Source organism: Actinorectispora metalli (assembly GCF_056323685.1).
On the sequence record NZ_JBREYE010000001.1, the window covers coordinates 1 to 402,493 of the forward strand.

General features: G+C 69.2%; 364 protein-coding genes, 1 tRNA gene, 1 rRNA gene and 2 pseudogenes. 164 read left to right on the forward strand and 204 right to left on the reverse strand.

Features of this window, described 5'->3' with window-relative positions:
- Together ACU6XJ_RS00005 and tyrS are read right to left on the reverse strand one after the other, a co-directional pair.
- Positions 1–82 (reverse strand): 16S ribosomal RNA (locus tag ACU6XJ_RS00005); the annotation flags it as partial.
- 451 nt (positions 83–533) lie between these two features.
- Positions 534–1,808 carry a tyrosine--tRNA ligase gene (gene tyrS / locus ACU6XJ_RS00010; RefSeq protein ID WP_476305399.1) on the reverse strand — a complete coding sequence of 425 codons (1,275 nt, stop codon included), beginning with the start codon at positions 1,806–1,808 and terminating at the stop codon, positions 534–536.
- Between the two features lie 86 nt (positions 1,809–1,894).
- Here tyrS and ACU6XJ_RS00015 point away from each other — a divergent pair, with 86 nt between their 5' ends.
- Complete coding sequence (locus ACU6XJ_RS00015) at positions 1,895–3,379, forward strand: tannase/feruloyl esterase family alpha/beta hydrolase (RefSeq protein ID WP_476305401.1); 1,485 nt, start codon at positions 1,895–1,897, stop codon at positions 3,377–3,379.
- 104 nt (positions 3,380–3,483) lie between these two features.
- Here the strand turns inward: ACU6XJ_RS00015 and ACU6XJ_RS00020 are convergent, their stop codons facing one another.
- Positions 3,484–3,876 carry a winged helix-turn-helix transcriptional regulator gene (locus ACU6XJ_RS00020; protein WP_476305403.1) on the reverse strand — a complete coding sequence of 131 codons (393 nt, stop codon included), beginning with the start codon at positions 3,874–3,876 and terminating at the stop codon, positions 3,484–3,486.
- Between the two features lie 83 nt (positions 3,877–3,959).
- On the opposite strand from ACU6XJ_RS00020, the gene ACU6XJ_RS00025 reads away from it, so the two are divergent.
- Both ACU6XJ_RS00025 and ACU6XJ_RS00030 read left to right on the forward strand, forming a co-directional pair.
- Positions 3,960–4,844 carry an NAD(P)-dependent oxidoreductase gene (locus ACU6XJ_RS00025; RefSeq protein ID WP_476305405.1) on the forward strand — a complete coding sequence of 295 codons (885 nt, stop codon included), beginning with the start codon at positions 3,960–3,962 and terminating at the stop codon, positions 4,842–4,844.
- A complete protein-coding gene (locus tag ACU6XJ_RS00030) occupies positions 4,841–5,593 on the forward strand; it encodes an SDR family oxidoreductase (RefSeq protein ID WP_476305407.1) in 753 nt (250 codons plus the stop codon). The genes ACU6XJ_RS00025 and ACU6XJ_RS00030 overlap by 4 nt, the downstream gene beginning before the upstream one ends.
- Before the next feature lie 43 nt (positions 5,594–5,636).
- On the opposite strand, the gene hpaE is transcribed toward ACU6XJ_RS00030, so the two are convergent.
- From hpaE to hpaD, 3 genes are read right to left on the reverse strand one after another with little or no spacing between them, the layout of a single operon-like run.
- A complete protein-coding gene (gene hpaE / locus ACU6XJ_RS00035) occupies positions 5,637–7,094 on the reverse strand; it encodes a 5-carboxymethyl-2-hydroxymuconate semialdehyde dehydrogenase (RefSeq protein ID WP_476305409.1) in 1,458 nt (485 codons plus the stop codon).
- Positions 7,091–8,005, reverse strand: coding sequence for a 4-hydroxy-tetrahydrodipicolinate synthase (dapA, locus tag ACU6XJ_RS00040; RefSeq protein WP_476305411.1), 915 nt, complete (start codon positions 8,003–8,005; stop codon positions 7,091–7,093). Before dapA ends, hpaE begins: the two co-directional genes overlap by 4 nt.
- Entirely contained in the window at positions 8,002–8,862 is an 861-nt protein-coding gene (gene hpaD / locus ACU6XJ_RS00045; protein WP_476305412.1) for a 3,4-dihydroxyphenylacetate 2,3-dioxygenase, read from the reverse strand. Before hpaD ends, dapA begins: the two co-directional genes overlap by 4 nt.
- A gap of 104 nt (positions 8,863–8,966) precedes the next feature.
- Here hpaD and ACU6XJ_RS00050 point away from each other — a divergent pair, with 104 nt between their 5' ends.
- Both ACU6XJ_RS00050 and ACU6XJ_RS00055 read left to right on the forward strand, forming a co-directional pair.
- Positions 8,967–9,923 carry an AraC-like ligand-binding domain-containing protein gene (locus ACU6XJ_RS00050; protein ID WP_476305414.1) on the forward strand — a complete coding sequence of 319 codons (957 nt, stop codon included), beginning with the start codon at positions 8,967–8,969 and terminating at the stop codon, positions 9,921–9,923.
- Between the two features lie 41 nt (positions 9,924–9,964).
- Positions 9,965–11,389 carry an aldehyde dehydrogenase family protein gene (locus tag ACU6XJ_RS00055; protein ID WP_476305416.1) on the forward strand — a complete coding sequence of 475 codons (1,425 nt, stop codon included), beginning with the start codon at positions 9,965–9,967 and terminating at the stop codon, positions 11,387–11,389.
- A 281-nt stretch (positions 11,390–11,670) separates the two neighbouring features.
- Here ACU6XJ_RS00055 and ACU6XJ_RS00060 read toward each other — a convergent pair whose 3' ends face one another.
- The 3 genes from ACU6XJ_RS00060 to ACU6XJ_RS00070 are packed head-to-tail and all read right to left on the reverse strand — an operon-like array spanning position 11,671 to position 14,464.
- The gene (locus ACU6XJ_RS00060; protein WP_476305418.1) at positions 11,671–12,873 is read right to left on the reverse strand and encodes an aminotransferase class V-fold PLP-dependent enzyme; all 1,203 of its coding nucleotides are present in this window, start codon (positions 12,871–12,873) and stop codon (positions 11,671–11,673) included.
- Positions 12,870–13,661 carry a tryptophan 2,3-dioxygenase gene (locus ACU6XJ_RS00065; protein ID WP_476305421.1) on the reverse strand — a complete coding sequence of 264 codons (792 nt, stop codon included), beginning with the start codon at positions 13,659–13,661 and terminating at the stop codon, positions 12,870–12,872. The genes ACU6XJ_RS00060 and ACU6XJ_RS00065 overlap by 4 nt, the downstream gene beginning before the upstream one ends.
- On the reverse strand, positions 13,658–14,464 hold the full coding sequence (locus ACU6XJ_RS00070; protein WP_476305424.1) for a PaaX family transcriptional regulator: 807 nt from the start codon (positions 14,462–14,464) through the stop codon (positions 13,658–13,660). Before ACU6XJ_RS00070 ends, ACU6XJ_RS00065 begins: the two co-directional genes overlap by 4 nt.
- A 72-nt stretch (positions 14,465–14,536) precedes the next feature.
- Here ACU6XJ_RS00070 and ACU6XJ_RS00075 point away from each other — a divergent pair, with 72 nt between their 5' ends.
- From ACU6XJ_RS00075 to ACU6XJ_RS00120, 10 genes are all read left to right on the forward strand, one after another.
- Entirely contained in the window at positions 14,537–15,376 is an 840-nt protein-coding gene (locus tag ACU6XJ_RS00075; protein WP_476305427.1) for an LLM class flavin-dependent oxidoreductase, read from the forward strand.
- Positions 15,373–17,667: an FAD-dependent monooxygenase gene (locus ACU6XJ_RS00080; protein WP_476305430.1), complete on the forward strand. Its 2,295-nt coding sequence runs from the start codon at positions 15,373–15,375 to the stop codon at positions 17,665–17,667. The genes ACU6XJ_RS00075 and ACU6XJ_RS00080 overlap by 4 nt, the downstream gene beginning before the upstream one ends.
- On the forward strand, positions 17,664–18,413 hold the full coding sequence (locus ACU6XJ_RS00085) for a creatininase family protein (RefSeq protein ID WP_476305432.1): 750 nt from the start codon (positions 17,664–17,666) through the stop codon (positions 18,411–18,413). Before ACU6XJ_RS00080 ends, ACU6XJ_RS00085 begins: the two co-directional genes overlap by 4 nt.
- Positions 18,400–19,929, forward strand: a complete 1,530-nt coding sequence (locus ACU6XJ_RS00090; RefSeq protein WP_476305434.1) for a benzoate-CoA ligase family protein — start codon at positions 18,400–18,402, stop codon at positions 19,927–19,929. The genes ACU6XJ_RS00085 and ACU6XJ_RS00090 overlap by 14 nt, the downstream gene beginning before the upstream one ends.
- The gene (locus ACU6XJ_RS00095) at positions 19,926–21,083 is read left to right on the forward strand and encodes an acyl-CoA dehydrogenase family protein (RefSeq protein WP_476305435.1); all 1,158 of its coding nucleotides are present in this window, start codon (positions 19,926–19,928) and stop codon (positions 21,081–21,083) included. Before ACU6XJ_RS00090 ends, ACU6XJ_RS00095 begins: the two co-directional genes overlap by 4 nt.
- On the forward strand, positions 21,080–21,817 hold the full coding sequence (locus ACU6XJ_RS00100; protein ID WP_476305437.1) for an SDR family NAD(P)-dependent oxidoreductase: 738 nt from the start codon (positions 21,080–21,082) through the stop codon (positions 21,815–21,817). Before ACU6XJ_RS00095 ends, ACU6XJ_RS00100 begins: the two co-directional genes overlap by 4 nt.
- Entirely contained in the window at positions 21,814–22,641 is an 828-nt protein-coding gene (locus ACU6XJ_RS00105; RefSeq protein ID WP_476305439.1) for an enoyl-CoA hydratase family protein, read from the forward strand. Before ACU6XJ_RS00100 ends, ACU6XJ_RS00105 begins: the two co-directional genes overlap by 4 nt.
- The gene (locus tag ACU6XJ_RS00110) at positions 22,638–23,051 is read left to right on the forward strand and encodes a RidA family protein (protein ID WP_476305441.1); all 414 of its coding nucleotides are present in this window, start codon (positions 22,638–22,640) and stop codon (positions 23,049–23,051) included. The genes ACU6XJ_RS00105 and ACU6XJ_RS00110 overlap by 4 nt, the downstream gene beginning before the upstream one ends.
- Positions 23,048–24,181, forward strand: coding sequence for an acyl-CoA dehydrogenase family protein (locus ACU6XJ_RS00115; RefSeq protein ID WP_476305443.1), 1,134 nt, complete (start codon positions 23,048–23,050; stop codon positions 24,179–24,181). Before ACU6XJ_RS00110 ends, ACU6XJ_RS00115 begins: the two co-directional genes overlap by 4 nt.
- A gap of 71 nt (positions 24,182–24,252) precedes the next feature.
- A complete protein-coding gene (locus tag ACU6XJ_RS00120) occupies positions 24,253–25,128 on the forward strand; it encodes a TIGR03621 family F420-dependent LLM class oxidoreductase (RefSeq protein ID WP_476305446.1) in 876 nt (291 codons plus the stop codon).
- Positions 25,129–25,192: 64 nt separating this feature from the next.
- Here ACU6XJ_RS00120 and ACU6XJ_RS00125 read toward each other — a convergent pair whose 3' ends face one another.
- Positions 25,193–25,888 carry a hypothetical protein gene (locus tag ACU6XJ_RS00125; RefSeq protein ID WP_476305449.1) on the reverse strand — a complete coding sequence of 232 codons (696 nt, stop codon included), beginning with the start codon at positions 25,886–25,888 and terminating at the stop codon, positions 25,193–25,195.
- Between the two features lie 197 nt (positions 25,889–26,085).
- Here ACU6XJ_RS00125 and ACU6XJ_RS00130 point away from each other — a divergent pair, with 197 nt between their 5' ends.
- Positions 26,086–27,519 carry an SDR family NAD(P)-dependent oxidoreductase gene (locus ACU6XJ_RS00130; RefSeq protein ID WP_476305452.1) on the forward strand — a complete coding sequence of 478 codons (1,434 nt, stop codon included), beginning with the start codon at positions 26,086–26,088 and terminating at the stop codon, positions 27,517–27,519.
- Here the strand turns inward: ACU6XJ_RS00130 and ACU6XJ_RS00135 are convergent, their stop codons facing one another.
- Positions 27,520–28,137, reverse strand: coding sequence for a DNA-3-methyladenine glycosylase (locus ACU6XJ_RS00135; protein ID WP_476305454.1), 618 nt, complete (start codon positions 28,135–28,137; stop codon positions 27,520–27,522).
- A gap of 84 nt (positions 28,138–28,221) precedes the next feature.
- Between ACU6XJ_RS00135 and ACU6XJ_RS00140 the strand changes: the two genes are divergently transcribed.
- A complete protein-coding gene (locus ACU6XJ_RS00140) occupies positions 28,222–28,839 on the forward strand; it encodes a TetR/AcrR family transcriptional regulator (RefSeq protein WP_476305457.1) in 618 nt (205 codons plus the stop codon).
- A 3-nt stretch (positions 28,840–28,842) separates the two neighbouring features.
- On the opposite strand, the gene ACU6XJ_RS00145 is transcribed toward ACU6XJ_RS00140, so the two are convergent.
- From ACU6XJ_RS00145 to argC, 16 genes are all read right to left on the reverse strand, one after another.
- Positions 28,843–29,316, reverse strand: coding sequence for an SSI family serine proteinase inhibitor (locus ACU6XJ_RS00145; protein WP_476305459.1), 474 nt, complete (start codon positions 29,314–29,316; stop codon positions 28,843–28,845).
- 97 nt (positions 29,317–29,413) lie between these two features.
- Complete coding sequence (locus tag ACU6XJ_RS00150) at positions 29,414–30,241, reverse strand: hypothetical protein (protein ID WP_476305461.1); 828 nt, start codon at positions 30,239–30,241, stop codon at positions 29,414–29,416.
- Between the two features lies 1 nt (position 30,242).
- Positions 30,243–31,883 (reverse strand): choice-of-anchor B family protein, encoded by a 1,641-nt coding sequence (locus tag ACU6XJ_RS00155; protein WP_476305463.1) that lies wholly within the window; start codon positions 31,881–31,883, stop codon positions 30,243–30,245.
- Positions 31,884–32,042: 159 nt separating this feature from the next.
- The gene (locus ACU6XJ_RS00160) at positions 32,043–33,284 is read right to left on the reverse strand and encodes an ATP-binding protein (RefSeq protein ID WP_476305466.1); all 1,242 of its coding nucleotides are present in this window, start codon (positions 33,282–33,284) and stop codon (positions 32,043–32,045) included.
- Positions 33,281–34,150, reverse strand: coding sequence for a tetratricopeptide repeat protein (locus tag ACU6XJ_RS00165; RefSeq protein ID WP_476305468.1), 870 nt, complete (start codon positions 34,148–34,150; stop codon positions 33,281–33,283). Before ACU6XJ_RS00165 ends, ACU6XJ_RS00160 begins: the two co-directional genes overlap by 4 nt.
- Positions 34,147–34,617: a hypothetical protein gene (locus ACU6XJ_RS00170; RefSeq protein WP_476305471.1), complete on the reverse strand. Its 471-nt coding sequence runs from the start codon at positions 34,615–34,617 to the stop codon at positions 34,147–34,149. Before ACU6XJ_RS00170 ends, ACU6XJ_RS00165 begins: the two co-directional genes overlap by 4 nt.
- A gap of 139 nt (positions 34,618–34,756) precedes the next feature.
- Complete coding sequence (locus tag ACU6XJ_RS00175) at positions 34,757–35,761, reverse strand: sunset domain-containing protein (RefSeq protein ID WP_476305474.1); 1,005 nt, start codon at positions 35,759–35,761, stop codon at positions 34,757–34,759.
- Between the two features lie 11 nt (positions 35,762–35,772).
- On the reverse strand, positions 35,773–36,861 hold the full coding sequence (locus ACU6XJ_RS00180; RefSeq protein ID WP_476305476.1) for an OmpA family protein: 1,089 nt from the start codon (positions 36,859–36,861) through the stop codon (positions 35,773–35,775).
- Positions 36,862–36,990: 129 nt separating this feature from the next.
- Positions 36,991–38,412, reverse strand: a complete 1,422-nt coding sequence (gene argH / locus ACU6XJ_RS00185) for an argininosuccinate lyase (RefSeq protein ID WP_476305479.1) — start codon at positions 38,410–38,412, stop codon at positions 36,991–36,993.
- Positions 38,413–38,422: 10 nt separating this feature from the next.
- Positions 38,423–39,625, reverse strand: a complete 1,203-nt coding sequence (locus tag ACU6XJ_RS00190) for an argininosuccinate synthase (RefSeq protein ID WP_476305481.1) — start codon at positions 39,623–39,625, stop codon at positions 38,423–38,425.
- 25 nt (positions 39,626–39,650) lie between these two features.
- Positions 39,651–40,163, reverse strand: coding sequence for an arginine repressor (locus tag ACU6XJ_RS00195; protein WP_476305483.1), 513 nt, complete (start codon positions 40,161–40,163; stop codon positions 39,651–39,653).
- Complete coding sequence (gene argF, locus ACU6XJ_RS00200; protein WP_476305485.1) at positions 40,160–41,092, reverse strand: ornithine carbamoyltransferase; 933 nt, start codon at positions 41,090–41,092, stop codon at positions 40,160–40,162. Before argF ends, ACU6XJ_RS00195 begins: the two co-directional genes overlap by 4 nt.
- Entirely contained in the window at positions 41,092–42,288 is a 1,197-nt protein-coding gene (locus tag ACU6XJ_RS00205; RefSeq protein ID WP_476305487.1) for an acetylornithine transaminase, read from the reverse strand. The genes argF and ACU6XJ_RS00205 overlap by 1 nt, the downstream gene beginning before the upstream one ends.
- Positions 42,285–43,196: an acetylglutamate kinase gene (argB, locus tag ACU6XJ_RS00210; RefSeq protein ID WP_476305489.1), complete on the reverse strand. Its 912-nt coding sequence runs from the start codon at positions 43,194–43,196 to the stop codon at positions 42,285–42,287. Before argB ends, ACU6XJ_RS00205 begins: the two co-directional genes overlap by 4 nt.
- On the reverse strand, positions 43,193–44,386 hold the full coding sequence (gene argJ / locus ACU6XJ_RS00215; RefSeq protein WP_476305492.1) for a bifunctional glutamate N-acetyltransferase/amino-acid acetyltransferase ArgJ: 1,194 nt from the start codon (positions 44,384–44,386) through the stop codon (positions 43,193–43,195). Before argJ ends, argB begins: the two co-directional genes overlap by 4 nt.
- Positions 44,383–45,411, reverse strand: a complete 1,029-nt coding sequence (gene argC, locus ACU6XJ_RS00220) for an N-acetyl-gamma-glutamyl-phosphate reductase (RefSeq protein WP_476305495.1) — start codon at positions 45,409–45,411, stop codon at positions 44,383–44,385. Before argC ends, argJ begins: the two co-directional genes overlap by 4 nt.
- A gap of 181 nt (positions 45,412–45,592) precedes the next feature.
- On the opposite strand from argC, the gene ACU6XJ_RS00225 reads away from it, so the two are divergent.
- Positions 45,593–46,204, forward strand: a complete 612-nt coding sequence (locus tag ACU6XJ_RS00225; protein ID WP_476305496.1) for a DUF2505 domain-containing protein — start codon at positions 45,593–45,595, stop codon at positions 46,202–46,204.
- A gap of 18 nt (positions 46,205–46,222) precedes the next feature.
- A complete protein-coding gene (locus ACU6XJ_RS00230; RefSeq protein ID WP_476305498.1) occupies positions 46,223–46,882 on the forward strand; it encodes a DUF2505 family protein in 660 nt (219 codons plus the stop codon).
- Here the strand turns inward: ACU6XJ_RS00230 and ACU6XJ_RS00235 are convergent.
- Positions 46,796–47,443, reverse strand: a complete 648-nt coding sequence (locus ACU6XJ_RS00235) for an O-methyltransferase (RefSeq protein WP_476305500.1) — start codon at positions 47,441–47,443, stop codon at positions 46,796–46,798. The genes ACU6XJ_RS00230 and ACU6XJ_RS00235 overlap by 87 nt on opposite strands.
- A gap of 44 nt (positions 47,444–47,487) precedes the next feature.
- On the opposite strand from ACU6XJ_RS00235, the gene ACU6XJ_RS00240 reads away from it, so the two are divergent.
- From ACU6XJ_RS00240 to ACU6XJ_RS00255, 4 genes are all read left to right on the forward strand, one after another.
- Positions 47,488–47,811 (forward strand): hypothetical protein, encoded by a 324-nt coding sequence (locus tag ACU6XJ_RS00240; RefSeq protein ID WP_476305502.1) that lies wholly within the window; start codon positions 47,488–47,490, stop codon positions 47,809–47,811.
- Between the two features lie 107 nt (positions 47,812–47,918).
- Positions 47,919–49,013 carry a hypothetical protein gene (locus ACU6XJ_RS00245; protein ID WP_476305503.1) on the forward strand — a complete coding sequence of 365 codons (1,095 nt, stop codon included), beginning with the start codon at positions 47,919–47,921 and terminating at the stop codon, positions 49,011–49,013.
- A gap of 246 nt (positions 49,014–49,259) precedes the next feature.
- The gene (locus ACU6XJ_RS00250) at positions 49,260–50,039 is read left to right on the forward strand and encodes a DUF5753 domain-containing protein (protein ID WP_476305505.1); all 780 of its coding nucleotides are present in this window, start codon (positions 49,260–49,262) and stop codon (positions 50,037–50,039) included.
- Positions 50,002–50,199, forward strand: coding sequence for a DUF397 domain-containing protein (locus ACU6XJ_RS00255; protein WP_476305507.1), 198 nt, complete (start codon positions 50,002–50,004; stop codon positions 50,197–50,199). Before ACU6XJ_RS00250 ends, ACU6XJ_RS00255 begins: the two co-directional genes overlap by 38 nt.
- Here the strand turns inward: ACU6XJ_RS00255 and ACU6XJ_RS00260 are convergent.
- The 4 genes from ACU6XJ_RS00260 to ACU6XJ_RS00275 all read right to left on the reverse strand — a co-directional run bounded on the left by ACU6XJ_RS00260 (position 50,183) and on the right by ACU6XJ_RS00275 (position 55,084).
- On the reverse strand, positions 50,183–50,305 hold the full coding sequence (locus ACU6XJ_RS00260; protein ID WP_476305510.1) for a hypothetical protein: 123 nt from the start codon (positions 50,303–50,305) through the stop codon (positions 50,183–50,185). The two genes, ACU6XJ_RS00255 and ACU6XJ_RS00260, sit on opposite strands and share 17 nt — an antisense overlap.
- A gap of 153 nt (positions 50,306–50,458) precedes the next feature.
- A complete protein-coding gene (gene pheT / locus ACU6XJ_RS00265) occupies positions 50,459–52,936 on the reverse strand; it encodes a phenylalanine--tRNA ligase subunit beta (protein ID WP_476305512.1) in 2,478 nt (825 codons plus the stop codon).
- A 19-nt stretch (positions 52,937–52,955) separates the two neighbouring features.
- Positions 52,956–54,023, reverse strand: coding sequence for a phenylalanine--tRNA ligase subunit alpha (pheS, locus tag ACU6XJ_RS00270; RefSeq protein ID WP_476305515.1), 1,068 nt, complete (start codon positions 54,021–54,023; stop codon positions 52,956–52,958).
- 137 nt (positions 54,024–54,160) lie between these two features.
- Entirely contained in the window at positions 54,161–55,084 is a 924-nt protein-coding gene (locus ACU6XJ_RS00275) for a ferric reductase-like transmembrane domain-containing protein (RefSeq protein ID WP_476305518.1), read from the reverse strand.
- Positions 55,085–55,471: 387 nt separating this feature from the next.
- Between ACU6XJ_RS00275 and ACU6XJ_RS00280 the strand changes: the two genes are divergently transcribed.
- Complete coding sequence (locus ACU6XJ_RS00280; protein WP_476305521.1) at positions 55,472–56,515, forward strand: trypsin-like serine peptidase; 1,044 nt, start codon at positions 55,472–55,474, stop codon at positions 56,513–56,515.
- The gene (locus ACU6XJ_RS00285; protein ID WP_476305524.1) at positions 56,512–56,844 is read left to right on the forward strand and encodes a hypothetical protein; all 333 of its coding nucleotides are present in this window, start codon (positions 56,512–56,514) and stop codon (positions 56,842–56,844) included. Before ACU6XJ_RS00280 ends, ACU6XJ_RS00285 begins: the two co-directional genes overlap by 4 nt.
- 48 nt (positions 56,845–56,892) lie before the next feature.
- Here ACU6XJ_RS00285 and ACU6XJ_RS00290 read toward each other — a convergent pair whose 3' ends face one another.
- Positions 56,893–57,735: an SAM-dependent methyltransferase gene (locus ACU6XJ_RS00290; RefSeq protein WP_476305527.1), complete on the reverse strand. Its 843-nt coding sequence runs from the start codon at positions 57,733–57,735 to the stop codon at positions 56,893–56,895.
- Between the two features lie 183 nt (positions 57,736–57,918).
- Here ACU6XJ_RS00290 and ACU6XJ_RS00295 point away from each other — a divergent pair, with 183 nt between their 5' ends.
- From ACU6XJ_RS00295 to ACU6XJ_RS00305, 3 genes are all read left to right on the forward strand, one after another.
- A complete protein-coding gene (locus ACU6XJ_RS00295; RefSeq protein ID WP_476305529.1) occupies positions 57,919–58,788 on the forward strand; it encodes a helix-turn-helix domain-containing protein in 870 nt (289 codons plus the stop codon).
- A 152-nt stretch (positions 58,789–58,940) separates the two neighbouring features.
- A complete protein-coding gene (locus ACU6XJ_RS00300; protein WP_476305533.1) occupies positions 58,941–59,156 on the forward strand; it encodes a DUF397 domain-containing protein in 216 nt (71 codons plus the stop codon).
- Entirely contained in the window at positions 59,143–59,529 is a 387-nt protein-coding gene (locus ACU6XJ_RS00305) for a hypothetical protein (protein ID WP_476305535.1), read from the forward strand. Before ACU6XJ_RS00300 ends, ACU6XJ_RS00305 begins: the two co-directional genes overlap by 14 nt.
- Before the next feature lie 196 nt (positions 59,530–59,725).
- On the opposite strand, the gene ACU6XJ_RS00310 is transcribed toward ACU6XJ_RS00305, so the two are convergent.
- Positions 59,726–60,397 carry an HAD-IA family hydrolase gene (locus ACU6XJ_RS00310; RefSeq protein ID WP_476305539.1) on the reverse strand — a complete coding sequence of 224 codons (672 nt, stop codon included), beginning with the start codon at positions 60,395–60,397 and terminating at the stop codon, positions 59,726–59,728.
- A 405-nt stretch (positions 60,398–60,802) separates the two neighbouring features.
- On the opposite strand from ACU6XJ_RS00310, the gene ACU6XJ_RS00315 reads away from it, so the two are divergent.
- Positions 60,803–62,512 carry a neutral zinc metallopeptidase gene (locus ACU6XJ_RS00315; protein WP_476305542.1) on the forward strand — a complete coding sequence of 570 codons (1,710 nt, stop codon included), beginning with the start codon at positions 60,803–60,805 and terminating at the stop codon, positions 62,510–62,512.
- Here ACU6XJ_RS00315 and ACU6XJ_RS00320 read toward each other — a convergent pair.
- The 4 genes from ACU6XJ_RS00320 to infC all read right to left on the reverse strand — a co-directional run bounded on the left by ACU6XJ_RS00320 (position 62,509) and on the right by infC (position 64,641).
- Positions 62,509–63,318, reverse strand: a complete 810-nt coding sequence (locus ACU6XJ_RS00320; protein ID WP_476305544.1) for a TrmH family RNA methyltransferase — start codon at positions 63,316–63,318, stop codon at positions 62,509–62,511. The two genes, ACU6XJ_RS00315 and ACU6XJ_RS00320, sit on opposite strands and share 4 nt — an antisense overlap.
- 17 nt (positions 63,319–63,335) lie before the next feature.
- Entirely contained in the window at positions 63,336–63,704 is a 369-nt protein-coding gene (gene rplT, locus ACU6XJ_RS00325; RefSeq protein WP_476305548.1) for a 50S ribosomal protein L20, read from the reverse strand.
- A 58-nt stretch (positions 63,705–63,762) separates the two neighbouring features.
- The gene (gene rpmI / locus ACU6XJ_RS00330; protein ID WP_476305551.1) at positions 63,763–63,957 is read right to left on the reverse strand and encodes a 50S ribosomal protein L35; all 195 of its coding nucleotides are present in this window, start codon (positions 63,955–63,957) and stop codon (positions 63,763–63,765) included.
- 87 nt (positions 63,958–64,044) lie between these two features.
- Positions 64,045–64,641, reverse strand: a complete 597-nt coding sequence (infC, locus tag ACU6XJ_RS00335; RefSeq protein ID WP_476305553.1) for a translation initiation factor IF-3 — start codon at positions 64,639–64,641, stop codon at positions 64,045–64,047.
- 283 nt (positions 64,642–64,924) lie between these two features.
- On the opposite strand from infC, the gene ACU6XJ_RS00340 reads away from it, so the two are divergent.
- Both ACU6XJ_RS00340 and ACU6XJ_RS00345 read left to right on the forward strand, forming a co-directional pair.
- Positions 64,925–65,278, forward strand: coding sequence for a DUF1844 domain-containing protein (locus ACU6XJ_RS00340; RefSeq protein ID WP_476305556.1), 354 nt, complete (start codon positions 64,925–64,927; stop codon positions 65,276–65,278).
- A 305-nt stretch (positions 65,279–65,583) separates the two neighbouring features.
- Positions 65,584–69,069 (forward strand): nSTAND1 domain-containing NTPase, encoded by a 3,486-nt coding sequence (locus ACU6XJ_RS00345; RefSeq protein WP_476305559.1) that lies wholly within the window; start codon positions 65,584–65,586, stop codon positions 69,067–69,069.
- Here ACU6XJ_RS00345 and ACU6XJ_RS00350 read toward each other — a convergent pair.
- A complete protein-coding gene (locus ACU6XJ_RS00350) occupies positions 69,066–69,695 on the reverse strand; it encodes a hypothetical protein (RefSeq protein ID WP_476305562.1) in 630 nt (209 codons plus the stop codon). The two genes, ACU6XJ_RS00345 and ACU6XJ_RS00350, sit on opposite strands and share 4 nt — an antisense overlap.
- Before the next feature lie 144 nt (positions 69,696–69,839).
- On the opposite strand from ACU6XJ_RS00350, the gene ACU6XJ_RS00355 reads away from it, so the two are divergent.
- Positions 69,840–70,412, forward strand: coding sequence for a suppressor of fused domain protein (locus tag ACU6XJ_RS00355; RefSeq protein WP_476305565.1), 573 nt, complete (start codon positions 69,840–69,842; stop codon positions 70,410–70,412).
- Here ACU6XJ_RS00355 and ACU6XJ_RS00360 read toward each other — a convergent pair.
- From ACU6XJ_RS00360 to ACU6XJ_RS00375, 4 genes are all read right to left on the reverse strand, one after another.
- Positions 70,409–71,131, reverse strand: coding sequence for a lysostaphin resistance A-like protein (locus ACU6XJ_RS00360; protein ID WP_476305567.1), 723 nt, complete (start codon positions 71,129–71,131; stop codon positions 70,409–70,411). The genes ACU6XJ_RS00355 and ACU6XJ_RS00360 overlap by 4 nt on opposite strands.
- Before the next feature lie 100 nt (positions 71,132–71,231).
- Positions 71,232–71,681, reverse strand: a complete 450-nt coding sequence (locus ACU6XJ_RS00365) for an SRPBCC family protein (RefSeq protein ID WP_476305570.1) — start codon at positions 71,679–71,681, stop codon at positions 71,232–71,234.
- 22 nt (positions 71,682–71,703) lie between these two features.
- Positions 71,704–74,577: an excinuclease ABC subunit UvrA gene (gene uvrA, locus ACU6XJ_RS00370; protein WP_476305572.1), complete on the reverse strand. Its 2,874-nt coding sequence runs from the start codon at positions 74,575–74,577 to the stop codon at positions 71,704–71,706.
- Between the two features lie 188 nt (positions 74,578–74,765).
- Positions 74,766–76,097: an MFS transporter gene (locus ACU6XJ_RS00375; RefSeq protein ID WP_476305575.1), complete on the reverse strand. Its 1,332-nt coding sequence runs from the start codon at positions 76,095–76,097 to the stop codon at positions 74,766–74,768.
- 169 nt (positions 76,098–76,266) lie between these two features.
- Between ACU6XJ_RS00375 and ACU6XJ_RS00380 the strand changes: the two genes are divergently transcribed.
- On the forward strand, positions 76,267–76,959 hold the full coding sequence (locus ACU6XJ_RS00380) for a maleylpyruvate isomerase family mycothiol-dependent enzyme (protein ID WP_476305577.1): 693 nt from the start codon (positions 76,267–76,269) through the stop codon (positions 76,957–76,959).
- 113 nt (positions 76,960–77,072) lie between these two features.
- Here ACU6XJ_RS00380 and ACU6XJ_RS00385 read toward each other — a convergent pair.
- Positions 77,073–78,032 (reverse strand): annotated as a pseudogene (locus tag ACU6XJ_RS00385) (acyltransferase family protein); the annotation flags it as partial.
- Between the two features lie 88 nt (positions 78,033–78,120).
- Between ACU6XJ_RS00385 and ACU6XJ_RS00390 the strand changes: the two are divergent.
- The 3 genes from ACU6XJ_RS00390 (at position 78,121) to ACU6XJ_RS00400 (ending at position 81,574) form a co-directional block, all read left to right on the forward strand.
- Entirely contained in the window at positions 78,121–78,801 is a 681-nt protein-coding gene (locus ACU6XJ_RS00390) for an MBL fold metallo-hydrolase (RefSeq protein ID WP_476305579.1), read from the forward strand.
- A 249-nt stretch (positions 78,802–79,050) separates the two neighbouring features.
- Positions 79,051–80,910 carry a UvrD-helicase domain-containing protein gene (locus ACU6XJ_RS00395; protein WP_476305582.1) on the forward strand — a complete coding sequence of 620 codons (1,860 nt, stop codon included), beginning with the start codon at positions 79,051–79,053 and terminating at the stop codon, positions 80,908–80,910.
- Between the two features lie 13 nt (positions 80,911–80,923).
- Complete coding sequence (locus ACU6XJ_RS00400) at positions 80,924–81,574, forward strand: hypothetical protein (RefSeq protein WP_476305585.1); 651 nt, start codon at positions 80,924–80,926, stop codon at positions 81,572–81,574.
- On the opposite strand, the gene ACU6XJ_RS00405 is transcribed toward ACU6XJ_RS00400, so the two are convergent.
- Positions 81,516–82,127 carry a DUF4389 domain-containing protein gene (locus ACU6XJ_RS00405; RefSeq protein WP_476305588.1) on the reverse strand — a complete coding sequence of 204 codons (612 nt, stop codon included), beginning with the start codon at positions 82,125–82,127 and terminating at the stop codon, positions 81,516–81,518. The two genes, ACU6XJ_RS00400 and ACU6XJ_RS00405, sit on opposite strands and share 59 nt — an antisense overlap.
- An 87-nt stretch (positions 82,128–82,214) precedes the next feature.
- Between ACU6XJ_RS00405 and ACU6XJ_RS00410 the strand changes: the two genes are divergently transcribed.
- A complete protein-coding gene (locus ACU6XJ_RS00410) occupies positions 82,215–82,871 on the forward strand; it encodes a TetR/AcrR family transcriptional regulator (RefSeq protein ID WP_476305591.1) in 657 nt (218 codons plus the stop codon).
- On the opposite strand, the gene ACU6XJ_RS00415 is transcribed toward ACU6XJ_RS00410, so the two are convergent.
- Positions 82,860–83,666, reverse strand: coding sequence for a bestrophin-like domain (locus tag ACU6XJ_RS00415; RefSeq protein WP_476305594.1), 807 nt, complete (start codon positions 83,664–83,666; stop codon positions 82,860–82,862). The two genes, ACU6XJ_RS00410 and ACU6XJ_RS00415, sit on opposite strands and share 12 nt — an antisense overlap.
- A gap of 116 nt (positions 83,667–83,782) precedes the next feature.
- Positions 83,783–84,454, reverse strand: coding sequence for a TetR/AcrR family transcriptional regulator (locus tag ACU6XJ_RS00420; RefSeq protein ID WP_476305596.1), 672 nt, complete (start codon positions 84,452–84,454; stop codon positions 83,783–83,785).
- Between the two features lie 91 nt (positions 84,455–84,545).
- Between ACU6XJ_RS00420 and ACU6XJ_RS00425 the strand changes: the two genes are divergently transcribed.
- Together ACU6XJ_RS00425 and ACU6XJ_RS00430 are read left to right on the forward strand one after the other, a co-directional pair.
- Entirely contained in the window at positions 84,546–85,565 is a 1,020-nt protein-coding gene (locus tag ACU6XJ_RS00425) for an alcohol dehydrogenase (RefSeq protein WP_476305598.1), read from the forward strand.
- Positions 85,566–85,672: 107 nt separating this feature from the next.
- Positions 85,673–86,080 carry a hypothetical protein gene (locus ACU6XJ_RS00430; protein WP_476305601.1) on the forward strand — a complete coding sequence of 136 codons (408 nt, stop codon included), beginning with the start codon at positions 85,673–85,675 and terminating at the stop codon, positions 86,078–86,080.
- 243 nt (positions 86,081–86,323) lie between these two features.
- Here the strand turns inward: ACU6XJ_RS00430 and ACU6XJ_RS00435 are convergent, their stop codons facing one another.
- Together ACU6XJ_RS00435 and ACU6XJ_RS00440 are read right to left on the reverse strand one after the other, a co-directional pair.
- A complete protein-coding gene (locus tag ACU6XJ_RS00435) occupies positions 86,324–86,833 on the reverse strand; it encodes a DUF402 domain-containing protein (RefSeq protein WP_476305604.1) in 510 nt (169 codons plus the stop codon).
- 391 nt (positions 86,834–87,224) lie between these two features.
- Positions 87,225–87,371 carry a hypothetical protein gene (locus ACU6XJ_RS00440; RefSeq protein ID WP_476305607.1) on the reverse strand — a complete coding sequence of 49 codons (147 nt, stop codon included), beginning with the start codon at positions 87,369–87,371 and terminating at the stop codon, positions 87,225–87,227.
- Between the two features lie 61 nt (positions 87,372–87,432).
- Between ACU6XJ_RS00440 and ACU6XJ_RS00445 the strand changes: the two genes are divergently transcribed.
- Together ACU6XJ_RS00445 and ACU6XJ_RS00450 are read left to right on the forward strand one after the other, a co-directional pair.
- Positions 87,433–87,714 carry a hypothetical protein gene (locus ACU6XJ_RS00445; protein ID WP_476305610.1) on the forward strand — a complete coding sequence of 94 codons (282 nt, stop codon included), beginning with the start codon at positions 87,433–87,435 and terminating at the stop codon, positions 87,712–87,714.
- A complete protein-coding gene (locus tag ACU6XJ_RS00450; RefSeq protein WP_476305613.1) occupies positions 87,711–88,160 on the forward strand; it encodes a DUF309 domain-containing protein in 450 nt (149 codons plus the stop codon). The genes ACU6XJ_RS00445 and ACU6XJ_RS00450 overlap by 4 nt, the downstream gene beginning before the upstream one ends.
- Here ACU6XJ_RS00450 and ACU6XJ_RS00455 read toward each other — a convergent pair whose 3' ends face one another.
- Positions 88,161–88,679, reverse strand: a complete 519-nt coding sequence (locus tag ACU6XJ_RS00455) for a DUF2505 domain-containing protein (RefSeq protein ID WP_476305615.1) — start codon at positions 88,677–88,679, stop codon at positions 88,161–88,163. It lies immediately after the preceding gene.
- 509 nt (positions 88,680–89,188) lie between these two features.
- Between ACU6XJ_RS00455 and ACU6XJ_RS00460 the strand changes: the two genes are divergently transcribed.
- Both ACU6XJ_RS00460 and ACU6XJ_RS00465 read left to right on the forward strand, forming a co-directional pair.
- The gene (locus tag ACU6XJ_RS00460) at positions 89,189–89,563 is read left to right on the forward strand and encodes an FKBP-type peptidyl-prolyl cis-trans isomerase (protein ID WP_476305618.1); all 375 of its coding nucleotides are present in this window, start codon (positions 89,189–89,191) and stop codon (positions 89,561–89,563) included.
- A gap of 206 nt (positions 89,564–89,769) precedes the next feature.
- Positions 89,770–90,297, forward strand: a complete 528-nt coding sequence (locus tag ACU6XJ_RS00465) for a 2'-5' RNA ligase family protein (RefSeq protein WP_476305620.1) — start codon at positions 89,770–89,772, stop codon at positions 90,295–90,297.
- 163 nt (positions 90,298–90,460) lie between these two features.
- On the opposite strand, the gene ACU6XJ_RS00470 is transcribed toward ACU6XJ_RS00465, so the two are convergent.
- Entirely contained in the window at positions 90,461–91,291 is an 831-nt protein-coding gene (locus ACU6XJ_RS00470; protein ID WP_476305623.1) for an aldo/keto reductase, read from the reverse strand.
- A gap of 192 nt (positions 91,292–91,483) precedes the next feature.
- On the opposite strand from ACU6XJ_RS00470, the gene ACU6XJ_RS00475 reads away from it, so the two are divergent.
- Positions 91,484–92,254: a VOC family protein gene (locus ACU6XJ_RS00475; RefSeq protein WP_476305625.1), complete on the forward strand. Its 771-nt coding sequence runs from the start codon at positions 91,484–91,486 to the stop codon at positions 92,252–92,254.
- A gap of 58 nt (positions 92,255–92,312) precedes the next feature.
- Positions 92,313–93,374 carry an LLM class flavin-dependent oxidoreductase gene (locus tag ACU6XJ_RS00480; protein ID WP_476305627.1) on the forward strand — a complete coding sequence of 354 codons (1,062 nt, stop codon included), beginning with the start codon at positions 92,313–92,315 and terminating at the stop codon, positions 93,372–93,374.
- A 521-nt stretch (positions 93,375–93,895) separates the two neighbouring features.
- Here the strand turns inward: ACU6XJ_RS00480 and ACU6XJ_RS00485 are convergent.
- Complete coding sequence (locus ACU6XJ_RS00485) at positions 93,896–94,462, reverse strand: DUF5655 domain-containing protein (RefSeq protein ID WP_476305630.1); 567 nt, start codon at positions 94,460–94,462, stop codon at positions 93,896–93,898.
- 3 nt (positions 94,463–94,465) lie between these two features.
- Complete coding sequence (locus ACU6XJ_RS00490) at positions 94,466–95,674, reverse strand: glycosyltransferase 87 family protein (protein WP_476305632.1); 1,209 nt, start codon at positions 95,672–95,674, stop codon at positions 94,466–94,468.
- Between the two features lie 53 nt (positions 95,675–95,727).
- Between ACU6XJ_RS00490 and ACU6XJ_RS00495 the strand changes: the two genes are divergently transcribed.
- The 3 genes from ACU6XJ_RS00495 to ACU6XJ_RS00505 all read left to right on the forward strand — a co-directional run bounded on the left by ACU6XJ_RS00495 (position 95,728) and on the right by ACU6XJ_RS00505 (position 97,840).
- Positions 95,728–96,312 (forward strand): excisionase family DNA-binding protein, encoded by a 585-nt coding sequence (locus ACU6XJ_RS00495; RefSeq protein ID WP_476305634.1) that lies wholly within the window; start codon positions 95,728–95,730, stop codon positions 96,310–96,312.
- A gap of 8 nt (positions 96,313–96,320) precedes the next feature.
- Positions 96,321–96,977: an RES family NAD+ phosphorylase gene (locus ACU6XJ_RS00500; protein WP_476305637.1), complete on the forward strand. Its 657-nt coding sequence runs from the start codon at positions 96,321–96,323 to the stop codon at positions 96,975–96,977.
- A gap of 74 nt (positions 96,978–97,051) precedes the next feature.
- Positions 97,052–97,840, forward strand: coding sequence for an ArsR/SmtB family transcription factor (locus ACU6XJ_RS00505; protein WP_476305639.1), 789 nt, complete (start codon positions 97,052–97,054; stop codon positions 97,838–97,840).
- Between the two features lie 45 nt (positions 97,841–97,885).
- Here the strand turns inward: ACU6XJ_RS00505 and ACU6XJ_RS00510 are convergent, their stop codons facing one another.
- Entirely contained in the window at positions 97,886–98,878 is a 993-nt protein-coding gene (locus ACU6XJ_RS00510) for a TerC family protein (protein ID WP_476305641.1), read from the reverse strand.
- A 343-nt stretch (positions 98,879–99,221) separates the two neighbouring features.
- Here ACU6XJ_RS00510 and ACU6XJ_RS00515 point away from each other — a divergent pair, with 343 nt between their 5' ends.
- Both ACU6XJ_RS00515 and ACU6XJ_RS00520 read left to right on the forward strand, forming a co-directional pair.
- A complete protein-coding gene (locus ACU6XJ_RS00515) occupies positions 99,222–102,227 on the forward strand; it encodes an alpha/beta fold hydrolase (RefSeq protein ID WP_476305643.1) in 3,006 nt (1,001 codons plus the stop codon).
- Positions 102,227–103,078 carry an ABC transporter permease gene (locus tag ACU6XJ_RS00520; RefSeq protein ID WP_476305646.1) on the forward strand — a complete coding sequence of 284 codons (852 nt, stop codon included), beginning with the start codon at positions 102,227–102,229 and terminating at the stop codon, positions 103,076–103,078. Before ACU6XJ_RS00515 ends, ACU6XJ_RS00520 begins: the two co-directional genes overlap by 1 nt.
- A gap of 411 nt (positions 103,079–103,489) precedes the next feature.
- Here ACU6XJ_RS00520 and mug read toward each other — a convergent pair whose 3' ends face one another.
- Both mug and ACU6XJ_RS00530 read right to left on the reverse strand, forming a co-directional pair.
- Positions 103,490–104,050, reverse strand: coding sequence for a G/U mismatch-specific DNA glycosylase (mug, locus tag ACU6XJ_RS00525; protein WP_476305647.1), 561 nt, complete (start codon positions 104,048–104,050; stop codon positions 103,490–103,492).
- Positions 104,040–104,471, reverse strand: a complete 432-nt coding sequence (locus tag ACU6XJ_RS00530) for a VOC family protein (protein WP_476305650.1) — start codon at positions 104,469–104,471, stop codon at positions 104,040–104,042. The genes mug and ACU6XJ_RS00530 overlap by 11 nt, the downstream gene beginning before the upstream one ends.
- 80 nt (positions 104,472–104,551) lie before the next feature.
- Between ACU6XJ_RS00530 and ACU6XJ_RS00535 the strand changes: the two genes are divergently transcribed.
- A complete protein-coding gene (locus ACU6XJ_RS00535) occupies positions 104,552–104,932 on the forward strand; it encodes a VOC family protein (RefSeq protein ID WP_476305653.1) in 381 nt (126 codons plus the stop codon).
- On the opposite strand, the gene ACU6XJ_RS00540 is transcribed toward ACU6XJ_RS00535, so the two are convergent.
- The 5 genes from ACU6XJ_RS00540 to uvrB form a co-directional block, all read right to left on the reverse strand.
- A complete protein-coding gene (locus ACU6XJ_RS00540) occupies positions 104,929–105,288 on the reverse strand; it encodes an MmcQ/YjbR family DNA-binding protein (RefSeq protein ID WP_476305654.1) in 360 nt (119 codons plus the stop codon). The two genes, ACU6XJ_RS00535 and ACU6XJ_RS00540, sit on opposite strands and share 4 nt — an antisense overlap.
- Positions 105,285–106,226: a GNAT family N-acetyltransferase gene (locus ACU6XJ_RS00545; RefSeq protein WP_476305657.1), complete on the reverse strand. Its 942-nt coding sequence runs from the start codon at positions 106,224–106,226 to the stop codon at positions 105,285–105,287. The genes ACU6XJ_RS00540 and ACU6XJ_RS00545 overlap by 4 nt, the downstream gene beginning before the upstream one ends.
- A 678-nt stretch (positions 106,227–106,904) precedes the next feature.
- Positions 106,905–107,324 (reverse strand): VOC family protein, encoded by a 420-nt coding sequence (locus ACU6XJ_RS00550; protein WP_476305660.1) that lies wholly within the window; start codon positions 107,322–107,324, stop codon positions 106,905–106,907.
- Positions 107,325–107,334: 10 nt separating this feature from the next.
- Complete coding sequence (locus tag ACU6XJ_RS00555) at positions 107,335–107,754, reverse strand: helix-turn-helix transcriptional regulator (protein ID WP_476305663.1); 420 nt, start codon at positions 107,752–107,754, stop codon at positions 107,335–107,337.
- Positions 107,751–109,898 carry an excinuclease ABC subunit UvrB gene (gene uvrB / locus ACU6XJ_RS00560; protein ID WP_476305665.1) on the reverse strand — a complete coding sequence of 716 codons (2,148 nt, stop codon included), beginning with the start codon at positions 109,896–109,898 and terminating at the stop codon, positions 107,751–107,753. Before uvrB ends, ACU6XJ_RS00555 begins: the two co-directional genes overlap by 4 nt.
- A 61-nt stretch (positions 109,899–109,959) precedes the next feature.
- On the opposite strand from uvrB, the gene ACU6XJ_RS00565 reads away from it, so the two are divergent.
- From ACU6XJ_RS00565 to ACU6XJ_RS00575, 3 genes are all read left to right on the forward strand, one after another.
- On the forward strand, positions 109,960–110,508 hold the full coding sequence (locus tag ACU6XJ_RS00565; RefSeq protein WP_476305667.1) for a DUF402 domain-containing protein: 549 nt from the start codon (positions 109,960–109,962) through the stop codon (positions 110,506–110,508).
- Positions 110,509–110,898: 390 nt separating this feature from the next.
- Positions 110,899–111,171, forward strand: coding sequence for a DUF402 domain-containing protein (locus ACU6XJ_RS00570; protein ID WP_476305668.1), 273 nt, complete (start codon positions 110,899–110,901; stop codon positions 111,169–111,171).
- Between the two features lie 299 nt (positions 111,172–111,470).
- A complete protein-coding gene (locus ACU6XJ_RS00575; RefSeq protein WP_476305671.1) occupies positions 111,471–111,950 on the forward strand; it encodes a TetR/AcrR family transcriptional regulator in 480 nt (159 codons plus the stop codon).
- A 3-nt stretch (positions 111,951–111,953) separates the two neighbouring features.
- Here the strand turns inward: ACU6XJ_RS00575 and coaE are convergent, their stop codons facing one another.
- Positions 111,954–113,114 carry a dephospho-CoA kinase gene (gene coaE, locus ACU6XJ_RS00580; RefSeq protein ID WP_476305674.1) on the reverse strand — a complete coding sequence of 387 codons (1,161 nt, stop codon included), beginning with the start codon at positions 113,112–113,114 and terminating at the stop codon, positions 111,954–111,956.
- Between the two features lie 154 nt (positions 113,115–113,268).
- Between coaE and ACU6XJ_RS00585 the strand changes: the two genes are divergently transcribed.
- A complete protein-coding gene (locus ACU6XJ_RS00585; RefSeq protein ID WP_476305677.1) occupies positions 113,269–113,490 on the forward strand; it encodes a hypothetical protein in 222 nt (73 codons plus the stop codon).
- Between the two features lie 522 nt (positions 113,491–114,012).
- Here the strand turns inward: ACU6XJ_RS00585 and ACU6XJ_RS00590 are convergent.
- Both ACU6XJ_RS00590 and rpsA read right to left on the reverse strand, forming a co-directional pair.
- Complete coding sequence (locus ACU6XJ_RS00590) at positions 114,013–114,630, reverse strand: hypothetical protein (protein ID WP_476305678.1); 618 nt, start codon at positions 114,628–114,630, stop codon at positions 114,013–114,015.
- Positions 114,631–114,716: 86 nt separating this feature from the next.
- A complete protein-coding gene (gene rpsA, locus ACU6XJ_RS00595) occupies positions 114,717–116,246 on the reverse strand; it encodes a 30S ribosomal protein S1 (RefSeq protein ID WP_476305681.1) in 1,530 nt (509 codons plus the stop codon).
- A gap of 251 nt (positions 116,247–116,497) precedes the next feature.
- On the opposite strand from rpsA, the gene ACU6XJ_RS00600 reads away from it, so the two are divergent.
- The 5 genes from ACU6XJ_RS00600 (at position 116,498) to ACU6XJ_RS00620 (ending at position 122,571) form a co-directional block, all read left to right on the forward strand.
- Positions 116,498–117,367, forward strand: coding sequence for a class I SAM-dependent methyltransferase (locus tag ACU6XJ_RS00600; protein ID WP_476305683.1), 870 nt, complete (start codon positions 116,498–116,500; stop codon positions 117,365–117,367).
- On the forward strand, positions 117,364–118,287 hold the full coding sequence (locus ACU6XJ_RS00605) for a GNAT family N-acetyltransferase (RefSeq protein ID WP_476305685.1): 924 nt from the start codon (positions 117,364–117,366) through the stop codon (positions 118,285–118,287). Before ACU6XJ_RS00600 ends, ACU6XJ_RS00605 begins: the two co-directional genes overlap by 4 nt.
- A gap of 911 nt (positions 118,288–119,198) precedes the next feature.
- A complete protein-coding gene (locus ACU6XJ_RS00610) occupies positions 119,199–120,167 on the forward strand; it encodes a hypothetical protein (RefSeq protein WP_476305687.1) in 969 nt (322 codons plus the stop codon).
- Entirely contained in the window at positions 120,164–121,999 is a 1,836-nt protein-coding gene (locus ACU6XJ_RS00615) for a YhgE/Pip family protein (protein ID WP_476305689.1), read from the forward strand. Before ACU6XJ_RS00610 ends, ACU6XJ_RS00615 begins: the two co-directional genes overlap by 4 nt.
- Positions 121,996–122,571, forward strand: coding sequence for a TetR/AcrR family transcriptional regulator (locus ACU6XJ_RS00620; RefSeq protein ID WP_476305692.1), 576 nt, complete (start codon positions 121,996–121,998; stop codon positions 122,569–122,571). Before ACU6XJ_RS00615 ends, ACU6XJ_RS00620 begins: the two co-directional genes overlap by 4 nt.
- A gap of 291 nt (positions 122,572–122,862) precedes the next feature.
- On the opposite strand, the gene add is transcribed toward ACU6XJ_RS00620, so the two are convergent.
- The 3 genes from add to ACU6XJ_RS00635 all read right to left on the reverse strand — a co-directional run bounded on the left by add (position 122,863) and on the right by ACU6XJ_RS00635 (position 126,973).
- A complete protein-coding gene (gene add, locus ACU6XJ_RS00625) occupies positions 122,863–123,837 on the reverse strand; it encodes an adenosine deaminase (RefSeq protein ID WP_476305695.1) in 975 nt (324 codons plus the stop codon).
- A 26-nt stretch (positions 123,838–123,863) separates the two neighbouring features.
- The gene (locus tag ACU6XJ_RS00630) at positions 123,864–126,140 is read right to left on the reverse strand and encodes an ATP-binding protein (RefSeq protein ID WP_476305697.1); all 2,277 of its coding nucleotides are present in this window, start codon (positions 126,138–126,140) and stop codon (positions 123,864–123,866) included.
- A 230-nt stretch (positions 126,141–126,370) separates the two neighbouring features.
- On the reverse strand, positions 126,371–126,973 hold the full coding sequence (locus ACU6XJ_RS00635) for a P-loop NTPase family protein (protein WP_476305698.1): 603 nt from the start codon (positions 126,971–126,973) through the stop codon (positions 126,371–126,373).
- Between the two features lie 135 nt (positions 126,974–127,108).
- On the opposite strand from ACU6XJ_RS00635, the gene ACU6XJ_RS00640 reads away from it, so the two are divergent.
- Positions 127,109–127,963 (forward strand): PIG-L family deacetylase, encoded by an 855-nt coding sequence (locus ACU6XJ_RS00640; RefSeq protein WP_476305701.1) that lies wholly within the window; start codon positions 127,109–127,111, stop codon positions 127,961–127,963.
- Here the strand turns inward: ACU6XJ_RS00640 and ACU6XJ_RS00645 are convergent.
- Both ACU6XJ_RS00645 and polA read right to left on the reverse strand, forming a co-directional pair.
- The gene (locus ACU6XJ_RS00645) at positions 127,960–128,349 is read right to left on the reverse strand and encodes a VOC family protein (protein WP_476305703.1); all 390 of its coding nucleotides are present in this window, start codon (positions 128,347–128,349) and stop codon (positions 127,960–127,962) included. The two genes, ACU6XJ_RS00640 and ACU6XJ_RS00645, sit on opposite strands and share 4 nt — an antisense overlap.
- Positions 128,350–128,403: 54 nt before the next feature.
- Positions 128,404–131,049 (reverse strand): DNA polymerase I, encoded by a 2,646-nt coding sequence (gene polA / locus ACU6XJ_RS00650; protein WP_476313741.1) that lies wholly within the window; start codon positions 131,047–131,049, stop codon positions 128,404–128,406.
- A 119-nt stretch (positions 131,050–131,168) separates the two neighbouring features.
- Here polA and ACU6XJ_RS00655 point away from each other — a divergent pair, with 119 nt between their 5' ends.
- The 3 genes from ACU6XJ_RS00655 to ACU6XJ_RS00665 are packed head-to-tail and all read left to right on the forward strand — an operon-like array spanning position 131,169 to position 132,931.
- Positions 131,169–131,579, forward strand: a complete 411-nt coding sequence (locus tag ACU6XJ_RS00655; RefSeq protein ID WP_476305705.1) for a hotdog fold thioesterase — start codon at positions 131,169–131,171, stop codon at positions 131,577–131,579.
- A 33-nt stretch (positions 131,580–131,612) separates the two neighbouring features.
- Positions 131,613–132,335, forward strand: a complete 723-nt coding sequence (gene lepB, locus ACU6XJ_RS00660) for a signal peptidase I (protein ID WP_476305706.1) — start codon at positions 131,613–131,615, stop codon at positions 132,333–132,335.
- Positions 132,332–132,931 (forward strand): LysE family translocator, encoded by a 600-nt coding sequence (locus ACU6XJ_RS00665; RefSeq protein WP_476305707.1) that lies wholly within the window; start codon positions 132,332–132,334, stop codon positions 132,929–132,931. Before lepB ends, ACU6XJ_RS00665 begins: the two co-directional genes overlap by 4 nt.
- Positions 132,932–133,118: 187 nt before the next feature.
- Here ACU6XJ_RS00665 and ACU6XJ_RS00670 read toward each other — a convergent pair whose 3' ends face one another.
- The 10 genes from ACU6XJ_RS00670 to ACU6XJ_RS00715 all read right to left on the reverse strand — a co-directional run bounded on the left by ACU6XJ_RS00670 (position 133,119) and on the right by ACU6XJ_RS00715 (position 142,534).
- The gene (locus ACU6XJ_RS00670; protein ID WP_476305710.1) at positions 133,119–133,460 is read right to left on the reverse strand and encodes a DUF2511 domain-containing protein; all 342 of its coding nucleotides are present in this window, start codon (positions 133,458–133,460) and stop codon (positions 133,119–133,121) included.
- A gap of 84 nt (positions 133,461–133,544) precedes the next feature.
- Positions 133,545–134,264, reverse strand: coding sequence for an ABC transporter ATP-binding protein (locus tag ACU6XJ_RS00675; RefSeq protein ID WP_476305711.1), 720 nt, complete (start codon positions 134,262–134,264; stop codon positions 133,545–133,547).
- Positions 134,261–135,106: an ABC transporter ATP-binding protein gene (locus ACU6XJ_RS00680; RefSeq protein ID WP_476305712.1), complete on the reverse strand. Its 846-nt coding sequence runs from the start codon at positions 135,104–135,106 to the stop codon at positions 134,261–134,263. Before ACU6XJ_RS00680 ends, ACU6XJ_RS00675 begins: the two co-directional genes overlap by 4 nt.
- Complete coding sequence (locus ACU6XJ_RS00685; RefSeq protein WP_476305714.1) at positions 135,103–136,806, reverse strand: branched-chain amino acid ABC transporter permease; 1,704 nt, start codon at positions 136,804–136,806, stop codon at positions 135,103–135,105. Before ACU6XJ_RS00685 ends, ACU6XJ_RS00680 begins: the two co-directional genes overlap by 4 nt.
- The gene (locus tag ACU6XJ_RS00690; protein WP_476305717.1) at positions 136,803–137,732 is read right to left on the reverse strand and encodes a branched-chain amino acid ABC transporter permease; all 930 of its coding nucleotides are present in this window, start codon (positions 137,730–137,732) and stop codon (positions 136,803–136,805) included. Before ACU6XJ_RS00690 ends, ACU6XJ_RS00685 begins: the two co-directional genes overlap by 4 nt.
- A 92-nt stretch (positions 137,733–137,824) precedes the next feature.
- A complete protein-coding gene (locus ACU6XJ_RS00695; protein WP_476305719.1) occupies positions 137,825–139,063 on the reverse strand; it encodes a branched-chain amino acid ABC transporter substrate-binding protein in 1,239 nt (412 codons plus the stop codon).
- Positions 139,064–139,393: 330 nt separating this feature from the next.
- Positions 139,394–140,014, reverse strand: coding sequence for an ANTAR domain-containing response regulator (locus ACU6XJ_RS00700; protein WP_476305721.1), 621 nt, complete (start codon positions 140,012–140,014; stop codon positions 139,394–139,396).
- A gap of 173 nt (positions 140,015–140,187) precedes the next feature.
- Entirely contained in the window at positions 140,188–140,403 is a 216-nt protein-coding gene (locus tag ACU6XJ_RS00705; RefSeq protein ID WP_476305724.1) for a hypothetical protein, read from the reverse strand.
- Positions 140,404–140,489: 86 nt separating this feature from the next.
- The gene (locus ACU6XJ_RS00710) at positions 140,490–141,638 is read right to left on the reverse strand and encodes a carboxylate-amine ligase (RefSeq protein ID WP_476305726.1); all 1,149 of its coding nucleotides are present in this window, start codon (positions 141,636–141,638) and stop codon (positions 140,490–140,492) included.
- A gap of 116 nt (positions 141,639–141,754) precedes the next feature.
- Complete coding sequence (locus ACU6XJ_RS00715) at positions 141,755–142,534, reverse strand: PE-PPE domain-containing protein (protein ID WP_476305727.1); 780 nt, start codon at positions 142,532–142,534, stop codon at positions 141,755–141,757.
- 123 nt (positions 142,535–142,657) lie between these two features.
- Here ACU6XJ_RS00715 and ACU6XJ_RS00720 point away from each other — a divergent pair, with 123 nt between their 5' ends.
- Entirely contained in the window at positions 142,658–146,023 is a 3,366-nt protein-coding gene (locus ACU6XJ_RS00720; RefSeq protein WP_476305730.1) for an AfsR/SARP family transcriptional regulator, read from the forward strand.
- A gap of 182 nt (positions 146,024–146,205) precedes the next feature.
- The gene (locus ACU6XJ_RS00725) at positions 146,206–146,715 is read left to right on the forward strand and encodes a hypothetical protein (RefSeq protein WP_476305731.1); all 510 of its coding nucleotides are present in this window, start codon (positions 146,206–146,208) and stop codon (positions 146,713–146,715) included.
- A 52-nt stretch (positions 146,716–146,767) separates the two neighbouring features.
- Here the strand turns inward: ACU6XJ_RS00725 and arsB are convergent, their stop codons facing one another.
- Positions 146,768–147,868, reverse strand: a complete 1,101-nt coding sequence (gene arsB / locus ACU6XJ_RS00730) for an ACR3 family arsenite efflux transporter (protein ID WP_476305733.1) — start codon at positions 147,866–147,868, stop codon at positions 146,768–146,770.
- A gap of 727 nt (positions 147,869–148,595) precedes the next feature.
- On the opposite strand from arsB, the gene ACU6XJ_RS00735 reads away from it, so the two are divergent.
- Positions 148,596–148,814, forward strand: coding sequence for a hypothetical protein (locus ACU6XJ_RS00735; protein WP_476305734.1), 219 nt, complete (start codon positions 148,596–148,598; stop codon positions 148,812–148,814).
- A gap of 1,183 nt (positions 148,815–149,997) precedes the next feature.
- Here ACU6XJ_RS00735 and ACU6XJ_RS00740 read toward each other — a convergent pair.
- Complete coding sequence (locus ACU6XJ_RS00740) at positions 149,998–152,514, reverse strand: discoidin domain-containing protein (RefSeq protein ID WP_476305735.1); 2,517 nt, start codon at positions 152,512–152,514, stop codon at positions 149,998–150,000.
- Positions 152,515–153,252: 738 nt separating this feature from the next.
- Between ACU6XJ_RS00740 and ACU6XJ_RS00745 the strand changes: the two genes are divergently transcribed.
- Together ACU6XJ_RS00745 and ACU6XJ_RS00750 are read left to right on the forward strand one after the other, a co-directional pair.
- Positions 153,253–153,552, forward strand: coding sequence for a hypothetical protein (locus tag ACU6XJ_RS00745; protein ID WP_476305737.1), 300 nt, complete (start codon positions 153,253–153,255; stop codon positions 153,550–153,552).
- 263 nt (positions 153,553–153,815) lie between these two features.
- On the forward strand, positions 153,816–153,950 hold the full coding sequence (locus tag ACU6XJ_RS00750; RefSeq protein ID WP_476305738.1) for a hypothetical protein: 135 nt from the start codon (positions 153,816–153,818) through the stop codon (positions 153,948–153,950).
- 66 nt (positions 153,951–154,016) lie between these two features.
- On the opposite strand, the gene ACU6XJ_RS00755 is transcribed toward ACU6XJ_RS00750, so the two are convergent.
- The 3 genes from ACU6XJ_RS00755 to ACU6XJ_RS00765 are packed head-to-tail and all read right to left on the reverse strand — an operon-like array spanning position 154,017 to position 156,449.
- A complete protein-coding gene (locus ACU6XJ_RS00755; protein ID WP_476305741.1) occupies positions 154,017–154,445 on the reverse strand; it encodes a lasso peptide biosynthesis B2 protein in 429 nt (142 codons plus the stop codon).
- Complete coding sequence (locus tag ACU6XJ_RS00760; RefSeq protein WP_476305742.1) at positions 154,442–154,750, reverse strand: lasso peptide biosynthesis PqqD family chaperone; 309 nt, start codon at positions 154,748–154,750, stop codon at positions 154,442–154,444. The genes ACU6XJ_RS00755 and ACU6XJ_RS00760 overlap by 4 nt, the downstream gene beginning before the upstream one ends.
- Before the next feature lie 4 nt (positions 154,751–154,754).
- The gene (locus ACU6XJ_RS00765) at positions 154,755–156,449 is read right to left on the reverse strand and encodes an asparagine synthase-related protein (RefSeq protein WP_476305744.1); all 1,695 of its coding nucleotides are present in this window, start codon (positions 156,447–156,449) and stop codon (positions 154,755–154,757) included.
- 692 nt (positions 156,450–157,141) lie between these two features.
- On the opposite strand from ACU6XJ_RS00765, the gene ACU6XJ_RS00770 reads away from it, so the two are divergent.
- The 5 genes from ACU6XJ_RS00770 (at position 157,142) to ACU6XJ_RS00790 (ending at position 161,736) form a co-directional block, all read left to right on the forward strand.
- A complete protein-coding gene (locus tag ACU6XJ_RS00770) occupies positions 157,142–157,930 on the forward strand; it encodes an SAM-dependent methyltransferase (protein ID WP_476305746.1) in 789 nt (262 codons plus the stop codon).
- A gap of 103 nt (positions 157,931–158,033) precedes the next feature.
- Entirely contained in the window at positions 158,034–158,783 is a 750-nt protein-coding gene (locus tag ACU6XJ_RS00775; RefSeq protein ID WP_476305747.1) for a class I SAM-dependent methyltransferase, read from the forward strand.
- Positions 158,784–159,143: 360 nt separating this feature from the next.
- Positions 159,144–159,461, forward strand: a complete 318-nt coding sequence (locus tag ACU6XJ_RS00780; protein ID WP_476305748.1) for a class I SAM-dependent methyltransferase — start codon at positions 159,144–159,146, stop codon at positions 159,459–159,461.
- Positions 159,344–159,901, forward strand: coding sequence for a class I SAM-dependent methyltransferase (locus ACU6XJ_RS00785; RefSeq protein ID WP_476313742.1), 558 nt, complete (start codon positions 159,344–159,346; stop codon positions 159,899–159,901). The genes ACU6XJ_RS00780 and ACU6XJ_RS00785 overlap by 118 nt, the downstream gene beginning before the upstream one ends.
- Entirely contained in the window at positions 159,898–161,736 is a 1,839-nt protein-coding gene (locus tag ACU6XJ_RS00790; protein ID WP_476305750.1) for an ABC transporter ATP-binding protein, read from the forward strand. Before ACU6XJ_RS00785 ends, ACU6XJ_RS00790 begins: the two co-directional genes overlap by 4 nt.
- Positions 161,737–161,938: 202 nt before the next feature.
- On the opposite strand, the gene ACU6XJ_RS00795 is transcribed toward ACU6XJ_RS00790, so the two are convergent.
- Together ACU6XJ_RS00795 and ACU6XJ_RS00800 are read right to left on the reverse strand one after the other, a co-directional pair.
- Positions 161,939–162,012 (reverse strand) — tRNA-Leu (locus tag ACU6XJ_RS00795).
- Positions 162,013–162,234: 222 nt separating this feature from the next.
- Positions 162,235–162,867, reverse strand: a complete 633-nt coding sequence (locus ACU6XJ_RS00800) for a DUF6801 domain-containing protein (protein WP_476305751.1) — start codon at positions 162,865–162,867, stop codon at positions 162,235–162,237.
- Between the two features lie 611 nt (positions 162,868–163,478).
- On the opposite strand from ACU6XJ_RS00800, the gene ACU6XJ_RS00805 reads away from it, so the two are divergent.
- Positions 163,479–163,901: a hypothetical protein gene (locus ACU6XJ_RS00805; RefSeq protein ID WP_476305752.1), complete on the forward strand. Its 423-nt coding sequence runs from the start codon at positions 163,479–163,481 to the stop codon at positions 163,899–163,901.
- On the opposite strand, the gene ACU6XJ_RS00810 is transcribed toward ACU6XJ_RS00805, so the two are convergent.
- From ACU6XJ_RS00810 to ACU6XJ_RS00835, 6 genes are all read right to left on the reverse strand, one after another.
- Positions 163,882–164,337 (reverse strand): DUF6098 family protein, encoded by a 456-nt coding sequence (locus ACU6XJ_RS00810; protein WP_476313743.1) that lies wholly within the window; start codon positions 164,335–164,337, stop codon positions 163,882–163,884. The two genes, ACU6XJ_RS00805 and ACU6XJ_RS00810, sit on opposite strands and share 20 nt — an antisense overlap.
- 80 nt (positions 164,338–164,417) lie before the next feature.
- Positions 164,418–167,504: a UvrD-helicase domain-containing protein gene (locus ACU6XJ_RS00815; RefSeq protein ID WP_476305754.1), complete on the reverse strand. Its 3,087-nt coding sequence runs from the start codon at positions 167,502–167,504 to the stop codon at positions 164,418–164,420.
- 39 nt (positions 167,505–167,543) lie between these two features.
- A complete protein-coding gene (locus tag ACU6XJ_RS00820; protein WP_476305755.1) occupies positions 167,544–168,455 on the reverse strand; it encodes a hypothetical protein in 912 nt (303 codons plus the stop codon).
- 3 nt (positions 168,456–168,458) lie between these two features.
- Complete coding sequence (locus ACU6XJ_RS00825) at positions 168,459–169,253, reverse strand: SAM-dependent methyltransferase (protein WP_476305756.1); 795 nt, start codon at positions 169,251–169,253, stop codon at positions 168,459–168,461.
- A gap of 43 nt (positions 169,254–169,296) precedes the next feature.
- Entirely contained in the window at positions 169,297–170,337 is a 1,041-nt protein-coding gene (locus ACU6XJ_RS00830; RefSeq protein ID WP_476305759.1) for a fatty acid desaturase family protein, read from the reverse strand.
- 102 nt (positions 170,338–170,439) lie between these two features.
- Complete coding sequence (locus ACU6XJ_RS00835; protein ID WP_476305760.1) at positions 170,440–171,105, reverse strand: TetR/AcrR family transcriptional regulator; 666 nt, start codon at positions 171,103–171,105, stop codon at positions 170,440–170,442.
- Between the two features lie 167 nt (positions 171,106–171,272).
- Between ACU6XJ_RS00835 and ACU6XJ_RS00840 the strand changes: the two genes are divergently transcribed.
- Together ACU6XJ_RS00840 and ACU6XJ_RS00845 are read left to right on the forward strand one after the other, a co-directional pair.
- Complete coding sequence (locus tag ACU6XJ_RS00840) at positions 171,273–172,478, forward strand: cytochrome P450 (RefSeq protein ID WP_476305762.1); 1,206 nt, start codon at positions 171,273–171,275, stop codon at positions 172,476–172,478.
- An 8-nt stretch (positions 172,479–172,486) separates the two neighbouring features.
- Positions 172,487–172,681, forward strand: a complete 195-nt coding sequence (locus ACU6XJ_RS00845) for a ferredoxin (RefSeq protein WP_476305764.1) — start codon at positions 172,487–172,489, stop codon at positions 172,679–172,681.
- Between the two features lie 228 nt (positions 172,682–172,909).
- Here the strand turns inward: ACU6XJ_RS00845 and ACU6XJ_RS00850 are convergent, their stop codons facing one another.
- Together ACU6XJ_RS00850 and ACU6XJ_RS00855 are read right to left on the reverse strand one after the other, a co-directional pair.
- Positions 172,910–173,917 carry a FecCD family ABC transporter permease gene (locus ACU6XJ_RS00850; protein WP_476305765.1) on the reverse strand — a complete coding sequence of 336 codons (1,008 nt, stop codon included), beginning with the start codon at positions 173,915–173,917 and terminating at the stop codon, positions 172,910–172,912.
- 2 nt (positions 173,918–173,919) lie between these two features.
- A complete protein-coding gene (locus ACU6XJ_RS00855) occupies positions 173,920–174,915 on the reverse strand; it encodes a FecCD family ABC transporter permease (protein ID WP_476313745.1) in 996 nt (331 codons plus the stop codon).
- Positions 174,916–175,087: 172 nt separating this feature from the next.
- Here ACU6XJ_RS00855 and ACU6XJ_RS00860 point away from each other — a divergent pair, with 172 nt between their 5' ends.
- Both ACU6XJ_RS00860 and ACU6XJ_RS00865 read left to right on the forward strand, forming a co-directional pair.
- Entirely contained in the window at positions 175,088–176,764 is a 1,677-nt protein-coding gene (locus ACU6XJ_RS00860; protein ID WP_476305767.1) for an ABC transporter ATP-binding protein, read from the forward strand.
- The gene (locus ACU6XJ_RS00865) at positions 176,761–178,518 is read left to right on the forward strand and encodes an ABC transporter ATP-binding protein (RefSeq protein ID WP_476305769.1); all 1,758 of its coding nucleotides are present in this window, start codon (positions 176,761–176,763) and stop codon (positions 178,516–178,518) included. Before ACU6XJ_RS00860 ends, ACU6XJ_RS00865 begins: the two co-directional genes overlap by 4 nt.
- A gap of 134 nt (positions 178,519–178,652) precedes the next feature.
- On the opposite strand, the gene ACU6XJ_RS00870 is transcribed toward ACU6XJ_RS00865, so the two are convergent.
- Genes ACU6XJ_RS00870 through ACU6XJ_RS00880 form a run of 3 tightly spaced genes read right to left on the reverse strand, consistent with a single transcriptional unit; the run spans position 178,653 to position 194,665 of the window.
- Entirely contained in the window at positions 178,653–178,862 is a 210-nt protein-coding gene (locus tag ACU6XJ_RS00870) for an MbtH family protein (RefSeq protein WP_476305770.1), read from the reverse strand.
- Entirely contained in the window at positions 178,859–193,648 is a 14,790-nt protein-coding gene (locus ACU6XJ_RS00875; protein WP_476305771.1) for an amino acid adenylation domain-containing protein, read from the reverse strand. The genes ACU6XJ_RS00870 and ACU6XJ_RS00875 overlap by 4 nt, the downstream gene beginning before the upstream one ends.
- Positions 193,649–193,663: 15 nt before the next feature.
- Complete coding sequence (locus ACU6XJ_RS00880; protein ID WP_476305772.1) at positions 193,664–194,665, reverse strand: iron-siderophore ABC transporter substrate-binding protein; 1,002 nt, start codon at positions 194,663–194,665, stop codon at positions 193,664–193,666.
- A gap of 195 nt (positions 194,666–194,860) precedes the next feature.
- On the opposite strand from ACU6XJ_RS00880, the gene recQ reads away from it, so the two are divergent.
- Positions 194,861–196,699, forward strand: coding sequence for a DNA helicase RecQ (gene recQ / locus ACU6XJ_RS00885; protein WP_476305773.1), 1,839 nt, complete (start codon positions 194,861–194,863; stop codon positions 196,697–196,699).
- A gap of 81 nt (positions 196,700–196,780) precedes the next feature.
- The gene (locus ACU6XJ_RS00890; RefSeq protein ID WP_476305775.1) at positions 196,781–197,608 is read left to right on the forward strand and encodes an NAD(P)H-binding protein; all 828 of its coding nucleotides are present in this window, start codon (positions 196,781–196,783) and stop codon (positions 197,606–197,608) included.
- 21 nt (positions 197,609–197,629) lie between these two features.
- Here the strand turns inward: ACU6XJ_RS00890 and ACU6XJ_RS00895 are convergent, their stop codons facing one another.
- From ACU6XJ_RS00895 to ACU6XJ_RS00905, 3 genes are read right to left on the reverse strand one after another with little or no spacing between them, the layout of a single operon-like run.
- On the reverse strand, positions 197,630–198,142 hold the full coding sequence (locus tag ACU6XJ_RS00895; protein WP_476305777.1) for a helix-turn-helix domain-containing protein: 513 nt from the start codon (positions 198,140–198,142) through the stop codon (positions 197,630–197,632).
- 15 nt (positions 198,143–198,157) lie between these two features.
- Positions 198,158–198,955 (reverse strand): inositol monophosphatase family protein, encoded by a 798-nt coding sequence (locus ACU6XJ_RS00900; RefSeq protein WP_476305779.1) that lies wholly within the window; start codon positions 198,953–198,955, stop codon positions 198,158–198,160.
- Complete coding sequence (locus ACU6XJ_RS00905) at positions 198,952–199,788, reverse strand: DUF5919 domain-containing protein (RefSeq protein ID WP_476305782.1); 837 nt, start codon at positions 199,786–199,788, stop codon at positions 198,952–198,954. The genes ACU6XJ_RS00900 and ACU6XJ_RS00905 overlap by 4 nt, the downstream gene beginning before the upstream one ends.
- Before the next feature lie 165 nt (positions 199,789–199,953).
- On the opposite strand from ACU6XJ_RS00905, the gene ACU6XJ_RS00910 reads away from it, so the two are divergent.
- Both ACU6XJ_RS00910 and ACU6XJ_RS00915 read left to right on the forward strand, forming a co-directional pair.
- On the forward strand, positions 199,954–200,253 hold the full coding sequence (locus tag ACU6XJ_RS00910; protein ID WP_476305785.1) for a hypothetical protein: 300 nt from the start codon (positions 199,954–199,956) through the stop codon (positions 200,251–200,253).
- Positions 200,247–200,561, forward strand: a complete 315-nt coding sequence (locus ACU6XJ_RS00915) for a hypothetical protein (protein ID WP_476305787.1) — start codon at positions 200,247–200,249, stop codon at positions 200,559–200,561. The genes ACU6XJ_RS00910 and ACU6XJ_RS00915 overlap by 7 nt, the downstream gene beginning before the upstream one ends.
- On the opposite strand, the gene ACU6XJ_RS00920 is transcribed toward ACU6XJ_RS00915, so the two are convergent.
- The 3 genes from ACU6XJ_RS00920 to ACU6XJ_RS00930 are packed head-to-tail and all read right to left on the reverse strand — an operon-like array spanning position 200,539 to position 203,579.
- A complete protein-coding gene (locus tag ACU6XJ_RS00920; RefSeq protein ID WP_476305790.1) occupies positions 200,539–201,366 on the reverse strand; it encodes a carbohydrate ABC transporter permease in 828 nt (275 codons plus the stop codon). The two genes, ACU6XJ_RS00915 and ACU6XJ_RS00920, sit on opposite strands and share 23 nt — an antisense overlap.
- A complete protein-coding gene (locus ACU6XJ_RS00925) occupies positions 201,363–202,253 on the reverse strand; it encodes a carbohydrate ABC transporter permease (protein WP_476305792.1) in 891 nt (296 codons plus the stop codon). The genes ACU6XJ_RS00920 and ACU6XJ_RS00925 overlap by 4 nt, the downstream gene beginning before the upstream one ends.
- A gap of 3 nt (positions 202,254–202,256) precedes the next feature.
- Positions 202,257–203,579 carry an extracellular solute-binding protein gene (locus tag ACU6XJ_RS00930; RefSeq protein ID WP_476305794.1) on the reverse strand — a complete coding sequence of 441 codons (1,323 nt, stop codon included), beginning with the start codon at positions 203,577–203,579 and terminating at the stop codon, positions 202,257–202,259.
- 104 nt (positions 203,580–203,683) lie between these two features.
- Between ACU6XJ_RS00930 and ACU6XJ_RS00935 the strand changes: the two genes are divergently transcribed.
- Positions 203,684–203,992, forward strand: coding sequence for an ArsR/SmtB family transcription factor (locus tag ACU6XJ_RS00935; protein ID WP_476305796.1), 309 nt, complete (start codon positions 203,684–203,686; stop codon positions 203,990–203,992).
- Positions 203,989–204,477 carry an SRPBCC family protein gene (locus tag ACU6XJ_RS00940; RefSeq protein ID WP_476305798.1) on the forward strand — a complete coding sequence of 163 codons (489 nt, stop codon included), beginning with the start codon at positions 203,989–203,991 and terminating at the stop codon, positions 204,475–204,477. Before ACU6XJ_RS00935 ends, ACU6XJ_RS00940 begins: the two co-directional genes overlap by 4 nt.
- A 49-nt stretch (positions 204,478–204,526) precedes the next feature.
- On the opposite strand, the gene ACU6XJ_RS00945 is transcribed toward ACU6XJ_RS00940, so the two are convergent.
- Positions 204,527–204,736: a hypothetical protein gene (locus ACU6XJ_RS00945; RefSeq protein ID WP_476305801.1), complete on the reverse strand. Its 210-nt coding sequence runs from the start codon at positions 204,734–204,736 to the stop codon at positions 204,527–204,529.
- An 843-nt stretch (positions 204,737–205,579) separates the two neighbouring features.
- Here ACU6XJ_RS00945 and ACU6XJ_RS00950 point away from each other — a divergent pair.
- Complete coding sequence (locus ACU6XJ_RS00950; RefSeq protein ID WP_476305803.1) at positions 205,580–207,106, forward strand: tachylectin-related carbohydrate-binding protein; 1,527 nt, start codon at positions 205,580–205,582, stop codon at positions 207,104–207,106.
- Between the two features lie 51 nt (positions 207,107–207,157).
- Here ACU6XJ_RS00950 and ACU6XJ_RS00955 read toward each other — a convergent pair whose 3' ends face one another.
- The 10 genes from ACU6XJ_RS00955 to ACU6XJ_RS01000 all read right to left on the reverse strand — a co-directional run bounded on the left by ACU6XJ_RS00955 (position 207,158) and on the right by ACU6XJ_RS01000 (position 217,166).
- Positions 207,158–208,204 carry a hypothetical protein gene (locus ACU6XJ_RS00955; protein ID WP_476305805.1) on the reverse strand — a complete coding sequence of 349 codons (1,047 nt, stop codon included), beginning with the start codon at positions 208,202–208,204 and terminating at the stop codon, positions 207,158–207,160.
- Positions 208,205–208,281: 77 nt separating this feature from the next.
- Positions 208,282–208,848 (reverse strand): nucleotidyltransferase family protein, encoded by a 567-nt coding sequence (locus tag ACU6XJ_RS00960; RefSeq protein ID WP_476305807.1) that lies wholly within the window; start codon positions 208,846–208,848, stop codon positions 208,282–208,284.
- Positions 208,849–208,942: 94 nt separating this feature from the next.
- Complete coding sequence (locus ACU6XJ_RS00965; protein ID WP_476305809.1) at positions 208,943–210,052, reverse strand: glycerate kinase; 1,110 nt, start codon at positions 210,050–210,052, stop codon at positions 208,943–208,945.
- 180 nt (positions 210,053–210,232) lie between these two features.
- Entirely contained in the window at positions 210,233–210,460 is a 228-nt protein-coding gene (locus ACU6XJ_RS00970) for a hypothetical protein (protein ID WP_476305811.1), read from the reverse strand.
- Between the two features lie 185 nt (positions 210,461–210,645).
- Positions 210,646–211,767, reverse strand: a complete 1,122-nt coding sequence (locus ACU6XJ_RS00975; protein WP_476305813.1) for an XdhC family protein — start codon at positions 211,765–211,767, stop codon at positions 210,646–210,648.
- Between the two features lie 3 nt (positions 211,768–211,770).
- Positions 211,771–214,053, reverse strand: a complete 2,283-nt coding sequence (gene pucD / locus ACU6XJ_RS00980; RefSeq protein WP_476305815.1) for a xanthine dehydrogenase subunit D — start codon at positions 214,051–214,053, stop codon at positions 211,771–211,773.
- Positions 214,050–215,399 carry an 8-oxoguanine deaminase gene (locus tag ACU6XJ_RS00985; RefSeq protein ID WP_476305817.1) on the reverse strand — a complete coding sequence of 450 codons (1,350 nt, stop codon included), beginning with the start codon at positions 215,397–215,399 and terminating at the stop codon, positions 214,050–214,052. The genes pucD and ACU6XJ_RS00985 overlap by 4 nt, the downstream gene beginning before the upstream one ends.
- Positions 215,396–215,872, reverse strand: coding sequence for a (2Fe-2S)-binding protein (locus tag ACU6XJ_RS00990; RefSeq protein WP_476305819.1), 477 nt, complete (start codon positions 215,870–215,872; stop codon positions 215,396–215,398). The genes ACU6XJ_RS00985 and ACU6XJ_RS00990 overlap by 4 nt, the downstream gene beginning before the upstream one ends.
- Complete coding sequence (locus tag ACU6XJ_RS00995) at positions 215,863–216,726, reverse strand: FAD binding domain-containing protein (protein WP_476305821.1); 864 nt, start codon at positions 216,724–216,726, stop codon at positions 215,863–215,865. The genes ACU6XJ_RS00990 and ACU6XJ_RS00995 overlap by 10 nt, the downstream gene beginning before the upstream one ends.
- A complete protein-coding gene (locus ACU6XJ_RS01000; RefSeq protein ID WP_476305824.1) occupies positions 216,726–217,166 on the reverse strand; it encodes a 2-oxo-4-hydroxy-4-carboxy-5-ureidoimidazoline decarboxylase in 441 nt (146 codons plus the stop codon). The genes ACU6XJ_RS00995 and ACU6XJ_RS01000 overlap by 1 nt, the downstream gene beginning before the upstream one ends.
- Positions 217,167–217,350: 184 nt before the next feature.
- On the opposite strand from ACU6XJ_RS01000, the gene ACU6XJ_RS01005 reads away from it, so the two are divergent.
- Genes ACU6XJ_RS01005 through ACU6XJ_RS01030 form a run of 6 tightly spaced genes read left to right on the forward strand, consistent with a single transcriptional unit; the run spans position 217,351 to position 225,649 of the window.
- Complete coding sequence (locus tag ACU6XJ_RS01005; RefSeq protein ID WP_476305827.1) at positions 217,351–218,874, forward strand: PucR family transcriptional regulator; 1,524 nt, start codon at positions 217,351–217,353, stop codon at positions 218,872–218,874.
- A gap of 13 nt (positions 218,875–218,887) precedes the next feature.
- Positions 218,888–220,012 carry a PP2C family protein-serine/threonine phosphatase gene (locus ACU6XJ_RS01010; RefSeq protein WP_476305830.1) on the forward strand — a complete coding sequence of 375 codons (1,125 nt, stop codon included), beginning with the start codon at positions 218,888–218,890 and terminating at the stop codon, positions 220,010–220,012.
- 18 nt (positions 220,013–220,030) lie between these two features.
- Positions 220,031–222,361 carry a Tex family protein gene (locus ACU6XJ_RS01015; RefSeq protein ID WP_476305833.1) on the forward strand — a complete coding sequence of 777 codons (2,331 nt, stop codon included), beginning with the start codon at positions 220,031–220,033 and terminating at the stop codon, positions 222,359–222,361.
- Between the two features lie 60 nt (positions 222,362–222,421).
- On the forward strand, positions 222,422–223,621 hold the full coding sequence (locus ACU6XJ_RS01020) for a PP2C family protein-serine/threonine phosphatase (protein ID WP_476305836.1): 1,200 nt from the start codon (positions 222,422–222,424) through the stop codon (positions 223,619–223,621).
- On the forward strand, positions 223,614–225,209 hold the full coding sequence (locus ACU6XJ_RS01025; RefSeq protein WP_476305839.1) for a sensor histidine kinase: 1,596 nt from the start codon (positions 223,614–223,616) through the stop codon (positions 225,207–225,209). The genes ACU6XJ_RS01020 and ACU6XJ_RS01025 overlap by 8 nt, the downstream gene beginning before the upstream one ends.
- Positions 225,206–225,649 carry a response regulator gene (locus ACU6XJ_RS01030; protein WP_476305841.1) on the forward strand — a complete coding sequence of 148 codons (444 nt, stop codon included), beginning with the start codon at positions 225,206–225,208 and terminating at the stop codon, positions 225,647–225,649. The genes ACU6XJ_RS01025 and ACU6XJ_RS01030 overlap by 4 nt, the downstream gene beginning before the upstream one ends.
- Here the strand turns inward: ACU6XJ_RS01030 and ACU6XJ_RS01035 are convergent.
- Together ACU6XJ_RS01035 and ACU6XJ_RS01040 are read right to left on the reverse strand one after the other, a co-directional pair.
- Positions 225,646–226,029 carry a VOC family protein gene (locus tag ACU6XJ_RS01035; protein ID WP_476305844.1) on the reverse strand — a complete coding sequence of 128 codons (384 nt, stop codon included), beginning with the start codon at positions 226,027–226,029 and terminating at the stop codon, positions 225,646–225,648. The genes ACU6XJ_RS01030 and ACU6XJ_RS01035 overlap by 4 nt on opposite strands.
- Before the next feature lie 41 nt (positions 226,030–226,070).
- Positions 226,071–226,796 (reverse strand): class I SAM-dependent methyltransferase, encoded by a 726-nt coding sequence (locus tag ACU6XJ_RS01040; RefSeq protein ID WP_476305846.1) that lies wholly within the window; start codon positions 226,794–226,796, stop codon positions 226,071–226,073.
- Between the two features lie 140 nt (positions 226,797–226,936).
- Between ACU6XJ_RS01040 and ACU6XJ_RS01045 the strand changes: the two genes are divergently transcribed.
- From ACU6XJ_RS01045 to ACU6XJ_RS01060, 4 genes are all read left to right on the forward strand, one after another.
- Entirely contained in the window at positions 226,937–227,809 is an 873-nt protein-coding gene (locus ACU6XJ_RS01045; RefSeq protein ID WP_476305849.1) for a nicotianamine synthase family protein, read from the forward strand.
- A gap of 65 nt (positions 227,810–227,874) precedes the next feature.
- Positions 227,875–228,432 (forward strand): PadR family transcriptional regulator, encoded by a 558-nt coding sequence (locus tag ACU6XJ_RS01050; RefSeq protein ID WP_476305852.1) that lies wholly within the window; start codon positions 227,875–227,877, stop codon positions 228,430–228,432.
- Complete coding sequence (locus ACU6XJ_RS01055; protein WP_476305854.1) at positions 228,429–230,450, forward strand: oxidoreductase; 2,022 nt, start codon at positions 228,429–228,431, stop codon at positions 230,448–230,450. The genes ACU6XJ_RS01050 and ACU6XJ_RS01055 overlap by 4 nt, the downstream gene beginning before the upstream one ends.
- A 42-nt stretch (positions 230,451–230,492) precedes the next feature.
- On the forward strand, positions 230,493–231,539 hold the full coding sequence (locus ACU6XJ_RS01060; RefSeq protein ID WP_476305856.1) for a metallophosphoesterase: 1,047 nt from the start codon (positions 230,493–230,495) through the stop codon (positions 231,537–231,539).
- A gap of 114 nt (positions 231,540–231,653) precedes the next feature.
- Here the strand turns inward: ACU6XJ_RS01060 and ACU6XJ_RS01065 are convergent, their stop codons facing one another.
- Both ACU6XJ_RS01065 and ACU6XJ_RS01070 read right to left on the reverse strand, forming a co-directional pair.
- Positions 231,654–231,854 carry a cold-shock protein gene (locus ACU6XJ_RS01065; RefSeq protein ID WP_476305858.1) on the reverse strand — a complete coding sequence of 67 codons (201 nt, stop codon included), beginning with the start codon at positions 231,852–231,854 and terminating at the stop codon, positions 231,654–231,656.
- Positions 231,855–232,032: 178 nt separating this feature from the next.
- On the reverse strand, positions 232,033–232,770 hold the full coding sequence (locus ACU6XJ_RS01070; RefSeq protein ID WP_476305860.1) for a FadR/GntR family transcriptional regulator: 738 nt from the start codon (positions 232,768–232,770) through the stop codon (positions 232,033–232,035).
- Between the two features lie 59 nt (positions 232,771–232,829).
- Between ACU6XJ_RS01070 and ACU6XJ_RS01075 the strand changes: the two genes are divergently transcribed.
- Complete coding sequence (locus ACU6XJ_RS01075; RefSeq protein ID WP_476305862.1) at positions 232,830–234,047, forward strand: CynX/NimT family MFS transporter; 1,218 nt, start codon at positions 232,830–232,832, stop codon at positions 234,045–234,047.
- Here the strand turns inward: ACU6XJ_RS01075 and ACU6XJ_RS01080 are convergent.
- Positions 234,033–234,932 (reverse strand): LysR family transcriptional regulator, encoded by a 900-nt coding sequence (locus tag ACU6XJ_RS01080; RefSeq protein WP_476305864.1) that lies wholly within the window; start codon positions 234,930–234,932, stop codon positions 234,033–234,035. The two genes, ACU6XJ_RS01075 and ACU6XJ_RS01080, sit on opposite strands and share 15 nt — an antisense overlap.
- A 74-nt stretch (positions 234,933–235,006) precedes the next feature.
- Here ACU6XJ_RS01080 and ACU6XJ_RS01085 point away from each other — a divergent pair, with 74 nt between their 5' ends.
- Entirely contained in the window at positions 235,007–235,903 is an 897-nt protein-coding gene (locus tag ACU6XJ_RS01085; RefSeq protein WP_476305866.1) for an EamA family transporter, read from the forward strand.
- On the opposite strand, the gene ACU6XJ_RS01090 is transcribed toward ACU6XJ_RS01085, so the two are convergent.
- Positions 235,896–236,585, reverse strand: a complete 690-nt coding sequence (locus ACU6XJ_RS01090; protein WP_476305868.1) for a choice-of-anchor P family protein — start codon at positions 236,583–236,585, stop codon at positions 235,896–235,898. The two genes, ACU6XJ_RS01085 and ACU6XJ_RS01090, sit on opposite strands and share 8 nt — an antisense overlap.
- Before the next feature lie 144 nt (positions 236,586–236,729).
- Between ACU6XJ_RS01090 and ACU6XJ_RS01095 the strand changes: the two genes are divergently transcribed.
- A complete protein-coding gene (locus ACU6XJ_RS01095) occupies positions 236,730–237,899 on the forward strand; it encodes a cytochrome P450 family protein (protein ID WP_476305870.1) in 1,170 nt (389 codons plus the stop codon).
- On the opposite strand, the gene ACU6XJ_RS01100 is transcribed toward ACU6XJ_RS01095, so the two are convergent.
- From ACU6XJ_RS01100 to ACU6XJ_RS01155, 12 genes are all read right to left on the reverse strand, one after another.
- Complete coding sequence (locus tag ACU6XJ_RS01100) at positions 237,889–238,545, reverse strand: SanA/YdcF family protein (RefSeq protein WP_476305871.1); 657 nt, start codon at positions 238,543–238,545, stop codon at positions 237,889–237,891. The two genes, ACU6XJ_RS01095 and ACU6XJ_RS01100, sit on opposite strands and share 11 nt — an antisense overlap.
- A 50-nt stretch (positions 238,546–238,595) precedes the next feature.
- Complete coding sequence (locus tag ACU6XJ_RS01105; RefSeq protein WP_476305873.1) at positions 238,596–239,453, reverse strand: endo alpha-1,4 polygalactosaminidase; 858 nt, start codon at positions 239,451–239,453, stop codon at positions 238,596–238,598.
- Positions 239,369–240,055, reverse strand: a complete 687-nt coding sequence (locus ACU6XJ_RS01110; RefSeq protein ID WP_476305874.1) for a spherulation-specific family 4 protein — start codon at positions 240,053–240,055, stop codon at positions 239,369–239,371. The genes ACU6XJ_RS01105 and ACU6XJ_RS01110 overlap by 85 nt, the downstream gene beginning before the upstream one ends.
- Positions 240,052–240,960, reverse strand: coding sequence for an NAD-dependent epimerase/dehydratase family protein (locus ACU6XJ_RS01115; protein ID WP_476305877.1), 909 nt, complete (start codon positions 240,958–240,960; stop codon positions 240,052–240,054). The genes ACU6XJ_RS01110 and ACU6XJ_RS01115 overlap by 4 nt, the downstream gene beginning before the upstream one ends.
- Before the next feature lie 47 nt (positions 240,961–241,007).
- Positions 241,008–241,727, reverse strand: coding sequence for a sugar phosphate nucleotidyltransferase (locus ACU6XJ_RS01120; protein WP_476305879.1), 720 nt, complete (start codon positions 241,725–241,727; stop codon positions 241,008–241,010).
- Between the two features lie 11 nt (positions 241,728–241,738).
- A complete protein-coding gene (locus tag ACU6XJ_RS01125; protein WP_476305882.1) occupies positions 241,739–242,716 on the reverse strand; it encodes a GDP-mannose 4,6-dehydratase in 978 nt (325 codons plus the stop codon).
- A gap of 46 nt (positions 242,717–242,762) precedes the next feature.
- The gene (locus tag ACU6XJ_RS01130; protein WP_476305884.1) at positions 242,763–244,202 is read right to left on the reverse strand and encodes a hypothetical protein; all 1,440 of its coding nucleotides are present in this window, start codon (positions 244,200–244,202) and stop codon (positions 242,763–242,765) included.
- 23 nt (positions 244,203–244,225) lie between these two features.
- The gene (gene pelF, locus ACU6XJ_RS01135; protein ID WP_476305886.1) at positions 244,226–245,647 is read right to left on the reverse strand and encodes a GT4 family glycosyltransferase PelF; all 1,422 of its coding nucleotides are present in this window, start codon (positions 245,645–245,647) and stop codon (positions 244,226–244,228) included.
- Between the two features lie 11 nt (positions 245,648–245,658).
- A complete protein-coding gene (locus ACU6XJ_RS01140) occupies positions 245,659–247,743 on the reverse strand; it encodes a hypothetical protein (RefSeq protein WP_476305888.1) in 2,085 nt (694 codons plus the stop codon).
- Between the two features lie 649 nt (positions 247,744–248,392).
- Entirely contained in the window at positions 248,393–249,838 is a 1,446-nt protein-coding gene (locus tag ACU6XJ_RS01145) for a pyridoxal phosphate-dependent decarboxylase family protein (protein ID WP_476305890.1), read from the reverse strand.
- A complete protein-coding gene (locus ACU6XJ_RS01150) occupies positions 249,835–250,770 on the reverse strand; it encodes a DMT family transporter (RefSeq protein ID WP_476305891.1) in 936 nt (311 codons plus the stop codon). Before ACU6XJ_RS01150 ends, ACU6XJ_RS01145 begins: the two co-directional genes overlap by 4 nt.
- On the reverse strand, positions 250,767–252,044 hold the full coding sequence (locus ACU6XJ_RS01155; protein ID WP_476305893.1) for a diaminobutyrate--2-oxoglutarate transaminase: 1,278 nt from the start codon (positions 252,042–252,044) through the stop codon (positions 250,767–250,769). The genes ACU6XJ_RS01150 and ACU6XJ_RS01155 overlap by 4 nt, the downstream gene beginning before the upstream one ends.
- A 159-nt stretch (positions 252,045–252,203) precedes the next feature.
- Between ACU6XJ_RS01155 and ACU6XJ_RS01160 the strand changes: the two genes are divergently transcribed.
- The 4 genes from ACU6XJ_RS01160 to ACU6XJ_RS01175 all read left to right on the forward strand — a co-directional run bounded on the left by ACU6XJ_RS01160 (position 252,204) and on the right by ACU6XJ_RS01175 (position 256,276).
- The gene (locus ACU6XJ_RS01160) at positions 252,204–253,595 is read left to right on the forward strand and encodes a helix-turn-helix domain-containing protein (RefSeq protein ID WP_476305895.1); all 1,392 of its coding nucleotides are present in this window, start codon (positions 252,204–252,206) and stop codon (positions 253,593–253,595) included.
- The gene (locus ACU6XJ_RS01165) at positions 253,592–254,269 is read left to right on the forward strand and encodes an alpha/beta hydrolase (RefSeq protein ID WP_476305898.1); all 678 of its coding nucleotides are present in this window, start codon (positions 253,592–253,594) and stop codon (positions 254,267–254,269) included. Before ACU6XJ_RS01160 ends, ACU6XJ_RS01165 begins: the two co-directional genes overlap by 4 nt.
- Positions 254,270–254,335: 66 nt before the next feature.
- Positions 254,336–255,580 (forward strand): class I SAM-dependent methyltransferase, encoded by a 1,245-nt coding sequence (locus tag ACU6XJ_RS01170; protein ID WP_476305900.1) that lies wholly within the window; start codon positions 254,336–254,338, stop codon positions 255,578–255,580.
- Between the two features lie 198 nt (positions 255,581–255,778).
- Entirely contained in the window at positions 255,779–256,276 is a 498-nt protein-coding gene (locus ACU6XJ_RS01175; RefSeq protein ID WP_476305902.1) for a hypothetical protein, read from the forward strand.
- A 12-nt stretch (positions 256,277–256,288) separates the two neighbouring features.
- On the opposite strand, the gene ACU6XJ_RS01180 is transcribed toward ACU6XJ_RS01175, so the two are convergent.
- The 3 genes from ACU6XJ_RS01180 to ACU6XJ_RS01190 form a co-directional block, all read right to left on the reverse strand.
- Complete coding sequence (locus tag ACU6XJ_RS01180; RefSeq protein WP_476305904.1) at positions 256,289–256,900, reverse strand: hypothetical protein; 612 nt, start codon at positions 256,898–256,900, stop codon at positions 256,289–256,291.
- A gap of 95 nt (positions 256,901–256,995) precedes the next feature.
- Positions 256,996–258,270, reverse strand: coding sequence for a hypothetical protein (locus ACU6XJ_RS01185; protein WP_476305906.1), 1,275 nt, complete (start codon positions 258,268–258,270; stop codon positions 256,996–256,998).
- Positions 258,271–258,446: 176 nt separating this feature from the next.
- Positions 258,447–260,825 (reverse strand): chitinase C-terminal domain-containing protein, encoded by a 2,379-nt coding sequence (locus tag ACU6XJ_RS01190; RefSeq protein ID WP_476305908.1) that lies wholly within the window; start codon positions 260,823–260,825, stop codon positions 258,447–258,449.
- A gap of 735 nt (positions 260,826–261,560) precedes the next feature.
- Between ACU6XJ_RS01190 and ACU6XJ_RS01195 the strand changes: the two genes are divergently transcribed.
- The 5 genes from ACU6XJ_RS01195 to ACU6XJ_RS01215 all read left to right on the forward strand — a co-directional run bounded on the left by ACU6XJ_RS01195 (position 261,561) and on the right by ACU6XJ_RS01215 (position 267,521).
- Positions 261,561–263,882: a SulP family inorganic anion transporter gene (locus tag ACU6XJ_RS01195; protein ID WP_476305910.1), complete on the forward strand. Its 2,322-nt coding sequence runs from the start codon at positions 261,561–261,563 to the stop codon at positions 263,880–263,882.
- 212 nt (positions 263,883–264,094) lie between these two features.
- Positions 264,095–264,922, forward strand: a complete 828-nt coding sequence (locus ACU6XJ_RS01200) for a methyltransferase domain-containing protein (protein WP_476305913.1) — start codon at positions 264,095–264,097, stop codon at positions 264,920–264,922.
- Positions 264,923–264,979: 57 nt separating this feature from the next.
- Positions 264,980–266,407, forward strand: a complete 1,428-nt coding sequence (locus ACU6XJ_RS01205; RefSeq protein ID WP_476313747.1) for an aminotransferase class V-fold PLP-dependent enzyme — start codon at positions 264,980–264,982, stop codon at positions 266,405–266,407.
- A gap of 204 nt (positions 266,408–266,611) precedes the next feature.
- A complete protein-coding gene (locus tag ACU6XJ_RS01210; RefSeq protein WP_476305915.1) occupies positions 266,612–267,118 on the forward strand; it encodes a hypothetical protein in 507 nt (168 codons plus the stop codon).
- Positions 267,119–267,167: 49 nt separating this feature from the next.
- Positions 267,168–267,521 (forward strand): DUF6234 family protein, encoded by a 354-nt coding sequence (locus ACU6XJ_RS01215; RefSeq protein ID WP_476305918.1) that lies wholly within the window; start codon positions 267,168–267,170, stop codon positions 267,519–267,521.
- Between the two features lie 119 nt (positions 267,522–267,640).
- On the opposite strand, the gene tesB is transcribed toward ACU6XJ_RS01215, so the two are convergent.
- Together tesB and pyk are read right to left on the reverse strand one after the other, a co-directional pair.
- Positions 267,641–268,585, reverse strand: coding sequence for an acyl-CoA thioesterase II (gene tesB / locus ACU6XJ_RS01220; RefSeq protein ID WP_476305920.1), 945 nt, complete (start codon positions 268,583–268,585; stop codon positions 267,641–267,643).
- Between the two features lie 165 nt (positions 268,586–268,750).
- A complete protein-coding gene (gene pyk, locus ACU6XJ_RS01225; protein ID WP_476305922.1) occupies positions 268,751–270,181 on the reverse strand; it encodes a pyruvate kinase in 1,431 nt (476 codons plus the stop codon).
- 108 nt (positions 270,182–270,289) lie between these two features.
- Between pyk and ACU6XJ_RS01230 the strand changes: the two genes are divergently transcribed.
- The 3 genes from ACU6XJ_RS01230 (at position 270,290) to ACU6XJ_RS01240 (ending at position 272,596) form a co-directional block, all read left to right on the forward strand.
- The gene (locus ACU6XJ_RS01230; RefSeq protein WP_476305924.1) at positions 270,290–270,613 is read left to right on the forward strand and encodes a VanZ family protein; all 324 of its coding nucleotides are present in this window, start codon (positions 270,290–270,292) and stop codon (positions 270,611–270,613) included.
- Between the two features lie 89 nt (positions 270,614–270,702).
- Positions 270,703–271,080 carry a hypothetical protein gene (locus tag ACU6XJ_RS01235; protein ID WP_476305926.1) on the forward strand — a complete coding sequence of 126 codons (378 nt, stop codon included), beginning with the start codon at positions 270,703–270,705 and terminating at the stop codon, positions 271,078–271,080.
- A 10-nt stretch (positions 271,081–271,090) separates the two neighbouring features.
- Positions 271,091–272,596 (forward strand): alkaline phosphatase D family protein, encoded by a 1,506-nt coding sequence (locus ACU6XJ_RS01240; protein WP_476305929.1) that lies wholly within the window; start codon positions 271,091–271,093, stop codon positions 272,594–272,596.
- A gap of 475 nt (positions 272,597–273,071) precedes the next feature.
- Here ACU6XJ_RS01240 and ACU6XJ_RS01245 read toward each other — a convergent pair whose 3' ends face one another.
- The 5 genes from ACU6XJ_RS01245 to ACU6XJ_RS01265 form a co-directional block, all read right to left on the reverse strand.
- Positions 273,072–274,535: a DUF4153 domain-containing protein gene (locus tag ACU6XJ_RS01245; protein WP_476305931.1), complete on the reverse strand. Its 1,464-nt coding sequence runs from the start codon at positions 274,533–274,535 to the stop codon at positions 273,072–273,074.
- 67 nt (positions 274,536–274,602) lie between these two features.
- On the reverse strand, positions 274,603–275,625 hold the full coding sequence (locus ACU6XJ_RS01250; RefSeq protein WP_476305933.1) for a sensor histidine kinase: 1,023 nt from the start codon (positions 275,623–275,625) through the stop codon (positions 274,603–274,605).
- The gene (locus tag ACU6XJ_RS01255; RefSeq protein ID WP_476305935.1) at positions 275,622–276,305 is read right to left on the reverse strand and encodes a response regulator transcription factor; all 684 of its coding nucleotides are present in this window, start codon (positions 276,303–276,305) and stop codon (positions 275,622–275,624) included. The genes ACU6XJ_RS01250 and ACU6XJ_RS01255 overlap by 4 nt, the downstream gene beginning before the upstream one ends.
- Before the next feature lie 73 nt (positions 276,306–276,378).
- Positions 276,379–276,711 carry a hypothetical protein gene (locus ACU6XJ_RS01260; protein WP_476305937.1) on the reverse strand — a complete coding sequence of 111 codons (333 nt, stop codon included), beginning with the start codon at positions 276,709–276,711 and terminating at the stop codon, positions 276,379–276,381.
- 83 nt (positions 276,712–276,794) lie between these two features.
- Entirely contained in the window at positions 276,795–277,445 is a 651-nt protein-coding gene (locus ACU6XJ_RS01265; protein ID WP_476305938.1) for a DUF2461 domain-containing protein, read from the reverse strand.
- Positions 277,446–277,680: 235 nt separating this feature from the next.
- Here ACU6XJ_RS01265 and ACU6XJ_RS01270 point away from each other — a divergent pair, with 235 nt between their 5' ends.
- The 5 genes and pseudogenes from ACU6XJ_RS01270 to ACU6XJ_RS01290 form a co-directional block, all read left to right on the forward strand.
- Positions 277,681–278,088 (forward strand): trypsin-like serine protease, encoded by a 408-nt coding sequence (locus ACU6XJ_RS01270; RefSeq protein WP_476305941.1) that lies wholly within the window; start codon positions 277,681–277,683, stop codon positions 278,086–278,088.
- 191 nt (positions 278,089–278,279) lie between these two features.
- Positions 278,280–278,513, forward strand: a complete 234-nt coding sequence (locus ACU6XJ_RS01275; protein WP_476313749.1) for an RGCVC family protein — start codon at positions 278,280–278,282, stop codon at positions 278,511–278,513.
- On the forward strand, positions 278,479–278,637 hold the full coding sequence (locus ACU6XJ_RS01280; protein WP_476305943.1) for a DUF6307 family protein: 159 nt from the start codon (positions 278,479–278,481) through the stop codon (positions 278,635–278,637). The genes ACU6XJ_RS01275 and ACU6XJ_RS01280 overlap by 35 nt, the downstream gene beginning before the upstream one ends.
- Before the next feature lie 17 nt (positions 278,638–278,654).
- Positions 278,655–279,926: a N(5)-(carboxyethyl)ornithine synthase gene (locus ACU6XJ_RS01285; RefSeq protein WP_476305945.1), complete on the forward strand. Its 1,272-nt coding sequence runs from the start codon at positions 278,655–278,657 to the stop codon at positions 279,924–279,926.
- Between the two features lie 334 nt (positions 279,927–280,260).
- Positions 280,261–280,710, forward strand: a pseudogene (locus ACU6XJ_RS01290) (S1 family peptidase); the annotation flags it as partial.
- A 198-nt stretch (positions 280,711–280,908) separates the two neighbouring features.
- Here the strand turns inward: ACU6XJ_RS01290 and ACU6XJ_RS01295 are convergent.
- Positions 280,909–281,571 carry a peptidylprolyl isomerase gene (locus tag ACU6XJ_RS01295; protein ID WP_476305947.1) on the reverse strand — a complete coding sequence of 221 codons (663 nt, stop codon included), beginning with the start codon at positions 281,569–281,571 and terminating at the stop codon, positions 280,909–280,911.
- A gap of 274 nt (positions 281,572–281,845) precedes the next feature.
- Here ACU6XJ_RS01295 and ACU6XJ_RS01300 point away from each other — a divergent pair, with 274 nt between their 5' ends.
- A complete protein-coding gene (locus tag ACU6XJ_RS01300) occupies positions 281,846–282,544 on the forward strand; it encodes a S1 family peptidase (protein WP_476305949.1) in 699 nt (232 codons plus the stop codon).
- A gap of 120 nt (positions 282,545–282,664) precedes the next feature.
- Here ACU6XJ_RS01300 and ACU6XJ_RS01305 read toward each other — a convergent pair whose 3' ends face one another.
- Positions 282,665–283,330 (reverse strand): peptidylprolyl isomerase, encoded by a 666-nt coding sequence (locus tag ACU6XJ_RS01305; protein ID WP_476305951.1) that lies wholly within the window; start codon positions 283,328–283,330, stop codon positions 282,665–282,667.
- 43 nt (positions 283,331–283,373) lie between these two features.
- Positions 283,374–284,615, reverse strand: a complete 1,242-nt coding sequence (locus ACU6XJ_RS01310; protein WP_476305954.1) for a DUF6986 family protein — start codon at positions 284,613–284,615, stop codon at positions 283,374–283,376.
- Positions 284,616–285,292: 677 nt separating this feature from the next.
- Here ACU6XJ_RS01310 and ACU6XJ_RS01315 point away from each other — a divergent pair.
- Both ACU6XJ_RS01315 and ACU6XJ_RS01320 read left to right on the forward strand, forming a co-directional pair.
- A complete protein-coding gene (locus tag ACU6XJ_RS01315; RefSeq protein ID WP_476305956.1) occupies positions 285,293–285,646 on the forward strand; it encodes a metalloregulator ArsR/SmtB family transcription factor in 354 nt (117 codons plus the stop codon).
- Positions 285,643–286,134 carry an SRPBCC family protein gene (locus ACU6XJ_RS01320; protein ID WP_476305958.1) on the forward strand — a complete coding sequence of 164 codons (492 nt, stop codon included), beginning with the start codon at positions 285,643–285,645 and terminating at the stop codon, positions 286,132–286,134. Before ACU6XJ_RS01315 ends, ACU6XJ_RS01320 begins: the two co-directional genes overlap by 4 nt.
- Here ACU6XJ_RS01320 and ACU6XJ_RS01325 read toward each other — a convergent pair.
- From ACU6XJ_RS01325 to gltB, 3 genes are all read right to left on the reverse strand, one after another.
- On the reverse strand, positions 286,118–287,041 hold the full coding sequence (locus tag ACU6XJ_RS01325; RefSeq protein WP_476305960.1) for a CPBP family intramembrane glutamic endopeptidase: 924 nt from the start codon (positions 287,039–287,041) through the stop codon (positions 286,118–286,120). The two genes, ACU6XJ_RS01320 and ACU6XJ_RS01325, sit on opposite strands and share 17 nt — an antisense overlap.
- 115 nt (positions 287,042–287,156) lie before the next feature.
- Positions 287,157–288,674 carry a glutamate synthase subunit beta gene (locus tag ACU6XJ_RS01330; protein WP_476305962.1) on the reverse strand — a complete coding sequence of 506 codons (1,518 nt, stop codon included), beginning with the start codon at positions 288,672–288,674 and terminating at the stop codon, positions 287,157–287,159.
- Positions 288,667–293,217 carry a glutamate synthase large subunit gene (gene gltB, locus ACU6XJ_RS01335; RefSeq protein WP_476305964.1) on the reverse strand — a complete coding sequence of 1,517 codons (4,551 nt, stop codon included), beginning with the start codon at positions 293,215–293,217 and terminating at the stop codon, positions 288,667–288,669. The genes ACU6XJ_RS01330 and gltB overlap by 8 nt, the downstream gene beginning before the upstream one ends.
- A gap of 447 nt (positions 293,218–293,664) precedes the next feature.
- On the opposite strand from gltB, the gene ACU6XJ_RS01340 reads away from it, so the two are divergent.
- Positions 293,665–296,007 (forward strand): patatin, encoded by a 2,343-nt coding sequence (locus tag ACU6XJ_RS01340; protein ID WP_476305967.1) that lies wholly within the window; start codon positions 293,665–293,667, stop codon positions 296,005–296,007.
- 407 nt (positions 296,008–296,414) lie between these two features.
- Here the strand turns inward: ACU6XJ_RS01340 and lgt are convergent, their stop codons facing one another.
- Positions 296,415–297,623 (reverse strand): prolipoprotein diacylglyceryl transferase, encoded by a 1,209-nt coding sequence (gene lgt, locus ACU6XJ_RS01345; RefSeq protein WP_476305970.1) that lies wholly within the window; start codon positions 297,621–297,623, stop codon positions 296,415–296,417.
- Between the two features lie 326 nt (positions 297,624–297,949).
- Between lgt and ACU6XJ_RS01350 the strand changes: the two genes are divergently transcribed.
- Complete coding sequence (locus tag ACU6XJ_RS01350; protein ID WP_476305972.1) at positions 297,950–298,369, forward strand: winged helix-turn-helix domain-containing protein; 420 nt, start codon at positions 297,950–297,952, stop codon at positions 298,367–298,369.
- A gap of 209 nt (positions 298,370–298,578) precedes the next feature.
- On the opposite strand, the gene trpA is transcribed toward ACU6XJ_RS01350, so the two are convergent.
- The 5 genes from trpA to ACU6XJ_RS01375 form a co-directional block, all read right to left on the reverse strand.
- Positions 298,579–299,376, reverse strand: coding sequence for a tryptophan synthase subunit alpha (gene trpA / locus ACU6XJ_RS01355; protein WP_476305975.1), 798 nt, complete (start codon positions 299,374–299,376; stop codon positions 298,579–298,581).
- Positions 299,373–300,680 (reverse strand): tryptophan synthase subunit beta, encoded by a 1,308-nt coding sequence (trpB, locus tag ACU6XJ_RS01360; RefSeq protein WP_476305978.1) that lies wholly within the window; start codon positions 300,678–300,680, stop codon positions 299,373–299,375. The genes trpA and trpB overlap by 4 nt, the downstream gene beginning before the upstream one ends.
- 16 nt (positions 300,681–300,696) lie before the next feature.
- Positions 300,697–301,506 (reverse strand): indole-3-glycerol phosphate synthase TrpC, encoded by an 810-nt coding sequence (gene trpC, locus ACU6XJ_RS01365; protein ID WP_476313751.1) that lies wholly within the window; start codon positions 301,504–301,506, stop codon positions 300,697–300,699.
- A gap of 142 nt (positions 301,507–301,648) precedes the next feature.
- The gene (locus ACU6XJ_RS01370; protein WP_476305980.1) at positions 301,649–302,236 is read right to left on the reverse strand and encodes a Trp biosynthesis-associated membrane protein; all 588 of its coding nucleotides are present in this window, start codon (positions 302,234–302,236) and stop codon (positions 301,649–301,651) included.
- Positions 302,233–303,768, reverse strand: coding sequence for an anthranilate synthase component I (locus ACU6XJ_RS01375; protein WP_476305982.1), 1,536 nt, complete (start codon positions 303,766–303,768; stop codon positions 302,233–302,235). The genes ACU6XJ_RS01370 and ACU6XJ_RS01375 overlap by 4 nt, the downstream gene beginning before the upstream one ends.
- Before the next feature lie 82 nt (positions 303,769–303,850).
- On the opposite strand from ACU6XJ_RS01375, the gene ACU6XJ_RS01380 reads away from it, so the two are divergent.
- The 6 genes from ACU6XJ_RS01380 (at position 303,851) to ACU6XJ_RS01405 (ending at position 307,747) form a co-directional block, all read left to right on the forward strand.
- A complete protein-coding gene (locus ACU6XJ_RS01380; protein WP_476305985.1) occupies positions 303,851–304,558 on the forward strand; it encodes an ABC transporter ATP-binding protein in 708 nt (235 codons plus the stop codon).
- Positions 304,555–304,743: a hypothetical protein gene (locus ACU6XJ_RS01385; protein WP_476305987.1), complete on the forward strand. Its 189-nt coding sequence runs from the start codon at positions 304,555–304,557 to the stop codon at positions 304,741–304,743. Before ACU6XJ_RS01380 ends, ACU6XJ_RS01385 begins: the two co-directional genes overlap by 4 nt.
- Before the next feature lie 2 nt (positions 304,744–304,745).
- Positions 304,746–305,291: an ABC transporter permease gene (locus ACU6XJ_RS01390; RefSeq protein ID WP_476313753.1), complete on the forward strand. Its 546-nt coding sequence runs from the start codon at positions 304,746–304,748 to the stop codon at positions 305,289–305,291.
- The gene (locus ACU6XJ_RS01395; RefSeq protein ID WP_476305989.1) at positions 305,288–305,884 is read left to right on the forward strand and encodes a TetR/AcrR family transcriptional regulator; all 597 of its coding nucleotides are present in this window, start codon (positions 305,288–305,290) and stop codon (positions 305,882–305,884) included. Before ACU6XJ_RS01390 ends, ACU6XJ_RS01395 begins: the two co-directional genes overlap by 4 nt.
- Before the next feature lie 238 nt (positions 305,885–306,122).
- Complete coding sequence (locus ACU6XJ_RS01400) at positions 306,123–306,743, forward strand: hypothetical protein (RefSeq protein ID WP_476305992.1); 621 nt, start codon at positions 306,123–306,125, stop codon at positions 306,741–306,743.
- 23 nt (positions 306,744–306,766) lie between these two features.
- The gene (locus tag ACU6XJ_RS01405) at positions 306,767–307,747 is read left to right on the forward strand and encodes a class F sortase (protein ID WP_476305994.1); all 981 of its coding nucleotides are present in this window, start codon (positions 306,767–306,769) and stop codon (positions 307,745–307,747) included.
- 519 nt (positions 307,748–308,266) lie between these two features.
- Here the strand turns inward: ACU6XJ_RS01405 and hisI are convergent.
- Positions 308,267–308,617, reverse strand: a complete 351-nt coding sequence (hisI, locus tag ACU6XJ_RS01410; RefSeq protein WP_476305997.1) for a phosphoribosyl-AMP cyclohydrolase — start codon at positions 308,615–308,617, stop codon at positions 308,267–308,269.
- Positions 308,614–309,387 (reverse strand): imidazole glycerol phosphate synthase subunit HisF, encoded by a 774-nt coding sequence (gene hisF / locus ACU6XJ_RS01415; RefSeq protein ID WP_476306000.1) that lies wholly within the window; start codon positions 309,385–309,387, stop codon positions 308,614–308,616. Before hisF ends, hisI begins: the two co-directional genes overlap by 4 nt.
- A 24-nt stretch (positions 309,388–309,411) precedes the next feature.
- Between hisF and ACU6XJ_RS01420 the strand changes: the two genes are divergently transcribed.
- Complete coding sequence (locus ACU6XJ_RS01420) at positions 309,412–309,786, forward strand: PPOX class F420-dependent oxidoreductase (protein WP_476306003.1); 375 nt, start codon at positions 309,412–309,414, stop codon at positions 309,784–309,786.
- A 3-nt stretch (positions 309,787–309,789) separates the two neighbouring features.
- Here the strand turns inward: ACU6XJ_RS01420 and ACU6XJ_RS01425 are convergent, their stop codons facing one another.
- The 7 genes from ACU6XJ_RS01425 to ACU6XJ_RS01455 form a co-directional block, all read right to left on the reverse strand.
- Positions 309,790–310,071: a hypothetical protein gene (locus ACU6XJ_RS01425; RefSeq protein WP_476306007.1), complete on the reverse strand. Its 282-nt coding sequence runs from the start codon at positions 310,069–310,071 to the stop codon at positions 309,790–309,792.
- 105 nt (positions 310,072–310,176) lie between these two features.
- The gene (priA, locus tag ACU6XJ_RS01430) at positions 310,177–310,905 is read right to left on the reverse strand and encodes a bifunctional 1-(5-phosphoribosyl)-5-((5-phosphoribosylamino)methylideneamino)imidazole-4-carboxamide isomerase/phosphoribosylanthranilate isomerase PriA (RefSeq protein ID WP_476306009.1); all 729 of its coding nucleotides are present in this window, start codon (positions 310,903–310,905) and stop codon (positions 310,177–310,179) included.
- A gap of 71 nt (positions 310,906–310,976) precedes the next feature.
- Entirely contained in the window at positions 310,977–311,864 is an 888-nt protein-coding gene (locus tag ACU6XJ_RS01435; RefSeq protein WP_476306012.1) for a PLL family lectin, read from the reverse strand.
- A 140-nt stretch (positions 311,865–312,004) separates the two neighbouring features.
- On the reverse strand, positions 312,005–312,250 hold the full coding sequence (locus tag ACU6XJ_RS01440; RefSeq protein WP_476306014.1) for a hypothetical protein: 246 nt from the start codon (positions 312,248–312,250) through the stop codon (positions 312,005–312,007).
- Complete coding sequence (gene hisH, locus ACU6XJ_RS01445) at positions 312,247–312,882, reverse strand: imidazole glycerol phosphate synthase subunit HisH (protein ID WP_476306016.1); 636 nt, start codon at positions 312,880–312,882, stop codon at positions 312,247–312,249. Before hisH ends, ACU6XJ_RS01440 begins: the two co-directional genes overlap by 4 nt.
- Positions 312,883–312,925: 43 nt before the next feature.
- A complete protein-coding gene (locus ACU6XJ_RS01450) occupies positions 312,926–313,834 on the reverse strand; it encodes a transketolase family protein (RefSeq protein ID WP_476306018.1) in 909 nt (302 codons plus the stop codon).
- A gap of 1 nt (position 313,835) precedes the next feature.
- Positions 313,836–314,531 (reverse strand): transketolase, encoded by a 696-nt coding sequence (locus ACU6XJ_RS01455; RefSeq protein ID WP_476306020.1) that lies wholly within the window; start codon positions 314,529–314,531, stop codon positions 313,836–313,838.
- Positions 314,532–314,585: 54 nt separating this feature from the next.
- On the opposite strand from ACU6XJ_RS01455, the gene soxR reads away from it, so the two are divergent.
- Positions 314,586–315,050 carry a redox-sensitive transcriptional activator SoxR gene (gene soxR / locus ACU6XJ_RS01460; protein ID WP_476306022.1) on the forward strand — a complete coding sequence of 155 codons (465 nt, stop codon included), beginning with the start codon at positions 314,586–314,588 and terminating at the stop codon, positions 315,048–315,050.
- A 39-nt stretch (positions 315,051–315,089) separates the two neighbouring features.
- A complete protein-coding gene (locus ACU6XJ_RS01465) occupies positions 315,090–315,635 on the forward strand; it encodes an RNA 2'-phosphotransferase (protein WP_476306025.1) in 546 nt (181 codons plus the stop codon).
- Here the strand turns inward: ACU6XJ_RS01465 and ACU6XJ_RS01470 are convergent.
- From ACU6XJ_RS01470 to hisD, 4 genes are read right to left on the reverse strand one after another with little or no spacing between them, the layout of a single operon-like run.
- Complete coding sequence (locus tag ACU6XJ_RS01470; RefSeq protein WP_476306026.1) at positions 315,632–315,799, reverse strand: hypothetical protein; 168 nt, start codon at positions 315,797–315,799, stop codon at positions 315,632–315,634. The two genes, ACU6XJ_RS01465 and ACU6XJ_RS01470, sit on opposite strands and share 4 nt — an antisense overlap.
- Positions 315,800–315,808: 9 nt before the next feature.
- Entirely contained in the window at positions 315,809–316,408 is a 600-nt protein-coding gene (gene hisB / locus ACU6XJ_RS01475; protein WP_476306028.1) for an imidazoleglycerol-phosphate dehydratase HisB, read from the reverse strand.
- Entirely contained in the window at positions 316,405–317,502 is a 1,098-nt protein-coding gene (locus ACU6XJ_RS01480; protein ID WP_476306030.1) for a histidinol-phosphate transaminase, read from the reverse strand. The genes hisB and ACU6XJ_RS01480 overlap by 4 nt, the downstream gene beginning before the upstream one ends.
- A complete protein-coding gene (gene hisD / locus ACU6XJ_RS01485) occupies positions 317,499–318,821 on the reverse strand; it encodes a histidinol dehydrogenase (RefSeq protein ID WP_476306032.1) in 1,323 nt (440 codons plus the stop codon). The genes ACU6XJ_RS01480 and hisD overlap by 4 nt, the downstream gene beginning before the upstream one ends.
- 176 nt (positions 318,822–318,997) lie before the next feature.
- On the opposite strand from hisD, the gene ACU6XJ_RS01490 reads away from it, so the two are divergent.
- On the forward strand, positions 318,998–320,218 hold the full coding sequence (locus tag ACU6XJ_RS01490) for a M14 family metallopeptidase (RefSeq protein WP_476306034.1): 1,221 nt from the start codon (positions 318,998–319,000) through the stop codon (positions 320,216–320,218).
- Between the two features lie 88 nt (positions 320,219–320,306).
- On the opposite strand, the gene ACU6XJ_RS01495 is transcribed toward ACU6XJ_RS01490, so the two are convergent.
- Positions 320,307–320,774 (reverse strand): hypothetical protein, encoded by a 468-nt coding sequence (locus ACU6XJ_RS01495; protein ID WP_476306035.1) that lies wholly within the window; start codon positions 320,772–320,774, stop codon positions 320,307–320,309.
- Positions 320,775–320,857: 83 nt separating this feature from the next.
- Between ACU6XJ_RS01495 and ACU6XJ_RS01500 the strand changes: the two genes are divergently transcribed.
- The 5 genes from ACU6XJ_RS01500 to ACU6XJ_RS01520 all read left to right on the forward strand — a co-directional run bounded on the left by ACU6XJ_RS01500 (position 320,858) and on the right by ACU6XJ_RS01520 (position 326,627).
- Positions 320,858–322,036 carry an RtcB family protein gene (locus ACU6XJ_RS01500; RefSeq protein WP_476306037.1) on the forward strand — a complete coding sequence of 393 codons (1,179 nt, stop codon included), beginning with the start codon at positions 320,858–320,860 and terminating at the stop codon, positions 322,034–322,036.
- Between the two features lie 423 nt (positions 322,037–322,459).
- A complete protein-coding gene (locus ACU6XJ_RS01505; RefSeq protein WP_476306039.1) occupies positions 322,460–323,110 on the forward strand; it encodes a hypothetical protein in 651 nt (216 codons plus the stop codon).
- The gene (locus ACU6XJ_RS01510) at positions 323,055–323,417 is read left to right on the forward strand and encodes a hypothetical protein (RefSeq protein ID WP_476306041.1); all 363 of its coding nucleotides are present in this window, start codon (positions 323,055–323,057) and stop codon (positions 323,415–323,417) included. Before ACU6XJ_RS01505 ends, ACU6XJ_RS01510 begins: the two co-directional genes overlap by 56 nt.
- 201 nt (positions 323,418–323,618) lie before the next feature.
- Positions 323,619–325,490 (forward strand): protein-arginine deiminase family protein, encoded by a 1,872-nt coding sequence (locus ACU6XJ_RS01515; protein WP_476306042.1) that lies wholly within the window; start codon positions 323,619–323,621, stop codon positions 325,488–325,490.
- 102 nt (positions 325,491–325,592) lie between these two features.
- Positions 325,593–326,627, forward strand: coding sequence for a methyltransferase (locus ACU6XJ_RS01520; protein WP_476306044.1), 1,035 nt, complete (start codon positions 325,593–325,595; stop codon positions 326,625–326,627).
- Here the strand turns inward: ACU6XJ_RS01520 and ACU6XJ_RS01525 are convergent.
- The 4 genes from ACU6XJ_RS01525 to ACU6XJ_RS01540 all read right to left on the reverse strand — a co-directional run bounded on the left by ACU6XJ_RS01525 (position 326,590) and on the right by ACU6XJ_RS01540 (position 331,947).
- A complete protein-coding gene (locus ACU6XJ_RS01525) occupies positions 326,590–327,120 on the reverse strand; it encodes a GNAT family N-acetyltransferase (protein ID WP_476306046.1) in 531 nt (176 codons plus the stop codon). The two genes, ACU6XJ_RS01520 and ACU6XJ_RS01525, sit on opposite strands and share 38 nt — an antisense overlap.
- A 42-nt stretch (positions 327,121–327,162) precedes the next feature.
- Positions 327,163–327,936 (reverse strand): GntR family transcriptional regulator, encoded by a 774-nt coding sequence (locus tag ACU6XJ_RS01530; protein WP_476306048.1) that lies wholly within the window; start codon positions 327,934–327,936, stop codon positions 327,163–327,165.
- A 158-nt stretch (positions 327,937–328,094) separates the two neighbouring features.
- On the reverse strand, positions 328,095–330,764 hold the full coding sequence (locus ACU6XJ_RS01535) for a bifunctional acetate--CoA ligase family protein/GNAT family N-acetyltransferase (RefSeq protein WP_476306050.1): 2,670 nt from the start codon (positions 330,762–330,764) through the stop codon (positions 328,095–328,097).
- Positions 330,757–331,947: an acetoin utilization protein AcuC gene (locus tag ACU6XJ_RS01540; RefSeq protein WP_476306051.1), complete on the reverse strand. Its 1,191-nt coding sequence runs from the start codon at positions 331,945–331,947 to the stop codon at positions 330,757–330,759. The genes ACU6XJ_RS01535 and ACU6XJ_RS01540 overlap by 8 nt, the downstream gene beginning before the upstream one ends.
- A gap of 155 nt (positions 331,948–332,102) precedes the next feature.
- Between ACU6XJ_RS01540 and ACU6XJ_RS01545 the strand changes: the two genes are divergently transcribed.
- Positions 332,103–332,678: a DUF3558 family protein gene (locus ACU6XJ_RS01545; protein WP_476306053.1), complete on the forward strand. Its 576-nt coding sequence runs from the start codon at positions 332,103–332,105 to the stop codon at positions 332,676–332,678.
- 130 nt (positions 332,679–332,808) lie between these two features.
- Here ACU6XJ_RS01545 and ACU6XJ_RS01550 read toward each other — a convergent pair whose 3' ends face one another.
- Entirely contained in the window at positions 332,809–333,468 is a 660-nt protein-coding gene (locus ACU6XJ_RS01550) for a thiaminase II/PqqC family protein (RefSeq protein WP_476306055.1), read from the reverse strand.
- An 86-nt stretch (positions 333,469–333,554) separates the two neighbouring features.
- Positions 333,555–334,403, reverse strand: coding sequence for a sulfurtransferase (locus tag ACU6XJ_RS01555; RefSeq protein WP_476306057.1), 849 nt, complete (start codon positions 334,401–334,403; stop codon positions 333,555–333,557).
- 135 nt (positions 334,404–334,538) lie between these two features.
- Between ACU6XJ_RS01555 and ACU6XJ_RS01560 the strand changes: the two genes are divergently transcribed.
- Genes ACU6XJ_RS01560 through galE form a run of 3 tightly spaced genes read left to right on the forward strand, consistent with a single transcriptional unit; the run spans position 334,539 to position 337,454 of the window.
- The gene (locus ACU6XJ_RS01560; protein WP_476306060.1) at positions 334,539–335,252 is read left to right on the forward strand and encodes an iron-dependent transcriptional repressor DtxR; all 714 of its coding nucleotides are present in this window, start codon (positions 334,539–334,541) and stop codon (positions 335,250–335,252) included.
- Positions 335,252–336,442 (forward strand): galactokinase, encoded by a 1,191-nt coding sequence (galK, locus tag ACU6XJ_RS01565; protein ID WP_476306062.1) that lies wholly within the window; start codon positions 335,252–335,254, stop codon positions 336,440–336,442. Before ACU6XJ_RS01560 ends, galK begins: the two co-directional genes overlap by 1 nt.
- 46 nt (positions 336,443–336,488) lie before the next feature.
- Positions 336,489–337,454 carry a UDP-glucose 4-epimerase GalE gene (gene galE / locus ACU6XJ_RS01570; protein WP_476306065.1) on the forward strand — a complete coding sequence of 322 codons (966 nt, stop codon included), beginning with the start codon at positions 336,489–336,491 and terminating at the stop codon, positions 337,452–337,454.
- On the opposite strand, the gene ACU6XJ_RS01575 is transcribed toward galE, so the two are convergent.
- The 3 genes from ACU6XJ_RS01575 to ACU6XJ_RS01585 all read right to left on the reverse strand — a co-directional run bounded on the left by ACU6XJ_RS01575 (position 337,436) and on the right by ACU6XJ_RS01585 (position 341,899).
- On the reverse strand, positions 337,436–338,785 hold the full coding sequence (locus ACU6XJ_RS01575) for a DUF4192 domain-containing protein (RefSeq protein ID WP_476306068.1): 1,350 nt from the start codon (positions 338,783–338,785) through the stop codon (positions 337,436–337,438). The two genes, galE and ACU6XJ_RS01575, sit on opposite strands and share 19 nt — an antisense overlap.
- 442 nt (positions 338,786–339,227) lie before the next feature.
- Positions 339,228–341,054 (reverse strand): Xaa-Pro dipeptidyl-peptidase, encoded by a 1,827-nt coding sequence (locus ACU6XJ_RS01580; RefSeq protein ID WP_476306071.1) that lies wholly within the window; start codon positions 341,052–341,054, stop codon positions 339,228–339,230.
- Between the two features lie 77 nt (positions 341,055–341,131).
- On the reverse strand, positions 341,132–341,899 hold the full coding sequence (locus tag ACU6XJ_RS01585; protein WP_476306074.1) for a helix-turn-helix transcriptional regulator: 768 nt from the start codon (positions 341,897–341,899) through the stop codon (positions 341,132–341,134).
- Positions 341,900–341,954: 55 nt separating this feature from the next.
- Here ACU6XJ_RS01585 and ACU6XJ_RS01590 point away from each other — a divergent pair, with 55 nt between their 5' ends.
- Both ACU6XJ_RS01590 and ACU6XJ_RS01595 read left to right on the forward strand, forming a co-directional pair.
- Positions 341,955–342,527 carry a class I SAM-dependent methyltransferase gene (locus ACU6XJ_RS01590; RefSeq protein WP_476306076.1) on the forward strand — a complete coding sequence of 191 codons (573 nt, stop codon included), beginning with the start codon at positions 341,955–341,957 and terminating at the stop codon, positions 342,525–342,527.
- 32 nt (positions 342,528–342,559) lie between these two features.
- Positions 342,560–343,051 carry a cupin domain-containing protein gene (locus ACU6XJ_RS01595; protein ID WP_476306079.1) on the forward strand — a complete coding sequence of 164 codons (492 nt, stop codon included), beginning with the start codon at positions 342,560–342,562 and terminating at the stop codon, positions 343,049–343,051.
- Between the two features lie 82 nt (positions 343,052–343,133).
- Here the strand turns inward: ACU6XJ_RS01595 and ACU6XJ_RS01600 are convergent, their stop codons facing one another.
- Positions 343,134–343,472, reverse strand: coding sequence for a histone-like nucleoid-structuring protein Lsr2 (locus tag ACU6XJ_RS01600; RefSeq protein WP_476306081.1), 339 nt, complete (start codon positions 343,470–343,472; stop codon positions 343,134–343,136).
- A gap of 329 nt (positions 343,473–343,801) precedes the next feature.
- A complete protein-coding gene (locus ACU6XJ_RS01605; protein WP_476306084.1) occupies positions 343,802–344,233 on the reverse strand; it encodes a CBS domain-containing protein in 432 nt (143 codons plus the stop codon).
- Positions 344,234–344,351: 118 nt separating this feature from the next.
- Between ACU6XJ_RS01605 and ACU6XJ_RS01610 the strand changes: the two genes are divergently transcribed.
- The gene (locus ACU6XJ_RS01610; RefSeq protein ID WP_476306087.1) at positions 344,352–344,954 is read left to right on the forward strand and encodes a TetR/AcrR family transcriptional regulator; all 603 of its coding nucleotides are present in this window, start codon (positions 344,352–344,354) and stop codon (positions 344,952–344,954) included.
- Positions 344,951–346,462 (forward strand): FAD-dependent monooxygenase, encoded by a 1,512-nt coding sequence (locus ACU6XJ_RS01615; protein ID WP_476306090.1) that lies wholly within the window; start codon positions 344,951–344,953, stop codon positions 346,460–346,462. The genes ACU6XJ_RS01610 and ACU6XJ_RS01615 overlap by 4 nt, the downstream gene beginning before the upstream one ends.
- 126 nt (positions 346,463–346,588) lie before the next feature.
- Here the strand turns inward: ACU6XJ_RS01615 and ACU6XJ_RS01620 are convergent, their stop codons facing one another.
- From ACU6XJ_RS01620 to abc-f, 4 genes are read right to left on the reverse strand one after another with little or no spacing between them, the layout of a single operon-like run.
- Complete coding sequence (locus ACU6XJ_RS01620; RefSeq protein ID WP_476306092.1) at positions 346,589–347,500, reverse strand: alpha/beta hydrolase; 912 nt, start codon at positions 347,498–347,500, stop codon at positions 346,589–346,591.
- A gap of 55 nt (positions 347,501–347,555) precedes the next feature.
- On the reverse strand, positions 347,556–349,100 hold the full coding sequence (locus tag ACU6XJ_RS01625) for an amidohydrolase family protein (RefSeq protein WP_476306094.1): 1,545 nt from the start codon (positions 349,098–349,100) through the stop codon (positions 347,556–347,558).
- Complete coding sequence (locus ACU6XJ_RS01630) at positions 349,067–349,897, reverse strand: cobalt-precorrin-6A reductase (RefSeq protein WP_476306096.1); 831 nt, start codon at positions 349,895–349,897, stop codon at positions 349,067–349,069. The genes ACU6XJ_RS01625 and ACU6XJ_RS01630 overlap by 34 nt, the downstream gene beginning before the upstream one ends.
- A gap of 18 nt (positions 349,898–349,915) precedes the next feature.
- Positions 349,916–351,520: a ribosomal protection-like ABC-F family protein gene (gene abc-f, locus ACU6XJ_RS01635; protein WP_476306098.1), complete on the reverse strand. Its 1,605-nt coding sequence runs from the start codon at positions 351,518–351,520 to the stop codon at positions 349,916–349,918.
- Between the two features lie 146 nt (positions 351,521–351,666).
- On the opposite strand from abc-f, the gene ACU6XJ_RS01640 reads away from it, so the two are divergent.
- Positions 351,667–352,260 (forward strand): TetR/AcrR family transcriptional regulator, encoded by a 594-nt coding sequence (locus ACU6XJ_RS01640; protein WP_476306100.1) that lies wholly within the window; start codon positions 351,667–351,669, stop codon positions 352,258–352,260.
- Here ACU6XJ_RS01640 and ACU6XJ_RS01645 read toward each other — a convergent pair.
- The gene (locus tag ACU6XJ_RS01645) at positions 352,200–353,189 is read right to left on the reverse strand and encodes a GlxA family transcriptional regulator (protein WP_476306102.1); all 990 of its coding nucleotides are present in this window, start codon (positions 353,187–353,189) and stop codon (positions 352,200–352,202) included. The two genes, ACU6XJ_RS01640 and ACU6XJ_RS01645, sit on opposite strands and share 61 nt — an antisense overlap.
- 89 nt (positions 353,190–353,278) lie before the next feature.
- Here ACU6XJ_RS01645 and ACU6XJ_RS01650 point away from each other — a divergent pair, with 89 nt between their 5' ends.
- Both ACU6XJ_RS01650 and ACU6XJ_RS01655 read left to right on the forward strand, forming a co-directional pair.
- Positions 353,279–353,983, forward strand: a complete 705-nt coding sequence (locus ACU6XJ_RS01650) for a DJ-1/PfpI family protein (RefSeq protein ID WP_476306105.1) — start codon at positions 353,279–353,281, stop codon at positions 353,981–353,983.
- A 33-nt stretch (positions 353,984–354,016) separates the two neighbouring features.
- Positions 354,017–354,946 carry an NADP-dependent oxidoreductase gene (locus tag ACU6XJ_RS01655; RefSeq protein WP_476306108.1) on the forward strand — a complete coding sequence of 310 codons (930 nt, stop codon included), beginning with the start codon at positions 354,017–354,019 and terminating at the stop codon, positions 354,944–354,946.
- Between the two features lie 92 nt (positions 354,947–355,038).
- On the opposite strand, the gene ACU6XJ_RS01660 is transcribed toward ACU6XJ_RS01655, so the two are convergent.
- The gene (locus ACU6XJ_RS01660; protein WP_476306111.1) at positions 355,039–356,166 is read right to left on the reverse strand and encodes a macrolide family glycosyltransferase; all 1,128 of its coding nucleotides are present in this window, start codon (positions 356,164–356,166) and stop codon (positions 355,039–355,041) included.
- 98 nt (positions 356,167–356,264) lie between these two features.
- On the opposite strand from ACU6XJ_RS01660, the gene ACU6XJ_RS01665 reads away from it, so the two are divergent.
- Complete coding sequence (locus tag ACU6XJ_RS01665) at positions 356,265–357,734, forward strand: AlkA N-terminal domain-containing protein (protein WP_476306114.1); 1,470 nt, start codon at positions 356,265–356,267, stop codon at positions 357,732–357,734.
- A gap of 40 nt (positions 357,735–357,774) precedes the next feature.
- On the forward strand, positions 357,775–358,254 hold the full coding sequence (locus ACU6XJ_RS01670) for a methylated-DNA--[protein]-cysteine S-methyltransferase (RefSeq protein WP_476306117.1): 480 nt from the start codon (positions 357,775–357,777) through the stop codon (positions 358,252–358,254).
- On the opposite strand, the gene ACU6XJ_RS01675 is transcribed toward ACU6XJ_RS01670, so the two are convergent.
- On the reverse strand, positions 358,247–359,125 hold the full coding sequence (locus ACU6XJ_RS01675; RefSeq protein WP_476306119.1) for an alpha/beta fold hydrolase: 879 nt from the start codon (positions 359,123–359,125) through the stop codon (positions 358,247–358,249). The genes ACU6XJ_RS01670 and ACU6XJ_RS01675 overlap by 8 nt on opposite strands.
- Positions 359,126–359,190: 65 nt before the next feature.
- Here ACU6XJ_RS01675 and ACU6XJ_RS01680 point away from each other — a divergent pair, with 65 nt between their 5' ends.
- Positions 359,191–360,006 carry a helix-turn-helix domain-containing protein gene (locus ACU6XJ_RS01680; protein ID WP_476306121.1) on the forward strand — a complete coding sequence of 272 codons (816 nt, stop codon included), beginning with the start codon at positions 359,191–359,193 and terminating at the stop codon, positions 360,004–360,006.
- A 56-nt stretch (positions 360,007–360,062) separates the two neighbouring features.
- On the opposite strand, the gene ACU6XJ_RS01685 is transcribed toward ACU6XJ_RS01680, so the two are convergent.
- From ACU6XJ_RS01685 to ACU6XJ_RS01695, 3 genes are all read right to left on the reverse strand, one after another.
- The gene (locus tag ACU6XJ_RS01685) at positions 360,063–362,873 is read right to left on the reverse strand and encodes a vitamin B12-dependent ribonucleotide reductase (protein WP_476306122.1); all 2,811 of its coding nucleotides are present in this window, start codon (positions 362,871–362,873) and stop codon (positions 360,063–360,065) included.
- 131 nt (positions 362,874–363,004) lie between these two features.
- Complete coding sequence (nrdR, locus tag ACU6XJ_RS01690) at positions 363,005–363,484, reverse strand: transcriptional regulator NrdR (RefSeq protein WP_476306124.1); 480 nt, start codon at positions 363,482–363,484, stop codon at positions 363,005–363,007.
- A 299-nt stretch (positions 363,485–363,783) separates the two neighbouring features.
- Entirely contained in the window at positions 363,784–364,068 is a 285-nt protein-coding gene (locus ACU6XJ_RS01695) for a hypothetical protein (protein ID WP_476306127.1), read from the reverse strand.
- Positions 364,069–364,322: 254 nt separating this feature from the next.
- Here ACU6XJ_RS01695 and lexA point away from each other — a divergent pair, with 254 nt between their 5' ends.
- On the forward strand, positions 364,323–365,027 hold the full coding sequence (gene lexA / locus ACU6XJ_RS01700; protein WP_476306129.1) for a transcriptional repressor LexA: 705 nt from the start codon (positions 364,323–364,325) through the stop codon (positions 365,025–365,027).
- A gap of 1,208 nt (positions 365,028–366,235) precedes the next feature.
- Here the strand turns inward: lexA and ACU6XJ_RS01705 are convergent.
- Together ACU6XJ_RS01705 and hflX are read right to left on the reverse strand one after the other, a co-directional pair.
- A complete protein-coding gene (locus tag ACU6XJ_RS01705; RefSeq protein WP_476306132.1) occupies positions 366,236–367,249 on the reverse strand; it encodes a hypothetical protein in 1,014 nt (337 codons plus the stop codon).
- Between the two features lie 59 nt (positions 367,250–367,308).
- The gene (gene hflX / locus ACU6XJ_RS01710; protein WP_476306134.1) at positions 367,309–368,754 is read right to left on the reverse strand and encodes a GTPase HflX; all 1,446 of its coding nucleotides are present in this window, start codon (positions 368,752–368,754) and stop codon (positions 367,309–367,311) included.
- Positions 368,755–369,011: 257 nt separating this feature from the next.
- On the opposite strand from hflX, the gene ACU6XJ_RS01715 reads away from it, so the two are divergent.
- Complete coding sequence (locus tag ACU6XJ_RS01715) at positions 369,012–369,638, forward strand: LysE family transporter (RefSeq protein WP_476306136.1); 627 nt, start codon at positions 369,012–369,014, stop codon at positions 369,636–369,638.
- A gap of 53 nt (positions 369,639–369,691) precedes the next feature.
- Here ACU6XJ_RS01715 and ACU6XJ_RS01720 read toward each other — a convergent pair whose 3' ends face one another.
- From ACU6XJ_RS01720 to miaA, 3 genes are all read right to left on the reverse strand, one after another.
- On the reverse strand, positions 369,692–371,635 hold the full coding sequence (locus tag ACU6XJ_RS01720; protein WP_476306137.1) for a multicopper oxidase family protein: 1,944 nt from the start codon (positions 371,633–371,635) through the stop codon (positions 369,692–369,694).
- Between the two features lie 183 nt (positions 371,636–371,818).
- Positions 371,819–372,664, reverse strand: a complete 846-nt coding sequence (dapF, locus tag ACU6XJ_RS01725) for a diaminopimelate epimerase (protein ID WP_476306139.1) — start codon at positions 372,662–372,664, stop codon at positions 371,819–371,821.
- Positions 372,661–373,581: a tRNA (adenosine(37)-N6)-dimethylallyltransferase MiaA gene (gene miaA, locus ACU6XJ_RS01730; protein WP_476306141.1), complete on the reverse strand. Its 921-nt coding sequence runs from the start codon at positions 373,579–373,581 to the stop codon at positions 372,661–372,663. Before miaA ends, dapF begins: the two co-directional genes overlap by 4 nt.
- Positions 373,582–373,727: 146 nt before the next feature.
- Between miaA and ACU6XJ_RS01735 the strand changes: the two genes are divergently transcribed.
- The 4 genes from ACU6XJ_RS01735 to ACU6XJ_RS01750 all read left to right on the forward strand — a co-directional run bounded on the left by ACU6XJ_RS01735 (position 373,728) and on the right by ACU6XJ_RS01750 (position 378,355).
- On the forward strand, positions 373,728–374,399 hold the full coding sequence (locus ACU6XJ_RS01735) for an esterase/lipase family protein (protein ID WP_476306144.1): 672 nt from the start codon (positions 373,728–373,730) through the stop codon (positions 374,397–374,399).
- Between the two features lie 465 nt (positions 374,400–374,864).
- Positions 374,865–376,199, forward strand: a complete 1,335-nt coding sequence (locus ACU6XJ_RS01740; RefSeq protein WP_476306146.1) for a DUF349 domain-containing protein — start codon at positions 374,865–374,867, stop codon at positions 376,197–376,199.
- A 111-nt stretch (positions 376,200–376,310) separates the two neighbouring features.
- Positions 376,311–376,829 (forward strand): Pycsar system effector family protein, encoded by a 519-nt coding sequence (locus ACU6XJ_RS01745; RefSeq protein WP_476306148.1) that lies wholly within the window; start codon positions 376,311–376,313, stop codon positions 376,827–376,829.
- Between the two features lie 194 nt (positions 376,830–377,023).
- Complete coding sequence (locus ACU6XJ_RS01750; protein WP_476306149.1) at positions 377,024–378,355, forward strand: alpha-lytic protease prodomain-containing protein; 1,332 nt, start codon at positions 377,024–377,026, stop codon at positions 378,353–378,355.
- Positions 378,356–378,406: 51 nt separating this feature from the next.
- Here the strand turns inward: ACU6XJ_RS01750 and ACU6XJ_RS01755 are convergent, their stop codons facing one another.
- The 4 genes from ACU6XJ_RS01755 to ACU6XJ_RS01770 are packed head-to-tail and all read right to left on the reverse strand — an operon-like array spanning position 378,407 to position 383,684.
- A complete protein-coding gene (locus ACU6XJ_RS01755) occupies positions 378,407–379,771 on the reverse strand; it encodes an APC family permease (protein WP_476306150.1) in 1,365 nt (454 codons plus the stop codon).
- Between the two features lie 12 nt (positions 379,772–379,783).
- On the reverse strand, positions 379,784–380,857 hold the full coding sequence (locus tag ACU6XJ_RS01760) for a DmpA family aminopeptidase (protein WP_476306151.1): 1,074 nt from the start codon (positions 380,855–380,857) through the stop codon (positions 379,784–379,786).
- Entirely contained in the window at positions 380,854–382,191 is a 1,338-nt protein-coding gene (locus ACU6XJ_RS01765) for an aminotransferase class III-fold pyridoxal phosphate-dependent enzyme (RefSeq protein ID WP_476306153.1), read from the reverse strand. The genes ACU6XJ_RS01760 and ACU6XJ_RS01765 overlap by 4 nt, the downstream gene beginning before the upstream one ends.
- A 5-nt stretch (positions 382,192–382,196) precedes the next feature.
- Positions 382,197–383,684, reverse strand: a complete 1,488-nt coding sequence (locus ACU6XJ_RS01770) for a CoA-acylating methylmalonate-semialdehyde dehydrogenase (protein ID WP_476306156.1) — start codon at positions 383,682–383,684, stop codon at positions 382,197–382,199.
- 59 nt (positions 383,685–383,743) lie between these two features.
- Between ACU6XJ_RS01770 and ACU6XJ_RS01775 the strand changes: the two genes are divergently transcribed.
- Positions 383,744–385,090 (forward strand): aminotransferase class I/II-fold pyridoxal phosphate-dependent enzyme, encoded by a 1,347-nt coding sequence (locus ACU6XJ_RS01775; RefSeq protein WP_476306159.1) that lies wholly within the window; start codon positions 383,744–383,746, stop codon positions 385,088–385,090.
- Between the two features lie 63 nt (positions 385,091–385,153).
- Here ACU6XJ_RS01775 and ACU6XJ_RS01780 read toward each other — a convergent pair whose 3' ends face one another.
- Positions 385,154–386,119, reverse strand: coding sequence for a hypothetical protein (locus ACU6XJ_RS01780; RefSeq protein ID WP_476306160.1), 966 nt, complete (start codon positions 386,117–386,119; stop codon positions 385,154–385,156).
- A gap of 335 nt (positions 386,120–386,454) precedes the next feature.
- On the opposite strand from ACU6XJ_RS01780, the gene ACU6XJ_RS01785 reads away from it, so the two are divergent.
- A complete protein-coding gene (locus tag ACU6XJ_RS01785; RefSeq protein WP_476306162.1) occupies positions 386,455–387,840 on the forward strand; it encodes a trypsin-like serine protease in 1,386 nt (461 codons plus the stop codon).
- Positions 387,841–387,914: 74 nt separating this feature from the next.
- On the opposite strand, the gene ACU6XJ_RS01790 is transcribed toward ACU6XJ_RS01785, so the two are convergent.
- A complete protein-coding gene (locus ACU6XJ_RS01790; RefSeq protein ID WP_476306164.1) occupies positions 387,915–391,010 on the reverse strand; it encodes an NPCBM/NEW2 domain-containing protein in 3,096 nt (1,031 codons plus the stop codon).
- A 361-nt stretch (positions 391,011–391,371) separates the two neighbouring features.
- Between ACU6XJ_RS01790 and ACU6XJ_RS01795 the strand changes: the two genes are divergently transcribed.
- Entirely contained in the window at positions 391,372–392,862 is a 1,491-nt protein-coding gene (locus tag ACU6XJ_RS01795) for a S1 family peptidase (RefSeq protein ID WP_476306166.1), read from the forward strand.
- 49 nt (positions 392,863–392,911) lie between these two features.
- Here ACU6XJ_RS01795 and ACU6XJ_RS01800 read toward each other — a convergent pair whose 3' ends face one another.
- From ACU6XJ_RS01800 to ACU6XJ_RS01810, 3 genes are all read right to left on the reverse strand, one after another.
- The gene (locus tag ACU6XJ_RS01800; protein WP_476306167.1) at positions 392,912–393,394 is read right to left on the reverse strand and encodes an Rv2732c family membrane protein; all 483 of its coding nucleotides are present in this window, start codon (positions 393,392–393,394) and stop codon (positions 392,912–392,914) included.
- Positions 393,391–394,863, reverse strand: a complete 1,473-nt coding sequence (miaB, locus tag ACU6XJ_RS01805) for a tRNA (N6-isopentenyl adenosine(37)-C2)-methylthiotransferase MiaB (protein ID WP_476306169.1) — start codon at positions 394,861–394,863, stop codon at positions 393,391–393,393. Before miaB ends, ACU6XJ_RS01800 begins: the two co-directional genes overlap by 4 nt.
- A gap of 68 nt (positions 394,864–394,931) precedes the next feature.
- Positions 394,932–395,576 (reverse strand): LysE family translocator, encoded by a 645-nt coding sequence (locus tag ACU6XJ_RS01810; RefSeq protein WP_476306171.1) that lies wholly within the window; start codon positions 395,574–395,576, stop codon positions 394,932–394,934.
- 193 nt (positions 395,577–395,769) lie between these two features.
- Here ACU6XJ_RS01810 and ACU6XJ_RS01815 point away from each other — a divergent pair, with 193 nt between their 5' ends.
- The 4 genes from ACU6XJ_RS01815 to ACU6XJ_RS01830 all read left to right on the forward strand — a co-directional run bounded on the left by ACU6XJ_RS01815 (position 395,770) and on the right by ACU6XJ_RS01830 (position 399,041).
- Complete coding sequence (locus ACU6XJ_RS01815) at positions 395,770–396,498, forward strand: amino acid ABC transporter ATP-binding protein (protein ID WP_476313755.1); 729 nt, start codon at positions 395,770–395,772, stop codon at positions 396,496–396,498.
- Positions 396,499–396,554: 56 nt separating this feature from the next.
- Complete coding sequence (locus tag ACU6XJ_RS01820; protein WP_476306173.1) at positions 396,555–397,394, forward strand: glutamate ABC transporter substrate-binding protein; 840 nt, start codon at positions 396,555–396,557, stop codon at positions 397,392–397,394.
- Between the two features lie 64 nt (positions 397,395–397,458).
- Entirely contained in the window at positions 397,459–398,139 is a 681-nt protein-coding gene (locus tag ACU6XJ_RS01825; RefSeq protein ID WP_476306175.1) for an amino acid ABC transporter permease, read from the forward strand.
- A complete protein-coding gene (locus ACU6XJ_RS01830) occupies positions 398,136–399,041 on the forward strand; it encodes an amino acid ABC transporter permease (RefSeq protein WP_476306177.1) in 906 nt (301 codons plus the stop codon). The genes ACU6XJ_RS01825 and ACU6XJ_RS01830 overlap by 4 nt, the downstream gene beginning before the upstream one ends.
- 220 nt (positions 399,042–399,261) lie before the next feature.
- Here ACU6XJ_RS01830 and ACU6XJ_RS01835 read toward each other — a convergent pair whose 3' ends face one another.
- The gene (locus ACU6XJ_RS01835; RefSeq protein ID WP_476306178.1) at positions 399,262–399,876 is read right to left on the reverse strand and encodes a type 2 periplasmic-binding domain-containing protein; all 615 of its coding nucleotides are present in this window, start codon (positions 399,874–399,876) and stop codon (positions 399,262–399,264) included.
- A 229-nt stretch (positions 399,877–400,105) separates the two neighbouring features.
- Between ACU6XJ_RS01835 and ACU6XJ_RS01840 the strand changes: the two genes are divergently transcribed.
- Positions 400,106–402,448: a hypothetical protein gene (locus tag ACU6XJ_RS01840; protein WP_476306180.1), complete on the forward strand. Its 2,343-nt coding sequence runs from the start codon at positions 400,106–400,108 to the stop codon at positions 402,446–402,448.
- Positions 402,449–402,493: the final 45 nt, after the last annotated feature.

Here is a 402,493-nt window from a genome sequence, read left to right on the forward strand (position 1 = left end):
CCGAAGGGCCTTACCGCTCGACTTGCATGTGTTAAGCACGCCGCCAGCGTTCGTCCTGAGCCAGGATCAAACTCTCCAACAATGAATGTAAGGAGAGAAATCATCTAGCAATAATTTCTCAAAGGAACCCACATGGGGTTCAAAAATACAAGCTCTACTGGCTATGTATCGACACGCTGTTGAGTTCTCAAAGAACACACGCACACCATCTCTTGATCGCTTTCGCGAGCCAGATCCGGGGCTTCGTTATGCTCAGACCTAAAGTTTTTGGTCTTCGGTGCGAGTTGAAACTCTACCAGAGGCAGATTCTCGGCTCTTCACCGGGGGCACCCACTCTACCAACCTGCTGGTCAGGAGCTTGGTTCGTGTCCCCGTCTGCGCTTGGCGTCCTCCGGAGGCTTTCGCTTCCGTGTCCGTGCCGCGCTGACAGGTAGAAAGTTACGCCGCTGCGAACCCAAAGTCAAATCGCGCCCACAGCTACCCGACGCAGTGGAAACCGCAGGTCAGCGGCCCACGTCGGACTGCCACCCACGTTAGTGGGTCAACTCTACCCCCGCAGTGTGACGCTTGCCACGCCGAAGCACAAGCCACCTGTTGTGCAGCAGGTCTTCGACAGAGGGCTGCCACGATTCATCCACGATCTTGCTGTTGTTCACGTAGGCGCCGCCCTCCGTGACGGTCCGCCTGGCTGCTCCCTTGCTGGCCGCCAAACCGGCCGCGACCAGCAGATCCACGATGGTCGGCCCGTCGGGCAGTGCCAGCTTCCCGGTGGGTGCCTCGGCGAGGGCGGCATCGAGGGTCCGCTCGTCAAGCGATTTGAGCTCACCGCGGCCGAACAGCGCCTGGCTGGCCGTCTCCACCTTGGTGGTCTCCTCGGCGCCGTGCACCAACGTGGTCAGTTCCTGGGCCAGCCTGCGCTGCGCGGCGCGCAGCTGCGGTTTCTCCGCGGTCTCCGCCTCCAGCGCGGTGAGCTCCTCGCGGTCCAGGAACGTGAACATCCGCAGGTACTTCAGCGCGTCGACGTCGCCCACGTTGATGAAGTACTGGTACCAGGCGTACGGGGAGGTCAACTCCGGGTCGAGCCAGACGTTGCCGCCGCCGGTGGACTTGCCGAACTTGCGGCCTTCGGAGTCGGTGACCAGCGGGACCGTCATGGCGTGCACGCTCGCGCTCTCGACGCGTCGCACCAGCTCGACGCCGCCGATGATGTTGCCCCACTGGTCGGAGCCACCGATCTGGAGCTTGCAGCCGTATTGGCGGAAGAGCTGGAGGTAGTCGTTGGATTGGAGGAGGAGGTAGCTGAACTCGGTGTAGGACATGCCCTCACCGTCCAGCCGCCGCTTCACCGTCTCACGGGCGAGCATGACGTTGATGGAGAAGTGCTTGCCGACGTCGCGCAGGAAGTCGATGGCGGACAGCTCACGCGTCCAGTTCAGGTTGTTCTCCACCAGCGCGCCGGTGGGCGAGCCGTCGAACTCGACGAACCGCTCAAGTTGGCCCCGAATGCGCTCCGCCCAGTCGGCGACGGTGTCGGCGGAGTGCAGGCTGCGCTCCCCCACCTCGCGTGGGTCGCCGATCATGCCGGTGGCGCCGCCCGCGAGCACGATGGGCCGGTGCCCGGCCTGCTGGAACCGGCGCAGGCCGAGCAGCGGGATGAGGTGCCCGGCGTGCAGGCTGGGCGCGGTGGGGTCGAATCCGGCGTAGAGGGTGAGCGGACCGGCGTCCAGGTCGCGACGCAGGGCGTCGAGATCGGTGGACTGCGCGATCAGGCCGCGCCAGGACAGTTCGTCAAGGATGTGCTCGCTCACGGTCGCCAATCTTTCCGCACAGGTCAACCAATATGGTCGGTGGCTCGTCTTAAGGTTGTCGTTCACTTTCCGACTGGGGGTTGCCGGTGCACCGGTGGGCGCTGCATGCGGGGCTGACGCTGTTGTTGCTGCTCGCGGTGGTGCAGGCGATCCCGGACAACACCACGGTGGACGCCGCGCCGACCGGGCCGTTCGCGCCGGTCCGGGATTGCGGCTCCCTGCGCGGCCAGGAGTTCGGCGCCGCCGCCGTCTCCTCGGCGGACCTGCGCCCCGCGGCCGTCGGGTCACCGGAGCACTGCGAGGTGTCGGGGCTGATCGAGGGCTCCGTCGGCTTCACCGTGGGCCTTCCTATTAGGGAGTGGCGCGGGAGGTACCTGCAGTACGGCTGCGGCGGGTTCTGCGGTCGGACCGCGCCGACCACGTTCCCGGTATGCGAGGGCGTCCCGCCGGGCGATTTCGTGGTCGCGGCGACCGACACCGGTCACCGCACCGAGCGGACCTTCGAGGGCGGTTGGGCCGCGGCCGACCAGCGGGCCCGCGACAACTTCAACTTCCGATCGCCCCAACTGCTGGCGGCGGCCGCCAAGTCGATCACCGCCGCGTTCTACGGTCGCGCGCCGTTCACCTCCTACTTCGCGGGGTGCTCCGGCGGCGGCCGGGAGGCGCTGCTGGTGGCGCAGCGGTATCCGGAGGAGTTCGACGGCGTGCTGGCCGGTGCGCCCGCCCACCTGTGGGCGCCGCTGCTCGGCGAGTACCAGACCTGGCTGGCGCGGGCCAACACCTCGGCCGCGGGTGCGCAGATCCTGACCCCGTCTGTGCTGCCGGTGCTGCACAGCGCGGTGCTGGCGGTGTGCGGCTCATTGGAGGATCCGCGGCGGTGTTCCTTCGATCCCGGCTCGCTGCTGTGTGGTTCGGGCACTTCGGAATGTCTGTCGGCGGAGCAGGTGGCCGCGGCGCGGCGGCTGTACGGCGGGCCGGTGGACGAGCACGGGCGGCGGCTCTACCCCGGTGGTCAGCCGCTGGGTTCGGAGTTGCAGTGGGCGGATTGGGTGGTCGGCCGCGGTGTGGCAGGCGAGGCCGCCGACAGTTATTTGCGGAATCTGGCGTTTCCGTCGGGGCAGTCCGCGGCGGTCGGGTCGTGGGCCTTCGACGCGGCCGGTTTCGAGCGGCTGGTGGCCAACCGCGATGGCAACGCGATGAGCGTGGACCTGGCGAGGTTTCGGGCCCGCGGCGGCAAGCTGATTCTGTGGCATGGCTGGGCCGACCCGGCGATTCCGCCCGCGGGCACCGTCGACTACTTCCAGCGGCTGGTGGAGGCGGGCGGCGCGGACTCGACGCGGCTGTTCATGATCCCGGGCCTTGGCCACTGCGAGAGCGCCGCGCCGGGCCAGCCGCGGTTCGACCTGTTCAGCGGGTTGGTGAACTGGGTGGAGCGGGGTGCGGCGCCGGAGCGGCTGGAGACGCGGCGCTACGACGAGGGCGGCAGGCTGGTCGCAACGGACACCGTGTCGCCGTCGCGGACCACGGCGGCGGACAAGATCTCGTGGCTGGGCGAGGGCCTGTACCGGTAGTACAGGTGGTCGTTGATCGACGGCCATTCGCATCGGCCGGGCCCGGCGGAGGCCGGCTGGCCGCGAAGGCGCCCCGACGGGTCCACCTCGGCTGACGAGACCCGTTACACCTGGGCCCTGACAATTTCCGCGACCTCGGGAGGGCAGACGCGGGAGCTGCGGCGAGCGTGGATGGCTTCGAGCCTGGTCATGTGCATCTCTCCCCATTCGCCGAGTGGTTCGAGCGCTTCGATGAGGGAGTCGCCGAGGTCGGTCAGGGAGTACTCGACCTTGGGCGGGACCTCGCGGTAGATCTCGCGGTGCACGATCTCGTCGGCCTCCAACTCGCGAAGCTGTTGCACCAGCATCTTTTCGCTGACGCCCGGCAGCATCCGCTTGAGCTCGCCGAAGCGGCGGCTTTCGCCGTGCAGAGCCCAGAGGATGAGCACCTTCCACTTGCCGCCGATCACGTCCACCGCGGCATCGAGGCCGCAGGAGTAGGGCGTCGCCTGTCCCATCATCCCTCACTTACTTTTGGGTAAGTACCGCACTTTATAGTGGGTACTTGTCGATCGTAAAGCGGGCCGCGAGCATTTCGGGTGTGGAAAGTTCAAACACCCAAACCCCGGTCACCGTGCTGGGACTCGGCCTCATGGGCACCGCGCTGGCCGACGCGTTCCTCAAAGCCGGTTACCCGACCACCGTCTGGAACCGGTCTCCCAACAAGGCCGAGGCGCTGGCCGCGCGCGGCGCGACCAGGGCCGCGACTCCCGCCGAGGCGATCGCGGCAAGCGCCGTGACTGTCGTCTGCGTACTCGACTACGCCGCCGTCGAGTCCACTGTGGAGGCGGTGGACCTGGCGGGCCGGACCATCGTCAACCTCACCACGGGCACTCCCGAGCAGGCCCGTGAACTCCAGGACCGCATCACCGCCCGTGGCGCGCGGTACCTCGACGGCAAGATCATGGTCACGCCGGGCGACATCGGTAAACAGGACACGCTGCTGCTCTACAGCGGGTCGCGGCAGATCTTCGACGCCAATCGGGAAGTGCTGGAAACGCTGGGCGGCGCGACGACGTTCCTCGGCCCGGACGCCGGGCTGGCCTCGCTGTACGACACGGCGATGCTGGGCACCATGTACTCGACGGCGGTCGGGATCTTCCAGGCGTTCGCGCTGCTGCGGGCGGAGGGCATCTCCGCGACGGAGTTCCTTCCGTTCGCGACCGGCATGCTGACGACGCTGGGAGGGTTCCTGGGGGACTACGCCCGGCAGATCGACGAGGACGATCACGCCGCGAAGGACGCGGCGATCGACATGCAGGCCTCGGGGGTCGCCCACCTGATCCATACCTTCCGCAGCCGCGGCGTGGACACCGCTCCGCTGGATTACCTGAAGGGGCTGCTGGACCGGGCGATCGCCGCGGGCCATGGGCAGGACGATATCGGCAGGCTGGTGGAGTTCATGCGGATCGAGGCCACGGCATGAGCTACGCGGGCAAGCGAGCCGTGGTCATCGGCGGCACCCACGGTATGGGGCTGGCGATGGTGCGGGCTCTGCTCAAGGGCGGCGCCGCGGTGCTGCTGACCGGCCGCAACGAGCAGAACCTGGCGGCGGCGCGGAACGAACTCGGCGCCGAGGTTCACGTGGTCCGCTCCGATGTGGCCGACCTTGGTGACATCGCGGACCTGGCGGGACAGGTCGAGCGGCGGCTGGGTGGCGTGGACGCATTGTTCGTCAACCACGGCTACGCCAAGTTGGAGCCCTACGCCGAGGTGTCCGAGGCGTCCTACGACCGGCATTTCGCCGTCAACACCAAGGGTGCGTTCTTCACGGTGCAGCGGTTGGCGCCGCTGATCGTGGACGGCGGGTCGATCGTGTTCACCAGTTCCGGCGCGGACGACGGCGGCACCCCAGGCATGGTCGTCTACTCGGCGACGAAGGCCGCCCTGTGGTCGATGACGCAGGGTTTCGCCGCGGAGTTGCTGCCGCGTCGGATCAGGGTGAACGCGGTGTCACCGGGCTTCATCAAGACACCCAGCATGGGCATCGACGCGACCGAGGAGTTGAAGGCCGAGTTCTCCAAACTGGGCGACGAGATCACCCCGCTGGGCCGCCACGGCACGGCGGAGGAGGTCGCCGCCGCGGCGTTGTTCCTGGCCTTCGACGCCACCTTCACCACGGCGACCAAGCTCGCGGTGGACGGCGGCCTCGGGCAGAAGATCACCGCACCGTAGGGAACATGACCGTGAGTGGCGAGTTCTCGCCACTCACGGTCTTTCACGTGCCGAAACGCGGGGCCCGCAGGTCGCCGACGGCGAGGTGCACGATGCGCCGGTCGGTGTAGAAGTCGATGCTGTGCTCCCCGCCCTCGCGGCCGACGCCGCTGGCTTTGATGCCGCCGAAGGGTGTGCGCAGGTCGCGGACGTTGTGGGAGTTGATCCACAGCATTCCCGACTGCACGGCCCGCGCGACGCGGTGTGCGCGGGACACGTCGCGCGTCCACACGTATCCGGCCAGGCCGTAGCGGGTCGCGTTGGCCAATGCGACGGCCTCGTCCTCGGTGTCGAAGGGGGTGACCGTGACGACGGGGCCGAAGATCTCCTCCTGGAAGATTCGGTGCCGCGGTTCGACGTCGGCGAACACGGTGGGCGACAGGAAGTTGCCCGCGGGCAGGTGGTCGGGTCGGTCGCCGCCCGCGACCAGGCGGGCTTCGCGCTTGCCGATGGCGACGTAGTCCATGACTCGGGCGTGGTGGTCGGGGTGGATGAGGGCACCGACCTCGGTGGCGGGGTCGTCGGGTGGTCCGACTCTGGTGGCCCGCGCCCTGGCCGCGAGCGCCGTCACGAAGTCGGCGTAGGCGGCGCGTTCGACCAGGACGCGGGAGCTTGCGGTGCAGCGTTCGCCGTTGAGGGAGAACACGCCGAACACCGCGGCGTCCAGCGCGCGGTCCAGGTCGGCGTCGGCGAACACCAGGCACGGCGATTTGCCGCCCAGTTCCATGGACAGCTCTTTGAGGTGGGTCGCGGCCGCGCGCATGATGACCTGGCCGGTGCCGCTTTCGCCGGTGAAGGAGATGCGAGGGACGTCGGGGTGGGCGACCAGCGCGGCGCCCGCGGTCTCGCCGATGCCGTGCACGATGTTGACCACGCCGTCGGGCACGCCCGCCTCGGCCATGATCTCCGGCAGCAGGCTCGCCGACAGCGGCGACCACTCGGCGGGTTTGAGCACCACGGTGCAGCCGGCGGCGAGGCTGGGTGCGAGCTTCCAGGTTTCCAGCATGAACGGTGTGTTCCACGGCGTGATGAGGCCCGCGACCCCGGCGGGTTGGCGGATCACGTAGTTCAGCTGGACGTCGCCGACGTGGTAGGTCTGCTCGTGCATGGCCACGATGACGTCGGCGAAGAACCGGAAGTTCTCCGCGGCCCGGTGGGCTTGGCCGCGGGCCTGGGTGACGGGCAGGCCGGTGTCGAGGCATTCCAGTTCGGCCAGCCGGTCGGCGCGGGCCTCGATGCCGTCGGCGATGCGGTTGAGCACGCCCGCGCGCTGCCGGGCACGCAAACCTGGCCACGGGCCTTCGGTGAAAGCCCGCCGGGCCGCCGCGACGGCGCGGTCGATGTCGACGGCGGTTCCGGCGGACGCCTGGGTGTAGACCGTGTTGCCCGCGGGTTCCAGCACGTCGAAGCAGGCACCGTCCGCGCTGGGTACTTCGCGGCCGTCGATGTAGTGCTTGATCACGTGAGCAGATCCTCGATCTCGGCGCGGAGTTCGGTGACGCGGCGCGTGCCGTGCGCGGTGAGCGGGGTCAGCGGTGGCCGGACGTGGGCGGAGGCCAGCAGCCCGCGGTCGGCGAGGACGTGTTTGGCGGGTGTCGGGTTGGTTTCCACGAACAGCAGTTCCACCAGCGGGTGCAGCCGGTAGTGCAGGTCGATGGCTTCCTCTCGTCTGCCCGCGATGTGGTGCTCGTAAAGCTGGGCGACGGCGCGCGGGGCAAGGTTGGCTGCGGCGCTGACGAAGCCCGCGCCGCCGATGGCCAGCAGCGGCAGGCACAGCAGTTCGATGCCCGACCACATCAGGAAGTCGCGCCCGCAGGCGTGCAGCACGTGGGAGAAGTGCTCGAAGTCCTTGGTGGTCTCCTTGATGCCGACCAGGTTGTCGTGGTTGCGCCGCAGCTTGGCGACCGTGGCCGGGTCGATGTCGACGGCGGTGCGGGAGGGCACGTTGTAGATCGCGATCGGCAGGTCGGGAAACTCGGCGGCCACCGTCGAGTACCACTGGAACAGGCCGTCCTGGGTGGGGCGGGCGTAATAGGGTGTGATGACCAGCGCCAGGTCGGCGCCGAGGTCGCGGGCGGCGGCGGTGAGTTCCAGCGTCTCGTCCAGTTTCGCCGAGCCGGTGCCCGGTGCGAACGGCACCTGGTCGCCGATCTCGGCTGCCACCACCGACATCGCCTCGATGCGTTCGGCCACGGTCTGTGCACTGGGCTCGCCGGTGGACCCGCCGATGGAGATGCCGTGCGAGCCCTCGTGCAGCTGTCGGCACACGAGCCTGCACAGGCTTTCAGTGTCGAGTGCGCCGTCGGCGGTGAACGGGGTGACCAGCGGCGCGAGCGAGCCGCGGATGCGGGCCGGGTCGCTGCGGAACCTCATGCGGGCGCCTTTCCGGTGATCGGGAAGTCCACGATGACCTGGCCGGTGCCGCTGCTCGGGAAGTACCGGCACAGCTGTTCGCCGCGGCCGGTGTAGGAGTCCCAGCCGAGCATCCCGAACAGCATCGCGGTGTCGGCCATCGCGCCTTCGCCGTGGCAGCGTTCTTTGTAGGCGGGCAGCATCGCCAGGAACTCGGCGATGCGTCCGGTGGCCCACAGGTCCAACACGTGCCGGTCCACCTGTTCGTTGAAGGGGTCGCTGATCGTGTTGAGGTGGTTCTCGGCGACCTCGTTGGCCGGAAACTGGTGCGACAGCGAGCCGCTCGCCAGAAACGCCACCCGGCGGTCGCTGCGGGCGACGGCGCGGGCGATGGCCTCACCGACGCGGCGGTTCTCCTCGATGGTGGAGTTCTCGTTGCAGCCGATGGGCACCACGGCCAGCGGGTTCTCGCGGTTCATCAGGTGCATCGGGATGAGAGTGGCGTACTCGAGGCCGAGGTCGCGGACGTCGTGGACCAGCGACTTCTGGCCGCCTCCGCTGATCTCCTCGCCGATCAGCCTGGCGAGTTCCGGGCAGCCGGGGTAGTCGTAGGGGAGGTCGGCGATGAAGTGCGGCAGTTCGTGGGAGGCGTAGGTGCCGGTGTGCCTGGCCTTGGCGTTGAGGTGGAAGCCCATGCTGTTGAGCCAGTGCGCGTCGGCGACGAGGAAGGTGTCGGCGCCGCGGTCGCGGGCCCGACGGCCGACCTCGACCAAGCCCTCCTCGGCGAAGCGGCGGATGCCGTGGTGCTTGCCGGGTTGGAGGGACAGCCAGATGGACGGGACGTGCGTGACCTTGGCGGCGAGGACCAGCTCACCCATGCTTCTCCCTCCTGCGAGCTGGTCGAATCATGTACCGGATCACATATGATTCCTTGTACGTGGCCGCACGGTGCTTGTCGCCGAGTGCATGACGGGAGCCGGGGATGACGCAGCTGGTCAGCACGACCGGGGTGCCCGCGGCGCAGCAGTTCGACCTGTGGCACTGCGCGGTGTCCCAGACCTTTGTGCCGCTGGAGGCCAGTGCGGAGCGCCGTTCGGCGTTCCGCGGCAGGCTGCGCGGCGAGCGGTTGGGCAACCTGCGGGTGTTCGAGGCGACCGCGGACGCGCACACGGTGCGCCGCACCCGCCGGATGATCTCGCGCTCGGCGGGCGAGTTCTACAAGTTGGGCCTGCAACTGCGGGGTTCGGCCGTGCTCGCCCAGGACAGCCGCCAGGCGCGGTTGGCGCCGGGCGACTTCGCGATCTACGACACGACCCGCCCGTACACGCTGGCTTTCGACGGGGTGTCCGCGACGCTGGTGTTGATGTTTCCCCGCGAATTGCTGCCGGTGCCCGGCGGGCAGGTGGCGCGGTTGACCGCGACCAGGTTCGGTGCGGACGCGGGCGTGAGTGGGCTGGTCAGCTCGTTTTTGATGACGTTGGCCGCGCGGCTGGACGATCCGTCGGTGGTGGGCAGCATGCGGGTCGCCCGCAATGTGCTCGACCTGCTCGGCACGGTGTTCGCGGATTCGCTGGATGTGCCCGCGGAGAACGCCCACAACACGTTGCTGCTGCGGATCAAGTCGTTTGTGGAGTCGCGTTTGGACGATCCGGCGCTGTGCCCGGCGGATATCGCGGCGGCGCACCACATTTCGACGCGGTACTTGTACAAGCTTTTCAGCGAGACGGGTGACACGGTCGGCGGGTATGTGCGTCAGCGGCGGTTGGAGCAGTGCGGGCGCGACCTGTCCGATCCTGGGCAGCGTGACCTGCCGATCGGCGCGATCGCGGCGCGCTGGGGTTTGCTGGACGCGGCGTATTTCAGTCGCGCGTTCAAGGCGGAGTTCGGGCTGACGCCCAGCGAGTACCGCGTGCAGCACACAACAACGCCCATGCGCTGAGGTCCAAGCCTGTTCGTCGGGGCGCGGTGGATGCTGGTGCCATGCGCGACGAGGCGATTTTTGTCGGCGGCGAGTGGCTGCCGGGTACGGAGCTTTTCGAGGTCGTCGACCCGGCCGACGGGTCGGTCATCGCCCGCTGCGTCGAATCCGGTGCGCGGGCGGTCGATGACGCGGTCGCGGCGGCCAGGGCCGCGCTGCCCGGCTGGTCCGCGGTGCTGCCCGCTGAGCGGGCCCGCATCCTGTGGCGTATCGCCGACCTGATCGAACGGGACGCGGCCGGGCTTGCCGAGCTGGAGACCCGCGACCAGGGGCAGCCGCTCGCGGTGGCCCGCAACGTGAGCGTGGCCGCGGCGGCAGAGCATTTCCGCTACTTCGCGGGCTGGTGCACCAAGCTCGAAGGGGCGGTCTCGCCGATCTCCCGTCCGGGCACCCTGCACTACACGCGGCGGGAGCCGGTCGGGGTGTGCGCGTTGATCGCGCCGTGGAACTTCCCGCTGATGATCATGTCGTGGAAGCTCGCGCCCGCGTTGGCCTGCGGTAACACCGCGGTGCTGAAGCCCGCTGAGCAGACTCCGCTGACCGCGTTGCGGCTCGCCGCGCTGTGTGCGGAGGCGGGGGTGCCCGCGGGGGTGGTCAACGTGTTGACGGGTGGGCCTGCGGTGGGTCGGGCGCTGGTGCGGCATTCCGATGTGGACAAGGTGTCGTTCACCGGTTCCACCGAGGTCGGGCGCGAGATCGTCGCCGCGTCGGCGCCGAGTTTGAAGCGCGTGACGTTGGAGTTGGGCGGCAAGACACCGACGATCGTCACCGCTTCCGCCGACGTCGACGCCGCTGTGGAGGGCGGGGTCGGTGGGGCGCTGCTGAACAGCGGGCAGGTGTGTGCGGCGTACTCGCGGTTCTATGTGGATCGCCGTCGCGCGGAGGAGTTCACGTCAAAGCTGGCGTCGGCGGCGGCGGGACTGCGGCTGGGTTCGGGTCTTGACCCGGAGACGCAGCTGGGGCCGGTGGTCAGCGGGGAGCAGTTGGAGCGGATCGATTCGTATGTGCGCCAGGGGGTTTCCGCGGGGGCGACGCTGTTGACCGGTGGGGCGGCCGTGGACTCGCCTGGTTTCTTTTATCAGCCGACGGTGTTCTCGGAGGTCACCGATGAGATGGCGATCGCCCGCGAGGAGATCTTCGGTCCGGTGCTGTCGGTGCTGACCTATGACGATCTCGAGGAGATTCCGGCTCGCGCCAACGACTCCCAGTACGGTCTTGCGGCCTCGATCTGGACGTCGGACCTGGGCACCGCGCACCGGCTTGCCGCCGATATCCGGGCGGGCGCGGTGTTCGTCAACATGCTGCCCGTCCCCGACCCGGCCGCTCCGTGGGGCGGCTTCAAGGCCAGCGGCTGGGGCCGCGAGATGGGCCCGTATGCCCTGGACGCCTACACGGAGGTCAAGGGCATCTGGGTCCACCACGGCTGAGCACCGCCCCCCAGACCCGTCCGTCTTGGGCCGCCCCATCACAGCAGGGTCAGAGGCCGAAACTGGGACAAGCTCGTGTCACGGGCATCCGCCATCGGCGCTACCCAACAATCCCCCGCCCGCCCGGGGGGACGGCCCTCGGTCAGCCTATTGCCCAAGATCGGCGGGCGAAAGCGGGATTGGACGATCTGTGGATAGCGCTGGGTGCTGTGGACAACACGCCGAGGTGGGTGTCGTTTCTCAACGGGGTTTGGGTGGGGTCGTGTATAGGGCGCACGTCGCTACGTCGGAAGGGTTTTGAGGACTTCGCCCAGGTGGTGGATGGAGTCCGTCAGTTGGTCGTCGCTGAGGTAGGGAGCGGGGCCTAGGCGGAGGTGGTCGCCGCGGCTGTCGGTGCGGACGCCGCGGTCGGCCAGGGCGCGTTGGATGGTGGCGGCTTGCGGTGAGCGGAGTGCGAGGAAACCGCCGAAGTCGCTCAGTGGGGCGGTTCGGTCGCGGTCGATGAGCTGTGGTGGGGCGTCGAAGGCGTCGAATTCGCGGGCCAGCAGGGCGATCTGGTGTTGGGAGAGTTCGCGGAGGAACTCCGGGGTGAGGTCGTGCTCGGTGAAGAAGTCGAAGACGCGGGCGGCTCGGTAGTGGCTGGTCGGGTCGTAGGTGGCGCCCGCGAAACGGGCGGCGCCGCGGGCGTAGGCGACGCGGCCGGGGTCGTGGTCCTCGGACAACGCGTCGAACTCGCCGAACCAGCCGGTGATCACGGGGCGCAGGGTGTCGGCGTGTGCCGGCAGGCGGAGGAAGCAGTTGCCCTCGCCGAGTTGGAGGTATTTGTAGCCGCCGCCGGTGATCCACGCGCTTGCCAGGCCCTGGGTGGCGATGTCGAAGGGGACGGTGCCCAGGGCGTGGTAGGCGTCGACGAGCAGTTCGACGTCGAACCGGCGGCAGATCTCGGCGACCGCGCCGAGGCCGGTCACGATGCGGCTGGTCTCGAACAGGACCGAGGACACCAGCACGGCGCTGGTCAGGTCGTTGACGTTGGCCGCGATCCGCGCGGCCAGGGTGTCGACCGGGTCGGCGGGGACGCGGACGATCTCGATGTCCTCCTCCGACAGCCGGGCCAGTTGCCTGCGGAGGGTGTGGAACTCGCCGTCGGTGGTGACCAGCCGCGGCCTGCGGCGGAGGTCCACCGCGGACAGGAAGCGGAGCACGAGGTCGTGCGTGCTGGCGCCGAGTGCGATTTGCGCGGCGGGTTCACCGAGCAGGCGGCGGAAGCCCGCGCGGACCTGTTCGGCCTTGGCCTCGGCGCGGTCCCACTTGCGGTCCAGGTGCTCCAGTGCGTCGGTGATCGCGGCGAGTTGGCCTTCGACGGCGACGTCCGGCCACGCCTGGTGTGAGTGGCCGGTGAGCAGGAGCTTGTCCGCGACCGCGGCGCGGGAGTAGTGGGGGGCGAGGGCATTGGGTGAACGGCGCAGAGCGTCCACAGTGGTCACAGCTGGCTCCTTACGGCCCACAGGTCGGGGAACATCGGCTGGAACAGGGTCTGGCGAAGATAGGCCGCGCCTGCGGAACCGCCGGTGCCTGCCTTGGTGCCGATGGTCCGCTCGACCATCTTGATGTGCCGGTACCGCCATTCCTGAATGCCTTCATCGATGTCTACCAAACGTTCCGCCACCTGCGCGTCGACGTGGTTGTCGCGGTACACCTGCAGGAGCACCGCCTGCACGGCTTCGCTGGGCTCATACGGTTGGCGCACATCGCGATCGAGTGCTTCGGCGGGCACGCGGTAGCCGCTCGCCGAGAGCAGGCTGAGGAACGAGTCGAACAGCGCGGGACGGGCCATGGCGTCCTCGATGCGCTTGCGGGCGGGGCTGTCCTCGGCGTAGTGGGAGAAGCCGCCGGGGTCGCGGCGGCCGAGCACCGACTCCAGTTCCCGGAACTGGGCGGACTGGAAACCGCTGGCGGCGTCGAGGCGGGCGCGGAAGCTGGTGAACTCGCGCGGGGTCATGGTCTCCAGCACATCGATCTGGGCGACGGCGACCTTCAGGATGCTCAGGACGCGGTGCAGGGTGTGCAGGGCGTGGGTGGCATCGCCGCGTTCCAACAAGGTCTGCAGCCAGCGCAGTTCGTGCAGAAGCTGCTTGAACCACAGTTCGTAGACCTGGTGGATGATGATGAACAGCAGCTCGTCGTGTTCCTCCGACCGAGGCCGTTGGGCGGAAAGCACCTCGTCCAGCGCCAGGTAGGACGTGTAGGTGAGGGCGGCATCCTGCGATTTCACGGGCGGGTCACCTCGTCGAAGTAGCGCTGCGCTTCGGGGGCGAGCGTGCGGTAGAGCTCGTGGAACAACGCGACCGCCTGGTCGCGGTGGGGCGGGGGCGGTACGAGATCGGCGGGCAGTTCGGGGTCGGTGAACGGAAACTGCCGGAAGTCGTGGGTGAGCCGGGTCCGCAGCCGCAGCGCCTGCCGCGGCTCGGTCGCCGATCGGTCCGAGTACTCCTCGACGAAATCCCGGTACCTGCGGTCCAGCTGCTCCAGGTCCCAAACCCTGTCCACAAAGGAATGGAAGTCGAGCGCGGTCGCCGGGCCGCCCAGGAAGAGTCCGGCGTGCTTGTCGATGTCCAGCTCGGACAGCAGGGCGGCGACCTCATGTTCCCGGTCGTGGGGTGCGATCCAGGTGCCGTCCTGCACGGGGCCGAAGCCGAGGAAGCGCAGCCTGCGCACCAGCCGCTCCCTCGCTTGGCGGCGGGTTTCGGGGATGGAGTGCCACAGGACGGTCCACCGCGTGCGGCTCGGAGTGGTGCGGCCGAGGTTGAAGATCCGCTCGTCGCCCTCGGCGAGCAGGGCCAGCGAACGGTCGGTGAGTGTGTAGTGCACGAGCCTGCCGTCGCGTTCGCGGGCGAGCAGGTCGCGGTTGACCAGCCGGGTCAACGCGACGCGGGCCGCCGCCTCCGAGAAACCGAATTCACCCAGCAGGGTGACGAGCCCGCCGGACCACACCTGATTGTTCTCGCGTGGCCGAAGGAAGGCGCCGAGCAGCGTCAGCACCAGGTCCTGCGGGGCTGGTTCGAAGGTGTCGGCCACTCGGGCCATGTTAGTTGACACTTCAGCTCAGTCAAGTGTAGACCTTGTGAAACAGCAGGTGAGGAGGTTCGCATGCGGGTCGGTATCGGGTTGCCCAATACGACTCCCGCCACGAGCGGCGCGCTGCTGGTGGAGTGGGCACGACGGGCCGACGCCGGGCCGTTCTCGACGGTGGCGGTGTTGGACCGGCTCGCCTACGGCGGCATCGAGCCGTTCGCGGCGCTGGCCGCGGCCGCGGCGGTCACCGAGCGGACCAGGCTGGCGACGATGATCGCGATCGGACCGCTGCGCGGCACCGCGATGCTGGCCAAGCAGGCCGAGTCGGTGAACGAGCTTTCCGGCGGGCGGCTCACCCTGGGCCTGGCGGTCGGCGCCCGCCTCGATGACTACGTCGCGGCCGGGGTGGACCACCGCAACCGCGGTACCCGGCTGGACGAGCAATTGGCCTACCTGCGCGGCGCCGCCGAGAAGTCGGTGATCTCCCCCGAGCAGCCAGGGATGGAACTGCTGGTCGGCGGTCTGAGCGGGCAGGCGTTCACACGGATGGCGCGCTACACCGACGGCTATGCGCACGGCGGCGGGCCGCCGAGGGCGTTCGCGTCCGCGGCGACCAAGGCCCGCGCGGCCTGGAGCGACCTGGGCAGGTCGGGCAGCCCGGTGCTGTGGGGTCAGGGCTACTTCGCGTTGGGCGGCGAGGAGGCCGCGGCGGCGGGCACCGACTACCTGCGCGACTACTACGCGTTCACCGGCCCGTTCGCCGAGAAGATCGCGGCGGGCAACCTCACCAGCCCGCGCGCGGTGAGGGACTTCATCCGCGGCTACGCCGAGGAGGGTTGCGACGAGCTGATCCTGCTGCCCACGGTGTCCGCGGTGGATCAGCTGGACCGCTTGGCGGAAGTGATCGCGTCATGAAGGTCTCGATCGTCGGCGGCGGACCGGCGGGCCTGTTCCTGGCGATCCTGCTGCGCAAGGCCGACCCGGCGGCGGCTGTCACGGTGTTCGAGCGCAACGCTCCGGACGCGACGTTCGGCTGGGGTGTGGTGTTCTCCGAGGGCACGCTGGGTGAACTGCGGGATGCCGATCCGCCGACGTATGAGGAGATCACCGACACGTTCGCCCGCTGGGACGCGGTGCACATCCGCTATCGCGACCGACTGGTGCGCTGTCGTGGCAACGCGTTCTCGGCGATTTCCCGCAAGTTGCTGCTCGCGATCCTGCAGCGCCGCTGCGTCGAGTTGGGGGTGGATCTGCGTTTCCACACCGAGATCGCCGATCCGGTGGCGTTGGCGGCCGAGTGCGATCTGCTGGTGGCGGCCGACGGGGTGAACAGCCAGGTGCGGTCGGCGGGCGGGTTCGAGACGTCGGTGCGGCCGCAGGGCTGCAAGTACATCTGGTACGGCACCGAGAAGGTGTTCGACGCGTTCACGTTCATCTTCCGCGCGACCGAGTTCGGGTTGTTCCAGGTGCACTCGTATCCGTTCGACGAGCGGCTGAGCACGTTCATCGTGGAATGTCCCGAGGAGACCTGGCGGGGCGCCGGGCTGGACACCATGGACGAGCAGGCGGGAACGGCGTTCTGCGAGAAGCTGTTCGCCGATGAGTTGGGTGGTCACCGGCTGCTGTCGAACCGTTCGCTGTGGACGACGTTCCCACAGGTGCGCAACGCAAGCTGGCATGCTGGCAACATCGTGCTGGTCGGCGACGCCGCGCACACGGCGCACTTCTCGATCGGCTCCGGCACGAAACTCGCCATGGAGGACTCGGTCGCGTTGGCGAGGGCGATCCAGAAGCACGGCCCGGTGACGGCGGCGCTGGTCGAGTACGAGTTGGAACGCCAGCCCATGGTGGAGCGCTTCCAGCAGGCCGCCGCCGACAGCGCGGGCTACTTCGAACGCGTCCGCCACCACGTGGACCTGGAGCCTCTTCAGTTCGCGGCGAACCTGCTCACCCGCAGCGGCCGCGTAACCCACGCGAACCTGTCCGCCCGCGACCCGGACTTCGGCCGCGAACTCGACGCCTGGTTCGCGGGCAGCGACGCCCCCTTCGCTCCCCCACCGGCCTTCACCCCCACCACCATCGCCACCCTGCCCCTCCGCAACCGCATCGCCCGCTCCCCCAGCCCCAACGCGATCCGGATCGGCGATTCCCCACTGGACACAGCCCCCGCCCTCCCAGGGGGGCGACCCCTCGTCAGCCTATCGAGCATCAAAACTGCGCAAAGTCGGAAAGCGGAAGTTGTGGATAACCGGGGCGGTTGTGGACAACACGCCGGTGAAGTGGACTATGGGGCGCTGGCTCGGGATGCGGGTCTGGTAGTGACCGAGTTCGTCGCCGTGTCCGAGCAGGGGCGGATTCATCCCGGCTGTCTCGTCGCGAGAGACGACGCCGCGGGCTCCAAAAAGGGCGCCGATCCTGACGGCGAAGCCGACGCGCCGACCCGTGATGTCGTTGCCACACTGCGAAATTGGGTGAACGACGCGCATGCCAGGCAAGCCGCGATCGTGCTGCGCCTCGGCCACGCGGGACGGCGCGGCGCGACCCGACCGCCGTGGGAAGGCATCGACCTGCCGCTGCGCGCCGACGATGCGTGGCCGCTGATCGCGGCGTCCCCCATCAAGTACGGCCCCCTCAGCCAAAAACCCGCCGAAGCGACCGCCGAACAGCTGGCAGGCGTGGCAGGGGACTTCGCGCGGTCCGCCAGAACGGCACTCGACGCCGGATTCGACGGTCTGGAGCTGGATTTCGCCCACGGATACCTGGTTGCAGGCTTCCTCTCCCCCCTGAGCAACCGCCGCCGCGACAACTACGCCGACCCGCTGCGGTTCCCGCTGGAGGTGCTCGCCGCCGTGCGGGAGGTGTGGCCCGCGGACCGGGTGCTCTCCGTCCGGCTCACCGTCGCGGACTGGAACCCCCGCGGGCTGCGGGTCGACGACGGCGTCGCCGCGGCACGAGCGCTGGCCGAGCACGGTGTCGACCTGATCCACATCCAAGCGGGCCACAGCACCGCGAACGAAGGACCTCGCTACCGCGCGGGATACCTGACCGAACTGTCCGACCGTGTCCGCAGCGAAACCGGAGTGTCCACAATGGTGGGTGGCTACCTGACCACAGTGGACCAGGCCAACACGGTGCTCGCCGCGGGGCGAGCCGACCTGTGCCTGATAGAACAGCCCCCCGCCGCCAGCCGGGTGGTGGGCGGATGAGCCTCTACTTCGCCGAACTGACCTCGCTCCAGGTCGCCGACCTGATCACCCAGGACCAGCGGACCGTGTTGCTGCTGCCGGTCGGCGCGATCGAGCCGCACGGCCCGCACGCCCCGCTGGACACCGACCCGATCATCTCCCGCGGCGTCTGTCTCCGAGCCGCCCGGCAACTCGCCGACGATCCGACCGTCAGGGCGCTGATACTCCCGGAGATCCCCTACGGCGTCACCTGCTTCGCCGAAGGATTCGCAGGCGGCATCTCCGTCACCGCCGACACCCTGCGCGCCCTGGTGACCGACGTGTGCGGCGCCCTGAAGCAGCAGGGCCTGGGCAGAGTGGTGATCGTCAACAACCACTTCGAACCCGCGCACGTCGCGGTGCTGCGCCAGGTCGCGACGGAGCCAGGCGTCGGATACCTCGATGTGTTGCGGTGCAAAGCAGCCGAGCGCCTGACCGAGGAATTCCGGTCCGGCGCCTGCCACGGCGGCCAGTACGAGACCTCGATGGTGCTCGCGGACCGACCCGAACTCGTCGACGCGCCCCGCATGCGCGAACTGCCCGCCGTCCCGGTGGACCTCGTCGCCGCGATCCGCGGCGGCCACACCCGATTCACCGACATGGGCATGACGCAGGGCTACTGCGGAACACCCGCCCAGGCCACCGCCGAGGAGGGGCACGCGACGTTCACGGTGCTGACCGAGTTGCTCGTCGAGGTGATCCGCGAGGTGGCCAATGCTGACCTATGAGGACATACCGCGCTTCTTCAACGTCACCGACCACTTCGTCGACCGCAACCTCATCCACGGCGAGCGCACGGCGCTGATCCTCGGCGACCGCAACGTCACCTATGCGGAACTGGCACAGCAGGTCAACCGCGTCGCCAACGTGTTGCTGGAGCTGGGGGTCCGCCGGGGCCAACGGGTGCTGATCGCGTTGCCCGACGGCCTCGAATTCGTCGCCACCTGGTACGCGGCGCAGAAGATCGGCGCGATCACCGCCGAGGTCTACACCTACCTCCAAGCCGCCGACTTCGCCTACTACCTCGGCTACACCGGTGCCGCGTTGACCGTCGTGGACGGCGTGACGCTGGAGCGGATGCGGACCGCCGCGCCGTCCGGGCCGCGGCTGGTGGTGGGCGAGGAAGACCTCCAGCCCAACGAGCGCAGCTTCGACTCCCTGGTGGCACAGGCACCGGACACGGCGGAAACCGCGAAGACCACCAAGGACGATCCGGCGATCTGGAAGTTCACCACGGGCAGCACCGGGAAGCCGAAGGCCTGCGTGCACACGACGCGCAGTCCCCTGCTCAGCTTCCACTGGTACGCCCGCGGCGTGCTGGACCTCCAGCCGGACGACGTGATCCTGCCGGTGCCGAAGCTGTTCTTCGGCTACTCGCGGGACCTCGCCGCGTTGTTCCCGTTCGGGGTCGGCGCCGCGGGAATCGTGTTCCCCGAGCGGACCACCGCCGAGGCGTTGTTCGAGCTGATCGGCAACCATCGGCCGACAGTCCTGGTGAACGTGCCGACGATGATGCGCAAGATGATCGAGGCCCGCCCCGAGGCTGACCTGAGCTGCCTGCGACTGTGCACCTCAGCAGGCGAAGCACTGCCCGCTCCACTGCATCAACGTTGGCTGGACACCTTCGGCGTGGAGGTCCTCGACGGGATCGGGTCCTCGGAGGCCTACCACATCTACGTCTCCAACCGCCCCGGATCGGCACGCGTGGGCAGCCTGGGACAGGTCGTGCCGGGTTACCGGGCCGAGGTGACCGACGCCGACCGCAGGCCGGTGCCGGTAGGTGAGACCGGTGTCCTGGAAGTCACCGGTAAAACCGCGGCACTGGGCTACTTCGACGCACCGGAGAAGACCGCGGAGACCTTCCACGGGGACACCGTGCGCAGCGGCGACCTGTTCACGGTGGACGCCGACGGCTTCTTCTCCTACCGCGGCCGCGCCGACGAGATGCTCAAGGTCGGCGGGCAGTGGATCGCGCCCGCCGAGATCGAGAACTGCCTGCTCTCCCATCCCGACGTGCTGGACTGCGCGGTCGTCGGCTACACCGAGGACGGACTGACGAGACCCCGCGCGTTCGTCGTGGTGCGTGACGGCGCCGAGAAATCCGCCGAGGCGCTCCAGGAGTTCGTGCGGAGCAGGCTGTCGCCGCACAAGTACCCGCGTGACGTGCGTTTCCTCGATGAGCTGCCGAAGACCGCTTCGGGCAAGCTCGACCGGAAGGCGTTGCGCACCCAGGAGGAATCATGAACCCTGCCGACCTGCTCGGCATCGAGGACCTGCTCGGCGACGAGGAACGGCTGATCGCCTCGACCGTGCGCCAGTTCGTCGGCGACCGGATCCTGCCGGGCATCGAGGGCTGGTACGAGGCGGGCACCTTCCCCCGCGAGCTGGCGACCGAACTCGGCAAGCTCGGCGTGCTCGGCATGCACCTGGACGGCTACGGCTGCGCGGGCACCAGCGCCGTCGCCTACGGGGTGGCGTGCCGGGAGTTGGAGGCGGGCGACAGCGGGCTGCGCAGCTTCGTCTCCGTGCAGGGCTCGCTGGCCATGTTCCCCATCTGGAAGTACGGCTCCGAGGAGCAGAAGCAGCGGTGGCTGCCTGGCATGGCGGCGGGCGAGCTGATCGGCTGCTTCGGGCTGACCGAACCGGACTCCGGCAGCGACCCGGGCAGCATGCGCACCAACGCCAGGAACGACGGCCCCGACTGGGTGCTCAACGGCGCCAAGATGTGGATCACCAACGGCGGGATCGCCGACGTCGCGGTGGTGTGGGCGCGGACCGAGGACGGCGTGCGCGGATTCCTCGTGCCGAAGGGCACCCCCGGGTTCTCCACGCGGGACATCAAGAACAAACTGTCGATGCGCGCCTCGGTCACCTCGGAGCTGGTGTTCGAGGACGTGCGGCTGCCCGCCGACGCGGTGCTGCCGGGCGTCACCGGCCTGCGCGGCCCGCTGTCTTGCCTGAGCGAGGCGAGGTTCGGGATCATCTGGGGCGCGGTGGGCGCCGCGCGGTCCTGCCTGGAGACCGCGGTGGCCTACGCCCAATCACGCGAGCAGTTCGGCAAGCCCATCGGCTCCTTCCAGCTCACCCAGCAGAAGCTGGTGAACATGGCGCTGGAACTCAACAAGGCGGCGCTGGTCGCCCTCCGACTCGGCAGGCTCAAGGACGCGGGAACACTGCTGCCCGAACAGGTCAGCTTCGGCAAGCTCAACAACGTGCGGGAGGCCATCGCCATCGCACGGGAAGCCCGCACCATCCTGGGCGCCAACGGGATCAGCGGCGAATACCCCGTGCTGCGGCACGCCAACAACCTGGAGTCGGTGCTGACCTACGAGGGCACCAGCGAGGTGCACACGCTGGTCCTCGGGCACGTCATCACCGGGCTGAAGGCGTTCACATGAGCAGGCTCGTGGTGGTCACCGGCGGCAGCCGCGGCGTCGGACGGTCCATTGTGGAGCGCTTCGCCAAGGACGACCGGGTGGTCGCGGTGGGCCGGGACACCGAGGCGCTGCGGGACGTCGCCGACGCGACGGGCTGCGCCACCGAGGTCTGCGATGTCACCGACGAGGACGCGGTGAACGCCCTGTTCCAGCGGCTGGGACCGGTGGAGGTGCTGGTCAACAACGCGGGCGTGTCGACGAGCGCGGCGGTCGAGAAGACCGACCTTGACGTGTGGCGGCGGATGTTCGAGGTCAACGCGACCGGTGCGTTCCTGTGCACGCGCGCAGTACTGCCGGGCATGCGGGAACGCGACTCCGGGCGCATCGTGACGGTGGCCTCCACCGCCGCCCGGATCGGTGTCCCCCGCACCTCCGCCTACTCCGCGGCCAAACACGCGGCGGTCGGCCTCATGCGGACCGTCGCCGCCGAGGTCGGCGGCAGCGGGATCACCGCGAACGCGGTGTGCCCCACGTTCATCCGCACCGAGATGACCGAGCACAACGTGACCCGCATCAGCGGCCTGTCCGGCCGCACCCAGGAGGACATCGTGAAATCCCTGGTCGCGACCGTCCCGCTGGGGCGGCTGCTGGAACCCGAGGAGGTGGCCTTCGCGGTGGCGTTCCTCGCCGCGCCGGAAGCCGCCGCGATCAACGGGCAGACCCTGGTTCTGGACGGAGGAGGTATCCAGTCATGAGCCCGTTCCGGGCCTCCGCCGCGTTCACCTCGCAGTGGAAGCATTTCGACCTGGCCATCGCCGACGGCGTCGCGCGCGTGACGTTGACCCGGCCGGACAAGCTGAACGCGCTGACCTTCGACGCCTACGCCGACCTGCGGGACCTGCTGGCCGAACTACCGCACCGCGGCGACGCGAAGGTGCTGGTGATCGCCGGTCAGGGCCGCGGCTTCTGCTCCGGCGGCGACGTCAACGAGATCATCGGCGAACTGCAGAAGTTCAGCTTCACCCAGCTTCTGGAGTTCACCCGCATGACCGGCGGCGTCGTGAAGGCGCTCCGCGAGTGCCCGCTGCCGGTGATCGCCGCGATCAACGGGGTCGCGGCGGGCGCCGGTTCGGTGCTCGCGCTGGCCTCCGACTTTCGGGTACTCGCCCGCTCGGCCTCGTTCGCGTTCCTTTTCACCAGGGTCGGACTCGCGGGCGCGGATATGGGCTCGGCGTACCTGCTGCCCCGCATCGTCGGGCTCGGCCGCGCCACCGAACTGCTCATGCTGGGCGACAAGGTGACCGCCAACCGGGCCGACGCGATCGGGTTGGCCACCACCGTCGTCGACGACGAGGAACTGGCGGGCACCGTGGACGCGCTGGCGCGCAGGCTCGCCGACGGCCCGGCCGCGGCGTACTCGGCGACCAAGGTTCTGCTCACCCGCGAACTGGACATGGACCTGGGCAGCGCGGTGGAGCTGGAGGCGATGACGCAGGCGCTGCTGATGACCAGCGAGGACCACGCCGAGTTCTACCGGGCCTGGACCGAGGGGCGGAGTCCACAGTGGAGGGGTCGATGAGCGTGCACCGGATCGTGACCGCACCCGAGCTGGCCGAACCGGTCGGCTTCGCCCACGCTGTGGTTGCCGCCCCCGGCACCACCGTGCACCTTGGCGGGCAGACCGCGCAGGGACCGGACGGCAAGATCGTCGGCGAGACGGTGGCGGAGCAGTTCGACGTCGCCGCGGGCAATGTGGTCACCGCATTGCGGGCGGCGGGCGCGGAACCCTCGCACCTGGTGTCGCTGATCATCTACGTGACCGATGTGCCCGCCTACAAGGCGGCATTGAAGGAACTCGGACCGGCCTGGCGCCGCCACTTCGGCAGGCACTACCCGGCGGTCGCGCTGCTGGGTGTGCGGGAGTTGTTCGATGAGGAGGCGGTGATCGAGTTGGTCGGCGTCGCGGTGCTGCCAGGGGAGACGACATGACCGACCCCACCCGGTACGCCCACCTGCCCGTGGAGAAGGCCGAGTTCCTCGCGGAGGTCCTGCGGCTGGGCCGCGAGCTCACCGAGATCGCCGCCCAGGGCACCCCGGGCCGGGTCAACCGGGAGCTGGTTCGGGCGCTGGCCGACAACGGCCTGCTGGGCAAGGTGTTCGGCACCGACGGGGTGTCCGCCGTGGACCTCTGTCTGCTCAGGGAAGGCCTCGCGCGGTTCTGCACCGAAGCCGAAACCGCGCTGGCGTTGCAGGGGCTGGGTGGCTACCCGATCTTCCGCGGCGCCCGCCAGGAGATCGTCCGCGAATGGATACCGCGCATCTCCTCCGGTGAGGCCATCGTCGGGTTCGCGTTGACCGAGCCGGATGCGGGCTCGGACGCGGGCGCGTTGACGCTGCGGGCCGACCGGGACGGCGACGGTTACCGGCTCAGCGGCGAAAAGGTCTACATCTCCAACGCCCCCGAGGCGCAGGTGTACTCGGTGTTCGCCCGCACCACCCAGGGCGCCCGCTCGCGCGGCATCACCGGCTTCCTCGTGCCCGGCGACAGCGCCGGGGTGAGCGGGGAGTCCCTGCGCATGCTGTCGCCGCACCCGATCGGCAGGCTGCGCTTCGACCAGGTGCACGTGCCCACGGAACACGTGCTCGGCGAGGTCGACCAGGGCTGGGAACTCGCCATGAACACCCTGAACCTGTTCCGGCCCAGCGTCGGCGCGTTCGCGATCGGCATGGCCCAGGCAGCCCTGGACGCCGCCATCGAGCACGCCGCGAACCGACGCGCGTTCGGCAAGACACTCAGCGAATTCCAGGGCGTGTCACACCAACTCGCCGACGTCGCGACCCGCGTGCAGGCCGCGCGGCTGCTGGTGCACAGCGCGGCGACCGCCTACGACGAAGGCGGCACGGACATCGCGCACCTGTCGGCGATGGCGAAGCTGCTGGCCACCGAAACCGCGCAGCAGGCTGTGGACGTCGCGATCCAGGTGCACGGTGGACGCGCCTTGGAGGAAGGTCACCTGCTGGAGCACCTGTACCGGGAGGTCAGGGCGCCACGCATCTACGAGGGAGCGTCGGAGATCCAACGCGAGATCATCGCCCGCAGGCTGTTCACCGGAAAATGATCTGACCCATTCATCACGCGCTGGTAACGTCGAAACCGCGACTGAGTTCGTTTACTGAACCTGGGGGTTCGATGGGACAGCCGTTCCGTTTCGGCGTCAACCTGGTCCAACCCGGCTCGCGGGAGGACTGGACCAAGAAGTTCCAGCTCGCCGAGTCCTTGGGCTACGACGTGATCAACGTAGCCGACCACATCGGCATGCCCGCGCCGTTCACCTCGCTTCAATTGGCCGCCGATGTCACCGAGCGGCCGAGGCTGGGCACGTATGTGCTCAACGTCGGCTTCTTCAAGCCCGCCCTGCTGGCCAGGGAGGTGTTCACCCTCGACCAGCTCACCGACGGCAGGCTGGACCTCGGCCTGGGCACCGGTTACATGGAGTGGGAGTTCGACCTCGCCGGGATCCCCTTCGAGTCGCCCGGCAAGCGCGTCGACCACCTGCGGCACACCATCACCGAGCTGAAGCGCTTCGCCGAGGACGAGCAGTTCCAGCCCCGCCCAGCCCAGTCCCCGCACATCCCGCTGCTGGTCGGCGGCAACGGCGACCGCGTGCTGCGCTTGGCCGCCAGGCACGCCGACATCGTCGGCTTCGTCGGCGGCAAGGCCGCCCCTCCCGGCTCGTCCCACCCGATGGCCCTGGCCACCGCCGAGGACATCGACGGCCGAGTCCGCTTCGCCCGCGAAGCGGCGAAGGACCGCGAGTACGTTTCCGACATCCTCGTGTTCTCGGTCAGCCGCAACCCCACGGACAGCCTCGGCCCCTTGGACGAGTTCATCGCCTCCGGCCTCACCCCGAAGCAAATGGCGGACGTGCCCTCGATGCTCTCCGGCACCCCGGCCGAGATCGCCCGCAAGATCCAGGAGCACCGGGACCGCTTCGGCATCACCTCCTTCACCGTCCTCGAACCGGCCATGCAGGACTTCGGGGCTGTGATCGAACTGCTCCGCTGACGGATGTCCCTGAGAAAGCAGCTGATCACCCGGATCGCCGCCGAGATCACCGCGAAGGGGTCAGCTACTGCTTCGGGTAGAGCACCCAACTGATCGAGTAGTCGCCATCGCGACCCGGCTCCACCTTGTTGATTACCGCCCAGTTGTTGTCACTGGTGTGCACGCACATGGCTTCGCCGGGTTGGAGGTTTTCGATTCTGACAGAATTCTCGCGGATCTTGGTGCTGGCCGCGCAGGTAGCAGGGTTGGCTTCCTTCACGGGCACCAACCGCACCTCCACTCCCTTGGCCGTGATGTATCCCTCGCCAAATCGCAGGGTGCCGAAACTCAGTTCCAGGTCGGCGCTTCCCGTGACCTCTGGCATGGCCGTCTTCGTGTCGAGATCCAGGAAGGTGCCATTGGCAAACGTCGTCGCAAGGGCCTTTTGCAGCTCGGGCGGGCCGAAAGCCGGTGTCGTGGTGGTCGCCGGAACCGTTGCGCCCGTTGTGGTCGAGGGCGTCGAAGAAACGGTCGTCGGCCGTGGGCTGGTCGATGTCTCGGAACCGGCCGCTGTTTGGACCTGGTCGGGGGCGGCGGCGCGGTAGGCCAGGGCCGCGCTGAGGCCCGCGGCGCCGAGAACGAGGGTCAGCACCGCGGCCAGGACGCGGAGGCCGAGGACGCGGCCCCAGTTGGAGACCAGGAGCACCAGGCCGGTGATCAGCGTGGCGGCGGACAGCACGAGTGCGATCAGGTGTTGCTGGGTCAGCAGCAGCGCGGTCACGGCAGCCACGTCGGCGACCAGGCTGATCGGCCACTGGATGGCGCTTCTCGGTCCAGAGTCGGTCGAGCCGTCAGGCGGAGATGACTGCACGGTGTCTGCCCCCTCACACCCCGTCACTGCTCAATCCGGGTGATGGTATCCAACGGCGGTGCGTAGAGTGCCGGAGGTTCACACGGGGATACGAGACAGCGGCGGAAATGATCGAGAACAGCAACGGAGAGGGCGGGATCGACCCCGCTGACCTTGAGGTCTGCCTGCGGGTGTTGGAGCGGGTCGAGTCGTTGCCGCCCGAGCATCCCGACTACATCGCGGTGCGGCGGGCCACCGGGAAGATGTACAAAGCGGTCAAAAGGCTGCGCAAGACCGAGGCCAGGGCCGCGGTGACGGCGGCGGACCGGGCTGTCACCGAGGCCACCGCGACGGGTTCACCGCAGCGGATCGATGACGAGACGCAGGGGCTGCCGCTGGTGTCGACCACGGTCGGCGCGACGGCGGGCAGGCTGCTGCGGGCGCGGTCCTGCTACACCTGCAAGCAGCGGTACCACGATGTCGACGCGTTCTACCACCAGCTGTGCCCGATGTGTGCGCGGCTGAACCGGGAGCGGCGGGACGCGCGGACCGATCTGCGGGGCAGGCGGGCGCTGTTGACCGGTGGGCGGGCGAAGATCGGCATGTACATCGCGCTGCGGCTGCTGCGCGACGGCGCACACCTGACGGTCACCACGCGGTTCCCCAACGACGCCATCCGGCGGTTCGCGGCGATGGAGGACAGCGCCGACTGGATGCACCGGCTGCGGATCGCCGGCATCGACCTCCGCGACCCCGGCCAGGTCATCGCGCTGGCCGACGAGGTCACCGCGGCGGGACCGCTGGACATCCTGATCAACAACGCGGCGCAGACCGTGCGGCGCTCACCCGGTGCCTATGCGCCGCTGGTTGAGGCGGAGGCCGCGCCGCTGCCCGCGGGGCCGCTGCCGGAGCTGATCACCTTCGGTTCCACCTCGGACGCGCATCCGGCGGCGTTGGCCAGTTCGGTTCGGGACGTGCACCCGCTGACGGCGCTGGCGCTGACGGCGGGGTCGGCCTCGCCCGCGCGGGTGGCGGCCGGGACCGCGGTGGACGCCGGTGGGCTGGTGCCGGACCTGCACGAGATCAACAGCTGGACGCAGCGGGTGCACGAGGTGGACCCGATCGAGCTGCTCGAGGTGCAGCTGTGCAATTCGACGGCGCCGTTCATCCTGGTCAGCCGCCTCCGGCCCGCCATGGCGGCGGCGAAGGCGCGGCGCAAGTACGTCGTGAACGTCTCCGCGATGGAGGGGCAGTTCAGCCGCGCCTACAAGGGGCCGGGGCACCCGCACACCAACATGGCGAAGGCCGCCTTGAACATGCTGACGCGGACCAGCGCCGAGGAGATGCTGTCCGAGGGCATCCTGATGACCGCGGTGGACACCGGGTGGATCACCGACGAGCGGCCGCACCCCACCAAGCTGCGGCTGGCGGATGAGGGCTTCCACGCGCCGCTGGACCTGGTCGACGGCGCGGCGCGGGTGTACGACCCGATCGTGCGCGGGGAGCGCGGCGAGGACCTGTACGGGTGTTTCCTGAAGGACTACGAGCCCGCCGCCTGGTGACTAGACGGGGCGGCGGACCCTGGTGCCGCGGCGGTAGGTGCTGACCGCGGGTGAGCCGTCGATCCAGAAGCGCCACGGCACCTCGTGGGCCATCGCGACGCCGACCCTCGGGCCGCTGCGGATGTCGGATTCGGCGACCGGGTCGCCCGACAGCAGGCGGACGGTGGACTCCAGGCGCGTGAGGTCGGTGCCGTCGTGGTCGCGGGTCAGGCCCAGAACGTTGCACAGCCTGCCGGGGCCGCGGGCGAGTTCCCGGTCGCCGCGGGCGTTGGGGCGTTTGGCGCGGGCCGCCTCCAGCCCGCTGACGACCTCCCCCGCCCGCAGCAGCACCGCGCCGGGCTGCCCGTCTGTGAGGCAGACGATGTTGGCGCAGTAGTGCATGCCGTAGACGAAGTACACGTACAGGTGCCCGGCGGGGCCGAACATCACCGCGTTGCGCGCGGTCTGCCCCCGGTAGCAGTGCGACGCCGGGTCGTCCGAACCCCGGTAGGCCTCCACCTCGACCAGCCGCACCCCGATGACGCCCTCCGGGGTGGTCGCCTCCAACACGGTGCCCAACAGCATGGGCGCGGCGACAAGCGGGTCGATGGCCAGGGCGTCACGTGCGATGGGGTTCACCAGAACGACCGTACCCGCCGGTTGTTCGGACTCGCCGACAGGCCGACCAGGCCGGGAAATCCGTGCATTCTCTACGCTGAGTGGGTGGTCGACACCAGGCTGAAGCTGATCCACGGGGCGATCGAGGCGATCCGCGCACACGGCATCGCCGGTGCGTCCGCGCGGGTGATCGCCACGGCGGCGGGGGTGAACCAGGCGCTGGTCTTCTACCACTTCGGCAGCGTCGACACACTGCTCGGCGAGGCCTGTCGGGTCACCACGCAGGCCAGGGTGGACGCCTACGCCGAGCAGTTCGACGCGGTCGGCAGCCTCGGCGAGCTGTTGGCGCTGGGCCGACGCATCCACGACGAGGAACAGGCCGCGGGCAACGTCGCCGTGCTGGCCCAGGCGTTGGCCGCAGCGCAGACCGATCCGGGGCTGGCCGAGGCGACCAGGGACGCGCTGGCGCTGTGGACCGACGCCGTGGAGCGCACGGTGGAACGGCTCCTGGCCGCGTCACCGCTGGCGGGAGTCGCCGAGCCTGCTGGGCTGGCGCGGCTGGCCTGCGCGAGTTTTGTCGGCGTCGAGCTTTACGGTGCCGCTGACGATGCGGGCGCCCGAGCGGCCCTCGGTGCTCTCGAACAACTCGCCAAATTGGTGGACGTGGTCGAGGGCCTCGGCCCGCTGGGACGCATCGCGCTGCGTCAGTCCCTCAAGTCGTGAACCTCAGAAGTCGAAGAGGGTGCGGGTCTTGGTGAGCATGACACAGGGGTTGCTGAACTCCTGGTTGAACAGCTCCTTGCCGTCCGCCACCACGGTCGCCCGCACCGGGCGGTACTCCCGGGAGCAGGCCTTGTCCTGCTGCTCGGCGATGCGCGCCGGGTCGTTGCCCGCCTCGCCGAGTTCCTGGCAGGCCTGGGCGGCCTTGGGGTGGGTGCCGCCGACGGTGGGCTTGCACTGGAGGGTGACGCGGGTGGTCTTGTTGTCGAACTCGCTGAAGGTGCTCAGCGAGTAGGCGGCGGTGGGCGGCAGCGGGACGCCGCTGGTGGAGGTGCCCGGAGGTGTCGACCCGGGGCTGGTGCTCGTGGACGGCGGTGACGTCGGGCTCGTCGTCGACGACCCCGGTGCCGGGGCTCCGCCGGGCTCGCACCCCACCGTCAGGGCCAGTACCAGTACGCCTAGCGCGACTCGTCCGAGCATCAGCCTGCACACCTCCGGTATCGGTTCTCACCCGGCAGACGTGATCAACGCCGTGACCGGTTGCATGGGGAATCCCCGCATCGCCCGAAAACCACACTCAGGTGATGAACAGGGTGAGCACCGCGGTGCGGACCTTGCCGTCCACGTTGAACTCCAGGAACAGCCGCTGCTCGCCGCGCAGCGGGAACTGGGCGTGGAAGCTCAGCACCGGCCCCTTCGCCGACTCGTTCGCGTGCGCCATGGGGTGCAGGTGCGACAGCGACATGCTCAGCACGTTGAACGAGGACAGGTGGCCTGGCGAGTCCAGGTAGGGCTCCAGCCGGGTGACCGGCTTACCCTCGGCGTCGGCGATGCGGAAGCGCAGCATCGTCGGCTTGTCCACCGGCACGAACTGGTCGCCCTCGAAGCGGCTCACCGTGAACCCGTCCACGGTGGCCACCGGTGCCTGCGGCGGCACCGGCACCAGACCGGTGTCACCGGGGATCACGAAGGACAGCCCGAGCATCGTGGCGTGGGTGCGGTCCGGCCGTCCTTTGGGGACGAACTCGACGTACATCCGGTACAGGCCGCCGTCCGGAATGGACAGTGTGGTGCGCCAGGTGTCGCCGTCCAGGGTGGGGTGCAGGTGCTGGAACTGCGTCATGTCCTCGCGCAGCACGATGAAATGCAGCTGCTTGGCCTGGTAGATCTCGTACTCGGCCTGCGGCTTGCCGTCCGGCGCGATGATCTGGAACGCCACCGGCACCGCGGGCCCGCGCTCGGCGGGCAGCGTCACCGGGACCATGCGGAAGTCGTCGTGGGTGTCGGAAAGGCCGTCACCGTGCCGCAAGGGCACGGTGACGGCTGCCTGGTCCCCCTCCGGAAGGCCACACGACGCGGTGAGGCCTGCCAGCGTGGTGAGCAGGACGATCAGCAGTTTCCGCATGTCAGAACTGGAGGCCCCACTGGTTGAGGGTCCCGGTGTCCTGTGGGTAGTTGTCGCGCACGCGCAACTTCCACGTGCCGTTGGCCGCCTCGCCGGAGGCGTCCACCGTGTACGTGGTCTTCACGTCGTCCGCCGAGGAGTTGGAGTAGTCCTTCAGCAGGAACACCGTGCCGTCCGGCGCGACCAGTTCGATGCGCAGGTCGCCCTGGTAGGAGTGGGTGATGTCCACCGGCACCTTCAGCGCGCTGGAGGCGTTGCCGGTGCGGCCTGCGACGGTGATCGGCGACTCGACGGTGGTGTTGTCCTTGATCGCGACGTCGTCACCGTTGGTGAACTCGCCCGGCGTCGGCTCGGGCTCCGGGTCGGTGTTGCGCACGTTCAGCTTCACCAGCACGAGACCCTGCTCGATGCCGCTGATCGCGATCGTGCCCGACTTGAAGAACGGGTAGGTGTTCCACGCCCCGTTGAAGCCGTCGTTGTTGTTGGCCGGGTAGATGTCGAAGAAGCCGATCTCGCTGAGCTGGTTCGACGCGATCTGGCTGGAGTCCAGCACCCGCAGGCCGGCGCGGTAGTTGGCCTGGTAGACGCGGTTGCCGACGATGTACTCGTTGTGGTCGACCGCCGAGCCGAAGGTGGGCTTGTAGGTGCCGGTGTGCACCGGCCGCTCCAGGTCCTTGACGTCCCAGATCAGCGTGCGCGGGTCACCGTCCAACTCGTCGTTCATCACCAGACGCGACTGGTCAGGGGTCAGCCAGCCCTGGTGGGTGAACTTCGCGTTGGTGTAGGTGGTGCGGGAGATCTGCTTGAAGTTCGGCTTGTCGGTCACGTCGACGATCGTCAGCGTGTCGACGTTGTAGTTGAAGCAGATCTCGCGTCCCTTGTGGGCGGTGTCGGGTCCGTTGTAGACCACGCACTGGTTCTCGTGGACGTAACCGTCGTTGTCAACGCAGCCCGCGTTCTTGGGTGACTTCGGGGTGCGCACGTCGACCATGTGCACGCCGCCGTTGCAGGTGTTGGAGCCCACCGCGTAGATGTAGCCGGTGTCCTCGTTCACGGCCAGCGTGTGCGAGGGGCCGAAGCCGGTGTAGCGGGCGTCGGCGGTGAAGGTCTGCGGCGAGGTGACGCTGCGCAGCCTGGTCAGGTCGAAGACCTGCATGCCGTGGCCGTTGATCTGGTCGGCGCCGATGTAGGCGTGGTCCTTGTAGACCTTGACGTCGCGCCACGAGCTGCTGGTGCCGTTGTGGGAGGGCAGGTTGCCCAGATACTTCGGGCTGGTCGGCGTGGTGACGTCGACGAAGGCGGCACCGTTGGTGCGCGCGAAGATGATGTATTCCTTGCCGCTGGAGGCGTCGGTCCAGCCCCACATGCTGTTGCCGTTGCCGCCGCCGATGGTGCTCAGCGGCATCACGGCCTGCAGGTCGATGTTCTTGCAGGGATAGATGTCGGCCTTGCCGTTCACACAGGGCACCGCGGCCCCCGTGACGGCGGCCCGGCGGACGGCGGGCTCGTGGTTGGCGTTGAACGCCCTTGCCTCTTCTTTGCCTTCCGCCGAGTTCGGATCGTGAGCCGATGCGGGCATCGTGAACGATGCCAGCAGGGCGGCCGCGAGGATGGCGAGGCCACCCATTCGCACAGCGCGCATGGTCAACTCCTTGTGGGCAGCAGGGAACGCCCAGGGCAGGCGTCTGCCTGCAAAGACCATAAGCGGCGCAACGGGAAAAACCATCAGGGAAAGCCCTATCCTGGCGGTTTTCGGCCCTTCAGTTTTCCACTCAGTTCGCCGTTTTATTCACAGAATGCGCTACTGCGAAAGGCGGCGGCGCACCTCGCGGCCCGACAGGTACTCCTGCACATCGGAGTAGCGCTCGGCGTGGTTGGCGAACTCCACGTACGCCCGGACCTGGTTCAGCCAGTCGAGCGTGGACGGCCTGACCGCGGCGGCCGCGGCCACCAGATGCGCGGCCTCCACCGGCGGTTCCAGCCCGCTGCTCAGGGCGAGGTCGATGACCTGGTCGATGGCGCGCTCCACCGTGGCGGCGAGGTCGGCGCCGCTGAACAACGCGGTCCGCCTGGCCAGGTCGGCAGCATCGACACCGCTGGTGGGGACCTCGCGCAACAGCACCGACAGGATCTCGGCGCGGGCCTGCTCATCCGGCGGCGGCACGAACAGCAGCCGGTCAAGGCGGCCGGGGCGCAGCATGGCCTCGTCCACGTCCCACGGCGCGTTGGTCGCGGCGAGCACCAGCACCCCGTCGTTGTCGGAGCCGATGGCATCCAGTTCCTGGAGCAGCACATCGACCAGGCGGCGGGCGTCCGAGCCGTGGTGCTTGTGCCGGGCGAAGGCCAGCGCGTCCACCTCGTCCAGGAACAACACGCACGGCGACTGGGCCCGCGCGGTCTCGAACGCCAGGTGTAGGTTGCGCTCCGAGACACCCATGAACGGGTCCATGACGTCCTCGATGCGCACGTTCACGAACGGCAGCCCGCACTCCCCCGCCGTCGCTCTGGCCAGCAGCGTCTTCCCGCAGCCCGGCGGACCGTAGAGCAGCACGCCGCCACCGGTCTTGCGGCCGTAGCGGGCGTACAGCTCGGGCCGGGACAGCGGCAGGATGATCATGCGGTGGATCAGCCGCTTGGCCTCCGCCATGCCGCCGACCTGGTCGAAGGTGATCTTCTCGACCGGTTCGGCCGCGAACTCGGCCGCTTCTCCCCCGCCGACGGGCACCCGGACCGCGCCGCGCGCCGCCAGCAGTTGGTCGACCAGTTGCTGGAGCCTGCCGACGCCCTCCACGACACCGGCCTGCCTGGCCCGTTCGACGCAGGCCCGCAGCAGCGGCAGGCGCTGCTGGTCGGCGGCGAGGACGCCAACCTCCACAATGGACCCCGCGGGCAGCGTGCCCGTGGTCAGCAGGGTTTCGTACTCGTCCAGCGCCCCGGCCGGGTCCACGGCCACCAGCTGCTCGGCCAGCAGCAGCCGCAGCGTGGCGTCCTCGGGGCTGGCCTGCACGGCGCGGCGCAGCGATTCGATGCGGTCGGCGTTCACCGTCGGCGCTCCATCCAGCGGCGGACCAGGGGCGGGGTGATCCAGGAGTACACACAGAACACGAACCAGCAGACACCCAGCACGAGCGCGGCAACGCCGAGGCCCGCGGCGCGCAGGCCAAGGATCAGGATGAGCACGCCGAGCCAGACCTTCATCGGCCCGAGCCGGGCGATCGGCACCAGCGGCCGCAGCAGCGGGTGCACCAGCACCGCGGTGCTGCGGGCGTTGCTGACGTAATCGCGGTTGTCCGGTTCGGCCGCCGCCGCCCGCCGGTAGAAGGTGTTGGCGGTGGCGAAGTCGCCGCGCTGCGCGGCGGCGACCCCGTGCAGGTTGCTGGCGAACGCGCTCGCGGGGTCCTGCTCCAGCGCCCGCGTGCTCCACATCTTCGCCTCGGCGGAGTCGCCGCGGGTCAACGCGAGCATGGCGCGAAGCTGCGGCACCACCGGATGTTGCGGCTCCGCCTGCGCGATCCGGTCGACGAGCCGGTCGGCCTTCTCAAGCTGCCCCGCCTCGGCGCACAGTTCGGCGTAGGCGCAGAGCAGCCCGATGTGCCTCGGGTCCAGCGCCAGGCCCTCCAGCAGGGCACGCTCGGATTCGACGGGCTTGACCAGTGCGCGCAGAGCCAGGCCGAGTTCGAAGAACAGGTCCGGGTCGGGTCCGAAGCGCCCGAGGGCGTCCTTCGCGGCATCGGATGCTTCATAGTGGCGGCTCAGCAACCGCAACGCCTGAATCCGCAGCATGCAGGCCTCGGCACCGACAGCATCGGAGCCGTCGAGATCGGCCAACGTGGTCAGGGCGCGGTCGGCGTGGCCGATACCGACGTAGTGGCGGGCCAACGCGAGGCGCTGCTCGCTGGGCGCGGTCACAGGTAGCCGCCGACGATGATCACCAGCGCCCGCTCGGGCAGGCCGCAGAGCAGCACCGCCGCGAGTCCCGGCAGCCACAGCGAGGCAGGTTCGACGCCGCGAAGCTCGGAGACCCGCTCACCGGTGCGCTGGAACCAGGTCAACGCGGCGTACACCGCGATCGCCGAGACGATCGTGACCAGGCGGAACACGCTCTTGGATGTGTCGCTGGGGATGTTCGCCACGATCACGAACTCCGCGATCAGCCCGAGCACGCCGACCCCGGCCATGAGCAGGCGCTGCCTGCCCGGCAGGCCGAGCCGTCCACCGTTGAGCACCGCGATCACGGTCACCGCGCTGACCCCGCCGAAGAAAGCGACGAAGGCCTGGCTGCTGATCCGCCACGGCCGGGTCTGTCTCGCGGGCTGACCGATCGTCGGCCGCAGCAGGTCGTCCATCAACACCATCCCCAGTTCCGGACGCATCATAGAGAAGACCGCTGACTGTCCGGCGAGGTTGCCCGCGCACCGCCTTCGGCTTCCGACCGCCGCAGCCCGTGAAAATGCCGCGAGTGGCAACCGGCTCTGGCGCCGGTTGCCACTCGCGGGGTTCGAACTGCGGTTTCGGTCAGCCTCGCCAGGGGCGGAAGCCGGACTCCTCGGCGTCGGCGGAGGTCTTGAACCAGACCTCGGCGGTGGTGACGCTGAAGAACGGGGAGTCCTCGGTGTGGTAGAGCATCGAGTCCCGGTTGCCCTTGACCCGGTAGTCGCGGGACGGGGCGCTGCCGTCGACCATCGGCATGGCCGAGTTCGGGTACGGGCCGGGCTCTACCGACGGGGTGGCCAGGGCGGCCTCGCCGCGGGCCTTGCTCCACGGGGTGAAGCCCGCCCGCTCGGCGTCGGCGGCGGTCTTGAACCACGCCTCGGCCGTGGTGCGGGAGTAGTACGGCGAGTCGGGGCCGTGGAACAGCATCGACTCGCGGTTGCCCTTGATCCGATACTCGGTCGACGGCGCGCTGCCATCGGCCATCGGCTCGGCCGAACCCGGGCCGTAGGGCTCCCTCACCCTGGTGGCCGCCGTCTTGACCTCGGGCGCCACCGCCGTTCCGGTGCCGCCGCCGGTGGGCGCCGAGCCCTTCGGGGTGTAGTCCGAAGAGGGCGTGGACGCGGGTGCCTGCGACTGCGCGGTCTGGCTGGGCACGGAGACACCGCGGTCGGTGCCCCGCCCGGCAGCAGCCCCACCCGCCGCGCCGCCCGTCGTCGCCGAGGCATCCGAGGACTGCCTCGCGGCCGGGGCGCCTGCCGTGGTGGAGGCGTCCGCGTCCGACCGCGCGGTCGGGGCGCCTGCTGCCGCTCCGGTCGTCGCGGAGGTGTCGGCGACCGGCCTCGCGGTCGCGCCGGAGTCCGTGTCGGAGCCGGTGCGGGAGACCGGCACCTGCTCCTCATCCGCCCACTTACCGCTCAACTCGGTGGCACCAAAGTCGGAACGGTCCTCGGTCCGCGCGACGGTCTCGGCCCGCTCATCGCTTTCGGTCCGAGAGCCGCGACGGCCCCAGACCAGCCAGCCGATCAACAACCCCAGCAGCAGCGAGACCAGGCACCACAGCCAGATCTGTCCAAAAAGCCAACCCATGGTCCTGCCTCCTACGCGACGACGATTTCGACCCGGCGGTTGGCCGGGGCGGTGGGGTTGTTGGGCTGCACCGGCTTGGTGGCACCGAAGCCCCGTGCGGTGATCCGCTCCGCGGCGATGCCCGCCCTGATGAGCTGCTGCTTGACCGTCTCGGCGCGCTGGTCGCTGAGTAGCTGCGCACCCTCCGGCCTGCCACCGATGGGCGCGACGTGCCCGTTGACCTCGACCTTGGCGTCCGAGGCGCGCAGCACTTCGGCGATCTTGCGCACGGTGTCCGCGCCGCCAGGGGTGAGGTTCGGCGAGTTGGGCTGGAAGGTGATCGGCGCGGCCGCGACAAGCTGGTTCAGCTGCTGCTGCAACGCCTCACGGTCGGCGCCGGGCACCGCGATGAGGCGGTTGTCCACGGCGGCGCCGGGGATGATCTCCTTGACCTTCTGCTCCATGGCGGCCTTGGCGGACTCGCTGGGCGCGTCGCCCGCGAGTGTGACGCCCGTACCGCTCCAGGACACGCTGCGGTCGCCGGGTGCGCTGCCCAGTACCGCCGTCAGCGCGCCGACAGCCTTGCCTGCGCCTGCCGCGTCCACAGGGGACGGTGCGCCGGACACGACGGTGAGGTGGTCCTCCACCTTGCGGCCACCGGCCTGCGCGTTCGCCGCCTGCACCACGGCGGCCCTGGTCGCCTCGTCGGGCACCGACCCGTTCAGCGTGACGGTGTCACCGGAGACGTTGATCCCCAACGGCTTCGCCGGAATCGGGGCGGCCGGGGTCTCGGTGGGCTGCTGTCCGTGGTCGCCGCCGTGGTCGCCGGTCGCGCCGGGCACATCCGCCCGCCAGACGCCGGGCAGGTCCTCGACGGTGCTCTCCGCCTTGTCGGCGGCCTCACCGGTCACGCCGTCGATGGTGCCGACGACTCCGCTGAATCTGACCTTGGCGTTGGACTGGCCCGCGTCGGCCAGTGCCTGCCGGGACTCGGCGGTGAGCGTGTCCTCGATTCCCCGGTGGCCTGCCAAGGTCGCGATGCCCGCGACCGCGAGCGGGACGAGCAGGATCGCGACCGCCAACGGCAGCCAGGGGGTTTTACGTGTGGTGTTGTCCGGCATCTCGCTCCGCAGGGACGCAAACGTCGCCTCCAGATCAGGAGGCGAGGCGCAGCGTACCCCCGGCCTACTCCATTCGGCCCAGCGAAACCGAGGCGTTCACCCAGCCTTTCAGCCTATTTCCCCTCAAGATCACCCGGTCGGCTTGCCGGTCCAGCCGCGGTGGTCGGTGATCCGGGCGGCGAGCCGGTCCAGTTGCTCCGCGACGCGCTCGGGCGCGGTGCCGCCGTAGGCGTTGCGGGAACCGATGGAGCCTTCGACGGTAAGGACCTCCCGCACGGCGGGCGTCAGCGCGACGTGCACTTTGGCCAGTTCGTCGTCGGTGAGGTCGTCCAGCCCGACGCCGCGGCCCTCGGCGATGCGCACGCACTCCCCCGCGGCCTCATGCGCCACTCGGAACGGAACGCCTTGGCGGACAAGCCATTCGGCGATGTCGGTGGCCAGGGTGAATCCGGCGGGCGCCAGTTCGGCGAGCCGTCCGGTGTGGAAGGTGAGGGTCGCGATCATGCCGGTGACCGCGGGCAGCAGCAGTTCCAACTGCTCGACGGAGTCGAACAGCGGCTCCTTGTCCTCCTGGAGGTCCCGGTTGTACGCCAGCGGCTGCGCCTTCAGCGTCGCGAGCAGCCCGGTGAGGTTGCCGATGAGGCGCCCCGACTTGCCGCGGGCGAGTTCGGCGATGTCGGGGTTCTTCTTCTGCGGCATGATCGAACTGCCGGTGGCCCAGGAGTCGTGCAGGGTCGCGTAGCCGAACTCGGCGGTGGTCCAGATGATCACTTCCTCGGCGATCCTGGACAGGTTGACGCCCACCATGGCGAGGCAGAACGCGATTTCGGCGGCGAAGTCGCGGGAGGCGGTGCCGTCGATGGAGTTCTCCGCGGGCGCGGCGAAGCCCAGTTCCGCCGCCACCGCCGCCGGGTCCAGGCCGAGCGATGACCCGGCCAGCGCGCCCGAGCCGTAGGGGGACACAGCGGCCCGCTTGTCCCAGTCCCGCAGGCGTTCCACGTCCCGCAGCAGCGCTTGTGCGTGTGCCGCCAGGTGATGCGCGAGCAGTACGGGCTGCGCGTGCTGGAGGTGCGTGCGTCCCGGCATGGCCGCGTCCGGGTGGGCCTTGGCCTGGCCGAGCAACGCGTCGGCCACCTCCAGCACGCCGTTCGCGACGCGTTTGGCCCCGTCCCGCAGCCACATCCGGAACAGCGTCGCCACCTGGTCGTTGCGGGAGCGCCCGGCGCGCAGCTTGCCGCCAAGGTCGGCGCCCACGATTTGCGTCAGCCCGCGTTCCAACGCGGTGTGCACGTCCTCGTCGGCGACGACCGGCACGAACGCCCCGGACGCGACGTCGGCGGCAAGCTGCTTCAAGCCTGCCAGCATGCGGTCGAGTTCATCGGAGGTGAGCAGGCCCGCCCGGTGCAGCACGCGGGCATGCGCGTGTGAACCGGCGATGTCGTAGGGCGCCAGGCGCCAGTCGAACTGCGTCGACAGGCTCAGCGCCGCCATCGCCTCGGATGGACCCGACTCGAACCGCCCGCCCCACAACCGGGCGCCCTGCTCACTCACCGAAAACCCCTCACGCGTTCTTGTGCTGGTCCCGCTTGGCGGCGATCTTGCTGGGCAGGCCCCACAGCTGGACGAAGCCCTTGGCCAGCGACTGGTCGAAGGTGTCGCCCTCGTCGTAGGTGGCCAGGTTGAAGTCGTACAGCGAGACGTCGCTGCGCCTGCCGTTCACCACGGCCCGGCCGCCGTGCAGGACGAGGCGGATGTCGCCGGTGACGTGCTCCTGGGTCTTGGCGATGAACACGTCCAGCGCGTCCTTGAGCGGGGAGAACCACAGGCCGTCGTAGACCAGTTCGGTCCAGCGCTGCTCGACCTGCCGCTTGAAGCGGGCGACGTCGCGTTCGACGGTGACGTTCTCCAACTCCTGGTGCGCGGTGATCAGCGCGATGGCGCCGGGTGCCTCGTAGATCTCGCGGCTCTTGATGCCGACCAGCCGGTCCTCCACCATGTCCAGCCTGCCGACGCCCTGCGCGCCCGCGCGGCTGTTGAGCTGCTGGATGGCCTCCAGCACGGAGACCTTCGCGCCGTCGATGGCCACCGGCACCCCGGCCTCGAAGGTGATCACCAGTTCGTCGGCCTCGCGGGGCTGGGCGGGGTCGGCGGTGTAGTCGTAGACGTCCTCGATGGGCGCGTTCCAGATGTCCTCGAGGAACCCGGTCTCCACCGCGCGGCCCCAGACGTTCTGGTCCACCGAGTACGGGGACTTCTTCGACACGTCGATGGGCAGGTTGCGCTCCTCGGCCCACACGATGGCCTTCTCACGGGTCCAGGCGAAGTCCCGCACGGGCGCCAGCACCCGCAGGTCGGGGGCGAGGGCGCCGATGCCGACCTCGAACCGGACCTGGTCGTTGCCCTTGCCGGTGCAGCCGTGCGCGACGACGCTCGCGCCGTGGTACTTGGCGGCCTCGGCGAGGTGCTTGACGATCACCGGCCGGGACAGCGCCGACACCAGCGGGTAGCGCTCCATGTAGAGGGCGTTGGCCTGCAACGCGGGCAGGCAGTACTGCTCGGCGAACTCGTCGCGGGCGTCCGCGACGACGGCCTCGACGGCACCGCAGGCGATGGCCCGCTTGCGGATGGTCTCCAGGTCCTCCCCGCCCTGGCCGACGTCGACCGCGACGGCGACGACCTCGGCCCCGGTCTCCTCGGCGATCCAGCCGATCGCCACCGATGTGTCCAGCCCACCGGAGTAGGCGAGCACCACCCGGTCACTCATGATCGTTCTCCTCTGTTTCCACAGGTCAGTGGCTCTGCGCCGAGCCGTTCTTGGTCGCCATGGCGGCGAAGCGTTCGCCCAGTTGGGCGCCGGTCAGGGGTTCGCGGGCCAGGGTCATGATCGTGTCGTCGCCTGCGATGGTGCCGACCACGTCGTGCAGTGCCGCCCGGTCGATGGCGCTGGCCAGGAAGTGCGCCGCACCGGGCGGGGTTCGCAGTACCGCGATGTTGGCCGAGGAGTCCACGGACACCAGCAGTTCGCCGAGCAACCGCGCCAGCCGGGAGGTGCCGCCTTCGACGCCGCGCACCGGGCTGCCGTCCTCCGGAATCACATACACCGGCGCTCCCCCGTCGGCGCCGCGTAGCTTCACCGCGCCAAGCTCGTCGAGATCCCGCGACAAGGTGGCCTGCGTGGTGTCGATGCCTTCCGCGGACAGCAGCTTGGCCAGTTCGGACTGGCTGTGCACGGCCCGCTGCGAGACCAGTTCCACGATGCGGGCCTGCCGGGCGGCCCTGGTCAACGCCGGGTGGGTGGTCATGAAGCCTCCTGGTGGCCGAGGAGCCACATGAGCAGCGCTTTCTGCGCGTGCAGCCGGTTTTCCGCCTCGTCCCAGACCGCGGTGTCCGGTCCGTCGAGCACCTCGTCGGTGATTTCCCAGCCGCGGTGGGCGGGCAGGCAGTGCAGCACCGTGGTGCGCACCCCGGTGGACGCGACGAGCGCGGAGTTGACCTGGTACGGGCGGAACGGGCCGACGCGGTCCTTGCCGTCGTTCTCCTGCCCCATCGAGGTCCAGGTGTCGGTGACCAGCACATCCGCGCCGTCCACCGCGGCCTTCGGGTCGGCCAGCACCCGGATGGAGCCGCCGGTCTCCGCGGCGCGCTGCTTGGCCGCGTCGATCACCCAGGGCAGCGGCTGAAAACCCGCGGGACATGCGATGCGCACGTGCATGCCCGCAGTGACGCCGCCCAGCAGGCTGGAGTGCGCCATGTTGTTGGCGCCGTCGCCCAGGTAGGTCAGCGTGAGCCCGCCGAGCCTGCCGTAGCGCTGGCGGATGGTTTGCAGGTCGGCCAGCACCTGGCAGGGGTGGAACTCGTCGGTCAGCGCGTTGATCACCGGCACCCGCGACACCGAGGCCATCGCCTCGATGCGGGCCTGGGCGAAGGTCCGCCACACCACTGCGTCGACGTAGCGGGACAGCACCCGCGAGGTGTCCTCGATGGTCTCCTCGCGGCCAAGCTGCATGAGCCTGCCGTCGATGATCACCGGCTGCCCGCCAAGCTGGGCGATGCCGACCTCGAAGGACAGCCTGGTGCGGGTGGAGTTCTTCTCGAAGATCACCGCGATGGACTTCGGTCCGGCCAGCGGGCGAACGGCGAGCCGGTCGACCTTGAGGTCGTCGGCGAGGTTGAGCACCTCGGACTGCTCGTCGGGGCTGAGGTCGTCGTCGCGGAGGAAGTGCCTGACCATCACTGGCTCCCGGCGGCGTCGAGCAGACCGGGCAGGTCCGCGACGAAACGGCGGGCATCGTCCTCGCCGAGCACCAGTGCCGGGGCGAGCCGGATGGTGTCCGGCCGCACCGCGTTGACCAGGTACCCGCCCTGCTGGGCGGCCTTGGCCACGGCGGGCGCGACAGCGTTCGCGAGCCCCACACCGAGCATCAACCCGGCGCCGCGCACGCCGTCGATGAGCGGGTGATGCAGGTCTTCGATACCGCTGGCGATCTCCTTGCCCAGCGCCGAGGCGTGGTCGAGCAGGCCTTCGGCGGCGATGGTCCGCAGCACGGCGAGTGCGGCGGCGCAGCAGACGGGGTTGCCGCCGAACGTGGTCGCGTGCTGGCCGGGCTCCAGCAGGCTCGCCGCCGCGCCGATGCCGATGCAGGCGCCCAGCGGCAGCCCACCGCCCAGCCCCTTGGCCAGCGTGATCACATCGGGCACGATGCCCGCGCGCTGGTAGGCGAACCACGCCCCGGTGCGACCGATGCCGGTCTGCACCTCGTCGAGCACCAGCAACGCGCCGTGCCGGGCGGTGATCTCCCGCGCGGCCTGGAGGTAGCCGTCGGAGGGCACGACGACGCCCGCCTCACCCTGGATGGGTTCCAGCACAACGGCCGCCGTCTTGGAGTCCACAGTGGACTGTAGCGCTGCCGTGTCGCCGTAGGGAACGTGGGTGACCCCGGCGGGCATCGGCTCGAACGGGGCGCGCTTGGCGGGCTGCCCGGTCAGCGCCAAAGCGCCCATGGTGCGACCGTGGAAACCGCCCTCGGCCGCGACGATCTTGGTGCGGCCGGTGCGCCGGGCGATCTTGAACGCGGTCTCGTTGGCCTCGGCGCCGGAGTTGCAGAAGAACACCCGCCCGGTCTCGGCGGCGCCCGCCAGGTCGAGCAGCGCCTCGGCGAGTTCGACGGCGGGCTCGCTGACGTAGAAGTTCGAGATGTGCCCGAGCTTGGCGACCTGCTCGGTGACGGCCTGCACGATCGCCGGGTGGCAGTGGCCCAGCGAGGTGACCGCGATGCCGCCCAGCAGGTCCAGATAGGACTTCCCGTCGGCGTCCCACACGGTGCAGCCCTCACCGCGGACCAGGCTCAGGCCGGGGGTGCCATAGTTGTTCATCAGCGCGGCTTCCCACCGCTGCCGCGCCTGCTGATTGGAGGTCAAGGCGGTCACGCGGGTTCCTCCCCGGGTAGCACCATGGTTCCGACACCGGAACTGGTGAAGATCTCGAGCAGCACGGAATGCGCGAGCCGCCCGTCGATGACGTGCGCGCGGGGCACGCCGCCGCGCACGGCGCGCAGGCAGGCCTCCATCTTGGGCACCATGCCCGCTTCAAGTTCGGGCATGAGCTTTTCCAGGTTGTCCGCCTCGATCTGGGCGATCAGCGAGTCGCGGTCCGGCCAGTTCGCGTACAACCCCTCCACGTCGGTCAACACCACGAGCTTGGCGGCGGCCAGCGCCGCCGCGAGCGCGCCCGCGGCGGTGTCGGCGTTGACGTTGTGCGCCACCCCGTCGGCGTCCGGCGCGACGCTGGACACCACGGGGATGCGGCCCGCGTGCAGGATGTCCAGCACCGCGTCGGTGTTGACCTCGACGATCTCACCGACCAGTCCGATGTCGACGGTCTCCCCGTTCACCTCGGCAGGCTTGCGCTTCACCCGGAACAGCCCGGCGTCCTCACCGGACAGACCGACCGCGAGCGGCCCGTGGTTGTTGATCAGGCCGACGAGTTCCCGCTGCACCTGCCCGACCAGCACCATCCGCACCACATCCATGGCGTCGGGCGTGGTGACGCGCAGCCCAGCGCGGAACTCGGCGGCGATGTCCAGCCGCTTGAGCATGGCGCTGATCTGCGGCCCGCCGCCGTGCACGACGACCGGACGCAAACCGGCGGTGCGCAGGAACACCATGTCCTGCGCGAAAGCCCGCTTGAGCTCGTCGTCCACCATGGCGTTGCCGCCGTACTTGACCACGACGATCTCGCCGTGGAACTGCCGTAACCAGGGCAGCGCCTCCACCAGCACCGCGGCCTTCTCCCCCGCGGTGACCAGCCGCTGCTGCGTGACGTCCAACTCCGTCATGACGAGTACGCCGAGTTCTCTTCGACGTAGCCGTGCGAGAGGTCGGTGGTGTAGATGGTGGCGGCGCCCTCACCGAGCCCGAGGTCGATCACGATGACGATGTCGCGGCCGCTCAGGTCGGCCTCGGAGCGGTCCCGAGCGCGCTGCCCGTCCCGGCACAGCTGCACGCCGTTGATCGTGATGGCCAACCGGTCCTGCTCGACCTGCACTCCACTGCGCCCCACCGCCATCGCGATGCGGCCCCAGTTGGGGTCGGACCCGAACAGCGCGGTCTTGACCAGGTTGTCCTCGGCCACGACCCGTCCCAGTTGGTCGGCCTGCTTGTCGTCCGCGGCGCCCTGCACGGCGATGGTGACGTGCTTGGTGACGCCCTCGGCGTCGGCCTGAAGCTGCGCGACCAGTTCGGCGCAGACCGCGGTGAGTGCCTCGGTGAACTCCTCGGCGCCCGGGGTGACCTCGGAGGCTCCGGAGGACAGCAGCAGCACGGTGTCGTTGGTGGACGTCCCGCCGTCCACGTTCAAGGCGTTGAAGGTGGCGGCACAGGCCTCCCGCAGCGCCTGATCCAACACCGACGGCTCGACCGCGGCGTCGGTGGTGATCACGCTGAGCATGGTCGCCATGTTCGGCGCGCACATACCCGCGCCCTTGGCGAAACCGCCGACGGCCCAGCCGTCCCGGCGCACCGAGGCCTGCTTGGGCCGCGAGTCGGTGGTCATCACCGCGGTCGCCGCGTTCAGACCCGCCGCCGCGTCACCGCTCAGCGTCGAGGCCGCCGCCTCCACCCCGGCGAACACCTTGTCCATGGGCAGCCGCTCGCCGATCAGCCCGGTGGAGCACACCGCGACATCGACCGCGCCCGCGCCGAGCACCGCGCCGACCTTCTCGGCGGTGGCGTGGGTGTCCTGAAACCCGCCGGGACCGGTGCACGCGTTGGCGCCGCCGGAGTTCAGCACGACGGCCTTGAGCCGCTGCTGGGTCAGCACCTGCTGCGACCACAGCACCGGCGCGGCCTTGACCTTGTTCGTGGTGAACACCCCGGCCGCGGCGTCGGACGGCCCGTCGTTGACGATCAGCGTGAGGTCCAGCGCCCCGCTGGCTTTGATGCCCGCGGCCACCCCGGCGGCGCGGAAGCCCGCGGGGGCGGTGATGCCTTCGGTCGTGTCGACGGACAACAGTTGCGTGCTGGTCACGGTGCGACTCCCACAGCGGATAGGCCGGTGGTCTCCGGCAGGTCGAGGGCGAGGTTCATGCACTGCACCGCCCCACCGGCGGTGCCCTTGGTGAGGTTGTCCATGGCGGCCACCACGGTCAGGCGGCCGAGTTCGGGGTCGACGGCGTACTGGAACTGGATGGCGTTGGAGCCGAGCACCGCGCCCGTGGTGGGCCACTGCCCCTCGGGAAGCCGGTGCACGAACGGCTCGTCCTTGTAGGCGTTGTCGTAGGCGGGGTCGATCTCCCACTCATCGATCGTGGGTTTGAGGGCGACACTGCACGTGGCGAGGATGCCGCGCGCCATCGGCGCCAGCACGGGCGTGAAGGACACCTTCACCGGCTCGCCCGCGACCGCGCCGAGGTTCTGCATGATCTCCGGCGTGTGCCGGTGCACCCCGCCGACGCCGTAGGCACTGGCCGAGCCCATCACCTCGGAGCCGAGCAGGTGCGGCTTGAGCGACTTGCCCGCGCCCGAGGTGCCGGTGACGGCGGTGATCACGGCGCTGTGCTCGGCAAGCTGGGCGCCGAAGACCGGCGCCAGCGCCACCGAGATGACGGTAGGGAAACAGCCCGGCACGGCGACCCGCCTGGTGCCGCGGAGCTGATCGCGGGCGCCGGGAAGCTCGGGTAACCCATAGGGCCAGCTACCCGCGTGCTCGCCGCCGTACCAGCGCGTCCAGGCTGCCTCGGACCGCAGCCGGTGGTCGGCGCCGCAGTCGATGACCAGCGTGTCCGCGCCCAACTGCCGGGCAAGCTCCGCGGAGTGCCCGTGCGGCAGGGCGAGGAAGACGACGTCGTGACCGGCGAACTGCTCGGGTGTGGTCTCGGCGAGCACCCGCCCGGCCAGCGGGATCAGGTGCGGCTGGTGCGCGCCGAGGGTGGTGCCCGCGTTGCCGCCCGCGGTCAGCGCGCCGATCTCCACGTCGGGGTGGCCGAGCAGCACGCGCAGCAGCTCCCCACCCACGTACCCGCTGGCTCCCGCCACACCGACCCGAATCGCCATGCGGATAATTATGCACTGCTCTGCAACTTCACTCAAAGCGATTTTCGGGTGAACCCCACCACCGGCTCCAGTACTACCCGCACAACGATTGGCCCGCCCGACGATCACTCTTGGCATCCGGCAACGGAAATGACATCCGTTTTTGGAAGCCCGCTGACGATCACCGCATTCATCAGGTTGAATGGCTTTCCCAGCCACATCCTCCGACGGGAAGTCCGACCTGATGACCGTCCGCATCCAGCACACGGTCGACTACACGTTCCCGGTGGAAGTCGTCTACGAGATGATGTCGACTGCGGACTCCGTCCGCTGGCGGGCGGACGAGCACGGCTGGGACACCAAGTCGATCACCCGCACCGCCTGGCCCGCCGGTGGCGTCCACCTCGAGGTATCCATCGGCGCGGTGCTGCCGACCGAGGTCCGCGCCGTCGTGCACCGCGACGAGCTGATCATCCAGCGCACCGAGGACTGGTCACGCCATCCCGACGGCAGCGGCATCGCCCGAGTGTCGATCCTGGTCCCGGACCTGCCTGCCCGCGGCGAACTGAAGATCGTCCTCGAACCCCGCGGCGCGGGCGCGTGCACGCTCGTCTACCGCATCGACATCACCGCGGCGGTGCCCTTCGCAGGCGACTTCCTGGAAGACGTCCTCGCCGACTTCTACTGGGCGCGCGCCACCCGGGAACCGCACCTGATCGCGGGATGGCTGTACAAGGAAGGCTTCGCTCCTCCGGGTGCCGCACCGGAGGCCCTGTTCACCCTCAAGGATGTCCAGCGCGAGCGCTCCGACTGAGTACGGGAGGATTGTCCGATGGCTGTCGGAATCCGCTTCTCGGTCGATTACGCGTTCCCGGTGGAGGCTGTGTACGCCACCATGACGACCGAGGACTCGATTCGTTGGCGGGCCGCCCAGCACGGCTGGGACACCAAGTCGGTCACCCGCACCGCTCTTGCCGATGGCGGCGTCCATCTCGATGTGACCTTCGGTTCCACGCTCCAGGGCGAAGCCCGAGCCATCGTCCGACGCGAGGAAATGATCGTCCAACGCATCGAGGACTGGTTCCGGCACCCTGACGGCACCATCAGCACGCGGGTGTCGATTCTGGTTCCCGACATGCCCGCCCGCTGCGAAATCGACGCCGTCATCCGCCCTCGCGGCGACAGCGATTCCACCATCACCACCCGCGTCGCCATCACCGCGGCGGTCCCCTTCGCGGGCGGCGTTATGGAAGACGCCTTGGCCGACTTCTACTGGACGCACGCCAGCCGAGAACACCACCTGATCGCGGCCTGGCTGTGCAAGCAGGGTGCGGCCCCGCCGGAAGCCGAGCCGGACGCCCTGTTCTCGATCAGGGACGTCGAGCGCGGCTGCTCTCGGCCTGCGTCAACGTTTGAGGGCCAGCATCACGCCGTCGCGGACCGCGAGGGTCACCGAGTCGACCCTGGGGTCGGCGACAATGTGGTCGGCTAGTGCCCGAAGCGCCTTGGCGTCTTCATCTGTGGTGTCGGGATCGGCCACCAGGCCGCTCCAGAGCATGTTGTCCAAGGCGATGAGACCGCCGGGACGCATGCGCGGCAGCAGTTCCTCGTAGTAGAGGTGGTAGTTCTGTTTGTCGGCGTCGATGAACGCGAAGTCGATGACGGGCTCCTCCGGCAGCGACCCGAGGGTTTCGGTGGCGGGCGCCAAACGGAGGTCGATGCGGTCGGCCACGCCCGCGAGCTTCCAGTAGCGCTCGGCGATGGCGGTCCATTCCCCGCTGATGTCGCAGGCGAGCAGACGGCCGCCCTCGGCGAGGGCGCGGGCGATGGTGAGGGACGAGTAGCCCGTGAACACGCCGACCTCGACCGCGTTGCGCGCCCCGGTCAGCCGCACCAACATGCTCAGCAGCGCGGCCTCGTCATGCTTGATCTGCATGCCCGCGGCGTTCGGAAAGGTGCGCTCGGTCTCGGCGGCCAGTTCGCGGAGTAGGTCGTCCGGCGGGGTGCTGTGCGCCAGCAGGTACTCGCCCACGGCGGGATCGATGAAACTCACGGACTGGACTCTAACCTCGTCCCGAGCGGGTGGCAGGAGGTCTGATGACGCGGGTCACACGGCTCGAATGCGATCTCGTGCTGGAAGACGCCCCGCCGGGCGATGCGGTGATGACCCGGACTGTCGAGCTTGCGGCGGGCGCCTACCGGTGGAGCGTCAGCGTGGAGAGCGGGCAGGGCAGGGCCGTATTCGCCGCGCGGCAGGTGACGCTCGCGGCGGGCGAGTATCGGTGGACCTGTCACCTCACCAGGCTCCGCAGCGGACTTTTCCAGGTGAGATGCGCTTTGGACGGCGCAGGGTTGGTGTCCGAGGCGTTCCGGGCAGGCGGAGGCATCCACCACTGGCGCAGCACTCTCGAGGACCGGTGACGGATTCGGGAAAGTCCTTTCACGGAGCTGACAGCATGCAACCCGGCGGTCTCGTGGTGGCGTTGGGTTCGGGTGAAAGGGATTTCCACCGCTTCACCGGAGGGACTATGAGCAGGACACGGCTCGGCACCACTCTGGTCGCCGCGGCGACCGTGCTGGCGCTGACCAGCACCACCGCCTTGGCGGGCGTGCAGTGGACGGAAGACAAGGTCGTCAGCGACGCCGCGATCCTTACCGAGGTGCTGCCGATCGACGCCAAGGACGCGTGGACGTTGGGCTTCATCAGCACACCCGGCGACTTCGAGACGACCGCACTGCGGTATCGCAATGGGCAGTGGCGGCACGAGAAGATTCCGAGCATCGGTCGGGTGCAGGCCTCGGCGGCGGTCTCCCGCGATGACATCTGGGCCGCGGGCGACGGCTCCACCGCGCTGCACTGGGACGGCAACGAGTGGCGCAAGGTCGCGCTGCCGAAACCGGCAGCCGGCGACTACCAACTTCTCGGCGGCACCCAGTTCGGCACGGCCAACGTGCTGCTGACCGGGTTGGTCAGCGACAACAACATGGCTCGCGGCGTGATCCTGCGGTGGGACGGCAAGCAGTGGGCGGAGGACAAGCTGCCCGACCTGGGCACCGGCTGGGCGGTCTACGAGGTGTCGGGCGCCAGCGCGGACAACGTGTGGGCGGTCGGTTCCAAGGTGGCGGGAGACCGCTGGGTCTCGATGTCGCTGCACTGGGATGGCAAGCAATGGCGTGAGGTCGCGGTTCCGGAGGACCCGGACTTCCGGTCCACGCTTCAGGATGTCGTCGCGGTCGGCCCCCGCGAGGCCTGGGCGGTCGGGTACCGCCTGAGCAACGAGGGCGGCGAGGGCAACCACGCCCGTATCCTGAACTGGAACGGCGAGAAGTGGACCGAGGTGCAGGCCCCCGACGCTCAGGGCGAGTTGCACTCGGTCACCAGGGACGGCAAGTTCCTGTGGGCGGCGGGATACGACTACCAGGCCGCAAGTTTCATCACTCGCTACAACGGCACCACCTGGGAGCTGGTCCCCGCCCCGAAGTCCAGCAACCCGAACGTCAAGCGCGCCTACGCCGACGAGATCGCGGGCCTGCCCGGCGGCGGCGTGATCGCCGCAGGCACCGCCAGCACCGGCAACGAGCAGGACCACCCTTTGCCTTTCATCGTCCGTAGCACCAACTGATGAAGATCCCGGCGGTTGTTTCCGCCACGGAAACAGCCGCCGGTCCATTACTGCCTTAAGGCGCTATTTCGTGTTCTTGCAGACTTCCGCGTTGCCGAGTCGATAACGTCTCTGGGCATGAGGGAGGAGAGAAAGCCAATATCGCTGGTTCGGCACGAACTCAGCCTCGAGCTTGAGGCGTGGCGAGTGCGAGCCAAATTCACGTCCAGCCAACTCAGACGAGTGCTCGGCTGGGAGAAGCCCATGATGAGCAAGTTCGAGCACGGCCTCCAGGGCGTCTCCGAGGTACGGATCGTTCAATACCTTACCCGTTGCGGCGCCTTGGACGACGACATTCACCGCATCCTCGAATGGTTCCGTCGAGCCGACGACGGCTTCGTCCTTCGCCTGAACAACGACGAACCAGCAGACTCGTTGAACACTCTTGTCGCCAGGGAAGCAAACGCGACGACCATTCAGTTGCTGGACTCGATCTTCATCCCAGGTTTGCTGCAAACCGAAGAGTACGCGCGAGCAGTCATCTCCGGGGTCGATCGCCACCTGCCTCCCGAACGGATCGAAGCAGAAGTAAGCGCTCGAATGGATCGACAGAGTGTTCTAAAAGCGTGGCATCCGCCCGTGTGCACCTTCTTCATCCATGAGATCGCCCTGCGAAAACTCGTCGGCAACCCGAGGGTGATGAACGAGCAAATGCTGAACGTACTTCTCTGGACCGAGCGTCCACACTGCAAGGTACGCGTGATCCCGGATGCAGCCGGACCGACACCCGGCTTGGACTCGACGTTTCGCGTGATGTCGTTCGAGGATCACGGCCCGGTGATCTATCTCCAGAACGGTATCGTCAGCCTCTTCCTTGACAGGCCCACAGCCGTGAAGTACTTCCAGAACACTCTGACGGATCTCGCCGAGATTGCCTTGAGTGAGAGAGAATCCCAGGAGTTGCTCACCGCCATGGCGAGCGACTTCGACCCCCTGGGAGCAGAGCCGGATGGAGAGCAGGTCAACGAACAGGCTGGCTTGGCGTAAGAGCAGCCACAGTGGAGGTGCAGGCACAGATTGCGTCGAAGTGGCCTTCCCCGGGACTGATGTGCTGGTCCGGGACTCCAAGAACGCCACCGGGCCGATGCTGCGGTTCCCGGTGGCGTCGTGGCAGGCGTTTGTGCAGGCTGCTACGCCGACTGGTTGACGATCACGCCGAAACCTTCGAGTTTGCCGACGGGCTCGGCCTCAGCGGCGGTGGTGCCGAAGTCGTACAACTGGACCGGCTCACTCCGCGTGTAGTTCTGGTCCACGGGCGGGAAAGAGCGCGAGTTCCCTTCGAAGGGACACGCAGCCGGAAACTCCCCTGCGGGGCAGCCCCCGGCCCATGCTCCAAAACCCGCCCGCGCCCGGAGTCGGGCAGAACACGGCTGGATTCAGCCGTTCGTGGAAGGCGTTTGTGCAGCTCAGGCGCGGAGTTCGGCGCCGAATCGGTCGGCTACCGCCGCCACGACCGCGTCGCGGGCGGTGGTCGCTTCTTCGACCGTCAGCGTGCGCTCGGGAGCCCGGAAGCGGAGCGAGAACGCCAAGGAGCGCTTGCCCTCGCCGACCTGCTCCCCCGTGTACACGTCGAACAGCCGCACGTCCTCCAACAGCTCCCCGCCGTTGGCGCGGATCGCGGCGGTGATCTCCGCCGCCGGAACCGACGCGTCGACCACCAGCGCAACATCCAGCAGCACCGGCGGGTACGGCGAGACCTGCGGCACCGGACGCCGCTCCGTCAGCGGCAACGCGTCCAGGTCCAACTCCATGGCGCAGGTGCGCTTGGGCAGGCCCAGCGCCTCCACCACCTTGGGGTGCAACTCGCCCGCATGTCCCACCGGCCAGTCGCCGACGCGCAACTGCGCGCAGCGCCCCGGGTGCCACGGCGCCAAGTCAGCGGGCACCGCCCGCAACTCCACACCCGCGGTCTCCGCGACCAACCGCGCCGCCTGCACGGCATCGGCCCACTCCGCAGGCCGACCCTTGCCCCACCAGCCCGCCAGCTCGCGGTTGCCGGTCAGCACCGCCGCGACATGCACCGGCTGCTGCGGCAGCGCCGCCTCCAGCTTGGCCCAGTCCTCTTCGGACGGCCGTCCCAGCACACCAACCTCGGGCACCGGCAACTGCTCGGTCTTGGGCAGGAACACCTGTCCGATGTGGAACAACGCCACATCTCGGAAACCCCGCGAAACGTTGCGCTGCAAGATCTCCAGCAGACCCGGCAGCAGCGTGCTCGCCAGTTCCGGCTTGTCCGCCTCCAGCGGGTTGCGCAGCTTCTGCGTGCGCCGCCGGATGTCGTCATCGGGCAGCCCCAGCGCATCCCACATCGCCGAGCCGGTGAACGGGAACGGCAGCACCTCGACATAGCCGTTGTGCGCCAACGCCCGCGACACCGCCCGCTTGCGCCGCTGCGCGGCACTCAAGCCCCGGCCACCGGGCGCGCTGGGCAGCACCGACGGAATGGTGTGGTAACCCTCCAAGCGGAGGACCTCCTCCACCAGATCCGCGGGCTGCACCAAGTCCGCGCGCCAAGTCGGAGGGGTAGCCATCACGACACCGACCCCGGCGTCGGTGCTGCCCACCTCGATCGCGCACCCGATCTGCCGCAGCCGGTGCGCGGTCACCCCGCGCTCGTAGTTCACGCCCGCCACCTGATCCGGCAGGTTCAGCGGCATGGTGATCGCCTGCTGCGCGGGCACCGAACCCTCGTCGGTCCGTCCACGATGGAGCGTGCCGTCGCCGTACTGCACCAGCATCTGCGCCGCGACCTCCGCTGCCAACGCAGGCAGCGCCGGGTCAACCGACCGCTCGAACCGCTTCGATGCCTCACTGGGCAGCTTGTACCGGCGAGCCGCCCGCGCGATCGTGGCAGGCTCGAAGTTCGCGGCCTCCAGCAACACGTCGCTCGTGCCGTCGCCGACCTCGGTGGTGGCGCCGCCCATCACCCCGGCCAGGCCAATCGGCCCGGACTCGTCGCAGATGAGCAGGTCGTCGGTGTCCAGCGCCCGGACCTGCTCGTCCAAAGTGGTCAGCTTCTCGCCCGCCCTGGCGCGCCGCACCGTGATATCGCCCTGCAGCTTGGTCGCGTCATAGGCGTGCAGCGGCTGGCCGAGCAGCAGCATCACGTAGTTCGTGACGTCCACCGCCAGCGAGATCGGACGCTGACCGGCGGCCAACAGCCGAAGCTGCATCCACAGTGGAGTGGGCGCCGTCGGATCAACCCCGGTCACCCGGCGCGCCACGAACCGGCGACACCCCAACTCGTCCTCAATGTGCACCGGCCACGCATCGCCGGTCGCCTCCGGCACCTGGTGCGCGGCCGGATCGCCGTAAGGCACCTCAAGCGCGCAGGCGATTTCCCTGGCCAGACCCCGAATGGAGAAGCAGTAACCGCGATCGGGGGTGATCGCAAGCTCGATCACCGTCTCCCCGAGGCCGAGCAACTTGCTCGCGTCATCGCCGGGCTCGGACTCCCCTGACGGCAGCACCAAAATGCCCGCGTGGTCCTCACCGATACCGAGTTCCTTGACCGAACAGATCATGCCGTTGGACATGCGGTCATAGGTCTTGCGCGCGGAGATCTCAAACCCGCCCGGCAACACGGTGCCAGGCAGCGCGACCACAACCAGGTCGCCCTCGGCGAAGTTGGTCGCCCCGCAGATGATGCCCTGAGTGAGGCCGTCCTCGATCTCGACCTGGCAGTACCGGATCGGCTTCTTGAACTCCGTGAGCTCTTCGATCTCAACCACGCGGCCGACCACCAACGGCCCGTTGACGGGCTCCGCCTTGTGAATCGCCTCGACCTCGAAGCCGATGCGGATGAAGGCGTCCGCAAGCTTCTCCGCGGTGGTGCCCTCGGGTAGCTCCAGATACGTGGCGAGCCAGGAAACCGGGATGCGCACGCTAAGACCTTCCTTTTTCTTAGGCGTCGGCGCCGAACGGGAGGGTGAAGCGAACGTCGCCCTCAACCATGTCCCGCATGTCCGGAATGCCGTTGCGGAACTGCAGCGTGCGCTCCAGCCCCATGCCGAATGCGAAGCCGGAGTAGACCTCGGGGTCGATACCGCAGGCCCGCAGCACGTTGGGGTTGACCATGCCGCACCCGCCCCACTCGACCCAGCCGGGGCCACCCTTCTTCGCCGGGAACCACACGTCCATCTCGGCCGATGGCTCGGTGAAGGGGAAGAACGACGGCCGCAGCCGAGTCCGCGAATCCGGCCCGAACATGGCCCGCGCGAACGCGTCCAGCGTGCCCTTCAGATGCGCCATCGTGATGCCCTTGTCGACGGCAAGACCCTCGACCTGGTGGAACACCGGCGTGTGCGTCGCATCCAACGCGTCCGTGCGGTACACCCGGCCAGGGCAGACCACGTACACGGGCAGTTCGCGGTCGAGCAGCGCCCGGATCTGCACCGGCGAGGTGTGCGTCCGCAGCACCAGCCCGGAGCTTTCCGGCGCCACCCAGAACGTGTCCTGCATGGTCCGCGCCGGGTGGTCCTTGCCGAAGTTGAGCGCGTCGAAGTTGGCCCACTCGGTCTCAAGCTCAGGCCCCTCGGCGACCTCCCAGCCCATCCCGACGAAGGTGTCCGCCACCTGATCGCACAACGCGGTGATCGGGTGCCGCGCCCCCACCGGGTAACGGTCCCAGGCCAGGGACACGTCCACGCTCTCCGACTCGAGCACCCGCGCGTCCCGCTCGGCCTGCAACACGGCAAGCCGCTCGTCGTAGGCGGCCTGAATCGCCACCCGCGCCTCATTCACCCGCTTACCGGCATCAGCCTTCGCCTTGGGCGGCAGCGCGCCGATCTCCCGCCGCGCCGTCAGCAGCGGCGAGCGGTCCCCGAGGTGCGCGGGCTTGACTGCCGCGAGCGCATCCAAATCCGCGGCCTCGGCAAACGCCTTACCGGCGTCCTCAACCGCGCTCTGAAGCGTCTCGGGCGCCAGCGCGGCGACCTGCTTCGGGTCGTATGGATCGTTGGCTCCGGACATGCGCCTACGTGTCTCCTACCTGCCTGTCCGTTACAGCCACCCCGACTCCCCAGCCGGCGGCTGCAAGTAGCAGGGCGATCCTAAGCCACCCGATTACCCGCTGTCCTCGCAGTATCGCGTTCCGGCTCGCCGGCCCATCACCCACAGTGACGACCCATGCTCTGCGCCTCCGGAATACGCCCGCCGTCAACCCCTGTCACCGTCACCACGAGCAGCACCACAACCACCACCGCGACTACGACCCGACCAGCCAACCGCAGCCCATACCGCCAGCTACCCACATCTTTGGCCAGCCGCTCTCCGCGCCTAGCGGGCCGCGCCAGCCGCACGAGCAACAACACGGCAATCGGGATCTGGAGCGCCCAGAGCACGGTGCGGGGCCAGCCCGAGTACCAGACGTTCGTGCCGTACAGCAGCGTGTGCCACACACTGAGCGCGTAGGTCACGATGATGAACCGGTGCAGGTTGCGCCAGGTGCGGGCCCCGATGCGCGAGCGGTAGTAGAACGCCAGCCCCAGCGGAATCGCCAGATACAACGCGACCTGCCCGATCGGAATGGCCAACGCCCCGGTGCCCGAGGTGTAGCCGCCCGGCACGAAGGTCTTGAAGAACGCCTGCCACACCCGCTCGCCCCACTCCAGCTTCGGCTTGTACCGGACGAGTTCGGCGAAAAACATCACCGCGTGCAGGAAGATCAGCACCAGACTGCTCAAGCTCGTGGTCCGGTGCAGCTTCTCCAACGCCGCGTGTCCCATCCACTGTGGACGCGGCCCGGACAGCACCAGCCCCAACATCACCGTCACCCACGACCACAGCAGCCCCGACCACCCGAACGCCTGCGAAAGCCAGTACATCCAATAGGTGTCGGCCTCGGCCATGAACGGCATCACCGCCGTCGTATCCGACGTACCGTGCCGCACCCGCAGATACAGCAGCACGAACACACTCGCCGTGACGAGCAGCCCAACCGCAAAGTCCGGCCCGGCCGCACGGACATCCGCCCGCAACGTCACTCCCCGGGCCTCCTTGCGCACACCGGCTGTCATCAGCTTCCTCTCCACGACTCCCCAACGAGACAGCACAGAGGTAGTCGCGCACGCCACGGGCGGAGTTCCCCCGGCAGCGAAAGCTCTTGCCTCGATGACAACTTCCCGCCCACCTCATCGCGGACGCCGCGATACGTGTGATGCCGCGCCGATCACTCCGAATCGGATTAAGGCCGTTTCCAGATATATTCCAAGACACGTATTTTGTTTTATATCAGCACGCCGACACATCCATGCGGTTAACCCGATCGGCGCTATTTGCCGGTAATTCCGATGGATACCATCGTGAGTTCAAACCCGCCGAGGGCAGGGACGGGAATCGTTCAGCCCGGCTGAATTCGGCAATTCGCCATCGTCGTGTCCAGCGCGGTCCAAACTATACCATTTTTACCGGGGGAACTCGTGAAACGAAGATTCTCAGCCGCTATCGCGGCTCTGTCAGGATTGCTCGCGCTCGTTGTGCAACCACCGGCATTGGGCGAAACACCAAGGACCACCTCGTCGCCGACGGACATCGTCGAGCACACCATCGACGCAGCCGAGATCCGATCAGCGGCCGAGTACTGGACTCCGGAACGCCGCGCCAACGCCAAACCGGATCCTGGGCGCGCCACGCCCATGAGGCCGGACGCCGACCCCAGGCAAACGGAGAGACCACGGCGGCTGGTCGAACCGGTCGCTCCACAGGAGCCCACTGCCCGCCTGTACCGCGCTCACGTGGTGGGCCGAGCCTACTACCGCAAGGGCGGCGAAGACCGGGTGTGCTCGGGCTCGGCGGTGAACAGCAATGGCCGGAACATGGTCTTCACCGCCGGGCACTGCGTCCACGAGGGCGACGGAGGGGCGTGGCACACGAACTGGATTTTCGTGCCCAGCATGTGGCACAACGAAACGCCGTTCGGCCGCTTCGAGGCCTACAACCTCGTCACGTTGCGGGGCTGGGCCGAGGACGGCTCCTGGAGTTACGACTCGGCCCTTGCCCTCGTCAACCCGAATGAGCGGGGGCAGCGACTGGTCGACGCGGTGGGCGGGAACGGACTGATCGTGGGCGGCCCATTCGAGCAATTCCACACCGTGATCGGCTATCCCGTGGAGAATGTGTCAGACCCGGATATCCAATACAATTGCACCGGCACCACGAGCCAGGCCTCAGCCTTCTTCCCACGCCAGATCTCCCTGGCGAGCTGCGGACTTCGCGAAGGCATTAGCGGTGGCCCGTGGCTACTGAACTTCCAAGATCGACCCGATGGTTCCGGCCTCGGCGATTTGCATGGCGTGTACAGCAACTACGACATCTTCAACCATATTCGCTCGCCATATTTCCAGCTGGAGGGTGAAGGAACATGTACCTGGCCTACGCCAATGGATAGGCTGAACGACACGGTATTCGACGGGTGGCGGGCCGCCCTCGCGGTCCGCCACCCGCGACGAAGGCAGGAACGATGAGAAATCGCCTTGTCCTGTGGGCTTCGCTCGCCGCGGTCGTGCTCGCCGGATCACTGGCGATCATCGTCGTGGCCCAGCAACGAACCGATACCCAGCAATCCACCCAGACGGTGGTGACCGCCAGCGCGACAGCCCAACCGCAGCCCTCCACGCATGCGACACCATCCGATCCCGGTTACTGGACCGATGAGCGGATGCGCAACGCCAAGCCCGCGGACAACCGGGCCGGGCCCAGCGTGGAGGTCGTCATCGCGGTCATCGCCGGACTCACCGTAGCCGCGGCCACGGCCATCGCCCTGATTCTCAGACGCCGCAAACGCTCCACATGACAACGGCTCGGCACGCCTCGCGCGCCGAGCCGTTTGCCGCGGGGTGGATCAGCGCTTGATGCCGATGCCGCCCGCGATGCAGTACTGGACCTGGTTGAGGGGCTTGATGCGGGGACCGTCGGGCCACCAGTCGGCGCACAGGACGAGGCCGGGGTCGACCATGTCGAGGCCGCAGAACAGTTCCTCGATTTGTGCCATGGTCTTGAAGGTGCCGCTGCCCATGGGGCTGTGCAGGAACATGTCCTCCATCTTGCGGGCCACGGGGCTGTGCTCGTTCTCCGGATCGAGGAAGTGGCTGATCGCCACGTAGGAGCCCGACGGCAGCGCGTCGATGTACTCCCGCATGATGTCCTTGGCCGGGCGCTCGTCGTCACCGTTGTAGTGGTGCAGGGTTCCGAGCTGCAGGAACGCGATCGGCTCCGTGAAGTCGATGTGCTTGCGCACGATCTCGTTCTCCAGGACCTCGCGGGGCTGGAAGATGTCGGCCGCGACGAAGTGCGTCTGGTCGTTCTCCTCCAGCAGCGCACGGCCGTGGGCCAGCACGACCGGGTCGTTGTCGATGTAGACGACGCGGGTATCGGGGTTCAGGCGCTGGACGACCTGGTGGACGTTCTCCGCGGTCGGCAGGCCGGAACCGCAGTCGAGGAACTGGGTGATGCCGGTCTGGCTGGCGAGGAAGCGGTTGGCGCGGATGAGGAACCCGCGGTTCTCGGTCGCCAACTCCTTGGCCTCCGGCGCGGCCTTCTCGACGCGTCGGAGCACCTCGCGGTCGATCTCGTAGTTGTCCTTTCCGTTGAGAAACGCGTCGTAGACCCTGGCGATACTGGCCTGGGTCGTGTCGATGTACGCCGGGACGGCTTCGTCATTTAAGGGAGCGGAAGCGCCAGACATCGAAGGCCTCACTAGAAGGATCGGCTATGACGGACAGCACACAGGGTATTGGTACCGTCTCTGGGTGTATTTGGCGGTAGGAATACATCCGAATGTCCTACTGCGCGTTCGGTGACCGAACGTGTGCGGGGTGGAGTATCGTCGGGAGAGCCAGGCGGCTGGAGCTGACGGGAGGGGCCTTCGATGGCCACCACAGGTGACCTAGGCGGCCAAGGCCCGACTGTCCGACGCATGGTCCTCGGCGCCCAGCTGCGCAGGCTTCGTGAGGCAGCGGGCATCAGCCGCGCCGACGCGGGCTTCCTGATCCGCGCGTCCGAATCCAAGATCAGCCGCATGGAGCTTGGCCGGGTCGGCTTCAAGGAACGCGATGTGGCCGACCTGCTGACCATGTACGGCGTCTCGGACCCCGAGGAGCGCGAACAGTTCCTCGGCATGGTGCGGCAGTCCAACAAGCCCGGCTGGTGGAATCGATACAACGACCTGATGCCGTCGTGGTTCCAGGACTTCGTCGGCCTTGAGGAGTCCGCCTCCCGAATCCAGTCCTACGAGCTTCAGTTCGTGCCCGGTCTGCTGCAGACCGAGGACTACGCGCGGGCACTGGCCAGCCACGGGCGGCCGCAGATGGCGGACGAGGTCGCCGACCGGCGGGTGGCACTGCGGATGGGGCGGCAGAAAATCCTCGCCCGACCCGATGCGCCCAAGCTATGGGTGGTGCTCGACGAGTCGGCCGTGCGTCGTCCGATCGGCGGTAGGAAGGTGCTCCGCGCGCAGCTTGACCGGCTGCTGGAGATGAGCTCGCTGCCGCATATTTCGGTCCAGGTGCTGCCGTATCAACTCAGCGGTTACTCGGCCGAGGGCTCGTTCACACTGCTGCGGTTCACCGAGCCCGAGCTACCCAACATCGCCTACATCGAGCACCTCACCGGCGCCCTCTACCTGGAGAAACGCGACGAGATCGAGGTGTACACCCGCGCCTTCGACCACCTCATGGTCGATGCGGCGACGCCCGCCGACACGCGCGAGATCATGAACAAGATCCGCCACGAGCTCTGACCGGTCGGCGCCGTCACCTGAAATTCATCCGTTCTTGCACGTGCACGTGCATTCACTGCGTGCATTCGGCCGTGCTACGGTGGCCTACGTCACCAACTGCACGTGCAGATGCATCCGTGGAAGGGTCGATCTTGACTCAGGTTCGGAACGGCATGCCAGCGTTATCGGTGCCCACCCGGTCATGGCGCAAGAGCAGGTTCAGCGGGGCGGTCGGCAACTGCGTCGAACTCGCCCGGCTCGATTGCGGGCGGATCGCCATGCGGAACTCCCAGCATCCTGACGGACCCGCGCTGATCTACACCCGCGACGAGATCGCGGCATTCCTGGCAGGTGCCAAGGAAGGAGAGTTCGACGATGTCCTGCACTGACAACGGTGAACTGCCTGACAACCCCGCGGCGCTGCTCGAAGCGCTGATCACCCGGGGCTTCCAGTTCGTGCACCCGCGCGACCGGCACGGCGAGGTCGTCGCCGTTGTCGGCATCCGCGTCCACAACAGCGTGGTCGATGTGGTCCGGCTCGACGCCGAGGACCGGGTCACCGCCATGCGCCTGCCCGGCGACGAGCCCGAGGTGCTCGCTCCCCGCACCGTGCTGTGGAAGCGGGTCGGCACCATGCACGCGGTGATCACCGCACTGCTGGGGCTGTCCGACGACGACCACGCGGTATCGCTTCGCCCGGTCAACGGCTGCTGGGTCCCCGGCGCCGCGGGCCGCGAGAAGTGGCTCGCCGCCACCGCCTGAACCTCGCCTTCGGGTAGGCGTCCCGGATGGGCCGCCGCTCAGCGGCTGGGATACGAGTCCAACGGTCGGGGCGTATCCCAAACGCGCGGCGCCCCCGCGCCCGGCGCTGCCTACCCGGAGGCCTCCTCACCCAGCAGGCAGGCCAGCGCGAATCTCGAATGCGGAAGCACGCCGTTCATGCGTCGTCCAGCGGGGTTCAAGCCGACTGCGCGAGCTGCTGAGCGACGTCGAGCAGATCCGCGCCCGTGACCTCGGGCTGCGGGACGGTGCGGAGTAGTGCGTGTTCTCCCCTGCTGACGAACGCCGTCCGCATACCGGCTGCCTGAGCGCCGAGGATGTCCCAACCGTGCGCGGCGATCAGGCAGGCGTCTGCGGCACGACATCCGATGAGATGCAATCCGTGCTCGTAGACGCGGCGCGCAGGCTTGTAGGCGCGGCAGTGCTCGCTCCCCACCACATGTGCGAAGTGCTCACGCAGGCCCGCGGCCGTCAGCATCTGCTCGGCCGCATCCGTCTTGTTGTTGGTGATCGTGGCGATGCCGATGTCGGCCTCCGCCAACACCGCCAGCGCCTCCGCGGCCTCCGGATAGCAGGGCAGTTCACCCGCCACTCCCGCCGCGCGTTCGGCCACCTGCCGCGCACGGGGATGCCCGATCCCCAGCAGCCTGCGCTCGACGGCGGCCTCCAGGTAGTCGGGGAACGCCCGGTACCGACCCGCCAGCGTGTCCGCCATGGCCTGGAACACCGTGTCGTGCAACAGGCTCAGTGCCACCTCGGGATCGTGCAGCTCCGGGGGCAACTCGGCCGCGATCGGCGTCGGGTTCAGCACCGTTCCATTGAGGTCGAAGACCGCCCAGCGAACCTGCATATGATCAGGATGCGGCCAACGTCGTATTTCCGCCATCGGAGGGCCTTGAGGATGAACGTCGGGTGGGGGGTGACCGTACTCACCGCGCAGCCCGAACACCATCCATAAGCCATCAAGAGCATGACAATGACTACCAACGACGGCTTGAGATTTGGCACTGGCCGCTTAAGCTGATGGCCAGGCTGGGGAAGCCGCCGTTTCATCTACCCGATCGGCCGTGGCGTGTCCGGGTGAACGAAGCTGCCCAACCACGACCGCGGGGAGATGATGAGCCATCACGATGACGAGCCTCCGACACCGGATTCGGTAGGAGCCTCCGCGGCGCCGAAGGCGGATCAGCCCGCCGATCAGACTTCCGACCAGAGCGATACTCCCCGCGCCTCTGCGGACTTTGTGCCCTTCGGCGTGCGCGTCGAGTCGGCGCGGTTCGACCTTTTCGCGGCGCCCAGCGCAGTGGCCCGCCCCGCCGAGGTCACGCCTGCCGCCGAGATCCCGGCGGAGCCCGAACCGCAGGCTCTCGAGGCCACGGCCGCCGATCTTGCGCCCGCCGCCAGGCCTGCGCCTGCCGCCGAGGTTGTGGGCGCGACCGACACGAAGCCCGCATCGGCCACCGGGATTGTCGACTCACCAGACACCTGGCCCGCGCCCGCCGAGGTTGTGGCCTCGCCGGACACCAAGCCTGCACCAACCGCCGGGGTTGAGGGTGCTCCTGTCGCGCCCCCGTCTCCAGCTACAGCCGTAGAAGCGGCACCCGACACCATGGCTGGTGCGCCCGTCGCGGACGCGGTCGCCGCGGACGCTGCCCAACCGGACGTACCGGCCCCGCCCGCGATCGCGCCGGCGCCGGTGACTCCGTTGACGGAAGCGCGTCCAGCCACCGCGGCGCCTGTAGAGGGCACCGCGGCGGAATCGGTCACGCCCGACGCCGAGCCTGCGGCGGACCAGCAGACATTCGAAGCACCGGCACCTGCCGTGGCCGCCGAGCCGGTGGGGCCGACGGCACCGCTGCCGGATATCCCGGCGTGGCCCGCCGCGAATGTGCCGATGTTCCCGCCCAACCCCGGTCCGCTGCCCCCGGTGGTACCCGGCCTGGTGTGGGACCGGCCGATCGGGCAGCGTGGCGACCGGCCGCAACCGGAACCGGTCGTGGTGCTGCCCGCAGCCCACGTGACGAACGTTCCGGTGCCGGAGCAGCGGCGGCAGTGGTGGCAGGACATGCAACAGCAGCAGGCCGTACCCAGGCCTGCCAAGAACTCGCCGCTCGCGATCATCGGCGTGCTGTCCATGGTCATCTGCATCGCGCTGTCGGTGGCGTTGATCGGGCGGCTGACCAACCCGGTGGAAGGCACACCGACCGCGGCGTCGGAGGCGTCGGCGGGACCGTTCAGCGGGGTACCCGCGCCGCCGAAGCCGGACGGGCCGCCGTTCACCCAGCAGTTGGAGGCCAACCCGATCCTGGTGCCGGGGGTGAGCCTGCCGCCGACGAAGTGCACGCTGCCCAAGATCGGGCGCGGCAACGAGCAGCTTCGCGCCTTTTATGTCGCGGGCGTCGACTGCCTCACGCAGGCTTGGCGCCCCGCGCTGCAGAACGCGGGCATCGACCTGGAGGCGCCCGGTGTCGAGGTCGAGGCCATCGACAGCAACGCCTGCGGCGTGGTCCCCGCCAAGGACGAAGCCGTCGCCTTCTATTGCAGTTCCATGATCTACATGCCGCGTGACCGGTTGTTGGCCGACGCCGGGCTCTCCGAGGCGGTCCACCTTCAGGTGCTGGCCCACGAGTACGGCCACCACGTGCAGGATCAGGCCAAGATCCTGTACGGCGCGGACCGCCGCGGCGGCAGCCTCGCCCAGGACCACCCCGAGCAGCTACTGCTGTCCCGCCGGGTGGAACTCCAGGCCAACTGCTTCTCCGGCATGTTCATCGCCAGCGCGGCCGCGGGAGGCACCCTCAGCAAGGGCCTCGCCAACAGCGCCGTGAGCTCCTTCAGCGACTTCGTCAGCAGCAAGACCCACGGCAACAGCAAGAGCCAATCCCGCTGGGGCCGCTCCGGCTTCAAGGTCAACAAGACCAGCGCCTGCAACACCTGGACCGCCGCCCCGGGCGACGTGGCCTAACCGCGCTGGGCGCGGGCCGAGGTGTAGAGGCAGACGGCGGCGGCGGTGGCGAGGTTGAGGCTTTCGGCGGCGCCGTAGATGGGCACTCGCACCGCCTCGTCCACGGCGGACAGCACCTCCGCGGGTAGACCATGGGCCTCGCTGCCGAACACCCAGGCGGTGGGGCGGCGGGTCTCGCCGAGGGAGTCGACCGCGTCCAGGTCCGTCTCGGCGTGGCCGTCGGCGGCGAGCAGGTGCAGGCCTGCCGCGCGGCAGGCGTCCAGCACCGAGGGCAGCGAGCGGTCGCGGGCCACGGGCAGGTGGAACAGACTCCCGGTGGTGGCGCGCACGCATTTGCCGTTGTGCGGGTCGACGCTGTCCCCGGCGAAGATCACCGCGTCGGCGCCCACGGCGTCGGCGACGCGCAGCACGGTGCCCGCGTTTCCGGGGTCGGCGACCTCGGCCAGCACCGCGACCAGGCGCGGGCGGCCGTCCAGGACCGAACGCAGCGGCTGGTCGACGAGGTCGCAGACGGCGATCAGACCTTGGGGCGTAACGGTGTCGGAAAGGGCGGCGGCGGCTTTGGGCGTCACCAGGTTGACCCACACGCGGGCCGCGCGGGCCTCGTCGAGCAGGTCACCGTGCCGGGCCGCGGCCTCCTCGGTGGCGAACAGCTCGTGCATGCGGCCACTCCAGGCCAGGGCCTCGCGGACGGCCTGGGCGCCTTCCACGAGGAACCGGCCCGCCTTCTCGCGGGCGGACCGGCGGAGGAGCTTGGCGGCGGCGGATACACGAGGGGTCCGTTCGGTGAACGGACCCCCCTGCATTGCCTGCGATGTCCTGCTCAGGCTGCACCCTCGGTGGCGTGCTCCTTGGCCACCTCGACCAGCGCCGTGAAGGCGGCCGGGTCGCTCACGGCCAGCTCGGCGAGGATCTTGCGGTCCACCTCGACACCCGAGGCCTTCAGGCCCTGGATGAAGCGGTTGTAGCTGATGCCGTTCTGGCGGGCGGCGGCGTTGATCCTGGTGATCCACAGCTTCCGGAAGTCACCCTTGCGGGCGCGGCGGTCGCGGTAGGCGTAGTTGAGCGAGTGAAGGATCTGCTCCTTCGCCTTGCGGTACAGCCGCGAACGCTGACCGCGGTAGCCACTGGCCAGCTCCAGGGTCGTGCGGCGCTTCTTCTGGGCGTTCACAGCCCTCTTCACGCGTGCCACGTGCTTGTTCCTGTCGTTATTCGGGGCGGCTCAGGCCGCCGTGCCTGCGGGGAGGGGCTCAGCGGCCGAGCAGCTTCTTGATGCGCTTCACGTCGGGCTTCGCCACCTCGGCAGTGCCCTCAAGACGGCGCGTCAGCTCGCTGGACTTGCGCTCCAACAGGTGCCGACGGCCGGCCTTCTCACGGCGCAGCTTGCCGGAACCGGTGATCTTGATGCGCTTGGCGATGCCGCTGTGCGGCTTGAACTTGGGCATGGTCGTCCTCGTCTGTCACTGCCGCCGCCGTCAGGCGGCCGGTGGTCCCATTCGCGGGGCGCCCCACCGGGCGCCCCGCTCCGAGCATCACTGCTCGACGTCTGTGCTCTCCGGAACCTCTTCGGAAGGGCCGTCCGAGGCCTTCTTCGGCTTGAGGTTCTTGTGCGGCGCCAACACCATGATCATGTTGCGGCCGTCCTGCTTGGGCGATGACTCGACAAAGCCCAGCTCGGTGACGTCCTCCGCGAGCCGCTGCAACAACCGGAAGCCCAACTCGGGGCGGGACTGCTCACGCCCACGGAACATGATCGTGACCTTGACCTTGTTCCCCTGCTCCAGGAACTTCGAGACCGCACGCTTCTTGGTCTCGTAGTCGTGGTTGTCGATCTTCGGCCGGAGCTTCTGCTCCTTGATCACGGTGAGCTGTTGGTTGCGGCGGGACTCGCGGGCCTTCTGCGCGCTCTCGTACTTGAACTTGCCGTAGTCCATGAGCTTGCAGACCGGCGGTCGCGCCTGCGGGGCGACCTCGACTAGGTCGAGGTCGGACTCCTGGGCCAGGCGCAAGGCGTCATCGATGCGCACTATCCCGACCTGCTCCCCTGCGGGTCCGACCAAACGGACCTCAGGGACGCGGATGCGGTCATTGATGCGCAGGTCCGAGCTGACGGGGCCTCCTCGATCCAATGGCTCTTCTCTCCTCGTTGGATGACCTTGGCTTCGACGCCGGATGCGCCGAAAGAATGGGTTGACCCGATCTCACCATGACGAAGGCCCCGGCGCTGCTCGCGCTCGGGGCCCGCTCATGACCGAAAACAGCACGGCTCGCATAGCCGCGCCGCGCAGGAAACGACGTATCGTTCCTGCGTCCGGACCCGGCCGCCTGAGACGGCGACTCGGGTGGGAGCGGGTGCTCCACTTGCCGCCCCCGCCGAAGCAGGGGCTGGTCGCTCAGGCAAGCTTACCAGTCGTGACAGACCCCCAGCGAATCGACACCCCCGGTGATGTGCGGAACCTCGGCGATGTGCCCAGCATCGAGGTCATCAGCCGGAGCGCTGTCATGCTCATGTCCGCCGCCGCCGAGCGGCTCGGCCTCGCCGACCCCGATCCCGACGCCTCGCCGCGCCGCGACCTGGACGAGGCCCGCCGCCTGATCACAGCGCTCGCGGGGCTGGTCACGGCGTCCGCGGAATACCTCGGACCGCATGCCGCCCCGATGCGGGACGGCCTCCAGTCACTGCAGCGCGCCTTCCGCGAGGCTTCGGCGTTCCCTGACGAGCCGGGCGCGGGCCCCGGCGAGAAGTTCACCGGCCCGGTGTACTGAGCCAGGTGCCCACCTGAGAACACCCCCCGCCCGCCCGGGGGCTCAGCCCTTCCCGAGCCTATCGGCGCGAACGCCGCGGCGGAAACCGAAAACCGCAGGCTGTGGATGGCGGGCGCTGCTGTGGACAACACGCCGGGTATCGGCGGTGAGCGAGTCGCGGCATGGCCGAGTTGTGGTAATGGCCCGATGAACCGGACACCGCGACGCGGTGATCGAAAGCACCCTGCAATTCTGTGAAGCGGTAACCGGGGGATGCGGCGCCGCGACACAATCACCGCGACCCCAAGGTGATGGCAGGAGTTGGTGTGGCTCGTCGGCCGATGACGCTGGTGCTGGACATCCTCATGGTGCTGCTCGGCGTCGCACTGGCGGCCGCGATCAACTTCGTGACCGAAAGCCCCGGCGAGCCGCCGTGGTTGCTGCGCGTGCTCCGCGAGTGGTCGCTGGGGTTCGTGCTGCTCATCGTCGCCTCGATCGTGGTGGTCCGGCTGTGGTCGTACTGGATCGAGCGGCCGAGGCGGGTCCCGCCGGACTGGCAGCGCGACCGCTCGCCGTTCCCCGGCCTGGAGTCGTTCACCGAGGCCGACGCCGCCGTGTTCTTCGGCCGGGACAACGAGATCGAGCAGCTTTATGAGCGGCTGCATCCCGCGCTGGTGCAGCGCGCCAACCGGTTCCTTGCGGTGGTCGGCCCATCCGGTGCGGGCAAGTCCTCGCTGGTGCACGCGGGTCTGCTGCCCCGGCTGACCCGGCGCAGGCAGCCGTGGCTGGTGCTGCCCCCGGTGGTGCCCGGTGAGCGCCCGCTGCAGAACCTCGCCGCCGCGCTGTCCATCCCGGACGCCACCGAGGAATCGGTCAAGGCCGCGGTCAACAGGCTCCGGCTCGCCGACGGGCGCCGCCCACACGCCGTGCTGCTGGTGCTCGATCAGGCCGAGGAACTGCTCACGCTGGCGGGCGCGGACGAGCGCAACCGCTTCCTCTCCCTGCTGCGCACCGTGATGCGGGACTGCCCCCGGCTGTGGGTGTTGGCCACGCTGCGGTCGGAGTTCCTCACCGGCTTCCTCAACACCCCCTTCGGCGACCTGTTCGCCAACCCGGTCGCGCTGGGCGTGCTGAGCCGCTCCGCGCTGGCCGACGTGATCGAAAAGCCCGCCGCCTTCGCCGGTATCCGCCTGGAGCCGCCCGGTCTTGCGCAGCGGATGGTCGACGACGCGGGCGACGGCGCCGCGCTGCCGCTGCTGGCCTACACCCTCCAGACGCTGCACCTGCACGCAGGCGCCTCGGGTTTGATCACCGAGGCGGACTACGACCGACTCGGCGGCGTGACAGGAACGCTGACCCGGCAGGCGGACCTGATCACCGAGGAGCTTCGGCGGATCGAGGCGAACCTGCCCGTCACCGGCACCCTGCTGAAGTTCGTCACGATGACCGACGGCGAGCCAACCCGCCGCCGCGTCCGCAGGGACGCGCTGGGCGAGAACGAGCAGCTAGTCGTGGACGCGTTCGTGGAAGCGCGGCTGCTCAGCGCCGACAAGAACGTGCTGGAGGTCGCGCATGAGGCGCTGTTCCGGCATTGGGCGCCGCTGCGGCAGGCCATCGAGAACCGCCGCGACGATCTGCGCTGGCGGGCCGATCTGGAGCGCTGGGCCGCCGACTGGGAGCGTTCCGGTGGGTCCACCGCGTACCTGCTGCGGGAAGCCAGACTCCGGCAGGCCGGCCGCTGGGCCGAGGACAACCCCGACCTGCTGGCCGAGCTTCCCCTGGTCTCCGCCTTCGTACAGGCCTCGCACCGCTCCGACCAGGTGACCATGGTGCGGCTGTCGGAGGCCATCGCCCAGCGCGCACTGTCCACTGTGGACGTCAACCCGGAGGACAGCCTGCGGTACGCGGTGGCGGCGATCGAGGAGTGCGCCGAGACCACGGTGGCGCGGCGGGCGCTGAGCACCGCGCTGACCAAGGCGCGGCTGCGGGCGCTGACCCGGGCCCACGACGGCGAGGCCATCGGCGTTGCCTGGTCCGCCGATGCCCGCATGGTCGCGACGCTGGGCCGGGACAATCTGGTCTGTATCTTCGCCGCGGGCACCGGGGAGCAACTCGCCCAACTGCCGGTGGACACCGACGAAGCGTCCAGTGTGGACTTGTCCGCGGACGGCAGGCTGCTCGCGGTGTCCAGCAAGGACGGCGCGGCCTACATCTACCGCGTGCCGCACGGCGAGAAGGTGGCGGTGATCCGAGCGCACGCCGCTCCACTGCGCAAAGTCGCCTTCTCCCCCGACGGAAAGCTGCTGGCCACAGCCTCGGAGGACCACACGGTCAAGGTGTGGGAGCTGTCCAGCAGGCACTGCATGAACCGGCTTCGCGGCCACGACGACGTGGTCCGGGACGTGGTGTGGAACCCCACGGGCACCGCGCTGGTGACGTCCTCGAAGGACATGACCTGCCGCGTCTGGGACGCCGCGAGCGGTCGGGAGACCAAGGTCCTGCGCGGTCACACCGACTGGGTGCGCCGAGCCGCCTGGTCACCCGACGGCAGGCGGATCGCCAGTTCGTCCAACGACCGCACCACCAGGGTGTGGGACGCCGACACCGGCGCGTGCCTGCTGACCCTGCGGGTGCGCGCCGACCTGCTGCAAGGTGTCGCATGGTCGGCCGACAGCCGCTGCCTGTCCACCTGCGCGGACCGCTCGGTGTGGGTGTGGAGCGCGGTGACCGGCACCGAGCTGTTCTCGCTGACCGGCCACGACGAGGACGTGCGCGATGTGGCGTGGGCACCGGACAACAGCGCGATCGCGACCGTGGCCAACGACGGCATGCTGCGACTGTGGGCGACGCACCACGACGGCGAGGCCAAGGTGCTGCACGGCCACCACGGCTGGGTTCGCAAGGTGCGCTGGCTGGACGACCACACCGTGGTCTCCGCCTCCCGGGATTGCACAGCCAGGATCTGGGACGCCGCGGCGGGCACCGAGAAGCTCCGGATGGTCGGCCACAACGACTGGCTGCGCTCGGTGGCGCTGTCCCCCGACGGCCGCTGGCTGGCCACCGCCTCCGCCGACAACACCGCCCGCATCTGGGACGCCGCGACCGGCGCGGAGCGGGTGAAACTGGTGGGGCACAGCGGCCGCGTCCAAGCCGTCGTGTGGGCCGTGGACCAACTGATCACCGCGGGTGGCGACAAGACGATCCGGTTCTGGGACATCACCAGCGGCGAGGAGATCGTGAACCGCCGGGTGCACCTCGACTGGTGGGGCCAGGACCTCGCGCTGTCCCCCGACGGGCGCACCCTGATCGCGGGCGGGCGGGGCGGCTGTCTGCTCTGGCCCATCGACCGGCCCGGTGATCCGATCGAGCTCCGCACCGAGACGACCACCAACGTGATCGCGCTCTCCCCCACCGGTGACCGCATGGCCGGGGCCTGCGACGACGGCTCGATCATCGTGTGGGACCTCGGCACCCACCGTCCGATCCGGACACTGACCGGTCACTCGGGCCGCGTCCGGGACGTGGTGTGGTCGCCGGACGGATCTCAGCTGGCCACGGCCTCCACCGACCGCACCGCCAGGATCTGGGACGCGACGACCGGCGAGGAACTGGCTGTCGCGGGCCGACACGATGACGCGGTCGACGCGGTCGGCTGGTCGCCCGGCGGCAGCCGCATCGCCACCGGCTCCCGGGACGGCACCGTGCGGATCTGGGAGCTCACAACGGACCTGCCATCGATGCTGGCCAAGGCAAGGCGCCGTGTCTTCCGGCCACTGTCCGAAGTGGAACGCCAGCGCCTGCTGCTGCCCTAACGCCGTGGCCGCAGGCCCAGCGCACCGAGTTCCGCGTCGGCCAACTGCTTGATCACTGCCTTGTCCTCGCGCCGCCAGGCGGCGGCAGGGTCGGTGCCGATTCTGGCGAGCTTGCGCAGCGAAAGCCGGTTCAACGCGCGCAGCGCCAGCAGATCCTGCTGGCCAGCCTTGCGCAGCCTGCGCAGCGTGCCCGCCGCCCTGGCGTAGCGGATGCGCAGCGGCAGCCAGGTGATCAGCAGGAACAGCAGCGGCACCACGATCACCACCGCCGCCAGCAGGAACGCCAAGTCCTCCACCGCTTCGATCTGCGAGTGCCCGGCGCCTGCCAGCTGGTTGCCCGCTCCGGTGCCCACGCCCAACGCCTGGGCCAGCTCATCACCGACGAACGGCACCTTGGCGGCCTTCTCGGCAGCGCCCGCGAAGGTGTTCCGAATCCCGTCGCCCGCGGAGACAAGCTCATTGCCCGGCGCCCGCAACCGCAGCACCTGCTCCTGCACATACAGGCCCGCCCATACCCACAGGTAGACCCACCCAAGAGCGAAGAGGTCGGCCAGAAGTTGCCGGAGAATCCGCCCCGGCCGCTCGGCGTAGAACATCATCGTCCGCCTCTGCAAGAAGATCGGCACCAGCCCGAACCGTACACACGCCGGTTACCCACTTCGGATGCGACGCCGCGATCATCTGCACGGGATCGTCGTCAACTATCGTTTTCGCGCAGGGATCACCGGGCTGCGAGACCGTGCTCAGGTCCGTCCGCCAGGATCGAGGGCATGGCGGACCTCTTCGAACATGTGGAACGCTTTCTTGGCCCTATCGAGTGCGGTATCCGCGGTGACGACTCGACTCCGGGCGTGCAGGTCATCAGATTCGGTTCGGATGCACCGTTCTCCGGGGTCACGACATGGGCCACCCTCGGCCTGTCCCATCATCACCTCGAACAGCAGGGCGGAGGGGGGCTGCATCAGGAGTTGTTGATGCAGCTGCCCAACGCCTGGCAACCGGCCAACACCGCCGGGGTGTTGTTCCTGGTGGCCGGTGAGCTGATCGAACGCGGGCAAGGCCTGGCTCGAGGCGAGGTGATCGGCCCCCGCGGACGGCTGTTCGCCGAGCCTGAGATGACCGCGCTGGTGGCGACCGGCCCGGTGTACCTCCCCGGCTCCTTCGCGGTCTGCGACACCCCCGCCGCACCCGTCGTACTGACCTGGCTCGTTCCTCTCACGGAAGCAGAAGCCGAGTTCGCCCACATCCACGGCTGGCCCGCCCTCGAGGACATCTTCGTTGCGCAAGATCCCGACCTGACCGACCTCGGCCGCACGAGCGTGCGGTTACCAGGCATCCTCTAGCGCATGGCGCCGTGGTAGAAGAACTCTCCGAGACCGACGGTGAACACGAGGATGCCGTACAGGCCGTGTTCGATGGATACCACCAGCAGCGATCGGGTGCGCTGGTAGCGGCGGGCGAAGACCCAGCCGCCGATCAGGGTCAGCACCACGGACAGCAGGTTGCCGAAGATCACGTGCACGAAGCCGAAGGCCGAGGCGCTGGCGACCACCATGCCGGTGCCGGTGCCGAACACCGGGGCGTACCTGTGGAACAGGACGCCGCGGAAGATCACTTCCTGCGGGTAGACGCTGACGAGCGGGTAGGCGAACACGATCAGCAGCCAGAGGGCGAGGTCGTTCTTCGGCAGGCTGAACAGCCGCGCCGGTTCCCACAGCAGGACGGCGCCGACCGCGACCACGATGGCGGCGCCCCACATCAGCAGCACCGGCCTCAACTCGCGCAGCGGGGCGCCGTTGAAGCCCCACGCCCGCCGCGGGAATCCGGGCTGCCTGCGGAGGTAGAAGACGGAGAGACCGCCGAGCACGATCAGGATGGGGATCGGGGAGCCTGGGCTGTCCGCCCACCAGTAGGCCCCGACCAGTCCGAAGAACACGGCGAAGTACTCGAAGGCCAGATAGGCCCGCCTGCTGACGCTGCGGGCGCCGGGCACGCGCTGCCCGACGGTGGTGTCGGCGAGCGCGCCGCCGGGGGCCTCTAACCGGCCTTCGTGAAGACTCACGAAACCAGGCTACCCAGCCTGGAGAGGCCTACTGTCCCCTTCTCAGTGGCTTCTCAGCCTCGCCCGCCTGCGCTGCGTGATCGCGGCGCCTCCCACCCGGTTACTCCGGGCGTCGCAGGTAGCGGCGGAGGCCTCGCTTGCCGCCGCGCATCATCAACTCGTGGTTGAGCAGCAGCACGGGTCGGGCGAGTGAGGCGAGCCGCCGGACCAGGGGGCGACCCACCATCACCTCCTGGTCGAACACCAGCGAGGTGCCCGCGCCGGATTCGCGCAGCGTCCAACTCGCGCTGCCGTCCAGGTCACCGGTCAGCCCGATCTTCAACCGCCCGGCCGCCTCGTCCTGCTCCAGTTTCCGCGCGGCGAACACCAGCGTGTACGGCAGCACCGAGCGGCACCGCACGGTGGCGCGGTCCTCGGCGAACTGGCGCACCTCGCGGATCTGGGGCCACCAGCATGGATAGGCGGCCACGTCCTCCAGCACCCGGAACACCCGCCCTACGGGTGCGTCCAGCCGCCATTCGCTCCGGAACCGATAGAAGTCCAGTCCCACTCCCCCAGTGTGCCTCCGGGGCTCAGCCCGCGGCGGCGATGGGGGTGCCCAGCACCTGCCGGAGGAAGGCGCCGGTGTGGCTGTCCTCGCTGTCGGCGATCTGTTCGGGGGTGCCTTCGGCCACCACGATGCCGCCGCCGGAACCGCCCTCGGGGCCCATGTCGATGATCCAGTCGGAGGTCTTGATGACGTCCAGGTTGTGCTCGATCACGATCACGGTGTTGCCCTTGTCGACCAAGCCGCCGATCACGCCGAGCAGTTTGCGGATGTCCTCGAAGTGCAGACCGGTCGTCGGCTCGTCCAGGATGTAGACCGTCTTGCCTGTCGACCGCTTCTGCAGTTCGCTGGCCAGCTTGACGCGCTGCGCCTCACCGCCGGACAGGGTCGGGGCGGGCTGGCCGAGCCGCACGTAGCCCAGGCCGACGTCGACCAGCGTCTTGAGGTGCCGGTGGATGGCGTTGATCGGCTTGAAGAACTCCGCGGCCTCCTCGATCGGCATGTCGAGCACCTCGGAGATGGTCTTGCCCTTGTAGTGGACCTCCAGGGTCTCCCGGTTGTACCGGGCGCCCTTGCAGACCTCGCAGGGCACGTAGACGTCCGGCAGGAAGTTCATCTCGATCTTGATCGTGCCGTCGCCCGCGCAGGACTCGCAGCGGCCGCCCTTGACGTTGAAGGAGAACCGGCCCGGTTGGTAGCCGCGGACCTTCGCCTCGGTGGTGGCCGCGAACAGCTTCCTGATGTGGTCGAACACGCCTGTGTAGGTGGCCGGGTTGGACCGCGGGGTGCGCCCGATCGGCGACTGGTCGACCTGCACCAGCTTGTCCACCGCGTCGAGGCCGTTGACCCTGGTGTGCCTGCCCGGCACCTGCCGGGCACCGTTGAGCTTGTTCGCCAGCACCGTGCCGAGGATGTCGTTGACCAGCGTGGACTTGCCGGAGCCCGAGACACCGGTGACCGCGACCAGGCAGCCGAGCGGGAAGCTCACGTCGATGTCGCGCAGGTTGTGCTCCCGCGCGCCGACCACGGTCAGCTTCCGCTTGCGGTCGATCTTGCGCCGCGTGGCGGGCAACGGGATCTCCTTGCGACGCGACAGGTACGCGCCGGTGACGGAGTGCTCGTTCTCCAACAGCTCCTTGTAGGTGCCGCTGTGCACGACCTTGCCGCCGTGCTCGCCCGCGCCGGGACCGATGTCGACCACCCAGTCCGCGGTGCGGATGGTGTCCTCGTCGTGCTCCACCACAATCAGCGTGTTGCCCAGGTCGCGCAGTCTGGTGAGGGTGTCGATCAGGCGGTGGTTGTCCCGCTGGTGCAGGCCGATCGACGGCTCGTCCAGCACGTACAGCACGCCGACCAGCCCGGAGCCGATCTGCGTGGCCAGCCGGATGCGCTGTGCCTCGCCGCCGGACAGCGTGCCCGCCGCGCGGTCCAGCGACAGGTAGGTCAGGCCGACGTCGAGCAGGAAGCCCAGCCGGGCCTGCACCTCCTTCAGCACCGCGCCCGCGATCATCGCCTCGCGGTGGCCGAGCACCAGACCGTTGAGGAACGCCGCGCAGTCGGCGACAGACAGCGCGCACACGTCGGCGATGGACTTCTCGCCCTCCGTGACGTGCTGGAGTGTGACGGCGAGGATCTCCGGCTTGAGTCGGGTGCCTTGGCAGTCGGGACACGGCACGTCCCGCATGTAGCCCTCGTACTTCTCCCGCATGTACTCGGACTCGGTGTTTTCCTGCCTGCGCTCCAGGAAGGGGATGACACCTTCGAAGTTGGCGTAGTACGAGCGCTCGCGGCCGTACCGGTTCTTGTACCGGACGTGCACCTGCTCGTCGATGCCGTGCAGCACGGCGTTGCGGACCTTCGCCGACAGCGAGCGCCACGGCGCGTCCATGCGGAAGCCCATTTTGTCCGACAGCGAGGTCAACAGCCGGACGAAGTACTCGGCGGTGTGCCCGTTGGACCAGGGGTGGATCGCGCCGTCGGCGAGCGAAAGCTCGTCGTCGGGGACCACCAGTTCCGGGTCGACCTCCTTCTGCACGCCGATGCCGTGGCAGGAGGGGCAGGCGCCGAAGGGCGAGTTGAACGAGAACGAGCGCGGCTCCAGCGCGCCGAAGCTCAGGCCGTCGTCCGGGCAGGCCAGGTGCTCGGAGAAGGTGCGCTCCCGCTCCGGGTCGCCCTCCGGCAGGTCGACGAACTCCAGCACCACGAGCCCATCGGCCAGCCGCAGCGCGGTCTCCACCGAGTCGGTGAGCCGCTGCTTTGCGGTGTCCTTCACGCTGAGCCGGTCGATCACGACCGCGATGTTGTGCTTTTCCTGCTTCTTCAGCTTCGGCGGCTCGGTCAGCTGGTGCACCGTGCCGTCCACCCGCACCCGGGAGTAGCCCTGGGACTGCAACGCCGAGAACAGGTCGACGAACTCGCCCTTGCGGCCGCGCACCACCGGGGCCAGCACCTGGAAACGGCTGCCCTCGGCCATCTCCAGCACCTGGTCCACGATCTGCTGCGGGGTCTGACGGGTGATCGGCTTCCCGCACTTCGGGCAGTGCGGCTTGCCCGCGCGCGCGTAAAGCAGACGCAGGTAGTCGTAGACCTCGGTGATCGTGCCGACGGTGGACCGCGGGTTGCGGCTGGTCGACTTCTGGTCGATCGACACCGCCGGGGACAGGCCCTCGATGAAGTCGACATCGGGCTTGTCCATCTGACCGAGGAACTGGCGGGCGTAGGCCGACAGCGACTCGACGTAGCGGCGCTGGCCCTCGGCGAAGATCGTGTCGAACGCAAGGCTGGACTTGCCGGAGCCGGACAGGCCGGTGAAGACGATCAGGCTGTCCCGAGGCAGGTCCAAGTCGACGCTGCGCAGGTTGTGCTCGCGAGCGCCGCGAACGACGAGGCGATCTGCCACCTCAGGTCCCTTCAGGTCGGACGGAAGCGATCTTCGAACTTGCGTTCGATCTTAGAGGGTCGGCGATGGATCTTTTCGGCGGGTACAGCCGCGACCGGATCCATGCTAGGCGGCGCCACCGACAAAATCGGGCCGCCCACCTGCCAACACCGGAGGGATACCACGTATTCCCTGGTCAAGACCCGCGCCTACGGATTGGCCGCGGCCGTGAGCCGCCGTCCGCTTGTCTCCGCGGTCGCCAGATAGGTGATGAGGCTGAGCACGCAGAGCCCGGCGAGGTACCACGGGAACCAGCCCACGTGGCCGTTCGCCGCGAGCAGCTGCACGACGTAGGGCGCGGTGCCGCCGAAGGTCGCCACCGTGAGCGAGTACGGCAGTCCGATGCCCGCCGCCCGCACCTCGGTCGGGAACAGTTCGGCCTTGGCCACCGGGGACACCGCGCCGTAGCCCGCGAAGATCGCCAACAACACCGCCATCACCCCGAACAGCGACCACGGCGACGGCCCGAGCAGTGCGAACGCCGGCACCGCCGCGACCGCCATCGCCGCGGCGAACCCGATGAGCACCGGCCGTCTGCCGATGCGGTCGGACAGCGCGCCGAAACACGGCAGCACCGCCACCATGACCAGCTGTGCGCCGACGGAGGCGGTCAGCGCCGCGAAGGTGCCGATGCCGTGCTGCTGCTGGGCGTAGCTGGGCAGGTAGACGGCGAAGCTGTAGTAGGAGATGGTGCCGCCGAGGGTGAAGCCGACCACCCGCAGCACCGCCCTCGGGTGCCTGCGCAGCACGAACCAGGTCGGGCGCGGGACCCTGCGTTCGGCGTCGGCGAGGAACACCTCGGTCTCGGCCAGCGTGCGCCGCAGGTACAGGCCCCAAACCCCGAGCAGCGCGCCGAGCAGGAACGGCACCCGCCAACCCCAGTCCAGCATCGCCTGCCTGCCCAGTCCGGAGCTCAGCACCGCGGCGAGCACGGTGGCGAGGATCGTGCCGAACGTGGTGCTGATGTAGATCCAGCTCGTGTACAGGCCGCGGCGTCCCGCGGGTGCGAGTTCGGTGAGGTAGGTCGTCGCGGCGGCGAACTCGCCGCCGGTGGACAGTCCCTGGGCGATCCTGGCCAGCAGCAACAGCACCGGTGCCACCACGCCCACCGAGTCGTAGGTGGGAGTCACCGCGATCAGCAGGCTGCCGCCCGCCATGAGCATGACGGAGGCGGTCAGCCCCGCCCGGCGGCCGAACCGGTCGGAGACCGCACCAAGAACGGCGCCGCCCAGCGGACGGAAGAAGAAGCCGACCGCGAAGATCGCAAGGGTGGACAGCAGCGCCGTGGTCGCGTTGCCCTTGGGGAAGAACTGCGGGGCGAAGTAGACGGCGAAGATCGCGTAGGCGTTCCAGTCGAACCACTCGAGGCCGTTGCCGATACAGGCCGCCACCACGTTGCGTCTGCGGCTCGTCCCGTCTTGTCCTGATTGCCCGCCGGTCGAGCGCACCGGTGACTCCGTGCTGATGATGAACCCCCTCATCTAGCCCCCGATCGGGTGGTACCCGCGAGTAGTTTCCACACCTAGTCTGGGCTGATCCTCACGTGAGGAGGCAGGCCGCATGCACATCGCGAACACCGAACTCGGCTCTGGAAACGTGCCGAATTCTCGCAGAGACGCATCCGGGCGGGCAGCCGCCGGACTGGCGGCGATGGATCACGCGACCGAACGCCTGCTCGATGCGGTCGGGCGGATGAACGACCACCTCACCCGCGGCCCGAGCCGACTCCCCGGCTGGACCCGCGGCCATGTGATCACGCACCTCGCGCGCAACGCCGACGCGCTGGTGAACCTGCTGACGTGGGCGCGGACCGGCGTCGAACACCCGATGTACACCAGCAGGGCCGACCGCGAAGCCGACATCGCCGAGGGCTCCGGCAGGCACTGGTGGCTGCTTCGGGAGGACCTCATCGCCGCCTGCGAGCGTTTCGCCGTCGCGGCGCGGACCATGCCCGCCCGGAGTTGGGAGGCGGAGGTCGTCGTCGGCAGCCGCTGGCCCATGGGCGCGCATGCCGTGCCCTGGCTTCGGCTGCGTGAATGCTGGCTGCACCTGGTCGACCTGGACTGCGGCGTCGAACTGCGCGACATTCCGCCGGACCATCTGGAGGAGTTGCTCGACGACGTGACCGCGCACTTCACCGCGCACCACGAGATGCCGCCGACGGTGCTGGAGGTGGAGCTTCCGGACGGCCGTCAGCGGGTCTGGGAGCTGGGCATGAGCAACGCCAGCCGCAGTTCCTCCGCGGTCCGCGGATCGGCGGAGGCGATGCTGGGCTGGCTGACCGGACGTGGCTCCGGCACCGAGCTCACCGGCACGCTGCCGACGCTGCCCGCCTGGTTGTAGGGCCTGCGGGCGAAATCGGCGAGGTAGCGCTGGGCCTGCCGGGCCAGTTTGCGCACGTTCGGCCGCATCAGCATGGCGTGCACCGGCCGCTCCACGAACCGGGTGAGCATCCAGCCCAGCACCAGCGCGCTGCCGATGAAGGCGAGCAGCCGCGTCCACGGCCCGGCGCCCAGCCCGGCCAGGTAGTACACGACGGTGTAGCCGATCTGCTGGTTCACAAGGTAGACGCCGTAGGAGATGCCCGCGAACCAGCTCAGGAACCGCTGCGCGGGCCGGAACACCGTCCAGTCGGGGCCGCGGGCGATCACCGCGATGATCACCACGGTGATGGCGAGCGCGATCGTCGAGTTGGGGTCCTCGGTATGCGTGTACTGCGCGAACAGCCCGGCGCCCAGCAGTGCCACCAGGTGCACGTGGCTGAGCCTGCCCCTGGTCCACAGGTAGATGGCGATGCCGATGGCGAACAGCTGCGCGCGGTGCAGCGAGATCCCGTTGTAGAAGGAGTAGAGCAGGCTGCCCTCGAGCAGCAGCGGGCTGAGCGACATCGGCACCAGGATCAGCGCCCACAGCGTGGCGCGCAGCCTGCGGCCGCGCAGCCGCGCGCACAGCAGCGCGCCCGCGACGAAGCCCGCGACCTGCAACGGCAATGTCCAGTAGGCGAGGTCGACGGAGCCGACATCGGTGGAGAAGTTCTGCAGCATGAACAGGTTCAGCAGCAGGTCACGCAGGTCCAACTGGGTCCACTGCTTGGGTGCCAGCCGGGTCAGCACCAGGTAGGTGACGACCACCGCGACGACGTAGGGCGGCAGCAACCGGGCAAGCCTATTGCGCAGGAAATATGCGGAATGTCCCTTCGCCAGCGACGCGCAGGCGAAATACGCGGAGATCACGACCAGGACACTTGCCCCAAACTGCAAAGGGACCCGGAAGGGCGCCGTGCCCAGCTCTGAATAATTTTTCGGCCCCGCGAAAGTCGCATGCTGGAGCAACACGGCGAACACTGCGCAAACACGCAGAACATCCCAGCTCAACTGGCGCCGGGATGATTTCGGAAGAATCTCAGTCTTCGGCACGTGCTCACAGGTGTCGACGGCTGGGTACCCGCCGAACTATACGTGCCGAGGCTGGCGGCGCGACCCCTAGGTCGCTAGCGTCGTGATCGTGGACGTTCTCACGGAGTACACCGGACATGTCGACCAGGGCGGTCCCGCGGCACGCCGGACGCTGCCGGCCCTGACGATCACCAAGCTCTCGGTGGGCGGCGAGTGGAACAACAACGCCTACCTGCTGACCTGCCGCCGCACCAACGAAGCGCTGCTCATCGACGCGGCCAACGACGCCGAACGCATCATGGACCTGCTCGGCCACGACTCCGAGCGGGTCGCGCTGAAAACCATCGTCACCACGCACCAACACGGCGACCACTGGCAGGCCCTGGGGGCCGTCGCGGGCGCCACCGGAGCCGACACAATCGCCCACCCCGAGGACGCGGGCCCGCTGCCCGTGCCGCCGGACCGCCTCGTCACCCACGGCGACACCATCACCGTCGGCGAATGCGATTTGAAGGTGATTCACCTTCGCGGCCACACCCCCGGCTCGATCGCACTGCTCTACAACGACCCCGAAGGCCACGGCCACCTCTGGACCGGCGATTCCCTTTTCCCCGGCGGCGTCGGAAAAACCACCTCTCCGGAAGCCTTTCAATCACTCGTGAACGATGTCGAGGAACGCCTTTTCGGCGAGCTCCCCGATAACACCTGGTTCTACCCGGGTCACGGCGACGATTCCACCCTCGGCACCGAACGCCCCCACCTCGCCGAGTGGCGCGAACGCGGCTGGTGAGCCACCCATCCCACTGGGGCGCAACGCTTTCGAGTCCGATTCACGGCAGCACAATTCTGAGCACTCAGAATTGTGCTGCATCCGGGTGATTAACCGGCGAGCCATACCAAATCGACACCGTTGATCAATACCTTGGGGAACCGGTATTGGTGAACGGAGGAGCATGTGAACCTGAGTGCGCATGCACGTCGGCAGGTGCAACACCAGGCCAACGAATTGCTTCTCCGCGTACTGCCGACACTCGGGCCCATGCGGCGTCGAATTCTGACGGCCCTGCTCGCCCGGACCGCCGAGGGCTGGCATCTCCTGGTCCGCAACAGCCCTGGCGCCAGAGTCGACGCGTTTCTCATCGGGGCTGGTGGTGTGTTCGCAGTGCTGATCGCCGAGCGTCCACCGGACCAGTCGACGGTTGTGAACGCGCTTCGATACGCCGAGGAGCGCTGCGCGGGAGTCCGGGAGTCCCGCGGGAGGGTCCTGGCATCCAGCGCGATCCATCTGGTCGTCATCGGCTCCGACCCGGTCAGGTCGGCGCGAAACGACCGGCCGTGCTGGCTGCTGTCCGAAGCGAACCTCCACCAGCTGTTCCAGCGAGACGCCGTCCACCTGGACCGCCGCCAAGTCGACTCGATCGCCGAGCAGGTCGCCGGACGGTTACGTGACTACCGCGTGCTGCGGGTTCGGGCGCCGGAACGCGAACCCGAGCCGACCGGGCTGCTGGATGCCGTTGAACTCACCGAGGATGTACTGGATGCCGCCCAGCATCGCCCGTTCGATACCTGGCTGACATTCCTCCACCCCCACCAGCAGGCGGTGGTCTCGCGTAACTACTCCGGACCCGCGAGGATCAGCGGACCGGCGGGCACCGGGAAAACCGTGGTCGCGCTGCATCGACTGCGGCATCTGGCCAGGCGTAGTACAGGTCCGTTGCTCTTCACGACCTTCGTGCGGACGCTGCCCACGGTGAACCAGGCGGCCTTCCAACGACTGGCGCCGGAGCTGCGGCACCGGGTGGAATTCACCAATCTGCATGCCTGGATCAGGCGGTTCCTCGAAGTCCGCGGACGTGAACTCCATGTCCAGCCCGCCAAGACCGAAACGGCGTTCAGCAAGGCCTGGATCGCCCATCGAGCCGCCCTGATCGAGTTGGACCCCACGGTCGACTACTGGCGCACCGAGATCGACCGGGTCATCAAGGGCCGGGGTATTCGCACCCTCGATGAGTATGTGCGGACCATGCGTAGGGGCCGCAGGCTACGTCTGGATGCCGCCCAGAAGGAAAGAGTGTGGCGACTCTATCAGACATATCAGCGCAATCTCGCCGAGCGAGACTTGCACGACTACAACGACATGGTCGACGCCGCCCTGGATGAACTGACGCGGAATCCGCTTGCGGAGCCGTATGCGGCCGTTGTCGTGGACGAGGTGCAGGACATCACGCTGACCGGTCTGCGAATGCTGAAGGCGTTGGCAGGCGAAGGGGCCAATCGGCTTCTGCTGGTGGGCGATGGACAGCAGCAGGTCTATCCCGGCGGCTGGCGGCTGTCCGATGCGGGCATTCCGATTCTGGGGCGCGGCGAGGTGTTGCGGGTGAACTACCGCAATCGCGCCAATGTGCTCGGTTTCGCCCAACGCTTCGACGCCACCAATGAGGTCGACGATCTCGACGGCGCTGCGGGAGTCGCACTGCGGCAGGCGGAATCCGCCAATTCCGGCGGCGCGACCCAAGGCTGGCGGGGCCGGGCGGACGAACTGCCCACCGCGCTGGTCGCAGCGGTGAAGAGCCTGCCAGTGCCCAGGGGGTCCGCCGCGTTGATCGTCTTCCACCGTCGCGATCTGGACCGCTGCACGGCGATTCTGCGCAAGGCAGGCATTCCGCTGCTGCCGCTGGATCAGTACCACGGCGAAACCGACGACAGGTTGAAGATCGGCACGGTACACCGCGCCAAGGGCCTGGACTTCCAGGCTGTCCTGGTCGTGCAGTTCGCGAACCCCGAGCCTGCGGGCAATGCGGTCGAAGAGGAACTCCGCGAACTGCGCGGCAGGCAACACCTCGTGGCGGCGACACGTGCCCGGGACTTCCTCTGGTGGGCCACCGCCGAAACCGCGTGACGGGAGCTTACGGATGGCGGACCGGCGGATTGGCGGGAAAGGCGGCGGCTCCGATCCCGGCTCCAGAACCGGCGGCGCGGTGATGGCGGGGGCGGCCCTGGTCCATGCCGTGGCGGCAGGCGGCGGAGGCTTCGGCGCAGGCGCCTCGGTGAGCGAACCGGCGGGTACCACGGTGCACGCGAAGAAGACCGAGGCAAAGAAGTCCGCGCGCAAGGGAAACCCAGCAGAAGCCTGGCGGCGGATGGGCCTGCGTCAGCGCGGCAAAGCGAACGACGAATGGCTTGAGTGCCTGGCCTATTCCTTCGGCGAGGTGCGTGAGTTCCTGGTTCGCAACCGATGCACTTCACTGAAGCGAGCGCTGTTCGCGCTGGAGGACGACGCGGGCAGCACTGTCGTCGTATCGGTGATCTGGGTCGGCTTCCGGAACAGCCGTCAGGCGCGGGAGTTCCGGCGGATCGAGGATGTGCATGCCAGCGGCGACATCGCGCCGCTGGGCAGCACGTTGTTGGGCATGGCCGAGATCCGGTTCACCGGTCACCACTACGCGTCCCGACTCGATCGAAACACGGTCGTCGTTGCGGAGACCGAAACCGCGAAGGGACGCCTTAGTACTGACCAACTCGATGCGCTTGCCGAGATCGCCGTGTTGCTTCCGCGTCCGTGAGTGCCGGGAACCCGGTGCTCAGGAACAGGGCGTAGCTGCCTGCCCGCGTGCAGAAGTCCAGGAAGCCGCGGATGAACGGCAGTCCGACGGTGTCGTTGCCGAAGATTCCCGCCGCGATACCGCGGGGAACGGCGACGGCGACCGCTGCCACCAGGTAGCAAACGAACCACAGCCCCAAAGGCAACAGGAGAAGCGGCCTGATCAGCACCTCCAGGCGGCTGTAGCGGGCTGGGGGACCTGCCACGTGTAGGCGCAGCGGGTAGTCGTTGTCCGGTGCGCCGTCGTAGGGCGCGCGGCGGTCGCTCAACAGGAGGGCGTAGCCGCCCGCGCGGATGCCGTAGCGCAGCGTCCGCGAGTTGAGTTCGAACAGCGGGCGGGGGTGGCGACCGGTGAGCAGGATCAGCGGCCAGGCGAACACTCCCCCGACGACGCCGATCAGCAGCCAGAAGATGCTGACCACCCCCAGCGGGATGATGCCGATGGGGTGGAGCAGGATCATGCGGCGGCCGTGAGAGAAGTCCGGAGTGTCCGCTTCCAACTGGATCGTTGCCATCGCAAGCCTCCTCGGCGCCGACATTACCGGCAGTAATGTCGGCATACATTACTACTGGTAATGTCACTCGCCAACCCTTGGAGGGATATGGCCACGGCAGGACGCGGAGCGCCAGGGCGGGTTCGGGTGCCGCGGGCGGAGCGGGAGACGGAGATGCTCCGGGTCGCCGCCCAGGTCTTCGGTGAACGCGGTTACCACGGCGCGTCGATGGAGGACATCGCCGCACGCGCCGGCGTGAGCAAGCCGATGATCTACGCCTACTTCGGCTCCAAGGACGGGCTGTTCGCCGCCTGTGGCGAGCAGGCGTCCGCACTGCTGAAGAACCAGGTGCGGGCAGCCGCCGAACGCCGCGAACTGCCACCCGACCAGCGGCTTTGGCAGGGCTTGCGCAGCGTGTTCGAGTTCATCGGGGAACACCGCGACCTGTGGTTCGTCTTCAACCCGCCACCCGGCGCCCCCTCCCCCGCCGCAGCGGGTGAGATCGGGGCGCGGGGACGCGAAACCATGATCGAACTCCTGGGGGACCTGCTCACCTCAGCCGCCACCGAACAGGGCATCGGCGCCGAGGCCGCCGAGCAAGCCGCGCCGATGGGGCACGCTCTCGCGGCCAGTGTGCTGGCCATGGCGGAGTGGTGGGATCGGCACCCGGAGGAGACCGCGGAGCTACAGGCCATCCGGGTGATGAACCTGGTGTGGAAGGGGTTCGAGCAACTCATCGACGGGCAGCTGTGGCTACCCCCGTGAGATGCGGTTCCCCTGGCCGTCGCAAGGCAGCCGGTTCTGACCGTAGAGCTTGTCGAAGTCCTCGCTGATGTCGACCTCCGTGGCCACCATCGGGTCCGGGCTGACGCTGATCTGCCCGCCGAACGGGCGGTCGACGTCGCGGATCAACAGCAGCGAGAGCATGAACATCACCGTCAACACGACCAGGGTCACGATCTCCGCGCCGTTGTTCTGTTTCGACAGGCTGAACGCGAAAGCCATCACCGTGACCGCGAGGGTCGCCAGCATGAACCAGTAGAGGACGCCGGGAATCGCGGGCGTCGACTGGGCGGCCCGCTGGCTGCGCGCGTCGGAGCGCTCGCGGTCGGCGGTGGTCAGGACCTCGAACAGCGGATCGCTCGCGCCGATCTGCTTGAACACCGTGCGCACCTGGGTGCTCCAGATGCTGGTGTTGGGCGAGGTGCCGTCGCCGTTCTCCATCGCAGGCCAGTCGTGGGTCAGCACGGCACGCGTGTAACACACTGTCGCGCCCTGCATCTGCTCTGCGGCGGTGGGACTGGCGAACTCGGCCACCTCGAAGAAGCCGTCCACCACGTTCGCCTCCACCCGGACGGCCTCCTCCGCGACCGAATAGGACTGCGCGGCCACCACGAGCACGAACGCCAGCAGCAGGACGGCCAGCGTCTCCATCGGGCTGACCAGGTCATTGACGGTCGTCGGCTCGCTGTCGCCCGCGCTGGTGCGACGCTTGACGAATCGGTTGGCGAGCAGTCCCAGGACGAGCGCCGCCAAGGCGATAAGGATCGTGACCCACACGGCGAGTCCTCACGGTCTGGACGGCATCGGCTATCCAGTACTAGAGCGCCTGCCGACGAGCCCACAAGCAGGTGCCCACCATGAGGTAGTCCTGCCGGTTTCAGGTTTCGGCGGGACTACCGAGCCAGACGGGTGAGCCACTCTCTCAGCAACGCGGTCTCGACGGGGCTGAGGCCATCGGCGCCGTCGCCGATCATCGTGAGCAACTGGGCGGCGACCGCCGACGCGCCTTGCTGCCGCGGCGGCTTCCTGCCGACGATCAGCGAGTCCAGCAACGCGTCCCTGACCAGCGGCGACATCGCTCGGGTGATCTCGTCGTCGGGCTGGGCGATGATCTCCAGGGTCACCCCCACGATCGCGGACTCGATGGCCCTCGCCGCAAGCTCGACGTCCACTCTCAGCCTGCCCGCCCGCGCCACTTCCTCGAGGATCGCCATCAGCACGGCATGTACCTCGTCGGCAGCCTTCGGCCGCCTGCCGGACGTGCCGTACATCAATACGTAGAACGAAGGATGGGTCCGCCCGAACTCGACGTGCGTGTCCCAGCCGTTGGCCAGGTCCCGAACCGGGTCTCCGCTGCTCGGAGTGGCCTGCTTCTCCGCGAGATAGGCCTCGAAGCCGTAGCCGACCACGGCCTCGAACAGCCCCGCCTTGTCGCCGAAGTGGTGGTAGAGGGTCGGGGCACCGACTCCGGCCTCCGCACAGATCGCCCGCGTCGACACCGGTTCCCCGTTCGACTCGGTCAGCAACCGGGCCGCGGTGTGCAGGATCCGTTCGCGCGTGTCCATGTAGCGACGATACATGAATCCGTGTATCGTGGCTGTATCGACGTTACATCGACCTGTGTATCGTCGTTAATGACGTCAAGGAAGGAACATCATGAACACGAGTCGAGCAGCGGTCATCGCCTCCCCCGGCGGCGATTTCCAACTCGAGGAGCGCAGCCTCCCCGAACCGGGGCCCGGCCAGGTCCGAGTAGCCATCGAGGCCTGTGGCATCTGCCATTCCGACGCGGTCTTCGCCAATGGCGGCTTTCCGGGGACCCCGTTTCCCTTGGTCACGGGACATGAGATCGCCGGAACCATCGAGGCGGCGGGTGAGGGCGTCACCGGTTGGGAGCCCGGCGACCGAGTCGCCGTCGGCTGGTTCGGTGGCCATTGTGGGCGGTGCGTCCCCTGCCGACAGGGCGACTTCATCAACTGCGGGCAACTGCAGGTGCCGGGCTGGGCCTATAGCGGAGGGTTCGCCGACCACACCGTGGTCCCGGCCACCGCCCTGGCCCGGATTCCCGACGCGCTGTCCTCGGTGGAGGCGGCACCCATCGGTTGTGCGGGCGTCACCACCTACAACTCGCTGCGGCACAGTGCGGCGAGGCCGGGCGATCTGGTGGCCGTCGTCGGCCTTGGCGGGCTGGGGCACCTCGCAGTCCAGTACGCCAACCACATGGGCTTCACCACGGTGGCCATCGCCAGAGGCACTGACAAGGAGAAACTGGCCTATGAACTCGGCGCCGAGCACTACATCGACAGCGTCGGTCAGAACGTTGCCGAGGCACTACTCGACCTCGGCGGCGCAAAGGTCGCCTTGGGCACAGCCGCCAACTCGGCGGCCATGAGCGCTGCGATCGACGGGCTGAGTCATCGAGGACAACTCGTCGTCCTCGGCGCCAGCCCGGAGCAGTTGCAGGTCACCCCACTCCAACTGATCAGCGGCGGGAAGTCGATCGTCGGCCACCCATCCGGCACCGCACGCGATGTCGAGGAAACTCTGGAATTCACGGCAGGAACAGGTATCCGCCCCATGGTGGAGACCGCCCCGCTGGCCGAGGTCGGCACCGCATACCAGCGCATGCTGTCCGGAGATGCGAGGTTCCGCATGGTGCTGACCACCCGGAATTGAGCCGCGAGTGTCAGGTGAGGCTGATGTGACGGCTGGGTCGGAACGGATTCGCACCATTACTCGTTTGGACGTCTCGGCAGCACCGATACATCAGTAACTTTCGAACGGTGGGGAGAAAGAACAAGACAAGGCAGGCTCTGTGGCGTTTCTCGGGTTATCTCCTTCTGATCGCCATCGCGTACGCATGGACGGCGGGAGACACCAACTTCGTCATTATTGTGTTGTTGTCGGGGGCGACCCTTCTTTACATGTTATTCGCCGCACCTATGTGGTGCATGGCACGGAACTCGACGAACGGGAGGCCATGCAGCAACAACGCCAACGGGTTACTCATCGGATGCTGGATTCGCAAGCACAAGTGGGACAAGCTCAAGATGCTCGTCGAGAGACAGCGCTGGGCTGAGTTGCTGCGCAGATGGTGGGCATCGGTCGGCGCCCAGGCCGCGACTGTCGGGGCGGTCGGCAGCTTCCTGTCGGCAATGGTCGCGACTGTGGCATTGATTGTGAAGAAATGACTGCCGGATTGTGCAATGAGTGTGAACGCCTTTGAGATGACCAATGGCGAAGCCACGCTCTCATGCGCTCTGCGGCTTTGCGAGCAGTCCGAGTGCTTGCAGAGTCTCACCGCACATGGCATGGCGATCTTGAATGGCGTGCGACTCCGGTTATCTCAAGGAATGTCGTTGAGGCCGGTTTCAGATCTATGGCCTCCTCAGCGTCGATCGGCCTGCCGCCGGTCGGCCTGCGGGTGCTTCTGGTCAGCGACTGGGAATCTCGACGTGGCGTACGGGCGCCAGGGCGGCAGGCGGGAAGTCCGGCCAATCCGGACCATGGTGGTTCTTGCCCTGGAGATGACGGTCAACGAACGCTTGGGTGGCGGCCAGCACTTGGGCGACTTGCTGTGCGTCGAGTTCACCGGCGGTCAGCGCTTCGCCCAGTTCGTGCAGATCCAGCACCCGGTAAGGAAGTCCGGGTGGCCCGACGATGATGTCGACATAGCGATCAACAACGTGAATCGTACTGCCCTGTTCTCGGATCTCCACCAGATCGATGTACCACCAACCCGCCCGGCTCGGCTTGAACACCACGGGCTGATCGAGTTGGGCTGACTCGTCAAGTAGAAGGAAGGCCCGCTGTCGGCGCCCGGCATTCGGGCGGACGTACATGCCATCAGGAATGTCGAACTCATAGGCGGCGACCCGGTCGACCCGAACTCCGAGGCACGGCAGGTCGTCGCGTAGCACCGTCACTGGCTCCGGGCCGCTCACCTCGGCGCGCCTACCGTCACCGTGCCGCAGTCAACGTGGTTCCTCGCCTGTTCGTGAGTCAGGCCGGGGCGATCGCCGTCGGCATCGTGCCTCACGGACGCAGACAGTAGCCCTCCCTCCACCCGCCAACCGCACGAATGCCGGCTCAGCCTGAACGTCATGCCTCTCACTCTGCCTTCACTGTGGATTACGGCCCGGGTCACAAGGGCCAACTGCACTCACGCGAATGACGCAGGTGCCATCCAGATGCCAGGATCTTTGAGAACGTGTCACCGATTCCAAGATGCCACAGTGCTCTGCGAGCTCATGAATTCCAGCACCAACATAGAGGTAGTCCGTTGAACCCGCGTCGAGATCATGGGTCCGGTCTCGTCCGCGTACTTGGCTACGATCAAGAAAGGAGGCCCGCCGCGGCTACGGCTCCGAAGTCAAATCGACGCGAGCTGGTCGTATGCACGAGTTCATCGCTGAACTCGCCAAGGCCGATCTCCTCACTGCGCTCGGCCCTGCCGATCAGGTCCCGTTCATCGGCGCCCACCCGTACATGGTCACTACGTACCGACGGCGCATCACCCGGCGTCCCGGTGCAGGATGGAGGTATGACTGTCCAGGCCCCACCAGAGTGCTGGTGTTGCGGTTCGCGGTTCACCGATGCCGAGTTGGTGCGTTTGGGTGCCCACCCGGAGGTCGCGCTGGGCTTCGACTGCGCGAACTGGGTGCGCCGGCGAGCGGTGCAGCGCCGTGACGAACGGCATCCCGGCCTCGCAGCCGGTGTGCGTGCGGGAGTCCGAAGGCTGCGGGATGAAGTGATGCGGCGGGGCTGGCACGACCGCGGGATCGTCGGCAGGCTGTTGCGGCGCATCGACAGGTTCCTGCCGTGAACCGGGATCGGGACACCGAGGGCCGGGCCCGCAACGCCCGGCCCCGAGACGCCTTGGGTCGCCCGCTGCCCTATGGCGTCGAGGGCGTGGAACGCGCGCCGGAGGGCGTGGTTCGCACTCCGGACGAGTCGCTGACCGAGGCACAACAACTACTGGACGACGGCCTGCCGTTTCATGCTCATGAGGTGCTGGAGGACGCCTGGAAATCCGCCGACGAGCCGGAGCGCGAGTTGTGGCGTGGCCTGGCCCAACTCGCCGTCGGCCTCACGCATGCCGCGCGTGGCAACCGGTCCGGGGCGGCCGCGTTGTTGCGTCGTGGCGCCGAGAACATTCGCCCCTATCAAGAAGAGGCACCGCACGGCATCGACGTCGTCCGGTTGGTGCGGTGGGCGGAAGAACTGGCGGGCTCACCCGATGAATGGACGGCACCGCGACTGCGACGGTAGTCAGTTTTCGCGGAGTTCCGGATCGTCCGCCACCCACTCGGCGAGCATCTGTGGCTCCTTGTGCGACAGGTAGAGCAGGTACTCGGCGAGCGCCTTCTCCATCAGCCTGCCGATGAACGGGGCGGAGACCGTGATGTCCGCGGTGATCACGGCCTGGGAGTGCTCCAATCCGTGCGGGCGGATCTCGACATGCACGTCCAGCCGCGCCGGTGGCGTGGACAACACGATCTGGTGCCGGGCCCGGCCGCCGTTGCCCTCCGGAATCCAGTGCTCGGTGCGCTGAATGGTGAGTGTGCGGGGAATCAGAGCCCGCAGCGGCTCGGCCAGGAAACTCCTGGACTTCATGTACATGACGTCGAAGTGTTTGCTGCCGTCGGCCAGCTCTGTCTCGTCCTTGAGCTCGTAGTCGAACCCGTGGAACTTGGCACGGCGCCGAACGCTCTCCGGCGAGGACAGTGCCTGGAAAACGGTCCTGGCCGGCAACTCGTGCTCGACGACGTACTCGAGGTGCGTGGCCACCGGAACACGATACCGAGACTGCCATGAGTTCCCGCCACGACCACGCTCATAATGACGCACTCCGCTCCCAAACCCGCATTCCCGAACACCCGAGCGAATCCCACGGCCCACCGTGCCGTGACCCGGAGAAAATTCCGCTCGGGTATCCGGCTGGAACTCACTGTGGTTCACCCGAGGCGGGGACGCCGCTCGCGCAGTTCTACCGCAACAGGACAAGACCACCTGCGGGACCTAGGTCGCTCGGGGTCCATGCGAGTGTGAGGCCAATTCACTTTGGTTCGGGTTCATCGACCTGTACCCCGCCGGGAACGGAGGCCTCATGTCCGGCCTGCGCATTCTGGTGCTCGAAACAGACGCGGTGGACGCGACCGACCGGACAATGCGCTTGCCTCCGGACAGCCGCCAGCGCCGTGACAGGTTCCGCACTCGAATACGGACACCGCGCACTGTGTCCGCGCGCTACCCCTAAGCTGCGGCGGTAACGCACACGTCTGATCAGGAGGATTTGGATGGCCTTGGAAAAGCCCGAGATCGCACCGGTCGAGGGAGCGTCGCCCACCGAGCTGATGATCAACGACATCACCATCGGTGACGGACCGGAAGCCGCGCCCGGACAGGAGGTGACCGTGCACTACGTCGGGGTCTCGCACTCCTCCGGCGAAGAGTTCGACGCCTCGTGGAACCGGAACGAGCCCTTCGTCTTCCCACTGGGCGCGGGCCGGGTCATCCCGGGCTGGGATCAGGGTGTCGTAGGCATGAAGGTAGGCGGACGCCGCAGGCTGGTGATTCCCCCGCATCTGGGATACGGCGCTCGGGGCGCCGGAAATGTGATCAAGCCGAACGAGACGCTCATTTTCGTCGTGGACCTGTTGGGCGTGAACTGACTCGGTGCGAAGTGGCGCCACACCCGTCCGAATCAAGGCACGGATAGGCGATTTGTGACGATGTGGCGCCACATCGCTTACCGGGGTGATTTCTGTCCCAAAGAGCTTCTTTGTGCCTGGCTCATCAAGGCCGGGCAAGCGTTTACCCCATTTCATTTGGCCCGGATAGGTGACCAACGACGGTTGATCGCGCAACAATCAGATTGATGTCATCGCAACACGGACGCACCGGGCTGATCGTCCCGGTGCCAGAGGCCAACCCACTGCTGAAGGAAGTCGCCACCAGGCTTTCCGACGCGGTGCGAGAAGACGTGCCCGCGCACATCACGATCCTCTACCCGTTCCTGCCCATCCCGCGGCTGGTGCCGGAGGTCATCGACGAACTCCGGCTGATCTTCGCCACCCAGGCGACGCTGGACGTCACCTTCCCCCGATTCGAGCGGTTCCCGAAACTGCTGTACTTGGGACCTCAGCCCGCGGCCGACTTCTCGGCGCTGACGACGGCGGTCGCCGACCGGTGGCCGGAGGCGCCTCCCTACGAGGGCACCTACGACCCGGTCCCCCACCTCTCGGTCGCGATGGATGTCACCCATCCGGTCATGGACCAGCTCGAAACCGACCTCTCCGACCGTCTGCCGCTGCGCACCACGCTCACCGAGGCCTGGCTGGTGGTCCACGACGGCACCGAGTGGGGCGTGCACACGCGATTCCCGTTCAGCTCCGTCCTCCCCTGACACCAGCCGCACGTCGCAGGTAGGCACCCGTATCGCCGCAAGCGCGGCGGCCGCAGGCACCACCCACAGCGAGTAGAGCCCGTAGCGGGCAATGCCCGGGTTCAGGCCTACGGCCGATCAGGCGCGGCTCGCGCGGTGTGCCAGGGCTGTCAAACGCCTGTGCTCAGGCTCCGAAGACGTCGGGGTCGGGTCCGACGCGCCTGCCGGTGTTCAGCTTGGCGATGGCCGCCAGGTCCGCGTCGTCGAGCGCGAAGTCGAAGAGCGCGAGGTTTTCCCGGATGCGGGAGGGCGTCACCGACTTGGGAATGACCACGTTCCCCAGCTGGACGTGCCAGCGGAGGATCACCTGGGCGGGGGTCCGGCCGTGCTTGCCCGCGATCTCCGCGATAGCCGGGTCCCGCAGCAGGTCGCCGCCCTGCGCAAGTGGGCTCCACGCCTCGGTGACGATGCCGTTGTCAGCGTGGAAGGCCCGCAGTTCGGCCTGCGGCAACGCCGGGTGCAGCTCGATCTGGTTCACCACCGGCACCACACCCGTCTCATCCAGCAGACGACGCAGATGCGGAAGGTGGAAGTTCGACACGCCGATGGACCTGACCCGGCCGTCGGCGCGAAGCTTCTCGAAGGCCTTCCAGCTGTCGACATACCGGTCGGCGCCCGGAGCGGGCCAGTGGATCAAGTACAGGTCGACGTAATCGAGGCTCAGCCTGGAGAGACTGGCGTCGAAGGCACGCAACGCCGAGTCGTAGCCCTGGTCGCTATTCCAGAGCTTGGTGGTGATGTACAGCTGCTCCCGGCTCAGGCCCGAGGCCGCGACAGCGCGGCCGACGCCCTCCTCGTTCCGATAGATCGCAGCGGTGTCGATGCTTCGGTAGCCCGCCTCGACCGCGGTTCGCACGGCGGCCTCGACCTTGGAGTCGGCGATCTGAAAGACACCGAACCCGACCTGGGGGATCCGTCCGCCATCGGACAGGGTGATCTCGGGAACGCTGGTCACGACATTTCCTCCACACCATGAACAAATGCTGTGACCAGTCTGAACGTGTCTGCCGCGGATCGCATTCCGGTAACGAAGGCGTCGCACCGACATGGCGGGATTCGGGCCCGCCACGAAATTGTCGGACACCCGTGGGAGCGTGTCCGGGCAGACACGACTAATCCGATCTGGGAGGTTTCCACCATGCCTGAAATGACCGAACCGTACGCACCCGGTGTACCCACGTGGATCGACCTCGGCGTGCCCGATCTGCCCAAGGCACTCGATTTCTACCGTGCGCTTTTCGGCTGGGAGTACGTGGACCACGGCCCCGAAACCGGCCACTACACGACCGCCAAACTCCGCGGGCTCCAAGTGGCCGCCATCGCGCAGAACCCGCCGACGGAGAACACCCCGCCGCGCTGGACGACCTACCTGGCCACCAACGACCTGGACGAGACGTTGAACAAGGTCAAGTCCGCGAGCGGCAGCATCGTCTTCGGGCCGATGGACATCGGCACCGAAGGTCGGATGGCGATCGTGTCCGACCCGACCGGCGCCGCCGTCGGACTCTGGCAGGCCAAGGATCACCACGGAGCCAGGCTGGTCAACGAGCCGGGCGCGCTGATCTGGAACGATCTGCTCACCAGGGACGCCGACACCGCACGCAAGTTCTACCAGGAGGTGTTCGGCTACCAGCTCTCCAAGCTGGACAACGCGGGCGCGGGTTACCACACCATCGACGTGGACGGCCGTCCGGTCGGCGGGATCATGGACGCCACCGACTACCTGCCCGAGGGCGCGCCGCCGCACTGGGCCACGTGTTTCGCGGTGACCGACACCGACGAGACCACCGCCAAGGCGAAAGACCTGGGCGCCACCATCGTGCAGGAGCCGATGGACAGCCCCTACGGCCGGTACGCCACCGTTTCCGACCCGCAGGGCGCGAGCTTCTCGATCATGCAACCGCTTCCGGAGAGCTGACCGGCCCGCCCTTCGCACATTACGGTGAACCCTGAACCTGATCACGAAGGGCGCAGGGGTGTCTTCCGATGCGAGCGGGGTCCGATTCGGCGCGGTGATCTACGCGGCTCGCAGCCGCGGACAGACCGATGGGGAGGTGATCGAGCGGGCGCTGGCGATGGCGGAGGCCGCGGAGCAGGCCGGTTTCGACGATCTGTGGACCACCGAGTTCCACTTCAGCACGTGGGGGATCAGCCCCTCCGCGTTGACCTTCGCCGCGCACCTGCTGGGGAGCACGAAACGGGTCCGGGTCGGCACCGCGGTGACCCCGCTCCCGTTGCACTCCCCCGTGCACGTCGCCGAGCAGGCGCTGTTCCTCGATCACCTCTCCGGTGGCCGCTTCGACCTTGGCGTGGGCCGGGCTTTGCCCACGGTCGAGTACGAGGCCGTCGGCCCAGGCCCGCGGTACTGGCAGGACGCTCTGCCGGAAGCGATCGACCTGGTGCGACAGGCCCTGACCGGCAAGGTCGCGGCGGACTCCGATCGGTACCGGTTCGGCGAGGTAGAGCCCGCGCTGGCGCCCTACCGGGACCGACCGGTGCCGATGTACGTCGCGGTCAACTCCGCCGCCACGGCGACGGTCGCGGGTGACCGCGGACTGCCGATGCTGCTGTACGTGAACAAGGACGACCAGGCCAAGGCAGCGCTCATCGCCGAACACGCCGCGGCCGCCCGGGACTTCGCCGAGGACGGGTACGACCACGGCTTCATGGCGTTCGCCCAGGTCACCGACTCCGACGCGGAAGCCGAGCGGCTGATCCGCGAGAACGTGGTGCCCGGTCTCGCCGAGGGAGCCAGGCAGGCTCGCTACCTGCTCGATGTGCCCAACCCCGGCGACCGCCCGAACTTCCGGCAGGCGGTCGGCGACTTCTTCACCGCGACCCAGCCGGTGGGCACCGCGCAGACCTGCATCGACCGGTTGACCACGAGCATCCGCTCGACAGGCTGTCGCCGCGTGCTGTGTCGAGTCGAGGCCACCGGCGACGTCGAAGGCACCGTCGACAACCTCCGCAGACTGGCGAGCGAGGTCTTCCCCAAGGTCCGCCGCAACCTCGGCCTCCCTCCAACCACCGCCGTCTAACAGGCTCTCTAGCTGGTGGTTCACCAACCAGCGTGCGGGATCGGGGGTCTCCTTGGCCGGATTCGACATCCCCGATCCGGCACCGGACACCTCGAGCCGGCAAGGAGCATCGATCCGCCGCGGGCGACTGGGCATCGCGGCTGCAACTACCGTCATCGGCGCCGCCTACGCCGTCCCGCCTCAAAGTCACCCTTGATTCCCGCCGAACAGGGCGAAGACAGGCCGTCCGCTCGCATCCGACCCGCCACCAGACGTCCGATGCCCGAAAGCGGTCTGGATTCCCACGCACCATTCCGAGCAAGGTCCTGGCCAAAGCCAACCAGCACCCGTCAGCGGATGGATACACCGCAAGCTCGATCCGCTTCGCAGAGTCGACCGGTGTGCGAGCGCGGCGCTGCCCAAGGGAGGCCCCGGCTCTCGGCGGCAGGAACCACAGCCGCGCCTGTGCAAGATTTTCCGCCACCCCGGTAGCCAGAGAGATCGGGGACCGCTTTCACTCCAGCACTCCGAACGATGCTGGATCAGCAGTTCGCCGAGTAGGCGCGGGCGAGGTGGTCGAGGACCTCCTCGTCCACCTCCTCAGGACTGGCGAGGCCGATTCGGACGGTGATCGAGTCGTTGCCTACGCCCTTGGCGGGAAGCAGGCGTCCGCCGGGCGGCAGGGCAAGGCGCAGGCCCAGGTCGACACGGGTGCGGGTGGTGGCTTTGATGACCGCGAACTGACGGCGCGGCGTGCTCAGCGAGATGTAGGTCTTGCGGGTCTGCACGATCGCCTCGCCGAGCCCCACCGAGGCGGCGAGCAGGCGGTCGGCGATGGGACGCAGCTCGGGACGGTCGCCGTACTGGCCGTCCATCAGCTCTTCGGCACTCGCGGTGAGGAAATCGGGATAGCCGAATCGCTCCATCACCAGCAGCGTCTGCGGATAGCCGGTGACGCCCTCGGCGACCAGCCGGGTTCGCAGCGACTGCTCGTCGCCCGCGCCGAACTCCGCCACGCGACGGTTCCACTCGGCGAGGTCGTGGCCGGTCCGGCGGTGCAGCAGGTCGGCGCACCACTCCCGCATCTCCTGCCAGGTCTTGGCGGCCATCGGCTACCCCGCTCTCGTCGCCGCGACACCCTGCCGGGACCGCAGGGCGGAGCGGGTCACGGCACCGACGAAGATCAGCGCCAGCCAGATGTAGGCGTTGCCCAGCACGTTCTCCGCCGCGTTCCAATGCTGCCCCGGATCGCGGTTCTCCGGAAGCCACCACTGCGGCGCCGCGCCCAACACCAGGAGAGCCCCGGCCCAGCAGGCGATCCGCCGTGGGGTCGGGGCCCGGTACACGCGGTGGGCCGCCCACAGCAGACCCGGCACCGCGGGCACCCAGTGGTGCGTCCAGGACACCGGGGATACCAGCAGCGTCACCGTGGCGACCACGGTGAACGCGCCCAAATCGTCCCCGGCCAGGCGCAGTGACCGCACCGCCAGCCAGCCGCCGACGAGGACCGCGAGGCAGAGCAGCACCCAAACCGGCGTGGCCACCTCGTCCGGTAGACCGAGCCGAGCCAGCATGCCGCGCAGCGACTGGTTGCCCGCGAAGGCGAGGTTGCCGACGCGAGTGGTGTCGCCGAACGTGCCGAGCCAATAGGCCTTCGATGCCGACGGCGCGACGAGGAACCCGACCAGGCCGCAGGCCAGGAAGCTGCCGAAGGCCACAAACGCGGGGCGCCACTGGCGGTGGGCGACGAAGTACAGCACGAAGGCCGCGGGCGTGAGCTTGATGGCCGCGGCGACGCCGATCAACAAGCCCCGCGGCCAGCGCGGCGACCGGATCAGGCAGTCCGCGGCGACCAGCGCCAGCAACATCAGGTTGACCTGGCCGAACGACACCGTTTCCCGCACCGGCTCCAGCAGGAACGCCGCGAGCATCGCCACCGCGGCGACCACCGCCGTCGCCTGGCCCAGCCTGCCAAGGGCCAGGTAGCAGACGAACCACAGGCACAGCAGGCTCACCGCGGTGAACAAGGCGACCGCCAACGGGAGCGGCAGCAGACCGAGCACGGAGAACAGGACCGCGGCCAGCGGCGGGTAGGTGAAGCGCAGCCGGAAGCCGTCGTACGCGGTCGGGAAGTCACCGCCGTAGAGGTCCTCGCCGCGTGCCCAGGCGCCGCCGCCCCCGACGTAGACGTAGGCGTCGGTCAGGCGATGATCTCCATACAACGCAAGGAGGAGCGCTGCGAGTCCGGCCAGTGCGGAGCAGACCAGCACCACGGTGGTCCTTGCTGCGGCGGACGAGGACAGACGTCGTACCAGTTGCACCCTGGCAGGGTAGCCCTGCGCACGACACCGCACGGTCGCGCTATACTGTGCGCATGGCGCGTGGATTGGAAGTGGTGCTGGCCAGGGCGGGACTCAAGGTGGATACGGCCGAGTTCCTGTCCTTCGTCGAAGACGCCGCCAGGAAGCTCGCCCCGCCGCACCCCGAGCCCGCCGCGTACTTCTCCGCCGAGCAGCGGGACGCGTTGACCGACGTCGGCTTCGACCTCCGCCCCCGACGCGAGAACGACGCCGATCCCCGCGGACGGGCCGTGGCAGCGCACGCGGTGTTTCGCGAGTCCGCCCTCACAGTGGCCGAGGCGGCCGCCCAACTCGGCATCGACGGCAGCCGCATCCGGCACCGGATCGCCGAGGGCCGCCTGTCGGCCTGGAAAGACCGCGGCGGCTGGCGCCTGCCCGCGTGGCAGTTCGCCGACTCCTCGGTGCTACCCGGTCTCGGCGCCGTCTTGGCCGCCCTGCCCGCCGACCAGCCGCCGCTGGTGCTCGCCGCGTTCATGACCACCCGCCAGCAGGAGTTGCGCATCGGCGACGAGCTTGCGAGCCCGCGGGAGTGGCTGCTGGCGGGCGGCGATCCCACGGAGGTCGCGGAGCTGGCCGCGGTCCTGGGCACTCCCGCGTAGGACGGTTCATGGCCCGCCTGCCGCAGCCTCCCGAGCCGGCCCTTCTCCAAGCATTATCCCGTCCTGACGACGACATCGTCGAGATCCAGCCGACGACTCGCCTGGTGCGCGTCTTCACCACCGGCGGTCGCCACCCCCAGACCTGGAAGGGCTACCGCTACACCGGCCCACTTCCGCACGCCCGCTTCGACCCGCACCCGCTCGGCGCCGACGGCGGGCGCACCACCTCCGACGAGCACGGCGTGCTCTACTTCGGACTGTCCGTGCGCACCAGCATCGCCGAGGTCTTCCAGGCCACGTCCATCGTGGACCGCCGCACCAGGGGTCCCAACCTGGTTGTGCTCCACCCGACCAGAACGCTGCGGCTGTTGGACCTTGGCGGCCTGTGGCCGACGAGGGCAGGCGCGTCCCAGCTGATCAGCACCGGCCCGAAGCGCACGACCCAGGCCTGGGCTCGCGCGATCCGCGCGGCCCACCCCGACCTGGACGGACTTTGGTACCGCTCCTCGATGGACGCGGGCGACCCCGCCGTCTGCCTCTGGGACCCGCCCTCCGGGAAAGCCATGCCAGTCCAGCCCGACGTCCTGCTCCCCCTCCACCACCCTGGGCTGGATCTCCCCTTGGCCCGCGTCTGCGCCGAGCTCAACTACACCCTGCTGAACTGATCTTCGGTTGACATGCAGCCAGTCGGCTGCCTATCGTAGAAATGCAGCTGATTGGCTGCATGTTGGGAAGAGCAATGGACGACGTGTTCAAGGCGCTCGCCGATGCGAGCAGGCGCAGGCTGCTGGACAGCCTGAACCGCCGGAACGGGCAGACGCTGCGTGAGCTCTGCGCCGGGTTGGAGATGGCGCGGCAGTCGGTCAGCAAGCACCTCGCGGTGCTGGAGGCCGCGAACCTGGTGGCCACCACCTGGCGTGGCCGGGAAAAGCTGCACTACCTCAACGCGGAGCCGATCAATGCCATCGCCGAGCGCTGGATCAACCAGTACGACCGCGAGCGAGTGCGGGCACTCGCCGACCTGAAGACCGCATTGGAGCAGGAACCGATGAGCAACACCGAGTTCGTCTACACCACGTACATCAAGACCACGCCGGAACGGCTCTGGCAGGCGCTGACCGACCCGGCGTTCACCAAGCGCTACTGGGGCGTCACCTTCACCACGGACTGGGCCAAGGGCTCCGTCATGAGCTGGGAGCTCGCCGGTGTGACGATGAGCGATCCCGAGCAGGTGGTGCTGGAGTCCGACCCCCACCGCAGGCTGTCCTACACCTGGCACAACTTCACGCCGGAGTTCGCCAAGGTGGCCGGGATGGATGAGGAGGAGCGAGCCAAGGCCGACGCCGAGCCCCGCTCCAGGGTGGCCTTCGAGATCGAGCCCCGCGGAGACAAGGTCAAGCTGACCGTCGTACACGACAACTTCGCACCGGACAGCATCATTCTCCCGAGCATCGGTGAGGGCTGGTCGGAGCTGCTGTCCAGCCTCAAGACGCTGCTGGAGACCGGCGAGCCGTTGCCGGAACGCTGATCAGACGCCGGTGCCGCTCGGCGGTACTGCCGAGCGGCACCCGGATCAGCCGAGCTTCTTGGCCGCGCTGGGGTCGCGCCGCACCTTGATCAGGCTGGCCACCGTGGTGATCGCGAGTACGCCCATGATGAAGCTGAGCGACAGTTCGATGCCGATGGTCGGCACCATTTCCAACTTCTTGCCGTCGTTGATGAACGGCAGCGAGTTGTCGTGGATCGCTTCCAGGATCAGCTTCACGCCGATGAACCCGAGGATGATCGACAGCCCCGTCGAGAGGTAGACCAGCTTGTTGAGCAGCCCGCCGATCAGGAAGTAGAGCTGCCGCAGGCCCATCAAAGCGAACGCGTTGGCGGTGAAGACCAGGAACGGCTCCTTGGTCAGGCCGAAGATCGCCGGAATGGAGTCGAGGGCGAACAGCAGGTCCGTCGTGCCAATGGCGACCATCACCACGAACATCGGGGTGACCCAACGCTTGCCGTTGATGCGGATGAACGCCTTGGCGCCGTGGTAATCCTCGGTCACCGGCAGCACCTTGCGCACAGTGCGCAGGACCGCGTTCTCCTTGAATTCGTCCTCGTCGGAATCGCTGCCCGTGGCCAGCTTCCAGGCCGTGTAGACCAGGAACGCGCCGAAGATGTAGAAGACCCAGCTGAACTTGGCGATGACCAGCGCACCCGCGGCGATGAACAGGCCGCGCATCAACAGGGCGAGCAGAATGCCGAAGAGCAGCACCTTGTGCTGGTGAATGGCCGGAACCGCGAACGTGGACATGATGATGACGAAAACGAACAAATTGTCCACTGAGAGCGAATATTCCGTGACGTAGCCCGCCAGGAACTCCCACGCGAATTCGCTACCGGAGAAGAACCAGATGCCCAGTCCGAAAACCATGGCGCAGGCCACATAGAAGACCACCCATCGGGCGGCCTCTCCGATGGTGACCTCGTGCGGTTTCCGGTCGACGATCACCAGGTCGACCGCCAGCAGTGCCAGCAGACCGACGATCGTCGCGATCCAGACCCAGGTGGGGATACTCATTCGTTACCTCCGGCAGACGGCAGCAGCCACTGACCGGAGGTCTCTTCCGCCCGCGAGACGCGGACCGACGGCACCGGAAGCCAAGGCTTCGTGATGACGATGCCGCCGCGAAGGAATACTCCCCTCCGCAACGTCGACAAATTCTCACCTATCAATGCCATCCAGCACCAGCCAGGGTGACCATTCTCGCCCTGGCGGTTACCCGGGCCGCTGCGCCCAGCCTGCCAGACAACGTCTCGGTCTGGTTGCCGCGGGTATGCCGATGATCGTCTGGGAGGTGACATCCACCGCTCCCGACCAGCACCAACACCCATAGTGGTCATTTTTGGCATACGGTCGAAGAGTGCCCCGCACCAACCTGCGCCTCCCGCTGATCCTCGGCGCGCTGATTGTCGTCGCCGTCGTCACAGCACTCGTCTGGCCCAGCAGCCCAGCGCCGTCGTCGGTCACCACCGAACAGGTGCGCGTCCAGGTGCCCGCCGGGCCGGGCGACCCTGCACGGCTCACCCTCGACGCCACGCTCTACAAGCCCGCCACCACGCCCGCCCCCGCCGTGCTGCTGGCACACGGCTTCGGCGGCAGCAAGGACTCCGTGCACCGTGAGGCGGGCGAACTCGCCGAGCGCGGCTTCACGGTGCTGGCCTACTCGGCTCGCGGTTTCGGCCGCAGCGAGGGTCGGATTGGGCTGAACGCCCCCGAGTTCGAGGTCGCGGACGCCTCGGCGCTGCTGACCTGGCTCGCCGGGCGAACCGAGGTGTCCAAGGACGGCCCCGACGACCCGAGGGTCGGGGTGAGCGGCGGTTCCTACGGCGGTGCGCTGGCGCTGTTGCTGGCGGGCACCGACCGCAGGGTGGACGCGGTCGCGCCGGTGATCACCTACGCCGACCTCGCGGAGGCGTTGCTGCCCAACGCGGCGAGTACCGGTGCGGCGGCGGGCACACCTGCCGCGGTCGGCTACGGCGGTCCAGGCGTGTTCAAGCGGACCTGGGCGGGCAACCTGTTCTCCGCCGGTCTCGGACCGGCCCGTTCCGGCGTCGGCTCCTCTGCCGAGGCGCCGGAGGCCGGGCAGAACCGAGACGACGACGATGACCAGCCGACCGGTCCCGGTCAGGACGGCACAACGCCAGGCTCAGGGGACCAGGCGCCGACGGATGGGGGCCAGGACCAGACCGGCGCGGGCCAGGGCGATTCGGCAGCCGGAAACGGTGGAGCCCAGCCCGGTGGCCAAGACCAACAGGGGTCGCCGCGGCCTCAGCCGAACGCAGGCGGTCAACCTCAACCCGGTCAGCCTGGCGCGGGCTCCGGTCCCAGGCAGGCACCCACGGTCGATCCGTGCGGGCGGTTCCGACCGGAGGTGTGCCAGGCGTACACCGAATTGGCGACCACCGGGCAGGCCGGCCCGGCGACTCTCGACCTGCTGCGCTCCCGCTCCCCCGCGGCCGTGACCTCGAAGATCACGGCGCCGACGCTGCTGGTGCAGGGCGAGCAGGACACCCTGTTCGGGCTCGACCAGGCTGATGCCACCGCCCGCGCGCTCGCCGCGGCGGGCACCAAGGTCAAGGTGCACTGGTACGCGGGCGGCCACGACGGCGGCGTACCCGGCCCCGCGCTGCGCGGGCGGATCGCGGACTGGTTCGACTTCCACCTCGCCCACAAGGGCGCCGATCCCGGCACCGGTTTCAGCTACGACGTGCGCGGCGCGCTGCGCTCCGGCGGCGGCCCACAGGTCCGCACCGTCGACGCATCCGCGTACCCCGGCCTGACCGGCGGTACCACCGAACGCTCGGAACTCGCACTGGAGGGACCGCGCCAGCCGGTGCTCAACCCGCCGGGCGGCAACCCCGCCAGCCTGAGCTCGATCCCCGGCTTATCCGGCTCGCTCGGCGGCCTGTCGAGCCTGGCGGGCATCGGCATCGACCCGCCCGGCCAGGCAGCCCGGTTCAGCTCCGGCGAGTTGACCGATCGGGTGCTGGTCGCGGGCTCACCGACGGCCCGCATCAGAGTGACCGGTCCGCCGTCCACGGACGCCGTGTTGTTCGCGAAGCTCTACGACGTCGGCCCCGACGGCAGGCCCGCGCTGACCGGAGGCGCGGTGTCGCCGCTGCGGGTCCCCCTGCCCGCCACCGGAACGGCCGAGGTCACGGTCGGCCTGCCGGGCATCGTGCGGCCCATCGAGTCCGGCCACCGGCTGCTGCTCGTCGTGGCCAGCACCGACCAATCCTTCGCCTCTGCCAGCCAGCCCGCTGTGTACAGCGTGGAGGTGCTCGGCCCGATCTCGCTGCCGACGGTGCCCGGTGTCAGCGCCACCAGCCAGGTGCCGGTGTGGCCGCTGCTCGGCGTCGGCGGCATCGTGCTGGCGCTGGCGATCCTGGCCGTGGTCGCGGTGATCCGCAGGCGCCGCGCCGACGACTTCGACCCGGCGCTGGCCGAGGTGCCGCTGGTGATCAGCGACCTGTCGAAGTCCTACCGCGGCGGTGTGACCGCCGTTCAGGACTTGAGTTTCCGGGTGGAGCCCGGTCAGGTGCTGGGTCTGCTCGGCCCCAACGGCGCGGGCAAGACGACCGCGCTGCGGATGGCGATGGGGCTGGTGAAACCGACCGAGGGCGAGATCAGGGTGTTTGGCCACCGAGTGCACCCCGGCGCGCCGGTGCTGTCGCGCATCGGTTCATTCGTGGAGCGCGCCGGGTTCCTGCCGCACCTGTCCGGCATGACGAACCTGCGGCTGTACTGGGCCGCCACCGGCCGCCCCGAGGCCGAGGCCGATTTGGACGAGGCGCTGGAGATCGCGGGCCTTGGCAAGGCCGTGCACCGCAAGGTCGGCACCTACAGCCAGGGCATGCGGCAGCGGCTGGCGATCGCGCAGGCGATGCTGGGGCTGCCGGACCTGCTGGTGCTCGACGAACCCACCAACGGGCTCGACCCGCCGCAGATCCACGCGATGCGCGAGGTGCTGCGGCGCTACGCCGAGCGCGGGCGCACCGTGCTGGTGTCCAGCCACCTGCTGGCCGAGGTCGAGCAGACCTGTACGCATGTGGTCGTGATGCACCGCGGCACCGCGGTCGCCGCAGGACCCGTCGACGAAGTCACCGCCGACGGCGGCGAAGCCAGCTTCGGGGTGGACCGGCCGGAGGAGGCACTGGCCGTCCTCAGCGGACTCGGCGGGGTGTCCGATGTGCACGTCGAGGGCGACGGTCTGGTGCACGCCACCCTCAACGGCACCCCCCGCTCGGCGGTGGTCGCCGCGCTGGTGCGGGCGGGAGTCGCGGTGGAACACGCCGGGTCGCGCCGCAGGCTGGAGGATGCGTTCCTCCAGTTGGTGTCGCAGAGCAACGGATCGGGGGTCGGCTGATGAGCGCGGTGGAAGGTGCCGTCGAGGGCTACTCGCCGGGGCGGACGCTGCCGATCAGGGTGGAGTTCTCCCGGCAGTTGCGGCGGCTGCGGACGAAGCTGACCATCGGCTTCCTCGCGGTGCTGCCGTTCCTGCTGCTGCTCGCCTTCGAGTTGGGCCGGGACGACAGCGGCAGGCGCTCCGGTGGCCTGGTCGACCTGGCCACCGCCAGCGGGCTGAACTTCGTGGTGTTCACGCTGTTCGCCTCCGCCGGGTTCCTGCTGGTGGTCGTGGTGGCGTTGTTCTTCGGCGACACGATCGCCAGCGAGGCGTCCTGGTCGAGCCTGAAGTACCTGCTGGCCATCCCAATCCCGCGGCTGCGGCTGTTGCGCCGCAAGGCCGCGGTGGCCGGGCTGCTGTCGCTGCTCGGGCTGCTCGTGCTGCCCGCGGTGTCGCTGGCGGTCGGGGTGATCGCCTACGGCGGCGGCGATATGGTCACGCCCGTCGGTGAGGCGCTGCCGCTGGACACCGGGGCGTTCCGCATGCTGCTCGCGGTGTGCTACCTGGCCGTGCAGCTGAGCTGGATCGCCGGTCTCGCTCTGCTGCTGAGCGTGTCCACGGATGCCCCGCTGGGCGCGGTGGGCGGCGCGGTGCTGGTGTCGATCCTGTCGCAGATCCTCGACTCGATCACCGCGTTGGGCAGCCTGCGGGAATTCCTCCCGACGCACTACGCCATGGCCTGGGCGGATCTGCTGTCACTCCAGGTGGACTGGACGGAGATGGCGCAGGGCGCGTTCTCGGCACTGGCGTACTGCGCGGTGTTCACCCTGCTGGCGATCCGCCGCTTCGGCGACAAGGACATCACAAGCTGAAGTCCTTGTTCCACAAGGACTTCACGATTTCCGAGTGACGGGTGAAGTCGCGATAGACGGTCTCCCTCGTCGTCTCGCGGGCCTGGTGACCGCGAGCCCCGGCACCGCCGGGGCCGACCGGCCGCCCTGTGCGGCCGCGACCACAGGGAGACCGCTGTGTCGCATCGAAGGGAACGGAACAAGAAGCAGGAGCAGCGGCGGAGAACCACCGTGATGATCACGGATTTTACTTCTCGCGCTCGTCGCGGTCGGCAACCTCATCGAGCTGCTCGACCGGGCGAGCCTGTTGTATAGGCCCTGGCGACCCCCAGGCCTGGGCCGACCGGACAGCCCCCGCTGTCACTCCGTGTCTCGATGCGCGCAGCCGATCTTCGCCGTGTCCCCCACCCCTCCGGGACACGTATGTCCAGGTCAAGCCGACCGAGCCGCAAACGCCCGCTGGTGCAAGCGGCGGAACTCCTCGACCAGCGCCGATGGCGGGTAGCGGCCGTTGAGTCCGCTGGGGTTGGGCAGCACCCAGACGCGGGTCTCGCCCAGGCGCAGTGTCTGCTCTCCGACCGTGGCGGTGCGCTGGTCGAAGGCCATTCGGTAGACGCCGATGCCGACCAGCGCCAGCCAGGCGGGTGACAGCCGCGCCACCTTCTCGCGGAGGATGGTGCCGCCGCGGACGACCTCCTCCCGGGTCAGGTCCTTGGCGCCGACGGAGGCTCGGGCCACGACGTTGGTGAGGCCGAGTCCGTAGTCCAGCAGTTGAGTTTGCTCGTCGGGCCGGAGTTGCCGGGGCGTGAAGCCCGCCAGGTGCAGCGTGGGCCAGAACCGGTTGCCGGGCCGCGCGAAGTGGTGGCCGACCGCCGCCGACCACAGGCCGGGGTTGATCCCGCAGAACAGCACCGTGAGGTCGGGTGCCACCACGTCCGGCAGCACGCGGTCCACCGCGGCGGCCAGCTCCTCCTTGGTGGGCTTACTGGACACAGAACTCGTTGCCTTCGGGGTCGTGCATGACGATCCAGCGTTCGCCGAACTCCTCGCAGGTACGCACCACGGTGGCGCCCAGGTCGACCAGCAGGATGACGCGCTCCTCGATCCGGCGGTTGCGGTCCTCTGTGTTCTGGCTGCCCGCGGAGGCATTGATGTCCACATGCACCCGGTTCTTGGTGCTCTTGCCCTCGGCCACCCTCTGGAAGTACACCCTCGGTCCCCGGCCCTCGGGGTCCACGATGGCGCTCACGTGGCCAAACCGGTGCTCGGGGATGCCGCGGGCGCGCAGTGCGTCCTCCCAGGTGTCGAAGCCCTCCGGCGGCGGCTGCACGCGATAGTCCAGCGCGCGGGCCCAGAACTCGGCGAGGAGACGGGGCTCGGCGGCGTCGAAGGTGACCTGGATTCCCATCGCCATATCGATGACGCTACGGCGCCGCGCAACGGCCCGCAGGTCGGCGTACCGTCCCGCGTGGACGTCGACGGCGGGAGCATGCGATGGGCAGACCGGTGCACTTCGAGATCCACGCAGGCGACCCGGAGCGGGCGGTCCGGTTCTACGAGTTGGTGTTCGGGTGGGCCTTCCAGCGGTGGGAGGACAACCCGTACTGGATCATCCGAACCGGTGACGGCCCCGGCATCGACGGCGGGCTGCTCCCGCGCCGGGGCGACGCGCCCCTGCCGGGACAGTCGGTGAACGCCTTCGTGGTGACCGTGTCGGTCGCCAACTGCCAGGAGGCGGTGGACTCGGCGCTGGCCAACGGCGGTTCGGTTGCGCTGCCCAAGCAGGCCGTGCCGGGGGTCGGCTGGCTGGCCTACGTCAAGGACACCGAGGGCAACATCCTCGGCGTCATGCAGGACGACCCGAACGCGGCCTAGGCGTCCCAGCCCGCCGGGCGCCTGCTCTTCGGCAGTTTGCCCACGATGGCGCGGTAGGAGATGTCGACAAGCTCGCGTACCTCGTCGTCGGGCACCCCGGCGTCCAGCGTGACGCTGTTCCAGCCGTAGCGGCCGACGTAGGCGGAGGTGGTGATCGCCTCCGGGTACCGCTCACGCCACTCCCCCGCCTCCTCGGCGGTGCGACCGCACTTCACGCTGACGCCGTGACCGTTCATCCCGATGAACGCGAAGGCCTTGTCACCCACCTTGGCGACCAGTTCCTCCTCGCCCCACGGGTAGGTCTCCTCCGCACCCGGCTTGGCCAGGCAGTACTCGATGAGCTCGTCCACCGTCATGCCTTGGTCCTCCGCCGTTCCCAGACCGTCCAGAGGGGACGGTAGCCGTGACGGCTCCAGAACGGCACGGACAGCGGGTTGAAGACGCTGTAGTGCAACAGGCTGACCGGCACGCCGGAGCGGTCCAGGCGGTTGAGCACGGCCTCCACCAGCGCCGAGCCCACCCCGGTCCCCCGCTGGCCCGCGATCACCGACAGGCAGTCCACATAGGCGGGCCGGTAGCCGCCGACCATGGGTGCGATCCAGTCGGCGTGCTCCGGCGGCGACACCAGCGCGGTGCCGACGATCTTGCCCGCCCGCTCGGCCACCCAGGCCCAGGGCTGCGCGGTCTGCAGCGCCTCCAGCACGCTTTCCCGGATGCGGGTGCGGGTGAAGGAGCGCTCGGTGGTGGCGAGGAACTGCTCGGCGTAGCGGATCTCGGCCAGTCGCAGACCCACGATATCGCCGAGGTCGCCCGCGGTCGCCAGCCGGATCGTCACGTCGTTGGCGGGCGCGGCGGCTCGGCCGGTGCCGTTGCGGCGCACCGCGATGCTGGTCAGGGGCAGGAACCCGTGCCGGGTGAAGACCGGCGTGGTGGCCGTGTCCCGGCTGGGCCAGCTGATCACCGCGGAGACGTCGTCCTCGTTCTCGGGCACGTTGCTCAGCCAGCGCCCCAGCAGCTTGTCCAACCCCGCGATGGGCTCGCGTGCGCCAAGACACGCGGTGAGGTGGTGCTGCACGGCGGTGCCCCAGGTGAGTTCCGCAGCGCCTGCCGCGGGCCGCGCGATGCTGCGCACCCCGATCGCCACCGGCGCGTCGGTCTCATCCACCACGGTGATCCGCTTGGCGACATCGCCGGGCAGCGGAAGCGGCGCGGGCAGCATGTCATCCAGCCGCCTCAGCCGCCCCGCATGCTCCGCCTGCAGTCGCGCGATCTGCTCCAGATCGATTTGCACCACAAAGACTCCACACCATTCGATGTTGGTCTCACATCTGACCACCTCCCACCCGCACACGTCCACGGAAAGCGCCTGCTTTGTAGGAATGTGATCTTGACTCCGCAACAACCCGACCGCGGCTCGCCCCAGACCGTCATCATGACGCCCCGCGTCGACACCATGACGCCCCAGGAGATCATCATGACCCCCTGGGGCGAAACCGGAAGTCAGCTGCCCCCGATACACAGCCTAGCGCTGACCAGTGCGGTTGCCGCGCAACCGGTTTCCGACGCGTGGCGTGAGGCTTCCGACGCATGGCGAGACTCGTCCGAGGCGTGGCGAGACTCCGCACATGGAACGAGTGTTCCGCGTGGCGCAACTTCCGACGTGTCGGCCGGAGAACCCGGGGGGGGTGGCGGAGCGGGGTCGCGGACTCGAGCACCCTAGGTCCAGCTCCGCCGCACCTCTCCGGATCGGGTTCGGCCTACCTACCAACGCACAGCCCCCGCCCGCCCGGGGGGACGACCCCTCGGTCAGCCTATCGACCCGCTCGCCGATCGCGAAGCCGGTGAAGTGGATCTGTGGATGGCCGGGCCGGTTGTGGACAACACGCCGTGCGAGCGGGGTTGGGGAGCTTGGTGGTGTTTGTATTTGTGGTATGTGCCGCGTGCGGTGCCCGCGCGTCGGAATCGCGCGGGGTCAGGGGGTGGGGTCCTTGGCGGGTTGGGCAAAGCGGAGGTGGTTGCCGGAGGGGTCGCGGAAGGCGCAGTCGCGGCCGTAGAACTGGTCGATCGGTTCCTGGACGACCTCGGCGCCCGCGGCGCGCAGGCGTTCGAAGGTGGCGTCGCAGTCGTCGGTGTTGAAGATGATGCCGGGGGCCAGACCCTTGGCGATCATCGCGAGGACGGCCTCGCGGTCGGGGTTGGGCCCGTTGTGACCGCCGGGCGGGAGCAGTGCGATGTGCACGTCGGGCTGCGACTTCGAGGCGACAGTGATCCACCGCAGGTTCTCGAAGGCGGCATCGGCGGTGACCTCGAAGCCGACGACGTCCCGGTAGAAGGCCAGAGCGGCGTCCTGGTCGTGGACCCACAGGAAGGAGCAGGAGAGCTTCACGTTCATGGCACCGACGCTAGAGCGGCCGGGTGGGACGCGCTTCTCCATTCCTGATCGGCCTGCCCATCATCTTGGCGAAGCAAGCAGGCACCCCGATCGACGCGTCGTGGCGACGGGCCCGGTAGGCGCTGGGGCTCTCGCCGACCAACTCGGTGAAACGCGAGCTGAACGAGCCCAGCGAGGTGCAGCCCACTGCGAGGCACACCTCGGTGACCGACAGCTCGCCCCGCCGCAGCAAGTCCTTGGCCCGCTCGATGCGCCGCGTCATCAAATACCCATACGGCGTCTCCCCGTACGCCTCGCGGAAGAGCCGCGAGAAGTGGCCGGGCGACATCAGCGCCACCCGGGCAAGCGCGGGAACGTCCAGCGGACTCGCGTACTCGCGGTCCATGTGGTCCCGAGCCCGCCGCAGGAGCACCAGATCTTCGGTGTTCACCGGATGCCTGCCGCGTCCATGGCGCGGAGTTCCTTCTTCAGGTCGCTGATCTCGTCGCGGAGGCGGGCGGCCAGTTCGAACTGGAGGTCGCGGGCGGCATTCATCATCTGCGCGGACAGCTGGGCGACCAGGTCGGCCAGTTCGGCGCGGGGCATGGACTTGGCGTCCTTGCCCTCCAGCACGCCCGCACTGCGGCGGGCGCCGGGCTCGCCGGTCGCGCGCTTGCCGCGTGAGGCGTTGCGACCCGACCCGCCGACCGGGACGTCGCTGTCCTCGGCTTCGGCGTAGACCACGTCCAGGATGTCGGCGATCTTCTTGCGCAGCGGCTGGGGGTCGATGCCCCTTTCTCGGTTGTAGGCCATCTGCTTGTCGCGGCGGCGGTTGGTCTCGTCGATGGCGTGCCGCATGGAGTCGGTGACCTTGTCGGCGTACATGTGGACCTGGCCGGACACGTTTCGCGCGGCGCGGCCGATGGTTTGGATGAGGCTGGTGCCGGAACGGAGGAAGCCTTCCTTGTCGGCGTCCAGGATCGCCACCAGGGACACCTCGGGCAGGTCGAGGCCCTCCCGCAGCAGGTTGATGCCCACCAGTACGTCGAAGTCGCCGAGGCGGAGCTGGCGCAGCAGCTCGACGCGGCGGAGGGTGTCGACCTCGGAGTGCAGGTAGCGGACCCGGATGCCGAGCTCCAGCAGGTAGTCGGTCAGGTCCTCGGACATCTTCTTGGTCAGCGTGGTGACCAGCACCCGCTCGTCGCGTTCGGCACGCACCCTGATCTCGTGAACCAGGTCGTCGATCTGGCCCTCGGTGGGCTTGACGATCACCTCGGGGTCGATCAGACCGGTCGGGCGGATGACCTGCTCGACGAACTCGCCCTGGGCTTGGCCCATCTCGTAGGAGCCGGGTGTCGCGGAGAGGTACACGGTCTGGCCGATGCGGTCGGAAAACTCTTCCCAGGTCAGTGGGCGGTTATCCATGGCGCTGGGCAGGCGGAAGCCGTGTTCGACCAGGGTTCGCTTGCGGGAGGCGTCGCCCTCGTACATGCCGCCGATCTGTGGGACGGTCACGTGGGACTCGTCGATGACCAGCAGGAAGTCCTCGGGGAAGTAGTCGATCAGGGTGGCCGGTGCCGAGCCCGCGGGGCGGTCGTCGATGAAACGGGAGTAGTTCTCGATGCCGGAGCAGAAGCCGACTTGGCGCATCATCTCGATGTCGTAGGTGGTGCGCATGCGCAGCCGCTGCGCCTCCAGCAGCTTGCCCTGGCGCTCGAACTCCTCCAGTTGGTGGGCGAGTTCGGCCTCGATGTTTCCGATGGCCCTCTCCATGCGCTCCGGGCCCGCGACGTAGTGCGTCGCGGGGAAGATGCGCAGTTCGTCGACCTCGCGGACGACCTCGCCGGTGAGCGGGTGCAGGTAGTAGAGCTTGTCGACCTCGTCGCCGAAGAACTCGACGCGCACCGCGAGCTCCTCGTAAGCGGGGATCACCTCGACGGTGTCGCCGCGGACCCGGAAGCCGCCGCGGGAGAAGGCGATGTCGTTGCGGCTGTACTGGACGTCGACCAGCGCGCGCAGCAGCAGGTCGCGCTCGATCTGTTGGCCGACCTTGAGCTGGATCGACCGGTCGAGGTAGGACTGCGGGGTACCGAGGCCGTAGATGCAGGACACCGAGGCCACCACGATCGTGTCGCGGCGGGTCAGCAGGCTCATGGTGGCGGAGTGCCGCAGCCGCTCGACGTCCTCGTTGATGGAGGAGTCCTTCTCGATGTAGGTGTCGGTCTGCGGGACGTAGGCCTCGGGCTGGTAGTAGTCGTAGTAGCTGACGAAGTACTCCACGGCGTTGTCCGGGAAGAAGCCGCGAAGCTCGTTGGCCAATTGGGCGGCCAGCGTCTTGTTCGGTGCCATCACCAGCGTGGGCCGTTGCAGGCGCTCGACAAGCCAGGCGGTGGTGGCGGACTTGCCGGTACCGGTGGCGCCCAGCAGCACGGTGTCGCGCTCACCAGCGCGAACCCGACGTTCCAGCTCGTCGATGGCCTGCGGCTGGTCGCCTGCGGGCTGGTAGTCGCTGACCATGCGGAAGCGGCCGTCCGAGCGCGGGATGTCACCGATTGGGCGGAAGTCGCTGTGTGCGGTTACCGGGTTGTCTGCCACGGCTCCGAGAGTAGGCGCGGTGTCTGACAAAACGCAGCGGGGGCCGGTCTACGATTGCCCGATGAGCGGGTCCGGACACGGTGCGCATTCCGGAGTGCACGCTCCGAAGATCGAGCTTTTCGATCAGGAGCGAATGATCAACATCGATCCGAAGGGCTTCACCCGGCGGGTCGACGAATTCCAATGCACCCCGTATGGCCTTTACATGGCGCGGACCGTACCGGGTCATCCGAAGTTCGCCTATTGGCAATCGTGGTTTCTCCCGGCACTCGGCCTTCGGGTCACACGGTGGGACTGGCAGCCCGATGTGACACCGGAATGCGATTTGTACCTGGATGTCGTTGACATCGAGGTCGGCGCTTCCTGTTGGCGTACGACCGATCTGTACCTGGACATCACCGTGCGGGAAGGCGTCGGAATCACGGTGCTGGATGCCGACGAGCTGGCTGAGGCGGCAGCGCGCGGGCTACTTGACCCCGAGCAGGTGACACGCGCCCTGAGCTCCGCGTTCCGTGCCGTGGAGGGGATCAGCAGGCACGGGTATCACGCGATCAAGTGGCTTGCCGAACTACAGCAGCCTGTCACCTGGCGTGACAATGACTCACTCTAATGGATTAACTTCTTGTTCAGTCAACCGCCATAAGAGTTGAAAAGTCCATGATCACCCACACAGTAATGAATCCACAGTGATAGACGATGAAGAATATCGACCCCTCGTGTTACGTGCGTCCCACGTTCCAGCTAATGTTCCCGCGTGGGCGCGGTTATCACTCCTCAGTTGGTCGACGTAGTCGACACGGCCACCTCTGTGCGCAGTTACTCGTCGGGAACGACGCGCGTGCTGAGGAACTGCCGGCTTGAGCGCTGGGGTCTTCACCTGGAGTGCCCTACTCCGGAAGATCCGTTTGCCGAATCCGAGATCACCTGGCTGATTCCCGATCTCGGGCTCCGTTTGACCCAGCATCGGCCGCGGTCGCGGCATGCGAGGGTAGGGCCCAGCGTGTTGACCGCCGTGGTGATCCAGCACGATCACCGCGCCTGGCGCACCACCGACCTGTTGCTCGGCCTCGCGGTGCCCGGGGGCACCACGGCGCGGATCGTTCGCTCGGAGGAGTTCGCCGCCGCGGTCGCGGGCCGAGTCCTGCGCGCGGCGGACGCCGAGTACGCCCTCCGCACCGTGCATCGCACCCTGGAGGAGGTCAGCCGCCACCGCCACGACCTGAACTCCTGGCTGGCTCACCGTGGCATCTTCGACGTCTGGCCCCCGCTGTAACTCGGCTTGGGCGAGCCTCAGGAGTGCGTCCTCGCGTGCGAGCGCGTAGCCGCACTCCACGATGGCTCACGTTCGTGATGCTCGACAATGCGCCATGCCGCGCGGCACGCGAGTGAAGTACGACCACGTACTCAAACCGACTGAACTCGGGCGTGTGACCACCCGAGTGGAGCGTCTGCCGAAGGGGCCGCATGGCCTCTCCCGCAGGCAGGTGGAGGACTCGCAGCGGCAGCGCATTCTCGACGCGATGCTGGATGTCGTCGGCCACCCACGGCCATGTCGGAGCCACCGTCGCCCACGTGACCAGGGCGACCCGAGTCTCCCGCAGCGCCTTCTACCAACAGTTCGCCGACAAGAACGCCGCCTTTCTCGCCGCGTATGAGGCCTACGCCGGGGAGTTTCTCGGCAGGCTGGTCGAGGTCGGCAGCGCCGCGCCAGCGCCTGCCGAGGCGTTGGTCGCCTGCAATCGGCTTTTCGTGGATTGGGGCACTGACCGGCCACTCGCGGCGCGGGCGTTCATGATCGAGGTGTTCGCCGCGGGAGAGGAGGCGCTGCGCCGCCGCGACCGGGTCATGCGGCTGGGCCGCACGGTGTTCGTGCAGACCGCGGCGTGGATGCGCAGGGTCGACCCCGACCTGCCGCCGCTGCCGCCGTTCATCGGCCGCGCTGTTATCGCCGCCTCGTTCGAGCTTGCCGCCCAGGCGATCCGCGACCCCGACACGGCGGCCGAGGCCAGGCAGGCGCTGCTGCACGTCTGGGAGGTCGGCCTCACCGGGTGAGCGTCACGGGCGCCAACCGGCCGCGGCGGCCCATGCCTCGGTGCGCTCGGTCGCGGCGGAGAGCCAGCGCCCCGTGGTCTCGCCGACCGCGTCGGGGTCGCCCGCGTGCTGTTCGGCCGCCGTACGCTTCACCTCGGCGTACTCGTCCCGGGCAGCCGGGTCGGCGCGCAACCAGGCGGGGACCAACATGGCGTGGCGCCAGTCGGCGGCGCCCTCCTCGCGCAGGTACAGACGCGTCAAACGGCCGGGGTCGGCCGAGCAGTGCAGGCGCTTCGTCCGATCCGATGTCCGCTCCTCGTCGGGGTCCTCGAGCCGCGGGAAGCCCGCCTCGGTGAGCTGGTCGCGCAGTGCGTCGGCTTCGTCCATTGAGGACACCGTGAGCTGAAGGTCGATGACATCCTCCGCGGGCAGACCTGGCACCGCCGTGGAGCCGATGTGATCGATCCGCCGCGTCCCGATGATTCCTTGCAGCTTGCCGATCAGGCGCTGCGCGTCGGCGGACCAGGTGTCGTGGGGGTCGACCAGCGGCGGGCTGCCTGCCTGGGCGCACCGGTGCAGGCGCATATTGGCCTCGAACGGCACGAGCCGGTCGACCCAGAGCTTGTCGATCATCGGCAGTAGCTGGTCCACCCGGCCGTCGTTGGTCAGCAGCACGTCGGCCACGGCGCGGCGCTGGTCGTCGGTGGCCTGCGCGGCGATGCGGTCCCTGGCCTCCTGTTCGGTCATCCCGCGGTCGGCCACCAGCCGCCGGATCCGCTCATCCTCTGGCGCGGTGACGATCAGCACCAGGTGATAGGCGGGGGCAAGGCCGTTCTCCACCAGCAACGGGACGTCGTAGACAACGACGGCATCCGACGGCGCCTGGGCCATCAACTCCATGGTCCGCTCGCCTACCTTGGGGTGGATGATCGAGTTGAGGGTCTGGCGGGCCGCGGGATCGGTGAACACCTGGCGGGCCATCGCGGGCCGGTCCAGGGCTCCGTCCACACCGACGACCTCCGGGCCGAAAGCGGCCACGATCTCGTCAAGGCCGGGAGTGCCGGGGGCGACCACCTCGCGGGCGAGCTGATCGGCGTCGATCAACACCGCACCATGCTCCACCAGCCGGTTTGCCACTGTGGACTTGCCTGCGCCGATGCCGCCGGAGAGACCTACTCGCAACATGATGGCCAGTCTTTCAGACCCGGTCAGGCGCCGATCTTGCTCCATAAGGGTGAGGTGTGTTGCGTTGATCCGACACGCGGGGGGTTTCGCACGATCGTGGGCTCGTGCTGCGTAAGGTTGCGCCAACCCCTTGACATTGAGCAGCGGAGGACGGATGCCGAGGAGAGCGCAGCCGGGTCGCCACCGCCTGGGCACTCCGGGTCTCGTGCCCTGTGTCCGCTACCCCGCGGTGGCTCGTGCGCTGGCCGCGCGCAGGCAACGCTGGCTGACGATGCTGATCAGCCCGGCCAAGCACAGCCTCGGCGGACTGCGGCGCCGCGCCGCCAGCGCGGCCGTGGAACGAGCCTGGATACCCGCCACCGCCGCGGCGGCCTAGCGATCTTCCGGCCTCCGGTCGCGTTCCTTCAGCCGTTGCGGCGAACGAACGCGGTGCGAGATCTCAGAGCCGATGCGATCGGGCCGACCGCGCCTTGACGACAACCGGAGCGCGTGGGTGTTGGGCTGCCGGAAGCAGACGTCTGTGAGCACCACAACCCGGTCGCCCATGGGGCCCCGAGCTGCACTTCCACCGCCTACCCGCGAGTTTCCGCTTCGTCCGTGTGTACAGGTCGCGGTCGGCCCGCAGCCGGTCGCGGACGCGCAAGGTGCGGTCGATCTCTGAGCTCATCGCGGCTTCTCCTGCACCCGGGTCGACGAGAGCCCACGATTGCCCTCAGCGATAGGTCATTCGTTGCGGGTGCTCGAACGCGCATTGCCACCGACACAGCGCGCGTGGACGGGTCGCCGTTGCGATTCTTCGGCTTCGACCCGGGCTGCGGCAGCGCCCGTGTCGTTCGGATCGCAGCAAACAGCGGAACAGCTAAACCAAGCCCGCGTGCGGCGGCAAGCCGACGGTCGGCTAGTAGCCCATGGCGCTGAGGATGCGGTCGCCGAGCTTCGTGGTCGTCTCGGTGGCGCGTTCTTCCGGCAGGGTGCCGTTGGTGAGGCTGATCAGCAGCGTGAGCTTGTCCTTGCCGTAGACCAGCACCCGTTCCTTGGGGCTCCACATGAGCACGGCCTCGCGTTTGCCGACCTGCACCTGGTTGTGCTGGGCGCCGTCGGACTGGAGCGTGCCGACGGTCTTGTCGAGACGTCCCTTGGCCGCGTCGGGGTTGGCGTACAGCGCCAGCGCGATGATCAGCTTCGCCGAATTGAGCTGGCGGTTCTCCGCCATGCCGTAGTAGCAGGTGATCCGGCCGGTCAGCTCGATCTTGGGTTCGGGGACGCCGACGATGTCACGGGACGGCCCCGCCAGTTTGGCCTGCAGGACCTGCTCCAGGTCCTCCGGCATGATCACTTCGAGGCATTCCTGCGGAAGCTGGGAGATCTTGGGCGGCGCGGTGCTCCGGTTGTCCTCGGAGAACGTCGGGATCGGCGGCGCCGCCTGTGAACCGCTCTGACCGCCGCCCGCGCAGCCGGTGACCAGCGCTGCCACCACAAGCAGCGCCAACGCGAACGCGCTTCGTGCGCTGACCATGCTCAGACGCTAGTTGGTGCTGATCAAAAACGGGAGCACCCACACCCGAATGCGAGTGTGGGTGCCCCGAACGGATTACTACGTGATCACACGCCGCCGGAAAGCTTCTCGCGGAGCGCGGCCAGCTGCTCGTCGCTGGCGAGCGTGCCGCCGGACTCCCCACCCGAGGAGTAGTTGCCGCCCGCGGGCGCACCGGAGCCGCCGCCGCCCTGCGGAGCGGCGCCACCCTCGGCGCTGTCGCCCGCAGCCGCCGCCTCGGCCTCTGCCTCGGCAGCCTTCGCGACCTGCTTCATGTGCGCCTGGTAGCGGGTCTGGGCCTCGGCGTACTGCCGCTCCCACTCCTCGCGCTGCTTCTCGAAGCCGTCCTTCCAGTCGTTGGTCTCCGGGTCGAATCCCTCGGGGTAGATGTAGTTCCCCTCGTTGTCGTACTCGGCGGCCATGCCGTACTGGGTCGGGTCGAACTCCGAGTCGGCGGTGAAGCCCTCGTTCGCCTGCTTCAGCGACAGCGAGATGCGGCGACGCTCCAGGTCGATGTCGATGACCTTGACCATGACGTCGTCGTTGACCTGGACGACCTGCTCCGGGATCTCCACGTGGCGCTCGGCCAGCTCGGAGATGTGCACCAAGCCCTCGATGCCCTCGTCGACCCGCACGAACGCACCGAACGGCACCAGCTTGGTGACCTTGCCGGGCACGATCTGGCCGATCGCGTGGGTGCGGGCGAACTGACGCCACGGGTCTTCCTGGGTGGCCTTCAGCGACAGGGAGACGCGCTCGCGCTCCATGTCGACGTCGAGCACCTCGACGGTGACCTCGTTGCCGACCTCGACGACCTCGCTCGGGTGGTCGATGTGCTTCCAGGACAGCTCGGAGACGTGCACCAGACCGTCCACGCCACCCAGGTCCACGAACGCACCGAAGTTGACGATCGAGGAGACCACACCCTTGCGGACCTGGCCCTTCTGCAGCTGGTTGAGGAACTCGCTGCGGACCTCGGACTGGGTCTGCTCCAACCAGGCGCGGCGGGACAGAACCACGTTGTTGCGGTTCTTGTCCAGCTCGATGATCTTGGCCTCGATCTCGCGGCCGACGTAGGGCTGGAGGTCGCGCACGCGGCGCATCTCCACCAGGGAGGCGGGCAGGAAGCCACGCAGGCCGATGTCCAGGATGAGACCACCCTTGACGACCTCGATGACGGTGCCCTTGACCGGCTCGTCCTTCTCCTTGAGGGCCTCGATGGTGCCCCAGGCGCGCTCGTACTGGGCGCGCTTCTTGGAGAGGATCAGTCGTCCCTCCTTGTCCTCCTTCTGGAGAACGAGGGCCTCGACGTGGTCGCCGACGGTGACGACCTCGGCCGGGTCGACATCGTGCTTGATCGACAGCTCGCGGGAGGGGATGACGCCCTCGGTCTTGTAGCCGATGTCGAGCAGCACTTCGTCACGGTCGACCTTGACGATGGTGCCTTCCACGATGTCGCCATCGTTGAAGTACTTGATGGTCTTGTCGACGGCGGCGAGGAAGTCCTCCTCCGTCCCGATGTCATTGATTGCGATCTGTGGCCTCGTGGCGGTGTTGTTCGCTGCGGAGGCTGGGACGGCGGTGGTGTCGATGGACATTAGGTGGGTTGCTCCGGTACGGATTGTTTTGTAGACGGATGGACAGGTCACACGGCGAGTTCACGTGCGCCGGCCGACATCAACCTAACGAAAAGCCAATGGGGCGCGACGAGCGCCCACCCGAGATCAAAAACCCTGGGTAGAGCGAACTCACAGCGCGATCGGTATGGTACGCGCCCGCTTGGAGGGCGGCAAACTCGGCCGGGCATGATCGGTGACCGCTGTATTCCCCGACAGGACCAGGGAGCAGGTTGGTGAGCGACACCGGTTCGGACCCGTCTACGCTCGGACACGACGACAGACACGCCACCGCGGAGGCGTTACTCGGCACCTCCGGCATCGTGCGGAGATTGGTGACCGAATCGGAGTCCCAGGCGGCGAGCGCGGCGTGGTGGGACGCTGACGCGGACGACTACCAGGCAGAACACGGTGACTTCCTCGGTATGAGCGACTTCGTCTGGTGCCCGGAGGGGCTGCGGGAAGCCGATATCGGCCTGCTGGGCGACATCGGCGGAGCCCGCGTGCTGGAGGTGGGCGCGGGCTCGGCCGCCTGCGCGCGGTGGCTGGCGACCCAGGGGGCGTATGCCGTCGCGTTGGATCTGTCGGAAGGAATGCTGCGGCACGCCTCGGCGGGGGCGGAAGAAACGGGCATCGCGGTACCACTCGTACGGGCCAGCGCGACGCAGTTGCCGTTCACGCAGAATTCATTCGATATCGCCTGCTCCGCTTTTGGCGCCGTTCCGTTCGTCTCCGATCTCGGCGCCGTGATGAGCGAGGTCGCGCGCGTGCTGCGGCCGGGCGGCCGGTGGGTGTTCGCGGTCACCCACCCGATCCGCTGGATCTTCCCTGACGAGCCCGGCCCGCGCGGCCTCACCGCGGCGATGTCGTACTTCGACCGCACGCCGTATGTCGAGGTGGACGACGACGGCAGGCCGACCTATGTGGAGCACCACCGCACGGTGGGGGATTTCGTGCGGGCGATCACCGGTGCGGGCATGATTTTGGACGACCTGATCGAACCGGAATGGCCGGAGGGGCACACCAGGGTGTGGGGACAGTGGAGCCCGCTGCGCGGCGAGTTGTTTCCCGGTACGGCGATCTTCTGCTGCCGCAGCCAATGACCGCGAGAGCTCTGCTCACGGCGCAGGCGGCGGCGTTCGCCGACCTCGATCCGCTGCTGCCGCCGCCTGCCCCGCCACCGGATGGGGACGTGATCACCGCGAAGCTGCCCGGCGGCGGCCGGGTGGCGGCGACGGTGGCCACGCACAGCATCCCGCCGGGAACCATCGCCTCGCTGTGGTCGGCGCGCACGGTGTTCGAACTGACGCCGCTGACCGGCGCGTCCGGCGGTGCGGGGATGGACGCGGTGCTCGGCGTGTGGCGGGACCGCATGGGGCGGCTCGGCCCGCAGACCGGTGAGTCCGCCGCGATCGTGACCTGGCCCAGCCGTGATGCCGGGGCCACTCGGGCGTTCCTGGACCACGGCTTCGCGCCGTTGTCGGTGCTCGCGGTGCGCCCTCCGCTTCCCGCGGCGGACTTCGACGGCGGGGTGGTCGTGCGCCGGGCCGGCCAGCGTGACCTGGAGCCGCTGATCGACCTGGCGATGGCGGAGCACGCGTACAGCACGCAGGTCGGCGGGGCTTACCCGCGGGCGGATGCCGCCGAGCTCAAGCGCGGCACCTTGCGGAGGCGGCTGGAGACCGACGCGCCGGTGTGGCTCGCCGAACGCGATCGCGGGATCGTCGGGATGGCGGAGTGCGACTGGACCGACGCGTCGCCGGGCAGTTGGGCGGGCGGTCGGCTGCCCGCGGGCCGCTGGGGCTATGTCAACTGCGTGGCGTCGGTACCCGCGCAGCGCGGCGGCGGCATCGGCCGCGCGCTGATGGCGGTGGCCCACGAGGAGTTCCGCCGCGGCGGTGCGCGCGGCTGCTATTTGTACTTCAACCCGGCCAACCCGCTGTCGTCGGTGTTCTGGCCTCGCCAGGGCTACCGCCCGCTGTGGACGCTGTGGGAAATCCGCCCCGCCGACGCTCTCCGCTGACCACCCGCCTCCCTGGGGGCGCATGGTGTCGCCCTGCGTCGTCATCATGCGCCCCTAGGCGATCATGATGACGCCCTGGGGCGTATTTGTGGCGAGCTGCCCCCGACTCGATTCTCGCAGGTCAGAGGCGCTGGGCGGGGCAGCGACACGATTCGTGTGGGAGAGCTGGGAGCGGGCGGGAGAGCTCGGAAGGCGGGGCGTTCGGCCGGCAATCGCCGCTGGGACGGCGTGGGTGTTGAGCACTCGCGAGTGCGGATCGGAGAGGCGGTTGAGAACCGGGGGCAGCCGACTGGTGGTCGGCGGCTGCGTCCTGCTGGGGGTGACTCCCGCCGTGGGCGGCGGACATCGGGTGATGGCCGTCGGTGGACAGCGGGACCGCCGCCAGCTTCCCGGTCGTCGCCGGTTGGCAGAGGACCTCGGCAGGCGGCGGGCACTCAGTAGCTGGGAGACCTCGGCGGCCGGGCATCGGCAGGACCGGGCATCAGCCAGCGGCTGGCCTAAGCAGGCGTGGGCACTCGGTAGCTGGGGGACCTCGACTGCCGGGCATCGGCAGGCAACGGGCATCAGCCGGCAGCTGGCCTGGGCAGGCAGCGGGCATCAACGGGCGGGCCTCGGGGGTGCCGTCGCGCATCTTCTTGGAGTAGTCGCAGAAGATCGTTGAGGCTAGCTGCGGGAGAAGAAGGCACCGGCAGCGGATTTCGGTGGGCGGCAGTTCATGCGGTAGCGGCGGATGGCGTGGGGTTGTCGCGGCGGCGTCCTTGTGGGGCGTGAGTCGTTTATCACCTCGGCGGGAGTTCGCAGGTAGATCCGAGCTTCCTTCGGGATAGGGGTCACTGCGGGGTGGACGCGGATGGGGGCGCTCGGTCAGTCTTTGTACTGACCGGTCAGTACAAAGGACTTGGAGGTCGGCGGTGGAGATTCGGGGCGACGGCATGCGGGTGAGTGGGCGGCGTGGCGAGTTGCTGCCGTCGACGACTCTGCGGGCGGTGGGCGCCGAGGTTCTCCTGGTCTCCGGGGCGACGCAGACGGCTCGGACGGCGTTGAGCCTGGTGTTGGGGGGCAGGCTGCGGCTGACCGAGGGTGAGGTGCTTCTCGACGGGCGGTCGGGGGTGGAGCGGCGGCTGCGAGACGTGGTGGCGCTGGTTGATGTGCCGGGGGTGACCGAGCCCGAGGGTGCGATGACACTGGCGGAGGCTGTTGGCGAGGAACTGTGCTTTGCGGGGCAGCGCAGTGGTGCCAAGGCCGTTGCGGAGTGGCTGGATGGGCGGGATGCCGGGGAGTACTCGGGCACCCGATGTGACGGCCTGCCTGGGGTGGTGCGGACCCGGCTGTTCGCCGAGTTGGCCACGCTGCGGGCGGGGGTGACGACGTTGGTGTTGGATTCGCCCGACCGGCATGGTTCGCGGCCGACGGAGTGGTTCGGGGTTGCGCGCACCTGGGCCAATCGCGGGTACTGCGTGATCGCGGTGTGTCCGCGGGCGGATGCCAAGGCGTTGCCGCTGCCTGTCACGGCCATCGGTGCACAACCGCCTGGGGGCACGGGCGCGGCCGGTGAACGCATGTCCGGCACGGGGAGAGCGGCGGATGAAAGCCCGCCGGGAACGTCTTCCTCCAGTGCTGTCGGTGGGTGCGGTGTTGGCCCGTCCACTGTTGGCGGCCCGACCGGTGCTGGCGGCGCCTCTGGTGCTGGTGGCCCGTCCAGTGCTGTGGGCACCTCCGGTGTTGGTGGCGCGGCGGAGGCGGAGAGCCCGCCGGAGGTTGGTGGGGCGCCTTCGCCTTATGACACGGAATCGACTCGGCCGCTCGCGTCGCTGTCCCCGCTGGAGCAGGGGTTGATCAGCGCGGGGCAGCCGCATCCTGAGCCAAAGGAGCAGCAGTGAAATCCCTCCGCATCGCACGTCAGGAGCTGCGCAGGCTGCTGTCGGGAAGCTTCAGCCGGATCGCGGTGATCGGGATCGCGATCATTCCGCTGATCTACGGCGCCCTGTACCTGTACGCGAACTGGGATCCCTACAGCAGGCTGAACCAGATCCCGGCCGCGCTGGTGGTGGCCGACCGGGGCGCGCAGACGCCGGACGGCAAGGAGATCAACTTCGGGGACCGAGTGGCGGAACGGGTGGTCACGACCGGGACGTTCGGGTGGCAGCGGGTTTCGGCGGAGGAGGCCGAACAGGGGGTGCGTGATGGCACGTATGGGTTCGCGTTGTCGGTGCCGCCGGACTTCTCGGCGGCTTTGGGGTCGGTGAGCGAGTTCAACCCGCGGCAGGCGCAGATCATCGTCACCACCAACGACGCCAACAACTTCCTGACCACGACCTATGCCACGACGATGAGCAACGAGTTGCGGCGGGCGGTGGCGGCGGAGGCGGGTACCGAGGCGGCGAACCGGATGCTGTTGGGTTTTGGGGAGCTCTACGACAAGACCAGGCAGGCCGCTGACGGGGCGGATCAGGTCGCGGCGGGGGCGAACAAGCTGCTGGCCGGGCTGGGCGGCAGCGGGATGGACGGGGTCGTCAAGCTGGAGGACGGCTCGGGGCAGTTGGCTGCCGGGCTGGACACGTTGCGGGACAAGACCGCCGGGATGCCCGCGGACACGCGGCGGCTGGCCGATGGGGCCGAGAAAGTCGCGGCGGGCAACCGGAAGCTGGCCGATAGCCAGGCGCAGATGTGCGCCGCGCAGGGGGAACTCGCTCGCAGGCTCAACCCGATCGCCCAGCTCGATCCGAACCTGGGTGGGCCGCTGACGAAGCTGGCCGCGGCCTGCGAGCAGCAGCTTGCCGGGCAGCGGCAGGTGGCCGAGGGCTCGGCGCAGGTCGCGGCGGGTGCGGAGAAGCTCGCGGACTCCTCCCCCGCGCTCACCGCGGGCATCGCCAAGTCGGCGACCGGCGCCGAGCAGCTGCACCAGGGCATGGCTCGGCTGCACGGCTCGATGACCGAGGCCACCACCGGCGTTTCCAAGCTGGCGGAGGGCAGCGAGGCGTTGCGCACCGCGCTCGCGGGCGGCGCCGACACGATCCCGCACCCGGACCAGCAGCACCGCGAGGCGACCGCCAACACCATCGGCGATCCGCTGGGGATCAACCGGCTGTCACAGGCCAAGGCGGGCAGCTACGGCGCGGGGCTGGCGCCGTTCTTCATGGCGCTGGCGTTGTGGGTGGGTGCGTTCACGATCTTCATGCTGGTCCGCACGCTGAACCCGCGTGCGCTGGGGCGCTCGGTGTCGTCGGTGGCCACGGCGGTCGGCGGGTGGCTGCCCGCGGCGGCGGTCGGGTTTGTGCAGGCCACCCTGCTGTACGGCATCGTCACCTGGGGGCTGGGGCTGCACTCGGCGCATCCGCTGGGGACGTATGCGTTCCTGCTGCTGGTGTCGCTGGGCTTCACTGCCTTCCTGCATGGGCTGATCAGCCTGTTCGGCATGGTCGGGCGGTACCTCGCGCTGATCATCCTGGTACTCCAGCTGATCTCCGCGGGCGGCACTTTCCCCTGGCAGACCACGCCGGAACTGGTGCATCCGCTGCACTTCCTGCTACCGATGGGCTACATCGTGGACGGGCTGCGCAGGCTCATCTATGGCGCGGACCTGGCCAACCTGGTTACCTCGGTTGGCGTGCTGCTGTGCTACCTCGCCATCGGGCTCATCCTGTCCACAGTGGCCGCTCGGAGGCAGCGGATGTGGACGCAGGTGGGGCTCCGCCCGGAGCCGGTCGTATGACGGCGGCGACGGGCACGGCGAAGCAGCGGCTGTTCGACGCGACGCTGCTGCTGGTCGGCGAACGCGGTGTCGCGGGGGTGAGCGTGGACGAGATCGCGGCCAAGGCGGGCGTCGCGAAGGGGACGGTGTACTACAACTTCGGCAGCAAGGACGGTCTGATCGACGCGCTGCTGCGCTACGGGATGGGCCTGATCCGGGAGCGGCTGTCCAAGGTGGAGCAAATCGACGACCCGGTCCTGGCGGTACGGCGGCTGGTGGAGGGCTCGCTGGCGTTCTTCGCACAGTACTCGGCGTTCGCGCAGCTACTCGTCGGCGAGATGTGGCGGACGCCGAGCGCGTGGCGGGAGACGCTGGAGTCGGTGCGCGCCAACATCACCGGGGTGATCGAGGGTGTCCTGCGCGGTTTAGCGGATCGGCTGCCCGCGGGGGTCGATCCGAAGCTGGCGTCGAGCGCCTTGTTCGGCACGCTGCTGGCGGTGGCGCTGGACTGGCGGGTGTTCAACCCGGAACGCAGCAGCGAGGAGGTCGCGGACTCGGTGATGCTGCTGCTCCGGGGCCTTACCGCCCGGTGACCTCACCGCCCCATGACCTCGATGCGCCTTGCGCTGGAGTTGCCGCGTCGGGGCCGTTGATCACGCTACGAGTCCCCGGGCCACAGAGCCGGGCGACGCGGGCAGGTACCGCAACGCCGTGGCCGCCTCCGGTAGCCGCCCGGCCGGATGGTGCCCTCGAGGTTCAGCGGTCGCCCTTGCCTCATCCCCGCCGCGACTCATCCGCTGATCGAGTTCTCGGCGCTCAGTGCGGGCATCGGCGGCACCCGCGACTGGTACCGGACGCGGTTCACGCCGCTGGAGTCCGGCAGCTCAGGGACCGCTGAGCCAGCGGTCAACGCCCGCGAGAAGTTGCTGCCGCAGGGCGGTCGGGGCGGCGGAGCCGCGGACGCCGTCGGCCGCGACTCGGGCCAGGTCCACATCGGACAGGCCCAGCTGTTCGCGGGCGATGCGGTACTGACCCGCCAGCCCGACCGAGAACAGCAGCGGGTCATCGCTGCCCAACGCCACCGGCACGCCCGCGTCGAGGAACGCCTTGATCGGCACCTCATCCAACCGGTGCACGCCCAGCGGCGGATACGACACCGGGCAGATCTCCATCGTGACGCCGTGCTCGCGCAACAGGTCCAGCGTGGCCACATCGGTTGCGGCCGTGGTGCCGTGCCCGATGCGGTTGGCGCGCAGGACGGTCACGCATTCCGTCACCTGCTCGGGGCCGGTGAAGAAGCCGCCGTGCGGGGTGCGCAGCAGACCTGCGTCCGCGGCGATGCCGAAGGCACGCGCGAAATCGGCGGGCTTGCCAAGGCGCTCGTCGTTGGACAGGCCGAAACCCACCACTCCCGCGCCCGCGTACTTGGCGGCCAGTGCCGCCAACACCTCGGCGTGCTCGGCGGGCCTTGCCCAGCTTGATGCCAAGATCACACCCACCGGCACCGGCGCCTGTTCGGCCGCGTCCAGCACCGCCTCCAAAGCCTGCTCGAAACCGCCGAACGCGGGTGCGTAGGACGTGGGGTCCATTTGGATCTCCGACCAGCCGCAGCCGTCTGCCGCGTCGTCGGCCACCGCCTCCACCACCACCCGGGTCAGGTCCTGCGGGGTGCGGATCAGCGCTCGCGCCGCGTCGTAGCAGCCCTGGAAGTCGTCCCAGCAGGTGGCGTTGTCGTAGTCGAACGGCGCGGGCAGGTCGACGCCGTGCCGCCGGGCGAGGTCGGCCAGGGTCGCCGGGCGCATCGCGCCGGTCAGGTGCAGATGCGGCTGGACCTTCGGCAGGGCGGCGAGATCGCGCATCCGTCCACGTTAGCGCCGACGGCCGATCACGAGCGCCTGCCCGTGATCCAGGCCGCGATCTGCGCCCGGTTGGTATAGCCCAGCTTGCCAAGAATGTGGTCGACATGGGTATCGGCCGTGCGCTTGGCGATGGTCAGCTTCTCGGCGATCTCCCGGTTGGTCAGCCCCTCGGCGATCAGCGCGGCGATCTCCAACTGCCGCTTGGTCAGCCCACCCCGGTCAGTCGCACGGGCGGCGGGCCGGTTCTCCTCCAAGGCGTACCGGACTGCCTCGTCCCAGCTGAGCGCGCGCCCGGCGGCGAAGGCCGCGTCGAAGCCCGGCTCGTCGGCGACCAGCGCCAGATGTTCGCGCTGGGAGTTGTCGAAGGGTACGTAGCTGCTCGGGGAGGCGCCGATCCGATGCCACATCGCGTCGGCGGCGCCGAACAGGGTCGCGGCACGTTCGTGCCTGCCCTGGCGCACGGCGACCCAGGCGAGGGTGTCGGTGATGAAGGACTGGCCGAACCGGTCGCCGATCTCCCACTTGTACCGCAGCGCCCGCTTGCCCGCGGTCTGCGCGCCATCGAGGTCACCGTCGATGACATCCAGCCAGGCCAGACCCCACAGCGTCCAGGCGTGCCAGAACGTCTCGCCCAGCCCGCCGCTGCGGGCGATGCCCTCCGCCAGCACGGCGCGGCCGTCGACGGTGTTGCCGTTGAGTCCCTTGGACATGCCGTAGGTGAAGTAACCCCGCAACTCGCCGCGCAGCACGCCGTGGGTCTGGAAGGTGGCCAGCGCCTCGCCGAACTGCTTCTCCGCGGTGTCCATATCGCCGCCGAACAGATTGATCATGCCCAGGGCGTTGGCCACGTGGCCGCCCGCGACGGCGTCCTCGGTGACCACCACCCGCTCGGCGGCCTCGGCGATCAGCCCGACCTGTTCGACGTCGCCCTGCTCCAAGGCGTGCCAGCCCGCGTAGATGAGGGCCATCCTGCGCTCGGGGGTGTCCTCGGTGGTGGCGTCCAACGCGCGGCACAGCCACATCCTGGCCTCGGTGATGAAGCCGCTGATGTCCCAGTAGTCGTCGATGTGGCCCAGCATCCGCAACGCGGCCTGTGCCTCTCCCGGCTCGGTGAGGCAGAACTCCAGCGCGACCTGCAGGTTCGGGTGCTCGCGGCGCAGCCTGCCCACCCAGGCCACCTGGTTGGAGCTGGGCCACTCCGCCTCGAACCTGGCGGTGATCTCGGCGCACCAGTCCCTGTGCAGCCTGCCCACCCGAACCCGATCGCCTAACTGCTCGAGGCGGTCCTGGCCGTATTCGCGCAACGTCTCCAGCATCCGGAAGCGCACGGTGCCGTCCTGTTCGACGCGGGTCAGCACCGATTTGTCCAACAGCCCGTCGAGCAGCTCCAGCACGTCGAAGCGGTCCACGTCGGGTCCGGCGCACACCGCCTCCGCGGCGGCCAGGTCGAAGCTGCCCGCGAACACGGAGGCCCGCGTCCACACCAGCTGCTCGGCCTTGGAGCACAGCTCGTAGCTCCAGTCGATCGCTGCGCGCAGCGTCTGCTGGCGCTGCGGCGCGGTGCGGGCACCCGCGGTGAGCTCCGGGAGCTTGCGGGTGAGCCGGTCGGCGATCTGCCCCACCGTCAGCGAGCGGATGCGCACCGCGGCCAGTTCGATGGCCAGCGGCAGTCCCTCCAGCAGCCTGCACAGCCGGGCCACGTCGGCGAAGTTCTCCTCGGTGACCGCGAAGTCTGGCGAGACGTCGCGGGCGCGGTCGATGAACAGCCGCGCGGCGTCGTTGGCGCAGAGCTGCTCGGCGGAGGTGACCTGCTCGGGCACGGCCAGCGGCGGCACCGGCAGCACCCGCTCACCGGGCACGCCGAGCGACTGCCTGCTGGTGGTCAGCACCACCAGCCGCGGGCAGGTGGTGACCAGGGCGTTGATCAGCTCGGCCGCGGCGTCGATGAGGTGCTCGCAGTTGTCCAGCACGAGCAGCAGGGCGCGCTCCCGCAGGTGCTCGATGAGCACCTCGACGGCGGGGCGGGCGGACTGGTCGTGCAGGCCCAGCCGGGTCGCGACCAGGTTGTCCAGCAGCCTGCCGTCGCGAAGTTCGGCGAGGTCGACGAAGGCGACCCCGCCGGGGAAGTTCCCGCCGACCTTGGCCATGACCCGGGTGGCCAGCCTGGTCTTGCCAACCCCGCCCGGGCCGGTCAGCGTGACCACGCGCCCCGCGGACAGCAGCCTGCGGACCTCGCCCAGCTCTCGGCCGCGGCCGACGTAACTGGTCGCATCCGGTCCGCTCCCGCGTTCTTCCCCAGCCAACGTCTGATCCGTCCATTCGGTCGTCTCCGCCTTGGATGAGACAGCGGATTCACGTCGCCATTACGGGTATCGCCGAATACGAACGTCGGTTATTCCTCACTGCGGAGATCATCCGCTGAGAGCTTCACCGGCGACAGCCGTGCGATACGGTCAAGATCATTGCAGTTCGCCATCGTTGGCACGCCCAATACCCCGAGATTAACTCTTCCGAGAACTGGGAAGAATATTTCCTATTCCAGATCTTGGGAATGCACCACGTCGGCCGAAGCCGCCCGCAATGGCCCGTCCAGCCAGGCGTCGACCTGGCGCTGACCGCGCAGGCGGACGATGGTGACCCGCTCCCCCGCAGGCGAGTCGGCCAGTTCGATGATCCGGCGCCGGTTGCGGCCGTAGGTCTGCCAAGCCCAGCGCACCACGTGGTCGGACCTGGTGAAGATCGTCCACAGCGGACTTTCGCGGTTGCCGTTCCACAGCTCGGTGCGGTGCAGCCGCCTGCTCACGGTGCGGCGAATCAGCCGGGCGTTGACGGTGAGCCAGGGGTGGTCCAGCCAGATCACCGTGTCGGCGCGGGCGAGCATCATCGGCCGCACGCCGCGGTACTGCCATTCACTCACCCAGTTCGCGCCTGCCGCGATGGCGGCGGCCTCCGCTTCGAAGGCGGGGCGCGGCACCCAGTTCGGGCCGTGGAAAAGCGAGTCGAGTTCGGTGTAAGGCAGGTCCAGCCGTTCGGCGATGGTGCGGGCAAGCGTCGTTTTCCCTGCCCCGGAGGTGCCCGAGACGAGGATGCGCCGGGGGCGTCCCGGCAACGGATCGGCGAAACCCTGTAGTGGCACGGCCAGGCACACTAGCCGGCCGAACCCACTGAACGCACGCAATTTACCTGCGGGTCTGTGGCGGGATTCTGTCTTGATCGGCCATGGCGGGGGCTGGGGATGCGACAGTCGGTGTTCAACCCTGGGGAGAGACCAATGCGCCTGCTTGTGGGAATCGCCGCCCTGTCCCTGCTGGGCGGCCTGATCGTCAACGCGCCTGCCGCGACGGCGGCTGGATGTGTGCGGAGCATGCACATCGTCGCGCATCAGGACGATGACCTGCTGTTCCAGTCGCCCGACCTGCTCACCTCGATCCGGCGGCGGGAATGCGTGAAGACCGTGTACCTCACCGCGGGCGACGCCGGGCTCGGCGTGGAGCGGATGAACACGCGTCACCGCGGCGCGCAGGAGGCCTACGCCACGATGGCGGGCGGGGCCCAATGGCGGGAGGACCGCACCGTCAACGGTGTCACCCGCTGGTTCTCCGGAAGTGTGGAACTGGTCGCGCTGCGGCTGCCGGACGGCAATCCCCGCGGCACGGGTTACCCAAGTACCGGCCACGAATCGATAGCGCGGCTATGGAATGGCGAAATTCCGCAAATACGCCCATTGCTGGCTTTTGCCGGACAGCGGACTTCGTACACGAAGGCCGAGTTGGTCGAAACGGTGGCCAATGAGATTCGCAGCTTCCGCCCGAATCGGATTCGCATTCAGGACGGCCGCGGGGTGATAGGAGCCAACCACGCCGACCACATCTTCGGCGCACAGGTGGCCGACGCCGCCAGCCGCGGCCCAGGCGTTCAGCCGCACCGCCTGGTGGGCTACCTCGACTACAGCTCGCTGGAACGCCCCGAGAACGTCTCGGGGCAGGTCTTGGACGACAAGATCAGGGCTTTCATCGCCTACGCCGCACACGATCCCGACCCCGGCCTGTGCCGCACGGTCGAATCGTGCAAGAGCGACACCGCCAATCCCTACCGCAATTGGCTGCACCGCCAGTACCGGTTCTAGGCGTCCTCGTAGCGCGAGATCTCGATCAGGTTGCCGTCGGGGTCGCGGAAGTACAGCGACACGATCGGTCCGAGGGCGCCGGTGCGGCTGACCGGGCCCTGCTCAATGCGCACGCCGTTCGCGCGGAGGTGTTCCTGGACCTCGCTCAGCGGCGAGGCCGTGATCAGGCACAGGTCGGCGGAGCCGGGGATGGGGTGGGTCGCCCTCGGCTCGTAGGGATCGCCCGCCGGATGCAGGTTGATCTTCTGCTGGCCGAAGGCCACCGCCATCCGGCTCTCACCGAAGATGACCGGCTGCATGCCCAGGATGCGCTGGTAGAAGTCGACCGTGCGCTCGACGTCGGCCACCGTGAGCACCAGGTGGTCCAGCCGGTCAATCCTGATCAAATCGTCCTCCGGGGCAGCCGTCGATCACGGCCGACAGGCTAACCCGAGCCCGATTCAGTGGGCGGCGGCGTCCCAGGAACAGCCGGTTCCGACGGAGACCTCCAGCGGAACGTCCAGTTCGTACGCCGCGCCCATCTGCTCCCTGACCAGCGCCTCGACCTGCTCGTGCTCCCCGTCGAACACCTCGAGCACCAGTTCGTCGTGCACCTGAAGCAGCATCCGCGAGCGCAGACCGGTCTCGGTCAGCGCCGAGTGCACCTTGAGCATGGCGACCTTGATGATATCGGCGGCACTGCCCTGGATCGGGGCGTTGAGCGCCATCCGCTCGGCCATCTCGCGGCGCTGGCGGTTGTCGCTGTTGAGGTCCGGCAAGTACCGGCGGCGGCCCAGGATGGTCTCGGTGTAGCCGTCCTTGCGGGCCCGCTCCACCACCTCCTGGAGGTAGTCGCGGATGCCGCCGAAGCGCTCGAAGTACTCCTTCATCAGGCCGCGCGCCTCCTCGACGGGAATGCGCAGCTGGCCGGAGAGCCCGAACGCGGACAGGCCGTAGGCGAGGCCGTAGTTCATCGCCTTGATCTTGGCGCGCTGCTCATTGGTCACGTCGGTCGGCTCGACACCGAAGACGGTGGCGGCGGTGGCGGCGTGGAAGTCGAAACGGGAGCGGAACGCCTTGATCAGGTCCTCGTCCTCCGACAGGTGCGCCATGATCCGCATCTCGATCTGGCTGTAGTCGGCGGTCATCAACTCCGAGTAGCCCTTGCCGACCACGAACGCGCCGCGGATGCGGCGGCCCTCCTCGGTGCGGATGGGGATGTTCTGCAGGTTCGGGTCGGTAGAGCTGAGCCTGCCGGTGGCGGCGATGGTCTGGTGCAGCGTGGTGTGGATGCGCCCGTCGTCGGCGACGCACTTGAGCAGGCCGTCCACCGTGGACTTCAGGCGGGTGGCGTCGCGGTGCTCCAGCAGGTGGTGCAGGAACGGGTGCTCGGTCTGCTCGTAGAGGTTCTGCAACGCGTCCGCGTCGGTGGTGTAGCCGGTCTTGGTGCGCTTGGTCTTGGGCATGTTCAGCTCGTCGAACAACACGACCTGGAGCTGCTTGGGGGAGCCGAGGTTGATCTCCTTGCCGATCACCGCGTAGGCGTCCTGCGCGGCCTGCTTCACCCGCCCCGCGAAATGCGCCTCCAGCTCGGCAAGCTGCTGGCTGTCCACGGCGATGCCCGCGTCCTCGAGGTCGGCGATGACGCCCAGCAGCGGCAGTTCGAGCTCGGCCAGCAGCTTCGCGCCGCCCAGCCTGGACAGCTCCGCGTCCAGCGCGTCGGCCAACTCGGCGATGGCGCGGGCCCGCAGTACCTCGTTGTCGGCGGCCTTGGCGGCGTCGGTGTCCTCGTCGGCCAGCAGCGAGAGCTGGCCGCCGTTGTCGGCCTCCTCGGCGCGCAGCTCGCGCTTGAGGTAACGCAGCACCAGGTCGGCGAGGTCGAAGGCCCGCTGTCCCGGCCGCGCCAGGTAGGCGGCGAGCGCGGTGTCGCTGGTCAGGCCGCGCAGGTCCCAGCCGCGCTGCCGCAGCGTGTGGATCGCCAGCTTGGACTCGTGCGCGGCCTTGGGCACGGACTCGTCGGCCAGCCATTCCCCCAGCGCCCGCTCGTCCTCGGGCGTGAGCACGGTGACGTCCAGGTAGCCGCCTTGCCCTTCGGCGCCCGCGATGGCCAGGCCGCTGAGGTCCCCGCTGCCCGCCAGCCACTGGCCCTGCACGGACAGGGCCATGCGGTGCCCGGTGCGGGCGTGCTCGGCCAGCCAGCCTGCCACCGAACCGGCCGCGACCAGCTCGCCCTGGACGTCGAAGCCCTCCTCGGCCTCCGGCTCGGCGCTGCTGAGGGTGGCGAACAGGCGCTCGCGCAGCACGCGGAACTCCAGCTCGTCGAACAGCCGGTGCACCGCGTCGCGGTCCCACTGCCGCACCGCGAGGTCCTCGGGAGTGAACTCCAGCTCCATATCGCGGACAAGCTCGGTGAGCTGCCGGTTCAGCAGCACCGACGACAGGTTGGCGCGCAGCGCGTCACCGGCCTTGCCCTTCACCTCGTCCACCCGGTCCACCAGGCCCGCCAGCGAGCCGAACTCCTGAATCCACTTGGTGATGGTCTTCTCGCCGACGCCGGGGATCTTGGGCAGGTTGTCCGACGGGTCGCCGCGCAGCGCCGCGAAGTCGGGGTACTGCGCGGGCGAGAGGCCGTACTTCTCCTGGACCTTCGCCGGGGTGAACCTGGCCAGCTCGGAGACGCCCTTGACCGGGTAGAGCACCGTGGTGTGGTCGGTGACCAGCTGCAACGCGTCCCGGTCGCCGGTACAGATGAGGGTCTCGAAGCCCTGCTGCTCGGCCTGGGTGACGAGGGTGGCGATGATGTCGTCGGCCTCGTAGTTGTCCTTGCTGCACTGCGAGATCGACAGCGCCGCCAGGATGTCCTTGATGAGGCCGACCTGCCCGCGGAACTCGTCGGGGGTGCTGCTGCGGTTGGCCTTGTACTCGGCGTAGGCCTCGGTGCGGAAGGTCTGCCTGGACACGTCGAATGCCACGCACAGGTGGGTGGGCTGCTCGTCGCGGAGCAGGTTGATGAGCATCGAGGTGAACCCGTAGACCGCGTTGGTGGTCTGTCCGGTGCCGGTTTGGAAGTTCTCCTTGGGCAGGGCGAAGAAGGCCCGATACGCCATCGAGTGGCCGTCGATCAGGAGAAGGCGGCGATTTTGGACACTACCCGCGGGTTCACTCACGGAGGCGAGTCTAGGGTGAGCCCCTGACAGTTTCCGACTTCACCGGTTTGGAGGATGGCATGGCGGGTGTTCAGATGCCTGGCGGCCTGGATGTGGATCAGCTCACCGACCGCATGGGCATCGACATCACGCACGCCGAGCCGGATGAGGTGCGCGGCACGATGCCCGTCGCGGGCAACCTCCAGCCCTACGGCCTGCTGCACGGCGGCGCCAACGCGGTGCTCGCCGAGACACTGGGCTCGCTCGCCGCCGCGCTGTACGCCGCGCCGAACGCCATCGCGGTCGGGCTGGAGCTGTCCTGCACCCACCACCGCGCCGCGCGGTCCGGCCGGGTCAACGGGGTGTGCAGGCCGATCCACACCGGTCGCAGCACCGCGACCTACGAGATCGTGATCACCGACGAGGACGGCAAGCGCACCTGCACCTCGCGGCTGACCTGCATCCTGCGGGAGCGTCCGCCCGGTTCGTGACCTATACGATGTCCGCGCTCAAGGGGGTAGCAGGTGGACATCTTCGACGAGCCGGATGCGGCCGAGCCGCCGCGTCGACCGGCCAAGACCTGGTGGCGGCTGGCGCTGCTCGCCGTGGGTCTCGGCCTGCTCATCCAGGTGGCCGCGGCGCTCTACATCGGCGGCAACTACGACTACCACCGCATCCCCGGCAACGCGATGGGCGGCACGGCGCCCGCGGGTTCGGCCGTGTACTCAACCGACGGCCTGTCCGGTGGAGTCGGACGCGGCGACCTGATCATCCACCACGCGCCCGGCTGGCCGCGGGCCACCTCCGACGGGGTGTATCTGCGCCGCGTGATCGGGGTCGGGGATGACACGATCGTGTGCTGTGATGCCCTGGACCGGCTGTTGGTGAACGGGCAGCCGGTGCGGGAGGACTACGTCGCGCCGCTGAACCCGCTGCTGCCGGACGATCTGCGCTTCGTGCCGTTCGAGACGGTGGTGCCGCCAGGCCGATACTTCGTGCTCGGCGACGACCGGGGGAACGCGGTGGATTCCCGCTCCGCCCTGGACACCGCCGAGCAGGGTTCGATCGGGCCTGAGGAGATCGAGGGCAAGGTCGTGTGGATCTCCGCCTCTCCCCTGCCGGGCCCGCAGGCCTGGCCGCTGGTGGTCGCATTCCTGGTGATCACGCTGGCCACGGTCGTGCAAGCGGTGGTGTTCATCGTCGGGGTGTTCGCGCTGGTCACCAGGCCCATGCGCGGCACGCCATGATCCTGGAGAAGGCCGCGCTCGGCGCCGCGCTGGGGCTCGGGGCGGGTTTGGCGCCCGGTCCGATGCTGAGCCTGGTGGTCCTCGCCGGGTTGCGCGGCGGTCCGCTCGCGGGTGCGGCGGTCGGCGCGGTGCCGTTGGCCAGCGACCTGCCGATCGTGGTGGTCTCGTTGCTGGCGGCGTCGCTGGTGTCGGACTCGGTGTTGATGGCGCTGACGCTGTGCGGCGGGGTTCTGGTGCTGTGGCTGGGCGTGGACGCCGCCCGCACCAGCCTGCGCCGCTCCCCCACCGAGCAACCAGCGCCGCCCGGATTCGGCAAGGCGGTGCTGGTGAACCTGTTCAGCCCGCACCCCTGGCTGTTCTGGGTCACCGTCGGTGGCCCTATCACCATCGCCGCCTGGCACCTCACCCCAAGCGCGGCCGCAGCTTTCGTCGCCGCGTTCTATTTGCTGCTGATCGGCAGCAAAGCGGGATTGGGGGTATTGGTCGGCCTCACCCGCCACCGCCTGAGCCCCAAGGCCCACACCGCGATCGGCATGGCGTCGGCCTTACTCATGCTGGGCTCCGGTGCCGTGCTGATCGCCTCCGCTGTGGCCTGAATGGCCGCAGCGGCATGATGTCGACCCAGGCGAACATGATGTCCCCCTGGGGGATCATGATGTCGACCTGGGGGCGCATCGTAGAAGCCGAATTCAGGTTCCCCGCTAGAGGCTTTTGGATTCAGAAGGCGGCCAGACACCGGTGGGAGGTCGCCCTACTCCACTTGGGCGGCTTCGCTCGACTTGGTCAACACAACTCCAGCGCATCTTGGATGAGGATCAAGGGCTTCTTCTTGAACACCGGATTGTCCGAATCGGCCCAGATCGGGTCGATCGGTGGATAGCCGCGCCCGATTGCCATCCCGTTGAGCCCCCACTTGTTGCCGTCAGGATCGACGAAAATCGCGCGCGATGGTGGCTCACACACCAGCTGCCCGTGATCCACCGTGAGCGGCCATGCGTCTCCGTATTCGGCGCGCGAGATAGCACCCGGTGCTTTCTCCGGGGCTTCGCTGCTGTTGCCGCTGTCCGATGACGCGCAACCGGCCAGTAGGACGACAGCGGCGATTCCAGCAAACATCGCCGCCATGGCGACCTCCCGCGGACTGTGTCCGATGGAACCCCGTGAGTGGCAACCTCGGTCGCGGCCTCGGTTGCCACTCACGGGTGTTGCTCACACTGTTTGTTCCTCGCCGAGGTAGGCCGCGCGGACGCGGGGGTCGGCCAGGAGTTCCGTGCCGGGGCCTTCCAAGGTGGTGCGGCCCAGGTCGATGACGTAGGCGCGGTCCGAAAGGGCCAGTGCCGCCAGGGCGTTCTGTTCGACCAGCAGCACCGTGGTGCCTGCCGCGGACAGTTCCTTGATGGTGTCGAAGATCTTCTGCGTCATGATGGGTGAGAGGCCCATGGAGGGCTCGTCCAGCATGAGCAGCCGGGGCTTGGACATCAGGGCGCGGCCGATGGCGAGCATCTGCTGCTCGCCGCCGGAGAACAGGCCCGCTTTGTTGGTACTGCGCTCGCCGAGCACCGGGAACAGGTCGTAGACCTTTTGGATGTCGGCGGCGATGCCGCTGTCCCGGCGGGCGTAGGCGCCGAGCAGCAGGTTCTCCTCCACCGTCATCCTCGGGAACAGCCTGCGACCCTCGGGGCAGTGCGCGAGGCCCCGCTCCAGGATCTTGTGCGCGGGCTGGCCGTGGATGGGCTTGCCGTCGAAGAAGATCTCGCCTGCTCGGGGGCGGTGCAGACCGGAGATGGTGCGCAGGGTGGTGGTCTTGCCCGCGCCGTTGCTGCCGATCACCGAGACGATCTGGCCGGACTCCACCTCGAACGAGACGTCCCGCACCGCCTCGATCGCGCCGTAGGCGACGCTGAGGTTGCGGACTTCGAGCAGGCTCATGACTCTCCTCCGGCGGCTTGAACCACCTCGCGGACTTCCTCCGGCGGCTTGCCGAGGTAGGCCTCGATGACCCGCGGATCGCCACGGACCTCGTCGGGGGTGCCTTCGACCAGCAGCTTTCCCTGCACCAGCACGGAAACCCGGTCGCAGAGTGTGAAGATGAACTTGGTGTCGTGCTCGATCACCACCACCGAGACGCCCAGGTCGCGGATGGCGAAGATGAGCTTGCGGGTGGCCTCCGTCTCCTGCGGGTTCATGCCCGCCGTGGGCTCGTCCAGCAGCAGCACCGAGGGGTCGGTGGCCAGCGCGCGGGCGATCTCCAGCCGCCGCTGGTCGCCGTAGGGCAGGTTGCGGGCGAGTTCGTGCTCCACCCGGCTCAAGCCGACGAAGCCGAGAAGCTCGCGGGTCCGCTCTTTCGCCGCTGCCTCGCCCTTGCGGTAGCGAGGGCCGTGGAACACCGACGCGATCGGGCCCTGCTTCATCCGCACATGCCTGCCGACCAGAACGTTCTCCTGGGCGGTCATGCTGGGGAAGAGCCGGATGTTCTGGAACGTCCGCGCCATCCCGGCCTGCGTCACTCGCGCCGGGTCGTGCGGCAACTCCTTGCCGTGCAGCGTGACCCGGCCCTCCGCGGGCGTGTACAGACCCGTGAGACAGTTGAAGAAGGTGGTCTTGCCCGCCCCGTTGGGGCCGATCAGACCGACGATCTGCCGCTGCTCCAGTCTCATCGAGACATCCTGGAGGGCGACCAGACCGCCGAACCTCATCGTCACGTTGTCCGCCAGCAGCACGGTCGTCTTCTCCGCCGCCGCGGCGGTCTTCTCCTCGGCCGGAGCGGTCATGCCTTCGCCTCCTTCAGCGAACCGGCGGGCACTACCTCGTCCAACGCGCGCCCCTCGGGGTCCTCGTCGACCAGTTCCGCCCGGCGGTGTTCATCGGGCACCAGACCCTGCGGGCGGAACCGCATGATCAGCACCAGCGCCAGACCGAAGAACAGCAGCCGGTACTCGTTGAACTCACGCAGCTTCTCCGGCAGCACGAACAGCAGCGACGAACCCAGTACGGCACCGGGGATGGTGCCCATGCCGCCGAGGATCACCGCCGCCAGCAGCGTCACCGACTCGATGAACTGGAAGCTGTTGTAGGCGACCGTGCTCGTCTTGTGCGCGAACACCGCGCCTGCGAGGCCCGCGAGGGTCGCACCGACCACGAACGCCAGGATCTTGGCCCGTCCGGTGACGATGCCCATCGCGCGGGCGGCGTCCTCGTCCTCCCGGATTGCGATCCAGGCGCGGCCGATGCGCGAGTTCTTCAGGTTCGCGAACACCGCCATGACCGCGGCGATCAGCACCACGATCAACGCGTAGTACAGCACTCCGCTGGGCAGCGAGATGCCGCCCAACTCCAGCGGCTGGCTGAACCCCAAGCCGAAGAGGTTGACCTCGGGGATGTTGGGGATGGCGTTGGAACCGTTGGTCAGGCCGCCGATGTCGTTCTGCGCGCTGCGGACGAAGATCTCGCCGAACGCGAGGGTGACGATGGCGAGGTAGTCACCCCGCACCCGGAGCGTCGGCGAACCGACGATCCCGCCGAAGATCCCGGCGACGATCGCCGCCAGCACCGCGGCCACGATGAACGGCAGCCGGATGTCGAAGGCCGCCGCCGCGGCACCCGAGACGTTGGCCGCGACGAACGCGCCGATGCCGAGGAAGGCCACGTAGCCGAGGTCGAGCAGGCCCGCGAGCCCGACGACCACGTTCAGGCCGATGGCGGTCGCCGCGTAGATGCCGATGTTGGCCGCCACCGTCATCCAGTACTGGCTGCCCGCCTCGGTGAACGGCAGCGCCAGCGCGCATCCGAGCAGCACCACGATGGAGAACCCGCGGTGCAGTTCGGACACCCTGCCGATCCAGGTCAGGACGCCAGCGCCGTGCAGCGCGCCGAGCAGGCCGCCCGCGAAACCGAGGAACGACAGGAACATCGCGCCTGCGTGCGGATTGGCCACCCCGCCCTCGCCGCCCGCGGTGAGCACCATCGACACCATCACCAGCAGACCGGCGAAGGACACCAGCAGCAGCGGCCAGGCCACCCAGCGGGACTGGTTCGGCGAGAAGCGGACCGGCTCCCCGATGCCGAGGGCGATCCCGCCCAGGACCAACACGAGACCACCGACGGCGCCCGCGATGGGGCCGAGGCCGAGTGCCCCGAGGCCGCCGCCCTTGACGGCGATGAACGCCATGTTGATCAGCGAGACGGCCAGCGCGCCCCAGCCGATCGCCCGCAGCACCCTGCCCTGTCCTGGCAGCGCCCGGACGATGGCGTAGAGCGCCGCGAGCAGGCCGAGCAGCAGCAGATGCGCCCGGTACTCGATCACGGCGAACGGCGCGTCGAAGTACGGCAGGGTCGCCTTGGCCGGGTAGGCGCCCTGGTTGAGGACGAACGTCGCCCACGGCAGCAGCGCCGCGACCACGAGCAGCAGGGCCCCCGCGATCGTGAGCGGCCGCGCGAAGGCGGGTTTGATCAGTGCGGACAACCTGTTCATGCGCGCACCCTCTCCGTCTCGCCGAACAGGCCCTGCGGCCGGAACACCAGCACCACGATCAGCAGGACGAAGATCCACACGTAGTCGTACTGGGCGCCGCCGGGCAGGTACTGGCCGCCCATGGTCTTGATCAGGCCGATGATGAAGCCTCCGATGACGGCGCCGCGGATGCTGCCGATGCCGCCGAGCACCGCGGCCGTGAACGCGAAGATGCCGTTCTGGAAGCCGATCTCGGTGTCGAGGTTGGTCAGGTGGATGCCGTACAGCACGCCCGCCACACCGGCGAGGACCGCGCCGAAGACGAAGGTCAGCACGATCGTCCGGTTCGGGTCGACGCCCATCAGCCGCGCGATGTCCGGATCCTGGGCGGTGGCACGCATGGCCCGGCCCATCCGCGAGGTGTTGATGTAGGTCTGGAGCAGGAACGCGAGCACCAGCGACACGGCGACCAGCAGCACGCCGGTGGCCGGAATGTTCAGCGTGCCGCCGGGCACCGAGATCACGAACTGGTGGTCGACGAACGTCCGCGGGAAGGGCACCGCCGCGGTGGCCCCCGGATACCAGATCCGCACCGCTTCCTTCAGCGCCACCGAGACGCCGAGGGCGGTGATCAGCGGTGCGAGTCTGCCCGCGCCTCGCAGTGGGCGGTACGCGAGTCGCTCCATGAGCACCGCGATCACCACCGCGACCAGCGCACCGCCGATGATCATCAGCGGCAGTGTCAGGTACCAGGTCTGCTTGAGACCGTCGGGCAGGACGTAGGAATAGGTGGCCAGCGCCGCGAAGCCGCCGACCATGAACACTTCGCCGTGGGCGAAGTTGATGAGCTGAATGATGCCGTAAACCATCGTGTAACCCAGCGCGATCAGCCCGATCAGCGCGCCGAACACGACACCGTTGGACAACTGCTGTAGCAGCGTCGCCACGGGTCACCTCCCTGTGAAGTCCCCCAGATAGCCGGTAGTGACGTGTGCCCGGTGGAGCCGAGGCGGCTCCACCGGGCACGACGGGGTGACGATCACTTCTTCTCGTAGGTCCCGGTGTCCACGTCGGTCCACTTGCCGCCGCCCACCTGGTACACGGTCAGCAGCTTGTTGGTGCTGTCGCCGTACTGGTCGAACTTGACCTCACCGGTGGCGCCCTGGCCGGTGTACGCGGCGAGGTTGGTGATCAGGGCGTCGCGCTTGTCCTTGGCCCAGTCGCCGGACTCCAGCGTCTTGCCCAGCGCGCCGATGATGGCGTTGGCCGCGTCGTAGGAGAACGCACCGTAGGCGCTGAAGCTCTCCTTGAAGCCCTTGGCGTTGTAGGCGTCAACGAAGGACTTCGATGAGGCCAGCTTCTCCGCGGGGGCGCCGACCGAGGTGGCCAGGTCGCCGTCCTTGCCGCCGAGGTCGATGAACTTCGGGTCGAAGATGCCGTCGCCGCCCATCAGCGGAACGTTCAGACCGGCGTCCTTCATCTGCCGGGACAGCGGGCCCGCTGCCGGGTACTCGCCGCCGTAGTAAACCGCGTCCGGAGCCAGTGGCTTGACCTTGGCGATCACCCCGGAAAAGTCGGTGTCCTTCTCGCCAACCTTTTCTTCACCAACAATCTTCGCGCCGTTCGCCACCGCTTCCTTCTTGAACTCGGCGGCGAGGCCATCACCGTAGGTCTTGCCGTCGGTAATGATGGCGATGCTCTTCTTTCCGCCCTTGGTCGTCATATACCGGGCGGCGAATGGCCCCTGCAGGTCGTCGGTGGCGCAGGTCCGGAAATAGTTCTTGAACTGCCGTGCAGGCGCCGTAGCGTACTCCCCGCCGCGAGTGAGCGACGGGTTGGTGTTGGCCGGAGAGACCATGAGCACATTGGCCTGCGCCAGCACGGGCTGGACGCTCTGGGCGACGGAGGAGTTCAGGGTTCCGATGACCGCGGCGACCTGCTCGCTGGAGGCGAGCTTGGTGGCAGCCTGCGCGCCGATCTGCGGGGTGGCCTGGTCGTCCTCTGCCTGCAACGCGAGCTTGTAGCCCTTGACCGCGCACTTCTCATTGGCCTGGTCAACGGCCAACTGCGCGGAGTTCTTGATGCCGAGGCCCAGTGCGGAAAGGTTACCGCTCAAAGGTGCGATGACGCCGAGTACCAGCGTTCCCTTGCTGGTGTCGCAGTTGCCGCCTCCGCCGCCACCGCTCTCGGTCTTGTTGGTGCCGCAGCCGACCGCCGACCCAGCCACCAACAAGGCCCCCGCCATCACCACTGCGGCCCTCATTGTCTGTTTCCGCACGTGATGCTCCTCCCTCTCACCCGGCCGCGCGCTTCGCGCTGACCGCTGTGCCCCAGCACACACGCGGGGCATGCGCGGAACCTAAGCGATGAAGTCGGAAATAGTCATCGGGAGCGGGGGCTTGTGACCAGAACGCAACGGATATGTATACGCTTTCGCGATAACCGGAGACGATCAGGGCGCGCGACAAAAAGTCGATCAGTAAATACCAGCAGAATTGCTTCGTCAAGTTGAAGCATCACGGAACTTTCGCGTATCCAAATGCCTGGTCCGGACAGGCCAAATGGAGCAGCTTGTTAACAAAAACGATCACCGCGGTAACGCCGGTGTTCAGTTGAGGCTCTCCAGCACGGCCTTGGCCACGTCGCGCATGGTGGAGCGGCGGTCCATCGCGGTGCGCTGGAGCCACCGGAACGCGTCCGGCTCGGACAGGCCTTGGCGGGCCATCAGCAGTCCCTTGGCGCGCTCGATGAGCTTGCGCGTCTCCAGCCGGTCCTGAAGGCCCGCGACCTCGGCTTCCAGGGCCGTGACCTCGGCGAACCGGGACATGGCCAGTTCGATGGCGGGGATGAGGTCGCGCTTGACGAACGGCTTGACCAGGTACGCCATGGCGCCGGCGTCGCGGGCCCGCTCCACGAGTTCGCGCTGGCTGAACGCGGTGAGGATGACGACCGGCGCGATTCGCTCGCCCGCGATGGTCGACGCGGCGGCGATCCCGTCCACCTTGGGCATCTTGACGTCCAGGATGACCAGATCGGGCTTGAGGTCCTTGGCCAGGTCCACGGCCTGCTCGCCGTCGGCGGCCTCCCCGACGACCTGGTAGCCCTCCTCGCGGAGCATCTCGACCAGGTCCAACCGGATGAGCGCCTCGTCCTCGGCGACCAGCACCCGCTTGGCTGTCTGGACGTCCTGTGAAACCGCGCCCTGTGCGTCACCAGCCTGCTGAGTCACCGTTGCCTCCCTGATCGCGCCTGCCCGACCGCGTCGAGCGAGCCCAAAGCCTACCGCCCAGTAGCCGAATCCGGCTGCTCAGCCGCTCCCCGGTTGTGTCGCGCCGTCGGATATCACACGCGGTGCTGTGCGCGGGCCCTGACCGGCGCGCCACCGGCCAGGACCCGGGGACCTCAGGCGGCCTTGAGCACCTCGTCCAGCACACCGGACTTGACATCGTCGATCAGCACCCGCAACTGCTCGATGCTCATTTGGATGCGCTGCCCGAAGTCGTCGGTGATGACGACCCGCTTCTCATCGGGGGCCGCGCTGTCCAGGTACAGCTCCGGGCAGCCGCAGTCGCAGCTTCCGCAGAAGGTGGCCACATGCCGCAGTTCGCTCAAGTCCATCGGGACTCCGTTTCACCGGGGGGTGGGAGGTGATCAGACGGTTGGTCGTGCCGCTCCCGCCGCCGGTTCCGGGCCACCCGTTCGAGTTACACCCTGGAAACTCCTGGCTGGCCGGTGAGGCACTCGCCCGAATTGGCGCAGGTCAGGGCGGTCAGTTCGTCGACCACCCTGGTCGCATCGCCGCGCGCCGCGGCGGCGCGTTGTCGGTCCGCCCCGGTACCCGACACGTTCAGGCTGTTCAGCAGGCCTGCCACGGTGTCGGTGTCGCCGTGTTTCTCCAGCGCCCAACGGATGTAGGCGATCAGCCGGTCGGCCTGTTCGGCGATCGGCCGCAGCGTGCCGGACAGCGGATCGATGCCGGAGCCGGACCAGCCGTCCCGCGAGGCCCTCCAGTAGGCCGCGCGCAGCAGTTCACTGCACGGCCGCGGCCCTGGGTCACCGCCGCGCACCAGCTCCAGGGACGCGACCACGAGGGCTCTGACCACGACCGCGAGCGCCACGGTGTGCTCGACGTCGGCGGGCACGTCCATCGTGCGGATCTCCAACGTCGGCAGCCTCGGATGGGGGCGGATGTCCCAGAGCGGAACCTCCTTCGTCGGGCTCGCCTCCGATTCGAACATCGCGGCGGCAAGCTGGTCGTAGTGCTCCATCGACTCCGCGTAGGGCGGCGGCCCCAGCGACGGGAAGCGGGTGCGGATCATCGACCGCCAACTCGCGTAGCCGGTGTCCTGACCGTCGTAGAAGGCGGAGTTGGCCGACAGCGCCACCAGCAGCGGCAGCCAGGGCCGCAGGTGGTTGGCGACCAGCACCGCCTCCTGCTTGTCCGGCACCTCGATGTGGACGTGCATCGCGCAGAGCACGGCGTCCTCGATGGCAAGGCGGTAGCGACCGATGGCGGACTGGTACCGCGGGTCGTCGTCGATGATAGACGCCTCTCCCGCGCCGATGACCGGGGTCGCCGCGGCACACAGCCGCAGCCCCTCCCCGGCCGCCGCGGCGGCAGCCCCTCGACGCACCCTGATCAGCTGCTCGCGCAGTTGCCCCGCGGTCGAGCAGGGCTCGGTGCGCACCTCAAGCTGGCACTTCGTGAACTCCCCCGCGACCAGGTCGCCGAGCAGCGGCACCGCCCGCTCCAGCACCGCAGGCCCGGCGGGCACGACCGCTCTGGTGACCGCGTCGACCAGAAAGTGCTCTTCCTCGACGCCCATCCTCGGCTGGTCTCCGCTGCCGGTCATGGCTCAATGATCAGGGGTGGCGGCCCGCCTGTCGCGCTGAGCACGGCCGCTCCCTTGGGTGCGAAAACGGCCGAGCCCGGCCCTGCACACGCGGGGCCGGGCTCGGTCGGGACCGCTCAGGCAGGCATCCCGCAGTTCTGCCTGGGCAGCGCGTGCGAGCCGTTGATGTACACGCCGTCGGCGATGGTGTCCTCCATGATGGAGCGCCCGTCGGTCGGCCGGGCCCACTGGTAGCACTGGTGCTGCACGATGTAGCCGCCCGGCGCTTCGAGGGTGTCGAAGTGGCAGACGCCGTCGGTCTCGATGCAGTACCGGATGAACGGGATGCCGCCGAAGTCGGTCCGGCCAGGCCCGAAGGACACGTATCCGCCGAACGGCGATGGCGCGCCCGCGCCGGGCGGCAGCACCGCGCTGATCCCGCGTCCCGGCGGTCCCACCGGCTGCATCGGGTCGGCGAAGATCTTCGCGCTGAACCGGGACCGGTCGACGCCGAGGTTGCCGTCGGCGATGTCGTTGAGCACCAGGTTCGCCACCAGCGCGCCCTGCGAGTAGCCGACGACGGTGAACTCGGCGCCGGGGTTCTCGTGGAAGGAGTCCTGGACCACGCGCCTGGCCTGCTGGTGGCCGATCGCCACGCTCTGGTCCATCGGTGTCTGGTCGCAGTTGGGCAGTCCCGCCGCTCCCGCCGGGTAGTGCACCACCCGCTTGACGCCGCCACGCAGCCAGGCGTCGTTGTACACGTTCGCGGCACCGTCACAGGTGCCGCCGATGAGAATGTAGTAGCGGGCGTTCTCGGCCTGCGCCGCCGAAGTCGCCGTTGTCGCCGTGCCGAGCAGTCCGGCGACGAGCGTCGCGACCGCCGCCCCGATCGCCAGGGCCCCCCTTGGCTTGTTCACGGTATCGTCCTTCCCGCGCTGAAAGCGCTTCGATCTGCGGGGACGGACGCTATCGGCGGTCGCTGAAATCCCGATGAAACCGCGGTCGCTGGGCTTGAGGTGGAAAGCGCTGAGGGGGCATTGGTGACGGTCGAGTTCCGTCTGCTTGGCGGTGTCGAGGCGACGGTGGACGGCAGGCCGGTCGATCTCGGCCATGCCCGCCGGAAATGTGTGCTGGCGGCGCTGTTGGTCGAGGTCAACCACCCGGTATCGGTGGAGCAGCTGATCGACCGGGTGTGGGCGGAGGAGCCGCCGAGCCGGGCCCGCAACGCGCTGCACGGCTATCTCGGCAGGCTGCGGGCGGCGCTGGCACCGGGGGTGACGATCAGCCGCAGCCCCGGCGGCTATCAGCTGAACGCGGATGAGCAGTCGGTGGACCTGCACCGCTTCCGGCACCTGCTGGCCAGGGCCAGGGCGGCCGACGACGGCAGGGCGACGGCCCTCTACCGGCAGGCGCTCGGCCTGTGGCGGGGTGAGGCGTTCGCCGGTCTGGACGGCACGTGGGTGGCCACCACAAGGTCGGCGCTGGCGGAGGAGCGGCTCGCCGCCGAACTCGACCACACCGACGTCCGGCTGCGCTGCGGCCTGCACGCCGATCTGCTGCCCACGCTGTCCGCCCAGGTCGACCTGCGGCCGCTGGATGAACGGGCGGCCGCCCAGCTGATGCTCGCGCTGTACCGCTGCGGACGTCAGGCCGAGGCGCTGGACCGGTACCAGCGCATCCGCCTGCGGCTGGCCGAGGAGCTGGGGGCCGACCCCGGTCCGCCGCTGCGGGAGCTGCACCAGCGAATCCTGCGGTCGGACCGGTCGCTGGCGCACGCCACGCCGACCGGGAGCGCACCGCGACACGATTTGCCCGGTGACGTCGCCGATTTCACCGGCCGCGACGGCGAGATCCAGCGGCTGTTCGCCGGGGTGGCCGCTCGGGCCGGGGTGGCGGTAGCCGCGATCGACGGCATGGCGGGTGTCGGCAAGACCGCCTTGGCATTGCGGGCCGCCCACCGCTTGGCGGACCGCTACCCGGACGGGCGGCTGTTCCTGGACCTACACGGTCATTCCGAAGGCCATCAGCCGGTGGCGCCGGGCACCGCGCTGGCGGGTCTGCTGCGCGCGGTCGGCGTACCCATCGAGCAGATCCCCGACTCGGTGGAGGAGCGCGCTTCGCGGTGGCGGGCCGAGTTGGCGACGCGTCGGGTCCTGCTGGTGTTGGACAACGCCGCCACCGCGGCCCAGCTGCGGCCGCTGCTGCCGGGCACAGCGAGTTCACTCGCGCTCATCACGAGCAGGCGGCGCCTGCCCGACCTGGACATCGGCTGCTCGCTGTCGCTTGACCTGCTGCCCGCCGAGGACGCGATCACGCTGCTGCGCCGGGTCGCCGGTGCACAGCGGGTAGCGGCCGAGCCCGACGCGGTCGCGGAGGTCGCCCGGCTGTGCGGGTACCTGCCGCTCGCTCTGCGGATCGCCGCCGCGCGGCTGCGCACCCGACCCGCGTGGTCGGTGCGTCACCTGGCCGACCGGCTGGGCGACGAGCGGCGACGGCTGGCGGAGCTGTCGGCGGGCGACCGCAGCGTCGCCGCGGCGTTCACGCTGTCCTACCGACAGCTGGACCCCGCCCGGCAGCGCCTGTTCCGGCTGCTGGGACTCCTGCCCGGTCCGCACTGGGACGCCCAGCTGGTGGCGGCCCTGGCCGAGGTCGCCTGGGCCGACGCCGAAGCGGGCTTGGAGCAGCTGCTGGACGTCCACCTGCTCACCCAGCCCTCCCCCGGCCGCTACCAACTGCACGACCTGCTCGGCGAGCATGCGCGTGCGGTTGCCCACGAGGAGGAACCGGCGGTGGAACGGCAGGCCGCGGTCGAGCGGATGGTGGGTCACTACCGCGCGGCGGGCGCGGAGGCGGTGCGCACGGTGTTCCCGGTGCCAGGTCTCACCGACCGCTCATTCCGCGGCACGACCGGAGCGCCGGAGTTCACCACCCGCGACCAGGCGCTGGCCTGGCTGAGGACCGAGCGCCCCAACCTTGAGGCCGTGAGCCGCCTGGTGCCGGACACCCCGGAAACGCTGCCGGTGCGCCTGGACCTGCTGATGCTGCTGTCCTACGCCCAGTGCTTCGGCGGGCAGGGCGCCGAGGGCATCGAGACGACCCGGCGACTGCTGGCGCTCATCCCCGCCGAGGACTACGGCCGCAGGCTGACCGCGGTGCGGCTGTGCGCGACAGTGGAGCGGCTGCTCGGCTCGCCGGGAACGGCCAAGGCCATGTTGCTGGGCGAACTGCCCCGGCTGCCGGACCGGCTCGCGGCCGAGGCCGCCCCGCTGCACCTGAGGCTGGCTGTGGAGCACCTCAGCAGCGGCGAGGTGGCGGAGGCGTCGCTGCTGCTCGACGAGGCGGAGAAGCTGGAACTGGGCGCCGCGCTGCGGTTCGCGGTGGCGGTGCTGCGGACGATGGCCGCCTACCTTTCCGGGGACATCCCGGCCACGCTGTCCCACCTCGACCTCGCCGACCGGCTGCTACGGGAGGTGGACCCGGCCAGAACCATCGCCTGGCTGGAGACCAGCGCCTATCTGTGCTGGCTGGAGGTGAAGGCGGGCAGGCACGCCGCCGGGCTGGCGCGGATCGACCGCACCATCGGGATCGCCCGTGCCTGCGGGGAGAACTACGTGCTGGAACACCACGTGGTGGCCGCCCTGTCCGCCGCGAAAGCGTTCCTGCTGGGCCGGATGGGCAGGCTGGCCGAGGCGACCACGCTGGCAGGCGAGGCCGTCGAGGTCGCGCGGCTGGTGGGTCTGCCGGAGACAATGGCGCCCGCGCTGACCGCGCAGTCGCTGGTGCTGGGCTGGGCCGGTGACCGAGCCGCCGCGCTGGAGGCAGGCGTCGAGGCGGCCCGGTTCGCCGCGACGCGCCAGGACTGGACGTCGATCATGGCCCGCTGCGCCCCGGGGCTCGCGTTGGTCTACGCGGGCAACCTCGACGCCGGGCGGGTGAGTGTGCAGGCCGCCTGCGACGAGTACGAGTTCGTGGTCCGGGACGAGACGGAGATGCTCGTCCTGCTCGAAGCTTTGGCCAACGCCGAGGCCTGCCAAGGCAGGCCCGAGGCCGCCGCCGAATGGGCGGACCGCGCCGAGCGCGTCCGCCACCCCGCGCACGCGACGAACACGGCGATGGCCGACCTGGTCCGGGCGCATTCGCTGACCGCGGCCGACCCTGCCCGCTCGGCGGAACTCGCGCTGCGCGCGGCGGAGGCGTTCCGGGCCGCCGGGCTGCGGCTGGAGGAGGGCCGCGCCCGACTGCGCGCCGGACTGAGCCTGACCGGCGCGGGCAGCCCAGAGCACGCCGCGGCCGAAATCGCGGACAGCGCCGCGTTGTTCGAATCCTGCGGCGCCCGCGGCCTGCTCGCCCAGGCGACCGCGTGCCGCGACAAGCTGGTCCGCGGGCCGCAGTCCTCGACCGCCTGAGTTTTCGCGGCACGACCGCTGCGTTGTGCGGCGGTTGTTTGTCCGGCGTGGACGCTCAGGACCGGACAACCCGTCGGCGGTAGACCTCTTCTCGCAAGGGTTCGGCGAACCGCCGAGTCGTTCACTACGTGCCAGGGGGAAGCATGATCAGAGCTACCAGACGATTCCGCCGGTTGGGGACGTTGTTCACCGCCGTCGTCGTGTCGACAGCGGTTCTCATCGCAGGCGGCGGGACCGCGCACGCGGATCTCATGCAGTTCAACGACGGATTCGAAGGCAATCCCGGGACGAGGTGGGAACTCACGCCGAGCGGGGGGACGTCGGGCTTCATGTTCGGTGGCCATGCGCGCACCGGCACGAACAACGGCTACCTCGTCGCGGACAACGGCGCCCCGTCGGAAGGGATCTGGGTGCCGACGAACGTGCCGGGCCACGCGACCTGCGCCGCGCAGATCCACGTCAAACCGAACGCGAACCAGACGGTGTACCTGTTCGTCTACGACAGCAATCGAAACGCCATCGACTTCGCCTCCAAGAACTTCCCGGCGTCGGGGGGCTATCAGCCGGTCTTCACCCAGCGGTGGGCGTTGGGCGGGAATCACCGGGTGTTCATCAACATCACGCTGTCCGGCAGCGAGCCAAGGGACGCGCCGCTACTTCTGGACGACCTGATCGTGCAGTGCACTTGGTGACTGCCGAATGCCGAGAGGTCGCGCCCGCCGCGACCTCTCGGCAGCGTCCGGCTCAGCCTCGGCGGGCCTCGGTGGGGGCGCCGGTCCAGCGCTTGCGCAGCCAGAGGCTGACGTAGACGAGGGCGACGAGTACCGGCACCTCGATGAGCGGGCCGACCACGCCCGCCAGCGCCTGGCCGGAGGTGACGCCGAAGACGCCGATCGCGACCGCGATGGCGAGTTCGAAGTTGTTGCCCGCGGCGGTGAACGCCAGCGTGGTGGTGCGTTCATAAGGCAGGCCCGCGGCGCGGCCGAGTGCGTAGGAACCGGCCCACATGACGGCGAAGTAGGCGAGCAGCGGCAGCGCGATGCGGGCCACGTCCAGCGGCTGCGAGGTGATCGTCCTGCCCTGCAGGGCGAACAGGATCACGACGGTGAACAGCAGTCCGTAGAGGGCGACCGGGCCGATCCGGGGCAGGAACTTCGTCTCGTACCACTCCCGGCCGCGGCGCCGTTCGCCGAAGGTCCGGGTCAGATAGCCCGCCAGCAGCGGGATGCCGAGGAAGACCAGGACGCTCTTGCCGATCTCCCAGCCGGAGATGTCCAACTGGGCGGTCTGGAAGCCCAGCCACCCGGGCAGGAGGTCAAGGTAGAACCAGCCAAGCACACCGAAGGCCAACACCTGGAACACCGAGTTCAAGGCGACCAGCACGGCGGCGGCCTCGCGGTCACCGCAGGCCAGGTCGTTCCAGATGATGACCATGGCGATGCAGCGCGCCAGTCCGACGATGATCAGCCCGGTGCGGTACTCGGGCAGGTCGGGCAGCAGCGCCCAGGCGAGGGCGAACATCAGCGCCGGGCCGAGCACCCAGTTGAGCACCAACGACAGCGCCATCATGCGACGGTCCCCGGTGACGCTGTCCAGCCGGTCGTAGCGGACCTTGGCCAGCACCGGGTACATCATCAGCAGCAGCCCGAGCGCGATCGGCAGCGACACACCGTCGATCTTGACAGCGTCGAGCGCACCCTGGAGTCCGGGGATGACCCGGCCGAGCAGCAGTCCCGCCGCCATGGCGAGCAGGATCCACAGCGCGAGCCAGCGGTCGACAAAGGACAGCTTGTGGATCACGTCGGGTTCGGCGGGGCGGGCGGGGCTTGTGGTGCTCACGGGCATGGTCTCCTGCGGTCGGCGTTGCCTTCGGCGTGATCCGCAGGCGCCATGATGTCCTCGTCGAATCGGCGCGACCCGGGGTGGGTCGGCACGCAGCCCGCGACAGAGTACCGTCGAGTGATATCACGCTGCAATGATGTGAGCGGATCGGGATCGGGGCCGGAGTTCGGTTCAACCGGTGTCAACCCATCAGGGCAGCGGCGGCTCGGGCAGTTCCGGCAACTGGGGAACCTCGGGCAGCGGCGGAAGCTCAGGCAGCGGCTGGATTCCGGGGCGGCGGTGGAACAATCTGCGCCTCGACCCCGGGCGCCGAGCCCGTGACCTTACGGGCGGCACAGTGATACCGGCGCCCGCACCCACCGCCGGAGCTGCGGCAAGCGGCAACGATGCTCATGTTCGATACGCCGCGTGGCGGTCGTGATGTGAGACAGTCGTAGGTGGCACTTGTCAGCCATTAATGGCATCAGGACCTACATGGGTGTTGTCAAGCCGGCGATCTCGGCGTGTAGGCCGTTGAGCGGCGCCGCACGTAGCCGACCCACTGATCCTCCAGCCGAACCGCACCCACTCCTCGCCTAGACAGCCCTGCGATCCGTCCGCGCCCTCCATCCACAGACCACGATGAAGGGACACAGCCGGGTGTCACACGTCGGGATGCAGTCGCATCGGTCTGTGGTTTCGCCCGGGGGGTAGTCGGGGATGCTGGCACCAGCGGCGAACAGGAGCGGTCATGATGCGACGGACGACGACGATGCTGGTGGGGGCGGTTCTGGCTTTGGGCGTCGGTGTCGCCGCGCCCGCGATGGCGCAGCCGGAGGAGATCACGGCTGTGCAGTGCTTCCTCGGCGGAGGGTTGCCGATGCCGGACCAGGACGGGAAGACCTGGCAGTGCAGGGGCGGCACGCACGACGGGAAGCCGGTGCAGGTCCCGACGCAGCCCGGTGCCTGACAAGAAGACGGTGTGCCAAGCAGCACAGACCGATGGTGCACCTATCACTGACATCTCGACATGCAAGGCCACTACGACTGGCCTACACGGTGCCAACTACGGCTGGCAGTCACAGGTGAGCCGACACGACGGATCGTCATGACCCCGGCCGCGCCGGTGCCGGTGACGATCGACATCGTGACGGCTAGGCCTCCCAACGCCATCCGCTGGGGCGCCGACGGAGGCCCCTCGCTGTGGGTGCGGGCTGCGGCGCCGAACCCGGGACCAACGGCTGCTGTTCGAGGTCACCAGGTTCGTCACGGGCGGCGTCTTCGCAGCCGTCTCCTTCACCGTCACCGGTAAGCACCCGTACTTCAGCGGCCTGCGGCTGCCCGCCAACTCGTGCTTTGGCGCTATTCGCAGTGCGCCAGGTCGGTCGACCTCAGCTGAGCCGCCGTAGCGGCCGCCGCACGCGCGATCTTATGCCATATTCCTATGTCTTCAGACTCCTCAACTGAGATAATCCTCGGCGGCGAACGCTATCGGGGGGCGGTTTGGGAAACCGCACTGATATGCAAGTACCGCGCAATTCTTCACGCACCGTACAGAGCGTGAAGAACCGTAGCGCGCTCGACTGTCGCAGGCAAGGGAACGGCCGGCGTCTCAACCAGCAGCAGGCCAAGAGGACAGGGGAAGTCGACCGACATCGCCATCGGCGGCGAAAAGACACGGCGACAGACGCCTCCGGAAATAGTTATCATCTTTGTGAGCGCTTTGGGTTTCCCGATTCCAGGGAAGAGTGCTCGGTGGATTCCCTCTTTGCCAGTCGGGTTTGCGCAACTGCAAGTATTCACTACCGCCTCAGTACAAAGGCGGAGTCCCCGGCTGGTGTATCGGTAAAACTACCGATACACGGAGGCGTCTCCGCATGTCAGGGTCCGCAGTGGCCCGCTTCTCGGGCTGGCAGGCGATGCCGGCGTGTTCGGCCCCGAGGCGGGAGGTACAGGTGGGACGAGCCAGAAGGTGGGTCGGCGTGTGGGCGGCCCTGGCACTGGTGGTCGGAGCGGGGCGGGTCGACCGTGGCAGCGTCGACCGAGGGCGAGGATGTCGTCCAGACGACGCACTGCTCGGCCGTCCCACGAGCACCCCGAGGACCACGTGCCTGACAGCACCGTGATCCTCGGGAAGCAGGCCTACAACCGGTCTAGGCGATCCTGATCGGTTTCCCGACGCTGGGCACGCCTGCCGCGTCGAGCGCGAACAGCAGATAGTGCCCGGGCAGAGCCACCCCGGCATCCGACGGCACGGTCACCTGCCAGGTCGTGCCCGATCCCGTGGGAGTCAGCGGTATGCGGCGTTGGTCGTTGTCCACGGTGTGCGTGGTCGAGCTGAGCCGCATCAACGCGAAGCCCTTGATCACCTTGTCCGTGCGCACGGTGATCCTGGCGCCCAGACCCGCGCTCGCGGGCACATTCACGATCGCAGGCCGGGGTTTCGCGGTGCCGTCCGCGTTCAACAGGTACGGCGGCGTGAATACCTGGCCGTCGTGGTGGTTGGTCGCGCACGACCCGCACAGCCCCCCGCCGCCGGAGAACACCGTGCCATCCGGCAGCAGGTTCGCCACACTGTGGTAGTTGCGCGGCACCGCCATCGGCGCGAGCGTGGTGAACCGCCCGGTCGCGGGGTCCCACAGCTCCGGCGTCAGCACCGAGGTCTGATCGCTGAACGGCACGGGATACGTCTGCCCGCCGATCACCAGGACCTTGCCGTCTGGCAACACCACGGCGTTGGCGAACGCCCGCGGCCGGGCCAGGTCGCCGACCCTGGACACCGCGGCGGTGCCCTGGGTGATGTCGACCGTGTACGCCCGGTTCGTCGCGTTCACGTCCTGGTACGCGGTGGCGCCACCCATGGTGAGGATCTTGCCCACGTCGTACATCACCGCGTTGCCGTTCATCGCGTCCGGGCTGTCCCCGCGCGTGCCCGCATTGGTCACCGACCCGGAGCCGGTGGTGTTCACCCAGTTCATCCGCTTGCTGGGACCCGCGTGGAACACCCGCCCACCGCCGACCGCGAACAGCCACGTGTGGTTATCCGCCCGGTACACCCCAGCCGGATCGGCCGTCTCGAACGGCGCCGAGGTCACGCCTGGAAGCCTGCGCCAGGTTCCGGTCGACGGCGAGTAGACCTCTCCGATCTTCCCGCCGTTGCCGCCGCTCCACGAACCGCCGACGGTGAACGCCTCGCCGGTGGAGAGCGTGGTCTGGCCCTGGTAGCCGCGGGCCAGGTTCAAGTCACTCCCGCGCTCCCACGAGTCGGTGAACGGGTTGTAGAGGCTGGTCCTCGCGGCGTTGCTGCCCCCGCTGACCAGCACCCGGCCGTCCGGCAGTACCGAGGTGCCCGGGCAGAACATGTCATGCCCGGTGTTGTCCACTCGCCGCTGCGTGACCTGGCCGGTCGTCAGGTCGTAGATCGCGGTCTGGGTGTACCCGTTCGCGCCGCCGAAGTTGTCCGTCGAGTACGCCGACCAGAGCAGCATCTTGTTGTTCGGCAGCACCGCGCTGGCCACCGGGACCAGCGGGAAACCCTTCACCGCGCCCCACCGGCCGACCTTGCTGAAGTCCGGCGGCGGTGCCGGCGTCAGCACGTTGATCTCCGCCGCGCTGGTCCACGGTCCCCGGTTGCCCGACTCGGTGAGCGCGGTGAGCCGCACGTACCGGGCGTCCACCGGGGTGGGGCGGGTCGCGGTCTGCGGCGCGGAGACGTCCGGCCAGGTTCCGCTGAGGATCGGCGCCCCGAAGGTCGTTCCGTTCGTGCTGACCGCGATCTCGTACCGCCCGATCCGACCGTTCGCCGGTCCGCCGCGCGGCTGCACGGTGAGCCCGGCGACGGGTTTGACCGCCTTCATGTCGATGGTGATCGAGTGCGGCAGCGGAACGGCGGGCGCGGTCCACTTCGAGTGCCAGATGGTCGCCTCGTTGCCGTCGAGCACGTTGGTCGCGCGGCCGTTCTCGCCGGAGGTCTCCTCATCGGAGGCGGTGACGGTCCACCCGTCGCGGGGCAGCGGCGCGGTGTTCGCGGGCGCGGCCTGCTCGGCGTCGCCGTGGTGGGCATGCGCCGTCGGCGCGTCCGCCGGGTCGCCGTGCACCTCGAGTTCGGCCGCGCCGGCCCACGCACCGCGGTTCCCGGCCTCGGCGAGGAAGGTCAGCCGGATGAACCGGGCGTCGGACACCGCGAAGCTCAGGTTCTTCACCGTCGAGTCGTCGGCCGCGACGCCCGCGCACACCGGTTCGCCCCATGTGCTGCCGTCCACCGAGAGCCGAACCTCGTAGCCCCCGCTGGTGCCGTTCCCTCCGCCAGTACGCGGCGTGTAGGCGAGCGCCGAAACCCGTTGCACGCGCTGCATATCGATGGTGATCGACTGCGGCGACGCGGTCGGCGTGCTGTAGCGGCTGTGCCAGATGGTCGCCGGGTCACCGTCGAGCACGTTGCCCGCGCGTCCGTCGGAGGCGGCGGTCTCCTCACTGGTCGCGGTGGCCACCCACCCCGTGCGGGACAGACGCGGGGCCAGCGGAACCATCGCGACATGGGCGGGCACCACATGATGAGCGGCCCCGGGTGGGCGATTCTCACCAAGCGGTTGGGCCAGAACGAAAATCTGCGGCGCGGTGAACACACCGGCCACCAAGGCAAGGACGAGTACCAATCGAGTGAACCGCACGATCCCCTCTTCGCGCACAAGACGACATCGTTACGGCAAAACAGAAATATCTTTCTGGAAAACGTCTGCCTATTTGTTGATCACAACGTGGTCGCAGGACAAGGGAACTGGAAAGGCATTGCACTCCTGGGATTCCTTGCATCCACCACGATTCCGCGTTCACTTGCCAACCGGCATCCGTCCGCGATTCCAAGGGGCATCCGCCGGCGGGCATCTGTCCGCGGTTCCGGGGGTTACTTGCCGGTCGGGAATCTTCCGCGATGCCGGAGCCATCCGCCGACTGGACATGCGTCCGCGATCTCAAGGTAGTCCGCCGAGTGGGCATCTGTCCGCGATTTCGGGATCACCCGTCGACTGGGCAGCTGTCCGCGACTCCGGGGTCGTCCGCTGGCCGGGCCATCGCGCCGGGCCACCGGGCCTTGTTAGGACGGATGCCCGACATCGTCCGAACACGACGGCTCGGACACCACCTCGACAAACGAGTCGAGGAGACCTACAGCCACATCTCCGACGAGGTCAAAGCACGCATCCACAGGGACTCAAAGAAGCTTGGCTCAACGCACGCGTCGGCGACGCTCGGCCTGGCCCTTGCGACCTACGGCATGGCTGGCTCGTACTCAACCGTAGCTGAGCTCGCCGTGAGCGGAAACCTGCCATTGCCGCACCTCGTGCCCATCAGATCGACGGAAACGGCGCACATATCGCTGGCCCTGCGGCGGAGGCTCTACGTACAACGAGTTGCCGCAACAATCGCTGGACTGGCTGACCAGCAACTACTACAAGACCGCGCTCGAACTCGGCCACTGCCTGCGCCTCCCGGAGGCAGGCTCCTGCGAATGCGACCTGTTCCTCACCTGCTCCAGGTTCCTCACCACCACCGACTACACCCCACGTCTCAAGGAACGAATTCTTCTGGAACGCAAGCTCGCGCACGACGCACTCCAACGCGGATGGCCCCGCGAAGCGGAGCGCCACGGAGCCGCGGCCAACCGCATCAACCAACTCCTCGACGAACTCGGCCAGGTGATCGATAAATGACTGGCAACAGCCCGGATCGGGCCGTCAGCCCGACGTCAGCCACCCCCGGACCGCGAGGCCCCCACGCGTTTAGCGGCTACTTGTTGAATGGCGGCCCGGCCAGGCTCGGTCGAGGTGTTCGGCGGGACGCTCTCTCAGCGGCTATTTCGGGCGCCCGAGGGCTTGAAGGTCGACGTCGCGATCGGGGTTCCGTTCGCCCCTGACGCCGACTCGGCGCCCGGCTAGGGACTCGCCGAACTGCCCGCCAGGACCGCGCGACGATAGTGACACACCGCCGCGCGGCAGAAGACGCCACCAACCCCTGGCTCACCATCGACGTCGCCCTCGAGGAACGCGGCCTGGAATCCCATGGTCTGTACCGTCTGGTCCACCGCGAGGACACCGACGACAACCATTAGGTGGTTGAACTTCAATGCCCTGTGCGGGACGGCGGTAGCTCCTGCCCCCTGAATTCCCTAGCGGTTTCAGCCACGTGGTGGGACGGTGAAGAAGGTGCGGAAGTAGCCGGGAGGGAAGGGCTCGTCGATCATGGCTCCCTCGGCCTCCACCCAGGCGTGTGCGTTGAACGGCGGCGCGGTGCACGCGCCAAGGCACCAGGTCGGCCAGTGCCCCCGGATTCGGCACAGCAGTACGGTGGCCAGGGAGCGGGCCACGCATCCCTCGAGCCCGGCGCACTCCAGGCTGACCGCCATCACGGTGTCGCGGGCGGCTTTCGCCTGCGAGGCGTCTGCAGGTGCGGCGCCGCGGCTCAGCAGGCCGAGCACGCGGCGAATACGCCGGGGGAATCGGGTGGCCAGCAGTCGCGCCGCCAGCACCACCAGTCGGGCCGTGATCCGGCGTGGCAGCGGCACCGAATGTGGTTGGTAGGACGTGACAACGATCGGCCTGCTCATGAGGTCCTCCTCCGCATTCGCCATCCGTTGCGGCGGGCCGTGGTCTTGTCCGGCACGAGTAGTCCCCTCGAGCAGAGTTCGCTGACCAGGTCCGTCACGTCCTGCTTGGCGGTGTCCGTGTCGACCTCATATTCTTCGGTCAGTTCTCGCACCGCGTCGTCAGCGGACCCGTTGTCCAGGAGGGTGTGCAGGATCAGCGCGCCGGGGGGATTGAGGTCGTAGTACTGGCCACTGTTCTCATCCAGCAGTGCGAGCCCGTAGTCGACTTTGGCGAGGAAAACGCCGTCTCGCAACGTGTACGCCATCTTTTCAGCCCTCCGCCGTCTCCGCCGCGACCGGCGACCGCTCCGCGACAGGTGGCCGCTCCAGGGAACGCACCCACACCTCACAGGCCAGGGTGTGGCGCAGTGGGTCGATGCCCAGGTGTTCCGGCAGCGGGCCGCGACACAGCTTGTGCAGCATTTCGGCGTCGATCAGGCCCAGGCGGGCCAGCCTTGAGTCCTCCCACAGCGCCAGCACGTCCTTGCGGTGTCGGCGCAACCCGTTCTCAGAGTCGGACGCGGACATGTCCTTGGTGTTCCTGGCTAGCGTGGCTTCGGGCACGATGCCACGCATCGCCTCTCTGATCAGTGGCTTGTACTGCCATGGGTCGACCCGGTCCTGGGGACGTACCGACAGGGCCGCTTCGATGACCCGGTCGTCGTAGTAGGGCGTGGCGAGGGTGATGCCCAGCCGCGCGACCAGCTGCCGGTACTGGCGGGACACCCGGGTCGTGATGAGCAGGCCGTTCAGCTCCTCGTGCAGGCCACGCGAGGCCGCAGGCGGCTGCGCGGTGTGAGCAGCGGTACGCAGCGACTCGCGCACCGCGTCGAAGGCGGCAGGCGTCACCCAGGGCGGCAGACGCGGGGAAAATCCCCACTCCAGCGCAGGCGTCTGCAAGGTGGGCTTCGGTTTCGCGAGATCATCGGCCACCTGGGTAAGCCACGCGCCATAACCGCGGTTGTCCAGGAGCTGTCGCCACATTTCCCCTCGGCGCCACCGGAACACGGCGGCGAAACCGCGGATCTTCCGCCAGGCGATCAAGGGGTGGGTACGCAGCAGCGAGTGCATGTGGGCGCGCGAACCGTACAGCAGCTCGTCGCCGCCGTGACCGGTGAAGTGCAGCTGTGAGCCGCGGGCGGCGGCCTCGCGCGGCGTGAGCAGTCCCCTGCTGTAATCGATGACGATCGACGTCGGTTGGTCCAGCGGCTCGTCGATGTCCAGCATGCCGTTGTAGTGCAGCGGCAGCCTGTCCGGAGAGATGACGTGATGCTCGACGGCATCCGTACCGGCGAGTGTGCGGGTGGCCCACCGCACATCCTCGCTGGTGGCGTTGTTCCCGTGCACGGTGTACGCGGCAACCTTGACGTCTCCTTGGGCAGCCAGGCAGAACACCGAGGTCGAATCCAGCCCGGCCAGATCGCAACTGACCAGCTCGCGGCCTCGCAGTCGCATGGCGACCGCGGTGGACAGCGCATCGCGGAACACCGGCGCGGCCTCGGTCAGCGGCACCACCGGTTCCGGCGGGGACCACCACCTGACCGGCCGCGGCGGCTTGTCCGCCTCGAGCACCACGTAGTGACCGGCCTCCACCAGCGAGACGCCCCGCCACACCGGCGCTCCGCCCAACGGGTAAGGCGAAAACGGATCGAGCAGGTAAGTGGCCAGGCGCTGCTCGTCGAGTTCCGCGTCCAGCAGTCCGGCGAGCACATCGGCTCGATCCGCCGCGATCACGACGCCGTCTGCCACCTGGGCGTAGTAGACCTGACGAAGCGCGCTGATACCGCCCTGCACCCGGATCCGTCCCGCCACCGAGGCCACCAGATGGGAACTGCCTGCCAGGCTGCCCGCCAGTCGATCGAGATCGCCGACCGTCCGGACCTGCCCTGCCCAGCGGGCCAGTTGGTCGACGGTGACCGTGTGCTCACCGAGGAGCGCGATTCTGGTGTCTCCCGCTTCGCCCACGGTCGCTGTTGCCTCGGGCCAACGTCCGAGTAGCCACGGCCGCCCGGAGGAATGACGGATCTCCCGGATGGCATGGACGCGCAAGGCGGACACGACTGCGGCCGCCGACGCGTGGTCGGGTAGCACGACGAACCACGATGACACAGCGCTCAACACGGCGAGGCTCATGACGATCGACTGCCTTTCAACGGGGCCATACGCTGCGTAGGGAGGCTGGTGGCGGCAACCGCAAGCCGCCACCAGCCCGATCAGTTGTCAGTGGCCGTCTGCCGTTTCCGGCTCACCAAAGCTGGAGGTGGCGCGACCGAAATTCGCTCACGGGAACTGCTGCATTCCCTGACCGTCATTAATCAACCCATGCCCTCCTCCGGTCTTTGTCGTAAAGCTGCCAACCGGCCGGAGCGTCGCACGCTCGTAGGACTTGCGAGTCTTGTTTTTACGCATGTGTCACCTCCCTACTTCTCTTTGAGAGAGCCAACGCCACAAGTAGCGGCGCGGCAATACCAGTTACGCACAAGTTCAGGCGAACCAGGAAAACATCACACGAATGGCAGGCATAGGGCTTGGGCCGGCTAGCGGTCTCCACGTTATCTCACATGCCAACCGCAGAGCGGTCTTATGGAGTGGTGGCGCATCGTTTCGGTCGAATGGCCGCTACCAAAGGAGCCAACGTTGTCAGTAAGGTGCGCTTCATGACTACATCGCCGGTGTCATCCAGGGAAAGCTGCGAGGAGGCCTTCTACGCCTACGCCGACTACCCGATCTATGCCCCGATAAACGTTGCCAGCGTTGATTGCCTGCTGCGGCGAGCGTGCTTGCCGGACGGGGCAGGGATTCTCGACCTTGGCTGCGGGGCGGCGGGATGGACCAGACGAGCGCTTCGGATCTACCCCACGGCCACTGCGGACTGCGTCGACACTTCCCTCACAGCACTGGCCACCGCTCGCGCCGGGGCAGCGGAGGAGCAGCTCGCCGAACGGCTTCGCCTCTACGAACACGACGCCACCACCTTCGACCCCGGCAGGCGCTACGACCTGGTGATGTGCAACGGTGTCCGCACCCACGGCCTCTTCAAGGCATTGCAGCCCACCCTCGACACGGCGGGCAAGCATGTGCGCCCGGGAGGCATGGCACTCATCGGCGACTACTTCCTCGACCGTGAACCACCCAAAGAAATGGAGTGGGACTCCGAAGGCATTGAGGAGTACTGCGACCTGCCCAGAACACTCGAGCTCGTCACCAAGTCAGGCTGGGCGCCGGTTTATGGACACATCAGCCGAATAGACGAACACGACGACTTCTGGTGGACGACGATCGGGGCGCTGAACCGATGGGCGCATGACAATCCCAGCGATCCGACGGCCGCCAAAGCCCACGAGCTGGCGGCCATGTCAATAAGCCGATGGTTGAGTCTGCACCGTGGTGTCCTGGGCTGGATAAACCTTCTTCTTGTCCGCACCGGGACCGAGAGCCAGGATTAACGTCAGGTTCTGATTCCAGGTCGATCCATTCCCCTCGTCCCGACAGGTGGGAACTCACTCGGCTGGCCGAATGCTCCTGGTGCGAAAAGCGAGATGGGCTGCGATGAAGGACTGGGAAGGCTTCGACAAGATCGCCGACGATTACGAGGAGAAAGCTCCCGACACCGCCAAACTGGCCGAGGCTCTGGTGGATTTCGCGGGCCTGACCCCGGACATCCGCCTGCTGGACGTCGGCAGCGGCACCGGGCTGGTGGCCCGCGCCGCGCTGGGCCGCGGTTGCCGGGTCACCGCGGTGGACATGGCACCCAACATGGTGCGAAAACTGCGAACCGACCTTCCGGAGATCACCGCCCACCGAATGGACGCGACCCGGCTCGACTTCACCGACGGCTCCTTCGACGTCGTCCTCGCCGGGTACGTCCTCGACATCATCGATGACCCGGCCTCAGCGGCAACCGAGGCCCGCCGAGTGCTCGTGTCCGGTGGAACCTTCGCTGTGTCAGTGCAGTGCCCGTTACCGGATCGCTGGCGCTGGCTCGCCGAGTTGGCCGCCGAGTATTTTCCCCCCGCGGCCGGACCCGACCGGACCCTCGACGTCCCGGCAATTCTGGGCGAAGCCGGGTTCAGCGCCATCGAAAGCAGAGTTGTCGAACTGCGGCTGCCCATGGCGGATCCAGCGGCACTGTGGAACTGGCTGATGTCCAAAGTAGACGCGGGATGGCAGCCATGGTGGCCAGAGGATCGCGCCGACGAGTTCCGCCGCAGGTTCTTCGCGGCAGCCGAGCGGATGCACGCCGAGGGCGGCATCGTCCTCGGCCGGGACGCGATGCTCTATCGGGCGAAAGGAGCGTAGGCAGGAGCCCGCCGCCTCAGCGGGACGGACAGGCCTCGACGCGGTACCTCCTCCAAGATCGCAACGAACCTCCTGAACCGCTCGCGGCTGACCGGCCACTGCATGAGCTGATCGCGGGGCACGCGGTGGACAGCCCCGGCAAGATCGGCCTCGTCGTCTATCGGGACGCCCTGCTGTATCGGGCGAAAGCAGCGGCCGCATGACCGCATCCACTCCAGCTGCCGATTGGTGGTGCAAACCCCAGTACCTGACGCCTACCACGTTCGCCAGTCATGACCGGAGCCGAGACCGCCACTGGTTGTAAACACCGCACACCCCGACTGGTGGCGACCGCTGTCCGCAGGAAGGAATCGAACACTGGTGAAGGACTGGGAATACTTCGACAATGACGCCGACCGCTATGAGGAGCAAGTCCCCATCGCGGATGATCTCGGCAGGGCTTTGGTGGACTTCGCCGGCCTGACCCCGGATATGCGGCTGCTCGACGTCGGCAGCGGCACCGGCGCGGTCGCCCGCCACGCGCTGGCCACAGGGTGCCCAGTCACCACCATCGACACGGCATCCAATATGGTGCGGAAGCTGCGCACCGACCTGCCGGACATCGCCGTCCACCGCATGACGCCACCCAGCTCGACTTCCCCGACGGCTCCTTCGACGCCGTCCTCGCTGGCTATGTAATCGACATTATCGACGATCCCCAGGCCGCCCTTACCGAAATTTCCCGCGTTCTAACCCCAGGCGGGACGTTCGCCGCCTCGATCAAGGGCCCGCTACGGCAATGCTGGCACTGGCTGGAGGACCTGATGAACCCGTTCACGAACCCACAGGACATCTACCATCCCAGGGACCCCGACGTGCCGGCGCTGCTCACCGAAGCCGGGTGCGCCGCCATCGAAGAAAGACTCCTCGAGCACCCGACACCGATCCCCAACCCAGAAGCACTGTGGAGTCACATCATGACCGGACGGTCCCAGGGAACACTGCCCTTCCTGACCGAGGACCGCATCCCCGAGGTCCGCGACCAAATATTCGCACACGCCGAACAAATGCGCGCCGAGGGCGGCATGGTCGCCCACCACGACGTAATCCTGTATCGGGCGAAAGCCAAGACCGCATGACCGAAACCGTCCAGCAACAGAACGACCAGACACGCGACTCCACGCATCTCGGCGGGGAGGCAGGCCAGACACGGGTACGGCTTCGCGATCTGCTGTACACCGCGCGTGGCCACGGTCGCCAGGTTGCGGCGGCGGTGCTGCTGTCATTGGTCGGAGCGGGTCTGCGACTGCTCCAACCGGTGCTGGCCATGAAGATGATCGACGCCGCCGCGGGCGGTCGAGACCTGGGTTGGTTGCTGGCTGCGTTGGTCGCGGTGTTCGCCGCGCAGGCTGTGGCCGAAGGCCTCGGACATTATCTGCTGGAGCGCACCAGCGAGGGCATCGTCCTCGGTCTGCGCGTTGGCCTGATCTCGCGGCTGCTACGACTGCGGCTGGGGACACACCGCAGCCGGCGGATGGGGGACCTGATCTCACGCGCCGGCACCGACACCACGCTGCTGCGGGATGTGGTGACCTACGGCTTGGTCAGCATCGTGACCGGCGCTCTCGCCCTTGCCGGCACTGTGGCCTTCCTGATCTGGCTCGACTGGATGCTTTTTAGCCTCGTGGTGATCACTGTCGCGGTAGGCACCGCGATGGTGACCACGGTCTTGCGGGGGATCCGGACGGCCAGCGAACGCGCCCAGGACAGCGTCGGCGCCATGATCGCCGACCTCGAACGCGCCATGACAGCCACCTGCACGGTGCGGGCCAGCCGCGCCGAAGGCCGCGAGACCACCCGTATCGGCGGCAGCGCCCGAGTCGCCTACACCGAAGGAGTGCGGGCCGCGAAGCTCAGCGCCATCGCCACCCCCGCCATCCAACTGGCCGTCAACGGCTCACTGATCCTGGTCTTCGTCATCGGCGGCATTCGCGTCACCCACGGTGCCATCTCCCTGAGCGACCTGGTCGGATTCCTGCTCTACATGACCTACCTGATCTCCCCACTCAGTGGCCTTCTCCACGCGGCCAGCGCCGTCCAACGCGGCCAAGGAGCACTGCAACGCATCAACGACGCCATGGCCTTACCCATCGAGCAACACGACAACACACTCACCGACACCAGCCCGCCCACCAACGACGTGGCCCTGGAGTTCCGCGACGTGTGGTTCCGCTACGACGAACGCCCCGTTCTCCAGGGGATCTCCTTCCAGCTGCCCCACCGAACCCGCACCGCCCTGGTCGGCCTGTCCGGCGCGGGCAAGTCCACCATCTTCGCGCTGATCGAACGGTTCTACGACCCAGAACACGGCTCGATCCTCATCGACGGACACGACTCTCGCACCCAGCTGACACTCGCCCAATGCCGGGCCCGAATCGGATTGGTGGAGCAACACGCGCCGGTCCTGCACGGCACCCTGCGCGACAACATCACCTACGCCGCACCAGACGCCGACCCCGACGAGATACAACGCGTGCTGGAACTGGTCAACCTGGGCGACCTGGTCAACCGGCTACCCCACGGCCTCGACACCCAAGTCGGAGAACACGGCACACAGCTCTCCGGCGGCGAACGCCAACGCATCGCCATCGCCAGAGCGCTACTGCCCCGCCCCAGTCTCCTCCTGCTCGACGAGCCAACCTCCCAACTGGACACCGTCAACGAAGCCGCCCTCAACCACGCCATCAACCAGGTATCAACCGAATGCTCCCTGCTGATCATCGCCCACCGCCTCAGCACCGTCCGGATGGCCGACCAAATCCTGGTCCTGCACAACGGACACCTCGTCGGCGCCGGCACCCACGACGAACTGCTGCGCAGCAACCCGATCTACCGTGACCTCACCACCGGCCGACTCCACATGACACCTCCGGAGCACAACGGACGCACACCCGACGGACTCATCAACCAATGAGGGCGGCCACCCCCCGAGCACAGGAGTGTCAACCGCGAAAGGACGCGAGGCGCACCGCCCTGGCGACGATCACCATCACATTGCCCGGAGACGGCCTCGGAGCGGTAGCGGCCGCTGCCGAGCCGCTCCATCACCCGAAAGAGGAAGACATGGCTCAAATAAGCGTGAAACCGCAGGTCGAGCTATGTGTGAATGCTGTATGTGCCCCGGGTGAGACTCGAACTCACACTGGACGGGTTTTGAATCCGTTGCCTCTGCCAATTGGGCTACCGGGGCGGGTGCATTGTTGGAGTTTACCGGGTGGGGTGTAGGGCGTGATCGGGCGGGTGGGGAGGATATAGGGGCTGGTCAGGATGAGGGCGGTTACCTGTGGGTGGCCCAGGTCGCGATGGCCGGGGGTCAAGGCGCCCGGTGTGGTGAGCAGTACCTCGACCGGTTCGGCAGCCGGAATGGCAGATCCGCCTGCGCTGGGTGGGCGCAGGCGGATCGCGGCTGTTCTTACGGGGTGATCGGGGCGCTGCCGAGTTGGGTGTTTTGGCCGGGGTTGAGGGTGCAGGTGAAGGGGTCCTGGGTCTGCCAGGCGGGGTTGGCGTTCATGAAGTGGAAGTCCGCCCGGATGGTCAGGGTGTCGCCGATGTCGATGCGGAACGGGCCGGGGGCGGGGCCCGCGGTGCCGGTGGGGATGAAGGTCTTGTCGTCCTGGTGCGCCTTGAAGGTCATGTCGCCCTTGCCGCTGTAGAACTGCTCGGGGGCGAAGATGTCCTTGGCCGTGGTGGCGTCCAGGGTGCCGCCGGTGGCCTTGACGTCGGAGTCGGCTCGTCCGCGGGCTCCGTCTACGCCTGCGACGTTGTACATGAGTTCGGCGACCTCGGCGGGGATCGTGGCGATGATCTCCAGGTCGCGGATGGTGGCCTTGGAGCCGGTGCGCACCGAGTCGGGGCCGATGGCCTTGCCCTTGCCGCTGGCGGGGCCTTCGCCGATCAAGGGGTAGTTGCAGGTGTAGTTCAGCACGTGGCTCTCGTAGACCTTGTCGCCTGCCGCCGCGGTGCCCGCTCCGATGACACCGGTGAGCGCCACCGTCAGCGTGGTGGTCGCCAGGTAGGCTACGGTTTTGACCAGTCTTGCGATCATGGATACCTCGACTCCATTGTTCTGACGGATACGCGGCTCAAGCCGGCGCGAAGCCGACAATCCTCCGGATCGGAACCGCGATGCCGTTGAGTGGGAGTGAATCCGAAAATCCATTGCCCTCGCCGCATTTGCGAAAAGGTGGGTATTGCTACCGACGGGTAGGTTACGTCTGCGGCAACTTGTCGACAAGCGAGCTTTCACGGAAGCGACCGGATCGGCCTACCGCCGACCGGTGAATTGTGGGTTGCCGTGAAATCTCATCGGGCAGACATGTCGGAAGTTATAGGCAAGCTACAAGTTGTTGGTGTGGAGAAGCGTAAAGGCGCCATCGCCGGCAGTGAAGCGGAGTCGCATAAGGACCATTCTTAGCCGGAGGTCAGAGGCTTCGGCTGCGTGGGCGTCGACATCCCACTCCCCTGTTGGCATTGCCCGACGGCACCGCCTGGTCAACGAGGTGGCGTGGGCCCCAGCCTGCGAGTCGACCCTCTCACTGAGAGTGTGACCGGTGCCACACAACGTGGGTTTTGGTCGGGGGCGTTTCCTGGGTGCGGGCGCTGGGGAGGTGGCCCGTCCCATTCGCGGAAACGCGACGACAATTTTCGGAGGACCTTGTGTCTGAATCCCGATCGGCCTTTCGCGCCCCGACAACGGTTGCGCTGGCGGCCGACGGCATCCTCATCCACGCCATCAACCATGTGCACCAGATCTTCCCGCTGGGGGATATCAACGTCGGCACGGTTTTCCATGCGATCAGCGCGCCGGTGTACGCCTGGCTGGTCTATCACGTCCGGGCCGGGAAGAACTGGGCGCGGATTGCGATCACGACTCTGTTGATCGGCCAGTTCGCCGGGCGGTTCGTTATCTTCTTTATGTTCCCTGATATCTGGGCCAGGCTGGCGTTGCTCTCCGGCTGGCTGTTGTCCGCCGCGGTGTTCTGGTTGCTGTGGGGGTCGCGGTCCTCGCGGGAGTACTTCCGGGGAGGTCGGGCCGCGGGGCCGGTAGAGGTCGCGCCGGTCACGAGCGGGCGCGATTGAGCGAACCCCAGTCGGTCGCGGGCTGTCGTTCGATCATGGCCTCGCATTCGCGCAGCGCGGTCTCGGAGACCCAGGCAAGTGGTCTGCGGCAGGTCACCAGCGGCTCGTTGTCGGGTCCGCGGCCGCACTCCTCGCCGGTCAGCACCCAGGCCCGCACTCCGGGGCCGCGTTGCTCGCACAGGTGCCGGTAGTCGAACAGGCGCCGGGCCACCCAGAGCCGGATCGAACGGTCCTCCCACCAGGGTTCCACCCGCAGCGGGCTGGCGGACAGGCCCGGCAGCCGGACGCCGGTGAGTTCGTCCCTGCTGTGGCCATGGCCACCGTCGGCGACCCCATCGGCGACCGGTCCCTGGGACCAACGCAGGTACAGGTCGGCGCCCGCATTGTTCTCGGCCACCAGTTCGGCCAGTTCGGTTAGCGTGTCGAGGGTCGGCATGTCCACGACAGACGGTGTACCCCGAATACGCACGTCAATCGCATGCGGCGGTGGAAATCGAGCCGATCCGGCGTCGGGAATTACAGCAGGCGGAGCTGAGTGCTTTTCGGTTTCCGCGGGGATTGGGCGGTTCCGAGTTGTTCGCGGACCGCGGCGGGGATATCGGCCAGATAGGGCGAGCGCGTGGTCTTGTGCACGGCGCCGTGGCGGAAGCGTTCGGCGGCGTGGCTGAGGTAGAGGCAGCGCTGGGCCCGGGTCATGCCGACGAACAGCAGCCTGCGTTCCTCTCGCACGTGCTCCTCGTCCACGGCAGCGCCCGGCCAGCGCAGCGGCAGCAGGCCGTCTTCGCAGCCGACGATGAACACCACCGGGAACTCCAGCCCCTTGGCGGCGTGCAGGGTGAGCAGCGTGATGCGGTCCGCCCGAGGGTCCCAGGTGTCGACCTCGCAACCCAGCGACAGCTCACCGCGGAAGTGGTCGAGGTCCTCGCCGCACTTCTCGGCCAGGGGTTTGAGCAGGTCGATCGCGGAGTGCAGGTCGGCGGCGGCTTCGGGGGTTCGGGCGCGGACCGCCTCGGCGGCCAGCGAGATCTGGTGTGCGACAGGGGTTTTCGAGCCGCCTGACAGCGGGGTGTAGGCAAGTTCGGCGAGGATCTCGGCAACACCTGGGCGGTCGGTGAGGCGGTCGTGGGAGCGCTTCTGGAACGGCAGGCCCGCTCTGGTCAGGGCCTCCATCACCGCACCCGCCTGGCGGTCGGTGCGGTAGAGGACGGCGAAGTCGGACAGGTCGAGGCCCGGCACGCCATCGGTGTCGACGCGGCCGCTGTCCATGGAGTGGAAGGACGTTCCGCCGAGTAGCTGCTCGACGGTGCGGGCCACGAAGGCCGCCTCGGCCTGCTCGTCGGGTGCTGAGTGCAGGCCGACCAGCGCTGAGCCGTGGGCGCCCATGGGGTGCAAGGCGCGGTCGGGGACCAGCGTCGTCGGCGAGATGACCTGGAGCGCGGCGGTCAGGATGTGGGGGCTGGAGCGGTAGTTCCTGGTCAGCTGCACGGTGCGGGCGGTGGTGAAGTCCTGCCGGAAGCGCAGGAAGAAGCCGACGTCGGCGCCGCGGAAGCGGTAGATGGCCTGGTCGGGGTCGCCGATGGCGGTGAGGTTGCCGTCCGCCGCGGACAGGTGCCGCAGCAGGCGGTACTGCTGCTCGTCCACGTCCTGGTACTCGTCCACCGAGATCCACCGGTACCGCTCGCGGTAGGCCGCGGCCAGAGCCGGGTCCGCTTCGAACAGGCCGAGCGGCAACGTGATCAACTCATCGAAGCTGACCAGGTCCTGCTGGCGCAGTGCCTTGGTGTAGCGCTCGCCGTCGGGGTGGTCCGTGGGTGCGGCGAGCAGCAGGCGGGCCTGTGCCTCGTCGCCGGTGGTGTCGGTGGCGATGGCCAGTTGGCGGGCCTGGTCGGCGATGCCGAAGCCCGCGCTCAGGCCGTACAGCGCGTGGTGCTCGCGCAGGATGCGCACGCCGAGGGAGTGGAAGGTCGCGACGGTCAGCCGCGGCGCGTGCTCGGGCGCGAGGGCGGCCAGCCGTTCGGCCATCTCACCGGCGGCGCGGCGGGTGAAGGTGATCGCCAGGCACTGCTCCGCCGGTACGGCGTGCGCCGTGACGAGGTGCGCGATGCGGTGGGTCAGGGTGCGGGTCTTGCCGGTGCCGGGTCCGGCGATGATCAGCAGCGGTCCCTCGGTGATCTCGGCCGCGGCACATTGGTCGGGGTCCAGGCCGTCCAGCAGCGAGGTGCCCGTCGAAGCGACGAGCGGCGTGGTGGCGACCGGTTCGGGCTGCGCCACCGGGGCACGGCGCGGCTTGGCGGCGGGGGCCTCCACCGCGGGCGCTTCGAAGAGCGCGGGTGTGTTGCGGCGCTGCACCTCGCCGGGCTCGAAGAGGCGGATCACGCCGTACTCGCCGTCGTAACCGGCGTCTCGGATCACCTCGCCGCGGCGCAGACGGGCGATGGCCTCGGCCAACAGCGGCGAGTGTGGCTTGAGGTCGTCGACCGGAACGTCCTGCAGGATCACCAGTTCGGGGCCGAGGGCGGCGGTGAGGCGGTCGATCTCGCCGAGCACCTTCTTGCTCTTCGGGCCGGTGCCGACGATCTCGCTCACGATCTCCGGCAGCGGCACCAGGCTGCGGAAGCCCGCCGCGCCCTCGGGGCGAGCCCCGTCGGGGCGGTCGGCGAGTTCCTCGACGCGGCTCAGCACGCCCACGGTGAGCGGCTTGCGGCATTCCGGGCAGATCCCGTTGTGCGCCAGGGTTTCCGCGGGCTCCATCCGCACGCCGCACTTGCGGTGGCCGTCGATGTGGTACTTGCCTTCCTCGGGGAAGAACTCGATCGAACCTGCGTGCCCCTGTCCGGTCTCCATGGCGCGGCGGACCGCGAAGTAGTCCAGGTCGGTGTCGAAGACGGTGGCCTCGCGGCCGAGCATCGGCGGGGAGTGCGCGTCGGAGTTGCTGACCAGCCGGTATTTGTCGAGCCCTGAGATGCGCCAGTTCATTTCGGGGTCGCTGGACAGCCCGGTCTCCAGGGCGAAGATGTGGTCGGCGAGGTCGACGTAGCAGTCCTCGATGGCGTCGAAGCCGGACTTCGAGCCCAGCACCGCGAACCACGGCGTCCACACGTGCGCGGGCACCAGGTAGGCGCCGTCGCCGGATTCCAGGGTGATTTCCAGCAGGTCGCGGGAGTCCAGGCCGAGGATGGGGCGACCGTCGGAGCCCAGGTTGCCGATGCGGCCCAGCGCGGTGTTGAACCTGGTGGCGGCGTCGAAGTCGGGCAGGTAGATCAGGTGGTGGACCTTGCGGGTGCGGTCGCCGCGCTTGTAGATGGTGGAGATCTCCACGGACAGCATGAACCGCACCTCGCTCGCGGCGAGGCTGGGCGCGAGGCGGCGGGAGATATCGCGGTCCAGGTCGGGCCGCAGCCGGAACAGGCCGGGCTCGGCGGTTTCCAGGTTCTCGCGCAGGTGCTCGAACCAGGCCGGGTGGGTGAAATCCCCTGTGCCGACAAGGGTGATTCCCTTGCGGCGCGCCCACCAGGTCAGATGCTCGAGATCGCAGTCCCTGCTACAGGCCCGGGAGTACTTCGAGTGGATGTGCAGATCAGCGACAAAACGCACCCGGCGCATCCTGCCACAGCCGTGTTCACGGCATCACGCTGCGTGGCTTCAGGATGCGAGCAGGTCGAAGTGGAAGCCGATCAGGAACAGCGACAGTCCGAGCCGTCGGAAGAAGTGGAACGGCCGGGCCTGGTCGCACAGCGAGACGAACATTCGGATCGGCAGCGTCCGCAGGAAGTTGCCCGCGATGAAGAACCACTGCGGAGCCAGCGCGACCAGCATGATGCCGATCACGCACAGAGCCCACACGCTGAGGCTGATCGTCTGCTGGAGGTCGTCGCTTCCGCCCGCCGCCCAGACGACACCGTTCACCCCGAACTGGCCGATAAGCCCAACGGCCAGCACGAATGCGAAGGCGGCGCCTCTCATCTCGGAGCCGAACCTCGGTCCTTCGATCAGGGCGCGGTCCTCGGACGAAAGCCGGGGCAGCAGGAACTCCTCGACCAGTTCCTCGGCCCGCGCGATCTGCTCGTCGCACAGCAACCGATGATCGGATGTACAGGAGTGCGCGGCGGCGGTTTCCGCGACCGCGTGCTCCCAGAACCGCAGGACGTCTTCGGCGTCGGCGATGGCTTCCGCCGGGTTCTCCTCCGGCGGCTTGGTCACCGGGCGATGTTCGAAATAGTTCAGCGTGTGGTGACTGGTCACCACGTAGTGCTCGTTGACGATGGTGCGATAGATCGCGCTTTTGAGCGTGACCAGTTCCTCGCGACGGACCCTTTTCCGCAGCACGGCGTGGCTCGCCCGGTATCGGGCGGCCGCCTTGGTCGCCCGGTCCCGCAGCCTGTCGAGGTCGATGAGGTCCAGGATCACCGTCAGGCCCGCCAGCAGTTGCAGGAGCTTGCCGAGGCGGCCCCAGAGCAGCATCTGCTTGCCCCACAGGGTCATGCCCTGCGTCGGCTTGCCGTCCAGCCACATCGACCAGACCGCCGAGTACTCGTCAAGAAGCCGGGCTAACACCCGTCACGAGATGCGGGCGACCGCGGCGTAGACGTCGTCCGGGCCCTCGTCGTGGCCGCGGTCGGGCTGCCAGTGCGGGGCGGTGACCAGGCCGGGTTCGACCAGTTCGAGGTCGCCGAACATCGCGCGCACCCGGTCATAGGGGCGGAAGTACATCGGGTTGGGCGTGTGTGCCATCTGCTCGGCCACGCTGCCCATCTCCTCGGGGCGGTGGTCCGCGGTCAGGTGCGACAGCGCGAGGAAACTGCCCGCGGGCAGCGCCTCGGTGTAGCGGGCGACGATGCCGTCCGGGTCATCGGCGTCGGCGACGAAGTGGAACACCGCGATCATCAGCAGGCCGATGGGCTGGTCCCAGTCCAGCAGCGAGCCCACCTCGTGCATGCCCAGCACCGCGTCCGGCTCACGCAGGTCGGCGCGCACCGCGGTGGCATCCGGGTTGTCCGACAGCATCAGGTTCGAATGCGCCACCGCCACCGGCTCGATGTCGACGTAGACGACCTTGCTGCCGGGGTGTGCCTTCTGCGCGACCTCGTGCACGTTGCCGACGGTGGGGATGCCTGAGCCGAGGTCGAGGAACTGGGTGATGCCCTGGGAGATCATGTAGTTGACCGCGCGGTGCATGAAGCGGCGGTTGGAGGCGGCGATCTGCCTGCCCTCCGGAAGGATGCTCAGAATCCTGCCGCCCACCGCGCGGTCCACGTCGAAGTTGTGGCCGCCGTCGAGGAGGAAGTCGTAGATCCGTGCCGCGCTCGGCTGGTCGGTGTTGACACCCGGTGGAACCCACGCCTCGCCCGCCATGTGGCCTCGCCTTCCCCGCGTACGGCTGGTACTCGGGAGAGTACTAGGCGTGCTGATCTTGGGGAATACGAAGCGGCGTCCCGGCGTCGTGCAGGTGCCGCAGCGCTTCCGACCAGGACCGGATCAACCCCGTCTCGTAGTAGGAGATGCCGATCTCGGCGCAGTAGGCCTGCACGATCGGCCGGGCCTTGCGCAGGCTGGGGGCGGGCATGTTGGGGAACAGGTGGTGCTCGATCTGGTAGTTCAGACCGCCCAACGCGGTGTCCATGATCGGGCCGCCGGTGACGTTGCGGGAAGTCAGCACCTGCTTGCGCAGGAAGTCGAGGCTGTCCTCATCGGTCAGCGTCGGCATGCCCTTGTGGTTCGGCGCGAAGATCGCTCCCAGGTACACACCGAGCACACCCTGGTGCAGCAGGAAGAAGCCCACCGCGGCCAGCGGCGGCAGCACGGTGAACAGTGCCGTGAAGTACAGGACGAAGTGCGCAAGCAGCATGACGCCCTCGATGCGGCGGTGCCGCATCGGTCCCGGCTGGAACAGCGCCCGCACGCTGGAGAAGTGCAGGCTGTGCGCCTGGAGGCTGGTCAGCGGGATGAACAGGAAACCCTGGTAGCGCGCGATGAAGCGGGTCAGGCCGGTGCTGTTGGCCGCCTGGCGGCGCGACCACACCAACACGTCCGGCTCGACGTCAGGGTCGAGTTCCTCGTGGTTGGGATTGGCGTGGTGGCGGGTGTGCTTGTCCATCCACCACCCGTAGCTCAACCCGATGGCGAGGTTGGCCACGATCCAGCCCGCGAACTGGCTGGGACCGCGGGTGCGGAAGACCTGGCGATGCGCGATGTCGTGGGCGAGCAGGCCGACCTGGCCGAAGATGATGGCGAGAAACAACGCCACACCGAGCTGCCACCAGGACTCGCCCAGCTGGAAGAACGCCACCCATCCCAGGGCGTAGAGCCCCGCGACGGCGACACCGCGAACGGCGTAGTGGCCGTTGCGCCGGTCCAGCAGACCCGCGGCCTTGATCCGGCGGGAGAGTTCGGTGAAATCACTGCCCAGGCGGGGTGCGAGGGCGCTGTCTGTCGTCATGACGAGAAGTCTTTCGTCGGCGGGTGGCCATGACCATCACGCAGGACCCACTCTTCTTCCGGGTGTAAACCTCACCACCCCGGATGTTGGGCAAGAATGCATTCAACGGCGCTTGAGCACCGTGAAGTCAGCACTGGTGAGCGGTCGACCGGGCAGGTTGCTGGTGGTGGGCTGCGCGCGCAGCCCGTCGAGAACCAGCAGCATGCTGCGCTCCGGAGAGATCTGTGCCGCCTCATCGGAGAGGTTATGCAGCTTCCTCAACAGTAGCGCGCACAGCGCGGCGACATCGCCTGTACCCACATCGGTGCGCATGCTGCCCTCGGCCTGGGCGGCCACCACGATCTTGTCCAGCACCTCGATGACCTGCGTGCGGAGATCGGCGATCTCCGGGTCCCCCCGCAGCACCGCATGCGCCCGCTCCGAGAGCATCGCGAGCTGGAACGTGACCTGGAGCTTGCCGGTCTGCCGCAGGAGCCGGACCAGCGCCTCCCAGGCCGTCGGCTCCTCGTCGGCCGCGGTGCGGCTCTCGGCGAGCATCTGCCGGAAGGCCTGCACGGCCACCGCTCGGATGAGCGTCTCCCGGTCGGGGAAGCGGCGGTAAAGGGTGCCGACACCCACCCCCGCGGCCTTGGCGATCTCCTCCATCGGCACCTGCGCGCCGTGCTCACCGAACATCGCGGACGCCGCGCCGAGGATCTGGTCGCGGTTGCGGCGTGCGTCGGCCCGCAGCGGCGGCTCGCCGTCACGCAGTTCCGACTCGGCCCGCATTCTCCCGCTCCCCTGCTCGACTGACCGGATTCTCGCACGTCCGGAGCGAGACACCCGGCAGCCAGGCGGACAACCGGGAGTAGGTGGACGCATGGCTTCCGGATAAGTACCGTGGAAAACGGAAGGCAACATTCCACATACGCAGCCTGTGAGATAGGGGATCTCCCGTGACCGATGTGGTGGAACAGCCCGTGCACGCCTATCCGATGGACCGCACCTGCCCATTCGACCCACCCCCGCAGTACCGGACGCTGCGAGAGGACGAGCCGATCACCCGGGTGCTGCTGCCCACCGGCGACCGGGCGTGGATGATCACCCGCCACGAGCACCTGCGCGCCATGCTGGCCGACCCGCGCTTCAGCTCGGACCGGCGCAACCCCGGCTTCCCCGTCCTGTCCAACAACAGGCGGATCATCAGCGAGAAGCCCGCGATGATCTCGTTGGACCCGCCGGAGCACACCAAGGCCCGGCGCGCGGTGGTCGGGGAGTTCACGGTGCGGCGGATGGACGCCCTGCGGCCGCGCATCCAGGAGATCATCGACACCTTCCTCGACGACCTGCTCGCCGGACCGCGCCCCGCCGACCTGGTGAAGGCCTTCGCGCTGCCGGTTCCGTCGCTGGTGATCTGCGAACTGCTGGGGGTGCCTTATGGGGATCACGAGTTCTTCCAGGAGTGCACCTCGAAGCTGATCAAACGGGACAGCACCCCCGAGCAGGTGCGCGACGCGGCCAAGGAGCTGCGCGGCTACCTGGACGCGCTGGTGAGCCGCAAGGAGGCCGATCCCGCCGACGACCTGCTCGGCAGGCAGATCCGCAAGCAGCGCGATGAAGACGCCGTCGACCACGACGCGCTGGTGAGCCTGGCGTTCATCCTGCTGGTCGCAGGGCACGAGACCACGGCGAACATGATCTCGCTCGGCACGGTCGCGCTGCTGGAGAACGCCGAGCAGCTGGCTGCGATCAAGGCCGACCCCGCCAAGACACCCGGTGCGGTGGAGGAGCTGCTGCGGTATTTCACGATCGCGGAGATCGCGACCTCGCGGGTGGCGCTCGAGGACGTCGAGCTAGGCGGAGTGCTCATCAGAGCGGGTGAGGGCGTGCTGGGCCTGAGCCTGGCGGCCAACCGGGACCCCGCCGCGTTCGCCGATCCCGACGTTTTCGACATCGGGCGGGCCAACCGGCACCACATCGCGTTCGGCTTCGGCGCCCACCAGTGCCTCGGCCAGAACCTCGCGCGCATCGAATTGCAGATGGTCTTCGATACCCTGTTCACGCGTGTGCCGACGTTGCGACTGGCCAAGCCCGTGGCCGAGCTGCCGTTCAAGCACGACTCGGGCGTGTACGGCCTCTACGAACTGCCCGTCACGTGGTAGGAGTGATCATGCGCATCATCGCGGACACCGACATCTGTGTCGGCGCAGGCCAGTGTGTGTTGACCGAACCCGCCGTGTTCGACCAGAACGACTACGACGGCACCGTCGTCCTGCTCCAGGAGCAAGTGGACGGCGAGACCCTGGAGAGGGCGCGCGACGCCGTGCACCTGTGTCCCAGCGGAGCGCTGTCGCTGGCCGATTAGAGGGCGGCGTCACCAGGCCTGCCGCGTGCCCTGATGACGGAGCCGCTACGTGTCCGACGCCATAGACCGGCGGGAACACCAGCCCGCCGGTCCGCGTTGGACGGGGTGGTCGGCGTGCCGCAGTGTCCCCCGGGCCTCACCCCATTCGCCTTCGCGGACTACCGTTCGGCTGGAGCCGCGTCGTGCCACTCGCCGCGAGGCGACCCGGCACGCCGACCCTCGACTTTCTCAGCGACGGCGGGTGGACAGCAGCCACGCCAGGTAGACCCCGCCCAGCACACCGGTCGCGGTGCCCACCGGCAGGCTGCTGACCGGGAAGAGGCGCTGCACCAGCAGGTCTCCCGCCGCGAGCAGCAATCCACCGACCAGCGCCGCGGGCATCAACGCGCTGCTCCTGGTGATCCGCTGCGCGATCTGCGGGGCGGACAGCGCGACGAACCAGATCGGGCCCGCCGCCGCGGTCGCGACCGCGGACAGCACCACGCTGCACACCAGCAGCACGGCCTTGGTCCGGCCCACGTTCACCCCGAGTCCGCCCGCCGTGTCCTCGCCAAGCTGGAGAACGCTCAGCTTGCGCCCGGTGTAGAGCACCACCGGCAGCAGCAGCGCCAACACGGCGGCGACGGCGGTCACCTGGGTCCAGCCGCGGCCGTTCACGCTGCCCACCAGCCAGGCCTGCGCGGCCAGCGCCTCGTGCAGGTTGGTGCGGGTGATGAGGTAGGAGTTGGCGGCCAGGGCCATGGTGCTGACGCCGATGCCCATCAGGATGAACCGGAACCCGTGCGCGCCGCGGGTAAACGCGAGCAGGTAGATCACCAGTGCCGTGAGCACCCCACCGACCACCGCGCCGACCGCGATCTGGGTCATGGTGCCGTCGAAGACGATGATCGCCAGCAGCGCGCCGGTCGCCGCGCCGTGGGTGAAGCCGATGATGTCCGGGCTGCCGAGGGCGTTGCCGGTCAGGTTCTGCAGAATCGCGCCGGAAAGTCCCAGCGCGGCCCCCACCAGCACCGCGGTGAGCAGCCTCGGCAACCGCAGCGTGTTGACGATGAAGTCCGCGCCGCCACTGCCCTGGCCGACCAGTGCGGCGAACACCTCACCGAGGGAAAGCTGGAACTGGCCGGTGCTGAGCGTGATCAGCATGACGGTCACCAGTACGGCGGTCACCGCCGCGGTCGCGGCCACCGCTCGGCTGTGCACTCGGATCGAGAAACCGTCCGACCTGCTGCGCAACACCTTCACAGTTTCACCAGCTTCCGGCGGCGGCACATCGCGATGAACACCGGCGCCCCGAGTAGGGCGGTCACGATTCCCACCTCCAGTTCGGCGGGTGCCACCACGAGCCTGCCGAGAATGTCCGCACCGATCAGCAGCGTCGGTGAGAGCACCAGCGAATAGGACAGGACCCAACGCTGGTCGGGCCCGACGATCATCCTCGCCATATGCGGCACGGCGAGGCCGACGAAGACGATCGGCCCGGCCGCCGCCGTGGCCGCTCCGCACAGCAGTGTCACCGCGATCGCGCCCGCCGCCCTGGTCAGGCCGATCCTGGCACCCACCGCGCGGCCCATCGAATCGCCGAGGGCCAGCGCGTTCAGCGGCCGCATCAGCAACAGCGCGGTCACCGTGCCCACCACGATGAACGGAGCGACGGCCAGCACGATGTCCAGTTGGCGGCCCGCGAGCGAGCCGACGCTCCAGAACCGGAACTCATCGAACGCCTCGGGGTCGGCCAGCAGCGCCCCGGTGTTGAAGGCGTACAGCACGGCGGTCACCGCGGACCCGGCCAGCACCAGGCGTTCCGGGGTGGCCAGCCGCCTGCCCGCGGAGCCGAGCAGGTACACCACCACGGCGGCCAGCGCGGCGCCCGCGAAGGCGAACCACACGTAGCCGAGCACGGCGCGGATGCCGAGGAACACGATCGCCACTACCACGCCGGTGGAGGCGCCGAGGTTCACGCCGAGCAGACCGGGATCGGCCAGCGGGTTGCGGGTGAGCGCCTGCATCAGCGCTCCCGCGAGTCCCAGCGCCACCCCCACCAGGATGCCGAGCAGGGTCCGCGGGATGCGGTAGTCGTGGATGATCACCGCGTTGGCGGAGCCGTCGTTATGCCACAACAGGTCCCACGTCGCGGTGAAGGGGATGCCCTTGGTGCCCAGCCAGATGCTGAGCAGCACCACCAGCCCGAGCACCCCGGCCGCGACGATCAGACCCGGCCCGCGCAGTGCGCCCACGCGGCGTCGCCGGGTGTCCTGGCTGCCGCCGTCGGCCTCGGGTGGCGAGTGGACAGCCACGGTCACAAATGACCTCCGATGAAGGCCGCACGCATCACACAGCGCAGCCGTGAACTTAGACTAGCCTTACCTTCCCACCTTATCGGGCGATGAGATCCGCCGGAGGTCACGGTTGCACCCACAAATCCTGCGCCGGGCGATCACGGGCCAACGCGGCCTGGTGATCTGCGCGTCGCTGTTCGCCGCCGCGCACCAGGCCGGTGAGGCGCTCGTCCCGGTCGTGATCGGCAAGGTGATCGACAGCGCCATCGCAACCCGTTCCTCGGCGGAACTGCTCCGCTGGCTGCTGGTGCTCGGCGTGTTGTTCGCGCCGCTGTCACTGGCTTTCCGGTTCGCGCTGCGCTGCGCGGAGCGGGCCTCCGAGCAGGCGGCGCATGTGCTGCGCGGGGAGATCGCGGCCAGGGTGCTGGCCCCTGCGGGAGGCGCGGAGGCGGGCAGGCTGCCCGGTGCGCTGGTGAACATCGCCGCCGCCGACGCGAAGCGGGTGGGCGCCGTGAACGCCGCCCTGCCGTTCGCGATCGCGGGCGTTGCCGCCGTCGTCGTCAGCGCCATCGCGCTGCTGCAGATCTCGCTGCCGCTGGGCCTGCTCGTGCTGCTCGGCACTCCACCGCTGCTGCTGTTGATCCGGCTGATCGGCAAACCGCTGGAACGGCGCAGCGGTGCCCAGCAGGAACGCGCCGCACACGCCTCGGGCATCGCGGCCGACCTCGTCGGGGGGCTGCGGGTGCTCAAGGGCATCGGCGCGGAGTCCACCGCGGTCGCCCGGTACCGGCAGACCAGCAGGGAGTCGCTGGCGGCCACCCTGCACGCGGCGAGGGCCCAGTCCTGGCACGACGGTGCGATCCTCGCCGTGACCGGCGTGTTCATCGCCGTGGTCGCACTGTTGGGCGCCTACCTCGCTTACCAAGGTGAGGTCAGCGTCGGCGGACTGGTGGCCGCGGTGGGGCTCGCGCAGTTCCTGCTGACCCCGTTCCAGGTCTTCTCCTGGGCCAACGGCGAGATCGCGCAGGGCCGCGGCGCGGCCCGCCATGTCGCCGAACTGCTGGCCTCTCCCCTGGCCGTGACGCCCGGCAGCGGCGCACTGCCCTCCCCGGTCACCGGCCGGGTCGAGGTGCGGGGCCTGCACCACGGCACGCTGCGCGGGGTGGAGCTGCGGGTCGAGCCGGGCGAACTGCTCGGTGTGGTGGCATCCGATCCGGCCGCCGCCACCGATCTGCTGGCCTGCCTCGGGCGCGATGTGGACCCGGCGGCAGGGGCGGTCGCCCTGGACGGAGTGGTGCTCACCGAACTCGATCCGGGCGACATCCGGTCCGCGATTCTGATCGCCGCGCACGACGCCGACCTGTTCGCGGGCACGCTGCTGGACAACGTGCGTGCTTGCGGGGCATCGGTGGACACAGTGGAGCGTGCTGTCTCGGCCGCCGCGGTGGACGCCGTGGCGGACATGCTGCCGGAGGGCGGGGACACGCTGATCAGCGAGCGCGGCCGGTCGCTGTCCGGCGGTCAGCGGCAGCGGGTGGCCCTGGCCAGGGCACTGGCCGCCGATCCCCCGGTGCTGGTGGTGCACGACCCCACGACCGCGGTGGACGCGGTGACCGAGGCGGAGATCGCGCGGCGGCTCAAGGAGATGCGGGCGGACCGCAGCACGGTACTGCTCACGACCAGCCCCGCACTGCTGGCCGCCGCTGACCGGGTCGTGTTGCTGCGCGGGGGAACCGTGACCGCCGAGGGCAGCCACGCCGAGTTGGTGCGCGACAACGACGACTACCGGACGGTGGTGCTGACGTGACCAGGGAACTGCTGCCCACCGCGAGCGGGGCGAGGACGCGGGCGGTGGTCGCGGAACTCCTGCGGGAGCGCCGCGGGCAGGCGGTGTTCGCCTTCGGCACGCTCACCGCCGCCACAGCGGTCGGCCTGCTCACCGCTCCCCTGCTGGGCAGGCTGGTGGACCTGGTCGTGCAACGCAGCGACCCCGCCGCGTTCGCACTGCCGGTCGGGTTGCTGGTGCTGGTCGCGCTGGTCCGCGGCGCGGTGTCCGCGGTGGGGCTCTCGCAGGTCGCGAAGCTGGGCGAGGGAATGCTGGCGAGCCTGCGGGAGCGGTTCGTGGAGCGGGTGCTGCGACTGCCGCTGGAACGCCTGGAGGAGGCCGGTTCCGGGGACCTGACCGCCAGGGTGACCAACGACGTCTCGGTGATCGCCAAGTCGGTGCGGTTCGCGCTGCCGGAGTTCACCCGCTCGATGCTGACGATCCTGCTCACCCTCGGCGGGCTCGCCCTGCTGGACTGGCGGTTCGCGCTGGCTGCGTTGCTCGCGGTGCCGATTCAGGTGCACACCGCGCTGTGGTACACCAGGCGAGCCGTTCCGGTGTACGCCGCGCAGCGCAAGGCCGTCGGTGAACAGCAGCAGCAGTTGCTGGACACCATCGGCGGTGCGCGGACGGTGCGGGCGTTCCGGCTCACCGGGCCACACCTGGACCGGGTGGCTCAGCGCTCCCAGGCCGCGCTCGACCTGTCGCTGTCCGGGATTCGGCTGCTGACCCGCTTCTACGGGCGGCTCAACATCGCCGAGTACATCGGGCTCGCGGGCGTGCTGCTGGCCGGTTTCGTGTTGGTGAGCGGCGGAAACGCGACGATCGGCACCGCGACCGCGGCGGCGCTGTACTTCCACAGCCTGTTCAACCCGATCAACGCGGCGCTGATGCTCGTCGACGACGCGCAGGCCGCCGGGGCGAGCCTGGCTCGGCTGGTCGGCGTCGCCGATCTGCCAGCGGCCAGCGACTCCGGGAACGCCGACCGTCCGCTGGGCGCGACGATCAAGGTGGCCGGGCTCTCGCACGCCTATGTGCCGGGCCATGACGTGCTGCGCGAGGTGGATCTGGAGATCGGCGAGGGCGAGCGGGTCGCGCTGGTCGGCGCGAGCGGTGCGGGCAAGACCACCCTGGCCAAGCTGATCGCGGGCATCCACCGCCCGACCGCGGGGGTGGTCACGCTGGGCGGTGTCGCCTTGGACGAGCTGGGCGAGGTCGCCACTCGCCGGGCGGTCGCCATGATCAGCCAGGAGGTGCACGTGTTCGCGGGCCCGCTGGCGGATGACCTGCGGCTGGCGTGCCCATCGGCAAGCGATGAGCACCTGCGCGCGGCGCTGGCCCACGTCGGCGCGCTGTCCTGGGTGGAGGCCCTGCCCGATGGATTGTCCACTGTGGTGGGTGATGGCGGGCATTCGCTGACGGTCACCCAGGCCCAGCAGCTGGCGCTGGTGCGGCTGGTGCTGGCCGATCCGCCGATCGCGATTCTGGACGAGGCCACCGCGGACGCGGGCAGCGCGGGTGCGCGTGAGCTGGAGGCGTCGGCGGCGCGGGCGTTGGAGGGACGCACCGGGTTGATGGTGGCGCACCGGCTCACCCAGGCCGCCACCGCCGACCGCGTCGTCGTGTTGCACGCGGGGCGGGTTGTCGAGACGGGCACCCACCTTGAGCTGGTGGCCGCGGGAGGTCGGTACGCGGCGCTGTGGGAAGCGTGGTCGGGTAGCCGGGCCGGTGTCTGACGCGCGCCGCTGGTGCGGCAGCCGCGGCGCTGAATCCAGCGGGGCTCAGGCACGCCTCGAAGTGCTCGACCGATTCCGATGGCTCGTGAGTGCGCAGTCTCCGTGGAACGGAACTGCGCACTCACGAGCGCTTGTCACGTGGTTTGGGCCTCGCGGAGGGACTTGGGGCGCAGGTCGGTCCAGTTCTGCTCCACGTAGTCGAGGCACGCCTGCTTGTCGGCCTCGCCGAAGACCTTGCGCCAGCCCGCGGGGATCTCCGCGAAAGACGGCCACAGCGAGTGCTGGTCCTCGTCGTTGACCAGGACCACAAAGGTGCCCTGCGGGTCGTCGAACGGGTTGGTCATGTGCTCCTCCTGGGCAGCAGCGTGCTGATGGTGCGGTGCGGGTCGGCGACGGCGGCGGTGAGCAGCTTGGTCAGCTCCGCCCCCAGCCGGGCCACCGTCTCCGGGGTGAACAGGTCGGTGGCGTAGATCAGGTAGCAGGGCACCGGGCCGCCGTCCCTCGGCTCGTAGAAGCTGAGCGTCAGATCGGCGTCAGTCCACCGGGTGGGTACGGCGTCGAGGGTGGCCGCCGCGCCAAGGCCGGTGACCCTGGCCTTCTCATGGTGCACGATCCGGACCCTGGGTTCCTCGATGGCGGTCGCCCGCTGGACGTCGGCGAACGGCACCTCTTGGTGGTCCAGGGCATCGAGGGTGGTGTCGCGGACCCTGGACAGCAGAGTCGCGAACGTCGGGTCGGCGGCGGTGTCGGTGCGCAGGACCACGGTGTTGAAGAAGCAGCCGACCAGACCTGCCAGCGATTCCTCGGTGCGGCCCGCGGCCAGGGTGGCGATCGGCAGGTCGGTGCCTGCCCCGTTGGCGGTGAGCAGCGCGGCCAACGCCGCGTGCAGGACCATGAACATGCTGGTGCCCGTGTCGGCGGCCAGCCGGTCCACGGCGGCGTGCAGGTCATCGGGAAGCTGGAACGGGCTCACCGCGCCGCGGTGGCTGTTCGCCTCGGGACGTGGCCGGTCCGTGGGCAGTTCGGGGCTTGGCAGGCCATTCAATCGCGTGCGCCAGTAGGCCAGTTGTCTGCCTGCGGTGCTGGTGGGGTCGGTGCTGTCGCCCAGCAGTTCCACCATCCACTGTGCATAGTCCGCATAGGACACCGGCAGCGGAGTCCATGCGGGTTCCTCGCCGCGCAGCCGGGCGGCGTAGGCCAGGTTGAGGTCGGTGAACAGCGGCACCACGGACCATTCGTCCACCGCCAGGTAGCGCATGCTCAGCAATACGGCGGCAGCGCCGTCATCGTCGGTGAGTAGCCGGAACCGGACCGGGTGGTCGGCCGGTCGGGCCGCCAGTTCCGCCAGCTCGGCCTCCAGGTCGGCGCACCGATGCCGTTCCAGCACAGGCGGATCGGCCGGTTCGGCGGCGGGCACTCCGTCCCGTTCGCGGAACGCCGTGCGCAGCGGCTCGTGCCTGTGGGCGATATCGGCCAAGGCCGCCTCCATGGCCGCGGTGTCCAGTTCCCCATCGACCCGCAGCACCAGGGCGTGGTCGTAACCCGGCTTGCCTCGGGAGAACAGCCAACGCTGGTTGGGTGCGATCGGCGGCGCCTCCGGGCGCGGTCGTGGCACGAGCGGCGGACGGGTTGCCGACGCGGTGGGCAGTTTGGCGGCGATGCCCGCCACGGTGGGCGCTTCGAAGACATCCCGCATGGTCAGGTCGACACCGAAGGCGGCGCGGATCCTGCCCACCAGACGCATCGAGGACATCGAATGGCCGCCGAGGGTGAAGAAGTTGTCGTGGACTCCGATCTCCGGAAGCTCCAGGATCTCGCGGAACAACGCGGCCATCGTGTGCTGTTCCGGTGTTGTCGGGGCGGCGTCGCCGACGAGTTCCGCGAAGTCCGGCTCGGGCAGCGCGCGGTGGTCCAGCTTGCCGTTGGGGGTGAGCGGCAGCGGGCCGTCCAGTGCGATCACCATGGCGGGCACCATGTAGTCGGGCAGCAGTTGCGCGACGTGGGTGCGCACCGCGAGGCTGTCGATCTCGCCTTCGGGCACCACATAGGCGACCAGTCGGGTGATGTCGCCTCTGCGGTCGGCCACCACCGCGGCCTGCGTCACGGCGGGATGCGCGGCCAGGGCCGCCTCCACCTCGCCCAGTTCGATGCGGAACCCGCGGATCTTGACCTGCTTGTCCACCCTGCCGAGGAAGTCCAGTTCGCCGGTGCGGCGCCAGCGGGCGCGGTCGCCGGTGCGGTACATCCTGGCACCCGGAGCGGCGAACGGGTCGGCGACGAAGCGTTCCGCGCTCAGCCCGAACCGGCCGAGGTAGCCCCGCGCCAACCCGCGACCTGCCACGTACAGTTCGCCGGTCACACCCGGCGGCACCGGGCGCAGCCGCTCGTCCAGCACGTAGCAGACGGTGTTGGGATCGGGTACGCCGATGGGCACCGCGCCGCGGCGTCCGGCTCGCGCGGTCCACAGCGTGGAGTTGACGGTCGCCTCGGTGAGGCCGTAGGCGACGACGACGTGGAGGGTGTCCGCCCACCGGTTGATCACGTCCGGCGGCACCGTCTCGGTGCCCACCACCAGCGTCGCCCCCGCGGGAAGCTCGCATTCGGGAGGCAGCGCGGAGACCAGCGACGGCGGCAGGATCATGTGCTTGACCCGCTGAGCGGCCAGGAAGTCCGTCAGCGCCGGACCCGCGACCCTCGCCTCGTCGGTCACCAGCACCAGCGTGCCGCCCTGGCACAGCGCCATGCACAGCTCGAACACCACGACGTCGAAGCCGATCGAGGCGAACTGCAACACCCTGTCGCCCGCCTGGAGCCCGAAGCGGTCCACCGCGGTCGCCACCAGGCTGGCGATGCCATCGTGGGAGAGCACGACCCCCTTGGGGCGGCCCGTGGACCCGGAGGTGTAGATGACGTACGCGGCCTGGTCGAGGGCAGGCGCGTGCGTCGGCGGGCGGTGTGCCGCAGCGAGTTCGCGGGCGACGGCGGGGTTGTCGAGCAGCACCGTTTCCATGCCGTCGACAGCGGGGATCTTCCCTTCGACGGTCTCGGTGCCGACCACGATCCGGGCCGCGGAGTCGCCGATCATGTACTGGAGGCGGTCCGCCGGATGCGAGAGGTCCAGCGGCAGGAAGGCCGCGCCCAGCTTCTGGATGCCGAGGATGGTGGCGACCATGGCCGCCGACCGCGGCACGGCGACGCCGACCACGTCCTCGACGCCGATCCCACGGGTGTGCAGCAGCGCCGCGATGCGGTCGGACTCGGCGTCGAGTTCGGCATAGGTGAGCGAGCGGTCGCCGGTCACCGCGAGCGCGTCGGGACGCTCGGCGACCTGCCTGGCGAACAGCTCGGGCATGGTCAGCTCGTCCACCTCGCGGGCGGTGTCGTTGAACCGCCGGAGGACCAGCCGCCGTTCCTCATCGTCCAGCACCTCGGCCGCGGTGACCGGCGCGTCGGGACGCCGCGTCACCGCGGTGAGCAGCCTGCCGAAGCGGTCCCGCAGCCGGGCGATGGTCTCCTCGTCGAACAGGTCGGTGGCGTACTCGACGCGGCAGGAGATCGACCCGCTGTCGAGGTGCTCGCTGAAGCTGAACACCAGGTCGAACTTGGCGGTGCCGCTGCTCGTCGGCGGCCACTCCACGGTGAGGCCCGGCAGTTCCAGCGGGGACTCGCCCCTGGCGTGATAGCCCACCATCACCTGGAACAGCGGGTTGCGGGCCAGCGAGCGGACCGGGTTGACGCGTTCCACCACGGCCTCGAACGGCACGTCCGCATAGGAGAACGCGGCAAGGTCGGCTTCCTTCACCCGCCGCACCAGTTCGGCGAAGCTCGGATCGCCGGACAGGTCCGTGCGCAGCACCAGCGTGTTGACGAAGAAGCCGACCAGCTCGTCCAAGGCCTCGTCGGTGCGGCCCGCGATCGGCGCGCCGAGCGGGATGTCCTCGCCGGCTCCCATCCGGCGGAGCAAGGCGGCGACCGCGGCGTGCAGCACCATGAACATGCTGGCGCCGCTGTCCCTGGACAACCCGCGCAGGGCGGTACAGACATCCGCGTCGAGCGCGAACTCCAGGTCGGCGCCGCGGAAGCTGGGACGCGGCGGGCGAGGCCGGTCGAACGGCAGCTCGATCTCCTCCGGCGCCCCGTCCAGGGTGCGGTGCCAGTAGTCCAACTGCTCGCCGCCGACGGCATCGAGCAGCCGCTGCTGCCACAGCGTGTAGTCCGCGTACTGCACTGGCAGCGGAGTCCACTGTGGAGCCTCACCGCGCAGCCGGGCCGCGTAGGCGGTAGAAAGGTCGCGGAGGAAGGGCCGGTCGGACCACTCGTCGGTGGTGATGTGGTGCAGCAGCACCACGAGCAGGTGGTCGTCCTCGGCAACCCGCGCCCCCGTCACCCGCAGCGGCAGTTCCTCGGCCAGGTCGAACGGGCGGGTGATCGCGTCGTGCACCAGCGAGTCCACATCGGACTCCCGCACCGGGACCACCTCGAAGGTCGGCTCCGCGTCGGAGACGATGCGTTGGAACGGCACGCCGTCCGCCACCGCGAACACCGTGCGCAGCGCCTCGTGCCTGCCGAGCACGTCGCCGACGGCGGCCCGCAGCGCGTCGGTGTGCAGCGCCCCCCGCAGGCGCATGACCAGTGGGAAGTTGTATGCCGCCGAGTTCTCGATGCTCTCGATCAGCCACAGCCGCTGCTGTGCCGAGGACAGCGGGATCTCCGCCGGGCGCCGCACCGGGACCAGCGGGGGCCGTGCCGTGCCGTTGCCGACCCGGCAGGCCAGTTCGGCCGGCGTGGGAGCCTCGAACAGGTCGCGGATCGCCAGTTCCGCCGACAACGCGGTGCGGGCCCGGCTGATCAGCCGGGTGGCCAGCAGCGAATGCCCGCCGAGGGCGAAGAAGTTGTCCTCGACGCCAACCGATGGCAGGTCGAGCACCGCCGCGAACAGCTCGCACAGCGTCTGCTCCGCACCCGGCCGCGGCGCCCTGCCCTGGGTGGTGCTGAACGTCGGCGCGGGGAGCGCGCGGATGTCCAGCTTGCCGTTCACGGTGAGCGGCAAGGTAGGCACCGCCACCAGGGCGGCGGGCACCATGTACTCGGGCAGCCGCTGCTTGAGGAACTCGCGCACCTCCGGCAGCACCGACTCCTCCGCCACCACGTAGCCGATGAGTCGCTTGGCGTGGCCGGAGCCGTCGGCGATGACGGCGGCGTGCGCCACCGCGGGATGGGCGGCGATCACCGAGGAGATCTCGCCGAGTTCCACCCGGTAGCCGCGGATCTTCACCTGGTCGTCGGTGCGGCCGAGGAAGTCCAGGATGCCATCGGGACGCTGCCGCACCAGGTCGCCGGTGCGGTACATGCGCTCGCCCGGAGCGCCGAACGGATCGGCGACGAAACGTTCGGCGGTCAGCCCGAACCGGTCGTGGTAGCCACGGGCCAGGCCGATTCCCGCGATGTAGAGCTCACCCGGTGTGCCCGGCGGCACCGGCCGCAGCGCGGCGTCCAGCACATAACCGCGGGTATTCCAAATCGGCCTGCCGACCGTCGGCGTCTCGCTGTCCACTGTGGAGGCGCCGAGGGTGTTGATGGTGTACTCGGTCGGCCCGTAGAGGTTGTAGCCGAAGGTGCCCTCGGTCTCCCGCAGCGCGGTCCACACCGAGTCGGACACGGCCTCGCCGCCCAGCATCACCAGCGGCGGGACGTGGCCTCGCAGCAGCCCCTGCTCGATGAGCAGCTGCGCGTAGGTGGGGGTCACGTTGACCACGTCGATGGCGTGCTCCTGGCAGTAGGCCACCAGTGCCTCGGCGTCGCGGCGCAACTCCTCGTCGCAGACATGCACCTCGTGGCCCTCCACCAGCCACAGCAGCTCCTCCCAGGACATGTCGAAGGCGAAGGACACGGTGTGCGCGATGCGCATCCTCCTGCCACCGGCCGCGGCGATCGCCGGGTCGAAGATCGCCTCCTGGTGGTTGAGCTGCATGTTCGTCAGGCCCCGGTAGGGGGTGAGCACGCCCTTGGGCTTGCCGGTGGAGCCGGAGGTGTAGATGACGTACGCCGGGTGCTCCAGCCGACCCGGCAGCCCCCGCGCGAACGCGGGCCGCTCCTCGTCGCGGATCTCCGCACCCGACAGTGCCGCCAGTTCGGCCCGCACCGCCTGCTCGTCCAGGCACACCGCGTCGTCGACCAGCCCGACCGCGGTGGTAGACAACACGCACAGCGGGCGGCCGTCGGCGATCATCATCCGCAGCCGGTCCGCGGGGTGGTCCAGGTCCAGCGGCAGGTAGGCGGCTCCGGTGCGCAGCACGGCGAACAACGCCACCACCATCTCGGTGGAGCGGGGCAGCGCCAGCGCGACGACCTGCTCAGGGCCCGCGCCGCGGGACAGCAACAACCGCGCCAGCCGGTTGATCCGGTCGTCCAGATCGGCGTAGGTCAGCCGCTGCTCGCCGAAGACCAGCGCGACCTCGTCCGGCGAGCGCTCGGCCTGCCGGGCGAGCAGGTCCGCGATGGTCTCGTCAGGCACCTCGTTGACGGTGGCGTCCCACCCGGCCACCAGTTCCCGCCGCTCGGCGGGCAGCAGCAGGTCGACCGCACCCGCGGGCTGGTCCGCGTTCTCGGCCAGGCGCGACAGCACGGTGGTGAAGCGCGTCAGCACCGCCTCGGCGGTGGCCGCCCCGATCAGGTCCGGCCGGGAGGCCAGCGTAATCCGCAGGCTGCCGCCGGTCGGCGTGATGACCAGCGTCATGGGGAAGTGCGTTCCATCCACATTGGACAAAGCAGTGACGCCGTACTGCTCCCGCAACGCGGCCGAGCGCTCATCGCCGTCCGCCGCGCGCAACACGAACAGGGTGTCGAAGAGCTGGCGGTGACCCGCGTCCCGCTGCAACTCGCCGAGGCCGACGTACTCGTACGGCATCAGGGCCGCGCGCTCGTCCTGGGTCCGCCGCAGCAACCCCGCGACGGACTCGCCGGGGCGGATGGTGACCCTGGTCGGAATGGTGTTGAGGAACATGCCGATCACGTTCTCGACGCCGTCGATCTCCGACGGGCGCCCCGCGACGGCGGTTCCGTACACCACGTCGTCGTTGCCGACGGTGGCCGAGAGCACCAGGCCCCAGGCCACGGACAGCATCGTGTTGAGCGTGACGCCGTGGCGGCGGGCCTGTTCCCGCAGGCGGTCGCCGAGTTCGGCACCGAGCGGGACGTGCCGCTCCTCCGGGATGACCGGTTCACGGCTGCGGTCGGCGCCCGCGACCAGCGTGGGCTGGGTCAGCCCGGACAGCGCCCGCCGCCAGGCCGCCGTCGCCGCCGCGTCGTCCTGCGCGGCCAGCCAGCGCAGGTAGTCGCGGTACGAGCCGGGATCGGGCAGGCCGCGGTCGTCGCCGTTGGCGTAGAGCGCGAACAGTTGCTCGAAGAACAGCCAGGCCGACCAGCCGTCCCACAGGATGAGGTGGTGGGTGATCACCAACCGGTCGCCCTCGGGGAGCCGGATCAGCAGGAACCGGCACAGCGGCGGTGCCGCGAGGTCGAACCGCTGCTTGCGGTCCTGCGCCAGCAGTTCGTCGACCCGCGCCGAAACCTCCGGCGCGGACAGCTCCGACAGATCCACAGTGGACAGCGGGATCTCGATGTCCTCGGCGATGAACTGCAACGGCTGCGGGACACCCTCGCTGGTGAAGCCCGCACGCAAACTGGGGTTGCGGGCCAGCACCGCCGCGGCCGCTGCGCGCAGCCGGTCGGGGTCCAGCCTGTGTCCGAAGTCGACGGTCTCCTGGGACTGGTAGACGTCCAGCCCGCCGGTGTCGTAGCTGGCGTGGAAGAACAGGCCCTCCTGCAACGGCGACAGCGGCCAGACCTCACTGCCCCCGACGCGTTCCCGTTCGGCCGCGCTGAGCAGCACCAGCGGCCGGTCGTCGGCCTGCTCCGCGGCCAGTTCGCGGGCGGTGTCAGCCAGGGCGCCCGGGGTGCGCTGCTCGAAAACGTCCTTGGGGCCCAGCCGAAGCCCGGCCGCGCGGGCGCGACCCGCCACGCTGATCGAGGAGATGCTGTCGCCGCCGAATGCGAAGAAGTCGTCGTCGACACCGACCTCGGGCAGGCCGAGAACCTCGGCGAAGATGCCGCAGAACAGGTGTTCCCGCTCGGTGCGGGGCTTGCGGCCGGATGTGCTCGCCACCACCGGCGCGGGCAGTGCGGCGCGGTCCAGCTTGCCGCTGGGCGACAGCGGGAAGTCCGCCAGCACGACGAAGGCGCCGGGCACCATGGGGTCCGGCAGTGCCTCGGCCAACGCGGCACGCAGGTGCGCCGGATCGGGTTCCGCGCCGGGGGCGGGAACCACATAGCCGACGAGCATGCCGTCACGGGCGATCACGGCCGCCCTGGCCACGCCCGGCGTGGCGGCCAGCGCAGTCTCGATTTCGCCGAGTTCGATGCGGTTGCCGCGGATCTTCACCTGGTGGTCGGTGCGGCCGAGGTACTCGAGGTTGCCGTCGGCCCGGCGCCGCACCAGGTCGCCGGTGCGGTACATGCGCTCGCCGGACGCACCATGGGGATTGGCGACGAACCGGTCGGCGGTCAGGCCGGGGCGGGCGTGGTACCCGCGGGCCAATTGCACACCCGCCAGGTACAGCTCGCCCGCGATTCCGTCCGGTACCGGCCGCAGCAGCGAGTCCAGAACGTGCAGCCGGGTGTTCCACACGGCGGCGCCGATGGGCGCCGCCTGGTCCTGCTCCCCCTCGCAGTGCCACCAGGTGACGTCGACGGCGGCCTCGGTGGGCCCGTACAGGTTGTGCAGGCCCACCCCGGTCAGCGCCAGCCACCGGTTCGCGGCCTCGCCGGGCAGGGCCTCACCGCTGCAGAACACGTTGCGGAGACTCACCGCCCATGCCGCGTCCGCGGTGACCTCGGGGGTCGCCAGGAAGCCCGCGAGCATGGACGGCACGAAGTGCATGGTCGTGACGCGGTGTTCGCGGATCAGCCCGGCCAGATAGGCGGGGTCGCGGTGACCGTCGGGTTTGGCGAGCACCACCGCGGCGCCTGCGCGCTGTGCCCAGAAGAACTCCCACACGGACACGTCGAAGCTGGCGGGCGTCTTCTGCAACACCCGATCCCGCTCCCCCAGCGGGAACATCGCCTGCATCCAGGCCAGCCGGTTGTCGATCGCGCGGTGCGTGATCAGCACGCCCTTGGGGCGGCCGGTCGACCCGGAGGTGTAGATCAGGTAAGCGGGGTCGTCGTAGCCGGGTGCGCGCGGCGCCACCTGCGTCGTGGGTGTGGGCAGGGCATCTACGAGCAGCCGTTCGACTCCCGCGACCTCGGGAAGCCTGTCTGCCGCCGAGGTCGTGGTGAGAACGGTGTCGGCGCCGGAGTCCACCAGCATGAACTCGACCCGCTCCGCCGGATAGTCGAGGTCGACCGGCAGATAGGCCGCGCCTGCCTTGAGCACACCGAACAGGGCGACCATGAGCTCGGTGGACCGGGGCACCGCGACGGCGACGATCGCACCGGGTCCGATCCCGCGTTCGGTCAGCGCCGCGGCAAGAGCGTCGGCTTTTCGATCGAGCTCCGCATAGGACAGCCGCTCGCCTTCGAAGATCACCGCGGGTGCGCGGGGGGACCGCACGACCTGTCGTTCGAACGCCTCCACCAGCGTGGTCGCGGGCACGTCCACCGCATCGCCCGCGAGCACCGGAACCGAGGCGCCGAGCTCGAGCCTGCCGACTGCGGTGTCCGGATCGGACCGCAGCAGCTCAAGCAGCTGCCCGGCGATGCCGCGCACGGCATCGGACCCGATGCGGTTGGCGTCGTGGTCGAAGCGCAGCACGGTGCGTTCGCCGGGGGTGAGGGTGATCTCCAGGGGGAAGTGCCCCACGCCGACGGTCTGCCGGTCGGCGATGCCCGCCACCGCACCGCCGGGGTAGTTCGCCACGGTCAGCAGGGTGTCGAACAGTTCCGTGTGGCCCGCGATGCGCTGAAGGTCCGCCAGGGCCAGGTACTGGTGTTCGAGCAGCTCGGTCTGCTGGTCTTGCAGGCGCGCGAGAACATCCCCCAGCGGCTCGTCCCAACGCCAGCGCAGGCGGACGGGGACGGTGTTGACGAACAGCCCGATCATCGACTCGATGCCCGCGACCTCGGCTTCGCGGCCGGAGACGAGCGCGCCGAGCACCACGTCGGTGCGGCCGGTGACGCGGCCGAGCAGAACACCCATCGCGCCGAGTACGACCGTGTTCAGGGTCAGGCCCCGCCTGCGGGCGCTGTGCGCCACCTCGGGCGGCAGCTCCACCTCGACCGCTTCGCGGCGCTGCTCCGCGCCTGCTGGTCCGCAGAGCCTGCTCGGCTCGTCCAGACCCGACAGCACCTCCCGCCACACGGTATGGCCTGCCTCCCGGTCCCGTCCGGCGAGCCACGAGAAGTAGTCGCGGTAGGCGGGTGCGGGCCGGAGCAGCTCGCCGCGGTAGAGAGCCATCAGCTCACGCAGCAGCACCGACTCCGACCAGCCGTCGCTGAGGAGGTGGTGGACGGTGAGGACCAGCACTCGGGCGTCGACCAGCGTCGCGCGCAGCAGCGGCGGCCGGTCGAGGTCGAACCGCCGTGAGCAGTCCTCGGCGAGGACCTCGTCGACGTCCCTGTCGCCGACTTCCCGCCACGGCACGGTCGCGTCCCGCGCGATGACCTGTACCCGCCGGTCGCCGACCTGCCGGAAGCCCGCCCGCAGCGAGTCGTGCCGGTCGACCAGCGCCTGGAGGGCTGCCCGGAGCGCGCCGGGGTCGACCGGCTCGGTGAACTCGATGCGCTGGCCGATCAGGTACTCGTCGGCGGCGGTGTCGTCGTAGACGGCGTGGAAGAACACCCCGTCCTGCAACGGGGCGAGCGGAAGCACGTCCGACACCGGTCCGAGTTCGTCCACTTCGGACTGGCTGAGGGCGACCATGGGGAAGTCGGACGGGGTGTGTCCGGCGGGGCCGCGGTAGGCGGCGATGGCGTCCAGGGCGTGCAGCCACAACTCGCCGAGGCGGGCCACCTCCCGCTCCTCGAACACGCCGTCCGGCCAGCTGATGCACGCGGTCAGCGTGGGACCGGTGTCGTCGCGCACGACTGCGGTGATCTCCAGCGTGTCGGCGGGGAGACCGAGCGGCTCCAGCCTCAACGGGTCCGCCTCGGGTGCGGGCATCCAGTCCTGGGCGCGGCAAGCGACCCGGCCGAGGTGGTTGAACACCACCCGGGGCTGCGACCCGGGGTCGTGGGCGGGCAGCGCCCGCAGCTGTTCCTTGACGGCTTTCAGCGGAGGGCCGAAGTCGCCCGCGGACAGCGGGCCCGGATCGAGGCGCACCGGGGATACGGTGGTGAAACACCCCACCGTGCGGGACAGATCGGCCTTGCTGGCTTCGCGGCCGTCCCGCACCAGGTCCAGCGACACCGGCAGCTGCTCGCCACGCCAGTCCCGGATGGCGAGTGCCAGCGCGGTCAGCAGGACGTCGTTGACGGTGCCGTGCACCAGATCGGGCACGGTGGTCAGCAGCGGAGCGGTGCTCGCCGAGGCGAGCGTGACCGCAAGCGACCGGGTCTCCGGTCCGCCCGTGCTGCGCGCCTCGAGCCGGCCCGCGTCGGTCAGCGACTCCGACCAACGCCGGAAAGACGTGACGGCAGGCAATTCGGCGTCCTGCTGCCACAGCAGAGCAAGGTCTTCCAGCAGGATGCGCCAAGAGGCGCGGTCGATCACCAGGTGGTGTGCGACCAGCAGCAGGCGCCGGGCCGCGGGGAACCACACGGCCTGGAACATCACGGCCTCGGCCGGGTTCAGCCTCGCCGCCGCCTGCGTGGTCTGCGCCGCGATGTCGAGATCTTCTTCGACCACAAGCAGGTCACCGGCGGACACCGAGCCCGTGGGCGGGATCTCCAACGTCCATTCCGGGGTCAGCCGAGCGCGCAGCACTCCATGGTGGTCGAGGATGGCCTGGAGCATTCCGGTGAGCCGCTCGGCGTCCAGTTCCCCAGGCACACTCAGCAGAACGGACTGGTGCAACCCGTCGATGGGTGCTCCGGAGGCGGCGAGCCTGCGAGCAGCCGGGGTGGGCTGCACGGTGCCGGTGCCGTCGTCGGCTGGTCGAGGGGTCGACCGCTCGGCACTCGCGGCGGCCAGGGCCGCGACGGTCCGCTGCCGGAAGACCTCCCGCGGCGTGATCGGCACCCCCGCGGCGCGGGCCAGGTTGACCAGTTGGATCGCGACGATGCTGTCGCCGCCGAGTTCGAAGAAGCTGTCGTGGATGCCGACGGTGTCCAGGCGGAGCACCTCGGCGAACAGGTCCGCCAGCACCCGCTCGGTGTCGTTGGTCGGCCGGGCGTCACCGACGGGGGCCGCCCAGTCCGGTTCGGGCAGCGCCGCCCGGTCGATCTTTCCGCTGGGGTTCAGCGGGAGGGGGCCTGCCATGATGACGACGGCTGAGGGAACCATGTACTCCGGCAGCGCCGCGGACACGTGCCCGCGCACCTCGCCCGCGTCCACCTCGCCCACGACGTGCGCGACCAGGCGCTTGACGCCGCGGTGGTCCTCGCGGACGGTCACCGCGGCCTGGGAGACCGCAGGGTGGGCGCGCAGCACGCCCTCGATCTCGCCGGGTTCGATGCGGTACCCACGGATCTTGACCTGGCTGTCGGCGCGGCCGAGGAAGTCGAGGCTGCCGTCGGCGCGCCACCGCACCCGGTCGCCGGTCCGGTACATCCGGCTGCCCGGCTCGCCGAAGGGATCAGCCAGGAAGCGTTCCGCCGTCAGGCCGAACTGCCCGACGTAGCCGCGGGCCAGCCCGCGCCCCGCCACGTACAACTCGCCGACGGCGCCGACCGGCACCGGACGCAACGCGGCGTCGAGCACGTAGCAGCGGGTGTTGGGGTCGGGCACGCCGATCGGGATGGGACCGCGCCAGTCCTGTTGGGCCTGCCACAGCGTGGAGTTCACCGTGGCCTCGGTCAAGCCGTAGGCCGCCACCACGCGCAGCCGGCTCGACCAGCGGTTGACCAGTTCGGTGGGCACCGTCTCGGTGCCGACCACGAGCAGCCCGCCCTCGGGCAGCAGGCAGTCCCCGGGTAACGCCGCCACCAGCGAGGGCGGCAGGATCATGTGGGTTGCGCCGTGCTCGGCCAGGTAGTCGGTCAGCTCCGCACCGGCCACCCTGCGCTCGGTCGGCACGACGATCAGCCGGGCCCCGGTGGACAACGCCATCACGAGGTCCCAGACGGCGACGTCGAAGCCCACCGACGCGAACTGCACGACGCGGCTCGACCCGGTGATGCCGATCCGCTCGGCCGCGGTGGCGATGAGGCTGCCGATGCCGTCGTGGCTCACCACAACGCCCTTGGGGCGTCCGGTGGAGCCGGAGGTGTAGATGACGTAGGCGGCCGCGTCCAACGACGCGGGTCCCGGCGGGTTGGCGTCTGTCGTCTCGGTGGCCTGCGGATCATCCAGCAGGACAAGCTGGTCCACCTCGGGCAGTGCCGAGGCCGAGCGCGAGGTGGTCAGCACCAGCGAACAGCCCGCGTCGGACAGCATGTAGGCCAGCCGGTCCGCCGGGTGGTCGGTGTCCAGCGGCAGGTACGCCGCGCCCGCCTTCATCACCGCGAGCAGCGCGACCACCGTCCGGGCCGAGCGCTCCACGGCGACGCCGACGACCTGCTCCGGTCCGACTCCCTCGTTCAACAGCCGCCAGGCCAGCCGGTTCGCCTCGGCGTTGAGCTCCGCGTAGGTGAGGCTCTCGTCCTCGCAGACCACCGCGATGGCATCGGGTGTCCGCTCGACCTGCCGTTCGAATGCGGCAGGCCAGGTCAGTTCCGGGGCGGGCATCGGGTCGGCGCCGAAGCGCTCCAGCACATCGCGTTCCGCCGGGGACAGCAGTTCCACTGAGCCCACCGGTCGATCCGGTTGGCTGATCACGGCGTCGAGCAGGCGCAGGAAGCGGTCCTCGTGCCCGGCAAGCCGTTCCCCGTCGCACACATCGGGCTTGGCGTCGAAGTGCAGGCGCAGACCCTGGTCCGCGCCGAGTTCGCAGCAGGCGATGGACAGGTCGTTGACGGGCCCGAGCGACAGGTTGACCAGATCGGCATCGGCCGTGCCGAAGCGCAGGTCCTGCCCGAAGCCCATCACGTTGACGGTGGGTCCGAACAGCGCCGCGAGCCCGGCCATCCCCAGTTCGCGCGCCAGGTCCTCTCCGCGATAGCGGTCGTGGGCGAGCAGTTCGCGGGTGGCCTCGGCCACGGAGGTGACCAGTTCGGCGAAGGTCAGCTGTGGGCTGACGGCCACCCGCAGCGGCAGCACGTTGGACGCCATGCCCGCCACCGCGCGGACGGCGGGATCGCGGCGAACGGCCACCGGCAGCCCGAGCACCACGTCGCCAGCACCGGTGGATCGGTGGGTGTACGCCGCCACCGCTGCGATCAGCAGGCGGGACGGCCGGACGTTGAGGCGCTCCGCGAGGTCACGCAGTGCGGCCGTCTTCGCCGGGGGAAGTTCGATGGTGCGCCGCAGCAGGCCGCGCCCGGTGGACAGCTCCAGCAGGCGGGCAGGATCCGGGCGGTCCGCGAGCAGCCCGTGCCAGTAGGCGCGGTCCTCATCGCGGCGAGGTGAGGTCTGGTAGTCCGCGTCGGCCTCGGCCAGCACCTGCGCCGAGCACAGCGGAGCCGCTGGCTGTCCACTGTAGATTTCGCCGGCGCGGCGGGTGATCAACGCGCAGCCGTAGGCGTCCATCACCAGGTGGTGATAGCGCTGGTACCACAAGATTCGGTCCGTGCCGACGCGCAGCAGCGCTTGGGTGGACAGCGGACCCGTCGCCGGGTCCGCCGTCCGCCCGAGGTCTTCACGCATCCAGGTCTCGGCCGCCCCCGGCTCGCCGGACAGGTCGAGAACGGTGACATCCGGCTCGGCGGCAGCACCGTCGAGCCGCACCGGGTTCCCGTCCTCATCCGTGTCGAACCGAGCGCGCAGGCCGTCGGCCTCGGCGGTTGCCTGCCGCACCGCGGCGGACAGCATCGCAAGATCGACATCGCCGGAGATGTCGGCGTACCACGCGATGTTGTAAACCGGGTTGTCCGGTTCCAGTTGCGCGGCCAGCCAGATTCCAGATTGAGCGGCGGTCAGAGGCCTGCCGAAGACCATGGAATGCGCTCTTTTCTACTTCGCCGTCACCAGCGGCAGAATCTGATCGATGGCGTAAGGGATAGACAGCACGGTGTTGAAGGAGAACGCCGCGCCGATGTCCGGGTTCTCGTAGGGCACGAACAGATCGCGCTTCTCCTGCGCCACCTTGAGCTTCTGGTACAGCGGCTCGGCCTTGATCCGGTCATTGGCCTCGGTGCTGGAGGTGACCCACACGACCCGGTCGGCGTCCACCAGGTCCAGCCGCTCCGCGCCGAACTCGGTGACGTTCTGACCCGGCTTCACCAGCTTGTCGACGTTCTCCGAGAGCTTGAAGCCCAGTTCCGAGAAGAAGATCGCCTTCGGGTCGGTCTTGGCGAAGGCCGAGTACACACCGGGCTTGAAGCTGTCCGCGACGACGACCGTCTGGTTCGCGAACTCGGGGTGGTCCTTGCGCACCTTGGCGAACTTGGCCGACATGTCGTCGATCAGCTGCTTCATCTTGGCCTCCTGGCCAAGGGCCTTGCCGATGTGCAGCGACATGTCCTGCCACGGCGCGGCGTAGTCCTCGAAGCCCTTGGGCTGGGCGACCACCGGCGCGATCTTGGAGAGGGTGTCGTACTGCTCCTTCTTCATGCCCGAATACACCGCGATGATCAGATCGGGCTGCAGGGAGGCGACCTTCTCCATGTTGTACTCGTCGCGCTCACCGACAAGCTCGGGCACGCCGCCCCAGCGGTCCTTGGCCCAGGGCCACTTGCCGTAGGGCTTCTCCTTGAACCACTCGATCGCGCCGACCGGCTTGATGCCCAGTGCGAGAACCGAATCGTGGTCGGAGAGGCCCAGCGTGATCACTCGCTGCGGCGCCTTGGACACCGTCGTGCTGCCGTACTTGTGCTCGACGGTGACCGGGAACGTGCCCTGGCCTCCGCCCGACTGGCTGTTGTTGGACGGCTGGTCGGTTCCGCCGCCGCATGCGGTCACCAAGCCCGCCAGCAGCAGGCCGAGCAGTGCCGCAGCACTCTTCCTTGCAGACATTCCTACCCTTCCGATACCCCATCTAGACGAGGCAAAGCTAACCTAAGTTAGGTCAGGCTTAATACCTACCCGGAGTGATTGTTATCGCTCGGCTACCAGCCCGGTTCCGGTTCGCATCGTGATCGAAAACGCGAGTTGTCCACAGGTCGCGGGAAGTGGCCACGGACGCGGGGCGAATGCTCCTAGAATCGCCCGGTGCCTTCCCCCGAAGCCGATCTTGAGTCCGAGCCGCTGCGGGTACTGCGCCGGGTTTTCGGCTATGACTCGTTCCGCGGACAGCAGCAGGACATCATCGACTCGCTGGTCGCAGGCGGCGACGCGCTGGTCCTGATGCCCACCGGCGGCGGCAAGTCGCTGTGCTACCAGATCCCCTCGCTGGTCAGACCCGGCGTCGGCGTCGTGGTGTCCCCGCTGATCGCGTTGATGCAGGACCAGGTCGACGCGCTCACCGCCCTCGGCGTGCGGGCGGGCTTCCTGAACTCCACCCAGGACCACGAGAAGCGCCGCCGGGTGGAGGAGGCGTTCCTGTCCGGTGAGCTGGACCTGCTGTACCTGGCGCCGGAACGGCTGCGGGTGGAGTCCACGCTGCGGCTGCTGGACCGCGGCAAGATCGCCCTGTTCGCCATCGACGAGGCGCACTGCGTCTCCCAGTGGGGCCACGACTTCCGCCCGGACTACCTGGCCCTGTCGGATCTGCACGAGCGCTGGCCCGACGTGCCCCGCATCGCGCTGACCGCCACCGCCACCGAGGCGACCCGCGCCGAGATCGCGACCCGGCTGAACCTGACCGAGGCCAGGCACTTCGTCTCCAGCTTCGACCGCCCCAACATCCAGTACCGCATCGTCCCCAAGAACGAGCCGAAGAAGCAGCTACTGCAACTGCTGCGCACCGAGCACGACGGCGACGCGGGCATCGTCTACTGCCTGTCGCGGGCCTCGGTGGAGAAGACGGTGGAGTTCCTGGTGGACAACGGCGTCAAGGCGGTGCCCTACCACGCGGGCCTGGACGCCCGCACCCGCGCCACCAACCAGTCCCGCTTCCTGCGCGAGGACGGCCTGGTCGTGGTGGCCACCATCGCCTTCGGCATGGGCATCGACAAACCGGACGTCCGCTTCGTCGCACACCTGGACCTGCCCAAGTCCGTTGAGGGCTACTACCAGGAAACGGGCCGCGCGGGCCGCGACGGCGAGGCCTCCACGGCCTGGCTGGCCTACGGCCTGCAGGACGTCGTGCAACTCCGCAAGATGATCGACAACGGCGAGGGCGACGAGGCGCACCGCCGCCGCTCCGGCAGGCACCTCGACGCGATGCTCGCGCTGTGCGAGACCATCGAATGCCGCCGCACCCAGTTGCTCAACTACTTCGGCCAGCAGGGCTCTACCTGCGGCAACTGCGACACGTGCCTGACCCCACCGGAGACCTGGGACGGCACGGTGGCCGCCCAGAAGGTGCTGTCCACCGTGTGGCGCCTCGACCACGAACGCGGCCAACACTTCGGCGCGGGCCAGATCATCGACATCCTGCTCGGCAAGCGCACCCCCAAGGTCGAGCAGAACCGCCACGAGGTCCTGAGCACCTTCGGCATCGGCACCGAACTCAATGACACCGGCTGGCGCGGCGTCATCCGCCAACTCCTGGCCCGCCAACTGCTCCGCGTCGAAGGCGAGTACTCGACCCTGGCCCTGACCCCCGAAAGCCAGGCCGTACTCCGCGGCGAACACAAGGTGCCGATGCGCCGCGAGCCCGAAAAGGTCCTCAAGGCCCGCACCGCCAAGGACGCCAAGTCCAAGCGCTCCGCACCCGCCGACCTCTCCCCCGAGGCCACCCCCCTGTTCGAACAGCTACGCGCCTGGCGCGCCGCCACCGCCAAGGAACAGGGCGTCCCCGCCTACGTCATCTTCCACGACGCCACCCTCCGCCAAATCGCCACCGCCCAACCATCCTCTTTGGACCAATTGGCCATCATCAACGGCGTCGGCGAGAACAAGCTGGCGAAGTACGGCGAACAAATCCTCGAGGTGCTGGGCGCCTAGGAATCCCGAGGCGCCCCCCGCCATGGCATTCCCGTGCTAGATTCTCCGTACAGCATACGCAGTTAGCTCGGGGGTGTGAGCATGACGATCTTGGTGACCGGAGCGACCGGCAGCGTGGGCAGGCTCGTGGTGAATGAGTTGGCGGACGCCGACATACGGGCGCTGACCGTGAACCCAAAGAAGGCGGCGCTTCCGGCCGGAGTGGAGGTGGCGGTCGGATACCTCGGCAAACCGGAAACCCTGCCCGCGGCGTTGGAGGGAATCGACACCGTCTACCTCGCGCCGCTACCGGCGACGGTGCGGGAATTCGCACAGCTGGCGAAGCAGGCAGGCGTGCGGCGAGTGGTCACACTGTCCGGCAGCGGTGCCGATGACGAAGCGAGCGGCGACCCCGAAACCTGGCACTACCACGCGGTCGAGAAGGCAGTGGAGGACGCAGGTTTCGAGTGGACGCACCTGCGGCCCGGCGCGTTCATGAACAACACCCTGGACTGGGCGGAGTCCATCCGCGCGGAGGGCGTCGTGCGGATGCCATACCCGGAGGCCGCCCAGACACCGATCGACCTGGGCGATATCGCCGCAGTGGCGGGAATCGTACTGCGGGACAACGTCTTCAGCGGCCAGAAGCTGGAGCTGAGCGGACCGGAGAGCATCACCCAGCGGCGGCAGGCGGAGCTGATCGGCGCGGCCATCGGGCGGGAGGTCCGCTTCGAGGAACTCACCCGCGAGCAGACTCACGAACTGTGGAAGGACAAGCTGCCTGCGGAAGTCACCGACTGGCTGCTCGACGGGTTCGAACTCAGCACCCACCACCCACAGGTACCCGTCGACACCGTCGAACGGGTCACCGGCCGCCCCGCGAAGCCCTACGCGCAGTGGGCGATCGACAACGCGGACCGGTTCAGCTGACCGGCGAGCAGGCCGACGTTCCTATCGTCCGAGGACAGGCACCATCCGCGCAAGCAAATAGGCGCATGCCCATCGAGATTCGGTGCCCTTGGGATTGACCGCGCCCTTAGCCAGCTTTGGCGCGAGTTTTCGCGGCTCGGGGATTGTGGTGGGGTCATCCGCGCCCCGAAGCGCGACCTTCCAATCGCACTGAGTGAGCCGGGAGATCTCACTCGCGACGATCAGTCGACGCACCTTGGGATCATTCTCCAGTACCTGGATCACCAGGTCGGCGTTCTGCCTGCCAGGCAGCTTGGCGACAACACTGAGGGAGTTGGTTCTCAGCGTCGCGGTGTCGCCTTCAACGGCCCACTTCCGAAACCACGCTGCTGCCTTCTCCGAGACGACATTGCCCAGGCTTACGTCCGTCCGGTGGGCCGTCGGCGTGTTCCGAAGTGGCCCGGGATCGCCCTGCTCAACTCCGGCGAGCAGCGTGGCACGGCTGGCCCTGGTCACGGTGAGCAAGTTCGAGTGCGTGATGTCCTTACGCCACATATGAACTCCTAGAACTCAAGGCACCGTGGCCTCGTCGAGGAGAGCGATGATCTCGTTCACCAAGCCGGGTGCGACGGCGATCGTGCTGGACGAGTGCTGAGCGTGTGGGTTTCCGGACTCGTCCAGCACGACAGCGCCTGCCTCCCGTGCTATGAGGACGCCCGCGGGGGTTTCCCAGGGGTTGTTGTCGAGCATGATGCTGGCGCCCAGGCGGCCTTCGGCGACCCACACCAGGTCGATGACGGCGGAGCCGAGCATGCGGATTCGCTGGGCGCGGGCGGCGAGGAGTTCGGTGAGTCGCAGCCTGATGCGGTTCTTTTCGGATGCTCCATGGCCCACGGCGTAGTCGCCGATGGAGACGATCGAGTCTTGAAGGCGCACTTCGTGACGCGCGGCGAGCCGCCCGCGACTGGAATACGCACCGTTGCCATTGGTCGCCCAGTAGCTCATGTCGAGGAAGGGCAGCGACACGACTCCGACAGCAGGCGCTCCATCCTGGACCAACCCCAATGAGATAGCGCAGAGCGGCAAGCCGTGGACATGGTTGGCTGTGCCATCGATCGGATCGAGCGCCCAGAACGTGTCCGTCTCACCGGGGAGCAGCTGCGAGATCTCCTCCCCGAGGAAAGCAATGTCAGGCTCCTGCTCGGCGAGATGATCTCTGATCGTCCGCTCCACGAGAAGATCAACATCCGACACCATGTCGCGGTCGCCTTTGGAGCGCACGACACTCGGGATGCTCCCTTGGACGAGTTTTGTGGCGAGCCGAACGGCGTCCAATGCCAACCCGAGTAGGTGATCGAGTTCTCTCACTGGCCCTCGCCCCCGTTCCACAGCGAATCGAAGTCTCGATTGAAGACGTCGTAGAGTCCCCCTGCCTCGGTTCTTTCAACCACGAATGTCGGGGAGTCGATACCGCGGGTGCCCGACAGGTAGGGCTGAACGACGCAAAGCCGCTGATCGATCAAGGTCAGATTGAGTCTGAGTGTTTCGTCGTGAACTCGTATCTCAAGGTTTTCCGAACCCCTTCCCACCGAGTCACGCACACGGAGCAGATGCTTCATGTTCAGCTCGGTGAGTGACGCGAGTACGCCACTCGGATGACCCTCTTCTCTCTCGCGGATCTTCATCGCCTCACCATCTGGCCTGAGGAACAAGGCCTGCGCCCTCCGGCCTTCCGACAAGAGCCGGACCAACGACTGATCAGAGTAGTTCTGGCAGAGGATGTTCAGTGAGAGGCCCGCTACCCGAATCAGCTGAGCACCATCGAACAAGACATGCGGAGGCAGGTGGTTCATGAACTCCGAACGGCTGATGAACACCGAGGAGAGGCCTTGGAGCTGGGCGGCTGTATCGGCCTCCGTCCGTATGGCCTGATCCGACTCGTTCGACCACGGAGCGAAGAGCTGCTCCGCAGTACGGTCCGGAAACATGCGAGCCAGCACACGACAGTGGTCTGGGAACGGCAAACCGCGCAGATCTCCCGAAAGCCAGCGGTAGAACTGCGCCTTGCTCGGATACGACGCTTCAAGGCCGGGATCGATCAGGCGTGCTGCCTTCCGGTACTCCTTGCAGAACGCCTGATGACTTTGCAGATGTCTCCGTTGCAACAAGAATTTGAGTACCGTTCCGGTTTCAGCACTCATAACCCGATCCTCCTCGTCGCGTTGTTCGACCCTAGCAGCGGGATGAGACAAGAACGCGACTACCAGAGCCCTCGCTACACCAGATGAGACATCCGCGCGCTCTAGATGCGACGACTTGATACCGACGCTTGTAGAAAGCAACCACAAGCGAAAGGGAGTGAGAGTGTGTCCTTCTACGTGATGGCTCAGCCGGATGAGTCCTCGGACGCAGCCTTCGTCGAACATGTGCCGGGGAATCCCTCGGCGATTCTGGGCTTCGGTGGCGGCCAGTTCGCCCTTCAGGTCCCGCAACCCGATGGCTACGCCACGGCGAGGGAATTCGCACTCAAGGCGAGTCAGGCGTTCCGCGACTTCGCCGTCCGTTGCGAAGAGCTGGCAGGCTTCCCGCCGCTCTCCCCGTTCGGACGGCTTCCCGATCTCGCTGCCGGGCTGCCGGGACTGGACTCCGGTGACGGGCCGTGCTGACCCTTCGGCTTGTCGCTTCGGCTGTCGATGCGTGGACGTGGACTGCCCCGCGGGCGCCGGTTCGGCGGCTTCCCATCGCCGCGGCCTGGTCCTTTCATGTCGAGCTCAAGCGGAAGGCCGAGGTGCTGAGTTTGCGGGTGACCGTTGCTGGCGGGCAGTTCACCAGGGAGATTCCGCTGGTCGACATCGCCGCGCAGGCGGACGCCTACAGCAAAGTCTTCCTTGTGCTCGAAGAGGTCAGGACGGCGATGTTCGAGCAGGAGGCGAAGATCCCGGCTCCGCCGCTCAGCGCTGTTGGTGGTCGGTGATGAGGCCGCGGACGAAGTAGCGCTGGGCGAGGAAGAACATCAGGATCATGGGCAGGGTCGAGATGGCGCTGGCGGCCATCACCAGTTGCCATTCGGCCTCGCCGCCTGCTTGGCCGAAGTTGTCGAGGACCACCTTCAGGCCGCGGGGCAGGGTGTATAGCTGGGGGTCGCGGAGGTAGATCAGCGGGTCCAGCAGTTCCACCCAGCTGTTCTTGAGCTCGAAGATGAACACCACGATCAGGCCCGGTCTGGCCAGGGGCAGGGCGATGCTCCAGAACAGGCGGGGGTAGCTCGCGCCGTCGATCCTGGCTGCCTCGAACAGGTCCGGGGGCAGGGCCAGGAAGAACTGGCGGAGCAGGAAGATGAAGAACGCCGAGCCGAACAGGTTTTGCGCCCACAGCGGGACTTGGGTGTCGGCCAGGCCAAGGGCGTTCCACTCCAGGTAGACCGGGACCATGGTGATGGCGGCGGGCAGCATCATGGTGCCGAGCACGAGTCCGAACGCCGCGTTGCGGCCGGGGAAGCGGAAGTGGGCGAAACCGAAGGCGACCATGGCGCTGGACAGGGTCACCGTGCCTGCGGCGGCGAGGCCGACGGCGGCGCTGTTGCCCAGCCACACCAGCATCGGGACCTTCTCCCATACCTCCACGTAGTTCTCCCAGGCGAACGGCCGCGGAAGCAGGGTGTGGTCGAAGACGAACTGGCGCTGCTTGAGGGATGCGGACACCAGCCACAGGAACGGGTAAATGAACGCCGCGGAGATCAGCAGCAGCGCGGCGCCCACCGCCCATCTGCGGGGGCTCACCGCTGGGCCTCGTAGTGCACCAGGCGGCGGCTCAGCCGCACCTGGATGACGGTGATCAGCAAGATCACCAGGAACAGCAGCCAGGCCAGTGCTGAGGCGTAGCCCAGCTCCAGGGATTCGAACGCCTGCTGGAACAGGTAGATCACGTAGAACAACGCCGCATCCCCCTCTTCGGAGCTCTGGGTGCCCGCGCCGAAGAACATCGCGTACGCCTCGCTGAACAGCTGCAGCGAGCCGATGGTGTTGACCACCACCGTGAAGTACACGGTGCCGCTGATCATGGGCAGGGTGACGTGCCGGAAGCGGCGCCACGGTCCCGCGCCGTCAAGGCGGGCCGCCTCGTACAACTCGGCGGGCACGCCCGCCAAGGCGGCGAGGTATATCACCGTGGTGGTGCCGACCGTCCACAGCTGCATGATGACGATGCCGGGCTTGATCCAGTTCGGATCGGTCGTCCAGTTCGGACCGTCCATCCCGAGCAGTCCGAGGAAGGCGTTGACCGCGCCGGTGCTGCCGTTGAGCAGCAGCAGGAACAACGCGGCCATCGCCACCGGCGGCATCATCACCGGCAGGTACAGCACGGTGCGGAAGAAGCCCGCGGCGCGGCCCACCCGGTGCAGCAGCACCGCCAGTGCCAGGGCCAGCGCGATGTTCAGCGGCACGTGCAGCGCTGTGTAGAACAGCGTGTTGCCCAGGGCTGTGGTGACCTTCGGGTCCGCCAGCAGCGTGCGGTAGTTGTCCAGGCCCGCGTAGGTCGGCGGGTTGATCAGGTCGTAGCGGGTGAACGACAGCGCCAGGCCCGCCAGCATGGGGCCCGCGGTGAACGCGGCGAACCCGATCAGCCACGGCGCGAGGAAGAACCACACCCACTTCCGCTCGCTCCGCACGGCTCAGCCCTCCCGTCTGGCCAGCGCGGCCAGTACTTCCCGCTGGCCTTGGCGCAGGGCTTCGGGGACGGTCTGCCGTCCGGTCAGGGCGCGGTTCAGGGCGGCTTCGTAGGCCTTGATCAGCTCGAAGCCGACCGGGCTTGCGGGCAGCGCGAAGGCCTTGTCCTGCAACGACAGGGCGACCCGGACACCGCTGTCGATGAGCGGATTGGACTGGGCGTTGTAGATGTCGGCGAAGATCCGCTCGTCGGCGACGCGGTTGCCGGTGTAGGTGCCCGAGTAGGTCCTGCCCTTCTTGGCCAGCGCGTCGCGGCGGGCCTGGGCGGCGCGTTCCCAGGTCTTCGCCGCGGTCATCGTGACGATGAAGCGGCAGGCTTCGGCGCGGTGGGCCGAGCCCTTGGGCAGTGCCCAGGCCTGGCCGGACGCCAAGCTGATCGGCCTGCCCTGGCGGTCGGTGAACGGGGCGACGGTGACCGGCACGTCCGGTGAGTTCGCGGCGAGGGTGTTGAGGTACCAGCCCTCCACCACCATGAAGCCCAGCTGTCCGGTGGTGAACTGGTTCTTGGCGCCGTGGAAGTCGAAGGAGTCCTTCAGCGCCTTGAACCGCGGCCAGCCGCCCTGCCGGTCCACCAGCCCCACCGTCAACTCGGCGGCCTCGATCACGCCAGGCGCGTCCAGCCTTGGGGTCCGGCCGTCCTCGCTGATCAGGTCTTCGCCGTTGGCCTTGGCCCACAGCGGGAAGTAGTCGGGTACCACGGGGTCGAAGCCGATGCGCCGCAGGGAACCGCCGGGGAGGTCGGCGAGCCGGGAGGTCACCTCCGGCAGACGCGACCAGTCGGCGACAGCCGCCTCGGCGGCCCGCATTCCCGCCGCGTCCAGGACGGGGTCGCTGCTGACCACCACCCGAACCATGTTGAAGTCGGGCAGGCCGTAGACGTGGCCGTCCAGGGTCACCTGGCGCAGCGCGGCCTGCCGGAACTGGGTGAGGTCGACGCCGTGTTCCCGCACGCAGTCGTCCAAGGGCTCGACCGCGCCGCGGGCGGCCAGGCTGCCCAGCTTGGCGCGGTCCACGTACAACGCGTCCGGCGGCCTGCCGCCCGCCACCGCCGACAGGAACTGCTGCTCCTCGAACTTCCCCTCGTTCACCCGCACCGGCACACCGGGGTTGGCTTCGCGGAAGGCCGCCACCCGCGCGGTGGCGTGCTCATCGGGCAGGCCGAAACCCATGGTGGTCACGCTGGGACCGGTATCGGCGGGTTCGCCGAACCGCACTCCGCCGCACGCGGTCAACAGCAGAGCGAAAAGCAGGCAGGGCCACCGCTTCATCTCCGCACTCCTCATCGCAGGTGAGTGAGCACTTCCCACGCACGCCTCACGCCGAAACCCACGCTGACATATCTACTTATCCTTATATACGCTATCCTTGATATATGGACGTGTTCGAGGCGGTTGCGGAACCCAGCAGGCGGGCGTTGCTGGACGCGTTGGCCGATGGGGAACGCTCGGCGGGTGAGTTGGTGGCGGGCCTGCCGCGGCTGACGCAGCCCGCGGTGTCGAGGCACCTGCGGATCCTGCGGGAGGCGGGTCTCGTGGAGGTCCGGCCGGATGGGCAGCGGCGGATTTATGCGCTTCGGCCCGACGGGCTGGTGGAGATCGCCGAATGGGTGCGGCGGTACCGCCGCTGCTGGCCCGAGCACCTCGACGCGCTCGAAGTCCACCTCGCGAAAGGACAGCGATGAGCGACAGCAACGGCAGCCTGCACATCGACGGGGACTACGCGGTCCTGACGTTTCGACGGCGGCTGCCCTATCCGGTGGATGCGGTGTGGGCGGCGCTCACCGATCCGGGGCAGCGGGCGGTCTGGTTCGGCGAGACCACGCTTGACCCGCGAACGGGCGGGAGCATCGACATGCAGCCGCACACCCCGGCGCCTCCGGACGCGAAGCGGTTGACCGGGAAGATCCTCGTCTGGGATCCCCCGCACGTGCTGGAGCACGAGTGGCGGCAGCGGATCGTGACCGACAGCGTGGTGCGCTACGAACTGACCCCGGAGGGTGATGGCACCCTGCTGACGTTGACCCACCGCGGGCTGTCCACGCGCGAGGCGCAGGGGTTCGCGCCCGGCACCCACGCCTTCCTGGACCGCCTGGAGGCATACCTGGGCGGCGAGGAGGTCCCGGACTGGGCCGCGCGGTACGAGCAGGTCGCGGGCGGCTACGCCTGACGTTAGTGAGCGGTGGTGCGGGCGAGAGCCGCGCCACCGCTCACCGGTGTCAGCCGTGCCGCTCGTGCCGTTTGCCCTCCTGGGCCTCCAGCCCGAGCATGGCCAGCAGGCTCGCGCAGTCCTCGGCGTTGGACGAGTGCACCGCGACGGTACGGGCTGCCCTGCTGTTCTGGATGTCGCTGTGCGCCTTCTCTGTCGCCCGAGCCTCGGCGAACCGGCCGTGCTCCTGGTTGAGACCTTCAGGTCGTGACAAGGTCATGCGCCACCTTCCTTCGTCACGCAAGCACCGGCGGCGGATAGGTGAGAACATCACCATTGACACCCGGGCGACGCCAAGGACCGCGAGTCCGGATCTCGTCAACGGGGAACACCCCGCCGGAGAGCTCAATCATGACAGCCCGCCAACGAGCGCAACAGACCGGCTCCGCTATCGACGCAATTCCGTCACGCTCCGGATTCAACCAACTCCGGTTCGCTGTCGAAACAGGAAGATCGAAAACCGTCCTGTTCGGACACTTCGCCTTCCTATGCTTCGCCGCTATGCGCCTCGATGCCGTAACCGAATACCGCCGGGGAGAAATGTGAGGCGATTTGGGGGAATGCATTTCCGGGCGACCGAACGGAGTATTTCGTAGAGCTGCTTCTCTCCCCCACTCGTGGGTGCGGTCCGTCCGAATTTGGCCTGCGGACTGCGCAAACAGGTGGCCTGAGATCACATTATGCGGCGTCGGGAGCAGTCGGATCGTCTCCGGCGAAACGGCATAAGTCATCAGGCGTTACAGGTTGTGATTCTCTCCATAGTTATCTGGCCGACTTTGTTTTGTGGCCGAACCGAAATTTATGCTGTTCATCCTCCCCGGTACTGGGGTTTTCCGACGCACGGAGGATGGGGCATCGTCGCGGGGGCTCGCGCGCGCATTGTGGCAATTCGACAGTCCGGGCGCCGAGCGGATTCCGCCGAGCGCAGGCTCAAACCGGTGAAGGTTTCCCGCTCCGACGGCAGGAAGTTCATCGCCGACAACGCGAGATGGCGCGAGTGCTTCGCGTCATCCGCCGAGATCCCGGTACCGAGCCGGGTCTTCGTCTGATGGGGGTCAACGCAGTGACAGGAAGAAGCACGCCCAAGGCGTGGATGACGGGGCTGCTCACCGCGGCGGTGGCGGCCGGGCTGCTCAGCGGCGCGCAGGCCCACGGCGTCGCGGGCGGCGATGCGGTGGCGGCGGGCAGCCACCCGTTCATCGCCAAGCTCGACATCGGCCCCGGCCCGCAGCGAAGCTGCACGGGCGCCCTGGTCGAAGCCCAGTGGATCGTGACCGCCGCGAGCTGTTTCGCCGAATCGGGTTCCCAGGTCCAGCCGGGGGCGCCGACGCTGCCGACTACGGCCACCGTGGGCCGGGAGGTCCTCTCCGGTGCGGCGCCGACCAAGGTCGACGTCGTCGAACTGGTGCCGCGGACCGACCGCGACCTGGTGCTGGCCAAACTGGCCACGCCGGTGGCCTTCGCGCCGGTGAAGCTGTCCGCCACCGCGCCGGCGCCGGGTGAGACGCTGAAGGCGGGCGGCTTCGGGCGCACCGCGACGGAGTGGGTCCCGGACAAGCTGCACCTCGGGGCGTTCACCGTGCAGAGCGTGACCGCCACCAGCATCGCGCTGGGCGGCGACGCGAGCCTGTGCAAGGGCGACTCGGGCGGCCCGGCCTACCGGGTGGTCAACGGGGTCATCGAGTTGGCGGCGGTGAACAGCGCGTCCTGGCAGGGCGGCTGCATCGGCGTGACCGAGACCCGCAAGGGCGCCGTGGACACCCGCGTGGACGACATCGGGGACTGGTTCCGCAAGCACGTCTCGAACCTGGCGATCACCTGCAAGCCCGCGGCGGATGTGTTCATCACCCGGCGCAACTCGGCGGGCACCTTCCACCTGTACCAGCACACCAGCCCTCGCGACGGTGAGTTCACCTGGGTGAACGGCGGCGGCAAGGAGATCGGCAACGGCTGGCTGGGCGCGCGCACCGTGGCAGGCCCGGACGGCCTGGTGTACGCGGCGGTGGACAACGGGCAGCTGCGCAGGCTCCGGTGGAACGGCAGCGGCTGGGACACCTGGGGCGGCGCGCAGTACCAGGTCATCGACCACGGCTGGGAGCGCTACGCGAGCGCGGAGTACCGCAACCGGATCACCGTGGACACCCGCGGCGCGATCTACACCGTGGAGCCGGACGGCAAGCTGCACTGGCGCAACTACGACTTCGCCACGAAGAAGTGGGAGCACCGGGTACTCAAGGACGGCTGGGGCCAGTACAACCTGATCGTCGCGGCTGGTGACGGCGTGATCTACGCCCGCGCCAACAACGGCAACCTGTACCGCAACGTCTACAACGCGGGCACCGGCGAGTGGACACAGGAGGCCAAGGCGGCCGGTGTCGGCTGGCAGATGTTCAACAGCATCTTCTCGGCGGGTGCGGACACCCTGTACGGCGCCCGCGCCGACAACGGCGGCGAATTGCTCTGGTACCGGTACCTGCCCTACAGCGAGAAGTGGGTCGACACCGGCCGCGGCGTCGGCAAGCTCGTCGGCACCGGCTGGTACGGCGAGTACAACCTGACGGCCGCCCCCGACGGGTGCCGCCTGTCATAGCAACCTCGACCGGAGAGGGCCTGGCACCCCGCCAGGCCCTCTCCGGTTTCGTCAGCAGGTGCCGTTGTTCGCGGTCAGGCTCAGCGGCTTCCAGGTGGTGCCCGCATCGCAGGTGCGGTACAGGGAACCGACCTGGGTGTCCTCGGCGTCGCGGACGAACACGCCTTGGACGGCGGTCTGGAATGCCAGGTCGTACAGCGGGAAACCCGCTTCGGCGAACGGGGTGTCCCACACGGTTCCGCCCGCCGTGCCGCGGTGGATGAAGCCCGCGCCGAGGCCTACCGCGGAGATGTAGGCGGTGGCGGACGGGCTGACGGCCAGGTCGATTGTGATGCCCTCCTGCGGGGCCTTGCTCACGGAGTCGAACGCGGTGCCGTCCTTGGAGGCTTTGAGTTCCTTGAACATGAAGCCCTGGCCCGGGTTCCAACTGCACGAGGCGAAGACGGCGGTGCCCGGTGCGGCGGCGAGTTCGACCGCGGCTTCCAGTGCGCACGGAGGCGCGTGCTCGCGCCACTCTCCCCCGCTGCCCACCCAGTAGCGGCTTTCCTCGAACACCCGCGACAGGCTGACGAACGCGCTGCCGTCGCGCACCGCGAGGTCGCCGTCGGCGGCGCCCGTGATCTCCACGCCACTCACCGGCACCCACTCATTGCTGTCCACTGTGGACCGCAGTAGTCGGGTGCTGTTGGCTTCGCCGCTGTGCACCAGTGCGTAGAACGCCGATTTGTCGGCCGCGATGGCGCCGATGGTGACCGGTGGGACGCCGAGTTCCACCGGCTTCCAGTTGCGGCCCGCGTCGTGCGTGCTGAAGACGCGTTCGCCGTCGGTGACCAGGCCGTTGCGGTCGTCGGCGAACACGATGCGGTTGCGGTCGCGCTCGGACCTGGCCACATCCGGCGCGGGCACGGGTTGCCAGGTGGCACCCGCGTCCTCGGTGCGCAGCACGGCCGCGCAGGTGCGGCCGGTGCAGATATCGGCGAATCCCAGCACCCAACCGGTCTTGGCGCTGGTCCACGACGTGGCGGCGACGCTGACACCTGCCGACTCCGCCTGGGCGGCCGGCGCGAGGAACGCCGTCAGCACCAGCAGTGCGAGCATGGGTCTACCCCAGAACTTCACTTCGATCACCCCAGTGTGAAATGGAACTTCCGTGCTTCCAGAGTGGCACAGGTCACTCAGGGGTGGAGGTCGGCGGGCCGGTCGACGTCATGCGGATCGGCCACGTCCTCGCAGGCGATCAGCCGCGGTGGGTGGATTTGCAGGTAGGGGCGGGCGCCTGCGTCGCCGACGGCGAGGCGGGACACCTCGGGCCAATGGGTGCGGCCGAGCAGCACGGGGTGTCCGCGGCGGCCGTGGTAGCCCGCCGCCACCAGCGCGTCCGGGCCGTCGGCGTCGGCGACGCGGCGGACGGCCTCAGGGGTCACGGCGGGCATGTCGACGGGGAGGATCAGCGCGGCGCTCGCGTCCAGTTCCTCCGCAGTGGACAGACCTGTGCGCAGCGAGCCGCCCATGCCGGTGGGCCAGTCGGGGTTGTCGACGAGTATCGCGTCGGGCAGTGCGGCTTGGCCGCGGATCTCCCTGGCGGCGGCGCCGAGCACGACGACCACCGGGTCGCAGCCGCCGTCGCGGAGCACCGAGTACGCGTGTTCGACCAGCAGCCGACCGCGCCAGCGGACCAGCGCCTTGGGCAGTCCGTAGCGGCGGCCCGCGCCGGCTGCCAGGAGCAGACCCGCAACGGTCACGGCAGGCCCTCGGCGATCCGGCGACCGAGTTGCCTGCGCTGACCGATAGCGGCCACGCACCGGAGGGCGAGTCGCCGCGGCAGGACGACCACCGTCACAGCCAGTCCCTGGCGATCTGACGGCCGATCTGCTGGAGCAGCGGGCCGGGGTCGGCCATGCAGCGCGCCGGGTCGGGCTCCAGGTCCGTCAAGGCGTATGCCGCCGAGATGCCCGCCAGGGCGAGCCGTTCGCGGGTCAGCGTGCAGCGTCCGCAGACCGCGATCACCGGCACCCCGGCCGCCTTCGCCGCCGCGGCGACGCCCGCGGGGGCTTTACCGCGGAGGGTCTGCTCGTCGAGCGAGCCCTCGCCGGTGATCACCAGCCCCGCCTCCCGCACCGCCTCGTGGAAGCCGAGCAGGTCCAGCATGAACTCGATGCCGGGCCGGAACTTGCCGCCGAGCAGCGCCAGCGCGGCGAAGCCGACGCCGCCCGCCGCGCCCGCGCCGGGGTGGGTGGACAGGTCGGCGCCCAGCGTCTCGGCGACCACCGTCGACCATCGGCGCAGGCCTTCCTCCAGCACCTGCACCTGCTCGGGCGTCGCGCCCTTCTGCGGGCCGTACACGGCGGCGGCGCCGTTCTCGCCCAGCAGCGGGTTGTCCACATCGCTGGCCAACACCAACTCGCGATCCCACCGCAGTTCGGTGAGGTCCAAGCGGTGCAGCCTGCGCAGTTCCGCACCGCCCGGCAGCAGCGCCCGGCCCTTGGCGTCGATGAGGCGGGCGCCCAGCGCACGCATCATGCCCGCGCCACCGTCGGTGCAGGCGCTGCCGCCCAGGCCCAACACCACCCGGCGGGCGCCCGAGCGCCGAGCGGCGCTCATCAACTGGCCGGTGCCGTAGCTGCCCGCGGTGAGCGGCGCCAGCTTCGGCTCGATCAGGCGCAGGCCGGATGCCTCGGCGAGTTCCACCACGGCGGTGTCGTCACCGACACCGATGCTGGCGGTGACCGGGTCGCCGGTGGGACCGAGAACACCCGCTCTGATCCGGCGGTACCCGGCCGCGATCACCGACTCCACGGTGCCGTCGCCGCCGTCGGCCACCGGCAGCTTGCGCAGCGGCACCGGTGTCTCCGCGAGCCCCGCGCCGAGGTGGTCAACCACCTGCGCCGCGGTCAGGGTGCCCTTGAACTTGTCCGGTGCGAGCAATACCGACCTGCTGGTCATCATGCCTTGACGTCCTTTCGCAAGCACCCAAGGCTAACCCGTTTTCAGGGTGGATCCGCGAACGGAAAGTTCGGAGTTCGCGCCGCTCGCGGCATATGCGGGGACAGGATGACCCGGACGCCGGGGGCGGGCCACCGATCGGGGGTGCGCAATTCGGACAGGTGTCGGATTTGCGGCGAATTGTCAGTTCAATCTGGAGCAGACCGGACACTTCTGAGCTTCGTCAAAAGGGTTGGACGGCCAGACGTAGGTGGCGCGGAACGAGCCTCGGCCGCAGACCGCGACAACCTCCACCGCACGGGCCCTCGGGGTCAGCGGTGTTCCGTTGATCGCGGCGGAGAGGTGAGTGCCGCCGTCCTGGCCGGTGTCGACGCACCAGAACCGATCCGCGGACGTGATCTTCACGTTCATGGGTTCTCCTCGTGGTCGCGGAAGGGCGCCGGGCGGCGACGCGTGCCGGGGTGGGAAGTACCGCCGCCGTCCGAGCCCGGGACCGGTCGAATGCCGGCCACCAACCTGCACGGTATGCACATATCGGGCAGCGAAGTGCCGAGGAAGTGACAGTCCGTTAGGGCTAATGACTCCTGGGTAATCACTCACGCGGTTCCGGTGCGGCGGAAGGACACCGGACCTCTGCGGTGCACGGGCCCGGCCATAGTGGACAGCGGGTGCCCGGTGCCGCCGCGGCGGAGCGCGACGATTTCCGCGGCGATGGCCAGCGCGGTCTCCTGCGACGTCCGGCCGCCGAGGTCCAGCCCGATGGGCGAGCGCAGCCGGGCCAACTCCAGCGGGCTCAGGCCTTCCCGGCGAAGGCGTTCCAGGCGGGCCTCGTGGGTGCGGCGGGAACCCAGCGCCCCGACGTAGCCCAAGGGTCTGCGCAGCGCCTCCACGAGCAGCGGGATGTCGAATTTGGCGTCGTGGGTGAGCACGCAGACCACGGTGCGGGCGTCGGTGTCGGTGCGGGCGAGGTAGCGGTGCGGCCAGTCCACGATGACCTCGTCGGCGCAGGGGAACCGGTCTCTGGTCGCGAACACCGCGCGGGCGTCGCAGACGGTGACGCGGTAGCCGAGGAATTTGCCGACCTCGGCGAGCGCGGCCGCGTAGTCGACCGCCCCGAAGATCATCAGGTGTGGCGGCGCGACCCAGCTTTCGATGAACACCCGCAGATCGGGGTCGCAGGTGCCGCGGCGGCCGAACGGGCGCAGGCCGTTCTGGGCGGTGTCCAGCATGACCCTGGCCTCGTCCACGATCGCGGCGTCAAGGCCGCGGTCGCCGGTGCTGCCGATGACCCGGTCCACGTACACCGCGAGGGCGCGGCCGACCAGCGACAGCGGTCCGTCCACCACCCGAGCCAGCGCCACCGGCAGGCAGTCGGCGGCCGCCTTCAGCGCGGCGTGCAGCCCGCGCTGGTCGGCGCGTTGGGCAAACACCTCTATCTCGCCGCCGCAGCTCAGGCCGACGGCCAGCGCGTCGTCAGCGGAGTAGCCGAACCGCTCGCGGCGCGGCATGCCGTCACGCAGTACCTCGGTCGCCAATTCGTAGACCACACCCTCGACGCAGCCGCCGGACACGCTGCCGATGGCCAGCCCATCCGAGCGGACGGCCATCGCGGCGCCAAGCTCGCGGGGTGCGCTGCCCGCGACGTCGATGACGGTGGCGACCGCGAAGCTCTCCCCCGCGGCCCGCCACTGGGTCAACTCGGTCGAGAGGTCGTACATGGCTCAGCCGGTTCCGGTGAGGTGCTCCGGCCGCACCGGCACCCTGGGCAAGGCGAGGCCGGTGGCGGCGCGGATGGCGGCCACGATGGCGGGGGTGGCGGAGATCGTGGGCGGCTCGCCCACCCCGCGCAGGCCGTAGGGGGCGTGCGGGTCGGGCCGTTCCAACAGGTCGACGGTCATCGGCGGCATGTCCAGGATGGTCGGGATCAGATAGTCGGTAAACGACGGATTGCCGACTTTGGCACCACTGACCTGGATTTCCTCCATCACCGCCAGGCCGAGGCCCTGGGCGGAGCCGCCGTGGATCTGGCCGAGCACGGCTTGCGGGTTGATGGCCTTGCCGACGTCCTGCGCGCAGTCCAGTGCGACCACCTTGACCAGGCCGAGTTCGGTGTCCACGTCCACGACGGCCCGGTGCGCGGCCAGCGCGTACTGCACGTGCGCGGTGCCCTGGCCGTTCGCGCCGAGCGGTTCGGTGGCGCGGGGCCGGAACTCGGCGGTCTCCTCGATGGCCTGCCCGCCGAGCAGGTCGGCGAGGTCGACCAGCACCTCCCCGCCCTCGGTGATCACCTTGCCGCCCTCCAGCCGCAGGGTGGACGGCGCGCGGCTGAACCTCGCCGCGGCCAGGTCGAGCACTCGGTCGCGGACCAGGGCGCAGGCGGCGCGGACGGCGCCGCCGGTGATGTAGGTCTGCCGGGAGGCGGAGGTGGAGCCGCCGTTGCCGATCCGGGTGTCCATGGCGTCGATGGTGACCCGCTGGACGCCGAGTTCGGTGCGGACGATCTGCTGCTTCACGGTGACCAGGCCCTGCCCGACCTCGGCGGCGGCGGTGTGCACGAGGACGGCGGGCTCTCCGCCGATGAGCTCCAGCCGCAGGCGGCAGGTCGAGTAGTCGTCGAAGCCCTCGGAGAAGCAGACGTTCTTGATCCCGATCGCGTACCCCACGCCGCGCACCACGCCCTCGCCGTGGGTGGTGTTGGAGACCCCGCCCGGCAGTTCCCGCAGGTCGTTCCCGCGGTCACCGGGCAGCGGCAGATCTCGCACCCGGTGCAGCAGTTCGGCCACCGGCGACGGTGAGTCGACAACCTGCCCGGTGGGCATGGTGTCGCCCTCGGACAGGGCGTTGCGGGCGCGCAGGTCGACGGGGTGCATGCCCAGCGCCTGCGCCAGCCGGTCCATTTGGGACTCGTAGGCGAACGCGGACTGCACGGCGCCGAACCCGCGCATGGCGCCGCAGGGCGGGTTGTTGGTGTAGACGCCCCAGCAGTCCACCGCCACGTTGTCCACTGTGTACGGACCGACGCCGAGGGTGGCGGCGTTGGCCGACACGGCGGAAGTGGTGGAGGCGTAGGCGCCGCCGTCGAGGTAGATGCGGGCGCGGACGTAGACGAGCCTGCCGTCGCCGGTGGCGCCGTGTTCGTAGTACATCCTCGCCGGGTGCCGGTGCACGTGGCCGAAGAAGGACTCCTCACGGCTGTAGGACATCTTCACCGGCCTGCCGGTGTGCAGGGCGAGCAGGCACGCGTGGACCTGCATGGACAGGTCCTCCCGGCCGCCGAACGCGCCGCCGACCCCGGCCAGGGTGAGGCGGGTCTTCTCCGGCGGCAGGCCGAGCGCGACGCAAAGCTGGCGTTGGTCGGCGTGCAGCCATTGGGTCGCCACGTACAGGTCGACGCCGCCGTCCTCGGCGGGGATGGCCAGTCCCGACTCGGGGCCGAGGAAGGCCTGGTCCTGCATGCCGACCTCGTAGGTTCCGCTGACCACCACCTCGGCGGCGAGCTCCGGGTCGCCCTTGCGGATGCGGACGTGTCGCACGACGTTGCCGCCCTCGTGGAGCAGCGGTCCGTCGCCGTGCGCGGCGGTCTCGGGGTCGGTGAGCGGGTCGAGTTCCTCGTAGTCCACGGCGATCCGCCTGGCGGCGCGGCGCGCGGTCTCCGGATGGTCGGCGGCTACCAGCGCGACGGGTTCACCCTGGTAGCGCACCAGGTTTTCGGCGAGCACGGGCTGATCGGCGTGCTCCAGCCCGTACCGGTTGCGGCCGGGCACGTCGGCCGCGGTGAGCACGGCGTACACGCCGGGCACCTTCAGCGCCTCGGCGAGGTCGATGCCGCGGATGCGGGCGTGCGGGTGCGGGCTGCGCAGGGTGGTGCCCCAGATCATGTCCTCGTGCCACAGGTCGGAGGCGAAGGCGAATTCGCCCTTGACCTTCAGGGTGCCGTCCGGCCGCTGCGGGCTCTCCCCGATGCCGCCGGTGACGCGGGTGTCGGTCCGCTGCGGGCTGCTCACGATGCAGCCTCCCTCAGCCGCCGGCTGGCGGCCCGCAGGTCGGCGGCCACGGCGGTCGGGTCGACGGTGCGGATCTCGTTGCCCGCCACCACCGTCTCCCCACCCACCAGCAGCAGCTCCAGGGGCGGCTGGGCGCCGAGCACCAGCGCCGCGACCGGATCGTCGATCCCCGCGTGCTGATAGCCGTCGATCCGCCACACCGCCAAGTCGGCGAGCTTGCCGGGTTCCAGTGACCCCAGCTCAGCCGCCCGGCCCAGGCAGCGCGCACCGCCCATGGTCGCCATATACAGCGCCTCCCGCGGGGTCAGCGCGGCCGGGCCGCCGCGTTGCCGGGCGAACAGCAGCGCCTGGTGCAGTTCCTCCGCCAGCCCGCAGGACTCGTTGGACGCCGCGCCGTCCGCGCCAAGCCCCACCGCGACCCCGGCGTCGAGCAGGTCGCGCACCCGCGCCACCCCCGCCGCGATGCGGGCGTTCGAGGTGGGGCAGTGCGCGGCACCGGTCCCGGTGGCGCCGAAGCGTTTCACCGCTTCGTCGGAGAGGTGGATGGCGTGCGCATGCCACACGTCCTCGGCCAGCCAGCCCAACTCATCGGCGTACTCGACGGGCGTGCAGCCGTTCTCCTGCAGGCACTGGCGTTCCTCGTCCACCGTCTCGGCGAGGTGGGTGTGCAGCCGCACCCCGCGGCGCCGGGCCAGTTCGGCGGAGCGGACCATGAGTTCCTTGCTGACCGAGAACGGCGAGCACGGCCCGACCGCGATGCGCACCATGGCCTCGGGAGCCGGGTCGTGGAAGGCATCGATGGCCTGTTCGGTGCCCAGCAGCGCGGCCTCGGTGTCCTCGACCAGGCTGTCCGGTGGCAGCCCGCCGTCGGACTCGCCGCGGTCCATCGATCCGCGCACCGCGTGCAGCCGGATGCCGACACTCCCGGCCGACGCCACCAGCGCGGCGATCTGGTCGCCCCCGCCGCGCGGGAAGACATAGTGGTGGTCGGCGGCGGTGGTGCATCCGGTGGCGGCCAGCCGGGTCAGGCCCGCGGTCGCGGCAGCGGTGGTGATGTCGGCGTCCAGGTGCGCCCAGATCGGGTACAGCGTGGTCAGCCATTCGAACAAGGTCGAGTCGGTGGCCAGTCCCCGGGTTGCCCACTGGTACAGGTGGTGGTGGGTGTTGACGAACCCCGGCGTGACCAGGCAGCCGGAGGCGTCGATGCGCCGCGTCTCCGATCGCGGCGCCGGTCCGGCGCCGACGGCGGCGATGCGGCCCGCCTCGATCACGAGGTGCCCGTGGGAGAACTCGGTGCCCACGCTGTCGACGGTGGCTATGGCGGCGTTCTCGATGACCATGCTCATGCCGGTTCCCCCTGTGCTTTCGCCGCCGCCAGCCGGACCGCGGTCATGATGTGCTCGTAGCCGGTGCAGCGGCACAGGTTGCCCGCCAGCGCCTCCCGGATGTCGGAGTCGGACGGTTGCGGCACCCGGCGGATCAGGTCGTGGGCGGCCACCACCAGGCCCGGGGTGCAGAACCCGCACTGCACGGCGCCCGCCTCGATGAAAGCCTCCTGCACGGGGTGCAACTCCTCCCCCGCGGTCAGCCCCTCCACCGTGCGCACCTCGCGGTTCTGCGCCTGGCCCGCGGCGACCAGGCAGGAACACACCGGCAGCCCGTCAAGGTACACCGTGCACGAACCGCATTCGCCCTGTTCACAGGCGTTCTTGGCGCCGGGCAGCCCGAGCCGTTCGCGGAGCAGGTAGAGCAGCGACTCGCCTTCCCAGACGTCGTCGGCCTGCCGCGGCTCGCCGTTGACGGTGACCCTCACGCGCATGCTCGCTCCTCGTCGCAGTAGTCCCGCCAGGCCCAGGACAGGGTGCGCCGGGCAAGGACGGCCAGCGCGTGCCGCCGGTAGGCGGCCGTGCCCCGAACGTCGTCGATGGGTGCGGAGGCGTCGGCGACAAGCTCGCCGAAGCTGTGCGCCAACTCCGCGGGCAGCGGCCCTCGGCCCGTCCAGTCCAGTTCCCGGTTCAGCAGCGCCTCGGCCGCAGGGGCGCGCAGCGGGGTCGGCCCCGCCGAGCCGATGCCGGTACCGACCCGCCCGCCGTGCAACGCCAGCGCGAACGCGCACACCGCGATGACCATGGCGTTGCGGGTGCCCACCTTGGCGAACTGCTGCGGCCCGGCCGCGGACTTCACCAGCACCGCGGTGATCAACTCGTCGGACGCCAGGGCATTGCGCTTGGGTCCCAGGTAGAACTCGCCGATCGGTATCCGCCTGCTGCCGCGGACCGACGCCACCTCCACCAGCGCGTCGGTGGCCAGCAGGATCGGGTGGGCATCGCCCGCCGGGGAGGCTGCACCGAGGTTGCCGCCGACGGTGCCCCGGTTGCGGATCTGCGGTGAGCCGACCGTGCGCGAGGCCATCGCCAGCCCCGGCAGCCGGTCCCCCAACTCGGTGATGACCCGTGCGTAGGTGACGGTCGCGCCAAGCCGGATACGTCCGTCCACATCGGACCACTGCGACAGCTCGGGAACCGCGGTGAGGTCGAGCACCGCCGGGGGTCTCCGGAGGTCGAAGTTGAGCTCGACCATCACATCGGTGCCGCCCGCGATCGGTACCGCCTCGGGGACGGCCGCCTTGGCGGCGAGCGCGTCGGACAGGCTGGTGGAGCGCAGGAAGTCCATCAGAACCGGGTCACCAACTTCCTCAGCCGGGAGTCAACGATTTTGGCGAGTTCCCTGCGGACCTCGTGCCGTTCGGCGAACTCCGGGTTGCCCAGCCGTCGCCTGCACTCCGCGAGCACCTGCTCGGCGGTCAGCCCGTCCACCCAGCACACGAACACGTGGCCGAAGCGGTGCTCATAGTCGACACCGGCCGCCGCGAGCCTGCATTCCAGGTCGCCCCCGCCCTCGGGTGTCACGACGCGCGGCTCGTTCTCCAGGCCTTTGAGCACGTGTCCCCATTCGAGGCCCACCAGCACCAGCGATGAGACGCGCCGCAGCGCGGGCAGGCCCGAGAACGGGCGTTGCGCGGCGACGTCGTAGGCCCACTCGGGCACCGGGCAGCACGTCAGGAGCTCGTGCACCAAACGGTCCCGCGGCCAGGCGTTCACCTGGGTCAGCATGCGCTCGCACCTCCCCCGACCAGCACATACCCGTCCTCTGGCGACTATCCCAGTACAGTGCGCTGCCTCACCACGCCACCAGCCATGAAAGGCATGAATCGGGCGGCATTTATCACCGATTGGTTTGTACTTTCCTCCAACTCCCGCGCAGTACGATGCCGAAACCGAGCACCGGGCGGGATGAATGAAACTCAAGTCCCTTCTGCACCAGGAAGACCTCAAGCTGACGCTGCTGACCGGCGGCGAAGCTGCGGACCGGGAGATCCGGTGGGTCTACACCACGGACCTCAAGGACCCCAGCAGGTACCTGACCGGCGGGGAACTGGTGCTCACCGGCCTGGTCTGGCGCCGGGACGCAGGCGACTCCGAGGAGTTCGTCTCCGCACTCGCGGCGGCCGAGGTCACGGCGCTGGCGGCGGGAAACGCCGAATTCGGAGCCATTCCCGACGACCTCCGACGGGCCTGCGAGAAACATGCCGTGCCGCTGATCGAGGTTCCGGTCGAGGTCTCCTTCGCGACGATCACCGAACGCGTCGTGCTGGAGCTTGCCGCCGAACGCGACCGCCGCGAGCCGCTGCTCACGCTGCTGGCGGGCGGCGCCACCTTCGACGAACTGCTGACCCACGCGGGCGGGCTGCTGGGCCGGGTCTGCCGGGTCGTCACCACCACCGGGTCGGTGGTGGCGGGCGCCGAAGCAAGCCGGGCGGCGGTACGCAAGTGGGTGCGGCACTTCCTGCTCGCCGACTCCCACCCGAGCACGGTGAAGACCGGCGAGGACACGTTCTCGGTGTTCGCCGCGTCAGGTGGCGGCAGCAGACTCACCGGGTGGCTGGTGGTCATCGAGGGCGACCACACCCGGTGGACGAGCACCGATCGCGCGTTGGCCGTCGAACTCGCCGATCTCGCCGGGCTGGAGCGGGCCAAACACGCCGAACACCGCGTCTTGGCCAACCGCCCGGCCGAGGGCATGCTGCGGCGGGCGATGAACGGCCATGACGCCTCGGACGCGCTGGCCGCGGCGGGCTTGGACCCGCACCGCCCCCTCACGGTGATCGCGGCCTCCGCGGGCACCCCTGAACTGGCGGCCGCCGTGCTCACCGCGGCAACGTCCAGGCTCGGCGCGCTGGTCGGCACCGTGGATCGGGAGCCGTTCGCGCTGCTGCGGGCCGATCCGACCACGGTGGACGAGGTCACCGACGCGCTGCACACCATCGAACCGGGGCTGGCCGACGCCCGGCTGGCCGTCGGGATCGGCGGCGTGGCCGAAGCCGACCGGCTGGGCGAGGCCATCGAGGAGGCACGGCAGGCCCGGAAACTGGCCGAACACCAGGCGGGCAGGCTCCGGCTGGTCAGCGCCGACCAACTGGCCTCGCACACGCTGCTGCTGAGCACCGTGCCCGCCGAGCTGCGGCGGGCGTTCCGGGACCGGCTGCTCCGGCCGCTGACCGACTACGACCGGAAACACAACTCCGCGCTGGTCGCCACGCTGCGGGCGTTCCTGGCCTGCTCCGGCTCCTGGAACCGCACGGCGGCCGAGTTGCACGTCCACGTGAACACGCTGCGGTACCGGATCGGCCGGATCGAGGCACTCACCGGACGGAACCTGTCCGCCATCGCTGACCGGGTGGACCTGTTCGTCGCATTGGAGCTCAACGCCGGTATCGGTGGTAACAACCGGGCGGCCGCGGTGGATGATGTGAGCACATAGGGCGGAGGAAACAGTGGAGCTCACCGAGCGCATGATCGAGGCGGAGCGCCTGCTGCTGGACGCGCCCGCCCACGACCTGTGTTCAACTCTGGAGACGGTGCTGCGGGAGCACTTCGCCGCGAGCCACGTCGAGCTGTGGCTGGCCGACTACCGGCTGCGGACCCTCGAGCCGGTCATGCACGACACCGACGCCGTGTCCGTCGACGGCGACGGGCCCGGCGAGGCGTTCCGCCAGCAGGCGCCGGTGCCGCAGCGGGATCTGCTGCACCTGCCGGTGAGCCTGCGCGGCAACCGCTTCGGGGCGCTCAGCGTCGACGCAGACCCGGACGCCGTCACCGAGCTTTGCCGGCTCACCGAGGTGCTGGCCAAGGCGATCACGCTCGCGGAGCGGATCACCGACCAGTTCCGGCTGGTGCGCCGGACGGTGCGGCTGACGCTGGCGGCCGAGATGCAGTGGCAGCTGCTGCCGGGGCGGGGGCTGCGGTGCCCGGAGTTCAGCCTGGCGGGCCAGCTCGAACCCGCCTACGAGGTGCGCGGCGACAACTTCGACTGGACCTTCGACGGCGAATACCTCACCCTCGCCGTCACCAACGGCATGGCCGACGGCGTCACCGCCGCCCAGCTCACCGGCTTGACCATCAGCGCGCTGCGCAACGCCCGCCGCGCAGGCCTCGGCCTCGCCGACCAGGCCGCCATGGCGGACCAGGCCATCTGGGCGCAGTACGGCGGGCAACTGCACGTCTCGACGCTGCTGATGCGGATCGAGGTGGCCACCGGCAAGACCCGGATCGTGGACGCCGGTTCTCCGCAGGCGTGGTGCCAACGCGGGGACGAGGACTTCACGCTGACCTTCGACGAGCAGCTTCCGCTCGGCATGTTCGACAGCACCGTGTACGTGGAGGAGGACCACCACCTGCTGCCCGGCGACCGGCTGTTCGTGTTGAGCGACGGCATTTTCGAGGCCGCCGTCGCCGACCGGCGCTACGGCGCGAACCTGCGGCAGGCGCTGCGCAGGGTGCGGCCGTTGCCCAGCGACGAGGCGGTCCGCCTGCTGCTCAACGACCTGGTGTCCTTCCACGGCGAGAACCGCTTGGACGACGACGCGGTCGCGGTCTGTGTCGACTGGCGAGGCCGGTAGGACGGCCGCTAGGGCAGAATGCACCGGCTAGTTCTTTGTGACAGAGGCGGGGCGGGATACGTGAGCACAGCCATCCATCGCAAGATCGCCGACGAACTCGGTGTGCGGGAGAACCAGGTGAGCGCGGCCGTCGGGCTGCTGGACGGCGGGTCGACGGTGCCGTTCATCGCCCGCTACCGCAAGGAAGTCACCGGCATGCTGGACGACACCCAGCTCCGCACGCTGGAAGAGCGGCTGCGGTACCTGCGTGAGCTGGAGGACCGGCGCGGCGCGATCCTGGAATCCATCGCCTCGCAGGGCAAGCTGGACGACGCGCTGCGGCAGCGCATCCTCGACGCCGACTCCAAGGCCCGCCTCGAGGACATCTACCTGCCCTACAAGCCCAAGCGCCGCACCAAGGCCCAGATCGCCCGCGAGGCCGGGTTGGAGCCGCTGGCCGACGGCCTGCTGACCGATCCGACGGTGCCTCCGACGGCGGCCGCCGAGGCGTTCGTCGACGCCGAGAAGGGCGTCGCCGACGCCGCGGCCGCGCTGGAGGGGGCGCGGGCGATCCTGGTGGAGCGCTTCGCCGAGGACGCCGACCTGATCGGCTCGCTGCGCGAGCAGATGTGGTCCCGCGGCAGCCTGGTCGCCAAGGTGCGCGAGGGCAAGGAGACCGAGGGCGCGAAGTTCTCCGACTACTTCGACTTCGCCGAGCCGTTCACCAAGCTGCCATCGCACCGCATCCTCGCCATGTTCCGCGGCGAGAAGGAAGAGGTACTCGACCTCAACCTGGACCCGGACGCCGACAACGGCACCTACGAGACCGACATCGCCGCCCGCTTCGGGGTCGCCGACCGCGGCCGTCCCGCCGACCCGTGGCTCAACGACACCGTGCGCTGGGCGTGGCGCACCAAGATCCGCGTCCACCTCGGCATCGACCTGCGGATGCGGCTGTGGCAGGCCGCCGAGGACGAGGCCGTGCGCGTGTTCGCCGCCAACCTGCGCGACCTGCTGCTGGCCGCGCCCGCGGGCACCCGCTCCACCATGGGTCTCGACCCCGGCTTCCGCACCGGCGTGAAGGTCGCCGTCGTGGACGCCACCGGCAAGGTGGTGGCCACCGACACGATCTACCCGCACCAGCCGCAGCAGCGCTGGGACGAGGCGCTGCACACGCTGGAGAAGCTGGCCACCCAGCACGGCGTGGAGCTGGTCTCCATCGGCAACGGCACCGCCTCCCGGGAGACCGACCGGCTGGCGGCGGAGCTGATCAAGCGGGTGCCGAAGCTGACCAAGATCGTGGTGTCCGAGGCGGGCGCCTCGGTCTACTCCGCCTCCGCCTACGCGTCCCAGGAACTGCCCGGCATGGACGTGTCGCTGCGCGGCGCGGTGTCCATCGCCCGCCGCCTCCAGGACCCGCTTGCCGAACTGGTGAAGATCGACCCGAAGTCCATCGGCGTCGGCCAGTACCAGCACGACCTCGCCGAGTCGAAGCTGTCCCGCTCGCTGGACGCCGTCGTCGAGGACTGTGTGAACGCCGTCGGCGTCGACGTGAACACCGCCTCCGCCCCGCTGCTGACCAGGGTGTCCGGTATCGGCGAGAACCTGGCGGTGCAGATCGTGGCGCACCGCGACTCGACCGGCCCGTTCCGCACCCGCCGCGCGCTCAAGGACGTGCCGCGGCTGGGCCCGAAGGCGTTCGAGCAGTGCGCGGGCTTCCTGCGCATTCCCGGCGGCGACGACCCGCTGGACGCCTCCAGCGTGCACCCGGAGGCCTATCCGGTGGTCCGCGACATCCTCACCGCCACCAAGAGCGACCTCAAGGAGCTCATCGGCAACTCCGCCAAGCTGCGCACCCTGCGCCCCGAGCAGTTCGCGAACGACACCTTCGGCGTGCCCACCGTCAGCGACATCCTGAAGGAGTTGGAGAAGCCCGGCCGCGACCCCCGGCCCGCGTTCAAGACCGCGACCTTCGCCGAGGGCGTGGAGAAGATCGGCGATCTGCGCCCCGGCATGGTGCTGGAGGGGGTCGTGACCAACGTCGCGGCCTTCGGCGCCTTCGTCGATGTCGGGGTTCACCAGGACGGCCTCGTGCACGTCTCTGCGATGTCGCGCACATTTGTGAAAGATCCCCGTGATATCGCCAAGCCCGGCGACATCGTACGGGTGAAGGTGCTGGAAGTGGACGTGGAGCGCAAGCGGATCTCGCTGACCCTGCGCTTGGAGGATGACGCCAAATCTGTTTCCGGCAAGCAGAACCAAGGGGGTAGGCGGCAAGATCGAGGGAGTAAGCCCCGCCAGGAACGGAGCGCGAGCCCAGCGGCCGGTTCGATGGCCGATGCGCTGCGACGCGCCGGTTTCGGGCAGTAACGCGAAACCTTTGCCCAACGGCAAAGTAATGTTTTGCCTGATGGACGAGAAAGGTGCGACGTGACCGGGTCGAGCGCAGCAACGAGCACGGCGAACGCCGTCGTGCCCAGCGCGCCGTTCGACCGGCTCAACGTGCTGCTCGTGGAGGACGATCCGGCCGATGCCTTCCTGGTCGGCGAGTTGCTGGCGGAGGTCGACAGCCCGCTGCAATTGATCACCACGGACAGCCTGAGCACCGCGATGGCCATGGTGTCCGCGGGCGGCGTCGACTGCGTGCTGCTGGACCTCGGCCTGCCCGATACGTCCGGTCTCGACGGGCTGCGCAGGCTCCTTGAGCTACCGCAGCAGCCCGCCGTCTGCGTGCTGACCGGTCTCGCCGACGAGCACCGCGGCGTCGAGGCCGTCGGCTGCGGCGCGCAGGACTACCTGGTCAAGGGCCAGGTCGACGGCAATCTGCTGACCAAGGCCATCCGCTACGCCGTGGAACGCCGCCGCGCTCAGGTCCAGCACCACCGCCTCCGCGACGCCGAACTGCGGCAGGCCGAGTCGGTGCGTCTGGAACGCGGCCTGCTGCCCCGGCCGCTGCTGCGCGACTCCACGCTGCGGGTGACCCCGTTCTACCGGCCCGGCCGCCAGCGGGCGCTGGTCGGCGGGGACTTCTACGACGTCGTGGAGCAGCCATCCGGCGAGGTCAATGTGATCATCGGCGACGTCTGCGGGCACGGCCCCGACGAGGCGGCGCTGGGCGCGGTGCTGCGCGGCGCGTGGCGGGCGCTGGTGCTGGCCGCCGTCGACGAGCCCGACGTGCTGCCCGCGCTGCAGAAGATGCTGGTCACCGAGCGGCATGAGCCGAGCCTGTTCACCACCGCCTGCACGGTGCAGATCAACCCCGAACGCAACAACGCCAGGATCAGGCTGGCGGGCCACCCCGCGCCGATCCTGAACCGACGCGACCCCGTCAACGACGGCAGGCCCACCGGCCGCCCACTGGGCATCGACGGCACCGCGGAGTGGCCGTCGCTGGACGTGGTGCTGCATCCGGGCTGGTCACTGCTGCTGTACACGGACGGGCTGATCGAGGGCGGCACCCGCGACCCCGGCGAACAGCTGTGGATCGAGGGCCTGCTCAAGCTCGTGGTGGAGGAGGTCTGCGCGGACGAGGCGCTGCCCCAGCGGCTGGTGGACCGGGCCGAGCAGCTCAACGGCGGCCCGCTGCCCGACGACGTGGCGATCCTGATGCTCGGCGGTGTGGGTGGCTGACCGCAAACGCCCCCGGCTGTGGCGTTCGCAGTGGACGACCTCAAGCTGGCTGACCGTGCTGCTGGCGATCACCCTGAGCATCCTGCTGGGCGGGGTGCTGATCGCGGTGCTGATGATCAACCGCACCTCCGAGATCACCGACCGGCTGTTCTTCACCATCGAACCCGCGGGGCTGTCCGCGGCGCAGATGGAGGAGGCGATGTTGAACCAGCCGCTGGGCCTGCACGCCTACCTGCCCGCAGGTGATGACTCCAGGCTGGTGTCCTACGACCAGGGACTGGCCGAGCAGCGGCGGGTCGACGAGCGGCTGCGGCACCTGCTCGACGGCCGGTTCGACGCCGACCTGGACCGGATCGACGAGCGCATGCGGCTGTGGCGCGTCGAATCCGCCGAACCGCTCATCGCGGCCGTGCGGACAGGCGGTCAGCCCGACCCAGCGCAGGTGAGGCTGGCGGGCGAGCGCTTCGAGTCGGCGCGCGCCGCGGTGTCCCAGTTGGAGGCCGATATCGGTGCCGAACGCGCCCAGGCCCGCGATGACCTGCTGAGTTCGCAGCGCTGGCGGGACGCGGGCCTGGGAGTCATCCTCGTGGTGTTCCTGGTCAACCTGATCATGGTGGCGCGCTTCATGCAGCTACGGGTGATCGCGCCGCTGCAGCGGCTGGGCAACGCCTCGCGCAACGTCGCCGCGGGCGAGTTCGAGCACCGGATTCCCAGCGAAGGGCCGAAGGACGTGCGCGAGATCGGCGCCGCCGTGGAGGCCATGCGGGAGCGCATCGTGGACGAGCTTGCCGTGGTCCGGCAGTCCCGCGAGTTGCTCTCCGACCAGACCGAGGAACTCCAGCGGTCCAATGTGGAGTTGGAGCAGTTCGCCTACGTCGCGTCGCACGACCTGCAGGAACCCCTGCGCAAGGTAACCTCGTTCTGCCAGCTTCTCCAGCGCCGCTACGCCGACGGGCTCGACGAGCGGGCCAACCAGTACATCGAGTTCGCGGTGGACGGCGCGAAGCGGATGCAGGTGCTGATCAACGACCTGCTCAACTTCTCCCGCGTCGGGCGCATGCACGAGGAACGGGTGGCGGTGGACCTGCGCGAGGTGGTGCGGGACGCGCTGGACCTGCTCGCCGAGCCCATCGAGAACGCGGGCGCCCAGGTGCTCTGCGACGAGATGCCCACGGTCGAGGCGAACCTGACGCTGATGGGCATGCTGTGGCAGAACCTCATCGGCAACGCGGTGAAGTTCCGCCGTCCGGACGCCCCGCCGCGGATCGAGATCGCCGTGACGCGCCGCGACACCGAATGGCAGTTCGGGGTGACCGACAACGGCATCGGCATCCCGCCTGAGTTCTCCGACAAGATCTTCGTGATCTTCCAACGGCTGCACGGCCGCGACAGCTATGAGGGCACCGGCATCGGTCTCGCGCTGTGCAAGAAGATCGTCGAGCACCACGGCGGGCGCATCTGGCTCGACGAGGACTACCACGACGGGGCCAGGGTGTGTTTCACGCTGCCCGTCATGGAGAACACCGAAAACAGTGATACAGCCGAGAACACCGAGGCGAGCGACCACGCCGAGATCGGGGAATCATGACCGACGTCCAACCCATCACCGTGCTCCTCGTCGAGGACGACCCCGGTGACGAGATGATGACCCGCGAGGCGTTCGAGGAGAACAAGGTCCGCAACTCGCTGCATGTCGCCCGCGACGGCGAGGAGGCGCTGGACTTCCTCTACCGGCGCGGCGGGCACAGCGAGGCGCCGCGGCCCGACCTGATCCTGCTGGACCTCAACCTGCCCAAATACGACGGCCGCGAGATCCTGGCGCAGATCAAGAACGACGAGCAGCTTCAGACCATCCCGGTGGTCGTGCTCACCACCTCGAAGGCGGAGGAGGACATCGTGCGCAGCTACCACCTGCACGCCAACGCCTACGTCACCAAGCCGGTGGACTTCGAGCGGTTCATCGAGGTCATCAGGCAGATCGACAACTTCTTCGTGAGCGTGGTCCGGCTGCCGCCCGCGAACTCTTAACCGGTCGCCGCGGCCTCGGCCATGCTGCGGAGAATGCAGAACTCGTTGCCCTCCGGGTCGGTGAAGACCACCCAGCCGGTGCCGTCGTCGTTACGGAAGTCGCCCGCCTCGGTCGCGCCGAGGTCGAGCAGCCGCCGCACCTCCTCGTCCCGGGTGCCCTCGGCGGGCCGCAGGCACAGGTGCATGCGGTTCTTGACCGTCTTGGGCTCCGGAACCTGCTGGAAGAACAGGTGCGTGCCGTTCGGCAAGGGGATCGCGGTCTCCTCGTCGCCGGGCGCGGCGGGTTGTTCCACGGGATGGCCGACGACCTTGCTCCAGAACTGCGCCAGCCCGTAGGCGTCGGCGCAGTCGAAGACCATGTTGTAGACGAAAGAACTCACCCGGCCCATCTTGGTGGAACTCGGGCGGATCGGCTATGCCATTACGCGGTCGCGGGGACGGTTGCCCTGCGCAGCGTGGCGAACACGAACTCGGTCCCCGGATAGGGCGACCGCGGGAAAGCGTCCTCGTGTCGCCCGCTGATCACCAGCCCGGTGCTGTCGGCGAGTCGGCGCAGTTCGCGGGCGCCGACACCGTGCCAGAGCGGCAGCTCCCGGCGGTCGCGCAGGTAGGTCCACAGGTAGCGCAGCGGCAGCCGACGGGATCGGCGCGTCTGGAGCAGCCCGCGCAGCAGCCTGCCCGGCCGGTTCCACTGGCCGTCGGCGACCAGGATCAGCCCACCTGGCGCCAGTAGCGCCTCCCAACTGCGCAGCGCCGCCACCGGGTCGGGCAGCGTCCACAGCACGTTGCGGGCGGCGATCACGTCGAAGCCGTTCGGCGGGACCGGTAGGCCGAGGGTCGCGGCGTCCAACACGGCCTGATGCCGGACGAACGGCGCCGCGGGCAGCCTGCGTCGGGCGTGGGTCAGCATGGACTCGCTCAGGTCGACACCCGCGACGCTCAACCCCGCCGAGCACAGCGCCTGGGTGAACAGGCCGGTGCCACAGCCGACATCCAGCGCGCTGCCCCGAGCACCTTCGGCGTGCAGCACGGCGGCGACCGCGGCGCACCAGTCGGCCTGGCGGCCGAGCGTGCTCGGTTGGGCGTCGTAGCTCTCCGCCCGTCGATCCCAGTAGTGGGCGACGGCCTCCGATGCGTTTCCCTGCATAAGCCAGGAGTATTGCATAGAAGTTGCAACAACCAACTGTCAGCACTAACACAGTCGCTACACAATCGCACCGGTTTTGCACACAAGAACCGCTAACATCTGTTTCGGCAATCCGGCAACGACTTCCCGGGAGTTCACTCGTGACACAGTCGGCGCAGCGGCTCCTGGACCGGGTCATCCAGCTTCACCAGCGGCTTCGATCAGCGGAAAGCCTTGTGCCGCAACCGGTCGTGAACCACGCCTTCACGGAGTTGGTGGAGCTCACCCGACACCGCCAGGGTGAGGATTTGTTGCACATCCTTCGCGACAAAGAACTCCTGGCAATTCAATCAAGTCTGCACGAACTGTGTGCCCGCGGAGAGTACGCACTGGAGGAACACTGGTCCCGGCGCATTTCCGCCGCCGCCGATCCGGAACGGGAATTGCTCCGTTTCCCCTATTTCGACAACTACCGCAGGCTGGCCCGGCTGGAGTACCACAGCCTCAGCGGCATCACCACGGTCCCGCTGCGGCGGGTGACCTTCGCCGGTGCCGGACCGCTTCCGCTGACCTCGATCGTGCTGGCCCGCGACTTCGGTGTCCACTCGGTCAACATCGACAACTGCCCCACAGCGTGCGAACTGGCGGAGCGCGTGGTCGCCAGGCTTGGTCTGACCGGCATCGAGTTCGACTGCCGCGACGCCGCCGACCTGCCCGCGACCCCCTCCCACTCCGATGTGGTGGTGCTCGCCGCTCTGGTGGGCCTGACCAGGGCGGAGAAGGCGGCCGTGCTCCTCGCCCTGCACCGCCAACTCCCCCGCGACGGCCTCCTGCTGGCCCGCTCCGCCGAGGGCCTGCGCACCCTGCTCTACCCGCGCCTGGACGTCCACGACCTGATCGGCTTCACCCCCGTCACCGTCGTGCACCCGATGAACGACGTGGTCAACTCGGTGATCATCGCCCGCAACACCCACTCGCACCTGCCGCCGCAGTCGGAACGCTCACCGTCCACCAGGGCGCTGATGCCGGTGTAGTGACCGACCAGGCGTGATCTGCAACTGGTTGCACTGCAACTCGGTGCATATTACTGTTCAGTAGCATGGCGTTGGAGCATGCGATCCTGGTGTCGCTGGCCGAGCAGGCGGGCAGCGGGTACGAGCTCGCGCGGCGGTTCGACCGGTCCATCGGCTTTTTCTGGTCGGCCACCCACCAGCAGATCTACCGGGTGCTGCGGCGCATGGAGAGCGACGGCTGGATCGCCGTCCAGCCCGCCGAGGAGAACGCGCGGCAGGACAAGAAGGTCTACGCGATCAGCCAGGCGGGCCACGCCGAGATCCAGCGCTGGATGGGCGAGACCGCCGAGCCCGAGGGCATGCGGTTCGAACTGGCCGTGAAGATCCGCGCCGCCGCCTTCACCGACCCCGCGCCACTGATCGACGAAGTCAGGCGCCACCGCGACCTGCATGCCGAGCGGCTGGACACCTACCGCCACATCGAGAAGCGGGACTTCGCCGAACCGTCGGCGGACCGCGCCAAGAACGTCCACCACGTCGTGCTGCGCGGCGGGCTGCTGTACGAGCAGCATCTCATCGCCTGGCTGGACGAGGTACTGGCTGTACTGCAACCCACCACCGGACCGCGATCGGAACAGCGATGACACCCTTCCCGCACCTGATGGAGCCACTCGACCTCGGCTTCACCACGCTGCGCAACCGCGTGGTGATGGGTTCCATGCACACCGGCCTCGAAGACCGGGAGAGCCACTTCCCGGAGTTGGCCGCCTACTTCGCCGAACGCGCCAAGGGCGGCATCGCGCTGGCCATCACCGGCGGGTTCGCGCCGAACCGGCAGGGCTGGCTGCTGCCGTTCGGCTCCCGGCTGGCCTCCCGGTCGGCGGCGGCCAAGCACCGGGTGATCACCGACGCGGTGCACGCCGAGGACGGCAAGATCGCGTTGCAGATCCTGCACGCGGGCCGCTACGGCTACACCCCGATCTCCGTCTCCGCCTCCGCGGTCAAGTCGCCGATCACCCCGTTCAAGCCGAGGGCACTGTCCCGGCGGGGCATCCGCTCGCTGATCGACGACTACGGCCGCACCGCCGAACTGGCGCGGGAGGCGGGCTACGACGGCGTCGAGATCATGGCGTCCGAGGGCTACCTGCTCAACCAGTTCCTCGCCACCCACACCAACAAGCGCACCGACGAGTGGGGCGGCAGCTACGACAACCGGATGCGGCTGCCGGTCGAGGTGGTCCGCTCCGTGCGCAGGGCCGTGGGCGAGGACTTCATCATCGTCTACCGCATGTCGCTGCTCGACCTCATCCCGAACGGCCAGACCTGGGACGAGGTCGTACGATTGGCCAGGGCCGTCGAGCAGGCGGGCGCGACGATCATCAACACCGGCATCGGCTGGCACGAGGCCAGGGTGCCCACCATCGTCACCTCGGTGCCGCGCGCCGCGTTCCGCGAGATCACCGCGAAACTCAAGCCCGAGGTGGGCATCCCGGTGATGGCCAGCAACCGCATCAACATGCCGGACACCGCCGAGGACATCCTGGCCAGCGGCGACGCCGACCTGATCTCGATGGCCCGCCCGCTGCTGGCCGACCCGGATTGGGTGGCCAAGGCCGCATCGGGACGCGCCGATGAGATCAACACCTGCATCGCCTGCAACCAGGCCTGCCTGGACCACACCTTCAAGAACCAGAAGGCCACCTGCCTGCTCAACCCCCGCGCGGGCCGCGAGACCAAGCTGGTCTACCTCACCACCCGCTCCCCCAAGCGCATCGCGGTGGTCGGCGCCGGACCCGCGGGCCTGGCCTGCGCGACGGTGGCCGCCGGGCGCGGTCACCAGGTGGAGCTGTTCGAGGCCGCCGACGAGATCGGCGGGCAGTTCAACCTGGCCAAGCGCATCCCCGGCAAGGAGGAGTTCAGCGAGACGCTGCGCTACTACCGCCGCCAACTGGAGCTGACCGGCGTCAAGGTCACCCTGGGCCACAAGGCCACCGCGGACGAACTGGCCGCGGGGGGCTACGACGAGATCGTGCTGGCCACCGGTGTCACGCCGCGGATCCCCGCCATCGCGGGCATCGACCACGCCAAGGTCGTGTCCTATGCGGACGTCCTCACCGGCAGGGTCACCGTCGGCGGGAAGGTCGCGGTGGTCGGCGCGGGCGGCATCGGCTTCGACGTCAGCGAGTTCCTCAGCCACGAGGTCTCCCCCACCCTGGACGTCGCGGCCTGGAAGCGGGAATGGGGCGTCACCGATCCCGAGCAGGCTCGGGGCGGCCTGACCACCAAGCAGGTCGAACCGTCTCCCCGCAAGATCTTCCTGTTGCAGCGCAAGAACACCAGCCTCGGCAAGGGGCTCGGCAAGACCACCGGCTGGGTGCACCGGACGGCGCTGAAGGACAAAAAGGTGGAGATGATCGCGGGCGCGGTCTACGAGCGGGTCGACGACGCGGGCCTGCACATCGGCTTCGCCGACCAGCCGGGACGGGTGCTCGACGTCGACCACGTGGTGATCTGCGCGGGACAGGAATCACGTCGCGACCTGCACGAAGAGTTGGTGAACGCCGGGTTGCCGGTGCACCTGATCGGTGGCGCCGATGTGGCCGCTGAGCTGGACGCCAAGCGCGCGATCAAGCAGGGAAGCGAGCTCGCGGCGAGTTTGTGACAGTACTGGACGCGACAACTATTCACATTCCATCCTGTCTCCGTGACCCGAACAAACCTGAGCCGGCGGGAGCTTCTCGCCGGCGCCGGCGCCCTGGCCGCCACCGCGGCCACCATCGGCCTGCTGCCCACCACCGCCCAGGCCGCGAGTAAGTTCCCGATGCCGACCGGCCGGGAGCTGACGGTGTTGATCACCGGCGATGCCGGTACCGGAGATGCCGCCCAGTACGCCGTGGCCAAGGCGGCCCGCCAGATCAGCCGCGAACGCGGCGTCGGGCTGGCCGTCGGCCTCGGCGACAACATCTACGAGGACGGCCCGGAGAGCGCGGACGACGACGAGTTCCAGACCAAGTTCGAGACCCCCAACGCGGGCATCGACGTGCCGTGGCTGATGGTGCTGGGCAACCACGACTGCTCGGGGATCATCCCCGGCAGCGGCGGCCGCCCCTCCCGCGGCGACCACGAGGTGGCCTACGCCCGCACCAGCCAGCGCTGGTACATGCCCTCCCGCTACTACAACCTGGCCCTGCCGGAGGTCTACCCCTACGTGGAGTTCTTCGGGCTGGACACCACGCCGCTGGCCTCCAGCGTCATGCAGACCGACCCGCACTACGCCTGGGACGGCCCGTACATGAAGCAGCAGAAGGAATGGCTGGTGCAGCGGCTCGCCCGGTCCGCGGCGACCTGGAAGATCGTGCTCACGCACCACCCGTACAAGAACAACGGCAAGCACGGCAACGCCGGTGCCTACGACGGCATCACCGGCGGCCACTACGCCAGCGGCATCCACCTCAAGGAACTGTTCGAGGAGGTCGTGGTGGGTAAGGCGGACTTCGTGTTGTCCGGCCACGACCACAGCATGCAGATCCTCAAGCCGATCCACGGCACGCAGCAGGTGGTGTGCGGGGCGTCGGCCAAGACCAACTCGGGCGCCAGCAACGTCACCAACCCCGCGGTCTGGCAGGACTTCGGCGCCCGCGGCTTCATGGTCGCCAAGATCACCGCGGAGCGGCTGACGCTGGACGCCTACACGGTGGACATCGCCTCGGCCACGCCGAAGCTCGCCTACCAGCACGTCCGGCCCCGCTAGGACTCACCGGGTCGGACACAGCGGGTGTTGGCAGAGTTGCCGCGGACCCGCCTCGTCCACGACGAAGCGAAAAGGCCGGTACCGCGCGGGTACCGGCCTTTTCAAGTCAGAAACTCAGAGCACGCGAACGGCGGTGGCCTGCGGGCCCTTGGGGCCCTGGGTCACGTCGAACTCGACGGCCTGGTTCTCCTCGAGGCTGCGGAAGCCGCGGCCATCGATCTCCGAGTAGTGCACAAAGACGTCCGGGCCGTTCTCCTGAGAGATGAAGCCGAAGCCCTTCTCCGCGTTGAACCACTTGACGGTGCCCTTAGCCATGCTGTATTCGCTCCTCACAGGGTCTGGACGGAGCCCGCACCGTGCGGTCCCCGGGCCGGTCTAAACAACTTCTCCAGAATCCTGAAGGCAAGCGTTCACAACATCGTTCTACGCGGGCGTGCTGATGACACGACACACAAAAACTACGGCCAACCCGTACCACGAACGATACACCAGATCAATTCGCCTTGTCCCGTAGATCTTTCGTCAAAGCCGCGTCCAGCAGGTCCAGGGTCGGCTCCAGGATCTGCCGCACCGCCTTCACCGCGAGGTCGGGCTCCCGGTGGGCGATGGCGTCGAACAGTTCCTGGTGCGACTGCGGATCCCCGTGCGGCAGTTCGGCGTCGGTGAAGAAGCCGTACAGCGCCTCGCGCAGCCGGTCGGCGAAGTAGCGGTAGGCCTCCAGCAGCACGGGGTTGTGCGCGGCCTCGGCCACCGCGAGGTGGAAGCGGGAGTCCTCGGCGGCGAAGGCCGGGATGTCGGAGGTGGCCACGGCGTCGCGGCGGCGGAGCAGGTCCGCGAGCCTCGCCAGGTCCTCGTCGGTGCGGCGCAGCGCGGCCAGCCGGGCGGCCTGCATGTCGTAGGCGAGTTGCACCTCGAAGATGTCGCGCACCCTGGCTCGGCGCAGCTTGCCGAGAAAGGCGGCGGGGTTCGCGCTGGTCAGCACGAAGGTACCGGTGCCGCGGCGCAGTTCGAGCAGGCCCAACTGCACGAGGCTGCGCACCGCCTCCCGGACCACCGGCCTGCTCACCGACAGCTGCTCGGCGAGCGCGGCCTCCGCGGGTATCCGCTGGCCCACGGTCCAAGAGCCGCTGGCGAGTTCCTCTTGCAGCGCCTCGATGACGGCCTCCACCGTCGAGCCCCGCCTGATCGGCTGCAACGGCATCCGCACCTCCCTGGCCGTGAGTTCTGTCATCGTACGGTTGCCAGGATAGACGTAAGACATAGGATGTCTGTCGTCTCGCCGTCACACAGATGGGAAGCAGCGTGACCCAGCTAGCCACGCCGCCCGAAGCCGCCCACGGCACCCGACGGGGCTCACTGCTGCTCATCTCCGGCATCGTGCTGGTCGCGCTGAACCTGCGTCCGCCGATCAGCTCGATCGGCCCGATCCTCGGCGAGATCCAACGTGACCTGTCGCTGTCGGCCACCGCGGCAGGGCTGCTGACGATGCTCCCGCTGCTCTGCCTCGGCGTGTTCGCGCTGCTCACCCCCCGGCTGCGCGATCTGCTCGGCGAACAGCGGCTGGTGCTGGCCTGCATGCCGGTGCTGCTGGCGGGCATCCTGCTGCGGATCATCCCCTCTGTGACCGCGCTGTACGCGGGAACGGTCCTGATCGGCGCCGCGATCGGCGTGGCGAACGTGGTGCTGCCCAGCGTGATCAAGCGCGAGTACCCGACGCGGGTCCCGCTGGTCACCGCGGTGTACACGATGAGCCTCACCTTCGGCGCGGCGGTCGCAGCGGGCGCGATCGTGCCGTTCGAGCAGGCCACCGGCTGGAACTGGCGCTACGCGCTGGCCACGCTGGCGGTGCTGGTGGTCATCGGCTTCCTCGGCTGGCTGCCGCACATCTCCAGCCGCAACGGCCACGGCATGCGCTCACCGACCATCCGCTCCCTGCTCGGCAGCAGGCTGGCCTGGCAGGTCACGCTGTTCATGGGCATCCAGTCGCTGCTGGCGTACACCGTGTTCGCCTGGCTGCCCACGCTGGCCGTCAGCCGCGGTCTTGACCAGGTGACGGCGGGTCTGCTGCTGTCGATGTCCCTGCTGCTCCAGGTCGTCGGAAACCTGCTGATGCCGGTCGTGGTCGGCCGCCTGCGCGATCAACGCGGTCTGACGGTGGCCATCGGCATCTGCGTTGCGGTGGGCTTCCTCGGCATCCTGCTCGCCCCGGTCGCCACCATCTGGCTGTGGGCGGGCCTGCTCGGTTTGGCGCAAGGCGCCGGTTTCGCCCTCGCCCTGACGCTGATCGGCCTGCGCGCCGCCGACCCGAGCGTCGCGGCGAGCCTGTCCGGCATGGCCCAGAGCATTGGCTACCTGATCTCCGGCCTCGGCCCGCTGGGCTTCGGCCTGCTGCACGACCTGACCGGCGGCTGGCTCACTCCGGTGCTGGCGATCGTGGTGTTCTGCGTGGGCCAGTCCATCGCGGGCTGGGGCGCGGGCCGCGACGCCCACGTCTCAAGTGTCCGCTGAGCAGTCCCTGAGCACGTCCAACACCGCCCGCACCGCGGGCCGCCTGCCGGTTTCAGCGCGCCAGATGGCATAGACGTGGCGGACCAGGGTCGGCCGCACCCGAACGATCCGCACCTCCGGCGGCACCCAGGTGCGGCCCAGCCTCGGTACCACCGCGACGCCGAGACCGGCGGCGACGAGGGCGAGGTGCGTCTGGTACTCCGGGGCGGTGTGCGCCACGATCGGCTCGACGCCGATCCCGCGGAGGGTGTGCATCAGCCAGGAGTGGCAGACCTGGCCGGGCGGCTGGATCACCCACCGCTCCCCCGCCACCGCCTCGAGGTCGATCAGTTCACGGTCGGCGAGCGGGTGGGCCGCGGGCAACACGAGATCGGCGGTGTCGTCGAGCAGCGCGGCGCGGGCGATGCCCTCGGGCACCTCCATCGCCACGTTCGGCCAGTCCTGGACCAGCGCGAGGTCGAGGTCGCCGCGGTCGACCAGCTGCACCGCCTCGATGGGCTCCAGTTCGATCAGCTCGACACTCAGCCGAGGGTGCAGCGCGTCGGCCCGCACGATGGCGTCGGCCAGCAGCCCGCGGGCCGCGGTGGCGAAGGCGCCGATGCGCAGATGCCCGATCACCGTGGTGCGGTGATCCTCCAGATCGGCCGCGGCCTGGCGGACCTGGGTGAGAATCCGGTCCGCGTGATCGGCCAGCAGCGTGCCTGCATCCGTCAGCCGGATGCCCCGGCCGTTGCGCTCCAGCAGCGGCTGGCCGAGCTCACGCTCCAGCTTGGCCAGTTGCTGCGAGACGGCCGACGGCGTCACGTGCAGCAGGTCAGCGGCGGACCTGACGGACCCGCAGACCGACACCGCGTGCAACGCCCGCAGACGTTCAAGGTCAAACACCTAAGCGACGCTACACGATGCGGTTAACGGATAATTGCTTGTTCTAAATAGTTATCCGATCGAATATGGGCGGTGTGACTTCCCGACACACCGCGCTCGCGGTCCTGATCGCCGCCATCTGGGGATTCAACTTCGTCACACTCTCACTGGGGCTGTTGGACTTTCCGCCGATCCTGTTCGCCGCGCTCCGCTTCGTGGCCGTCATCTTCCCCCTGATCTTTTTCCTGCCCAGGCCGAACGTGTCCTGGAAGTGGCTGGTCGCGACCGGCCTGACGCTGTGCGCCGCCCAGTACGCGCTGCTCTATCTCGCCCTGCGGCTCGGCATGCCCGCCGGGCTGTCCTCGCTGGTGTTGCAGATCCAGGCCTTGTTCACGGTGGCCTTCGCCGCCCTGTTCCTGGCCGAACGCCCGACCCGACGCCAGCTCGCGGGCATGCTCATCGCCTTCACCGGAATCGGCGTCGCGGCCGTCGACTTCGGCCAGGCAGGCCCACTCGGCGCGTTCGCCCTGGCCATCGGCGCGGCGGCCATGTGGGGCCTGGGCAACATCACCACCCGCAAGGCCAAACCGGACAACGCGGTGTCGTTCATCGTGTGGGTCAGCCTCGTCCCGCCGCTGCCGCTGCTGGCCCTGTCCGTCGCGACCGAGGGCGTTGACGCGATCACCGCCGCGATGACCAACCTGACCACGCGCGGGATGCTGTCCCTGGCCTACATCGCCTACATCTCCACGATCGTCGGCTTCGGCGCCTGGAGCTGGCTGCTCAGCCGCTACGGCGCCGGGCAGGTCGCGGTGTACTCCCTGCTGGTGCCGATCTTCGGCATGCTCTCGGCGGTGCTGTTCCTGCACGAGAGCATCGGCCCATGGCAGCTTGTCGCGGGTGTGCTGGTGCTGGCGGGCATCGCGCTCACCAGCCTCCGCCGCCGCACGCCCGCCCCGACGCAGGCGGCGGAGTTGGTGGCCACTACGTGACGGGTGCGCAGGAGGCGGACCCGAGGACGACCTCCCCTTCGATGGCCTTGGCCGTCGCGTTGCCCGCCTCCGGGATGGACAGCGTGAGGCGCAGCGCGTTGACCGTGATGCTGCCGTCCTGGTTGGTGATCACCTCGTTGAGCACGGCCTGAATCAACGGTTTGGCCGGATCGGCCGGGTTCGGCACCGTCACCTTGGTGTTCGGCTCGGGCTTGGCGGGCAGTGCCTTGGCGCCCACCACCGCCTCGACCAGCGCCGCGCTGCCCTTCACCTTCCCCGCCGCCGACTCACAGGTGGCCTCGGCCATCCGCACCCGGATGGTGGTGGCCGGGTTGTCGGTCAGCAGTTCCACGCGGCCGACCCCGCCCAGCGACAAGGCGGTCTTCTTCGCCGCGTCAAGGGTGGCCTCCCCGTAGACGAGGCGGATCTTGCCGACCTTCCCCAGGTCAGGTCCGACCTGGGCCTCCTGGTCCGACCCGCCCTCCCCCGGCGCGTCGACGCTGGAGAGCTGGGCGACCTGAAGCGAGTTGTTCGGCACCGCCGAGCCGCTGAGCTTGACGTCGGCGGCGAACGCCGAGGCGGGCGAGGCCGCCGCGGCGGCGGGCAGGGCTGCGGGCAGCGTCAGCAGGGCGGCGATACAGACGGCGCCAAGCCGCCCGGTGGTACGAGCAGAGCTCCGCATCGAGAAGACTCCTCCCGTGAAAGCGTTTCCCCCAGTGACGGTAAGCTCACCAGCCCAAACGGCAGCCTGTACCGCCCGGAACCGCCCATTCCGGTGACACGCTCCGCCCGAAAAGCACTTGCGCGTCCCCGCTAGGTTCCGTAAGTGCAGTCTCTGGGTTCCGCCTTCGCCATCGACCCGCATCCGATACACGAGCACCTGCGCGAATCGGCTCCCGTCCACCACGCGACGCTGCCGGACGGCTCGACGGCCTGGTTGGTCACGCGGTATGCCGATGTCCGTGCCTGCCTGGCCGATCCGCGCCTGTCGCTGAGCAAGGTCAACTCCACCGGCGGCTATACCGGCTACCGCCTGCCGCCCGCGCTGGACGCCAACCTGCTGAACCTGGACCCGCCCGACCACACCCGGCTGCGCGCCCTGGTGGCCAAGGCCTTCACCGCCCGACGCGTCGCGGCACTGCGTCCCCGGATCGAGGCCATCACGGCCGAACTCCTCGATGCCGTGGACGACCGCTCCGAGGTGGACCTGATGGCCGCGCTGGCCTTCCCGCTGCCGATCCGGGTGATCGCGGAACTGCTCGGCGTGCCGGAAGCCGGGCTCGCCGACTTCCGCACCTGGACCAACGCCCTGATCGCTCCTAATCCCGAACGACCCGCCGATGCGAAGCAGGCGGTGCTGAACATGCACGCCTACCTCGTCGACCTGATCCGCGGCAAACGTGCCCAGCCCACGGACGACCTCATCTCGGCAATGATCGCGGCCCGCGACTCCTCGGACAGCCTGTCCGAGGACGAACTCACCTCGCTGGCGTTCCTCATCCTGTGGGCGGGCTACGAGAACTCCGTGCACCTCATCGGCAACAGCGTGCTGGCGCTGCTGACCACGCCGGATCTGCTCGGGCAGCTTCGCGGCGATCCGTCGATGATTCCCTCGGCGGTGGAGGAACTGCTCCGCTATGACGCGCCCCCGCAGTGGGCGATCCGCCGGTTCCCCTTGCGGGACATCGTCATCGGCGGCGTCACGATTCCGGCAGGCCAGACCGTGCTGCTGGACCTAGCCGCGGCCAACCGCGATCCCCGCCGGTTCAGCGACCCCGACTCGCTGGACCTGGCCCGCTCCGACAACCAGCACCTCGGGCTCGGACACGGCATCCACTTCTGCCTTGGCGCCGCGCTCGCCCGCCTTGAGCTGGAGATCGCATTGGCGGCGCTGCTGGTCCGTTTTCCAGGACTGCGCCTGGCGGGTGAGGTCCGCTGGCAGCCGTCGTTCCGCAGCCGTGGGCTGCTGGAGTTGCCGGTGCGGCTCAGCGGGTGAGTGCTTCCCGCACGGAGGTCTCCCTCGGGCCTGCGAACACCGGCTCGGGGCGGACGATCAGGCTGTCCCACATAGCCTTCCACGCGCCGGGCACCTCGCGGGCATAGCCGCGGGCGGTGCCGGGGAGGTGGCCCGGCCACGAGTCGTGGCCGACGCCGACCGCGTCGACGCCGGCCTCGCGGCAGACCGCGACGGCCCTGGGCAGGTGGAAGTGCTGGGTGACGACGGTCAGGCGGGGCACGCCGAAGACGTCTTCGGCACGAACGCAGGAGTCCCAGGTGTCGAAGCCCGCGTAATCCCTGACGATCGCCTGCCAGGGAATGCCGTGGCGGTCGCGCAGATAGGTCCGCATCGCGCTCGGCTCGTCGTAGCCCTGCCTGCCGTTGTCCCCGCTCAGCAGCAGCACCTTCACCTTGTCGCGTCGGTACAGGTCGGCCGCCACGTCCAGCCTGCCCGCCAGGAACGGAGTGGGCCGTCCGTCGCGCAGGCCTGCCCCCAGCACCAGCGCGACCTCGGTCGCCGGGACGTCGTCGGCGTCGAACACCGCGGGGTGCGACGCGGCTCGTACCCATACGGATGGAGTCAAGGCGAGTGCCAACGCGGCGGTGCCCACCGCGATCAGCCTCGCCCACCTACGTCTTGTCATCTACTGCCCCCCTTGTCCGATTGACGCGTGGGGGGATTGCGGGTTGCGCGTCAGCACGCCCACCGATCGGCGTCGAGGGAGAGGTTCTTGCGCAGCGAGCTGAATCCCAGGGCTGTGGTGGAGGGGCAGAACTCCTCGGTGGACAGCTCGTACTCGACGTGGAAGACGGCCTTGCCCGCGGCGATGAACGGGGAAAGGCGGGCGCACTCGCCGTACTGGACGCACTGTTCGTTGATCGCGAAGTCGAACTCGTCGGCCAGTTCGAGCACCTGGTCGAGGTCGTTCTTCAAACCGATCGACAGGCCGCGGGCGTGGGCGAGGCGGACCAGCAGCCGGTTGAAGCGGAGTTGGTCCTCCGCGGTGAGAGGGAAGCCGGTTTCGGCCTGGTAGCCGTCGACCAGATCGGCCTCGACGGCGTCGAAGCCCTTGTCGCGGCACTGGTCGAAGCGGCCTGCGATGATCGGTTCCAGGACGTCAAGGCGCCGGATGTCGATCCACTTCTCGCCGGGCCAGCGGTTCGAGCGGCCGAGCACCTCGTCGGGGAAGCGGCGGTGGTCCGGGCGGAAGTCCTCCGCGGCGCCCACGTTGACGTAGCAGATGACCTTGCGGCCGCGGGCGTGCAGGTCGCGGACCACACCCGCGGAGTTCTCCACGCCGTCGATGTCGAAGACCTGGGCGTCCACCGCGGTGTCCACCCGGCCGTCCAGCTGCCACTGCCAGGTGAGGCCGGGCTTGGGCAGCCAGCGCTCGCCTGCCGGGCGCGCGGGCACCGGAGCCGCGGGCTCGCCGACCTTGGGCGCCTCGGGTGGGTCCGAACAGCCCGCTAGGAGGAGGCAGGCGACGAAGGCGGCGACGCCGAACCGGCGATGGCCAGCTGATCCGCGAAGTAACTCGGCAGGCCGTCCCACGGATTGGCTCCCCACCTGTCGGTCACGTACACAGTGTCGGCGCCCCGCTCGACCGCGAGCGTCACGGCGCGACCACACGATTCTGCCGGCGTCCCGTACACCAGGTGCCAGCACGCGGCCTCCGGCGCGGCGGGCAGTTCGGCCTGCTCATAGCGGCGCCACGGTCCTTCGAAGGTCACCACCGCGTCCGCGAGTTCGAAGTAGCCCGCGTGCGGGTGGACGCCGGGGTTCAGCACCAGCCGGTCGGTGCCCGCGGCGCGGACGCGTTTGACCAGGCGCCGGTACCAGCCGAGCTCGGAGTCCGAACTGGACACCTGGTCGAGGAACACCCCGGTGACGCCGTAGAACTCCTGGTAGCGGCGGACATCGGCGAGGATTCTCCACTGTGGACAGCGGCCGTAGCCGGAGTCCACATAGCCCAGCACGGTGATCCCGGCGGTGGTCAGCGGGCGGATCACCTCGGCGAACCACGGCTCCGGCGCGCCGCCCGGTCCGCTGTCGATGTTGACCACCACGGCCGATGGCGCCGCCGCGGGCAGCGCCCGCCAGTCCGCCGCGGACACGACGGGGTGGAAGTAGGCGGGTACCGCGACGGAGATCATGTGCCGCCGTTCCACAGGTCCCGCAGCGAGGCGCGCAGCGCGATCCTCGGCTGCCAGTGCAGATCCTCCTTGGCCGCCCGGACGTCGGCCTGCTGCCACGGCACCTCGCCCGAGCGGGCCGACCCCGCGCCGTCCTCCCGCACCTGCCCGGTGAAACCGGAGATCTGCACCAGTTCCTCGACCAGCGTGCGCACCCGGGTGGGGGCGCCGCTGCCCACGTTGTAGAGCCAGCCGGGCAGGCCGTCCACGGTGGCGGCGTTCACGACCGCAGAGGCGACGTCGCGGACGTCCACGAAGTCGCGGTGCGCGGTCAGTGACCCCAGCCGCACCGGCTCGGCATCGGCCGCCGCCCGCCGCAACTGAGCTGTCAGCCGTCCGGCGAGGCTGCCCGCGGGCGCACCGGGTCCGATCGGGTTGAACACCCGCAGCACCACGGCGTTGAGCCCGGCGGCCCTGGCGACCGAGATGAGCTGGGTGGCAGCCAGCTTGCTCACCCCATACGCCCCGACGGGATGGGTGGGGGTGTGCTCCCCGATCGGCTGGCCCACCGTGGTTCGGCCGTATTCGGCGGCCGAGCCGAGGTGGACCAGCCGCGCCATCGGGATGGCCTGCAACATGGCCTCGGCCAGAATTCCGGCGCCGACCGCGTTCGTCGCGGCCATCGCCGCGGGGTCGCCGCCGACGGCACCGGCGCAGTTGACGACCACATCCGGTCCCGCATGCGCGAGCAGAGCGGCCAGCGGGCCGATCTCCGCCGCGCCGAGATCGACCCGCAGGTGGTTGTTCTCTCCGACCGCGGTCCGGCCTGCGGTGATCACCGTCGCGGCCGGAACGCGGCGCAGCCCCGCATGGACCTGCCTGCCGATGAAACCGGTGGCTCCCAACAGCAGGAACCTCCTTGTCATGCCGCACTCCTCACAAAAGGCATGTCTTACGCGGGAACAACGAGCACTCAGTGCTGATGTTCCTTGAGAAGTACGGGGCGCAACAGGTCGAATTCGGCATTTGCCCGGTCGTAGTCATCCGGACGGCCGATATCCAGCCAGTATCCGTCGAAACGGAACTCGCCGGGCTCTTCTCTTCTGCCGAGGAGATCCAGCACCAGTTCGTCGAACCCGAGTGGCAGGCCGGGTGTGTATTCGGCGAGCGTGGCCCTGCTGACCCCGTACACACCCATGCTCACGCGGTAGTTCAACGTGGGCTTCTCGGTGAACTCGGTGACCCGTCCCGCCTCGGTCGCCAGCACCCCGAAATCGATCTTGACCTGCCGCTCGTAGGTGGCGACCGTGAGCGGGAACCCGGTGGCGATGTGCTGCCGCAGCAGCGCCGAGTAGTCCAGATCGGTGAGCACATCCCCGTTCATGACGAGAAAGTGCTCGGGCAATCTCTCTCTCAACAACAACAACGGCCCGATGGTGCCCAGCGGGGACTCCTCGGTGGCGTAGTCGACCCGCAGACCCCACTGGCTTCCGTCGCCGACATAGGACCGGATGATGTTGCCGAGGTGGCCGATGGCCAGCGTGACCGTGCGGAACCCGCCGTGGGCGAGTTGCCGCATGACGATCTCCAGGATGGAGAACTCGTCGCCGATCGGGACCAGTGGCTTGGGCAGGCAGGTGGTGTACGGACGAAGTCGAACACCCTTGCCACCGGCGAGAATCACTGCGTGCATGTCCGCACTCCTTATTGGTTGTACAGATCGGGCTTGTAGCGAGCGAGGTTGGCCGGGTCGCAGAACCACTCGATGGTCTTGGTCAGTCCCTCGTCACGGGTGTTGGCCGGTTCCCAGCCGGTCCGCTCGGTGAACTTGCTCGCATCGCCGACCAGCCGCATGACCTCGGAGTTCTTCGGCCGGATCCGGGCCGGGTCGGCGATGATCTCGGCGTCGGCGTTCATCAGCCGGGCGATGTCGGCGACCAGCTGCCCGATGGAGACCTCGGTGTTGGTCGCGGCGTTGAACACCTCGCCGACCACCGCGGCGGCCGGGGCGGTGCCCGCGGCGTGGAAGGCGGCCGCGGTGTCCTTGACGAACAGGAAGTCCCGGGTCGGGTCCAGCGCGCCCAGCTTGAGCAGGCGCGAACCCGCGGCGAGCTGGCTGACCGTGGCGGGGATGACGGCACGCGCGGACTGCCGGGGCCCGAAGGTGTTGAAGGGCCGCAGCGTCACGGCGGGCACGTCGAAGCTGAGGTGGTAGGACTCCACCAGCTTGTCCGCGGACAGCTTGGAGGCGGCATAGGGCGACTGGGTTTGCAGCGGGTGGCTCTCGCTGATGGGCACGGTGATGGCGGTGCCGTAGGTCTCGCTGGTCGAGGTGTGCACCAGCCGCGGGGTGCCCGCGGTGCGGACCGCGTCGAGCACGTTGAGGGTGCCGATCACATTGGTGTCCACATAGGACCGCGGCGCGCGGTAGCTGTATGGGATCGCGATCAGCGCGGCGAGGTGGTAGACGACCGAGGCGCCCTCCACCAGTTCGGCGGCGCTGGCCGGGTCGCGGACGTCGCCGAGCACGACGTCCACCTCGGACATCACCTCGGCGGGCAGCGTGTCCAGCCAGCCCCAGGTACCGAAGGAGTTGTAGAGCGCCATCGCCCGCACGCGGTGGCCTTGCGAGACGAGAAGCTCGACCAGGTGCGAGCCGATGAAGCCATCGGCTCCGGTCACCGCGACGAGCGTGTGGTTGCCGGACAAGGAACCTCCAGTGGATGGGTTAGAGGGCACGGACATCTCGGGGCACCCGTGCCATTCCGTAGCCGAGCAGCCCGGCGAACAGCGCCACGCAGCCGGTGAGTGTCATCGCGGGCAGTGGCACCCGCCAGTGCCCGAAGACCGCCAGCACACCGGCCGTGATCTCGGCTGCCAGCAGCGTCGACGAGGCGATGAGTACCGCGGCGGCGCGGCCGATGGACTGCAACAGCAGGCCGACGAACAACGCGGCGCCCAGTGCGAGGTACCCGGCGGAGCCCAGCATCTCGGCGGTGCTCGGCCAGGGCAGCCCACCGCCGAGGCCGATGAGTCCGATCAGGACGATCAAGGCGGCGGCCACCGCGATGTAGCAGGCGACGACGAGCGCCAACCACCGCCTGACCGCGGTGACGAAGCCGTCGAAGGAGGTCAGGTGGTGACGCAGCCGGTGCACCCTGGCGCGAAAGGAGCACATCAGCCACTCGGCGGCGCCCATGCTGGCCGACAGCGGCAGCGCCAGCAGCCCCAGCAGGACGCTGGGCGGGCCCACCACGACACCGGTCACCATCGGGAACAGCAGCAGTCCCGCGGTGAGCAGCCCGAACACGCTGTGCGGCAGGGTGTCCCGCAGGTCGAGGCGGGTGAGCAGCACCCCATCAGCCTTGGCGCCCGCGGTACACCACAGCGCCAGCGCGACCGTGCCCGCCAGCGTCAGCCCGACGCCGATCCACAGCGGCGTCAGGCCGCCGGGAAACACCAGCAGCCAGCCACCGGCGAGCGTGGCGGGCGCGATCACCCCGAGCAGACGCCATTCCGCGCCGCGCACCAACGCCACCGTGGCGGCCACCATGTACACGCTCTGCCCGGCGGCCATGGCGATCAGCCCGCCGGGAGCGCCCGCGAGCAGACCGGCCCCCACGATCAGCAGCACCAGCGCGGGACCGCCCGCCAGCAGGCCCCGGCGCAGCAGCAACGCGGCGGCCTGCGGGCGGCCCCAGCCGGTGCGCAGGTAGCCGAGGTAGGCCAGGCCCTGCGCGAACGCCCAGGACACCACCAGCGCGAAGACCAGCAGCGTCAGCCCGCCGTAGCCGCCGGTACCCGCCAGCGGCGTGATCACCATGAAGCTCAGCCCCGGCAGCGCGAACAGCAGGCCGCGCAGCACATGCCGGACCGGCACCGGCCGCCAGGCCGACGGCACGGGCTCCGGCTCGTCGGGCAGCCGGGGCGTCCTGGCGTACAGCTCTTCGGCGAGTTCGAACACGTCCGGGGCGCCGTACTGGCGCTGGGCTCCCTTGTCGGTCAGCCCGTCGGCCTCCAGGCCCGCGGCCACCTCGAAGGCGTCGACCGCGTTCGCGCACAATGTCATCGTTTCCGCGGCCAGTCCGTCGACGGCATCGTCGACGGTCCTGGTCGATACCGGTTCGGCTTCTGACTCGCCGAACTCGGCCAAGGTCGGCGCTCCCACACGCCTCACCCCCACTTCCTGCTTCAGTGCACCGGGCTCGACGCGGACCGCGTGAGCTCGGCGTAGATGCCGTCGAAGATCCCGATCGCCTTGTCGACGGTGAACAGCTCCAGCGCCCGAAGTCGGGCGGCGGCCCCCATCTGCCGCCGCCTGTCGTGCTCGGTGAGCAGCCGGTGGCAGGCATCGGCCATGGCCGCCGGATCGCGCGGCGGCACCACCAGCCCGGTCTCCGCCACCGCTTCCCCGCAACCCCCCACATCGGTGGAGACGGTGGGCCGCCCGCAGGTCATCGCCTCGATCAACGTGTACGGGAAGCCCTCCGAGATGCTGGAGAGCACCACAACATGCCCGGCGAAGTAGGCGTCCCTGATGTTGTCGACCCGGCCCTCGAAGGTGACGGCGTCATCGACACCGAGTTCGGCGGCCAGGTCCCGGCACCGCTGGAGGTAGGCCTCCCGGCCCGCCGGTGCGCCGCCGAAGATGCGGAACCGGGCCTCGGGCAGCTTCTCCCGCAGCAGGGCGAACGACCGGATCGCGGTCTCCAGGTCCTTGATCGGGTCGATGCGGCCCGCCCAGCTGACCGTGGGCACCTCCGGTTCGCCCTCCGCCGCTGGGAAGGCCGCGGGGTCGACTCCGTTGTAGACGGTCTGAATTCTGGTGGGATCGGCGCCGAGTCTCTCCTCCCAGCGCTGGTTGTACTGGTTGCCCGGCGCGATGAGGTCGGCGTGCCGGTAGGCCATCGAGCAGAGCCTGCGCTGGAAGGCCAGCAGCAACGCCTTCACCGGCCAGCGGTAGGGGCTCTTGCGCATGCCCAGATACCGTTCGCGCAGGTAGACGCCGTGCTCGGTGAGCAGGAACGGGCTGCCGAAGGACCATTTGGCGCCCAACGCGACCAGGGCGGCGAGCCCGTTGGCCACGCAGTGCACCACATCGGCGTGCACCGGCGTCACGGCCAGCGGCCGCAGCGAGTGCTCCAGCATCTCCACCGCCGAGATGGCGTCCCCCACCGTCGGCAGGATGTCGGTGCCCGACGCCGCCCACCGCTCCAGCAGCACCCGGACCGGGTACTCCTCGCGCAGCGCCGCGCCGAGGTCCTCCAGCTGTCCATAATGGAACAACCCCTCCAGCGCCTCCTCGAACCGCGGCTGCGCGGCCTCTGAGTCGTCCAGCATGGCGTCGACAAGCTGCGCCCAGAGCGCGGCGAACCAGCTTCGGCTGCGCCGGGTGGACCGCGAGCCGGTCGGCTCGCGGCCCCACAGCGGGATGGCTCGCACCGCGGACACGTTGCGCGGCAGCTCCCAGCGAACGGGTTCCTCGCCGGTGCTGATCAGCGCGACCACCTCGAAGCTGTGCCGGGCAAGGCCCTGCACGAGTTGGTCGCACCACACGCTCACCCCGCCGAACGCGTGCGGGTAGGTGCCCTCGGTGACAAGCGCGATCCTCATCAGTCGCTGCCTCAGAATCCCGTGGTGGCGGGCAGCCTGAGCTTCAGCCCGGATGCCAGCAGGCCCCCGAGCGGCTCATAGCCGGACCGGCTGCCCGCGTAGGCGCCGCCGAACTCCTCTCCCAACAGGCCGAGCAGCCCGATGTGCCTGGTGCCCGGCGGAACGGTGAGCGGGGTCTGAGTGCCGTTGGGACCCGACACGGTCAGCTCGGAATCGATGACGTAGGCCGACACACCGCCCTGCTGCGCCTTCCAGGTGGACGCCCGGCTCATCGCCGCACCCGCCTCGGGCATGCGCGGGTTGACCACCGGGGTGTTGGCGGCGAAGGCGTCCTGGTACTCGTCGAGGATCGCGCCGAGCAGCGGGTAGGCCAGCTTCTCCTCGGCCAGGTTGGACTGGTGGATGTAGTGCGGCCTCGGGTCGTTGTTCACGATGTGCCGCATCGCGATCGACACCTCGAGCGGGATGATGTGGTTCTCGAACCCGCTCGCCGGGTCCAGCGGCTGGATGCAAGTGGTGGTCGCGGGGTTGTCCTCGCAGATCCCGCTGCCGCCGTTGGCCCGTGAGGTGTAGATCCAGTTGTACTCGTCCACCAACTCGGATTTGGTGCCGACATTGAAGTACAGCGCCATCGGGTACCGCGGCACGGTCAGCGCGGTGCCGACCTTGCGCTGCTGCGGGTCACGGGAGGAGTCCGCGCCGATCGTGGTGATCTTGCGTTGGTTCAGCGCGGTGATGAAGTTCGGGTTGTCCACCCGCTGCTGCGGGAGGATCTTCAGCCCGGAGTGCTCACCGCTGAGCAACTCGGCCTTGTCGAGCGCGATCCCGTTGGACTGGGCCCACTGCAGGTTCTTGTCGATCTCGGCCAGGATCTCGTTCAGCGGGGTCCACAGGGTGTTCCCGCTCGCGTCGGTCTGGCACCGCCAGGGGATCACCGTGAAGTCCTGCCTGCAGCCGAGGAACTGGTGCAGGTAGGTGTGGTTGGCCCACCGGAACTGGCTCTTGTTCTGCAGGAACGCGGTGGTCAGCGGGTCGGAGCCGTGCTGGGCGATGTGCTCGACGCTGCCGACGGCGTTGAAGTACTGGTCCAGTTTGATGCCGCTGGTGTTCTGGAAGGCCACCGCCACCGGCACGTCCTCGGCCTTCATCCGGATCGGCGTGGTGGCGGGCACGCCGGGCGGGCAGTCGCCCTCGCCCGGGGTGCAGTTGCCGGTGACGCTCCACCGCGCGTCCTCGTGGAAGGTGTCGTCCACGTGCACGCTGAAGTAGTTGCGCTGGTAGCCGAAGTGCACGCCCCGGGTCAGCCAGCTCACCACGCCGTTGGCCAGCAGCCGGAACTGCCGCTGGAACTGGTTGTAGGCGAAGCTGACCACCAGCTGCTCCCGGCCGTCCGCCTTGTACACGCCCGCCAGCACGCCGTCGGTGGTCGTGTTCGGCACGCGGGCGGTGAGGAACGGGGTGAAGCTGGTGGTCGCGGTGTCGGGCAGCGGGGTCGCCAGGTAGCCGTAGGACTCGGGCACCGCGCTGTCGTTGTCCTCGAAACGCACCGGCCCGTCCAGGTAGCGAAAGGCACCGCTCCGGGCGGTCGTGGTGAGGTTGGCGGTGCTGCCGTCGATCGGGCCGGAGAAGGTGGGGTAGTCCATGCCCATCGTCGGGTTCGGCCAGCTGAACGAGTTCATCCTGCGGATACCGAAGGACCGCTCGAAGTCGGCCAGCGCCGTGAGTTCGGCGGCGGCAAGCTGTGCCGGGTCCTGACCGGGCAGCACCACGGCCTGGAACTTGGCCCGCTGACGTCCGCTCACGGTGTCGGAGAGGAAGGCGGGGGTGATCACGGGTCTGCCCGCGGCGTTCAGGTCGATCGTGGTGCTCGGCACCCCCTGACTCGCCAACTCCGCGCCGATGGCCTGCACCCACGGTGTGCCATCGCTGACCACGAGCACCCGGAGGTCGACTCGTTTGCCCGCGGCATAGGGCGAGGCGGCATGCGCGGCCGGTCCGATCGGGACCAGCACGAGTCCCACCGCGATGGCGGCGGCGGCGAAGACGGTTCCCCATCGTCTGCCCGCCGCAGCCAATAGATGCCTTCCTGAAGGCATGACGACACCAACTTTCCCAAGAGATTGCACCGGATGACGCATGCCTGGATCCCCACGCCGACATCGGGTTTGAGACGATCCCTATTACTGAGGAATCGGTAACGATCCGCATACCGACGAACGGAGCAGCGAACGGACACCGAACGCAGCATCGAGTGTGAACTTTGTTGAATCAATTATTGAGCTGTGGATAGCGTTTACTCACGACAATCCAGTGAGGGAATCGCTAACAAAGAATGGGATAGAATTTCAATCCAACCACAGCATGGTTACAATTCCTGCGACCCCTTGCGTACCCGCCCGACACGAACGCCCTCCTCAACGGCCAGGTCAACACCAGGACGTAGGTAGATCACAACCCGCCCCCGGCAATGCTGAACTCGCACCACTCGCCCTCTCATTCGTCGACGACTCTCCCGCAACAAGGCGTAGATAAGGTAACTAGACTGTGAATTCACCCATTCAGCCCCATAGCCGCGCTCGGCTATCGCACGTATTGATCCCGGCGAGGCCCAACCGATACCAATACAATGACCTATGACTCTGGCCACAAATATCGCCCTGGTTGCCGAGTTACCGGAAAACCGATTTCAACGAAAAGAAGGACCGGCCCGCATTGGCGGACCGGCCCTGGCCAGAGTGAAACTACTTAAACGTGCTCGGACGCACCTGCCTCGGCCACCGCGTCCAGCACCACGTCCACATCGGATTCGGTGGTGTTCGGGTTGAGCAGCGTGAGCTTGAGCCACACCGCGCCGTCGAACTCGGTACGGCCGACCACGGCGACGCCGGTGCGCAGCAGCCTGCGCCGCACCTCGCCGTTGACGAGATTCGCCTCGGCCACCGAAGGCCGCGCGCACCGGAACAGGACGGTGGTGAGCACCGGCTCGGCATACAGCTGGAGTTCCGGTCGCCGCGCCACGGCCGCGGCGGCGTAGCGCGCCAGCTGGTGGCAGCGGTCCACCATCGCACCGAGGCCCTCGACTCCCAAGGCCCGCAACACGACCGCGAGTTTGACCACGTCGGGCCTGCGGGTGGTGCGCAGCGAATGTCCCAGCAGGCTGCCGTATCCGGCGTCGGTGTCGTCGTCGGAGTTCAGGTACGCCACCCTGCGGTCGAGGAACTCGTAGGCAGCCTGATCACGCACCAGGAACATGCCTGCCGCCACCGGCAGCCAGCCCAGCTTGTGCAGGTCCAGACCCACCGAGTCGGCTCGCTCGATGCCCGCCAGCAGCGGGCGCAACGTCTCCGAGAACACCGTGCCGCCACCGTAGGCCGCGTCCACGTGCAGCCACACGCGGTGTTCCGCGGCGATCTCGGCGATCTCGGGGAGCGGGTCGATCGCCCCGAGGTCGGTCGTGCCCGCCGTGGCCACCACCGCCACCGGCACCCCATCGGTGTCCCGGAGCATGTCGCGGAGAACCGCCGGGATCATGCGGTGATCGGGACCGGTGGGCACCGCGACCACTGCGTCCTCGCCGAGCCCGATCAGCCCGGCGTTGCGGGCAACGGAGAAATGCGCCGCCGCCGAGCAGAACACGCGCGGCCGCACCCCGCCGGGCAGGCCTGCTCGGCTCGCGTCCGGCACCGCGTGGTCCCTGGCGAACAGCAGGCCCATCAGGTTGGACTCGGTGCCGCCGCTGGTCGTCACACCGTCAGCCCCGTCCGGATAGCCCAGCAATCCGGCCATGGCCTTGACGATCCGGGGTTCCAGCGCGCTGGTGGCGGGCGCCTGGTCCCAGGAGTCCAGGGAGGGGTTGAGCGTGGACACCGCGAGGTCGGCGGCCACCGCCACCGCCAGCGGCGGGCAGTGCAGGTGCGCGAGGCACCCGGGGTCCGCGGGGTCGGCCGCGCCCGCCGCGATCAGCTCGGTGACCGTCTGCAGTGCCTCACGTGACCCACTCCCCCGGCTCGGGACAAGCTCGCCGAGGGTGTCCCGCACCTGTTCGGCCAGCCGGGCGGGGGTCACGGCGGGGATCGGTCCGCCGCGGGTGGCCGCGCCCTTGGCGAGCGCGTCGATCACCACGTTGAGCAGCGGCCGCAGCTGTGCGGGGCCGTCGATGCCGCCGGCCAATTGGAAGGTGTACTCGTTCATTCATCGCCTCGCAGATTCCACATGCCCAGGCTCAGACCGACCAGCGCGAGCGCTATGCCGAGCAGTTCCGGGGCGGGCGGGACTTTCCGCTCGGCCGCGAACACGTAGCCCAGTGCCGCGACCGATTCGAACACCATGAGCTGGCCGAGCGCGGGCACGGACAGCCGTTGGGACGCCTTGTTCCAGCAGACGGTGCCCAGCCAGGACACCGCTGCACCCAGCACCAGCCCGCCGACCAGCAGCTTCGAGCCGCTCGCCGGACTCGCCGGGAGCACCAGCGGCGCGGCGACCACCGCGGGCACCAGCGTGGCCAGGCCGAGCAGGCCCGCCCAGTCCCCCGCGCCGACCGTCGGGTTGCGGGTGAGCACGTGCGCGTTGGCCACGCCGAACCAGGTCCACAGCGCGAGCGCGGCCAGCGCGAACCCGACCCCGACCAACTGCTGGGCCAGGCTTGGCGAACCGGCCTGCTGCCAGTCGATCTCCCACAGGTTGACCAGCAGCACGCCGGTGAGGATCAGGCCGACGGGCAGCGCGAGCCGCCGCAACGGCAGCCGGTCGTTGCCGCACACGGTGACCGTGACCGGCAGCAGGCCGATGATCACCGCCACCACCGCGGCCCCGACCAGCTCGATGCCGGTCACCACGCAGAAGTAGTAGGCCACCTCCCCCGCCGCACCCAGCAGCAGCGCCTTGACCAGCAGGCTCCTCGGGTACCGGGCGATCGTCCGCAGCCTGCCGCCCGCGGCAAGCACGATCAGCGAGACCACGCCGTAGCAGAGGAACCGGCTGACCGTGATCGCCGCGGCGCCCGCGCCGTCGAGCAGCACCGGCACGAGCACGTCCAGGCCCCACAGCAGGCAGGCCGCGACGGCGAAGACCGGGCCGACCGCCCGCACCGCAGGGGCGGGCGCCTTCTGCGGCAGAGCGCTCACCGCGGAACCGTGGCTCGCAGCGACTCCGCGAGCAGGCCGATGCCCTCGCCGAGTTGCTGCTCGGTCGCGGTCAGCGGCGGGAACAGCTTCAGCACCTCGTCGTCCCGGCCGCAGAGCTCGACGATCAGACCGCGGCGGAAGCACTCCCGCTGCACCCTGCGCGCCAGCTCGGCATCCCGTCCGAAGTCCAGACCGTAGGCCATGCCCCGCCCGCGGATCTGGATCGGATAGCGGTCGCTGACGTGCTCCTTCACCAGCCTCGCGACCAGATCCGCCCGGTCGGCGACACCGCCGACCCAGGCCGGGTCGGCCCAGAGGTCCAACGCGACGCAGGCGGTGGCCAGCGCCAGCTGGTTGGCGCGGAAGGTGCCGGTGTGCTCGCCCGGCGCCCAAACGTCCACATCGGACCGGATGAGCAGCACCGACAGCGGCAGGCCCATGCCGCTGAGGGACTTGGACAGCGTGATGAGATCCGGCTGGATACCGGCCGAGTCCAATGCGAGGAACGATCCGGTGCGGCCGCAGCCGCTTTGGATCTCGTCGCAGATCAACAGGATGCCGTGCCGCTTGCACAGCTCCGCCAGCGCGACCAGCCAGTCGTCCGGCGCCGAGTACAGGCCGCCGTCCATCTGCATCGGCTCGATGATCACCGCCGCCGGGGTGGCCATCCCCGATTTGCGGTCCAGCAGCATCCGCTCGAAGTAGCCGAGGCTGTCGAACGGACCCAGCGGACCCGTGGGGTAGGGCAGGAACGTGGTCTCGGCGCTCAGGCCGGTGTTGCCGCGGCCTGCCCAGTTCCCGCCGACGGCGAGGCTGCCGCCGGTCATGCCGTGGAAGCCGCCCGAGAAGGCCACCACGCCGCGGCGGCCGGTCGCCTTGCGGGCCAGCCGCAGCGCCGCCTCCACCGCGTTGGTCCCGGTCGGTCCGCAGAATTGCACCCGGTGGTCGAGGCCGCGCGGGGCGCAGACCACGTCGCCGACGCGCTGGAGGAACGCCGCCTTCACCGGAGTGTCGCAGTCCATCGCGTGCACGATCCGGCCGCCGCCGAGGTGCTCGATGACGGCCGCGACCATGGCGGGCGGGTTGTGCCCGTAGTTCAACGCGCCTGCGCCGCAGAAGAAATCCAGATAGCGCGTGCCGTCCGTGGAGAAAATGTGAATGCCTTCGGCCCGTTCGAAGGTCACCGGGAAGGAGCTACGATAGAAGCTGACTCCCGATTCGACGCCTGTCGGACGTTCGACCGATTTGACCGGCATGCCAAGATCCCGAAGCATGGAATTCCCCTTGTACGCGGGTTTCTTATCAATTCCTCAGACATTTTTAAGGTTATTCTTAAACTGCCATCCTTGCTGGTAGGACCATCTTGCTCCGGAGTATCGTCCGTGGTGGTTGTCCGCATGTGGACACTCACGTTGTCTGCTTCGAGGTGTGCGATGGCTCAAGCCCCACGCGAACTCACGCCATATGCCTCCACTCGGCATTTCTTTGGCGCCGAACTGCGCCACTGGCGGGAACTCCGCGAGTTGTCACAGTCGTCACTCGGTATTTCCGCTCACGTCAGCCCGGACTTTGTCGCAAAGGTTGAAAAAGCCGAGCGCTGGCCCACCCGCGATTTAGCGGAACGCTGCGACCGGGCACTCGACAGCGGCGGGGCACTGGCCCGGCTGTGGCCGCTGGTGGAGCGCGAGCGCACCCAGCGACCGCAGGCAGGACCCGATCCGGTGATCCCCGGCGTGCAGCTCATCTCCGATGAGCAGGGGTCCTGGCTGGTCCGGCTGCCCGCCGGGCGGGTGCTGGCGGCGTCGATGCTGGCCGCCCGTGTGATCCCGGTGAAGGGAACCGTCGGCACCCGGGTGCGCATCGGGGCGGTACCGGCGCCGATGGGGACGCGTCAGCTCACCATCGCCGAACAGGACGGTCCCGACGGCCCGAGCTACTACTGCACCAGCGTCGGCAGCCCCGGCGTGGAGCTGCCCCGGGAGTACCTGCTGGACGCGCTCACGCTGGCGATCCTGTGGGCCACCCACGCCGTGGACGACGGGCTGCTCGCCGACGACGTGTCGCTGCCGCCGAAGCTGCGGACCCTCGATGAGCACCTGGGCGCAGGCAACCCGGTCGCCGCGGGCGAACTGACGGCGGGGGTGACACCGGTCAGCAGGCTGTGGCTGGCATCCAACGCCTGGGGCCGCTACATCAGCCTGCAATTGCGCAGCGCCGAGCGGCTGGTCTCCTGGACCGCGGAGCAGAGCGGCGAGGTCGCCTGCGGGGCGCTGCTGTTCCCGCACCGCCTGGGATTCCTGCGTGGCATGAACCGGGTGTTCGCGGGCTCCGACCTCCGCCCGACCATGCCGCTGTGCCTGACGGAGGCGGTCGTACGGCGGGCCCCGCAGACCGACCGGCTGCTGATGATGCTGGTGGTCGCGCTGCGCACGTCCTACGGCACCGACGTTCCGGTGTGCCGCGATGAGGACATCGCGGAGGTGGGCGCGTTCGCGCTTCCCTCGGCGGACCGGGTGATCATCACCGACTGGCTGCGGCCCGACTCGCCGTGGCGGACCGAGGCGGTGCGCAGCCCCGGCACGGTCCGGCATTACACCGAGATCGTGCGACACGCCCGGGCCAACGCCATCAACCCCGGTGATTCACCGGAGCGTTCGCTGGCCGCTGTCGCCGAACACCTCGGGCTGGACTGGTCCTGGTTGTGCCGCCGCTGCCGTGAGCTGGCGGAGGTCGGCCTGGCCGGGCTGCTCAGGCCGCGGAGCAGGCTGGTGAGTGTGGAGGGTGTCGAGGAGGCCTGCCGGTATCTGGGATCGTTCGCACCATGAACCCCCAGCGGCCACTCGGGCAGCCCACCGGCCTGGTGATCGTGCTGCACGGCGGGCAGGAGCGCAGCACCCGGCCGGTCGGGCCCTTCTCTCTACCGTACCTGCGAATGGTGCCGTTCGTCCGCGACCTGTGTCGGGCGGGACGCCGGTACGGCCTGATGGTCTGGCAGCTGCGCTACCGATACCGCGGCTGGAACGAGCCCGAGCGCAGCCCGGTGGCCGACGCGGCCTGGGCGCTGCGGCAGGCCGCCCGACAGCATCCCGGTGTGCCGATCGCCCTGGTCGGGCATTCGATGGGCGGCCGGACCGCCCTGTGGGCCGCCGCCGACCCGGCTGTCCGAGCGGTGTGCGCGTTGGCGCCGTGGACCGAGCGGGCCGATCCGGTCGACCACCTGGCGGGCCGATCGGTGCTGATCGCACACAGCGACCGGGACCAGCTGACCAAGCCCGCCGACTCCTATGCCTTCGCCCAGCGGGTCAAGGAGGTGAACGAGCGGGTCTGCCGGTTCGACGTCCTCGGCGACAACCACGCGATGCTCCGCCGACCGGGCGCGTGGACCCGGCTGGTGCGGCGTTTCGTGCTCGGCGAACTGGGCTACGAGCCGCTCGCCGCGGACATCGAGGCGGCTATGCGACTACCCGCCCCGCAGGGGCTCGCGGTGCCGCTGGCATAAGACCAACTCGCCCCCTTCTGCGTATGCTGCTGCAATAACCGCTGGTACACCTCGGGAGGGCGTCCAGTGACCACTCGTCAAATTCCGCTGCCCAATCAGGGCGTCTGGCCCGCCCTGCACACCCCTCCGCACTCGCCGCTGCGGGCGGCGATGGCACGGGCCGTGTTCCGCAACGCCGTGCGCGGGCTGCCCGTGCAAGTGCTCTTCCCGGACGGCCGAAGGCTCGGCGCGGGCGGACCGGACTCGCCGCTGATGACCATCCTTCGACCGAAGGCCTTCTTCCACCGGCTCGGGGCCGATGTCAAGATCGGTTTCGGTGAGTCGTACATGGTCGGCGACTGGAACTCCAACCAGCTTGCCGAGTTGCTGACCCCGTTCGCCGAGCGCATGAACCGCCTGGTGCCCAGCGTCCTGCAGGGTGTCCGACGGTGGGCCGAACGCCGCATGCCCAAGTCGGAGGTAGGCACGATCGAGAACGCCCGCCAGAACATCCACCGGCACTACGATCTGTCGAACGAGTTGTTCGCGGCGTTTCTCGATCCGACGATGACCTACTCCTCGGCGCTGTTCTCCGAGGGCGCGCCCGATCTGGAGTCCGCCCAGCTCAGCAAGATCGACTCGGTGTTGGACCAAGCCGATGTCCGGGCGGGCACTCATGTCCTGGAGATCGGGACCGGCTGGGGCGCGTTGGCGATCCGCGCGGCGCAGCGGGGTGCCAGGGTCACGTCGCTGACGATCTCGGTCGAGCAGAAGGAACTTGCCGAGCGGCGGATCGCGGAGGCGGGGCTCGCCGACCGCATCCAGGTGCTGCTGCGCGACTACCGGGAGGCCAAGGGCCAGTACGACGCCGTGGTCAGCGTCGAGATGATCGAGGCTGTCGGCTGGGAGTACTGGGACACCTACTTCGCCGCGCTGGACCGACTGGTCAAACCGGGCGGGCGCGTCGGGCTACAGTCGATCACGATGCCGCACGACCGGATGCTGGCCACCCGCCACTCCTACTCCTGGATGCACAAGTACATCTTCCCTGGCGGCCACATACCGTCGGTCCGCTCGATCCAGCAGAACCTGCAGCGCACCTCGCTGCGCGTCTTGGCGCGCAAGGAGTTCGGACGGGACTACGCCCGCACGCTCGCGAGTTGGCGGCAGCGCTTCCTCGACAATTGGGACAACGTCGCCAAGCTCGGCTTCGACGGGACCTTCAAACGCATGTGGGAGTTCTATCTCGCCTACTGCGAGGCCGGATTCGCGGCCGACTACCTCAGCGTGTCCCAGTTCTCACTGGCCAAACCCGCCACCGCAGGACACTAAGTTCGCGAAAGCCGGGCGCCGAGGCGCGGGCGCCCGGCTCGCGTACTCCTCCAGGGAGATAACGCCTGGTCTACAGCGTCACCGGAAACAACGAACCGGCTTCGCAGACGGTTGCTGGACCGTACGGAGCAACTTCAGCCGCCTGGTGGGCCCATCTTGTGCGGGCATGATCACCAACGACCCTGCAAGATAGGAGCCATGGGAGACGACGCTGCCGAGCGTGAACAGCGCATCCTCACCGCCGCCGCCTCCGCGGTCGCGGCCGCCCGCGACGGCGATGATCGGGCGGTATTGGGCACGTTCACCAGGCTTGTTCGTCATTCGCCACATAGTCTCGCGGATCTTCGGCTGGTGGTGTCCGCCTTGTTGCGGGAAGCCAGCGGGATGGCCAAGCGGCTCTCCGACGCGGTGGGGACGCATGGGCTCGAGGTGCAGATCCACGACAAACAGGGCGGGCAGGTGCCGATCGACCAGGCCGATCCGCCGCTGCGCACCGCGGCTCGCGCGTTGCTCGCCCACACCCATGGCGATCAGCGGGGCGCCGAGGCCCAGCTTGACATCGCCTTCGACATGGCCCGTCCCGAGCAGCTGACCGCCATGGTGTTGCACGCCGTGCACTGGACGGCCGAGTTCGCGGCCGAGTGCGAGCGGCGGGAAGTGCCGTTGCCGGGATGGCTTGATCAGCCTTGTGATTGAGGTGCTTGGCGCCTAGTAGGTGGGCACCTTCCCTGAGTCGTAGTAGGCCCACCACTCGTCGTTGGTCCACTCCGCGGGCGGTTTGGGTCGCGGCTTGCCGGGCTCGGGAGCGGGGGCGGGCGGCGCGGGAGCGGGCGGAGGCGGCGCGGGCTTGTTCCCGCCGGGTGGCGGCGCGACCGGAGCGGAAGGCATCCCGTCCGCGGGCGGCGGCGCGACGGTTCCCGGCGGCGGCACCGGAAGGCCTGCGCCGGGGTCCAGTCCCCCGCCGGGAACTCGCGTGGCCTCGGTCGGCACGACCGACGTTTCGGGACGGTTCAGTTCGCCCGCGCGGTCGACCTCCTTGAGGTCGGCGGGGTTGAAGACCAAGGCGAAGCCGACACCCAGGCTGACCGCGACGCCGAGCACACCGATGACGCCCGCGGCGCGCTTGCGGCGCCCTGGGACGACGGCGGACTCGGCGCGGGGAGCGGGCGCCTTGGGTCGCCGGTGATCGGCGATCGCCGCCTTGGGGCGGCGGTGCAGACCCAGGCGAGGCTCGTCCGGGGTGACCTTTCCGTTCCGCGCAAGCAGCTCCGCGACGCTGATCTGCTCCAGATCCTCGTAGTCCTGCTCTGTGTTGCCCATCGACGGCCATCCCTTGAGGGTTCAAGTGACGCGCGCCAACCGCGCCCTAAACCATCTAAAGAGTCAGCCGCGTTCGGGTTACGCGGCGGCAGGCATCACTTCGTCGGGACCCTGCCGGTCCGGTTGTAGGTGAACCACTCGTCCAAGGTCCACTCGCTGACCGGCTTCATCCGCTCCTTGCGGGGAGCGGGCCGGGGGTCCTCCGGCTGCTGCGGCGGCGGGTTGGCACCGGGGGGCGGCGGCAGGGGGTTGCCCGGCTCGGCGGGAGGCGGAGTCTCGCCCTGTGCGGGGGGCGGGATGGGGAGACCCGGTCCTGGCGTCAGGTTGTCACCGGGCACCGGCCTGCCCACCTCGCTGGGCGGAGCGCCCGGCGGGAAGTTCGCCCCGGTTTCCGGCAGGGTGTCGGTCTGATCGCCGCTCTGCACGGTCATGGCGAGGGCGATCCCCACGCTGGCCGCCACGCCGAACATCGCCAGCACCAGCCGCAGCGGCACCTTCCTCGACAAGCCCTTCCGCCCGCGCGCAGGGGTCAGGCGGACCGGTGCGGCTTTGCCGCCGGCGACCCGGCGGTCGGTGGGTCGCTTGAGGCGGCGCTTGTTCGCCTCCTCCGCGGCGCGGCGCACGGCCTCCGGTGTGCGGGACGCCGTCCGAGCGGCACCATCGGCCGCTGCCGCCTGCCGCAGGCGAGCCACGATGTCGTCGGCCTCGGACGGACGCTTGCCCGCACCACCGCGGGCGGCCCTCGCCGCTTCGTCGGCCGCGCGGCGCAATCTGGTCACCGCGTCTTCAGTCGCGCTGCGGTCCGTCCGACGCGACCTCCGCGCGGGGTCAGTTGCTTCGTTGGTGGCCTCGGCAACGCGACCCGCGGCGTTCTCGGCTGGACGCGCCGTGTCATCGGGGGCGTCGGAATCGTCGGCCGCGGTCAAGTCGATGGGGTCCAGGCGGTCCTCGTCGGGGCGCCCGGCGGCTTCCGCCAAGCGGCGGCGCACCTCTTCCCATGGCATCGGGGGCTCGGAGCCTCCGCCGTAGGGAGGCAGAGAGATCCGCTCGTCCACATCGGACCGGGTGACGGTGTCCGCCTCCTCGCGGGGCGCGGGCGCCTCCCATTCGGTGGACTGCCGGAGGGCGACCAACCGCACGGGGCGGAGGCGGCCGTGGGTGCCCTGTTCGGACAGGTGCCAGGCGTCCGAAGGGGGCATCGCCGAGGCGCCGTCCAGCGCCTCCGGTTCAGCCTCCGGGGCGAACCAGTCGTAGCCGGTGCCCACGCGGTGCGGAGTGAAGTTCGGACGAATGCCCTGCCGAGCCAACAACTCCTCGATGCTCACCGCGGGAGTTGTCTCATCGCCCCAGGCCGACCTCGTCGTCGCCACCTATCGAACCCCTCTCGGCTAGACCATCACGCACGCACAGCGCAAGGCCCATCCTGTCACTCATTTAGGGGTATGACGTGGCATCTTTGAGGCATTTTTGGCGATGAGGCGCCAAGCCGGGGGCCGTGGTGGCATGGGACGCGCCCATGCCACCACGGTATCCCTAGGGGCGTGGCTCAGCAGTTGCCGAGGTCTCTCCACACGCCCCATTCACCTGTGGTTCCCGGCTCCTCACCCTGGGTCCACCACTTGGCCTCCCACCGCTTGCCGCTGTGGGACACCCGGTTGCCGCCGTTGTAGGTGGCCGCTCGGTCCCACACGGGGTCCGCGCAGGCGGGCGGAGCGGTCGTGGAGGTGGGCACCGACGACGTCGGCGTGGCTCCGCTGCCCGTACCCCGCGGATAGTCGACCAGGCGCAGCGAGTAGTTCGTGCCGCCGATGTTGACCGTCCAGTTCGACGGCGTCGCTATCGGCAGGTAGTACTGCAACTGGATGTCGGCGCTCGCACCGTTGCCGATCGCCTGCGGCAGGCGGAACGACACCCGGTGGAAGTCGCCCTTCAGGCCGCCCACGTTGCCCCGGGTGGGGTGATCGCTCTTGCTGATCCGCAGCTGCGCCCCGGACTGGTCGGTCATCGTGTTCGGCGCCGAGGTGCCGTAGTCGAACTCGAAGGTCGTGCCCGAGGGCAGCGACGCGCCGGACCGGTTGGTGATGCGCATCTTCGGGTTGATCGGGTAGTTCTGGTCGCCAAGGCGGAAGTTCACCAACTCGACGTTGATGTCCTTCGCCTGTGCGGGCACCGTACCGTTGGACTTCTTGTTGTTGTACGGCGTGGCCGCCTTGAACTTGTCCGCCCACAGCGAGGTCAGGGTGTCACCGATGTAGTGCTCGCCCTTGCCGCCCGCGCCGTTGTCCCGGTCGGGGTAGAAGTCGTAGTCGCCCGCAAGCTCCCAGAACATGACGCCGCCGATGCCCTTGTCGACGATGTACTGGGCCTTCTTCTGCACCGACTCCTCGTCCTCGGTGGAGAGGAACACCTTCTTCTGGCTGTTCCACAGCCACGGCGCGGTCAGCGTGCTGTCGTAGTGCCGCGAGTAGGTGCCGGTCAGCTTGTTCTTCTCGGCGTTGGGGTCGTCGACGTAGTCCTTGACGTAGCTGCCGAGGATGCCCTTCTCCAGGTTCTTCGCGTGCCACATCGGGTTGGAGCCGGACTCCTGCTCGGCACCGCTGGTCTCCAGCTTGTCGTGCCACAGGTTGTCGATGCCCTGCGCGCCTTCACCGCAGCCGACCTCGCCGGTGCCGGTGCCCGGCGGGCAGTTGTTCTGGTCCGCCGCGTCCGCCTTGCCCCACAGCCCGTTCGTGCCGCCGGTGACATTGCGCCAGCCCCGGGTGTAGTACGGGGCGCCCACGTTGATCCGCCCGGACTGCATCGCGCCGCGGAAGTAGTGGTAGGCCCAGTCGGTGTTGAGGTAGCCCAACCCGCCGTACACCTGCTCGGTGTAGACCTTCCAGTACGCGAGCTCGGAGTCCTTGCCGTCGTCGTACAGCGCGGCGTTCGGGCCGACGAAGCCGTTCCACGAGCCGTGCAGGTCGTAGGACATCATGTTGGCGAAGTCCAGGTACTGCGTGACCTGGTAGGTGTCCACGCCGCGCAGCAGCCAGCCGGAGGCGCTCACCGCGGCGGTCAGCATGTAGTACTTGCCGTCGGCGATGCTCGCCGCGTCCAGCTTCTCGCGCAGCACCTTCATCAGCACCGCGTAGCTGGCGACCAGGCCGCCGCGCCGCGCGTTGGAGACCGGGAAGTCCGCGGGGTGCCCGGCGTCCTTCCACGAGGTGGCGTACTCGTAGTCGATGTCGGCGCCGTCGAAGCCGTACTTGCGCAGGAACTCCACGGTCGAGTCGGCGAAGGTGTTGATGCCCGCGGTGTTCACCGAGCCGTCGGCGTTGGTGGTCATCGTGTAGAAGCCACCGCTGTTGAGCCGGGTGCCGTCCTCCTTGAGGTAGCCACCCGTCTCGGCCCAACCGCCGATGGAGATCAGCGAGCGCACGCCGGGGTTCTGCTTCTTGTACTTGTTGATCAGATTGAAGTGCCCCTTGTACGGCAGGCTCGGGTCCATCTCCGCGCCCGGAACGCCCGGCCACTCCATGCCGGTCGCCGGGTTGTTCGGACCGTCGGCGAGCACTCCGACCTTGTTCTGCTCGTTGACGTGCGCGAACGCGTAGTTGATGTGGGACAGCTTCTTCCAGGGGATGTCCTTGGCCAGGTACTGGGCCTGACCGTTCTTGCCGGTACGCCAGCCGGTGAAGTAGCCGATGACGCGGCGCTTGAGGTCGTTGGCGAGCTTCTCGCGGCCGTCGGTGTCATAGACCTGGCAGTAGTCGGGCTGCTTGCCCGGCGTGGTGTAGAGACCGTCGGGGCGACAGTCTTCGGGAGCCACGGCGGTCGCATGCGCCACCGGGACGATCTCCGCGGCCGGGCCTCCCACGGTCGCGGCGACCAGCCCGGTCACCGCGGCCAACAGGGTGACCACGGGTACCAATCTTCTTCTGAACACGTCCCGTTTCCTTCAGTCGAGGCGGCGGCCATCGATCATTAGGGCTTGCTGCGCGCCCTTTGTCCGCATTACGAGACAAAGTGGACGCAAATGCGCGCATGGCGCCGGGACGAATCGACTCGGCAGGGTCGACGAGCCTTTTCCACCCGGCAGGGATCGGGTAGTCCAGAAAAAGTATGAGGCCTAGACCAATACTGTCAATAGGTCTGGACCAATGACATCAAACGGGCATGTCGCATCGGAGACACCCCCTAGCTGAACCGGTTGTCTTAGCTCTAACGTATCCCCCCGCAACGGGCACTCAACGGGAGCGGACACCGATCGGGAACCCGGAGGCAAGATCCACGTAACCCGGCTGCCGTACTATGGCCCCATATCGAACGGGTGATATGTGTATCACAGTTCAATTAAGGTTGTGATGATGGCAGCAGGTGTAAACCCGACGCGGCGAGTGAGGTGTTCGTGACCTGTAAATCGCTCTCCAACATACGGGCCGCCCGCCTCCGGCAGGCGCTGGTGATCGCCCGCGGTGTCATCGCAGATCATCGGCGCGGCCGTGTCGAGGCCGAGCCCGACCCCGGCGGGCCCGCCCGGTTAGCCCTCCCTTAACCGACCTTTACCGCGCTGCGCATATCGCATGCGCGATCTTCAGGTCGTTCTCGATGAAAGCGCTGCCGGCGCGGGCGGCGCCTCGTTGAATCGGGCAACCGGGCCAAGTCAAAAAGGAGACAGACCGTGCTGAAGGCACGCAAGCAACTGCTGTACCTGGAAGACCAGAAGCGCATCGGCGACACCGCGCCGCACGAGAACAGTCCCCCGCCGCGAGCGCGCCTGGGCACCATCCTCCGGCACGACCTGCCCGCCTCGCTGGTGGTCCTGCTGATCGCCATCCCCCTCTCGCTCGGCATCGCGGCGGCCTCCGGCGCCCCGCTGGTCGCGGGCCTGATCGCCGGTGTCGTCGGCGGTATCGTCGTGGGCGCACTCGGCGGGGCACCGCTGCAGGTGAGCGGACCCGCGGCGGGCCTGACCGTCATCGTGGCCGGGATCATCAACCAGTTCGGTTGGCAGAAGGCCACCTTCATCTTCGTGGCCGCCGGTTTCGTCCAGTTGCTGCTCGGTGTGACCCGAGTGGGACGGGCCGCCCTCGCCCTGTCCCCCGCCGTGGTGCACGGCATGCTCGCCGGTATCGGCGCGGTGATCGTCGTCAGCCAACTGCACGTCGTGCTCGGCGGAAAGCCCCGCGAATCGCTGCTGGAGAACCTCGCCGACCTGCCCCGCCAACTCGGCAACTTCCACGACCACGCGGTGATCGTCGGCCTGATCACCATCGCCGTGCTGTTGATCTGGCCCAAACTTCCCAAGCTCAACACGGTCCCCGCACCGCTGGTCGCGGTCGCTCTTGCGACATTCGTGGCCAGCTACCACAACTTCGACCCGGCGCGGGTCGACCTGCCCGCGAACCTGTTGAGCAGCATCGCACTACCCACGATCCCCACCGAGAACTACGGCGGCGTGCTGATCGCCGTGCTCACCATCGCCATCGTGGCCAGCGTCGAATCACTGCTGTCCGCGGTCGCGGTGGACAAGATGCACTCCGGCCCCCGTGCCGACCTCGACCGCGAACTCGTCGGCCAAGGCACCGCGAACATGGTGTCCGGCCTGCTGGGCGGGCTGCCGGTCACCGGTGTGATCGTGCGCAGTTCCACCAACGTCGCCGCGGGCGCCAAGACCCGCGCCGCCGGCATCATGCACGCCATCTGGATGGCCATCTTCGTGCTGGCGCTGGGCAGCGTGCTGGAGCTGATCCCGCTGGCCGCGCTGGCCGGTGTGCTGGTGGTCATCGGCGCGAAGCTGGTCAACCTCGGCCACATGCGCCAACTCGCCAAGCACCGCGAGCTCATCGTGTACGCGGTGACCTTCGGCGGCGTGATGTTCCTCGACCTGGTCCAAGGCGTGGTGCTCGGTGTCGTGGTGGCGCTGGTGCAGGCCCTCTACCGGCTCACCCACTCCAAGGTCTCGGTGGAGAAGCGGGACGGCCGGACCTGGCATGTCACCGTGCGCGGCACGCTGGTCTTCCTCGGCGTCGGGCGGCTGATCAAGGAGCTTCGGGAGATCCCGGACGGCTGCCGGGTCGAACTGGACCTGCACATCGATTTCCTCGACCACGCCGCGTTCGAGGCGATCCGCGAGTGGCAGCACGGCTACGAGAACCGAGGCGGCCAGGTCGTCATCGACGAGGTGCACGAGAACTGGTACCACGGCGCGGGCAGCAAGGGGGCCGACCGCCGCAAGTCGCTGCCGGGCGCGCTGCCGCGCTGGTTCGCACCGTGGGAGCACTGGCAGCGGGACGACCTCGCACCGGCCCGCAACGGCAGCGGGAACGGCAATGGCCAGGTGGGCCACCATCCGATGCTGATGCGCGGCATGCACGAGTTCGCCCGTCGGGCCGCCCCGCTGGTGCGGCCGTTCCTCGCCGACCTCGCGGTGAACGGCCAGCGGCCGACGCAGTTGTTCATCACCTGCGCTGACTCCCGCATCGTGCCCAACCTGATCACCAGCAGCGGGCCAGGCGACCTGTTCACCGTGCGCAACGTCGGCAACCTGGTGCCGCGGGCGGACGACCTGGCAGGCGACTCCTCGGTCGGCGCGTCCATCGAGTACGCGGTGAACGTGCTGAAGGTGAGCCAGATCGTGGTCTGCGGCCACTCGCACTGCGGGGCGATGCAGGCGGTGATCAGCGGCGCGGCCGATCCGGCCTCCCACCTCGGTGCCTGGCTGCGCTACGCCGAGCCCAGCCTGATCCGCTTCCACGAGACCGGCATGCGGTTCGGGTCCGGCCCGGAGCAGGCCCCGCCGGTGGAACGGCTGTGCGTGGCGAACGTGCTGACGCAGCTTGACAACCTGATGACCTTCCCCGCGGTCCGCAAGGCCACGGAAGAAGGCGACCTGCGCCTGGTCGGGATGTACTTCGACATCTCGGCGGCCCAGGTGTTCCTCGTGGACAGGGCGAGCGGCGAGCTGAGCTCGGTGGGCAACCCGACGCCGTTGCCGTCCTGAATCGTCCGGTGAAACGGGCGGGCGCCTACCAGGTGCCCGCCCGTTCGCAATCCCACAACCGGTGGGTATCCCCGCTGCGGTGCGTAGATGGCTATAGCCGCTTGGACGTATTCAACGCGGCCGAACGTGTCTAATCCTGGACAGGTCCATCTTTTTCCGCCCGATTGGTGCCAGGGTCGGCGCAAGCCACTTTCCAGAACGGCGGTAGCGCCATGAGAGCACCAGAGCTGACCAGGCAGGCACCGGAGGTCAGGACACGCCCCGATGTGGTGGCGATGGTGCTCGGGGAGGCCGCCCAGCCGGGTGGCGCCACGCTGACCCGGCGGCTGGCGTCGGTGATCGGGCTGATGGACGGCCAGCGGGTGCTGGACATCGCCGCGGGCACCGGTGGCACCGCCCGCCAACTCGCCACCGAGCACCAGGTCACGGTGCTGGGCTTGGACCAGCGGGAAAACGCGGTGGAACGCGCCGACGTGCTGGCCGACCAGGCGGGGCTGGCCGCGCGGGTGTCGTTCTTCGCGGGCACCGCGACCGGCATCCCGATGCCCGACAACACCTTCGACGCCGTGTTCTGCGAGAACGCGCTGCGCACCTTCCGCAACGCGGGCCGCGCCTGCACCGAGATGGCCCGCGTGCTCCGCCCCGGCGGGAAGATCGCCATCAGCGACGTCACGGTCGCCTGGGGCGGCATCCCCGCCGAGTTCGGCAGCCTGGCCCGACACCTGCCGTGCGTCGCGCACGCCCGTCCGCTGGAGGAGTACGTCGACATCCTGGCTCGTGCGGGCATGCAGCCGCGGTTCGTCGAGCGCCACGACCACGAGTTGGCGCAGCTCATCGCCGACGTGGAGGTCGGCGTGAAGCTGATCCGCGCCAGCGCGCCCACCCGCCTCTCAGCCGCGGGTGTCGACGCCGACGCCGTCCTGCACCTGGCCGAGTTGGCCAAGCAGGCCGTGCGGGACGGCAAGCTCGGCTACGCCTTGGTGGTGGCGCAGAAGCCGGTGTTCCCCGGCCCGGTGCCGCTGCCGCGCGCGGGCTCGTGAGTGCGTTCTGGTCCTAATCGCCCGCGCCGGTGAGTGCCTAGGCTTCCTCGTGTGGAGATGTCGTCTGAGGAGTTCCGCCGCGTCGGGCACCAGGTGATCGACTGGATCGCCGACTACCGCTCGCGGATCGAGCAATACCCGGTGCAGACCACCGTCGAGCCCGGCTGGGTGCGGTCCAGACTGCCTGCCGAGCTGCCCGAACAGGGCACCGGCTTCGACGCGCTGCTGTCCACCATGGACGAGGTCATCGTGCCCGCCAACACGCACTGGCAGCACCCCTCGTTCTTCGGCTACTTCCCCGCGAACTCCTCCCTGCCCTCGCTGCTGGGCGACCTGCTCTCGGGCGGTCTCGGCGTGCAGGGGATGCTCTGGTCGACCTCCCCCGCCTGCACCGAGGTCGAGCAGCACCTGATGGACCAGCTTGCCCTCGCCATGGACCTGCCCGCGGAGTTCACCTTCCCCGGCGGGGGCGGCGGGGTAATCCAGGACTCGGCGTCCTCGGCGTCGATGGTCGCGCTGCTGGTGGCCCTGCACCGGGCCTCGGACGGCAAGTGGCGCCAGTCCGGCGTGGACGGCACGGAGACCGTGTACGTCTCGGTGCACACCCACTCCGCCGTCGAGAAGGCCGCCAGGGTCGCCGGTCTCGGCGCCGAGGCGGTCCGCGTCATCGAGGCCGACCCGTCCACCCAGGGCATGTCGGTGCGGGCGCTGACCGAGGCACTCCGGGCCGACGTTGCGGCGGGCCGACGCCCGGTGATGGTGTGCGCCACGATCGGCACCACCAGCACCGGCGCCGTCGACCCGGTCCGCGCCATCGCCGAACTCTGTCGCGCCCACGGAAGCTGGCTGCACATCGACGCGGCCTGGGCGGGTGTGGCCGCGCTCTGTCCCGAGCAGCGGGGCCTGTTCGACGGTGTGGAGCTGGCCGACTCGTTCTGCACCAATGCCCACAAGTGGCTGCTCACCGCGTTCGACGCGGGCCTGTTCTGGACGCGGGACACGGCGGCGCTGGTCGAGTCGATGACGCTGCTGCCGGAGTTCCTCCGCAACGCCGCCACCGAGTCCGGCGCCGTGGTCGACTACCGCGACTGGCACGTGCCGCTTGGCCGCCGTTTCCGCGCCCTCAAGCTGCTGGCGGTGCTGCACTGGTTCGGGCTCGAGGGCCTGCGCGCGCATCTGCGCCGACACATCTCCCTCGCCGAGGACCTGGCCTCCGCCGCCGCGGCCGACGCACGGTTCGAGGTGTACTCCCGCTCGCTGTCGCTGGTCTGCCTCCGCGTGGTCACCGGCCGCGGCCTGGACGCCGACAACAAGGCCACCAAGACCGTGCTGGCCGCCGTCAACGCCACCGGCAGGGCCTTCCTCACGCACACCGTGGTAGACGGGCGCTATCTCATCAGGGTCGCCATCGGCGGCGTCCTCACCGAGCGCCGCCACGTCGATTCGCTATGGGAGCTGCTGCGATCCGCGGCGCGTGATTCTTGACCCCTATCGGGTAATGGCGGTCCATCGTGCCGCGCGTTACGTTGGAGTCACTGGGGGAAGTACATTTCGCGTTGGTTGAAGCGCGTCATTCATTCGTGTGGCAATTCAGCTTCCCCCGGATGAGAGCGATCGGGGGAAAGCTCAATGTTCACTACGATAAAGCGTCTTTCATCGGCAGCGGTCGGTTTGGCGCTGGCAGCGGTAGTGGCGGCACCGCTGGGTGCGTCGGCCGCGCCCGCCGGGCCCAATCCCGAGGCGTGTCTGTTCAACGCGCCCGCGGCGGCGGGCGGATTCGGACACGCGGGCTGGGCGGTGACCAACGGCGGCGACACCTGGGTTGGCGGCGCGACCGAGGTCAAGGACAACGAGCACAAGGAAGCGGGCAGCTGGCTGATCAAGACGCACAGCAGCGCGGGGGCGATCTGGGATGCGTTCAAGAACCGACCGGAGCGCCGAGGCACTCCCTACACGCGGTTCCGGTGCAAGGAGGTGGACTGGGGCCATAACAACCGAGCGGCGTTCGCCTTCGAGAAGGCGATGGGGCGCGATTACCACGTCGTGCAGGACAACTGCCTCACCCGTTCCATCGAGGCGTTCAAGGCTTTCCACGACCGCATCGCGGGCGACGCGGTCGGCCAGGGTGTGCGGCCGAATGACTACTTCGAGAATTACCTCGGCGCGCAGGGCTGGGGTCCAATTCGAGGCATGTGAACACGCGGCGCTACGATGGTTTTCTTCGGCGATCGTGAGGTAAGTATTTGTGAATTCCGAACCGAACCGGCGAACGACACCCGCGGCGGTGGCGGGTGTGCTGTTGATGGACGCGGTTCTCCTCGGCGTCGGCTACTTCCTGGTGTCCATGATCATGGGGCACGGTGAGATCGACGCCGACAAGCGCCCCGCGGAGTACCGCCAGACCGTGTGGATCATGGTGGTCGTGCTCGCTCTCGTCGTCGTGACCTTGGTGTGGGCGATTCGCGGACGCCACAGGCCTATCGCGTGGATACAGGGTGTCCTGGCGGTGGCCTTGGCCGTGCTGCTCGCGCTGCACGTGTATTACTCGAACCACAACGACTCCGAGCCGTACCTGCCGCCCGCCGTGGGCGGGCCGTAGGTCGGGGCCGCGAAACCCTTAGGCCTTGGCCGTGACCGAACGGTCGAGGGAGACGAGCCGAGCTCGCTGGATGAGGTTGGCGCCGCGCGGACATGCGAGGGTCGGCTGGCCGACCAGGGTCAAGAACGGTCGAGTACGCGAAGCAGGCCCTCTTGGACGACGGTGGCGATGAGGCTGCCGTCGCGGGCGTAGAACCGGCCGGTGGCCAGGCCTCGGCCGCCGGAGGCGCTGGGCGAGGCGCAGTCGTAGAGGAACCACTCGTCGGCGCGGAACGGGCGGTGGAACCACATCGCGTGGTCCAGGCTGGCGCCGAGGATGGGGTCGATCCCCCAGAACACGCCGTGTCGCGCCAGCACCGCGTCCAGCAGCGTCATATCGGAGGCGAAGGCCGCCACGCAGACGTGCAGCAGCCGCTCGTCGGGCAGCGTGCCGTCGGCGCGCATCCATACCTGGTTGCGGGCCTCGCGGGGGCCCTTCTCGCGGGAGATCCACGCGGGCTCGGTGACGTAGCGGATGTCGATCGGCCGCGGCATCTTCGCGAAGCCGCTGAGCTTCTCCACGCCCGCGATGAGCTCGCCGTGCGTGGGCAGCGACTCCGGGTCGGGCACCTCGGGCATCGGCTCGGCGTGCTCAAGGCCGCCCTCGTCCAGCTGGAACGAGGCCGACAGCGTGAAGATCGGCTTCCCGTGCTGGATGGCGGTGACCCGCCGGGTGGTGAACGACCGGCCGTCGCGGACGCGGTCCACGTCGTAGACGATCGGCACGCTCGGGTCGCCCCCGCGGATGAAGTAGGCGTGCAGCGAGTGCACCTGCCGCTCCTCCGGCACCGTGCGGCCCGCCGCCACCAGCGCCTGACCCGCGACCTGGCCGCCGAACACGCGCATCGGCGACTGCGATGGGCTCACGCCTCGGAAGATGTTCTCCTCGATGCGCTCCAGGTCCAGCAGCGCGACCAGCCGGTCCAGGATCGGCTGGCCGTGCGGCACGCCATCGGCGGCGAGCGGCGGCGGGCCTGCCTTCTTGGCTTCCGGGTCCTGCGCGGCTGCCCTGGCCATCTCGGTCACGTGCACTCCTGCCTCAGGCCCGCCGGGGTGCTCCCGGCTGGTTCCACACTCACGGCGAACAGAATAAGCGCTTGCTCAGTTCGCTCGAGTGCACAGGGCTGAGGCGTGACGAAGGTCCCCCACGATCGAGCTTACGGGGAGGGTCCGACATTTCCGGCAGACCGGTCAGGCGTGGTCTTCCTCGCCGAGGCGGTGCACGCGGATGAGGTTGGTCGAGCCGACGGTGCCAGGGGGCGAGCCCGCCACGATCACGACGAGGTCGCCGGGCTGGTAGCGGCCGATGGACAGCATCGAGTGGTCGACCTGGCGGACCATGCGGTCGGTGGAGTCCACCTTGGGCACCAGGAACGTCTCGGTTCCCCAGGTCAGGGCGAGTTGGCTGCGCACCTCGGGCTCGGGCGTGAACGCCAGCAGCGGCAGACTGGTGTGCAGCCGGGCCAGCCTGCGCACCGTGTCCCCGGACTGGGTGAACGCCACCAGCGCGGCGGCGTTGAGGCGCTCGCCGATGTCCCGGGCCGCGTAGGAGATCACGCCCCGCTTGGTGCGCGGCACATGCGACAGCGAGGGGATGGTGTCCGGCGTGGACTCCGTCTCCACCGCCTCGATGATGCGGACCATGGTGCGCACCGACTCGATCGGGTAGCGGCCGACGCTGGTCTCGCCGGAGAGCATCACCGCGTCGGTGCCATCCAGCACGGCGTTGGCCACATCGGAGGCCTCAGCCCTGGTGGGACGCGAGTTGTTGATCATCGAGTCGAGCATCTGGGTGGCCACGATGACCGGCTTGGCGTTCTCGCGGGCGATCTGGACGGCCCGCTTCTGCACCACCGGCACGTACTCCAGCGGAAGCTCCACGCCGAGGTCACCGCGGGCGACCATGATGCCGTCGAAGGCCAGCACGATGGCCTCCAGGTTGTCCACCGCCTCCGGCTTCTCCAGTTTCGCGATCACCGGGACGCGGCCGCGGCCGACCCGGTCCATGACCTGGTGGACCAGGTCGATGTCGGCGGGCGAGCGGACGAAGGACAGGGCGATGAAGTCGGCACGCAGGTTGAGGGCGAACTCCAGGTCCTGCACGTCCTTGTCGGACAGCGCGGGCACCGAGACGTCCATGCCGGGCAGTGAGAGGCCCTTGTTGTCGCTGACGGTTCCGCCCTCGGTGACCTCGCACACCACGTCGGGGCCTTCGACGGCGGTCACGACCAAGGCCAGCTTGCCGTCGTCGACCAGCAGCTTGTCACCGACGCGGGCGTCGTTGGCGAGGCCCTTGTAGGTGGTGGAGACGCGGTCGTGGGTGCCGGGGATGTCCTCGACGGTCACCCGCACGATGTCACCGGTCCGCCATTCCACCGGTCCGGCGGCGAACCGGCCGAGGCGGATCTTGGGGCCCTGCAGGTCGGCGAGGATGCCGACGGCCCGCCCTATCTCGTCCGAGGCCTGCCGCACCATGTCGTAGACCTGCTTGTGGTCGGCGTGGCTACCGTGGCTGAAGTTCAGCCTGGCCACGTCCATCCCGGCCTCGACCAGCTCGCGAATCTTCTCCGGGGTCGAGGTCGCGGGGCCAAGGGTACACACGATCTTCGCGCGACGAGTCACGCGATAAGCCTAGCCGCCCACTGCTGGAACGATCAGGAAGACCGGTGGAATCGCAATAAATGTCTCGGTGTACGGACAAGTAACACCAAATGCAGGCACGATCGTGTGGTGCGCCGTCACATTCCGTTCCTGTTTGTCTTCGCGCTGAGCCTCGTGATGCTGTTCTCCCCCAGCTCCGGCACGCTCCCCACGTTCCCCGGCGCGGACAAACTGGTGCACACCGCGCTATTCGCCTTGCTCACCTATACCGCGCTGCGGCGCGACAGCATCCCGCATCCGGTGATCATGCTGACGGCCTACGCGGTGGCCAGCGAGATCCTGCAATCCCAGCTGCCGATCAACCGGTCCGGTGATCCGGCGGACTTGCTGGCCGACGTGATCGGCATAGCCGCGGTCGTGTTCCTGGTCAGGTGGCACCGCCGCGCCGGTTGAGGTTCACCGACTGTTCGCCGCCGCTTGACACCGGTCGCGGCATCGGGCAGACACGATCGTCTGCGACATCGCTGGGGAATGGAGCGCCAATGCTTCGGAGCTGGGCCCTGCTCGCCGCCGTCGTGACCCTGACCTCCCTGTCCACCGCGGCCACCGCGGACGCCGACTCCTCACGGTGCACTGTGGACAGTGCCTGTGCGGGCAAGGCCACCTTCACCTCCTACGGCGAGGTGCTGAAGGTCTTCGACCAGCAGGCGGACGGCCATTCCGCGGTCGCCCTGTACTGGCTGCCGGACGGTTCCGGCCCGCACCAGGTGTGGAGTTCCGGTGGCAACGGCACCAGCGTCACCGCGAACCTGGAGCTGCCCGAGGGCAGCTGGATCCACTACTTCGTCTGCCTCGGCGAGGGCGGCCCGAAACAGGTGCTGACCGAAACCTGCGGCGCAGGCGTCACCGACTACGCGTGAGGGGCCCGGTATGTCCACTGTGAACCGTCGATTGTTCCTGGGCGCGGGGCTTGCCATCGGCGGCGCCGCGGTGCTGTCGGGCGCCCCGATGGGGGCCGCCGCGTTGCGGTACCCGTTCGAGTTGGGGGTCGGCTCCGGTGATCCGCGCCCGGACGGCATGGTGCTGTGGACGCGGCTCGCGCCCACCCCCCTGATGCCGGACGGCGGCATGGGCAGCCAGGTCATCACCGTGGAGTGGCAGGTGTCCGAATCGGACACCTTCGCGACGCTCGTGGCCTCCGGCACCGAGCAGGCCGTACCGGCCGAGGGCCACAGCATCCACGCCGAGCCCCGCGGGCTCGCGCCGGGCCGCGAATACTTCTACCGCTTCCGTGCCGAGGGCCACCTCTCCCCAGTCGGCCGCACCCGGACCGCGCCCGCGTCCGGCACCGAGCCGTCGAGCACGAAGTTCGCGGTGGCCTCCTGCCAACACCTGGAGGAGGGCTGGTACCACGCCTACCGCGTGATGGCCGCCGACCGTCCGGATCTGGTGTTCTTCCTCGGCGACTACATGTACGAGAAGAAGTCCGGCCAGACCGGCCTGGTCCGAGGCTATGTGGAGTTCGACGAGGTCAACGTGCTGTCGGAGTACCGGTTGCGCTACGCCCAGCACCACCTGGACCCCTACCTCAAGCAGGCGCACGCCGCCGCGCCGTGGCTGGTGGTCTTCGACGACCACGAAATCCACAACAACTGGGCGGGTGCGGGCACCGCCACCCCGGCGCAGCGCAAGAAGGAGGCCTTCCAGGCGTTCTGGGAGAACATGCCGCTGCCCAAGTCGATGAAGCCGACGACCTCGGCGATCCCCCTGTACCGCCGCGTGCAGTGGGGTTCGGCGGCCACCTTCCACCTGATGGACACCCGCCAATACCGGTGGGCGCAGGCACCGGCGAACAACTGCGCCGAGATCACCCGCACCGACCGCACCCTCACAGGCACCACCCAGGAGCAGTGGCTGCTGGACGGTCTCGCCCAACGCTCCGCACGCTGGGACTTCCTCGCCCAGCAGGTGTTCTTCGCTCAGAAGGACGCCGACGGCGCCGCCTCCACGTGCGATGTCAGCACCGACGCCTGGGACGGCTACCGCGCCAGCCGCCAGCGGATCACCCAGGGCTGGATAGATCGCGGCGTCCGCAACCCCGTGCTGCTGACCGGCGACGTGCACCGCGCGTGGGCGAACAACCTGCGCCTGAACTACTTCAACCACTCCTCACCCATCGTGGGCAGCGAACTGGTCACCACGTCGATCACCTCCCGCAGCAGCACCACGGTGCCGCCCGAGTTGGCGCAGAACCCGCACCTGAACTACGTCGGCCACCAGCGCGGCTACCTCCGCGGCACGATCACCCCCGCGACGCTGACTGCCGAGTACGTGATGATGTCCTCGGTCACCGAGAAGGACCCGGCGAAGGTGACCTCCTCGGTGACCAAGCGCTTCGTGGTCCAGGACGGCCGTCCTGGCGTGGTCGCGTCCTGACCCGCAGCGGTCCGGTACCGGTTCCCGATGCGACGTGTGCGGGCTGCCCGGTTGATGGTCCGGTCGGCCCGCTGCTCGACGGTGCGCCTATCGGATGCTCCACTGCTGGTGGCCGCCGTGACAAGGCCACTGCAGAACTCCCGCACCGGGGTTGAAGCTTGCGTGGTCGACCTCGAGACACAGACCGCTGTGCCGGGCGACCACGGAAACGGGGCTCGCTGTCACCGCCGCGGGCGATGCCGCTGCCCGCGCGGAGCCGACCGCGGCCCCAGCGGCCGAGGCGGTCCCCGCCGTTGTCACAAGCAGGAACATCGCCGCGGCGATGGAACTTACGAGGCTGCGCCTCATGAATGACTTCACTGATTCCCCTCTGATGAACCACAGGTCGGCTGATGGTGCCGCCGTCGAGTGCCGGCAGGCAGCAGTCGGTCCGCTGAGCGGACCCGACATGTCAACCAAGGGGTGCGGCCTGCGCCTAGCGGGCGCTCCAGCGGGAGAGGTTGAAGCCGCGCCAGTCGTCGTCGTGGCCGAGGTCGATGCGGGAGCGGATCTCGGCGCGTTCCTTCTCGGGGAGGCGGTTCAGGGCGGGCACCACGTCGGCGGAGAGGGTGGACAGGTACCAGGTGTCGATGCGCTGGGTCGCCTGGTAGCGGTCGATGTTGCGTTCAGCGATGAGTCGCTCGGGGTCGACGACGGCCAGCGTGAGCAGGGCGGCCATGGCGGTGCCGACGATGGCGGTGGGCAGCCATCGGGTGCTCAGCCGGATGCCCGCGGCGATCACCAGCAGGTAGACCACGCCGAGCCACACCTCGCAGGTGAATACCAGCACGCGGAGCACGGTGAAGCCGTAGGCCTGCTGGTAGACCCACATCCGCGACAGTGCGGAGGCCACGATGACGAGGGTGAGGACCGACAGCGCGCCGAGCAGCCCGCGGAACCAGGCACGGTCCGATGTGGACTCGGTGGCGGCCCACCGGGCGGCGACGCCGAGCACCGGCAGGGTGAGGATCGTGACCGCCATGAGCTGCCAGAACCCGCCGCGGGCGTATCCCGCGTAGGTCAGGCCCTCGGTGCGCAGGACGTGCTCTCCCCCGCCGAACAACACGGTGACCTGCACGGCGACGAACAACGCGAACAGCACCACGAGCAGCCCGATGGGCAGCGCCCATTCGACGCGGCGCAGGGTCCGCCGCTCGGCGGCGGCCCGCTCGGTGAGCGCGGGCGAGCGCAGCATGGTGAAGCCCGCGCCGAGGGTGGCGATGCCGACGGCGAAGAACAGGAAGATCCACCGGGCCACGGTGGGGCCGTCCAGGGTGGGCAGCACGGCGGAGATGATGCGGTCGAAGCCCTCGTCGGCGGAGGCGAACAAGGCGCCGAAGACCAGCAGCAGCACAACACTCACCCCCACCGACCCGAGCAGCCGGACGCCCGCGGCGTTGCGCTCCAGTCCTTTGAGGCCCCTGGTCGTCCAGGGCAGCGCGCGCAGCGCGGCGAGCGGAACGGACACCGCGGCGAGCACCAGCGCCCGCACGGTCCGGCCGCCCGCGACGGCGAGTGAAGCGGCGACCAGCGCGGTCAGCACGCACAGGACGAACAGCCAGGGCGCGGCGCGGACCGCGCCGACCGCGAGCAACGCCAGGCCCGCGAACGCCCACGCCGCCCGGTCCCAGTGTCTGGCGAGGACATCCCCCGGGTCGTCCCACAGTCCGTTGACCTTGGCCGCGACGAGCAGCGCGGCCGTCACGACGAGTCCGAGCAGCACCCAGCCGATGCCCGCGCGGTCGAGCGGCACCAGCACGGCCGCAGCCACACCGGACGCCGCGGCAGCAGAGAGGACCACGGGTGCGGACTTCGTGGCCGGTGCGGGCCAGAACCTGTCGAACATCGGCGGTGGTGGCGCATACATCGGCATCGACGGGATCTGCGGTGTGCTGGTCATGACGTCTCCAGGTGTGCGAAACCAGCCGCTCGACAACAAGGCGAGCGGATCAATGGGAACAGAAAATTCAGTGCCGGTGACCGGGAAGCGTTATCCGAATTCGACAGGAGCCGCTGTTTCCGCGGGAATCGACCAGCTCGATGCGGCCGCCGTGCAGATCGACCACCCAGCGGCAGATGGCCAGGCCAAGCCCGGTGCCGGTGGTCCGCGCCGGTTCCCCTCGGGTGAACCGTTCGAAAATGCGCGAGCGGTCCTCGGCCGGAATTCCCGGCCCCTCGTCCTCGACCTCAATGGTCGGCCGGTCCCCGCCGGTTGCGGAAATGCGCACGGTGCCGTCGGGCGGGCCGTGTCGGACGGCGTTGTCGAGCAGGTTCAACACGACCTGGTGCAGCCGTTCCCGGTCGGCGTACACCGTGGCGTCCTCCGGGGTGACAGCCACTTCGAAGCGCGCCGTGCGGCCCATCGCGACCGCCGCCACCTCGGCTTCCTTCACCACATCGGCCAGCAGCAGCGCGACCGGAAACTCCTCGCGGTCCAGCCCCTGCACCCCGGCGTCGATGCGGGACAGGTCGAGTAGTTCGGTGACCAGGCGGCCGAGTCGCTCGGTCTGCGCCAGCGCGGTGCCCAGCGTCTTCGCATCGGGTTCGGCGACCCCGTCCACCACGTTCTCCAGCACCGCCCGCAACGCCGAGATCGGGGTGCGGAGTTCATGCGAGACGTTGGCGATCAGCTCCCGCCGCTGCCGATCGGCGGCCCCGAGGTCGGCGGCCATCTGATTGAACGCGTCGGCCAGCTGCCCGACCTCGTCGCGGGCGGTGGCCCGCACCCGCCTGCTGTAGTCCCCCGCCGCCATGGCCCGGGCCGCCGCCGTCATCTCCCGCAGCGGTTTGGTCATGCCGTGCGCCAGGATCTGCGAGGTGACCAGCCCGAGGATGATGGCGGTCACCGACGTCACGTGTGGAATCCAGCCCATCACGGACCAGAAGTAGATCAACGCGATCCCGCCCGAGGCGACGAGCAGGATGCCCAGCTTCAGCTTGATGGACCGGATCGGATCAAGCGGCCGGGGCAGTTGGTCGAGCAGGCTCACCGCGGCACCTCCAGCGCGTAGCCGACGCCATGCACGGTCCTGATCAGCTCCGCCCCCAGCTTGCGCCGCAGCGCCTTGATGTGGCTGTCGACCGTGCGCGGCGTCGAGGTGTCCGCCCACCCCCACACATCGGCGACCAGCCGTTCCCGCGGCAGCACCGCCCTCGGTCGCTCGGCAAGGTGCAGCAGCAACTCGAACTCGGTCGGCGTCAGATGCGCCTCCGTCCCCGCGTAGGAGACCCGACGCTCCACCGGATCGATCTCCAAATCCCCCAGCACAATGCGTCCGTTGTCGCTGTGCGCCGCCCGGTCCACCCTGCGCAGCAGGGCGTGCACCCTGGCCGCCAGCTCCCGAATCGAGAACGGCTTGGTCAGGTAGTCGTCCGCCCCCACCCCGAGCCCGATCAACACATCGGTCTCGTCATCACGCGCGGTGACCATCAGCACCGGAATCGGCCGCTGCGCCTGAATCCGGCGACACACCTCGATCCCGTCGAACCCGGGCAGCATCACATCCAGCACGACCGCGTCCGGCCGGTGCTTCTCGGCCGCGGCGACCGCGGCGGGCCCGTCATACGCCAGTTCCACCAGGTACCCCTCGGCGCGCAGCCGAGCCGCGATGGACTCCGCGATGATCGGCTCGTCCTCCACGACGAGAACAAGCCGCTGTTCTCCACCCATGCCGCGACTCTAAGCACCGTCGGTGAAGACGGCAGTCACAAAGTGTGGAGATTTCGTGGAGACCCGCTCCGAGTCAGATTCGGCCCTTGCCCACGCGCCAGGTGAAGACGTCCGCGCTCAGGCCGCATTCGGAGAGGAACTCGGTGAGCACGGCCTCTTGGTCCTGGGACTCCTCGGCCCACAGCTGGGTGCCGGGGAAGGGGTTATTGAGCTGGCGGGCCAGTTCGATCTTGAGGCCGGAGGGGAACTGGAGTACGGCGGCGTCGACCATGTCGAACTCGTCCAGCCTGCGTTGGAAGCGCAGCCGCAGCCTGGCGGCGAGCTCGGACGGTTCCAGGCCGAGCACGGCCAGCGGGATCGCCTGTCCAACGGGCCAGTCGCCGCGTTCCACCTGTCGCAGAGCCACCGGTTGCTCCCTCCTCACGCCGGATGTGAGCCTGGCGTGATCAACGATCCGGGTCAACCGGCCACCCGGTGAACGATAGACGCTCAGTGACGGTGATCGCTGACCCCGATATGACTTGCGGCCCAGTCGTTGAACTCCCGTACTTCACGCCACGCCTGGCGGACCCGGTCCGCGCAGATCGCCTCGTGCAGGACGTCGTCCGGTTCCCAGCCACGCATGACGTACACGGATTTGTATCGCAGCAGGTCCAGCCGCGGGTGGTCGGGGGCGACGTCGCGGGGCCTGGTTTTGAGCTGTTCGCCGAGCACGGACCAGCCGTCCTCGCGAAGCGTGTCGAGTATCTTCCGCAGCTTGCCGCCGCGGCGCGCGTCGGCGACCGCGGTGCGGTAGCGGGCCAGTTGGTCGGGGGCCATGTGGTAGCTGCCGCCGCCGACCCGCATGCCTGCGGCGCTGACCTCCACGTAGTAGGCCCCGCCGCCGCGGCCCTGTTCGACCACGCCGCCGCAGTGGGTCTTGTACGGCGACTTGTCGCGGGCGAACCGGACATCGCGATAGGGGCGGAAGACCTTGCCCACGCCGAATTCGCTTTCGAGCTCGTCCAGCAGCGCCCGCATCGGCGCGGCGACGTCGGTGTCGTAGACGTGTTTGTGGTCGGTCCAGTAGGCCTTGGAGTTGTCCGCCTCCAGACCGTCGTAGAAGTCGATGGCGTGCTCACCGAAGCCGCTGAATCCCACCCGGACACCCTATGCCTGTCCCATCTGGGCCGGCGTTGTCACCTACGGGACCTCCCTCGCGGTCAACAGGGAGCGCTCCGGATCTCGCTCCCGCCGCCGCCTCCGGATACGAGCGCCTTGGCCGGAGTCCCTGCATTCGCTCCGGAGGATTCATGCGCATTCTGCTCGCCGCCCTGTTGGCCCTCGGCTGGCTTCGCCCGCCGCGGCCGACGAGCGGGACGTCGGTCCGCTGATCGTGGACGGCGACCCGGCTTCCGAGACCTATCCGTGGATGGTGTCGCTGTACGCGCACGGCAACCACTTCTGCGGCGCCGTACTGGTCGGCTTCGACCAGGCGGTGAGCGCGACCCCGATCAAGCGGGCGGCTTCGCGGCCCTCGGTGGGCGCGGCGACGCGGATCATCGGCTGGGACAGACCTGTCCGGAATACGGCTGCACCGATCAGCAACTCGGGCTCCAAGGGCGCCTGCTACGGCGACTCGGGCGGACCCGCGGTGGTGAAGGGCGTCGGAGGCTGGGAGCTGGTCGGCACCACCAGCCGGACGGGCGGCGGCAGCAACCTCTGCGGCGCGGTCCCGGCGATCTACAACGACACCGTGCACTACGAAACGTGGATCAAACAGATCATCGGAGAAGGCACCTGAGCTGACCGGTATCGGCAAAGAGGCTGACCGCAGAGCGCTCCGACACGGTGACTCGGAGCGCCCTGCGGGGTGTAGTGTGAGGCTTGCGGGAGCACTTCGAGCGCCGGTAGTCACATCGGTGTCGTTCCCGCTGCTCACCAGCACCGGCCGATTCGGCCGGGAAGGGAGCTCCGGCATGGCGTCGGGCTCACATTGTCGAACATCCAACATCGCCGCTCGCCGAGTCAGGCGTCACGGTTAGCAATTTCAGCGACCCCACCTGTGCCACGTGTCCACATCCGTGGGGCAATCACGATCGAATCGCCGTCCGCTACTGCACCGCGACCGCGGCAGGCCGGTTCAACCGTGGTTGTGTCTGTGCCGGAAAAACACCAGAGAAAGAGGAATCCGATGTCGGTAAAGTTCGGAAACATCTCCCCCTATAGTCGTCGTCTCAACCTGGTCACGGAGACCCTGAAAAAGAACTCGACGCTGAGCGACAAAGCCTGTTCCGAAGTGGCCGTGCATGTGCTCGACGCACTGGACCACATCCCGGAGACCGTACGCTGAGCCGCCAGGGAGTCCATGTGGAGCCGTTCCGGCTCGGTATCATGTGCCAGTCGCGCAAAGAGAACGAGCGCAGACTGCCGATCCACCCCTTACACATCAACCGGATCAGCCCCGACCTGCGTGGACGCGTCTACCTGGAGCGTGACTACGGTGCACGGTTCGGCGTATCTGATGAGCAGCTGGCGCCGTATGTTGCCGGGCTACTCCCCCGTGAACAGCTCATCGCCGAGTGCGAGGGAATTCTGCAAATCAAACCCCTCGCAGCGGACATCGCTGAATTGCGGGCAGGCCAACTGCTGTGGGGATGGCCGCACTGCGTCCAGAACACAGAGATCACTCAGCTGGCCGTCGACCGGCGATTAACGCTCATTGCCTTCGAGGCGATGAACCACTGGACCGCCGACGGCGGATTCGGGCTGCACGTGTTCCACAAGAACAACGAGCTGGCGGGCTATTGTTCGGTGCTGCACGCCATGGAACTCATCGGCAGCACCGGCAATTACGGTCGCAGGCTGAAGGCCGCGGTGATCGGTTTCGGCGCGACGGCACGTGGAGCGGTGACGGCGCTGAGTGCCCACGGTGTGCACGATGTGCACATCCTCACCGCCCGCGGCGTGACGGCGGTCGGTTCGCCGATCCACTCGGCGCGCATCGTCCACATCGACCACGACGACGCCGATATCCGCCGCAGCCAGGTGCACAGCGACGGCAAGCGGGTGCCGCTGGCGGCGTTCCTCGCCGAGCACGACATCGTCGTCAACTGTGTGCTGCAGCAGCCCGACGCGCCGCTGACGTTCCTCGTCGAGGAGGACCTGGCCGCCTTCAGGCCGGGCAGCCTCATCATCGACGTGTCCTGCGATGAGGCGATGGGCTTCAGCTGGGCCCGCCCCACGACCTTCACGGAGCCGATGTTCACGGTCGGGGACAACGTCAGGTACTACGGCGTCGACCACACCCCGTCCTTCCTGTGGAACTCCGCCACCTGGGAAATCAGCGAGGCCCTGCTGCCGCACCTGCGGACCGTGCTCGCCGGACCGCGGGCATGGGAGTCGGATGAGACGGTCCGGCGGGCCATCGAAATCCACAACGGTGTCATCCGGAACCCGAACATCCTGACCTTCCAACACCGTTCACCGCAGTACCCGCATCCGGCCTACGAGGACGGCGCTCGGCCACGCCTGTACTCCGTGGGCGGGAACGGCGCGGCCCCGAGCAGCACCCGATCGACTGCGCCACACCTTTCTCCGGACGGTGCGGCTGCGATCGCCCACCAGGCCCCCACACCGTGATCGGTTCCCCAAGCGGGGTGGTGCGGCGGGCGGCGACTCGCCGTACCAGGTAGCGGGACTGGCCGGAGCCTGTCGTATCTGGGTCAGGTTCGTTGCGTCCCAACGTGGTGGGGAGTGCACTAGGTGTGCTCCGGTCTTGCTCCCCGCCGCCGCCTCCGGATTCGGGCATGTCGGTCGGAGTCCCTGCATGCGTACCGGAGGACCCATGCGCACCATCCTCACCCTGCTGTTGATCGTCGGGCTGGCCTCGCCCGCCGCTGCCGACAGGACGGGCGTTCACCCGCTGATCGTGGACGGCGATCCGGCCACCGAGACCTACTCGTGGATGGCCTCGATGCAGACCGGGCCCGGCAGGCACTTCTGCGGCGGGGCGCTGATCTCGCCCCGCTGGATCGTCACCGCTCTGCACTGCGTGCAGGGCATCGGCAACTTCCAGATCCGGGTCGGCAGCACGAAACGCAGTTCGGGCGGCGAAGTGGCCAACTCCTCGGCCGTCGCCGTGATCACCGGTGACTTCGCGATGGTCCAATTGGACCGGGCCGTGAGCGCGGCGCCCATCCCCCGCATCCCGGCCACTCCCGCCGATGGCAATGCCATCCGGCTGATCGGTTTCGGGCAGACCTGCGCGACGCCGAACTGCGGCGGGCTGCCGGAGGACCTGCGCCAGCTGGACACGACGGTGCTCCCCGACGGCGACTGCTCGGGCATCGACGGCCCGAGCGAACTGTGCGTCGCCAACGTCGGGCACAAGGGCGCCTGTTACGGCGACTCGGGTGGGCCCGCCGTGGTCAAGTCCGCCACCGGCTGGGTGTTGGCCGGTACCACCAGCCGGGCTGGCTACAACAGCTCCACCTGCGGCAAGGGCCCGGCCGTCAAACCCATGTGGTGGCCTACGAGGAGTACATCAAGCGCTACGAAAACACCTGATCAGAGACCGTGGGTGGTAACCGACGCCCACGCGTCGGTTACCACTCACTGGTGTCTAGCAGCGGATGTGGACGTCGGAGATGAGCACCGGCTTGGCGGGGGCGCCATCCTTGGAGCCTTCGGGGAGGATGCCGCCCGCGAGGATCGCGTCCAAGACCTCCAGGCCCTGGGTGACCTTGCCGAGGATGGTGTAGGCGGGCCAAATGTCGGCGTTGCCGTGGACCATGAAGAACTGGCTGCCGTTGGTGTCGGGGCCCGCGTTGGCCATCGCGACGGTGCCGCGGGGGTATTCCTCGTCCTCGGTGAGTTCGTCGGCGAACTTGTAGCCGGGGCCGCCTTCGCCCTTGCCGGTCGGATCGCCGCACTGGAGGACTCCCAGGCGGGGGTGGTTGGTGAGGCGGTGGCAGTTGGTCTTGTCGTAGAAGTCGCTGCGGGACAGATGGATCAAGTTGTGCACGGCGCAGGGGGCGTTGGCGCGGTCGAGTTCGATCACGACGTCGCCGTGGTTGGTCTTGAGCACGGCCGTGGCGGTGCCCTTGCTCAAGGCGTATGGGAGGGGTTTGCGCACCGGGCGGGCGGCGGGGTCGTCGGGGGTCGGGATGAACTCACATTTGGTGATGATCGCTTCGTCGCCTGCTTCGGCGGACTGGGCCGAGCCGACGGGCAGCACACACAGCAGGGCGGTCGCGATAGCGAGCGCTGACCAGCGAATTCTCATGCGGCAGAACCTAGCCGGGGGTGGCTTCGCCCGATATGCGCCGAACGCAGGCACCTGTTTCGCTTTTGCGCCATAACGCTGCCACCCATGCGACACGGCGTTGACGCGGGCGCCGATCATCGGTCCACTGGAATAGCTTCGGCCTGAGATGTTGGTCTTTCGACTTTTCGCCGCCTCCGAAAGCCCCGCATGCCGAAGTCCCTGCACAGCATCGACCGGAGGAGTCATGCGCCCACGGCGGCGATTCAGTGTTGTCACGTTCCTGGTTTCCCTCTTGCCGCTCGCCATCGCCATACCGCAGGCGAACGCGATCGAGCCCTACATCGTGGACGGTGACCCGGCCACCGAGGGCTACCCGTGGTCGGCCGCGATCCTCACGCCCAACGACGAGTACTTCTGCGGCGGCACGCTGGTCTCCCCCACCTGGATCGTCACCGCGACCCACTGCACGACGGCGGCCGAGAAGTTCGTGGTCCGGGTCGGGGACCGCAACCGGCACGCCGGTGAGTTGCGCGAGGTCAAGTCGACCGCGTTGATCAACCGCGACCTGTCGGCGGAGCTTGCGTCGCCGGTGAAGGCCACGCCCATTGCCCGCGTGCAGCAGGCCTCGGCGGCGCCGGGGACGGCGGTGCGGATCATCGGCTGGGGCATTCTCTGCAAGCACTACGACGACGACCCGAGTTGTCTGCCCGGCCCGTCGGACCTGCGGCAGTTGGACACGACGGTGGCCCAGGACAGCGGCTGCCGGGGCAACCAGTACGACCCCACCATGGAGCTCTGCATCTCCAACGTCGGCCGCCGCGGTGCCTGCTACGGCGATTCCGGGGCCGCCGCGATGGTCAAGCAGGGCCAGGGTTGGGCATTGATCGGCATCACCAGCCGCGGCACCCAGCGGGACTGCGGCCTCTCCCCCGCGATCTACACCGACACCTTCTATTGCGAGGCGTGGATCAAGCAGTACGCGGGCCAGTAGCCACCCGGTAGGGGAGTCTGCTCCCCCGGGTGAGGTCCCGACCGGAGCTGGGTGCCGGTCGGGTGGGGAGAAGGAGCCAAGCCCGCTGGAGTCACGACCTCAGCGGGCTTGGCTTCGCGGCTAGTCGACCTCGAACTCGCGAATCTCGACCGGGAGCTTCGGCAGGCCGTCCTGGGCGCCGTCAGGGCGGATGCCGCCTGCGACGATCTTGTCGAGGACGTCCATGCCGCGGGTGACCTTGCCCAGCACGGTGTAGGCGGGGCTGATGTTGGCGTGGCTGTGCACGATGAAGAACTCGCTGCCGTTGGTGCCGGGGCCCTGGTTGCCCATGGCGACGGTGCCGCGAGGGTAGGTCTCCTTGCCGGTGACCTCGTCGGCGAAGCGGTAGCCGGGCCCGCCGATCTCGGCCTCCCAGATGTCACCGCACTGGATGACGCCCAACCGCGCGGAGTTCGTGAGCCGCCAGCAGCGGCTGCGGTCGTAGAAGGTCTGGTTGATGAGACTGACCATGTTGTGCACGCCGCAGGGTGCGTTGCGGCGGTCGAGTTCGATGGTCATGGCCCCGTGGTTGGTCGTCATGCGGACCTCAACGGTGCCGCGGGTGCTCGCGCGGGGACGCGGCGGCTTGACGGGGCGGGCCGCCGGGTTGTCGGGGGTCGGGATGAAGTCGCACTTCACGCGGCTGCCGGTGGGCGCCACCTGATCTTCTGCCTGTGCGGCGCCGACGGGCAGCACGCCGATCAGGGCGACTGCGGCGGCCAGCGCCGAGAAACGAATCCTCCTCATGGACGGTGACCGTAAACGCCCTGCCTGCCGTTTGACAGGCCCGCTACCCGATTCGCCGGTCCGCGAAGTCCTGAAGCAGCTTGCAGTCCGCACCCGTCCCCCGGTAGATCTCCATGGCGTCGATCGCACCACAATCCATGCCTCTGACCAGGAAGGATGCGATGGCCTGCGCGGTCGCGGGCTCGTCCAAGGCACCGCTGCCCGACTTGTGGAGGTACGCCCGGAGCCGGGTGATCGCCTCGGGAAGACCCTGCCGGAAGAAGGCATAAGTCGCGGCGAACCGGGTGGGCAGATGGCCGGGATGGAGATCCCAACCCTGGTGGAACCCACGTTCCAGCGAGCGCCGGACAAGCCGCGCATGCTCCTCCCAGACCGCCCGGACGTTCTTCCCGATCGGCAGCAGGTTGGAGGAGCCGTCCGAGAGGTGCACCCCGGTACCGGCGGCGGCCACTTGCATGACGGCCTTGGCGTGGTCGGCGGCCGGGTGGTCCATCGCCTGGTACTGCGGCGCGATGCCCAGCGCGGCGGTGTAGTCGTAGGTGCCGAAGTGCAGCCCGAAACAGCGTCCCTCGGCGGCCCGGATCATGCGGCCCAGCGGCGCGGTGCCGTCGGTCGCCAGGATCGCCTGGGGCGTCTCGACCTGGATCTCGAACCGCAGCCTCTTGGGCCTCAGCCGGTAGGCGTGTTCGAGGTTGTCGCAGATCGCCGCCATCGCCGCGACCTGCTCGACCGCGGTCACCTTGGGCAGCGTGACGAGAAATCGTTCCGGCAGCGGCGCATTGGCGAGCAGCACGCCGAGGAACTTGTTCAAGGTACGCACACCCCGCTGCCGCGTCTCGGCTTCCAGGCCCTTGATCCGGATGCCGACAAACGGCGGCGCCTCCCCCGACCGCACCGTCACGGCCAGCGCGACCGCCGCGCGCTCCACGGACCGATCCTCATCGAGGTCCGTCAGCCCCCCGTACCCGTCCTCGAAGTCGATGCGCAGATCCTCGATCGGCTGGCTGTCGAGCTTCGCGGTCACCAACGGGTACACCTGCTCGGCAACGTCGTTCGGCACCCCGATCAGCGAAGCCAGCCCGTCGGCGCTCGGCGCAAGCTCGTCAAGCATCCCGCGAGCCTGCACCGACCAAATGGCGCACAGGTGCTCGGAGAACTTGTCGGCGGACACGTACACGGTGTGAATCGGCTGCCTGCCAACGCCCGGAGGCTCGGGCTGGTCCGTATCGACGTCCGCGAGCAATTCATCCAACTCGGCGAACAGCTTGGCCAATCGGTCCGGCATCCACGACCTCCTCAACACAATCCGGCCGCCCCGCGACCGACCACCGAATCACACCGGTCGACCACGACCGATCACCAAGTCAAGCGACCGATCACCAAGTCAGCCCGTCGACCGTGACCGGTCACCACATCACGCCGGTCGACCGCGACCGACCATCGGAACCCGAAAACGCCGTCCCGAACCTGAACGTCCGGCTATACCACAAGTCCCGCCCGGCTCATTTCCCAAGCAACAAAATCCCAGCGAGTTGTCCACAGCACCCCTCGCCATCCACAGATCGCATTTTCGCACTTCCCCTTCCCGCGAGAGCCGATAGGCTGGCGCAGGGCCGTGCCCCCGGGCGGGCGGGGGATGTCTTCTGTGGGGTTTCACCTGGATTTTGTGTGGTGGCGGTGGGGGCGCGGGGTCGGTTGACGGGCCCGGCGGGATCTCGTGGCAGATCTGGTTACCCGGTCGTGGGATAGGCGAAAGCCCGTCGTGGCGTAGCCGAAGCCCGTCGTGGCGTAGCCGAAGCCCCGTCATTCGGGGCGGCGGCTTCCGGTACGGCGGAGTGGGATGGAGTGCTCGCCGGGAGACGCCCGATCCGGCGCCTGGGGCCCTCGGCAACTGATCAACCGTTCTGCCCGGCCAACTTATAGGCTGGGCAAACGCGTAACCATGTGGTTACACTTCAGGGCGTGGACGAGGTTGCGGGCGCGATCGCGGACCCGGTGCGCCGGGAGATCCTGGAGTTGCTGCGCGGTTCCCGGCTGAGTGCCGGGGAGATCGCCGGGAACTTCGCGATCAGCAGGCCTGCGATCAGCAGGCACCTGCGGGTGCTGCGCGAGAGCGGCCTGGTCCGCGACGAAACCGTAGGCAGGCAACGTCTCTACGCACTGGACACCGGGCCGCTCGCCGAGCTCACCGAGTGGATGGCGCGGCTGAGCGCCCCGACCGCCTGGCAGCAGCGGCTCGACGCACTGGAGACCGAGGTCTACCGCACCCGCCGCGAACGCCGTTCAACACCCAACCCCGAGGAGAACACCGCATGACACCCACACCGACCGGCAAGCTCGTCCGTACCGACGACGGCTGGGACCTCGTGCTGCGCCGCACCTTCCGCGCGCCGATCGACGACGTCTGGGCCAGCGTCACCGAATCCGAGCGCACGGCACGCTGGTTCGGGCCGTGGAAAGGCGACGGCGGGACCGGCAACACCATCAGCGTGCAGATGGCCTACGAGGAGGGCACGCCCTGGTGCGACATGCTGATCACCGCATGCGAACCGCCGAGGCGACTCGCGGTCGCCATGAGCGACGACAACGGCGACTGGCTCATGGAGCTGCTGCTGACCGAGACGGCGGGCGGCACCGAGGTGCGGCTCGTGCAGCACCTCGAAACGACCGATCTGGCAGGCGAGACCGGGCCGGGCTGGGAGTACTACCTCGACATGCTGGTGGCCGCACATGAGGGCTCCGCGCGGCCGGACTTCGACGATTACTACCCGGCGCAGAAGGCGTACTTCACCGATCAGCGGTGACGAACTCGCCGCCCGCGGCGCGGCGGTGCGAGCGGACCAACAGCAGGAACGTCACGACCGCGCCCGCGGCGAGCAGGAGCGTGGTCAGCAGACTGCCCTCCAGGCCGAAACCGCCGCCTGTGATGAGGTCGCTGCCCTCCTTGCTCTGCTCGAAGTCCCACAGTGAGGTGGTGACCCGCAGGTTGGAGACCTCGGCGCCCCATAGGTTGCCCTGGCTCCAGTTCCACACCGCGTGGAACGCGCACACTCCCCACAGGCCGTTCTCGGCCAGCGACCAGAAGCTCAGGAACACCGCGACCAGCAGCAGGTTGACGATCGCCAGGACCGTGAGGCCGCCGTTGGTGGCGTGCAGGGCGGCGAACACCACGGTCTGGATCACCACCGCGGCGATCAGGCCCCACCTGCGGGCCACGGCCTGGGTCAGGTAGCCGCGGGTGAACAGTTCCTCGGTACTCCCTTGGATCGCGAAGCCACCCAGCAGGATCAGCGCGGGCCACGCGTTGGCCGTGTTCAGACCGCCGACGAGTTTGCCGTGGCCCAGCATCAGGTTGACGAAGACGATGGCCGCGGTGAACAGCAGCGCGATCAGGGCGCCGCGGGCGATCCTGCCGCCGATGTCGACCCGGAACAGGCCAAGGGTCGAGATGGGACGGCCTTCCTTCCACTTGACCCAGGCGAACAGCAGCACCGCCCCGCCCGCGAAGGTCGCGGTCGCCGTCAGCTGCGCCCTCATGCCGAGGACGTTGTCCGAGCCGGAGCTGCCGAGCTCACCCGGCCCGGCGATGACCAGCGCCAGCAGCGCCTGTCCGACGGCCAGCATCAACACGGACATCAGGATGGCCAGCGCCGGACCGGTTGGTCGCTTGGCGGCGAACATGCCGGTCAGCAGTATGCGGCGATCATCCATCGGGCGCTCTCCTCGGACGGTCGGTCAGTCCTGCCGATCTTGACCACCGGCCCGGGGATGAAACCACGGAACGCGCAGTGCGTCGGGAACATGTGCCCGATGGTGTGGTGGCTGCCTAGACGACCGCCAGCGGCAGCGCGGTGGGGTGCACGGGGGCGGGGAGCTGGGAGGAGCCGGTGAGGAAGGCGTCCACGGCGTTGGCCACCGAGCGGCCCTCGGCGATGGCCCACACGACCAGCGAGGCGCCGCGGTGGGCGTCACCGCAGACGAACACACCCTCCGCCTCGGTCTGCCAGTCGGCACCGCAGGAGATCACCCCGCGCGGGGTCAGGCGCAGGCCGAGACCGTCCAGCAGCGGCATGTGCTCCACGCCCTCGAAGCCGATGGCCAGCAGCGCCAGGTCGCAGGGCAGCTCCTCGATCTCCTCCGACACCGGGGCCACCACGCGGCGGCCCTCGGCGTCGCGCTGCACGCGGACCTTGCGCAGCCGCACCGCGCGCAGGTTGCCGGCGCCGTCGTCCACAAAGGACTCCACGGCGACGGCGAATTTCCGCTCCCCCGCTTCCTCGTGCGCGGGGTAGGTGCGCAGGATGTAGGGCCAGGTCGGCCACGGGGAGCGGTCGTCGTCGCGGGTGGTCGGGGGCTGCGGGTACTGGTCAAGTTGGGTCACCGAGAGGGCGCCCTGGCGGGTGGCGGTGCCGTAGCAGTCGGCGCCGGTGTCGCCGCCGCCGATGACCACCACATGCTTGCCCGCGGCGGTGATGGACGCGGGACCGTCGCCCTCGCATTCGCGGTTGCCCGCGACGAGGTGCTCCATGGCCAGGTGCACGCCGCGTAGGCCGCGGCCGGGGGTGATGGTGTCGTCGCGGCCGCGCAGGGCGCCCACCGCGAGCACCACCGCGTCGTACTCGGCGCGCAACTGCTCGACGCTGACGTCGGTGGTGTGGCCGCCGCCGACCTCGCAGTTGGTGACGAACCTGGTGCCCTCGGCGCGCATCTGCGCCAGCCGCCGGTCCAGGACCGACTTCTCCATCTTGAACTCGGGAATGCCGTAGCGCAGCAGACCGCCCAGCCGGTCGTCGCGCTCGAACACCGTCACCTCGTGGCCCGCCCTGGTGAGCTGCTGGGCGGCGGCCAGCCCGGCGGGTCCGGAGCCGACGACGGCGACGCGCTTGCCGGTGCTGATCTCCGAGCGCTGGGGCGCGACGATGCCGCTCTCCAAGCTCACATCCGCGATGGTCTGCTCGATGCGCTTGATGGTGACCGCGCCGCCGGACAGCGGGCTGATCGCCAGTACACAGGCCGCCTCACAGGGCGCGGGGCACAGCCTGCCGGTGAACTCCGGGAAGTTGTTGGTGGCGTGCAGCCGGTCGCTCGCCTGGTCCCAGGCGCCGCGGCGGGCCAACTCGTTCCACTCCGGGATCAGGTTGCCCAGCGGGCAGCCCGCGGTGCCGCTGTGGCAGAACGGGATTCCGCAGTCCATGCAGCGGGAGGCCTGCTCGGCGACCTGCTCCTCGCGCTGTGCGGGGTCCAGGGCAGCGTAGACCTCGTGCCAGTCGCCGAGGCGGTCGTCGGCGGGACGCTTGGGGGCGTCCTTGCGGCCGTGCTTGAGAAACCCTCGGGGGTCAGCCACGGGAGGCCTCCATAACCGCCGCGTCGACATCGCGGCCCTCGGCTTCGGCGATGCGGATCGCCTCCAGCACCCGGCGGTAGTCGTTGGGCATGATCTTGGTGAACGCCCGCGAGCGGCGGGACCAGTCGCCAAGCAGCGAGGCGGCCACCGTGGAGCCGGTGAGCTTGTAGTGCCGCTCCACGGTGTCGCGCAGCCACTTCAGGTCATCGGCGTCGGGCGCCTGGAGGGACACCATCTCCTTGTTGACGCGCTTGGCGTCGAGGTTGAGCACATAGGCGATACCGCCGGACATGCCCGCGGCGACGTTGCGGCCGGTCTCGCCGAGCACCACGGCGCGGCCGCCGGTCATGTACTCGAAGGCGTGGTCGCCCGCGCCCTCGGCGACCGCGACCATGCCGGAGTTGCGGACGCAGAAGCGCTCGCCGACGCGGCCGCGGAGGTAGATCTCGCCCGCGGTGGCGCCGTAGCCGATCACGTTGCCCGCGATGACCTGCTGCTCGGCGGCGAACGGCGCCTCGGGGTGCGGGCGCACGATGATCTGCCCGCCGGACAGGCCCTTGCCGACGTAGTCGTTGGCATCGCCGATGAGGTCCAGGGTGATGCCGGGCGGCAGGAACGCGCCGAGCGACTGGCCCGCGGAGCCGGTCAGCGTGATGTGGATGGTGTCGTCCGGCAGGCCGGTGCCGCCGTAGCGGCGGGTGACCTCGGCGCCCAGCAGGGTGCCGACGGTGCGGTTGACGTTGCGCACGGGCAGTTCCAGCGTTAGCGGGTGCGCGTCCTCCAGGGCCGCCTCCGCCAACTGGATCAGCGTGTTGTCCAGTGCCTGCGCCAAACCGTGGTCCTGCTCGCGGACCCTGCGGCGGACCGGGCTGTACGGGCTCTCCGGGACCGCGAACACCGGTGTCAGGTCAAGGCCGGATGCCTTCCAGTGGTGGACGGCCTTGTCGACATCGAGCACCTCGGCGTGGCCGATGGCCTCGTCCAGGGTGCGGAAACCCAACTCGGCCAGCAGTTCGCGGACCTCGTCGGCGACGAAGCGGAAGAAGTTCTCCACGTGCTCGACCTGGCCGGTGTAGCGGGCCCGCAGGTCGGGGTTCTGGGTGGCGATGCCGACGGGGCAGGTATCCAGGTGGCAGACGCGCATCATGATGCAGCCCGCCACCACCAGCGGGGCGGTCGCGAAGCCGTACTCCTCCGCGCCGAGCAGCGCGGCGATCACCACGTCGCGGCCGGTCTTCATGGCGCCGTCGACCTGCACGGTGATGCGGTCGCGCAGCCCGTTGAGCACCAGCGTCTGCTGGGTTTCGGCCAGGCCAATCTCCCACGGGGTGCCGCAGTGCTTCAACGAGGTCAGCGGCGCCGCGCCGGTGCCGCCGTCGTGGCCGGAGACCAGCACCACGTCGGCGTGCGCCTTGGCCACACCCGCGGCCACGGTGCCGATGCCCAACTCGGACACCAGCTTCACGTGGATGCGGGCGTCGCGGTTGGCGTTCTTCAGGTCGTGGATGAGCTGGGCGAGGTCCTCGATGGAGTAGATGTCGTGGTGCGGCGGCGGCGAGATGAGGCCGACGCCCGGCGTGGAGTGCCGGGTGCGGGCGATCCAGGGGTAGACCTTGAAGCCGGGCAGCTGGCCGCCCTCGCCGGGCTTGGCGCCCTGCGCCATCTTGATCTGGATGTCGGTGGCGTTGAGCAGGTATTCGCTGGTCACGCCGAACCGGCCGCTGGCGACCTGTTTGACGGCGCTGCGCCGCATCGGGTCGTAGAGCCGTTCGGTGTCCTCGCCGCCCTCACCGGAGTTGGACCGGCCGCCCAGCCTGTTCATGGCGATGGCCAGCGTCTCGTGCGCCTCGGCGGAGATGGAGCCGTAGGACATGGCGCCGGTGTTGAACCGCTTGACGATCGACTCGACCGGCTCGACCTCCTCGATCGGCACCGGCTCCCGCTTCGAGTCGAAAGCGAACAGGCCGCGCAGCGTGCCGCCCTCGCGGCAGAGGCGGTCCACCTCGGCGGTGTAGGCCTTGTACGCCTCGGTCTTGCGGGTCTTGGTGGCGTGCTGGAGCAGGAAGACGGTCTCCGGGGTGAACAGGTGCAGTTCGCCCTCGCGGCGGTAGGCGTACTCGCCGCCGACCTCCAGCCGCCGGTGCACCCGGTCGGTGGGGTTCTCGGGGTGCGCCCTGCGGTGCCGCGTCTCCACCTCGGTGGCCAGCACGTCCAGGCCGACGCCGCCGAGCTTGGAGCCGGTGCCGCTGAAGTACTCGTCCACCAGATCCTGCGAGAGACCGACGGCCTCGAAGACCTGGGCGGCGGTGTAGGCGCCGACGGTGGAGATGCCCATCTTGGACATCACCTTCAGCACGCCCTTGACCAGCGCCTTCACGTACTGGCGGATGGCCTTCTCCGGTTCGAGGCCGGTGATCGCGCCGGTGGCGATCATGTCCTCGATGGTCTCGAAGGCCAGATAGGGGTTGACCGCGGCGGCGCCGTAGCCCAGCAGCAGCGCGATGTGGTGCACCTCGCGGGCGTCGCCTGACTCCACAACCAGCGCGACCCGCAGCCGCTCCTTGGTCTTGACCAGGTGGTGGTGCACGGCGGAGACCAGCAGCAGCGACGGGATCGGCGCCATCCGGTGGTCGGAATCCCGGTCGGAGAGCACCAGCACGCGGGCGCCGTCGGCGATGGCCTGCGACGCTTCCCGGCGGATGCGCTGGATGGCGTTGGACAGCGCCAGTCCCCCACCGTCCACTTCGTACAGTCCGGACAGGACGGTGCAGGCGAAGCCGGGCAGGTCGCCGTCGTCGTTGATGTGGATGAGCTTGGCCAGCTCGTCGTTGTCGATCACCGGGTAGGTCAGCTCGACGTGGCGGCAGGAGGCCGGGTTGGGACGCAGCAGGTTCTGCTCCGGGCCCATCACGCGGGACACGGAGGTGACGATCTCCTCGCGGATGGCGTCCAGCGGCGGGTTGGTGACCTGCGCGAAGTGCTGCTTGAAGTAGTCGTAGAGCAGCCGGGACCGCTGCGACAGCGCCGCGACCGGGGTGTCGGAGCCCATGGAGCCCAGCGGCTCGCCGCCGGTGGTGGCCATCGGCGCGAGCAGGACGCGAAGCTCCTCCTCGGTGTAGCCGAAGGTGAGCTGACGCCGCACCACCGACTCGTGACTCTGCACGACGTGCTCCCGCGCGGGCAACCGCTCCAGCTGGAGCAGGCCCGCGTGGGTCCACTCGTCGTAGGGCAGCTCCTCGGCCAACTGGGACTTGATCTCGCGGTCGTCCACGATGCGGCCCGCGGCGGTGTCCACCAGGAACATGCGGCCGGGCTGGAGGCGCCCCTTGGCCACCACCTGGTCGGGGGCGAGGTCCAGTACGCCGGTCTCGCTGGCCAGCACCACCCGGTCGTCGGCGGTCTGCCACCAGCGGGCAGGCCGCAGGCCGTTGCGGTCCAGCACCGCGCCGACCAGATTGCCGTCGGTGAAGGTCACGCAGGCCGGGCCGTCCCAGGGCTCCATCAGGCTGGCATGGAAGCGGTAGAACGCGCGGACCCTGGGGTCCATCTCGGTGTGGTTCTCCCAGGCCTCCGGGATCATCATCAGCACCGCGTGCGGCAGGCTGCGCCCGCCGAGGTGCAACAGCTCAAGCACCTCGTCGAAGGACGCGGAGTCCGAGCCGTCCGGGTCGCAGATCGGGTACAGCCTGGTCAGGTCGCCGGGGATCAGGTCGCTGGACAGCGAAGCCTCGCGGGCCCGCATGCGGTTGCGGTTGCCGCGGATGGTGTTGATCTCGCCGTTGTGCGCGACGAACCGGAACGGGTGCGCCAGCGGCCAGGACGGGAAGGTGTTGGTGGAGAACCGGCTGTGCACCAGGGCGATGGCGCTGGCCAGCCGCTCGTCGCGCAGGTCGGGGAAGAAGGCGGGCAGCTGCTCGGTGGTGAGCATGCCCTTGTAGACCAGGGTGCGGGCGGACAGCGAGGGGAAGTAGGCCCCGCAGCCCGCGCGGACGCTTTCCCGCTCGGCGCGCTTGCGCAGGCAGAACGCCAGCCGGTCCAGGCCGATCCCGGCCTCGTCCCGCTGGCCGGCAACGAACAGCATCGCGAAGTGCGGCATGCAACTGCGGGCGCTGGGCCCGACGTCGGCGGCGTCGGGGGCGACGGGCACGTCGCGCCAGCCGAGGACGACCAGTCCCTCCTCCACGGCGACGCGCTCGACCAACGCGACCGCGGCGCGGCGGGTGTCGGGCTCGGCGGGCAGGAAGGCGATACCCGCGGCGTAGCGGTGCTCGCCATCGGCGGCGGGAGCGGGCAGGTCGAAACCCGCCTCGGCGCGCAGCAGCTCGTCAGGCAGCTGGAGCAGGATGCCCGCGCCGTCACCGCTGGTCGGCTCGGCGCCCGCGGCGCCACGGTGTTCGAGGTTGGCCAGCGCTGTGAGCGCATCCGTGACGATGCCGTGTGACCGGCGGCCGCGGATGTCAGCCACCATCGCCACGCCGCACGAGTCGCGCTCGTCGGCGGGGTCGTACAGGCCCTGGGGACCTGGGATGGCGGAAAAGATCACGCGCAGACCTCCTCGTTGTCCTCGTGATGCGCAGAAGCTGTCTGGAAGCTGACAGCTACTGAGCGTGGTTGAAACGGGACAACGCCGGCCCGCAGAGAGAACGCCCGCGGAAACAACAGCGGGCGTGTGGCTTTGTCCGACTGTAACAGCCGCGAAACCCGTAAGCATCCCGTCAAAAGGTGATTTCGGCCTGATAGGCGTAACGATCGGGGTGATCGAAACGACATTGCACCGGACCGGGCGCTGTGTTTTCGTCCGCGGCCCGCGTAACAGGACGTACTGGGCCGTTCGGGTTAGTCGCCCTAGGCCGTGCTGATCACCCTCCGCAGCCAAGTTTAACTTTTCACGACCGGATGAAACGTAAATCGTGACCGGTTCGACGGCGCGCGTTTGCCTCTGTTTGCAGCACCATGGGGCGTCTCAATGGCGCACGGGGGAGAGGCAGCCATGGCACACGAGGATTTGGTCCTGTTGCGGGACCATTTGGCCGAACTTGCACGACCGGAGCAGTACCAGGGGGACCACGACGGACGGCAGCCCTTCGACCGCCGCGCGACGTGGCGGCGGGCCGCCGAGGCGAGCGCCGGGGCCGAGGGCAACGGGGTGGGCTCGCAGGCCTACCGGGAGTACATCGACCACTCCTGCGACCTCACGATGCGGGGCGGCACCACCAGCGGTGTGATCTACCCGCTCGCGGTGTGCGAGCTGGCCAGGCACTACACCTTCCGCTCGGTCGGCGGCGCGTCCGCAGGGGCGATCGCGGCGTCGGCGGCCGCGGCCGCCGAGTACGGGCGGTTCGCCGATCCGATCGACCCCACCGCGGAGCCCAGGGGCTCCGACTGGGTGCCGCCGGGCTTCCCCGGCCTGGCCGCCATCGTCGGCTGGATCACCGGCGGCGAGCGGGAGACCTGGCGGATGGCCAGGCTGTTCCAGCCCAGCACCGGGGGGCGCTCGCTGTTCCGCGTGATCGCGGCGAGCATGCAGGACGTCAAGCTGACCGGGCGCAGCCGCATCACCAGCCTGTTCTTCGCGCTGCTGTCGGCGGTGGGCTGGACGTCGCAGCTCGCGTTGATCCTGCTGCTGCTCGGCGTATGGCTGGCCGCACCCGTGCTGGCCACCTACTTCCTCGCGCCGTCGCCGGAGAGCCTCGGCTGGTTCTACGGCTGGAGCTGGGCGCTCGCCGTGCTGGCGGTCACCGCCGTCGCCCTGGCGTGGCTGGCGGTGATGAGACTCCGGAACAGATCCGCCGCGTCAGGGCTCAACCCGTGGACCGTGTTCTGGACCGTGGCCTTCGGCGCGGGCCCGCTGCTGCTCAGCGTGGCCGTCACCGTCGGGCTGCACGGCTCGCAGGCGTGGCTGTCTGCGATTTCGCTAGGGGTGCTTGCCTGGTTCGTCGGCACCTTGACCACCGTCGCCGGTCTCGTCGCGATCTACGGCATCGCGGGCGCCCTCTACCTCAAGTACCGGGTGCGGCAGCTGCACTTCGGACTGGTCTCCGGGGTGCGGGCGGACAACCCGACCTGGGGCATCCGCCTGATGGATCGGCTCGCGGGCATTCCGGAGCCGCGGGATGTGCCCGCGCTGAGTGAATGGCTGGCCGCGCGTCTCAACGAACTGGCCGGGCTGCGCAAGTCGGACGGGCCGCTGACCTTCCGGCACCTGTGGGACGGCCCTTCGGGGGAGGCAGGACCTGCGGCGGAGAAGGAGCCGGATCACCGGTTCGTGAACCTGGTGCTGATGACCACCAACCTGTCCCAGGGCCGCCCCTATCGGCTGCCCTTCACCGACTCGGGCGACGGCTGGCACTACTGCCGGGACTGTCTGACCAGCGTCCTGCCGGGCTGGGTGGTGGACGCCCTCGGCGGGGCGCCGGTGACCGACTGCCGGTGCGAGATCGCGGGCCACGGCGAGCTGCGGCCGATGCCGCACCCGCTGGACATGCCGGTGATCATGGCGGCCCGGATGAGCCTGGCGCTGCCCGGGCTGATCGGCGCGGTGCCGCTGCACCGCGTCGAGGTGGTGGAGCAGGGTTGGCTCTACGACGGGCGGGGCTTCGCCCTGCACGGCCCGCCGCCGAAGCCGAAGACGCTGTCCCGCATCCACTGGTTCTCCGACGGCGGGATCACCAGCAACTTCCCCATCCACCTCTTCGACACCCTGCTGCCCCGCTGGCCCACGTTCGGGCTGAACCTGCAGAGCTACCCCGAGGGCTGCCAATGCGAGGACCTGTGGCTGCCTGAGCAGGACGACAGCCCGGCGGTGGCGCACTGGGAGAGCATCAACTCCCTGCCGGGGATGCTGGGCGACATCGTCAACACCGCCCGCAACTGGCGGGACACGCTGCAGGCCGCGCTGCCGGGATTCCGCGGTCGGGTCCACCACGTGCGGCACCACCACGACGAGGGCGGCACGAACCTGTTCATGCGTCGGGAGGTCATCGCCCGGCTGGCACTACGCGGCATGAACGCGGGCCGGGAACTGCGGACGCGTTTTGTGGAGAAGGGCGGCACCGACCGCTACCGGTGGATCCGCGCGTCGCTGGCGCACCGCGAGTACCGCGACCTGTCCGTCGGCACGGCTCGCAACGCCGCCAACTACACCGACCTGATCAACACCTTCCCGATCCCGCGCGAACTGAGCAGCTGGTATCCCAGCCAGCCGCCCAGGCAGAACATGATCGCGGCCATCGCGGGGCTCGGCGCGTTGTCGAGTGTCGGCGGCCCGCTGCACATCGCGACCGACATCGGCCCGGACGAAGACCCGGACCTGCGCCTCACCCCATCGGAATGACCCCGCGCGACGCCAGGCGGGCTGCTCCACGGTTAGCCCGCCTGGCGTCGCCGCACTGTGTCGCCAGGCAGTCTCAAACCTCAACCAGACCGGAGGTCAAGCCGTCCGCTGTCGCCACGCCAGACATCCCCCGCCCGCCCGGGGGCACGGCCCTTCTCGAGCCTATCGGCGCGCCAAACACCGCGGAGGCCGGAAAGCCGAAGTTGTGGATAGCCAGGGCGGCTGTGGACAACACGCCGAGAGCGCGCGTTTCCACGCCTGCTCAGATGTCGTCCGACAGCCTAAGCAAACGTCGGCCCAATCGAGCATTTCGGATAGACGCACACCGAAAGACCTGATAAGCGACCGTGAGTGGTAACCGACCTTCAAAGGTCGGTTACCACTCACGGGTTCTGACCTGGTGCTGCTCAGTCCTTCTTGGTCGCCTCGGAACCGGGCTTGGCTTCCGAGGCCTCGGTGGCTCCGCTGGGCTCGGTGTCCGCGGGCATGCCTTCGGCGCGTTCGGGCTCGGCGTCGGCGGGCATACCCTCAGCGCGCTCCTCCGCGGCGGTGGCCGCGGGCTCGGCGTCCTTCGGGTCCGTCTTCGGGCCTTCGGAGTTCGGTTCCGGCTCCACCGGGGTCGGCTTGTCGCCGTTGCCGGGTGTCTCCTCGTCGAGCACGTCCGCGGGCATGCCCTCGGGGCGTTCCGTGCCCTCTGGCTCGAGATCCGCGGGCATGCCTTCTGCTCGCTCCGTCCCGCCCGCGGCGGCTGTTCGCAGGGCGGCCAGGTCTTCGCGGGGGCCCTTGACCACGATCAGATAGGCGACCGCGCCGAGGAACACCAGCACCGAGACGAAGACGTTGATGCGGATGTCGAAGAGCCGGGTCGCCGGGTCGGTGCGCATGATCTCGATCCAGAACCGGCCCGCGGTGTAGCCCGCGACGTAGAGGGCGAACGCGCGGCCCCGGCCGAGGCGGAACTTGCGGTCGGCCCACACGACCAGCGCGGCGACACCGAGGTTCCACAGCAGTTCGTAGAGGAACGTCGGGTGCACGACCGCGATCGGATCGTTGTTGATGGCTATGCCGTTGAGCATGTCCGGGATGCCGTTGGCGTCGAAGCGGTCGTAGATCTCCAAGCCCCAGGGCAGGTCGGTGGGACCACCGAAAAGCTCCTGGTTGAAGTAGTTGCCGAGACGGCCGATCGCCTGGGCCACCACGATGCCGGGCGCCACCGCGTCGGCGAAGGCGGGCAGTGGGATTCCCCTTCGGCGGCAGGCGATCCAGGCGCCGACGCCGCCGAGTGCGATGGCGCCCCAGATGCCAAGGCCGCCCTGCCAGATCTTGAGCGCGTCCACCGGGTTGGCGCCCTCGCCGAAGTACTTCGGCCAGTCCGTCAGCACGTGGTAGATGCGGCCACCGATCAGGCCGAACGGAACCGCGAAGACGGCCACGTCGGTGACGGTGCCGGGTTCGCCGCCACGGGCGACGAGGCGGCGTTCGCCCCACCAGATCGCCACGATGATGCCGGCGATGATGCAAAGGGCATAAGCCCTGATCGGTACCGGCCCGATATGCCATACACCCCGGTCGGGGCTGGGAATGTTCGCCAGGAACGTAGCCAGGGTCGCGTTCACGCCGCACACGGTAGTCCCTGCTCCCGGGGCCGTCACCAGCGGTCCTTGCTTCTCCTTCGACTCACTTGAGCGCTCAATTCGCTACCGGCATTGCGATGCACAAAGCGCGTACTCCGAGCGGGTAGCTCCCCTTGAGGCTTGCGCGAATCCGCACCATTATTCGGAAGATGTCGGTATAACTAAATCAATGAACTCGGCGGGGATGTTTTGGGGGAGCCGTGTCGGTCTCATACAAGCCGATCGTCAGGTCTGCGGACACACGCAAGGTCCACTTCGTACGGTGGCCTGCTGAACGCAGCAAGCGGGAACATTATCGGAGCCTGGGGGTGCCGACGTTATTGCTGGTGGAGGCGGGGTGTCCGCCACCGGTGTGCCGGGAAACCCGTGAGGACTGGGTCAGGACCCCGGTCAGCAAGGTGGACTTGGACGCCAGGATCAACGGGCTGCAGGCCCGGACCATGGCCAGCAACGTGCCGGAGGTCGACCCGGTCGGGGTCGTCCGCTACAGCTCGTCCTCGGTTGCGGTCTCGCCGACCGAGGCCGATCTGCTGACGTGCCTGGTCAAGAGCCTGGGGGAGGTCGTGGACCGGGACTCGCTGTTGCAGTGCCTGCCGGACCGACCGACCAATTCCCGGTGTAATGCACTGAATCTGCACATCATGCGGATCCGGCGGCGAATACAGCCGCTGGGGCTCACGATCCGCACGGTCTGGGGCAAGGGTTATTTGCTTGAACAAGTAGCCTGATCATTTGTTGGGGGTTTAGCGACCAAAACCGCGCCGCGGCACCGCCGGGCGGAACAGTTTTGGTCGCTAAACCGTGAAAACCTTTTCGCCTGGATCAACCTGACGTCCGCAGCGCGGACTCGGATGACCGCTGTCGGAACACCCTCGATGGGTTCACCGCGTCGGACACCGCACGAGTCGAGCATGAAGGCGCAAGGAATCGCAGTGGGCTAGGGCTTGGCGCGCACGCCCGCCGCCAGTTCGGCGGCCAAGGCTCGGACCGCGGATTCGCCGTCCTGGGCGGCGGTGACGAAGGCCGAGCCGACGATCACGCCGTCGGCGAAGCCCGCGACTTCGGCGGCCTGCTCACCGTTGCGGACACCCAGGCCCACGCCGATGGGGAGCCCGGTGTGGACGCGGGCCCGGCGCACCAGTTCGGGCGCCGCCGTGCTGACCGCGCTGCGGGCACCGGTCACGCCCATGACCGAGGCGGCGTAGAGGAAACCCCTGGTCGCGGCGGCGGTGCGGACGATGCGCTCCTCGGTGGAGGCGGGCGCGATGAGGAAGATCGGGTCCAGCCGGTGCTCGCCCGCGGCGGCCAGCCAGTCGTCGGCCTCGTCCGGGATGAGGTCCGGGGTGATCAGCCCGAGCCCGCCCGCGGCGGCGAGGTCGCGGGCGAAGGCGTCAACGCCGTAGCGGTGCACGGGGTTCCAGTAGGTCATCACCACGGCCCGGCCGCCCGCCTCGGCGACCGCCTCGACCGTGCTGAACAGGTCGCGAAGGCGGAACCCGGCGCGCAGGGCGGTGGTGCTCGCGGCCTGGATGGTCACGCCGTCCAGCACCGGGTCGGAGAACGGCAGGCCGACCTCGACCAGGTCGCAGCCGCCGTCGACCATGGCGCCGAGCAGCGACTTGGCGGTCGGCACATCGGGGAACCCGGCGGGCAGGTAGCCGATCAACGCGGCGCGGTTCTCCGCGCGTGCGGTTTGGAACACCGGGTCGAGCCTGGACTCCACGGTGGTGATCATGCCTGCACTCCGTTCTCCGGAACGTCCGCGGCTGCGGCGTCCCCTGCCGCATCCGCGTCCTCGGTGCCGGGCATCAGGCCGAACCAGCGGGCGGCGGTGTCCACGTCCTTGTCGCCGCGGCCCGACAGGTTGACCAGGACGACCGCGTCCGGGCCTAGTTCGCGGCCCAGCTTCAACGTGCCCGCCAGCGCGTGGGCGGACTCGATGGCCGGGATGATGCCCTCGGTCCGGCACAGCAGCTTGAAGGCGTCCATGGCCTCGGCGTCGGTGACCGAGCGGTATTCGGCTCGGCCGGTGTCCTTGAGGTAGGCGTGCTCGGGGCCGACGCCCGGGTAGTCCAGGCCCGCGGAGATCGAGTACGCCTCGATGATCTGGCCGTCGTCGTCCTGCAGCACATAGGAACGGGCGCCGTGCAGCACACCGGGCGTGCCCTCGGACAGGGTCGCGCCGTGCTCGCCGCTGTCGATGCCGTGGCCGCCGGGCTCGAAGCCGAACAGCTTGACCTCGGCGTCGTCGAGGAAGCCGTGGAAGATGCCGATGGCATTGGAGCCGCCGCCGACGCAGGCCGCGACCGCGGTGGGCAGGCGACCGCAGCGCTGGAGCACCTGCGCGCGCGCCTCCTTGCCGATGATCTTGTGGAAGTTGCGCACCATCATCGGGAACGGGTGCGCGCCCGCGGCGGTGCCAAGCAGGTAGTGGGTGTTCTCGACGTTGGTCACCCAGTCGCGGAAGGCCTCGTTGATGGCGTCCTTGAGCGTCCGAGAGCCCGCGCTGACCGGGATGACCTCGGCGCCGAGCAGCCGCATGCGGGCCACGTTCAGGGCCTGGCGCTGGGTGTCGACCTCGCCCATGTAGATCACGCAGTCCAGGCCGAGCAGCGCGCAGGCGGTGGCGGTGGCCACGCCGTGCTGGCCCGCGCCGGTCTCGGCGATGACCCGGGTCTTGCCCATCCGCTTGGTGAGCAGCGCCTGGCCCAACACATTGTTGATCTTGTGGGAGCCGGTGTGGTTGAGGTCCTCGCGCTTGAGCAGGACGCGCGCTCCCCCGGCGTGCTCGGAGAACCGCGGCGCGTCGGTCAGCGGGGACGGGCGACCCGCGTAATCCCGCAGCAGGCGGTTGAGCTCGGCGATGAACTCCGGGTCCAGCCGTGCCTTGTCGTACTCCGCGGCCAACTCGTCCTGCGCGGCGATGAGCGCCTCGGGCATGAACCGCCCGCCGTAGGGGCCGAAGTGGCCACCGGCGTCGGGATCGTGGCCGCCCGGTTCGTGGTCGGCGCGCAGCGCGTCCTGCTCAGTGGTGGTCACGGTGTCCCTTCGAATCTCAACGCGCGGGCCGCGGGCAGGCCGGATGCGATCCCGCCGTGACCAGCTCGCGCACAGCGGTGCGCGGGTTTCCGCTGGTCACCAGGCCCTCGCCCACGAGTACGGCGTCCGCGCCGTAGCCCGCGTAGGCAAGCAGGTCGGAGGTGCCCCGAACACCCGACTCGGCGACCCGCAGGATCGCGGGTGGCAGTCCCGGCGCGATCTTGCCGAAGGTGTCCCGGTCGACCTCGAGGTTGTGCAGGTTGCGGGCGTTGATGCCGATAACGGCGGCACCCGCCTCCAGCGCGCGGTCGGCCTCCTCGGCGTTGTGCACCTCGACCAGCGCGGTCATACCCAGCGACTCCACCCGGTCCAGCAGGCCGACGAGCGTGTTCTGCTCCAACGCCGCGACGATGAGCAGCACCATGTCGGCGCCGTGCGCGCGGGCCTCGTGCACCTGGTACGGGCTGATGATGAAGTCCTTGCGCAGCAGCGGGACGTCCACCCGCACGCGGACCGCGTCGAAGTCGGCCAGCGAGCCGCCGAAGCGGCGCTGCTCGGTCAGCACGCTGATGATCCGCGCTCCGCCGGAGGCGTATTCGGCGGCCAGCGCGGCGGGGTCGGTGATGGTGGCCAACTCCCCCTTCGAGGGGCTGCGGCGCTTGACCTCTGCGATGACCCCGATGCCGGGGGCGTGCAGGGCGGCACGGGCGTCCCGGGGTTGCGTGGCCTTCGCGGCGAGTTCCTTCATCTGCTCGAAGGGAATCTCGGCCTCGCGCACGGCCAGGTCAGCGCGAACACCGTCAAGGATGGACTCCAGGACGCTCATGCTCACGCCAGGTCCCCTTCCAACTGGGTGGGTAGCGACACGATGCTAACTCCGGCTTCCGACGCTTTTTTGCCCGGGGTAGGCAAATCCGGCCAGCTAGCCAAGGTTGTAACGACTGCATATCCACTGACGATTCGGCGTGTCAGCGGGGCCGTCGAGCATGATCGTCCGTCGGGTCGACGCCCTCGGAAAGGTCCTTCCAGAGTGCCTGATCGGGGTCCTTCGGCGGCGGTGTCGCCCCTGGTGCGCTGTATTTCGCGCCCAATCTCGGCATGCGATGCCCCCGCCAGGCCAGCGCCACGCCCACGGTCGCCAGCAGCAGCCCGGCCAGCGCCGCGAGCGCGGGCCCCGCCCAGTGCCGGACGGGATCGCCCGCGGGCACCGCGTCCGGGGGCAGGGTGTTCGCCAGGAACGAAAAGTCCGCGCCCGACAGCCAGCCGAAAGCGGCCCACAGCAGGCCTGCCGCCCCGGCGACGATGAGCAGGCCGACGATGCGGCGCACCCATCCCCCGGTGGCCAGCACCGCCAGCACGGCGGCCAACGCGGCCAGCGCCAGCGGCGCCAGTTCGGAGCGCAGGGTTCCGCCGTCCACGTCGACGGTGACCCGGCCTCGCAGTGCGCTGTCGTAGGCCGCGGTCAGCCACGGTAGCCGGGACGCGCCATAAGCCGCGCCCGCGCCCGCGACCAGGCCGAGCACCGACAACCAGAGCGCACGTTTCGCACTGATCACTCGGTGGCCAGCCTCAGCGTGTCGGCGGTGGCCACCGCGCTCAGCACCGCCTTGGCCTTGTTGAAGCACTCGGTGTCCTCCGAACGGGGGTCGGAGTCGGCCACGATGCCCGCGCCCGCCTGGACGTAGGCCACGCCGTCGCGGAGCAGGGCCGTGCGGATGGCGATGGCGGTGTCGGCGTCGCCCGCGAAGTCCAGGTAGCCGACGACGCCCGCGTAGAGACCGCGCCGGGTGGGCTCCAGTTCCTCGATGAGCTCCATCGCACGGGGCTTGGGTGCCCCGGAGAGGGTGCCCGCGGGAAAGCAGGCTGTGACGGCGTCGAAGGCGGTTTTGCCCTCGGCCAGTTCGCCGCTGACCGTGGACACGATGTGCATGACGTGGCTGTAGCGCTCCACGCGGAAGAAGTCCACGACGTGCACCGAGCCGGGGCGGCAGACTCGGCCGAGGTCGTTGCGGGCCAGGTCGACCAGCATCAGGTGCTCGGCGCGTTCCTTGTCGTCGGCGAGCAGGTCCTTGGCCAGCAGCGCGTCCTCGTCGTCGTCCGCGCCGCGCCAGCGGGTGCCCGCGATGGGATGCGTGGTGGCTTTGCCGTCCCGCACGGTGACCAGCGCCTCCGGACTGGAGCCGACGATGTCGAAGTCGGCCAGCCGCAGCAGGTACATGTACGGGCTGGGGTTGGTGGTGCGCAGCACCCGGTAGATGTCCAGCGCGTCGGCCTCGGTGTGCACCTCGAAACGCTGCGAGATCACGATCTGGAACGCCTCGCCCGCGCGGATGGCCTCCTTCGCGGTCTCCACCGCGGCGCAGAATTCCTCGCTGGTGCGGCGGCGGATCACCTGCGGCTCGGGGCGGGTGAACACCGAGGCGCTGGGGGCGGCGGGCCTGCACAGGTCGGCGCTCATCCGCTCCAGGCGGGCGACGGCCGAGTCGTAGGCGGCGTCCACTCGCTCCGGGGAGTCGTCCCAGTTCACGGCGTTGGCGATGAGGGTGATCATGCCTTCGTGGTGGTCCAGCGCGGCGAGGTCGGTGGCCAGCTGCATGACCAGCTCGGGCAGCTGGAGGTCGTCGACACACAGCTCGGGGATGCGCTCCAGCCTGCGCACGGCGTCGTAGCCGATGTAGCCGACCATGCCGCCGGTCAGCGGCGGCAGGCCGGGCAGCGGATCGGTGTGCAACTCGCGGATGGTCTCGCGCAGCACCTCGAGCGGGTCGCCGCCGGTGGGCAGGCCCGCGGGCGGCTCGCCGGTCCAGTGCGCCTGCCCGTCGACGACGGTGAGCGCGCAGGGGCTGTTCACGCCGACGAAGGACCAGCGGGACCAGGTGCGGCCGTTCTCGGCGGACTCGAACAGGAAGGTGCCGGGGCGGTCGTCGGCGAGCTTGCGGTACACGCCGAGGGGGGTCTCGCCGTCGGCGAGCAGCCTGCGGACCACCGGGATGACCCTGCGCTGCTCGGCGAGCGCGCGGAACTCCTCGCGGGTGGGGGTGATGGTGCCGATCGCGGGGCTCGCGCGGGTAACGATTGTGCCGACCATGACCCACATTCTGCCTGCCCGGTTGACCGCCGGTCGTCCGGGTTTTAGTTTTTCAGCAAGCGTTGAAAAACGGGAGGTGGCCATGGCCGCGATCGAGGTGGACGGTCTCTCGGTGCGCCGGGGCGGCCGAGAGGTGCTGCACGGGCTGTCCCTCTCGGTGGCGAAAGGCAGCCTGACCGGGCTGTTGGGGCCCAGCGGCAGCGGCAAGACGACCCTGCTGCGGGCCGTCGTGGGCCAGCAGAGCCGCGTGTCCGGGTCGGCGCGGGTACTCGGGCTGCCCGCGGGGCATGCCGACCTGCGGAGACGTGTGGGATACAGCACGCAGGCGGCCTCGGTATACCCGGACCTGACCACGCTGGACAACGTCCGCCACCACGCGGTGCTGCACGGCCGCGGCCGCGCGGCGGCGGACGCCGCGCTGGCCGAGGTTGGCCTGTCGGCGCAGGCCAGGCGGCTTGCCCGCACGCTGTCCGGCGGGGAGCGCAGCCGCGCGTCGCTGGCCTGCGCGCTGGTCGCCGAGCCGGAGTTGCTGCTGTTGGACGAGCCGACGGTCGGCTTGGACCCGGTGCTGCGCCGCGACCTGTGGGCGCTGTTCCGGCGGCTGGCCGCGGAGAACGGCACGACGCTGGTGGTGTCCAGTCACGTGATGGACGAGGCGGGCTACTGCGACCGACTGCTGTTGCTGCGCGACGGCGTGCTGGTCGCCGACGATTCGCCTGCCGGGCTGCTCTCCCGTACCGGCAGCACCGGTCTTGACGAGGCGTTTCTCGCTTTGGTGGAGGCATCATGAGCATCCGGCTCACGTTCGCGACGGCACTGCGGGTGCTGCGTCAGCTTCGTTCCGACCACCGCACCCTGGCGCTGGTGCTGGTGGTGCCCTCGGTGTTGCTGTGGCTGTTCTCCGAGGTGTTCGCCGCGCAGCCGGGGGTTTTCGACCGCGTCGGCCCCGCGTTGCTCGGCGTTTTCCCTTTGTGACGATGTTCCTGGTCACCAGCGTGGCGATGGTGCGCGAACGGACCGCGGGCACGCTGGAGCGGCTGCTCACCACCCCGCTGGGCAAGGCCGACCTGGTGCTGGGCTACGGGCTGGCGTTCGGGCTGCTGGCACTGGTGCAGGCGGGGGTGGCGACCGCGGTGGCGTTGGGACTGCTGGGCATGGCGGAGCCGAGTTCGGTGCAGGTGCTGCTGGTGCTCGCGGCGGCCGACGCCGTACTCGGGGCGGCGCTGGGCCTCGGCGTGTCCGCGCTGGCCAGCACCGAGTTCCAGGCGGTGCAGTTCATGCCCGCCGTGGTGTTGCCGCAGTTCCTGCTGTGCGGGCTGATCACCCCGACCGAAAGCATGGCAGGCTGGCTGGAAGTTCTGAGTAGGTTCATGCCGTTGACCTACGCGGTGGACGGCATGCGGGCTCTGGTTGGGGGGACCACTGTGGACAGTTCGGTGTGGATGGACGTGGGGATCGTGGTCGCGTGTGCGGTGGCCGCGCTGCTGCTCGGCACGGCGACCCTGCGGCGGAGGACGGCGTGAGCCTGACCGGCAGGCGCCGGGGCCGCAGACCCGGCGGGGAGGACACCAAGGAGGCGCTGCTCAAGTCGGCGATGGAGGTGTTCAACGAGCAGGGCTACGACAAGGCCACCGTGCGCGGGATCGCGGCGCGGGCCGGGGTGGACCCGGCCATGGTCAACCACTGGTTCGGCGGCAAGGAGGGCCTGTTCGCCGCGATCATCCAGTTGCCGATCAAGCCCGAGGAGATCACGCACACCATCCTCGACGGGCCGTCCGAGCAGGCGGCGGAACGCATCGTCCGCACGTTCCTGCGGGTGTGGGACGCCGCGGGGGGCGGCGTGTTCACCGCACTGGTCCGCAGCGTTGCCGGGCACGAACTGGCGGCCAAGGCGCTCAAGCAGTACTTCATCAAGATCATCTTTCGCCGCATCATGGTCGAGTTGGGCAGCGACCAGCCGGAACTGCGGGCGACCCTGTGCGCCACCCAGATGATCGGGTTGGGCATGGTGCGTTACGTGCTGGCGTTCGAACCGCTGGCCTCGGCCGACCACGAGACGATCGTCGCCGCCGTGGCTCCGAACCTGCAGCGCTATCTCACCGGCCCGCTTACCTGATCGCGACCCGCTCCGACGCAACCTTTCGCGGGGTTCGCGGCTCCGCGCGGAACGCGTGTGCCGCGGGCGGGGTTGCCTGTGACCTACAACATCAGACCTGGGTCTGACCTGCGTTGACTCTTCCTTTTCCGGACAACCACCCGGCGGTGCGCGACGTCTTTTCGGGTGGAGTCACGAACTGCGCCTCGTCGCGATGGGAGCCGCGACGGGGCGCGCCGGAAGAGATGAAGGGGAACCCATGAACATCCGCAAGCTGGCCGCCGGGGCGCTGCTGGGCAGTGTCGCACTGCTGTCCACCGCACCGCTGGCGATGGCGGCCGAGACCTCCGCGCCGACCTCCACCCAGGCACCCGCGCCGTCCCAGCCGTCCCAGTCGGTCACGCCGAGCCCGAGCGCGAAGCCCACCGAGAAGCCGCGTCCCACCCAGCAGCTCAAGGTGAACCCCGCCTCTGCCAAGCCCGGCCAGAAGGTCGAACTCAGCAGTGTGTGCGGGCACGACGGCATCAACGCCGAGCCGACCTCGCCTGCGCTGTCCGATGTGAAGCGGGTGCCGGAGGTGAAGGATCCCAACGTGAAGTGGACCGCGGCGGTGAAGTCCGACGCCAAGCCCGGCGGCTACACCGTGAGTTTCGACTGCGACGGCCAGAAGATCACCGGCAAGATCACCGTGGTGAAGGCCCCGGCGCCGACCTCCTCGCCCGCTGGCACCCCGAAGGGCGCCCCGGCCACCGGTGGCGGCGGCACCTCCGATGACGGCAGCACCACCGGCCTGATCGCCCTCGGCGGCCTGACCGCCGTCGCGGGCAGTGGCCTCGGCGTCTACGCGATGCGCCGCCGCCGCACGGCCGCCCAGCACTGAGCGGACTGGCGAGGGGAGTCGCCATGCCTTCCGTTCACCCCCAGCAGCCGGGTCGGCGTCCCGCGCCGACCCGGCTCCTGGCCGCCCCGCTGTCCGAGTTCGACCGCCAACAACGCGCCGCCGCCCGCGCCGCCGGCCAGCGACAAGACCCCGCCCGCGCCCCACGCCACGGCCCTGCCCAGGGCGGGTACCCGCAGCAGAACCAGGCCCCGGGCCACGTGGCCTATCCGCAGCCGGGCGCCGGGCTGCACGGCTACGACCTGCGCGGCTACCACACGCCCTCGGGCGGCACCCCGGTGCAGGGCCACGGCCGCGGACGGCCGGGGTACGGCCCGCCCGCCGGTGGGCCGCCGCGCCGACCGCTGCCGCCCCAGCCCGGCCTCCCGCCGCGCCGCCGCAAGCGCGGCAGGCTGATCGGCCTGCTGGCGCTGCTGCTGGTGCTGACCGGCCTGCTGGTGGTCCTGCGCGGCCTCGGCGTCGACACGTTCCTGAGCAGCGGGGTCTCCCCGCTGTTCGGCCCCAACGTGGCCGCCGCCTCCCCGCTGGACAAGTCCACCCCCGTCTCGGTGGAAATCCCCAAGATCGGCGCCAAGTCCTCCCTGATGTCCCTGGGCCTCAACAAGGACCGCACCGTAGAGGTCCCGCCGGTCACCAAACCCATGCAGGCGGGCTGGTACAGCAAGGGCCCAACCCCCGGCGAACGCGGCGCCGCCGTCATCCTCGGCCACGTCGACGGCCGCAACCAACAGGGCATCTTCTACCGCCTCAAAGACCTCGGCCCCGGCGACGAGATCCTGGTCCACCGCAAGGACGGCACCACCGCCCGCTTCACCGTGGAACGCCGCGAACAGGTGTCCAAATCGGACTTCCCCAGCGATGCCGTCTACGGCAAGACCGACCGCCCCGAACTCCGCCTCATCACCTGCGGCGGCACCTTCGACCGCGCCAGCGGCAACTACCAGGACAACATCATCGTCTACGCCGTCCTCTCCGAGCGCACCTGACAACACCCCACCGACAGCACCTGATCCACACCGCCACAGGCCACCCGCACCTGGCCAACACCGCCACAGCCGACCGCGCCCAACAATCGCCGCCGCGGCCAACCACACGGGGTCGCGGCAGGCTGCCCGGCACAACCAGGCTGGAATCGCAGCGTGCCTGTTTGTCTCGCGACCAAGACACCAGGCCGCACAACGGCGAGCCCACCCACACCCGGGCGGTCATCGACGCTGCCGAGGCCCGGTGCGGGTCAGCGACCTCCCGGCCGGACGGTTCTCCCGCTGCGGTCGGCACCCAGACCCAACTCCGGTGGAGCTTGCGGCAAGCGGCTGGCCATCTTCGCGATCAACGGGGAGAGGCCCCGGAGTGCGGGCGCCGATAACCGCAAATATCCCCTCGCCCCATCCCTCCGACCAGCACTAAGCTCGATTCGGGGGCAGCTTTCCGCCGTTGTGGCCCCAGGGCGTCATGATGTCGACGCAGGAGATCATGATGTCGACGCAGGGCGACATCACGCGGTTTCAGGGAGTTTCGGGGGCCAGCAAAACCTCTGCGTCGAAACACGTTCGGGTGCCGGTGTGGCAGGCGGCGCCGATTTGGTCGACGACCAGCAACACCGCGTCGCCATCGCAGTCCAGGCGAACCTCGTGCACATGCTGGGTGTGGCCGCTGGTCTCGCCCTTCACCCAATAGCTCTGCCTGCTGCGGGAGTAGTACGTGGCGCGCCGCGTCTCCAGGGTGCGGCGCAGCGCCTCGTCGTCCATCCAGGCCACCATCAGCACCTCGCCGGTGCCGCGTTGCTGCGCCACGGCGCACACCAAACCGTCGGCGGTCCGCTTCAGCTTGGCGGCGATCGCGGGGTCCAGGCTCATCGCACCGTCACCCCGGCGGACCGCAGCGCCTGCTTCACGTCCCCGATCCGCAACTGTCCGAAGTGGAACACGCTGGCCGCGAGCACCGCATCGGCGCCTGCCTGCACGGCGGGCGGGAAGTGCTCGGTGGCACCCGCTCCCCCGCTGGCGATCACCGGAACGTCCACCACGGCCCGCACCGCGCGGATCATCGCCACGTCGAAGCCCGCCTTGGTGCCGTCGGCGTCCATCGAGTTCAGCAGGATCTCCCCCACGCCAAGCTCCTGCCCCCGCGCGGCCCACTCGACGGCGTCGATCCCGGTGCCCTTGCGCCCACCGTGCGTGGTGACCTCCCACCCCGACGGCGTCGGCTCGCTGTCCGCGGGCACCCGCCGGGCGTCCACCGACAGCACGATGCACTGCGCGCCGAACCGCCGCGAAGCCTCCCGCAGCAGTTCGGGCCGCGCGATGGCGGCGGTGTTGAGGCTCACCTTGTCCGCACCGGTGCGCAGCAGCCGGTTCACGTCGTCCACGCTGCGCACCCCGCCGCCGACGGTGAGCGGGATGAACACCTGCTCCGCGGTGCGCCGCACCACGTCGTAGGTGGTCTCCCGGTCGCCGGAGGACGCGGTGACGTCCAGGAAGGTCAGCTCGTCCGCGCCCTCGGCGTCATAGCGCGCCGCCAGTTCGACCGGGTCTCCTGCATCGACGAGATTGGCGAAGTTGACACCCTTGACCACCCGCCCAGAGTCGACATCGAGGCAGGGGATCACGCGTACGGCAACCGACATAAGCCCAAGCCTATGCTTTGGGCTATGACCGACATGGAGCGCCTGGCCGCTGCCAAGTACGTGTTGCTGACGACGTATCGCAAGGACGGCACAGCGGTTGGCACGCCGCTGTGGGCGGCCAAGGACGGCTCCGCCATCGTGGTGTGGACACCGGCCGAATCGTGGAAGGTCAAGCGCATCCGCCGCAATCCCGCGGTGGAGATCGCGCCCTGCGACTTCCGGGGCAACCCGAGCGGACCCGCAGTGCCGGGTCAGGCCCGCCTGCTGGACCCCGGCGCGACGGAGTACGTCCGCACCTTGATCAAGCAAAAGTACGGCCTGACGGCCCGCCTGCTCATCTGGGGCAGCCGCCTTCGCCGTGGCAACCAGGGCACCATCGGCATCGCCGTCGAGGTGTGACGGTCACTCCGTCTCGGGTGGCGGCGCGGGCCGGTTGCAGCCCTCGTGCATGACCTGCGCGCCGTCCTCCTCGTCGTCACCGCCGCCGATGTCATGCGTGGCGTCGCCGATGATGGTCAGCGCGTTCTCGGAGTAGTCGATCAGCTCATCGGGACAGACCAGGATGTCACCGTTGTCGATCACGTCGCTGATCTCGAGGTTGACCAGCGGCTCGGCCTGCGCGGCCAGCCCGGTACCGAGGGCCAGGGCCAGCGTGGACGCCGCGACAGCCAGGGAACGGATCACAGCATTCTCCCGTCACTTGTGAGACTCGTATGTCCTCAACGAGCCGGCGACGGTCGCGTTACTGTTTCGTTATCTTTGATCTCGGCTCATGCCCGGTGACAGCGGTCAGACCGCCGCGAGGGCCTCGGGGAGGGTGAAGGCGCCCGCGTAGAGGGCCTTGCCGACGATGGTGCCTTCGACGCCGACGCCGGAGAGGGCGGCCAGGGCCTGGAGGTCGGCGATGCTGGACACGCCGCCGGAGGCGATGACGGGCTTGTCGGTCCGGGTGCAGACCTGGCGGAGCAGCTCCAGGTTGGGGCCGCGCAGGGTGCCGTCCTTGCTCACGTCGGTGACCACGTAGCGGGAGGCGCCGTCGGCGTCGAGCCGGGCCAGCACCTGCCAGAGGTCGCCGCCGTCCCGGGTCCAGCCGCGGGCCGCGAGGCGGTGGCCCGCCTCGGTGATGCGCACATCCAAGCCGATCGCGATGCGCTCGCCGTACTCGGAGATGGCCTTGGCGCACCAGGCGGGGTTCTCCAGGGCGGCGGTGCCCAGGTTGACGCGGGTACAGCCGGTGTCCAGCGCCGCCTGCAAGGAAGCGTCGTCGCGGATGCCGCCGGAGAGCTCGACCTTGACGTCCAGCTCACCGACGACCTTGGCCAGCAGCTCGCGGTTGTTGCCCCGGCCGAAGGCGGCGTCCAGGTCGACGAGGTGGATCCACTCGGCACCGTCGGCCTGCCAGGCGAATGCTGCGTCGCGCGGGTCACCGTATGAGGTTTCGGTACCGGCCTCGCCTTGGACCAGGCGCACGGCCTTGCCGTCGGCTACGTCGACGGCCGGGAGCAGTGTGAACGTCACTGCGACACCCTAACTACGCCTGGTCATAGCTTCGGCGAGGGGGCGCGCCTGAGCAGGCGCGCCCCCGGTCGTCAGTACCACCACTTGTGCCAGAGCTGGTTGTCGGTGCCGCGACCGAAGATGTCGATGCGGTTGTTGCCCCAGGAGACGGCGGCGGGTTCGGAGGTCAGGGTGCCGCCCAGGCTCTCCCAGCCCGACCAGTTGGGCGCCCACCACTTGTGCCAGACCGCGTTGTCGGTGCCGCGGGCGAAGACGTCGAGGCGGTTCGATGCCCAGGACGAGACCGCGGGGGCGGAGGTCAGGGTGCCGCCGAGACTCTCCCAGCCCGACCAGCCCGGTGCCCACCACTTGTGCCACAGCGCGTTGTCCGTGCCGCGGGCGAAGACGTCGATGCGGTTGTTGCCCCAGGAGACGGCGGCGGGCGCCGAGGTCAGCGTGCCACCCAGACTCTCCCAGCCGGACCAGCCGTTGGCGTACCACTTGTGCCACAGGGCGTTGTCGGTACCGCGGGCGAACACGTCCAGCCTGCCCGCGGCCCACGAGGCCACCGCGGGCGCGGAGGAGAGCTGACCGCCCAGGCTTTCCCAACCGGACCAGCCGTTGTTCCACCATTTGTGCCAGAGCGCGTTATCGGTGCCGCGGACAAACACATCAATTCTGTTGTTGCCCCAGGAAACAGCGGCGGGCGATGAGGTGAGCTGGCCGCCGAGGCTTTCCCAACCCGACCAACCATTTTGGTACCACTTGTGCCAGAGCGCATTGTCGGTACCGCGGGCGAACACATCGAGTCTGCCGTTGGACCACGAGGAGACGGCCGCCCCTGACGTGAGGGTGCCGCCCAACGGCTCCCATCTCGACCAGGTGTTTATGCCCGTTGAGGTGTCGTTTTTCGCTGCTGCTCCGTTGGCCGCCAGCACCGTTGGGCCGGTCAGCACCAACGCGAGGGCGGAAAAGAGCACACATAATCGACGCACATGACCTCCAGGTTTCGAAAACTCCCGGACGGGAGCCTGGAACATCATGCGACAGCGAATTATGAACGCCCGGCGGATTCATTCGTTGAGCGCACCGCTGATTGCACGCCGGTGAAATGTCGGTTCTATTTGGCGTTACGCCGATAGACTATGTAGCCGACAAGCAGGGCGGCGACGGCACACACCACCCACACCCACCACGGCACCTGGTCGGCGACGCCGAGGACGAGCCCCGCGATCAACGCGCCGATCGCCGCGCCCGCGGTCGCCGCCACCGAACGCCCACCGGGGCGCCGCCCGGTGTCCGCGGGCCTGCGGCTCTTCGCCGCACCGGTGCTGCGCGGCTTGGACGGCTTGCGCGGCGTGCTCATCCGACGACCTCTTTCAACCAGTTCCGCAGTAGGTGCGCGCCCGCGTCGCCGGACTTCTCCGGGTGGAACTGGGTCGCGGCCAACGCCCCGTTCTCCACAGCCGCGACGAAGTCCTGGCCGTGGTTGGCCCAGGTGACCAGGGGCGGCGGGATGGGCGGGCCGGGCTCCAACTCCCATTCGGTGACGCCGTAGGAGTGCACGAAGTAGAAGCGGGTGTCGGCGTCCAAGCCATCGAAAAGCACCGAGCCTTCGGGGGCGCGCACCGTGTTCCAGCCCATGTGCGGCAGCACCGGCGCATCGATGCGCCGCACGGTGCCTGGCCACTCGGCGCAACCCTCGGTTTCGATGCCGTGCTCGACACCGCGGTCGAACAGGATCTGCATGCCGACGCAGATGCCCAGCACTGGCCTGCCGCCCGCCAGCCGCTGGCCGATGATCTTCTGCCCGCGGACTCCGAGCAGGCCTTCCATGCAGGCGGCGAAGGCGCCGACCCCGGGCACCACCAGCGCGTCGGCCTCCAGCGCGGCGTGATGGTCGGCGGTCACCTCGACGGTCGCGCCGACGCGTTGCAGCGCACGCTCGGCGGAGCGGAGGTTTCCGGAACCGTAGTCCAGCACGACGACACGAGGCACCTGACCAGCCTACGGGGCGGCAGGTGCCTCGGGTATCGCAGGCTCAACCCAGGAAGTGGCGGATCGAGGTGGCGATGCCCGCCGCGTCCAGGCCGTGGGCGGCGTCGTGCTCCTGGGCGGTGCCGTAGGCGCGGAGTTCGGCGTCGCGGGCCACGCCCAGCGCGAGCAGGCGGTGCGGCATGCGCTGGAGCGCGTCGGCGACCTCGTGGCTGGAGGTGCCCCGCAGGTACGGCTCCACCAGCACCACGTCGGGGCGGTCGGCGGCCAGCAGCGCCGCGCGCAGACCGGCGCCGTCGAACGGGCGGACGGTCGGCGTGTACAGCACCGTCACGTCCAGGGTGGACGTCGCGTCCAGCACGCTGTCCAGCACCGGTCCGACCGCCAGCACCACCCCGGCGCGGCCACGTTTGACCTGCTGCCAGCCGCGGCCGAGGTGGGCGCGGGAGTTCTGCGCACTGGACAGCCGGAGGTAGACGCGGTCCTCGCCTGCTGCGGCCTCGCGCAGCAGCAGGTCCACTTCGGACGGGTGGCCGGGCACGTGGATCGTCCAGCCGGGCAGCGTGTCCAGCAGTGCCACGTCGCCGGGCGCCATGTGGGTGCGGCCCGCGGCGGCCGCGTCGTGCGAGGCGCCGATGCTGACCAGCACGGCGCCGACGTCCTGGTGGCCGAAGTCCAGTTTCACCTGCTCGAAGGGCCGTTCGACTAGGAACGGCGCGTAGGTGTGCACGATGGGCCGCAGGCCGGTCAGCGCAACCCCGGAGGCCGCGCCGATCAGCAACTGCTCTCGGATGCCGACGTTGATCACGCGGTCCGGGCGCCTGGCCTTGTCTGCGTCGAACAGCGACTCGGAGATATCGGCCAGCAGCAGCACCGTGCGGGGGTCGGTGTCCAGCAGTTCGCTGGTGGTCCGCGCGAACGTCTGCCGCATGTCCAGGGAAAGAGTGGCGGTCATGTCAGGACTCCTTGGGTTCGACGCGCGCCACGACGGCGAGCGGGCGGCCGGGGTGTTCGGCGGTGAACGCGCGGTACAGCGCGTCGTGGTCGCGGCCGTCGACGGTGACGGCCTGCCAGCCCTCGCGGGCGAATCGGTCGGCGATGCCGGACGGCCAGCCCAGCGAGGCTGAGCTGTTGTCCACCACGACGACGGTGAGCTGTTCCATGCCCAGCCGTCCGGCCACGGCGATGGCCTCGTGGTTGCTGCCCTCGTCGAGTTCGGCGTCGCCGAGCAGAGCCACCACCCTGGCGTGGTGCTGGCGGTGCACGCGCAGCCCGATCACCTCGCCGACGGCGATGGGCAGGCCGTGTCCGAGGGATCCGCTGCCGATCTCGACACCGGGCACCAGCACCCCGTCCGGGTGCCAGCCGAGGCGGGAGCCGAAGGTGGCCCAGTCGTCCAGTTCCGCGGGGTCGATGAAGCCCTTGGCGGCCAGCACCGCGTAGAAGGCCATCGGGCCGTGTCCTTTGGAGAGCAGGAAGCGGTCCCGCGCGGGGTCGTTGACCGTTTCGGGGCTCACGTTGAGCACCCGGTCGTAGAGCACCCACAACACGTCCAATGTGGAAGAAGCCGCGAGGTCGTGCTTCTCGTCCCCGGTCATCCGTGCCATCAACGCCTGCAGGTCGGCGTAGGAGAGATCAGTGGTCGTCGTCATGCCACCACCTTGAAACCTCTAGCTAACTTGAGGTCAAGTACTAGGCTGTGTGACATGACAGCACTGGCCAACTGGCTGACGATCGGCGATGTGGTGGCCCGCAGTGGCGTACCGCACAGCGCCCTGCGGTTCTACGAGGACAAGGGGCTGATCACCCCCGAGCGCACCACCGGCAACCAGCGCCGCTATCCCAGGGCGATCCTGCGGCGGCTGGCGTTCATCCGCAGCGCCCAGCGGGTGGGGCTGTCGCTGGAGGAGATCGCGGCGGCGTTGTCCAAGCTGCCGGAGAGCCGCACCCCGAACAAAGCGGATTGGGCGCGGCTGTCGAACACCTGGGCCAAGGAGTTGGACGCCAGGATCGAGGCGATGCAGCGCCTGCGGCAGAACCTGACCGGCTGCATCGGCTGCGGCTGCCTGTCGCTGAAGTCCTGCCTGCTCTTCAACTCCGACGACCGGATGGCCGAGTTCGGCCCCGGCGCCCCTCGCCTTCGGCCGACCGCGGAGGGCGGCATTCCCTGATCAAAACCGGCTGGACATGTGTGGTGTAGTTGGCCGGAAATGGATGAGAAGAGAATGATCGCCGTGTCGAAGAGGCTGTCACGGCACCTGCGGCACGGGCCACAGCAGATCGGCATCACGCTGGACGAGGCGGGCTGGACCGAGGTCGCGGGGCTGCTCGCGGCGCTGGGGCGGCACGGGTTCCGCGTCAGCAGGGCCGAATTGGACGAGGTCGTCGCCCGCAACGACAAGCAGCGCTTCGCTTTGGACGAGACCGGCACCAGGATCAGGGCGAGCCAGGGCCACAGTGTGCCCGTCGACTTGGCGCTGCACGACGCCGTTCCGCCCGCTGTGCTCTACCACGGCACCGTCGAGCGGTTTCTGGACGCGATCCTGACCGAGGGGCTGCGGCCGATGCGCAGACACGCCGTGCACCTCTCCCCCGATGTGGCCACCGCGACCAGGGTGGGCAGCCGCCGCGGCGCTCCGGTGATCCTCGAGGTCGACGCCGCGGCCATGGCGGAAGCGGGTCACCGGTTCCAGGTCAGCGCCAACGGGGTCTGGCTCACCGAGGCGGTGCCGCCCCGGTATCTCAACCGGGCCTAGGACAGGTACCAGGCGAGCGCGGCGCCGCCCGCCAGCACGGCACCGAGGAGCATCAGCATGGCGAAGGCCTTGGCCTGCTTGTAGGTCACCCACACGCCGCCGATGAGGAAGCCCGCCAGGGCTATCAGGGCCACGATGACGTACTCCGAAGAGATGCCGAACATGGCGCAGTTCTACAGCACGCCCTTGGTCGATGGCACACCGGAGGTGCGCGGGTCCAGTTCCACCGCGGCGCGCAGAGCCCTGGCCACGGCCTTGTACTGGGCCTCGGTGATGTGGTGCGGGTCGCGGCCGTAGAGCACCCGGACGTGCAGGGCGATCCTGGCGTGGAAGGCCAGCGACTCGAACACGTGCTTGTTCAGCACCGTCGGGTAGTTGTTGCCGACGGTGAAACCGACCATGACCTCGGGTTCGCCGGTGTGCACACAGTACGGGCGGCCGGAGATGTCCACCGCGGCGTGCGCGAGGGTCTCGTCCATCGGGATCCAGGCATCGCCGAAGCGGCGGATGCCCGCCGCGTCGCCGAGGGCTTGGCGCAGGGCCTGGCCGAGCACGATCGCGGTGTCCTCCACGGTGTGGTGGGCGTCCACCTCGATGTCGCCGCTGGCGCGGACCGCGAGGTCGAAGGAGGCGTGCTGGCCCAGGGCGTGCAGCATGTGGTCGTAGAACGGCAGTCCCGTCGCGACCTCGACCTTGCCGGAGCCGTCCAGGTCCAGTTCGACCACGATGGACGATTCCTTGGTGGTGCGTTCCACCCGTGCGGTGCGGCTCAACGAATCTCCTCACTCGCCGCCAGGAAGGCGTCGTTCTCCTCGGACAGCCCTATCGTCACCCGAAGGAAGGCATCAACGCCAATGTCGCGGATGAGCACACCGCGGTCCAGGTAGGACTGCCAGGCGGCTTTGCGGTCGTCGAACCGGCCGAAGAGGACGAAGTTCGCGTCGCTGGGCACCACGTCGAAGCCCAGATCGGTGAGTTTGGCCACCACCCGGTGCCGTTCGGCGATGAGGTGGGCGACGGAGTCGAGCGTGGAGTCGGCGTGCCGGATCGCGGCCCGCGCGGCGGCCTGGGTCAGCGCCGACAGGTGGTAGGGCAGCCTGACCAGCAGCAACGCGTCGATCACGGCGGGGGCGGCGGCGAGGTAGCCGAGCCTGCCGCCTGCGAACGCGAACGCTTTGCTCATGGTTCGGGTGACCACCAGCTTCGCCGGGAAGTCCGCGAGCAGCCGCACCGCGCTGGGCTGGGAGGAGAACTCGGCGTAGGCCTCGTCGATGACCACCATGCCGGGTGCGGCCTCGGTCACGGTACCCAGGTCGGCGAGCGGGATGGACTGGCCGGTGGGGTTGTTGGGGCTGGTCACGAACACGATGTCCGGCGAGCGCTCGGCGATCACCGCGACCGCCTTCTCCACGTCCAGCGAGAAGTCCTCGCGGCGCGGCGCGGCCAGCCACTCGGTGCGGGTGCCGGAAGCGATGATCGGGTGCATCGAGTACGACGGCTCGAAGCCGATCGCCAGCCGGTCGGGTCCGCCGAACGCCTGCAGAAGCTGCTGGAGGACCTCGTTGGAGCCGTTGGCCGCCCACAGGTTCGCGGTGGTCAACTCGACACCGGTGCTCGCGGTCAGGTAGGCGGCCAGATCGGCTCGCAGCGCCACCGCGTCCCGGTCCGGGTAGCGGTGCAGGTCGGCCGCTGCCGCCGCCACCGAGGACGCGAGGTCCGCGACAAGCTCGGGAGCGGGCGGGTACGGGTTCTCGTTGGTGTTCAACCGCACCGGCACGTCCAACTGGGGTGCGCCGTAGGGGCTCTTGCCCCGCAGGTCCGCCCTCAGCGGGAGGTCGCTCAGTGCGACGGCGTCGCCGAGGCTCACGTCGTGCCTCCGAAGCGGGCGGTGACGGCCTGGCCGTGGGCGGGCAGGTCCTCGGCGGTGGCCAGCGCGACGACCTTGTCGGCCACCTCGCGCAGCGCCTGCTCGGTGTACTCCACGACGTGGATGCCCCGCAGGAAGGTCTGCACGGACAGACCCGAGCTGTGCCGGGCGCAGCCGCCCGTGGGCAGCACGTGGTTGGAGCCCGCGCAGTAGTCGCCCAGCGAGACGGGGGCGAAGGCGCCGACGAAGATCGCGCCCGCGTTGCGCACCCTGGCGGCGACCTCGCTCGCGTCGCGGGTCTGGATCTCCAGGTGCTCCGCGGCGTAGGCGTCCACGACCTTCACGCCGTCGTCCACAGTGGACACCAGGACGCAGCCGGACTGGGTGCCGGTCAGCGCGGTGCGGATGCGCTCGGAGTGCTTGGTGGCCGCGACCTGGCGCACCAGTTCGGCGTCCACCGCGTCGGCGAGTTCGGTGGAGGTGGTGACCAGGACGCTGGCGGCCAAGGTGTCGTGCTCGGCCTGGCTGATCAGGTCGGCGGCGACGTGCACCGGGTCGGCGGTGTCATCGGCGAGCACCGCGATCTCGGTGGGCCCGGCCTCGGAGTCGATGCCGATCAGGCCGCGGAGCAGCCGTTTCGCGGCGGTGAGGTAGATGTTGCCCGGCCCGGTGACCATGTCCACCGGCGCCAGTTCGGCGCCGTCGGTGTCAGTGCCGCCGTATGCCAGCAGCGCGACGGCCTGGGCGCCGCCGACGGCCCACACCTCGTCGACGTCGAGCAACGCGCACGCGGCGAGCACCGCGGGGTGCGGCAGTCCGCCGAATTCCGCCTGCGGCGGGGAGCAGACGACCAGCGACTCGACGCCCGCGGTTTGGGCGGGCACCACGTTCATCACGACGCTGGAGGGGTAGACCGCGAGGCCACCCGGCGCGTACAGGCCGACGCGGGCCACCGGCACCCAGCGCTCGGTGACGGTGCCGCCGGGCACCACCTGGGTGGTCACATCGGTGCGGCGCTGGTCGGCGTGCACCAGCCTGGCCCTGGCGATGACCTCTTTCAGGGCGTCGGTGACCTGCGGGTCAAGCTCGTCCAGCGCCCGGCGCAGCTCGGCGGCGGGCACCCGGACGGTGGCCGGACGGACCTTGTCGAAGGTCTCGGTGTACGCCAGCACCGCGTCCACGCCGCGGTTCCGCACGTCGTCCACGATCGGCCGCACCCGATGGAGCACCGCGTCCACGTCCACCTCGGCGCGCGGTAGGGTGCCGCGCAGCTGGGCGGGAGAAGGTACGCGACCGCGCAGGTCGGTGCGGGAGAGCATGAACGTCCTCTCGGGTGGTGTCAGCCGTGCACAACCAGGGTACGGCGTGACTACCAGCGGGTTTTAGGTACCGCCTTGATGAGAACTGTGAAAAAGATACGTGCCTTCGGCACTACTGGAATTGGTCAGCTCTGAACCATTCTGGAGGGCAAATCCCTGCAAACCGAGAGGCACCGATGTCACGCTCCCTGCTGATCTCGGCACTCACCGTCGTTTCCCTGGTCATCGTCATACCCACCCCTGCGACGACGGCCGCCCAGCCCGAATCGGGTCCGCCGGTCTACCTGGTCACCGGCGTCACCGAATCGGGTGACCGTGGCCGGGTGGCCCACGCCGCCACCGACGTGCTCGGGCAGAGTCCGTCCGGGATGCGGATCAGGATCGAGGAGAACAAGGCCGAGGAACTGCGCAAGGCGGGTTACCGGCTGGAACGGCAGTCCGGGACATTCGACTTCCCGCCCGCCGATGCCGCCTACCACAACTATGGGGAAATGGTCGCCGAGCTCAACGCCGCGGCGAAGGACCACTCCCCCATCGCCGCCGTCACGTCGGTCGGCAAGTCCTATGAGAACCGCACCATCCCGATCATCAAGATCAGCGACAACGTCGGGACCGACGAGAACGAGCCCGAGGTGCTGTTCACCTGCAACCAGCACGCCCGTGAGCACCTGTCAGGCGAGCAGTGTCTGCGCATCGTCGCCCAGCTCACCGACGGCTACGCCACCAACTCCGCCGTCAAGACGCTGGTGGACTCCCGCGAGATCTACGTGGTGCCGATGGTGAACCCGGACGGCGTCGAGTACGACATCGCCACCGGCCAGTACCGAAGCTGGCGGAAGAACCGGCAGGGCCAGGGCACCGACCCCAACCGCAACTGGTCGTTCAAGTGGAACTGCTGCGGCGGCTCCAGCGGCAGCCCCTCCGCCCAGGACTACCGCGGCACGGCCCCGTTCTCGGCGCCGGAGACCAAGGCCGTCAGCGACTGGGTCAACTCCCGGGTCGTCGGCGGAAAGCAGCAGGTCAAGGCCCACATCGACTTCCACACCTACGGCGAGTTGGTGCTGTGGCCGTACGGCTACACCACCGAGGTCGTGCAGCCGGGCCTGACCGCGGAGGACGCCAGGGTGTTCTCCACGCTCGGGAAGCAGATGGCCCAGACCAACCGGTACGAGCCGATGCAGTCCAGCCAGCTCTACCCCGCCGACGGGGACATCAGCGACTGGATGTGGGGCGTCCACAAGATCTATAGCTACACGTTCGAGATGTACGGCGGGAACAACGGCTTCTACCCGCCGGGCAGCGTGATCGCCCGCGAGACCACCCGCAACGACAAGGCGGTCGAGATGCTGCTGTCGTATGCGGACTGTGTGCCGCGGGTCATCGGGAAAACCTGCTGAGAATGCACTCGGGGCCGGCGGGTCAGTCCCGCCGGCCCCGAGCACTCGCGGGAGCATGCGCGGCATCCTGGGAGAATGCCGCGACTGCTCACTTCTCGGTCTCGGTGCGGCTTTCCAGCACGACCTTCCGCTCGCCGAGCGGCTGGGCCAGGTCCACGGACACCGCCGGGTAGCGGATGTCCATGGTGCACATCTTCTTGGCTTCCGGCTTCGGCACGACCTCGACCAGCGCGATCTTCACCTGCTGATCGGTCTGCTCGACGATTTCGGCGTGGGCCTTGCCGCAGCCGCCTTCCTGTGCGTACGTGCCGACGGACTTGCCGTCGTTGGCCGTCCACACCACGGTCTGGCGGTCGTCGGAGTTGGCCGGGGGCGTCACGCGCTCCTTGGCGACTTTCACGGTGCCTTCGGGCGTCTTCACCTCATCGGGTGGTGCCTGCGATGAGGTGACCGTCGGCGGTTGCCCGCCGAAACCTGGTTGGGAGTCCGAGTCGGCGCACGCAGCCACCGCGAGGAGCAGGGCGCCCGCGCCCAGTAGCGTTCCAATGCGTCTCATGTCACAAGGACGGAGGCAGCCCGCCACCCGGTTGCACGCAAATTCGGGCGCGCTTTCGTGACGGACCTGCCTAGCCTGGGGATATGGCTATCAGCACGCTGCCCGGCAAGCAGGCAGGCATCCACCTGTGGACCCGACCCGATGAGGTCGAGCCCGCCGCGATGCGCCAGCTTGAGAACATCGCGGCGCTGCCCTGGGTGGTCAAGCACGTCGCGGTGATGCCCGACGTGCACTACGGCAAGGGCGCCACGGTCGGCTCGGTCATCGCCATGCGCGACGCGGTCTCACCCGCCGCGGTCGGGGTGGACATCGGCTGCGGCATGACCGCCGTGCGCACCTCGCTGCGCGCCGCGGATCTACCCGGTGACCTGCGTTCACTGCGGTCGGCGATCGAGAAGGCGGTGCCGGTCGGGTTCGCGCAGCACCGCTCCGAGGCTTTCAGCTCTCGCGACGCCGCCGACTGGGAGTCGTTCTGGAAGCGCTTCGATGCGCTGACGCCCGCTGTGCGGGACCAGTCCGAGCGGGCGTTGCACCAGATGGGCAGCCTCGGCGGCGGCAACCACTTCATCGAGGTCTGCCTGGACGCCGATGACATGGTGTGGGTGATGTTGCATTCGGGTTCGCGGGGCATCGGCAACCTGCTGGCTCAGCACCACATCGAGGTGGCCCGCGGGCTGGCGCACAACGCCGAGCTGCCCGACCCGGACTTGGCGGTGTTCTTGGCGCAGACGCCGCAGATGGCGGCGTACCGGCACGATTTGTACTGGGCGCAGGACTACGCGCGGCGCAATCGCGCGGTGATGCTGCGTCTGGTCAGCGATGTGTTGCGGGCGCGGTTTGCGCAGGTGGCGTTCGATGAGCCGATCTCGTGCCATCACAATTATGTGGCGGAGGAGCTGCACTTCGGCGAGGAGTTGTTGGTGACGCGCAAGGGTGCGATCCACGCCGGGCGGGGAGAGTTGGGGATCATCCCCGGCTCGATGGGCACCGGGTCCTACATCGTGCGCGGGCTGGGGAATCCGGAGTCGTTCTGTTCGGCGTCGCATGGGGCGGGCCGGAGGATGTCGCGTAACCAGGCGCGCAAGCGGTTCACGGCGAAGGATTTGGCCGCGCAGACGGCGGGCGTGGAGTGCCGTAAGGATGCGGGGGTGGTGGACGAGATCCCGGCCGCGTACAAGGACATCAACCAGGTGATCGCCGACCAGGCGGACCTGGTGGAGGTCGTGGCCAAGCTTCGGCAGGTCCTGTGCGTCAAGGGTTGACGCTCGTGGTCCCCGCAGGGACTGGGTCGATTTCGTGCGGTCCCATGTGCCGGGTGATGCCACTGGCGAACCGCACCGGGAGGGTTCGCCATTGGGCGCGCCGGGCCGCTGCTCGTAGTCGCTGACGGTGCCGACCTCTGCCACCCATTAGTTGGGCGAACTTCGTAACCGGCCTCACAACCAGCGATCAGCCAGAAGCGCTGTAGCGCAGTCGTCGGGCAGAGACCGCTCATTCGCAGCCTCTGCCCGACGGCGCTGTTTCGAAACCCCTGACCAGCCCGTCGTCTGGGGGTATCGCACTGCTCTGCGCAGCGGAAACTCCGACGTCTGAACTGCTCCATGTTGGGGCGGATGGGCAGGATGCGTTTTTTCCACCGACATCAGTGGCATTCGGGTCGAGATCGATACGACCTAGGAGCCGTGATGTCCACAGACATGATCGTCGGCGTCGTGATCGCCATTCTGATCGCGGTCGTGGTCGCTCTGCTGGCCGCAGCCCTTGTGCGCAGGCGTCGCCTGCAACAACGCTTCGGACCCGAGTACGACCGCACCGTGCAACGCAGCGACGGACGCTGGAAGGCCGAACAGGAACTCGCCGAACGCGAGCGTCGGCACGACAAACTCGACGTCCGTCCGCTGCGCGCCGAGGCCGCCGAGGGCTATCGCAAGCGCTGGACCACCGTGCAGGAGCTCTTCGTGGACCGGCCAACCGACGCGCTGCTGCGCGCCGATGAGCTGGTCACCGAAGTCATGCGGGAGCGCGGGTACCCGACCGACGGGTACCGCCAACAGATCAAGGACCTCTCCGTGGCGCACGCGTCCACCCTCGACCACTACCGCACCGCGCACGAAACCAAACAGCGCAGCGAACGCGGTGAGGCCACCACCGAGGACCTGCGCGGCGCGATGGTGCACTACCGCGCCCTTTTCGCCGAGCTTGTCGACCAAACCGACGGCGCGGGTGACCACGCCCGCCGCGCCTCCGGAGCCCCCGAGCAGCGAGGAACGGAACGACACCATGCAGGAAGACGCCCCGCGCAACAGCGAACCGATCCCGGACCCCAGACTCGGTGAATCGCGGATCGACGACGTCGAACCCACGACTCGGCCCGACGGACTGTTCGATCCGGCGGAGGTCGGGCGGTTCCGGGAGCGGTGGCAGGAACTCCAGGCCGCGTTCGTGGACGATCCGCGCCGCGCCGTCCAAGAAGCCGACCAACTGGTCGCCGAGGTGATGCAGAACCTGGCCACCACGTTCGCCGAAAACAAGCGGGAACTGGAAGACCAGTGGTCCTCCGACGGCGAGGGGCCGACCGAGGACCTTCGGCTCGCGCTCCAGCGCTACCGCACGTTCTTCCAGCAGCTTCTCGGCAAAACCTGATGCGGTGCCGGGCGGGCGCCCTGACCATTCCGTGCCCGCCCGGTACTCGGACAACAGAATTGGTTCCTTCGGCGGAATGCACAAACAACTATCACGTAGATTGTTATGTGCGCGTTACATACTGCCGCGAACACCACGGCAGGTGTTTCGCATGAGCCGGGCTGTCCCTGCCACGCCCGGCCGTACGAAAGGAACCCTGCCTTGCCACGACCATTACCTTTGCTGGCCGCACTCATCGGCCTTGCCACCACTGTGCTGGGACTGCCGGCCGTCGCGCAGTCCGGACCCGCCGCAGACCTCCGCGCAGACGTCGACCGAAACGGTTCAGTGGACGTCACCGGCATTTCCGACGAGAGCGGCGAGGAGCACTGGACCGCTCAGCGCGGCGCGTTGTTCCTTCCCAACCTCGACGATGACGAACGGCGTTGCAAAGTCACCGAGGCCGACCTGACCAGGAAGGGCCAGGAGACCGACCGTCGGTTGGAGGCCTGCAACGACGCCGCCGACGAGGTGCTCAACGGCCCTGTCGATCTAGCCGACCTCGCGTCGCTGCGGACCGTGCCCGCCGTTGTCTCCGATTCCGCCGCGGCGACCGTGGCCACCAGCGCCGAGAAATTCGTCCGCGTGTTCGTCAAACGCGCCGGGCAGTGGGTCGCTTTGGGCACAGGGAAGCTCGCCGCTGCCGAACTGCGTGCCGGTGCCGAGCTTGCGCTGGAAGGCAGGGACATCGTCCGAGACCCGGCGGTGTGGGACGGCTTCGCCGACGTGACGCTCACCGTCACCGACGCGGGCCAGGAAAGCCGGGACGTGGTGCGGATGAAAGTCGCACCGGTGATGTTGCAGAACGACCTGCGGCCCGCCCAGCAGGTGCTCACCTCGGCCGGTTCCTCGTCCAACGCCTACCAGCAGTTCATCGGCTCGCTGCGCAAGGCCGTGACGACGAGCGGGTTGAGCGAGCAGAACCTGACGCTGCTGAACACCAAGACCGATCCGTGGGTGCAGGACATCGTGGAACCCGGCACGGTAAGCGTGCCTGCCGCCGGCGGCGCACCGCACACGATGCGGCTCCTGCTCCGCACCGCCAACATCGGGCGGCCCGCGGACGGGGCCGGTGAGCTGCGGTTCGCAGGCAGGCAGCTCTATGCCAAACTGCGGGGCCCCGACATCGGCGTGGTACACCACTACACCAACGACCGTCCGTCCACGGTGGACGATTCGCTGAACTCGGGCGGGAACTGGGACAGCCTGCCGCCATATGCGGGCTTCCCGAACGGGCGCGTCCTGCACGGCATGACCCCATCACGGCAGGCCGACCCCGCCTTCACCAAGATGATCCACGCCCAAGGCGTGCAGCCACCGTTGATTTTGGACACGTCCTGGCTGGTCGTTGGACACGTGGACGAGACGACCCACGTGATCCCGGCGAAGAACGAACGCGGGTGGACGCTGGCGGTGGCCGACCCCAAGCTCGCGGTGCGGCTGTTGGCGGACGCCAAGGCCAAGGGTCACGGGTCGGTACGGCTGTTCACGGGAACATCGGACCGCGAGAAGCCGACCATCGACCAGGTGCTGGCGAATCGGACGCTGCTGTCGCACCAGGACACCGCCGCGGCGAGCATCGACCGCCAGATCGCCACGCTGACCAGCGCCACCGGCCTGAAGACGACCGAGTTGGTCCGGGTTCCGGTGCTCTACACCGCCTATAATTTTCAGACCCTCGGTGAGCTGACAGACGAGCAACTGGCCGGGATGCGAACCTCACGGGCGAGCATCGAAAAGCTGCGCGCCGAGATGAAAGCAGGACGGGCGCCCGCTCAGGTCTTCTACGCTCGCTCCCCTGCGATCGTGAACGGCATCTCGGTCAACGCAGTCAACTTCGGCGCACCCGACCCGCACGGCCCGGTGATCGACGGCACCGATCTGTTCAAGCAGGCAACCGTGGATGCGCTGCGCTCCAACTCGGTTACCGTGCACTGGGTTGAGGACTGGGATTATCTGCACATCGGCCTCGGAGAGGTGCACTGCGGCACAAACGCTCTGCGCGAGCCCACGCGGGCCGATTGGTGGAAATAACAGCGAACGGGACGGCTGTCTCCAGGGGCGGCCGTCCCGTTCCCACGCCCTTTTTCCGGTGAATTTCCCCGGCAGCCAAATGTATCGACTACAAATACGGTCATGCCGGCTTTTTCGAATGAGTCCGATCAGATCGTGCCGCCCGCCGAGGAGAAATTGCGGGGGTTGCTGGATGTCGTCACGCCGTGGGCGGTTCGGGTCGCCGCGACGCTGCGGATCGCGGATCTGCTGCGGGACGGGCCCCGGCCGGTCGGTGAGCTGGCAGCGGCGGCGGGAGCCGATGAGGACGCGCTCGGGCGGGTGCTGCGGCTGCTGGTGTGCCACGGGGTGTTCGAGGAGCCCGCTTTCGGGGTGTTCGGGATGACCGAGGTCGCGGCGCCGCTGCTCAGCGACCATCCGCACGGCCTGCGGCTCTGGCTGGACCTCGACGGGCCGGGTGGGCGGATGGACACCACGTACTCGACCGGCCTGCTGGCCACGGTGCGCACCGGGAAGGCCGCCTTCCCGGGGATCTATGGCAAGCCGTTCTGGGAAGACCTCGAAGAGCGGCGCCAAGGGCCGCTGTTCGACGAGCTGATGCGGAGCTGGGCCGCCGCGTGGATTCCCGGGGTCGTCAGCGGCTACGACTGGGGCTCGGTCGGCCATGTCACAGACGTCGGCGGCGGCAGCGGGGCCTTGCTGAAGGTTCTGCTGACCGCGCACCCTCACCTGCGCGGCAGGCTGGTGGACACCGCGGCCTCCGTCGAGGGCGGCAGGCGCGCGTTGACCGAGGCCGGGGTCGCGGACCGGGTGGAGTTCACGGTGGCCGACTTTTTCGATCCGCTGCCCGCGGAAGCCGACGTGCAGGTGCTGGCGCAGATTCTGCACGACTGGAGCGACGAGGATGCCGTGCGGATTCTCGGGCGGTGCGCTGAGGCCGCCGGGCCGGAGGGGCGGGTGCTGCTGTTCGGCCAGGTGGGTCATGGTCCGGCGGACACGGTGGTGTTCGCCGATATGAACGTGCGGATGATGACGTTGTTCGAGGGGAAGGAACGCACCCTGGCCGAGTTCACCGAACTGGGCGCGAAGGTCGGGCTGCGGCTGCGTTCCTCGGTACCGCTCAAAATCCTGTCGATCCTGGAGTTCGTACCCGAGTGAGCACCAGGTGCGGGCCGCCGTAGTGGTGGCCCTCGCCGGTGACCGTGAAACCCAGGCTCGCCGCGAACTCGACGCTGGGCGTGTTGTCCCGGTGCACCAACGCGATCACCTGGTACAGGTCCAGCGTGGTGAAGGCGTGGGCGAGTACGGCGGTGACGGCCTCGCGGGCGATGCCGCGCCGCCAGTGGTCCTCGCGGGTGTACCAGCCGATCTCGATGCGGCCGTCGCGCGTCTCCTCGCAGGGACGCAGGTCTCCGTGGCCGATGACCTCACCGTTAACGCGCTCCACCCAGACGAAAGCGCCCGTGCCCGCGGTTCTCGGTGTGGCCAGTTCCTCCTCGACGTTGCGCCGCACCGACTCGGCGTCGAAGCGGTCGAAGGGCAGGAATCGCAGCGTCTGCGGGTTGTCCAGCACGGCGTGTAGGGCGGGCGCGTCGGCGATCGTCAACTGGCGCAGCAGCAGTCGCGGGGTGAGCAGGTCGGGAACGGGCACCGGGTCACGGTAGGCACCGGCGGAGCTTGCGTCGAACGGGATTCACTCGGCGCGCAGGCGGGTGACGAAGCTGTAGCGGTCACCGCGGAACAGCCTGCGGACCCGTTCGATGGGGGTGCCGTTGTGGTCGTAGGAGACCCGGTTCAGCAGCAGCATCGGCAACGCCGGGTTGGTGCCGATCAGCAGCGCCTCGCGGGGGCTGGCCAGCACGGTCTCCACCCGCTCCTGGGCCTCGGCGAACATCACGCCCAACTGCCGTTGCAGGCAGGTGTGCAGGGAGGTGGACAGGTCCAGCACATCCAGCAGGGTGGGAAACCGCTGGGAGGGAAGGTAACTGGACTCCAGCCCGATGCGCTGGCCGTCGGCGAGCAGCACCCGCTCGATGTGCACCACGGTGCTCCCGGCGGGAATTCTCAGGTCGGCGGAGAGCGCGTCGTCGGCGACCAAGTGCTCCAGGCTCACCAGGTCGCGTCCTGGGCGCACGCCTTGGCGGCGCATGCCTTCGGTGTAGGACAGCAGCGCCAGCGGCTGCACGAGTTTGGGTGGCGCGACGTAGGTGCCGCGACCCTGGCGGCGCTGCACCCTGCCCTCCAGGACAAGCTCGCCCACCGCCTGCCGCAGGGTCGCCCTCGCCACCCCGAAGCGTTCGGCCAGCTCACGCTCGGGCGGCAGCGCCGCGCCGACCCCCAACTCCTCCAGCAGCGAGACCAGCTTGGCCTTCACCGCGTAGTACCTCGGGACGCGGCCATGTTCCGGCAGGCCTGCCCGAACCGGACCACCCGCCTTCGCGGACGGAATGCTCTGATACACGGGCACGGCTGGGGACGTTATGCCCAGCCGAAGGCGTAATGGCACCCATTTCCACCAAGGCCACACTTCCGAACGGGCAAGTTGATCCGGACAGCCCAACGACGGGTGATTCGCGCCGGACAATCGGGTGGTAGTGCGCCTACACACGTCGCTCGAGAGGTGATTCAGCGCAGCCTTCGGGGTGCCCAGGCCTGTCGGGAAGCCTGCGGCGCCAACACGATCCGGGTGCCCGCGATGTGCGCGCCGTCGCCCGCGGCGAGCACAGGCTGGAGCACCAGGTTGCGCACCTCGGGCAGGTCCTCGGCCAGCGCCGACACCCGGAGCAGCAGCTCCTCGAGCGCGTCATGGTCGGCGGGGATGCCACCCCGGTAGCCCGCCAGCAGCGGCGCCGCCTTCGGGGCGCGCACCAGGTCGTAGGCGTTCGCGTCCGACAGCGGCACGGCACGGTAGGCGCGGTCGCCGAGCAGGTCGCTGACCAGACCGGCCAGCCCGAAGGACACCAGCGAACCGAACGACGGGTCGTCCTGGAGCCCGACCACACAGGAGATTCCTTTGGGCGCCATCCGCTGCACGTACACGGTGTCGATGCCGGAACGCTCCCGCAGATCCGCGTAGGCGGCCTCGACCGCCTCGGCGCCGAACAGGTCCAGGCGCACCCCGGAAAGGTCGGTGCGCTGGCGCAGGGTCTCGCTGGCGGACTTGCAGGCCACCGGGTAGCCGAGGTCGTCCGCGGCGGCGACCGCCTCCTCGGCGTTGGTGGCGCGGCGGAACGGGACGAGGTGGATGCCGTAGCAGGCCAGCAGTTCGGCGCCCATTTCTGCGGTGAGCTGTCGCTGCCCTATGCCGTCGGTGAGCCACGTGCTCACCAGCGCCTGGGCGCCTTTGGTGTCGATGCCGGACGGGCGGATGAAGTGGCCTTGCGGGGCGGAGCGCCAACGGGCGTAGCCGGTGACTCTGGCCAGTGCCAGCATGGCCCGCTCCGGGCTGGGGAACGACGGCACCGAACCGTAGCCGGGCCAACCATCGGGCCCTGGCACGGCGAGCTCGGCGGGCACGCCCTCGGCGGCGAGGAACGTTGACAGGATGGGCTTGCGCGTTCGGCCCGGCTCGGCCCGCACGACCTCGCGCAGCGCCCTGGCGTAGGCCGTCGGCGGCACCGCGACGGGTGGCACGAACACCGCCACCAGCGAATCCACATCGGCGCGGTTCGCGGCTTCCTGCACGGCCAGCGCGAAGTCACCGGGACCGGCCTCGGCGCCGACGTCGATGGGATCACCGGCCAGTTGAAGACCTTCCGACAGCGCGGCGTCGGCGGCGAGCACACCCAGCGCCGAGGAGTTGCCGACGATCGCCACTCTCGGCCCGGCGGGCAGCGGCTGGTGGGCCAGCAGTAGAGCGGTGTCGAAAAGTTGGGCGAGGGAGGCGACCCTGATCACGCCCGCCTGCTCGAACACCGCGGCCACACTCGTCTCGTCGATCAGCACCGACGTGGCGGCCAGCCCCGGCCGCACGACATGGCGTCCCGACTTCACCGCGACGATCGGCTTGATGCGGGCCAGCCTGCGGGCGACGCGCGCGAACTTGCGGGGGTTGCCGAAGGACTCCAGGTACAGCAGCACCACGTCGGTGCTGGAGTCGGTCTCCCAGTACTGGAGCAGGTCGTTGCCGGAGACGTCGGCGCGGTTGCCCGCGGAGACGAAGGTGGACAGCCCGAGGCCGCGTTCGGCCGCGGCGGCGAGGATCGCGGTGCCCAGGGCACCGGACTGGCAGAAGAAGCCGGTGCGTCCCCTGCCGGGCAGCACCGGCGCCAGCGTCGCGTTGAGCCGAACCGCGGGGTCGGTGTTGGCCACTCCCAACGCGTTGGGCCCCACCACCCGCATGCCGTGGCTGCGGGCTTCCCGCACCAGCCTGCGCTCGGCGGTGAGACCGCCCGGTCCCGCGTCGGCGAAGCCCGCGCTGATCACCAGCAGTGTCTTCACGCCCTTGGCCAGACAGGCGTCCATCACCTCGTCCACGCTGGCCGCGGGCACCGCGACCACGGCGAGGTCCACGTCGTCGGGAATGTCCACAACGGAGGGATAGGCGCGGATGCCGCGGACCGCTCGGTGCTCGGCGTTGACCGGGTAGACGGGGCCGGTAAAGCCCGCGGCGAGCAGGTTCGCCAGCACCGCGTGACCCACCTTCGTGGGGTCGCTGGACGCGCCGATCACCGCGACCGAGCGGGGATGCAGCGCGTTGTGCACGCTGCGGGCCTCGGCGGCCTGCTCGCGGGCCATCGCCACCGCCACCGACTCGGCGGTGGGGTCGATGCCGAACTCCAGGTGGATCACGCCGCCTTCGATATCGCGGCTGATCTGGTAGCCGGCGTCCTTGAACACCCGCACCATCTGCGCGTTCTCCGACAGCACCTCGGCCATGAAGCGCCGCAGCCCCGACTCCCGCGCCGCGGCCGCCAAGTGCTCCAGCAGGATCGAGCCGAGCCCGCGGCCCTGGTGCGCGTCCTCCACCACGAACGCGGCCTCGGCCTGGTCGGAGCCGCCCAGCCGGTCGTAGCGGGCCACCGCGATGATCTCGTCGCCCAGCCAGGCGGCCAGGGCGACGCGGTCGTGGTGGTCGACGGTGGAGAACCGATCCACATCGCGCTGCGGCATGCGCGGGTACGGGCCGAAGTAGCGGAAGTAGCGGGTCCGCTCGGAAAGCCTGCCGTGCAGTGCGACGAGGCGGGCGGCGTCGTCCGGGGTCACCGGCCGCAGGTGGACGGTGCCGCCGTCGGAGAGCACCACGTCGGCTTCCCACTGGCGTGGGTAGTCGTACGGGTCGCGCCCGTCAGTCACGGGGATCGTCCGGGTCGAGGCCGTGCAGCGGGAACACCGCGTGCCGTGCCTGCCGGATCGCGGCGTCCACCAGTTCGGTGCGCGCGCTGCCCGCACCGTCCCAGCGCCGGAACTCCGGGTTCTCCCCGTCGGTCATGCTGGTGGGCAGCGGAACGGAGGCCAGGCCGGTGGTGCGCGCCATCCAGTCCGCGGGCAGCGGCTGGTTGGGGTCCAGGTCGCGGTCCAGCACCGTGGCCAGCAGATGCGTCCAGGAGCGCGGCACGACGCGGAACAGGGAGTATCCCCCGCCGCCCAGCGCCAGCCATTTGCCGCCGCAGATCTCCTCGGCCAGTCCGCGCAGCGTCCGGTAGGTCGCGCGGTGCCCGTCCACCGACAGCCGCAGGTCGGCCAGCGGGTCCTCGGCGTGGGTGTCGGCGCCGCATTGGGTGACCAGGATCTGCGGGCGGAAACTGCGCAGCACCGCGGGCACCACGGCGTCGAAGGCCCGCAGCCAGCCCGAGTCGGTGGTGCCGGGCGGCAGCGGGATGTTGACGGCGGTGCCGTGGGCGCCTTCGGTGTCCGGGTCGCCGAGTTCGTCGGCGTAGCCGGTGCCGGGCCACAGCGTCATCGGGTGCTGGTGCAGTGACACGGTCAGCACCCGGGGGTCGTTCCAGAACGCGGCCTGCACTCCGTCGCCGTGGTGCACGTCCACATCGAGGTAGGCGACTCGGTCGAAACCGTTGTCGAGCAGCCAGGAGATCGCCACCGAGCAGTCGTTGTAGACGCAGAAGCCCGCGGCGTTGCGGCGCATGGCGTGGTGCAGCCCGCCCGCGATGTTCACCGCCCGGTTGACCCTGCCCTCGGCGATCTGGCGGGCCGCCTCGATGGAGCCGCCCGCGATCCGCGCGGACGCGTCGTGCATGTGGTCGAAGGTCGGGTTGTCGGGGGTGCCGAGCCCGAACTCCAGCGCCATGTCGCCCTCACCGGAGGCCCGCACCGCCTCCAGGTATTCGGCGTCGTGGACGCGGCGCAGGTCGGCCATGCCCGCGGGCGCGGCAGGCAGCAGATCCACGCCCTCCAACACGCCCAGCGCCGAGGCCAGCCGCATGGTGAGGTCCAGCCGGATGGGGTTGAGCGGGTGGTCGGGGCTGAGTTCGTAGCCGAGAAACGCCTCGTCCCACACGATCGCCGCTTCGTGTCCCATAGGGGCACGGTACTGCGCGTTATGGCTCAGCGTCGGCCAATGCGGCGATCACCTCACCGGGTCGCCGCGGATTGGTCCGTCACCGACAGGGTGGGTGCGGCGACCCTCGCCTACGGTTGACAACACCGGCAGCCACCTGGAGGACGGGGGCGGTAGTGGGAACGTGGTGCGCTCGCGGACACCGGGCCGCGGCAACGGCGGCCCTCCTGTTGGTCGTCGGCTGCGGTGGGCAGGAGCCGGGCGCTCCCACGGCGGCCCCCAGCAGCCCGCCAAGCCCGACCAGCTCTAGCGGACCGCCTCCGAGCACCGATCCTGGTGACGGGCCGGTGGATCTGACCATCGGCACCCCCAAGCGCATCGAGGGCGTGGACAGTTGCGCTCTGCTTCAGCCCGCGGACTTCACGCAGGTCTTCGCCGCCGACGCCCAGCCGGGCAACGCCACAGCTTCGGTGTGCAGTTGGAACCTCGGCGGCGACGGCATCGTGGTGGTCAGCCCAATCGGCGGGTTCTCCGGAACACCCACGCTGATCGGCGGCAACACGGCGTCGGTGGAGGCAACCCCGCCGCATTCCTGCGTGGTGACGGTCGCCTTGAACCGATCCGCCCAGCCCAAGCCGGCGGCCGACCGGCTGTCGGTCAACGGGACGTTCTTCTCCGGCCGGTTCGAGCCGACCTGCGACAAGGTCACCGAACTCGCCCGCCGCGCCTTCGAACGGCTGCCCACGGCCTGAGCCCCGGGGGCGGAGCCCTTTTCGGCGGCACCCGTTGGTCAGTCAGACCACATTGGACGCCTTCGCAGTGTTGCGCAGAATCCCGGTGATCTCCGCCTCCCGGCCCCACGACCGGACGCCGGAGGCGAGATCAGGAGTGGTAGCGGTCGGCCAAAGCGCGCCAGAACATCAGCTCGTAGTCCTGGAGGAGCCTGCCGTACTCCCAGGCGGGTTGGAGATCCTCACCCGCGTCGAGGGCGGCGCGCACGGCGGCGAGGGCCTTGTCCTCCAGTTCGGGGGCGGGAGCGGCGAAGAAGTCGAAGAACTCCCTGGCCTGCTCGGTGAAGCCGTAGCGGTCCCGCAGCGCCGCGGAAATGCGACCGCAGTAGCCGCCCCACGCGGTGAGATTCGCGAGCATGGCGAGCACCACGCCGGTCGGCTCGCCGCCCAGGGCCAGCCAGCCCAGGTAGTGCGGATAGGCCTGGGCGCCCGCGAGCGGTCGGTACGACCGGAGCGCGGTCTCGTCCAACCCGCAGGCCGCGGCATACGCGGTGAGCTTGCCCAGCGCGATGCCCTCCCCCGCGGCGAGGAAGCTGAAGAACTCGGCGGTCTCTGCTCGCTCGCACCGGGTGGCCAGCACGGTGAAACTGCGCTGGTCGCTGGTGATGATCCGGTGCTGCTCGCCCGCCAACGCGGCCAGCACCTCCCGCGGCGCGGCGCCCGACTCGATCAGCGGCACCAGCGGGTTCGCCGCCTCCGCGGGCTGTAGTTCCCGCCTGATCTCCGCCAGAACCTGCTCGGCGTTCGGCATCGGCTGGATCCCCCTGTGCTGTGTCGGTGCTGCCCGGGTTTCGGACGTGTCAGCGGCCCGGCCTGCGCTGCTTGTGGCGGGCCCGGTCAGCCTGGCAGGTCGCCGCTCGCCGCGGGACGGGCAGGGTCGGCGGAGTACTCCGACCAGGAGCCCGCGTACAGCGAGCCCGTGCCCAGGCCCGCGACCTCCATGGCGAGCAGCACCGAGCAGGCGGTGACACCCGAACCGCAGTAGGCGCCCGCGCCTGCGGCGCTGTCGACGCCGAGACCCGCGAACCGCTCCCGCAACTCGGCCGCGGACTTCCACTTCCCGTCGGGGCCGATGTGCCCGCCGAACGGGGCGTTGCGCGCCCCGGGGATGTGGCCCGCCCGAGGATCGATGGGCTCGGTGTCGCCGCGGTAGCGCTCAGGCGCCCTGGCGTCCAACAGCACGCCTTGCCGGGCGAGGTCGGCGGCCTCCTCGGCGTCGAGCACCGGCAGCGCGCCGGGCCGCACCTCGATATCGCCCTCGACCGGTGAGGGAACCTCGGTGTCGACCTCGCGGCCCTCCGCCTGCCAGGCGGCGAAACCGCCGTCGAGCACCGACACCCGGTCATGGCCAGCCCAACGCAACAGCCACCACGCCCGCGCGGCGATCGAGCCGTCCGCGGCGTCGTACACCACGACGTCGCTGTCCGTGCGGACACCAGCTCTGCGCAGCGTCGACCGCAGCGCCGCCGGGTCGGGCAGCGGGTGCCGCCCACCGACGCGGTCGAGCCGGACCGGCCCGGCCAACTCGGTGTCCAGGTCGAGGAACACCGCGCCCGGCAGGTGGCCCCGGTCGTAGGCCTCACGGCCGGGTGGTCCGCCGAGCTTCCAGCGGACGTCCAGGACCACGGGCGGGTTCGCCTCGGCGTACCGCTCGGCCAGTGCCGCGGTGGAGATCAATGGCTGCACGAACCCATCCTGCCCCCTGGCCGATGGCGGCGAAAACCAGCGCCCGGGTGACCGTGGGCCGCCCCCGCAGCACGTCGCGATCACGGAACCGTCGGTGGGACGATTACCATTGAGGTAGACGAAGGGGAACGAGTTGTGAACGAGCTCATCGACACCACCGAGATGTACCTCCGGACGATCTACGACCTGGAGGAGGAGGGCGTCGTACCCCTGCGCGCCCGGATCGCGGAGCGACTCGGACAGAGCGGCCCCACGGTCAGCCAGACGGTCGCCAGGATGGAGCGCGACGGGCTGCTGACCGTCGCGGGCGACCGCCACCTCGAGCTCACCGAGGCGGGCCGGTCCAGGGCCATTTCCGTGATGCGCAAGCACCGGCTCGCCGAGCGCCTGCTGGTCGACGTCATCGGCCTGGAGTGGGAGCACGTCCACAGCGAGGCCTGCCGGTGGGAGCACGTGATGAGCGAGGCGGTGGAGCGCAAGCTCGTCACCCTGCTCGGCAACCCCACCACCAGCCCCTACGGCAACCCGATCCCTGGCCTGGACAAGCTGGGCGTCGGCGAGGCGGCCCTGCCCAACGGACCCGAGTTGCAGCGGCTGGACGACGTCGCCCGTAACGGCGGCGGCAAGGTGCGCGTCGCCTCCATCGCCGAGCACATCCAGGCCGACCCGGATCTGATGGCCCAGATCAAGGAGATCGGGATGGTGCCCGAGGCCCACGTGGAGGTGGTGGCCGCCACCGAGCCCGGCGGCGCCGTCACCGTCCGCGGCATGACCGACAGCACCCAACTCGATTCCAGCGTGGCGCATTCGGTCATGGTGGAGCCGCTGGGGGCGGTCGCGGCCGCTTGATGGAGTCGACTGTCGCAGCCCCACCGTCCCGCAGGGCGGCCGAGGCCTTCACACGTCTACATGGCGAAGCTCCTCTCGGTATTTGGTCTGCTCCCGGCAGGGTGAACCTGATCGGGGAGCACACCGACTACAACGACGGTTATGTCTTGCCCTTCGCGCTCGCGCACCGCACGGCCGTCGCGGCACGTCCCAGGACCGACGGGATGCTCACGGTCGCCAGCCTCACCCGCTCCGGTCGCCTCCAGGAGACGGAGCCGGTGCGGCTGGCGGGTTTGCGCCCCGGCGCCGTCACAGACTGGTCCGGTTACGTCGCGGGCGTCGCTTGGGTGCTGGCCGAGCAGGGCCTGCCGGTGGCGGGCGCCGATCTGATGATCGCCAGCGATGTGCCGACCGGTGCCGGGCTGTCCTCGTCGGCCGCACTGGAATGCGCCGTGCTGCTGGCACTGGGCGACCTCACCGACGAGACGGCCCTCGCGGCCGTGCCGCGTCGGACGCTCGCGAAGTGGGCCCAGCGTGCCGAGAACGATTTCGTCGGGGCACCGACCGGGGTGTTGGACCAGGCTGCCTCCCTGTGCTGTGTTGCCGACCATGGCCTGTTCATGGATGTGCGTTCCGAGGAGCAGCAGCAGATCCCCCTGCCGCTGACCGCTAACGGCCTGTGCGTGCTGGTGATCGACACCCAGGTCAAGCACGCCCATTCCGAGTCGGGTTACGGCGAGCGCCGCCGCGGCTGTGAGCAGGCCGCCGCCGCACTCGGTGTCGACGCGCTGCGGGACATCGCGGGTGACGACCTCGAGGACGCGTTGACGACGCTGCCGGACGCACTTCGCCCCTTGGTCCGGCACGTGGTCGCAGAAGACGAGCGCGTGCTGAACACCGTGCGACTGCTTCGCGAGGACACGCTGACCGGGATCGGACCGGTGCTCACCGCGTCGCATGCCAGCCTGCGGGACGACTACCGCATTTCCTGCCCCGAGCTGGATCTCACGGTGGACCTCGCGCTGCGCGCCGGCGCACTGGGCGCCCGGATGATCGGCGGCGGCTTCGGCGGCTCGGCCATCGCCTTGGTGACCGACGCCGACCTGGCGAACGTCCGGGACGAGATCGCCGCAGGCTTCGCCGCCGCCGGGTGGTCCGAGCCACGGATGTTCGTCGCCGTACCCGCAGCGGGTGCCTGCCGGGACGAGTGAGCAGAGTAAGTTCTCCCGCGCTGCCAACTAGGACGGAGAGCTGATCGTGAAGCTGCTGGTGACCGGCGGAGCAGGCTATGTGGGCAGCGTGTGCGCCGCCCGGCTGGTCGAGGAGGGACACCAGGTCACCGTCCTGGACGACCTCTCCACCGGGCATGCCGACGCCGTCCCCGAAGGCTGTGCCTTCGTCGAGGCCGAACTGTCCGAGGCCGCGCCCGCCCTGCTGGCCGACGGCTTCGACGGCGTGCTGCACTTCGCGGCCAAGTCGCTGGTCGGCGAATCCATGCAGGACCCGGCGAAGTACTGGGACGGCAACGTGCTGACGTCGCTGCGGCTGCTGGCCGCCATGCGCGAGGCGGGCACCCCGCGGCTGGTGTTCTCCTCCACCGCCGCCACCTACGGCGAGCCGGAGCAGGTGCCGATCAGCGAGGACACCCCGACCAGGCCGACCAACACCTATGGCGCCACCAAGCTCGCGATCGATCACGCGATCACCTCGTACGCCGCCGCCCACGGCCTCGCCGCAGTCAGCCTGCGGTACTTCAACGTGGCGGGCGCCTACGGCCGGTTCGGCGAACGGCACGCCGTCGAGACCCACCTGATCCCGATCGTCCTGCAGGTCGCCTCGGGCACGCGGGAGCAGGTGCAGATCTTCGGGGAGGACTGGCCGACCCCGGATGGAACCTGTCTGCGGGACTACATCCACGTGCTGGACCTCGCCGACGCGCACCTGCTGGCGCTGGAGCACGCCAAGCCGGGCGAGCACGAGATCTACAACCTCGGCAACGGCAGCGGTTTCTCGGTGCGCGAGGTGATCGAGACCTGCCGCCGCGTCACGGGGCACCCGATCCCGGCGCAGGTCAGCGCCCGGCGGGCCGGTGACCCCGCGGTGCTGGTGGCCTCCAGCGACAAGGCGAGGGAGCGGCTGGGCTGGAAGCCGCAGCGCGCCGACCTGCACGGCATCGTCGCCGACGCGTGGGATTTCACTCGCGGTCACGACGGCACCTCCTGACCACGCCGCTCGGACGCGGCCTGCCGATCCGCCTGGTTCGGCAGGCCCACCCGACCCGGCGGAGTGCGGTCGGGTGGCTCGTAGCGGGCCGCGCCCACCGATCGGTTTGATCGCGTTGGCTGGTGCGGGGATGCGGAGCCATCCGACGAGCGTGGGTGGTCCGGCACGCGCTGCGCAGCCTCGGAGTGCTGGGGCGAGGTGAGGGGGTCGTCCGGGCTACGGGGCTCATCCGGCTGAGGTGTCGCGGCGCGGTCCGTTGTGGGCGCTTCGTCGTCGTGCAGCAGCTGGTGCAACGCCTCGGCGGCGGAGGCCGCGAGGTCGCGGATGCGCTCCGCAGGCAGGCCGTTGTCGATGGCGATGCGCAGGATGGCGGTCATCCGATGTCCGGGCAGTGCTTCCTCGGCGGCGGTCAAGGCGATCGATGCCAGTGCGCCGTCGCCGTCGGCATAGGCGGAGAGGGCCAGCAGACAGGCCGGTTCCGCTCGTTCCGGGGCTGGTGCGCTTCTGGTGAGCGTGACGAACAGACATCGCGCGGCCAGCGGCATGCTGTGGATCATCCCGATGCACGCGTCACGGACGTGCGGGTCGCACAGGGCGAGGGTGAGGGTGATGATCTCGTCCTCGGAAAGCCGCGCGTCGCCATCGGTGAACCGGCGGGCCGCGGCGTGTACCGCCCGCACTCCCCACTCCACCGAACCGTCACCGAAGAAGGCCTCGTCGGGTTCGTCGGCGTCGATCAGCTCGTTGAGTTTCTCGGCCCGCGCGGCGATTCGACCGCCGTCATCCGGGGCGATCACCGCGGCGAGTTGGGCCCGGTCGGGGTAGGTGACGATGCCCGCGGCGGCGTTCTCCGCGGCGAGAGCACAGGATCGGCTGTCCTCGACGGCACCTGAGCAGGTCAGGTGGTCGTAGCAGAGCCAGCGCTCCCCGCCCGCGGTGCCCGGCGACCACAAGCTGTGGAGGACCTCGATTCCCTGCTTCCACAGGGCTGTTCGCAGCGATCGGACAAGTTCTCGTAGTGGTGGAGGCGGTTTCGACGCTGTGGGTAGCGACGGTGATATGCCGCCGATCACGAACACGGTGACGAGCTTGGCGCCATGGCCTGCCAGCGTGATCAAGAGTTGCTCGACCACCGCGGAGGAGTCGTCCGGTGGATCGGGGATGTCCATGCGTAGAGCGGCTTTCACCGTCCCGCGGTCTTCGGGGTCAAGGCTCAGCACGACCACCGAGTCGTGAGGATGGAAGCCGAGCAGATGTGGGATGCCCGCGAACCAGGCTCCTGGTCGGTCGAGATGGACGGCGGGTCGGGTGGGTGGGCTTGTGGTTGTCATGTCTCCACCGTGCTCGGCGGAGTGGGCGGCGTGGGGTTCGAACGGAAATCTGTGGATCAAGGGGTGTGCTGTGGACAACTCGCCGGAAATCGCGATGGGGCAACGGAAAATGTCGGGGGTGGCGTCTAGTGTGCGCGCCTTGCTTGGGAAGCGTGTCGACCTGCGGAAACCGCTCTGAACTCCCTCGGGACACCGTTGCCCGTCTGCACGATCCGAAGATCCCTGTGCTGGGTCTTGTCGGCACGAGAACGAAGGCCTCCAGGGCATTGGCGCGGCTGGATCGAATGAGGGGGAAGTCAGCATCACGGGACAACCGTGGGCTCATGGCCGGAATCCGCCGCCCCGTGCAAAGGCGGCCGCGGGCTAGGCAGGCGAAGAACTCGATAAGAGCCGTCGCCACCGTGCCCGCGGCCGCCTTGATCAGCCGATTTCCGAGCGGCCGCTAGCGGGACAGGGCGGCGTCGACGAGCTTCTGCCCGCCGATGGCCGGGATGGACAGGCTGGTCTTGTTGATCACGACGGAGAGACCCGTGCCCGGCTTCGGGCGCAGGGTGTAGTCGTGGTCGCTGGAGAGCAGCACCAGGCCAAGCTGGTGACCGGCGGGCAGCAGGTAGTCATCCGGCTGCATGGCGATGGTCAGCTCGTACTGCTTGCCCACCTCGATCGGCTGGGTCTTGCTGATCCCGCCGCGGTTCTGCGGGTCCGTCCAGCCACGGGTGATGACCGAGACCTTGCCGTCGGGCGCCCGGGACACCAGCAGCGCCGTCACATTGGCGGCGGGCTTGTCGAAGCCGACGTCCAGCCGCACCGTCGGGGTGCCGCTGATCCGCACCGCCTGCTTGGCGGGCACCGAAAGATAGGCCAGCCGGTTGCCCGAGCGCGCGGCACCCGCGAGCGCCTCGGCGGTCTGCGTCGCGTCATCGCGCAGGGACTCCGTCACGGCGCTGCCCGGCACCCGGTGCCGCGGGTCGAGTCCGCCCGTACCAGAGCCACCCGGCTGCGGGTACAGCGTTGCTTCCTTCGCATCCGCCGCGGGCCAGTCCGCCTCGTCGACCCACGATTTGTCCTCGCGCTGCACCGTGGCCTTCGGCTCCTTCTCAACCCCGTTGTCGATGCCCCACAGGTAATGCGTGAACCAGCGGTTCAGCGTGCGCAGCCACTCGTCCTTGCGCAGCGACAGCGGATCGGCGTGCCCCGACTGGTGCAGCCAGATCCGGTGCTCCACGTTGTGCTTGCGCAGCGCCTCGTACCACTGGGCGACGTGCTTGGTCTTGACGTTCCAGTCGTTGAGACCGTGCACGGCCAGCACCGAGGCCCGCACCTTGGATACGTCGTTGAGGTAGTTCCGTTCATCCCAGAACGGGCTGTAGTCGCCGGTGATCCGGTCCTGCTGCTTGGCCACGTCGTCGATGACCTTGCGGCAGACCGCGCGGTCGGCGCGGGTGTGCACGTACTCGGCGAGGACATCGGCGTCCTCGCCCTGGTAACCGCCCGGCGCCACGACGGCACCGTCCGCCCGGTAGTAGTCATACCAACTGGAGATCGCCGCGATGGGCACGATCGTTTCCAACCCCTGGACACCGGTGGAGGCGGCGGCGTTGGGGAGGGTTCCGTTGTAGGACACGCCCATCATGCCGGTCTTGCCGGTGGACCAGGCCGCGGTGACGGCCTTGCCGTCGGCGTCGCGCCCGGCGGCCCGGCCGTTGAGCCAGTCCACGACGGAGCGGGCACCGAGGGTCTCGTTGCGGCCGCCGGTGGTGGGGCAACCGGTGGACTTGCCGGTGCCCAGCGACTCGGCGTACACCACCGCGTAGCCGCGGGAGACCAGGTACTCCTCGTAGCGGGAGGTGATCGGCGCCGCGTTCGGGCCGACGGCGGCGCGGACGCGCTCGTCCCGGCTCGCCTGCCGGTCGACGCCGCGCTTCTTGCCGCCGGGCACGTGCAGTTCGACGTCCACGTTGTGGTTGGGCACGTCGTTGCCGCCGGAGAAATACGGGCTCATCGTGTAGACGACCGGCACCTTCAGGCCCTGCTCGGTGGCGCGTGGCCGCACGACCTCGGTGTACACCTCATCGTTACGCCCATCGCCGTCGCTGTCCGTCGGCACGGTCACCCAGAGGCTCTGCTTGACGACGTCCTTGGCGTTGAACACCGGCTGCGACTCGCCGCCGGTGAAGTCGGGCTTGGTCGGATCGGCGACCGCGACCGCATGGGTCAGCGGCAGCACCGCCAGCGCGGCTGCCGCCGCGACGGCTCTGACATGCCTCATGGGCATTCCCCTTGCTGTGTTCCGTGGAGATCCCCTGATAGGAGCTTCTCGCACCTTCACCTCAGGTGTGAGGAGAGTCAATACTCCGTTCGCCAGGTTCCGAAGTAGGACCCCGGCGTGACCCCGAAGGTCCGGCGGAACACGGACACGAACGCGCTGGGGGTCGCGTACCCGACGCGGTGTGCCACGGTCGCCACCGGCAGCCCCTCCGCGAGCAGCGGCAGCGCCGCACGCAGCCGGGCCTGCGTTCGCCAGCGGCCGAAGGTCAGGCCGGTCTCGGTGCGGAAGATCCGCTCCAGGGTGCGCCCGCTCGCACCAACGGCCCTGCCCCAGGACTGCGCACCGCGGTCGTCGGACGGATCGGCCAGCAACGCCTCGGCCACCGAGCGCGCCCGTTCGTCTGCGGGCATCGGCAGGCGCGCTGCCCGCACCGACAGCGGCCGCAGCAGGTCGAACACCACCACCTCGGCCCTGCGCCTGGCGTCCGCGCCCACCGCCGGGTCGGCCAGGTAGCGGATCAACTGGGCAAGCAGGCCGCCCACCTCGATCGGTGTCGGCCGCGTCCACTCCACCGGACAGTCGGTCGCCGGGTACAGACTGCGGATCACGGTCTCGCCGCTGGCACCCGTCACGTGCTCGACCCCGGGCGGGATCCATAGCGCCTGCGATGGCGGCAGCACCCAGGTGCCCTCCGCGGTGCCCACCGTGAGGATGCCCGACTCGGCCCACGCCAACTGCGGGATCGGGTGGTGGTGCCAGCCGGTGTCCTCGCGGTCGGTCAACTCGAAGCTGGCGACGAGGATCGCGGTGTCGGCTCGCACGACGATCTGTCGGTTCTGCGACACAAGATGTCAGGCTACGCCGTCGACGACACGATCGGGGCTGCCTAGCGTCAGGTTCATGGCGATGAACCTGGTGCACCGGTGGTGTTGCAGCTCAAAGGGATACGGGCAGGCGGTCGAGAAGCGGCTGCTGCCGTGGGTGCTGGACGGGGTCGAACTCGGCGCGGACGTGCTGGAGATCGGCCCGGGCTACGGGGCGACGACGAGGGCGCTGCTCAAGCGCTACCGCGGGCTGACCGCGCTGGAGGTGGACGCTCGGCTCGCCGAGCGCCTGCGGGAGCGGTACGGGGACGCGGTGGAGGTGTTGCACGGTGACGGTGCGGCGATGCCGCTGCCCGGAGGCCGGTTCTCCGGGGTGGCGTGCTTCATCATGCTGCACCACGTGCCCTCGCCGGAGGCCCAGGATCGGCTGTTCGCCGAGGCGTTCCGCGTGCTGCGGCCGGGTGGCGTCTTCGCGGGCGCCGACAACGTCTCGACCTGGGGTTTTCGGCTGATCCACCGCTGGGACACGATGGTGGTCGTCGATCCGGCGACGCTGCCGGACCGGCTGCGGGCGGTGGGTTTCACCGACGTCGAGGTGACGGTGTGGCCGAAGAGGACGTTCAAGTTCTCGGCCCGCAAACCGGCCTAGCATTCGGCGCGCAGCCGACATCGGGAGAAGTCGTGACGTATCTGGGGGAAACCGGGGAGACAAGCGCGACGCTGCGGACTCCCGCCGATGTGGGGTCGCTGCGGCTGGGCGAGCGGACCACTGCCCGGTTCGTCGCGACGGGCGAGTTGACGAACAACCTGTTCGGGTTGTTCCGGTGGGATATGGCACCGCAAGCCGGTGGCGCGGACCCACATTTCCACCGCACGTTTTCGGAGTCCTTCTACGTGCTGTCCGGAACCATCGAGCTGTACAACGGCGAGCGCTGGATCAAGGGCACCGAGGGTGATTTCCTGTTCGTCCCGGAAGGCGGCGTGCACGGCTTCAAGAACCGCAGCGACGAAGCCGCGTCGATGCTCATCCTGTTCGCACCGGGAACACCGCACGGCGCGGCGCCGCGACAGCGGTACTTCGAGGAGCTGGCCGAGGTATCGCGTACCGGCAGGAAGCTGTCCGATGAGGAGTGGCGGGAACTGTACGCCCGGCACGATCAGTTCATGGTGTGAGCACCGGCACATCCTCAGACAAATACATGGATATCCGACCGGAAAGCGACGCCGAAGCGTCGCTTTCCGGTCGGATGCCAGGTCACTTACCGCTCGCGTGGTAGGCGTCGAGCACCTCGGTGCTGATTCGACCACGGTCGGAAACCTTCAAGCCCTGCTTGCGCGCCCAGTCCCGGATGGCCTGTGTCTGCTCGCGATCCACCGACGACGGCCTGCCCTTGCGAACGGAGCCGAGCCGCTTGCGGCCGCCCGCCCTGCGCGCGCTGCCCACGTAATCGTCGAGGAAATTCCTGAGCTTGCTGGCGTTCTTCTTGGACAGATCTATCTGATACGCGACGCCGTCCAAGGCGAACTCGACCGTCTCCTCCGCCTTGGAACCGTCCAAATCGTCAACGAGCTCGACGTGGACCTTTTGCGCCATGACTGAACCTCCTGCACTCGCACAGCGCACCGGTCTGGAAAAGGATTCAGGCACGCTACGTTGTCGAGGGCAGCATAGGGGTATTTCACGGCCTGCGCATTTACGACAGGCAGAAAACCGGCGGGGAAACACCCGAGCGTGGCTAAATTTTTACTTCACCGTCGCGGTGCGTTGCCCGTGAACCGGTCACCGAGGACTGTTTCCGACCGAGGTCCGGCCCGGCCCATACGGGGCCGCGGCGGCGATTGTTCTTCGCCGCCGTCAGGCATGATCATTGTTCACTTGTCCTTGGATTGCCGCCGCTTTGCCGAAAGCGGCGGCGCTCGACCTCAGCCCTGCGTGATGTAGGCCTGCAGGTGCTGCTGGTTGGTCTCCAACTGGTCGATGCGACTTTTGACCACGTCACCGATGCTGACGATGCCGGACAACTTGCCGTCGGTGACCACAGGGACGTGCCTGATCCGCCGCTCGGTCATCAGCACCGTGAGGCTGTCCACGGTGTCGTCCGGGCCGCAGGTCGCGACCAGCTCGGTCATGATCTCGGCGACGGAAGCGGTCAGCAGCCCGGCGCCCCGCTCGGCGAGCCTGCGGACCACATCGCGTTCGGACACGATGCCGACCAGCTGTTCCCGGTCGTCGCAGACGACCATGGCGCCGATGTTGTGGTTGGCCAGTTCGGACAGCAGTTCCGAGATCGATGCGGTCGGCGACACGGTCGCCACCGCGGAGCCCTTGCTGCGCAACACGTCCGCAATTTTCATATTGATGCCTCCGTCTCATCGGCAAGCCGGTGACCGGCGTCACCTGAGATTACGGCCGAACCGGCCGTTTGTGGTAGATCGCTTGACCATTCGGCGCTGTTCAGTAAACATTTACTGCATGCGTGACACCAGGTCCCTCCTGCTGAATGCGGCGGCGGAGGAGTTCGCCCGGTATGGGCCGAAGGGCGCCAGGGTGGCCGCCATCGTCGAACGGTCGGGTGTGAACGAGCGGATGATCTACCACCACTTCGGCAACAAGGCGGGGCTCTGGCGGGCCACCCTTGAACACGCGTGGGGCGAGTTGTGGGCGGCCTGGGACCCGGCGGTGCAGCGGGCGGCCGAGATGGAACCACGCGCGGGCATCCGGCATGCGCTCACCGCGTTCTTCGACGCCTTCACCTCCCATCCGCTCGTACTCCCGCTGGGACTGCACGAAGTGCTCGGCGAGGAGGTCGTGCGGGAGCCGGTGACGGCCGACAAGCTGCCCGCCGGGCTACGCGAGCTTTACCGACGCGGCCTGGGCAGCGGCGTTTTCCGGGCGGACATCGACTTCGAGGTGTTCTACGTGTCCGCTCTCGGCGCGCTGACCGCGATGCCGATGCTCGGCGCGCGGTTCGCCGCCGTGCTCGGCACGTCCGAGCAGGCGCGGCGGCGGCTGCGGGATCAAGTGGTCGCGATGGTGTTGGACGGAATCTCGGGACAGCAGGGGGAAACGCCATGACCGTTCTGATCACGGGTGCGGGCCCGACCGGGCTGACGCTGGCCTGCGAGTTGGCGCGGCGGCAGGTGCCAGTGCGGATCGTCGACCGCGCGCCGCGGGCTCCGCACGGCTCCCGCGCCAAGGGGATGCAGCCGCGCAGCCTGGAGGTGTTCGACGACCTCGGCATCGTCGACGAGGTGATCGCCGCGGGGCGGTTCGGCCTGCCGTTCCGCAAGCTGCGCGGTACCGAGGTGCTGGATGAGACGGACCCCTTCGCAGCCGCTCCACGCGGCCCCGGCATCCCCTATCCGCACGGGCTGCTGATCGATCAGCCGAACGTGGAGCGCGCGCTGCGCGGCAGGCTGGCGGAGTGCGGGGTGACGGTGGAGTGGGGCACCGAGTTGATCGGCTTCACCGGAATGGAGGATCGGGTCTCCGTAACGCTGTCCACCGGTGAGGTGTCCGATGTGGACTACCTGGTGGGCTGCGACGGCGGCCGCAGCTTCGTGCGCAAGGCCTCGGGTGTGTCGTTCGACGGCGAGACCACCGAGACGATGCGGATGATCATCGCCGATGTGCAGGTGGACGGGTTGGAGCCGGACGCCTGGTACCAGTGGTTCGAACCTGCGGGAATGATCATGTTGTGTCCGCTGGAGGGTGGGCGGTACTGGCAGTTGCAGGCCAGTCCGGTGGTGGACGAGCAGGGCAACGACCTGCCGCTGTCGCTGGAGGTCTGCCAGGAGGCGTTCGACCGGTGGGCCCGGGTTCCCGGGGTGCGGCTGCACGGCCTGACCTGGACCTCGACCTGGCGGGTGAACGTGCGGATGGTGGATCGGATGCGCCTCGGCCGGGTGTTTCTGGCGGGCGATGCCGCACATGTGCATTCGATCGCGGGCGGGCTGGGCATGAACACCGGCATCCAGGACGGGTACAACCTGGGCTGGAAGCTCGCCATGGTGCTCGGCGGCGCGGCCGCGCCGGAATTGTTGGACAGCTACGACGCCGAGCGGCTGCCGATCGCGAGGTGGACCCTGGACACCAGTTCGGCCGCGGGCCGTGCGGTCATGGAGGCGATCAAGAAGGCGGGCGGCGGAGTGGACGCGGTTGTGTCCACCGACATCAGTCAGTTGGGCCTCGGCTATCGGTGGAGCGGGCTGTCTCGGGAACTGCTGCCGCGGGATGGTGTGCTGCGGGCCGGTGACCGCGCGCCCGACGCGCCTGGTGCGAGCGGTGCCCGGCTGTTCGACGTTTTCCGGGGGCCGCATTTCACTCTGCTGGGCTTCGGCGAGGGCTGTGCCCCGGCGCTGGCCGAGGTGTCCGGTGCGCGGACCTGCCTGGTCGCGCCTGGTGGGGAGTTTGACGATGCGGAGGGGCATGCTCGGCGCGAGTACGGGATCGACGGTGATGCCTTGGTGCTGGTTCGGCCGGATGGTTACGTCGGGCTGATCGCACCACCTGACGCGCAGGCTGTGCGGGACTACTTTGCCGGGCTGGGCGAGCACTCGGGCAGCGCCACTGTGCCTGCCTGAGTGCCCCAGTCTCGGACTCGGTGTCCAAGTCGGCGCCAGGACGTTGCTTCCCCGGATTTGGGCACCAGGACGCGTTGCCAGACCTCATCGTGGGGTCGCGGGGTTCCGCGGAGGCAGCGTTGCCCTTCAATGGGCGAACTGGCTGCCGAGCCAGGCGTGCAGGTCGTCGAGTGCTGCCCAGGCCATGGACGTCGCGTGCCCGGTGAAGCCATGAGGCGCGGCGGGGTAGACCCGCAAGTCGACATCGACGCAGGCTGCGGAAAGCAGCGCGGCCATAGCGAGGTTATCGCGCAACAAGATGTCCTCTTCCCCGACGATCATCAGCATCGGTGGCAGGTTCGCAAGGTCGGCGTAGATCGGGGAGATGTCCGGGTGGGTGCGGTCGGCCGCCAGACCTGCGTAGGCCTCGATGAAGTACTCATCGGCGATCAGGCGGCCGCTGGGTGTCTGTCCGCTGAGGTCATAGGTCCCGAACTGCAATACGGCGGCGCTGAACGCGGCGATCCCGCGATCACGGAGGCGAACGAGGGTGGTCATCGCGAGGGTGGCGCCTGCGGAGAATCCGCCGATGGCGAGGCGTCGTGTTCCGAACCGGCTCACCGCGTGTTCTGCGAGCCATAATGCCGCGGTCTCGCAGTCGTCGGGGGCCGCGGGCCACGGGTGCTCGGGCGCGAGTCTGTAGTCGACACTGACGACCGCGATGCCGAGTGTGTCGGCCAGTTCACGGTTGCGGACGTCGCTTTCCGCCGCGGATCCCATGTAGAAGCCCCCGCCATGGATGTCCAGGAATACGCCCTTTGGGGTGCTCGACGTTGGGAGGTGAATCCTCACCGGGGTCCTGTGGTCGGCTTGTCCGACCAATTCGACGATTGCAGGGGGGATCGATGGGACAGGAGGTTTCGCCGCATCGCGAACCGACCGCAGTTCGCTCCAGTTGCTCACGCCCCGGCCCACGCCGCGTTTCTCATAGAAGTCGCGGGTCGAGTCGACCAGCGGGATCAGCCGAGGGTCGATCAGCTGCGACAGCCCGAGCTTCATGGGCCCCCTTAGCGAGCAAGGGCGGAGTGGTCCCGCCGGTGGTTTGCGAAGCGGCTCAAACGCCGGCGTTGTGGCAGGCGCAGGCCGTTTGGGCGGCTGTGGCGCCCGCACCCGGTTTGTTGGCCTCGCGCTCGACATCGGCGAGCAGTTGCTTCCGGCGGCTGCGGTCGATCAGCTTGCCGCGCAGCATGACCGAGTCGATGCGGCGAGTGTTGCCGATGTCCGCCAACGGGTTGGCGTCGAGCACCACCAGGTCCGCGGCCTTGCCGACCGTGATCGTACCGGTGACGGCGTCGCGCCCGGCTCGGCGGGCCGCCTCGCCGGTGGCCGACCGCAAGGCCTGCGCCGGGGTCAGCCCGGCGTCGACCAGAAGCGCGAGTTCGTCGTGCAGGCTGAAGCCGGGCAGGCAGAACGGTGTCCCGGTGTCGGTGCCCGCGGTGACCGGCAGGCCCGCCTCGTACATGTCGGCGAGCAGGTTCTGCCGGTCACGGAAATGGAGGCGCTGGATGGCGGCCTGCTCCGGGGTGGAGGGCGCGATCGGCCTCATGAACTCGGCCCAGAACGCCCTGGCCGCGGGCGGCACGTACTTCAGCCGGGGATCGGCGGTCAGTTCGGCGAGTGGGGTGCCGAGCATCTTCAGCACCCCCAGCGTGGGGTCCATCCAAGAGCCCTCGCGCCGCAGCTTCGCGTAGAGCCTGCGGGCCTTCTTGCGGTCGTGGGTGGCCACCGCCTGCCGCTCGATCTCCCGTACCTGGAAGATCCACGCCGAGCCCTTGCCCGGCTCCAGCGGCAGCTCGGCGATCTTGGCGCGCAGGGCCCGCTCCTCGGACGAGGTGGACAGGAAGAAGCCCCACAGGTGCTCGAAACCGCGGTGTCCCGCGGTGCTGGCGTCACCCGCGCTGATGTGCTCCGACAGGTGCCCCACGACCGGCAGGCCCAACTTGTGGGCCTCGTCGGCCAGGGCGGCGTGGGTATCGGGGCGCAGGAAGGAGTAGGCCTTGATGAAGTCCGCACCCTCGTTCTTCGCCGTGCGCGCCGCCGCGCGAGCCTCGGCCTCCGTGGTGACGATCGTGGGCTGCACCGGGCCCGCGTCACTCAACGCCGAGTTGGGGCCGTCGATGATGCTGCTGGCCACGATCATGCGCGGGCCGAGCACCTCGCCGCGCTCGATGCGGCCGCGGAGGGTGTGCGTGTCCGGCTGCCCCCACATCTCCCGGATTCCGGTGACGCCGTTGGCGATCAGCAGCGGCACCTGCAGGATCTCGGTGGCGGGCGCGGTGATATGGGTGTGCATGTCCCACAGCCCGGGGATCACGTACTTGCCCTTGAGGTCGATGAACCGCACACCTGCCACCGGCGGGACGCCGGGGTTGGGGCCGAGGCCCACGATGCGCTCCCCCAGCACCACGATGGTCTGGTCCCGGCGCGGCGGCGAGTCGGTGCCGTCGATCACGGTGGCGTTGGTGAACACCGTGGCGGGCGGCTCGCCCGCGGTGGCCGTGCCCGCGAGCGCTTCGGGCAGCAGCCCGATCGCTCCGACCGCGATACCACTGCGCGTCAGCCAACTCAGCAGTTCCCTGCGGTTGAACTCCCCCGACATGCCCCGCTCCCCCCGGTAGCTGTGTCGGTGTCCACCCTCCCCGCACCGGGCTCAGGTCGACAACCGGATAAGCATTCGCGCATAACCCATCCGTTGGCGGCCTCGATATCGGCGACACGGGGCACCGCGGGCAGCGGTGGCCTGGCCACCATCACCACCGGTATCGCCAGTTCGCGGGCGGCGGTGAGCTTCGCGGCGTTTCCGCCGCTGTCCTTGGTGACGAGAAGGTCGATGCGATGCCGCCGCAGGAGTTCCAGTTCACCGTCGACGGTGAACGGACCACGCTGCCGGATCAGCTCACAGCGCAACGGAAGCGGTGGCTGCGGGGCCTCGACCGAGCGCACCAGGAACCACAGTGCGTCCAGATCCGCGAAGTCGGCGAGGCTCTGCCGCCCGGTCGACAGGAACACCCTGCTGCCCAGCCCGGGCAGCATCGCGGCGGCCTCGGCGGTGGATGCCACCCAGTGCCAGTCGGCCGTCTCGTGGACCCGCCAACTCGGGCGACGCAGCACGAGCAGCGGCACGCCGGTCGCCGCAGCGGCCTCGACAGCGGAGTGGGTGATCCGCGCCGCGAACGGGTGCGTCGCATCGACCACGGCACCGATGTCGTTCTGCCGCAACCAGTCCGCCAGCCCGTCCGTCCCGCCGAAACCACCGGTGCGCACCTCGCAGGCAGGCAGGAGCGGGGCGCCGACCACACCCGCCAGCGAGTACGTGACAGGCAGGCGGGCGGCCAGCAGGTCCGCCAGCCGTCTGGCCTCCGCTGTGCCGCCCAGCACCAGCACCCGTTTGCACACGAGGTGAGTTCTACCAGGTCAGGACGCCAGCATCCCGTCGTGCATGGCCAGTTGTCGGCCTGCGAAGCGGTTCCGGAAGCGTCGGTCGTGGCTGACCACGACGATCGCGCCGGGGAACGGTCCCAAGGCGTCCTCCAGCTCCTCGATCAACGCGGGTGAGAGGTGGTTCGTCGGCTCGTCGAGCAGCAGCAGGTCGGCGGGCGTGGTGAGCAGCCGCGCCAGCCCGAGCCTGCGGCGTTGGCCGACGGACAGCGCGCCGACCGGCACCCGCAGATCCTCCGGGCGGAACAGTCCCAGCGACAGCAGGCTCCCGGCGTGGTCGTCGGGATGCCCGCCCCTGCCCTCGGCGAAGGCCGCGAGCAGGCTGTGCCGCGCGGCGGTCACCGGCGTCTCCTGCGGCAGGTAGCCGATTCGGCCGCGGCGCCGGACCTCGCCGGTGTCCGGCCGCAATTCACCCGCGAGCACCCGCAGCAGGGTGGACTTGCCCGCGCCGTTCGCGCCGTGCACCAGCAGTCGGTCGCTGCCCGCCACCTCGAACTCCCCGATCCGCAGCCGGCCGGCGACCTGAACATCCCGCACCGACACCGTGGCGCCCTCGCCGCCCGCGAGCCGCGCCGCGAAGTGCAGCGGGTCGGGCGGCGGCGGCACCGGGTCGTCCCGCAGCCTGCGCAGACGCTCCTGGGCGTTGCGGACCCGGCTGGATTCCGAGCTTTGCACCCGGCCCCTGGCCATGCCGTAGGCCATCTTGTTCTTGTCCTTGATCGGACGGCCCGGCACCACCCGGTGTGCGGTGGTCGCGGCGAACACCGTGAGGCGGTCGATCTCCTCCTGCCACCGGTCGTAGGCCTGCTCCCAGCGGCGCCGGGCGGCGGCCTTCTCCGCGAGGTAGCCCGCGTAACCGTTGCCGTAGCGGGTCAGCGCGCGGCGGTCGGCGTCCACCTCCACGATCGCGGTCGCCACCCGCTCCAGGAACAGCCGGTCGTGGGACACCGTGACCACGGTGCCGCGGTGGGTCCGCAGCGCCTCCTCCAGCCAGTGCATCGCGGCGGCGTCGAGGTGGTTGGTCGGCTCGTCCAGCAGCATCACCTCGGGAGCCGCGGCGAGCAGGCAGGCCAGGCCGAGCCGGGCGTGTTCACCGCCGGACAGGCTGCCCAGACTGCGAGTCCTGGGCAGGTGGCCGATGCCGAGGCCGTGCAGCGCCTTGTCCACGCGGGCGTCGGCGTCATAGCCGCCGCGCAACTCGAAGGCGGTGAGCAGTTCGCCGTAACGGGCGAGTTGTGTCTGATCGGCTTGGGCGAGAACGGCTTCCGTTGCCCGCAGTTCCCGCTCCATGGCTCGGAGTTCGGTGAGTGCGACGTCGATCGCGGCCTGCACGGTGTCCTCGGCAGGCAGTTCCGGCGTCTGGCGGAGGTAGCCGAGGCCGCCTTCGGCCACGACGACGGCCGCGCCGTCATCGGGCTGTTCGGTGCCCGCGAGCAGGCGGAGCAGGGTGGATTTGCCCGCCCCGTTCTCGCCGACGATGCCGACGCGTTCGCCGGGGCGGACGCTCAGCGACACCTGGTCGAGGAGAAGGCGGTCGCCGTAGGACTTGCTGACGGCGTGCAAAGACAGCTGGGTAGACATGCGGAACCTCCGAAAGAACGCAATGCGAGTGGGGCGCGACTGCGTTTCAGAGGTCCATGTCTTGTGATGCCTCCCGGTTAATGCAACCCTTGTTGCGTTAGGGCGAGCATACGGCACGCCGCGGCGCGGGCGCAATGGAGATTTGGATGGGCACACGGCCCGGCGGCAGAACGGCGAGGACACGGGCCTCGGTGGTGGAGGCCACCCTGGCCGAACTCGCCGAGCACGGCTACCGGGGCCTCACGGTGGAGGGCGTCTCCGAACGCTCGGGGGTGCACAAGACGACGATCTACCGCCGCTGGAAGGGCCCCGACGGGCTGATGCTCGACGTGATGGACCTGTCCCTGGACGACGGGTGGATGCCGCCCGACACCGGCAGCCTGGCGGGTGATCTGACGGGGCTCGCCGAGGAGGTGTGGACGGTCTTCGGCGACCCTGTGCGGGGCGCCTCTGCCACCGCGTTCATCCAGGCCGCGTTCCACTCCCCCGCCATCGCCGACGGGATGCGCCGATTCTACGCCGACCGGCACGAGCGGTCCGCCGTGGTCGTGCGACGCGCGGTGGAACGCGGCGAACTCGACGCGTCGGTGGACGCGGGCGCACTGGTTCGGGCGGTCACCGCACCGCTGTACTTCCGGTACTGCGTCACCAGGGAACCGGTGGGGCGGGGGGATGTCGATCAGGCGGTGGCCGCGGCGCTCGCCGCGGTCGGGGTTTTCCGGCGGGCCACCGAACGGTAGGCCGATGGCGAGGTGTCGAAACGGTCCAGGAACGCCTGCCGCAGCGTCTCGGTGGTGCGGAAGCCACAGCGCCGCGCCACGGCGTTCAGCGGAAGCTCGCTGATGCTCAGCAGATTCGCCGCCGCCTCGGTGCGCACCGAGCGCACATATCGTGCCGGTGTTGTGCCCAGCGCGGCATCGAACAGCCGGGTGAGCTGTCGGGAACTCAGGCCCGCGACGGCCGCGAGGGCTTCGGTGCCCAGGTCGCCTGCGAGGTCGCGGTTGATATGTTCGGTCAGCCTCGCCACGACCGGGTGGTCCGGGCAGGGCGCGGCGAGGAACATGCTGACCTGCGCCTGGTTGCCCGGCCGCTGGAGGTAGGTGACCAGCGAGCGGGCCACCCGACGGGCGAGGTCCGCGCTGTGGTCGTGCTCGACGAAGGCCAGTGCGAGGTCGAGGCCGCTGGTGACACCGGCCGCGGTGTAGACGTTGCCGTCCTGCACCCAGATCGGCGCCGGGTCCACGGTGACCGCCGGGTACTTCGCGGCCAGCGCGTCGGCATAGGCCCAGTGGGTGGTGGCGCGCCTGCCGTCCAGCAGACCGGCCGCGGCCAGCACCGCGGCGCCGGAACACACCGAGGCCACCCGACGGCTCGCCGGGGCCAGCCGCCGCACGTGCCGAACCAGCCGGGGGTCCGCCGCCGCGGCTTCGGCGCCGAAGCCGCCCACCACGAGCAGGGTGTCCAGCCTGCCCGCGACACGCTCCAGCCGCTGCTGGGCGGACACCGTGATCCCGTTGCCGCACTGCATCGCCCGTCCGCCCAGGCTGACCAGTTCCAACTGGTAGGGCGGGGTGCAGCCCCAGCGGTTCGCGGCGTCGAGCACGTCGGCCGGGCAGGCGAGGTCGAGCAGTTCCATTCCGTCGTAGCCCACGATCACGACCCGTCGCATGGACCAACCATACATGGCATAAAGCCATGGTTCGCAGGATTTGCGACATTCGCTCCCCACCCAGCCGACCGGCTCGGGATGGTGGGGCCATGACCGAGAAAACAATCGCGTTCGTCGTCTACCCCGGTATGACGTTGCTCGACCTGGTGGGGCCGTTGCAGGTGCTGGCCGGGCTGTCGCAGTTCGGGTTCCGTGTTGTGACCGTCGGCCGGGCACGGGAAACCTCCGAGACGGACACGCCGCTGTCGGTGGCCCCCAGCCACACCTTCGACGAGGTGCCGCACCCCGCCGTGGTCGTGGTGCCCGGGGGCGGCGCACCCACCTTCCGCGCCATGGCCGACCCGCAGCTGATCGGGTACCTGCGCACGGCCGCGAGCACCGCCGAGGTCATGGGTTCGGTGTGCACGGGATCGCTGGTGCTCGGCGCGGCGGGCCTACTGGAAGGCAAGCGGGCGACAACCCACTGGTCCTGTCGTGACCTGCTGACCGCCTTCGGTGCGACGCCGGTGGTACAGCGCTGGGTGGCGGACGGTTCCGTAATCACCGCGGCCGGGGTGTCCGCGGGGATCGACATGGCGCTCGCGCTCACCGAGCGCCTGGCCGGGCTGGAGACCGCGAAGACGCTGCAGCTGCTCATCGAGTACGACCCGGAGCCGCCGCACGGCCTGATCGACTGGTCCACTGTGGACATGGCGACAGGTCGGGAATGGGCGCGTGAGTTCGCGCGGCAAGGCCTCGCGGATCACCCGGAGCTGCGGGACAAGCTGTTGGGAGCTGTGTCACACGCCGGTTGACCTCGACTTAGGTCGAAGTTGAACGGTAGGGCCATGACGGAGACGATGCGGGCGGCGGCCATCGAGGCCTTCGGGCCGCCCGAGGTACTGCGGCTCACCCCGCTGCCCATCCCGGCGGCGGGGCCGGGCCAGGTGCGCATCCGGGTCAGGACGGCGGGAGTCCAGCCGTTCGACACGGCGCTGCGCGGCGGGTGGCGGCCGGTGTACCTGCCCGAGTCGGCGTTCCCGATCGTGCCCGGCAACGAGTTCGCGGGCACGGTCGACCAGCTCGGGCCGGAGGCCGACGGGTTCGCGACCGGCGACGAGGTTCTCGGTTTCACTGTGTTGAACTGCTACGCCGAGTACGTGGTCGTGCCGTCGGGCAACCTGGTGCGCAAACCGCCTGGCATGCCGTGGGAGGTGGCGGGCGGTTTCACGGCGGGCGCGCAGACCGCGAGCCTCGCGCTGGAGCAGATCGGGGTCGGTGCGGGTGACACCGTGCTGGTCCACGCGGCGGCGGGCAATGTCGGCGGCTTCGCGGTCCAACTCGCGGTCGTGGGCGGCGCTCGGGTGATCGGCACCGCGAGCGAAGGCAACCACGACTACCTGCGTTCGCTGGGCGCCATTCCGGTGGCCTATGGCGAGGGGCTCGTCGACCGGGTGCGGGCGCTCGCCCCGGAGGGCGTGGACGCGGCGTTGGATGGTGCGGGCGGGGATGCGCTGCTGGCTTCGGTGGAGCTGGTGCAGGACCGGGACCGCATCGTCACCATCGGCGATGTGGCGCTGTTCGAGAAGCTCGGCGTGCGACGCATCGTCGGCGAACGCTCCGCCGCGCGTCTGGCGGACGTGGTCGACCTGTACGCGCGAGGCCTGCTCAAAGTCCATGTGCGCCAGGTGTATCCGCTGGCCGACGCCGCAGGCGCGCACCGGGACGTGGGACGCCGCCACGGCCGCGGCAAGGTCGTCCTCCGGGTGGCCGACTGACCCGGTGGCACGGGCTAACTGGGGGTGCCCGTGCCACCTCCCGGGTTTTCGCCGCCAGAGACCGCGCCAGGACTTCTGGCGGCGAAAGCCCCTCAGTGCAGTTCGCGCTCGATGAGGTCGGCAGCGAGAGCGGTGCCGCCCGCGGCACGTACCTCGTCGCGGACCTCCTTGGCCCTCCGCGCGATGTCGGGGTCGGTCATGATCCTGGCCGCGGCCGTCCGCAGTCCCTCGACGGTGAGCTGCTCCTCGGACAGGTGCACGCCGACGCCGAGTTCGGCGATGCGGGCGGCGTTGGCGTGCTGGTCCATCGCCTGCGGCACGGCGACCATCGGCACCCCGAAGTACAGGCCCTCCATGGTGCTGCCCATGCCCGCGTGGGTCACGAAGCCCGCCGCCTGGGACAGCACCGACAGCTGCGGGACCGAGCGGTGCGCCTCGACGTCCGCGGGCAGCGGACCCAGCTCGTCCAGCGCAGCGCCGACCGACATCACCACCCGCAGTCCCTGCCCGCTGAACGCCTCGGCGCAGCGCCGGAAGAACGACGGCTGGTCGTGGTAGATCGTGCCCAGCGACACCAGCAGCACCGGCCGCCCGTCGCCCTGCCACGTCCCGGCCCGCTCGCCAAGGCAGGGCCCGACGAAGCTGACGGTGTCCGGCACTTGGTCGGCATGGGGCTGCAACACCCGCGGGATGAGCGCCAGACAGCGCCGGGGCCGCCCGGTGAAGTCCGCGATGGACGCCTTGATCCCGTTGTCCCGCAACCACTTCTGGAACTCCGCATGCGCCGGGGTCGCCGCGGGGCCCGCGTCGCCGAGTTCGGCGCCGTCCCAGGAGACGAAGGTCGGGGACAGCTGCACGCACGGCCGCGACCACCGCGCGGCCAGGACAGGTCCGGCGAACGCCGCGGTGTCGTGCAACACCAGGTCGGGCCGGTCGGCGTCGAACGCGGCGGCGAGTTGGGGCAGCGCGGCCATCGCCTCGCGGAGGAAGATCGCCATCACCTCGGCGAGGTTCGTCGGCGCGACCCCCGACGGCTCGGCGGAGCGGTACACCACCGGCCGGGCACCCGCGGCCCGCACCTGGTCGGCGAACCGCTCGGGAATCGCGTAGCTGACGCGGTGCCCGCGGGAGGTCAGCTCCCGGATCACCGCCAAGCCAGGATTGATGTGGCCGTGCGCGGGCACGCCGACCATCGCGAGATGAGCCCCAGTGGATGTCATGACCGTACGGTAGCCGGCGCCACCAAGTTGATTTTCCGGTCGAGGGTGATGTCGGATTCTCGCCAGGAAATGTCGGTGCCTCGAGAGATGCTGTTCGTATGTACACCGACACCGAGCGCTGCGTGCGGGCCGTGCAGTCCAAGGACGCCCGGTTCGACGGCTGGTTCTACATTGCCGTCGTCACCACCGGCATCTACTGCAGGCCGAGCTGTCCGGTGGTGCCGCCGAAGGTGGAGAACATGCGGTTCCACCCAAGCGCCGCCAGCGCCCAGCAGGCAGGCTTCCGGGCCTGCAAACGCTGCCGCCCGGACGCCAGCCCCGGTTCCCCACAGTGGAACGAGCGTGCCGACCTGGTGGCCAGGGCGATGCGGCTGATCGCCGACGGCGTCGTGGACCGCGACGGTGTGCCGGGCCTGGCCACGCGCCTGGGGTACAGCACCCGCCAGATCCAGCGGCAGCTGCTGGCGGAGTTGGGCGCCGGACCGCTGGCGCTGGCCAGGGCCCAACGCGCCCAGACCGCGCGCCTGCTCATCGAGAGCAGCACCCTGCCGATGAGCGATGTGGCCTTCGCGGCAGGCTTCGCCAGCATCAGGACCTTCAACGACACGGTGCGGGAGATCTTCGCCCTCTCCCCCACCGACCTGCGCCGCCGCGCGGGCACCACGCCGTCCACCGCGGGCACCCTGTCGCTGCGACTGCCGTTCCGCCGCCCGCTGCATCCCGACAACCTGTTCGGTCACCTGGTCGCCACCGGTGTTCCCGGGGTCGAGGAATGGCGCGACGGTGCGTACCGGCGGACCCTGCGGCTGCCGCGCGGTCACGGCATCGCCGCGCTGGCACCGCGACCCGACCACATCGCCTGCAGGCTCACGCTCACCGACATCCGCGACCTGTCCACCGCGATCAACCGCTGCCGCTGGATGCTCGACCTGGACGCCGATCCGGTGGCCGTCGACGAGCAGCTGTCCACCGACCCGGTGCTGGCGCCACTGGTCGGCGCGGCCCCCGGCCGCCGGGTGCCGCGGACGGCGGACCCCGCGGAGTTCGCCGTCCGCGCGGTGCTCGGCCAGCAGGTGTCCACCGCGGCCGCCCGCACCCACGCCGCCCGGCTCGTCCTCGCCCACGGCGACACGGTCGCCGACCCCGAGGGCGGACTGACCCACCTGTTCCCAACGCCTACCGCCCTGGCGGCTTTGGACCCAACCGCCCTCGCGTTCCCGCAGTCCCGCCGCGTCGCGATCCTCGGCCTGGTCACGGCATTGGCCGAGCAGCGGATCGACCTGAGCACCGGCAGCGACTGGGACCAGGCAAGAGCCAAGCTCGCCGAGTTGCCGGGCCTCGGCCCGTGGACGGTCGAGTCGATCGCGATGCGCGCGCTGGGTGATCCCGACGCGTTCGTCGGCACCGACCTCGGCGTCAAGCTGGCGGCCCGCACCCTCGGCCTCGGCGGCACTCCCGCCACGCTGGTCAAGCGCTCCGCGGCGTGGCGCCCCTGGCGGGCGTATGCCGTCCAGCACCTGTGGGCCACCGGCGACCACCCCATCAACCGCCTTCCCGAAGCCGCTTAGGAGACACCGTGACCACCGCAACCCGTGCACACACACCACAATGGACAGTCCAGTGGGGACGCTCACCCTGGTTGCCGAGGACGGCACCCTGACCGGGATGTACATGGACGACCAGCGCTACCGCCCGTCGGCTGAATCCTTCGGCGAGGCCGACGCCACGCTGCTCTCCGCGGCGCGGGAGCAACTGGCCGCCTACTTCGCGGGCGAGCTCACCGATTTCGACCTGCCCATGACCATGATCGGCACCGACTTCCAGCGCCGCGTCTGGACCGAGCTGTGCCGCATCCCCTACGGCGAGACCATCTCCTACGGCGAACTGGCCGAACGCATCGGCCAACCCGGCGCCGCCCGAGCCGTTGGCCTGGCCAACGGCCGCAACCCCATCGGCATCATCGTCCCCTGCCATCGCGTGATCGGTTCGAGCGGCAGCCTCACCGGCTACGGCGGCGGGCTGCCTCGCAAGCAGTTCCTGCTGGCGCTGGAACGCCGGGTCGCGGGCCCGCCGGACCTGTTCAGCTGAGGCCCGCCACGAACTCCAGCACCCGCCGATCGACGCGCTCGCGGTCGGCAGCGGTGAAGTGGTGCCCGAGGTCCGGCCACAGCTCCACCTCGGCGTGCGGCAGCAGTCGCCTGGCCCGGTCGGCAGCGCCGGTCGCGTCGTGCACCACGCTCCGACCGGCGAACATCGCCAGCACGGGCAGACGCACCGACCGGATGGCGTCCTCGGGCGGCGGGAAGTGGTGCGGCAGGCGCACCCGGTAGGCGCGGATGCCCGCCAGCACCAGCCGGATCTCGGGCCGCTCCCACAGGTCCACACCGCCGCCCGACCAGCGCAGGAAACGCCGCCACAGCCACTGGCGGTTGAGCAGCGCCGCGGGCAGCCCATACCAGAGCACGCCCCGCGAGAAGGGCGCGGTCACCGTGGTCGCGTCCAGCAGGCTGACCGAGGCCAACCGCTGCGGGCGGTGGACGGCCTGGTTGAACGCCAGGTAGCCGCCGTTGGACGCGCCGACGAGGTGCACCCCCGTCAGCGCCAGCTTCGCCAACACCTCGTCCAACCACGCGGCCCGGGCGGCCGCGTCTGTGATCGGCACCGTCTGCACGCTCGCCCCAGGCTCCCCCAACGGGTCCACTGTGTACACCGGATGCGTCCGGGACAGTGCGGGTACATGCTCCGCCCACATGGCCGAGGTGGCGGACAGGCCGGGCAGCAGCACCAGTGGCGGCCCGTCAACCGGTCCGTGCCGATAGACCCGGACCGTGCCGAACCCCGTCGGCACGTCCAGCGTCTCCTCGGGAACCGGACCTGCGCCCGACACCGCCCGGTACACCTCGAGATACCGCTCCCCCGCGGCTTCATTTCGGAAGCCGCCGACACCAATTGTCGTCATGGCCCGAGGCTAAGAGCAGGCACGGAGCCGCGTCTTGGACAAATGGAAGCCCGTACCGTGGAGGTGTGACCGGCTGGACGATCGTCGCGCCGCGCGAGGAGATCGCGCGGCTGCCCGATGAGCGCGTCTTCGCCCGACCGAGTCCGCTGTTGGCCGCTCAGGTACTCGGTTACGTCGGGCACGACGACCGTCCCGGGCCGCCGATGCGGTGGACCGTCACACCGGGTGCGGCGATCACGGTGGTCATCGACTTCGAGGCAGCCACTCGCACCCTGGTGGGCGGTGGGTCTGTCCCGGCGTCCCCGGTCAGTGGACTGCGCGGTGCACCGTTGTCGGTCGAGCAGCGGGGCCGCGCACTCGGCGTCTCCATCGCGCTGACGCCCATAGGGGCCTACGCCCTGTTCGGGCTGCCTCTGCTGGAGTTGGCCGATACGCACGTCGGCTTGGCGGACCTGCTCGGCGCCGACGCCCGCAGGCTGACCGAACGAGTCGCCGAGGCACGCGGTTGGCCCGCGCGGTTTCGGGTGCTGGACGAGCAGCTGACCGCTCGCCTGCACGTGGGTCCGAAGCTGTCGGCGCCGGTCGAAGGCGCTTGGCGCCGTCTGATGACCACAGCGGGCGGGCTTCGCATCGCCACCCTGGCCGAGGAGATCGGCTGGACCCGCCAGCATCTGAACACCCGGTTTCGCCAGCAGATCGGGCTGAGCCCCAAGACAGTCGCCCGCATCGCCCGTCTCCACCGGGCAGCCCCGCTGTTGGCCCAGGCCTCGCACCGATGGTCGGAGATCGCGCACGCTTGCGGTTACGCCGACCAGGCACACCTCAACCGCGAGTTCCGCACCCTGACCGGCGAAGCACCTACCGCCTACCTGTTCGGCTGAGACGGCAAAGGGGCACCGGTCACCAGGACCGATGCCCCTTTCGCTCAGCTGCCGGGTCAGCTGCAACCGGAGGTGGAGCCGCAGCCTTCGCAGACGTAGCAGGAGCCCGCGGGGCGCATCTTGGTGCCGCAGGTGAGGCAGAGCGGGGCGTCGGCGGCCTTGCCCTGCTGGAGTTCGATCAGCTCGGTGGAACTGCCGACCTTGCCGGTCTCGCCCGACTTCGCGGGGCGGGGGTTGGCTTCGACGGTGGAGCGCAGGGCTTCCAGGTCCACGTCGGAGCCGGGGGCCGAGTAGTCGCCGTTGACCTGGGCGGCGCGTTCCTCGGCGGTGAAGACGCCGAGTTCGGCGCGCTTCTCATATGGCAGGTAGTCCAAGGCCAGCCTGCGGAACAGGTAGTCCAGCACGCTGGTGGCGATCCGGACGTCCGGGTCGTCGGTCATGCCCGCGGGCTCGAAGCGGTTGTTCATGAACTTCGAGACGTAGAACTCCAGCGGGATGCCGTACTGGAGGCCCACCGAGATGGACATGGAGAAGGCGTCCATCACGCCCGCCAGGGTGGAGCCCTGCTTGCCGAGCTTGACGAAGATCTCGCCGAGGCCGTCGTCGGGGTAGGAGCCCGCGTGCAGGTAGCCCTCGGCGCCGCCAACGGTGAAGGATACGGTCTGGCTGGGGCGCTTCTTCGGCAGGCGCTTGCGGACCGGGCGGTACTCGATGACCGTCTCGGGCTCTTCCTTGCCGCGGGCGGACTTGCCCGCGGACAGCGGCTGGCCGACCTTGCAGTTGTCGCGGTAAATCGCCAGTGCCTTCAGGCCGAGCTTCCAGCCCTGGTGGTAGATCTCCTCCACCTCGGCGACGGTGGCGTTCTCCGGCATGTTCACCGTCTTGGAGATGGCGCCGGAGATGAACGGCTGCACCGCGGCCATCATCCTGACGTGGCCCATGGGCTTGATGGAGCGCTCGCCCATCGCGCAGTCGAACACCTCGTAGTGCTCCTGGCGCAGACCCGGCGCGTCCACCACGTGGCCGTGCTCGGCGATGTACTCGACGATCGCCTCGACCTGCTCCTGCTGGTAGCCCAGTGACTTCAGGGCACGCGGCACGGTCTGGTTGACGATCTGCATGGAGCCGCCGCCGACCAGCTTCTTGAACTTGACCAGCGCCAGGTCGGGCTCGATGCCGGTGGTGTCGCAGTCCATCATCAGGCCGATGGTGCCCGTTGGCGCGAGGACCGAGGCCTGGGCGTTGCGCCAGCCGTTGCGCTCGCCGACCTTCAGGCCCTGCTGCCAGGCGTTGGTGGCCAGCTTGTGCACCGCGGCGTCGTTGCCGTGGTAGGTGCGGATCAGGTCGTTGGCGGCGGCGTGCTTGCGCATTACGCGCTGGTGGGCGCTCGCGTTGCGGGCGTAGCCCTCGTAGGGGCCGACGATGGCCGCGAGCTCGGCGGAGCGCTTGTAGGCGGTGCCGGTCATCAGCGAGGTGATCGACGCGGCCAGCGCGCGGCCGCCCTCGGAGTCGTAGGCGTGGCCGGTGGCCATCAGCAGAGCGCCGATGTTGGCGTAACCGATGCCCAACTGGCGGAAGGCGCGGGTGGTCTCGGCGATCGGCTCGGTCGGGAAGTCGGCGAAGCAGATGGAGATGTCCATCGCGGTGATCACGTACTCGACGACCTTGGCCATCGTCGCCGCGTCGAAGGTGTTGTCCTCGCGGAGGAACTTCATCAGGTTCAGCGAGGCCAGGTTGCAGCTGGAGTTGTCCAGGTGCATGTACTCCGAGCACGGGTTGGACGCGGTGATCCGGCCCGTCTCCGGGCAGGTGTGCCAGTCGTTGATCGTGTCGTCGTACTGAATGCCGGGGTCGGCGCAGGCCCAGGCGGCCTCGGCGATCTTGCCGAACAGCTTCTTCGCGTCGACCTTCTCCAAGACCTCGCCGGTCATCCGCGCGCGCAGGCCGAAGTCGCCTTCGGATTCCACCGCGCGCATGAACTCGTCCGAGACCCGCACCGAGTTGTTGGCGTTCTGGTACTGCACGGAGTTGATGTCCGCGCCGCCGAGGTCCATGTCGAAGCCCGCGTCGCGGAGGATGCGGATCTTCTCCTCCTCGCGGACCTTGGTCTCGACGAACTCTTCGATGTCGGGGTGGTCCACATCCAGCACGACCATCTTGGCCGCGCGGCGGGTCGCGCCGCCGGACTTGATGGTGCCCGCGGAGGCGTCGGCACCGCGCATGAAGGAGACCGGGCCGGATGCGGTGCCGCCGGAGGAAAGCAGTTCCTTGGATGAGCGGATCCGGGAGAGGTTCAGACCCGCGCCGGAACCGCCCTTGAAGATCAGACCCTCTTCCTTGTACCAGTTGAGGATCGACTCCATGGTGTCGTCGACGGCGAGGATGAAGCAGGCGGAGACCTGCTGCGGGGAGGTGGTGCCGACGTTGAACCAGACCGGGGAGTTGAAGCTGAACACCTGGTGCAGCAGCATCCAGGTGAGCTCGTGCTCGAAGATCTCGGCGTCCTCGGGCGTGGCGAAGTACCCGTGGTCGATGCCCGCCCTGGTGTAGGTCTTGACCACGCGGTCGATCAGCTGGCGGAGGCTGTGCTCACGCTTGTCGCTGCCCACGGCGCCGCGGAAGTACTTGCTGGTGACGATGTTGGTCGCGTTGACGGACCAGAAGTCGGGGAACTCGACACCGCGCTGCTCGAAGTTGATCGACCCGTCGCGCCAGTTGGTCATCACCACGTCGCGGCGTTCCCAGGTCACCGCGTCGTAGGGGTGCACACCCTGGCTGGTGTACACGCGCTCCATCTTCAGGCCGCCACCCTTGTTCCTCGTCGATCCCTTACGGCCGCCGGCCGTACTCCCCACGGTCTCCGTCATGACCCGTGCCTCTCCGTTCGAGCTTTCCTCGGCGGCGGCGCGCAATGCCTGTGCGCCCCGTCCGGCCTGTTGTGCTGACGGCTGCGGGCTCCCCGTCCGGCCCGCTGCCTCGGTGTTCTTGCGTCTGCCGATCATCGGCGCCCGTTCTGCTCGGCCGACTCGGCATCACGTGCCGTGCGCAGGCCCGCGATCTCCTTCTCGAAGTCCTCGACCGAGGAGAACGAGCGGTACACGCTGGCGAATCGCAGGTAGGCGACCTCGTCCAACTCGCGTAATGGGCCCAGGATGGCCAGGCCGACCTCATGGCTGGGAATCTCCGCGCTGCCGCTGGACCGGATCGTCTCCTCGACCCGGTGCGCCAACAGTTGCAACGCGTCCTCGTCCACCGGTCTTCCCTGGCAGGCCCGACGCACGCCGTTCACGACCTTGTCCCTGCTGAACGGTTCGGTGACGCCTGAGCGCTTGACGACGGCCAGCACCGCCTCCTCGACGGTGGTGAACCGCCGGGAGCATTCCGTGCAGGACCGGCGCCGCCGGATGACCTGTCCCTCATCGACCTCACGCGAGTCGATGACGCGGGAGTCCGGATGACGGCAAAAAGGACAACGCATACCGGCCCCACCCCTGTCCGAGCTCGACGTCACTGCGTGTCCGGAGCCGACCACGGATGGCCGAGTTGAGCACAAGGTGTGGACAAGTTATCCACCGCCAAACCCAACCTGTGGACTAACTACAGCGATGTAACTACTAGATGTTGGGGTAGACCGTAAGTCGCAAGGCATACGTGCGCAAGTCGGCACGCCTCACGAAGGGGTGACCTACGCCTCGATTCGCGCGGTCATCGGCGGCCGGTAGCAGCAGCCTCACGGATCGCCACCGGGGCGGCAACTCCGGCGGCGCGAAGAGGAACTCAGATGGCGTTGCTCAGCAGAGCGGCAAGGCCGATGGCGAAGATCACTACCGCGGATCCGAGCGCGACGGCCGCCATCCGCAGGATCTCGTAGCCGAGCGAGACACGCCGGGGAGTGGCACACGCGGCGGCGTTGCGGTTGAGTTCGCGCACGACACGCAGGTGCCGCGGCCTCCGCCTGGCGTTGGGCCGCCTGGGTGTGGTCCGACCAGGTGAAATTCCCGTGCCCGCACCTTGGGCCATGCGGGTGGACAGCCTGGGCTCGATGCCTGCCAGTACCGCCATGTCGGTGCCTCCTCGCCCGAGACGATCTTGGTCGAACAGTCGTTCGATCGAACGGTCGTGCGAATGTGTACCACCTACCCCCGACAAAAGTCGAGACTTTCCCGGCGTGTCCTTCGAACAGGTGTTTGATCTCTGTGTTGTCGCGAGCTACGGTCGTTACCGAGAGCACCTTGGGCGCTACCCGAGCGGTCACGGTGGTCGACCAGAGCCAGCGTTAGAAGTCGGACGGACTCCGACGTGCGAGGAGGCATACCGTGGCACGCAAGGCCGGGGACAGCACGATATCGGGTCAGCGCGAGGCCGAGGTCCATGTCCTTCCCGCGGTGGAAAAGGGCGAGGAGGCCCTCACACCCCGCCAGCGCGAGGTACTGGACGTCATCCGCGATTACCTGGAGAAGCACGGTTACCCGCCCAGCATCCGGGAGATCGGCGACGAGGTGGGACTGCACTCGACCTCGTCGGTGGCCTACCAGCTGCGGGCGCTGGAGCGGAAGGGCTACCTGCGCCGGGACGGCAACCGGCCGCGGGCGGTGGGCGTGATGTCGCCCGACGAGGACCCGGCGACCCCGGAAGTCGCCAAGCCCAGCCCCACCTACGTGCCGCTGCTTGGTCGGATCGCCGCCGGTGGCCCGATCCTGGCGGAGGAGGCCATCGAGGAGGTCTTCCCGCTGCCGAAGGAGATCGTGGGCGAGGGCGAGCTTTTCCTGCTCAAGGTCGTCGGCGATTCGATGATCGAGGCAGCCATCACCGACGGCGACTGGGTCGTGGTGCGCCAGCAGCCCGATGCGGAGAACGGCGAGATGGTCGCGGCCATGATCGAGGGCGAGGCCACCGTGAAGACCTTCAAGCGGAAGGACGGACATCTGTGGCTGCTGCCACAGAACCCGGCCTACCAGCCCATCGACGGTGACCAGGCCACCATCCTCGGCAAGGTCGTTGCGGTGCTCCGCCGCGTCTGAGGACTTGGGTTGAGGGTGTATCCCCGTCGAGCACACCGGCTCGGCGGAGATACACCCTCACACCTTCCCGGCGGCCTGCCCGCAGCGATCTACAGTCCAGAACGGCCCACCGCACCGATTCGAGACTCGCGCCGGCATTCTGACCGCGGACCTCGACGGCGGGGTGAACCGGGGTGGCTGGTGTTCCTCTTCATCGCGCCTGCCGCGTCTTGAATCAGGTTCCAGCTTCCGTGGGCGGCAGAGCCACAGCTCGAGGACGCCGGCTAGCGAGCCAGGTGGGCCAATAGGAGCCCCAAGACGAGCTCGAGGCTTCCCGCCCCCAACCACAAGAGGCGCGCGGGACACCGACGAAAAGTCGTGGTGGCCATCGCACCCTTTGCCAGGCCCCCTGCTCTGCCCGGAGCCGACTTCCGCCGAATCGGCATGGCGTGCAAGGGCGCCCGGGCGGCAACCGCTCCCTGAAGGCGCATGATGTCGCCCGGCGTCGTCATCATGCGCCCCCAGGAGATCATGATGTCGCCCTGGGGCGTATTCGTGATGAGCTACCCCCGAACCGATTCTCGCAGTTCAGGGGCATTGAAGGTGACAGCGACACGATCCGGGGCCCGCGCGCTGGAGCTAATGATCGGGTCGGGCCGAAGGCCGGGCTGGGCTGAGGCCAGGGCTGGACCGAAGGCGCCCGGTCACAGTCCGCTGTCCGGTGACGGGCTCGTTCGTCTACGTGCCCAAAGCGGCTGAACTTCGCGCAGAAGGCTGACGGGCTGTCGGGCTCGGCGGACAGGGGTGATGCTGTAGGTGCCCGCGACGCGCCGCGTGCCGGATGCTTGCTGCGCCTCGATGGCTCGAGCGACGGGTGAGGCTGACGACCGCCAATACGACAGTGCGTGCTGCGCTGATGGCTTGCGCGTCAGTTGCGGCGGGCGCGACGGATGCACCTGACGATCGCCAGTGCGACACGGGCGTGCTGCGGATCGGTGGCTTGGGCGTCAGGGCGGGGCGCGGCGGGTGAGGCTGGTGACGCCGGTACGAAACGGGCGTGCTGCGGATCGGTGGGTTGGTGGGTGTCAGTTGCGGCGGGCGCCGCGCACGAGGGTGACTTCCGCCAGTACGAATGGCGTGCTGCGGGTTAGGGGCTTGCGCGTCAGTCGGCGGGTGAGGCTGGCGAGGCCAGTACGAAATGGGCTTGCTGCGGATCGGTGGGTTGGGGGTCAGTTGCGGCGGGCGCGGCGGATGAGGCTGACGATTGCCAGTACGAAGAGGGTGGCGATGCCTGCGACGCCCAGGGACTTCCAGCTCTCCAGGGCGGGCTTGTCGGGTTTGGCCTCGGCTGCGGGGGTGGTTTCGGTGTTCTGGTCCGGGGTTGCCTTGGGTACGAGGGCGGCGGCGCCGTCTACGGCGCGGATGGGGTGCATCTTCTCCGAGCCGGACAGCAGGGTGCCGTCGGGCTCGAAGGCGATCGCTTCGCCCTGTGGTTCGTCGGGGAGCGAGATGCGGGTGGGTTTGCGTTTGAGGGCGGCTGCCACGTCGCCGTCGGGGGCGCTGAACAGGTAGGCCTCGGTGTAGGTGCGGAGTGCGACCACTGTGCCGTCGTCGGATACGGCTCCTCCGGTGACCATCACCGAGCCCAGGTCGCCGCGGACCGGGCCGCCGGTTGTGTCGGTGGTGCGCAGGGTGACTGTGCCGAGGCGTTCCAGCTTTGTGGTGGCGGTGGTGGACAGCTCGCCTGCGGGGCGGTAGATCTCGGCGGTGCCGAACGGCTCTTTGGTGACGATGTAGGGCGTGCCCTTGCCGTCCAGCAGCAGGGCCTCGGCGTCGTGGGCGCCGTCGGGGTAGCTCAGGCGGTACTGGCGGGCGCGGCCTTGCAGGTCCAGGACGTGCAGGGACACCGACTCGCGGCGGCGCTGGTTGTCGCCGATGTCCGCCAGCCACAGCGTGCCGTCGCGGCCGCGGGCCAGGTCCTCCACGTCGAATGGGTCGACCTCGTTGGTGATCACGCGGTCCACGGTGCAGTTCTTGCGCAGCATCAGGACTTGGAGCCGGACACCGCCGTCGGATACCGCGTACGTCCACTGGCCGTCCGAGGCGAGGCCGGACAGCTCGTTGAGCCTGCGGTCGGTGAACGTGCAGCGGGTGACCGGCTCGGCGGCCTGCGCGGGCAGGGCGGAGGCCACGACGAAGAGGGCGGCCAGCAGGGGCAGCCACCGGATGTATCGGGATGTCATCGCTTTCCAGTCTGACAGAACTCATCGGCCCCTGGCCGGGGCCGATGAGACCGCTGCGTTCACCCTACGGCCGCGAACTCCTCCAGCGCGCCCGCCAGATCGGGGCGGACCCTGGCCTTCAGCACGGTGCCGGTGGCGGTGTGCTCCTCGGTCAGGATTTCGCCCTCGGAGTGCACCCTGGCCACCAGTTCACCGCGGGTGTAGGGCACCAGCACGTCGACCAGCACATCCGGACGGGGCAGCCGTGCGCCGACCCGCTCCCGCAGTTCGGCGACACCCTGGCCGGTGTGCGCCGAGACGAAGACCGCCTCCGGCAGCAGGTGACGCAGCCTGGTCAGCGCTAGCTCGTCGGCGGCGTCGATCTTGTTGACCACCAACAGCTCGGGCGGGATCGGACGGTCGCGTTCCTTGTTGATCTCGGCGAGCACCTCGCGCACCGCGTTGACCTGGCGTTCCGGCATCGGGTCGGAACCGTCCACCACGTGCAGCAGCAGGTCGGAGTCGGCGACCTCCTCCAGCGTGGAGCGGAACGCCTCCACCAGCTGGTGCGGCAGGTGCCGGACGAAGCCGACCGTGTCGGTCAGCGTGTACTCCAGGCCGTCGGGAGTCAGGGAGCGGCGGGTAGTCGGGTCGAGGGTGGCGAACAACGCGTCCTCCACCAGCACCCCGGCGCCGGTCAGCGCGTTGAGCAGGCTCGACTTGCCCGCGTTGGTGTACCCCGCGATGGCGACGCTGGGCACCGCGTTGGCCTGCCGCTTGCCGCGCTTGGTCTCTCGCACCGTGCCCATGGCCTTGATCTCGCGACGCAGCTTGGAGATGCGGGCCCGGATGCGCCTGCGGTCGGTCTCCAGCTTGGTCTCACCGGGACCACGCAGACCCACACCGCCGCCCGCGCCGCCCGCTCGGCCACCGGCCTGGCGGGACAGCGTCTCACCCCAACCACGCAGGCGGGGCAGCAGGTAGCTGAGCTGGGCCAGTTCGACCTGCGCCTTGCCCTCACGGGACCGGGCGTGCTGGGCGAAGATGTCCAGGATCAACGCGGTCCGGTCGATGACCTTGACCTTGAGCTTCTCCTCAAGCTGCCGAAGCTGGCCGGGGGAGAGCTCTCCGTCGCAGATCACGGTGTCGGCGCCGCTGGACAACACGGTGTCCCGCAGCGTCTTGACCTTGCCGGAGCCGATGTAGGTCGCCGGGTCGGGCCGGTCGCGGCGTTGGATGAGGCCGTCCAAGACCTGGGAGCCCGCCGTCTCGGCGAGCAGGGCAAGCTCGGTCAGCGAGGCCTCCGCCTCGATGAGGTCGCCTTCGGTCCAGACGCCGACCAGGACAACGCGCTCCAAGCGCAGCTGTCGGTACTCGACCTCGGTGACGTCGGAAAGTTCGGTGGACAGCCCCGCAACACGGCGTAGGGCGGCCCGCTCGGCAAGTTCGAGGTCTCCGGTGGAGGGCACTTCCTCGTACCGGACCTCGTCAGGCGTTTCTTCGAAAATTTCGCTGGCTCCTGTCATTCCGCCTTCCATGGTCGCATGCCGCGCACTCCATTTTGGGCTTCCGTGATACGAATACCCCGCCAACGCAAGTAACGTCGTTATAGTTCGGGCGATTCCCTCCCCGCATCACCCGAATTGGTGAGTCCGATGGCGTCCGGCATCGTCGTGATCTTCTCCCCGGATTGCAACTGCCCGACGAAGCGGCAGGCCCACGTAATTGCGTTGCCCCCTCCGCGCCGGGGCCGTCAGAGTGCGGCCATGCGAGGGATGTGGACGTGACAGGGGCTGAGGCGCTGGTCGCGGGGTTGGTGGCGGGATACGCGATCGCTATCCCGGTGGGCGCGATCGGGGTGCTGATCGTCTCGCTCGCGGCGCGGCGGTCGCTCTCGGTGGGGATCGCGGCGGGCCTGGGCACGGCGGCGGCGGACGGGATCTACGCGTTGGTGGCGGTGGTGGGTGGCACGACCGTCGAGGCACTGCTGCGGCCGGTCGCGGGCCAGGCGAAGATCGCCGCCGCGGTGGTGCTGCTGGGAATCGCCGCCTACGGGCTCTACGGCACGGTCCGGAGGCTGCGCTCCCCCGCACAACCTGCCGTTCAGGTACAACAGGGCTCCGGTCCACCGCTCATGGCGTTCCTCCAACTGCTGGGGCTGACCCTGCTGAACCCGGCGACCGTGGTGTATTTCGCGGCGCTGGTGCTGGGCAACGACCTCGGCGACGTCTCCCCCGCCGCGGCGGGGATCTTCGTGGCGGCGGCGTTCGCCGCGTCCGCTTCGTGGCAGTGTCTGCTGGCCTTGGCCGGGTCGGCGGTGGGCAGGCTGCTGTCCGGGCCGCGCGGGCAGCTTGTCACCTCCCTGGTCGGCAACGCCGTGATCGCGACGCTGGCCATCAGCATGCTGTGACGGCACCGTGGTGCTCGGCCTTGGGAGGGCCGAGCACCACAACCGTCAGCCGTTCACACCAGCGGCGTGGCGTGCGAGTGGCCGTTGCCCAGCGCCGTGATGGCCTCGCCGTTGCCGTGGCCATCGGGGTGGCCGTTGCCCTCGCCGTGGCCCGGGTGGCCGCCGTGGTCGCCGTGCCCACCGTGGTTCTCGTGGTTGAACACGTTCACCTCGGGCGGGATCACGTTGAACGGGCGCATCATCATGTGGTCCTCGTGTTCGAGGATGTGGCAGTGGTACATGTAGAGGCCGCTCGCGCCCTCGAAGCGGCCGAGGATGGTGGACCGCTGGCCGGGCAGCACCTGGGTGGTGTCCTTCCAACCCTGCTCGTAGTCGCCCAACGGCACCGGATCAAGCTGCACGATCGGGTCGCCGAACTTGGTGCCGCCGCGCACCGGGGAATGTCCCGGGGCCAGCGGCACGAACTTGCCCTGCACGTCGAACGTGTCCCTGTTCAGCAGCTGGAATCGGGCCAGGTGCACGTGCATGGGGTGCATCGGACCGAGCGGGCCCAGGTTGAGGAACTGCCACTGCTCCCAGTCGCCCTCCTCGATGAAGAACTGGATCGCGTCCTGGAAGCGGACCGCCGTACGGCGGTAGGTATTCACGGTGGGCACGCCATGGTGGTCGAGGACCTTGAGCTGGATGATGCCGTCGATGACGGGTCGCTCCTCGGTCGGGCCGTCTTCTGGCTTGACCTTCACCATCTCCCACATTTCCGGGTGCTGGAGGGTTTCCACCGGCGGGGTCAGCACGATCAGGCGGTGGCCGTGCTCGTGGGACCCGTGGGTGAGCCGCTCGAAGGACGGGGAGATCACGGCGGGCAGCTCGAAGTCGTCCTCGAACGGGTCCGCGCAGACCCGGAACTCCATGACCGCGTCCTCAGACTGCGGCGTGGCCTGATCGACGTTCACCAGATGCACGGTGCGGCCGCGAAGCTCGGCGAAGTTGATCAGGATGTCGGCGCGTTCGGCCGAGGCCATCGACAGCTTCTTGTCCAGCGGAACGGGCTCGCCGAGCAGGCCCGACTCGGTGCCGATCAAGAACGCCGCCCCGGTGATCGGGGTGCCGTCGGCGTCCCGCAGCTCGAAGCCGTACGTGCGCGAGTTGGAGGCGTTGAGCAGCCGGAACCGGTACCAGCAGGCCTCGACGTCCAGGTGCGGCCATGCCACGCCGTTGACCAGGTTGACCGGTCCCAAGAACGGCAGCGTGATGCCCTCGGGGAAGTCGCGTGCCTGGGAGACCTTGTGCAGCAGCCTTCCGTCCGGCTCGCCGTGCTCGTCGGTCATCAGGTTGCGGTCGCAGAACACCAGTGGGATCTCGCGGTCGCCGCACGGCAGGTTCAGCGCAGCCTCCTCCTCGTCCCGGATCAGGTTCATGCCCGCCAGCCCGGCGAAGACGTTGAAGCGGGTGATGTGCATGGCGTGGTCGTGGTACCACTGCGTGGTGCAGGCCTGGTTGTTCGGGTATTCCGACAGCTGGGAGTCCCCGGTCCGGACCGCGTTCTCGGTCCAGCCGTCGTTGTTGCCGCCGGTCACCGCGCCGTGCAGGTGCACGACGGTCCAGGCGGGCAGTTTGTCGATGCCCTCGACCGGCTTCATGCCCGCGCCGCCCAGCGCGATGGCCTGCGCGGGTGTCGCGACGGTGCCCGCCGCGATTGGGATCTCGCATTCCAGCTCGTTCACCCAGCGCACGTGCAGCCGCTGGCCGCGCCGCACCTCGATGGTCGGGCCGGGAAATGTTCCCTCGTAGGTCCACAACGGGGTGGGCGGCAGCTCGGAGTGCAGCTGAACCAGCGCGTTGACCTGCCGGATCGTGAGCCGTGTGACGCCGTCCTCATCCGGCACCGGGCTGAGCATCTCGGGGATGCGCAGCGGGTCGAGGAACTTGCGGACACCCGTCGTCGGATCGATGGGCAGGTCCGTGGTGTCGGTGGTCGGACGCAAGACGTCGGTCATGAAACTCCCCCAAAACGCGTGTGAGTTCAGCTCACGGGCGCAGGGTGAAGACACGCACAGATGCGATCCCCCCGGATGCGACGGCGTCCCCCATGCCGTGAGTGGCATCCCCCAGATGCCACTACCGACTCTCCCAGCCGAGAAAGTATTGGCGCATCCAACTTTTGGGTGATATTGACCCTTTCAGCGGATTGACGCTTCTTTCCACCAGGCCCCGTCGATGTGTCCGCTCGCCAGCAGCACCGCAGGTCCGGTGAGGGTGCTGCCCGTCTCGGTGATCTCGACCCGCACGCTGCCGCCGGGCACGGTCACGGTGGCCGCACCGGTGTCACGACCCGCCAGGTGCAGCATCGCCGCCGTGACGGCGACGGTTCCGGTCCCGCAGGACCTGGTCTCTCCCACGCCGCGCTCGTGCACCCGCATCCGCAAGTCCTCGGGCCCGTGCCGGTTGACGAACTCGACGTTCACCCCGTGTGGGAAGGCGCCGGGATCGTGGCCGGGCGGCACCGAAAGGTCCAGTTCGGCGATGTCGGCGTCGACGGGGCAGACCAGGTGGGGGTTGCCGACGTCCACCGACACGCCGTCGAAGGCCGCTCCCTCGACGGTCGCGGTGGACCGCGGACCGATCCGCACCGGACCCATATCGACGGTAACCGCACCGTCCGGGCGCACCCAAACCGAGCGGGCGCCCGCCCTGGTGCCGATGGTGACCTCGCCGGTTTCCGCCAGCCCCGCCCGCACCAGGTAGGCGGCGAACACGCGGACGCCGTTGCCGCACATCTCCGCGGCCGAGCCGTCGGCGTTGCGGTAGTCCATGAACCAGGCCTCGGCCGCGACGTCGGCGGGCAGCGGCTCACCGAGCCGGCCCGCGCGCACCACCCGGATCACGCCGTCGGCGCCGAGCCCCGCGCGGCGGTCGCACAGGGCGCCGATGCCCGCCGCGGTCAGCTCCAGTTCCCCGTTCGGGTCAGGCAGCACCACGAAGTCGTTCTCCGTGCCGTGCGCCTTGACGAACTCGATGCCGCTCACGCGTTCAAGCCTACGGCCTGCACGTGCGCCAGCGCCGCAGCGGTCAAGCCTGGGGCGGCGGCGTCCTGCCAGCGGATTCGCCGGTCGCGGCGGAACCAGGAACGCTGGCGGCGCACGAAGCGACGGGTGGCCCGCGCGGTCTCCTCGGCGGCGACCGCGAAGTCGCCGTCGGCGTCGAGAGCGGCCAGCACCTGCTGGTATCCCAGTGCCCGGGAGGCGGTCAGCCCGTCACGCAGGCCGAGCTTCTCCAAGGCCCGCACCTCCGCCACCAGTCCTGCCTCGAACATGCGCTCCACCCGCAGGTCCACCCGCCGGTCCAGCTCGGCGGGGTCGCGGTCGAGGCCGATGAGCACCGCGTCGTAGCGGGGCGGGCCGGGTTTGGGCATGCTCGCCGAGAACGGCCGCCCGGTCAGCTCGATGACCTCCAGCGCTCGCACGATGCGCCTGCCGTTGCCGGGCAGGATGGCGCCCGCGGCGATCGGGTCCAGCTCGGAAAGCCTGCGGTGCAGCAAACCGGGGCCGACGGCGGCAAGCTCGGCCTCGAGCCTGGACCGGATGGCCGGGTCGGTGCCGGGGAACTCCAGCTCGTCCAACACGGCCTGGACGTAGAGGCCGGAGCCGCCGACCAGCACCGGGGTGCGGCCCGCGGCGAGCAGGTCCTCGATGATCCGGCGGGCCTGCCGCTGGTAGGCGGCGACGGAGGCGGTCTCGGTGACGTCGAGGACGTCCAGCAGGTGGTGCGGCACCCCGCGGCGCTCCGCCTCGGTGACCTTGGCGGTGCCGATGTCCATGCCGCGGTAGAGCTGCATGGCGTCGGCGTTGACCACCTCGCCGTCCAGGCGCAGCGCCAATTCGACGGCGAGCTCGGACTTGCCCGTCGCGGTCGGTCCGATCACGGCCACTGCTCTGTTCGACACGAACGAACAGCGTAGCTCGTTACTCCAACCCGGGATGGTCACCGCGACTTCACCGACCGTCCTTCCGGAATGCCGCCCTTCGGCCAACAATCACGATGACGCTCCTTCGCGAACTCCCTGCGCTCTGCGAAAGGAAGTAACCAGCAATGCATTCCGTACTCCGCCACTGCCTTGTCCTGCTCTGTCTGCTGACCGCGTCACTGGCCATTCCGGGCCAGGCCGCCGCCGCCGAACGCAACCCCGTGGTTTTCGTGCACGGGTGGAACAGCAACGGCGGGGTGTGGGACGAGATGGTCGCCGACTTCAAGTCCGACGGTTACCCCGCCGACCAACTGTTCGCCTGGACCTACAACACCACGCAGTCGAACAAGACCACCGCCACCCAGTTCGGCGAATACGTCGCCGGTGTGCTGAGCAAGACGAAGGCGGCCAAGGTCGATGTCGTGTCGCATTCCATGGGCGGCCTTTCCACCCGCTGGTACACCCGATTCCTCGGCGGCGATGCCAAGGTCGACGACTGGGTGTCGCTCGCGGGCCCGAACCACGGCACCGCCGTCGCGCGGCTGTGCGCGGGATTCCAGGCCTCCTGCGCGGACATGAGCCCCGGATCGGCGTTTCTCAACCAACTCAACGCGGGCGATGAAACGCCGGGCGCGATGAACTACGGGACATTCTGGTCTTCCTGCGATGAGGTGATCGACCCGCCGAAGAGCACCATCCTGGACGGTGCCAAGAACACGCAGACCGCATGCCTCAAGCACAGCGAGTTGCGTTTGGACGAGACGGTGTCCGGTCAGGTGCGCGCATTCGTGCGTTGAGCCGAATCGGTCGAATACCGGGGCGCGTGACGCGGTTGTCACGCGCCCCGCGGTTCATCGCGGTAGGTCGCGTCGCGGTGTCCGATCACGTACGCCTATTCGTACGCTGAGCGAAATCCTGCCGAACACAGCAGACGACGCACCGGCCGACGAGGGCACAGCACAGCTGTTACACAGGCTTCAAATCCACGGCGTCCAATACGCACTTCACGATAGGTCTAATCCGCCTCATGGCGCTGACCTGCGCGAAGTTCAGTCCCTTCGCCTCTCCTGCGATGCGAGAAGGTAGGCACCCACTGGTGCCAATGGAGGCCGTTCACCGCACGGATTCGGCCTCGGAGTACCAACCGGCTTCTTGACCTGTTTGAATGCGCCCACGGGTAGTGGCACGGACCCCAGTACCCGAGCGCGCAAGGCCCCGCTTGTCGGGGCGCCCGGAAGGGCGGGCCAGAGAGGATGCCGGCGATGACGGATCAGGTAACGACAACGGAAACCACCGAAAGCGCGGAGCAGGCAGTGCAGGAAGCTCCCCCCACGGGCGATTCCGGGACACCGTCGACACCCCCGCCGGTAGCCACCGCACTGTCGGACCCGACGCGGTGGGGTCGGGTCGACGCCGACGGCACGGTCTACGTCAAGACCGCGGACGGCGAGCGCTCGGTCGGCTCCTGGCAGGCGGGCGAGCCCGATGAGGGCCTCGCGCACTACGCGCGCCGCTTCGACGACGTGCTCACCGAGGTCCAGTTGCTGGAAGCCCGGCTGAGCTCCGGGGCAGGCGATCCGAAGCAGGCACTGACCAGTGCCAAGCACATCCTGGACGGGCTGGCGGACGCGGCGCTGGTCGGCGACCTCGCCGGGCTCACCGCGCGGGTCAAGTACGTGATCACGCAGTCCGAGCGGGGCATCGCCAAGGCGCGGGAGGCCAAGGAGGCCGCCAAGGCCGAGTCGGTCGCCCGCAAGACCGCGCTGGCCGAGGAGGCCGAGCAGATCGCCGCCGAGTCCACGCAGTGGAAGGCGGCAGGCGACCGGCTGCGCACGATCCTGGACGAGTGGAAGACCATCCGGGGTGTCGACCGCAAGACCGACGAGCTGCTGTGGAAGCGGTTCTCCAAGGCGCGGGACGCCTTCAACCGGCGCCGCGGTTCGCACTTCGCCGACCTCGACCGGCAGCGGGCGGGCGCCAAGACCCGCAAGCAGGAGATCGTGACCGAGGCCGAGGAGCTGGCGGACTCCACCGACTGGGCGACCACCGCGGCCCGGTACAAGGACCTGATGACGGAGTGGAAGGCCGCGGGCCGGGCGCCCAAGGACGTCGACGACGCCCTGTGGCAGCAGTTCCGCGCCGCGCAGGACAAGTTCTTCGCCAACCGGTCGGCCGCCTTCAACGAGCGCGACGCCGAGTTCGCCGACAACGCCCGCGCCAAGGAGGAGTTGCTGGCCGAGGCCGAGAAGATCGACCCAGCGGGCAACCTCGGCGCGGCCAAGGCGGCGCTGCACCGGGTCCAGGAGCGCTGGGAGCAGATCGGCAAGGTGCCGCGGGAACGCATCCGCGAACTCGAGGGCAGGCTGCGGGCCGTTGAGGAGCGGATCCGCAACGCCTCCGACGCGCAGTGGCGCCGCAGCGACCCGGAGGCCCAGGCCAGGGTCGCGCAATTCCGCGACCGCGTGGAGCAGTTCGAGTCGCAGGCCGCCAAGGCCCGCGCCGCGGGCGATGACCGCAGGGCCCGCAAGGCCGAGGAGCAAGCCGCGCAGTGGCGCGAGTGGCTGGCCGCCGCCGAACAGGCCGTCGCCACCCGCTGACCGACCTCGACGGCGGCCCCGGCTCACTCGCCGGGGCCGCCGTTCTGTGCGCGCCCGCGGATTTTGATCAAAGGGCTGGTCGCATCGCCGCGCCCGTGGTGTGGTTCACCGATGCGCCGCAACCACTTCCGCCACTCGGCTCCCGCGGAGGACCTCGACACCGCGCTCAAAGCCGTCGCCGAGCTGAACCGGAACATCAACTCGGCCGATACCAAAGCCGGTCTGATGCTGACCGCGCTGGGCATCGCGTTGACGGGTCTGGCTTCCAGCGCCAGGATCGCCGGGGGTGAACGGCTTCCCACCCTGCTCGCCTACGCCATTCCCGTGTTCTGCCTGGGGATTCTGGTCACCGTGTGCTACCTCGGTGCGGCGCTGTGGCCGCGGCTCAGCCGCTCGAACCAGCCCAACTGGTTCTCCTTCCCCGACTTCCCGTTGGCGGCGGGGGCGATCGCCCGCCGCCCATCGCAACGGGTGCTGGCGGATCAGGCCTGGCGTCAGGCGGGGGTGCTCGCGCAGATCGCCCGCCGGAAGTACCACCACCTCAGACGCGCCCTGCTGTGGGGAGCCGCGTCCTTCGCCTGCTTCCTGTCGTGGCTGGCGGTGATCCTGGTCTGGGCGTGGCCGGTGTGACGCCGTCCGACCACCGTCGAAAGGAGGTAATACCTGAATCGCCTTGAGGCGTTGGGCCGGCGGGCGGATACCGATACGGCATAGGGCGCGCTTAGCGTGACGGTGAACTTGGTATAGACCAATCCCTGAGTTCACCGTCCGTGGGTGCACCACCCTCGAACCCACGGATCTCCCTGCTGAGATCGGAGGGTTCCATGACCATCACCAGGGTCTGCCGCGCGGTGATCACCGCGCTGGCGTTGGCCGCCTTGACCACGGCACCGAGCATCCCCGCCGCAGCGACACCGTTCACCGGGGATCTGTCGGGCGAGTTGCTGAGCGCGATGCAGCGGGACCTCGGCCTGACCGAGGAGCAGGCACGCCTCGAACTCGGCGCCCAGGACCGGGCGGTGCGGACCGAACAGGCGGTGCGCCAGGCATTGGGCGCCGACCTGGCGGGCACCCACTTCGACCCGGCGAGCGGAACGCTCATCGCGAGCATCACCGACCCGGCGAAGGCCGGTCAGGTCCGGGCCGCCGGGGCGCGGCCCGAACTCGTGCGGCACTCCCGCGCCGCCCTCGATACCGCGATGGCGAGGCTGACCGACCGGGCACGCGTCGCAGGCAGCGGCGTGGCTTCCTGGGGCGTGGAGGACAAGACCAACGCCGTGTCGATCCTCGCCCTGCCGGGCCGCACCGAGGCGGCCCGCGAGTTCGCCCGCGCGGCGGGCGTCGCCGAGGACCTGGTCCGGATCGAGGAGGCGACCGCGGCACCACGGGTGGTTGCCGACTTCCAGGGCGGCGAGGCCTACCACATCAACGGAAGCTCACGCTGCTCGATCGGGTTCGCGACGCTGCGCAACGGGCAGCAGGGCTTCGCCACCGCGGGGCACTGCGGCAGGCAGGGCGCAAGCGTCACCGTGCGGAACACCGCGTTCGGTTCCTTCGGCGGGTCCACCTTCCCAGGTCAGGACATCGCGTGGGTGCAGGCCACCAGCGGAAGCTGGACGGGCCAGCCGACGGTGCAGTCGCACCCGCAGAAGGTGGCGGGCTCCCAGGAGGCCGCGGTCGACGCCGCGATCTGCCGCTCCGGTTCCACCAGCGGCTACCAGTGCGGGCGGATCGAGGCCAAGAACCAGACCGTGGACTACGGCAACGGCCAGGTCGTCCGCGGTCTGACCAGGACCAGCGCCTGCGCCTCCCCCGGTGACTCCGGCGGCTCGTACATGGTCGGCGACCAGGGCCAGGGTGTGGCCTCCGGTGCGGGCCCGTTCTGCTCGGGCGGCGCGAACCCCAAGAGCTGGTACCAGCCGCTGCCGCCGATCCTGTCGGCCTACGGCCTGACGCTGGTGACCGCGGGCGGCCAGGACCCCGACCCCGGCCAGGGCTGCGCGAGCCTCACCGCGTGGAGCACCGAGGAGGCCTACTCCCCCGGCCAGATCGTCACCCACGCGAGCACCAGGTGGGAGTCAACCTGGCACTCCCGCGGCGCCGAACCCGGCAACCCCGACTCCTGGGCGGTCTGGAAGAACCTCGGCCCCTGCTGATCTCCTGACTTGGTGTCCTAAGTCCGGCGAGAACCGGCTCCAGACCCGGGCTTAGGACACCAAGTCCGGGTCTGGCGCGCGGCGGCGGAGGACAAGTGCGTAGTACAGACCTGCCAGGAGCATGATCGCGGCGGTGACCAGGAGGCTGGGGCGGCCGATGACGGGGTCGGCGGCCAGCTGGTAGAGGACGTAGACCAAGGCGGCCAGGCCCGCCAGCGGGGGTAGCGGGAACAGGGGCATGCGGTAGGTGCCGTGGGCGGTGGCGCCGTTGCGGCGGCCAATGATCACGGCGACGCAGAGCAGCGCGTAGACCACGACGAGGGCGCTGCCAGTGAGCACCAGCAGCAGGGTCTCGTCGGTGAAGCAGACCGCGGCGGCGACCGCGCCGGTGGCGAGGGTGGCGGTCCACGGGGTGCCGAAGCGGGGGTGCACCACGCTCAGCGCGCCGTTCACGGCGCGGGGCCAGCAGCCGTCGCGGGCGGTGCTGAACACCAGGCGGGAGCTGAGCAGCAGGATCGCGATCACCGCATTGATGATCGCCAGCGCGATGGCGAGGCTGACCGCGGTGGTGACCTCGGGGCCGCCGCGCAGGGTCAGGAAGTCGCCGAGCATGTTGTCGGAGGCGAAGAGCGCGGCCAGGTCGGGGGCGCCGGTGAGCACCGCGGCCACCGGGATGATCTCGGCGGCGACCGCCACGACGAGCGACCAGAGCACCGCGCGGGCGATGTTGCGGCGGGCGTCGGTGGTCTCCTCACCGAAGTACACCGCGGAGCCGTAGCCGTTGTAGGCGAACACCGCCACCGCGGTGACGGCGCCGATCAGGCCGATGGTCACCGGCACCAGGGAGCCGCCTTGGAGTGCGACGGGTTCGGCGAGGACCTGCGGCAGCGAGCGTTCCGGTGTGGCGAAGCCCAGCGCGCTCACCACGACCAGCGCCAGCAGTTCGATGCCGAGGAAGACGCCGGTCACCACAGCGTTGACCTTGATGTCGAAGACGCACAGCACGGCGGCGGCGAGCACGACGACCGCGGCGATCACATCGCGGGGCAGGTCGGGGAACAGCACGCCGAGGTAGGTGCCGACGCCCAGCGCGATCACCGCGAGGATCAAAAGCTGGGTGATGAGCATCAGCCCGAGCGTGACGAAGCCGGGCAGCGGGCCGAGCACGCGGCCGATGATCGTGTACTCGCCGCCCGCCACCGGGTAGGCGGAGCCGAGTTCGGCGTAGACGAACGCCATGAACACGCCGACGACGCCCGCGGCGAGGAAGCTCCAGAGGGCTCCGGTGCCCGCGGCGGCGATGGCGCCGGGGGCGATGATGAACACCGACGAGGCCGGGGTGATGGCGGACAGCGTGATCAACACGGTGCCCAGCATTTTCAGTTCACGGCGCAGGGGTGGGGGCTCCGAGGGCATGTGCCACCTCGATTACCTGTTCAGCAGGGTCAGCAGGGTGCTCACCGGCAGGGCTGGTGAGCGGTGGCCGTCGCGGCCCGTCATGGGCTTGGCGGCGCAGAGCGCGTTGAGCACGGCTTCTTCGACGGAGTGGACGACGGCGGTGTAGACGGCGTCCATACGGCCCCAGGGCAGGAACCGCAGTGTCTCGTAGCCCGCGTCGGGGGTGGGGTGGAAGGCGCTGGTGAGTGCGCCGGGGTTGGCGGTGGAGAAGGCGAGGAACAGGTCGCCGGAGAAGTGCGAGCCGCTGGTTCCGGTGCGGGCCAGGCCCAGCGGCACCCGGCGGGCCAGCGCCTTGCACTGGCCGGGCAGCAGCGGGAGGTCGGTGGCCACCACGGCGATCACCGAACCGGCGCCGCCCGTGCCCACCCAGTCCTCGATGGGGTTGTCCTCGGCCAGCGCGGCGCCGACCGGAACGCCCGCCACCGTGAGTTCGCGGCGGGAGCCGAAGTTGGCCTGCACGAACGCACCCACGGTGTAGCTGTCGGGTCCGTGCTGGACGGTTCGGGACGCGGTGCCGCTGCCGCCCTTGAAGCCGTAGCAGTTCATGCCGGTGCCGCCGCCCACCGACCCCTCGGCCACCGGGCCGCCGCGGGCCGCGTCGATGGCCTCGCCCGCGTGCGCCGGGCGGACGTGGTCGCCGTTGACGTCGTTGAGGTAGCCGTCCCAGGTCTCTCCCACGACCGGCAGCAGCCACTGCCTGGCCTGTTCGGGCCGGTGCGCGGTGATCCAGTCGATCACCCCGCGGTGCACCGGCCCGACGGCGTGGGTGTTGGTGATCATGACCGGCACCGCGAGGGCACCGGTCTCCTCGATCCAGGCGGTGCCGGTGAGTTCGCCGTTGCCGTTGAGCGAGTAGGTGCCCGCGGCGCAGGCGGTGCCGATGCCGTCCCGGCCGCGCGGCAGGATCGCGGTCACGCCCGTCCGCACCGCGTCGCCCTCGATCAGGGTGCGGTAGCCGACCTGCACGCCCGGCACATCGGTGATGGCATTGCCCGGCCCTGGAACACCGGGCAGCGGCAGGCCGAGGTCGCGGGCGCGGCTCATGAGCGGGTGTACCCGTTGGCGATGTCCAGGGCCGCGTCGATCACGTCCAGGCCCTGCTCCAACTCGGCGTCGCCGATCACCAGCGGCGGCACGATGTGCAGCCGGTTCATGTGGGTGAACGGCCACACCCCGCCCTGCTTGCACGCCGCCGCCAGCCGGGTCATCGGCTCGGCCGCGGGACCGGCGGCGTTGAACGGCACCAACGGTTCCCTGGTGTCGCGGTCGCGGACGAGTTCCACCGCCCACATCAGACCGCGGCCACGCACATCGCCCACGCTGGGATGGCGTTCGGCGAGCTTGCGCAGGGCCGGTTCGACGACCTCGCGGCCGAGCCGCCGCACGTGGTCGAGGAGATTGTCGCGCTCGAACACCCGGATCGAGGCGACCCCGGAGGCGCAGGCCAGCGGGTGCCCCGAGTAGGTCAGCCCGCCGGGGTAGGGGCGTTGGGCGAAGGTGTCGGCCACCTCGTCGGAGATGATCACTCCGCCGAGTGGGACGTAGCCGGAGTTGACGCCCTTGGCGAAGGTGATGAGGTCAGGCGCGACGTTCCAGGCGTCCACCGCGAACCATTCACCGACCCTGCCGAAGCCGACCATCACCTCGTCGCAGATCAGCAGCGCGCCGAAACGATCGCACAGGTCGCGGACACCGGCGAGGTAGCCGTCGGGCGGGACCAGTACACCGTTGGTGCCCACCACCGTTTCCAACAGCACCGCGGCGACGGTGTGCGGGCCTTCGAGGGCGAACACCTCCTCCAGGTGGGCCAGCGCCCGCTCGCATTCCTGCGCGTCGTCACTCGCGTGGAAGGCGGAGCGGTAGGTGTGCGGGCCGAAGAACCGCACCACGCCGGGGATGCCGGGCTCGCTGCCCCACCGGCGCGGCTCGCCGGTGACGGTGATCGCGCCCGCGGTGGCGCCGTGGTACGAGCGGTAGGTCGAGAAGATCTTGGAGCGGCCGGTGTGCAGGCGCGCCAACCGGATCGCGTGCTCGTTGGCCTCCGCGCCGCCGTTGGTGAAGAACACCTTGTCCAGCCCGTCGGGTGCCCGCTCGGCGATCAGCCGGGCCAACTCGCCGCGCACGTCGTTGGCGAAGGACGGCGCGATGGTGCACATCCGCTTGGCCTGCGTCACGATCGCCTCGACCACATCGGGGTGCTGGTGGCCCAGGTTGGCGTTCACCAGCTGGGAGGCGAAGTCCAGGTAGCGGTTGCCCTGGTAGTCGGTGATCCAGCAGCCCTCCGCCGAGGCGATCGGCAGCGGGTCGATCGCGGCCTGGGCTGACCAGGAGTGGAAGACGTGGGCGCGGTCGTCCGCGCGGACCTGCTCCTCGTTCATCGGGCTCACCTGTTCCGGGGGAAGCCGAGGTCGACGGCGGTTGGGGTGGAGTCGGGCCAGCGGGTGGTGACGACCTTGGTGCGGGTGTAGAAGTGCACGCCCTCGGGTCCGTAGACGTGGGAGTCGCCGAACAGCGAGTCCTTCCACCCGCCGAAGGAGTAGTAGGCGACCGGCACCGGGATCGGCACGTTCACGCCGACCATGCCCGCGGTGACCTCGCGTTCGAACCGGGCCGCGGTGCGCCCGTCGCGGGTGAAGACGGCCGCGCCGTTGCCGTAGGGGTTGGCGTTGACCAGCGCCAGCGCTTCCTCGAAGCTGCCGGTCCGCACGGAGGTCAGCACCGGGCCGAACACCTCGTCGCGGTAGACCGCCATCTCCGGGCGGACCCGGTCGACGAGGCTCACGCCGAGGAAGAAGCCGTCGCCGTCGAAGGGCCGCTCCCGGCCGTCCACCAGCACGGTGGCGCCCTCTTTCACTGCATCGTCCACATAGGAGGCGACCCGGTCGCGGTGCTCCCCGGTGATGAGCGGCCCCATCTGCGAGGACGCGTCGGTGCCGGGGCCGATGACCAGGCCGTCGATGCGCTTGCGCACCGCGTCCAGCAGGGGTTCGGCCACCTCGCCGACCGGGACCAGCACGGACACGGCCATGCAGCGCTCACCGGCCGAGCCGTAGGCCGCCGACACCGCGGCGTCCGCGGCGGCGTCCACATCGGCATCGGGCATCACGACCATGTGGTTCTTCGCCCCGCCCAACGCCTGCACGCGCTTGCCGTGCGCGGAGCCGCGTTCGTAGACGTAGCGGGCGATCGGGGTGGAGCCGACGAAGCTGACCGCGGCGACCTCGGAGTGCTCGAGCAGGCGGTCCACCGCGACCTTGTCGCCGTGCAGCACGTTGAGCACGCCCGCGGGCAGACCAGCCTCGGTGAAGATGTCGGCGAGCAGCAGCGAGGCCGAGGGATCCTTCTCGCTGGGCTTGAGCACAAAGGTGTTCCCGCAGGCGATCGCGTTGGCGATCATCCACAGCGGCACCATCACCGGGAAGTTGAACGGCGTGATGCCCGCGACGACACCCAGCGGCTGCTTCACCTCGTGCACGTCCACCCCGGTGGCGACCTGCGTGCTGTGCCCGCCCTTGAGCAGTTGGCCGATGCCGCAGGCGAACTCCAGGTTCTCCAGGCCGCGGGAGACCTCCCCCGCGGCGTCGGAGAGCACCTTGCCGTGCTCGGCGGTGATCGCCGCGGCGAGTTCGTCCCGGCGCTCGTGCAGCAGGTGCCGCGCGGCGAACAGGATCTCGGTGCGGCGGGCGATGCTCACCTCCCGCCACGTCCGGAACGCCTCGGCGGCCGCCGCCACCGCGGCGTCGACGTCCCCGACCGAGGCCAGGTCGACCTGCGCCGTGACGGCTCCGGTAGCGGGATTGAAGACGTCGCCGGTCCGCCCCGAGCCGCCTGCCACGGACGAGCCGCCGATCAGATGGGAGATGCGTCGCATACCTCCATGAAAAAGCACACACTTGTCTAACACAATAGGAACTTTGTTACTGTACAAAAATGCTGAGTGCACCAGACCTGGCCGGGCGACTCTCCGACCGCAGCGCCGATGGCGTGGCCAGGGACATCGCCCGTCTGGTCAGCGCGGGCGAGTTGGTTCGCGGCACCCGGCTGCCCACCGTCCGCGACCTGGCCAAACACCTCGGTGTCAGTCCCACCACGGTGTCCGAGGCGTGGCAGACGCTGCTGCGCAACGGCGTCATCGAGACCAAGGGCCGCCTCGGCACCACCGTGCGTGGTCCCGCCCGGACCCCTGAGCCGACCCGGTGGGCGCGGCTGCACCGGGATGTGGCCGGTGCCGTGCTGGACCTGTCCACCGGCACGCCCGATCCGGAGTTGCTGCCCGACCTCGGGCGGGCGCTGCGCACGGTGGGCCGGCACGCCGCCACCGGCTCCTACTTCGACTCCCCCGTGCTGCCCGACCTGGCCGAGTTGCTGCGTTCGGACTGGCCGTTTCCCGCCGAGGCGATCACGGTGGTGGATGGGGCGATGGACGCCCTGGACCGCATCGTGGATGCCACGCTGGGCTTCGGCGACCGAGTGCTGGTGGAGAACCCCACTTTCCCGCCGGTGCTGGACGTGCTGGAGCAGCGCGGCGTCGAGGTGGTCGGCCTCGACGTGGACGCCGAGGGCATCGTGCCCGAGTCGCTGGCCGCGGCGCTGCCCGCGAAAGCCGTTGTCCTGCAACCGCGTGCGCACAACCCCTGCGGGCACACCATGACGCGGGCGCGGGCCGAACGGCTGGCCGCGCTGCTGGGGGCGCATCCGGACGTGCTGGTCGTCGAGGACGACCACTGGGCGGCGTTGTCCACGGCAGAGCCGGTGAGTCTGGGCCGGTGGCTGCCGACGCGCACGGTGCTGGTCCGCGGTTTCTCCAAATCCCACGGCCCCGACCTGCGGCTGGCGGCCGTCGGCGGCGCGGGCGCGATCGTGGATCGGGTGGTGCGGCGCAGGCTGCTCGGCCCGTCCTGGTCCAGTCGCCTGCTCCAGTCGCTGCTGCTGCACCTGCTCACCGACCCCGCCTCGGTGGCCGAGGTCGCGGCCGCCCGCACGACCTACGCGGCGCGTCGAGCGCGGCTGACCGAGGAACTGGCGGCCCGCGGGGTGCGGGTCAGCGGCACCGACGGCTTCAACCTGTGGGTGGAGGTGTGGGACGAGAAGACGGCGCTGATCACGTTGGCGGTCAACCAGATCACCGCCGCGCCCGGCTCACCGTTCCTCGCCGCCGCGCTACCGGCGGACCACGTGCGCATCACCTGCGCCGCGGTGGCCGACGGCATCCCGGAACTGGCCGATGTGATCGCCCGCGCTGCCCTGCCCGACCGCCGTGCGCACGGCACGATCTGAGCACCGAGGCTCTCGTCAGATGCCCTTCCGAGGCCGACAGCGCACCTCGGACCCTCGGGTGGGCTACTGCTCCTGGGCTGCCGCGGTGACCTCGGGCTCGGGGCGGGCGGCTTCCTCCGTGGCCTGGTCCGCGGTGCGCTGCTTCGGGATATCGCGGTCGGCGGGTTCGACCAGCAGCGGAGACGCCTTGCTCAGCGTTTCGGTGGTCGCCTTGAGCTGCCCGGCGATCGCATTGCGCACTGCCACCAGCTCTTCGGTCTGCCGCCCGATCTCCGCGAGACGCCGGTCGGCCTCCTCCAACGCCGCGGCGATCGCCTCGTCGGTCTCCGCCTTGCGGCGGGCGGCTTCCTCCTCGGCATCGCGCACCAGTGCCTCCGCGCGGGCGAGCGCTTCGGCTCGCCGCTTGGTCGCCTCGGCACACGCCTCGGCGCGGCGTTCGTTCATGGCGAGATCGAAGTCGACCATGATCTCCTTGCGCCGGTTTGCATCCTGCTCGTCCAGTTCGGCCCGCCGCCGCTCGGCCTCCTTGGTGAGCTTCTCCGCCTCGGCGCGGGACCGCTCCACCAGGGCGCGGTGCTCGGCGTCCATCTCCCGGTTACGAGCGTCCACTTCGGACAGCAAGGTGCGGTAACGCTCGCGCAGCCGCTCCGCCGAGGCCTGCGCGCTCGCCCAGCAGTGCTCCGCGGCCGCTTCGGCGCGAGCCACCATCTCGGCGGCCTCGTCCGCCGCCAGCACCAGCATTCGCCGAGTGCGCTCACCCAGCGCAGTGGGCGAGATGGGGGTGCGGCAGATGCGGTCGATCTGCGCGATGAGCTCGGTGTTGGTGCAGCGCAACGCATCCACCTCGCGGGCCAGCACCTCCGCCCGCTCGGCGCAGCAGTCGCGATCGGCCGTCAGCAGACGCAGATCGGCTTCCACCGACTGGACGTAATGTCTTACCTGGCGTTTATCGAACCCGCGCCAGACGCGGTCGAAGTCGGTCCGAAGCGGCACCAGCTCAGTGAAGTCCCTGCCGTCCATGGTGGCCACGCCCCACCTCGTCTCGTGTTAGAGACGTACTACCCGCCGGTTAAAGATTGCGCGAGCAAGCGACGTATTCGGTACCGCCGAGCGGGCTGGGCCATTGGGCCGAACGTGCATAGCTTGATCACCTCGAGTAGGACGAACCACCAATCGTGACGAGCGTTCATGCCTGAACGGCCCAACGCTGGTCCGTCTGCCGAGCTATCGAGGGCCACACGAATGGCCTAAACAGCGGCTGTTAACCAGAATTTCCAACACTTAGCGTGATTGCAGGTTGCGCGACCACTTGCTCCGCGAGGACACACCCCCCTTGATGTGTCCCCTGCATCCCTGGAGACCGTATGAAGCCCATCCGAGCGCATCGCCTCGCGTTCGCAGTCTTGGCCGCGACCGCCACCATGGCCGTCGGCCTGCCCGCGACAGCCACTCCCGCCGTCGCACCCGCCACCTTCACCGGTGAGCTTCCCACCGGCATGCTCGCCGCCCTGCAGTCCGACCTCGGCCTCTCCGAGGACCAGGCCCGCACCCAGCTCGCCCAGCAGTTCAGCGCCGCGGGCATCGAGAAGACGTTGAGCCGCAAGCTCGGCGCCGACTTGGCGGGTACCTTCTTCGACCCCGCCAAGGGCAAGCTGGTTGCCAACGTCAGCAACCGCGACCGCATGCACGAGGCCCGCGAGGCCGGTGCCGAGGCCCGCTGGGTCCGCAACTCCGCGCCCGCCCTCGGCGCGGTGTTCTCCAAGCTCAACACCAAGGCCAAGGAGGCGCCCGCAGGCGTCAGCGGCTGGTACGTCGACCAGCTCAGCAACACTGTCACGATCAGCGCTCAGCGCGGCAGGACCGAGCACGCGAAATCCTTCGCCAAGTCCCTCGGCGCGAGCGACGGACAGGTCAAGGTCGTGGAGACCGCCGCCCCGCAGCTGATGGCGGGCAACTTCTCCGGCGGCGAGGAGTACAGCATCAACGGCAGCGGCCTCTGCTCGATCGGTTTCCCGACGCTGCGCAATGGCGTGCACGGCTTCGCCACCGCCGGTCACTGCGGTCAGGCGGGCGCGGCGGTGAACGTGCGCAACGAGCGGTTCGGCTCCTTCCGCGGCTCCCGCTTCCCCGGCCAGGACATCGCCTACGTCGAGGCGGTCAGCGGCTGGACCGGCCAGCCCGCGGTGCTCCAGCACCCGCAGCGGGTGGCGGGCGCACAGGTCGCGCCGGTCAACTCGGCCGTCTGTCGGATGGGCCGCACCACCGGCTACCGCTGCGGCCGCATCCAGGCCTTCAACCAGACCGTCCGCTACGGGCGGCAGGACGGCGGCGTTGACGTGGTGAACGGCCTGACCCGGACCAACGCCTGCGCCGACCGCGGCGACTCCGGCGGTTCGTTCATCGCGGGCGATCAGGCCCAGGGCGTCACCTCCGGCGGCGGCCCGTTCTGCGGCCAGCCCGGCACGCCGCAGACGTTCTTCCAGCCGCTCCAGCCGATCTTGCAGAGCTTCGGCCTCACGCTGGTGACGACCGGTTCGCAGGCCAAGCCGCCGCAGCAGCAGCCCAAGCCCCAGCCCAAGCCGAACGCCAACTGCGCGTCCGCGAAGGCTTGGAGCGCTTCGGCCATCTACGCGCCGGGCGAGGTGGTCGTGCACAACGGGCAGAAGTTCGAGTCGACCTGGTACTCCTCCAACGCCAGGCCGGACGATCCAACTTCGTGGGCGGCGTGGCGCAACGCGGGACGCTGTTAGTTCCGTCGTATAGACAGCACCCGAATCACCACCGAGGGGCCACCGGCACACCGCCGGTGGCCCCTTCCCGTGCGCTAGCAGGTGAAACGGGCCTCGGCCCAGTTGCCGTGGTCGGCGTAGACACCGTCGCCCGCGTCGGTGAGGACGAGGTCGACGAACTTCGCCCCGCCGAGGTCGACGGAGACCTCGCGGGTGGGGGTGGACTTGCGGATCACCCCGCTGTCGAAGGCCTTGCGGTCATCGGCGTGCACCTCGAAGGTCACCGATCCGGTTTCGCTGCGGCTGTCGTCCACCCCGATCTTGGCGGTGAACGTCGAGCACTGGCCGCCGGTGTAGACGCGGACCTTCGACGGGGCGTGCGCGCCGAGGCCCTTGGCGTAGGCGACGCCGTCGAGGGTGAGCGGCCCGCCGTCACCGGTGGCGTTCTCCCCGTTGGCGCGGTCCCTTTCGACCGGGCCCCAGCCGTTGGACTCCTCGATGAACTCCAGTTCGCTCGCGAACGGCGTGCCTCGCGGTGCCGCCGGGAGCGTGCTGAGGGTGTCCCGGTCGGTGCTGCTCAGCGCACGGTTGCCGACCTGGTAGTTCGCCGTGGCCGCGATGGGATAGCTGTCCCGCTTGGCATCCGCGGGCACCGTCACGTCGAAGGCGAACTCGGCTTGTCCGCCCGGCGGCAGGAACTGGTGCGGCCTGCTCTTGCGCGATGGCGTTGCCGTCCAGCCCGCGGGCACCGCAAGCTCGACCTTCAGGTTGCGCAGCAGCTGCTTGTCGTCGTTGCGGACGGTGGTGGTGACGGTGGTCGTGGTGCCCGCGGGCACCAGGTCGTCCGTCGCGGCGACGGCGGCGACCACGGCGGGCTCGGGGTTGCGCCCGCCGATCGCCGAGGTGCCGTGCAGTGCCAGTCGGAACTGCCGGTCGGTGCCGATCGAGGTGGTCTTCACCCGCACCACCCCGCCGCGGTCGGCGGCGTCGAAGTACCAGCCCTGCGCGGCCTTCTCCCATTCCTGGCGGGTGCTGTAGCGGGTCAGCGGACCGCTGTCCAGCGTCACGGACGCGGGTTGCGAGCCGGTGTGCACCACGAACTCGTACGGCCTCGCCGTCGGCTTGCCCGCGTAGTCGCCCACGCTGGCACCGACGGTCAGATCCACGTTGCCCACACCGGACTCGGGGGCCTTGCTGGTGAAGCGCTGCTCGGCGAAGCGGCCCTTGCGGTGCTCCCGGGTCTGCTTGTCGTCCTCGTACAGCGTGAATGAGGACTCGCCGCTCGGGTAGACGTCCACCGTGAGGCGGGCGTCCGGCTTGACCTCGCGGTGGTTGTTGATGCCCTCGGGCCACATCGGCACGATCGCGCCGCCCTTGACCAGCAGCGGCAGCCGCTCCAGCGGAGCCTGGTAGCCGTTGAGGGTGCGGTTGCCGGTGTGCACCGCGCCGGTCCAGTAGTCCACCCAGCGCCCCGCGGGCAGGTAGATCCCGTCGCGGGTGGTGCTGTTCTGGTACACGGGCGCGACCAGGAACGACTCGCCTGCCAGGAACTCGTGCGTGGCGGCGTTGCCCCAGGTCATCGGGTCGTTCGGGTACTCCAGCACCAGCGAACGGGCGGGCGGGGTTCCGGTGCGGTGTGCTTGCGCGGCATAGGTGTAGAGGTAGGGCAGCAGCCGCTCGCGCAGCCGCAGGTAGTCGCGGTTGATCGAGGTGTAGGGCTCGCCGTAGTTCCACGGCTGCTTGTCCTTGGGCGCCCAGCCCGACATCGACATTAGCACCGGGCTGAAGGCCTTCCACTGGAGGTCGCGCACGTAGCTTTGCGCGCTGCCGCCGAAGATGCCGTCCACATCGCCCGCGGTCCAGGCGATGCCGGACAGGCCGGAGCCGTGGATGGCGGGGATCTGCCAGCGGATCGCGTCCAGGTTGCCGGAGTGGTCACCGGTCCACTGCACGGCGCAGCGCTGGGCGCCTGCCCAGCCCTCCACCATCCACGCGTAGCCGCGTGCGTTGCTGTGCCGCTCGATGCCGTTGTAGGCGTCCTCGCAGGCCGACAACGCGTGCCGGTAGCCGGGGCCGACCCAGGCGACGTCGAGTTTGCGCACTCGGACGCCCGCCTTGGCGACCTCGAACTCCTGGTTGGTCAGCGCCGACTCGGTCCACAGCCCCAGGTCGATGTTGCGCTTGCGCAGTTCCGCGCCCACCCGTTCCAGGTCCTGGTAGCCGCAGCCGTAGCCGTCGTTGACCAGCATCCAGCCGCGCGGCATGTCGTGGTCGACGAACCGCTGCGCGTAGGCGATCGCATCCGGGGTCTTCAGCTTCTCCGGGTGCTTCTCGCCCTTGTAGGCGGGGTTGGAGCGGTTGTAGCAGTCGGCGTCGCCGTACTCCATACCCGCGATCGGCGGCAGGAACGGCCGTCCGGTGAGCTCGGTGTAGCCGTCGAGCACGCCCTTGAGGTCGCCGAGGAAGTAGTAGGCGTCGAAGCGCTGCTCGGCGTGGCGGGTGTTGACCGGGCTGGTGAAGCTGTAGCTGCCGGGCGCGAAGGTGTTGCGCAGCACGCCGTATCCCGCGGTGCTCATATAGAACGGGGAGGCGTTGGGATAGCCGCCGTCCACCCAGTTGAAGTTGCGTTCGATCTTGATGGTGCGGTCGCGGTGGCTGAAGCGGCCGTTCTGCATGCCGCCGCCGAAGTACTGCTCCTGCTCGCCCCGCGACAGCGCCTGCGAGGTGCCGTCGCCGGTCCAGCTCAGCGGCGCGGTCTCCGCCCAGACCTGCTTGCCCTGCGTCGTGAACAGGGAGAAGCGGACCGGATTCTTCGCCACCCGCAGCACCGCCTTGTCGGTGCGAATCTCGTAGCGGTCGGGCAGCTCGCTCGACTGCACCTTCGGGGCCGGGTAGTCCTTCTTGACGATGATGTTGGCCGCCGGAGCCTTCGGATCGGTCGGCGGGGTGTTGGCCGGATCGGTGAAGTTCCCGTCCGGCGCCAGCCAGATGCGGAACAGGTCGGCGTCGGAGAACACGACGCGGACCTTCGCCTTGCCGGACGAGATCGTGAACGTGGAGCCCTCGGCCTGGAAGCCGGTGATGGCGCCGAGCCTGCCGTCGGCGCTCTGCGCGTCGGCGGGCACGCCGAGGGTGGTGAGCACCATGGCCACCACCACCAGCAGTGCCGCGCTATGCGATTTCTTGCTCATTTGTCCCTCTATCCGAGCAGAAAATTGCAGGGGTTGTCAGGAGGGTACGAGCAACGCCCGCATAAGTCACTGGCCTTCCCGAGATTGGCGAAGACCGCCTCGACGCGGAAAGGCCTTGCCCGACACGGGATGCCCAATTTCCGCCCCGACCTGGGCCAACCGGACTTCCGGCTATGGGCCGTTGGAATGGCCTTCCACACCTTTCACAGTTACGGGTAAGGATTTTCAGAATTTAGGCTCCGCCCGTCTCCCTCACCCGATCGGGTGACGCCGGGAGGCGGGCGGTCCCTCACCGCCGACACCCGCGCGCCGCAGACCCCCTGCCGCGGCCTGCGGGCACCCTGCACGAGATCGGAGAGGCATGAGAAAGCACCTCGCGGGCCTCGCGGTCGCCGCCATGGCGATCGCCGGTTCCGCAGCGGGGCTCGGTGCTGTCGCCACCGCGACGCCGACCCCAACCCCGTTCGCGGGCGAGCTGCCCACCGGCATGCTGGCCGCGATGCAGCGTGACCTCGGCCTGAACGAACAGCAGGCCAGGCAGCGGCTGGGCCAGGAGGCCTTCGCCGCGGGCGCCGAGCAGAACCTGCGCCGCAGCCTCGGCACGGCACTGGCAGGCACCTGGTTCGACACCGCCACCGGCAGGCTGGTGGTCAACATCAGCGACGGCGTCAAGGCCGCCGAGGTCCGCCGCGCGGGCGCCGAGCCCCGGGTCGTGACCCGCTCGGCCCGCGACCTCCAGTCGACCCTGGACAAGCTGGCGGCCGGTGCGAAGGACGGCGTCGCGAGTTGGAACGTCGATCCGCGCGCCAACGCGGTCGTGGTCAACGCGCTGCCCGGCAAGGCCGACGCCGCGCGCAAGGCGGTCGCGGGCATCGAGGGCGTCACCGTGGAGGAGGCCAAGTTCGCGCCCACCCCGGCGGTGGACCTGCGCGGTGGAGACGCCTACTACATCAACGGCAGCGGTCGCTGCTCGATCGGCTTCTCGGTGCGCAAGGGCTCCACGGCGGGCTTCGCCACCGCGGGCCACTGCGGCCGGACCGGTGCCACGGTGTCGGCGAGTTCGGGCGGCGCGTCCTACGGCTCGTTCGGCGGCTCCACCTTCCCCGGCAGCGACATCGCCTGGGTCACCGCCGCGGGCTCCAACCCGCTGCCGGTGGTCAACAACTACAGCGGCGGCACCGTCAACGTCGCGGGCGGCACCGAGGCCGCCGTTGGCGCCTCGGTCTGCCGGTCGGGCTCCACCACCGGCTGGAAGTGCGGCTCCATCACCTCCAAGAACGCCACCGTCAACTACCCGCAGGGCTCGGTGACCGGCCTGGTGAAGTCCTCCGCCTGCGCCGACCCCGGTGACTCCGGCGGCTCCTTCCTCGCGGGCAACCAGGCCCAGGGCGTGACCTCCGGCGTGGAGGGCGGGTGCAGCCAGGGCGGCTACGTCACCTACTACCAGCCGCTGGCCGAGATCCTGCAGACCTACGGCCTGACGCTGGTGACCTCCGGCGGCAGCACGACCACTCCGCCGACCTCCACCACCACCCCGCCCGGCGGCACCTGCTCCAAGGCGAGCTACACCGGCTCCCTGAACAGCGGCGCCGTCGCCTACCAGCCCAACAACAGCTACTACCAGAGCACCACCTCGGGCACCCACCGCGGCTGCCTGACCGGCCCGTCCGGCAGCGACTACGACCTGTACCTGCAAAAGTGGAACGGGTCCGCCTGGACCAAGGTCGCCGAGGGCACCACCCCCGCGGCCAGCGAAACGGTCACCTACAACGGCACGGCGGGCTACTACCGCTGGCAGGTCCACGCCTACAGCGGCTCCGGCAGCTACACCCTCAACATCGACAATCCCTGAGGCCCCAGGCCTGTTCCCGGGCTTGGGACGCCACGTCCGGGAACAGGGCTCAGAGGTCGCGGGTGAAGGTGGTCTTGAACCACTGGATGGAGATCGTGAGGATGGCGATGGCGGCGAGGATGAGGCCGTAGCCGGGGCCAGGGCCGAAGGTCTTGCCGGGGCCGGTCTGGGTGGTCCAGATGGACAGCACGCTGATGACCACACCGAGGGCGGCGGCCCAGGCGGTGATCACGGCGAGGGCCCAGCGGCGGATGATCAGCGTGAGGGCGCAGAGCGCGACGATGCCGACGGCGAAGCCGGTGAAGACGCGGAGCACGGCGCTGATCCGGACGCCGGGGGTGTCCTGGCGGAGCAGGATCTGCCAGCCGCTGACGCCGCCGACCCAGGGCAGCACGAAGGCCAGCAGCAGGGCCAGCACCGCAACCGCCACCACGAGCGCCCGGTGACCGGGCTCGATGCGGCGCAGGGCGCTGCGTTCCACCTCGTCGATCTCGGCTCGCAACGCCGCCAACTCCTCGGGGTCTTCGGTCATGGGGCGGTGCAACCGCCGGTGGCGGCGGGCATCGGCGCGGGTGCGCCGAAGGCGGGCAGGCCCAGGCTCACGCCCTTGGTCCGCGGCGTGACGCCAGCTTCCCAGGCATCGCCCGCCCTGGTGCGGCGGTGGGACACCAGAGCACCGTCGGCGACCAGGTGGTGGGGCGCGCCGTAGGTGATCACGGTGTGTACGAGGTCGCCCGGCCGAACGCGGGTGTCACCGGGGTTGAAATGCACGAGCCTGCCGTCGCGGGCCCGACCCGACAGCCTGCGGGTGGCGGCGTCCTTGCGGCCCTCGCCCGCGGCGACCAGCACCTCGACCTCGGTGCCGACCATGCCGCGGTTGAGCTCCCACGACACCTCTTCCTGCAACTCGATGAGCCGGTCGTAGCGTTCCTGGACGACCCGCTTGGGCACCTGCTCATCCATATCGGCGGCCGGGGTGCCGGGGCGCCTGGAGTACTGGAAGGTGAAGGCGCCGGAGAAGCGGGCGGCGCGGACCACGTCCAGGGTGGCCTGGAAGTCCTCCTCGGTCTCGCCGGGGAAGCCCACGATGATGTCGGTGGTCAGCGTCGCGTCCGGCATGGCGGCCCGCACCTTGTCGATGATCGACAGGTACTTCTCGGCGCGGTAGGAGCGGCGCATCGTCTTGAGCACCCGGTCGGAGCCGGATTGCAGCGGCATGTGCAGCGAGTGGCAGACGTTGGGCGTCTCGGCCATCGCGGTGATCACGTCGTCGGTGAAGTCACGCGGGTGGGGGGAGGTGAACCGCACCCGCTCCAGCCCGTCGATGTCCCCGCAGGCCCGCAGCAGCTTGCCGAACGCGAGCCGGTCACCGAACTCGGCGCCGTAGGAGTTGACGTTCTGCCCGAGCAGCGTCACCTCGAGCACGCCCTCGGCGACCAGGGCGCGCACCTCGGCGAGGATCTCGCCGGGGCGGCGGTCCTTCTCCTTGCCCCGCAGCGCGGGCACGATGCAGAAGGTGCAGGTGTTGTTGCAGCCCACCGAGATGGACACCCAGCCGGAGTGGGCGGAGTCGCGGCGGGCGGGCAGCGTGGAGGGGAAGACCTCCAGCGACTCCAGGATCTCGACCTGCGCCTCGGCATTGTGCCTTGACCGCTCCAGCAGCGCGGGCAGTGAGCCGATGTTGTGCGTGCCGAACACCACGTCCACCCACGGCGCCCGGCGCACGATGTCGCCGCGGTCCTTCTGGGCGAGGCAGCCGCCGACGGCGATCTGCATCCCGGGGTGGGCGGCCTTCACCGGCCGCAGGTGCCCCAGGTTGCCGTAGAGCCTGTTGTCGGCGTTCTCCCGCACCGCGCAGGTGTTGAACACGACCACATCGGCCTCGCCCTCGGGCCGGGCGGGCACATAGCCCGCGTCCTCCAGCAGTCCGGCGAGGCGCTCCGAGTCGTGCACGTTCATCTGGCACCCGTACGTGCGGATCTGGTAGCTCCGAGCAGGCAAAGTCTCAATCCCTTTCCTATCCGTACCAGGGTACGACTCGAAAAGCGGAGATCGATGCCGGGATCAGGTCAGCGGGCCGTGGCGGGCGTGCGGTCCAGCGCGATGCTCGCGGCGAGCCCGGTCAGCACGGCGCCCATCGCGTACCGCTGGGCCCGCAGCCACGACGGTCGTCGCGCCAGGAAATTCGCCACCGAACCGGCGGTGAGCACGATGAGGGCGTTCACGGTCAGCGCCACCGCGATCTGGGTGCCGCCGAGCAGGAAGCTCTGCACCGCGACGTCGCCCCGGGCCGGGTCGACGAACTGTGGCAGCAGCGACACGTACAGGATCGCGATCTTGGGGTTCAGCAGGTTGGTGACCAGGCCCATGGTGAACAGCCTGCCCGCGCCGTCCCTTGGCAGGTCCCGCGGCGCGAACACCGACGCGCCGCCGGGCCGGACCGCCTGCCAGGCCAGCCACAGCAGGTACAGCGCGCCCGCCAGCTTGATCGCCGTGTACAGGCTCGGGACCAGCGCGAATACCGTCGCGATGCCCGCGGTTGCGGCCAGTAGGTAGCAGAGGAAGCCGACGGCGACGCCCGCCAGCGAGACCAGGCCCGCGCGGACGCCCTGGGTCACCGAGCGGGACACCAGGTAGATCATGTTCGGCCCCGGGGTGAGGACCATGGCGAGCGCCACGGCCGCGATTCCCAGGACAGCGCCGATGCTGAGCACGTAAACCCCCAGTAGTGGTTGTGATCCCTTCGTCGATCCCAACGTCGCCCGGTCGGGGGAGCTTCCCGGCCGAGCGGAGTAGATCATGCGCGTTTACGTAACGAGGTGGGTACCGGTGAGGTCACAAGCCGGGCACGACCCCGATCATCATGATTAGGGTGTCGCCATGAGCACTACGGCGACGCTGCCGCCCATGATCGACATGGTCGGAGTGAACAAGCATTTCGGGCCTCTGCACGTGCTCAAGGACATCAACCTGCAGGTCGCGGCGGGGCAGGTCGTCGTGGTGATCGGGCCGTCGGGCTCGGGCAAGTCGACGCTGTGCCGCACGATCAACCGCCTGGAGCCGATCGACAACGGCACCATCCGCGTGGACGGCCAGGAACTGCCCGCCGAGGGCAAGGCGCTGGCCAGGCTGCGCGCCGACGTGGGCATGGTCTTCCAGTCGTTCAACCTCTTCGCCCACAAGACGATCATCGACAACGTGATGCTCGCGCCGGTGAAGGTGCGCGGACTCGGCCGGGACGAGGCCCGCGAGTTGGCGCGCACCCTGTTGGCCAGGGTCGGCATCACCGACCAGGCGGAGAAGTACCCGGCCCAGCTGTCCGGCGGCCAGCAACAGCGTGCCGCCATCGCCAGGGCGCTGGCGATGAAGCCGAAGGTGATGCTCTTCGACGAGCCCACCTCGGCGCTGGACCCGGAAATGATCAACGAGGTGCTGGACGTGATGACCACACTCGCGTCCGAGGGCATGACCATGCTGGTGGTCACGCACGAGATGGGCTTCGCCCGCAAGGCGGCCAACCGCGTGGTGTTCATGTCCGATGGGGAGATCGTCGAGGACGCGCCGCCCCAGGAGTTCTTCACCGCGCCCAAGTCGAGCCGGGCGAAGGACTTCCTGGGCAAGATCCTGACGCACTGACGGGTACCGGCACGCGGGGTGGAAGTACCCGGCGTCATATCGAAAGGGAAGAGCACATGCGCATCACCAGAGTGCTCGGCGTCTGTATGGCAGCCGCCGCGCTGCTGTTCGCCGCGGCCTGTGGCGGCGGAGGCACCGGCGGCGACAAGTCGCTCAAGGCCAGGGCGGGCGAGACCAAGAAGCTCACCATCGGTGTCCGCTTCGACCAGCCCGGCCTCGGCCAGAAGCAGCCCGACGGCAAGATCGTCGGCTTCGACGTCGACGTCGCCAAGTTCATCGCCAAGGAACTCGGCGTCGACGAGGCGGGCATCACCTACAAGGAGGCGCTCAGCGCCGAGCGCGAGAGCCTGATCAAGAAGGGCGACGTCGACTACGTGACGGCGACCTACTCGATCACGGACAAGCGCAAGAACGAGGTCACCTTCGGCGGCCCGTACTTCATCGCCGGTCAGGACCTGCTGGTGCGCGTGGACAACACCGACATCGCGGGTCCGGAGACCCTCAACGGCAAGCGGCTGTGCTCGGTGAAGGGCTCCACCTCCGCCCAGGCGGTGAAGGACAAGTTCGCCAAGGAGGTCCAGCTTCAGGAGTACGGCCGGTACTCCGAGTGCGTGCAGGCGCTGCTCAACGGCACCATCGACGCGGTCAGCACCGACGACACCATCCTGGCGGGCTTCGCGGCGCAGAACACCGGCAAGCTCAAGCTCATCGGCAAGACGTTCACCGAGGAGCGCTACGGCGTCGGCCTGCGCAAGGACGACAAGGAAGGCCAGGCGGCCGTCAACGCGGCGATCCAGAAGATGATCGACTCCGGTGAGTGGAAGGCCTCGCTGGAGCGTCACCTGGGGCCCGCGAACTACGAGATCCCATCGCCCCCGCAGATCACCGAGAAATAGCAAGTCGGACTCCGTGAGTGGCAATCCGCATCGGGTTGCCACTCACGGGTCTTGAGGGAGACGTGTGCTGGACTTCCTGAGTGAATACGACCTGCTCGGCGCCTTCTGGGTGACCGTGCAGCTCACCGTGCTCTCCGCGATCGGCTCGCTGATCTGGGGCGTGATCCTGGCAGGCATGCGGGTCAGCCCGGTGCCGCTCATGCGGGGGTTCGGCGCCGCCTACGTCAACATCGTGCGGAACACCCCGCTCACGGTGGTGATCTTCTTCTGCTCGTTCGGCCTGTATCAGACCCTCGGGCTGAAGCTGGCGGGCGAGAGTTCAGGCACCTTCATCGTGGACAACAACTTCCGGCTCGCCGTGCTGGGGTTCATCGTCTACACGTCGACCTTCGTCTGCGAGTCCATCCGCTCGGGCGTCAACACGGTGCCCGTCGGGCAGGCCGAAGCCTCCCGCGCGGTGGGCCTGACGTTCGTGCAGACCCTGCGCATTGTGATCCTGCCGCAGGCTTTCCGATCGGTGATCGCCCCGCTGGCCAGTGTGCTGATCGCACTGACCAAGAACACCACCGTCGCGAGCGTGATCGGGGTGGCCGAGGCGTCCTACCTGATGTCGGAAATGATCGAGAACGAGAGTGACGCGATCCTGCTCGTGTTCGCGATCTTCGCGCTGGGCTTCGTGGTGCTGACGCTGCCGACCGGCCTCGTGCTCGGCTGGGTGGCCCGGAAGGTGGCGGTGCGCCGATGAGCACCAGCGTTCTCTACGACGCACCCGGCCCCAAGGCCAAGGTACGCAACGGCGTCTACACCGTGCTCTTCGCCGCGTTCCTGCTGGTCGTGGCGTGGTACACCTATCTCGGGTTGGACGCCAAGGCGCAGCTTGACGCCGAAAAGTGGACGCCGTTCCTGCGCGGCGACGTGTGGAGCACCTACCTGCTGCCCGGGCTGCTGATCACCCTCCAACTGGCCGCCGTGTCGATCGTCATCGCGCTGCCGCTGAGCGCGGTGCTGGGTATCGCCCGGATGTCGGACCACCGGTGGGTCCGGGTGCCCGCGGGCACCATCGTCGAGTTCTTCCGGGCCATCCCGGTGCTGATCGGGATGATCTTCTTCAACAACTTCTTCGCCTACATCCTCGACGTTCCCTCGGAGTACCGCGCACAGTTCGCCGTGGTCACCGCGCTGGTGATGTACAACAGCTCGGTGCTGGCCGAGGTGGTGCGCGCGGGAATCCTCGCGCTGCCGCAGGGGCAGACCGAGGCGGCCAAGGCGTTGGGCCTGCGCAAGACGCAGACGATGACCCTGGTGCTGCTGCCGCAGGCAGTGACCGCGATGCTGCCCGCGATCCTCAGCCAGATGGTGGTGATCCTCAAGGACACCGCGCTGGGCGGCGCGGCCGTCGCGGCACCGGACCTGTTGCGGCAGGGCTCGCTGGTGGGCACCCAGTTCAGCAACGTCATCCCCGCCTACCTGGTGATCGCGGCGATCTACATCGTGATCAACGCCCTGCTGACGTGGGCCGCGCATTGGCTGGAGGGCTGGCTGCGGCGGCGGAAGAAGGGCGGGACGGCGTTGAGCGCGGAGGTCATGCAGGACCAGGCGCCCGGCATGCCCCCCGCGAAAACCGGTGAAACCGCCAATTTCCTCTAGGCGCTACACGGGGCCGGAGAGCAGGTCGAGTGGTGCCGTGGCCAGGTGATCCGAATCGAGCAGTCGGGGACGTGGCCGAAACGAAGCTTGCCCTTGCGGTGCGGGGCATCATCGACAAGGCACGGCCGCCGACGAGGCCCGGGCAAGTGCTCCTTTTCGAAACGCGGGAAGGAAATATCCAACCGATTGTCAATCAGCGCCTATTTGGCGAGCTATGCCATTATTGCGTCGGAATCTGCTCGGGTGTCGGCAGTTCGGACTGCGTCGAACCCACCTGTGTGGCGTCGAATGCCCGACGTAGTCGACCGTCGCCGAGCGCGGTCCGCAGCAGGGAGTTGAGTGTGATCCGCAGTGCCCGGTCTTTGGCGGGCAGGCCGATGAATTCGGGTTGTCCCGCCACGATCAGATAGGGTCCGGCCTTCGCGACCGGCACCTCGCCGTCGGCCACTCCGCCGATGAGCAGGTCGACATCGCCGTCCCGAACCGCTCTCGCGCGCAGGTTGGCGGGCAGGTCCTTGAAGAGAACCTGCTGCTCGGACAGCCCGAACTCGACCGCGATCAGCCTTGCGACCTGCACGTCGAAGCCCGTCCATTCGCCGCCGTCGCCGCGCTTCGCCCTCGGGGCGAGCACACCGACGTGCAGCTTTCCGCGCTGGCGGACGCGTTCGAAGACCGGCGATCCCGGTACGCCGGGGGCGACTGCGCTGGTCACCGTGGCCGTCGTCACAGCCGTTGTGGGCACCCCGGGGGCGGGAGCCGGATCGCGAGCAGGCTCACCGCCACACCCCGCGAGCAGCAGACATGCCGCCAGCAGGGCAATCCCGTTTCTGATCACGGAACCATCTTAGCGAGCTTTAGCGCTCACTTATTCCGACCTCCACGAATGCCCATTCTTGCGCAGATGAGACACGTATCTTCCGAGACCAATCCCCGTTGTAGCAACCACAGGAGACCCTTTCTCTGGCGTTAGGGAAGAATCAATGGGACGTCACAGCTGGAAAAAGAAGAGCTGGTACGAATCAGACAAGGTCAACCCGCTCCGTCGTGCCGTTCTCGGTGGCACTGTGGCGGCCGGCGCACTTCTGCTGCCGTTGGGCGGCACCGCGATGGCCGACGAGAACCCTCCGGTTCCCGGCCTTGACCAGCTTCCGATTCCCGGCCTCGGAGAGCTTCCGATCGGCGGCGGATTCGCCGACCCGACCGGCACCGGCATCGTCATCGGGCAGCAGTTGGGCTCGCAGATCGGCCAGAACCTCGGTGGTATGGCAGGCACCGGGGCCGAGCAGGCCGCGGGCATGATCACCGGCAAGCAGGGTGACGGCAGCGGCAAGCAGCGCGGTGAGCAGATCGGCAAACAACTCGGCACCGTCGCGGGCGGCACCGGCGGTGGCGCGGCGGGCGGTGCGGCCGAAGGAGCGTTCGGCGGCGTGACCGGCACCGCGACCGGCACCGCGGACCCCGCGAGCAAGATCGGCAAGGCCATCGGCGGGCAGATCGGCGGCACGGCGGGCGGCATGGGCGGATCGATGGCCGGGAGCGCCATCGGCGGCATGATCGCACCCCCCGCGGCCCCCATCGGCGGCGCGATCGGCGGCGCCATCGGCAAGGCGGTCGGCACCGAGGGCGGCAAGCTCGCGGGCGCTGCGGCGGGCGGAGCGGCAGGCGGCGGCTTCGACGGCGCCCGCCGCGGTTTGGCCGAAAGCGGCGGCGGCGCGGGCCTCCCCGGCATCCCGGGCCTGCCCGGCGGTGGCGGCGGTCTGCTCCCCGGCCTGCCCGGCGGCGTCCCGAACGTACCCGGCGGCGACCTCCCTGGCGGCGGCGACGGCGCCGCCCCTGAACTCCCCGGCGGCGGTGGCGGCCTGCCCGGCCTGCCGGTCGGCAACCCGGGCGGCGGCGCACCCGACGCCGGTATCCCCGGCTTCCCCGGCCTGCCCGGCGGTATTCCGGGCGGCGGCGAGCAGCCTGGCGGCGGTCTCCCCGGCTTCCCGGGTCTGCCCGGCGGAATCCCGGGCGGCGAGCAGCCCGGTGGCGGTCTCCCGGACATCCCGGGCCTGCCCGGCGGTATTCCGGGCGGCGGTGAGCTGCCGGGTGGCGGCCTGCCGGGCTTCCCTGGCCTGCCCGGCGGCGGCGAGATCCCCGGCGGCTTCCCCGGCCTGGGTGACCTGCCCATCGGCGGTTTCCCCGGCGGCGACATCGCCCTGCCGTTCTCCGCCGCCGACAGCGGCGTGCCCAGCCAGCCCAGCCCCGGTAACCCTGGTGGCGCTCCGGAGCAGCCCGCACCGGAGAAGCCGGGCGGCTCCCCCGAGAAGCCGGGCATGCCCGGCGGCGAGAAGCCTGCCCCGGAGAAGCCCGGCGCCCCCGACCAGCCCGGCGGATGCCACCCTGGTCTGCCTGGTGGAGGACACCCGCCATTCCCCGGCGGTGACTGCCACCCCGGTCTCCCCGGTGGTCCCGGCGGCGGTCTGCCCGGTCTCCCCGAGCTTCCGGGCGGCCTCCCTGGCCTGCCCGGTCTGCCCGGCGGTGGTCTGCCCGGCCTGCCCGGCTTGCCTGGCCTGCCCGGTGGTGACGCTCCCGGAGCGCCCGACTGCGGCACTCCGGACGCGCCCGGCAAGCCCGCACCGGAGAAGCCTGCCCCCGGCGAACCCGCACCTGACAAGCCGGCACCTGGCAAGCCCGCGCCTGACAAGCCCGCGCCGGGTAAGCCCGCCCCAGGTGAGCCCACGCCCGAGAAGCCCGCGCCTGGCAAGCCGATGCCGGAGAAGCCCGCCCCTGGCGAGCCCGCTCCGGAGAAGCCCGCGCCCGGTCAGCCTGCTCCGGAGAAGCCCGCGCCCGGTGAGCCCGGCTGCCCGACCGGCCCCGGCGCCGGTCTGCCCGGCGACGCCCCCGCGCTGCCGATCGACGGTCTGCCCATCGGCGACATCCTGGGCGGTGGCCTCCCCATCGGGGACATCCTCGGCGACGGCCTGCCCATCGAGGGCACACTGCCGATCGACGGCCTCCCCATCGGGGATCTGCTCGGCGGTGGCCTGCCGATCGACGGACTGCCGATCGGCGACATCCTCGGCGGGGGCCTGCCGGTCGAGGTCTCGCTGCCTGTGGACGGGCTTCCCCTCGACGGCGCTCTCCCGATCGATGGGCTGCCCATCGACGCGCTGCCGATCAGCCTGCCTGCCGAAGCCCCCGGCGGAGCGCCCGAGCAGCCGGGCCTGCCCGGTCTCCCCGGCCTCGGCGATCTGCCGATCGACCTGCCCATCCCGGACCTCGGCGGCGGCCTGATTCCGCCGGGTCTGCCGGGCGGCGGCGACGGCGCCATCCCCGGTCTGCCGATCCCCACCCCGCCGAGCGGCCCCATTCCGGGCTTCGCGAGCGCGGGCGGCGACGGCCTGCCCGGTTCGCTGTTGATCTGACCCGTCGGGTGGTGGAGCGAACCGACCCTCGCTCCACCACCCGAC

Coding starts and splice junctions, on each gene's coding strand:
- ACU6XJ_RS00020 (WP_476305403.1), bottom strand. CDS start 3,876: ATGGGACAGGCGACGCCCTACTCCTGCGGCCTCGATGCCGCGGTGGAC.
- ACU6XJ_RS00030 (WP_476305407.1), top strand. CDS start 4,841: ATGAGCTACGCGGGCAAGCGAGCCGTGGTCATCGGCGGCACCCACGGT.
- dapA (WP_476305411.1), bottom strand. CDS start 8,005: ATGAGGTTCCGCAGCGACCCGGCCCGCATCCGCGGCTCGCTCGCGCCG.
- hpaD (WP_476305412.1), bottom strand. CDS start 8,862: ATGGGTGAGCTGGTCCTCGCCGCCAAGGTCACGCACGTCCCGTCCATC.
- ACU6XJ_RS00050 (WP_476305414.1), top strand. CDS start 8,967: ATGACGCAGCTGGTCAGCACGACCGGGGTGCCCGCGGCGCAGCAGTTC.
- ACU6XJ_RS00055 (WP_476305416.1), top strand. CDS start 9,965: ATGCGCGACGAGGCGATTTTTGTCGGCGGCGAGTGGCTGCCGGGTACG.
- ACU6XJ_RS00075 (WP_476305427.1), top strand. CDS start 14,537: ATGCGGGTCGGTATCGGGTTGCCCAATACGACTCCCGCCACGAGCGGC.
- ACU6XJ_RS00080 (WP_476305430.1), top strand. CDS start 15,373: ATGAAGGTCTCGATCGTCGGCGGCGGACCGGCGGGCCTGTTCCTGGCG.
- ACU6XJ_RS00085 (WP_476305432.1), top strand. CDS start 17,664: ATGAGCCTCTACTTCGCCGAACTGACCTCGCTCCAGGTCGCCGACCTG.
- ACU6XJ_RS00090 (WP_476305434.1), top strand. CDS start 18,400: ATGCTGACCTATGAGGACATACCGCGCTTCTTCAACGTCACCGACCAC.
- ACU6XJ_RS00095 (WP_476305435.1), top strand. CDS start 19,926: ATGAACCCTGCCGACCTGCTCGGCATCGAGGACCTGCTCGGCGACGAG.
- ACU6XJ_RS00100 (WP_476305437.1), top strand. CDS start 21,080: ATGAGCAGGCTCGTGGTGGTCACCGGCGGCAGCCGCGGCGTCGGACGG.
- ACU6XJ_RS00105 (WP_476305439.1), top strand. CDS start 21,814: ATGAGCCCGTTCCGGGCCTCCGCCGCGTTCACCTCGCAGTGGAAGCAT.
- ACU6XJ_RS00110 (WP_476305441.1), top strand. CDS start 22,638: ATGAGCGTGCACCGGATCGTGACCGCACCCGAGCTGGCCGAACCGGTC.
- ACU6XJ_RS00115 (WP_476305443.1), top strand. CDS start 23,048: ATGACCGACCCCACCCGGTACGCCCACCTGCCCGTGGAGAAGGCCGAG.
- ACU6XJ_RS00120 (WP_476305446.1), top strand. CDS start 24,253: ATGGGACAGCCGTTCCGTTTCGGCGTCAACCTGGTCCAACCCGGCTCG.
- ACU6XJ_RS00130 (WP_476305452.1), top strand. CDS start 26,086: ATGATCGAGAACAGCAACGGAGAGGGCGGGATCGACCCCGCTGACCTT.
- ACU6XJ_RS00145 (WP_476305459.1), bottom strand. CDS start 29,316: ATGCTCGGACGAGTCGCGCTAGGCGTACTGGTACTGGCCCTGACGGTG.
- ACU6XJ_RS00150 (WP_476305461.1), bottom strand. CDS start 30,241: ATGCGGAAACTGCTGATCGTCCTGCTCACCACGCTGGCAGGCCTCACC.
- ACU6XJ_RS00155 (WP_476305463.1), bottom strand. CDS start 31,883: ATGCGCGCTGTGCGAATGGGTGGCCTCGCCATCCTCGCGGCCGCCCTG.
- ACU6XJ_RS00170 (WP_476305471.1), bottom strand. CDS start 34,617: ATGATGCGTCCGGAACTGGGGATGGTGTTGATGGACGACCTGCTGCGG.
- ACU6XJ_RS00175 (WP_476305474.1), bottom strand. CDS start 35,761: ATGGGTTGGCTTTTTGGACAGATCTGGCTGTGGTGCCTGGTCTCGCTG.
- ACU6XJ_RS00180 (WP_476305476.1), bottom strand. CDS start 36,861: ATGCCGGACAACACCACACGTAAAACCCCCTGGCTGCCGTTGGCGGTC.
- ACU6XJ_RS00190 (WP_476305481.1), bottom strand. CDS start 39,625: ATGAGTGACCGGGTGGTGCTCGCCTACTCCGGTGGGCTGGACACATCG.
- ACU6XJ_RS00195 (WP_476305483.1), bottom strand. CDS start 40,163: ATGACCACCCACCCGGCGTTGACCAGGGCCGCCCGGCAGGCCCGCATC.
- argF (WP_476305485.1), bottom strand. CDS start 41,092: ATGGTCAGGCACTTCCTCCGCGACGACGACCTCAGCCCCGACGAGCAG.
- argB (WP_476305489.1), bottom strand. CDS start 43,196: ATGACGGAGTTGGACGTCACGCAGCAGCGGCTGGTCACCGCGGGGGAG.
- argC (WP_476305495.1), bottom strand. CDS start 45,411: ATGGCGATTCGGGTCGGTGTGGCGGGAGCCAGCGGGTACGTGGGTGGG.
- ACU6XJ_RS00225 (WP_476305496.1), top strand. CDS start 45,593: ATGGCTTTCCCAGCCACATCCTCCGACGGGAAGTCCGACCTGATGACC.
- ACU6XJ_RS00230 (WP_476305498.1), top strand. CDS start 46,223: ATGGCTGTCGGAATCCGCTTCTCGGTCGATTACGCGTTCCCGGTGGAG.
- ACU6XJ_RS00240 (WP_476305502.1), top strand. CDS start 47,488: ATGACGCGGGTCACACGGCTCGAATGCGATCTCGTGCTGGAAGACGCC.
- ACU6XJ_RS00245 (WP_476305503.1), top strand. CDS start 47,919: ATGAGCAGGACACGGCTCGGCACCACTCTGGTCGCCGCGGCGACCGTG.
- ACU6XJ_RS00250 (WP_476305505.1), top strand. CDS start 49,260: ATGAGCAAGTTCGAGCACGGCCTCCAGGGCGTCTCCGAGGTACGGATC.
- ACU6XJ_RS00255 (WP_476305507.1), top strand. CDS start 50,002: ATGGAGAGCAGGTCAACGAACAGGCTGGCTTGGCGTAAGAGCAGCCAC.
- pheS (WP_476305515.1), bottom strand. CDS start 54,023: ATGTCCGGAGCCAACGATCCATACGACCCGAAGCAGGTCGCCGCGCTG.
- ACU6XJ_RS00285 (WP_476305524.1), top strand. CDS start 56,512: ATGAGAAATCGCCTTGTCCTGTGGGCTTCGCTCGCCGCGGTCGTGCTC.
- ACU6XJ_RS00290 (WP_476305527.1), bottom strand. CDS start 57,735: ATGTCTGGCGCTTCCGCTCCCTTAAATGACGAAGCCGTCCCGGCGTAC.
- ACU6XJ_RS00295 (WP_476305529.1), top strand. CDS start 57,919: ATGGCCACCACAGGTGACCTAGGCGGCCAAGGCCCGACTGTCCGACGC.
- ACU6XJ_RS00300 (WP_476305533.1), top strand. CDS start 58,941: ATGCCAGCGTTATCGGTGCCCACCCGGTCATGGCGCAAGAGCAGGTTC.
- ACU6XJ_RS00305 (WP_476305535.1), top strand. CDS start 59,143: ATGTCCTGCACTGACAACGGTGAACTGCCTGACAACCCCGCGGCGCTG.
- ACU6XJ_RS00310 (WP_476305539.1), bottom strand. CDS start 60,397: ATGCAGGTTCGCTGGGCGGTCTTCGACCTCAATGGAACGGTGCTGAAC.
- ACU6XJ_RS00320 (WP_476305544.1), bottom strand. CDS start 63,318: ATGCAGGGGGGTCCGTTCACCGAACGGACCCCTCGTGTATCCGCCGCC.
- rpmI (WP_476305551.1), bottom strand. CDS start 63,957: ATGCCCAAGTTCAAGCCGCACAGCGGCATCGCCAAGCGCATCAAGATC.
- ACU6XJ_RS00355 (WP_476305565.1), top strand. CDS start 69,840: ATGGCGGACCTCTTCGAACATGTGGAACGCTTTCTTGGCCCTATCGAG.
- ACU6XJ_RS00375 (WP_476305575.1), bottom strand. CDS start 76,097: ATGAGGGGGTTCATCATCAGCACGGAGTCACCGGTGCGCTCGACCGGC.
- ACU6XJ_RS00380 (WP_476305577.1), top strand. CDS start 76,267: ATGGATCACGCGACCGAACGCCTGCTCGATGCGGTCGGGCGGATGAAC.
- ACU6XJ_RS00395 (WP_476305582.1), top strand. CDS start 79,051: ATGCGGCGTCGAATTCTGACGGCCCTGCTCGCCCGGACCGCCGAGGGC.
- ACU6XJ_RS00400 (WP_476305585.1), top strand. CDS start 80,924: ATGGCGGACCGGCGGATTGGCGGGAAAGGCGGCGGCTCCGATCCCGGC.
- ACU6XJ_RS00405 (WP_476305588.1), bottom strand. CDS start 82,127: ATGGCAACGATCCAGTTGGAAGCGGACACTCCGGACTTCTCTCACGGC.
- ACU6XJ_RS00410 (WP_476305591.1), top strand. CDS start 82,215: ATGGCCACGGCAGGACGCGGAGCGCCAGGGCGGGTTCGGGTGCCGCGG.
- ACU6XJ_RS00420 (WP_476305596.1), bottom strand. CDS start 84,454: ATGGACACGCGCGAACGGATCCTGCACACCGCGGCCCGGTTGCTGACC.
- ACU6XJ_RS00425 (WP_476305598.1), top strand. CDS start 84,546: ATGAACACGAGTCGAGCAGCGGTCATCGCCTCCCCCGGCGGCGATTTC.
- ACU6XJ_RS00445 (WP_476305610.1), top strand. CDS start 87,433: ATGACTGTCCAGGCCCCACCAGAGTGCTGGTGTTGCGGTTCGCGGTTC.
- ACU6XJ_RS00460 (WP_476305618.1), top strand. CDS start 89,189: ATGGCCTTGGAAAAGCCCGAGATCGCACCGGTCGAGGGAGCGTCGCCC.
- ACU6XJ_RS00465 (WP_476305620.1), top strand. CDS start 89,770: ATGTCATCGCAACACGGACGCACCGGGCTGATCGTCCCGGTGCCAGAG.
- ACU6XJ_RS00475 (WP_476305625.1), top strand. CDS start 91,484: ATGACCGAACCGTACGCACCCGGTGTACCCACGTGGATCGACCTCGGC.
- ACU6XJ_RS00485 (WP_476305630.1), bottom strand. CDS start 94,462: ATGGCCGCCAAGACCTGGCAGGAGATGCGGGAGTGGTGCGCCGACCTG.
- ACU6XJ_RS00495 (WP_476305634.1), top strand. CDS start 95,728: ATGGCGCGTGGATTGGAAGTGGTGCTGGCCAGGGCGGGACTCAAGGTG.
- ACU6XJ_RS00500 (WP_476305637.1), top strand. CDS start 96,321: ATGGCCCGCCTGCCGCAGCCTCCCGAGCCGGCCCTTCTCCAAGCATTA.
- ACU6XJ_RS00505 (WP_476305639.1), top strand. CDS start 97,052: ATGGACGACGTGTTCAAGGCGCTCGCCGATGCGAGCAGGCGCAGGCTG.
- ACU6XJ_RS00510 (WP_476305641.1), bottom strand. CDS start 98,878: ATGAGTATCCCCACCTGGGTCTGGATCGCGACGATCGTCGGTCTGCTG.
- ACU6XJ_RS00520 (WP_476305646.1), top strand. CDS start 102,227: ATGAGCGCGGTGGAAGGTGCCGTCGAGGGCTACTCGCCGGGGCGGACG.
- ACU6XJ_RS00530 (WP_476305650.1), bottom strand. CDS start 104,471: ATGGCGATGGGAATCCAGGTCACCTTCGACGCCGCCGAGCCCCGTCTC.
- ACU6XJ_RS00535 (WP_476305653.1), top strand. CDS start 104,552: ATGGGCAGACCGGTGCACTTCGAGATCCACGCAGGCGACCCGGAGCGG.
- ACU6XJ_RS00540 (WP_476305654.1), bottom strand. CDS start 105,288: ATGACGGTGGACGAGCTCATCGAGTACTGCCTGGCCAAGCCGGGTGCG.
- ACU6XJ_RS00550 (WP_476305660.1), bottom strand. CDS start 107,324: ATGAACGTGAAGCTCTCCTGCTCCTTCCTGTGGGTCCACGACCAGGAC.
- ACU6XJ_RS00565 (WP_476305667.1), top strand. CDS start 109,960: ATGAGCGGGTCCGGACACGGTGCGCATTCCGGAGTGCACGCTCCGAAG.
- coaE (WP_476305674.1), bottom strand. CDS start 113,114: ATGTTGCGAGTAGGTCTCTCCGGCGGCATCGGCGCAGGCAAGTCCACA.
- ACU6XJ_RS00585 (WP_476305677.1), top strand. CDS start 113,269: ATGCCGAGGAGAGCGCAGCCGGGTCGCCACCGCCTGGGCACTCCGGGT.
- ACU6XJ_RS00590 (WP_476305678.1), bottom strand. CDS start 114,630: ATGGTCAGCGCACGAAGCGCGTTCGCGTTGGCGCTGCTTGTGGTGGCA.
- rpsA (WP_476305681.1), bottom strand. CDS start 116,246: ATGTCCATCGACACCACCGCCGTCCCAGCCTCCGCAGCGAACAACACC.
- ACU6XJ_RS00605 (WP_476305685.1), top strand. CDS start 117,364: ATGACCGCGAGAGCTCTGCTCACGGCGCAGGCGGCGGCGTTCGCCGAC.
- ACU6XJ_RS00620 (WP_476305692.1), top strand. CDS start 121,996: ATGACGGCGGCGACGGGCACGGCGAAGCAGCGGCTGTTCGACGCGACG.
- add (WP_476305695.1), bottom strand. CDS start 123,837: ATGCGCGATCTCGCCGCCCTGCCGAAGGTCCAGCCGCATCTGCACCTG.
- ACU6XJ_RS00640 (WP_476305701.1), top strand. CDS start 127,109: ATGCGCCTGCTTGTGGGAATCGCCGCCCTGTCCCTGCTGGGCGGCCTG.
- polA (WP_476313741.1), bottom strand. CDS start 131,049: ATGGCGTATCGGGCCTTCTTCGCCCTGCCCAAGGAGAACTTCCAAACC.
- ACU6XJ_RS00655 (WP_476305705.1), top strand. CDS start 131,169: ATGGCGGGTGTTCAGATGCCTGGCGGCCTGGATGTGGATCAGCTCACC.
- ACU6XJ_RS00665 (WP_476305707.1), top strand. CDS start 132,332: ATGATCCTGGAGAAGGCCGCGCTCGGCGCCGCGCTGGGGCTCGGGGCG.
- ACU6XJ_RS00670 (WP_476305710.1), bottom strand. CDS start 133,460: ATGGCGGCGATGTTTGCTGGAATCGCCGCTGTCGTCCTACTGGCCGGT.
- ACU6XJ_RS00675 (WP_476305711.1), bottom strand. CDS start 134,264: ATGAGCCTGCTCGAAGTCCGCAACCTCAGCGTCGCCTACGGCGCGATC.
- ACU6XJ_RS00680 (WP_476305712.1), bottom strand. CDS start 135,106: ATGACCGCTCCGGCCGAGGAGAAGACCGCCGCGGCGGCGGAGAAGACG.
- ACU6XJ_RS00685 (WP_476305714.1), bottom strand. CDS start 136,806: ATGAACAGGTTGTCCGCACTGATCAAACCCGCCTTCGCGCGGCCGCTC.
- ACU6XJ_RS00705 (WP_476305724.1), bottom strand. CDS start 140,403: ATGGACTTGAGCGAACTGCGGCATGTGGCCACCTTCTGCGGAAGCTGC.
- ACU6XJ_RS00710 (WP_476305726.1), bottom strand. CDS start 141,638: ATGACCGGCAGCGGAGACCAGCCGAGGATGGGCGTCGAGGAAGAGCAC.
- arsB (WP_476305733.1), bottom strand. CDS start 147,868: ATGCCCGTGAGCACCACAAGCCCCGCCCGCCCCGCCGAACCCGACGTG.
- ACU6XJ_RS00735 (WP_476305734.1), top strand. CDS start 148,596: ATGATGCGACGGACGACGACGATGCTGGTGGGGGCGGTTCTGGCTTTG.
- ACU6XJ_RS00755 (WP_476305741.1), bottom strand. CDS start 154,445: ATGAGCAGGCCGATCGTTGTCACGTCCTACCAACCACATTCGGTGCCG.
- ACU6XJ_RS00760 (WP_476305742.1), bottom strand. CDS start 154,750: ATGGCGTACACGTTGCGAGACGGCGTTTTCCTCGCCAAAGTCGACTAC.
- ACU6XJ_RS00770 (WP_476305746.1), top strand. CDS start 157,142: ATGACTACATCGCCGGTGTCATCCAGGGAAAGCTGCGAGGAGGCCTTC.
- ACU6XJ_RS00775 (WP_476305747.1), top strand. CDS start 158,034: ATGAAGGACTGGGAAGGCTTCGACAAGATCGCCGACGATTACGAGGAG.
- ACU6XJ_RS00790 (WP_476305750.1), top strand. CDS start 159,898: ATGACCGAAACCGTCCAGCAACAGAACGACCAGACACGCGACTCCACG.
- ACU6XJ_RS00800 (WP_476305751.1), bottom strand. CDS start 162,867: ATGATCGCAAGACTGGTCAAAACCGTAGCCTACCTGGCGACCACCACG.
- ACU6XJ_RS00810 (WP_476313743.1), bottom strand. CDS start 164,337: ATGCCGACCCTCGACACGCTAACCGAACTGGCCGAACTGGTGGCCGAG.
- ACU6XJ_RS00815 (WP_476305754.1), bottom strand. CDS start 167,504: ATGCGCCGGGTGCGTTTTGTCGCTGATCTGCACATCCACTCGAAGTAC.
- ACU6XJ_RS00825 (WP_476305756.1), bottom strand. CDS start 169,253: ATGGCGGGCGAGGCGTGGGTTCCACCGGGTGTCAACACCGACCAGCCG.
- ACU6XJ_RS00830 (WP_476305759.1), bottom strand. CDS start 170,337: ATGACGACAGACAGCGCCCTCGCACCCCGCCTGGGCAGTGATTTCACC.
- ACU6XJ_RS00835 (WP_476305760.1), bottom strand. CDS start 171,105: ATGCGGGCCGAGTCGGAACTGCGTGACGGCGAGCCGCCGCTGCGGGCC.
- ACU6XJ_RS00845 (WP_476305764.1), top strand. CDS start 172,487: ATGCGCATCATCGCGGACACCGACATCTGTGTCGGCGCAGGCCAGTGT.
- ACU6XJ_RS00870 (WP_476305770.1), bottom strand. CDS start 178,862: ATGACCAACCCGTTCGACGACCCGCAGGGCACCTTTGTGGTCCTGGTC.
- ACU6XJ_RS00875 (WP_476305771.1), bottom strand. CDS start 193,648: ATGGTCTTCGGCAGGCCTCTGACCGCCGCTCAATCTGGAATCTGGCTG.
- ACU6XJ_RS00880 (WP_476305772.1), bottom strand. CDS start 194,665: ATGTCTGCAAGGAAGAGTGCTGCGGCACTGCTCGGCCTGCTGCTGGCG.
- ACU6XJ_RS00890 (WP_476305775.1), top strand. CDS start 196,781: ATGACGATCTTGGTGACCGGAGCGACCGGCAGCGTGGGCAGGCTCGTG.
- ACU6XJ_RS00895 (WP_476305777.1), bottom strand. CDS start 198,142: ATGTGGCGTAAGGACATCACGCACTCGAACTTGCTCACCGTGACCAGG.
- ACU6XJ_RS00905 (WP_476305782.1), bottom strand. CDS start 199,788: ATGAGTGCTGAAACCGGAACGGTACTCAAATTCTTGTTGCAACGGAGA.
- ACU6XJ_RS00930 (WP_476305794.1), bottom strand. CDS start 203,579: ATGAAGCGGTGGCCCTGCCTGCTTTTCGCTCTGCTGTTGACCGCGTGC.
- ACU6XJ_RS00935 (WP_476305796.1), top strand. CDS start 203,684: ATGGACGTGTTCGAGGCGGTTGCGGAACCCAGCAGGCGGGCGTTGCTG.
- ACU6XJ_RS00940 (WP_476305798.1), top strand. CDS start 203,989: ATGAGCGACAGCAACGGCAGCCTGCACATCGACGGGGACTACGCGGTC.
- ACU6XJ_RS00945 (WP_476305801.1), bottom strand. CDS start 204,736: ATGACCTTGTCACGACCTGAAGGTCTCAACCAGGAGCACGGCCGGTTC.
- ACU6XJ_RS00955 (WP_476305805.1), bottom strand. CDS start 208,204: ATGCTCGCACTGCTGGTGCTGACGGCGTTCCTCGCGCCGGCCGCCCAG.
- ACU6XJ_RS00965 (WP_476305809.1), bottom strand. CDS start 210,052: ATGATGACCAGCAGGTCGGTATTGCTCGCACCGGACAAGTTCAAGGGC.
- ACU6XJ_RS00970 (WP_476305811.1), bottom strand. CDS start 210,460: ATGAACGTGAAGATCACGTCCGCGGATCGGTTCTGGTGCGTCGACACC.
- ACU6XJ_RS00975 (WP_476305813.1), bottom strand. CDS start 211,767: ATGTACGACCTCTCGACCGAGTTGACCCAGTGGCGGGCCGCGGGGGAG.
- ACU6XJ_RS00985 (WP_476305817.1), bottom strand. CDS start 215,399: ATGAGCATGGTCATCGAGAACGCCGCCATAGCCACCGTCGACAGCGTG.
- ACU6XJ_RS00990 (WP_476305819.1), bottom strand. CDS start 215,872: ATGCGCGTGAGGGTCACCGTCAACGGCGAGCCGCGGCAGGCCGACGAC.
- ACU6XJ_RS00995 (WP_476305821.1), bottom strand. CDS start 216,726: ATGGACTTCCTGCGCTCCACCAGCCTGTCCGACGCGCTCGCCGCCAAG.
- ACU6XJ_RS01000 (WP_476305824.1), bottom strand. CDS start 217,166: ATGCTGACCCAGGTGAACGCCTGGCCGCGGGACCGTTTGGTGCACGAG.
- ACU6XJ_RS01005 (WP_476305827.1), top strand. CDS start 217,351: ATGAAACTCAAGTCCCTTCTGCACCAGGAAGACCTCAAGCTGACGCTG.
- ACU6XJ_RS01015 (WP_476305833.1), top strand. CDS start 220,031: ATGCACCGGCTAGTTCTTTGTGACAGAGGCGGGGCGGGATACGTGAGC.
- ACU6XJ_RS01030 (WP_476305841.1), top strand. CDS start 225,206: ATGACCGACGTCCAACCCATCACCGTGCTCCTCGTCGAGGACGACCCC.
- ACU6XJ_RS01040 (WP_476305846.1), bottom strand. CDS start 226,796: ATGCAGGGAAACGCATCGGAGGCCGTCGCCCACTACTGGGATCGACGG.
- ACU6XJ_RS01050 (WP_476305852.1), top strand. CDS start 227,875: ATGGCGTTGGAGCATGCGATCCTGGTGTCGCTGGCCGAGCAGGCGGGC.
- ACU6XJ_RS01055 (WP_476305854.1), top strand. CDS start 228,429: ATGACACCCTTCCCGCACCTGATGGAGCCACTCGACCTCGGCTTCACC.
- ACU6XJ_RS01065 (WP_476305858.1), bottom strand. CDS start 231,854: ATGGCTAAGGGCACCGTCAAGTGGTTCAACGCGGAGAAGGGCTTCGGC.
- ACU6XJ_RS01070 (WP_476305860.1), bottom strand. CDS start 232,770: ATGACAGAACTCACGGCCAGGGAGGTGCGGATGCCGTTGCAGCCGATC.
- ACU6XJ_RS01075 (WP_476305862.1), top strand. CDS start 232,830: ATGGGAAGCAGCGTGACCCAGCTAGCCACGCCGCCCGAAGCCGCCCAC.
- ACU6XJ_RS01090 (WP_476305868.1), bottom strand. CDS start 236,585: ATGCGGAGCTCTGCTCGTACCACCGGGCGGCTTGGCGCCGTCTGTATC.
- ACU6XJ_RS01100 (WP_476305871.1), bottom strand. CDS start 238,545: ATGACAAGACGTAGGTGGGCGAGGCTGATCGCGGTGGGCACCGCCGCG.
- ACU6XJ_RS01110 (WP_476305874.1), bottom strand. CDS start 240,055: ATGATCTCCGTCGCGGTACCCGCCTACTTCCACCCCGTCGTGTCCGCG.
- ACU6XJ_RS01115 (WP_476305877.1), bottom strand. CDS start 240,960: ATGACAAGGAGGTTCCTGCTGTTGGGAGCCACCGGTTTCATCGGCAGG.
- ACU6XJ_RS01120 (WP_476305879.1), bottom strand. CDS start 241,727: ATGCACGCAGTGATTCTCGCCGGTGGCAAGGGTGTTCGACTTCGTCCG.
- pelF (WP_476305886.1), bottom strand. CDS start 245,647: ATGAGGATCGCGCTTGTCACCGAGGGCACCTACCCGCACGCGTTCGGC.
- ACU6XJ_RS01140 (WP_476305888.1), bottom strand. CDS start 247,743: ATGCCTTCAGGAAGGCATCTATTGGCTGCGGCGGGCAGACGATGGGGA.
- ACU6XJ_RS01145 (WP_476305890.1), bottom strand. CDS start 249,838: ATGAACGAGTACACCTTCCAATTGGCCGGCGGCATCGACGGCCCCGCA.
- ACU6XJ_RS01155 (WP_476305893.1), bottom strand. CDS start 252,044: ATGCTTCGGGATCTTGGCATGCCGGTCAAATCGGTCGAACGTCCGACA.
- ACU6XJ_RS01160 (WP_476305895.1), top strand. CDS start 252,204: ATGGCTCAAGCCCCACGCGAACTCACGCCATATGCCTCCACTCGGCAT.
- ACU6XJ_RS01165 (WP_476305898.1), top strand. CDS start 253,592: ATGAACCCCCAGCGGCCACTCGGGCAGCCCACCGGCCTGGTGATCGTG.
- ACU6XJ_RS01175 (WP_476305902.1), top strand. CDS start 255,779: ATGGGAGACGACGCTGCCGAGCGTGAACAGCGCATCCTCACCGCCGCC.
- ACU6XJ_RS01180 (WP_476305904.1), bottom strand. CDS start 256,900: ATGGGCAACACAGAGCAGGACTACGAGGATCTGGAGCAGATCAGCGTC.
- ACU6XJ_RS01200 (WP_476305913.1), top strand. CDS start 264,095: ATGAGAGCACCAGAGCTGACCAGGCAGGCACCGGAGGTCAGGACACGC.
- ACU6XJ_RS01205 (WP_476313747.1), top strand. CDS start 264,980: ATGTCGTCTGAGGAGTTCCGCCGCGTCGGGCACCAGGTGATCGACTGG.
- ACU6XJ_RS01235 (WP_476305926.1), top strand. CDS start 270,703: ATGCTTCGGAGCTGGGCCCTGCTCGCCGCCGTCGTGACCCTGACCTCC.
- ACU6XJ_RS01240 (WP_476305929.1), top strand. CDS start 271,091: ATGTCCACTGTGAACCGTCGATTGTTCCTGGGCGCGGGGCTTGCCATC.
- ACU6XJ_RS01245 (WP_476305931.1), bottom strand. CDS start 274,535: ATGACCAGCACACCGCAGATCCCGTCGATGCCGATGTATGCGCCACCA.
- ACU6XJ_RS01255 (WP_476305935.1), bottom strand. CDS start 276,305: ATGGGTGGAGAACAGCGGCTTGTTCTCGTCGTGGAGGACGAGCCGATC.
- ACU6XJ_RS01280 (WP_476305943.1), top strand. CDS start 278,479: ATGTCGGTAAAGTTCGGAAACATCTCCCCCTATAGTCGTCGTCTCAAC.
- ACU6XJ_RS01295 (WP_476305947.1), bottom strand. CDS start 281,571: ATGAGAATTCGCTGGTCAGCGCTCGCTATCGCGACCGCCCTGCTGTGT.
- ACU6XJ_RS01305 (WP_476305951.1), bottom strand. CDS start 283,330: ATGAGGAGGATTCGTTTCTCGGCGCTGGCCGCCGCAGTCGCCCTGATC.
- ACU6XJ_RS01310 (WP_476305954.1), bottom strand. CDS start 284,615: ATGCCGGACCGATTGGCCAAGCTGTTCGCCGAGTTGGATGAATTGCTC.
- ACU6XJ_RS01320 (WP_476305958.1), top strand. CDS start 285,643: ATGACACCCACACCGACCGGCAAGCTCGTCCGTACCGACGACGGCTGG.
- ACU6XJ_RS01325 (WP_476305960.1), bottom strand. CDS start 287,041: ATGGATGATCGCCGCATACTGCTGACCGGCATGTTCGCCGCCAAGCGA.
- ACU6XJ_RS01340 (WP_476305967.1), top strand. CDS start 293,665: ATGGCACACGAGGATTTGGTCCTGTTGCGGGACCATTTGGCCGAACTT.
- trpA (WP_476305975.1), bottom strand. CDS start 299,376: ATGATCACCACCGTGGAGTCCAGGCTCGACCCGGTGTTCCAAACCGCA.
- trpC (WP_476313751.1), bottom strand. CDS start 301,506: ATGAGCGTCCTGGAGTCCATCCTTGACGGTGTTCGCGCTGACCTGGCC.
- ACU6XJ_RS01375 (WP_476305982.1), bottom strand. CDS start 303,768: ATGGTCGGCACAATCGTTACCCGCGCGAGCCCCGCGATCGGCACCATC.
- ACU6XJ_RS01380 (WP_476305985.1), top strand. CDS start 303,851: ATGGCCGCGATCGAGGTGGACGGTCTCTCGGTGCGCCGGGGCGGCCGA.
- ACU6XJ_RS01385 (WP_476305987.1), top strand. CDS start 304,555: ATGAGCATCCGGCTCACGTTCGCGACGGCACTGCGGGTGCTGCGTCAG.
- ACU6XJ_RS01390 (WP_476313753.1), top strand. CDS start 304,746: ATGTTCCTGGTCACCAGCGTGGCGATGGTGCGCGAACGGACCGCGGGC.
- ACU6XJ_RS01400 (WP_476305992.1), top strand. CDS start 306,123: ATGAACATCCGCAAGCTGGCCGCCGGGGCGCTGCTGGGCAGTGTCGCA.
- ACU6XJ_RS01405 (WP_476305994.1), top strand. CDS start 306,767: ATGCCTTCCGTTCACCCCCAGCAGCCGGGTCGGCGTCCCGCGCCGACC.
- hisI (WP_476305997.1), bottom strand. CDS start 308,617: ATGAGCCTGGACCCCGCGATCGCCGCCAAGCTGAAGCGGACCGCCGAC.
- hisF (WP_476306000.1), bottom strand. CDS start 309,387: ATGTCGGTTGCCGTACGCGTGATCCCCTGCCTCGATGTCGACTCTGGG.
- ACU6XJ_RS01420 (WP_476306003.1), top strand. CDS start 309,412: ATGACCGACATGGAGCGCCTGGCCGCTGCCAAGTACGTGTTGCTGACG.
- ACU6XJ_RS01440 (WP_476306014.1), bottom strand. CDS start 312,250: ATGAGCACGCCGCGCAAGCCGTCCAAGCCGCGCAGCACCGGTGCGGCG.
- ACU6XJ_RS01450 (WP_476306018.1), bottom strand. CDS start 313,834: ATGACCGCCACTCTTTCCCTGGACATGCGGCAGACGTTCGCGCGGACC.
- ACU6XJ_RS01455 (WP_476306020.1), bottom strand. CDS start 314,531: ATGACGACGACCACTGATCTCTCCTACGCCGACCTGCAGGCGTTGATG.
- soxR (WP_476306022.1), top strand. CDS start 314,586: ATGACAGCACTGGCCAACTGGCTGACGATCGGCGATGTGGTGGCCCGC.
- ACU6XJ_RS01465 (WP_476306025.1), top strand. CDS start 315,090: ATGGATGAGAAGAGAATGATCGCCGTGTCGAAGAGGCTGTCACGGCAC.
- ACU6XJ_RS01470 (WP_476306026.1), bottom strand. CDS start 315,799: ATGTTCGGCATCTCTTCGGAGTACGTCATCGTGGCCCTGATAGCCCTG.
- hisD (WP_476306032.1), bottom strand. CDS start 318,821: ATGCTCTCCCGCACCGACCTGCGCGGTCGCGTACCTTCTCCCGCCCAG.
- ACU6XJ_RS01490 (WP_476306034.1), top strand. CDS start 318,998: ATGTCACGCTCCCTGCTGATCTCGGCACTCACCGTCGTTTCCCTGGTC.
- ACU6XJ_RS01495 (WP_476306035.1), bottom strand. CDS start 320,774: ATGAGACGCATTGGAACGCTACTGGGCGCGGGCGCCCTGCTCCTCGCG.
- ACU6XJ_RS01500 (WP_476306037.1), top strand. CDS start 320,858: ATGGCTATCAGCACGCTGCCCGGCAAGCAGGCAGGCATCCACCTGTGG.
- ACU6XJ_RS01505 (WP_476306039.1), top strand. CDS start 322,460: ATGTCCACAGACATGATCGTCGGCGTCGTGATCGCCATTCTGATCGCG.
- ACU6XJ_RS01510 (WP_476306041.1), top strand. CDS start 323,055: ATGCAGGAAGACGCCCCGCGCAACAGCGAACCGATCCCGGACCCCAGA.
- ACU6XJ_RS01520 (WP_476306044.1), top strand. CDS start 325,593: ATGCCGGCTTTTTCGAATGAGTCCGATCAGATCGTGCCGCCCGCCGAG.
- ACU6XJ_RS01540 (WP_476306051.1), bottom strand. CDS start 331,947: ATGGGACACGAAGCGGCGATCGTGTGGGACGAGGCGTTTCTCGGCTAC.
- ACU6XJ_RS01550 (WP_476306055.1), bottom strand. CDS start 333,468: ATGCCGAACGCCGAGCAGGTTCTGGCGGAGATCAGGCGGGAACTACAG.
- galK (WP_476306062.1), top strand. CDS start 335,252: ATGGAGTCGACTGTCGCAGCCCCACCGTCCCGCAGGGCGGCCGAGGCC.
- ACU6XJ_RS01575 (WP_476306068.1), bottom strand. CDS start 338,785: ATGACAACCACAAGCCCACCCACCCGACCCGCCGTCCATCTCGACCGA.
- ACU6XJ_RS01580 (WP_476306071.1), bottom strand. CDS start 341,054: ATGAGGCATGTCAGAGCCGTCGCGGCGGCAGCCGCGCTGGCGGTGCTG.
- ACU6XJ_RS01590 (WP_476306076.1), top strand. CDS start 341,955: ATGGCGATGAACCTGGTGCACCGGTGGTGTTGCAGCTCAAAGGGATAC.
- ACU6XJ_RS01600 (WP_476306081.1), bottom strand. CDS start 343,472: ATGGCGCAAAAGGTCCACGTCGAGCTCGTTGACGATTTGGACGGTTCC.
- ACU6XJ_RS01605 (WP_476306084.1), bottom strand. CDS start 344,233: ATGAAAATTGCGGACGTGTTGCGCAGCAAGGGCTCCGCGGTGGCGACC.
- ACU6XJ_RS01610 (WP_476306087.1), top strand. CDS start 344,352: ATGCGTGACACCAGGTCCCTCCTGCTGAATGCGGCGGCGGAGGAGTTC.
- ACU6XJ_RS01615 (WP_476306090.1), top strand. CDS start 344,951: ATGACCGTTCTGATCACGGGTGCGGGCCCGACCGGGCTGACGCTGGCC.
- ACU6XJ_RS01620 (WP_476306092.1), bottom strand. CDS start 347,500: ATGAAGCTCGGGCTGTCGCAGCTGATCGACCCTCGGCTGATCCCGCTG.
- ACU6XJ_RS01625 (WP_476306094.1), bottom strand. CDS start 349,100: ATGTCGGGGGAGTTCAACCGCAGGGAACTGCTGAGTTGGCTGACGCGC.
- abc-f (WP_476306098.1), bottom strand. CDS start 351,520: ATGTCTACCCAGCTGTCTTTGCACGCCGTCAGCAAGTCCTACGGCGAC.
- ACU6XJ_RS01640 (WP_476306100.1), top strand. CDS start 351,667: ATGGGCACACGGCCCGGCGGCAGAACGGCGAGGACACGGGCCTCGGTG.
- ACU6XJ_RS01645 (WP_476306102.1), bottom strand. CDS start 353,189: ATGCGACGGGTCGTGATCGTGGGCTACGACGGAATGGAACTGCTCGAC.
- ACU6XJ_RS01650 (WP_476306105.1), top strand. CDS start 353,279: ATGACCGAGAAAACAATCGCGTTCGTCGTCTACCCCGGTATGACGTTG.
- ACU6XJ_RS01655 (WP_476306108.1), top strand. CDS start 354,017: ATGACGGAGACGATGCGGGCGGCGGCCATCGAGGCCTTCGGGCCGCCC.
- ACU6XJ_RS01660 (WP_476306111.1), bottom strand. CDS start 356,166: ATGACATCCACTGGGGCTCATCTCGCGATGGTCGGCGTGCCCGCGCAC.
- ACU6XJ_RS01665 (WP_476306114.1), top strand. CDS start 356,265: ATGTACACCGACACCGAGCGCTGCGTGCGGGCCGTGCAGTCCAAGGAC.
- ACU6XJ_RS01670 (WP_476306117.1), top strand. CDS start 357,775: ATGGACAGTCCAGTGGGGACGCTCACCCTGGTTGCCGAGGACGGCACC.
- ACU6XJ_RS01675 (WP_476306119.1), bottom strand. CDS start 359,125: ATGACGACAATTGGTGTCGGCGGCTTCCGAAATGAAGCCGCGGGGGAG.
- ACU6XJ_RS01685 (WP_476306122.1), bottom strand. CDS start 362,873: ATGACGGAGACCGTGGGGAGTACGGCCGGCGGCCGTAAGGGATCGACG.
- nrdR (WP_476306124.1), bottom strand. CDS start 363,484: ATGCGTTGTCCTTTTTGCCGTCATCCGGACTCCCGCGTCATCGACTCG.
- ACU6XJ_RS01695 (WP_476306127.1), bottom strand. CDS start 364,068: ATGGCGGTACTGGCAGGCATCGAGCCCAGGCTGTCCACCCGCATGGCC.
- ACU6XJ_RS01705 (WP_476306132.1), bottom strand. CDS start 367,249: ATGACATCCCGATACATCCGGTGGCTGCCCCTGCTGGCCGCCCTCTTC.
- hflX (WP_476306134.1), bottom strand. CDS start 368,754: ATGACAGGAGCCAGCGAAATTTTCGAAGAAACGCCTGACGAGGTCCGG.
- ACU6XJ_RS01720 (WP_476306137.1), bottom strand. CDS start 371,635: ATGACCGACGTCTTGCGTCCGACCACCGACACCACGGACCTGCCCATC.
- ACU6XJ_RS01735 (WP_476306144.1), top strand. CDS start 373,728: ATGCATTCCGTACTCCGCCACTGCCTTGTCCTGCTCTGTCTGCTGACC.
- ACU6XJ_RS01740 (WP_476306146.1), top strand. CDS start 374,865: ATGACGGATCAGGTAACGACAACGGAAACCACCGAAAGCGCGGAGCAG.
- ACU6XJ_RS01745 (WP_476306148.1), top strand. CDS start 376,311: ATGCGCCGCAACCACTTCCGCCACTCGGCTCCCGCGGAGGACCTCGAC.
- ACU6XJ_RS01750 (WP_476306149.1), top strand. CDS start 377,024: ATGACCATCACCAGGGTCTGCCGCGCGGTGATCACCGCGCTGGCGTTG.
- ACU6XJ_RS01755 (WP_476306150.1), bottom strand. CDS start 379,771: ATGCCCTCGGAGCCCCCACCCCTGCGCCGTGAACTGAAAATGCTGGGC.
- ACU6XJ_RS01760 (WP_476306151.1), bottom strand. CDS start 380,857: ATGAGCCGCGCCCGCGACCTCGGCCTGCCGCTGCCCGGTGTTCCAGGG.
- ACU6XJ_RS01765 (WP_476306153.1), bottom strand. CDS start 382,191: ATGAACGAGGAGCAGGTCCGCGCGGACGACCGCGCCCACGTCTTCCAC.
- ACU6XJ_RS01770 (WP_476306156.1), bottom strand. CDS start 383,684: ATGCGACGCATCTCCCATCTGATCGGCGGCTCGTCCGTGGCAGGCGGC.
- ACU6XJ_RS01775 (WP_476306159.1), top strand. CDS start 383,744: ATGCTGAGTGCACCAGACCTGGCCGGGCGACTCTCCGACCGCAGCGCC.
- ACU6XJ_RS01785 (WP_476306162.1), top strand. CDS start 386,455: ATGAAGCCCATCCGAGCGCATCGCCTCGCGTTCGCAGTCTTGGCCGCG.
- ACU6XJ_RS01790 (WP_476306164.1), bottom strand. CDS start 391,010: ATGAGCAAGAAATCGCATAGCGCGGCACTGCTGGTGGTGGTGGCCATG.
- ACU6XJ_RS01795 (WP_476306166.1), top strand. CDS start 391,372: ATGAGAAAGCACCTCGCGGGCCTCGCGGTCGCCGCCATGGCGATCGCC.
- ACU6XJ_RS01800 (WP_476306167.1), bottom strand. CDS start 393,394: ATGACCGAAGACCCCGAGGAGTTGGCGGCGTTGCGAGCCGAGATCGAC.
- ACU6XJ_RS01815 (WP_476313755.1), top strand. CDS start 395,770: ATGATCGACATGGTCGGAGTGAACAAGCATTTCGGGCCTCTGCACGTG.
- ACU6XJ_RS01820 (WP_476306173.1), top strand. CDS start 396,555: ATGCGCATCACCAGAGTGCTCGGCGTCTGTATGGCAGCCGCCGCGCTG.
- ACU6XJ_RS01830 (WP_476306177.1), top strand. CDS start 398,136: ATGAGCACCAGCGTTCTCTACGACGCACCCGGCCCCAAGGCCAAGGTA.